The sequence below is a fragment of the Serinicoccus sp. JS2-9 genome (genome assembly GCF_059025165.1).
Map to the genome: position 1 here is coordinate 1,334,724 of NZ_CM180091.1, position 450,778 is coordinate 1,785,501.

General features: G+C 72.0%; 414 protein-coding genes, 12 tRNA genes, 6 pseudogenes and 1 riboswitch (2 of these 433 only partly in view). Of the genes and pseudogenes, 277 read left to right on the top strand and 155 right to left on the bottom strand.

From position 1 onward, the window contains the following. The 5 genes in view from AC5PYY_RS06670 to AC5PYY_RS06690 are tightly spaced (at most 42 nt apart) and all read left to right on the top strand, a layout consistent with a single transcriptional unit that may run on beyond the window. Nucleotides 1–864 carry the 3' portion of an NAD(P)/FAD-dependent oxidoreductase gene (locus AC5PYY_RS06670; RefSeq protein ID WP_493899001.1) on the top strand. The gene continues 414 nt to the left of window position 1, outside the view, so only the last 864 of its 1,278 coding nucleotides appear in the window; its start codon lies off the left edge, out of view; it ends in the stop codon at nt 862–864. Between the two features lie 42 nt (nt 865–906). Then, nucleotides 907–1,074 carry a Sp36 family protein gene (gene sp36, locus AC5PYY_RS06675; protein ID WP_493899002.1) on the top strand — a complete coding sequence of 56 codons (168 nt, stop codon included), beginning with the start codon at nt 907–909 and terminating at the stop codon, nt 1,072–1,074. Between the two features lie 13 nt (nt 1,075–1,087). After that, complete coding sequence (locus AC5PYY_RS06680) at nt 1,088–1,585, top strand: RidA family protein (RefSeq protein WP_493899003.1); 498 nt, start codon at nt 1,088–1,090, stop codon at nt 1,583–1,585. Nucleotide 1,586: 1 nt separating this feature from the next. Continuing rightward, entirely contained in the window at nt 1,587–2,531 is a 945-nt protein-coding gene (locus AC5PYY_RS06685) for an NUDIX hydrolase (protein WP_493899004.1), read from the top strand. Then, nucleotides 2,528–3,367: an MBL fold metallo-hydrolase gene (locus tag AC5PYY_RS06690; RefSeq protein WP_493899005.1), complete on the top strand. Its 840-nt coding sequence runs from the start codon at nt 2,528–2,530 to the stop codon at nt 3,365–3,367. The genes AC5PYY_RS06685 and AC5PYY_RS06690 overlap by 4 nt, the downstream gene beginning before the upstream one ends. 189 nt (nt 3,368–3,556) lie before the next feature. Here AC5PYY_RS06690 and AC5PYY_RS06695 read toward each other — a convergent pair whose 3' ends face one another. Beyond that, a complete protein-coding gene (locus AC5PYY_RS06695) occupies nt 3,557–4,234 on the bottom strand; it encodes a Crp/Fnr family transcriptional regulator (protein WP_493899006.1) in 678 nt (225 codons plus the stop codon). 187 nt (nt 4,235–4,421) lie between these two features. Between AC5PYY_RS06695 and nth the strand changes: the two genes are divergently transcribed. Both nth and AC5PYY_RS06705 read left to right on the top strand, forming a co-directional pair. Next, nucleotides 4,422–5,078, top strand: a complete 657-nt coding sequence (gene nth / locus AC5PYY_RS06700; protein ID WP_493899335.1) for an endonuclease III — start codon at nt 4,422–4,424, stop codon at nt 5,076–5,078. Between the two features lie 13 nt (nt 5,079–5,091). Continuing rightward, entirely contained in the window at nt 5,092–5,751 is a 660-nt protein-coding gene (locus tag AC5PYY_RS06705; RefSeq protein ID WP_493899007.1) for an NUDIX hydrolase, read from the top strand. Nucleotides 5,752–5,870: 119 nt separating this feature from the next. On the opposite strand, the gene AC5PYY_RS06710 is transcribed toward AC5PYY_RS06705, so the two are convergent. Continuing rightward, nucleotides 5,871–6,335, bottom strand: coding sequence for a phage holin family protein (locus AC5PYY_RS06710; RefSeq protein WP_493899008.1), 465 nt, complete (start codon nt 6,333–6,335; stop codon nt 5,871–5,873). Nucleotides 6,336–6,810: 475 nt separating this feature from the next. Here AC5PYY_RS06710 and AC5PYY_RS06715 point away from each other — a divergent pair, with 475 nt between their 5' ends. The 7 genes from AC5PYY_RS06715 to AC5PYY_RS06745 all read left to right on the top strand — a co-directional run bounded on the left by AC5PYY_RS06715 (nt 6,811) and on the right by AC5PYY_RS06745 (nt 11,666). Next, nucleotides 6,811–7,728 (top strand): Fic family protein, encoded by a 918-nt coding sequence (locus AC5PYY_RS06715; RefSeq protein WP_493899009.1) that lies wholly within the window; start codon nt 6,811–6,813, stop codon nt 7,726–7,728. A gap of 402 nt (nt 7,729–8,130) precedes the next feature. After that, on the top strand, nt 8,131–9,186 hold the full coding sequence (locus AC5PYY_RS06720) for a TadA family conjugal transfer-associated ATPase (RefSeq protein WP_493899010.1): 1,056 nt from the start codon (nt 8,131–8,133) through the stop codon (nt 9,184–9,186). A gap of 2 nt (nt 9,187–9,188) precedes the next feature. Then, nucleotides 9,189–9,989 (top strand): type II secretion system F family protein, encoded by an 801-nt coding sequence (locus AC5PYY_RS06725; RefSeq protein ID WP_493899336.1) that lies wholly within the window; start codon nt 9,189–9,191, stop codon nt 9,987–9,989. Then, entirely contained in the window at nt 9,986–10,546 is a 561-nt protein-coding gene (locus AC5PYY_RS06730; RefSeq protein WP_493899011.1) for a type II secretion system F family protein, read from the top strand. The genes AC5PYY_RS06725 and AC5PYY_RS06730 overlap by 4 nt, the downstream gene beginning before the upstream one ends. 159 nt (nt 10,547–10,705) lie before the next feature. Continuing rightward, a complete protein-coding gene (locus tag AC5PYY_RS06735) occupies nt 10,706–10,915 on the top strand; it encodes a DUF4244 domain-containing protein (protein WP_493899012.1) in 210 nt (69 codons plus the stop codon). A gap of 32 nt (nt 10,916–10,947) precedes the next feature. Continuing rightward, nucleotides 10,948–11,277 carry a TadE family type IV pilus minor pilin gene (locus tag AC5PYY_RS06740; RefSeq protein ID WP_493899013.1) on the top strand — a complete coding sequence of 110 codons (330 nt, stop codon included), beginning with the start codon at nt 10,948–10,950 and terminating at the stop codon, nt 11,275–11,277. Further along, nucleotides 11,274–11,666, top strand: coding sequence for an Rv3654c family TadE-like protein (locus AC5PYY_RS06745; RefSeq protein WP_493899014.1), 393 nt, complete (start codon nt 11,274–11,276; stop codon nt 11,664–11,666). The genes AC5PYY_RS06740 and AC5PYY_RS06745 overlap by 4 nt, the downstream gene beginning before the upstream one ends. Nucleotides 11,667–11,714: 48 nt before the next feature. Here the strand turns inward: AC5PYY_RS06745 and AC5PYY_RS06750 are convergent, their stop codons facing one another. The 6 genes from AC5PYY_RS06750 to AC5PYY_RS06775 all read right to left on the bottom strand — a co-directional run bounded on the left by AC5PYY_RS06750 (nt 11,715) and on the right by AC5PYY_RS06775 (nt 19,744). Then, the gene (locus AC5PYY_RS06750) at nt 11,715–12,188 is read right to left on the bottom strand and encodes a hypothetical protein (RefSeq protein ID WP_493899015.1); all 474 of its coding nucleotides are present in this window, start codon (nt 12,186–12,188) and stop codon (nt 11,715–11,717) included. Nucleotides 12,189–12,503: 315 nt separating this feature from the next. Beyond that, nucleotides 12,504–13,133: a SaeA-related protein gene (locus AC5PYY_RS06755; RefSeq protein WP_493899016.1), complete on the bottom strand. Its 630-nt coding sequence runs from the start codon at nt 13,131–13,133 to the stop codon at nt 12,504–12,506. A 572-nt stretch (nt 13,134–13,705) separates the two neighbouring features. Then, nucleotides 13,706–14,119 carry a VOC family protein gene (locus AC5PYY_RS06760; protein WP_493899017.1) on the bottom strand — a complete coding sequence of 138 codons (414 nt, stop codon included), beginning with the start codon at nt 14,117–14,119 and terminating at the stop codon, nt 13,706–13,708. Between the two features lie 171 nt (nt 14,120–14,290). Next, nucleotides 14,291–15,694: an SPFH domain-containing protein gene (locus AC5PYY_RS06765; RefSeq protein WP_493899018.1), complete on the bottom strand. Its 1,404-nt coding sequence runs from the start codon at nt 15,692–15,694 to the stop codon at nt 14,291–14,293. After that, nucleotides 15,687–17,333: an SPFH domain-containing protein gene (locus AC5PYY_RS06770; RefSeq protein WP_493899019.1), complete on the bottom strand. Its 1,647-nt coding sequence runs from the start codon at nt 17,331–17,333 to the stop codon at nt 15,687–15,689. The genes AC5PYY_RS06765 and AC5PYY_RS06770 overlap by 8 nt, the downstream gene beginning before the upstream one ends. A 74-nt stretch (nt 17,334–17,407) precedes the next feature. Further along, nucleotides 17,408–19,744 carry a DEAD/DEAH box helicase gene (locus tag AC5PYY_RS06775; protein ID WP_493899020.1) on the bottom strand — a complete coding sequence of 779 codons (2,337 nt, stop codon included), beginning with the start codon at nt 19,742–19,744 and terminating at the stop codon, nt 17,408–17,410. A 164-nt stretch (nt 19,745–19,908) separates the two neighbouring features. On the opposite strand from AC5PYY_RS06775, the gene AC5PYY_RS06780 reads away from it, so the two are divergent. Together AC5PYY_RS06780 and AC5PYY_RS06785 are read left to right on the top strand one after the other, a co-directional pair. Further along, the gene (locus tag AC5PYY_RS06780) at nt 19,909–22,227 is read left to right on the top strand and encodes a sodium-translocating pyrophosphatase (protein WP_493899021.1); all 2,319 of its coding nucleotides are present in this window, start codon (nt 19,909–19,911) and stop codon (nt 22,225–22,227) included. 468 nt (nt 22,228–22,695) lie between these two features. Continuing rightward, the gene (locus AC5PYY_RS06785) at nt 22,696–24,291 is read left to right on the top strand and encodes a DUF7059 domain-containing protein (protein ID WP_493899022.1); all 1,596 of its coding nucleotides are present in this window, start codon (nt 22,696–22,698) and stop codon (nt 24,289–24,291) included. A gap of 20 nt (nt 24,292–24,311) precedes the next feature. Here AC5PYY_RS06785 and AC5PYY_RS06790 read toward each other — a convergent pair whose 3' ends face one another. Next, on the bottom strand, nt 24,312–25,058 hold the full coding sequence (locus AC5PYY_RS06790; protein WP_493899023.1) for a hypothetical protein: 747 nt from the start codon (nt 25,056–25,058) through the stop codon (nt 24,312–24,314). 103 nt (nt 25,059–25,161) lie between these two features. On the opposite strand from AC5PYY_RS06790, the gene topA reads away from it, so the two are divergent. Beyond that, nucleotides 25,162–27,882 (top strand): type I DNA topoisomerase, encoded by a 2,721-nt coding sequence (gene topA, locus AC5PYY_RS06795; RefSeq protein WP_493899024.1) that lies wholly within the window; start codon nt 25,162–25,164, stop codon nt 27,880–27,882. Nucleotides 27,883–27,904: 22 nt separating this feature from the next. On the opposite strand, the gene AC5PYY_RS06800 is transcribed toward topA, so the two are convergent. Then, a complete protein-coding gene (locus tag AC5PYY_RS06800; RefSeq protein ID WP_493899025.1) occupies nt 27,905–29,143 on the bottom strand; it encodes a trans-sulfuration enzyme family protein in 1,239 nt (412 codons plus the stop codon). Nucleotides 29,144–29,321: 178 nt separating this feature from the next. Here AC5PYY_RS06800 and AC5PYY_RS06805 point away from each other — a divergent pair, with 178 nt between their 5' ends. From AC5PYY_RS06805 to AC5PYY_RS06830, 6 genes are all read left to right on the top strand, one after another. Continuing rightward, nucleotides 29,322–29,843 carry an Lrp/AsnC family transcriptional regulator gene (locus AC5PYY_RS06805; RefSeq protein WP_493899026.1) on the top strand — a complete coding sequence of 174 codons (522 nt, stop codon included), beginning with the start codon at nt 29,322–29,324 and terminating at the stop codon, nt 29,841–29,843. A 43-nt stretch (nt 29,844–29,886) separates the two neighbouring features. Then, nucleotides 29,887–30,651 carry a MerR family transcriptional regulator gene (locus AC5PYY_RS06810; protein WP_493899337.1) on the top strand — a complete coding sequence of 255 codons (765 nt, stop codon included), beginning with the start codon at nt 29,887–29,889 and terminating at the stop codon, nt 30,649–30,651. Between the two features lie 97 nt (nt 30,652–30,748). Next, nucleotides 30,749–31,447 carry a hypothetical protein gene (locus AC5PYY_RS06815; RefSeq protein ID WP_493899027.1) on the top strand — a complete coding sequence of 233 codons (699 nt, stop codon included), beginning with the start codon at nt 30,749–30,751 and terminating at the stop codon, nt 31,445–31,447. A gap of 58 nt (nt 31,448–31,505) precedes the next feature. After that, nucleotides 31,506–32,171 (top strand): dTMP kinase, encoded by a 666-nt coding sequence (gene tmk / locus AC5PYY_RS06820; RefSeq protein WP_493899028.1) that lies wholly within the window; start codon nt 31,506–31,508, stop codon nt 32,169–32,171. Continuing rightward, on the top strand, nt 32,168–33,334 hold the full coding sequence (locus tag AC5PYY_RS06825) for a DNA polymerase III subunit delta' (protein ID WP_493899029.1): 1,167 nt from the start codon (nt 32,168–32,170) through the stop codon (nt 33,332–33,334). The genes tmk and AC5PYY_RS06825 overlap by 4 nt, the downstream gene beginning before the upstream one ends. 26 nt (nt 33,335–33,360) lie before the next feature. Then, nucleotides 33,361–34,938 (top strand): alpha/beta hydrolase, encoded by a 1,578-nt coding sequence (locus tag AC5PYY_RS06830; RefSeq protein WP_493899030.1) that lies wholly within the window; start codon nt 33,361–33,363, stop codon nt 34,936–34,938. A 66-nt stretch (nt 34,939–35,004) separates the two neighbouring features. Here the strand turns inward: AC5PYY_RS06830 and AC5PYY_RS06835 are convergent. The 3 genes from AC5PYY_RS06835 to AC5PYY_RS06845 form a co-directional block, all read right to left on the bottom strand. Beyond that, nucleotides 35,005–35,092, bottom strand: a tRNA-Thr gene (locus tag AC5PYY_RS06835). A gap of 331 nt (nt 35,093–35,423) precedes the next feature. Then, complete coding sequence (locus tag AC5PYY_RS06840) at nt 35,424–35,915, bottom strand: BsuBI/PstI family type II restriction endonuclease (protein ID WP_493899031.1); 492 nt, start codon at nt 35,913–35,915, stop codon at nt 35,424–35,426. 15 nt (nt 35,916–35,930) lie between these two features. Next, nucleotides 35,931–36,371: a hypothetical protein gene (locus AC5PYY_RS06845; RefSeq protein ID WP_493899032.1), complete on the bottom strand. Its 441-nt coding sequence runs from the start codon at nt 36,369–36,371 to the stop codon at nt 35,931–35,933. 133 nt (nt 36,372–36,504) lie between these two features. Between AC5PYY_RS06845 and AC5PYY_RS06850 the strand changes: the two genes are divergently transcribed. The 5 genes from AC5PYY_RS06850 to AC5PYY_RS06870 all read left to right on the top strand — a co-directional run bounded on the left by AC5PYY_RS06850 (nt 36,505) and on the right by AC5PYY_RS06870 (nt 39,694). Beyond that, nucleotides 36,505–36,714: a hypothetical protein gene (locus AC5PYY_RS06850; protein WP_493899033.1), complete on the top strand. Its 210-nt coding sequence runs from the start codon at nt 36,505–36,507 to the stop codon at nt 36,712–36,714. 34 nt (nt 36,715–36,748) lie between these two features. Beyond that, nucleotides 36,749–37,012 (top strand): hypothetical protein, encoded by a 264-nt coding sequence (locus AC5PYY_RS06855; protein ID WP_493899034.1) that lies wholly within the window; start codon nt 36,749–36,751, stop codon nt 37,010–37,012. Between the two features lie 244 nt (nt 37,013–37,256). Beyond that, nucleotides 37,257–37,415 carry a hypothetical protein gene (locus tag AC5PYY_RS06860; protein ID WP_493899035.1) on the top strand — a complete coding sequence of 53 codons (159 nt, stop codon included), beginning with the start codon at nt 37,257–37,259 and terminating at the stop codon, nt 37,413–37,415. 137 nt (nt 37,416–37,552) lie between these two features. Next, nucleotides 37,553–38,563, top strand: a complete 1,011-nt coding sequence (locus tag AC5PYY_RS06865) for a zinc-dependent alcohol dehydrogenase (protein ID WP_493899036.1) — start codon at nt 37,553–37,555, stop codon at nt 38,561–38,563. Between the two features lie 408 nt (nt 38,564–38,971). Next, the gene (locus AC5PYY_RS06870) at nt 38,972–39,694 is read left to right on the top strand and encodes a hypothetical protein (protein ID WP_493899037.1); all 723 of its coding nucleotides are present in this window, start codon (nt 38,972–38,974) and stop codon (nt 39,692–39,694) included. A 28-nt stretch (nt 39,695–39,722) separates the two neighbouring features. Here the strand turns inward: AC5PYY_RS06870 and AC5PYY_RS06875 are convergent, their stop codons facing one another. The 5 genes from AC5PYY_RS06875 to AC5PYY_RS06895 form a co-directional block, all read right to left on the bottom strand. Next, nucleotides 39,723–40,853, bottom strand: coding sequence for a tyrosine-type recombinase/integrase (locus AC5PYY_RS06875; protein WP_493899038.1), 1,131 nt, complete (start codon nt 40,851–40,853; stop codon nt 39,723–39,725). Then, a complete protein-coding gene (locus AC5PYY_RS06880; protein WP_493899039.1) occupies nt 40,850–41,107 on the bottom strand; it encodes a helix-turn-helix domain-containing protein in 258 nt (85 codons plus the stop codon). The genes AC5PYY_RS06875 and AC5PYY_RS06880 overlap by 4 nt, the downstream gene beginning before the upstream one ends. Nucleotides 41,108–41,246: 139 nt before the next feature. Next, nucleotides 41,247–41,323, bottom strand: a tRNA-Thr gene (locus AC5PYY_RS06885). Nucleotides 41,324–41,467: 144 nt separating this feature from the next. Beyond that, nucleotides 41,468–43,012, bottom strand: a complete 1,545-nt coding sequence (locus AC5PYY_RS06890; RefSeq protein ID WP_493899040.1) for a DUF3352 domain-containing protein — start codon at nt 43,010–43,012, stop codon at nt 41,468–41,470. 204 nt (nt 43,013–43,216) lie between these two features. Beyond that, a complete protein-coding gene (locus tag AC5PYY_RS06895) occupies nt 43,217–43,735 on the bottom strand; it encodes an inorganic diphosphatase (protein ID WP_493899041.1) in 519 nt (172 codons plus the stop codon). A gap of 106 nt (nt 43,736–43,841) precedes the next feature. Here AC5PYY_RS06895 and AC5PYY_RS06900 point away from each other — a divergent pair, with 106 nt between their 5' ends. From AC5PYY_RS06900 to hpt, 4 genes are all read left to right on the top strand, one after another. After that, the gene (locus AC5PYY_RS06900) at nt 43,842–45,464 is read left to right on the top strand and encodes a D-alanyl-D-alanine carboxypeptidase/D-alanyl-D-alanine-endopeptidase (RefSeq protein WP_493899042.1); all 1,623 of its coding nucleotides are present in this window, start codon (nt 43,842–43,844) and stop codon (nt 45,462–45,464) included. A gap of 90 nt (nt 45,465–45,554) precedes the next feature. Further along, entirely contained in the window at nt 45,555–46,694 is a 1,140-nt protein-coding gene (locus AC5PYY_RS06905) for a zinc-dependent metalloprotease (protein WP_493899043.1), read from the top strand. A gap of 4 nt (nt 46,695–46,698) precedes the next feature. Further along, nucleotides 46,699–47,769 (top strand): tRNA lysidine(34) synthetase, encoded by a 1,071-nt coding sequence (locus AC5PYY_RS06910; protein ID WP_493899044.1) that lies wholly within the window; start codon nt 46,699–46,701, stop codon nt 47,767–47,769. A gap of 69 nt (nt 47,770–47,838) precedes the next feature. Then, nucleotides 47,839–48,390, top strand: coding sequence for a hypoxanthine phosphoribosyltransferase (gene hpt / locus AC5PYY_RS06915; protein WP_493899045.1), 552 nt, complete (start codon nt 47,839–47,841; stop codon nt 48,388–48,390). On the opposite strand, the gene AC5PYY_RS06920 is transcribed toward hpt, so the two are convergent. Beyond that, on the bottom strand, nt 48,356–48,964 hold the full coding sequence (locus AC5PYY_RS06920; protein WP_493899046.1) for an LLM class flavin-dependent oxidoreductase: 609 nt from the start codon (nt 48,962–48,964) through the stop codon (nt 48,356–48,358). The two genes, hpt and AC5PYY_RS06920, sit on opposite strands and share 35 nt — an antisense overlap. Before the next feature lie 426 nt (nt 48,965–49,390). Between AC5PYY_RS06920 and ftsH the strand changes: the two genes are divergently transcribed. From ftsH to AC5PYY_RS06955, 7 genes are all read left to right on the top strand, one after another. Beyond that, nucleotides 49,391–51,430 carry an ATP-dependent zinc metalloprotease FtsH gene (ftsH, locus tag AC5PYY_RS06925; protein ID WP_493899047.1) on the top strand — a complete coding sequence of 680 codons (2,040 nt, stop codon included), beginning with the start codon at nt 49,391–49,393 and terminating at the stop codon, nt 51,428–51,430. Beyond that, on the top strand, nt 51,408–52,118 hold the full coding sequence (gene folE, locus AC5PYY_RS06930; protein WP_493899048.1) for a GTP cyclohydrolase I FolE: 711 nt from the start codon (nt 51,408–51,410) through the stop codon (nt 52,116–52,118). Before ftsH ends, folE begins: the two co-directional genes overlap by 23 nt. An 8-nt stretch (nt 52,119–52,126) precedes the next feature. After that, a complete protein-coding gene (folP, locus tag AC5PYY_RS06935) occupies nt 52,127–52,996 on the top strand; it encodes a dihydropteroate synthase (RefSeq protein ID WP_493899049.1) in 870 nt (289 codons plus the stop codon). After that, nucleotides 52,986–53,885 carry a dihydroneopterin aldolase gene (gene folB / locus AC5PYY_RS06940; protein ID WP_493899050.1) on the top strand — a complete coding sequence of 300 codons (900 nt, stop codon included), beginning with the start codon at nt 52,986–52,988 and terminating at the stop codon, nt 53,883–53,885. The genes folP and folB overlap by 11 nt, the downstream gene beginning before the upstream one ends. Continuing rightward, entirely contained in the window at nt 53,882–54,385 is a 504-nt protein-coding gene (locus AC5PYY_RS06945; protein WP_493899051.1) for a DUF3180 family protein, read from the top strand. The genes folB and AC5PYY_RS06945 overlap by 4 nt, the downstream gene beginning before the upstream one ends. An 88-nt stretch (nt 54,386–54,473) precedes the next feature. Beyond that, complete coding sequence (locus AC5PYY_RS06950; protein WP_493899052.1) at nt 54,474–54,740, top strand: hypothetical protein; 267 nt, start codon at nt 54,474–54,476, stop codon at nt 54,738–54,740. 95 nt (nt 54,741–54,835) lie between these two features. Then, nucleotides 54,836–57,937: a S8 family peptidase gene (locus AC5PYY_RS06955; RefSeq protein WP_493899053.1), complete on the top strand. Its 3,102-nt coding sequence runs from the start codon at nt 54,836–54,838 to the stop codon at nt 57,935–57,937. A gap of 131 nt (nt 57,938–58,068) precedes the next feature. Here the strand turns inward: AC5PYY_RS06955 and AC5PYY_RS06960 are convergent, their stop codons facing one another. Both AC5PYY_RS06960 and AC5PYY_RS06965 read right to left on the bottom strand, forming a co-directional pair. Continuing rightward, entirely contained in the window at nt 58,069–59,238 is a 1,170-nt protein-coding gene (locus AC5PYY_RS06960) for an NADH-quinone oxidoreductase subunit D (RefSeq protein ID WP_493899054.1), read from the bottom strand. A 69-nt stretch (nt 59,239–59,307) separates the two neighbouring features. Beyond that, nucleotides 59,308–60,333 (bottom strand): SAM-dependent methyltransferase, encoded by a 1,026-nt coding sequence (locus AC5PYY_RS06965; protein ID WP_493899055.1) that lies wholly within the window; start codon nt 60,331–60,333, stop codon nt 59,308–59,310. 46 nt (nt 60,334–60,379) lie between these two features. On the opposite strand from AC5PYY_RS06965, the gene AC5PYY_RS06970 reads away from it, so the two are divergent. The 6 genes from AC5PYY_RS06970 to AC5PYY_RS06995 all read left to right on the top strand — a co-directional run bounded on the left by AC5PYY_RS06970 (nt 60,380) and on the right by AC5PYY_RS06995 (nt 65,923). Further along, nucleotides 60,380–61,504: a calcium/sodium antiporter gene (locus AC5PYY_RS06970; protein WP_493899056.1), complete on the top strand. Its 1,125-nt coding sequence runs from the start codon at nt 60,380–60,382 to the stop codon at nt 61,502–61,504. 50 nt (nt 61,505–61,554) lie between these two features. Next, the gene (locus AC5PYY_RS06975; protein WP_493899057.1) at nt 61,555–63,189 is read left to right on the top strand and encodes a DNA-3-methyladenine glycosylase 2 family protein; all 1,635 of its coding nucleotides are present in this window, start codon (nt 61,555–61,557) and stop codon (nt 63,187–63,189) included. Next, the gene (locus tag AC5PYY_RS06980; protein WP_493899058.1) at nt 63,186–63,686 is read left to right on the top strand and encodes a methylated-DNA--[protein]-cysteine S-methyltransferase; all 501 of its coding nucleotides are present in this window, start codon (nt 63,186–63,188) and stop codon (nt 63,684–63,686) included. The genes AC5PYY_RS06975 and AC5PYY_RS06980 overlap by 4 nt, the downstream gene beginning before the upstream one ends. 16 nt (nt 63,687–63,702) lie before the next feature. Then, entirely contained in the window at nt 63,703–65,244 is a 1,542-nt protein-coding gene (gene lysS / locus AC5PYY_RS06985; RefSeq protein ID WP_493899059.1) for a lysine--tRNA ligase, read from the top strand. Beyond that, entirely contained in the window at nt 65,244–65,420 is a 177-nt protein-coding gene (locus tag AC5PYY_RS06990) for a hypothetical protein (protein WP_493899060.1), read from the top strand. Before lysS ends, AC5PYY_RS06990 begins: the two co-directional genes overlap by 1 nt. Nucleotides 65,421–65,584: 164 nt before the next feature. Next, nucleotides 65,585–65,923 (top strand): histone-like nucleoid-structuring protein Lsr2, encoded by a 339-nt coding sequence (locus AC5PYY_RS06995; RefSeq protein ID WP_493899061.1) that lies wholly within the window; start codon nt 65,585–65,587, stop codon nt 65,921–65,923. A 197-nt stretch (nt 65,924–66,120) separates the two neighbouring features. On the opposite strand, the gene ligD is transcribed toward AC5PYY_RS06995, so the two are convergent. Both ligD and AC5PYY_RS07005 read right to left on the bottom strand, forming a co-directional pair. After that, the gene (gene ligD, locus AC5PYY_RS07000; protein WP_493899062.1) at nt 66,121–66,969 is read right to left on the bottom strand and encodes a non-homologous end-joining DNA ligase; all 849 of its coding nucleotides are present in this window, start codon (nt 66,967–66,969) and stop codon (nt 66,121–66,123) included. Then, nucleotides 66,966–67,949 (bottom strand): ATP-dependent DNA ligase, encoded by a 984-nt coding sequence (locus AC5PYY_RS07005; protein ID WP_493899063.1) that lies wholly within the window; start codon nt 67,947–67,949, stop codon nt 66,966–66,968. Before AC5PYY_RS07005 ends, ligD begins: the two co-directional genes overlap by 4 nt. Before the next feature lie 18 nt (nt 67,950–67,967). On the opposite strand from AC5PYY_RS07005, the gene ku reads away from it, so the two are divergent. Continuing rightward, complete coding sequence (ku, locus tag AC5PYY_RS07010) at nt 67,968–68,942, top strand: non-homologous end joining protein Ku (RefSeq protein WP_493899064.1); 975 nt, start codon at nt 67,968–67,970, stop codon at nt 68,940–68,942. A 22-nt stretch (nt 68,943–68,964) separates the two neighbouring features. Here the strand turns inward: ku and AC5PYY_RS07015 are convergent, their stop codons facing one another. Beyond that, nucleotides 68,965–69,609 carry a hypothetical protein gene (locus AC5PYY_RS07015; protein ID WP_493899065.1) on the bottom strand — a complete coding sequence of 215 codons (645 nt, stop codon included), beginning with the start codon at nt 69,607–69,609 and terminating at the stop codon, nt 68,965–68,967. Between the two features lie 160 nt (nt 69,610–69,769). Here AC5PYY_RS07015 and AC5PYY_RS07020 point away from each other — a divergent pair, with 160 nt between their 5' ends. The 3 genes from AC5PYY_RS07020 (at nt 69,770) to AC5PYY_RS07030 (ending at nt 73,911) form a co-directional block, all read left to right on the top strand. After that, entirely contained in the window at nt 69,770–72,295 is a 2,526-nt protein-coding gene (locus tag AC5PYY_RS07020) for an ATP-dependent Clp protease ATP-binding subunit (RefSeq protein WP_493899066.1), read from the top strand. Between the two features lie 104 nt (nt 72,296–72,399). Then, nucleotides 72,400–73,452: a lipid II:glycine glycyltransferase FemX gene (locus AC5PYY_RS07025; protein WP_493899067.1), complete on the top strand. Its 1,053-nt coding sequence runs from the start codon at nt 72,400–72,402 to the stop codon at nt 73,450–73,452. 120 nt (nt 73,453–73,572) lie between these two features. After that, on the top strand, nt 73,573–73,911 hold the full coding sequence (locus AC5PYY_RS07030) for a hypothetical protein (protein WP_493899068.1): 339 nt from the start codon (nt 73,573–73,575) through the stop codon (nt 73,909–73,911). A gap of 31 nt (nt 73,912–73,942) precedes the next feature. Here the strand turns inward: AC5PYY_RS07030 and AC5PYY_RS07035 are convergent, their stop codons facing one another. Then, nucleotides 73,943–74,986, bottom strand: coding sequence for a lipid II:glycine glycyltransferase FemX (locus AC5PYY_RS07035; protein ID WP_493899069.1), 1,044 nt, complete (start codon nt 74,984–74,986; stop codon nt 73,943–73,945). 67 nt (nt 74,987–75,053) lie between these two features. Between AC5PYY_RS07035 and AC5PYY_RS07040 the strand changes: the two genes are divergently transcribed. Both AC5PYY_RS07040 and AC5PYY_RS07045 read left to right on the top strand, forming a co-directional pair. After that, nucleotides 75,054–76,232: a DegT/DnrJ/EryC1/StrS family aminotransferase gene (locus AC5PYY_RS07040; protein ID WP_493899070.1), complete on the top strand. Its 1,179-nt coding sequence runs from the start codon at nt 75,054–75,056 to the stop codon at nt 76,230–76,232. Between the two features lie 20 nt (nt 76,233–76,252). Then, nucleotides 76,253–77,374 (top strand): lipid II:glycine glycyltransferase FemX, encoded by a 1,122-nt coding sequence (locus AC5PYY_RS07045; protein WP_493899071.1) that lies wholly within the window; start codon nt 76,253–76,255, stop codon nt 77,372–77,374. 76 nt (nt 77,375–77,450) lie between these two features. Here AC5PYY_RS07045 and AC5PYY_RS07050 read toward each other — a convergent pair whose 3' ends face one another. From AC5PYY_RS07050 to radA, 5 genes are all read right to left on the bottom strand, one after another. Continuing rightward, nucleotides 77,451–78,560 (bottom strand): hypothetical protein, encoded by a 1,110-nt coding sequence (locus AC5PYY_RS07050; protein WP_493899072.1) that lies wholly within the window; start codon nt 78,558–78,560, stop codon nt 77,451–77,453. Continuing rightward, entirely contained in the window at nt 78,557–79,108 is a 552-nt protein-coding gene (locus AC5PYY_RS07055) for a SigE family RNA polymerase sigma factor (RefSeq protein WP_493899073.1), read from the bottom strand. The genes AC5PYY_RS07050 and AC5PYY_RS07055 overlap by 4 nt, the downstream gene beginning before the upstream one ends. A gap of 519 nt (nt 79,109–79,627) precedes the next feature. Then, nucleotides 79,628–80,587, bottom strand: coding sequence for an HhH-GPD family protein (locus AC5PYY_RS07060; RefSeq protein ID WP_493899338.1), 960 nt, complete (start codon nt 80,585–80,587; stop codon nt 79,628–79,630). A gap of 109 nt (nt 80,588–80,696) precedes the next feature. Continuing rightward, nucleotides 80,697–81,800 carry a DNA integrity scanning diadenylate cyclase DisA gene (gene disA / locus AC5PYY_RS07065; RefSeq protein ID WP_493899074.1) on the bottom strand — a complete coding sequence of 368 codons (1,104 nt, stop codon included), beginning with the start codon at nt 81,798–81,800 and terminating at the stop codon, nt 80,697–80,699. Nucleotides 81,801–81,880: 80 nt separating this feature from the next. Beyond that, nucleotides 81,881–83,341 (bottom strand): DNA repair protein RadA, encoded by a 1,461-nt coding sequence (gene radA, locus AC5PYY_RS07070; protein WP_493899075.1) that lies wholly within the window; start codon nt 83,339–83,341, stop codon nt 81,881–81,883. A gap of 35 nt (nt 83,342–83,376) precedes the next feature. Here radA and AC5PYY_RS07075 point away from each other — a divergent pair, with 35 nt between their 5' ends. The 27 genes from AC5PYY_RS07075 (at nt 83,377) to AC5PYY_RS07205 (ending at nt 109,209) form a co-directional block, all read left to right on the top strand. After that, nucleotides 83,377–84,303, top strand: a complete 927-nt coding sequence (locus AC5PYY_RS07075; RefSeq protein WP_493899076.1) for a Ppx/GppA family phosphatase — start codon at nt 83,377–83,379, stop codon at nt 84,301–84,303. Beyond that, the gene (locus tag AC5PYY_RS07080) at nt 84,300–85,115 is read left to right on the top strand and encodes a sugar phosphate isomerase/epimerase family protein (RefSeq protein ID WP_493899077.1); all 816 of its coding nucleotides are present in this window, start codon (nt 84,300–84,302) and stop codon (nt 85,113–85,115) included. Before AC5PYY_RS07075 ends, AC5PYY_RS07080 begins: the two co-directional genes overlap by 4 nt. A 4-nt stretch (nt 85,116–85,119) precedes the next feature. Then, nucleotides 85,120–85,737, top strand: a complete 618-nt coding sequence (locus AC5PYY_RS07085) for a TetR/AcrR family transcriptional regulator (RefSeq protein WP_493899078.1) — start codon at nt 85,120–85,122, stop codon at nt 85,735–85,737. Nucleotides 85,738–85,823: 86 nt separating this feature from the next. After that, the gene (locus AC5PYY_RS07090; protein ID WP_493899079.1) at nt 85,824–86,648 is read left to right on the top strand and encodes an ABC transporter ATP-binding protein; all 825 of its coding nucleotides are present in this window, start codon (nt 85,824–85,826) and stop codon (nt 86,646–86,648) included. Further along, nucleotides 86,645–87,379 carry an ABC transporter permease gene (locus AC5PYY_RS07095; RefSeq protein ID WP_493899080.1) on the top strand — a complete coding sequence of 245 codons (735 nt, stop codon included), beginning with the start codon at nt 86,645–86,647 and terminating at the stop codon, nt 87,377–87,379. Before AC5PYY_RS07090 ends, AC5PYY_RS07095 begins: the two co-directional genes overlap by 4 nt. 17 nt (nt 87,380–87,396) lie before the next feature. Further along, on the top strand, nt 87,397–88,362 hold the full coding sequence (locus tag AC5PYY_RS07100) for a proline dehydrogenase family protein (protein WP_493899081.1): 966 nt from the start codon (nt 87,397–87,399) through the stop codon (nt 88,360–88,362). Nucleotides 88,363–88,370: 8 nt separating this feature from the next. Then, nucleotides 88,371–89,174 (top strand): pyrroline-5-carboxylate reductase, encoded by an 804-nt coding sequence (gene proC, locus AC5PYY_RS07105; RefSeq protein WP_493899082.1) that lies wholly within the window; start codon nt 88,371–88,373, stop codon nt 89,172–89,174. An 86-nt stretch (nt 89,175–89,260) separates the two neighbouring features. Then, a complete protein-coding gene (locus tag AC5PYY_RS07110) occupies nt 89,261–89,800 on the top strand; it encodes a GNAT family N-acetyltransferase (protein WP_493899083.1) in 540 nt (179 codons plus the stop codon). A 37-nt stretch (nt 89,801–89,837) separates the two neighbouring features. Beyond that, nucleotides 89,838–91,025 carry an acetoin utilization protein AcuC gene (locus AC5PYY_RS07115; RefSeq protein WP_493899084.1) on the top strand — a complete coding sequence of 396 codons (1,188 nt, stop codon included), beginning with the start codon at nt 89,838–89,840 and terminating at the stop codon, nt 91,023–91,025. A 200-nt stretch (nt 91,026–91,225) separates the two neighbouring features. Beyond that, nucleotides 91,226–91,426: a helix-turn-helix domain-containing protein gene (locus AC5PYY_RS07120; RefSeq protein WP_028131110.1), complete on the top strand. Its 201-nt coding sequence runs from the start codon at nt 91,226–91,228 to the stop codon at nt 91,424–91,426. A gap of 220 nt (nt 91,427–91,646) precedes the next feature. Beyond that, complete coding sequence (locus AC5PYY_RS07125) at nt 91,647–91,745, top strand: 30S ribosomal protein bS22 (protein ID WP_003792170.1); 99 nt, start codon at nt 91,647–91,649, stop codon at nt 91,743–91,745. A 108-nt stretch (nt 91,746–91,853) separates the two neighbouring features. After that, nucleotides 91,854–92,171, top strand: coding sequence for a glutaredoxin family protein (locus tag AC5PYY_RS07130; RefSeq protein WP_493899085.1), 318 nt, complete (start codon nt 91,854–91,856; stop codon nt 92,169–92,171). Nucleotides 92,172–92,308: 137 nt separating this feature from the next. Next, the gene (locus AC5PYY_RS07135; RefSeq protein WP_493899339.1) at nt 92,309–92,974 is read left to right on the top strand and encodes a redox-sensing transcriptional repressor Rex; all 666 of its coding nucleotides are present in this window, start codon (nt 92,309–92,311) and stop codon (nt 92,972–92,974) included. Beyond that, nucleotides 92,971–94,383 (top strand): glutamyl-tRNA reductase, encoded by a 1,413-nt coding sequence (locus tag AC5PYY_RS07140; protein WP_493899086.1) that lies wholly within the window; start codon nt 92,971–92,973, stop codon nt 94,381–94,383. The genes AC5PYY_RS07135 and AC5PYY_RS07140 overlap by 4 nt, the downstream gene beginning before the upstream one ends. Then, entirely contained in the window at nt 94,380–95,426 is a 1,047-nt protein-coding gene (hemC, locus tag AC5PYY_RS07145) for a hydroxymethylbilane synthase (protein WP_493899087.1), read from the top strand. The genes AC5PYY_RS07140 and hemC overlap by 4 nt, the downstream gene beginning before the upstream one ends. Further along, a complete protein-coding gene (locus AC5PYY_RS07150) occupies nt 95,423–97,075 on the top strand; it encodes a bifunctional uroporphyrinogen-III C-methyltransferase/uroporphyrinogen-III synthase (protein ID WP_493899088.1) in 1,653 nt (550 codons plus the stop codon). The genes hemC and AC5PYY_RS07150 overlap by 4 nt, the downstream gene beginning before the upstream one ends. Then, a complete protein-coding gene (gene hemB / locus AC5PYY_RS07155; protein ID WP_493899089.1) occupies nt 97,072–98,064 on the top strand; it encodes a porphobilinogen synthase in 993 nt (330 codons plus the stop codon). The genes AC5PYY_RS07150 and hemB overlap by 4 nt, the downstream gene beginning before the upstream one ends. Nucleotides 98,065–98,067: 3 nt before the next feature. Further along, nucleotides 98,068–98,541 carry a MarR family winged helix-turn-helix transcriptional regulator gene (locus AC5PYY_RS07160; RefSeq protein ID WP_493899090.1) on the top strand — a complete coding sequence of 158 codons (474 nt, stop codon included), beginning with the start codon at nt 98,068–98,070 and terminating at the stop codon, nt 98,539–98,541. 26 nt (nt 98,542–98,567) lie between these two features. Beyond that, nucleotides 98,568–99,890, top strand: coding sequence for a glutamate-1-semialdehyde 2,1-aminomutase (hemL, locus tag AC5PYY_RS07165; RefSeq protein ID WP_493899091.1), 1,323 nt, complete (start codon nt 98,568–98,570; stop codon nt 99,888–99,890). Nucleotides 99,891–99,902: 12 nt separating this feature from the next. Further along, nucleotides 99,903–101,390, top strand: coding sequence for a 3' terminal RNA ribose 2'-O-methyltransferase Hen1 (locus AC5PYY_RS07170; RefSeq protein WP_493899092.1), 1,488 nt, complete (start codon nt 99,903–99,905; stop codon nt 101,388–101,390). Beyond that, nucleotides 101,387–103,894, top strand: coding sequence for a polynucleotide kinase-phosphatase (locus AC5PYY_RS07175; RefSeq protein WP_493899093.1), 2,508 nt, complete (start codon nt 101,387–101,389; stop codon nt 103,892–103,894). The genes AC5PYY_RS07170 and AC5PYY_RS07175 overlap by 4 nt, the downstream gene beginning before the upstream one ends. A 129-nt stretch (nt 103,895–104,023) precedes the next feature. After that, nucleotides 104,024–104,779, top strand: coding sequence for a histidine phosphatase family protein (locus AC5PYY_RS07180; RefSeq protein ID WP_493899094.1), 756 nt, complete (start codon nt 104,024–104,026; stop codon nt 104,777–104,779). After that, complete coding sequence (locus AC5PYY_RS07185) at nt 104,776–105,408, top strand: TlpA family protein disulfide reductase (RefSeq protein ID WP_493899095.1); 633 nt, start codon at nt 104,776–104,778, stop codon at nt 105,406–105,408. Before AC5PYY_RS07180 ends, AC5PYY_RS07185 begins: the two co-directional genes overlap by 4 nt. Then, nucleotides 105,405–106,175: a cytochrome c biogenesis CcdA family protein gene (locus tag AC5PYY_RS07190; RefSeq protein WP_493899096.1), complete on the top strand. Its 771-nt coding sequence runs from the start codon at nt 105,405–105,407 to the stop codon at nt 106,173–106,175. The genes AC5PYY_RS07185 and AC5PYY_RS07190 overlap by 4 nt, the downstream gene beginning before the upstream one ends. Then, nucleotides 106,176–107,867, top strand: coding sequence for a cytochrome c biogenesis protein ResB (gene resB / locus AC5PYY_RS07195; RefSeq protein ID WP_493899097.1), 1,692 nt, complete (start codon nt 106,176–106,178; stop codon nt 107,865–107,867). It begins immediately after the preceding gene. Then, nucleotides 107,864–108,964, top strand: a complete 1,101-nt coding sequence (ccsB, locus tag AC5PYY_RS07200; RefSeq protein ID WP_493899098.1) for a c-type cytochrome biogenesis protein CcsB — start codon at nt 107,864–107,866, stop codon at nt 108,962–108,964. Before resB ends, ccsB begins: the two co-directional genes overlap by 4 nt. After that, on the top strand, nt 108,961–109,209 hold the full coding sequence (locus AC5PYY_RS07205) for a DUF4229 domain-containing protein (protein ID WP_493899099.1): 249 nt from the start codon (nt 108,961–108,963) through the stop codon (nt 109,207–109,209). Before ccsB ends, AC5PYY_RS07205 begins: the two co-directional genes overlap by 4 nt. A gap of 33 nt (nt 109,210–109,242) precedes the next feature. Here the strand turns inward: AC5PYY_RS07205 and AC5PYY_RS07210 are convergent, their stop codons facing one another. The 9 genes from AC5PYY_RS07210 to AC5PYY_RS07250 all read right to left on the bottom strand — a co-directional run bounded on the left by AC5PYY_RS07210 (nt 109,243) and on the right by AC5PYY_RS07250 (nt 116,403). Continuing rightward, a complete protein-coding gene (locus tag AC5PYY_RS07210; protein ID WP_493899100.1) occupies nt 109,243–110,022 on the bottom strand; it encodes a hypothetical protein in 780 nt (259 codons plus the stop codon). Then, on the bottom strand, nt 110,019–111,473 hold the full coding sequence (locus AC5PYY_RS07215) for a hypothetical protein (RefSeq protein WP_493899101.1): 1,455 nt from the start codon (nt 111,471–111,473) through the stop codon (nt 110,019–110,021). The genes AC5PYY_RS07210 and AC5PYY_RS07215 overlap by 4 nt, the downstream gene beginning before the upstream one ends. Beyond that, nucleotides 111,473–111,751: a hypothetical protein gene (locus tag AC5PYY_RS07220; protein WP_493899102.1), complete on the bottom strand. Its 279-nt coding sequence runs from the start codon at nt 111,749–111,751 to the stop codon at nt 111,473–111,475. The genes AC5PYY_RS07215 and AC5PYY_RS07220 overlap by 1 nt, the downstream gene beginning before the upstream one ends. A gap of 75 nt (nt 111,752–111,826) precedes the next feature. Beyond that, a complete protein-coding gene (locus tag AC5PYY_RS07225) occupies nt 111,827–112,699 on the bottom strand; it encodes a 1,4-dihydroxy-2-naphthoate polyprenyltransferase (RefSeq protein WP_493899103.1) in 873 nt (290 codons plus the stop codon). Nucleotides 112,700–112,710: 11 nt separating this feature from the next. Next, a complete protein-coding gene (locus AC5PYY_RS07230; RefSeq protein ID WP_493899104.1) occupies nt 112,711–112,980 on the bottom strand; it encodes a PLD nuclease N-terminal domain-containing protein in 270 nt (89 codons plus the stop codon). A gap of 29 nt (nt 112,981–113,009) precedes the next feature. Continuing rightward, entirely contained in the window at nt 113,010–114,167 is a 1,158-nt protein-coding gene (gene menE, locus AC5PYY_RS07235; protein WP_493899340.1) for an o-succinylbenzoate--CoA ligase, read from the bottom strand. A gap of 9 nt (nt 114,168–114,176) precedes the next feature. Next, the gene (locus tag AC5PYY_RS07240; RefSeq protein WP_493899105.1) at nt 114,177–114,797 is read right to left on the bottom strand and encodes a hypothetical protein; all 621 of its coding nucleotides are present in this window, start codon (nt 114,795–114,797) and stop codon (nt 114,177–114,179) included. 83 nt (nt 114,798–114,880) lie between these two features. After that, nucleotides 114,881–115,810, bottom strand: a complete 930-nt coding sequence (locus tag AC5PYY_RS07245) for a 1,4-dihydroxy-2-naphthoyl-CoA synthase (protein WP_493899106.1) — start codon at nt 115,808–115,810, stop codon at nt 114,881–114,883. A gap of 182 nt (nt 115,811–115,992) precedes the next feature. Then, entirely contained in the window at nt 115,993–116,403 is a 411-nt protein-coding gene (locus AC5PYY_RS07250; protein WP_493899107.1) for a VOC family protein, read from the bottom strand. A gap of 211 nt (nt 116,404–116,614) precedes the next feature. Here AC5PYY_RS07250 and AC5PYY_RS07255 point away from each other — a divergent pair, with 211 nt between their 5' ends. The 4 genes and pseudogenes from AC5PYY_RS07255 to AC5PYY_RS07270 all read left to right on the top strand — a co-directional run bounded on the left by AC5PYY_RS07255 (nt 116,615) and on the right by AC5PYY_RS07270 (nt 120,592). After that, entirely contained in the window at nt 116,615–117,631 is a 1,017-nt protein-coding gene (locus AC5PYY_RS07255) for an o-succinylbenzoate synthase (protein WP_493899108.1), read from the top strand. Between the two features lie 281 nt (nt 117,632–117,912). Further along, nucleotides 117,913–119,177, top strand: a pseudogene (locus AC5PYY_RS07260) (ammonium transporter). 257 nt (nt 119,178–119,434) lie between these two features. After that, entirely contained in the window at nt 119,435–119,842 is a 408-nt protein-coding gene (locus tag AC5PYY_RS07265; RefSeq protein ID WP_493899109.1) for a cold-shock protein, read from the top strand. Between the two features lie 3 nt (nt 119,843–119,845). Further along, nucleotides 119,846–120,592 carry a DUF3027 domain-containing protein gene (locus AC5PYY_RS07270; RefSeq protein ID WP_493899110.1) on the top strand — a complete coding sequence of 249 codons (747 nt, stop codon included), beginning with the start codon at nt 119,846–119,848 and terminating at the stop codon, nt 120,590–120,592. 412 nt (nt 120,593–121,004) lie between these two features. Here the strand turns inward: AC5PYY_RS07270 and AC5PYY_RS07275 are convergent, their stop codons facing one another. After that, nucleotides 121,005–121,256 (bottom strand): DUF2530 domain-containing protein, encoded by a 252-nt coding sequence (locus AC5PYY_RS07275; protein ID WP_493899111.1) that lies wholly within the window; start codon nt 121,254–121,256, stop codon nt 121,005–121,007. Between the two features lie 104 nt (nt 121,257–121,360). Between AC5PYY_RS07275 and AC5PYY_RS07280 the strand changes: the two genes are divergently transcribed. The 3 genes from AC5PYY_RS07280 to AC5PYY_RS07290 all read left to right on the top strand — a co-directional run bounded on the left by AC5PYY_RS07280 (nt 121,361) and on the right by AC5PYY_RS07290 (nt 124,984). After that, the gene (locus tag AC5PYY_RS07280; protein WP_493899112.1) at nt 121,361–121,798 is read left to right on the top strand and encodes a MarR family winged helix-turn-helix transcriptional regulator; all 438 of its coding nucleotides are present in this window, start codon (nt 121,361–121,363) and stop codon (nt 121,796–121,798) included. Nucleotides 121,799–121,803: 5 nt separating this feature from the next. Next, nucleotides 121,804–123,075, top strand: a complete 1,272-nt coding sequence (locus AC5PYY_RS07285; RefSeq protein WP_493899341.1) for an MFS transporter — start codon at nt 121,804–121,806, stop codon at nt 123,073–123,075. Nucleotides 123,076–123,157: 82 nt separating this feature from the next. After that, on the top strand, nt 123,158–124,984 hold the full coding sequence (locus AC5PYY_RS07290) for a gamma-glutamyltransferase family protein (RefSeq protein ID WP_493899113.1): 1,827 nt from the start codon (nt 123,158–123,160) through the stop codon (nt 124,982–124,984). On the opposite strand, the gene AC5PYY_RS07295 is transcribed toward AC5PYY_RS07290, so the two are convergent. The 3 genes and pseudogenes from AC5PYY_RS07295 to AC5PYY_RS07305 form a co-directional block, all read right to left on the bottom strand. Beyond that, nucleotides 124,932–125,489: a polysaccharide deacetylase family protein gene (locus AC5PYY_RS07295; protein ID WP_493899114.1), complete on the bottom strand. Its 558-nt coding sequence runs from the start codon at nt 125,487–125,489 to the stop codon at nt 124,932–124,934. The genes AC5PYY_RS07290 and AC5PYY_RS07295 overlap by 53 nt on opposite strands. Nucleotides 125,490–125,554: 65 nt before the next feature. Next, nucleotides 125,555–126,160 (bottom strand): hypothetical protein, encoded by a 606-nt coding sequence (locus AC5PYY_RS07300; protein WP_493899411.1) that lies wholly within the window; start codon nt 126,158–126,160, stop codon nt 125,555–125,557. A 23-nt stretch (nt 126,161–126,183) separates the two neighbouring features. Beyond that, nucleotides 126,184–126,285 (bottom strand): annotated as a pseudogene (locus AC5PYY_RS07305) (hypothetical protein); the annotation flags it as partial. Nucleotides 126,286–126,447: 162 nt separating this feature from the next. Between AC5PYY_RS07305 and AC5PYY_RS07310 the strand changes: the two are divergent. The 4 genes from AC5PYY_RS07310 (at nt 126,448) to AC5PYY_RS07325 (ending at nt 129,485) form a co-directional block, all read left to right on the top strand. Further along, a complete protein-coding gene (locus AC5PYY_RS07310; RefSeq protein ID WP_493899115.1) occupies nt 126,448–126,849 on the top strand; it encodes a hypothetical protein in 402 nt (133 codons plus the stop codon). Then, on the top strand, nt 126,846–127,529 hold the full coding sequence (gene pdxH, locus AC5PYY_RS07315; protein WP_493899116.1) for a pyridoxamine 5'-phosphate oxidase: 684 nt from the start codon (nt 126,846–126,848) through the stop codon (nt 127,527–127,529). Before AC5PYY_RS07310 ends, pdxH begins: the two co-directional genes overlap by 4 nt. A 40-nt stretch (nt 127,530–127,569) precedes the next feature. Continuing rightward, complete coding sequence (locus AC5PYY_RS07320; protein WP_493899117.1) at nt 127,570–128,253, top strand: iron-dependent transcriptional repressor DtxR; 684 nt, start codon at nt 127,570–127,572, stop codon at nt 128,251–128,253. 386 nt (nt 128,254–128,639) lie between these two features. Continuing rightward, complete coding sequence (locus AC5PYY_RS07325) at nt 128,640–129,485, top strand: C40 family peptidase (protein WP_493899118.1); 846 nt, start codon at nt 128,640–128,642, stop codon at nt 129,483–129,485. Nucleotides 129,486–129,847: 362 nt separating this feature from the next. Here AC5PYY_RS07325 and AC5PYY_RS07330 read toward each other — a convergent pair whose 3' ends face one another. Both AC5PYY_RS07330 and AC5PYY_RS07335 read right to left on the bottom strand, forming a co-directional pair. Further along, complete coding sequence (locus tag AC5PYY_RS07330; RefSeq protein WP_493899119.1) at nt 129,848–130,948, bottom strand: hemolysin family protein; 1,101 nt, start codon at nt 130,946–130,948, stop codon at nt 129,848–129,850. After that, nucleotides 130,945–132,390: a hemolysin family protein gene (locus tag AC5PYY_RS07335; protein WP_493899120.1), complete on the bottom strand. Its 1,446-nt coding sequence runs from the start codon at nt 132,388–132,390 to the stop codon at nt 130,945–130,947. The genes AC5PYY_RS07330 and AC5PYY_RS07335 overlap by 4 nt, the downstream gene beginning before the upstream one ends. 124 nt (nt 132,391–132,514) lie before the next feature. Between AC5PYY_RS07335 and AC5PYY_RS07340 the strand changes: the two genes are divergently transcribed. From AC5PYY_RS07340 to AC5PYY_RS07360, 5 genes are all read left to right on the top strand, one after another. Next, nucleotides 132,515–132,922 carry a fluoride efflux transporter FluC gene (locus tag AC5PYY_RS07340; protein ID WP_493899121.1) on the top strand — a complete coding sequence of 136 codons (408 nt, stop codon included), beginning with the start codon at nt 132,515–132,517 and terminating at the stop codon, nt 132,920–132,922. After that, entirely contained in the window at nt 132,919–133,290 is a 372-nt protein-coding gene (locus AC5PYY_RS07345) for a fluoride efflux transporter FluC (RefSeq protein ID WP_493899122.1), read from the top strand. The genes AC5PYY_RS07340 and AC5PYY_RS07345 overlap by 4 nt, the downstream gene beginning before the upstream one ends. Before the next feature lie 108 nt (nt 133,291–133,398). Then, nucleotides 133,399–134,736, top strand: coding sequence for a metallophosphoesterase family protein (locus AC5PYY_RS07350; protein WP_493899123.1), 1,338 nt, complete (start codon nt 133,399–133,401; stop codon nt 134,734–134,736). Continuing rightward, nucleotides 134,733–137,525 carry an AAA family ATPase gene (locus AC5PYY_RS07355; RefSeq protein WP_493899124.1) on the top strand — a complete coding sequence of 931 codons (2,793 nt, stop codon included), beginning with the start codon at nt 134,733–134,735 and terminating at the stop codon, nt 137,523–137,525. The genes AC5PYY_RS07350 and AC5PYY_RS07355 overlap by 4 nt, the downstream gene beginning before the upstream one ends. 8 nt (nt 137,526–137,533) lie before the next feature. After that, nucleotides 137,534–137,803 (top strand): type II toxin-antitoxin system Phd/YefM family antitoxin, encoded by a 270-nt coding sequence (locus AC5PYY_RS07360; RefSeq protein ID WP_493899125.1) that lies wholly within the window; start codon nt 137,534–137,536, stop codon nt 137,801–137,803. A 189-nt stretch (nt 137,804–137,992) separates the two neighbouring features. Here the strand turns inward: AC5PYY_RS07360 and AC5PYY_RS07365 are convergent, their stop codons facing one another. After that, nucleotides 137,993–138,469, bottom strand: a complete 477-nt coding sequence (locus AC5PYY_RS07365) for an OsmC family protein (RefSeq protein ID WP_493899126.1) — start codon at nt 138,467–138,469, stop codon at nt 137,993–137,995. Between the two features lie 82 nt (nt 138,470–138,551). On the opposite strand from AC5PYY_RS07365, the gene AC5PYY_RS07370 reads away from it, so the two are divergent. The 6 genes from AC5PYY_RS07370 (at nt 138,552) to AC5PYY_RS07395 (ending at nt 146,360) form a co-directional block, all read left to right on the top strand. Beyond that, nucleotides 138,552–139,019, top strand: a complete 468-nt coding sequence (locus AC5PYY_RS07370; protein WP_493899127.1) for an SRPBCC family protein — start codon at nt 138,552–138,554, stop codon at nt 139,017–139,019. Between the two features lie 188 nt (nt 139,020–139,207). Further along, nucleotides 139,208–139,280, top strand: a tRNA-Arg gene (locus AC5PYY_RS07375). A 165-nt stretch (nt 139,281–139,445) separates the two neighbouring features. Then, nucleotides 139,446–140,096, top strand: a complete 651-nt coding sequence (locus AC5PYY_RS07380; RefSeq protein ID WP_493899128.1) for an ion transporter — start codon at nt 139,446–139,448, stop codon at nt 140,094–140,096. Nucleotides 140,097–140,214: 118 nt separating this feature from the next. After that, nucleotides 140,215–140,559, top strand: coding sequence for a UBP-type zinc finger domain-containing protein (locus tag AC5PYY_RS07385; protein ID WP_493899129.1), 345 nt, complete (start codon nt 140,215–140,217; stop codon nt 140,557–140,559). A gap of 148 nt (nt 140,560–140,707) precedes the next feature. Next, nucleotides 140,708–142,687 carry an MFS transporter gene (locus AC5PYY_RS07390; RefSeq protein WP_493899130.1) on the top strand — a complete coding sequence of 660 codons (1,980 nt, stop codon included), beginning with the start codon at nt 140,708–140,710 and terminating at the stop codon, nt 142,685–142,687. An 82-nt stretch (nt 142,688–142,769) separates the two neighbouring features. Continuing rightward, nucleotides 142,770–146,360 (top strand): PDDEXK-like endonuclease domain-containing protein, encoded by a 3,591-nt coding sequence (locus AC5PYY_RS07395; protein ID WP_493899131.1) that lies wholly within the window; start codon nt 142,770–142,772, stop codon nt 146,358–146,360. A gap of 854 nt (nt 146,361–147,214) precedes the next feature. Here the strand turns inward: AC5PYY_RS07395 and mscL are convergent. Then, nucleotides 147,215–147,622: a large conductance mechanosensitive channel protein MscL gene (gene mscL, locus AC5PYY_RS07400; RefSeq protein WP_493899132.1), complete on the bottom strand. Its 408-nt coding sequence runs from the start codon at nt 147,620–147,622 to the stop codon at nt 147,215–147,217. A gap of 156 nt (nt 147,623–147,778) precedes the next feature. Continuing rightward, complete coding sequence (locus tag AC5PYY_RS07405; protein WP_493899133.1) at nt 147,779–148,429, bottom strand: SAF domain-containing protein; 651 nt, start codon at nt 148,427–148,429, stop codon at nt 147,779–147,781. A 53-nt stretch (nt 148,430–148,482) separates the two neighbouring features. On the opposite strand from AC5PYY_RS07405, the gene AC5PYY_RS07410 reads away from it, so the two are divergent. Then, entirely contained in the window at nt 148,483–148,728 is a 246-nt protein-coding gene (locus AC5PYY_RS07410; protein WP_493899412.1) for a hypothetical protein, read from the top strand. A 62-nt stretch (nt 148,729–148,790) separates the two neighbouring features. Here the strand turns inward: AC5PYY_RS07410 and AC5PYY_RS07415 are convergent. After that, nucleotides 148,791–148,883: pseudogene (locus AC5PYY_RS07415) on the bottom strand (FmdB family zinc ribbon protein); the annotation flags it as partial. Nucleotides 148,884–148,943: 60 nt separating this feature from the next. Between AC5PYY_RS07415 and AC5PYY_RS07420 the strand changes: the two are divergent. Then, entirely contained in the window at nt 148,944–151,625 is a 2,682-nt protein-coding gene (locus AC5PYY_RS07420; RefSeq protein ID WP_493899134.1) for a penicillin acylase family protein, read from the top strand. Here the strand turns inward: AC5PYY_RS07420 and AC5PYY_RS07425 are convergent. After that, nucleotides 151,600–152,259, bottom strand: coding sequence for a 5-formyltetrahydrofolate cyclo-ligase (locus tag AC5PYY_RS07425; protein WP_493899135.1), 660 nt, complete (start codon nt 152,257–152,259; stop codon nt 151,600–151,602). The genes AC5PYY_RS07420 and AC5PYY_RS07425 overlap by 26 nt on opposite strands. A 56-nt stretch (nt 152,260–152,315) precedes the next feature. Between AC5PYY_RS07425 and AC5PYY_RS07430 the strand changes: the two genes are divergently transcribed. The 9 genes from AC5PYY_RS07430 to AC5PYY_RS07470 all read left to right on the top strand — a co-directional run bounded on the left by AC5PYY_RS07430 (nt 152,316) and on the right by AC5PYY_RS07470 (nt 160,245). Continuing rightward, a complete protein-coding gene (locus AC5PYY_RS07430; protein WP_493899136.1) occupies nt 152,316–153,638 on the top strand; it encodes a molybdopterin molybdotransferase MoeA in 1,323 nt (440 codons plus the stop codon). Next, entirely contained in the window at nt 153,631–154,122 is a 492-nt protein-coding gene (moaC, locus tag AC5PYY_RS07435) for a cyclic pyranopterin monophosphate synthase MoaC (RefSeq protein WP_493899137.1), read from the top strand. Before AC5PYY_RS07430 ends, moaC begins: the two co-directional genes overlap by 8 nt. Nucleotides 154,123–154,151: 29 nt before the next feature. Next, complete coding sequence (locus AC5PYY_RS07440; protein WP_493899138.1) at nt 154,152–154,778, top strand: GNAT family N-acetyltransferase; 627 nt, start codon at nt 154,152–154,154, stop codon at nt 154,776–154,778. An 83-nt stretch (nt 154,779–154,861) separates the two neighbouring features. Next, nucleotides 154,862–156,013 carry a SepX/GlpR family protein gene (locus AC5PYY_RS07445; RefSeq protein ID WP_493899139.1) on the top strand — a complete coding sequence of 384 codons (1,152 nt, stop codon included), beginning with the start codon at nt 154,862–154,864 and terminating at the stop codon, nt 156,011–156,013. A gap of 118 nt (nt 156,014–156,131) precedes the next feature. Next, nucleotides 156,132–156,207 (top strand) — tRNA-Ala (locus AC5PYY_RS07450). A gap of 213 nt (nt 156,208–156,420) precedes the next feature. Next, complete coding sequence (argF, locus tag AC5PYY_RS07455) at nt 156,421–157,491, top strand: ornithine carbamoyltransferase (RefSeq protein ID WP_493899140.1); 1,071 nt, start codon at nt 156,421–156,423, stop codon at nt 157,489–157,491. Next, nucleotides 157,488–158,009 carry a PH domain-containing protein gene (locus AC5PYY_RS07460; RefSeq protein ID WP_493899141.1) on the top strand — a complete coding sequence of 174 codons (522 nt, stop codon included), beginning with the start codon at nt 157,488–157,490 and terminating at the stop codon, nt 158,007–158,009. The genes argF and AC5PYY_RS07460 overlap by 4 nt, the downstream gene beginning before the upstream one ends. A 140-nt stretch (nt 158,010–158,149) precedes the next feature. Further along, nucleotides 158,150–159,769, top strand: coding sequence for a PH domain-containing protein (locus AC5PYY_RS07465; protein WP_493899142.1), 1,620 nt, complete (start codon nt 158,150–158,152; stop codon nt 159,767–159,769). Nucleotides 159,770–159,777: 8 nt separating this feature from the next. Continuing rightward, complete coding sequence (locus tag AC5PYY_RS07470; protein WP_493899143.1) at nt 159,778–160,245, top strand: tetratricopeptide repeat protein; 468 nt, start codon at nt 159,778–159,780, stop codon at nt 160,243–160,245. Nucleotides 160,246–160,303: 58 nt separating this feature from the next. Here the strand turns inward: AC5PYY_RS07470 and AC5PYY_RS07475 are convergent, their stop codons facing one another. Then, complete coding sequence (locus tag AC5PYY_RS07475) at nt 160,304–161,914, bottom strand: dolichyl-phosphate-mannose--protein mannosyltransferase (RefSeq protein WP_493899144.1); 1,611 nt, start codon at nt 161,912–161,914, stop codon at nt 160,304–160,306. 100 nt (nt 161,915–162,014) lie between these two features. Between AC5PYY_RS07475 and AC5PYY_RS07480 the strand changes: the two genes are divergently transcribed. From AC5PYY_RS07480 to AC5PYY_RS07500, 5 genes are all read left to right on the top strand, one after another. Then, nucleotides 162,015–162,716 (top strand): succinate dehydrogenase cytochrome b subunit, encoded by a 702-nt coding sequence (locus tag AC5PYY_RS07480; RefSeq protein WP_493899145.1) that lies wholly within the window; start codon nt 162,015–162,017, stop codon nt 162,714–162,716. 16 nt (nt 162,717–162,732) lie between these two features. Beyond that, entirely contained in the window at nt 162,733–164,733 is a 2,001-nt protein-coding gene (locus AC5PYY_RS07485) for a fumarate reductase/succinate dehydrogenase flavoprotein subunit (protein ID WP_493899146.1), read from the top strand. Next, nucleotides 164,730–165,479, top strand: a complete 750-nt coding sequence (locus AC5PYY_RS07490) for a succinate dehydrogenase/fumarate reductase iron-sulfur subunit (RefSeq protein ID WP_493899147.1) — start codon at nt 164,730–164,732, stop codon at nt 165,477–165,479. The genes AC5PYY_RS07485 and AC5PYY_RS07490 overlap by 4 nt, the downstream gene beginning before the upstream one ends. A 147-nt stretch (nt 165,480–165,626) precedes the next feature. Further along, nucleotides 165,627–166,499, top strand: coding sequence for a 16S rRNA (cytidine(1402)-2'-O)-methyltransferase (gene rsmI, locus AC5PYY_RS07495; RefSeq protein ID WP_493899148.1), 873 nt, complete (start codon nt 165,627–165,629; stop codon nt 166,497–166,499). An 85-nt stretch (nt 166,500–166,584) separates the two neighbouring features. Further along, nucleotides 166,585–167,031 (top strand): hypothetical protein, encoded by a 447-nt coding sequence (locus tag AC5PYY_RS07500; protein WP_493899149.1) that lies wholly within the window; start codon nt 166,585–166,587, stop codon nt 167,029–167,031. A gap of 128 nt (nt 167,032–167,159) precedes the next feature. On the opposite strand, the gene AC5PYY_RS07505 is transcribed toward AC5PYY_RS07500, so the two are convergent. Next, nucleotides 167,160–167,771, bottom strand: a complete 612-nt coding sequence (locus AC5PYY_RS07505) for a DUF4126 domain-containing protein (RefSeq protein ID WP_493899342.1) — start codon at nt 167,769–167,771, stop codon at nt 167,160–167,162. 223 nt (nt 167,772–167,994) lie between these two features. On the opposite strand from AC5PYY_RS07505, the gene AC5PYY_RS07510 reads away from it, so the two are divergent. From AC5PYY_RS07510 to AC5PYY_RS07565, 12 genes and pseudogenes are all read left to right on the top strand, one after another. Then, nucleotides 167,995–168,837, top strand: a complete 843-nt coding sequence (locus AC5PYY_RS07510) for a peptidoglycan-binding domain-containing protein (RefSeq protein ID WP_493899150.1) — start codon at nt 167,995–167,997, stop codon at nt 168,835–168,837. 95 nt (nt 168,838–168,932) lie between these two features. Next, nucleotides 168,933–169,418 carry a SigE family RNA polymerase sigma factor gene (locus tag AC5PYY_RS07515; RefSeq protein WP_493899151.1) on the top strand — a complete coding sequence of 162 codons (486 nt, stop codon included), beginning with the start codon at nt 168,933–168,935 and terminating at the stop codon, nt 169,416–169,418. Continuing rightward, on the top strand, nt 169,411–170,856 hold the full coding sequence (locus tag AC5PYY_RS07520; protein WP_493899152.1) for a hypothetical protein: 1,446 nt from the start codon (nt 169,411–169,413) through the stop codon (nt 170,854–170,856). Before AC5PYY_RS07515 ends, AC5PYY_RS07520 begins: the two co-directional genes overlap by 8 nt. A gap of 204 nt (nt 170,857–171,060) precedes the next feature. After that, nucleotides 171,061–171,552, top strand: a complete 492-nt coding sequence (locus AC5PYY_RS07525) for a SigE family RNA polymerase sigma factor (RefSeq protein WP_493899153.1) — start codon at nt 171,061–171,063, stop codon at nt 171,550–171,552. Beyond that, nucleotides 171,545–173,338, top strand: coding sequence for a hypothetical protein (locus tag AC5PYY_RS07530; RefSeq protein ID WP_493899154.1), 1,794 nt, complete (start codon nt 171,545–171,547; stop codon nt 173,336–173,338). The genes AC5PYY_RS07525 and AC5PYY_RS07530 overlap by 8 nt, the downstream gene beginning before the upstream one ends. Nucleotides 173,339–173,485: 147 nt before the next feature. Further along, entirely contained in the window at nt 173,486–175,318 is a 1,833-nt protein-coding gene (metG, locus tag AC5PYY_RS07535) for a methionine--tRNA ligase (protein ID WP_493899155.1), read from the top strand. 28 nt (nt 175,319–175,346) lie between these two features. Continuing rightward, a complete protein-coding gene (locus tag AC5PYY_RS07540; RefSeq protein WP_493899156.1) occupies nt 175,347–176,192 on the top strand; it encodes a TatD family hydrolase in 846 nt (281 codons plus the stop codon). A 319-nt stretch (nt 176,193–176,511) separates the two neighbouring features. After that, complete coding sequence (gene rsmA, locus AC5PYY_RS07545) at nt 176,512–177,405, top strand: 16S rRNA (adenine(1518)-N(6)/adenine(1519)-N(6))-dimethyltransferase RsmA (protein ID WP_493899343.1); 894 nt, start codon at nt 176,512–176,514, stop codon at nt 177,403–177,405. A gap of 35 nt (nt 177,406–177,440) precedes the next feature. After that, nucleotides 177,441–178,451, top strand: a complete 1,011-nt coding sequence (locus tag AC5PYY_RS07550) for a 4-(cytidine 5'-diphospho)-2-C-methyl-D-erythritol kinase (RefSeq protein WP_493899157.1) — start codon at nt 177,441–177,443, stop codon at nt 178,449–178,451. Then, nucleotides 178,451–180,301 carry an ABC-F family ATP-binding cassette domain-containing protein gene (locus AC5PYY_RS07555; RefSeq protein ID WP_493899158.1) on the top strand — a complete coding sequence of 617 codons (1,851 nt, stop codon included), beginning with the start codon at nt 178,451–178,453 and terminating at the stop codon, nt 180,299–180,301. The genes AC5PYY_RS07550 and AC5PYY_RS07555 overlap by 1 nt, the downstream gene beginning before the upstream one ends. Before the next feature lie 98 nt (nt 180,302–180,399). Next, nucleotides 180,400–180,720: pseudogene (locus AC5PYY_RS07560) on the top strand (DUF427 domain-containing protein); the annotation flags it as partial. An 85-nt stretch (nt 180,721–180,805) separates the two neighbouring features. Continuing rightward, nucleotides 180,806–181,162 (top strand): DUF427 domain-containing protein, encoded by a 357-nt coding sequence (locus AC5PYY_RS07565; RefSeq protein WP_493899159.1) that lies wholly within the window; start codon nt 180,806–180,808, stop codon nt 181,160–181,162. 33 nt (nt 181,163–181,195) lie between these two features. Here AC5PYY_RS07565 and AC5PYY_RS07570 read toward each other — a convergent pair whose 3' ends face one another. The 8 genes from AC5PYY_RS07570 to AC5PYY_RS07605 form a co-directional block, all read right to left on the bottom strand. After that, the gene (locus AC5PYY_RS07570; RefSeq protein WP_493899160.1) at nt 181,196–182,893 is read right to left on the bottom strand and encodes an ABC transporter permease; all 1,698 of its coding nucleotides are present in this window, start codon (nt 182,891–182,893) and stop codon (nt 181,196–181,198) included. Next, nucleotides 182,890–183,879, bottom strand: a complete 990-nt coding sequence (locus AC5PYY_RS07575) for an ABC transporter ATP-binding protein (RefSeq protein WP_493899161.1) — start codon at nt 183,877–183,879, stop codon at nt 182,890–182,892. The genes AC5PYY_RS07570 and AC5PYY_RS07575 overlap by 4 nt, the downstream gene beginning before the upstream one ends. Further along, nucleotides 183,876–184,559 (bottom strand): TetR/AcrR family transcriptional regulator, encoded by a 684-nt coding sequence (locus tag AC5PYY_RS07580; RefSeq protein WP_493899162.1) that lies wholly within the window; start codon nt 184,557–184,559, stop codon nt 183,876–183,878. Before AC5PYY_RS07580 ends, AC5PYY_RS07575 begins: the two co-directional genes overlap by 4 nt. A 143-nt stretch (nt 184,560–184,702) precedes the next feature. Next, on the bottom strand, nt 184,703–185,206 hold the full coding sequence (locus AC5PYY_RS07585) for a MarR family winged helix-turn-helix transcriptional regulator (RefSeq protein ID WP_493899163.1): 504 nt from the start codon (nt 185,204–185,206) through the stop codon (nt 184,703–184,705). A gap of 94 nt (nt 185,207–185,300) precedes the next feature. Further along, the gene (locus tag AC5PYY_RS07590) at nt 185,301–186,173 is read right to left on the bottom strand and encodes an aldo/keto reductase (protein ID WP_493899164.1); all 873 of its coding nucleotides are present in this window, start codon (nt 186,171–186,173) and stop codon (nt 185,301–185,303) included. A 46-nt stretch (nt 186,174–186,219) separates the two neighbouring features. After that, a complete protein-coding gene (locus tag AC5PYY_RS07595) occupies nt 186,220–186,684 on the bottom strand; it encodes a GyrI-like domain-containing protein (protein WP_493899165.1) in 465 nt (154 codons plus the stop codon). A 95-nt stretch (nt 186,685–186,779) separates the two neighbouring features. Beyond that, nucleotides 186,780–186,858: transfer RNA gene (locus AC5PYY_RS07600), tRNA-Gln, on the bottom strand. 158 nt (nt 186,859–187,016) lie between these two features. Further along, nucleotides 187,017–187,628 (bottom strand): TetR family transcriptional regulator, encoded by a 612-nt coding sequence (locus AC5PYY_RS07605; RefSeq protein WP_493899344.1) that lies wholly within the window; start codon nt 187,626–187,628, stop codon nt 187,017–187,019. A gap of 76 nt (nt 187,629–187,704) precedes the next feature. Here AC5PYY_RS07605 and glmU point away from each other — a divergent pair, with 76 nt between their 5' ends. The 4 genes from glmU (at nt 187,705) to pth (ending at nt 191,880) form a co-directional block, all read left to right on the top strand. After that, on the top strand, nt 187,705–189,261 hold the full coding sequence (glmU, locus tag AC5PYY_RS07610) for a bifunctional UDP-N-acetylglucosamine diphosphorylase/glucosamine-1-phosphate N-acetyltransferase GlmU (protein WP_493899166.1): 1,557 nt from the start codon (nt 187,705–187,707) through the stop codon (nt 189,259–189,261). Further along, a complete protein-coding gene (locus AC5PYY_RS07615) occupies nt 189,261–190,247 on the top strand; it encodes a ribose-phosphate diphosphokinase (RefSeq protein ID WP_493899167.1) in 987 nt (328 codons plus the stop codon). The genes glmU and AC5PYY_RS07615 overlap by 1 nt, the downstream gene beginning before the upstream one ends. A 252-nt stretch (nt 190,248–190,499) precedes the next feature. Then, complete coding sequence (locus AC5PYY_RS07620; RefSeq protein ID WP_493899168.1) at nt 190,500–191,177, top strand: 50S ribosomal protein L25/general stress protein Ctc; 678 nt, start codon at nt 190,500–190,502, stop codon at nt 191,175–191,177. Between the two features lie 103 nt (nt 191,178–191,280). Then, nucleotides 191,281–191,880, top strand: a complete 600-nt coding sequence (pth, locus tag AC5PYY_RS07625) for an aminoacyl-tRNA hydrolase (protein WP_493899169.1) — start codon at nt 191,281–191,283, stop codon at nt 191,878–191,880. Nucleotides 191,881–191,897: 17 nt separating this feature from the next. Here the strand turns inward: pth and AC5PYY_RS07630 are convergent, their stop codons facing one another. The 4 genes and pseudogenes from AC5PYY_RS07630 to AC5PYY_RS07645 form a co-directional block, all read right to left on the bottom strand. Next, entirely contained in the window at nt 191,898–192,269 is a 372-nt protein-coding gene (locus tag AC5PYY_RS07630; protein WP_493899413.1) for a hypothetical protein, read from the bottom strand. Nucleotides 192,270–192,286: 17 nt separating this feature from the next. Next, nucleotides 192,287–192,478: pseudogene (locus AC5PYY_RS07635) on the bottom strand (TPM domain-containing protein); the annotation flags it as partial. 161 nt (nt 192,479–192,639) lie between these two features. After that, a complete protein-coding gene (locus AC5PYY_RS07640) occupies nt 192,640–193,356 on the bottom strand; it encodes a PspA/IM30 family protein (RefSeq protein WP_493899170.1) in 717 nt (238 codons plus the stop codon). 99 nt (nt 193,357–193,455) lie between these two features. Next, nucleotides 193,456–195,555: a TPM domain-containing protein gene (locus AC5PYY_RS07645; RefSeq protein WP_493899171.1), complete on the bottom strand. Its 2,100-nt coding sequence runs from the start codon at nt 195,553–195,555 to the stop codon at nt 193,456–193,458. 179 nt (nt 195,556–195,734) lie between these two features. On the opposite strand from AC5PYY_RS07645, the gene mfd reads away from it, so the two are divergent. The 11 genes from mfd to AC5PYY_RS07700 all read left to right on the top strand — a co-directional run bounded on the left by mfd (nt 195,735) and on the right by AC5PYY_RS07700 (nt 209,058). Continuing rightward, nucleotides 195,735–199,388, top strand: coding sequence for a transcription-repair coupling factor (mfd, locus tag AC5PYY_RS07650; protein WP_493899172.1), 3,654 nt, complete (start codon nt 195,735–195,737; stop codon nt 199,386–199,388). 222 nt (nt 199,389–199,610) lie between these two features. Beyond that, nucleotides 199,611–200,378 (top strand): hypothetical protein, encoded by a 768-nt coding sequence (locus AC5PYY_RS07655; protein ID WP_493899173.1) that lies wholly within the window; start codon nt 199,611–199,613, stop codon nt 200,376–200,378. Between the two features lie 281 nt (nt 200,379–200,659). Beyond that, nucleotides 200,660–201,211: a hypothetical protein gene (locus AC5PYY_RS07660; protein WP_493899174.1), complete on the top strand. Its 552-nt coding sequence runs from the start codon at nt 200,660–200,662 to the stop codon at nt 201,209–201,211. 187 nt (nt 201,212–201,398) lie between these two features. Beyond that, on the top strand, nt 201,399–201,836 hold the full coding sequence (locus tag AC5PYY_RS07665) for a DUF6918 family protein (protein ID WP_493899175.1): 438 nt from the start codon (nt 201,399–201,401) through the stop codon (nt 201,834–201,836). A gap of 22 nt (nt 201,837–201,858) precedes the next feature. Beyond that, nucleotides 201,859–202,401, top strand: coding sequence for a hypothetical protein (locus tag AC5PYY_RS07670; protein ID WP_493899176.1), 543 nt, complete (start codon nt 201,859–201,861; stop codon nt 202,399–202,401). After that, nucleotides 202,377–203,426 (top strand): MazG family protein, encoded by a 1,050-nt coding sequence (locus AC5PYY_RS07675; protein WP_493899177.1) that lies wholly within the window; start codon nt 202,377–202,379, stop codon nt 203,424–203,426. The genes AC5PYY_RS07670 and AC5PYY_RS07675 overlap by 25 nt, the downstream gene beginning before the upstream one ends. A gap of 71 nt (nt 203,427–203,497) precedes the next feature. Next, entirely contained in the window at nt 203,498–204,778 is a 1,281-nt protein-coding gene (gene eno, locus AC5PYY_RS07680) for a phosphopyruvate hydratase (protein ID WP_493899178.1), read from the top strand. 260 nt (nt 204,779–205,038) lie between these two features. Continuing rightward, on the top strand, nt 205,039–205,584 hold the full coding sequence (locus AC5PYY_RS07685; RefSeq protein ID WP_493899179.1) for an FtsB family cell division protein: 546 nt from the start codon (nt 205,039–205,041) through the stop codon (nt 205,582–205,584). A 26-nt stretch (nt 205,585–205,610) separates the two neighbouring features. Continuing rightward, nucleotides 205,611–206,363: a DUF501 domain-containing protein gene (locus AC5PYY_RS07690; RefSeq protein ID WP_493899180.1), complete on the top strand. Its 753-nt coding sequence runs from the start codon at nt 205,611–205,613 to the stop codon at nt 206,361–206,363. Further along, nucleotides 206,360–207,325, top strand: a complete 966-nt coding sequence (locus AC5PYY_RS07695) for a Ppx/GppA phosphatase family protein (RefSeq protein ID WP_493899181.1) — start codon at nt 206,360–206,362, stop codon at nt 207,323–207,325. The genes AC5PYY_RS07690 and AC5PYY_RS07695 overlap by 4 nt, the downstream gene beginning before the upstream one ends. Nucleotides 207,326–207,894: 569 nt before the next feature. Next, entirely contained in the window at nt 207,895–209,058 is a 1,164-nt protein-coding gene (locus tag AC5PYY_RS07700; RefSeq protein WP_493899182.1) for a M14 family zinc carboxypeptidase, read from the top strand. A gap of 74 nt (nt 209,059–209,132) precedes the next feature. Here AC5PYY_RS07700 and AC5PYY_RS07705 read toward each other — a convergent pair whose 3' ends face one another. The 3 genes from AC5PYY_RS07705 to AC5PYY_RS07715 all read right to left on the bottom strand — a co-directional run bounded on the left by AC5PYY_RS07705 (nt 209,133) and on the right by AC5PYY_RS07715 (nt 213,135). Next, complete coding sequence (locus AC5PYY_RS07705; RefSeq protein ID WP_493899183.1) at nt 209,133–209,960, bottom strand: uracil-DNA glycosylase; 828 nt, start codon at nt 209,958–209,960, stop codon at nt 209,133–209,135. A gap of 481 nt (nt 209,961–210,441) precedes the next feature. Then, nucleotides 210,442–210,515: transfer RNA gene (locus tag AC5PYY_RS07710), tRNA-Leu, on the bottom strand. Nucleotides 210,516–210,624: 109 nt separating this feature from the next. Continuing rightward, nucleotides 210,625–213,135 carry a M14 family zinc carboxypeptidase gene (locus AC5PYY_RS07715; RefSeq protein WP_493899184.1) on the bottom strand — a complete coding sequence of 837 codons (2,511 nt, stop codon included), beginning with the start codon at nt 213,133–213,135 and terminating at the stop codon, nt 210,625–210,627. A gap of 174 nt (nt 213,136–213,309) precedes the next feature. On the opposite strand from AC5PYY_RS07715, the gene AC5PYY_RS07720 reads away from it, so the two are divergent. After that, nucleotides 213,310–214,191 (top strand): Bax inhibitor-1/YccA family protein, encoded by an 882-nt coding sequence (locus tag AC5PYY_RS07720; protein ID WP_493899185.1) that lies wholly within the window; start codon nt 213,310–213,312, stop codon nt 214,189–214,191. A 161-nt stretch (nt 214,192–214,352) separates the two neighbouring features. Next, nucleotides 214,353–214,634, top strand: a complete 282-nt coding sequence (locus AC5PYY_RS07725; protein WP_493899186.1) for a hypothetical protein — start codon at nt 214,353–214,355, stop codon at nt 214,632–214,634. 142 nt (nt 214,635–214,776) lie between these two features. On the opposite strand, the gene AC5PYY_RS07730 is transcribed toward AC5PYY_RS07725, so the two are convergent. Together AC5PYY_RS07730 and AC5PYY_RS07735 are read right to left on the bottom strand one after the other, a co-directional pair. Beyond that, nucleotides 214,777–215,760, bottom strand: a complete 984-nt coding sequence (locus AC5PYY_RS07730) for a DUF808 domain-containing protein (protein ID WP_493899187.1) — start codon at nt 215,758–215,760, stop codon at nt 214,777–214,779. A gap of 223 nt (nt 215,761–215,983) precedes the next feature. Next, a complete protein-coding gene (locus AC5PYY_RS07735) occupies nt 215,984–217,207 on the bottom strand; it encodes an acetyl-CoA C-acetyltransferase (RefSeq protein WP_493899188.1) in 1,224 nt (407 codons plus the stop codon). A gap of 303 nt (nt 217,208–217,510) precedes the next feature. On the opposite strand from AC5PYY_RS07735, the gene AC5PYY_RS07740 reads away from it, so the two are divergent. After that, nucleotides 217,511–217,942: a nucleotidyltransferase family protein gene (locus AC5PYY_RS07740; protein ID WP_493899345.1), complete on the top strand. Its 432-nt coding sequence runs from the start codon at nt 217,511–217,513 to the stop codon at nt 217,940–217,942. 39 nt (nt 217,943–217,981) lie between these two features. Here the strand turns inward: AC5PYY_RS07740 and AC5PYY_RS07745 are convergent, their stop codons facing one another. The 3 genes from AC5PYY_RS07745 to AC5PYY_RS07755 are packed head-to-tail and all read right to left on the bottom strand — an operon-like array spanning nt 217,982 to nt 222,819. Further along, on the bottom strand, nt 217,982–219,055 hold the full coding sequence (locus AC5PYY_RS07745) for an NAD-dependent epimerase/dehydratase family protein (protein ID WP_493899189.1): 1,074 nt from the start codon (nt 219,053–219,055) through the stop codon (nt 217,982–217,984). Then, complete coding sequence (locus AC5PYY_RS07750) at nt 219,055–221,787, bottom strand: alpha/beta fold hydrolase (RefSeq protein ID WP_493899190.1); 2,733 nt, start codon at nt 221,785–221,787, stop codon at nt 219,055–219,057. The genes AC5PYY_RS07745 and AC5PYY_RS07750 overlap by 1 nt, the downstream gene beginning before the upstream one ends. Nucleotides 221,788–221,796: 9 nt before the next feature. After that, on the bottom strand, nt 221,797–222,819 hold the full coding sequence (locus tag AC5PYY_RS07755) for a 3-oxoacyl-ACP synthase III (protein ID WP_493899191.1): 1,023 nt from the start codon (nt 222,817–222,819) through the stop codon (nt 221,797–221,799). A gap of 153 nt (nt 222,820–222,972) precedes the next feature. Here AC5PYY_RS07755 and AC5PYY_RS07760 point away from each other — a divergent pair, with 153 nt between their 5' ends. Together AC5PYY_RS07760 and AC5PYY_RS07765 are read left to right on the top strand one after the other, a co-directional pair. Further along, nucleotides 222,973–223,863, top strand: a complete 891-nt coding sequence (locus AC5PYY_RS07760) for a hypothetical protein (RefSeq protein ID WP_493899192.1) — start codon at nt 222,973–222,975, stop codon at nt 223,861–223,863. Nucleotides 223,864–224,035: 172 nt separating this feature from the next. Continuing rightward, the gene (locus AC5PYY_RS07765; protein WP_493899193.1) at nt 224,036–224,320 is read left to right on the top strand and encodes a hypothetical protein; all 285 of its coding nucleotides are present in this window, start codon (nt 224,036–224,038) and stop codon (nt 224,318–224,320) included. A gap of 51 nt (nt 224,321–224,371) precedes the next feature. Here the strand turns inward: AC5PYY_RS07765 and AC5PYY_RS07770 are convergent, their stop codons facing one another. The 4 genes from AC5PYY_RS07770 to AC5PYY_RS07785 are packed head-to-tail and all read right to left on the bottom strand — an operon-like array spanning nt 224,372 to nt 230,686. After that, nucleotides 224,372–225,466, bottom strand: coding sequence for an acyltransferase family protein (locus AC5PYY_RS07770; RefSeq protein WP_493899194.1), 1,095 nt, complete (start codon nt 225,464–225,466; stop codon nt 224,372–224,374). Next, entirely contained in the window at nt 225,463–228,150 is a 2,688-nt protein-coding gene (locus tag AC5PYY_RS07775) for a CDP-glycerol glycerophosphotransferase family protein (RefSeq protein WP_493899195.1), read from the bottom strand. Before AC5PYY_RS07775 ends, AC5PYY_RS07770 begins: the two co-directional genes overlap by 4 nt. Next, a complete protein-coding gene (locus tag AC5PYY_RS07780) occupies nt 228,150–229,484 on the bottom strand; it encodes a Gfo/Idh/MocA family oxidoreductase (RefSeq protein WP_493899196.1) in 1,335 nt (444 codons plus the stop codon). The genes AC5PYY_RS07775 and AC5PYY_RS07780 overlap by 1 nt, the downstream gene beginning before the upstream one ends. 26 nt (nt 229,485–229,510) lie before the next feature. Beyond that, on the bottom strand, nt 229,511–230,686 hold the full coding sequence (locus tag AC5PYY_RS07785) for a polysaccharide pyruvyl transferase family protein (RefSeq protein WP_493899197.1): 1,176 nt from the start codon (nt 230,684–230,686) through the stop codon (nt 229,511–229,513). A 659-nt stretch (nt 230,687–231,345) separates the two neighbouring features. Between AC5PYY_RS07785 and AC5PYY_RS07790 the strand changes: the two genes are divergently transcribed. Further along, the gene (locus tag AC5PYY_RS07790) at nt 231,346–232,761 is read left to right on the top strand and encodes a glycosyltransferase family 2 protein (RefSeq protein WP_493899198.1); all 1,416 of its coding nucleotides are present in this window, start codon (nt 231,346–231,348) and stop codon (nt 232,759–232,761) included. Between the two features lie 14 nt (nt 232,762–232,775). Here AC5PYY_RS07790 and AC5PYY_RS07795 read toward each other — a convergent pair whose 3' ends face one another. The 3 genes from AC5PYY_RS07795 to msrA form a co-directional block, all read right to left on the bottom strand. Beyond that, complete coding sequence (locus AC5PYY_RS07795; protein WP_493899199.1) at nt 232,776–233,666, bottom strand: glycosyltransferase family 2 protein; 891 nt, start codon at nt 233,664–233,666, stop codon at nt 232,776–232,778. Next, entirely contained in the window at nt 233,663–234,508 is an 846-nt protein-coding gene (locus tag AC5PYY_RS07800; protein ID WP_493899200.1) for a CDP-alcohol phosphatidyltransferase family protein, read from the bottom strand. Before AC5PYY_RS07800 ends, AC5PYY_RS07795 begins: the two co-directional genes overlap by 4 nt. A gap of 84 nt (nt 234,509–234,592) precedes the next feature. Continuing rightward, on the bottom strand, nt 234,593–235,267 hold the full coding sequence (gene msrA, locus AC5PYY_RS07805) for a peptide-methionine (S)-S-oxide reductase MsrA (RefSeq protein WP_493899201.1): 675 nt from the start codon (nt 235,265–235,267) through the stop codon (nt 234,593–234,595). A gap of 267 nt (nt 235,268–235,534) precedes the next feature. On the opposite strand from msrA, the gene greA reads away from it, so the two are divergent. Next, nucleotides 235,535–236,026 (top strand): transcription elongation factor GreA, encoded by a 492-nt coding sequence (gene greA / locus AC5PYY_RS07810; protein WP_493899202.1) that lies wholly within the window; start codon nt 235,535–235,537, stop codon nt 236,024–236,026. Between the two features lie 35 nt (nt 236,027–236,061). On the opposite strand, the gene AC5PYY_RS07815 is transcribed toward greA, so the two are convergent. After that, entirely contained in the window at nt 236,062–236,472 is a 411-nt protein-coding gene (locus AC5PYY_RS07815; protein ID WP_493899203.1) for a DUF4307 domain-containing protein, read from the bottom strand. A gap of 135 nt (nt 236,473–236,607) precedes the next feature. Between AC5PYY_RS07815 and mca the strand changes: the two genes are divergently transcribed. Both mca and AC5PYY_RS07825 read left to right on the top strand, forming a co-directional pair. Continuing rightward, a complete protein-coding gene (gene mca / locus AC5PYY_RS07820) occupies nt 236,608–237,681 on the top strand; it encodes a mycothiol conjugate amidase Mca (RefSeq protein WP_493899204.1) in 1,074 nt (357 codons plus the stop codon). Then, nucleotides 237,678–237,953: a hypothetical protein gene (locus AC5PYY_RS07825; protein WP_493899205.1), complete on the top strand. Its 276-nt coding sequence runs from the start codon at nt 237,678–237,680 to the stop codon at nt 237,951–237,953. Before mca ends, AC5PYY_RS07825 begins: the two co-directional genes overlap by 4 nt. Nucleotides 237,954–237,996: 43 nt before the next feature. Here the strand turns inward: AC5PYY_RS07825 and trhA are convergent, their stop codons facing one another. Continuing rightward, the gene (gene trhA, locus AC5PYY_RS07830; protein ID WP_493899206.1) at nt 237,997–238,698 is read right to left on the bottom strand and encodes a PAQR family membrane homeostasis protein TrhA; all 702 of its coding nucleotides are present in this window, start codon (nt 238,696–238,698) and stop codon (nt 237,997–237,999) included. A 118-nt stretch (nt 238,699–238,816) separates the two neighbouring features. On the opposite strand from trhA, the gene AC5PYY_RS07835 reads away from it, so the two are divergent. The 4 genes from AC5PYY_RS07835 (at nt 238,817) to AC5PYY_RS07850 (ending at nt 243,087) form a co-directional block, all read left to right on the top strand. After that, entirely contained in the window at nt 238,817–239,581 is a 765-nt protein-coding gene (locus tag AC5PYY_RS07835; protein ID WP_493899207.1) for an isoprenyl transferase, read from the top strand. A 103-nt stretch (nt 239,582–239,684) separates the two neighbouring features. Continuing rightward, nucleotides 239,685–241,028, top strand: a complete 1,344-nt coding sequence (gene phoH2, locus AC5PYY_RS07840; RefSeq protein ID WP_493899208.1) for an RNA 5'-3' helicase PhoH2 — start codon at nt 239,685–239,687, stop codon at nt 241,026–241,028. Nucleotides 241,029–241,273: 245 nt separating this feature from the next. Next, nucleotides 241,274–242,197: an aggregation-promoting factor C-terminal-like domain-containing protein gene (locus AC5PYY_RS07845; RefSeq protein WP_493899209.1), complete on the top strand. Its 924-nt coding sequence runs from the start codon at nt 241,274–241,276 to the stop codon at nt 242,195–242,197. Nucleotides 242,198–242,277: 80 nt separating this feature from the next. Continuing rightward, the gene (locus AC5PYY_RS07850) at nt 242,278–243,087 is read left to right on the top strand and encodes a DUF1206 domain-containing protein (protein ID WP_493899210.1); all 810 of its coding nucleotides are present in this window, start codon (nt 242,278–242,280) and stop codon (nt 243,085–243,087) included. Nucleotides 243,088–243,210: 123 nt separating this feature from the next. Here the strand turns inward: AC5PYY_RS07850 and AC5PYY_RS07855 are convergent, their stop codons facing one another. Beyond that, nucleotides 243,211–244,443, bottom strand: a complete 1,233-nt coding sequence (locus AC5PYY_RS07855; protein ID WP_493899211.1) for an MFS transporter — start codon at nt 244,441–244,443, stop codon at nt 243,211–243,213. Nucleotides 244,444–244,451: 8 nt separating this feature from the next. Continuing rightward, entirely contained in the window at nt 244,452–245,408 is a 957-nt protein-coding gene (coaA, locus tag AC5PYY_RS07860) for a type I pantothenate kinase (protein ID WP_493899212.1), read from the bottom strand. Between the two features lie 96 nt (nt 245,409–245,504). On the opposite strand from coaA, the gene glmS reads away from it, so the two are divergent. From glmS to AC5PYY_RS07880, 4 genes are read left to right on the top strand one after another with little or no spacing between them, the layout of a single operon-like run. Continuing rightward, nucleotides 245,505–247,364 carry a glutamine--fructose-6-phosphate transaminase (isomerizing) gene (gene glmS, locus AC5PYY_RS07865; RefSeq protein WP_493899213.1) on the top strand — a complete coding sequence of 620 codons (1,860 nt, stop codon included), beginning with the start codon at nt 245,505–245,507 and terminating at the stop codon, nt 247,362–247,364. Nucleotides 247,365–247,397: 33 nt separating this feature from the next. Next, complete coding sequence (locus tag AC5PYY_RS07870) at nt 247,398–247,781, top strand: holo-ACP synthase (protein WP_493899214.1); 384 nt, start codon at nt 247,398–247,400, stop codon at nt 247,779–247,781. Nucleotide 247,782: 1 nt separating this feature from the next. Beyond that, nucleotides 247,783–249,300, top strand: coding sequence for a bifunctional ADP-dependent NAD(P)H-hydrate dehydratase/NAD(P)H-hydrate epimerase (locus tag AC5PYY_RS07875; RefSeq protein WP_493899215.1), 1,518 nt, complete (start codon nt 247,783–247,785; stop codon nt 249,298–249,300). A gap of 10 nt (nt 249,301–249,310) precedes the next feature. Further along, on the top strand, nt 249,311–249,769 hold the full coding sequence (locus AC5PYY_RS07880) for a VOC family protein (protein ID WP_493899216.1): 459 nt from the start codon (nt 249,311–249,313) through the stop codon (nt 249,767–249,769). A gap of 89 nt (nt 249,770–249,858) precedes the next feature. Here AC5PYY_RS07880 and AC5PYY_RS07885 read toward each other — a convergent pair whose 3' ends face one another. After that, nucleotides 249,859–251,154, bottom strand: coding sequence for an MFS transporter (locus AC5PYY_RS07885; protein ID WP_493899217.1), 1,296 nt, complete (start codon nt 251,152–251,154; stop codon nt 249,859–249,861). Between the two features lie 385 nt (nt 251,155–251,539). Between AC5PYY_RS07885 and AC5PYY_RS07890 the strand changes: the two genes are divergently transcribed. Then, nucleotides 251,540–251,929, top strand: a complete 390-nt coding sequence (locus AC5PYY_RS07890; RefSeq protein WP_493899218.1) for a DJ-1/PfpI family protein — start codon at nt 251,540–251,542, stop codon at nt 251,927–251,929. Here AC5PYY_RS07890 and leuA read toward each other — a convergent pair. The 3 genes from leuA to leuC all read right to left on the bottom strand — a co-directional run bounded on the left by leuA (nt 251,910) and on the right by leuC (nt 255,862). Then, nucleotides 251,910–253,658 (bottom strand): 2-isopropylmalate synthase, encoded by a 1,749-nt coding sequence (leuA, locus tag AC5PYY_RS07895; protein ID WP_493899219.1) that lies wholly within the window; start codon nt 253,656–253,658, stop codon nt 251,910–251,912. The two genes, AC5PYY_RS07890 and leuA, sit on opposite strands and share 20 nt — an antisense overlap. Before the next feature lie 168 nt (nt 253,659–253,826). Continuing rightward, entirely contained in the window at nt 253,827–254,426 is a 600-nt protein-coding gene (gene leuD / locus AC5PYY_RS07900) for a 3-isopropylmalate dehydratase small subunit (protein ID WP_493899220.1), read from the bottom strand. Continuing rightward, nucleotides 254,426–255,862, bottom strand: a complete 1,437-nt coding sequence (gene leuC / locus AC5PYY_RS07905; protein ID WP_493899221.1) for a 3-isopropylmalate dehydratase large subunit — start codon at nt 255,860–255,862, stop codon at nt 254,426–254,428. Before leuC ends, leuD begins: the two co-directional genes overlap by 1 nt. A 95-nt stretch (nt 255,863–255,957) precedes the next feature. Here leuC and AC5PYY_RS07910 point away from each other — a divergent pair, with 95 nt between their 5' ends. The 4 genes from AC5PYY_RS07910 to AC5PYY_RS07925 are packed head-to-tail and all read left to right on the top strand — an operon-like array spanning nt 255,958 to nt 259,390. Further along, on the top strand, nt 255,958–257,082 hold the full coding sequence (locus AC5PYY_RS07910; protein ID WP_493899222.1) for a 3-isopropylmalate dehydrogenase: 1,125 nt from the start codon (nt 255,958–255,960) through the stop codon (nt 257,080–257,082). Further along, entirely contained in the window at nt 257,082–258,293 is a 1,212-nt protein-coding gene (gene alr, locus AC5PYY_RS07915; protein WP_493899223.1) for an alanine racemase, read from the top strand. Before AC5PYY_RS07910 ends, alr begins: the two co-directional genes overlap by 1 nt. After that, entirely contained in the window at nt 258,290–258,796 is a 507-nt protein-coding gene (gene tsaE, locus AC5PYY_RS07920) for a tRNA (adenosine(37)-N6)-threonylcarbamoyltransferase complex ATPase subunit type 1 TsaE (RefSeq protein ID WP_493899224.1), read from the top strand. The genes alr and tsaE overlap by 4 nt, the downstream gene beginning before the upstream one ends. A 3-nt stretch (nt 258,797–258,799) precedes the next feature. Next, nucleotides 258,800–259,390 carry an arsenate reductase/protein-tyrosine-phosphatase family protein gene (locus tag AC5PYY_RS07925; RefSeq protein WP_493899225.1) on the top strand — a complete coding sequence of 197 codons (591 nt, stop codon included), beginning with the start codon at nt 258,800–258,802 and terminating at the stop codon, nt 259,388–259,390. On the opposite strand, the gene AC5PYY_RS07930 is transcribed toward AC5PYY_RS07925, so the two are convergent. Beyond that, a complete protein-coding gene (locus AC5PYY_RS07930; protein ID WP_493899226.1) occupies nt 259,365–259,718 on the bottom strand; it encodes a S24/S26 family peptidase in 354 nt (117 codons plus the stop codon). The two genes, AC5PYY_RS07925 and AC5PYY_RS07930, sit on opposite strands and share 26 nt — an antisense overlap. A gap of 145 nt (nt 259,719–259,863) precedes the next feature. Between AC5PYY_RS07930 and AC5PYY_RS07935 the strand changes: the two genes are divergently transcribed. Beyond that, the gene (locus AC5PYY_RS07935) at nt 259,864–261,429 is read left to right on the top strand and encodes a sugar transferase (RefSeq protein ID WP_493899227.1); all 1,566 of its coding nucleotides are present in this window, start codon (nt 259,864–259,866) and stop codon (nt 261,427–261,429) included. Nucleotides 261,430–261,463: 34 nt separating this feature from the next. Further along, the gene (pheA, locus tag AC5PYY_RS07940) at nt 261,464–262,375 is read left to right on the top strand and encodes a prephenate dehydratase (protein ID WP_493899228.1); all 912 of its coding nucleotides are present in this window, start codon (nt 261,464–261,466) and stop codon (nt 262,373–262,375) included. Between the two features lie 16 nt (nt 262,376–262,391). Here the strand turns inward: pheA and AC5PYY_RS07945 are convergent, their stop codons facing one another. The 8 genes from AC5PYY_RS07945 to AC5PYY_RS07980 form a co-directional block, all read right to left on the bottom strand. Beyond that, complete coding sequence (locus AC5PYY_RS07945; RefSeq protein WP_493899229.1) at nt 262,392–263,084, bottom strand: GDSL-type esterase/lipase family protein; 693 nt, start codon at nt 263,082–263,084, stop codon at nt 262,392–262,394. Next, nucleotides 263,081–264,133, bottom strand: a complete 1,053-nt coding sequence (locus AC5PYY_RS07950) for a GNAT family N-acetyltransferase (RefSeq protein WP_493899230.1) — start codon at nt 264,131–264,133, stop codon at nt 263,081–263,083. The genes AC5PYY_RS07945 and AC5PYY_RS07950 overlap by 4 nt, the downstream gene beginning before the upstream one ends. Further along, entirely contained in the window at nt 264,130–268,050 is a 3,921-nt protein-coding gene (locus AC5PYY_RS07955; RefSeq protein WP_493899231.1) for a multifunctional oxoglutarate decarboxylase/oxoglutarate dehydrogenase thiamine pyrophosphate-binding subunit/dihydrolipoyllysine-residue succinyltransferase subunit, read from the bottom strand. The genes AC5PYY_RS07950 and AC5PYY_RS07955 overlap by 4 nt, the downstream gene beginning before the upstream one ends. 134 nt (nt 268,051–268,184) lie before the next feature. Next, nucleotides 268,185–269,021 carry an ABC transporter permease subunit gene (locus AC5PYY_RS07960; RefSeq protein ID WP_493899232.1) on the bottom strand — a complete coding sequence of 279 codons (837 nt, stop codon included), beginning with the start codon at nt 269,019–269,021 and terminating at the stop codon, nt 268,185–268,187. Then, entirely contained in the window at nt 269,021–269,983 is a 963-nt protein-coding gene (locus AC5PYY_RS07965; protein WP_493899233.1) for an ABC transporter ATP-binding protein, read from the bottom strand. The genes AC5PYY_RS07960 and AC5PYY_RS07965 overlap by 1 nt, the downstream gene beginning before the upstream one ends. Before the next feature lie 133 nt (nt 269,984–270,116). Then, complete coding sequence (locus tag AC5PYY_RS07970; protein WP_493899234.1) at nt 270,117–271,544, bottom strand: aldehyde dehydrogenase family protein; 1,428 nt, start codon at nt 271,542–271,544, stop codon at nt 270,117–270,119. A 102-nt stretch (nt 271,545–271,646) separates the two neighbouring features. Then, nucleotides 271,647–271,743: transfer RNA gene (locus AC5PYY_RS07975), tRNA-Sec, on the bottom strand. A gap of 44 nt (nt 271,744–271,787) precedes the next feature. After that, nucleotides 271,788–271,859 (bottom strand) — tRNA-Arg (locus AC5PYY_RS07980). An 85-nt stretch (nt 271,860–271,944) separates the two neighbouring features. On the opposite strand from AC5PYY_RS07980, the gene AC5PYY_RS07985 reads away from it, so the two are divergent. The 21 genes from AC5PYY_RS07985 to AC5PYY_RS08085 all read left to right on the top strand — a co-directional run bounded on the left by AC5PYY_RS07985 (nt 271,945) and on the right by AC5PYY_RS08085 (nt 292,942). Beyond that, nucleotides 271,945–273,606 carry an arginine--tRNA ligase gene (locus AC5PYY_RS07985; RefSeq protein ID WP_493899235.1) on the top strand — a complete coding sequence of 554 codons (1,662 nt, stop codon included), beginning with the start codon at nt 271,945–271,947 and terminating at the stop codon, nt 273,604–273,606. Between the two features lie 70 nt (nt 273,607–273,676). Then, nucleotides 273,677–274,657, top strand: coding sequence for a homoserine dehydrogenase (locus tag AC5PYY_RS07990; protein WP_493899236.1), 981 nt, complete (start codon nt 273,677–273,679; stop codon nt 274,655–274,657). 248 nt (nt 274,658–274,905) lie between these two features. Beyond that, nucleotides 274,906–276,927, top strand: coding sequence for a transcription termination factor Rho (gene rho / locus AC5PYY_RS07995; RefSeq protein ID WP_493899237.1), 2,022 nt, complete (start codon nt 274,906–274,908; stop codon nt 276,925–276,927). 130 nt (nt 276,928–277,057) lie between these two features. Further along, complete coding sequence (gene rpmE, locus AC5PYY_RS08000; RefSeq protein ID WP_493899238.1) at nt 277,058–277,276, top strand: 50S ribosomal protein L31; 219 nt, start codon at nt 277,058–277,060, stop codon at nt 277,274–277,276. 110 nt (nt 277,277–277,386) lie between these two features. Further along, a complete protein-coding gene (prfA, locus tag AC5PYY_RS08005) occupies nt 277,387–278,466 on the top strand; it encodes a peptide chain release factor 1 (protein ID WP_493899239.1) in 1,080 nt (359 codons plus the stop codon). 14 nt (nt 278,467–278,480) lie between these two features. Beyond that, nucleotides 278,481–279,344, top strand: a complete 864-nt coding sequence (prmC, locus tag AC5PYY_RS08010) for a peptide chain release factor N(5)-glutamine methyltransferase (RefSeq protein WP_493899240.1) — start codon at nt 278,481–278,483, stop codon at nt 279,342–279,344. Nucleotides 279,345–279,697: 353 nt separating this feature from the next. Then, nucleotides 279,698–280,591 carry an L-threonylcarbamoyladenylate synthase gene (locus AC5PYY_RS08015; RefSeq protein WP_493899241.1) on the top strand — a complete coding sequence of 298 codons (894 nt, stop codon included), beginning with the start codon at nt 279,698–279,700 and terminating at the stop codon, nt 280,589–280,591. A gap of 9 nt (nt 280,592–280,600) precedes the next feature. Then, entirely contained in the window at nt 280,601–281,902 is a 1,302-nt protein-coding gene (glyA, locus tag AC5PYY_RS08020; protein ID WP_493899242.1) for a serine hydroxymethyltransferase, read from the top strand. A gap of 60 nt (nt 281,903–281,962) precedes the next feature. Further along, entirely contained in the window at nt 281,963–283,084 is a 1,122-nt protein-coding gene (locus tag AC5PYY_RS08025) for a glycosyltransferase family 4 protein (RefSeq protein WP_493899243.1), read from the top strand. A gap of 76 nt (nt 283,085–283,160) precedes the next feature. Further along, a complete protein-coding gene (locus AC5PYY_RS08030; RefSeq protein WP_493899244.1) occupies nt 283,161–283,598 on the top strand; it encodes a hypothetical protein in 438 nt (145 codons plus the stop codon). After that, nucleotides 283,595–283,828 carry a hypothetical protein gene (locus AC5PYY_RS08035; RefSeq protein WP_493899245.1) on the top strand — a complete coding sequence of 78 codons (234 nt, stop codon included), beginning with the start codon at nt 283,595–283,597 and terminating at the stop codon, nt 283,826–283,828. Before AC5PYY_RS08030 ends, AC5PYY_RS08035 begins: the two co-directional genes overlap by 4 nt. A 73-nt stretch (nt 283,829–283,901) precedes the next feature. Then, nucleotides 283,902–284,720, top strand: a complete 819-nt coding sequence (atpB, locus tag AC5PYY_RS08040; RefSeq protein ID WP_493899246.1) for a F0F1 ATP synthase subunit A — start codon at nt 283,902–283,904, stop codon at nt 284,718–284,720. 108 nt (nt 284,721–284,828) lie between these two features. Next, entirely contained in the window at nt 284,829–285,044 is a 216-nt protein-coding gene (locus tag AC5PYY_RS08045; protein ID WP_058890803.1) for an ATP synthase F0 subunit C, read from the top strand. Nucleotides 285,045–285,154: 110 nt separating this feature from the next. Next, entirely contained in the window at nt 285,155–285,745 is a 591-nt protein-coding gene (locus tag AC5PYY_RS08050) for a F0F1 ATP synthase subunit B (RefSeq protein WP_493899346.1), read from the top strand. After that, nucleotides 285,745–286,566: a F0F1 ATP synthase subunit delta gene (locus tag AC5PYY_RS08055; RefSeq protein WP_493899247.1), complete on the top strand. Its 822-nt coding sequence runs from the start codon at nt 285,745–285,747 to the stop codon at nt 286,564–286,566. Before AC5PYY_RS08050 ends, AC5PYY_RS08055 begins: the two co-directional genes overlap by 1 nt. A gap of 86 nt (nt 286,567–286,652) precedes the next feature. Then, complete coding sequence (atpA, locus tag AC5PYY_RS08060) at nt 286,653–288,299, top strand: F0F1 ATP synthase subunit alpha (RefSeq protein ID WP_493899248.1); 1,647 nt, start codon at nt 286,653–286,655, stop codon at nt 288,297–288,299. 58 nt (nt 288,300–288,357) lie between these two features. Further along, a complete protein-coding gene (locus AC5PYY_RS08065; protein ID WP_493899249.1) occupies nt 288,358–289,257 on the top strand; it encodes a F0F1 ATP synthase subunit gamma in 900 nt (299 codons plus the stop codon). Between the two features lie 16 nt (nt 289,258–289,273). Then, nucleotides 289,274–290,731, top strand: a complete 1,458-nt coding sequence (gene atpD, locus AC5PYY_RS08070) for a F0F1 ATP synthase subunit beta (RefSeq protein ID WP_493899250.1) — start codon at nt 289,274–289,276, stop codon at nt 290,729–290,731. 116 nt (nt 290,732–290,847) lie between these two features. Beyond that, a complete protein-coding gene (locus tag AC5PYY_RS08075) occupies nt 290,848–292,191 on the top strand; it encodes a uracil-xanthine permease family protein (protein ID WP_493899251.1) in 1,344 nt (447 codons plus the stop codon). Between the two features lie 39 nt (nt 292,192–292,230). After that, nucleotides 292,231–292,509 (top strand): F0F1 ATP synthase subunit epsilon, encoded by a 279-nt coding sequence (locus tag AC5PYY_RS08080; protein ID WP_493899252.1) that lies wholly within the window; start codon nt 292,231–292,233, stop codon nt 292,507–292,509. 7 nt (nt 292,510–292,516) lie between these two features. Continuing rightward, a complete protein-coding gene (locus AC5PYY_RS08085; RefSeq protein ID WP_493899253.1) occupies nt 292,517–292,942 on the top strand; it encodes a DUF2550 family protein in 426 nt (141 codons plus the stop codon). Between the two features lie 61 nt (nt 292,943–293,003). Here the strand turns inward: AC5PYY_RS08085 and AC5PYY_RS08090 are convergent, their stop codons facing one another. The 4 genes from AC5PYY_RS08090 to nucS form a co-directional block, all read right to left on the bottom strand. Next, nucleotides 293,004–293,657 carry a cob(I)yrinic acid a,c-diamide adenosyltransferase gene (locus AC5PYY_RS08090; RefSeq protein ID WP_493899254.1) on the bottom strand — a complete coding sequence of 218 codons (654 nt, stop codon included), beginning with the start codon at nt 293,655–293,657 and terminating at the stop codon, nt 293,004–293,006. Nucleotides 293,658–293,733: 76 nt separating this feature from the next. Next, nucleotides 293,734–295,260 (bottom strand): gamma-glutamyltransferase, encoded by a 1,527-nt coding sequence (locus AC5PYY_RS08095; protein ID WP_493899255.1) that lies wholly within the window; start codon nt 295,258–295,260, stop codon nt 293,734–293,736. Between the two features lie 18 nt (nt 295,261–295,278). Further along, on the bottom strand, nt 295,279–295,674 hold the full coding sequence (locus AC5PYY_RS08100) for a GtrA family protein (protein ID WP_493899256.1): 396 nt from the start codon (nt 295,672–295,674) through the stop codon (nt 295,279–295,281). 11 nt (nt 295,675–295,685) lie between these two features. Continuing rightward, nucleotides 295,686–296,381, bottom strand: a complete 696-nt coding sequence (gene nucS, locus AC5PYY_RS08105; RefSeq protein WP_493899347.1) for an endonuclease NucS — start codon at nt 296,379–296,381, stop codon at nt 295,686–295,688. Nucleotides 296,382–296,825: 444 nt separating this feature from the next. On the opposite strand from nucS, the gene AC5PYY_RS08110 reads away from it, so the two are divergent. Beyond that, nucleotides 296,826–298,511: a 3-hydroxyacyl-CoA dehydrogenase family protein gene (locus AC5PYY_RS08110; RefSeq protein WP_493899257.1), complete on the top strand. Its 1,686-nt coding sequence runs from the start codon at nt 296,826–296,828 to the stop codon at nt 298,509–298,511. Between the two features lie 101 nt (nt 298,512–298,612). Next, a complete protein-coding gene (locus AC5PYY_RS08115; protein ID WP_493899258.1) occupies nt 298,613–298,834 on the top strand; it encodes an Rv1322 family protein in 222 nt (73 codons plus the stop codon). Here the strand turns inward: AC5PYY_RS08115 and AC5PYY_RS08120 are convergent. Continuing rightward, nucleotides 298,831–300,222 (bottom strand): AI-2E family transporter, encoded by a 1,392-nt coding sequence (locus AC5PYY_RS08120; protein ID WP_493899259.1) that lies wholly within the window; start codon nt 300,220–300,222, stop codon nt 298,831–298,833. The two genes, AC5PYY_RS08115 and AC5PYY_RS08120, sit on opposite strands and share 4 nt — an antisense overlap. Next, a complete protein-coding gene (gene mce, locus AC5PYY_RS08125) occupies nt 300,219–300,689 on the bottom strand; it encodes a methylmalonyl-CoA epimerase (RefSeq protein ID WP_493899260.1) in 471 nt (156 codons plus the stop codon). The genes AC5PYY_RS08120 and mce overlap by 4 nt, the downstream gene beginning before the upstream one ends. Nucleotides 300,690–300,762: 73 nt before the next feature. Between mce and AC5PYY_RS08130 the strand changes: the two genes are divergently transcribed. The 5 genes from AC5PYY_RS08130 (at nt 300,763) to AC5PYY_RS08150 (ending at nt 306,614) form a co-directional block, all read left to right on the top strand. Next, nucleotides 300,763–302,292 carry an amidohydrolase gene (locus AC5PYY_RS08130; protein ID WP_493899261.1) on the top strand — a complete coding sequence of 510 codons (1,530 nt, stop codon included), beginning with the start codon at nt 300,763–300,765 and terminating at the stop codon, nt 302,290–302,292. A 117-nt stretch (nt 302,293–302,409) separates the two neighbouring features. After that, nucleotides 302,410–303,624: an acetyl-CoA C-acetyltransferase gene (locus AC5PYY_RS08135; protein ID WP_493899262.1), complete on the top strand. Its 1,215-nt coding sequence runs from the start codon at nt 302,410–302,412 to the stop codon at nt 303,622–303,624. Nucleotide 303,625: 1 nt separating this feature from the next. Continuing rightward, a complete protein-coding gene (locus AC5PYY_RS08140; protein ID WP_493899263.1) occupies nt 303,626–305,260 on the top strand; it encodes a hypothetical protein in 1,635 nt (544 codons plus the stop codon). Then, nucleotides 305,257–305,808 carry a GNAT family N-acetyltransferase gene (locus tag AC5PYY_RS08145; protein WP_493899264.1) on the top strand — a complete coding sequence of 184 codons (552 nt, stop codon included), beginning with the start codon at nt 305,257–305,259 and terminating at the stop codon, nt 305,806–305,808. The genes AC5PYY_RS08140 and AC5PYY_RS08145 overlap by 4 nt, the downstream gene beginning before the upstream one ends. After that, nucleotides 305,805–306,614 (top strand): hypothetical protein, encoded by an 810-nt coding sequence (locus AC5PYY_RS08150; protein WP_493899265.1) that lies wholly within the window; start codon nt 305,805–305,807, stop codon nt 306,612–306,614. Before AC5PYY_RS08145 ends, AC5PYY_RS08150 begins: the two co-directional genes overlap by 4 nt. Here the strand turns inward: AC5PYY_RS08150 and AC5PYY_RS08155 are convergent. The 3 genes from AC5PYY_RS08155 to AC5PYY_RS08165 form a co-directional block, all read right to left on the bottom strand. Then, nucleotides 306,532–308,016 (bottom strand): dynamin family protein, encoded by a 1,485-nt coding sequence (locus AC5PYY_RS08155; RefSeq protein ID WP_493899266.1) that lies wholly within the window; start codon nt 308,014–308,016, stop codon nt 306,532–306,534. The genes AC5PYY_RS08150 and AC5PYY_RS08155 overlap by 83 nt on opposite strands. Nucleotides 308,017–308,027: 11 nt before the next feature. Next, nucleotides 308,028–309,887 (bottom strand): dynamin family protein, encoded by a 1,860-nt coding sequence (locus AC5PYY_RS08160; protein ID WP_493899267.1) that lies wholly within the window; start codon nt 309,885–309,887, stop codon nt 308,028–308,030. Between the two features lie 159 nt (nt 309,888–310,046). Further along, nucleotides 310,047–311,543: an IniB N-terminal domain-containing protein gene (locus AC5PYY_RS08165; RefSeq protein WP_493899268.1), complete on the bottom strand. Its 1,497-nt coding sequence runs from the start codon at nt 311,541–311,543 to the stop codon at nt 310,047–310,049. 263 nt (nt 311,544–311,806) lie between these two features. On the opposite strand from AC5PYY_RS08165, the gene AC5PYY_RS08170 reads away from it, so the two are divergent. The 6 genes from AC5PYY_RS08170 (at nt 311,807) to AC5PYY_RS08195 (ending at nt 320,547) form a co-directional block, all read left to right on the top strand. Beyond that, on the top strand, nt 311,807–313,891 hold the full coding sequence (locus AC5PYY_RS08170; protein ID WP_493899269.1) for an Hsp70 family protein: 2,085 nt from the start codon (nt 311,807–311,809) through the stop codon (nt 313,889–313,891). Nucleotides 313,892–313,986: 95 nt separating this feature from the next. Further along, entirely contained in the window at nt 313,987–316,512 is a 2,526-nt protein-coding gene (locus tag AC5PYY_RS08175; RefSeq protein WP_493899270.1) for a helix-turn-helix transcriptional regulator, read from the top strand. Nucleotides 316,513–316,568: 56 nt separating this feature from the next. After that, a complete protein-coding gene (gene pip / locus AC5PYY_RS08180) occupies nt 316,569–317,546 on the top strand; it encodes a prolyl aminopeptidase (protein WP_493899271.1) in 978 nt (325 codons plus the stop codon). Between the two features lie 8 nt (nt 317,547–317,554). After that, nucleotides 317,555–318,334 carry a DUF1353 domain-containing protein gene (locus tag AC5PYY_RS08185; RefSeq protein ID WP_493899272.1) on the top strand — a complete coding sequence of 260 codons (780 nt, stop codon included), beginning with the start codon at nt 317,555–317,557 and terminating at the stop codon, nt 318,332–318,334. A 37-nt stretch (nt 318,335–318,371) separates the two neighbouring features. Next, complete coding sequence (locus AC5PYY_RS08190; RefSeq protein WP_493899273.1) at nt 318,372–319,487, top strand: hypothetical protein; 1,116 nt, start codon at nt 318,372–318,374, stop codon at nt 319,485–319,487. Nucleotides 319,488–319,521: 34 nt separating this feature from the next. Beyond that, on the top strand, nt 319,522–320,547 hold the full coding sequence (locus tag AC5PYY_RS08195; RefSeq protein ID WP_493899274.1) for a tetratricopeptide repeat protein: 1,026 nt from the start codon (nt 319,522–319,524) through the stop codon (nt 320,545–320,547). Nucleotides 320,548–320,745: 198 nt separating this feature from the next. Here the strand turns inward: AC5PYY_RS08195 and pgm are convergent, their stop codons facing one another. From pgm to glgX, 5 genes are all read right to left on the bottom strand, one after another. Next, complete coding sequence (gene pgm / locus AC5PYY_RS08200; protein ID WP_493899275.1) at nt 320,746–322,446, bottom strand: phosphoglucomutase (alpha-D-glucose-1,6-bisphosphate-dependent); 1,701 nt, start codon at nt 322,444–322,446, stop codon at nt 320,746–320,748. An 11-nt stretch (nt 322,447–322,457) separates the two neighbouring features. Next, nucleotides 322,458–327,167, bottom strand: coding sequence for a 1,4-alpha-glucan branching protein GlgB (gene glgB / locus AC5PYY_RS08205; protein ID WP_493899276.1), 4,710 nt, complete (start codon nt 327,165–327,167; stop codon nt 322,458–322,460). Then, a complete protein-coding gene (gene treS / locus AC5PYY_RS08210; protein WP_493899277.1) occupies nt 327,167–328,939 on the bottom strand; it encodes a maltose alpha-D-glucosyltransferase in 1,773 nt (590 codons plus the stop codon). The genes glgB and treS overlap by 1 nt, the downstream gene beginning before the upstream one ends. 10 nt (nt 328,940–328,949) lie before the next feature. Beyond that, nucleotides 328,950–331,058: a maltotransferase domain-containing protein gene (locus AC5PYY_RS08215; RefSeq protein ID WP_493899278.1), complete on the bottom strand. Its 2,109-nt coding sequence runs from the start codon at nt 331,056–331,058 to the stop codon at nt 328,950–328,952. Between the two features lie 356 nt (nt 331,059–331,414). Further along, complete coding sequence (glgX, locus tag AC5PYY_RS08220; protein ID WP_493899279.1) at nt 331,415–333,580, bottom strand: glycogen debranching protein GlgX; 2,166 nt, start codon at nt 333,578–333,580, stop codon at nt 331,415–331,417. A 70-nt stretch (nt 333,581–333,650) separates the two neighbouring features. Between glgX and AC5PYY_RS08225 the strand changes: the two genes are divergently transcribed. From AC5PYY_RS08225 to AC5PYY_RS08250, 6 genes are all read left to right on the top strand, one after another. Next, nucleotides 333,651–334,325, top strand: coding sequence for a hypothetical protein (locus AC5PYY_RS08225; protein WP_493899280.1), 675 nt, complete (start codon nt 333,651–333,653; stop codon nt 334,323–334,325). After that, nucleotides 334,322–335,122: an enoyl-CoA hydratase/isomerase family protein gene (locus AC5PYY_RS08230; protein ID WP_493899281.1), complete on the top strand. Its 801-nt coding sequence runs from the start codon at nt 334,322–334,324 to the stop codon at nt 335,120–335,122. Before AC5PYY_RS08225 ends, AC5PYY_RS08230 begins: the two co-directional genes overlap by 4 nt. Before the next feature lie 237 nt (nt 335,123–335,359). Continuing rightward, nucleotides 335,360–335,740 carry a PadR family transcriptional regulator gene (locus AC5PYY_RS08235; protein WP_493899282.1) on the top strand — a complete coding sequence of 127 codons (381 nt, stop codon included), beginning with the start codon at nt 335,360–335,362 and terminating at the stop codon, nt 335,738–335,740. After that, nucleotides 335,737–336,465, top strand: coding sequence for a hypothetical protein (locus AC5PYY_RS08240; RefSeq protein WP_493899283.1), 729 nt, complete (start codon nt 335,737–335,739; stop codon nt 336,463–336,465). The genes AC5PYY_RS08235 and AC5PYY_RS08240 overlap by 4 nt, the downstream gene beginning before the upstream one ends. A gap of 96 nt (nt 336,466–336,561) precedes the next feature. Beyond that, entirely contained in the window at nt 336,562–337,353 is a 792-nt protein-coding gene (locus tag AC5PYY_RS08245) for an electron transfer flavoprotein subunit beta/FixA family protein (protein ID WP_493899284.1), read from the top strand. Nucleotides 337,354–337,388: 35 nt separating this feature from the next. Next, nucleotides 337,389–338,348, top strand: a complete 960-nt coding sequence (locus AC5PYY_RS08250) for an electron transfer flavoprotein subunit alpha/FixB family protein (protein ID WP_493899285.1) — start codon at nt 337,389–337,391, stop codon at nt 338,346–338,348. A gap of 190 nt (nt 338,349–338,538) precedes the next feature. Here the strand turns inward: AC5PYY_RS08250 and AC5PYY_RS08255 are convergent, their stop codons facing one another. Together AC5PYY_RS08255 and AC5PYY_RS08260 are read right to left on the bottom strand one after the other, a co-directional pair. Continuing rightward, nucleotides 338,539–339,459 (bottom strand): hypothetical protein, encoded by a 921-nt coding sequence (locus AC5PYY_RS08255; RefSeq protein ID WP_493899286.1) that lies wholly within the window; start codon nt 339,457–339,459, stop codon nt 338,539–338,541. After that, nucleotides 339,459–340,007, bottom strand: a complete 549-nt coding sequence (locus AC5PYY_RS08260) for an RNA polymerase sigma factor (RefSeq protein WP_493899287.1) — start codon at nt 340,005–340,007, stop codon at nt 339,459–339,461. Before AC5PYY_RS08260 ends, AC5PYY_RS08255 begins: the two co-directional genes overlap by 1 nt. Before the next feature lie 178 nt (nt 340,008–340,185). Between AC5PYY_RS08260 and AC5PYY_RS08265 the strand changes: the two genes are divergently transcribed. From AC5PYY_RS08265 to ligA, 7 genes are all read left to right on the top strand, one after another. Then, a complete protein-coding gene (locus AC5PYY_RS08265; protein WP_493899288.1) occupies nt 340,186–341,475 on the top strand; it encodes a cysteine desulfurase family protein in 1,290 nt (429 codons plus the stop codon). Further along, entirely contained in the window at nt 341,475–342,605 is a 1,131-nt protein-coding gene (gene mnmA, locus AC5PYY_RS08270) for a tRNA 2-thiouridine(34) synthase MnmA (RefSeq protein WP_493899289.1), read from the top strand. Before AC5PYY_RS08265 ends, mnmA begins: the two co-directional genes overlap by 1 nt. A gap of 5 nt (nt 342,606–342,610) precedes the next feature. Then, nucleotides 342,611–343,303 carry a DUF1345 domain-containing protein gene (locus AC5PYY_RS08275; protein WP_493899290.1) on the top strand — a complete coding sequence of 231 codons (693 nt, stop codon included), beginning with the start codon at nt 342,611–342,613 and terminating at the stop codon, nt 343,301–343,303. 94 nt (nt 343,304–343,397) lie between these two features. Continuing rightward, the gene (locus tag AC5PYY_RS08280; protein ID WP_493899291.1) at nt 343,398–343,709 is read left to right on the top strand and encodes a hypothetical protein; all 312 of its coding nucleotides are present in this window, start codon (nt 343,398–343,400) and stop codon (nt 343,707–343,709) included. A gap of 5 nt (nt 343,710–343,714) precedes the next feature. Next, on the top strand, nt 343,715–344,701 hold the full coding sequence (locus tag AC5PYY_RS08285) for a uroporphyrinogen decarboxylase/cobalamine-independent methonine synthase family protein (protein ID WP_493899292.1): 987 nt from the start codon (nt 343,715–343,717) through the stop codon (nt 344,699–344,701). A gap of 69 nt (nt 344,702–344,770) precedes the next feature. Beyond that, nucleotides 344,771–345,379 carry a hypothetical protein gene (locus tag AC5PYY_RS08290; RefSeq protein ID WP_493899293.1) on the top strand — a complete coding sequence of 203 codons (609 nt, stop codon included), beginning with the start codon at nt 344,771–344,773 and terminating at the stop codon, nt 345,377–345,379. Nucleotides 345,380–345,444: 65 nt separating this feature from the next. Next, entirely contained in the window at nt 345,445–347,646 is a 2,202-nt protein-coding gene (gene ligA / locus AC5PYY_RS08295) for an NAD-dependent DNA ligase LigA (RefSeq protein ID WP_493899294.1), read from the top strand. A 12-nt stretch (nt 347,647–347,658) separates the two neighbouring features. On the opposite strand, the gene AC5PYY_RS08300 is transcribed toward ligA, so the two are convergent. From AC5PYY_RS08300 to AC5PYY_RS08315, 4 genes are all read right to left on the bottom strand, one after another. After that, nucleotides 347,659–348,441, bottom strand: coding sequence for a hypothetical protein (locus AC5PYY_RS08300; RefSeq protein ID WP_493896360.1), 783 nt, complete (start codon nt 348,439–348,441; stop codon nt 347,659–347,661). Next, the gene (locus tag AC5PYY_RS08305) at nt 348,438–348,767 is read right to left on the bottom strand and encodes a hypothetical protein (protein ID WP_493896361.1); all 330 of its coding nucleotides are present in this window, start codon (nt 348,765–348,767) and stop codon (nt 348,438–348,440) included. Before AC5PYY_RS08305 ends, AC5PYY_RS08300 begins: the two co-directional genes overlap by 4 nt. 537 nt (nt 348,768–349,304) lie before the next feature. Then, nucleotides 349,305–349,607 (bottom strand): hypothetical protein, encoded by a 303-nt coding sequence (locus tag AC5PYY_RS08310; protein WP_493896362.1) that lies wholly within the window; start codon nt 349,605–349,607, stop codon nt 349,305–349,307. Between the two features lie 461 nt (nt 349,608–350,068). Next, nucleotides 350,069–351,487: an MFS transporter gene (locus tag AC5PYY_RS08315; RefSeq protein ID WP_493896363.1), complete on the bottom strand. Its 1,419-nt coding sequence runs from the start codon at nt 351,485–351,487 to the stop codon at nt 350,069–350,071. Nucleotides 351,488–351,567: 80 nt separating this feature from the next. Here AC5PYY_RS08315 and AC5PYY_RS08320 point away from each other — a divergent pair, with 80 nt between their 5' ends. The 14 genes from AC5PYY_RS08320 to AC5PYY_RS08385 all read left to right on the top strand — a co-directional run bounded on the left by AC5PYY_RS08320 (nt 351,568) and on the right by AC5PYY_RS08385 (nt 364,696). Then, entirely contained in the window at nt 351,568–352,023 is a 456-nt protein-coding gene (locus AC5PYY_RS08320) for a glutaredoxin domain-containing protein (RefSeq protein ID WP_493896364.1), read from the top strand. 170 nt (nt 352,024–352,193) lie between these two features. Then, nucleotides 352,194–353,051, top strand: coding sequence for a hypothetical protein (locus tag AC5PYY_RS08325; protein ID WP_493896365.1), 858 nt, complete (start codon nt 352,194–352,196; stop codon nt 353,049–353,051). A gap of 79 nt (nt 353,052–353,130) precedes the next feature. Further along, nucleotides 353,131–353,844 carry a response regulator transcription factor gene (locus tag AC5PYY_RS08330; protein WP_493896366.1) on the top strand — a complete coding sequence of 238 codons (714 nt, stop codon included), beginning with the start codon at nt 353,131–353,133 and terminating at the stop codon, nt 353,842–353,844. Further along, a complete protein-coding gene (locus AC5PYY_RS08335; RefSeq protein ID WP_493896367.1) occupies nt 353,841–354,773 on the top strand; it encodes a sensor histidine kinase in 933 nt (310 codons plus the stop codon). The genes AC5PYY_RS08330 and AC5PYY_RS08335 overlap by 4 nt, the downstream gene beginning before the upstream one ends. A gap of 379 nt (nt 354,774–355,152) precedes the next feature. After that, nucleotides 355,153–355,449, top strand: a complete 297-nt coding sequence (gene gatC / locus AC5PYY_RS08340; RefSeq protein ID WP_493896368.1) for an Asp-tRNA(Asn)/Glu-tRNA(Gln) amidotransferase subunit GatC — start codon at nt 355,153–355,155, stop codon at nt 355,447–355,449. Between the two features lies 1 nt (nt 355,450). After that, on the top strand, nt 355,451–356,983 hold the full coding sequence (gene gatA / locus AC5PYY_RS08345; RefSeq protein ID WP_493896369.1) for an Asp-tRNA(Asn)/Glu-tRNA(Gln) amidotransferase subunit GatA: 1,533 nt from the start codon (nt 355,451–355,453) through the stop codon (nt 356,981–356,983). After that, nucleotides 356,980–358,533 carry an Asp-tRNA(Asn)/Glu-tRNA(Gln) amidotransferase subunit GatB gene (gene gatB, locus AC5PYY_RS08350; protein WP_493896370.1) on the top strand — a complete coding sequence of 518 codons (1,554 nt, stop codon included), beginning with the start codon at nt 356,980–356,982 and terminating at the stop codon, nt 358,531–358,533. Before gatA ends, gatB begins: the two co-directional genes overlap by 4 nt. A 119-nt stretch (nt 358,534–358,652) precedes the next feature. Next, nucleotides 358,653–359,495, top strand: coding sequence for a hypothetical protein (locus tag AC5PYY_RS08355; RefSeq protein WP_493896371.1), 843 nt, complete (start codon nt 358,653–358,655; stop codon nt 359,493–359,495). Nucleotides 359,496–359,504: 9 nt separating this feature from the next. Further along, nucleotides 359,505–360,215 (top strand): class F sortase, encoded by a 711-nt coding sequence (locus AC5PYY_RS08360; protein ID WP_493896372.1) that lies wholly within the window; start codon nt 359,505–359,507, stop codon nt 360,213–360,215. A 71-nt stretch (nt 360,216–360,286) separates the two neighbouring features. Continuing rightward, on the top strand, nt 360,287–361,240 hold the full coding sequence (locus tag AC5PYY_RS08365; protein ID WP_493896373.1) for an NAD(P)-dependent oxidoreductase: 954 nt from the start codon (nt 360,287–360,289) through the stop codon (nt 361,238–361,240). 12 nt (nt 361,241–361,252) lie between these two features. Next, on the top strand, nt 361,253–361,765 hold the full coding sequence (locus AC5PYY_RS08370) for a SixA phosphatase family protein (protein WP_493896374.1): 513 nt from the start codon (nt 361,253–361,255) through the stop codon (nt 361,763–361,765). Nucleotides 361,766–362,089: 324 nt separating this feature from the next. Continuing rightward, a complete protein-coding gene (locus tag AC5PYY_RS08375; protein ID WP_493896375.1) occupies nt 362,090–363,013 on the top strand; it encodes an ABC transporter ATP-binding protein in 924 nt (307 codons plus the stop codon). Nucleotide 363,014: 1 nt separating this feature from the next. Then, the gene (locus AC5PYY_RS08380; protein ID WP_493896376.1) at nt 363,015–363,863 is read left to right on the top strand and encodes an ABC transporter permease; all 849 of its coding nucleotides are present in this window, start codon (nt 363,015–363,017) and stop codon (nt 363,861–363,863) included. Then, nucleotides 363,860–364,696: an ABC transporter permease gene (locus AC5PYY_RS08385; RefSeq protein WP_493896377.1), complete on the top strand. Its 837-nt coding sequence runs from the start codon at nt 363,860–363,862 to the stop codon at nt 364,694–364,696. The genes AC5PYY_RS08380 and AC5PYY_RS08385 overlap by 4 nt, the downstream gene beginning before the upstream one ends. A 45-nt stretch (nt 364,697–364,741) precedes the next feature. Here AC5PYY_RS08385 and AC5PYY_RS08390 read toward each other — a convergent pair whose 3' ends face one another. After that, nucleotides 364,742–365,641, bottom strand: coding sequence for a ketol-acid reductoisomerase (locus AC5PYY_RS08390; RefSeq protein WP_493896378.1), 900 nt, complete (start codon nt 365,639–365,641; stop codon nt 364,742–364,744). Between the two features lie 262 nt (nt 365,642–365,903). On the opposite strand from AC5PYY_RS08390, the gene AC5PYY_RS08395 reads away from it, so the two are divergent. From AC5PYY_RS08395 to AC5PYY_RS08410, 4 genes are all read left to right on the top strand, one after another. Then, nucleotides 365,904–366,503: a DUF2975 domain-containing protein gene (locus AC5PYY_RS08395; protein WP_493896379.1), complete on the top strand. Its 600-nt coding sequence runs from the start codon at nt 365,904–365,906 to the stop codon at nt 366,501–366,503. Next, nucleotides 366,503–366,766, top strand: coding sequence for a helix-turn-helix domain-containing protein (locus AC5PYY_RS08400; RefSeq protein ID WP_493896380.1), 264 nt, complete (start codon nt 366,503–366,505; stop codon nt 366,764–366,766). Before AC5PYY_RS08395 ends, AC5PYY_RS08400 begins: the two co-directional genes overlap by 1 nt. Before the next feature lie 211 nt (nt 366,767–366,977). Next, nucleotides 366,978–368,033, top strand: coding sequence for a tyrosine-type recombinase/integrase (locus AC5PYY_RS08405; protein ID WP_493896381.1), 1,056 nt, complete (start codon nt 366,978–366,980; stop codon nt 368,031–368,033). Then, entirely contained in the window at nt 368,030–369,322 is a 1,293-nt protein-coding gene (locus tag AC5PYY_RS08410; RefSeq protein ID WP_493896382.1) for a tyrosine-type recombinase/integrase, read from the top strand. The genes AC5PYY_RS08405 and AC5PYY_RS08410 overlap by 4 nt, the downstream gene beginning before the upstream one ends. 136 nt (nt 369,323–369,458) lie before the next feature. Here the strand turns inward: AC5PYY_RS08410 and AC5PYY_RS08415 are convergent, their stop codons facing one another. The 7 genes from AC5PYY_RS08415 to AC5PYY_RS08445 all read right to left on the bottom strand — a co-directional run bounded on the left by AC5PYY_RS08415 (nt 369,459) and on the right by AC5PYY_RS08445 (nt 376,300). After that, nucleotides 369,459–371,450, bottom strand: coding sequence for a heavy metal translocating P-type ATPase (locus AC5PYY_RS08415; protein ID WP_348647747.1), 1,992 nt, complete (start codon nt 371,448–371,450; stop codon nt 369,459–369,461). Continuing rightward, nucleotides 371,447–371,869 (bottom strand): ArsR/SmtB family transcription factor, encoded by a 423-nt coding sequence (locus tag AC5PYY_RS08420; RefSeq protein WP_143785162.1) that lies wholly within the window; start codon nt 371,867–371,869, stop codon nt 371,447–371,449. Before AC5PYY_RS08420 ends, AC5PYY_RS08415 begins: the two co-directional genes overlap by 4 nt. A gap of 240 nt (nt 371,870–372,109) precedes the next feature. Further along, a complete protein-coding gene (locus tag AC5PYY_RS08425; RefSeq protein ID WP_493896383.1) occupies nt 372,110–372,493 on the bottom strand; it encodes a VOC family protein in 384 nt (127 codons plus the stop codon). A gap of 351 nt (nt 372,494–372,844) precedes the next feature. Further along, nucleotides 372,845–373,624: an IS21-like element helper ATPase IstB gene (istB, locus tag AC5PYY_RS08430; protein WP_493896384.1), complete on the bottom strand. Its 780-nt coding sequence runs from the start codon at nt 373,622–373,624 to the stop codon at nt 372,845–372,847. Next, entirely contained in the window at nt 373,621–375,144 is a 1,524-nt protein-coding gene (istA, locus tag AC5PYY_RS08435; RefSeq protein WP_493896385.1) for an IS21 family transposase, read from the bottom strand. The genes istB and istA overlap by 4 nt, the downstream gene beginning before the upstream one ends. A gap of 122 nt (nt 375,145–375,266) precedes the next feature. Then, nucleotides 375,267–375,530, bottom strand: a complete 264-nt coding sequence (locus tag AC5PYY_RS08440; RefSeq protein ID WP_493896386.1) for a hypothetical protein — start codon at nt 375,528–375,530, stop codon at nt 375,267–375,269. A gap of 101 nt (nt 375,531–375,631) precedes the next feature. Further along, nucleotides 375,632–376,300, bottom strand: a complete 669-nt coding sequence (locus tag AC5PYY_RS08445) for a TetR/AcrR family transcriptional regulator (RefSeq protein ID WP_493896387.1) — start codon at nt 376,298–376,300, stop codon at nt 375,632–375,634. A 364-nt stretch (nt 376,301–376,664) separates the two neighbouring features. Between AC5PYY_RS08445 and AC5PYY_RS08450 the strand changes: the two genes are divergently transcribed. Beyond that, nucleotides 376,665–377,084: a cupin domain-containing protein gene (locus AC5PYY_RS08450; protein ID WP_493896388.1), complete on the top strand. Its 420-nt coding sequence runs from the start codon at nt 376,665–376,667 to the stop codon at nt 377,082–377,084. 338 nt (nt 377,085–377,422) lie between these two features. On the opposite strand, the gene AC5PYY_RS08455 is transcribed toward AC5PYY_RS08450, so the two are convergent. Further along, on the bottom strand, nt 377,423–377,965 hold the full coding sequence (locus AC5PYY_RS08455; RefSeq protein ID WP_493896389.1) for a GrpB family protein: 543 nt from the start codon (nt 377,963–377,965) through the stop codon (nt 377,423–377,425). Between the two features lie 244 nt (nt 377,966–378,209). Between AC5PYY_RS08455 and AC5PYY_RS08460 the strand changes: the two genes are divergently transcribed. Next, nucleotides 378,210–378,968: an alpha/beta fold hydrolase gene (locus AC5PYY_RS08460; protein ID WP_161937868.1), complete on the top strand. Its 759-nt coding sequence runs from the start codon at nt 378,210–378,212 to the stop codon at nt 378,966–378,968. Nucleotides 378,969–379,040: 72 nt separating this feature from the next. Here AC5PYY_RS08460 and AC5PYY_RS08465 read toward each other — a convergent pair whose 3' ends face one another. The 6 genes from AC5PYY_RS08465 to AC5PYY_RS08490 all read right to left on the bottom strand — a co-directional run bounded on the left by AC5PYY_RS08465 (nt 379,041) and on the right by AC5PYY_RS08490 (nt 381,607). Next, nucleotides 379,041–379,658 carry an HAD family hydrolase gene (locus AC5PYY_RS08465; RefSeq protein ID WP_493896390.1) on the bottom strand — a complete coding sequence of 206 codons (618 nt, stop codon included), beginning with the start codon at nt 379,656–379,658 and terminating at the stop codon, nt 379,041–379,043. Nucleotides 379,659–379,694: 36 nt separating this feature from the next. Next, nucleotides 379,695–379,937 (bottom strand): YlcI/YnfO family protein, encoded by a 243-nt coding sequence (locus AC5PYY_RS08470; protein ID WP_493896391.1) that lies wholly within the window; start codon nt 379,935–379,937, stop codon nt 379,695–379,697. Further along, complete coding sequence (locus AC5PYY_RS08475) at nt 379,927–380,241, bottom strand: hypothetical protein (protein ID WP_493896392.1); 315 nt, start codon at nt 380,239–380,241, stop codon at nt 379,927–379,929. The genes AC5PYY_RS08470 and AC5PYY_RS08475 overlap by 11 nt, the downstream gene beginning before the upstream one ends. A 52-nt stretch (nt 380,242–380,293) precedes the next feature. Further along, on the bottom strand, nt 380,294–380,641 hold the full coding sequence (locus AC5PYY_RS08480; RefSeq protein ID WP_114928882.1) for a type II toxin-antitoxin system PemK/MazF family toxin: 348 nt from the start codon (nt 380,639–380,641) through the stop codon (nt 380,294–380,296). Further along, nucleotides 380,628–380,858: a ribbon-helix-helix domain-containing protein gene (locus AC5PYY_RS08485; protein WP_188430346.1), complete on the bottom strand. Its 231-nt coding sequence runs from the start codon at nt 380,856–380,858 to the stop codon at nt 380,628–380,630. Before AC5PYY_RS08485 ends, AC5PYY_RS08480 begins: the two co-directional genes overlap by 14 nt. Nucleotides 380,859–380,962: 104 nt before the next feature. After that, nucleotides 380,963–381,607, bottom strand: coding sequence for an HAD family hydrolase (locus tag AC5PYY_RS08490; RefSeq protein ID WP_493896393.1), 645 nt, complete (start codon nt 381,605–381,607; stop codon nt 380,963–380,965). A 183-nt stretch (nt 381,608–381,790) separates the two neighbouring features. Between AC5PYY_RS08490 and AC5PYY_RS08495 the strand changes: the two genes are divergently transcribed. Further along, nucleotides 381,791–382,846: a tyrosine-type recombinase/integrase gene (locus AC5PYY_RS08495; RefSeq protein ID WP_493896381.1), complete on the top strand. Its 1,056-nt coding sequence runs from the start codon at nt 381,791–381,793 to the stop codon at nt 382,844–382,846. Further along, a complete protein-coding gene (locus AC5PYY_RS08500) occupies nt 382,843–384,135 on the top strand; it encodes a tyrosine-type recombinase/integrase (RefSeq protein WP_493896382.1) in 1,293 nt (430 codons plus the stop codon). The genes AC5PYY_RS08495 and AC5PYY_RS08500 overlap by 4 nt, the downstream gene beginning before the upstream one ends. 74 nt (nt 384,136–384,209) lie before the next feature. Here the strand turns inward: AC5PYY_RS08500 and AC5PYY_RS08505 are convergent, their stop codons facing one another. Continuing rightward, nucleotides 384,210–384,557, bottom strand: coding sequence for a type II toxin-antitoxin system PemK/MazF family toxin (locus AC5PYY_RS08505; protein ID WP_493896394.1), 348 nt, complete (start codon nt 384,555–384,557; stop codon nt 384,210–384,212). Further along, nucleotides 384,544–384,774: a ribbon-helix-helix domain-containing protein gene (locus AC5PYY_RS08510; protein WP_188430346.1), complete on the bottom strand. Its 231-nt coding sequence runs from the start codon at nt 384,772–384,774 to the stop codon at nt 384,544–384,546. Before AC5PYY_RS08510 ends, AC5PYY_RS08505 begins: the two co-directional genes overlap by 14 nt. 391 nt (nt 384,775–385,165) lie before the next feature. On the opposite strand from AC5PYY_RS08510, the gene AC5PYY_RS08515 reads away from it, so the two are divergent. Next, complete coding sequence (locus AC5PYY_RS08515) at nt 385,166–385,888, top strand: UPF0158 family protein (RefSeq protein ID WP_493896395.1); 723 nt, start codon at nt 385,166–385,168, stop codon at nt 385,886–385,888. A gap of 86 nt (nt 385,889–385,974) precedes the next feature. On the opposite strand, the gene cysM is transcribed toward AC5PYY_RS08515, so the two are convergent. Beyond that, nucleotides 385,975–386,889 (bottom strand): cysteine synthase CysM, encoded by a 915-nt coding sequence (gene cysM, locus AC5PYY_RS08520; RefSeq protein ID WP_493896396.1) that lies wholly within the window; start codon nt 386,887–386,889, stop codon nt 385,975–385,977. Between the two features lie 217 nt (nt 386,890–387,106). Between cysM and AC5PYY_RS08525 the strand changes: the two genes are divergently transcribed. Beyond that, on the top strand, nt 387,107–388,207 hold the full coding sequence (locus AC5PYY_RS08525) for a branched-chain amino acid aminotransferase (protein ID WP_493896397.1): 1,101 nt from the start codon (nt 387,107–387,109) through the stop codon (nt 388,205–388,207). 83 nt (nt 388,208–388,290) lie between these two features. Here the strand turns inward: AC5PYY_RS08525 and AC5PYY_RS08530 are convergent, their stop codons facing one another. Further along, complete coding sequence (locus AC5PYY_RS08530) at nt 388,291–389,196, bottom strand: 3-methyladenine DNA glycosylase (RefSeq protein ID WP_493896398.1); 906 nt, start codon at nt 389,194–389,196, stop codon at nt 388,291–388,293. A 35-nt stretch (nt 389,197–389,231) separates the two neighbouring features. Next, a riboswitch (guanidine-III (ykkC-III) riboswitch) is annotated at nt 389,232–389,300 on the top strand. A 31-nt stretch (nt 389,301–389,331) separates the two neighbouring features. Here AC5PYY_RS08530 and AC5PYY_RS08535 point away from each other — a divergent pair. The 9 genes and pseudogenes from AC5PYY_RS08535 to AC5PYY_RS08575 all read left to right on the top strand — a co-directional run bounded on the left by AC5PYY_RS08535 (nt 389,332) and on the right by AC5PYY_RS08575 (nt 398,669). Next, nucleotides 389,332–389,654, top strand: a pseudogene (locus AC5PYY_RS08535) (DMT family transporter). A 98-nt stretch (nt 389,655–389,752) separates the two neighbouring features. Next, nucleotides 389,753–390,541, top strand: a complete 789-nt coding sequence (locus AC5PYY_RS08540) for a fumarylacetoacetate hydrolase family protein (RefSeq protein WP_493896399.1) — start codon at nt 389,753–389,755, stop codon at nt 390,539–390,541. Continuing rightward, nucleotides 390,538–391,356: a glutamate racemase gene (gene murI, locus AC5PYY_RS08545; RefSeq protein WP_493896400.1), complete on the top strand. Its 819-nt coding sequence runs from the start codon at nt 390,538–390,540 to the stop codon at nt 391,354–391,356. Before AC5PYY_RS08540 ends, murI begins: the two co-directional genes overlap by 4 nt. A 271-nt stretch (nt 391,357–391,627) precedes the next feature. Further along, nucleotides 391,628–393,076: a hemolysin family protein gene (locus AC5PYY_RS08550; RefSeq protein ID WP_493896401.1), complete on the top strand. Its 1,449-nt coding sequence runs from the start codon at nt 391,628–391,630 to the stop codon at nt 393,074–393,076. Beyond that, entirely contained in the window at nt 393,073–394,089 is a 1,017-nt protein-coding gene (locus tag AC5PYY_RS08555) for a hemolysin family protein (protein WP_493896402.1), read from the top strand. The genes AC5PYY_RS08550 and AC5PYY_RS08555 overlap by 4 nt, the downstream gene beginning before the upstream one ends. Before the next feature lie 180 nt (nt 394,090–394,269). Continuing rightward, nucleotides 394,270–395,841, top strand: a complete 1,572-nt coding sequence (locus AC5PYY_RS08560; protein WP_493896403.1) for an inorganic phosphate transporter — start codon at nt 394,270–394,272, stop codon at nt 395,839–395,841. Nucleotides 395,842–395,887: 46 nt separating this feature from the next. Then, the gene (locus tag AC5PYY_RS08565) at nt 395,888–396,646 is read left to right on the top strand and encodes an MBL fold metallo-hydrolase (RefSeq protein ID WP_493896404.1); all 759 of its coding nucleotides are present in this window, start codon (nt 395,888–395,890) and stop codon (nt 396,644–396,646) included. An 18-nt stretch (nt 396,647–396,664) separates the two neighbouring features. Continuing rightward, nucleotides 396,665–397,009: an SDR family NAD(P)-dependent oxidoreductase gene (locus AC5PYY_RS08570; protein ID WP_493896405.1), complete on the top strand. Its 345-nt coding sequence runs from the start codon at nt 396,665–396,667 to the stop codon at nt 397,007–397,009. 52 nt (nt 397,010–397,061) lie between these two features. Next, nucleotides 397,062–398,669, top strand: coding sequence for a molybdopterin-dependent oxidoreductase (locus AC5PYY_RS08575; RefSeq protein ID WP_493896406.1), 1,608 nt, complete (start codon nt 397,062–397,064; stop codon nt 398,667–398,669). Nucleotides 398,670–398,829: 160 nt separating this feature from the next. Here AC5PYY_RS08575 and AC5PYY_RS08580 read toward each other — a convergent pair whose 3' ends face one another. Then, nucleotides 398,830–400,092, bottom strand: coding sequence for an MFS transporter (locus AC5PYY_RS08580; protein WP_493896407.1), 1,263 nt, complete (start codon nt 400,090–400,092; stop codon nt 398,830–398,832). A 257-nt stretch (nt 400,093–400,349) separates the two neighbouring features. Here AC5PYY_RS08580 and AC5PYY_RS08585 point away from each other — a divergent pair, with 257 nt between their 5' ends. Next, nucleotides 400,350–401,576 (top strand): IS256 family transposase, encoded by a 1,227-nt coding sequence (locus AC5PYY_RS08585; RefSeq protein ID WP_493896408.1) that lies wholly within the window; start codon nt 400,350–400,352, stop codon nt 401,574–401,576. A gap of 218 nt (nt 401,577–401,794) precedes the next feature. On the opposite strand, the gene yczR is transcribed toward AC5PYY_RS08585, so the two are convergent. Continuing rightward, entirely contained in the window at nt 401,795–403,252 is a 1,458-nt protein-coding gene (gene yczR / locus AC5PYY_RS08590) for a MocR-like transcription factor YczR (RefSeq protein ID WP_493896409.1), read from the bottom strand. 107 nt (nt 403,253–403,359) lie between these two features. Here yczR and yczE point away from each other — a divergent pair, with 107 nt between their 5' ends. Continuing rightward, a complete protein-coding gene (gene yczE / locus AC5PYY_RS08595; RefSeq protein ID WP_493896410.1) occupies nt 403,360–404,082 on the top strand; it encodes a membrane protein YczE in 723 nt (240 codons plus the stop codon). A 53-nt stretch (nt 404,083–404,135) separates the two neighbouring features. Here yczE and AC5PYY_RS08600 read toward each other — a convergent pair whose 3' ends face one another. Further along, nucleotides 404,136–404,450, bottom strand: coding sequence for a DUF7218 family protein (locus AC5PYY_RS08600; protein WP_493896411.1), 315 nt, complete (start codon nt 404,448–404,450; stop codon nt 404,136–404,138). Between AC5PYY_RS08600 and AC5PYY_RS08605 the strand changes: the two genes are divergently transcribed. The 5 genes from AC5PYY_RS08605 to AC5PYY_RS08625 all read left to right on the top strand — a co-directional run bounded on the left by AC5PYY_RS08605 (nt 404,449) and on the right by AC5PYY_RS08625 (nt 409,099). Continuing rightward, entirely contained in the window at nt 404,449–405,258 is an 810-nt protein-coding gene (locus AC5PYY_RS08605) for an LLM class F420-dependent oxidoreductase (protein WP_493896412.1), read from the top strand. The genes AC5PYY_RS08600 and AC5PYY_RS08605 overlap by 2 nt on opposite strands. 122 nt (nt 405,259–405,380) lie before the next feature. Beyond that, nucleotides 405,381–406,175 carry a ribonuclease PH gene (gene rph / locus AC5PYY_RS08610; RefSeq protein ID WP_493896413.1) on the top strand — a complete coding sequence of 265 codons (795 nt, stop codon included), beginning with the start codon at nt 405,381–405,383 and terminating at the stop codon, nt 406,173–406,175. Further along, nucleotides 406,169–406,843, top strand: a complete 675-nt coding sequence (gene rdgB, locus AC5PYY_RS08615) for an RdgB/HAM1 family non-canonical purine NTP pyrophosphatase (protein WP_493896414.1) — start codon at nt 406,169–406,171, stop codon at nt 406,841–406,843. The genes rph and rdgB overlap by 7 nt, the downstream gene beginning before the upstream one ends. A 220-nt stretch (nt 406,844–407,063) precedes the next feature. Then, nucleotides 407,064–408,158: a threonine synthase gene (gene thrC, locus AC5PYY_RS08620; RefSeq protein WP_493899348.1), complete on the top strand. Its 1,095-nt coding sequence runs from the start codon at nt 407,064–407,066 to the stop codon at nt 408,156–408,158. Beyond that, a complete protein-coding gene (locus AC5PYY_RS08625) occupies nt 408,158–409,099 on the top strand; it encodes a homoserine kinase (protein WP_493896415.1) in 942 nt (313 codons plus the stop codon). The genes thrC and AC5PYY_RS08625 overlap by 1 nt, the downstream gene beginning before the upstream one ends. Nucleotides 409,100–409,115: 16 nt before the next feature. On the opposite strand, the gene AC5PYY_RS08630 is transcribed toward AC5PYY_RS08625, so the two are convergent. Next, nucleotides 409,116–409,904 (bottom strand): SGNH/GDSL hydrolase family protein, encoded by a 789-nt coding sequence (locus AC5PYY_RS08630; protein WP_493896416.1) that lies wholly within the window; start codon nt 409,902–409,904, stop codon nt 409,116–409,118. Between the two features lie 298 nt (nt 409,905–410,202). On the opposite strand from AC5PYY_RS08630, the gene AC5PYY_RS08635 reads away from it, so the two are divergent. Next, a tRNA-Leu gene (locus AC5PYY_RS08635) sits at nt 410,203–410,284 on the top strand. An 89-nt stretch (nt 410,285–410,373) separates the two neighbouring features. Here AC5PYY_RS08635 and bcp read toward each other — a convergent pair. Further along, nucleotides 410,374–410,856, bottom strand: a complete 483-nt coding sequence (gene bcp, locus AC5PYY_RS08640; RefSeq protein WP_493896417.1) for a thioredoxin-dependent thiol peroxidase — start codon at nt 410,854–410,856, stop codon at nt 410,374–410,376. 78 nt (nt 410,857–410,934) lie between these two features. On the opposite strand from bcp, the gene corA reads away from it, so the two are divergent. Together corA and AC5PYY_RS08650 are read left to right on the top strand one after the other, a co-directional pair. Continuing rightward, a complete protein-coding gene (gene corA / locus AC5PYY_RS08645) occupies nt 410,935–411,924 on the top strand; it encodes a magnesium/cobalt transporter CorA (RefSeq protein ID WP_493896418.1) in 990 nt (329 codons plus the stop codon). A 97-nt stretch (nt 411,925–412,021) separates the two neighbouring features. Continuing rightward, the gene (locus AC5PYY_RS08650) at nt 412,022–412,300 is read left to right on the top strand and encodes a DUF3618 domain-containing protein (protein WP_493896419.1); all 279 of its coding nucleotides are present in this window, start codon (nt 412,022–412,024) and stop codon (nt 412,298–412,300) included. Nucleotides 412,301–412,752: 452 nt separating this feature from the next. Here the strand turns inward: AC5PYY_RS08650 and AC5PYY_RS08655 are convergent, their stop codons facing one another. From AC5PYY_RS08655 to tdh, 5 genes are all read right to left on the bottom strand, one after another. Continuing rightward, nucleotides 412,753–414,873 (bottom strand): heavy metal translocating P-type ATPase, encoded by a 2,121-nt coding sequence (locus AC5PYY_RS08655; protein ID WP_493896420.1) that lies wholly within the window; start codon nt 414,871–414,873, stop codon nt 412,753–412,755. Between the two features lie 83 nt (nt 414,874–414,956). Beyond that, on the bottom strand, nt 414,957–415,442 hold the full coding sequence (locus AC5PYY_RS08660; RefSeq protein ID WP_493896421.1) for a hypothetical protein: 486 nt from the start codon (nt 415,440–415,442) through the stop codon (nt 414,957–414,959). Next, a complete protein-coding gene (locus AC5PYY_RS08665; protein WP_493896422.1) occupies nt 415,439–415,972 on the bottom strand; it encodes a hypothetical protein in 534 nt (177 codons plus the stop codon). Before AC5PYY_RS08665 ends, AC5PYY_RS08660 begins: the two co-directional genes overlap by 4 nt. Before the next feature lies 1 nt (nt 415,973). After that, complete coding sequence (locus AC5PYY_RS08670; RefSeq protein WP_493896423.1) at nt 415,974–417,167, bottom strand: glycine C-acetyltransferase; 1,194 nt, start codon at nt 417,165–417,167, stop codon at nt 415,974–415,976. A gap of 10 nt (nt 417,168–417,177) precedes the next feature. Continuing rightward, on the bottom strand, nt 417,178–418,230 hold the full coding sequence (gene tdh, locus AC5PYY_RS08675; RefSeq protein ID WP_493896424.1) for an L-threonine 3-dehydrogenase: 1,053 nt from the start codon (nt 418,228–418,230) through the stop codon (nt 417,178–417,180). Nucleotides 418,231–418,409: 179 nt separating this feature from the next. Here tdh and AC5PYY_RS08680 point away from each other — a divergent pair, with 179 nt between their 5' ends. Further along, nucleotides 418,410–419,444, top strand: a complete 1,035-nt coding sequence (locus tag AC5PYY_RS08680; protein WP_493896425.1) for an NUDIX domain-containing protein — start codon at nt 418,410–418,412, stop codon at nt 419,442–419,444. Nucleotides 419,445–419,583: 139 nt separating this feature from the next. Beyond that, nucleotides 419,584–419,659: transfer RNA gene (locus tag AC5PYY_RS08685), tRNA-Lys, on the top strand. A gap of 71 nt (nt 419,660–419,730) precedes the next feature. Here the strand turns inward: AC5PYY_RS08685 and AC5PYY_RS08690 are convergent. After that, the gene (locus AC5PYY_RS08690) at nt 419,731–420,381 is read right to left on the bottom strand and encodes a DUF1801 domain-containing protein (protein ID WP_493896426.1); all 651 of its coding nucleotides are present in this window, start codon (nt 420,379–420,381) and stop codon (nt 419,731–419,733) included. A gap of 150 nt (nt 420,382–420,531) precedes the next feature. On the opposite strand from AC5PYY_RS08690, the gene AC5PYY_RS08695 reads away from it, so the two are divergent. Further along, on the top strand, nt 420,532–421,551 hold the full coding sequence (locus AC5PYY_RS08695; RefSeq protein WP_493896427.1) for a YihY/virulence factor BrkB family protein: 1,020 nt from the start codon (nt 420,532–420,534) through the stop codon (nt 421,549–421,551). Between the two features lie 97 nt (nt 421,552–421,648). Continuing rightward, nucleotides 421,649–421,724 (top strand) — tRNA-His (locus AC5PYY_RS08700). 34 nt (nt 421,725–421,758) lie between these two features. On the opposite strand, the gene orn is transcribed toward AC5PYY_RS08700, so the two are convergent. Next, nucleotides 421,759–422,379 (bottom strand): oligoribonuclease, encoded by a 621-nt coding sequence (gene orn / locus AC5PYY_RS08705; protein WP_493896428.1) that lies wholly within the window; start codon nt 422,377–422,379, stop codon nt 421,759–421,761. 38 nt (nt 422,380–422,417) lie between these two features. Here orn and AC5PYY_RS08710 point away from each other — a divergent pair, with 38 nt between their 5' ends. Beyond that, on the top strand, nt 422,418–423,620 hold the full coding sequence (locus AC5PYY_RS08710) for a PrsW family intramembrane metalloprotease (protein WP_493896429.1): 1,203 nt from the start codon (nt 422,418–422,420) through the stop codon (nt 423,618–423,620). Between the two features lie 15 nt (nt 423,621–423,635). Here AC5PYY_RS08710 and AC5PYY_RS08715 read toward each other — a convergent pair. After that, nucleotides 423,636–423,708, bottom strand: a tRNA-Arg gene (locus tag AC5PYY_RS08715). Nucleotides 423,709–423,748: 40 nt separating this feature from the next. On the opposite strand from AC5PYY_RS08715, the gene tyrA reads away from it, so the two are divergent. The 6 genes from tyrA to AC5PYY_RS08745 all read left to right on the top strand — a co-directional run bounded on the left by tyrA (nt 423,749) and on the right by AC5PYY_RS08745 (nt 431,775). Next, on the top strand, nt 423,749–424,894 hold the full coding sequence (gene tyrA / locus AC5PYY_RS08720) for a bifunctional chorismate mutase/prephenate dehydrogenase (RefSeq protein ID WP_493896430.1): 1,146 nt from the start codon (nt 423,749–423,751) through the stop codon (nt 424,892–424,894). 54 nt (nt 424,895–424,948) lie between these two features. After that, nucleotides 424,949–426,652, top strand: a complete 1,704-nt coding sequence (locus AC5PYY_RS08725) for a dynamin family protein (protein WP_493896431.1) — start codon at nt 424,949–424,951, stop codon at nt 426,650–426,652. After that, nucleotides 426,649–428,286 carry a YfjP family GTPase gene (locus tag AC5PYY_RS08730; RefSeq protein ID WP_493896432.1) on the top strand — a complete coding sequence of 546 codons (1,638 nt, stop codon included), beginning with the start codon at nt 426,649–426,651 and terminating at the stop codon, nt 428,284–428,286. The genes AC5PYY_RS08725 and AC5PYY_RS08730 overlap by 4 nt, the downstream gene beginning before the upstream one ends. 190 nt (nt 428,287–428,476) lie before the next feature. After that, entirely contained in the window at nt 428,477–429,073 is a 597-nt protein-coding gene (locus AC5PYY_RS08735; protein ID WP_493896433.1) for a single-stranded DNA-binding protein, read from the top strand. 76 nt (nt 429,074–429,149) lie between these two features. Beyond that, nucleotides 429,150–430,832 (top strand): energy-dependent translational throttle protein EttA, encoded by a 1,683-nt coding sequence (gene ettA / locus AC5PYY_RS08740; RefSeq protein WP_493896434.1) that lies wholly within the window; start codon nt 429,150–429,152, stop codon nt 430,830–430,832. A 70-nt stretch (nt 430,833–430,902) separates the two neighbouring features. Then, nucleotides 430,903–431,775, top strand: a complete 873-nt coding sequence (locus tag AC5PYY_RS08745; protein WP_493896435.1) for a pseudouridine synthase — start codon at nt 430,903–430,905, stop codon at nt 431,773–431,775. Between the two features lie 19 nt (nt 431,776–431,794). On the opposite strand, the gene AC5PYY_RS08750 is transcribed toward AC5PYY_RS08745, so the two are convergent. Beyond that, on the bottom strand, nt 431,795–431,986 hold the full coding sequence (locus AC5PYY_RS08750; protein ID WP_493896436.1) for a hypothetical protein: 192 nt from the start codon (nt 431,984–431,986) through the stop codon (nt 431,795–431,797). Between the two features lie 160 nt (nt 431,987–432,146). On the opposite strand from AC5PYY_RS08750, the gene AC5PYY_RS08755 reads away from it, so the two are divergent. After that, a complete protein-coding gene (locus tag AC5PYY_RS08755; protein WP_493896437.1) occupies nt 432,147–434,003 on the top strand; it encodes a glycoside hydrolase family 15 protein in 1,857 nt (618 codons plus the stop codon). Nucleotides 434,004–434,288: 285 nt separating this feature from the next. On the opposite strand, the gene AC5PYY_RS08760 is transcribed toward AC5PYY_RS08755, so the two are convergent. Then, complete coding sequence (locus AC5PYY_RS08760) at nt 434,289–435,248, bottom strand: acyl-CoA thioesterase (protein ID WP_493896438.1); 960 nt, start codon at nt 435,246–435,248, stop codon at nt 434,289–434,291. Nucleotides 435,249–435,398: 150 nt separating this feature from the next. On the opposite strand from AC5PYY_RS08760, the gene AC5PYY_RS08765 reads away from it, so the two are divergent. Beyond that, nucleotides 435,399–436,205 carry a VldE C-terminal domain-containing protein gene (locus AC5PYY_RS08765; protein ID WP_493896439.1) on the top strand — a complete coding sequence of 269 codons (807 nt, stop codon included), beginning with the start codon at nt 435,399–435,401 and terminating at the stop codon, nt 436,203–436,205. Nucleotides 436,206–436,377: 172 nt separating this feature from the next. Next, complete coding sequence (locus tag AC5PYY_RS08770; RefSeq protein ID WP_493896440.1) at nt 436,378–437,103, top strand: class I SAM-dependent methyltransferase; 726 nt, start codon at nt 436,378–436,380, stop codon at nt 437,101–437,103. 78 nt (nt 437,104–437,181) lie between these two features. Here AC5PYY_RS08770 and AC5PYY_RS08775 read toward each other — a convergent pair whose 3' ends face one another. The 3 genes from AC5PYY_RS08775 to AC5PYY_RS08785 are packed head-to-tail and all read right to left on the bottom strand — an operon-like array spanning nt 437,182 to nt 440,179. Continuing rightward, the gene (locus tag AC5PYY_RS08775; RefSeq protein ID WP_493896441.1) at nt 437,182–437,832 is read right to left on the bottom strand and encodes a LutC/YkgG family protein; all 651 of its coding nucleotides are present in this window, start codon (nt 437,830–437,832) and stop codon (nt 437,182–437,184) included. Then, entirely contained in the window at nt 437,829–439,385 is a 1,557-nt protein-coding gene (locus AC5PYY_RS08780; RefSeq protein ID WP_493896442.1) for a LutB/LldF family L-lactate oxidation iron-sulfur protein, read from the bottom strand. The genes AC5PYY_RS08775 and AC5PYY_RS08780 overlap by 4 nt, the downstream gene beginning before the upstream one ends. Then, nucleotides 439,382–440,179: a (Fe-S)-binding protein gene (locus AC5PYY_RS08785; protein ID WP_493896443.1), complete on the bottom strand. Its 798-nt coding sequence runs from the start codon at nt 440,177–440,179 to the stop codon at nt 439,382–439,384. Before AC5PYY_RS08785 ends, AC5PYY_RS08780 begins: the two co-directional genes overlap by 4 nt. A gap of 110 nt (nt 440,180–440,289) precedes the next feature. Between AC5PYY_RS08785 and AC5PYY_RS08790 the strand changes: the two genes are divergently transcribed. From AC5PYY_RS08790 to AC5PYY_RS08805, 4 genes are read left to right on the top strand one after another with little or no spacing between them, the layout of a single operon-like run. Beyond that, nucleotides 440,290–441,066 (top strand): FadR/GntR family transcriptional regulator, encoded by a 777-nt coding sequence (locus AC5PYY_RS08790; RefSeq protein WP_493896444.1) that lies wholly within the window; start codon nt 440,290–440,292, stop codon nt 441,064–441,066. Nucleotides 441,067–441,070: 4 nt separating this feature from the next. Further along, nucleotides 441,071–441,568 carry an acyl-CoA thioesterase gene (locus AC5PYY_RS08795; protein ID WP_493896445.1) on the top strand — a complete coding sequence of 166 codons (498 nt, stop codon included), beginning with the start codon at nt 441,071–441,073 and terminating at the stop codon, nt 441,566–441,568. Nucleotides 441,569–441,581: 13 nt separating this feature from the next. Further along, a complete protein-coding gene (locus AC5PYY_RS08800; protein WP_493896446.1) occupies nt 441,582–442,304 on the top strand; it encodes a DUF8185 domain-containing protein in 723 nt (240 codons plus the stop codon). Beyond that, a complete protein-coding gene (locus tag AC5PYY_RS08805) occupies nt 442,301–443,206 on the top strand; it encodes an aminoglycoside phosphotransferase family protein (protein WP_493896447.1) in 906 nt (301 codons plus the stop codon). The genes AC5PYY_RS08800 and AC5PYY_RS08805 overlap by 4 nt, the downstream gene beginning before the upstream one ends. Nucleotides 443,207–443,336: 130 nt before the next feature. Here the strand turns inward: AC5PYY_RS08805 and AC5PYY_RS08810 are convergent, their stop codons facing one another. Next, complete coding sequence (locus AC5PYY_RS08810) at nt 443,337–443,852, bottom strand: helix-turn-helix domain-containing protein (RefSeq protein WP_493896448.1); 516 nt, start codon at nt 443,850–443,852, stop codon at nt 443,337–443,339. A gap of 47 nt (nt 443,853–443,899) precedes the next feature. Then, a complete protein-coding gene (locus tag AC5PYY_RS08815; protein ID WP_493896449.1) occupies nt 443,900–444,508 on the bottom strand; it encodes a 3'-5' exonuclease family protein in 609 nt (202 codons plus the stop codon). Between the two features lie 58 nt (nt 444,509–444,566). On the opposite strand from AC5PYY_RS08815, the gene AC5PYY_RS08820 reads away from it, so the two are divergent. Beyond that, nucleotides 444,567–445,859: an MFS transporter gene (locus AC5PYY_RS08820; RefSeq protein WP_493896450.1), complete on the top strand. Its 1,293-nt coding sequence runs from the start codon at nt 444,567–444,569 to the stop codon at nt 445,857–445,859. A 148-nt stretch (nt 445,860–446,007) separates the two neighbouring features. Continuing rightward, on the top strand, nt 446,008–450,778 hold the 5' portion of the coding sequence (locus tag AC5PYY_RS08825) for an nSTAND1 domain-containing NTPase (RefSeq protein ID WP_493899349.1). 401 nt of this gene lie beyond the right edge of the window; the window shows 4,771 of its 5,172 coding nt (coding positions 1–4,771); its start codon is at nt 446,008–446,010; the stop codon falls past the right edge of the window.

Sequence of the window (450,778 nt, forward strand, 5' to 3'; positions counted from 1 at the left end):
GCGGCCCGGACGGTCCCCGGACCGGCGGTGGCAGCCTTCGACGACGAGGAGGGGGTGGCGGCGCTCTTCCACGAGCTGGAGCTGGTGCGGGAGGCCGGGCTGGAGGTGCAGGCCGAGCAGGTCGACGGCGACCGGGTGCGAGAGCTCGCGCCCCTCGTGGGGCCGGGGATCCGCGCGGGCGTGGTGATCGAGGGGCAGCGCCGACTCGATCCTCCGCTCTTCCTGTCCGCGCTCGCGGAGGCGGTGCGGGCGCGCGGCGGCGTGATCCGGGCCGGGGCAGAGGTCGCCCGGCTGCGCCACGGCCCCGGCGGGATCGCCGTCGACCTCGTCGGGGCCGAGCCGGTCGTCGCCGACCAGGTGGTGCTCGCCTCCGGGGCGTGGCTGCCAGCGCTGGCCAGGGAGCACGGGGTGCGGGTGCCGCTGCGGGCCGGGCGTGGCTACTCCTTCTCGGTCCCCGGTCCCGAGCCGGCGCTCGACCTCGCGGTCTACTTCCCCCAGCCGCGGCTCGTCATGACCCCGCTGTCGGGCGGGCGGGTGCGACTCGGCGGCACGATGGAGTTCCGGCCACCGGATGCACCCCTCGTGCCCGCCCGCATCGAGGGCCTGGTGCGGGCCGCCGCCCCGCGGCTGCCCGGGCTGGACCTGTCGCCGGAGCAGCGGCGCGAGGAGTGGGTGGGGTCGCGGCCGGTGACCCTCGACGGACTCCCGCTCGTGGGCGCCACCCGCACGCCCGGGGTGTGGGTGCACGGCGGGCACGGCATGTGGGGCATGTGTCAGGGGCCGGCGACGTCGCGCCTGCTCGCGGAGCAGATGCTCACCGCGCGCACCCCACCCGAGCTGGCGCCGCTGGACCCGCTGCGCTGAGCGTCGGACGGTCTGTCGCCGCTCCCCGGTAGGGTCGGCGGCATGACTGCACATCAGTGGGAGTACGCCACCGTTCCGCTCATGATCCACGCCACCAAGCAGATCCTCGACCAGTGGGGCGAGGACGGCTGGGAGCTCGTGCAGGTCGTGCCCGGGCCCGGCGACGGCAGCAACCTCGTGGCCTACCTCAAGCGCCCCAAGAACGCCTGAGCGGGGCCGGCCGATGAGCACCAGCGCCGTCGAGCAGCGCCTCGCCGAGCTCGGCCACACCGTGCCCGACGTGGCCGCCCCGGTGGCGGCCTACGTGCCCGCGCTCCGGCACGGCGACCTCGTCTTCAGCTCCGGCCAGGTGCCCTTCGTCGAGGGCGAGCTGGCGGGCACGGGCAAGGTCGGCGAGGGCGGCGGTCTGGTCCACCCCGACGAGGCGAAGCGGCTGGCGGCCATCTGCGCCCTCAACGCGATCGCGGCGGTGAAGTCGGTCGTCGGCGACCTGGACCGGGTGGTCCGGGTGGTCAAGGTCGTCGGCTTCGTCGCCAGCGACCCCGCGTTCACCGGCCAGCCGGGTGTCATCAACGGCGCCTCCGAGCTGCTGGGCCACGCCTTCGGTGACGCGGGCACCCACGCCCGCTCCGCCGTCGGTGTGGCGGTCCTGCCCCTGGACGTCCCGGTCGAGGTCGAGATCACCGTCGCCGTCGCGGGCGACAGCGACGACGCCGGCTGACGTGGAGCCCGACGAGCCCACCCAGCTGCCGCACGCGGGCGGCGAGTCGGGGGCGGGGAGCGCTGGCCTCGGAGCGGGCGCTGCGGCATACCGCGACTTCGTCGTGCCGGAGATCATCGCCGAGCAGTCGCGCCGCTGGCTGGCGCTGCCCGCGGACCACCGCGAGATCCCGCCACCCCGGGCGTCGGCGACAGTGATGCTGCTGCGCGAGGGGAGTGGGGCGGCGGTCGAGGTCTTCGTGCTGCGCCGCGCGGCCCGTATGGCGTTCGCCGCCGGGATGCTCGCGTTCCCCGGGGGAGGGGTGGACCGGCGCGACGCCGACCCGGGCGTGCCCTGGGCCGGCCCGACCCCGGCCGAGTGGGCGCAGCAGTTGCGGCTGGACCAGGGCGCGGCGCGGGAGCTGGTCGTCGCGGCCGCCCGCGAGGTCTTCGAGGAGTGCGGGGTGCTGCTCGCCGGACCGGGCGAGGAGGAGGTCGTCACCGACCTCACCGACGCGAGCTGGGGGCGGGAGCGGAAGCGGCTCCTGGACCGCACCCAGAGCTTCGGCGAGATGGTGACGCGGCTCGGGCTGGTCCTGCGCACCGACCTGCTGTCGCTGCGCGGTCACTGGACCACCCCCGAGTGCGAGCCCCGCCGCTACGACACCCGCTTCTTCGCGGCGCGGATGCCCGACGGCCAGGTCGCCGACGACGCCAGCACCGAGGCCGAGGTGGCCAGCTGGCGCACCCCCGCGGAGATCCTCGCGGCGCGCGAGGCCGGGCGCGACGTCCTGCTCCCCCCGACCCAGGTGATGGTCGAGGAGCTCACGCGGATCGACGACGGCGCACTCGACCGGTGGCTGCAGCGACCGGCCGAGGTGGCGCAGGTGCTGCCCTTTCCTGTCGAGACCGGCGACGGCCTGATGATGCGTGCGCCCGGTGTCGGGGGCGGCGGAGGTCGCCCGTGAGACCGATCGGACCGGCCGACCACTCATGGGCCGGCGGTGCCTGGGGAGACCGCGCCCACGCCGTGCTCTGCCCCAACCCCTCGCCGATGACCTTGGACGGCACCAACACCTGGGTGCTCCTCGAGCCGGACGGCTCCGAGGCGGTCGTCGTCGACCCAGGGCCGCTGCACGAGGAGCACCTGCAGGCGGTGCTCTCCCACGTCGCGGGGCGGGGCGCGCGGGTCGCGCTGACGCTGCTGACCCACGGGCACGCCGACCACGCAGAGTCCGCCGACCGGTGGGCCGGTCTGACCCAGGCGCCGGTGCGTCGCTGCGGCACGGGCCACGACGACCTCGCCGCGGGGCACGCGGTGCGGGTCGGGGGGCTGGAGCTGCTGGTCGTGCCCACCCCCGGGCACACCGCCGACTCGCTGTCCTTTCTGCTCCCTGCCGAGCAGGTCCTGCTCACCGGCGACACCGTGCTCGGCCGCGGCACGACGGTGGTCGCCTACCCGGACGGCGACCTCACGTCATACCTCGAGTCGTTGGAGCGGCTGCGCGACCTCACCGGCTCCGGCGAGGTGACCAGCCTCGCCCCCGGTCACGGCCCCGTCGTCTCGGACGCGGCGGGCGTCGTCGAGCACTACTGGCAGCACCGGCACGCCCGGCTCGACCAGGTGCGCCAGGCGGTGGCGGCGCTGCGCGGCGGGGGGAGCGACCTGGGGAGCGAACCGCGGCGCGACCTCGCGGATCGGGTCGTGGAGGTCGTGTATGCCGACACGCCCCGCGCCGTGTGGCCGGCTGCGCGGCTCTCGGTGCTGGCGCAGCTCGACTACCTCGGCGAGCTGCCGGCCTGACTGACCGCGCGTCTGTCGGCCAGAGGCGAAGGGTTGCCCCGAAACCGACCGGGCGTCGTGAATGGCTACCGTAGGACCGACCGGGCGTCGTGAATGGTTGCCCACGACCGGCCCCGCCGTGGGAGCGTGACGAGGCGGGGTGGTCAGCGAGGGGTGCGGTCAGGGAGCGGCGTGGTCACCGAGGCCTGGTCACCGGGCGCGGTGGCGCAGCCGCTCCAGGTCCATGAGCGTGACCGACTTGGCCCCGAGCGTGATCCAGCCGCGCTGGGCGAAGTCGGCGAGTGCCTTGTTGACCGTCTCACGGCTGGCTCCGACCAGCTGCGCGAGCTCCTCCTGCGTGAGCTCGTGCGCGACGAGCAGGCCCCCGTCGGTCCGTCGGCCGAAGCGGTCGGAGAGGTCGAGCAGCGCCTTGGCGACGCGCCCCGGGACGTCGGTGAAGACCAGGTCGGAGAGCCCCTCGTTGGTCTTGCGCAGGCGATGGGCCAGGCCGGCGAGCATCTGCATGGCGACCGCGGGATGGTCGCCGAGGAAGTCGCGCAGCGCGTTGTTGCCGAGTGAGATGAACTCGGCGTCGGAGACGACGTACGCCGTGGTCAGCCGGGGGCCGGGGTCGAAGAGGCTGAGCTCACCGAACATCTCGCCCGGACCGAGGATGGACAGCAGGTTCTCCCGGCCGTCCGTGGAGGTGCGCGCGAGCTTCACCTTGCCCGCGGTGATGACGTAGAGCGAGTCGCCCGGGTGACCCTCGTGAAAGACCACCTCACCCCTGGCCAGCTGGCGCGGAGTCATGGAGTCCATCAGCCGACCCGCGGTCTCCTCGTCGAGCGCGGCGAAGAGCGGCGCTTTCATCACGACATGACGGTCCACCTGCTCATCGTGCCACGACCTGCCGCTGGATGGGCGGAGCAGTTGTGTCGGAGGTCACCTCTAGGCTGAGCGGGTGACGTCGAGGGATGCGGCCGGGTCGACCGGCACGGTGACAAAGGGTGGCGCGGACGCTGAGGTGACCCCGACCGGCGAGACACCCCTCGCCCTGACCCGGAGGGCCCGACGGATGTCCCGCCTGCTCGGTGAGCGCTACCCCGACGCGCACTGCGAGCTCGACTTCGAGGACCCCTATCAGCTGCTCGTGGCGACGGTCCTCTCGGCGCAGACGACCGACGTGCGGGTCAACGGCGTCACGCCGACGCTCTTCGCGCGCTACCCCGACGCCCGGGCGCTCGCCGGTGCAGACCGGTCCGAGCTGGAGGCGATCATCCAGCCGACCGGCTTCTTCCGGGCCAAGGCGGAGTCGTTGCTCAAGCTGGGGGCCGCCCTCGTCGAGCGCTTCGACGGTGAGGTGCCGGGGCGCCTGAAGGACCTGGTGACTCTACCGGGGGTGGGACGCAAGACGGCCAACGTCGTCCTGGGCAACGCCTTCGGGGTGCCGGGCATCACCGTCGACACGCACTTCGGCCGGTTGGTCCGGCGCTTCGGCTGGACCGACGAGGACGACCCGGTCAAGGTCGAGCACGCGGTGGGAGCCCTCTTCCCCCGGCGCGACTGGACCCAGCTGTCGCACGTGCTGATCTTCCACGGGCGGCGCACCTGTCACGCCCGCACCCCCGCGTGCGGGGCCTGCCCCGTCGCCCGGCTCTGCCCGTCCTACGGCGCGGGTGAGACCGATCCCGAACGCGCCGCCCGCCTGCTCCGCACGGCACCTCGCGGATGACCGGGCGGGCGCGGTGACGGCATACCCTCCTCCGACCTGGCTGACCGACCTGGTGGCCCGGCTGCCGGAGATCTCGGGAGACCGGTTCAGCCGGTTCCTGCCGCCGCCCGAGGGTGGGCGTCGGCAGTCCGCCGTGCTCGTCCTCTTCGGGCCAGGAGTGGCGGACCCCGAGGACCCGGAGGCGACGACGGTGGTCATCACCGAGCGGGCGCACCGGATGCGTTCGCACGCCGGTCAGCCGGCCTTCCCGGGCGGGGGCACCGAGGACGGCGACGCGGACGCCGCGGCGACGGCGCTGCGCGAGGCGTGGGAGGAGGTCGACCTCGACCCGGCGACGGTGGAGGTCCTCGCCGAGCTGCCGACCCTGCACATCCCGGTGTCGGGCTATGACGTGACCCCGGTCCTCGGCTGGTGGCGACAGCCCGCTCCGTCGACCCTGTGGGCCAAGGATCCGCGGGAGGTCGAGCGGGTGGTGCAGCCGGAGGTGCGGTGGTTGACCGAGCCGGCCCACCGCTTCCAGGTGCATCACCCCAGCGGATTCGTCGGCCCGGCGTGGGACGTCGAGGGGCTCCTGGTCTGGGGATTCACCGCAGGCGTGCTCGACCGCGTGCTCGACCTGGCCGGGGTGGCGCCGGACTGGCCGGACCCTCCCGTGCGGGAACTGACGCTCTAGCCGAGCAGGCGGAGCGCGGGACGGGCCGCACGCCCGCAGGTGCGGAGGGTGACCCGTTCGTGCGGACGGTGACGTTCCAGCCGAGCGGGGAAGCGCCTGGCTCCGGCCGAGAGCCTGGGTCAGCGCTGGGCGGGCTCCAGCGCGTCCGCCCGTGGGGAGGACTGCGCCGCGGCCTTGACCGTCGCGACGGTCTCCTTGCCCTCGCGGATGGCTCGCTTGGGCTTGCCCTGCACCTTGGTGACCTGGCCCTTGCCGACGAGGGCCAGGATGCCCGCGACGGCGAAGAGCACGCCCGCCATGATGAGCAGCCCGGCCCACCACTCCAGCCAGATCGCGATGACCCCCGCCAGGCCCAGCCAGAGCAGGCCGAGGCCGTAGAGGCCGAAGAGCGCGGCGCCGACGAACATGCCCGCCCCCTTGCCGGCGTGCGTGACGTCTTCCTTGATCTCGGCCTTGGCCAGCTCGATCTCGCCGCGCATGAGTTGCGAGACGTCCAGGGAGACGTCCGAGACCAGGTCCCCGAGGGAGCGCTGGCCGGTCGTGCCGTGGAGCGAGGTGGTGCCCGTTTCCGCAGGAGATGCCATGGGAGGGATCGTATCTCCTGACCTGGGCCACTGCAGTCCCGCCGTCACCCTCCCCTCACCGAGAGCCTCGGCTGCTCACTCCGAGAGCCTCGCGTGTGCACTCCGGAAGCCTCGGCTGCTCACTCCGAGAGCCTGCACCAGGGGCAGACGTCCCGGCCCCGCGCACAAAGCACGGTGCCTGCTCGGCACCCCCTGTTCAGTGCCGAGCAGGCACCGTGTCGACAACCGGTCCCGTGACAGCCGGCGGGGCCACAACCTCCGGAGAGGGGGCCGCCCACGTCGATGGTTCAAGTCTGCCACCCCGGAAGACATGCTGCCGTCCAGATTTGGCAAAGTTTTGTTAAAGACTCTCGGGTAGTCACCCCTGCGGGTGAGGTTGTGCGGCGTCGGGGCCGGTCCGCCTGGCCACCTGGTCCCGGAGAGCAGGTCTCGACCGCCGCGGTCGGCGCTGGGCGGGGCCTTTAGTCTGTCCGCCATGAGCACGACCATGGAGCGGGCCGTCGCGGGCCTCGGTGAGCTGCCCGATGTCGCCGCCGCGATCGAGCGCGCTCGATCGGCGTGCACCGAGCTGCGTTGGCACGAGGGGTTGCGGCGTCGAATTCCTGAGGCCGCGGCGGAGTCGCGGGTGCGCGGTGCCACTGCCTCGGCCCTGCTCGAGGGCGCGGAGCCGGCCGGCTCGACCGGCAGCCTCGTCCTGGTGCGCGATCTCATGCGCGGGGCGGAGTCCTGGTCCGCGCGACCGGACGATCCGGTATGGCGCACGCTCGCCGGTGTGGTTCGCGCCACGTCAGCGACGGAGGGGGTGACGGCCGCCGACCTCCGGGCGCCGGCCCAGCTGGTCGCGCGGCTGCACACGACGGCCGCCGCCGGGGTGCTGCCGGCGGCTCAGGTTGGGCGGCCGCGCGCCGACGGCGAGGAGGCCGACGGCGTCGAGGTGCTCGGCCCGGCACCTGCGGCGCCAGCGGCCCTGGAGCGGTTGCAGGGGGTGCACAGCCTGCTGGCCGCCGTCCCCTCCGGACGGGTCCCCGGAGTGCTCCTGGCCTCGGTGGTCCATGCGGAGGTCGCCCTCGCCCGTCCCTTCGTCTCCGGCAACGGAGTGGTCGCGCGGGCGCTGGAGCGGATCGTCCTGCGGGTGTCGGGCGTGGACCCGACCGGGGTGGCGGTGTCGGAGGTCGGGCACGCCGACCGCGGCGGCACCGATTACCGCGGGGCCCTCCGTGCCTACGCCACCGGAGGTTCCGAGGGGGTGCGGCTGTGGCTCGTGCACTGTGCCGAGGCCGTGCAGCGGGCGGCCGTCGAAGGCGTCCGAGTGGCCGATGCGGTCCGCATCGGCCACCTTCAGGGTGTCGATCCGGCGGCAACTCCAGACATTTCACGAGGTGCGCAAGCCTGATCTGGGGGGGGCGCCCAGGCGGTCGGTGAGCGGCCTCAGCGGGGGATCGTCCGAGGTCGGGGCGCTGCGGCGCCCGAGATGCCCGTGGGGGTATGCGTTTCCGCGTCGTGGCACGCAAACTTTCCGGTGCGCGGAGTGTCGGGTACCGCTTGCATTTCGGCTGCGCGGTCGGGCATACTAATGAGCACAGCGCTCCTCGCAAGAGTTGCAGCGCGGGTGTTCAGGGTCATCCCCCCCTGATCCTGGACACCGACGGCCCCGGCTTCCCCCCCGCCGGGGCCGTCCCCTTTCCCGGACCTTTCGGCGACGGTCTGTCCACATGGGGTCCGCAGTCATCGCGCTCGTCCACAGATCTCGCGGACCCCCTGGCCCGCCCTCGTGGCCCGGGGCAGGGTCGGGGTTATGGAACACCTCGCGACCGCAACTCCATGGACCGGACCAGAGCTGCGCGCGGCCCTCGGGCCCGTGGCCCCGGTCGTGGATGACCCGGCGGTGACCGACGTGCTGGTCAACGGCGCGGCCGGGGTGTGGGCGGATCGTGGCTCGGGGGTGGAGCAGGTCGACGTCACCCTGGCCGACGACCGCAGCGCCCGCCGGCTGGCCGTGCGGCTGGCGGCACTGGCGGGGCAACGGCTGGACGAGTCGAGCCCGTGGGTCGACGGACAGCTCCCCGGCGGGGTGCGGCTGCACGCTGTGCTTCCCCCGCTCGTCGACGACGGCGCTCACGTCAGCCTGCGCATCCCCCGACGACGCGTGCCGTCGCTCGGCGACCTTGAGCAGTGGGGGAGCCTGGACCGGCCCGGGGCCCGGGTGCTGGAGGCGCTGGTCCGTTCGCGGACGTCCTTCGTCGTGTCGGGCGGCACCGGTTCGGGCAAGACCACGCTGCTCGGGGCGCTTCTGTCGCGGTGCCACGCGGCGGAGCGGCTCGTCGTGGTCGAGGACGTCCGGGAGCTGCGGATCTCCCACCCGCACGTCGTGCATCTGCAGGGCCGGGCCAACAACGTCGAGGGACGCGGCGAGGTCACCCTGATGACCCTGGTGCGGCAGTCGCTGCGCATGCGGCCGGACCGCGTCGTCGTCGGGGAGGTGCGCGGTGCGGAAGTCCGCGAGTTGCTGACGGCGCTCAACACCGGCCACGAGGGTGGGTGCGGCACCGTCCACGCCAACGCCGCGGTGGATGTCGTCGCGCGCTTCGAGGCACTGGGCGCCCTGGCGGGCATGTCAGGGGCCGCGGTCCATGCCCAGCTGGCGAGCGCGATCGAGGTCGTCGTCCACGTCACCCGCGACCAGGCAGGCCGGCGACAGATCCGCGAGGTCTCGTCGCTGCGTCGAGGGACGGACGGCCTGGTCACGTGCCGACCCGGGCTGACGGGTGGACCCGGCCGGTGGCGCCTGGGAGAGGAAGGCCCCGAGCTCCTGGCACGGCTGGGCCTCACACCGGCGGTGCTGTCGTGCTGACCATGGCCGTGTCGGTGCTCGCCGCGACGACCGTGCTCCTCCTGCTCAGTGGCGATCGTGTCGGGGAGGTCGAGGCGACGCCCGCCGGGGGTGACGAGGTCGTCGGAGGCGCAGAGGTCTCGGCACCGCCGGTCCGAGAGGCGGGCGGCTCGACGGATGGCGAGAGCCTGCCGTCGCTGGAGGCCGGTTCGAGTGTGCGCGGCGTCGCGCGTCGCCTGGGCACCGCGCTCCGGGCGCGCCTGTCCGGCCGATCGGAGATCCGGGGAGAGCTGCAGCTGCTCGACGACGTCTCCGCCGCGCTGGAGGCGGGCCTCCCGGTCGGTCGCGCGGTCACGCTCGCGCTCGCGCATGGGCCGTCCGGCTCGGTCCGCGAGGAGCAGGCCTGGACCTCCCTGTCCCGCGCCGCCCTCGAGGGACAGGAGCTTGCCCCGGCCTGGGCCCGAGCCGCGCGCACGACCGGCAGCCCAGCGCTCGCCGTCGTGGCGCGCGCCTGGCGGGTCGCCTCGCTCAGCGGTGCGCCGCTCGCCGACGCCCTCCGGGTCAGCGCCCACACCGCCCGCGAGCGGCAGCGGCTGGAGCGTGCCGTCGACACGGCCACCGCCGGCGCTCGGGCGACGGCCACCGTGCTGACCCTGCTCCCGCTGGCCGGTGTCGGCCTGGCGGCGGTGCTCGGCGTGCCGCCCACCATGCTGTACGGCAGCCCGGCCGCCTGGGCCAGTGTCGGTGCTGGGGCGATGCTGCTGCTCGCGGGCCAGGTCCTGGTGCGGCGCCTCGTGGGCCGTGTGCTCAAGGATCTGCGATGACCGCCGCCCTGATCGTCCTGCTGGCCCTCGGGGCGGGTACGGCACCGTTGCTGTGGGCCGACCGACCACCCCGCACCTGGACCCCGCGCGAGGACCGTGGTGGGGTGTCGGGCCTCGAGGAAGTGCCGTCCACCGGTCTGGTGCCTGAGGCGCTCGATCTGCTCGCGCTCGCGCTGCTGGGTGGGGTGTCCCTGGGCGCTGCCGCTCGCACCGTAGCGGTCGTGCTGCCGGGAGCGGCGGGCGAGGAGCTGGACCAGGTCGGTCAGGCCTTGCTGCGCGGAGCCGACACCGAGGCAGCCTGGGCAGCCGCTGGGCCGGCCTGGGCACCGGCGCGACGGTGCCTCGAGGTGGCCGCCGTCGCCGGCGTCCCCCCGGGACCCTCGCTGCGTCAGGCCGCGACGGACCTGCGGCGGGAGAGCGTGGCCGGCGTGGAGGTCGCCACCGCTCGTCTCGGGGTGCGCCTCGTGGTCCCGCTCGGCCTCGCCTTCCTCCCGGCCTTCCTGCTGACCACGGTGCTGCCGTTGGTCCTGGCGCTCACGCAGGACATGACGTGGTGACGGCCCCCGGGGTGGGCCGTCGTGTCGCGGCCGCAGTGGCCTGGTGCCCCCCGGCCGCCAGAGCGGATGCGAGCTCGTCACCTGACCCGCCACGGCCGTCGGCCGCGGCACCCAGACGTGTGCCTCATCCGGAGGCGCACCCACCCAAGGAGGGGAACCATGAAGAAGAGCACGATGAGGCTGCGCCTGCGGGACGGTCTGCGCGAGCTGCGTCGCAGGGGAGAGGCGGGGATGACCACGGCGGAGTATGCCGTCGGGACCATCGCGGCCTGCGCCTTCGCCGCGGTCCTGCTGACCATCCTCAAGTCGGGGGCGGTGAAGGGCCTGGTCACCGAGGTGATCACCAGCGCAATCTCGGTCGTCCTGTGAGCGGGCGCGGGCGCCGGCTCCGGGAGAGGGGGATGGTCAGCGCCGAGCTGGCGCTCACCATCCCGTCGATCCTGCTGGTGCTCGCGCTCTGCCTGACCGCGCTGGCCCTGGGTGTCGACCAGGTCCGGTGCGTGGATGCGGCGCGCGTGGCGGCGCGCGCCGCATCCCGCGGTGAGGACCCGGCGCTGGTGCAGCAGCTGGCCTCGGCGCGGGCCCCTGACGGCTCCGGCATATCGATCAGGGGCGGGGCCGACGGGGTCGAGGTGCAGGTGGAGGCCCCGCGGCGGGTCCGGCTGCTGCCGGCGCTGCCCGCCGCCGCCGCGTCGGCGACGGCCGTGTGGGAGCCAGGGGCCGGCCCGTGAGCTCCGTCGCGCGTGGTGAGCGGGGCTCGGCGTCGGTGCTGGCTCTAGGAGTCGTGCTGGGGCTCGTGGCGGTGCTCCTCAGCGGCCTGCTGCTCGCGGCGGTCCTCGTCGCCGGTCAACGTGCCCGCTCGGCCGCCGACCTCGCGGCACTCGCCGGGGCCGGGGCGGCCGTCGACGGTGCCGGCCAGGATGGTGCGTGTCACGAAGCTGCCGCGGTCGCCACCGCCAACGGAGCTCGACTGACGGAGTGCTCCCTGAGGGCGGGCGCCGGAGTCTGGCCCGACGTGCGGGTGACCGCGGAGTGCGACGTCAGCGGGACCTCGTGGACCACGGCAGCGGTCGCCGTCGCGGGTGGCCGCACCGCCCAGGACGCTGCGGAGGGTCCGTGACCGACGACCCCGGCGCGGACCCGAGCGCCTCGGTCACCGGGTCGCGCGTCAGCGGTCGACGTCGAGGGAGTTCGGGCGCGCCGTGCCGCCGGACGTCCCGCTGCCGCCGTGAGTGCTGCCCGAGCCGCCGGGCCGGGGGAGGATCGGGTCGCTCTTCGGCGCCGTCGACGTCGTGGTGGCGGACCTGCCGCCGGCGGTGGCGGTGCTGCCACCGGTAGAGCCGCTGGCTCCGTCCTTGGTCTGGCCGGTCCCTGGGGAGCCGTTGGTCCCGGCCTGGCGACGCAGCTCGCGGACCTCCTTGGCCCGGCGCGCCCGAGAGCGCGCCCCGACCGCCATCAGCCACAGGCCGCACGTGGCCACGGCCAGCGTGATCCCGCCGGCGAGGAACATCCAGAAGGGAGTGACCTCGACGTTGAGAAAGCCGTAGCTGATCTGAGCGGGATCCATCCCCCGCGTCGCGAGCCACATGTAGGCGATCACCGCCAGCGCGACGACGAGCAGGACCAGACCGAAGACGACCATGACCGACCTTTCCGGAGTGCGCCCGGCACATCCTTGCTGGTGAGACGGCGCGCGACCAGTCTCGCGCCCCGGCCCAGAGCCTAGCGGAGCGGACACGCCGGTGCCCGCGGCGATCGTGGCAAGGAGGTCACGATCGACCGCGGGCACCGCCGGGTCGGGGTGGAGGTGTCAGCGCACCGGCGGTCGCCTTCTTCGGTAGATGTAGCCGGCGACCACGATCTGGGCCCAGCGTGACGGAGTTCTTCTCCGTCTCGGTGACCTCCAGACCGGTCGGGGCGGCCGGCGGCACCACCGAGTCGTCGACGGTGGTGACCGTCAGCTCGTTGGATTGGAGGAGACCGACTCGTTGCCCGCGGCGTCGAGCGCGACCACGTGGTAGACGTACTCGAGACCGACGTCGGCGGTGGTGTCGACGTAGGACGTCACGTCGCCCTCGACGTCCGCGATCGCCTCGGGGGCTGCCGCGCCGTCGGAGAGCCGGTAGACCCGGTAGCCGGTGGCACCCTCGGCCGCGTCCCAGGACAGGGACACGGCGACGTCCGCGCCGTCGATCGTGAGGTCGTCCAGCTCCAGGTTGGCCGGTGCCAGCTGCAGCGGCGTGATCTCCACGCCGTTGAGCCAGCCTCTGGCGGCGATCTCGAGCAGGCCGTCGCTGACCTCGACCGGCTGCAGCACCCGGCTGGTGACGGTCTGCCGACCCATCCGCTGGGTGCCGTAGTCGACGCCCCCGGCGCTGACGCCCAGCTGGGCGGTGCCGATGTAGTCACCGGAGTAGACCTTGACGGCATAGCTGCCGTTGGCGACGTCCACCTGGAAGGTGTTGGAGTCGCCGGGCAGGACGAAGTCGCGGTAGAGCGCGTCGCGCGGCTCACCCTCCTTCTCGCCCCGGTCGCGGTGACCCATGCCACCGGTGACCCAGCCGTACCCCTGCTCCTCGTCATCCACGGTGCCGGGGTGACCTCGAGGTAGCCCTCCTCGACGGGCGCACCCGCGGATCCCATGTTGAACTTGAACATCGGCCTTGCTCCCGACCGTGACGACGGCCGAGGGCTCGGAGTCACCACGACCGTCGAAAGGTGTGCCACGTCTCCCGCCGGCACACCCCGTGACGTGATGCATGGACCCCGATGGAAAACGCTTGCCCTCCTATCATCGACAGTTTGAATCGTTTTGTCAAGTCTCCGTGTCGTAGATTCTTCATCTATCGCGCCGGTCGGCGGCTTGCCCGCCGCGGCGCTCAGGCCAGCCGTCGCGCCCCACCGGTGCGCGGCTGCCCCACCCTTCCTCGACCGCCCCACACCTTCCGGGCGACCCCACCGTTGCAAGCAGTGGGGAGACCCGCCAACCGTGGGGCTAGCAGCCAGGAGTGGGGGCGACGGGGCTCAGGAGCCGGGCGACCTCATACCTCGTCGCCCGCCCACGCGTCCCGGGCCGCCGCACGGCTCTGGCACCGTCCAGTGGTGGGGCGACGCGCACCGACCCTGGTCACCCAGGACCGCTGAGTCTGAGCGGTGGAACTACCGCACGAGCAGACAGAAGGGGTGCCCGGCAGGGTCCGCGAGGACGAACAACGGCTCTGCCGTGTCCTGCGACCGGTCGTGCAGCAGCCGGGCCCCCAGGGCCTCGGCCCGCTCGCGGTGTGTCTCGAGCTGCTCGAGCGTCGGCACCGTGAAGTCCATGTGCATCTGCATCGGCACACGCTCGCCGGGCCAGGTGGGGGGCTCGGTTTCCTTCTTCTCCTGCACGCTCAGCACTCGGTGCCCACGCTCATCCAGCAGCACCAGCCAGTCCGCGTCATCGGAGCGGCCATCCGTGGGTGCCTCATCACCATCCCGGTAGCGCAACCCCAGCAGCTGCCGGTAGAACTCGGCCAGTCCCCGGCAGTCGCGGGCATCGATCACGGTATGCAGCAGGACGGGGTGTTCTGACATCCCACTCTCCTCGTGTGGTTGTCAGGTGACACTACCGAGGCCAGGTGACCCCACGCCGTGCCGCGACCCCCCCGCGTGCCGGGCTGCCCTACGGCTGGAGCAGTGGGGACACCAGCCAACCGTGGGGCTGTCAGATACCCGTGGGGCTGAGCTGATCGAGGGCCGCCCCACTCAGGAGCTGCGGCGCGCCTGGTTTACCGCGCCCTGGGCGAGCTGGCCCAGCGCGTCACCGGCCGAGCCCGCGGCCTCACGCTGGCTGCGCTGACCGGCACGACCGCCACCATCGGTGGCCCCGTGGCCGTTCGACGAGCCTCGGGCTCCACCCACCGGCATCGAGGGGAGCAGCTGGGCCAGCAGCAGTGTCGACAGCGCCGAGGTGTCGGTGCCCTGCCCGTCGGCGTGCACGAGCAGCGGCCGGGGCGCGGCCTCGGCGAGCTGGGCACCCACGTCGAGCCGGCGCCGAGCCAGCTCATACCCGAGCACCGCTCGGTTGTCGCGGAAGGCGGTCGCCAGCTGCTCCTGCGACTTGGCCTCACCCTGGGCCGCCACGAGGTTGGTGCGCGCCTGGGTCTCGATCTCGTAGCGCACCTGCTGCGCCTCGGTCTCGCGCTCCTCGAGCATCTGGGCGACGTCCTTGCGTGCCTTGTTGAGCGCCGCGTTGACCTCGACGATCTTGGCGTCCCGCACCTTCTTGGAGCGCTCGATCTCCATGAGCAGCGTGTCGACCCGACGCTTGCGGGTGAGCTCCCACTCCTTCTCGTAGGCCACCAGCTCCTTGGCGACCCGCTCCCGCGTGGACAGGTGCTCGCGATACTGGTCGGGCAGCTGCACGTCGGGGATGTTGCACCCCATGATCTGCACGCCGTAGCGGGTGAGCTGCCGGTTGAGCAGCTCCTGCATGTCTTTGACGTCGCTCCCGCGCAGGTCGTAGGCCTGCTCGGTCCGCACCTGACGGCTGCGCTGGCGGATGGCGTCCTGCACCGAGTTGGCCAGCACGAGGTCGAAGTTGCCGGCACCGATCGTCTGCACGAAGCGCACGGCGTCGATGATCCGGAAGCGCAGGAAGAACTCGATCGACTTCAGCGGGACGTTCTCGTGCGTCGGGCTGGAGAGCACCGGCGCGTTGTAGGGGATCTCGGTGGTGACGTCCACGACATACGCGACGCGCGCCCACGGGTGCCACAGGTAGTGGCGACCGGGCGGGAGACCGGTGCCGCTGATCGCCCCGAACTTTGTCAGGACGCCGACCGTGCCCTCCTCGATCTCCACGATCGACGAGCGCCACCACCACAGCCCGGCGAGGACGAGCGCCACCAGGGAGACGCCGATCGTGAGCACGCCGAGGGAGCCCCATCCTCGGGCGAAGAGGAAGACCGAGGTGGTCAGACCCCACAGGGCGAACCACACGAGGACCACCCAGCGCAGGCCGCGCGAGTCGCGCGGGATGACGACGGGCACCAGCGCCCCGCCCTCGCCGCCGCGCAGCAGCCGGGCGACCTCGCTCCAGGACGCCAGCGCCTCCCGGATGGAGGACATGCCATGGGTATGCGCGACCGCGCGCGTCTGCTCACTCACCGTGCTCTCCCCTCACCTCGGCGCCGGCGTCGCCACCTGCGCTCGTGTCCGTCGGTGCCTCGGGCTCGACATCGGCGACCGACCGGCGGATCTCCTCGAGCCGCTCCTCGCCGGGCAGCTCTGCGCTCGTCTCGTCCTCGGAGACCAGCTCGACCTGCGTCGCCTCCGGCGGCTCCAGCAGGTGGGCGATCCGCTCCTCGCGCTCGCGGATCCGGGCGGCGATCTCCTCCCGGCGGGTGGAGATCGCGGTCATGTCGTCGTCGCTGAAGAGCTGCTGCTGCTCGGCGCCGCCGACGAGCCCGCGGGCGATCTCGAGGTAGTCCACGGCGCTGCGCTGCTCGCCGACCCGCACGATCTGCGGGAGCGAGGTGGCCACGCCCTCGAGCTTGTCGAGCAGGTCCTGCTGGTAGCGGTACTCCAGGATCTGCGGGGCGAGGGCCGCGCTCATCGCCCGGATGTCGAGCGCCTGCGCCTCGAGCAGCGCGGCGTTGGCCCGGGCGGTCGACTCGGCCTCGGCGAAGCGCTGCCGCGCGAGGGCGTCGGCGCGGTTGGTCTCGCGCTCCAAGGCGGTGTCCATCTGCGCCTGGTAGCGGGCGATCTCGGCCTGGATCGCGGAGAGCGTCTCGTTGAGCGAGGCCAGGTCGCGGTTGAGGTCACCCTCGTTCTGCTCCTTGCGCAACTGCAGCTCGTACTCGTAGGTATAGGCCTCTTTCGCCACCCGGACCATCTCCGGCGAGGCGAGGTCCATGCGGTACTCCTGCGCCGAGGGCTCGGCGTGGGTGATGTTGGCGGTGGTCAGCTCGACGGCTGGGGCGAACTGCGTGTTGAGCTGCTCCAGCAGCCGCGAGGTGCTCTCCCCGACGAGGTCGTAGATGCCGGACGCCTCCTGCTCGTAGATGAGCGAGCGGGTGGTCTCCGAGATCGCGTTGTTGAGCTTGTCCTGGAAACCCTGCACCGCGCCGAGGACGAAGACGAACTCCCGGGCGTTGACGATCCGGAACTGCAGGAAGAGGTCGACCGAGGCCTGCACGCCGGACTTGGTCGGCGCCTCGCGGATAGGGGCGTTGAAGGGGTACTCGCGGGTGGTGTTGACGATGTAGGACACCCGCTTCCACGGATTCCACAGGTTGACCCGCCCGGCCCCCACCTCGGCCTCGACCTTGCCGAAGCGGGAGATGAGCGCCGTGCACCCCTCGGGCACCATGACCATGCCCTGCCGCCACCACATGAAAGCGGCGACGAGCAGCGCGAGCACCCAGTAGTGCACGCCGAAGACCGCTCCGGACAGGCCCAGCGGCAGCAGCAGGACCCAGCCGACGACCCCCAGGACGACCAGCGCGATGACCGGCAGCATGGCCTGCAGTCGGCGTCCGCGCGGCATGACCATGGGGGTGATGACGTGCACCGGACCGCTCGGCCCCTGGTCGAAGTGGCTGCGCGAGAGCAGCTCGGCTGCCTGGTCCAGCGAGCACGACTCGGCGACGATCCGGGTGCCACCCGAGCCGCCGCCCTCAGGGCGAGCACTGAAGTCGGACGCGTCGAGCGCGAAGGCGTCGGCGGCGTCGCCCAGGGCTCCTCGCGGGTCGTCGCTCGTCACGACCTCACGGGCGGTGTCGACGAAGCGCTGCACGGTGCTCACGGATCACGGTCCTTCCCCTGTCATGGCCGGCGAGGTGTCCGGTCCCTGCAACCCCGCCTGCGCGCCCGAGTCTGTCACACCGCCGGGAGCCGCACGACGCGCTCGCTCAGCAGGTGCTCCAGCACCGCCGCCGCACCGCCTTTGTGCAGCGGGTCGTTGCCGCTCCCGCACTTCGGGGACTGGACGCATCCGGGGCACCCGGTGTCGCAGCCGCACGCCTCCACGAGGTCGCGGGTCGCCGCCAGCCAGGTGGGTGCCTCGCGGTAGGCGCGGCGGGAGAAGCCGGCCCCGCCGGGGTGGCCGTCGTAGACCATGACCGTCGGCAGGCCGGTGTCGGGGTGCAGTGCCGTCGAGACGCCGCCGATGTCCCAGCGGTCGCAGGTCGCCAGGAGTGGGAGCATCCCGATCGAGGCGTGCTCGGCCGCGTGCAGCGTGCCCGGGACCTCGTCCTCGGCCACCCCGGCGAGGGCCAGCTCCTCCTCAGGCAGGGTCCACCAGACGGCCTGGGTCACCAGGCTGCGGGAGGGGAGGTCGAGCGGGTGGGTGCCGATGACGGACCCGTCCGGCAGAAGCCGCTGGAAGGCCGTGACCCGCGTGGTGACTTCGACCCGTCCGGTGGAGAGGGTGGCCGCGCCCCAGACCTGCTCCTCCTCCCGCTCGCGGATGGTGAAGGTGCTCTCGCTGCGAGCCCGGGTGCGCCATCCGGGGTCGCCGGCCACCACGAGCGCGACCCCGGTCTCGAGGTCGAGCTCGGTGACGACGTGCGGCGCGCCCTGGTGCACGTAGACCGCGCCCTCGTGGACCGTCGTCAGCGCGCGGGCCTCGTCGACGGTGCCGAGGACGCGGCCGCTGCGAGCGTCGACGATCTGCACCGTCTGGCCGGCACCGCGCAGCTGCACGTGGTCGCTGGGTCGGTCCTGGCGGGCCCAGTACCACCCCGTCGGGCGGGACCGCAACAACCCGCCGACGACCAGCTGCTCGGCCAGGGTGGGCACCGTGGGGCCGAACCAGCGCTCGTCGTCGCGGGTGAGCGGCAGCTCGGCCGCGGCTGCCGCCAGGTGCGGGCCGAGGACGTAGGGGTTCTCCGGGTCGAGGACGCAGGTCTCGACCGGGGCGTCGAAGATGAGCTCGGGATGCGCGACGAGGTAGGCGTCGAGCGGGTCGTCGGCGGCGACGAGGACCGCCAAGGAGGGGGCCCCGCGGCGTCCGGCGCGCCCGGCCTGCTGCCAGAAGGAGGCTCGCGTCCCCGGCCAGCCGGCCATGACGACGGCGTCCAGCCCCGCGATGTCGATGCCGAGCTCCAGGGCGCTGGTGGCGGCCAGCCCCATCGCCGAGCGGTCGCGCAGCGCGCCCTCGAGCTCCCGACGCTCCTCGGGGAGATAGCCGCCGCGATAGGCCGCGATCCGGCCGGAGTCCGGACCGGTGCCGCGAGCCTCCAGCTGCTCCCGCGCGCGGGTCGCCACCGTCTCCACGCCGACCCGCGAGCGCGCGAAGGTCACGGTCTGGACCCCTCGCTCCACGAGGTCGGCGAGCAGCGAGGCCGCCTCGGCCAGGGTGCTGCGGCGGGTGCCGTCCTCGTCGGTCGGTGGTTCCCACAGCGCCACCACGGTCTCCTGGCGGGGCGAGGCGTCCGCGGTGACCGCCACGACGGCCTGCCCGGTGAGCGCCCGCCCCAGCTCCTCCGGCTCGGCGACGGTGGCCGAGGCGAGGATCACGGTGGGGGAGGCGCCATACCGTGCCGCGACCCGGAGCAACCGCCGCAACACCGCAGAGACGTGCGCGCCGAAGACGCCGCGGTAGACGTGGCACTCGTCGACCACGACGTAGCGCAGCGCGCGGAGGAAGGGCCGCCACCGCTCGTGCCCGGGCAGGAGGGTGTGGTGCAGCAGGTCGGGGTTGGTGAGCACGTAGTGGGCGTGCTCGCGGATCCAGCGGCGTTCGTCGGTGGGGGTGTCGCCGTCCAGCGTGGCGGTGCGGACCCCAGGCAACGCGAGGGTATGCAGCCGCGCGGCCTGGTCTGCGCCCAACGCCTTGGTCGGGGCGAGGTAGAGCGCGGTGGCGCCGCGCCCGGTCGGTGCCTCCAGACCGTCACGGAGCGCGGTGAGGACGGGCAGGAGGTAGCCCAGGGACTTGCCCGACGCGGTGCCCGTCGCGACGAGGACGTGCCGACCCGAGCGGGCCAGCTCGGCGACCGCGGCCTGGTGCTCCCAGAGCTCCTCGATCCCTTCGCCCAGCAGCGCCGCGGTCACCTCGGGCGCGCACCACGTCGGCCACGTCGCGGTGCGACCTTGCCGGGCGGGAAGGGTGCGCAGATGGCGCAGCCGCTCCGACCGTGCTCCCCGGGTGAGATGGGCGACGGTCTGCTGCGGATCGACGCGCGTGTCGCGCGGCTTCTCGGTCGACTGGTTCATCGGTGCCTCCCACGCTACGCGCGGCGGACGACATACCCTCGTCTCCGTCGGGGCATGTTAGGTCCGCGGCCCCGGCATCACTACAGTGACGACATCCGTATCGAACGACCCGCGGCCTCGCCGCGCCGTCACCCGCAACGCCGCGGGTTCCCAGGAGGATCCACATGGTTCCAGTCGCAGCAGCCGCGAGCGACGTGTCGCTCTCGGGAGCCGACACCTCGATCGTGATCGTGGTGCTCTGCATCTCCCTCGTCGCCCTCGTCATGGGCTTCATGTTCCGCCGGGAGGTGCTGGCCGCGTCACCGGGATCCGGGTCGATGCAGGAGATCGGCAGCGCGGTCCAGGAAGGGGCCTCGGCCTATCTCGGCCGCCAGTTCCGCACCCTCCTGATCTTCGCGGTGGTCGCGTTCTTCCTGCTCCTGGCCCTGCCGGCCGACGACCTCTTCATGCGGATCGGGCGCTCGGTGGCCTTCCTCTTCGGCGCCGGCTTCTCCGCCTTCATCGGCTGGCTGGGGATGAACCTCGCCACCGCCGCCAACATGCGGGTCGCCGAGGCGGCCCGCACGACCGGTCGCGACGACGGCATGCGGATCGCCTTCCGCACCGGCGGCACGGTGGGTATGGCGACGGTCGGCCTCGGTCTGCTCGGCGCGGCGCTCGTGGTGCTGATCTACCAGGGTGACGCCGCCAAGGTGCTCGAAGGCTTCGGCTTCGGCGCCGCGCTGCTCGCGATGTTCATGCGGGTCGGCGGCGGCATCTTCACCAAGGCCGCCGATGTCGGTGCCGACCTCGTCGGCAAGGTCGAGGCGGGCATCCCCGAGGACGACCCGCGCAACGCCGCCACCATTGCCGACAACGTCGGTGACAACGTCGGCGACTGCGCGGGCATGGCCGCCGATCTCTTCGAGTCGTATGCCGTGACCCTCGTCGCGGCCCTCATCCTCGGCACCGCGGCGCTCGGCTCCGACGGTGGGCTCACCTTCCCGCTGGTCATCCCGGCGATCGGCGTCATCACCGCCATCATCGGTGTCTTCATCACCAAGGCGCGCCCGGGCGAAAACGGCCTGCGCGCCATCAACCGCAGCTTCTACATCTCCGCAGCGATCGCCGCGGTCGGCTCGGTCATCGCCGCCTTCGTCTTCCTTCCGACCCAGCTCGACGTCACCTCCGGCTTCGCGCTGGAGATGGCCAGCGAGTCGGGTGAGCAAGTCAACGCCGCCCTGGGCGCCGCGTCATCGGTCGTCATCGGCATCGTGCTGGCCGCCTTCATCCTGTGGCTGACCGGCTACTTCACCGGCACCGAGACCAAGCCCACCAACGACGTGGCCCGGACCTCACTCACCGGCCCGGCGACGGTCGTGCTGGCGGGCATTGGGGTCGGCCTGGAGTCCGCGGTCTATACCGCGGTCACCATCGCTGCCGCCATCTTCGCGATCTTCACGATCAGCGGCGGATCGTTGATCCTGTCGCTGTTCTACGTCGCGCTGGCCGGCTGTGGCCTGCTGACCACCGTGGGCGTCATCGTGGCGATGGACACCTTCGGCCCGGTCTCCGACAACGCTCAGGGCATCGCCGAGATGTCTGGCGATGTCGACGGCGAGGCGGCGCAGATCCTCACCGAGCTGGACGCCGTCGGCAACACCACCAAGGCGATCACCAAGGGCATCGCCATCGCGACCGCCGTGCTCGCGGCGACGGCGCTCTTCGGGTCCTATCTCGACGCGATCCTGCAGGCGCTGGAGACCGCGGGTGACACCAGCGGCGACGTGCTGCAGTCCTTCCTGGTCTTCGACCCGCGCGCCCTGGTCGGTGTGCTCATCGGTGGCGCGGTGGTCTTCCTCTTCTCCGGCCTGGCGATCAACGCGGTGACCCGCGCCGCCGGCGCCATCGTCTTCGAGGTGCGGCGCCAGTTCCGCGAGAAGCCCGGGATCATGGACTACAGCGAGAAGCCGGAGTATGCGCGGGTCGTCGACATCTGCACCCGCGACTCGCTGCGCGAGCTGGCGACCCCGGGTCTGCTGGCGGTCTTCGCCCCGATCGCGGTGGGCTTCGGCCTGGGCGTCGGCGCGCTGGCGGGGTATCTCGCCGGCGCGATCGGCACCGGTGTGCTCATGGCGGTCTTCCTCGCCAACGCTGGTGGCGCCTGGGACAACGCCAAGAAGATCGTCGAGGACGGCAACTTCGGCGGCAAGGGCACCCCGGCCCACGAGGCCACGGTCATCGGCGACACGGTCGGCGACCCCTTCAAGGACACCGCCGGCCCGGCCATCAACCCGCTCATCAAGGTGATGAACCTCGTCGCCCTGCTCATCGCGCCGGCCATCATCGGCCTGACCTATGGCGACGGCGCCAACAGCGCCATCCGCTGGGGCATCGCCCTGGTGGCGACGGCGGTCATCGTGGCTGCGGTGGTCGTCTCCAAGCGCCGTGACATCGCGATCGGCGACAGCGACGAGCAGCCCGCGGCGGCACTCGAGAGCTGACCTCGTCTCCGGGCTGGCGGGCCCCACGGGTGGTGGGGCCCGCGCCTGGCGGACGTGTCGGGTGAGGAGGCCCCACGGTTGCCGGGGAGCCCCACACCGCGCCAGACCCCCTACGGTTGCGGCCGTAGGGGGTCTGGCTTTGCGTGGGGCCCGCCGCTCACCGTGGGGCCCGCAGACAGATGTGGGGCGAGCCGCCAGCGGTGGGGCGCCGAGCCACTCATCATGACTGGGTCCCACGGTTCCCGTTCGGCTCCACGGTTCTCGGAGTGCCCCACGGTTGCTCGGAATCCCTACGATTGCAGCCATGAGGCCAGCCACCAACCGTGGGGCTGCCCGCCAACGGTGGGGCCCATCGTGCCGACTGTCCATGGGGCCAGCCACCAACCGTGGGGCTGCCCGCCAACGGTGGGGCCATTCGTGCCGGCTGTCCATGGGGCCAGCCACCAACCGTGGGGCTATGGTGACGCCGTGACCGAGCAGCCAGCCCGACCACTGCCTCCGGCGCCGGCTGAGCTGGGGTGGTCCCGGCTCCCTGCCTCAGCCCCGGCGCCCCCACCTCCACCACCCCCGTCGCTGGACAACCCCGACCTCGTCGCGGCGCTGCGGGCCGACCTGGAGGAGGTCGACTTCACCGTGGACCGGCTCGCCGAGCTGCTCGGCGAGGTCGCGGTCTCGGCCCTGCACCGTGAGGAGCCGCTTCCCGCCCTGCGCGTCACGGCCCGCTCCACCGAACCGGTCGCCGCCCTCTGCCGACTCTTCAGCCTCGGCTGCCTCGTGCCGGGCGACTGGCTCGACGCCGCCCTCCCCAGGGTTGGCTCGGCGGGCCTGATCCGGCTGGGCCTGGCTGCCGAGGTCGCGCCCTCCTCGCCACTGCTCCGGGCGACCTGCGACCTGCGGCCGTATGCCACCGAGCAGCAGCACTGGTGGGTCGTCTCCGACCGGTCCGAGGTCGCCGAGGGCGGCCCGCTCCCCACCGACCACGTGCTCGGGGTCGGCGGTGCCTCGGCCACCCTCGCGAGCTGGGCGCCGCGGCCCCGCGTAGAGCGAGCACTCGATATCGGCACCGGCTGCGGAGTGCAGGTGCTGCACCTGGCCGGGCACACGGCATACCAGGTCGCGACGGACCTGTCCGAGCGCGCGCTGGCCTTCGCGCGCTTCACCTTCGCCCTCTCCGAGACCGCTGTCGACCTGCGCCAGGGGAGCCTGCTCGACCCCGTTGGCGAGGAGCAGTTCGACCTCGTCGTCAGCAACCCGCCCTTCGTCATCACGCCGCGGCGGGCCGACGTGCCGGTCTACGAGTACCGCGACGGCGGACAGCCGGGCGACGCGCTCGTGGCCGGGCTGGTGCGCGAGCTCGCCCCGCGGCTGCGGCCCGGTGGCATCGCCCAGCTCCTGGCCAACTGGGAGCTGCGCGCGGGGGAGGACTGGTCGGACCACGTCGGCGCGTGGCTGGACGGCACAGGGCTCGACGCGTGGGTCGTGCAGCGCGAGCTGCAGGACGTCGCGCAGTATGCCGAGACCTGGGCCCGCGACGGAGGTCACCGACCCGGGACGCCGGAGTTCGACGCGCTGTATGCCGCGTGGCTGGACGACTTCGCCGAGCGCGGGATCGAGCAGGTCGGGTTCGGCATCGTGACGCTCCAGCGTCCGCGGGCGGGGCGGGAGCCATGGCGTGACCTCGTGGATGTGCGCACCCCGGTGGACGGCCCGATGGGGCCGCACGTCCTGGCCGGGCTGGAGGCCCGGACCTGGCTCGCCGAGCACGACGACGACGCGCTGTTGGACACCCCCTGGCAGGTGGCCGACGACGTCACCGAGGAGCGGGTCGGGCGGCCAGGGGCCGTGGACCCGCAGGTGATCCAGATCCGCCAGGGCGGCGGTCTGCGGCGGGTGGTGCGGCTCGACACGCTGGCGGCCGGCGTCGTCGGGGCCTGCGACGGCGAGCTGACCGCGCGCCAGTTGTGCGCCGGGATCGCCGTGCTCACCGAGCAGTCGCCCGCGGAGGTCCAGGCCGACGTGCTGCCGACGCTGCGGGAGCTGGTGGCGGACGGCCTCCTGCGCTGAGCGAGCCTGCGCTGAGCGGCTCAGCCGTAGCGGTAGGACGTGCGCGAGATGAAGAACTCCCGGCCGATGTCCGAGTTGCGGCAGGTCACGCCCTCCTCGGACGACGTGCACGAGGTGGCTCCGACGGCCAGCGTCTGCCCGTAGGCCAGCACCGCGGAGCGGACGCCGTCGACCTCCACGCTGTCGCCGTCGACCTCCGTCTCCCACCAGCCGGACGCCGTCAGCGCGGCGGCGGGGGCGAGCGGCTCGGCGGGGCAGGTCCAGGCGCCCTGCTCGTCGGTGAGGATCATCGCGTCGGCGTCGCCGGCCGAGCAGGAGCCGATGAGCGAGCCGACCAGCTGGTCGCCGGGCGGCGTGTACGTCTTGTCGAGGACCTGGCAGGTGGCCGAGCTGCCGGTGACGACGCACGCGATGTTGCCGGTCGGCGTGACGAAGGCCCCGCCCGGTCCGTCGATCGAGATGGTCCCTCCGTCCGCGATGGCGCTGCGTTCGCCCGCGGCCAGCTCGATGTCGGCCGGCTCGGTGGGCGGCGGCACGGGCTCGGCGGACTGGGCGTCGCCGTCCGCATCGTCGGCGTCGATGTCGCCGTCCCCGTCGGTGTCCGCCGTCGGTCCCTGACTGTCCCCGGTCGCGTCGGACCCGCCCTCGTCGTCGCACCCGGCGAGGGTGAGCACCCCCAGGCCGAGCGCCGCGAGCAGCGCGAGGGAACGCGCCCGCCGGGCGCGCGGCATACCTGTCGTCATCGTCGCGCTGCGCACCGTCATCACACCTCGCAGCGTAGCCGTTCGGCGGCCATGGGCTACGGTGACGCCCGAGGTCCTCGTGTCGGGAGCCGCGACGAATCCGCGGCACACGAGGCGAAGGAGAACTGTGGCAGCTGGCAGCAAGCTGGTGATCGTCGAGTCGCCGGGCAAGGTCAAGAGCATCGGGGGATATCTCGGCGACGACTACCGCGTCGAGGCCAGCGTCGGGCACATCCGCGACCTGCCCAACCCCTCCGAGCTCCCGCCGGACATGAAGAAGGGTCCCTACGGCAAGTTCTCGATCAACGTCGAGGACGGCTTCGACCCCTACTACGTCGTCGACGCGGACAAGAAGAAGAAGGTCACCGAGCTCAGGCGCGCCCTCAAGGACGCCGACGAGCTCTACCTCGCCACCGATGAGGACCGCGAGGGCGAGGCGATCGCCTGGCACCTGCTCGAGGTGCTCAAGCCCAAAGTGCCGGTCAAGCGCATGGTCTTCCACGAGATCACCAAGGAGGCGATCCAGCGCGCCATCGGCGACACGCGCGAGCTCGACACCGACCTCGTCGACGCGCAGGAGAGCCGCCGCATCCTCGACCGCCTCTACGGGTATGAGGTGTCGCCCGTCCTGTGGCGCAAGGTCAAGCAGGGCCTCTCTGCGGGCCGGGTGCAGTCGGTCGCCACGCGCCTGGTCGTGGAGCGCGAGCGCGAGCGGATGGCCTTCAGGATCGCGTCCTACTGGGACGTCGAGGGCGAGTTCGCGCCCGGCGGCAACAGCGGTCAGGCCTTCGAGGCCAAGCTCACCGGCGTCGACGGTGCCAAGGTCGCCAGCGGCCGCGACTTCGCCGACGACGGCACGCTGAAGACCAAGAACGCCGTGCAGCTCGACGCGGCGGCGGCCGAGGCGATCGCCGCCGGCACGCGCGAGGCCGACGTCAGCGTCCGCGAGGTGTCGGAGAAGCCCTACACGCGCCGGCCGTCCGCGCCGTTCACGACCTCCACGCTGCAGCAGGAGGCCTCGCGCAAGCTGCGGATGAACAGCCAGACCACGATGCGCACCGCCCAGCGGCTCTACGAGGGCGGCTACATCACCTATATGCGGACCGACTCGACCAGCCTGTCCGGCCAGGCGGTCAACGCGGCGCGCAGCCAGGCCCGGGACATGTACGGCGCCGACTACGTGCCCGAGACCCCCCGCGTCTACGGCAAGAAGAGCAAGAACGCGCAGGAGGCGCACGAGGCGGTCCGCCCGGCCGGCGACTCCTTCCGTACGCCGGCGCAGGTCGCGGGGGAGCTGCGCGGGCAGGAGTATGCCCTCTACGAGCTCATCTGGAAGCGCACCGTCGCCTCCCAGATGGCGGACGCGAAGGGGTCGACCGCGAGCGTCAAGCTCACCGCGACCCTGCCTTCTGGGACGGAGTACGAGTCGCGGAACGGCATACAGCGCCCGTCTAGCGCGGAGTTCTCCGCCTCGGGCACCGTGATCACTTTCCGCGGTTTCCTCGCGGCCTATGAGGAGGGTCGCGACGAGTCCCGCTACGGCGAGGACTCGCAGATGGGTATGCGGCTGCCCAAGCTCTCCGAGGGCGTCGCCCTGGAGACGCTGCGCGCGGAGGCGCAGGGGCACCAGACAAGCCCGCCGGCGCGCTACACCGAGGCGACGCTGGTCAAGGCGCTCGAGGAGCGCGGGATCGGGCGACCGTCGACGTATGCCGCGACCGTCGGCACGATCCAGGACCGCGGATATGTGCGGACCAAGGGGTCGGCGCTGGTGCCGACGTGGCTCGCTTTCGCGGTGACCCAGCTGCTGGAGCAGCACTTCCCGCGGCTGGTGGACTACGACTTCACCGCGTCGATGGAGGAAGACCTCGACAAGATCGCCCGGGGTGACGAGCAGCGGGTGGCCTGGCTGCAGCGGTTCTACTTCGGCGACCAGGCGAGCTCGAGCGAGGGGCTGCGGGATCTCGTGGGCGACCTCGGCGAGATCGACGCGCGGGCCATCTCGGCGGTGACGACGGCCGACGGCACGATCGTGCGGGTGGGACGCTACGGGCCCTATGTAGAGCTGCCCGGCGAGGAGGGCGAGACCCCGCGGCGGGCGACCGTGCCCGACGACATCGCGCCGGACGAGATGACCGCGGCCAAGGCGGAGGAGCTGCTCGCGGCCGCGGCCGACGACGGCCGGGTGCTCGGCACCGACCCAGAGACGGGGCGCGAGATCGTCGCGAAGAACGGGCGGTATGGCCCCTATGTCACCGAGGTGCTGGAGGACGACGCCGAGGGCTCGGGCAGCGGCGCGAAGAAGAAGGCCAAGGTCAAGCCGCGGACGGGGTCCTTGTTCAAGGACATGGACCTCGCGACCATCGAGCTCGACCAGGCGCTCAAGCTGCTGTCGCTGCCGCGGGTGGTCGGGACCGATGCCGAGGGTGTCGAGATCACGGCGCAGAACGGGCGCTACGGGCCATACCTGAAGAAGGGGACCGACAGCCGTTCGCTGGAGACCGAGGCGCAGATCTTCGACATCACCGTCGAGGAGGCGCTCGCGATCTATGCTCAACCCAAGCAGCGGGGCCGGGCGGCCGCGAAGCCGCCGCTCGCGGAGTTCGGCGAAGACCCGGTGTCGGGCAAGAAGGTCGTCGTCAAGGACGGGCGCTTCGGGCCCTACGTCACCGACGGCGAGACCAACGCGACCCTGCGCAAGGGGGATGACCCGGAGGCGCTCTCGGAGGAGCGGGCCTTCGAGCTCATCGCGGAGAAGCGGGCCAAGGGCCCCACGACGCGCAAGAAGACGACGCGGAAGGCGCCCGCGAAGAAGGCGACGACCCGCAAGGCGGCGCCCAAGAAGTAGGGCGGTCCGCGCCCCGCGCCGATCAGCCCCGGGCGAAGTGCGCGGAGTGATCGGCGGCCAGGCTCGCTGCTTCGGCATCGAGAGCGTGCTCGCTGCCAGCCAAGGCCTGCTCCAGGTCGGCGATGACGTCCTCCGGGGCCTCCAGCCCGACCGAGAGCCGCAGGAGGCCGCCGTCTGGCTTGGCGTCGTCGGCGACGGGGCGGTGGGTGAGCGCGGCCGGGTGCTGGATGAGGGAGTCGACGCCGCCGAGCGAGACGGCGTGCGTGACGAGACGACACCCCTGCGCGACGGCGGCGGCGCGATCGTAACTGCCGAGGTCGAAGGCCAGCACCGCGCCGGGCCCGGCCATCTGGGTGCCGACGAGGCCCTGCGGGTCGCAGCCTGGCTGACCCGGATAGAGCACGCGCTCGACGAGGGGATGCCCGGTGAGCCACCGTGCGACCACCTGGGCCGACTCCTGCTGGGCGCGCACCCTCAGCGGCAGCGTCTGCAGGCCGCGGTGGGCGAGATAGGCCGACAGCGGGTGCAGCACCGCTCCGGTCACGGCGCGCACGGGGCGGATGCGCTGCGCCCACGCGTCAGACGTGACGACGGCGCCGGCGAGCACGTCGCCGTGCCCGGCGAGGAACTTGGTCACCGAGTGCAGCACGATGCTCGCCCCCAGCTCGAGCGGCCGCTGCAGCACGGGGGTGGCGAAGGTGTTGTCGACGAGCACCGGCACGTCGCCGGCCGAAGCCGTGACCGCGCGCAGGTCGACCAGGTCCAGCGTCGGATTGGCTGGGGTCTCGACGATCACCAGGCCGGTGTCGGGCTGGATCGCTTCCGGTATGCCGTCAACGTCCGTCCAGGTGACGCGCGTCCCCAGCAGCCCGGTCGCCAGCAGGTGGTCGGAGCCGCCGTAGAGCGGGCGCACCGCGACCACGTGCGGGGTCCCCGCCCCGACGCAGGCGAGCAGGACGGCGCTGAGCGCCGCCATGCCGGAGGCGAAGGCGACACCCGCCTCCCCGCCCTCGAGCTCGGCGAGGGCATCCTCGAAGCGAGCCACGCCTGGGCTCCACAGCCGCTGGTAGACCGCGGACTGCCCCTCCAGCCGCTCGCCCCCGCCGGCCATCTGGTCGTAGGCCGCCCCGCCGGCCTCGACGTCGGGCAGCGGGTAGGTGCTGGACAGGTCGATCGGCGGCACATGGACCCCCAGTGCCGTGAGGTCGGCCCGCCCGGCGTGGACGGCGCGCGTTTCGACGCGTACATCTTCGTAGTGCATGCTCTGATTGTGCAGAAACTGCACATAAATTGCAAGAATCCCGAGGATTAGTAGATCTGAACCCGTCTCTCACGAAGGCTCGCACGAGGGCAGGCGAGGCTGCTGGAGTGTGCAGCCGAGGCTCTCGGTGCGCGAGGGGAGGTTCACCGGGAGGCGCGAGACGGCATACTGTCGACTCGTGCCGAAGAATCCTCGTGACGACAAGCCGCTGGACGAGACCGACCTGGCGCTGGTGCGCCTGCTCGAGGCCGACGGACGGATGTCCAACGCGATGCTGGCCCGCGAGGTGGGCATCGCCGAGTCCACGTGCCTGGTGCGCGTGCGCTCGCTCCGGGAGCGCGGCGTCGTGCGGGGCATCCACGCCGACATCGACCCCGTCTCCGTCGGGCGCCCGGTGGAAGCGATGATCGCGGTGCGTTTCGGGGGTCACCGGCGGCAGAACTTCGAGGAGTTCACCAACCAGGTCCCCGAGCTGCCCGGCGTGCTCGGCGCCTACCACGTCTCGGGCTCCATCGACTACTACGTGCACGTCGCCGTGCCCAGCGCCGACGCGCTGCGCGACTTCGTGCTCGACCACCTCACCAACCGTCCCGGCGTGCTCCACGCCGAGACCAGCCTCATCTTCGAGTCGCTGCACGGTCGCGGCACGATGACGCGGGATGACGAGGCCGCACCACCGGCGCCCGCAGAACCGGCTTGACCCTCACGCTCCGTGAGGCTCCAGGCTGAGGAGCGTGACGCAGATGACAGCGCAGGACAGGTGGACCGTCGGCCAGGTGGCGACCGAGGTCGGCGTCAGCATCCGGACGCTGCACCACTACGACGAGATCGGTCTCGTGGTGCCCAGCGACCGGAGCTCCGCCGGCTACCGGCTCTACACCGAGGCCGACCTCGACCGCCTGCAACACATCGTCGTCTACCGCCGGCTCGGCTTCGGGTTGGAGGAGATCGCCGCGCTCATGCAGCAGGACGCCGACGTGGTCGGCCACCTGCGGCGGCAACGTGCGAGCGTCACGGACCGGATCGGGCAGCTGCAGCAGCTGACCCGGTTGATCGACGCAGCATTGGAGGACGAGATGAACGGATACCAGATCAGCCGCGAGGAGCAGCGCGAGATCTTCGGGGACGCCTTCGACGACGACTACGCCGCCGAAGCCGAGCAGCGGTGGGGTGACACGGACGCCTGGAAGGAGAGCCAGCGCCGCACCAAGAGCTACTCCAAGGAGCAGTGGCAGGCGGCCAAGGCCGAGCAGGACGAGGTGCAGCAGCGCTTCGCCGAGCTGCTCGCGGACGGCGCCCCGGCTGACTCCGAGGCGGCGATGGATGTCGCCGAGGAGGCCCGGCAGCACATCTGCCGGTGGTACTACGACTGCCCCCGGGAGATGCACGCCCACATCGCCGAGATGTATGTCACCGACCCGAGGTTCACGAAGACCTACGAGGACGTCGCCCCCGGGATGGCGCAGTTCGTCCGCGACGCGATCGTCGCCAACGCGGCGCGCGGCTGAGCTCGACCACCACACCTGCCCTTCACCCTTGTGGGTGGAGGGCAGGCGGGTGGAGAATCGCTCTGTCCACCGCCCGCCACGGTCCAGGGGAGGTCCCATGTCCCAGCAGAGCGAGGGCGACCCACCGGCAGGTCCTCGGAGCGAGATCCCCGTCGTCCGAGGAGAGTGGCATGGTGACGTCGCGGGCGTGGCCTGCTGGATCGGTCTCATCGCGGCGGGGCTGTCGACGTGGCTCTTCGTCTGGGCGACCTCCGGCTTGGTCATCGGCGACGGTCTGGGTGCCGGAGCTGGCGTCCTCGGCGACGCGCAGTGGGTCGACGGGTCGTACGCGCAGCGAGCCACCCTGCTCGTGGTCATGTTCTCCTTGTGGGTCGCCAGCCTGGTCCTGATCGCGGCGGCCGTGCTCGCCGTGATCGAGACCCGGGCCGTCCTCACGAAGGTCCCGGCGAGCGAAGCGGCGCAGCTCGACGTCGCGGGAGCGAGCGTGCCGGACGTGATCAAGGCTGCCGGCATGCTCGTGGACAAGCTGTCCACCGCGAGGGGGATCGTCGTCCTCGGCGTGTCCGGCATGGTCATCGCGGGGCTCGCGCTGCTCACCATGATGACGTCGATGAGCGACGGCGGGGGCACCGTCTCGGACGGGCCGGGCCAGACGGCCACACCCACGACCGAGCACTCGGGCCAGACGGTGGCACCCGGCGACGGTGCGGATGACGGGTTCCAGACCCGGGCGCCGTCCGAGCTTCCCGGTGACGGCACCGCTCCCGGTGACGAGGATCCCGCGCCCACCGGGTGAGCACAACAGCCTGTGGACGGAGGCGGGGAGCGTCATACCTCTCCCGTAGGCTGCCCACGTGACCGACCAGACCCCGCCCACCTCCGCCGTGCGCGGGCGGGGCCGGGGTCTGTTCATCGCCGTCGAGGGCGGTGACGGGGCGGGCAAGTCCACGCAGGCGCGCCGGTTGGGGGACTGGCTGGAGGCCCTAGGGTATGCCGTGCGCCACACCCGGGAGCCCGGCGGCACCGCCCTCGGGCGCACGTTGCGCGAGCTGGTCCTGCACGGCGAGGACGGCTCGGTCTCGCCGCACGCGGAGGCGCTGATCTTCGCCGCCGACCGGGCGCATCACGTCGCCACGGTGGTCCGCCCCGCGCTGGACCGCGGCGAGGTCGTGCTGACCGATCGTTATCTCGACTCGTCCGTGGCCTACCAGGGGGCGGCCCGCGAGTTGGGCCACGCGGAGGTCCGTGAGCTGTCGTTGTGGGCGACCGAGGGACTGGTGCCGGACCTGACGATCCTGCTCGACGTGAGCGCGGAGACCGGGCGGGCTCGGCGCGGCAGCGTCCACGACCGCCTGGAGCGCGAGGCCGACGACTTCCACGACCGCGTCCGCCAGGGCTTCCGCGACCTCGCGGCGGCCGAGCCGCACCGCTATCTCGTGCTCGACGCCCAACGCCCCGCGCCCGAGCTCGCCGACCTCGTCCGCGACCGCGTCGAGGCCCTGCTGGAGGAGCGACCATGAGCGTCTTCACCCAGCTCGTGGGGCAGGAGCGCGTCGTGTCCACGCTGCGGCGCGCGGCGGGCGACGCCGCGGCGATGACCCACGCCTGGCTCTTCACCGGCCCACCCGGCTCCGGCCGCTCGGTGGCTGCCCGCACCTTCGCCGCGGCGCTGCAGTGCGAGCGCAGCAGCGGTGGGCCCGAGGCGGTGGGGTGCGGCGAGTGCCAGCCGTGCCGGATGGTCATGGTCGGCAGCCACCCCGACGTGCGGATCGTCGACACCGAGCAGACCTTCATCAAGGTCGACGAGGCCCGTGAGCTGGTGCTCGAGGCGCAGGCCCGCCCGAGCCTGGGTCGCTGGCGGGTCGTCATCGTCGAGGACGCCGACCGCCTCAACGACTACTCCGCCAACACCTTGCTGAAGTCGCTGGAGGAGCCCACCGCGCGGACTGTCTGGATGCTGTGCGCGCCCTCGGTCGAGGACGTCCTCGTCACCATCCGGTCCCGGTGCCGACACGTGCAGCTCGGCACGCCGTCGGCCGACGCGGTGGCCGAGCTGCTCATCGGCCGCGACGGCGTCGATCCCTCGATGGCGCACTACGCCGCGCGGGCCGCCCAGAGCCACATCGGCATCGCCAAGCGCCTCGCGACCGACGAGCACGCGCGCGCCCGGCGTCGCGAGATCACCTCGATCCCCCTCACGCTGACCTCCCTCGGCGCTGCCCTGCGCGCGGCCCAGGACCTCGTCGACGAGGCGGGTGAGGGCGCCAAGGCCGCCTCCGAGAACTACGCCGAGGAGCAGCGTCGAGAGCTGCTCGCGCAGGTCGGTGCGGACCCGGCCGCGCGGACCCAACCGCCCTCGGTGCGGGCCCACCTGCGCCGCCTCGACGACCGGCTCAAGGCCGAGGCCAAGCGACAGCAGCACGACAGCATCGACGCCGCCCTGACCGACCTCGCCTCGGTCTATCGCGACGCGCTGCTGGTGCAGACCCGTGCCGCGGGCCTTGGGCTCATCAACTCCAGCGAGCCGGAGCAGATCGAGCGACTCGCTCGTTCCTTCACCGCGGAGCAGCTGCTGCTGGCCCTCGAGACCATCGGGGAGGCCCGGCAGCGGTTGATCGCCAACGGTGCCCCGCTGCTCGTCCTCGAGGCGATGATGATTGGCTTGCTCCTGCCTCGGGGGTGAGGCATAAGACGAAAGGACCCACACTGGTGCGCACACTGCATACCACTCGCACGAGGCTGCTCGCCGTCGCCGCGGCCAGCGCAACCCTGCTGGTCACCGGGTGCGACGCGCTCGGCGGCGATGACGAGGGGAGCGCGTCGCGCTCCGGCCCCGACGGCGAGAGCACCGCGGCGGCGACCGTGACGAGCACGCCGCTCGCGGAGGGCGCCCCGGATGGCCTGGAGACGTTCTACGAGCAGCAGCTCGAGTGGAGCAGCTGCGAGGGCGACTTCGAGTGCAGCTCGCTCACTGTCCCGCTCGACTATGCCGAGCCGGACGGTGCCACCATCGACCTGGCCCTGCTGCGCTCGCCGGCCGGCGGCACGTCGCAGGGCTCGCTGGTGGTCAACCCGGGCGGCCCCGGTGGCTCTGGCGTCGACTACGCCATGAGCGCGGCGATGGTTGTCTCGGGGCCGGTGCGCGAGGCCTACGACGTGGTCGGCTTCGACCCGCGAGGGGTGGCCCGCTCGGCGCCGATCACCTGCCTGACCGACGAGGAGATGGACACCTACCTCTCCTCCGATCCCTCGCCCGACGATGCCGCCGAGGAGACGGCCAGCGCTGAGCTGGCGCAGGACTTCGCCGAGGCGTGCGGCGAGGCCGCCCCCGATCTCGTCGGGCACGTCTCGACCCCCGAGGCAGCGCGCGACATCGACGTGCTGCGCGCCGCGCTCGGCGACGAGACCTTGACCTATCTCGGCGCGTCCTACGGCACCTTCCTCGGCGCGACGTATGCCGCGCTCTTCCCCGACCGGGTCGGTCGCCTCGTCCTCGACGGCGCCGTCGACCCCGAGCTCACCGGGCTGGAGATGGGCCTGGGCCAGGCAGAAGGTTTCGAGCGCGCCACCCGCGCCTACGTCGAGGACTGCGTCGCCAGCGGCGAGTGCCCGCTCGGTGACGACGTGGAGGTGGCGATGGCGCGCATCCCCGCCTTCCTCGACGAGCTCGACGCCGCCCCGCTGCCGGTCGATGGCGACGTGGCCGAGGAGCTGACCGAGGGCTGGGGGATGTACGGCATCATCGTCGCGATGTATACCGAGACCGCCTGGCCGCTGCTGTCCCAGGCCTTCGAGCGGGCCTTCGACGGCGACGGCACCATGCTCATGTATCTCGCCAACCTCTACGCCTCGCGCAGCAGCGACGGCAGCTACGACGGCAATGCGATGCAGGCGATCTACGCTGTCAACTGCCTCGACCGGCCCGCCGAGGAGGAGGACCTCGACACCGACGCCGTCCTGGCGCAGTTCGAGGAGGTCTCGCCAACCTGGGGTCGCTACCTCGCCGGCGACGGCGCGTGCGAGTACTGGCCGGCCCAGGCCGCCGAGACGGTCGAGGACTACTCCGCCGCCGGAGCCGACCCGATCCTCGTCATCGGCACCACACGCGACCCGGCCACCCCCTACGAGTGGGCCGAGGGGCTGGCCGACACCCTCGACTCCGGCGTGCTGCTCACCTACGACGGCGACGGTCACACCGCCTACGGCCGCTCCAACGAGTGCATCGACGACGCGGTGGACGCCTACCTGCTGGAGGCCACGGTGCCGGACGACGGCACCCGCTGCTGAGCACGGCATACAACGACGAACGACGAAGGCCCCGGACCGAGATGGTCCGGGGCCTTCGTCGCGCTGAGCCGCCTGGGGGAATCGAACCCCCGACCTATTCATTACGAGTGAATCGCTCTGGCCCTGCATGCTTAGACGCTAGCAGCAAAGTGGCTGGTCATAGCCCCAGTTCGTTCTCCTGGGCGCACATTCATTCGCGTCGGTTGACACAGCCGTGGTCGCAGACTGGTCGCACGGAACCTGGTCGGCAGCGTGCACTCAGCTGCGCCTTCCTCGCCCCTCGCAGGTCCGACGGTCGGGTCGGTCTTCATCGCCTCGTCGACATCGCGTTCAAACTCCACTCGACGTACACCGCGGCGGCGTTGGGGACGCTGCGTGGACCGGTCCGCCTCCTGCCACGACATCAGGTACAGGGTGCATGTGTTCACCGACGACCGGGAGCCAAAGTCCTGGCGCTGCACCTGCCGCTGCTCGACGCCGGGGGGTCAGTAGGGCCCGAGGAACCGCACGCCGTCCAGGTGCACGAGATGGTCCGGGTCGGAGGCGCACCAGGCTTCGGTCTCCCACGCCAGTTCGGCCAGGTAGCCCCGCATCACCGCCCGGTCGGGGAAGCAGGAGACGAAGACCGGTCCGGCGTCGGCGTCGGCGAACACCGTCTCCAGCTCGGCCTTCCTCTTCGCGTCGACCGGCCCGTGGCTGGAGGCCGCCTCCATGAGGAACAGCCAGCCCCTGTCCGGCAGGTGGACGACCAGGTCCGGGAGCTTGCCGTGCTGGTCCAGCTCCACGCCGAGGGCGGCCAGGGCGTCGGCGTCGTGGACCGGCGTGCCACCGTCGGCGTCACCGATGAAGAGCACCTCCCCGCCCGGGGCGAACCGGGGGCAGAACTCGTGCACCATCGCCGCCAGCAGCACGTTCTGCCCGCCGGGTGACAGGCTCACCGCCACCCCGCCGGGCAGCGTCACCGGGATGCGGGCCATGTCGCGGGCCGCGGCCTAGGCGGCCCGCTGGCCCGGCAGCTCCTCCAGATACTCGTCCAGGGCGCACTCCGCCTCCGGCGTCCCCCAGACCCGGATCAGCTCCAGCGCGGCCGGGGTGACCCGGTAGTTGGTGAGGCCGGAGTTTGTCGGCCGGGTGGGGTCGTCGTGGTTGGTCTCCACCAGGCCGGCCTCGAGGAACTGGTGCAGGGTGCGCCGGCGGACCGTCTCGCGGGTGTTCGGCGCGTACTGCATGTCCCAGTGCTGGGCGATGTGCTCCATGAGGGGCGTGACGCCCCACGCCCTGTTCGTCGCGTCGGTCCAGGCGTCTCCCGGCCTCAGTCCCAGCAGCGCCAGGAACACCCGGCCGCTGCGCTCGTTGGTCTGCTCGGGCAGGAAACCGAGCGCCTCCAGCAGCTCGCGCGCCCCGTCGAGGTCGGCCTGCCACCAGCCGATCATGACGCGGCCACGACCGTCCCGGACAGCACCTCGTCGACCAGCGCGTCCAGCTCGCCCTGGCCGGGCAGCACCCCCGGGACGGCCCGGCCCAGCGCCTCCAGGTCCGCCGCAGCAGGTCGGCCCGGGGACCGAGGTGCTGCTGATCTACTCGAGCGCGGGCGGGACCGTCTACGGCGACCTCCAGCACGCGGTCCTCGACGGCCAGGTCGTTCACCTCAGCCAGACCGGTTCGATGGACCGCTACGCCACCGCGACGGGGCCGCGGGCGGTCGAGCTGGCTCGTGCCGCCGCCTGGACGCCCGAGCAGATCGAGGCGGACCGGCGGACCGTCCACCGCTACTGAGGATGGATCACCCCGAGCACCCACTGGAGGAGCTATGCCGGCCCACAGCACGAACCTCAGCGAGGCGCTGACCGGGAGAGCCTCGGCGACCGAGGGCCGGGCGCAGGTCCTCCTGGCCCGCGCCGAGCACGCCTACGAGAGAGCCCGCCATGAGCAGGCCCACGGCAGCGTCCGCCTCGCCCGCGAGTGGACGACGCACGGCGACTCGCGGTTCCACGAGTACATCCGCGCGAGGGAGCGCGCCCGGCGCCTGCGCTCTCTGGCCTACGCCACCAGGACCCTGGCGACCGAAGCATGAAACGCGGGCCGGGGTTCGACCCGCTTGCAGGTCGGGCACACCAGACCTTCGACCAGCCGGGGCGCTAGCCCGCATCGAGACCCTCAACGCCGCCGACGCGGCAGCGCGGGACGCGGCGGACGAGGTCTCCGAGGACGCGTACTACGGCGGGGAGGGTGCGCTGCTGGACCCCGTCGGTGCCGACGCGGCCGCCCGCGGCTCCTTGGCCGCCCAGTTGCCCAGCTCGCGCATCGAGGGCTGGCAGGTGGACCACACCACCGTGGGGCCCGACGGACGTTCGGCCACGGTGCAGGTGACCGCGCAGGTGCACTTCCCGGTGACCGGCTTCGTGCGGGCGCACGTGCTCGGCAGCCACACGGTCACCGTCGCCTCCACCGCGAGGGGTGACCTTCAGGTGCCGTGACGAGGCCGGCACGGCGGTCGGCGGTAGGCGGTAGGCGGTAGGCGGACCCTGTGTGACGGTGGTTTTTCCCACGCCGACTGGCTACGTTGGCAGGGCGGCTCGAGAACGGGCCACCAACCAACCCCGTGGAGGGAACCATGAAGGCTGCCGTCGTCCCCGAGATCAAGGCCCCGCTGGAGATCCGCGAGCTGGAGGTGCCCGAGGCCGGCGTGGGCCAGGTGCGTGTCCGCATCGAGGCCAGCGGCCTGTGCCACACCGACATCCACGCGGCGCACGGCGACTGGCCGGTGCCGCCCAAGATGCCGCTGATCCCCGGCCACGAGGGCGTCGGCGTGGTGGAGCAGGTCGGCGAGGGCGTCGAGGAGGACATGGTCGGCAAGCGCGTGGCGCTGCCCTGGCTCGGCCAGGCCTGCGGCCGCTGCCGCTACTGCATCGCCGGGCGCGAGACCTACTGCACGGCCCCGCAGTACATGGGCTACACCATGGACGGCAGCTACGCCGAGTACGCGCTGGGCTACGCCTCGCACGTGGTCGAGGTGCCCGAGGGCGTCTCCTCCTTCGATGCGGCGCCGATCAGCTGCGCCGGCGTGACCACCTACGCCGCCCTGAAGGCCGCCCGCCCGTCGCCGGCCGAGAAGGTCCTCGTGGTCGGCATGGGCGGCCTGGGCCACCTCGGCCTGCAGTACGGCCGCGCGTTCGGCTGCGAGACCATCGCCGCCGACGTCTCCGACGAGAAGCTCCAGCTGGCCACCGACGAGCTGGGCGCCGACCACGTGGTGGACGCCCGCGGCGACCTCGGGGAGCAGGTGACCGCCCTGGGCGGCGCCGACATCGCGCTGGTCACGGTGCCCTCGCCGGCCGCGATGGCCGCCGCGCACGCCGCGCTCAACCCGACCGGCCGCCTCGTGCTGGTGGGGCTGCCGGCCGACAACAAGCTGACCCTGCCGGTCTTCGAGACCGTGCTGAAGGGAATCAGCGTCCACGGCTCGCTGGTGGGCACCCGCAACGACCTCGCCGAGTGCTTCGCGCTGCACGCCGCCGGCCGCACCAAGGTGATCGCCGAGACCCGCCGGCTCGAGGACGTCAACGAGTGCTTCGAGGAGGTGCTCTCCGGCACGGTGCCGGCGCGCCTCGTCTTCGAGTTCTGAGCCACAGCCACCCGCGGACCTCGCTCCAGATCGCGCACGTCCGGCGCCCCGGCCCTGCGGCCGGGGCGTCGACTTGCCAACCCCGCCCCAGCGCCTAGGTGAAGCAGCCGTGATTTGCGGCATGTTAACCGGTGGGTGTCGTCGCGCCCATATAGACTTCGAATGGCTATGGCCCGCGAGACGAGGGTCGAGACGCGAACAGGGACGAAGCGTTGGTACCGAGCGGACGTGGGGCCACCGTGGAAGGCGCTCCTGTCCACCGGGACAGCAGGAACGACGACACGGACGTCGACCTATCCCACCGACTGGCCGCCGAGGTGAGGCTGCTGACATCAGGTTCGTCGGGAACCACGCGGCGCAGCGCCTCATGGAGGACCAGTTGACCGCACTGACGAAGGGGACCACCGAGTGAGCACCGACATCACCTACGCCTGCTACAACAGCCTCAACCGCGACCACGGGTGGCACCCGGCCAAGAGCATCGTCCCGAACCTGCACGGCTCGTTCGCCGTCTGGCCGCCCCACGGGACAACGATCCGCGACCGCTCCATCTTCGATGTCCACGGCGGAGCCGATGAGCCTGTCACCATCGACGGTGTCCGCCTTCGCAACGACATCATCTTCCTCGGCATCAACCCCTCGGACAGGGTAAGCAAGCCAGAGGACGTCAATCCGTGGTGGATGTTCCACCACACGGGGCAAGACGGCAAACTACGGGACGCCCTCGCCTCGCCCGAGCTCTCCGGATACCGCGGGGGGTGGATCACCGACGTGGTCAAAGACACCGTGCACAGCAACCCGGGGCACGAGACCGTCAGGAACGAGCTCGTAGGGCCCGCGTACGCGGACAACCTGACCTGCCTCGGTCGGGAGTTGGCCCACCTGGGTGCCCGGAACCCGGTGCTGATTCTTCTGGGGAAGTCCAGTAAGGCACTGCTTCCAAGGGGCCCCCGGGCGTACGGCCCGCTCCCGGACGTGCCGCTCGAACCGATCCTCGTAAAGCACATCGGCGAGTACCGATTAGGCCGTGCGATCCACTACTCCTGGCAGGGCCACCCCGACGAATTTCACCGCCGGTTCCGTGAGCACATGACGGCGATCTGCAAGGAGTACGAGGTCGAATTTCGTTAGTTACCCAGGCAGCGGATGGCCGGCATCGTCACCCGAGCCGCCGAGCTGCGGGACGAGCAGCACGGGCTGCGTCCAGCAGCAGGTCCATCTCCTGCCGATGGCGGTCCGCCTCCGGGTCGGTGAGCAGATGTCCGTAGACGCGCTGGAGAAAGCTTGAGTCCGCGTGACCAGCCCATCGAGCGATCCGCAGCGGCTCGATGCCGCGCTGCAGCCAGATGCTGACCGCGGTGTGACGCAGGGCATGTGGCGTGACGCCGACCAGCCCCGCCCGCTCGACAGCCGGGTTCCACACGCGATTCCGGTAGTTGTTGCTGTCCAGCCGGCCACCGCGGGGGCCAGTGAAAAGCAGGTCGTTCGGCCCCAGTCCCCTGTCGGCAATCAGCGTCTCCAGGGTTCGGCACAGTGAGGCCGGCAAGGTCGGGATGACCCGCTGGCCCGCGGTGCTCTTGGTGAGGTCGCGGACACCGGCCGACTTGACCGACCCGGAGGTGACACGCAGCCAGCCGTCGAGCAGGTTGACGTCCTGAACTCGAATCGCGCTCAGCTCACCGATGCGAACGCCCGTACACACCATCGTGGTGACCGTCGGCCGCCACCAAGGCAGCATGGCCCGCTCTAGACCTGCCACCTCGTGGATCTCGAGGAACTCCGCCTCGGGTGTGTCCACCCGTGGTCGCTTCACGAACGCGGCCGGGTTGGTGTCGAGGACCTGGTCCCGGACGGCCACGTTCAGGACAGCGCCGAGCAGAGTCATCACGTCCCTGACTGTCGCGCTCCTCCAGCGACCTGCAGCGAGCTTGTCGGCCTGGAACCTCTCGAGGTCGGACGGTGCGATGGAGCCGACGGGGACCGCACCGAACGCCGGCTCGATGTGGTTGCGCCACAGGCTCGCATCCCGCTTCCGCGAGGTTGCCGCGTTGGTGGTGGTGGCCAGTCTGTACCGCTCCCACCACGCGGACAGTGGCTCACGCCGGCCCCGCAGGTCCGCGCTCTTGCCCTTCGCCTTCCGGCTCTCCATCTCCGCCAGGACAGCGCGCGCCTGCCGCAGGGTGTCGGTGGTCGCCTGCTGTCGCCTGCCTGTGCTGTCCCGCCAGCGCACCACGTAGACCGGGCCGCGCCGATAGATGTTGCGCTCGACCCGGACCCACCCGCTGCTCACGCGAACCGCCGGGGGCGGCCTGCCCTGGCGGGTGGCTCGACCTCAGCGTCGGCGATGTACGCCGCGACGTGCGCCTCGGTGAACAACAACCTCTTGCCCACCTTGTAGTGGCGTAGCTTCCCGGAGCCAGCTGCTCGGTAGACGTGGGAGGTTGGTGCGTGCAGGTAGGCCGCCACGTCCTCCACGGTCAGCAGGTCCGGCAGGTACGTCGTCTGCACCCTCGCCGCGGGGCCCTTGCTCTGGTTCTCGTGCATGTCATACCAGTGCCAGCTGGGATGACGCCAGGTCGCGATTCAGACGCCCAGATCGGGGCCAGCGGTCGCATCTTGGTCGCAAACACCACAGCAGGTCAGCCCATGCACCTTCTGGAACCCGGTCTGACCTGCTGTTTTGTGGAGCCGCCTGGGGGAATCGAACCCCCGACCTATTCATTACGAGTGAATCGCTCTGGCCGACTGAGCTAAGGCGGCGCGCTGCCCTCTGGGCAACTCGACGAGGATACCCGACCAGCGGGAGGCCGCCCAAACCACGAGGACGCCCCCAGGGAGGCGGGGAGGCGGTCGTGCGACGGCCCCGGCGCCACGAGGGTGCCGGGGCCGTGGGGGCGGCTCGGGTCAGCCCTGCGGGTCGGCGACGATCCGCAGGGTAAAGCGGGTGTCGCCCTCGCCCTCGATGGTGGTGGACATCCCGACGGCTCCCAGCGTCTCCAGCGCCTCGCGGGCGTTGGGGTCGGTCACCTGCGGGAGGTAGAACTCCTCGAACGGCGCGACGTCGACGTAGAAGATCGACTGGGCGTCCTCGGCGTCCTGGATGGCGCTGGTGAACAGCTCGTCGGAGCCGAGCGTGCTCTCCGGGCCCTCCGCCAGGTCGTCGACGTAGAGCTGGTCGGTGCCGAGCGTCAGGGTGCCGTCGTCGGTGCGCTGCACCAGGACGCCCTGACCCATGCCGTTGGCGTTGAGCAGCTCCTGGACCCGCTCGGTGTCCGTCGTGACGCGGTAGGCCACCGGCAGGGGCGGCAGGTTCGGGTCGGTCTGCGACATGGCGCTGAACGCGCCGATGATGTCGGGCCCGACCGAGATGGCCATCGAGTCGCCCAGCACGGTGGCCAGGTCGTCCGGGAGCGTGAAGCCGGCGCTCTCGGCCTCGGCGACGATCGAGTCGAGCTCTTCGCCGTAGGAGTCTGCGTAGAAGTCCCAGGCGTCGCGGACGGCGTCGGCGCCGCCCACCATGCCCCAGGCCACGGCGGTGTCGGCCGGGAGCTCGGTGACGAGGCTGGTGCCCTCGCCGCTGCTCATCGGCACGCCCTCCACGCCGCGGGTGACGCCGTGCATCTCGATGGCGTCCTCGGTGAGCCGCACCGTGCCCGCGAAGCGACCGGCCATCTCAGGCATGGCCTCGGAGGCGGTGGCGGCCTCGTCGAGACCGTCCACGCCCAGCTCGCCGCTGAAGTCGGCGTAATCGGTGGCGCTGAGGTCGTCGAGCTGGGAGATGTCGGCCCACATCGACATGACGCCGGACTCGCCGAGGTCGTCCATGTCGGAGGAGTAGGCGTCGCTGTCGGCGAGGCTGCCGGCGTCGGCCGCAGCCTTCACCGCGTCGAGCGAGTCCGCCGGCGTGATCACGACGTAGTCGCCGTCGATGTAGTAGCCGGTGTCGTCCTCCTCGGTCAGCTGCTCGTCAAGGAACGCGAGGGCGGCGTCACCGTCCTTGACCTGCAGCGCGACCGCCAGGAGCGGGTCCTCGTCGGGGCCTGTCGGCGTCACCGTCATGCCGACGCGGTCACCGAGCCAGGGCTCGATGTCCTCCTCGTACGAGATGCCCTCGGGGGCCTCGCCCGTCTCCTCGAGCTGCTCCCAGACCCACTCGCGCCACTCCCCGGCGGACAGGCGGTCCTGGATGTCGGAGTCCAGGCCTTGGAAGAAGCGCACCGCGGCGACCTTCTCGCCGACGGACGGGTCGAGGTCCACCTCGACATACATCCCGGCGTCGCCGGGGAGCACGGTGTCCGGCTGGTCCCCGCCGCCGGAGAGCATCATCGCGGCGGCGACGCCGCCCCCGAGCACGGCCACGGCGCCCACGCCGCCGCCGATGAGCAGCCAGGGAGTCTTGCGACCACCCTCGCTGACGTCGCCACCCGGCGTCTCTGTCACGGTCGTCATGCTGTTTCCCCTCAGTGTGGGCGGGCTCCTGCCCGCGAATAGACCCGCCGCTTCACGAGAGCGGCCCTGCACGGCCAGCCTATCGCGGACGGACGTGACCGAAGGCCACGTGCCACTACGACGCCGCCCCCGACGGAGTGGTTCCGTGGGGCGGCGGGGAGAGGCTGCAGGTCCGGCCCCGCGGCGGGCGCCGGCGCGGGGGCGTCAGTGCTTGGGCATCGGCCAGCGGGCGGTGGAGATGCCGTGCTCCTGGGCGCGCTTGACCGCCTCCTGGTAGCACTGCTCAGCCTCCTCGCGGCCGGCCCAGTGCGCACCCTCCACCGACTTGCCCGGCTCCAGGTCCTTGTAGACCTCGAAGAAGTGCTGGATCTCCAGGCGGGTGTGGGTCCCGATGTCGTCCAGACTCTGGATGCCCATCTTGCGCGGGTCGTCGGCCGGCACGCAGATGATCTTGTCGTCGCCGCCTGCCTCGTCGCGCATGTGGAACATCCCGATCGGCCGCGCCGCGACCAGGCACCCGGGCCAGGTCGGCTCGTCCAGCAGCACGAGGGCGTCCAGCGGGTCCCCGTCCTCGCCCAGGGTCTCCTCGATGTAGCCGTAGTCGGCCGGGTAGCGCGTCGCGGTGAAGAGCATCCGGTCAAGCCGGATCCGTCCCGTCTCGTGGTCGACCTCGTACTTGTTGCGGCTGCCCTGCGGGATCTCGATCGTCACGTCGAACTGCATCTGGCGCTCTCTCTGCTTCGGTTCGGCATAGGCTTCTCACTCAAGTGTCCCTCATCCAGGGGTCCGGTGACGACGGAGGTCGATGACAGCGGTGGTGACCAGTCGCGTGAGCACGCGCCGCGCCACGAGGTATGCCGTGGCGCCGGCACTGGCCGCTGCCCTGCTCGCCGGCGCGTGGTCGGTGCCGGAGGCGGGTGCCGCCTCCGCGCGCGTCCCGATCAGCGTCGGCGACGACGCGAGCACCACCACGGCACCCGAGGGCGGGGCAGCCGCGACGACGGGTGCGCCGGACGAGGCCAGCACCACGACGCGGGCACCGTCGACGGCTGCGGACGTGCGGCCCCGTATCGCGACGCCTGCCGCGCCCCTCGGTCAGGTCACCGGCGGCGCGGTCCCCGATGCCGACGCGTTGTCGGAGGACGTCGCCGACGAGCTCGACAGCCAGTGGCTGGGACCGAGCAACCGACGAGCCGTCACCGTCCGCGACGCCCTCACGGGGGAGGTGCTGCTCGACCGCAACGCGACCCGGCTGGTGACGCCTGCCTCGACGACGAAGCTGCTCTCTGCCGCCGCGATCGTGACCGGCCTGGACGGCGGTGACACCTTCACCACCCGCGTCGTCCGCGGTCCCGAGCCGGGGGAGGTCGTCATCGTCGCGGGCGGCGACATGCTGTTGGCCGACGGGGTGGGTGACCCCGACGCCGTCGCAGGTCACGCGGGCCTCGCGGATCTCGCCGCGCAGACGGCCGCGTCGCTGACCGGGGTCGCGGGTGAGGGGGATGACGAGGGCGACGGCGCCTCGACGACCGCGGAGGACGCCGAGGACGCGGCCGCCACCAGCGCGCCCGAGGCCGCCGACGGAGCTGTCGACGGCCCCATCACCGTCAGCCTGGATCTGTCCTACGCCGCCAGCCCCGACGCCCTGGAGACCTGGACCGACCAGTGGGTCTCGGAGGGATGGACCGGCCGCGTCGTGCAGCTCGGCCGTTCCGGAGACCGGGCGCTGCCCTTCAACCCTTCTCCCGCCGATCCCGAGCAGGAGGTCGCCCGGGTCTTCCGGGAGGCCCTGGCGGAGGAGGGCCTCGACGTCGTCGGGTCGGGCGATGAGGACGCCACCGCCGCGGAGGTCGAGGCGCCCGATGACGCCACCGAGCTGGCGAGCGTCGAGTCGGCCGCCGCCCGCGACGTGCTCGCCCTGGCGCTCGCCACCAGCGACAACGCCATGGTGGAGCAGCTGGCCCGGCAGGCCGCGGTCGCCGACGGCGAGAGCGCGGACCAGGACGCCGTCATGGCCTGGATCGAGCAGACCCTGGTCGACGACTACGGCCTGGACCTGGAAGGGGTGCAGATCGCCGACGCCAGCGGGCTCTCGGACGGCACCCGCATCCCGGTCGACGTCGTCGCCGACGTGCTCGTCGCCGGGTCGGACGGCTCCCACCCCGAACTGCAGGAGGTCCTGGCCGCCGGAGGCCTGCCCATCGCCGGATATACCGGCACCCTCTCCGCCCGCTTCCACCTCGACGTGCACGACCCGGCGGTCGGCAACGCGCGGGCCAAGACCGGCTCGCTCCCGGGGGTCACCTCCCTGGCCGGCACCGTGGTGACCGAGGACGGCCGGCTGCTCGCCTACGCCATGACCGCGGACGACATCGAGGACGGCGCGGCGGTCTTCGAGGCGCGCTCGGTGCTCGATGAGGTCGTCGCCGAGCTGGCCCGGTGCGGCTGCTGAGGTTCGCGCCACCCCAGGCGAGCGCACCGGTGCCACCGACCGCCCCGATCCGGGTCGCCGCGACCCGGGGCGAGCGCATACCGTCGGGTCATGACTGAGCACCCGGTGCCGACCACCGACGACGCGCCCTCGCCGACCGAGGTGCAGGGCAGTGCCCTCGTGGACTGGGACTTCGCGGCCTCGGCTGCGGCCCGGCTGGCCCCGCCGGGGCCGAAGGCGAGCCGCACCGAGATCCGGGACCTCGTCGCGGACCTGCGCTCGGCCGCCGCGCGCGCCGTCGAGCCGGTCGCCAGCACGGCGCAGATGGCGACCCCGCCCGGCACACCCGAGGCGCTCGTCGTCGACCGGGCCGGGTGGATCCGCGCCAACTGCGCCTCCATGGGTGCGATGCTCGCCCCGGTGCTCGACGACGTGGTCGCCAAGAAGCGTGCCGCCGACCGTCGGCGGGCCGAGGAGGCCGGGCGCCAGCTCCCCGACCTGGGCGAGCGGTCCCAAGCGATCTCCGGCAAGGTCACCGGCACCGAGGTCGCCGGCCTGTTGTCGTGGATCTCGACCAAGGTGCTGGGGCAGTACGACCTCGCGCCCCAGGGCACCCCGGCGCTGATGTTCGTCGCGCCCAACATCCTGGCCGCCGAGCGGGAGCTCGAGGTCGACCCGGGCGACTTCCGGTTGTGGGTGGCGATGCACGAGGAGACGCACCGGGTGCAGTTCACCGCCGTGCCGTGGCTGCGCGAGCACATGATCGAGCGGGCGCGCTCGATGGGCACGCGGATCATGCCGGAGCCGGAGGAGATGGGGCAGCGGCTCGGCGAGATCCTCGGCGCGCTGCCGGGTGTCCTGCGCGGCGAGGAGGACATCACCCAGGTCGTGGCCACGCCCGAGCAGCGCGAACGCCTCGCGGAGGTCACCGCGATCATGTCGCTGCTCGAGGGGCACGCCGACGTCGTCATGGACGAGGTCGGCCCCAGCGTCATCCCCACGGTCGCCGAGATCCGGCGTCGCTTCACCGAGCGGCGCAAGGGCGCGGGCAACGTCGACAAGGTGCTGCGCCGGCTGCTCGGCATGGAGGCCAAGATGCGGCAGTACAAGGACGGTGCGGTGTTCGTGCGCGGCGTCATGGACGAGGTCGGCGTCGAGGGCTTCAACCAGATCTGGACCTCGCCCGAGACGCTGCCGCGACCGACCGAGATCGCCGACCCCGCGGCGTGGGTCGCGCGCGTCCACGGCTGATCCGTTGCCCGGTCCTCCTCCCGCCGTCGCCGCGGCCCGCGTCGCCGTGCGGCGGTGGGTGGAGGCGCAGCCGCTGCCCGCAGGCGCCCTCGTGCTGGTGGGCTGCTCGGGCGGTGCCGACTCGCTCGCGCTGACCGCCGCGGTGGGCTTCGTCGCTCCTCGCGGTGGTGTGCGCGCCGGTGCGGTCGTCGTGGACCACGGTCTGCAGGACGGCTCGGCGGCGGTGGCCCGGCGGGCGGCCAGGCAGTGCCGTGGCCTGCTGCCCGAGGGCTCGCCGGTCGCGGTCGAGCGGGTGCAGCTCGCCGGTGGCGCGTCCGGGCCGGAGGGGGAGGCGCGAGAGGCGAGGTATGCCGCGCTCGCGGCGGTGGCTGCGCGGCTGGGGGCCGGTGCGGTGCTGCTCGGGCACACGCGTGACGACCAGGCCGAGCAGGTGCTGCTCGGGTTGGCCCGGGGGTCGGGCGCCCGGTCGTTGGCCGGGATGCCCTCCACGCGAGCCCTGCGGGGCGCGGCGGATGGCGAGCATGCGCCGCCCGTGCTGCTGGGGCGCCCCTTCCTCGGCGACCCGGCCCGGACCGCTGGGGGAGCGTCGGCCCCTGGCGGCCACGCCATCACGCGGGAGGTGACCGAGCAGGTCTGCGACGAGCTGGGGCTCGAGCCGTGGGACGACCCGCACAACCGCGACGAGCGCTACGCCCGGGTGCGCGCCCGCAGGGCCCTGACCGAGCTGGAGCCGCTGCTCGGCCCCGGGCTGGGCGCCAACCTCGCCCGGACCGCCGACCTGCTCCGGGACGACGCCGACGCGCTGGAGCAGGCGGCGGAGACTGCATACCTCGGTCTGGGTGAGCCGCCCTGGGCGGTGGACGCTGTCGCGACCCTGCCGCGCGCGATCCGGACGCGGCTGTGGCGACGCTGCGCGCTGGCCCTCGGGAGCCCCGGCACCGACCTCACGAGCGAGCACCTGTCTGCCGTGGATGCGCTGGTCACGGCGTGGCACGGGCAGGGTCCGCTGCACTTGCCGGGGGGAGTGCGGGCCGGTCTCTCCGCGGACCGGGTGTGGCTCCGGCGCGAGACATAGTTCAATGGTCCTTGTCGCGGGTGACCGAGCGCCCGCGAGGAGTCGCCGAGCGATCGAGGAGCGAGCTGCGTGGACGCCGAGCACATGCGTGATGACCTGGCCGCGGTGCTGTACACCGAGGACGAGATCAAGGGCCGCCTGGCGGAGCTGGCCGAGGAGGTGTGGGCGGACTACCACGACAAGGACGTGCTCCTCGTGGGCGTGCTGAAGGGCGCGGTCCTGGTGATGGCCGACTTCATGCGCGCCCTGCCGGGGTCGGCCGAGATGGACTGGATGGCGATCTCGAGCTACGGCTCGGGCACCAAGAGCAGCGGGGTGGTGCGCATCCTCAAGGACCTCGACACGGACATCACCGACCGGCACGTGCTCATCGTCGAGGACATCATCGACTCCGGGCTGACGCTGTCCTGGATCAGGACGAACCTGCAGTCACGCCGCCCGGCCAGCCTGGAGATCTGCACGCTGCTGCGCAAGCCGACGGCCGCGAAGGTGGAGATCGACACGCGCTACGTGGGCTTCGACATCCCCGACGAGTTCGTCGTCGGCTACGGCCTGGACTACGCCGAGCGCTACCGCAACCTGCGCGTCATCGGCACCCTGGCACCGCACGTCTACAGCTGACCGGCAGCCTGGTCTGGTCACTCCGAGAGCCTGACTCCCGCACGAGCGAGCACGCGCGGCCGAGGACGGGGAGCATCGTCAGCAGAGCTGGCCCGCCCTCGGGTGGACCGTCGTCGGCGGTGACGACCGTGATCGCGACCCGGCGAGCGCCCTCGGCCGCCCGCTGCGCGATCAGCTCCGCGATCCGCTGCGCCGACGCGCCGACGGGCACCGGCTGGAAGACGAGCACGTCAGGATCGCCGTCGCGGCCGGCGGCCTGCCAGGCCTCGCGGACGTGCGGCACCGCGTCCGGCAGGGCGGCCGGCCGATCCACCACGACGCCGTCGCCGATCTCGCCGGCGAGCGCCAGGGTCTTGGGACGGTAGGCGCCCACGAGCACGGGAGGGATCGCGTCCGGCGGCCAGTCGAGCGCCCCGTGGCCGACCGCGGGGAGGAACCGACCAGGAGAGAGTCGCGTCACGGTAGCGATCTCCATACTGCTCAGGGCGACGTTGCGCAGCGGGACCGGGAGCAGCGTGACCCCCACACGCAGCCGGGTGGTCCACGCGAGAGCCGCCGTAGCTGCCGAGATCACGGCCTCCTTGACGCAGTCCTCTCACAGCCACAGCTCGTCCAGGCCCGCCGCCTCGGCAGACTGGGCCACCTCCCGGAGCCGCTCCGACGGCTGGTCCGGCGGAAAGATCACCCCGATGTGCGTCCTACGCCGGACCGTGCACACGAGGCTGCCGGTGCGGAGGGGGCGGAGCCCCAGCGGGGGTGCCCGGGGGCGGAGCCCCTGGGGGTGGTGGGGTCTGGGGCGGAGCCCCAGCGGGGGTGCCCGGGGGCGGAGCCCCTGGGGGTGGTGGGGTCTGGGGCGGAGCCCCAGCGGGGGTGCCCGGGGGCGGAGCCCCTGGGGGTGGTGGAACACTGGCCTTCTACCGTGCGTTGAGCGCAGGAGAATCTGCCGATCGATCGACCAGGAGGACCGGGGACGCCTTCGGGGCACCCGAATGTCACTGACATGAGCACTGCCAACTCGCGGCCCAAGCGGGCCAAGCCCAGTCCGTGGATGTGGGTCTTCCTCTTCCTCGGCCTCGGCATCCTGTGGTACTCGCTGCTCGCGCAGGGTCCCTACAGCCGGATCGACACTGCTGACGCGCTCGAGCTCATCAAGAACGACCAGGTCGCGGAGGCCGTCGTCACGCCGGACCGGATCGACCTGACCCTCAAGGAGGGGGAGACCTTCTCCAGCGACGACGTCCGGGAGACCGACCAGGTCCAGGCGTTCTACGTCGAGGCCCGCGGCGAGCAGATCATCACCGCGCTCGACGACAACCCGCCCTCCGAGCGATGGACCGACGACCCCGCGCGGCAGAACGTCTTCGTCACCCTTCTCATCAACTTCCTGCCCCTGCTGCTCATCCTCGGTCTGTTCCTGTGGCTCATGACCCGGATGCAGGGCGGCGGTCGCGGGGTCATGCAGTTCGGCAAGTCCAAGGCCAAGCTGGCCACCAAGGACATGCCCAAGGTCACCTTCGACGACGTGGCCGGCTCCGACGAGGCCGTCGAGGAGCTGCACGAGATCAAGGAGTTCCTCTCCGAGCCGCGCAAGTTCCTCGAGGTCGGCGCCAAGATCCCCAAGGGCGTCCTCCTCTACGGCCCGCCCGGCACCGGCAAGACCCTGCTCGCCCGGGCCGTGGCCGGCGAGGCGGGCGTGCCGTTCTACTCCATCTCGGGCTCCGACTTCGTCGAGATGTTCGTCGGTGTAGGCGCCTCCCGCGTGCGCGACCTCTTCGAGCAGGCCAAGGAGAATGCCCCGGCGATCATCTTCGTCGACGAGATCGACGCCGTGGGCCGCCACCGCGGCGCGGGTATGGGCGGCGGTCACGACGAGCGGGAGCAGACGCTCAACCAGCTGCTCGTCGAGATGGACGGCTTCGACGTCAAGACCAACGTCATCCTCATCGCCGCCACCAACCGCCCCGACATCCTGGACCCGGCGCTGCTGCGCCCGGGCCGCTTCGACCGTCAGATCGCGGTCGAGGCCCCGGACATGCTGGGCCGCCTGCACATCCTGCAGGTGCACGGCAAGGGCAAGCCGCTGGCGGACGTCGACCTCATGGCCGTCGCGCGGCGCACCCCGGGCTTCTCCGGCGCCGACCTGGCCAACGTGCTCAACGAGGCCGCCCTGCTCGCGGCGCGCAAGAACGAGCAGGTCATCACCGACGGCGACCTCGACGAGGCGATCGACCGCGTCATGGCCGGTCCGCAGAAGCGCACCCGGGTCATGAGCGCCAAGGAGAAGAAGATCACCGCCTACCACGAAGGCGGCCACGCCCTCGTCGCGGCGGCGATGAACCACACCGACCCGGTGAGCAAGGTGACGATCCTGCCCCGCGGGCGGGCGCTCGGCTACACCATGGTGCTGCCGGCGGACGACAAGTACTCCACCACTCGCAACGAGCTGCTCGACCAGCTCGCCTACGCCCTCGGCGGGCGCGTGGCCGAGGAGCTGGTCTTCCACGACCCGACCACCGGCGCCGCCAACGACATCGAGAAGGCGACCGGTCTCGCGCGCAAGATGGTGACGCAGTTCGGTATGTCGGAACGCGTCGGCGCGGTCAAGCTCGGCTCGGCCGGCGGTGAGGTCTTCCTCGGGCGCGACATGGGCCACGAGCGGGACTACTCCGAGAACCTGGCCGGCGTCGTCGACCAGGAGGTGCGCCGTCTCATCGAGGCCGCCCACGACGAGGCCTGGCACGCCCTCAACGACAACCGCGACATCCTCGACGCGCTCGTGCTGGAGCTGCTGGAGAAGGAGACCCTCAACGCCGACGCGATCGCCGAGGTCTTCAAGGACGTCCGCAGGCGCCCGGTCCGCCCCGTCTGGCTCTCGTCCGACGCCCGGACGATCCACGAGAGCGGACCGGTGCTGACCGACGCCGAGAAGCGCGCGATGTCGAACGGCCACCACCCGTTGACCGAGGCCGACGGGACCACCCCGCCGGTCGAGGTGGTCCAGGTGCCCGAGGGCGGCCATGTCGACTCCGGGCGCGAGTGAGGCACCGGGTGCCCCGGGCGGGGCACTCGAGCCGGCGGCATACCCGGACGGCTCACCGACCACCTCGGGCGCGGTGACGGACGAGGCGCGCGACGACGAGGCCGCGGCCGCCCCGCTCGTGGGCGAGGTCGACCACGCTCGGGTGGAGGCTGCGGTGCGGGAGATCCTCATCGCGGTGGGCGAGGACCCCGACCGTAACGGTCTGCGGGACACCCCGGCCCGCGTGGCACGGTCCTACGCCGAGATCTTCGGGGGGCTGCGGCAGGAGCCGCGTGATGTGCTCGGCACGACCTTCGACGTCGACCACGACGAGATGATCATGGTCAAGGACATCGAGCTCTACAGCGTGTGCGAGCACCACCTGGTGCCGTTCCACGGGTCTGCGCACGTCGCCTACATCCCCGGTCGGGACGGGCGCGTCGTCGGGTTGTCGAAGCTGGCCCGCCTCGTCGACGTCTACGCCCGCCGCCCGCAGGTCCAGGAGCGCCTCACCACGCAGATCGCGGACGCGCTCGAGGAGCACCTCGCGCCCCGCGGCGTGCTCGTCGTCGTGGAGGCAGAGCACCTGTGCATGTCGATGCGCGGCATCCGTCGCCCGGGGGCCCGCACCCTCACCTCGACGGTGCGCGGCCAGCTGCGCCACCCCGCCACCCGTGCCGAGGCGATGAGCCTGGTCACCGGACGGTGAGCCGCGGGATGCAGCGACCGCAGATCATGGGTGTCGTCAACGTCACGCCCGATTCCTTCAGCGACGGCGGTCGCTGGCTCGACCCGGACGTCGCGGTCGCGCGCGGTCGCGAGCTCGCCGCGCAGGGTGCCCAGCTCGTCGACGTCGGCGGGGAGTCGACCCGCCCCGGCAGCACCCGGCCGCCGGAGACCGAGGAGCGCGACCGGGTGCTCCCGGTCGTCGCCACGCTGGCGCGCGAGGGGTATGCCGTCTCGATCGACACCATGCGCGCCTCCGTCGCCGACGCTGCCCTGCAGGCCGGCGCGGTGCTGGTCAACGATGTCTCAGGGGGCCTCGCCGACCCGCAGATGGGCGAGCTGATCGCGCAGACCGGGGCCCGCTACGTCGTCATGCACTGGCGCGGCCTGCTGAGCGACGCCGCCGCGCAGCACCACTACGACGACGTCGTGGACGAGGTATGCCGTGAGCTCACCGACCGCGTCGACGCGCTGCTCGCCCTGGGCGCACGCTCCGAGCAGCTCGTCCTCGACCCCGGCTTCGGCTTCTCCAAGGACGCGGAGCACAACTGGCAGCTGCTCGCGGGCCTGGACCGGGTCGTCGCCCTCGGGCTGCCGGTGCTGGTGGGCACGTCGCGCAAGCGCTTCCTCGGCGGGCTCGCGGCGGGGTCGGCGCGGCCCGGCGCCGAGCCCAGTCCCGCTGACGCCGGCCCCAGCTCTGCCGAGCCCACCCCGGCGCACGAGCGGGACGCCGCGACAGCCGCGACCAGCCTGATCGCCGCGCAGGCAGGTGCCTGGGCGGTGCGCGTCCACGAGGTGCCGCCGACCCGAGACGCCCTCGCGGTGTGGGCCCTGACCGAGGAGGCACGCGATGCGCGTTGACCTCATCCGGCTGACCGGCGTCCGCGCGCGTGGGCACCACGGCGTGCTGGAGCACGAGAGGCGCGACGGCCAGGACTTCGTCGTCGACGTCGTCATGGCGGTCGACCTCGCCCGCGCCGGTGCGAGCGACGACCTGGCGCACACCGTCCACTACGGCGAGGTGGCGGCCGACGTCGTCGCCGTCGTCGAGGGCGAGCCGCGCGACCTCATCGAGACGGTCGCCGAGGAGATCGCCGCCCAGGTCCTGACCCGCCCGCTCGTCGAGGAGGTCGAGGTCACGGTCCACAAGCCGCAGGCCCCGGTCGGCGTGCCGTTGGGTGACGTGGAGGTCGTCGTCCGGCGGCGCAGGGACGTGCCGGTCGTCATCGCGCTCGGCGCCAACCTGGCCGGTGCCGAGGGCACGCCGCCCGCCGAGACCGTGCGTCAGGCGGTCCTCCGGCTGCGCCGCCTGCGGGGACTGCGCGGCGTCCGGGTCTCCCGGCCCTACGTCACCGCGCCGGTCGGCGGCGAGGCGGTGGCCGGGCAGCCGGACTACGTCAACGCGGTGGCGCTGGGCCGCGCGAGCCACAGCCCCGGAGCACTGCTGGCCGCGCTGCACCGGGTGGAGGCCGACTTCGGCCGGACCCGCGAGGTGCGCTGGGGAGCCCGGACGCTCGACCTCGATCTGGTGCAGTACGGCGACCCCCTCACCGGCACGGACACCCGCAGCGACGACCCCGAGCTCACCCTCCCGCACCCCCGGGCCCACGAGCGGGCCTTCGTCCTCGTGCCCTGGCTCGACGTCGACCCCGGGGCGAGCCTGCGCTTAGGTGACGCGCCGGTCGCGGTGCGTGACCTCATACCGGATCTGGCGCAGCAGCGGGTGCAGCCGCTGGAGGAGCGGGCGTGAGCGGGATCGAGGGCGTGCGGATCGGCACCGCCGTGGTCGTGGGCCTGCTGGCCGGCATGGCGAGCTGGTTGCTGCTGCAGCTGGTGCGCTCGCTCGGGGGTGATTACCCCGTCATCTCCTGGCTCGGCCTCGTCCCGCTGCTGGCGGTCGCGCTGCTGGTCCTCGTGATGTGCTGGCAGATCCGCCGCTACCTGCTCGGCAAGGGCACGTGGCGCCCGTCGCCGCAGCGGGGTCGCGGCACGCTCGTCGGCGCGCAGGCGGCGGCGCTGGGCGGCGCGGCGCTGCTCGGCTGGTATGCCGCGAACGCCCTGGTCCACCTGCCCAACGCGGACGTGTCCAGCGAGCGGGTCCAGCTGGTCTGGGGTCTGGTGCACGCGGTCGCGGCGCTCGCGCTGTCGGTGGCGGGCTTCGTGGGCCAGGCATGGTGTCGGATCCCCCCGACCGACGGTGACGACGAGGACGACGACGGCGTCGTCGACGGCGACCTCGCCTACGGCTGACCCGATTCCCTGCCGAATTCGACCACGGCTTCTGCTGCCATGGCGCGACAGCCCGTGGTCGAATTCGCCGGTCGCTAGGCTGGCGCGCGTGAGCGAGCGTGACCGGCACGTCCTCGTCGCGCAGGCGCACCGGCCCGCGGTGCTGGCCGCCGTGGCCCGTCACCTGCGGCAGGGCGGCTTCCTGGTGGTGGGCTGCCGGGTGGTCCGGAGCTTCACGCCGGCCGACCTTGACGTTACGGCAGGTTCAGCGATGCTGACCCTGGAGCAGCGCTTCGCGACGTGGGATCTTCGGCCGTGGAGCCCTGACGCCGAATTTTGTGTGTCGGTTCTCCGACGAAATTTTGCCAAACCTTGACGATTGAACCGTTGTGACGTGCCTCCTGCCGACCTAGGGTGGTGGCGGGTCCGTCGCAGACGGTGGCGGATCTTTCCCTGAAAGGTGCGCACAACGTGGTACGCAGATTCATCGCCGGTGCAGGGGCACTGGCCGTCATCCTCCCGGCGGTTCTCGCGTCGGGGTCAGCCAGTGCTGACGAAGATCCGCTGGAGCGCTTCGCCGAGGCGCCCTCCTCGGGCGAGCTCGACGCCGCCGGCCTCCCGCTGAGCGAGCAGGAGGGTCCGGTCGAGGTCATCGTCGAGATGGCCGGAGCACCGGTCGCCGTCGTGGAAGCCGAGCAGGGCGAGCTGTCCAAGGGCGAGAAGAAGCGGATCAAGGCTCAGCTCAAGGCCAAGCAGGACCGGGCCGCTGCCAAGATCCGCCGACAGGGTGGCGACGTGGGCACCCAGATGCAGTCGGCCTACAACGGCATCCGCGTGACGATCGACCGCAGCGAGGTCGCCGAGCTCGCGAAGATCGCCGACGTCGTCGCCGTCCACCCCGTGCCCGTGCACGAGCTGGACAACGAGACCTCGGTCCCCTTCCTCGGCGCCGACCAGGTCTGGGAGGACACCGGCTACACCGGCGAGGGCATCAAGGTCGCCATCATCGACACCGGCATCGACTACACCCACGCCTCCTTCGGTGGTCCCGGCACCGTCGAGGCCTTCGAGCAGGCCTCGGCCTCGAGCACCTCCGCCCCGGACCCCGCCCTCGGCTGGGGTGTCCGGGTCAAGGGCGGCTACGACTTCGTCGGCGACGCCTACACCGGCAGCCAGACCCCGCAGCCCGACCCCAACCCGCTGGACTGCCAGGGCCACGGCTCGCACGTCGCGGGCACGGCCGGCGGCAGCGGGGTGCTGCCCGGCGGCTCGACCTATGACGGCCCGTGGGACTCCACCACCTACGACACCGACTTCGAGGTGGGTCCCGGCGTCGCCCCCGAGGTCGATCTCTACGCGCTGCGGGTCTTCGGCTGCAGCGGGTCGACCAACGTGACGACGGAGGCCATCGACTGGGCCGTCGCCAATGACATGGACGTCATCAACATGTCGCTCGGATCGCCGTACGGCACCAAGGGCGACCCCTCGGCCGTGGCGTCGAGCAACGCGGTGGCCGCGGGTGTCGTCGTCATCGCCTCGGCCGGCAACTCCGGACCGGCGCCGTACATCACCGGGAGCCCCGGCTCGGGTGAGGGCGTCGTCAGCGTGGCGGCGATCGATGGCACCGAGACCTACCCCGGCGCCCAGCTGACCTTCGACGGCACCACGATCGAGGCGATCAACGCCAACGGCGCCGAGATCCCGGAGCAGCCGCTCGAGATCGTCGTGCTGCGAGACGAGGACGGCTCGGTGGGCCTCGGCTGCGAGCTCGAGGAGTACGAAGCTGCCGGCATCGTCCCGGGTGGCAACCAACTCGCCGTCACCCAGCGCGGCTCGTGCGCCCGCGTGGCGCGGGCCGGCTTCGGCCAGCAGGCCGGCGCCGCGGCCGTCGTCATGATCAACAGCGACGCCAACTTCCCGCCCTACGAGGGTGAGATCGTCGCGGACCCGAGCCTGCCGGTGTTCGTCGACGTGACGATCCCCTTCCTCGGCGTGCGCGGTGTGCTCGGCGCGGAGCCGACCGATGACGGCGACGCGCTCGCCGCGGCGGACGGTGAGCAGGTCGACCTCACGGCTGCTCGCGTCGACAACCCCGGCTTCCGCCAGTTCGCGTCGTTCAGCTCCGACGGCCCGCGCAGCGTCGACAGCGGGCTGAAGCCCGACGTGGCGGCACCCGGCGTCTCCACCTTCTCGACCGAGGTCGGCTCCGGGTGGCGCGGCAGCTTCAAGTCCGGCACGTCGATGGCCGCCCCGCACGTCGCGGGTGTCGCCGCGCTCGGCGTGCAGGCCCACCCCGACTGGTCCGCCGACGAGATCAGCAGCTCGCTCGTGGCCACGGCCGACGACGACGGGCTGTCGGGCTACCAGCTCACCCGCGGTGGCGCCGGTCTGGTCGACACCGCCCAGGTGGTGAACGGCTCCGTGGTCGCCTTCGGTGACGAGATCGAGACCGAGGACGGCCTGGTGCGCCAGCCGACCCTCAGCTTCGGTCTGGCCGAGGGCAGCACGACCTTCACCGAGCGGCGCGAGGTGACCCTGGTCAACAAGGGCTCGAGCGCGCAGACGTACGCCGTCGCCGCGACGGCGGGTCCGGAGTCGCAGCCTGCGGACGTCCGGGTCTCGCCCAGCAGCGTCACCGTCCCGGCCGGCGGCAGCGCCACCGTCCGGGTGACGCTGCAGGCCGACGCCGACGCGTTGCCCAGCATCCTGTCCGGCGCGGGCCAGCACCGGTTCTACGAGATCTCCGGCAACATCGAGTTCGCCGGTGGTGACGGCGATCTCACGGTGCCCTACCTCCTGGTGCCGCGGCCGTCCGCCGACGGCACGGTGGCCCCGAAGAAGATCAACAGCAAGGCCAACAACGGCACGAAGCTCAACGTCTTCAACCGGGGTGGTGGCGCGGCGGTGGAGACGTCTGCCGACGTCTTCGCCTGGGGCATCGAGGACGCGCAGGACCAGGCGGCCGACCCACTCGGCACCGGCTTCGACGTGCGGGCGGCGGGGGCCCAGTCCTTCACGCTCCCGGACGGCGACACGCTGCTCGTCTTCGCGGTCAACATGTACGACCACTACTCGAACGCCGCGGCCAACGAGTACTCGGTGTTCCTGGACGTCGACCAGGACGGGGCGGCGGACATGCGGCTCTTCTCCTACGACTCCGGCGCCGTGCGCTCCGGTTCGGTGAACGGCACCGCCGAGGTCTTCCTCCGCGACCTGCGGACCGGTGGCCTCTTTGGGACCGGCTTCCTCACGACGGCCCCGACCGACAACAGCACGGTCATGCTGCCGGTGCGGGCGTCGCAGGTGGCGGTCACCGGCGCGTTCGACTACGAGGTCTACGCCTTCGTGCGGGGCAACGGTGTCGACTTCACCGACACCGCCACCTACGACCCGACCACCCCGGTGCTGAGCACGACCGGTCAGTATGCCGAGCTCCAGCCCGGTGACAAGGTGTCGTGGCGCGCGCAGGTCGACACCGAGGCGTGGGAGGACCAGGGCACCCTCGGGCAGATGGTCGTGTTCTACGACAACCCCGCGGGCGAGGAGGAGGCGCAGCTCATCCCGCTGAAGTAGCGGCGGCTGCGGTCGCCCGATGCGTGACGCCCCCACCGGCAGCCAGCCGGTGGGGGCGTCGGGCGTCCGGTGGTCGTCCGGTGGTCGTCCGGTTCGCGGCGCCGGGCTTCCGGGAGGACTCCGGCGCCGGCCTACTTGTCGATGTCGCCGACGACGAAGAACATCGAGCCCAGCACCGCCACCATGTCGGCCACGACGGTGCCGGGGAGCATCTCGCGCAGCACCTGCACGTTGTTGAAGGACGCCGAGCGCAGCTTGAGCCGGTGCGGCACGGTGTCGCCCCGGCTCACGAGGTAGTAGCCGTTGAAGCCGAGCGGGTTCTCCGTCGCGAGGTAGTGCTCACCCGCCGGGACCTTGAGCTTCTTGGGCAGCCGGGTGCTGACCGGCCCCTCGCCGAGCTCGCGCAGCCGCGCGGTGCACGCCTGCACCAGGTCCAGGCTCACCTCGATCTGCTCGGCCAGGACCTCGAGCCGGGCGTAGCAGTCGCCCGCCTCCCGGGTGACCACGCGCCCGGGGCCGCCGTCGCCGAAGAGCTCGCCGTAGGCGAGGGTCGGCTCGTCGCGCCGCAGGTCCACGTCGAGCCCGGACGCCCGCGCGATCGGGCCGGACACGCCATACGCCAGCACCGTCTCCAGCGGGAGGACGCCGACGTCGCGGGTCCGCGCCTGCAGGATCTCGTTGCCGAGCACGAGGCCGAGCAGGTCCGGCATCCGCCCGCGCACGGTCGCGACGGCGGCGTCGACGCGGTCCAGCCAGCCGTCGGGCAGATCGTGCAGCAGCCCGCCGACACGCGTGGCCATGAAGTGCATGCGGCCGCCGGAGAACTCCTCCATGACGGCCTGGATCTCCTCGCGCTCGCGGAAGGAGTAGAACATCGGCGTGATGGCGCCGAGCTCGTGCGGATAGGACCCGAGGAACATCAGGTGGTTCAGGACGCGCCCCAGCTCGCACAGCAGCGTGCGCGCCCAGGTCGCCCGCTCGGGGACCTCCATGCCGAGCAGGTGCTCGACGGTGAGGGCCACGCCGACCTCGTTGTTGAAGGCCGAGAGCCAGTCGTGCCGGTTCGCCAGCACCATGATCTGGCGGTAGTCACGGACCTCGAAGAGCTTCTCCGCGCCCCGGTGCATATAGCCGATGACCGGCTCGGCGGCGGTGATCCGCTCGCCGTCGGCGGTGACCCGCAGCCGCAGCACACCGTGGGTCGCCGGGTGCTGGGGGCCGATGTTGAGCACCATCTCGGTGGTGGACAGCCCACCGACGCCGGCGGCGCCGAGGGTCACGTCGAGATCGCGGGTGCTCACCCCGCCACTGTATGCGGCACGGTGGCCGCTGTGCCGAGGCGCAGGGACGCGGCGTGGGTCGGGTCGACGCTATCTCTCGGCGTCGACCTCGGCGATGAGCCACCAGAAGTCACCGAGCGCACCGGTCGTCAGCGCGGTCAGCGCGCTCCGACGCGCCACGGCAGTCAGGTAGGCCGCCGGGTCGCTCGAGGCGAGCGAGTGCGGGACGGGGTCGGTCGGGTCGTCGAGGAGCTCGCGCAGCACCTCCCACTGCTTTTGCGGCTCCACCGCACGCCCGGTCGAGGACTGCAGCGTGGCGGCCAGCGCGTCCACGGCCACGTGAGCCGTGACGTCGCAGCGACCGTTCGGCACCGGCTCGACCTCCCGGCCGCTGCGGAAGCCGGTCAGGGTGCCGTTGCCAGGGCGATCGGCCGTCGTGTGGCCGTAGTCGACGACCACGACCAGGCCCGAGCGCACCCGGGACAGCAGGTCCGCAGCCGCCCGGTCACGCGGCAGCCCGATCTCCGCCCGGGTCAGTCGGTCGTCCGCGAGCCAGCGCTCCGCCCAGGCGAGGTCCGCCCCGCCGAGCGGATCCCCCGGACGCTCGCCCCAGACCCCGCCGGCCTCCGGGACGGCCAGGACCTCACGCCATACCGCGGCCTCGTCCCGCGCGACGACGGGGCACGGGACGACGTCGAGCCACTCGTGCGCCAGCACGAGCGTGCGCGTGAGATCCCGCAGTTCCACCGGGAGCACCGCGCCGCCGGGGGAGGCGAGCCAGGCGTCGACGTCGAGCCCCTCCGGCCGCTCGACCACGTCGACCCCGGTGAGGTGCAGCGCGGGGGCGACCCGGCGCAGCTCGGCCAACAGCTCGCCGCGGCCGCAGCCGACGTCGACCACCGAGGTGCACCCGGCCGCACGTGCCAGTCGCGCCACGGCCTCGGCGAGCACCCGGCCACCCCCGGGGATGCCCTGGGCCGAGGTCGCGAAGTGGGCCGCGGGACCGTCCTGACGATAGAAGCCGCGCGCGCCGTAGAGCGCCTGCTGCCACGCCGTCTCCCAGGGCACCACGACCCGGGCTGGCGGTGCTCCGGCACCCTGGACCTGACCTCGCACCCGGTCATTCTGCCCGGTGGCCCTCGGGCGACTAGGGTGCCGAGCCGTGGACCTCTTCGCCATCGCCCGTATCGTCGGCGGGCTGCTGCTCCTGGTGGGCGGGGGCGAGCTGCTCGTCCGCGGCGCCTCCGCGCTCGCGACCCGGATGGGCATCAGCCCGCTCGTCGTCGGACTCACCGTCGTCTCGGTGGCGACCTCCGCGCCGGAGCTCGCGGTGACGACGGGCGCCGTGCTCGGTGGTCAGCCGGACCTGGCGGTCGGCAACGTCGTCGGCTCCAACATCGCCAACGTCCTGCTCATCCTGGGCGTCGCGGCCCTCGTGCTGCCGCTGGTGGTCCGGGAGCAGCTGGTCAAGGTGGACGTGCCCGTCATGGTCGGGCTGTCCGGAGCGCTGCTGCTGGTCGCGCTCAACGGCACGATCAGCACGCTCGAGGGGCTCCTGCTGCTCCTCGTCATGGTCGTGCACACCACCGTCACCGTGGTCGTGAGTCGACGGGCGCATCGCGAGGGGGTGCGCAAGCGGCGGGCGCCGCAGGACACCGGTGGGGCGCCCATGGGGACGTGGCCGGCGCTCGGACTGGTCGTGGTCGGGGTAGGTCTGCTCGTCGGGGGCGCGAACCTCCTCGTGGCCGGGGCGACCGACATCGCGGAGGCGATGGGGATCAGCGAGCTCGTCGTCGGGCTGACCGTCGTGGCGATCGGCACCTCGCTGCCCGAGCTGGCTGCCTCCGTCATCGCGGCGTTGCGGGGCCAACGAGACCTCGCGGTCGGCAATGTCGTCGGCAGCTGCATCGCCAACATCAGCCTCGTTCTCGGGGTCCCGGCGCTGCTGTCGCCCGGGGGGCTGCCGGTGCCGAACGCGGCGATCGCTCTCGACATCCCGCTCATGCTCGCGGCGTCCGTCGCGCTGGCGCCGGTGGTCTTCACCGGCTTCACCGTGGCGCGCTGGGAGGGTGGGCTCTTCCTGCTGCTCTACGTGTCCTACACGGTCTTCCTCATCCTCAACGCGACCCGCCACGATGCGCTCCTCGGCTTCGAGATCATCATGGTGCTCTTCGTCCTGCCCCTGGTCGTGCTCACGCTCGTGGTCACGACGACGTTCGAGGCAGGCGTCCTCACGGAGCGGCGTCGCGTGCGCGAACGCCAGGCGGCCGGACAGCCGCCGGTGTGATGTCGGATTTCTGCTAGACCCAGCCAGGGTCGGGGGCGCAGGATGGAGCCATGTCCACCGCCATGCACCTCGACCACGAGCGCTGCGCCGCCGCGGTGCGGAGCAAGGACGCGCGCTTCGACGGGTGGTTCGTGACGGGGGTGCTCAGCACCCGCATCTACTGCCGGCCGAGCTGCCCCGCCATCACCCCCCGGGTGCGCAACATGCGTTTCTACCCCAGCGCCGCCGCGGCACAGGGCGCCGGCTTCCGCGCCTGCAAGCGCTGCCTGCCTGACGCCTCCCCGGGGTCGCCGGAGTGGCACGTCCGGGGTGACGTCGCGGCCCGGGCGCTCCGCCTGGTGGCCGATGGTGTCGTCGACCGGGAGGGCGTCGGTGGCCTCGCGACGCGCCTGGGCTACTCCACCCGGCAGCTGGAGCGGCTGCTCGGGGAGGAGCTCGGGGCTGGGCCGCTCGCCCTGGCCCGGGCCCAGCGGGCCCAGGCGGCGCGGCTGCTCATCGAGGGCACGACGCTGTCGATGGCCGACATCACCCACGCCGCGGGCTTCGCCAGCGTCCGGTCCTTCAACGCGACGGTGCGCGAGGTGTATGCCGCCACCCCCAGCGAGCTGCGCGCTGCGGCCCGTCGCCGCGCAGGCGGCCCGGGTGCCGCTGCGATGGCCGGGCGTTCCAGGGGAGGGGCGAGCGCCGATGCGCCGACCACGGTCGCCCTCCGCCTTCCCTTCCGAGAGCCCCTGCACGTGCCCAGCCTCTTCGGCCACCTCGTCGCCACGGCGGTGCCCGGCCTGGAGGAGTGGCGGGACGGCGCCCTGATCCGCGCGCTCACCCTGCCCGGCGGTCCCGGCGTGGCCCACCTGCGTCCGCCCGGCCCGGGGGAACGGCACGTGCACGTCACGCTGCGGCTGAGCGATGTCGCCGACCTCGCAGCCGCGATCGGCCGCTGCCGCCGGCTGCTCGACCTCGACGCCGACCCACAGGCCGTCGACCGTCACCTCGGTGACGACCCGGCGCTCGGACCGCTGGTGGCCGCGACCCCGGGAGTGCGGTTGCCCGGCAGCGTGGACGCCGGCGAGCTCGCGCTGCGGGTCGTGCTCTCCCAGCAGATCTCCACGGTCGCCGCGGGGACCTTGGCCGGACGGCTGGTGGAGCGGCTCGGCCCGCCCCTGCCACCCGGGCTCGCCGCGGACGGGCCGACGCACCTCTTCCCGAGCCCGGCATCCCTCGCGGGGGCGGACCCGGCGACGCTGCCCGGGATGCCGGCGTCGCGTCAGCGGACCCTGCAGACGTTGGCGGGCGCGCTCGCCGACGGATCGGTGGACCTCGGTCCGGGTGCCTCCTGGGAGGAGGCGCGCTCGTGCCTGCTCGCCCTCCCCGGGGTGGGGCCGTGGACCGTGGAGATGGTGCTGCTGCGTGGCCTCAGCGACCCCGACGCCTTCCCCGCCACCGACCTCGGGGTGCGCGCCACGGCCACTGCGGTGGGTCTCCCCGCCGGCCGGGCCCTCGACACGCGCGCTCAGCAGTGGCGCCCGTGGCGCTCCTACGTCACCGCCCTGCTCTGGGCGGCCTCCGACCACGCGGCCGCCACCCTCCCCGCAGCCGAGGAGCCCGGGGCAGGAGGCGCACGGCATACCTCGATCTCACCCCACCCACCGCCCAGCCGGACCCCCTCGGCGAAGGAGAGCCCATGACCGTCCACCTCACCGTCGACTCACCCGTCGGACCGTTGCGGCTCACGAGCGACGGGACCCACCTCACCGGGGTCTACTTCGCCGAGCACCGGCACGCGCCCGACGATCTCGGGGAGGAGGTCTCCGTCGACGCGAGCCCGCGGGTGCTGACCGAGGCGGCGGCGCAGCTCCGCGCCTACTTCGCCGGAGAACGCACCGACTTCGACCTGCCGCTCGCCGCGGAGGGCACCGACTTCCAGCAGCGGGTCTGGGCCGCCCTGAGCACCATCCCCTACGGCGCCACGTGGTCCTACGGCGAGCTCGCGGCGCAGCTGGGCCGGCCCGGTGCGGCCAGGGCGGTCGGGCTGGCCAACGGCCGCAACCCGATCTCCATCGTCGTGCCCTGCCACCGGGTGGTCGGGTCCGACGGCTCGATCACCGGCTACGGCGGGGGGCTGCTGCGCAAGCAGACGCTGCTCGACCTCGAACGGAGGCGATCCGCCGACGCGCTCTTCTGACCGGAGCGCGCACGCGATGCGGTCGCGCCCGATCGCGGCGACTACCCTTGCGAGGGTGAGTGCCCCTGAGTCCTCCCGGTCCCCGGACGTCGACCTGCCCGAGCAGGTGGCGGTGCGCCAGGGCAAGCGGCAGGAGATGCTGGACGCCGGCGTGGAGCCCTATCCCGTCGACGTGCCCCTCACCCATTCCCTGGCGCAGGTGCGCGAGGGCTGGGGGTCCCTGGAGACCGGCGAGGAGACCCAGGACGTCGTCGGCGTCGCGGGGCGCGTCGTCTTCGTGCGCACGACCGGCAAGCTGGCGTTCGCGACGCTGCAGGCCGGCGACGGCACCCGGCTGCAAGCCATGCTCTCGCTGGCCGAGGTCGGCGAGGAGGCACTGGCGCGGTTCAAGGCCTGGGTGGACCTCGGCGACCACGTCTTCGTGCGCGGCCGGGTCATCAGCTCCCGCCGGGGCGAGCTGTCGGTCATGGCCACCGAGTGGCGAATGGCGGCCAAGGCGCTGCGGCCGCTCCCCACGCTGCACAAGGAGCTGTCCGAGGAGCAGCGGGTGCGCCAGCGCTACGTCGACCTCATCGTGCGCGACGAGGCCCGCGAGATGGTGCGGGCCCGGGCGGCGCTGACCCGAGCCGTCCGGCGGGTGCTCGAGGAGGACGGCTACATCGAGGTGGAGACGCCGGTGTTGCAGGCGGTGCACGGCGGAGCCAATGCCCGGCCGTTCACCACGCATCTCAACGCCTTCGACCTGCCGATGACCATGCGTATCGCGCTGGAGCTCTATCTCAAGCGCGCGGTGGTCGGCGGCGTGGATCGGGTCTACGAGATCGGCCGGATCTTCCGCAACGAGGGAATCGACTCCACGCATTCTCCGGAATTCACCATGCTGGAGTGCTATCAGGCTTACGGTGACCAGTTCACCATGGCCGATCTCATGCAGCGGATGATCGTCGCCGCGGCCGACGAGCTCGGCGGTCGGCAGCTCGAGACATCGGCCGGGCTGATCGATCTGGACGGCGAATGGCGCTGGCTCGCGTTCTACACCGGCCTTTCCGAAGGACTTGGTGTGACCGTCGACGTGCAGACCTCGGTGGAGCGTCTGCAGGAGCTGGCGGCCGAGCACGACGTGCCCGTCCAGCCCGGCTGGGGGGCCGACAAGATCGCGATGGAGATCTTCGGCGACGTCGTCGAGCCGACCCTGATCCAACCGACCTTCGTCTGCGACTACCCGGCGATCGCGCAGCCGCTGGCTCGCCCGCACCGCGAGACTCCTGGGCTCATCGAGGCCTGGGATCTCATCATCGGCGGGGTCGAGCGCGGCACCGCCTTCTCCGAGCTGATCGACCCCGAGATCCAGCGAGCCAGGCTCACCGAGCAGTCGTTGCTGGCCGCCGGCGGCGATGTCGAGGCCATGCAGCTCGACGAGGACTTCCTGCGCGCGCTGGAGTATGCCGCGCCCCCGATGGGCGGTCTCGGCATGGGCCTGGACCGGGTCCTCATGCTGCTCACGGGCAAGGGGATCCGCGAGACGATCCTCTTCCCCTTCCTCAAGCCGGAGAGCTGATGGACCTGCTCCGTGACGGCTGGATGATCCTGGCGGCGCTGCTGCCCTCGATCGGGCTGCTCTATCTGTTCTACGTCGTCATGAAGCACATGGTCGAGGGCGACCGTCGCGAGCGCGCCGCGATGCGCGAGATGGAGCGAGACGAAACCCCCCACCCCCGGGAGGGGGGTCCCTAAGGGGATTGCCGGTCGCCCGGAGAATCCCTATACGAAGTCGTGATAGCCGATCTCCCGGCGCACAGAGTATTTTGAGTTTCGCTTTCTCTCCTCGTCGGCGGTACTGTTCGACTGCGCGCAACTTCCGTTGGCTGCGCAATACATGTCGAGAATCAGGAGATCACATGGCACAGCGTGTGCAGGTTATCCTCGTGGATGACCTCAATGGTGGGGAGGCGAATGAGACCGTGGAGTTCGCCTTGGACGGGGTGCATTACGAGATCGACCTCAGCGACGACAATGCCGCCAAGCTGAGGGACGACTTCGCCACGTGGATCGGCCAGGCGCGTCGCGCCGGGGGCCGTCGGCAGACCCGGCGTCGCGGTGGCTCGGCGGGCACGTCGGGCGGTCGCAGCGACGAGCTCGCCAAGATCCGTGAGTGGGGCCGTGAGAACGGCTACAAGGTGAGCTCCCGTGGCCGCGTGTCGCAGGAGCTCCAGGACGCCTACGCGGCGGCCCACTGAGGTCACCTCGCCACCGGCGATCAGGAGGGGCCGGCACCGATCACGGTGCCGGCCCCTCGGCATACCCCCGACCCTTTCGCTCCTGCACGGGACGCGCGTTCGTCACGGGATCGCGTGAGGAACATGCGTCCGGTGCGTGAGGAATATGCGTCCGGTGCGTCCGGTGCCTGACCAACGTGCGTCCGGTGCGGGGTGGGTCAGAGGTCGTCGATCGTCACCTGGGTGAGCTCGCCCTCGCCCTCGGCGGCCGCCTCGACCTCGTCCCACTCCCGCGGGCAGGCCACCTGGGGGCGCTCCCGGCCGCGCAGCGACCACGGGCAGATGGTGGTCTTGGCTCCGTTGTTCTGGCTCCAGTCGAGGAAGACCCGGTTCGGGCGCACCGCCTTGGCCATCTTCGCCGTCACCAGGTCGGGGTGCTGCTCGGCCAGCGACTCGGCCAGGGCCTTGGTCACCCCGCTCACTTCGTCCGCGCTGCGGGTGCCCTCGAGCCCGGCATACAGCTGCATCCCCTTGGACCCGCTCGTGACCGGTCGCGCCTGCAGACCCACCGCCGCCAGCCGGTCGCGGACCAGCACGGCGACCTGCGCGCACTCGGCCAGCCCGGCGCCCGGACCCGGGTCCAGGTCGATGACCAGCCGGTCGGGAGGCTGCGGCACGCCGTCGTCGTCGATCCGCCACTGGGGCACGTGCAGCTCCAGACTGCCCAGGTTGACGAGGTAGACGAGCACCGCCAGATCGGTCACCAGCGGAAAGGTCAGATGCGTGTGCCCGCGCGAGGATCCTGGGGTCGGCACCGTCACCCGCGGCAGCCACGCGGGCGCGCCCGAGGGCAGGTTCTTCTCGAAGAAGTGGTCCCGCGCCACGCCCTCCGGCCAACGGATCCGGGTCACCGGCCGCCCGGCCAGCTCGGGCAGGATCTGGTCGGCGTGGGTGACGTAGTAGGTCAGCACCTCACCCTTGGTCGTGCCGGTCGCGGGATAGAGCACCTTGTCGAGGTTGCTCACCTTGAGCGTCCGGCCGGCGACGTCGACGTTCTGGCTGGTCACGGTGCCTCCACCAGATCCTCGGGCGCGAGGTCCGGGCGGACCCCCTGGTAGGACGGCTGCCGCAGCCGGTGCTGCGCGGGGCTGATCCCCAGCGCCTCGACGTCGATGATCACCTGCGGCGTCAGCCAGGTCGAGCCGCGCGCCTCCACGTGCGGGATCGGCTCCGTGAAGGGGTATGCCGTCTCCGGCACCTCCGCGAGCAGCCGCTGCAGCACCGCCCCGGCGCGCCCGGCCAGCCCGCTGCCGACCCGGCCGAGATACGCCAGCCGCAGGACGCCGTCGGGGGTGCGTTGCGGCATACCGTCCTCGTCGGCGACCGGCAGCCCCACGTGCACCGCACCCAGCCGGGTGGCCCGCCCCGTCTCCGGGCGCCACCCGCCGACGACCACGGTGAAGCGCTGGCGGTGGGGGAACTTCAGCCAGTCGGCGCTGCGCTGCCCCGGTCGGTATGCCGAGCCGCGCCGTTTGCTCACCACGCCCTCCAGTCCCTGGTCCCGCGTCGCGGACAGCAGCTGCGCGCCGTCGTCGTAGACCGGGGACAGCTGCACGCGGGGGATGTCGGCGACGAGGTCGGTGAGCGCCTCGCGGCGCGCGGTCCAGGGCAGCGCGGTGAGGTCGAGGCCGTCGAGGCGCAGGAGGTCGAAGGCGACGTAGGTCGCCGGGCGGGTGTCAGCCAGCCGGCGCGCCGCCGTGGCGGACGTGGTGTGCACCCGGTCCACGACGTGCGCGAAGGACGGGCGACCCTCGACCAGCGAGACCGCCTCTCCGTCGAGCAGCAGGTCGTCGGCCACCCCCGTGAGGTCCGCCAGCTCGGGGAAGGCGACGGCGATGTCGCGCTCGCCGCGGGTGAGCAGCCGGAGCCGCCCGGAACGCACGTCGGCGAGCAGCCGGATGCCGTCCCACTTGATCTCGTGGGCCCAGCCCGGACCTGCTGGGGGACCGGTGGCGTGATCCCCCGAGGTGGCGAGCATGGGGCGCATGGGTCCATCCTTAGGGGCGTGAGAGCGATCTGGAAGGGTGCCGTGTCGTTCGGGCTGGTCAACGTGCCCGTGCGGCTCTACTCCGCCACCGAGAACCACGACCTGAGCTTTCGCCAGGTGCGTGCCTCCGACGGCAGCCGGATCCGCTACAAGCGGGTCGCGCAGGCCGACGGCGAGGAGGTCGCCTACAAGGACATCGCCAAAGCCTATGAGACTGACGACGGCAAGACCGTGATCCTCACCGACGAGGATTTCGCCAGCCTGCCGAACCGCAGCAGCAAGGAGATCTCGGTCGAGCGCTTCGTGCCCCGCGACCAGATCGACCCGATCCTCTACGACAAGGCCTACTACCTCGAGCCGGACGCCATGGGCGCCAAGGCCTACGGCCTGCTGCGCGAAGCCCTCAAGGAGTCCGACCGGGTGGCGGTCGTCACGGTCTCGGTGCGCACGCGGATGACGATGGCCGTGCTGCGCGTCATGGACGAGGACGTCTCGGACGGCGCCGGCGAGGTCATCGCCCTGCAGACGCTGCTGTGGCCGGACGAGATCCGCGACGCCGCGCAGCTGGACCACCTCGACGAGGTGAGCGAGCCCAAGGAGGCCGAGGTCGCCATGGCGCGGATGCTCGTGGACTCCATGTCCGGGGACTTCGAGCCCGAGGGTCACACCGACGACTTCAAGGAGGCGGTCGACGCCCTCGTGGCCCAGAAGATCGAGGGTGGCGACGTCACCGAGTCCCCGGACGAGGACGAGGAGGCCGACTCCGGCGAGGTCGTGGACCTGCTGGCCGCGCTGCAGCGCTCGGTCGACCGGGCCAAGAAGTCGCGGGGCGAGAGCGGCGACGGCGACGGCGAGAAGTCCGGCTCGAGCTCGTCCAGCGCGACAAAGACGACGAAGGCCCCGGCCACGAAGGCGGCGGCGAAGAAGGCTCCCGCCAGGAAGGCCCCGGCGAAGAAGTCCTCCGCCAAAGCCACGACGAAGAAGGCCGGCTAGCGCCGGGCGGGATCGCTCTCCCTCACGGGCCGCCGGTGGTGGCCGCGCCGTCGTCGGCGCCCGCCTCCTCCACGGCCTGGCGGGGCGAGCAGCCGATGCCCTGGTCGAGACGGCGGGCCATCGAGCTCAGGCTGGAGCGCAGCGGCTCGCTGAAGTCGCCCTCGGACTCGACGAGTGCTTCGGCGACCATGGTGTAGGGCTCGTCCACGCCGGCGCCTGGCTGGTCCATGTCGGTGCAGAGGGTCAGGCCCACGACCAGGGTGGGGGAGGTGTAGGACTCCCCGAGATACTCCGGTCCCGCGCTGACGCCCTCGGCCGCCTGCGCCCGCTCCCGGGCGGCGGCACGCGCCTCCTCACCCACCGACAGCGACAGCCGGGCGAGCGGGGTGCCGCCGTCGCGCGCCTCGCAGACCCACGCCTGGTCGTCGTCCTGGAGCATCTCCTCGGTCGGGTCGGCCAGCTCACCGCCCGCGAGCGCGCGCAGCGACTGCGGACTGATGTCGTCGCACAGCCAGCCGTTGCTGTCCGAGCCGTCGGTGGCCGCCGCCTCGTCGGTCGACGGGGCCGGCGTGCTGTCGTCCACGGGGTCGGCACCGGACGTGCAGGCCCCGAGGGTGAGGCCGGCGACGAGGGCGAGCACGGCGGCGGGGAGGGCGGTGGTGCGCATGGCCGCACATGGTAGGCGGGGAGACTGGACGTGCACCGCATACCTCGTGGATCCGACCGTTTGCGCCGGGGGCGAACACGGAACATCGGCAGTGGACGACGGCGTTGACTGGACCAGACGCACGTAGAGTGGGTGTAGGCCCACAGTGGAGGAGAAGAGCATGTTCGAACGGTTTACCGACCGCGCTCGACGTGTGGTGGTGCTCGCGCAGGAAGAGGCGCGGATGCTCAACCACAACTACATCGGCACCGAGCACCTGCTGCTGGGCCTGATCCACGAGGGTGAGGGCGTAGCCGCCAAGGCGCTGGAGTCGCTGGACATCTCGCTGGACGCGGTGCGCCAGCAGGTGCAGGAGATCATCGGCCAGGGCCAGCAGAGCCCCACCGGCCATATCCCGTTCACGCCCCGCGCCAAGAAGGTCCTCGAGCTGTCCCTGCGTGAGGGGCTGCAGCTCGGCCACAACTACATCGGCACCGAGCACCTGCTGCTGGGCCTGATCCGCGAGGGTGAGGGCGTCGCCGCACAGGTGCTGGTCAAGCTCGGCGCCGACCTCAACCGGGTCCGCCAGCAGGTCATCACCCTGCTCTCGGGCTACCAGGGCAAGGAGACCGCGGCCGCCGGCGTGGGGCAGAGCAGCGCGCAGGAGGGGCAGCAGTCCGGCTCCCTCGTGCTCGACCAGTTCGGCCGCAACCTGACCCAGGCCGCCCGCGAGGGCAAGCTCGACCCGGTCATCGGGCGCGAGCAGGAGATCGAGCGGGTCATGCAGGTGCTGTCCCGTCGCACCAAGAACAACCCGGTCCTCATCGGTGAGCCCGGCGTCGGCAAGACCGCCGTCGTCGAGGGGCTGGCCCAGGACATCGTCCGCGGCGACGTGCCGGAGACGCTCAAGGAGAAGCAGCTCTACACCCTCGACCTCGGCGCGCTGGTCGCCGGCTCCCGCTACCGCGGTGACTTCGAGGAGCGCCTCAAGAAGGTCCTCAAGGAGATCCGCACCCGCGGCGACATCATCCTGTTCATCGACGAGATCCACACCCTCGTCGGCGCGGGAGCCGCGGAGGGCGCCATCGACGCCGCCAGCATCCTCAAGCCGATGCTGGCCCGCGGCGAGCTGCAGACGATCGGCGCGACGACGCTGGACGAGTACCGCAAGCACATCGAGAAGGACGCCGCGCTGGAGCGCCGCTTCCAGCCGATCCAGGTGGCCGAGCCGACGCTCAAGCACGCCATCGAGATCCTCAAGGGGCTGCGCGACCGCTACGAGGCGCATCACCGGGTGACGATCACAGACTCGGCGCTGGTGGCGGCGGCCTCGATGGCCGACCGCTACATCAACGACCGCTACCTCCCGGACAAGGCGATCGACCTCATCGACGAGGCCGGGGCCCGGCTGCGGATCCGCCGGATGACGGCGCCGCCGGACCTGCGCGAGTTTGACGAGAAGATCGCCCACGCCAAGCGGGAGAAGGAGTCCGCGATCGACGCGCAGGACTTCGAGAAGGCGGCCCGGCTGCGCGACGAGGAGCACAAGCTCACGCAGGCGCGCGCCGAGCGGGAGAAGGAGTGGAAGAACGGCGACATGGACACCGTCGCCGAGGTCGACGAGGAGCTGATCGCCGAGGTCCTCGCCGCCGCCACCGGCATCCCGGTCTTCAAACTGAGCGAGGAGGAGTCCTCGCGCCTGCTCAAGATGGAGGAGGAGCTGCACAAGCGGATCATCGGCATGGATGACGCCATCAAGGCGCTGTCGCAGGCGATCCGCCGCACCCGCGCCGGCCTGAAGGACCCGCGTCGTCCGGGAGGCTCGTTCATCTTCGCCGGGCCCACCGGCGTCGGCAAGACCGAGCTGGCCAAGACGCTCGCCGAGTTCCTCTTCGGTGACGAGGACAGCCTCATCACCCTGGACATGTCGGAGTACTCCGAGAAGCACACCGTCTCCCGGATGTTCGGCTCGCCCCCCGGCTACGTCGGGTATGAAGAGGGTGGCCAGCTCACGGAGAAGGTGCGGCGCAAGCCGTTCTCGGTCGTGCTCTTCGACGAGATCGAGAAGGCGCACCCGGACATCTTCAACAGCCTGCTGCAGATCCTCGAGGACGGTCGCCTGACCGATTCCCAGGGTCGGGTGGTCGACTTCAAGAACACCGTGATCATCATGACCACCAACCTCGGCACCCGCGACATCGCCAAGGGCGTCTCGCTCGGCTTCTCCGCCGGCTCGGACACCAAGAGCGACTACGACCGGATGAAGAACAAGGTCACCGACGAGCTCAAGCAGCACTTCCGGCCCGAGTTCCTCAACCGCGTGGACGACACCATCGTCTTCCCGCAGCTGTCGCAGGAGGAGATCGTGCAGATCGTCGACCTCATGGTCGCCCGCCTGGACGAGCGCCTCAAGGACAAGGACATGGCGATCGAGCTCACCTCGGCCGCCAAGGAGCTGCTCGCCAAGCGCGGCTACGACCCCGTCCTGGGTGCGCGCCCGCTGCGTCGCGCGATCCAGCGCGAGATCGAGGACCAGCTCTCGGAGAAGATCCTCTTCGGCGAGCTGGGTGCCGGTCAGATCGTCATCGTCGATGTCGAGGACCCGGTCGGCGAGGGCAAGAACCGCGACAAGGTCTTCACCTTCAGCGGCCAGGACAAGCCCGCCGAGGTGCCCGACACGGTGCCGCTGGAGGAGCAGGCCGGCTGACTCCATACCCCCCGGGTGTGAGGAGCGGGGCGTGACACCGACAGGTGTCGCGCCCCGCTCGCGCGTTTCGGGCGGAGCGGGTGCGCGCCGTTAGGGTTCGGGGTATGACGTTGCGCGAGGCGACCCCGGACGAACGGGACCGTTGGGACGACCTGGTCTGGGGAAACCCGGGTGGTCCTGAGCTGTACCAGCTGCGCAGTTATGCGCAGACCAAGGAGCCGGTGTGGCATGCGCGCCACTTGGTGCACGAGATCGCCGGTCGTGAGCCGGTCTACGCGCTCTACCTCTACCGGACGGTGCCCCCCTTCGGTGAGCTGTGGTACTGCCCGATGGGGCCGCGCGTCGCCGACGTCGACCATGCCCGGGCCTGCTTCGCCGACCTGCGCGAGACCGACATCGGCTCGCCCTTCGCCGTCGTGGTGGAGCCCTCGGTGCCCGCCGACGGGCCGCAGGACCGGGAGCGGCTGCTCGCCTCGGTGCCCGGGATGCGCTCGATGCCCGATCTCCAGCAGGGGCAGCACACGGTCCTGGTCGACCTGCGGCCGGAGGAGGACGACATCTTCGCCAGCTTCCGGCAGCGCGCCCGGCGGCACATCCGCAAGACCAAGGAGGCGGTGATCGAGCACCGCACCGACGATGAGGCCTTCGAGATCATGTGGTCGCTCTTCGCCGAGACGATGGAGCGCGCCGGCGTCGACTTCCGCAGCAAGGACTATCACCAGAACCTCTGGCGTCGTTATATCGACGCAGGTCAGGGGCATTTCGTGCTGGCGCGGCCGCGGGAGGGCGCCGAGCACGAGGCCGGGGCCTTCATCATCCACCGCGGCGAGCTGGGCTACTACAAGGACGGCGGGTCGCGTCGGACCAAGGACTCCAACGGGCTGCAGTACCGCGTCCAGTGGGAGGCCATGCGCTGGTGCAAGGAGCACGGCGGCACGACCTACGACATGTATGGCGCCCCGCCCTCCTGGGCCGCCGACGACGAGTCGCACAAGCTGCACCCCCTCGTGCAGTTCAAGACCGCGTTCGCGCCGATCGTGGACCAGGTCGGCACCATGCAGCTCGTGCTCAAGCCGCGCGTCTTCGCGGCCTGGGACCGCGTCGGCATGCCGGTCTACCGCCGCCTCACCGCGAAGCAGAACCCCCTCTTCTACTGACCGGCAGCCTCGTGTGTCCACTCCGGCAGCCTCGTGTGCTCGGTCCGGCAGCCTCGGGGTGTCCACTCCGAGAGCCTGGAGTGCTGGAACTGGCGACACCTCACCCGCGTCTGACGGGGTATGACGTCAGGTCGCGGCCCGAGGCGAGCGACTGCATACCTCGGTGTCGCCGTCGCCCTCTCGCTGGTGGGGTGCGCGCCGACCGGAGGTGAGCCGATCGAGCTCAGCACGCATTGCGGCATCGAATGGCTCAGCCATGAGGGCGAGTGGTTCGTGCGGGTCGGTGGCCTGCTCGACGACGGCGCCGGCAACGCCCCACCCGGCTGGGCCGACCCGGTCCAGTCAGGGTGGGTCGAGAGACCGGACGAGGCCAGCGCCGTCTTCACCGACGCCGAGGGTCATCGCGAGGAGTTCCGCCGCTCCGGGTCGGGGCCGGGGCTCACCGACGGATGCGACTGAGGCTGCTGGAGTGAGCAGACGAGGCTGCCGGTCACCAGAAGGCGTCGCCGGGCTCCTTGCGCTGCAGCCGGGCGACGACGCGTTCGCCCGCCCGCTGCCACGCGGCATACCGGCGCCGGTGGATCACGAGGTCGAAGGCACCCACCCAGTCGATGACCTCCTTGGTGAAGCCCCGCTTGAACTTGCCGATCCCGTGCCGCGGGTGCGTGGGGTCGTCCAGCTCGCTGGAGTGCGGCGTGCCGACGAGGTCGTAGGTGCGCGCGCCGCGGCCGATCGCCCAGGCCATCCCTTCGTACTGCACGAGCTGGCTCACGCCCGGCACCGGCCGGTCGCGCAGGCTCGCGCCCTCCTTGTAGGCCGCGACCTCGCCCAGGCTGCACACGAGCGCGCTCGCGACCGGCTCGTCCTCCACCCGCGCGATGAAGATCTGGCCGAACCCCGTGCGGGTCATGAGCTTCCACGACGAGACGAAGTAGTCCTTGCTGCGGATGGTGAGGTCCTGGTCCTCCACAACGTCGTCCCACAGCGCCCACATCTGCTCATAGGTCTCGTCGGTGTCCGCCGCCGCCTCGACGACCACGCCCTCGCGCCCGGCGCGCCGCACCATGTTGCGCGTCTTGGAGGGGAAGCTGCCCATGAGCTCGTCCACGGTCTCCGGCAGCTCGTGGATCACCGTCGAGGTATGCGGCTGCACCGCGGCCGCGCGAATCAGGCCGAGGTCGGCGAGGGCGCGGAGGGTGTCGGGGGTCTCGCGCAGCTCGGGCTCCATCCGCACGAAGAGCACGCCTTGCCGGCGAGCCTCCGCCGCGAGGTCGGCGACGACCGAGGCCAGCTGTGCGGTGTCGGCGACGCACGGCCCTTTGGGGAGATACCAGACCTTTCCGAACAACCCGGCCGGCTTCTCGTGGATCGTCATCGCGATCCCGTCGGACTCGGCATACCGCGGGGTCCAGCGGGCGAGCCTCTTGACCTCGCCCAGCTCGTGCGCCTGAAAGATGTTTCCCCTGCTCGGGGTGGCGGCGATGCGGTCGTTCCACTCGGCTGCGGTGGGGTCGGTGAGGAAGCGCAGGGCCATGGCGGCCACGATACGCGAGGCGAACCACCGCCCCCGGACGCCGGCCGCAGGGCCCTACACTCGCCCCGTGAGCGTGCCCGCCCAGACCTCAAGCCCCGACCAGCCGGACACTCGCGTCCGGGCCGCGCTCGCCCGGGAGACCGGGACCCGACCCGGGGACTGGTGGCTGGTGTCCAAGGCGCGGCACGCCCTGACCGTCGTCCTCGGCGCGCTCGAGCCCGGCGAGGTGGTGACCCAGCCGATGACCTGCCTCACCGCCGTGGCGCCGATCCCCAGCGCCGGGCACGAGCCGCGGTATGCCGATCTCGACCCCGCCACCCTCGCGCTCGACCCGGCGTCGGTCCAGGGGCTGGTCGGCGAGCGCACCCGCGCCGTCGTGGGCCAGCACAGCTTCGGGGCGGCGGCGCCACTGCGCCAGCTGCGCGACGCCCTGCCCTCCGGGGTGCTGCTCGTCGAGGACTCCGCGCACTGCGTGGCCGAGCTCGCGCGCGATGCGGAGGGGGCGCCGGTCGCAGACGTCTCGGTGCACAGCTTCGGGGTCGAGAAGGTCCTGCCGACGCGCGCGGGTGCGGCGGTCTGGGTCGACCCGGCCGGAGCGGCTATGCCGTGGCACACCCGGGTCGTCGGCGCCCTCGCTGCCCTTGGCGAGGCCGGTGTCACCTACGCGGTGTCACAGGCCCTGTCGCGGCCGGCGCAGGGCCTTGCCCGTCGGCTAGGACCTGCCGGCCGGATCGGGCTGGCGCTGGGGGCGCGGGCCGGGGTCGTCGACACGCCGATCATGCCCTCCGAGCTCGAGGGCCGGATCGCCGGGACGCCCACCCGGATGGGCGCCACGGCGCTGCGCGAGGTCGAGGACGCGCTCGCCGGGTTGGCGGTCAACCGGGCCCACCGGCGCTCCGTCGCCGCGATCTACCGGGACGGCCTCGCCGGGGTCGACGGCCTGCAGACCCCGGCCGCGCTCCTGGGCGACGGACTCACCCTGGTGCGCTACCCCATACTGCTGAGGTCGGGGGAGCGCGCGGAGCGTGCTTTCGACGCGCTGCAGGACGCCGGTCTGGTCCCCGGGCGGTGGTACCGCCCGCTCCTCTTCCCCGGACCGACCGACGCCGTGCCCTTCGGTTACCAGCCTGGCACCAGCCCGCGAGCGGAGGACGTGAGCGCCCGCCTGCTCAACCTGCCGACCGCCGCCTTCGTCACCGAGGAGATGGCCCGACGCGCGGTCGACATCGTGCGGGCACACGCCTGAGGCGCGGGTACGGTAGCCGCGTGCCCGTCCTCGACCTCACCGACCAGGCCGCCGTCGACCGCTACGCCGAGTTCGTCCGCGCCCACCCGCAGCGCGCGCTCACCCAGGATCCGCAGTGGGGGATCGTCAAGGACGACTGGGGCCAGGAGGCGGTCTACCTCGAGGAGGGCGGCGAGATCGTCGCGGCGGTGAGCCTGCTCGTGCGGCGGCTGCCCGGCGGCTTCTCGGTGCTGTATGCGCCGCGTGGTCCCCTCGTCGACTGGGAGCACCCCGAGCAGGTGCACCGGTTGCTCGAGGAGGCGCAGCCGTTGGTGGCCCGGCACAAGGCGATCATGACCAAGCTCGACCCCGAGGTGCTCTTCACCCCTGACCTCGACACCTGGATGCGCGCGCAGCCGGGCTGGGTGGTCAAGAACGTCGGTGCCGGCAAGGACGACATGGTGCAGCCGCGCTACTGCATGATCGTCTACCTCACCGACGAGCAGGGCGAGCCGCTGGACGAGGCGGGGCTGATGAAGAAGTACGACTCCGGCCTGCGCAACCGGGTCCGCAGCGGCAAGAAGAAGGGCGTCTACACCACCGACGGCGAGAGCGATGCCGACCTGCGCCAGTTCCACGAGATCTACAGCTTCATGGCGCGCCGCAACGAGATCACCGCGCGCGAGCTGCCCTACTTCTTCCGGATGCGCGACGCCTTCGGTGACCGGATGCGGGTCGTGCACACCCACCACGAGGACGACGTGCTCGCCTCGTCGGTCACGATCGACTACTACGGCAAGCTCTACTACCTCTACGCCGGCTCCAACGACACCAAGCGCAAGCTCGGGCCCAACCAGGTGATGAACCACGACCTCATGCTCTGGGGGCTGGAGCACGGCGCGGAGTCCTACGACATGGGTGGCGTCTTCACCCTCGACGACACCGACGGGCTCTACGTCTTCAAGCGCGCCTTCTGCAAGGGCGACGGCGGGGCGACGGAGTTCATCGGCGAGATCGACGTCGTCCACAACCGCGCGATGTATGCCGTCCTGCAGCGCCTCGTGCCGCGGGTCCAGAAGGCCCGGCGGGACGTCTCGGCGCGGGTCAGCCAGGCGCGCAAGCGGCTCGCCGAGCGGCGTCAGTCCGCCAGCACGACCGACTGAGGCTCGCCGCCTCTAGACCTCACCGGGCGTCGCGAATAGTTGGTCTAGACCCCACCGGGCGTCGCGCATGGTTGGTCTAGTCCTCCAGCGTGACCTCCTGCGGGTCTCCCTCCTCCGGCTCCCAGACCAGGGGTATGTCGTCGCTCGGCTCATCAAGGACGATCAGCTGGGCATGGAGCCCCTGATCGTTGTCCGCCATCGCCACTCCTGGGGCGCCGACCCTGCGGCCGTCGGCGTCGACAGCGGCGACCGTCCCCTCAGGCGAAGGAACCACGACCAGCCACGCCCGGCTGTCTCGAGCCGTCGCCTCCACCTCGATGGCCAACGGAGCGGCGTCGTGATCGAAGGGACCGGTGACCTCGCCGCGGTCCATGACCCAGATGCCCCCCGACGAGTCTTGGGCGACCCAGGTGTCAACTGGTCCGGTGGCCGGGGTGAAGGCCCGGGGCGCCACCTCCTGAGGGCGCATACCGAAATCGGTGCGGACCAGACCGTCGGCGCCGCGCCACACCAGAGCCATCGGCGCGTCCTCGGGGCTGACCCCCTCGATCACGGCGAGATCTGCTGACGCACCCGGGATGCGCACCGGATCTTCACCCGGTGTGTGCACCCGACCAGGGCCGACGAGCTGCACGTCACGGATGCCTCCGGGGGAGATGACGACGGTCAGGACCGGGGTGTCTCCAGCGGCGGCACGGCCGAACTGCCTGAAGCCGCTGCCCTCGGACGCGGAGCCCAGGTCCAGCCCGCCGGACGAGACGACCCGGCCTTCCAGCGCCTGCGGGCTCTGCGCGGAGGCTCCCGTCGTCACGATGCGGAAGGAGCAGCCCTCCGTCACGCCCGCGAAGGCCGTCCCTCCGGTGCTCACCGGCACCCGGACGGCATCGATCCGGTCGATGTCGAGGGAGATCGTGTCCCCGCTGCCGCCGAGGCGCGCCGGGCAGGTCCCCCAGGGTGAGGCCGGGAGCAGTGACTCCACCGGGTCGGGAAGCGCGCCGCCCGCCCACGCGAGGGTCCCGACGAGGGCGAGCGAGGCCATACCGCTCCCGGCGACCTGACCCGCGCGGCGGCGACGGTGGGCGCGGGAGGCGCGGTGCGTCATACCCGCTGCGTCCAACGTGAGGCTCGGGGGGGTGGCTGCGGCGGAGAACTCGTCGCGGACCTGCTGCTCCAGATCGGTGCTCATGGGGTGACCTCCTCGGTCTGCAGGTGCTCGCGCAGCCGCGCGAGCCCACGGGAGGCCGCGCTCTTCACGGCCCCGGTGCTGATGCCCAGCTCGTCGGCGACCTGCCGCTCGGACAGGTCGACGTAGTAACGCAGCACCACCACCGCGCGCTGCCGCTCCGGCAGGGTGCGCAGCCCGCGGATGAGCCGGTCCTGCTCGCCCGTCGTGGTGGCGTGGTCGGGAGTCGGCGGCTGGTGCTCACCGGCGTCCGGGTATGCCGTCACCCGTCCCGACCCGTGGCGGCGCCATTCGTCACGGGCGTGGTTGAGCATGATGGTGCGGGTGTAGGCGACGGCGCGCGGCGGATCGATCCGGTGCCAGCGGCGGTAGGTGCGCAGCAGCGCGGTCTGCACGAGGTCCTGCGCGGCGTGCACGTCGCCGGTGAGGAACCAGCCGATGCGCAGCAGCTCGGGGCTCGCCTGCTCGACGAACGCGGTGAACTCGCGCTCGCGGGCGACGCGGCGCGACACCCCGGTGCGATCGCGGGTGCCCGTGCGGCCTGGTGCCACGGCATACCTCCTCGGCTGATTCACCCTCTCCTACTCCAGCTGGCCCCGAAAGGTTGCCTGGACGCTGGCGAGCACGTTCACGAGTCGGGCGTGGCCGGCGGATCCGTGCACGACCTCGCAGGTATGCCGACGGCGCGCCGAGCAGGAACGGCCACAGCGTTCACGTGAACGCTCGAGCCGCTCTCGGCGGGCGCGTCGCCGGGACGGATCGAGGGATGGACTGGCCGCGCGGTATGCGTGGACTGGCCGCGCGATATGCGTGGACTGGCCGCGCGGTATGCGTGGACTGGCCGCGCGATATGCGGGGACTGGCCGCGCGGTATGCGTGGACTGGCCGCGCGATATGCGTGGACTGGCCGCGCGGTATGCGCGGGGGCTGGCGACCATGCCCCCAGTCGGGTGCGACCGGCGGATCCGTGCACGACCTCGCAGGTATGCCGACGACACGCGCGACCAGAGCGGCTCATCCGCGCACGTGCGTGGCTGAACCGATGGAGACAGGCGTGTCGCCGGGACGGATCAGGCGCCGGGGAGGCGGTAGCGGTCGCCGGGAAGGGGCTCGACGAGGCCCTCGGCGACGAGCGCGTCGAGGCAGCGGTCGCGCTGCAACTCGCGGTGCAGGTCCTCCGGGGGCGGCGCGGTCTCGCCGCCCTGCTGCGCCGCGTCGGTGCGGCCCTGCGGGTCCCGGGGCCACGCGGAGCGCAGGGTGTCGCCGTCGACCGGGCCGTCGGCGTCGCGCAGCACCTGCAGCAGGGTGCCGCGGCACTGCCGGTCGGTGCCGGCCCAGGCCTGCCCGCGCCGAGCGGGCCCGTCATAGGGCGGCGACCCGGCGAGGCGCCACGCGCACAGGTCCGCCACCGGGCACTCCTCGCACCGGGGATTGCGCGCCGTGCAGACCAGTGCGCCCAACTCCATGACCGCCACGCTCCAGGTCGCGGCCTGCCCGTCGTCGTCCGGCAGGAGCGAGGTCGCGAGGGCCACCTCCGCCCGGGTGAGCGAGGGGGAGGGCAAGGCCACCCCGGTCACCGCACGGGCCTGCACCCGCCGGACGTTGGTGTCGACCACGGTCGCGCGGCGGCCGAAGGCGAAGGCCGCCACCGCCGCCGCCGTGTAGTCGCCGATACCCGGCAGGGTCCGCAGGGTGTCCTCGTCGTCCGGGACCACCCCCTCGTGCTCGTCCCGGATCGCGATGGCCGCCGCGTGCAGCCGCAGCGCGCGGCGCGGATAGCCCAGCCGGCCCCACTCGCGCACGGCCTCTCCCGAGGCGGCCCTGGCGAGATCGGTCGGCCTGGGCCACAGCGACATCCAGCGCTCCCAGACCGGCAGCACCCGGGCGACCGGGGTCTGCTGCAGCATCACCTCGGAGACGAGCACCCCCCACGGCGAGCACCCCGGTCGGCGCCAGGGCAGATCGCGCTGCGCCTCGGCATACCAGTCCAGCAGCCGCCCCTGGAGCACCCGGCTCGACTCCTGCGGCACCACCCAACTCTCCTCCCGCCGCACCACCCGGCCCGCCGGGCTGCGTCTGCCGCGGCTCCGATCAAGGGACTGGGCAGGTGCGCGCCCGGCGTCGGCCTCCTGACCCACGTCAGACGTAGCGCTCGAGGATGGAGCTCTCGGCGAGTCGTGACAGGCCCTCGCGCACGGCGCGGGCCCGGGTCTCGCCGACGCCGTCGACCTGCATGAGGTCCTCGAGACCGGCCGAGAGCAGCATCTGGAAGCTGCCGAAGTGCGCGACGAGCCGGTCCACGATGGCGCCGGGGAGGCGGGGTATGCGGTGCAGCAGGCGGTAGCCGGAGGGGCTCAGCTGCTGGTGGTCCATCCCGTCGCCGATGACCGTGATGCCCAGCGATCGCGCCACGGCGGACAGGTCGAGCAGCTCGCTGCTGTCCAGGGCCCGCAGCGCCGCGAGGACCTGGCCGGGCTCGCGCTCGCCCTCGGCGGAGGCGATGTAGTCGCGGATCACCAGCTCGCGCTCGCGGTCGACCCCGCCGGTCATCTCCTCCAGCTGCAGCCGGATGAGCCGGCCGTCGATGCCGAGCTCGACGACGTACTGCTCGATCTCCTCGCTGATCCGGCGCACCATCTCCAGCCGCTGGAGCACCGCGGCCAGGTCGCGCACGGTGACGAGGTCCTCGATCTCCAGGGCCGAGAGGTTGGAACCGACCTCGTCGAGCCGGGCGCGGTAGCGCTCCAGAGTCTGCAGCGCCTGGTTGGCCTGCGCCTGCAGCTGGGTGCGGTCCTCGAGGACGTGCCGGATCGAGCCGACGTAGAGCGCGATGATGGACATCGACTGGCTCACCGAGATCACCGGGAACCCGGTCTGCTTGGCCGCTCGCTCGGCGGTGCGGTGGCGGGTGCCGCTCTCGCGCGTGTCGATGCTGCGGTCCGGGACCAGCTGGGTCGCCGCGCGCACGATGCGGGTGGCGTCGCGGTTGACCACGATCGCGCCGTCCATCTTCGCCAGCTCGCGCAGCCGGGTCGCGGAGAAGTCCACGTCGAGGTCGAAGCCTCCGGTGCTGATGGAGTCGACGGTGCGGTCGCTGCCGAGCAGGATCAGCGCGCCGGTCCGGCCGCGCAGGATGCGTTCCAAGCCGTCGCGCAGGTCCGTCCCGGGCGCGACGGCGGCAAGCGTCGCGCGGAGCAGGTCGTCGTCGGTGCGGTCGGCCACAGGTGAGTCTCGCTTTCCCATGAAGGGTTCGGCGCCGCCCTCGTGCGCCCGTCCACCTTGCCGCCCGATGATAGGTGCCGGACCAGCGGCGGCACGCCCGATCACGCGATCTTTACGGATTCTTGACCACTCTCTCTCCGACCACCCAGGTCCGGCCGCTGCGTCCGACCCGCCGCGGCCAGGACCAGCGCCACCGCGTCGCTCAGCGTGGGCACCTCGTGCACGCGCATCCCGGCCGGCGGCCGGCCCTCGGTGAGTGAGCCGACGGGGATGACCGCCTCCGTGAACCCGATGCGCGCGGCCTCGGTCAACCGCCGTGGGGCACCGGTCACCGGGCGCAGGTCGCCCGACAGCCCGACCTCGCCGACCGCGATGGTGCTCACCGGCAGGGCCAGGTTGGACTTGGCGCTGGCCAGCGCCAGCGCGAGCGCCAGGTCGGCGGCGGGCTCGGAGAGGCGAACGCCTCCCACCGTGGCGGCATACGTATCCTCCTTGGCCAGCTGCACCCCGCCGCGCCGGTCGAGCACCGCCAGCACCATCGCCAGCCGGGCCGGGTCGAGCCCGCTCGTCGTGCGCCGCGGCGATCCGCCCGTCGCTTCGCTGACGAGGGCCTGCACCTCCGCGACCAGGGGCCGGCGGCCCTCCAGGGTCACGGTGACGCAGGTGCCGGGCACCGGTCGGTCGCGCGAGGAGAGGAAGAGCCCGCTCGGGTCGGCCAGCCCGGAGATGCCGGAGTCGCCGAGGTCGAAGCATCCGACCTCGTCGGTCGGGCCGAAGCGGTTCTTCACCGCCCGGACCAGGCGCAGCCGGCTGTGCCGCTCGCCCTCGAAGGCGACGACGACGTCGACGAGATGCTCGAGCACCCGCGGCCCGGCGATCCCGCCGTCCTTGGTGACGTGACCGATGAGCACGGCCGCGGTGCCGCGCGACTTCGCCGCCTGGATGAGCGCGGAGGCGACCTCGCGGACCTGGCTGACGTTGCCCGGGGCTCCCTCGACGTCGGCGCTCGCGATGGTCTGGACCGAGTCGACGACCAGCAGGTCGGGGTCGGCCTGCTCGATCTGCCCCAGGACGGTGGCGAGGTCGGTCTCGGCGGCCAGGTAGAGCTGGTCGGCGACGGCGCCGATCCGCTCGGCGCGCAGCTTGACCTGGGCGGCCGATTCCTCCCCGGAGACGTAGAGCACGCTGCGCCCCTCGCGGGCCGCCCGCGCCGCCACGTCGAGGGCCAGAGTGGACTTGCCGATGCCCGGCTCGCCGGCCATGAGCACCACCGCACCCGGCACGATCCCGCCACCCAGGACGCGGTCGAATTCGCCCACACCAGTCGGGCGCGCCTGGGCGGCATCTGCGTCGACCGTCGTGATGGGCACCGCGGGGCGCGCCGGGGACACCGCGCTGGTGCGCACCGTCGTCTGCCCGCCGACCTCCGAGACCGTGCCCCACGCCTGACACTCGCCGCACCGCCCGACCCACTTGACGCATCGCCACCCGCACTCGGTGCAGCGGTATGTCGCTCTGTCTGCCTTCGCCACGTCCGCCAGCGTAGGTGGGCGGACCGACATACCCCGGTCGGGCCCGGTAGGGCATCATGGCCGCCATGCGACTGGGTGTCATCGACGTCGGATCGAACACGGTCCACCTGCTCGTCGTCGACGCCCACCCCGGTGCCCACCCGATGCCCGACTACTCGCACAAGGTCGAGCTGCGCCTCGCCGAGCACCTCACACCCGAGGGCGACATCAGCGACGAGGGTGCCGACAAGCTCTCGGGCTTCGTCAGCGACTGCGTCGAGGTCGCCGAGAGCCGCGGGGCCGCTGAGCTGCTGGCCTTCGCCACGAGCGCGATCCGGGAGGCGGGCAACACCGAGCAGGTGCTCGCCGCCGTCAAGGAGGCCTCCGGCGTCGACCTCGACATCCTCCCCGGCGAGCAGGAGGCCCGGGCCACCTTCCTCGCGGTCCGGCGCTGGTTCGGATGGTCCGCGGGACGCCTTCTGCTGGTGGACATCGGGGGTGGCTCGTTGGAGCTCGCCGCCGGGCAGGACGAAGATCCCGACGTCGCGGTCTCGCTGCCGCTCGGCGCGGGACGCCTCAGCCGGGAGCTGACCGTGGACCCGCCGAGCAAGGACCAGGTCAAGGCGCTGCGCAAGCGGATCCGCACGGAGATCGCCTCCGCGCAGCCCGCCTTGGCCAAGGTCGGGGAGCCCCAGCTGGTCGCGGGCAGCAGCAAGACGGTCCGGTCGCTGGCGCGGGCCTGCGGCGCCGCGCCGCGCGCCGACGGACTCTACGTCCCCCGGACGCTGCGCCGGTCCGACCTGGCCGAGCTCACGCCCCGCCTGGTGCGGATGACCGCGGCCGAGCGCGCCGACCTGCCCGGCGTCTCCGCCTCCCGCGCCCGTCAGCTGGCGGCGGGAGCCCTGGTGCTGGAGGCCGTGCTCGACCTCACCGACATCGAGGAGCTGTCGGTGAGTCCGTGGGCGTTGCGCGAGGGCCTCATCCTGCGCTTCCTGGACGGGCTCGGCCGGTGAGCGACCACATACCCGTCCACCTGTCGACCTCCTCGGTCTATCCCGAGAACGCCGCGTATGCCTTCGACCTCGCCGAGCGCCTCGGCTACGACGGCGTCGAGATCATGGTGTGGACCGACCCGGTCACCCAGGAGGCGGGCGCGCTCAACGCGCTGGCGCGACTGCACGACCTCTCCATCGGTGCCATCCACGCCCCGACTCTCCTTCTCGCACAACGCCTCTGGGGCTGGGAGCCGTGGGGCAAGATCGAGCGCGCGCTCGACCTGGCGCGCGACGTGGAGGCGCAGTGCGTCGTCGTGCACCCGCCCTTCCGTTGGCAGCGGGGGTATGCCGAAGGTTTCGTCGAGGGGGTCGCCGAGCGTCAGGAGCGGTGGGGGATCCCCATCGCGGTCGAGAACATGTTTCCGTGGCGCGCCGGAGCGGCCTCGACGGCGATGCAGGCCTATCTCCCCGGACCGGACCCGCGTGACTACCCCTACAGCGACGTGACCTTCGACATCAGCCACGCCGCGACGGCGGGTGAGGACGCCCTGGACATGGCGCGCGACCTGAGCGACCGCATACGCCATGTGCATCTCGGCGACTCCTTCGGGTCGTTCAAGGACGAGCACCTGGTGCCCGGCCGCGGCGACCAACGGTGCCGCGAGGTGCTCGAGCACCTGGTGGAGATCGGCTTCGGCGGCGTCGTGAGCCTGGAGGTCGGCACCCGCAAGATGCGACCCGCCGACCGGGAGGAGGCCCTGACCGAGTCGCTGGCCTTCGCGCGTGAGCACCTGAGTCAGCACGACCTGCCGGGGGCGCGCCCGCGATGAGCCGGTGACACCGGACAGCCGCCGCGGACCGCGCCCGGGCGAGGACACCCGGGGGAGGATCGTGGGTGCGGCTCGGGCCGAGTTCGCCAGGGTGGGCTACGAGGGCGCCAGCCTGCGCGGCATCGCGCGGGAGGCGGGGGTCGATCCGGCGCTGCTCCACCACTACTTCGACGGCAAGGCCGGTCTGTTCGCCGAGTCCGTGGTCCTCGTGAGTCTGCCCTCGAGCCCGCCGGCCTTGGTGGAAGGCATCCTCGCGCGACCACGGGCCGAGATCGGCCGGGCCGGCGTCCAGGCCTTCCTCGGCGTCTGGGAGGTGCAGGGGGAGACCTTCGTCGCCCTTATGCGCAGCATCTCGGGGAGCGAGGAGGTGGCCGGAGCGGTGCGGGAGTTCCTCGCCCGGGAGGTCTTCGGGCGCATCGCGGCGGGGCTGGAGCCGGACCTGCCGCCCGCCGAGCTGCGGCTCCGGGCCGGCCTGGCAGCCGCGCAGATGATGGGGCTGGCCATGGCGCGCTACGTCGTCGCCGTCCCGGGCGTCGCCGACGCGACCACGCAGGAACTGGTCGAGCGCGTGGGTCCGGTGCTGCAGGCATACCTGCTGCCGACGGAGTCGCCGCGCGGGTAACCATGCGCGGCGCCCGGTGGGGTCTGAGCAACCACTCGCGACGCTCGGTGGTTGTCGAGAGGGAGGGTGGGGGTACATTTCATCATATGGTGAAATCAGCGGTGGAGGCACGCGGGCTGACGGTGCGCCGCGGCCGGCGCGAGGTGCTCCACGGCATCGACCTCACGGTGCCGACCGGCCAGGTCGTCGGCCTGCTCGGGCCCTCCGGCGGGGGCAAGAGCACGCTGATGCGCGCGGTCGTCGGGGTGCAGGACGCGGTCTCCGGCGAGGTGGACGTGCTGGGTCACCCGGCGGGGTCGGCGCAGCTGCGCCGCCGCGTCGGCTACGTCACCCAGGCGCCGAGCGTCTACCGCGACCTCACGGTCCGGCAGAACCTGCGCTATTTCGCCACCCTCGCCGGGGCTGCCCGGTCGGATGCGGAGCGCGCGCTGGAGCAGGTCGACCTCGTCGACCACGGCGACCAGCGCGTCACCGACCTCTCCGGTGGGCAGGCGTCGCGTGTCTCGCTCGCGGCGGCGCTCGTGGGTCGCCCCGACCTGCTGGTCCTCGACGAGCCCACGGTGGGCCTCGACCCGGCGCTGCGCCGCAGCCTCTGGCAGCTCTTCCGCGAGCTCGCCGCGGACGGCACGACCCTGCTGGTGAGCAGTCACGTCATGGACGAGGCCTCCCGCTGCGACCGGCTGATCCTGCTGCGCGAGGGCCGGGTGCTCGCCGACGACACGCTGCCCTCCCTGCTGGAGGGCACCGGCGCCGACGACGCCGAGGGCGCCTTCCTCCAGCTCGTCGACACGGCAGACAGGGCAGACGGCGCCGACAGCGCCGACAGGGCAGACACGACGAACGAGGCGGACGTGGTGGGCGCCGCCGTCAAGGCCAGACCCCACCCCGGCGCGCACCGGAGGCACCGATGAACCCCCGACTCATGCTGGCGACCGCCGGTCGCGTGCTCGCCCAGCTGCGGGCCGACCACCGCACCCTCTCGCTCATGCTCGTCGTGCCCTGCGTGCTGCTCGGGCTGCTCGCGTGGATGAGCCAGGAAGTCCCCCTCTTCGACCAGGTGGGGGCCCAGCTGCTCGGCCTCTTCCCCCTCATCGTCATGTTCGTCGTGACCAGCGTGACCACGCTGGGCGAACGCTCCAGCGGCACCCTCGAGCGGTTGCTGTCGACCCCGCTCGGGCGGTTCGACTTCCTTGGCGGGTATGCCCTCGCGTTCGGCACGATGGCGATCCTCCAGGCGCTCGTCGCGACCGGGTTCGCGGTCTGGGTCTGCGGGCTGGAGGTCGAGGGGTCGCTGGGGTGGCTCATCGCGGTCGCCGTGGCCAGCGGCCTGCTCGGGACCGCGCTCGGCCTGCTAGCCAGCGCGTTCGCACGGACGGAGTTCCAGGCGGTGCAGTTCATGCCGGCCTTCGTCCTCCCGCAGCTGCTGCTCTGCGGGCTCTTCGTGCCGCGCGACGCCCTGCCCCGCGCCCTGGAGCTGGTCTCCGACGTGCTCCCGATGTCGTATGCCGTCGACGCGCTCACCGAGGTCGGGCGCTCCACCGATCCGGGGAGCGAGGTGTGGGTGGACCTCGGCATCCTGGCGGCCTTCATCGTCGGCTCGTTGGCGCTCGCGTCCCTCACGCTGCGACGGCGGACCCCCTGAGCGATAGCCTGTCGCGCATGGATCTCGCTGACCTCAACCCGTCGGCGCTCATGCGCCAATCCCTGCTCGGGGCGAGCCGCAACACCGCGCTGCGGCAGGTGATCGAGCAGGCTCCCGTGAGTCGCGACGTCGTCCGGCGCTTCGTCGCGGGCGACAGCACCCACGACGCCGTCCGGGTGGCCGGCGAGCTGGTCGACACCCGTCGCCAGGTCACCATCGACTACCTGGGGGAGGACACGCTCGACCCCGAGCAGGCGGCGGCGACCCGCGACGCCTACCTGGCGCTCATCGAGGCGCTGTCCGACGCCGGACTCACCAGCGACGGGGCCGTCGAGGTCAGCCTCAAGCTCTCCGCGCTGGGCCAGTTCCTCGGGCGTGACGGGCACAAGATCGCCCTCGACAACGCCCGGGCGATCTGCCAGTCCGCCGCCAACGCGGGCACGACGGTGACCCTCGACATGGAAGACCACACCACGACCGACCCGACCCTGGCCTCGCTCGCCGAGCTGCGCCAGGACTGGCCGTGGGTGGGCGTCGCGCTGCAGGCCTATCTGCATCGCACCGAGCAGGACTGCCGTGACCTCGCGCACGAGGGCTCCCGCATCCGGCTGTGCAAGGGCGCCTACAAGCAGCCCGAGTCGGTCGCCTTCCAGGACAAGGAGGAGGTCGACAAGGCCTACGTCCGCTGCCTGAAGATCCTCATCGAGGGCGACGGCTACCCGATGATCGCGACCCACGACCCGCGGCTGGTGGAGATCTCGACGGTGCTCGCGGACAAGGCGCACCGCAGCCCCGACTCCTTCGAGTTCCAGATGCTGCTCGGGATCCGCCCGGACGAGCAGCGTCGGCTGGCCGGGGCCGGCTCGCGGATGCGGGTCTACCTGCCCTACGGCGAGGACTGGTACGGCTACCTCGTCCGCCGCATGGCCGAGCGGCCGGCCAACCTCGCCTTCTTCCTCCGCGCGATGGCGACCAAGGGCTAGGGGTGCCCGTGACCATCGCCCTGCTGGGGACCGGGGTGATGGGCAGCACGCTCGCGGCTGCCCTCATCCGTTCCGGCCACGACCCGTCCGACCTGCTGCTGAGCGACCGGATCGGCGGTCGCGCCGAGCAGGTCGCCGGGGATCTCGGCACCCGCCACGCCGACCCGGAGGATGCCGTCGCCGCGGCCGACATCGTGGTGCTCGCGGTGAAGCCGCAGGACATGTCCAGGCTCGTCGAGCAGATCCACGACCACGTGCGACCCGAGGCTCTCGTCGTCTCGATCGCCGCCGCGATCAGCACCGACTTCCTCGAACGCCGCCTGCCCGAGGGCGCCTCCGTCGTGCGGGTCATGCCCAACACGCCGGCCCTGGTCGACCAGGGCATGTCGGCGATGAGCCCAGGCAGCCACTGCACCCCGGAGCACCTCGACCAGGCGCGCGCGCTGATGGAGCACGTCGGTCGCGTCGTCGTGCTCGACGAGGGCCACCAGGACGCGGTGACCGCGATCAGCGGGAGCGGACCGTCCTACATCTTCTACGTCGTCGAGGCCATGATCGAGGCTGGCGTGCTCCTCGGGTTGCCTCGCGACACGTCCACCGAGCTCGTGACCCAGACGTTGTATGGTGCCGCCACGATGATCCGCGAGACCGGTGAGCACCCCACGGTCCTGCGGGAACAGGTCTCCAGCCCGGGCGGCACGAGCGTCGCGGCGCTCCGCGCGCTGGAGGACCACAAGGTCAGGGCCGCCTTCCTCACCGCGATGGAGGCGGCTGCCAGGAGGTCGCGGGAGCTGTCGCCGCGCGAGGAGTGAGTGGCGAGCACCGATGCGGTGCTTGTCACCGAGTGTTTACCTTCGCCGTCGCAGTGCCACGGGACCGTGTGACAGAGTAGGGAAATATGACTGAGATTCACGTGCGCGTCCTGGAGGCGGACGAGTGGCAGACCTACAAGGACGTCCGCCTGCGTGCCCTGCGTGAATCTCCCGAGGCCTTCGTCGCCTCCGCCGAGGAGGAAGAAGCCTTCGGTGACGACCGCTGGCAGCAGCGGATGGAGCGCTCCCGCCGCATCCTGGCCTCCGACGGCGACGACGTCGTGGGTGTCGTGAGCGTCGGCACCGGGCACCGCACCAACATTCCCGGTGCCGGTGAGCTCTTCGGCCTGTGGGTGGCCCCCTCCCGCCGGGGCAGCGGCGTCGCGCGCCGGCTGCTCGAGAAGGCCGCCAACGTGGGCCGCGACGTCGGGCTGCGTCAGCTCGTCTACTGGGTGGGCACCGACAACGGGCGCGCCGTTGCCTTCGCCTCCAGCTTCGGGTTCCGCCCCACCGACGACCGCCGACCGATCCGGATCCGCGGCGTCGACGAGGAGGACGCGGACTCCGAGGAGATGATGATGGTCTACCCCCTCAGCGACGCAGCAGGGGTTCCCACCTCGCTCTGACCGGGGGTTTTCCGCGTCACTGGTCTAGCGTGTGCCCATGACTCGCTCTTGGGTGATGTGGGACGAGCGCTATGCGGGATACGACTTCGGACCGGGGCACCCGATGCATCCCAGCCGGCTGGACCTGACGCACCGGCTCTCCGTCGCGCTCGGGCTGCTCGACCACGACGACGTCGAGGTGCGGCCGGCCCGCTACGCGACCGACGAGGAACTGCTCTCCGTCCACACGCGCGACCTCCTGGAGGAGGTCAAGGCGGCGTCGGCGGACCCCCGCGCGGCCCGCGGGCGGCAGGGCGTCGGCACCGAGGACACCCCAGCCTTCGCGGGTATGCACGACGCCTCCCGGCTGGCGGTCGGCGCGACGATCGAGGCGTGCGACGCGGTGTGGTCCGGGGCCGTGCCGCGCGCGGTCAACATCGCGGGGGGCCTGCACCACGCGATGCCGGAGGCGGCCTCGGGCTTCTGCGTCTACAACGACATCGCGGTCGGCATCCAGCGGATGCTCGACCAGGGCGCCGAGCGGGTGGTCTACCTCGACCTGGACGTGCACCACGGCGACGGGGTCGAGCGCTGCTTCTGGAACGATCCGCGTGTCCTCACCATCTCCCTGCACGAGACCGGCCGCGCGCTCTTCCCCGGCACCGGCTTCCCCGGCGACACCGGCGGCCCGCGTGCCCAGGACTCCGCCGTCAACGTCGCCCTGCCTCCAGGGACCGGTGACGAGGGCTGGTTGCGCGCCTACCAGGCAGTCGTCCCGGCGGTCGTCCGAGCCTTCGCCCCGGAGGTGCTCGTGAGCCAGCACGGCTGCGACAGCCACTACTCCGACCCGCTGGCGCACCTGTCGCTGTCGATGGATGCCCTCGCGACGGCCTGTGGATGGGTCGGCGAGCTGGTCGACGACCATGCCTCAGGGCGCTGGGTCTCTCTGGGCGGCGGCGGCTACCAGCTCGTCGAGGTGGTGCCCCGGGCCTGGTCGCACCTCGTCGGCGTCGCGACCGGGCGCCCGGTCGACCCCGCCACCCCGACCCCCGACGCGTGGCGGGAGCACGTGGGCGACACCTACGGGGAGCGTGCCCCGTCGCACATGGGCGACCGGGAAGGGCGGGAGATCCGCTACGGACGGTGGGAGGACGGGCACGACCCCGAGGATCCGGTCGACAGCGCGATCATGGCCACCCGGCGGGCGGTCTTCCCCGGATGGGGACTGGATCCCTACTTCGACTGAGCACCCCGCCCCGCGTATCCCGCTGAGTCCCAGGACATTCCGTTCGTCACACCTCGCGTGTCGCGCTGGACTTTTTCGCGCTTCGACTTTCGCAACTGCCACTCCTGCCCCTAGTGTTGGCCCGACACACAACGACGCAGACAGCGGCCGGAGGGGAAGCCGAGCGCGGTCTGCACATATCGAGAGACGGGAAACGTCCTATGGCAGATGAGCGACAGCTCGCGGAGATGACGTTCATGACCGTGGCCGAGGTGGCCGCCGTCATGCGCGTGTCGAAGATGACCGTGTATCGCCTGGTGCACTCCGGGGAGTTGCCCGCCGTGCGGGTCGGCCGGTCCTTCCGGGTGCCCGAGAAGGCCGTGCACGCCTACCTCGAGGACTCCTACCACGGCACCGCCTGAGCGGTAGCCACCCGTGCCTGGGTCCCTGACACCCACCCTGTCCCGTCCCTGATCCCGTGTCCTTGACGCCTTGCGGAGTTTCGTCGCGCGTCGTCGCGGCGCCCGGTTTTGGGCCGTGCCTGGCTGCCGCGCTAGGCTGACCCGATCCGTCGTGCAGCCCCGAGGGTGTCCGCCCCGGCAGCGGCTGCACCACCATGACCGACGAGACGAAGGATCCCCGATGGGCTCTGTGATCAAGAAGCGCCGCAAGCGGATGGCGAAGAAGAAGCACCGCAAGCTGCTGCGCAAGACGCGTCACCAGCGTCGCAACAAGAAGTGAGCCGCGCGCGGCTGCGCGCACGCTGACCGACGGCGCCCACTCCCCTCGGGAGGGGCGCCGTCGTCGTCCGACCGCCCCCGTCGAGGGGGATGACGAGAGGGATGAGGTATGCCGTGGCGCCGGCTGGTCGCACGCCTGCGACCGCGCGAGGCCTCCCGGCGTGAGCTCACCGTGCTGACCCGCGCCGGCTGCCACCTGTGCGAGGAGATGCTCGAGACGGTCCGGGGCGTCGGCGACGCCGAGGGCTTGGCCGTCACGGTGCGCGACATCGACGTCGAGCGCGACGAGGGCCGGATGTCGGCCGACGAGCACGACCGCTGGACCACCGAGGTCCCGGTGCTGCTGGTGGACGGTCGACCCGTCGCCCGGTGGCGGGCGACCGCGGCCCAGGTGCGCGACGCCCTGGCAGCCCACCGGAGCCCGTAGCGCCCCGTGCTCAGCCGTTTTGGTGGATCGAGGGTTGCCAGCCTAGAGTTGAGGGGTCCGCGCCGACCGGTGTGAACGGGTCTGATATAAGCCCCCCTGGTCGTCGCCATCCGCAGAGAGGAGCCGGTGTCGCCGTGATGGCCGAGTCGACCCGGCGCGGGGTGCCGGAGGCCACCGTCGGTCGGCTCCCTGGCTATCTCCAGGCCCTCACCACCGTCGCCGAGCAGGGCCGTGGCTCGATCTCCAGCGAAGAGCTCGCGACCCTCACCGGGGTCCGTTCCGCGCAGGTCCGCAAGGACCTGTCCCACCTCGGGTCCTACGGCGTCCGCGGGGTCGGCTACGACGTGACGCGGCTCGCCGAGCAGGTCTCGGCCGAGCTCGGGCTCTCCCAGGACTGGCCCGTCGTCATCGTGGGCATGGGTAACCTCGGCCGTGCCCTCGCGGCCTACGAGGGTCTCGCGACCCGCGGCTTCCGCGTCGTCGCCCTGGCCGATAACGACCCGGACGTGGTCGGCACCGTCGTCGAGGGGCATACCGTCCAGGGGCTGGCCCGGGTGGAGACGGACGTGCCGGTGTCGGTCGGCGTGATCACCACCCCGCCCGAGGCGGCCCAGGAGGTCGCCGACGTGCTCGTCGACCTGGGCGTCCACTCGATCCTCACCTTCTCCTCCGGCGTGCTCCAGGTGCCTGACGACGTCGACGTCCGACGGGTAGACCTCGCCACCGAGCTGCAGATCCTCACCTTCCACCAGCGGCAGCGCTCGCTCGCGCCGCCCGCCAGCCCGGTGGAGGGAGCCTCGTGAGCGTCCTCGTCGTCGGTCTGTCGCACCGGTCCGCCTCCATCGACCTGCTCGAGCGGGTCGTGCTGGATGGCGCCGCGGCGCGCGTGCTGGGGTCGCTGCTGCACGGTGGCGAGCACGTCGAGGAGGTGCTGGTCATCTCCACCTGCAACCGCCTGGAGGTCGTGGTGGAGGCCGCGACCTTCCACGGCGCCCTCGAGGAGGTGGGTGCCGCGCTCGGCGACCTCACCGGTCTCGGACGGGACACGCTGACCGAGCACCTCTTCGTCCACTACGACGACCGCGCGGTGTCCCACCTCTTCGAGCTGGCCTGCGGGCTGGACTCCATGGCCGTGGGCGAGAGCCAGGTCCTCGGCCAGCTGCGCGAGGCCCTCGCCCGCGCGCAACAGGAGGGGCACCTCGGTCCCTCGCTCAACCCCCTGGTCCAGCAGGCGCTCCGCGTCGGCAAGCGGGCCCACGCCGAGACCACGATCGACGAGGTGTCCCGCTCGCTGGTCTCCCTCGGTCTCGACCGCGCCCGCACCGTGCTCGGCGACCTCGATGCCGCCCGCACCGTCGTCGTCGGCGCCGGCGCGATGTCCGGCCTGGCCGTCGCCACCCTCGTGCGCGAGGGCGTCGGTGACCTCACCGTGGTCAACCGCACCGACGCGCGCGCCGAGCGGCTCGCCGCCCAGCACCGGGTCCGCACCGCGCCCTGGGCCGACCTGGCGCCGGTCGTGGGCGCTGCCGACCTGGTGCTCACGTGCACCGGCGCCGTCGGTCACGTCCTCGACGTCGACGCCCTCGCGGGCGCCCGCAGCGCCGCTGGCCGCACCGGCTCCCCGGCCGTGCTCCTCGACCTGGCCCTCCCGCGGGACATCGACCCGGCCGCAGGGCGGCTGCGCGGCGTCCACCTCTGGGGCCTCGCGCAGCTGCAGCAGGAGACCGTCGCGTCCCGGTCGGGGCTCGAGGGGGAGCCGGTGGCCGTGACCGCCGTCCGCGGTCTCGTCGCCGCCGAGGTGGCCGGTCACCTCACCGAGCGGCACGCCGCCCGGCTGGGTCCGACGTTGGCCGCGCTGCGCACGAGCGCCGCGCGGGTCGTGGACGCCGAGATGGCGCGCCTGGACCAGCGCCTGCCCCACCTGCCCGACGACGAGCGCGCCGAGGTGCGGCAGACCGTCCGGCGGGTCGTCGACAAGCTGCTGCACACCCCGACGACCCGGGTGAAGCAGCTGCAGTCCGGCGTCGACGAGCCGGCCGACTACGCGCACGCCCTGCGCGAGCTCTTCGACCTCGACAGCCGTGAGGTGGCGGCCTTGTCCACCCCTCCGCTGGGCGTGGTCGAGCGGGTCGCCGGGGCCCGGAGCGGCGACGCGACCGCAGCACGCGCCGAGGCCGGCCCCGCAGACCCCGCCGAGGGGGAGCCGGTATGACGACGCCCCAGTCTCCGCCGGGCGCTGCCCCGGTCCCTGCTCCTGCGGGTCCTGCCACCGTCGTCGACGGAGTGTCGGCGCGGACGCTCCGGCTCGGCACGCGGTCGAGCGCCCTGGCCACCAGCCAGTCGCGCTGGGTGGCCGAGCAGCTGCGCGCCGCCGGACACCGGGTCGAGCTGGTCCCGGTCACGACCGAGGGCGACACCTCCCGGCGCAGCCTCACCGAGATCGGGGGGACCGGGGTCTTCGCCTCGGCCCTGCGAGACGCCCTGCACGAGCGCCGCATCGACCTGGCCGTGCACTCGCTCAAGGACCTGCCCACCGCCGCTGCGCCCGGGCTGTTCGTCGCGGCCGTGCCCCGCCGGGAGGACCCGCGTGACGTCCTCGTGGCGCGCGACGGGCTCCGGCTGCGCCAGCTGCCTGCCGGGGCCGTGGTCGGCACCGGGTCTCCCCGACGCGCGGCCCAGCTCGCCCTCGTGCGCCCGGACCTGCAGGTCCGGGACATCCGGGGCAACGTCGACTCGCGCATCCGGATGGTCCGCGACGGCACCCTCGACGCCGTCGTCCTCGCCCGCGCCGGGCTGGCCCGCCTGGGCCGGCTCGACGACGCGACCGAGGAGATCGACGTCGAGACCATGCTCCCCGCCGCCGGGCAGGGCGCCCTCGCGGTGGAGTGCCGCGCGGACAAGCCCGAGCTCGCCGGCCTGCTGGCCGACCTGCTCGAGCACGCGCCGACGCGCGCCGCGGTGACCGCGGAGCGGGCCGCCCTGGCCGCCCTCGAGGCCGGCTGCACCGCCCCCGTGGGTGCGCTCGCGGTGGCCGGTGACGGCATACCGGGAGGCACGACCTCCCTCGTCCTCCACGCCTTCGCGGCCCTGCAGCACGGGCCGCGACGCAGCGTGGCGACCGGAGCGCACGACGCGCCGGTCGACCTCGGCCGGACCGTGGCCGAGCAGTTGTTGAACCGTCCCGACCTCACGTCCGATCCGGCCATGGCCGCGGTGCGGGGCGCGGGGTCACACACATCGGAGTCTGACCTGTGAGCACCGACGCCGCCCCCCTCCACCTCGCCCACCCGCCTGTGACGGCCACCAGCGCACGGGTCGCCTTCGTCGGCGCCGGGCCCGGCGACCCCGGGCTCCTGACCGTCCGGGCCAGGGACTACCTCGCGGCCGCCGACGTCGTGCTGCTGGACACCCACCACCGGCCCGAGCAGCTGGAGGCCTGGACCCGGCCCGACGTCGAACTGGTGCCGACGACCCGGGGCGAGGACGGCCCGGCGCTCACCGCTCACGCGCGCGCCAAGCTGCTGGTCAAGACGGCTGGCGGATTCGACGACGCGACGCACCTGGTCGTCCGGCTCATGGACGGCGACGCGACCGCCTTCGGCAGCCTGGCCGGCGAGGCCGCCGCCTGCCGCGACGCGGGGGTGCCCTTCGAGATCGTGCCCGGCGTCAGCACCGCATGGTCGGTGCCGGCCTATGCCGGGATGCCGCTGACCGGCGACGGCCGGGGTGGCGAGGTGCACGTCATCGGCGCCGGCGACTCCGGGGTGGACTGGAGCCTGTCGGTCGCCGACGAGATCACCGCGGTCGTCCTCGGCACCGGGGACCAGCTGCACAAGGCGCTGCGCCAGCTGGCCGACGCCGGTCGGTCCGCGGAGAGCCCGGTCGCGCTGACCGAGCACGGCACCACCCTGACCCAGGCGACCCACGTGGCCACCCTGCAGGAGCTCGTCCAGGGCGGCGCCGACGGGTGCCGCGAGGCCACCGTCGCGGTCGTGGGCCAGTGCGTCGAGCTGCGCCAGCAGCTGTCCTGGTGGGAGACCAAGCCGCTCTTCGGGTGGTCCATCCTCGTGCCCCGCACCAAGGAGCAGTCCGGCCCCATGGCCGAGCGGATCGCGGCCTACGGCGCCACCGCATCGGTCGTCCCCACCATCAGCGTCGAGCCGCCGCGCACCCCGCAGCAGATGGATCGCGCCGTGAAGGGGCTGGTCACCGGACGCTACGAGTGGATCGGCTTCACCTCCGTCAATGCGGTCAAGGCGGTGCGGGAGAAGTTCGAGGCGCTCGGCCTGGACGCCCGCGCCTTCGCCGGGCTCAAGCTGGCGGCGGTCGGCGGCGTGACCGCCGAGGCGCTGCGCGAGTGGGGCCTCGAGCCCGACCTGGTGCCCGACGGCGAGCAGTCCGCCCGCGGGCTGCTCGAGGTCTGGCCGCCCTACGACGACGTGCTCGACCCGATCGACCGCGTCTTCCTCCCTCGGGCCGACATCGCCACCGACACCCTGGTCGCGGGCCTGCAGGAGATGGGCTGGGAGGTCGACGACGTGACGGCCTACCGCACCGTCCGGGCGGCCCCGCCGCCCGCTCCGGTGCGTGAGGCGATCAAGGGCGGCGCCTTCGACGCGGTCTGCTTCACCTCCTCCTCGACCGTCCGCAACCTCGTCGGGATCGCCGGCAAGCCGCACCCCAACACGGTGGTGGCCTGCATCGGCCCCGCGACCGCGAAAGCGGCCGAAGAGCACGGGCTGCGGGTCGACGTCGTCGCGCCGGAGCCCAGCTCCACCGCGCTCGTCGACGCGCTCGCCGAGCACACCCGGGCCCAGGTCGCGCAGGCGCAGGCCGACGGCGAGCCAGTCGTCCGCCCGAGCCAGCGCAAGCCCGCGCCGCGGCGCCCGCGGTCCCGGCGGTGACGGCATACCCGACCCCGCACGAGCGGCCTCGACGGCTGCGCGGCACCCCGGCCCTGCGCCGCCTGGTCGCGCAGACCCGGCTGCACCCGGCTGACCTCGTCCTGCCCGTCTTCGTGCGCGACGGGATCGAGGAGCCGCAGCCAATCGCCTCGATGCCCGGCGTCGTGCAGCACACCCCGGACAGCCTCCTCGACGCGGCCCGGGAGGCGGTCGCGCTCGGGCTCGGCGGCCTCATGGTCTTCGGTGTGCCCCGACCCGAGGACAAGGACGCCACCGGCTCGGTGGGGCTCGCGGCCGACGGGGTGCTCAACGCCGCGCTGCGCCGACTGCGCGACGCCCTGGGCGACGAGACCGTCCTCATGAGTGACCTGTGCCTCGACGAGTTCACCGACCACGGGCACTGCGGGGTCCTGGACGACGCAGGCCGGGTCGACAACGACGCGTCGCTGGAGATCTACGCCGAGATGGCGGTCGCGCAGGCTCGGGCCGGGGCGCACGTCGTCGGACCGAGCGGGATGATGGACGGCCAGGTGAGGGTGGTGCGGCAGGCGTTGGACGCGGCGGGCCACCAGGACGTCGCCGTGCTCGCCTACACCGCGAAGTACGCCTCGGCCTGCTACGGGCCGTTCCGTGAGGCGGTGGCCTCCACCCTGACCGGGGACCGCCGGACCTATCAGCAGGACCCGGCCAACCGCACCGAGAGCGCCCGCGAGCTGCGGCTCGACCTCGAGGAGGGCGCCGATCTGGTCATGGTCAAGCCGGCCCTGCCGTATCTCGACGTGGTGAGCGACGTCGCGGCGGCGGCGGACGTCCCCGTCGCGGCGTACCAGGTGAGCGGGGAGTACGCCATGATCGAGGCCGCGGCGGCCCAGGGCTGGCTGGACAGGGACCGTATGATCACGGAGACGCTGACGTCGATCCGCCGTGCGGGGGCCCAGGTGGTCCTGACGTATCACGCCGCGCAGGCTGCGCGACTGCTGAAGGGGTAGGTCATGACGCGATGGCTCGACCACGAGGAGCAGCGCGCCTGGCGCACCATCCTGCGCGCCTCGCACCTCATCGACCAGGTCATGGAGGAGGCGCTGGACCAGCACGGCGTCTCGCTCGGGGAGTACGAGCTCATGAGCATGGTCTCCGAGGCCCCCGGCGGTCGGATGCGGATGGCCCAGCTCGCGCACCTCATCGTCCAGTCGCGCAGCAGGGTCAGCCACACGGCGTCCCGGCTGGAGAAGCGCGGCTGGGTAGAGCGGGTGCCCTCGCCGCAGGACGGCCGTGGCGTGATGCTGGTGCTGACCGCCGCAGGTCAGAAGGAGCTGGATCGGTTGGCGCCGATCCACGTCGAGAGCGTGCGGCACGCCCTGCTCGACCACCTCTCGCGCGAGGAGCTGATCAAGCACGGCGACGCCCTGCGGCGCGTCGTCCTGGCCATCCGGCACAGCGAGGACGAGGCCTCCGACGCGGTCTGACGGACCCGCTGCCTAGGCTGGGGTGCATGACCAGCCAGCCCACGGCATACCCCGACACCGCCCCCACCTCCGAGGCCCTCCTCGACCGTGCCCGAGCGGTGATCCCGGGCGGGGTCAACTCCCCGGTGCGCGCCTTCCGCTCGGTCGGCGGCACGCCCCGCTTCATGGAGCGGGCGCAGGGTCCGTGGCTCTGGGACGCCGACGGGCGACGCTACCTCGACCTCGTCGGGTCGTGGGGGCCGATGATCCTCGGGCACCGGGACCCGGAGGTCCACGCCGCCGTCGCCGAGGCGGCCGACCAGGGTTTCTCCTTCGGTATGCCCACCGCCCGGGAGGTCGCGCTCGCCGAGGAGATCGTGGGCCGGGTGGCGCCGGTCGAGCAGGTGCGCCTGGTCAGCTCCGGCACCGAGGCCACGATGAGCGCGATCCGGCTGGCCCGCGGGTTCACCGGCCGCTCGACGGTCGTGAAGTTCGCCGGCTGCTACCACGGCCACGTCGACGGACTGCTGGCCTCGGCCGGATCGGGGGTGGCCACCTTCGGACTGCCCGACAGCCCCGGCGTCCCGGCGAGCGCCGCCGGCGAGACCATCGTGCTGCCCTACAACGACATGCCCGCCCTGGAGGCGTGCTTCGCCGAGCGCGGTGACGAGATCGCCGCCCTCATCACCGAGGCGGCCGCCGGCAACATGGGGATCGTGCCGCCGGAGCCAGGCTTCACCGACGCGCTGCGCCGGGTGAGCGCCGAGCACGACGCGCTCCTCATCAGCGACGAGGTGATGACGGGCTTCCGGTGCTCCCGGGGCGGGTGGTTCGGTCTCGAGGGCGAGCCTGCCGGCGGGGCTCCCGACCTGTTCACCTTCGGCAAGGTCATGGGCGGAGGCTTCCCGGCCGCGGCCTTCGGCGGGCGGGCCGATGTCATGGCGATGCTGGCGCCCGAGGGGCCGGTCTACCAGGCCGGCACGTTGTCGGGGAATCCCGTCGCCGCCGCGGCCGGGCTCGCGACCCTGCAGCGGTGCACCGACGAGGTCTACCTGCGCCTGGACGAGGTGAGCGAGGCGCTCGCCGCCGCGGTCACCGACGCCTTCAGCCGGCACGGCATACCGCACCGGATCCAGTGGGCGGGCTCGATGTTCAGCGTCTTCTTCCGGGAGGGTGTGGTGCGGTCCTACACCGACGCGCAGGACCAGGACACCGAGCGTTTCGGTCGGTTCTTCCACGCCATGCTGCGCCGCGGGGTGCACCTGCCGCCGAGCTGCTTCGAGTCGTGGTTCGTCTCCGCCGCGCACGACGACGAGGCGGTCGAGCACGCGGTGCGGGCGATCGAGGAGAGTGCCGCCGAGATCGCCTGACAGGATGAGCAGGTGCTGCTCACGCTGACCTCGACCGCGCCCCAGGCCGGCGACCTGGGATTCCTGCTGCACAAGCACCCCGACCGGGTGCAGGAAGTGGAGCTCCCCGCAGCCCGGGCGACCATTCTCTATCCCGAGACCGGGCCGACGCGGTGCACGGTCGCCCTGCTGCTCGACGTCGACCCGGTCGCGCTGGTGCGGACCCGGGGCCGTGGCGGTCCCCGCACGGGGCGCGGACGGCCGGAGGCGACCCAGCTGTCGAGCTACGTCAACGACCGGCCGTATGCCGCGTCCTCGATGCTGGCGGTCGCGCTGGGCAAGGCCTTCAAGACCGCGCTCAACGGCCGCTGCGACGCCCGGCCCGAGCTCGTCGACGAGCCGTTGCCGCTCACCGTCCGGCTGCCGGCGCTCCCGGCCCGCGGCCGGAGCGAGGAGGAACGCGGCCTAGCCCTGGTGCGGCGGCTGTTCGGCCCGCTGGGCTGGGAGGCGTCTGGCCGGAGCACGCCGCTCGGGGGCGAGGTGGCCGACTGGGGCGCGGCACCCTACGTCGACGTCGAGCTCACCGGCCGGCACCGGCTGGCCGACGCGCTGGCCCACCTCTACGTCCTCCTGCCGGTGCTCGACGACGCCAAGCACTACTGGGTCAGCCGCGACGAGATCGACAAGCTGCTGCGGCGCGGCGCGGCCTGGCTCCCCGGGCACCCGGACCGCGAGCTCATCACCCAGCGCTACCTCGGCGTGCGCCGGCGCTTCGTCGACGACGCGCTGGAGCGGCTCACCGCGCTGGGGGACGACGAGGGCGGGTCGGCGCCGGACACCGCCGGCGAGCCCCGGCAGGGCGACCGGACCCCGAGCCCGCTGCGGCAGCAGCGCCTGGACACCGTCCTCGCCGTGCTCCGGGAGGTGGGGGCGCGCCGGGTCGTCGACCTCGGCTGCGGTGAGGGGGCCTTCCTGGCCGCCCTGCTGGCCGACCCCACCTTCACCGAGATCCTCGGCGTCGACGTCTCCGCCCGGGAGCTGCAGCGGGCCGAGCGCCGGCTCGGGCTCGACGAGCCCGGACGGCTGTCCGACCAGCAGCGCGCGCGGATCCGGCTGCGGCAGTCCTCGGCGGTCTACCGGGACGACGAGCTCGCCGGCTTCGACGCGGTGCTGCTCGTGGAGGTCGTGGAGCACGTCGACCCGCCGCGGCTGCCGGATCTGGAGGCGGCGGTCTTCGGTGCCGCCCGCCCCGGAACGGTCGTGCTGACGACGCCCAACGTCGAGCACAACGTGCGCTACGGCATACCCCCGGGGCAGGTGCGGCACGCCGACCACCGGTTCGAATGGACCCGCGCCGAGCTGCGTGAGTGGGCCGAAGGGGTCGCGGCGAGGCACGGCTATGCCGTCACGTTCCGCCCGGTCGGGGAGGTCGACCCCGAGGTGGGAGCCCCGACCCAGCTCGCTCTCTTCACCCGCGAGGACGCCACCGGGCAGGACGCCGCCGAAGAGGGCCAGGCATGAGTGCGCGGACCGAGCTGCGGATCCCCGAGCTGAGCCTCGTCGTGCTCGTCGGCGCCTCCGGGTCGGGCAAGACGACCTTCGCACGGCGCGTCTTCAACCCCTTCGAGACGGTGAGCTCCGACGCCTGCCGCGCCTGGGTGAGCGGTGACGAGAACGACCAGTCGGCCAGTGCCGACGCCTTCGAGGTGCTGCGCCACCTGGTCGGCGTCCGGCTGCGGCGTGGGCTGCTCACGGTCGTCGATGCGACCAACGTCACCCGCGCGGCGCGCGCCGACCTGGTGCGGCTGGCCCGCGAGCACGACGTGCTGCCGGTCGCGATCGTGCTCGACGTCGGCGCCGAGGTCGCGATCGAGCGCAACCGCACCCGCCCGGACCGCGACTTCGGCGAGGGTCCGGTGCGACGCCACGACCGGCAGCTGAAGAAGTCGCTGCGCGGCCTGGGTCGTGAGGGCTTCCGCGGCGTCCACGTGCTGAGCTCCCCGGAGGAGGTCGACGGTGCCGTCGTGGTGCGGGAGCGGCTGCGCAGCGACTTCCGGGATCACTCCGGCCCCTTCGACATCGTCGGTGACGTGCACGGCTGTGTGGACGAGCTCGTCGAGCTACTCGGGGTGCTGGGGTATGCCGTCACCCGCGATGAGCGGGGCGCGCCGGTGGACGCCGCGCACCCCGAGGGCAGGACGCTGGTCTTCGTCGGCGACCTGGTCGACCGCGGCCCGGACTCGGTCGGCGTCCTGCGGCTCGCGATGGGCATGGCCGCGGCCGGGCACGCCATGGCGGTGCCGGGCAACCACGAGGCCAAGCTGGTCCGGGCGCTGGACGGCGCCAAGGTCACCGTCAGCCATGGCCTGGAGACGACGCTGGCCCAGCTGGAGCGCGAGGACGCCGACTTCCGCCAGCGGGTGCGGGACTGGTGCGATGGTCTGGTCGCCCACCGGGTGCTCGACGGTGGGCGCCTGGTGGTCGCGCACGCCGGGCTCAAGGAGGCCTACCACGGGAGGGCATCGGGGCGGGTGCGGGCCTTCGCGCTCTACGGCGACACGACGGGGGAGACCGACGAGTTCGGGCTCCCGGTGCGCTATCCGTGGGCCGAGGACTACCGGGGCCGGGCCGCGGTCATCTACGGCCATACGCCGACCCCGCGGCTGGAGTGGATCAACAACACCCTCTGCCTCGACACCGGCGTCGTCTTCGGCGGTCAGCTCTCCGCGCTGCGCTGGCCGGAGAAGGAGACGGTCCAGGTCGACGCGCACGCGGTGCACTACGAGCCGGCGCGGCCGTTCAGCACCGGGCCGGCCAGCCGCGGCGAGGACGAGCTGCGGCTCACCGACGTCACCGGGAGGCGGCACGTCGACACCGAGCAGCTGGGGCGGGTGCTCATCAGCGAGGAGTCGGCGGCGGGCGCGTTGGAGGTCATGAGCCGGTTCGCGCTGCACCCGCGCCAGCTGCCCTACCTGCCGCCCACGATGGCGCCCGTGCGCAGCTCGGCGCGACCGGGCTTCCTGGAGCACCCCGACGAGGCTTTCGCGCAGTATGCCGCGTGGGGCGTCGAGGAGGTCGTGTGCCAGGAGAAGCACATGGGCTCGCGCGCGGTCGTGCACCTGGCCGCCGACGGGGGCGCGATCTACACCCGGACAGGCCGGGCCTTCTTCGAGGCGCCGGTCGAGCAGCAGCTGCTCTCGCGGCTGCGGACGGCCTGGGCCGGCGCCGGCCTGGCTCACGAGCTCGGCGACGAGGACGTCCTGCTCGACGCCGAGCTGCTGCCGTGGTCGGCCAAGGCCCAGGGGCTGATCCGGGAGCAGTATGCCGCGGTCGCCGCCGCTGCCCGGTTGGCACTGCCGGCGGCGGTCGACGTGCTCGCCATGGCGCAGGCGCGCGGGCTCGACGTGGCCGAGCTGCTGGAACGGACCCGCGGGCGCGCCGAGCGGGCGGAGGCCTTCGACCGCGCCTGGCAGCGCTACGTCTGGCCGACCGACGGGCTCGACGGCGTGCAGCTGGCGCCCTTCCAGGTGCTGGCCGCCGGTGGGCGGACGCGGGTGGGTGAGCCGCAGGCCTGGCACCTGGGCGTCGCCGATCGGCTCGTCGAGGCGGATCCGGGTCTGGTCCGCCCGACGCGACGGCTGCGGGTGGACCCCGGCTCCGTCGACAGCTGCGCCGCCGGGGTGAGCTGGTGGGAGCAGCTCACCGCCGCGGGCGGCGAGGGCATGGTGGTGAAGCCGGCCGAAGGCCTGGCGCGCCCCCGCGGAAAGCTCCTGCAGCCGGGTCTGAAGGTGCGCGGCCGTGACTACCTCCGCCTGGTCTACGGCCCGGACTACACCTCGCCCGAGCACCTGGATCGGCTGCGCGACCGACACCTCGGGCACAAGCGAGCGCTGGCGCTGCGCGAGTATGCGCTCGGTCTGGAGAGCCTGGACCGCTGGACCCGGGGCGAGCCGCTGTGGCGGGTGCATGAGCCCGTCTTCGCCGTCCTGGCCCTGGAGTCGGAGCCGGTCGATCCGCGGCTGTGACCCGTCCGGACGGACTGCGGCGAGGCGCACCCCGGCGGCTGTGACCCGGCGCGACGAGCGGCGGCCGGACGCCGGCCGGAGGGGCCGCCGCTCAGCAGGCGCTCAGGCACACGTGGGATGATCCGGCGCATGTCCGCCGGTCCGCCCTCGCCCGACCCTGCCGCGGCACCGGACCCGGGCGATCAGGGGGCGCACCACCGGGAGGGCGCCGAGGGTCGGGCGCTGCACGACGGCACCCCCGTCACCCTCATCCACGTCGTCCGGCACGGCGAGGTGCACAACCCCGAGCGGGTCCTCTACGGCCGGCTGCCGGGCTACCACCTCTCCGAGCTCGGCCAGCAGATGGCGCAGGCCGCCGCCGAGCACCTCGCGGACCGCCGGATCACCTACGTCGTCTCCTCCCCGCTGGAGCGGGCCCGCGAGACCGCCGCTCCCATCGCCGGGGCGCACGGGCTCGAGGTCGCCAGCGACGAGCACCTCATCGAGAGCGGCAACGTCTTCGAGGGCGAGACCGTGGACCGCCGGATGCTCGCCGATCCGGGTCATTGGGGCGCCTTCGTCAATCCGTTCCGGCCGTCCTGGGGCGAGCCCTACGAGAGGATCGCGACCCGCATGCGGCTGGCCCTGGACGAGGCGCGGGAGCACGCGGAGGGCCACGAGGGCGTCATGGTCAGCCACCAGCTGCCGATCTGGACCCTGCGCCGCTCGCTCGAGGGCCGCCGCCTGTGGCACCACCCGCGGCGCCGCGAGTGCAGCCTCGCCTCCGTCACCACGGTCCTCTTCCACGGCACCTACCCGGTCCGGGTCATGTATGCCGAGCCAGCCGCCCACCTGCTCGAGCAGGCGGTGGACGTCACCGGGCGCGCGGAGCAGGAGGTCGCGTGAGACGGCATACCTCGGCGCGCCGGCTGACCCCGGCCGTGGCTGCCCTCGCGCTCCTGCTCGCCGGGTGCAGCGACGACTCGACCGGCACCAGCATCAACGAGCAGATGCGGCAGGGTGACGAGAAGGGCTACGTCTCCGGCAACGGCACGATCGAGCGGGTGGCTGCCGAGCAGCGGGAGACCACGATCACCCTCGCCGGCGACACCCTGGACGGCGAGGCGTGGGACATCGCCGACCACCGCGGCGAGGTCGTCGTGATCAACGTGTGGGGGTCGTGGTGCCCGCCGTGCGACGCCGAGATGCCCGACCTGGTCGAGGTCGAGGCGGCGCTGCGCGAGGCGGGCGAGCCGGTGACCTTCATCGGCGTCAACTCTCGTGACTCCGACGCCAACGCCCGCGCCTTCGAGGCCAAGCACGACGTCACCTACCCCTCGCTGGAGAACGACGGCGGCCGCAACCGGGGCCAGCTCGGCAGCGCGGCGGTCGCCACCCCGACCACCCTCGTCGTGGACGAGGAGGGGCGCCTCGCGGCCCGGGTCAGCGGCCAGGTCGACGCCGCCACGCTGCGGGGGCTGGTCGACGACGTCCTCGCCGCCGACGAGGGCGAGGCCGCCGGGGACTCCCGGTGAACGACCTCGTCCTCTCCGGCCCGCTGCTGCTCGCCGCAGGCGTCGCCGCGCTGGCCGGTCTGGTCTCCTTCGCCTCGCCGTGCGTGCTGCCGCTCGTCCCCGGTTTCCTCGGCTACCTGGGTGGTATGACGCCCGCGGCCGGGGGTGGGGGCGGTGCCGGGCCGGCTCGGGCCGGGGCGGCGCCGGGTCGGGGCCGCCTGGTGCTCGGGGCGGTGCTCTTCGTGCTCGGCTTCACGGCGGTCTTCCTGGCGATGAGCGTGGTGATCTCCGGCCTGGGCCTCGCGCTGCGCGAGCACCAGGGGCTGCTGCTGCGGGTCGCGGGCGTGCTCGTCGCCGGCCTCGGGCTGGTCATGCTGGTGCAGCCGCGCGGGTGGCAGCTGCGGTGGCGACCCGCCGCCGGCCTCGCGGGCGCACCCCTGCTTGGCGTCGCCTTCGGGCTCGGCTTCACCGCCTGCACCGGCCCCGCGCTCGCCGCGATCCAGACGCTGGGCACCTCGATCATCCCGGGTGAGGACCAGGTGGGCCGCGCCCTCGTGCTCGGCACCGCCTACAGCCTCGGGCTGGGGCTGCCCTTCCTCCTCGCGGCGGCGGGCCTGTCGTGGATGAGCGGGGTGTCGCGCTGGCTGCGGGGCCACTACCAGCTGCTCCAGCGCACCGGGGGCGTCCTGCTCGTGGTGCTCGGCCTGCTCATGGTGACCGGCGTGTGGGGCGGCGCCACCGCCTGGGTGCAGACCCGGCTGGTCAGCGGCTTCGAGACGGTGCTGTAGATGGCGACGAGTAGTCAGACGGAGCAGGTCGAGCCGCGGATCGAGCCGAGCTATCCGAAGAACCGCGCCGACCTGGGTGGCCCACGGCTGGGCCCGATCGGCTGGCTGCGCTGGGCCTGGCGGCAGCTGACGAGCATGCGCACCGCGCTCGCGCTGCTGCTGCTGCTCGCCGTCGCGACCATCCCCGGGTCGATCTTCCCGCAGCGCAGCGTCGACGCCGCCCGGGTGCGGACCTACATCGAGGACAACCCCGGGCTCGCGCCGTGGCTGGACCGGCTGCAGCTCTTCGACGTCTACTCCTCGCCGTGGTTCGCCTCGATCTACCTGCTGCTCATGGTGAGCCTCATCGGCTGCGTCCTGCCCCGGATGAAGCAGCACGTGCGCTCCCTCGGGGCGGCACCGCCGCGCGCGCCGAGCCGGCTGGACCGGATGCCGGCGCGGCATACCGCCACCGTCGACGCGGCCCCGACCGAGGTCGTCGCGGCGGCGCGATCGGTGCTCGCCCAGCGCCGGTTCCGGCTCCGGGAGGAGCCCGAGGGTGCTCTCGTCGTGTCGGCGGAGAAGGGCTACCTCAAAGAGACCGGCAACCTGCTCTTCCACGTCGCGCTGCTCGGTGTCATCGTGTCCGTCGCCGCGGGGAATCTGTGGGGCTGGCGCGGTGAGATCATCATCACCGAGCAGACGACCTGGACCTCCGGTGCAGGGACCTACGACACGCTGAACCTCGGGCCGCTCGTCTCCGAGGACGACATCCCGACCTTCTCGGTCGGGCTGGACCGGCTGGACGTGGAGTTCGAGAGCGAGGCGCAGGGGGCGCAATTCGGGCAGCCGCGGACCTTCGAGGGCGTGGCCACCGTCGAGGAGGCGGGGGAGGAGCCGCGGCAGCAGGAGTTCGCGGTCAACGACCCGCTCTCCGTGGGCAGCTCCTCGCTCTTCCTGCTCGGCAACGGCTACGCGCCCGTGGTCACCGTGACCGACCCCGAGGGCACCGTGCTCTTCTCCGACGCCGTCACCTTCCTGCCGCAGGACAACACCTACTCCTCCGAAGGCGTGGTCAAGGTGCCGGGGCGTCAGCCCGGGCTGGGCTTCGTCGGCGGCTTCCTGCCGACGCTCACCTTCGACGAGCAGATCGGCCCGACCTCCAGCTTCCCCGGGCTGGTCGACCCCGCGCTGGTGCTCACCGCCTTCGAGGGCGAGCTCTTCCCCGGCGGGCGGCCGCAGTCGGTCTTCACCGTCGAGACCGAGCAGATGGACCAGATCATGGTCGTCGACGAGGAGACCGGCGAGGAGTCGCCGCTGCGCTTCGTCCTGCGGCCCACAGAGACCTACGAACTGCCGGACGGCACCACCATCGCCTTCGAGGACGTCCGCCGCTGGGGTGGCATGCTCGTCCGGCACGACCCCGGCCGGGTGCCGGCGCTGATCTTCTCCGGCGTCGCGCTCCTCGGGCTCGGACTCATGCTGGGCGTGCGGCGACGCCGCGTCTTCGTGCGCGTCACGGAGGCGGCCGGGGGCACGGACGTGAGCGAACGGCATACTGGACTGACCGTCGCCGGACTGCCCAAGGGCACCGATCCTGGGCTGGACGACCTGGTCGAGAGGGTGCTCGAGCGCACCGTCTCGGCCGTCGGCGGGCGGGTCGGCGGCCAGCGGCACGACGGCACGGTGGTACGAGACGAGGATGAGGTATGACGAACGAGAGTCTGGCGCAGGCCAGCGACTACGCGATCTGGGCCGCGGTGGTGGTGCTCGTGCCCGCGATGCTCGCCTTCCTCGTGCACCTCGCGCTGACCGGCGCGCGCGCGACGAGGTCGACAGCGGGCCTCCACACGGGCGACCGGGAGCGGGTGGCCGTCGGTGCAGCCGGTGAGGCGCGACAGGCCGGGGCCGACCCTGTGGCACGACAGGCCGGGGCCGCCGCGGACGCACGGCGCGCCGGAGTCGATCCTGCGGGGCCGAGCGCGGCCGAGCCGGTGGTGCCGACGGACGCCGACGCGCGCGGTGGGGGCGACGCCGACCAGGCAGCCGGGCGGACGGCGACCCGGCGCTGGGGCGTGATCGGACTGCAGCTCACCTGGCTGGCGACCTTCCTCACCGTGGCGGGCACGGTGCTGCGCGGCGTCTCGGTGGGTCGGGCTCCGCTGGGCAACATGTATGAGTTCGCCCTCGTCACCGCCTCCTTCGCGCTCGTCATCTACTCCGCGTGGAGCCTACGCAAGGACCGGCTCTGGCTCGGGGCCTTCGTCGTGCTGCCGGTGCTGGTCATCCTGGGGGCCGCCAAGGTTGCGTGGTACACCGAGGCTTCCCAGCTCATGCCCGCGCTCAACAGCATCTGGCTCGTCATCCACGTGACCATCGCCATCCTCGCGACCGCGCTGTTCACGATCGGGGCGGCGCTCGCGACGGCCTACCTGCTGCGCGACCGGGCCGAGAAGCGGGAGCGCGTGCGGGGCTGGGTCGCGGCGCTGCCCGACGCGACGCGGCTGGAGCGGATCACCTACGGCATCCACATCGTGGCCTTCCCGCTGTGGACCTTCACCCTCATCGCGGGCGCGATCTGGGCCGAGCAGGCGTGGGGTCGCTACTGGGGCTGGGACCCCAAGGAGGTGTGGACCTTCGTCATCTGGGTGGTCTACGCCGCCTACCTGCACGCGCGCGCCACCAACAGCTGGACGACGCGAAAGGCGACGTGGATCGCGCTGGTCGGCTTCGGCTGCGTCGTCTTCAACTACGTCGGGGTCAACCTGCTCATGACGGGGCTGCACTCCTACTCGGGGGTGAGCACGTGATCGCGGCGCGCTACACGGTGATGCGGCTGCTCATCTTCATCGGCTTCTTCGCGCTCTTCCGGCTGCTGACCCTGGGGCCGCTCTGGGCCGCTGTGGCGGCGGCGCTCGTGTCGATGGTGGTGTCCTACTTCGTGCTCGCGCCCGACCGCGAGCGGATGGCCGCCGGGTTGGAGCACCGCGTCGAGGACCGCATCGCCCGCCGCCGCGCCAAGATCGACGCCGAGCGCGTCGACGAGGAGGAGTGAGCGCGTTCGCAGAGGGGCGAGGCTGACTGCCCTTCACGGGCGGGTCGTGCCGTCCGTCGAGGCTCGGTAGGGGAGTGGGTGGGCCGAGTCCTGGTCCGGGTTCCAGCTCAGGACGACTGCGCGGCTCGCGGCCGCGTCCGCGAGCCCTCGCGCCGGATAGCCCTCAGCGACCATGGCGTCCTCGATCGCCCTGGCCAGGCGCACCGGGTCGGGGGTCCCGAGCAACCAGTTGACGAAGATCGTGGACCGCGCGCGGGCACCAGGTGCCACCGGGTCGGTGACCCCGAGCAGACCCGGTATGCCGACCCACCCGCCGTGCGCGCTGTCGATGCCGTTGACGCTCAGCGCTCGGGTGACGAGCAGGCCGGTGCGGAAGTGCGGTGAGGAGGCGGGGGTGTCGTGCCGACGCCCCAGCAGGCCCGCACGCTCCACGACCCGCACCCGGCCCGGGTCGACCGTCGACCAGGGGACGATGTAACGGGTGCGGCCACGCCACCCGAGCAGCAACCCCTTCTCGCAGACCCGGTGTCGGTCCACGGCACCCGCGATGACGAGCACGAGTCCGCTGGCCCCGATGCAGATGAGGAGGGTCACGGTCAGCCCCCAGCCCACCTCGCCCGGGATCAGCAGGGGAAGGAGGGAGAGCAGCATCAGGCCGAGCAGGAACAACCACATCCGCGCCCCGGGCCACGCGCGGAACGTCTGCCGCACCGCACCCATGTCCTCGGCGTTGAGGTCGGCCAGAGCGAGCAGCTGATCCACCTGGACCGGGTCGTCGGGGTCGGTGATGCGGAAGAAGGGCCGCTCGGTCACGGTGCTCCCAGGACTCTGGCCCAGTGCTGCTCCACCTCGTCGGCGCCGACACCGCGATAGCTCACCTCGTCGCGCTCCTGAGGCCTGGTCAAGAGGTACGACGCCTGAGCACCGGTGTAGACCCCCGAGTAGCTCCGGACGGCTTCCTCGGCGATGTCGATGCGGGTGATCGTGACAGCCACGGCGCACGCCACCACCGGCTCCAGCTCCGCAGGGTGCTGCGCGAGGGCCTCGCGGGTCAGCGTGAGGTCGAAGGATGGTGCGGGTACCTGCTGGGCTCTGCTCCACAGCGTGAGCGTCGCTGCCGCGTCCTCCGCCGTGGCTGAGGGGCCCGCCGCGGAGGAGTCGGTCACCCGAATACACCGTCCCAGAGGTCGGCGGCGCCGTCCTTGATGGAGCCACCGATGTCCTTCGTGCCCTCCCAGACGTCGCTGGCGACCTCCTTGGTGCCGTCCCAGGCCTTCCCGGCGACGTCCGTGAACCGCGCGCCACGGCGCGGTCACCCGGGAGAGGCGACCGGCCGGGCCGCGGGTCTGGTGCGGCGCCAGCGCCGGGTAGCGTGCCTGCAGGCTGCGCAGCGCACCGCTGTCCCCCTGGAGCCCACAGAGCCACCGGAAGTGTCGCTGCGCCGCCTTGACGTCGGCCGGGTCCGCGGATCGGAACGCCGCGAGCATCTTCCGCTCGGCCCGCAGGTAGCGTCGATACTCGAGAGGGTTGCTCAGGTCCGGCGCGCCACCCTTGATCCCGTGGTAGCGGTGGCGCAGCCGGGTGAACTTGTCTTCCGCCCGTCGCGCCAGCCCGGGCGAGCGGACGTACTGCAGGATAGTGTACCCCTGGTATGCCTTGAGGCCTCCCATGACGGTCTTCTGGACGGTCGCCGCAGCTGCTCCGTGATCCTCCACAGCCTGGTCGTAGGCAGCCCGGAGCTCCTCGTCGTCGAGCCGGACCTGCGCCGCAAGCAGCTCGCTGCTGGCCCTGGCCCACGCGTCGACCGGCGCGAGCGAGCCCGTGCCCGGCGCCCAGATCTCGGTCTCGCTCGCGAGCGCCCCGGCTCGGTCCCACTGGGCGTTCATCTCCCGGCGGTGCTCGTCGGCGAGATCCTCCTCGCCCATGGACCGGGCCCGACGCCACCGGTCCTCCTCCTCGTCATGTCGTCGGGAGGCACGACGGATCACCTTCTGGGCAGTCCGTAGCGAGATGGCGTAGTCGCCGAGAGCCAATGCGGTCGCGACCAGGGAGGTGCCGACGGCGCGGGTTCCCTTGTCGGCGTGCCCGCTCGCGACGCTGAAGTCGGCCACGCGAGCCGTGGGGAGTGCCTCGACCGCCGTCGTGCTCGCCGCGTCGAGCGATCGAGAGCGGGTGTCCCCGACCCGCTCACTCAACGTCGCGAGCTGGCCGGCGAGATCGTCGAGCCTGTCCGGGTCCCCCGGCGGGAGGGAGAAGGTGCCCATCAGCGAGCCTCCGACGTGGCCCGGACCAGCTGGTCCGCACCGGTCAGAACGCCCTCGCCGAGACCGCCCGCGATCACCGAGGTCGCGATGGTCGCCCCGCCGATCGCGGCGAGCGCACTCTCGGCAGCGCCCCCGACCAGCCCGGAGCCTGCGGCAGCCGCCGCACGGCCACCGACCCTCGTGATGGCGACGGCATCGGCGGCCAGGTCGCTCGACAACGTCGTCAGTCTGTTGGACGCCTGGCGCATCTGAGCCGGATGGCCACCTGCGAATCCCACGGTAAGTCGCCTCCCCTGTGTCGCGATCACCCAGCCTAGTTGTCGCCTCCGCGGGCTGGTGAGGCGACCTCCGCCTCAGAAGAGCGTGAGGCCCAGGGCGAGGGCGACGGCATACCCGAGCTGGAGCAGACCGGTCTGCGCCAGAGCCGGCAGCAGGGCGGGGCCGTAGGCGTCGCTGGTGACCAGCCGGGTGGGGCGCCAGGCGAGCGGAGCCGCGAGCAGCCCCAGCAGCGCCCAGGGGTGCGCGATCGCCGCCAGCCCGACCGCGAGGAAGGCACCGACGACGAGCCCGAGGTAGAGCCGTCGCGTGCGGCGGAAGCCCATCCGCACCGCGAGCGTGCGCTTGCCCGCGGCCCGGTCGCCCTCCAGGTCCCGCAGATTGTTGGTGACCAGGATCGCGCTGGCGAGGAAGCCGCAGCCGAGGGCACCGCCCAGCGCCCCCAGGTCGAGCGCGTGCGCCTGGGTCCACGTGGTTCCCAGCACGGCGAAGAGACCGAAGAAGACGAAGACCATGACCTCGCCGAGGCCGCGGTAGCCGTAGGGGTTCGCGCCCCCCGTGTAGTGCCACGCCGCCCACAGCGCGGCCAGCCCCACGACGAGCAGCAGCCAGGTGCCGGAGAGCGCCACCAGCGCGAGGCCGGCGATCGCCGCGCCGAAGAAGGCCGCAAAGGCCGCGGTCTTGACGTTGGCCGGTTCGGCGAGCCGCTGGCCGACGAGCCGCACCGGGCCGACCCGCTCCTCGTCGGTGCCACGGACGCCGTCGGAGTAGTCGTTGGCGTAGTTGACGCCCACCTGGAATCCCAGGGCCACGCACAGCGCGAGCACCCCGAGCCCGAGGTTGGCGTTGCCGAGGGCATGCGCCGCAGCGGTGCCGACGAGCACCGGGGCGACGGCGGCGGGGAGCGTGCGGGGTCGCGCCCCCTCGATCCACTGGGCGAGGGTTGCCATGCGGTGACGCCTTAGAGGTCTCGGAGGAAGTCGGGGTCGTCGTCGGGCCCGAGCGGTCCGCGCGGGGGGCCACCCCGGCCGTGCCGGTCGCCGAAGATCACGTCGAGGATGCTCCGGGGACGGCCTGCGACGAGCCAGGCGATCCCGCCCGCGACGGGGAAGATCAGCGCGAGGATGACCCACATCGGCTTGGGCAGGCCCCGCACCTGGTCGTCCTCCGTCTGCACGGCATCGACGACGCAGTAGACGGTGAACGCCAGCAGCGCCACGGCGATCGCCACGCGGAGCACGAGACTGCGGTCCTTCCAGGTCAGTGAGGGTCTGGGGTCATTCTGCCACCCCGGGCGAGGATCGTCCGCGCCTGGTGCCGGTCCGGCTTGCCGCTGCCCAGGAGAGGTATGCCGTCCACCACCTCCACGTGGCGCGGCACCGCGTGCGCGGGGAGGACTCCGGCGCCGCGGAGCGTCTCGCGCACCTCCGCCCCGGACCGGCCCGCCCGCCCGGTGCCCGGGCCGGGCCGCTCGTCAGCGCCATCCTCGAGCGTCACGAGGGCGGTGACCTGCTGGCCCCACTCCGGGTCGGGGACCCCGACGACCAGCGCCTCGCCGATCCCGGGCAGCGCCCGCAGGGCGGCCTCGACGTCGGCGGGATCGACCTTGCGCCCACCGGTGACGACCACGTCGTCGACCCGGCCGCGGACGTGGAGGCGGCCGTCACGGCATACCCCTCGGTCGTCGGTGACGAACCACCGCACCCCCTCGTCGTCGGTCAGGAACCGCTCGGCGGTGAGCGCCGTGCGACCGACGTAGCCGTCGGCGAGCACCGGACCGCCGAGGTGGATGCGGCCGTCCGCGTCGAGGCGTACCCGCACCCCGGGAAGGGGCGTGCCGTCGTAGACGCACCCGCCGCAGGTCTCGGACATGCCGTAGGTCGTCACCACGCAGACGCCCGCGGCCCGGGCCCGGTCGAGCAGGACGGGATCGGCTGCGGCCCCGCCGAGAAGGATCGTGTCGAACTGCCGGAGCGCCTCGATCCCCTCCGGTGCCCCCAGGGCACGGTGCAGCTGGGTGGGCACCAGCGAGGCGTAGTGGGGCTGCTGCGGGTCGAGCCGGGCGGTCGCGGCCGCCAGCGCGGTGGACGTGAACGACGCCCCGGGATCGAGCGCGACCGGCGTGGTCCCGGCCAGTGCCGAGCGGGCGAGGACCTGCAGGCCGGCGACGTGGTGCGTCGGCAGCGCGAGCAGCCACTGGCCGGGCCCGCCCAGCACCTGCGCCGTCGCCTCGCCCGAGGCCCGCAGCGCGGCGGCGGAGAGCCGGACCCGCTTGGGCTCGCCGGTCGACCCCGAGGTGGCGACGACGACACCGGCCGCGTCGGCACGGCCGTCCTGGGCGAGCAGGGAGGTGAGCGGAGCGGCCAGGTCGCCCCAGGTGTCGCCGGGCCGCGGGGTGAGGTCGGGTGTGCTCGGCAGGGGAAGCCCTCACGACTCCTGGAAGGACCGGTCGAGGTCGACGAACCACTCGCCGTCGATCTGGACCAGGGTGATGGGCGCCTCGCCCATCGAGTCGGCGAAGAGGTCGGAGAAGTTGTCACGGTCGACGACGGCGGTGTCGCCGTCGACCTCGGCACCGGTGATCTGCATCGCCTCGAGGACGGCGCGCTCCTCGTCGGTGAGGCCCTGCGCCTGCACGGTCGAGGCCATCGTCTCGGGCAGGGTCGTCTCGCACAGCTCCAGGTCGGACTCGACCTCCCGCATGGGGCGGGTCGTGTCGGTCGGGGACAGGATGAGCCCGCACGCGGCGGGGTCGGCATCGACGATGAGCAGCAGGAACTCCTTGGCGCGGTCGGCGGCCGCCTGCCCTTCCTCACCGCCCTCGACCTCGCCGTCGGCCCCGCCAGAGTCCCCGCCAGGGCCGGTCGTCGCGGCGGCGTCGTCGGCGGGAGCGCTGGTGGTGCCGTCGGCCTCGTCGGGCGCGGCCGTGCTGGGGGCCGGGGCCTCCGTGCCGCTGGTCGAGGTGGGGGCCTCGGGATCGGTCGCGTCCTGGCAGCCGGTCACCGCCAGCGCGCAGCTGGCCAGCAGGATCGTCGGTCGGCGTCGCATGCTCGGCTCCTCCCTCGGCACCTCGTGGCCCCTCATCGCTGCCTAGTCTCGCACGGGTGCGCAGGTCAGGGCGGGTGAGTGGCTCAGAAGTACCACGGGTAGTCGCGCCAGTCGGGCTCGCGCTTCTCCAGGAAGGAGTCGCGCCCCTCGACCGCCTCGTCGGTCATGTAGGCAAGCCGGGTCGCCTCGCCGGCGAAGACCTGCTGACCCATGAGGCCGTCGTCGGTGAGGTTGAGGGCGAACTTGAGCATCCGCTGCGCGGTCGGGCTCTTGCCCAGGATCTCGCGGGCCGCCTGGACCGCCTCGATCTCCAGGTCGGCGTGATCGGCGACGAGGTTGACCGCGCCCATCCGGTGCATCTGCTCGGCGTCGTAGGCGCGACCGAGGAAGAAGATCTCGCGGGCGAACTTCTGCCCCACCATCTTGGCGAGGTAGGCCGATCCGTATCCCGCGTCGAAGCTCCCCACGTCGGCGTCGGTCTGCTTGAACCGCGCGTGCTCGCGGGAGGCGATCGTGAGGTCGCACACGACGTGGAGGCTGTGCCCGCCGCCGGCTGCCCAACCGCTCACGACGGCGATGACGACCTTGGGCATGGTGCGGATGAGGCGCTGCACCTCGAGGATGTGCAGGCGTCCGCCCTCGGCCTTGACCCGCGCGGAGTCCACGCTCTCCGCGCCCTCGCCATCGGCATACTGGTATCCGCTGCGGCCACGGATCCGCTGGTCGCCGCCGGAGCAGAAGGCCCAGCCACCGTCCTTGGGGGAGGGACCGTTGCCGGTGAGCAGGACGACGCCGACGTCCGGGCTCCTGCGGGCGTGGTCGAGGGCGCGGTAGAGCTCGTCGACCGTGTGCGGACGGAAGGCGTTGCGCACCTCCGGACGGTCGAAGGCGATCCGCACGCAGCCGAGCTCGCGGTGCCGGTGGTAGGTGAGGTCGGTGAGGCTCTCGAAGCCCTCGACCGCCTCCCACTGGGTCGGGTCGAACGGCGCTGCTGGCGCGGGGGTGTCGGTCACGACGTCTAGCGTAGAGGGGAGCGGTGGATGGGCTTGGATACCTATCAAGGGCGATCCGATCGGAGCATCGCCGCCGCCGGCTACGGCACCGTCGAGTTCACGTTGCCCGGCTTCGCGGAGTTCGTGTGGGAGGCGGACGGCTGAGCAGTCGCGTTGGCTTAGTGACCACCTCCAGGGTGGGGTCAGCCGTCGCGGCTGGAGAGCACGCAGAACTCGTTGCCCTCCGGGTCCGCCAGCACGGTCCAGCTCACCGCGTCGTCCTGGCCGACCTCGACGCGGGTCGCGCCCCGGTCGACCAGCTGCTGGATCTCCGCGTCGCGGTCCTGCGAGGTGTGCGGCGCGAGGTCGAGGTGCAGGCGGTTCTTCACGGTCTTGCCCTCCGGGACCGGCACGAAGACCAGCCCCTGACCCCGCCGCATCCACGCGTCGAGGTCGGCGACCTCACGCGGCTCCTCCAGGGCATACCTCGGGACGAGCACGACCTCGTCCTCCGCCTCGTAGGCCACGACCCAGCCCAGGGTCTCGGCCCACCAGCGGGCCTGGGCCTGGGGGTCGTGGCAGTCGACGACGACGGTGTACCACTTCAGCGTCATGCCACCATCCTGCCCGCGGTCCCCGACCCGTCCGCGAGTGACCACGGGATAGCACGACCTTCATCGGCGAACTTCACGATGGAGGTCGTGCTATCCCGTGGTCACTCTGGGGGGCGAAGGGGCACAGGGGCCCGTGGACGCCGGAAAGCGAGGGAGGGCGTGTCGGTGAGAGAGCGTGGTCGGCGATGGCAGAAGACCTAGGCTGACGCCGATGGATCCGACTGCGCTGACCCCGGTCCCCGATGTCGAGGAGCTGCTCGCTGCGGCCCACGTGGTGCGGCTGCCCATGCGGGTGCGTTTCCGCGGGGTGACGGCGCGGGAGGCGGTGCTGCTGCGGGGTCCGCGCGGCTGGTCGGAGTGGGCGCCCTTCCCCGAGTATGCCGACGCCGACGCCGCGCGCTGGCTCGCCGCCGCGGTGGAGGCCGGCTGGGGCGAGCTGCCCGCCCCGGTCCGCGACACCGTCGGCGTCAACGCCACGGTCCCCGCCGTGCCTGCCGCCGAGGTGGAGGCGGTCCTCACCCGCTACGACGCCCGCCGCACCGCCAAGGTCAAGGTGGCCGAGCGGGGCCAGAGTCTCGCCGACGACGTCGCCCGGGTCACGGAGGTGCGGCGCCTGCTCGGCTCCGAGGCGCGGATCCGGGTCGACGCCAACGGCGCGTGGTCGGTCGCCGACGCGACCCGGGCCCTGACCGCGCTCGCGCCCCTCGACCTGGAGTATGCCGAGCAGCCCTGCGCCGGGGTCGACGAGCTGGTCGACCTGCGACGGGAGCTCGCGCGGGGCGGGGTCGACGTGCCCGTCGCTGCCGACGAGTCGATCCGGCGAGCCCAGGACCCGCTCGAGGTGGCCCGGCGCGGGGCGGCCGACCTGGTCGTGGTCAAGGCCGCGCCGCTCGGCGGCGTGGCCCGGGCGCTGGCGATCATCGCCGAGGCCGGGCTGCCCGCGGTCGTCTCCTCGGCCCTCGACACCTCCGTCGGCTTGGCCCTCGGGGTGCGTCTGGCCGCCGCCCTGCCGGTGCTCGAGCACGACTGCGGCCTCGGCACGGGCGCTCTGCTGGCCAGCGACGTCGTCGCGGACCCGCTGCTGCCCGTCGACGGCACCCTCACCGCCGAGCGTGCCGACGCCGCCCGTGAGGCGGTCGACGACGCCGCGCTCGCGGCATACCGGCCGGAGCACGAGCGCGTGACCTGGTGGCGCGAGCGCCTCACCCGCGCCCACGCGCTCCTCTGACACCACCCTCTCGCCCACCTGCCCTCACCCCACCCTGACCTGTCCTGCCCTGACCGTGGAAGGCGACCACGGCTTCTGCTGCCATGGCTCGACAACCGGTGGTCGAACTCGCCGGTCGGCCAAAGATTTACGCGACGGAAACATGGGCAACGCACCCGAAACACGAACCGGCTGCTTCCCGAAACATCGCGGGTCTTCACTGGTGCGCACAGCGACGGACTCCCGCCCCCGACGGCGTGACACGGGGGGTCACTCGCACCGCACCCTCTAGGAGGCAACACATGGAACTCTCGACCACCGACGTCTGGGTCATGGTCTCAGCAGCCCTCGTGCTGCTGATGACGCCAGGCCTGGCGTTCTTCTACGGCGGCATGGCCCGGGCCAAGGCCTCGACGAACATGATCATGATGAGCTTCGTCTCGATCGGTCTCGTCGGCGTGATCTGGGTGCTCTGGGGCTACGGCATGACCTCGGCCCCGCCGCTGCTCGGCGGTCTCGTCGGCAATCCGACCGCCGACTTCGGCCTGGTGAACTTCATCGGCACCGCCGACATGATCGGCATCGGCTTCGGCGCGACCTTCGCGATCATCACCGTGGCCCTCATCTCCGGCGCGGTCGCCGACCGCACCCGCTTCGGCTCCTGGTCGGTCTTCGTGCCGATCTGGGTCACCCTCGTCTACTGCCCGCTGGCCTACATGGTCTGGGGCGGCGGCCTGCTCTCGGCCGACGGCGCCATCGGCAGCACCTTCGGTGAGGCCATCGACTTCGCCGGCGGCACGGTCGTGCACATCAATGCCGGCCTGGCCGCACTGGTCCTCGTCTACATCATCGGCACCCGCTCGGGCTTCGCCAAGGGCTTCCACAAGCCGCACAACATCCCGCTGATGATGCTGGGTGCCCGCTGCTGTGGTTCGGCTGGTTCGGCTTTAACGGTGGTGCCGCCGGGACGGCCGAGGAGGCTGGCCTGATCTGGGTCAACACCATGGTGGCGCCCGCCGCCGCGATGCTGGCCTGGCTGGTGACCGAGCGGATCCGCGACGGGCACGCGACCTCCCTCGGCGCGGCCTCCGGTGTCGTCGCCGGTCTGGTCGCGATCACCCCGGCCTGCGCCAACGTCTCCGCGCTCGGGGCGATCCTCATCGGCCTGATCGCCGGTGTCGGTTCGGCCCTCGCGGTCGGCCTGAAGTACAAGTTCGGGTATGACGACGCGCTCGACGTCGTCGGCGTCCACCTCGTGTCCGGCATCATCGGCACCGTCATGATCGGCTTCCTCGCGCTGCCGGTCGACGGCGAGGGCGGCGGCCTCTTCTACGGCGGCGGCGCCGGCCAGCTGGTCGCGCAGGTCGTGGCCACCCTCTTCACCCTCGTCTTCACCGGCGTGATGACCGCGATCATCGGCCTGGCGATCGCCAAGACCATCGGCTTCCGCATCAGCGCGGAGGACGAGGCTCGCGGCGTCGACCTCGCCGAGCACAGCGAGTCCGCCTATGCCTTCGGTGATGAGGATGCCTCCTACGACCCCATCGCCGAGGAGGCCAAGGTCTAGTCGCTCGGGGCGACGGACAAGCCCGAGCGGGGCACCCACGGCTGCGGCCGGGGGTGCCCCGCTCGTGGTGGTGGCGGCGCCGGTACGCCGCCCGCGCGCCTCGGGCGGCTCCGGCCCGGTCCACGGACGGCGGGGACGGCACTGCTTTCGGCGCGCGAACGGCATACCGGAGAAGAACGCGTTCGACCCGCGCCGCGACGGGAGATATCCTGGCCGCTGTTCCGTTCTCCACCCCCACACCCTCCGTGAGGTGCACCGTGCCCACCGGCAAGGTCAGGTTCTTCGACGAGGACAAGGGCTTCGGCTTCCTGTCCAGCGACGAGGGCGACAACGCTGACGTCTACGTCCCGCGCTCCGCGCTGCCCGAGGGCGTGCCCGCGCTGAAGCGTGGCAGCAGGGTCGAGTTCGACATCGTGGCGGGCAAGCGCGGGGACCAGGCGCTGCACGTGCGCCTGCTCGACCCGGCCCCGACCGTCTCGCGCGGGCTCACGATGCGGGACCGCAAGCCAGCCGAGGAGATGGTGGTCGTGGTCGAGGACCTCATCACGCTGCTCGACCAGGCCAGCTCCTCGCTGCGCAAGGGGCACTACCCGGACCGCACGCACGGTGCGGCGATGGCCAAGGCGCTGCGCGCGGTGGCCGACCAGTTCGAGGCCGGGAAGTAGCCCATGCCCTCCCCGAAGACCGACGCCGTCCTCACCGGTGCCGTCGAGGTCGCCCGCGCGGCGGCCGGCGAGGTCGGTGAGCCCGGAGCCATCGGCGACCACCTCGGCGTCGAGGTGGAGGGGGACCGCGTCGCGACGCACTACTTCGCCTGCACCGCCGGGGCCTACCCGGGCTGGCGCTGGGCGGTCACGCTCTCGCGGGTGCCGCGCGCGCGGACCGCGACCGTGAGCGAGGTGCACCTGCTCCCCGGCGAGGACGCGCTGCTGTCCCCGGAGTGGGTCCCGTATGCCGAGCGGCTCGCCCCCGGCGACATCGGGCCGGGCGACCGGACGCCCTACGTCGAGGCGGACCCGCACCTGGAGGCGGGGTTCGAGGCCACCGGCGAGGAAGACGTCGACAAGGTCGCGCTGTGGGAGCTGGGGCTGGGGCGTCCGCGCGTGCTGTCGGCCGAGGGCCGCGACGCGGCGGCGACCCGCTGGCACGACGGCGACCGCGGGCCGGGCAGCGAGAGCGCCCGGAAGGCGCCGGACCCCTGCCGCACCTGCGGCTACTTCCTGCCGATGGCGGGGGCGCTGCGTTCGGTCTTCGGCGTGTGCGCCAACGAGTGGTCGCCGGCTGACGGCTCCGTCGTGGCGCTGGACTTCGGCTGCGGCGCGCACAGCGAGACCGACGTCGAGCAGCGGGCGGCCGAGAAGGTCGACCCGCCGGTGCTCGACGACGACACCGAGATCGTCTACAGCGACCGCTGACCCCCCGGGCCTACCCGGACCGGGAGCCTCGGCTGTCCACTGCGAGAGCCGGGTCTGCGCGCTCCGAGAGCCTGGTCTGCTCACTCCGGCAGCGTGGTCTGCACGGTCCGAGAGCGTGGTCTGCACGGTCCGGCAGCCTGGTCTGAGCGGTCCGAGAGCGTGGTCTGCTCGCTCCGGCAGCTTCGGCTGCACGCCGAACCACCATGGATATGCCGCCCACGTCCCGGTCGGATCTGTCCCGCCAACACGCCGATCGTCGTCGGCTCTAGCGTTCACGTGAACGCTAGAGCCGATCCCGCCCGGCGCGTCGTCGGGACGGAGCAAGCGTGCTGAGGGGCAGGGGGCGGGCCGGCGCGGGCAGCGCAGCCGGCGTGGGCGGCCGTCCTGACGCCGACGAGCTGCGGTCAGGCGCTCACGCCTCGGCGGCGTTGCCCTTGCCGCGGCGCAGATAGGCATACCCGAGGCTCCCGAGCAGGATCCCCGCGACGGGGACCCATACCCACCACGCGCGCTCGCCGGTGCGTAGGGCCGGGACGACCAGCACGACGACCAGAGCGACCAGCCAGGCCACGATGCCCCAACGCACCAGCGTGATCGTGCGCAGGGTGACCTCCGGCGGACGGATGTCACCGACGGCGGGTTCCTCCTGCGCGCGCCTGCTCACGCGACCACGGTAGCGCCTCGGGCAGAGCATCCCAGGCTGCTGGAGTGGTCAGACGGGGCTGCCGGATATCGTTAGTTGAGGTAATGAGTTAAACTAAAGACTGTATGCCTGACTCCACCACCGCTCTCGCCCACGACCTCCGGATCGCGTGCATGCGGGTGGCGCGGAGGGTGCGCTTCGACGCCGACAACACCATCGCTCCGCACCACTTCAGCGTCCTCGTCAAGCTCCACGACGATCCGCGCACCCTGGGCGAGCTTGCCGCGATCGAGCAGGTCAGCGCCCCCAGCATGAGCCGCACCGTCGGTCAGCTCTGCGACATCGGGTATGTCGATCGCGCGGCCGACCCCGACGACGGTCGCCTCGTGCGGCTCTCGCTGACGGGGGCGGGCCGGTCCGTGGTCGAGCGCGAGCGGGCGCACCGGGACGCCTGGATGGTCGCCCGCCTCGAGGGCCTGACCGACGCCGACCGGGAGGCCCTGCGCCGCGCCACCGACCTGCTCGAGCAGGTCCTGGAGATCGACCAGGAGAGCCGCCGGTGAGCGCGATGTTCTCCGCGCTGTCGGTCCGCAACTACCGCATCTACGCCGCTGGAGCGATCGTCTCCAACACCGGCACCTGGATGGGCCGGGTCGCTCAGGACTGGGTCGTGCTCACCGAGCTGACCGACAACTCCGCCCAGGCGCTCGGCATCGTGACCGGTCTGCAGTTCCTCCCGATCCTGCTCTTCACCCCGGTCGCCGGTGCCCTCAGCGACAGCTTTCCCAAGCGCACCGTCATGCTGGCGAGCCAGTCGGCGATGGCCTTCTTCGCCGTCGTCATGGGCGTCGCGGTGCTGCTGGGCCACATGGAGCTGTGGCACATGTTCGTGCTCGCCTTCCTCTCCGGCACCGCGGCGGCCTTCGACGCCCCGGCCCGGCAGTCCTTCGTCTCCGAGATGGTGCCGAAGGCCCAGCTCACCAACGCCGTCGGACTCAACTCCGCGTCCTTCCACTCCGGCCGGCTCATCGGCCCCGCCGTCGCCGGCCTGCTCATCGCGGCCTTCGGCACCGGGCCGACGCTGCTGCTCAACGCCCTCACCTTCCTGGCGGTCATCGCCGCCCTGCTCGCGATGGACCCAAGCCAGCTCTCCTCGCGCCCGCGCACCGGACCCCGCGGTCGGGTGCGCGAGGGGGTCGCCTACGTCCGCCGCCGCCCCGACCTGCAGCTCATCCTCGTCATCGCCTTCATGCACGGCACCTTCGGCATGAACTTCCAGATCTTCAACGCCCTCATGTCGACCGAGGCGTTCGGCAAGGGCGTCACCGACTTCGGCATCACCGGGTCGGTCATGGCGATCGGCTCGCTCTCCGGTGCCCTCCTCGCCGCCCGGCGCGAGCGGCCGCGCTGGCGCATCCTGCTCGGCTCCCTCGCCGCGTTCTCCCTCTGCACCGGGCTGCTGGCCTTCGCCCCCAGCTTCACGGCGTACACCCTCCTGCTGGTGCCGACCGGCCTCTTCGCGCTCACGGTCATGGTGAGCGCCAACGCGATGGTCCAGCTGAGCGTCGACCAGGAGGTGCGGGGCCGGGTCATGGCGCTCTACATGACGATCTTCATGGGTGGCACGCCGCTCGGCTCGCCCTTCCTCGGGTGGTTCGCCGAGCAGTTCGGTGCCCGCGCGACGGTCGGCATCGCGACCGTGATGTGCGGCGGGACCGCCGTCGCCGCCACCCTCTACCTCATGCGTCACGACCACCTGCGGCTCCGCTTCCGCGCCTCCTGGCCGCGCCCGGTCTACCTCGTGCGCATGACCGAACCGCTCCCTGAGAAGGTGACCTGATGAGTGCCCGTACCCGCCGCGTCGTCGTCCTGCTCGCCCTGGCCGCGCTGATCCTCGTGCCCGTCCTGGCCACGCTCGGCTGATGGACTCGCCCTCCCGCCCGACGCTGACGGGGACCGTGGGCATGGTCTCCAGCACCCACTGGCTCGCCTCCTCGGCAGGTATGGCGATGCTCGAGCGCGGCGGCAACGCCGCCGACGGGGCGGTCGCCGCGGGTCTGGTCCTGCAGGTGGTCGAGCCCCACCTCAACGGCCCTGGCGGCGACCTGCCGCTGATCGTGGCCTCCGTGGACGACCCGGCGCCGCGGGTGCTCTGCGGGCAGGGGCCGGCTCCGGCCGGTGCCACGCCCGAGCACTTCCGGGCCGCCGGCCTCGACCGCGTCCCCGGCTCCGGCCCGCTGGCGACCGCGGTCCCGGGCGCCGTCGACGCCTGGCTCACGCTGCTGCGCGACCGCGGCACGATGAGCCTGGCAGAGGTCGCCGAGCCGGCGCTGCACTACGCCCGGCACGGCCACCCCTTCCTCGCTCGGGCCGCGGCGACCGTGGCCGCCGTGCGCGACCTCTTCGTGGACGACTGGCACACCTCTGCCGAGCAGTGGCTGGTGGGCGGGGCCGCGCCGGAGGCGGGGTCGCTCGTCACCAACGCCGCCTGGGCCGACACGCTCGACCGCCTCGTCGCGGAGGAGACCGCGGCCGCCCGCGGCAGCCGGGCCGGTGTCGACGCCCGGGCCGCCGGGATCGAGGCGGTCCTGCGCGCGTGGCGCCACGGCTTCGTGGCCGAGGCGATCGGCGCCTTCGCGGCGCGAGCCTTCCGGCACAGCGGGGGAGCGGTGCTCCCCGGCGTCCTCACCGCCGACGACGTGGCGTCCTTCGAGGCGACGTGGGAGGACGCGCTGACCGCCGAGTGGCAGGGTCACACGATCGCCAAGACCGGTCCGTGGGGTCAGGGCCCGGCGCTGCTGCACGTGCTGGGCCTGGTCGACGCGGCCGGGCTGGACGGAGCGGACCTCGACACGGTCGAGGGGGTGCACACGCTGGTCGAGGCGTGGAAGCTGGCGATGGCCGACCGTGAGGCCTGGCTCGGCGACAGCGCCGACGACCCGCTGCCCATGTCCGCGTTCCTGGACGCCGACTACCTCGCCACCCGGGCCGGTCTCATCGGCCCCGAGGCCTCCCGTGAGCTGCGCCCCGGGTCGCCCGGCGGACGCGCGCCCCGGATCGCCGACCAGGCGCGGCAGGTCGAGGTCGCCGCTGCCGAAGCCGGCGGCGCGGGCTCGGACGGCACGACCGGAGAGCCGACGGTGCAGCGCGACGGCGGGACCCGCGGCGACACCTGCCACGTCGACGTCGTCGACCGGTGGGGGATGCTCGTGTCCGCCACCCCGAGCGGCGGGTGGCTCCAGTCGAGCCCGTTCATCCCCGATCTGGGCCTGGCGCTCGGCAGCCGGCTGCAGATGATGTGGCTGGAGCAGGGGCTGCCCAGCTCGCTCGTCCCCGGACGTCGCCCCCGGACCACCCTGACGCCGACGCTCGTGCTGCGCGACGGTATACCGGTGCTGGCGTGCGGCACCCCCGGTGGCGACCAGCAGGACCAGTGGCAGAGCGTCTTCCTACTGCGCCATCTCGCCGCGGGGCTGGACCTGCAGGAGGCGATCGACGCCCCCGTCTTCCACACCGCGAGCTTCCCCGGGTCGTTCCACCCGAGGGCGACCGAGCCGGGGGTGCTGATGGCCGAGTCGCGCCTGGGGGAGCCGGTCCTGGCCGGGCTGCGCGCCCGCGGCCACGAGGTCTCCGACCAGGGGCCGTGGAGCCTGGGCCGGATGTGTGCCGTGGCCCGCGATCCGCGCACCGCGGTGCTCAGCGCCGGCGCGAACCCGCGGGGCAGACAGGGGTATGCCGTCGGGCGCTGACCTCGCGGCGGCCCTCGGGGCAGAGTCGGGTCAGGTCAGGGTGGCCCTGCGTGTGGTTGCCGACCTGGTGCCCCTCCGCGACCACGCGCACCGCGAGGGTGGGATGCGCGCTCGCCGCGCTGCCGAGCATGAAGAAGGTCGCGGGCGTGCCGGTGCGGGACAGCGTGTCGAGGACGCTCCCGGTCACCCCGGGCCGGGGGCCGTCGTCGAAGGTGAGGGCGATGCAGCGGACGACCGAGCAGTCGGCGCTCCACGGGTCGGCGGCCGGGCGCGACGGTGGTGCGGGCGTCGGCGCCGAGGTGAGGGACGGCGACGGTGCGGGTGCGGGTGTGGGCGTCGCGCTGGGGGAGACGACGGTGGTGGACGGCGGCTCGCTGGCCGGTGCCACGTCGGCCCTCGGTGCCGCGCCGGGCTCGGAGCTGGGGGCGGCGCACGCGGCGAGCCGCAGGGTGACGGTGAGACCGAGGGGCGGCAGCGTTCGGCGGTGGGGGTCACGAGTCCTCATGCCAGGTCTACGCCTGGCCCCCTGGGGCGGTTGTATCGGGCCCACCCATGAGCAGAGGCGAGCGGTCAGGGAGAGCGGTAGATCGCCATACCCTCGAGGATCGGCTCGATCTGCTCGCGGCTCCGGACCACGCGGGGCGCGTCAGGCTCGTCCGCCGGCCCCGCCAGCTCCCCGCCGGAGGAGTCCACGAGGAGGGCGTTGCCGACGCGGACGAGGCGCACCAGGGTGGTGGCCATGACCTGGTCCGGCAGCCCGTAGTTCTCGGCCCAGAGGAAGGAGTCGGCACCCTCGGTCGCGCCGAGGACCTGCACGCCCAGACCGGGCTCCGCCCCCACGCAACCCTGCACCGTCGAGCGCGTCCAGGCCAGCGCCTCCTGCGCGGCCTGCTCGTCGTCGAAGACGATCAGGGTGCGGTGCCGGCCGTCCTCCGGGGCCTGGTCGCGGGCCGACGCGGCGTCGGCGGCGTCGCGGCCGGTGAGGATCTTCTGCCCGCAGACCTCGACGGCCGGGCCGGGCCCTCGCGACGAGGCGCACCGGTGCCCGTCCGGCTCGTCCGTCGGGTATCCCGCGCCCAGCGGGATGTCGTCGGAGACGGTCTGGACCGGCGCGTCAGGGGGTTCGGCGGCCTCGGACGACTCGTCTGCAGGTCGAGGTCCCCGCGGCGTGCCCACACGCGCGCGAACGCCTCCTGCACGCAGTCGCGCGCCTCCCCGAGGTCTCCGCACATGGCGTAGACCCGGCGCACCACGCGCGGGTAGCTGGCGTCGTACCAGCCGTCGAACTCCTCTCGGCTCATGCCGCCTCATGGCGCGTCGATGCTGCCGTCACCCTTCACTACGCCCGAGACCCGGGTCCCGGTTGCATCCGGTGTCGCGGGAAGCAGCCGCATACCTCCGGGCGTTGACCACGGTGAGCACCTACGCTGGTGGGTGCACCCGATCCCTCCAGGAGGACTCCCGTGCCCGGTGGCAAGACGCGCCTCGCCAAGCAGGCGATCAAGTACGGCCCGGTCGTCTACGCGATGGCCCAGAAGTACGGTCCACAAGTCGTCGACCAGTTGCTCAAGCAGCGCGAGCCGGCGCAGAAGTTCGTCCAGGACCGGGCCGACAAGGCGCGCTCCAACCCGCGGCGGCACGCGCTCGCGCACGCCGACACGGTGGTGGAGGGCACGGTGCAGCAGGTGTTCTACCGCGGCCACCCCTACTGGGTGGTCTTCTCCTGCAACGAACCCGTGGGCGTCCATCCCCACACGGACGCGCCCTTCGACAGCCTCCTGCTCAACGCCGACCCGGCCAAGCGGCACAGCCCCGACGAGCTGCGCCGCACGGTCCACCTCCCGCGCCGGGCGCGTCGGTCATGAGCGACCTCAGCGACCGGGTCGACTACACCGGCGAGGGGCTGGCCGAGGCCGACGCGCCCCTGGCCCCGCTCGACATCGTCCGGCGGTGGCTCGACGAGGCCGTCGCCCGCGGACGGGAGCAGGGGGACGTGCCGGAGCCCGCGGCGTTGTCGGTCGGCACCGTGGACGAGCACGGTATGCCGGACGTCCGCACCGTGCTCATGCGTTTCCTCGACGGGGACGGGCCGGGTTTTCTCACCCACCAGCAGTCCGCGAAGGGACGGCAGCTCGACGGCAACCCGGGCATCGCGGCGTCCCTGACCTGGCCCTCGATGTTCCGGGCGATCCGCTTCCGCGGTCGGGCCGAGCAGCTGGACCCCGCGCTGGTGGAGGACTACTTCCGGTCGCGCCCCTACGGCTCCCGGATCAGCGCGCACGCCTCCGCCCAGAGCGCACCGGTGGCCGACCGCGAGGCGCTGGAGACGGCATACCGCGAGTGCGAGGAGCGCTGGCCGGACCACGGCGGCCCCGACGACGTGCCGCTGCCGAGCGGGTGGGGCGGCTACCGGATCGTCACGGATCGGGTGGAGGCGTGGGGCGGCCGCCGCAACCGGCTGCACGACCGGATCGTGTGGGAGCGGACCGGTCCGGGGTCGTTGGACGACCCCGGGATCTGGCGACGGTTCCGCCTGCAGCCTTGAGCGGCAGGCGCGTGTCGGTGGCGACTCCTAGGATGGGCGCGTGAGCGGCGACCTGATCGATACCACCGAGATGTATCTCAAGACCATCCTCGAGCTGGAGGAGGACGGTGTGCTGCCCATGCGGGCGCGGATCGCCGAACGCCTCGGGCAGTCAGGTCCCACCGTGTCCCAGACCGTGGCCCGGATGGAGCGCGACGGCCTGCTCGAGCTGGCCGAGGACCGACACCTCGTGCTCACCGACGACGGGAGGCACGCCGCGGTGCGCGTCATGCGCAAGCACCGGTTGGCCGAACGGCTGCTCATGGACGTCATCGGGCTCGACCCCGCCTTCGTCCACGACGAGGCGTGCCGGTGGGAGCACGTCATGAGCGAGCAGGTCGAGAAGCGCATCCTCGAGCTGGTGGAGGACGGCGAGCGCTCCCCCTACGGCAATCCGGTGCCCGGCCTGGAAGAGCTCGGTCGGGAGGCCGCTCCGACGGCGTCCGGGCGGGCGAGCAGCGAGCTGGCCGACGAGGGCGGCGAGCGGATCGAGACCACCGTGGTGCGCCTCGGGGAGCCGGTCCAGGTCGATCCCGAGGTGCTGGGGCTGCTGCTGGACTCCGGCGTGCGGCCGGGGGCTGCGGTCATCGTGTGGAGCGAGGACGGGCGGACCATCGTCGAGGCCGTGGGTGGCGAGGCCGTGTCGTTGCCCGTCGACGTGGCGGCCCACATCTTCTGCGCCTGAACAGACGTCCAGACTCCGTGTGAGATGGCTCACGAGGAGCCTGGAAATCGCCTCCATGCGGATGGGATCACTGCAGGTCAGCCGTCCGTGAAACGGATTGAGGAGAAGGGCGGCCGGGGGCGCGTCGTTACCGTAGCGTGACATTTGTCAATGGCCGTGTGTAGTCTCGACGAGTCCTCCTCCCTGGGGGGACCCCCACAGCGTGTTCCGCCGAATTCTGTCAGCGCGCATCCATGGGGCCGTGGCCAGAACGACACCGCGTGACAGAAGCGGGGGAACCACTGACGGAGTCGTCCCAGACTCCTCGGGGCTCAGGGTCCGGCGTGTCCGGACGGGGGACTCCACCCCAGCCCGACAGCTCACCCCGCAGGCACTGGAGGAAGTACATGACGCAGCGCATCACCGGTCGGCACCGCCGGCCCGGTCGTCTCAGCACGGCCACCACCGCTCTGACCCGCACCGCCGCCGTCGCCGCGACCTCGACCGGTCTCGTGGCCGGTGCCGCGGCAAGCGCCACCGCGACCCCCGACGTGCCGCAGGAGCAGGGCGAGGCCCTGCTGCAGCTCGGCGCGGGCTACGCGGCGGACCTCACCGTCACCGTGGACCGCCCGGCCGAGGCCGTGGCTGCTCCCGACGACATCGACATCGCCAGCTTCGGCACCAAGGGCTTCACCGCGGTGACCCCGGTCGTCGAGGCCGCTCCGGCCCAGCAGGCCGAGGCCACCCAGCAGGCCGCTCCCGCGCAGGAGCAGGCCCCCGAGCAGGTCGCCGCCCGCGAGGAGTCCAGCGCCAGCCGGACCAACGAGCGCACCGAGGCTCCCGCCCAGCAGGCGACCCAGCAGCAGGCCGCCCCGGAGCCCGCACCGGCCCCCGAGCCGGAGCCCGCCGCCCCGGCCCCGACCGGTGGTGTCCTCGGCGTCGCCGCCGCCTACACCGGCATCATGTACGTCTACGGCGGCAGCACCCCGGCCGGCTTCGACTGCTCCGGCTACACGCAGTTCGTCTTCAACCAGGTCGGCATCTCGCTGCCCCGGACCGCCGCTGCCCAGCAGGCCGCCGCGACCCCGGTGAGCAACCCGCAGCCCGGCGACCTGGTGTTCTTCGGTTACCCGGCCTACCACGTGGGCATCTACGCCGGCAACGGCATGATGTACGACTCGGGCCGCCCCGGCATCCCGACCCAGCTGCGCGCCGTCTTCAGCGGCGTCTCCGGCTACGGCCGCGTCGGCTGACCGAGCCGCTTGGGCCACGAGCCGCTCCCGGCGGGCTGACCGCCCGCCGGACCTGACGACAGCCCCGGCCGCACCTCGTGTGCGGACCGGGGCTTCGTCATACCTCCGGGGTGTCGCCCGGCCGGGGAGGATCGGTGCAGCTGCCCCCGTCCTCACCGGGCAGGGCCGGTCGGGGTGGGGAGGATCGGTGCAGCTGCCCCCGTCCTCACCGGGCAGGGCCGGTCGGGGTGAGGAGGATGGGTGCAGCCGCCCCCGTCCTCACCGAGCGTCGCGTGTGGTTGCTGGTGCGCGGAGCGTCCCGCAGCAGTCGGGGACCTGCCCGACATCCACGGGACGGTAGGTGAGGAGGGGAAGGTCCCGGCTCAGGCCGGAGCGGACTGGGCGTGCGCCGGCGCGGGCTCGTCCGAGGTGTCGGCGTCCGACTCGTCGTCGAACTCGCCGAGGATCTGCTCCAGAATGTCCTCCATCGAGGCCATGCCGACCACGCGGCCCTGCTCGTCGCGGACCAGCGCGAGCTGCCCCCGCTGCGAGCGCAGGCTCGACACCGCGTCGATGAGCGGCATCGAGGAGGGCAACGAGGCGACCGGCTGCAGGAACTCCCCGAGCGACTGGTCGCCCTTGTCCTGCGCCGAGGCCCGGATGGCGTCGCGCACGTGCACGAGGCCACGGATCCGCTGCTGGCCCTCGCGCCCGGTGGGCTCGACGACGAAGAGCCGGGACCGTCCGCTGCGGTGGCTGATTCGCTCCACGTCCGCGGCCGTGCCGGAGCGCGGGATGGTGACGGCCTCGGTGACGGGGAACATGACCGACTCCACGGTCTCCTCCTCCAGACGCAGCGCGCCGGTGAGGATCTGGTGGTCGGCGTCCTCGAGCACCCCGTGCTCGTAGGACTGCGCCAGCAGCAGCTGCAGGTCGGCGGGTGTCTGGGCGTTGCCCAGCGCGTCGACCGGGTCGATGCCGCCCATGCGCAGCAGCAGGTTGGCCGCGGCGTTCATGAGCCACAGCACCGGCCGCATCGCCCAGGTGAAGGCCCGGAAGGGCAGCGCCAGCAGCATGGCCGACGTCTCGGGGTGTGAGATCGCCCACGACTTGGGCGCCATCTCCCCGACCACCATGTGCAGGAAGACCACGATCGACACGGCGATCGCCACCGAGATGCCGTAGACCGCGACGTCGGGGACACCGAGGGTCTTCAGCACCGGCTTGAGCAGGTCCGCGACCGCCGGCTTGGCCAGCGCGCCCAGCGCCAGCGTGCACAGCGTGATGCCCAGCTGGGCGCCGGCCAGCATGAGCGAGAGCTCGCGCGAGGCGTCGACGGCCGCGCGGGCGGCCCGGCTGCCCTCCTCGGCCCGCTCCTCCAGCCGGTGCCGCTTGGCCGCGACGACCGCGAACTCGGCCCCGACGAAGAAGCCGTTGGCGATGAGCAGGACAACGCTGATCAGCAATGCCTGGGCCATGCTCATCGGGTCACCTCCAGCTCGTCGGCGGACTCAGGCGTCTGGATCACCAGGCCGTCGCCGAGCTGCTGCCGCTCGGTCGGGTCGAGCGCTCGCCAGTCGTCCAGCGTTCGGGTCACCATGGGGTGCAGCGTCACGACGTCGGGGACGAAGCGCTGGGTGCTTACGACATCGATCCGGCAGAGGTGGACGTATTCCTCGCCCTCGCCGTCCCGGCTGGTCCAGGTGACCACGACGCTGTCGCCCTCCTCGGCGGTGCGCCCGAGCTGGTCCAGCACCAGGCCGGACAACGTGTCGTAGTGCTCGTGCGCGGGCAGCTCGATGTCGGTGACCTGCGCCACCTCGTCGATGCGCAGTCGCGCCGACAGGTCCCAGATCCCCCCGGCCCGGGCCGCGCTGGTGGCCTCGTCGTCGTCGTCCTCGTCCCAGATCTCGCCGACGACCTCCTCGGCGACGTCCTCGAAGGTCACGATCCCGGCGAAGCCGCCGTACTCGTCCACCACCACCGCGAGCTGCTGGTGCCCCTCGCGCAGGGCCTCCAGCACCTTCGGCAGCGGCAGCGACTCGGGCAGGATGAGGGCGTCGTCGGCGAGGTCGCGCACGAGCGTGTCGCGCCGCGCCTGCGGCTCGACGTCCAGCAGGTCGTGCAGCCCGATGACCCCGACGATGTCGTCGATGTCGCGGCCGATCACGGGGAAGCGCGCGTGGCCGGTCTCCAGGGCCTCGAGCACCACGCTCGCGGGCTCGTCGGCCTGGATCGTCTCCACGGACGTGCGCGGCGTCATGACCTCCTCGGCGACCCGGTCACGGAAGGCCAGGCCGCGCTCCAGCAGCGTGGACAGCTCCTCGTCGAGGGTGCCGCCGCTGTGCGACTCGGCGATGATCCGGGTGAGATCCTCGGGGGTGGCCCCCTGGGGCAGCTCCTCCACCGGCTCGATGCCGACCGACCGCAGCAGGGCGTTGGAGGCCTTGTCGAAGAGCGCGATGACCGGACCGAGGATCGTCAGGTAGATCAGGGTGCTGCGCGACAGCGCCCGGGCCAGCGGGACAGGTCGCGCGATGGCCCAGTTCTTGGGGCCCAGCTCGCCGATGACCATCTGCAGCACGGTGGAGAAGGTGAGCGTCGCGATCGAGAAGAGGGAGATCAGCGCCGCCCGCGCGAGGAGCCCGGAGTCGGCATACGAGTCGATGAGTCCGCGCACGAGCAGCGACTCACCGAGATACCCCACCATGAGGGCGGTGAGGGTGATGCCGAACTGGGCGCCGGACAGGGTGAAGGACAGGCGTGAGGTGACGCGCAGCGCCCGCTGGGCGGCGGCGTCACCCTCGTCGGCGAGCTGACGCAGCTTGCCGCGGTCGACGCTGACGTAGGCGAACTCCTGGGCGACGAAGTAGCCCGTCATGAGGGTCAGCACGACGATGACGACGACGCCGCCGACGATCAGCACCGCTCGCCCCCTGCAGGTCGGGGTAGCCGGACGAGGTCATCGCCCGGCTGGGGACTCGGAGGTTGCGCGTCGGCGCCCGATCTGGCCACGTCGCTCATTGTACGACCGGGATAGGGTCGCCACCGTGCCGTCGTCCCCAGCCGCCGCGCGGTCCTCCCGGGGAGTCCCCCCGCTGGTCGCGGTCGCGGTCGGCGGGGCGCTGGGTGCCCTGCTGCGGTGGGCGCTAGAGCTGGCGCTCCCGGTGGGCGACGGGTGGCCCTGGGCGACGCTGCTCGCCAACGTGCTCGGCAGCGCGGCGCTCGGGTGGCTCGTGGTGCACGACGACCGGCACCGACACCCTCGGTGGGTGCGGCCGGCGGTCGGGACCGGGTTGCTCGGGGGGTTCACGACCTTCTCGACGTATGCCGTCCAGGTCGCTGTGCTGGGTCGGGTGGACCCGCTCGTGGCACTCGTATATCTCGTGGTGACCGCCGTGCTGTGCGTCGCCGCCGCAGCCCTGGGTGCTCGGGTGGCGCGAGGCGGTCGGCGGTGACTCTCGGTATGCCGTGGCTGCTCGCCGCTGCCCTGGTGGCCGTCGGCGGGGCGGTGGGGGCGGCGCTGCGGCACCTCCTCTCCCGTCCGCCGCTGGGGCCGGTGCGCGGCGTGCTTCTGGTCAACGTCACGGGTGCGGCGGCGCTCGGGATGCTGGCCGGGCTGGCCGAGGCGTTGCCTGGGTGGCTCTTCCTGCTGCTCGGCACGGGGCTCTGCGGCGCGCTGACGACGTGGAGCACCCTCGCGGTCCAGACGTGGGAGATCGGGAGGCACGCGCGGTGGCGAGCTGCGGCATACCTGGGGACGACGCTGGTGCTCGGCGTCGCAGTCGCGGTTCTCGGGTATGCCCTGGCGCGCCTCCTGCTGTGACGCCAGGCGGTTCCTCGGGCCGACACGAGGCGCCGGCTCCCGGGGTCTGTCGGTGGCCTCTCCTACGGTGGAGGGACGAGGCAGCACGAGGGAGAGAGGAGGCAGCGCATGGTCCGGTTCCTGCACACCGCCGACTGGCAGATCGGCATGACGCGGCGATTCCTCGAGCCCGAGGCGCAGGCGCGGTATGCCGCCGCGCGCGCCGACGCGATCCGCCGGCTGGGGGAGATCGCCGAGGAGCAGGGATGCGCCTTCATGGTCGTCTGCGGCGACGTCTTCGACAGCAACCAGCTCACCGGCCAGACGGTGCGGCGAGCCCTGGAGGCCCTGCGCTCGGTCCCGGTGCCGGTCTACCTCCTGCCGGGCAACCACGACCCGCTCGATGCCGCCTCGATCTATCGCTCGGAGGTCTTCATGGCCGAGTGCTCCGAGCACGTGACGGTCCTCGACCGGGCCGGCGTGCACGAGGTGTCACCCGGGGTGGAGCTGGTCGCCGCGCCCTGGGAGAGCAAGCATCCGGGGCGTGACCTCGTGGGTGAGGTGCTGGCCGACCTCCCCGAGGGGCCCGCGCCCGCCGGGGTGTTGCGGGTGGTCGTCGGTCACGGAGGCGTCGACACCTTCGACCCCGACTGGCGCGATCACGCGACGATCGCGGTCAGGCCTCTCCTGGAGGCGCTGGACGAGGGCCGGGTCCACTACGTCGCGCTCGGCGACCGGCACTCGCGGACGGCGGTCGCCGACCGGCACGACCTCTGCTACTCGGGCACCCCGGAGCCCACGAGGGAGACCGAGGTGGATCCTGGCCTGGCGCTCGTCGTGGATCTCGCCGAGGTCGACGGGGTCGACGGCGGCACGGCGGCGACCTCGGGATGGCGGGTCAGCACGGCGGCCTACCCCGTGGCGACCTGGCGCTTCCGGACGATGCGCCGGGAGGTGGACTCTGCCGCCGACCTGGACGCGCTGGACGCCGAGCTGGCCGCGGTGCCCGACAAGGACCGCACGGTCGTCTTCCTCGCGTTGCGGGGCACGCTCACCGTCGCGCAGCACGCCCGCCTCGAGGAGGTGCGGGCCCGGCACGGGGACCTGCTCGCCGCCCTCGTGGAGCGCGAGCAGCACCGCGAGGTCGTCGTGGTGAGCGACGAGGACGAGTGGGGCGAGCTGGGCCTCGGGGGCTTCCTCGCGACCGCGGTCGAGCAGATCAGAGCCGAGGCCGGGGCGCCCGCACCGGGAGGTGACGGAGCGGACGTGCCGGCTCCCGGGGACGGCGGGCCGGCGGAGCCGGCGCGAGCTCTGCGCGCCCAGCGGGGGCAGCACCGGGACGATCCGGCGGGGTCGGTGCGGACCGACCAGGACAGCCCCGTCTTCGTGGCGGGCCGGCCGGATGACGACGAGAGCGCCCGCGACGCGCTCGCTCTGCTCTACCGTCTGAGCAGGAGCGGCTCATGAGGCTGCACCGGATCACGCTGCGCGACGTGCGCGGCGTCAGCGAGCGCACCGTGGAGTTCCCCGACTCCGGGGTGGTCGTCGTCGAGGGCCCCAACGAGATCGGCAAGTCCACCCTGCTCGAGGCCTTCGACCGGGTGCTCGACCTCAAGGCCACCTCCAAGAGCGCGCGGGCCCAGGCGCTCCAGCCGATCGGCCGCGATGTGGGCCCTTTCGTCGAGGCGGAGTTCACCCTCGCCGGTCGACGCGTCCGGCTCGCCAAGCGCTGGCTACGCAGCCCGATGACCGAGCTGGAGATCCTGGGCGCGCGCCCGGAGCACCTCACCGGTGCCGCGGCCCAGGCGCGGCTGGAGCAGCTGGTGGGTGCGCTCGACAGCACGCTGTGGGAGGCGCTGCGGCTCACGCAGTCCGACGACGGATCGCTCGTGCCGCTCGTGTCGAGCGGCACGCTCCGGGAGGCCCTCGATGCGGCTGCGGACGCCCAGCTGCACGACGGTGACGGGGAGCAGGTGCTCGACCTGGTCGAGGAGGAGTACCTCCGCTACTTCACCGCGCGCACCGGTCGACCCACCGGCGACTACAAGGCCGCGATCGAGGCCCACACCGCCGCGCAGGCGGACGTCGCCGAGGGGCACCGCCGGCTGGTCGAGGCCGAGAGCCTGCTCGCGCGGCAGGCGGACGCCCGGGCCGACGAGGAGCGGCTCACCGAGGCGGTGCGGGCCGCGGGAGACCGGTCGGCCATGGCTCGCGAGCGGGCCGCCGAGGTCGCCGATCTCGTCGCCGAGCACGAGCGTGCGGTGGCTCGCCTGGGCGAGGCCCGCGAGCGTGCGGCGTCCGCCCGGCGGCGGTGGGAGGAGCGGACGGCGCGCGTCGCCGCACTCGAGGCGCTGGCCGCGACGGTCGCTGAGCACGAGGAGCATGTGGCGACGCTGGCCGAGCAGGGCACCCAGGTGCGAGCGAGGCTGGAGGAGGCCGAGCGGAGCCATCACGAGAGCGACGACGAGGTGGAGCGGGCCGAGCTCCGGCTCGATGAGCTCCGCGGCGATCTCGAACTGCTCGAGCGCCAGGAGGAGCTGGCCTCGCTCGACCGGGTCCTGGCCGAGGTGGAGCGGCGCGCGGCCGTGCTGCGGGAGGCTGGTGCCGAGGCGCCGGAGCGACCGGTGACCGAGGAGCAGCGCCACCGGGTGGACGGCCTGCGACAGCAGGTGGAGGTCCTCGAGGCCCAGCGTGCGGCGGCCAGTGCCACGGTGCGGGTCGAGTCGCTCGGCGAGAGCGTGCAGGTCGACCTCGTCGGGGACGCCCACAGCGACGGTGACGGCGGCACCGAGGCGGCGTCCACCTCGTCGCCGGCCTCCACGGTGGCCGTCGGCACGAGCGCCGAGGTCGTCGCGACCGACGACGTGGTGGTGACGGTCCCGGGAGCCGTGCGCCTGGTGGTGCGCTCTCCCGACGGAGACGGCCGGCGGGAGGCGCTGGTCCAGGCACGCGCGGCTCTGGCTCAGGCCTTGAGCGACCTCGCCTGTGCCGACGTGCAGGAGGTGGAGCAGCAGGCTGCGCTCACCCGCGACGCCCTCTCGGGGCGGCGCGAGGCGACCCGCGACCTGGAGGCGTTGCTGCAGGCTCACGGTGTCACGGCCGCGCAGGACCGCGCCGACGTCGTCGACGGTCGACCACCCCGGTCGCTGCTGGCCCGGCGCCGGTCCTGCGCCGAGGCCGTGGCCGACCTCGCCGCTCGAGCTGAGCTGCCCGACCCCGGTGAACTCACCGCCGGTGAGGACGAGTCGTTCTCTCGGCGTGCTGCGGTGGAGCGCGAGCAGGTCCGTGCCGCCGAGCGTGAGGCGAGCGCCGAGCTGCGCGCCGTGCGCGAGAGCCGCCGTGCGGCAGCGGCCTCCTTCGCAGCCGCACGTGACGAGGCGCGGCGCCTCGCGAGCGCGCTGGATCGGCTCGACGGCCAGCTCGGGAGCGAGCGCTCCCAGCATGAGCGTGATGCAGAAGCGCTCCGGGTGGATCGTGAGCACGCCGGCGACGACGCGCTCGCGGAGCAGCTGGCGCAGCACGAGACTGCTCTGGCGCAGACCGAGGCGGAGGCGCAGCGTGCCGGTGCGGTCATGGCCGAGGCTGACGTGCCTGGTTTGACGACCGCGGTCCGCGACGCCGACGCAGAGCTGGCTGCGGCCCGACGGGCGCTCGAGGGCGCACGCCAGGTCCTGCACTCCTTGACCGGTCAGGTGGAGCTTGCGGCGAGCGAGGGGCGCCAGGAGCTCTACGACCTGGCCGAGGCCGACCTGGACGACGCGGAGCGTCGACTGGCGGCCCTCGACCGGCGCGCCCGCGCGGTCCGGCACCTCCGGACGGCCTTGCACGAGCACCGCGACGCGGCCCACCGGGCCTACGTCCGACCTTTCACCGACGCACTCGAGCGCCTGGGGCGGAGGGTCTACGGAGACAGCTTCGCGGTCACGGTCGACGAGCAGCTCAGTGTGCGGGCCCGCACTCTCGACGGCACCACCGTCCCCTTCGACGAGCTCTCCGGCGGCGCCAAGGAGCAGCTCGGCATCCTCGCCCGGCTCGCCGTCGCCCATCTCGTCGACCCGACCCAGGGCGTGCCGGTCGTCATCGACGACGCGCTCGGCTACAGCGACCCGCAGCGGTTGGCACAGATGGGCCGGGTCATCGCCCGTGGTGCAGGGCCCGAAGGAGACGGCGACGTCCAGGTCATCCTGCTCACCTGCACCCCGCAGCGGTATGCCGCCATCCCCTCGGCGCACACGGTGCGCCTGGAAGCGTCATGACCAGATGTATGGGGCGATACCTTGAGGAGGTGGACAGGGTGACGATTCGTGACCTGCGCAATCGCAGCGCGGATGTCTTGGCGCGGGTCGCCCAAGGCGAGTCGCTGACGGTGACCAAGGACGGCGCTCCGGACGGCGCTCCGGTCGCGACCGTGTCCCCAGCCCCTCGGGCACCGCTGACGGCCCAGGAGTTGGTCCGCCGCCGGGCTCACCTTCCCATCATGGACGCCCAGCGACTCAGGACAGATCTGGATGAGGTCCTGGAGTCCAGCCTGTGACGGTCGATCGCAGGGGCATTCTGGACACTTCGGCCGTGATCGACCTGGCGACGTTGGACCTCTCGGACCTTCCCGCTGAGCCGCTCATCACGACCATCACCTTGGCCGAACTGTCTGTAGGTCCCCACCTCGCCGCGGATTCGATTTCACGGGGATCATGGACGTGACCATCCGCCCCGTAGGCCCCGCCTAGGCGGACGGACCGGCCGCGCGGGTCGTGGGCTCGTGCTCGACGGGGAAGTTCACCGACGCAGCGATGAAGCACGCCTCGGCGGCCTCGGCGTGCAGCTGTGGCACCAGGTCGATGTGGGCGGCGTCCGCGACGGTCACGGTCGGTCGCAGTAGCACGCGGGTGAAGCGGCCGCCGATCCCGGCCTGCTCCATCGTCCCGACGGGCGTGTCCTCGTAGTCCACGACCGTGACGCCGTGGGTGACCGCCATGTGCAGGAAGGACAGCAGGTGGCACTCGCTCAGGGCGGCGACGAGCAGGACCTCGGGATTCCACCGTGCCGCGTCGCCGCGGAAGGTGCGGTCGGCAGAGAGCTGGAGCTCCGGCATACCCGTGCTGTGGGCGACGACGTCTCGCCCGTAGTCGCGGTAGCCGGACGTGCCCGAGCCCCGGTTGCCGGTCCAGCGCAGCGCGAGCTCGTAGGTGTGGGTCGCCATGGCGACAGCCTCCCACCGGGGCGGGCGGACGGCATACCGGCTCCGGTCGCGCCGCGGCGCACAGGTCGTCAGCGTCGCGAGCATGAGCGAAGAGACCCGCATCACCGTCACGCGCACCACCGACGCCTCGGCGAAGGAGGTCTTCGAGGTCCTGTCCTTGCCCGACCACCACGTCGAGATCGACGGGTCCGGCTTCGTACAGTCGGTCGACCACGGCGACCGGATCACCGAGACCGGGCAGGTGTTCACGATGAACATGACCGGTGACCACATGGGCGGCGACTATCAGACCGACAACCACGTCACCGGCTACGACAAGGACCACCTGCTGGCCTGGCAGACCGCGCCCGCCGGCACCGAGCCCAAGGGCTGGGAGTGGGTCTGGGAGCTGACGCCCCAGGGCCCGGACTCCACCGAGGTCCGCCACACCTACGACTGGGGCAAGGTGACCGACCCCGACCTGCTCCAGAAGGTGAGTTTCCCGCTCGTCACCGAAGAGCAGCTGGAGCAGGCGCTCGGCAACCTCGCCGCGGCGGTGCCGACCGCCTGATCGACCGCGTCCCGGCCGAGCCGGAGAGCGCTGAGGCCGACAGCGTGGACCGCTGGCTCGACGAGGCCAAGGAGGACGGTACCTAGGCGAGGCCGAGGAGGAGTAGTTCGGCTGAGGCGCCGGTGGCGTCGGTCGCCGTCGGCGGGCCGTGAGAAGATCATGGTCGCGCCCGGCCCCGGTCGGGCTCAGCCCTCGTAGCTCAGGGGATAGAGCACCGCTCTCCTAAAGCGGGTGTCGGCAGTTCGAATCTGCCCGGGGGCACGCACCGTCCTCGCCCGACTCGCCGAACTGCCCGGAGCCCTCCTCGCGCGCCACGCGTACCGGCGGGCGTGCACATCAGGCGCCGCTGACGGCATACCCCCGGATGACCGATCGATGTGCACGCCGGTAGGTTTGCCGCCGAAGCGGGGAGCAGGAAGGGCGGCCGTGGCCAGCGATCGGGAGACCGAGTGGGAGGAGCGCCTCGCGCTTCCGGTGCTGGTGGCCGCGCTCGCCTCGGTGCCGGCCGTCTTCCTCACCCTTCTGGACGACCCCTACGCCACGGTGGGGACCGTCGCCAACTGGTTGACCGGCGGGGTGCTCATCGCGGAGACGGCGATCCTGTTCCTGGTCGCGAAGGACAAGCGGTCGTGGGTCCGCAGGCACTGGTGGCTGCTGCTGCTCACGGTCGCGATCGTCCTGGCCGTGGTGCTCGCGATCGGTCCGGTCCAGCTGCTGCGGCTCCTGCGCGTCGTCGGTGCCCTGCGGCTGGTGCGGGCCGGGCGCATCCTCAAGGCGGGCCGGCTCCTGCAGAAGCGGGCCGGCCTCAGCGGTCGCTGGGCCCGGGTGCCGACCCTCCTCGCCTCACTCCTGGTGGCTGCCTTCGTGGCGGTGGTGCTCGCCGATCCGACCTCGCAGAGCCGCATCCTGCTCCAGCACGCCCTGGGGAGCACCGCCACCGCGGTGCTCACGATCGTGGCCGGGCTGCTGCTGGCCGGCGCGACCTTCGTGGTGGTGCGCTACCGGTGGGGCGGCTCGCGGCGCGGCCCGGGCGACCAGGAGCCACCGTCGTCGAACAACCTCGAGGACCGCCGCTGACCTTCACGGCGCCCACCCAGGGTCGAGGCTCCTCGTGCGGAGGGGATCGCGACCGTCGCGCGGCTGTCGGTGGGACGGCATACCGTGAACGCGTCACGTCTCACGCGAGGAGGACACGATGAGCACCGAGGGGATCGACCCGAGCGCCGCGCCGAGCGGGCCCGGCTGCGTGGAGTGCACCGCGGAGGAGGGCTGGTGGGTGCACCTGCGCCGGTGCGCGCAGTGCGGACACGTCGGCTGCTGCGACAGCTCGCCGTCGCAGCACGCCACGGCGCACGTGCGCGACACCGGGCACCCGATCGTCCAGAGCTACGAGCCGGGGGAGGAGTGGTTCTGGGACTACGCCCAGGAGCAGGTGGTCGACGGGCCGGCGCTCTCCGAGCCCACTAGCCACCCGGAGGACCAGCCCGCACCAGGCCCGGCGGGAAGGGTGCCCGCCAGCTGGCGCAGCCAGATCCACTGAGAGCCACGCTGGTCAGCCGCGAGAGCGTCGGCTACTTCGGGACCACAGTAGGTCCCCGAGGTCGAGGAGCGGCCGATGGGCGCCCAGCAGCCCGCGTCAGAGCACACCCGACGCGCGCACGCCGCCGCGATGGAGCGGCTGCCGTTCCATGACACGGCGGACTACGACGACGCCCGGCGGCAAGATCGCCGACCTGCCCGACGGTGGCCTCATCAAGTCCGCCGACGGCTCCCCGGTCTGGGACCTCGCCAACTACGCCGTCGCCGACGCGGACACTCACTCGCCGGACACCGTGCACCCGAGCCTGTGGCGCCAGGCCCAGCTGCTCGGGATCTCCGGTCTCTTCGAGGTGGTCGACGGGTTCTACCAGGTGCGGGGCGCCGACCTGTCCAGCATCACCTTCATCGAGGGGCCAGGCGGCGTCGTCGCGGTCGACCCGCACACGGCCACCGAGACCGCCCGGGCCGCGCTCGACCTCTACCGCGAGCACCGGGGTGACCGGGAGATCGTCGCGGTGATCTACACCCACAGCCACGTCGACCACGACGCCGGGGTGCGCGGCATCGCCGACGGGGAGGACGTCGAGAGCGGGGCGGTGCGCGTCGTGGCGCCCGAGGGCTTCGTGCAGAACACCCTCCACGAGATGCTGCTGGCCGGCAACGCGATGAGTCGTCGGGCGAGCTACCAGTACGGCCAGCTCGTCCTCGGGGGTGCGCGAGGCACCGTGACCACGGGCCTCGGGCTCGGTGTCCGACGGGCACCGTCACCCTCATCCCGCCCACGGACGAGGTCACCGGGCCGACGAACCGGGACGGATCTCCTCCTCGAGGACGTGCCTGACAGACTGCGGGTCGTGACCTCCCCCGCCCCTGCTGACGCCACCTCGGTGGCTGCGCTGCAGTCCCGCACCGTGCTCACCCTCATGGGGAGCCAGACCCTGGGCGGCATCGGGGTCGCCAGCGGCATCGCGGTCGGCGCGATCGTCGCGGCCGACGTCAGCGGGAGCGACGCGCTGTCCGGTCTCGCGACGACGACGCAGGTCCTGGGCGGCGCTCTGTGCACCATCCCGATCGCCGCGCTCATGGGCCGGCGCGGCCGCCGCGTGGGTCTCGCGGCGGCATACCTCGTGGGTGCCGTCGGCGCCACGCTGGCGATCGCCGCGACCGCCACCGGCCAGTTCTGGCTCCTGCTGGTCGGCACCACCCTCTTCGGGGCGTCCACCACGGCCAACAGCCAGGCCCGGTATGCCGCTACCGACCTCGCCGTGCCGGAGCGACGCGGGCGACAGCTGAGCTGGGTGGTGTGGGCGACCACCATCGGCTCGGTGCTGGGCCCCAACATGGTGGGCCCGGGCAAGGCCGTCGCCGGCCTGCTCGGGCTTCCGCCGTTGGCGGGCGCGTGGGTCTTCTCCGCCGTGGGCTTCCTGCTCGCCGCCGTGGTGCTCCACCTGGCGCTGCGCCCGGACCCGCTGCTCACCGCCCGGGAGCTGGCCGGGATCGACACGGACCAGCCGGCAGGTCGACGCGGCAACGTCGGAGCCGGCCTGCGCCTCATCCTGGCGACCCCGACCGCGCTGTGGGGGACGCTGGTGGTCACCGTGGGGCACATCGTCATGGTCAGCGTCATGGTCATGACGCCGCTGCACATGCGGCACGGCGACGCCCAGATCGAGGTCATCGGTCTGGTCATCAGCCTGCACATCCTGGGGATGTACGGCCTCTCCCCGGTCGTCGGCCAGCTCACCGACCGCTGGGGGCCGGCACCGGTGGTGCTGCTCGGTGTGGTGCTCCTCGTGCTGGCCTGCGGCTTCTCGGCGCTCAGCCCGGACGGCTTCTCCGCGGGGCTCACGGCGGGGCTGATCCTTCTCGGACTCGGCTGGTCCTGCACGATGGTGGCCGGATCGGGCGTCGTCGCAGGGTCGGTGCCGATGGGTCAGCGCGCGTCGGTGCAGGGAGCCGCAGACCTCGTCATGGGGCTGTCCGCCGCCGCCGGTGGCGCCCTCGCCGGGGTGGTCATGGACCTCTTCGGGTATGCCGTGCTGTGCCTGGTCTCCGCCGTCGCCGCGGTGACGCTCGCGGCATACACGCTCCTGCGCAGCGACCACACGCGACGCCCGGTGGGGGTGTGAGCAACACTCGCGACGCCCGGTGGGGTGGTGCGGACGGCGCTGCCTGCGCCGCGCACCCAGCGAGAGTCGTTAGCCTGATCGGGTGAGTTCCCTGCGCCCTCCGCACACCCTCGACGACGCCCGCGTCGAGGCGGTCCAGCGTGCCCGGACGCAGTGGCGGCACGAGGTCGCCGACCTCGGCGGCCCCAACTCCCTGCTGTGGCACCGGACGTCGCTGACCGGCACGTTCGACCTCAACCTGGCCCACCCGGGCGGGGTCGCCAAGCTGCTCTCCGGGCGGCCGACGCCGCTGTCGGATCTGGTGCGCGAGCAGGTCGCCTTCACCGACGCCGCGCGCCGGATCGGAGGCATCCGCGACAAGGTGACCGAGATGCGGCGCGAGCACGGGCTGGAGACCGGCTTCCTCGCGATCGGGCTCGCGACCTGGACGCTCCACCGCGTGCCGGTGCCCCCGCGGGCGCCGGTGCTGCTGCGCGCCTGCACGATCTCGCCGACCGACGCCGCGCACAGCGACTACGTCATCACGCTGCACGAGGACGTCGTCTTCAACCCGGTGCTGGAGCACTACCTGCGCAGCGAGGCCCACCTCCAGCCCGACCCGGCGATGCTGGCCGGTCTCTCCGCCCAGAGCCACGGCTTCGACCCGCGGCTGACCTATCAGGCGCTCGAAGAGATCTGCGCCGAGATGGCCGGTTTCGGCATCGGCCCGCAGATGGTGATCAGCACCTTCCCCTGGGCCAAGCTGCCGCTCGTCACCTCATACACCGGGGAGGCCACCGGTCTGGCCGGGCACGACGTCGTGGCTGCGCTCGCGGGGGCCGACGTGCGCCTCACGCCTGGCAGCCCGGACGCCGAACGCGCCGACGACCCCGTCCGAGAGCTGGGCGCCCTCGACGCGGACCGGTCGCAGCGACTCGTGGTCGACGAGGTCGCCCACGGCGGCGAGCTCGTCCTTGACACCCCGGCCGGGACGGGCGCGACGCAGACCATCGCCAACGTCGTCGTGGGAGCGCTGTCGGAGGGGCGCAGCGTCATGGTGTGCTCCGAGGAGCGAGGGGCGCTGGAGAGCCTGCAGCGCCGCCTCGCGCACGTGGGGCTGGGTGACCTGTGCCTGCACCTGGCCGAGGACCCCGCCTCGATGCGGGAGACCCTCGCGACGGTGCGGCACGCCCTCGACCACCTGCCCGGCGAGGAGGAGCCCGACCTCGGCCCCGACCCGCTGCTGGCCCGGCACGACGCGCTCGTGATCCTGCGCCGCGAGCAGGAGGTCCTGCACCGCGAGCACGAACCGTGGGGACTGAGCCTGGCCCGCACCGAGAACGACCTCTCCGCGCTCGCCGCGCTGGAGCACCCGCCTGCCTCCCGCGTGCGGCTGCCGCTCGACGTGCTGCGGACCGTCACCGAAGAGGACCTCTCGGCGACCATCGACGCCCTCATCGAGGCCGCGGACGTGGGCGCCTGGGTCGGATCGCGCACCGAGGATCCCTGGTATGCCGCTCGCCTCACCTCCGAGGACGACGCCCGTCGAGCCACGGAGATCGTCGCCCGCCTGGTCTCGGGGGCATTCTCCGAGGCCCGGGAGCAGGCCGAGGCGGTCTGCCGGGAGGCGGGGATGCCCGCTCCCGCCTCGCTGCGGCAGTGGCAGCACCGGCTGGGGCTCATCGCCCGCGCGAGCGAGACGCTGGACCACTTCGCGCCCGGCATCTACGACGCCGCCCTCGACGACATGGTCGCCGCCACCGCGGAGAAGGACGACGTCGGTCCCCGCCCCGGCGCGGTGACCCGCGCCCGCCTGCGTCGGCAGGTGCGGCAGCAGCTGCGCCCCGGTGCACCGCCGCCGGACCTGCCGCACCGGGTCCGCCAGGCGCGGGACGAACGCCGCGAGTGGGAGGAGGTCGCCGGCAAGGCCGCCCGCCCCACCGCGCCGGAGGGATGGGAGGAGGCTCTCGCGGCATACACCCCGATCGGCGAGGACCTCGCCTGGCTGGAGCAGGTGCTGGAGGGGACGGCCACCGGGCACGAGTTGTCGACCAGCCACCTCGACATCGTGCTGGAGCGGTTGGTCCGGCTGGACGCCCGCGCGGAGCGGGCCGCCGTCGCGGCACAGGCCCACCCGCTGCTGGCCCCTTTGCGCGAGCGCGGCCTCGGAGAGGTCGTCGACGACCTGGCCCGCCGCGGCGTGCCGGCTGAGCGGGTCGCGCCGGAGGTGCGTTTCGTGCACCGCAGCTCGGTGCTGGACCACCTCACCTCCGACGCCGTCCCGCAGCAGGTCGGCGGAGAGGCGGTGCGCGAGGCGGAGCGGTCCTTCCGCGCCGCCGACCGGGCGCACCTGCACCGCAACGCGCTGCGGGCTCGGCGCGCGGTGCTGCGCCGCCTGAGGCGCACCCTCTCCTCGCACGCTTCCCAGGTCGGTGCCTGGCAGCGGGCCCTCGAGGCGAGCAAGGTGGGCGGCGTCGATGCCCGCGACATCATCAGCCGTGCCCCCGACGTGGTGCTCGCGGCCCAGCCGGTGCTCCTCGCGAGTCCGTTGGTCGTGCCGGCGGTCCTGCCGCCGGATCTCACGGTCGACCTGCTCGTCGTCGACCGGGCCGGGCGCACCACGACGGCGCGCAGCGCACCGGCGCTGGCGCGGGGACGGCAGGTGCTCGTCGTGGGCGACAGCGGCGGTCCCGGGCCACGGGACTTCTCGGTCGTCGCCGATCCGCGTGGCGAGGCAGACCTTCGAGGCGCGTCGACGCCCGCGCGATCGCTGCTCCAGGACGCCGCGGCGGTCCTGCCGGTCCGCCATCTGGCCGTCAACTATCGCGCGCTCGACCAGGACCTCGTGGCGCCGTTGGCCCCGCTCATGCCGCGCCCGGCTCACTCTTTCCCCGGCGTGAGTCGCGGCCCCGGTGTGCGTGAGCACGTCGTCGAGGGCCACGTCAGCGCCCGGGTCGAGGCCACGGTGCGGCTCGCGCTGCGGCTCGCCCGCGAGACCGACGACAGCCTGCTCCTCGTGGCCGACGACGAGGCTGGCGCGGAAGACCTCGGGCTCGCCCTGCGTGCCCTCCTGGCGGACGAGCCGGCGGGGCATCCCGCGGCGCTGAGCGACGCCGCGGATCGGTTGGAGCCGTTGCTGGTGCGCCCGCTCGGCCGCCTGGCCGGCGAAGCCCGCGACCGGGTCGTCTGGATGGGGTCGGCAGCAGCGGCCGCGGACGCGATCATCGCCGGGTCGGTGCTGGCCGCAGCGCGCCGGTCGGTCGATCTGGTGCTGCCCCAGCCTGTCTCGGAGTGGCCAGGTGGAGCAGCCGGGGGCGCGCAGCTGCTGGCCCGAGCCCTGATGCCGGAGACTGAGGAGCATGGCCATGGTTCGGCGGTGCTCTCCGAGCTGGTCCGACGGCTGCGGGCCGAAGGGCTCGAGGTCAAGGAAGGCGTCGGCCACGGTCCGCACGCGGTCGACCTCGCCGTCGTGTCGGACGACGACGGCGGCTTCGCCGTGGCCGTGGACGGCGACGTCCTGCAGACGCCCGTCACCCCGCCGGGGCGCGACGACGTGCGGCTGCGGCACGAGCAGCTCACCCGGATGGGGTGGACGCCGTTGCGGGTCCGCACGACCGACATCTTCAGCGACCCGGCGCGCGAGGTCGCCCGCGTGCTGGAAGGGCTGCGGGGGCACGCGGCCCGGCGCCGGTGAGTTCCGTGGGCGGGTCGGCGCGGTCCCGGGAGCGGGGAGACGGACATCGTGACGGCGCCGGGGGAGGCGGGAAGCGGCATACCGGAGCGCGGCGGGGACCCCGGCGAGCCGTGGCTGCCGCCACCAATGCCCAGGCCGACCCGTCCGATGACCTCCCCGGGTCGAAGCCCGGCCAGCCCGTCCCGGACGCGCAGCGGCGCCCCGGCCGCGCCGTCCGCCTCGACCCCAGGGACAGTTGGATCCTGGAGCAGCGTCCACCCCACTGGGACTGACCCGCGGCCCCAAGGTTCCTGGGTGCCCCCACTGCTGCAGCCGGAGAGACTCGCGGCAACCGTGGGGCCGGGCGGCATGTGGGCGGGAGTGGCCCCCCGGTTCCTGGGCCGCCCCACGGTTCGGGGTTGCCCCCACTGCTGCAGCCATAGGGACTCCCGGCAACCGTGGGGCCAGACAGCAAGGGTGGGGGCCGCGGAGATGTGTGGGGGCTGCGGAGAGATGTGGGTTGGGGGGCCAACCGTGGGGGCTGGCGGCATGCGGGTGGGGGTGGCCCACGGTTCCTGGGCCGCCCCACGGTTCGGGGTTGCCCCCACTGCTGCAGCCGTAGGGACTGAGGTCAACCGTGGGGCCCGACAGCAAGGGTGGGGGCTGCGGAGAGATGTGGGGTTGAGGGCCGACCGTGAGGACTGGTGGCGTGCAGCTGGGAGTGGCCCCCTGGTTCGGGGGAAGCCCCATGGTTCGGGGGTGGCCTTCTGGTTCGGGGGAAGCCCCACGGTTCGAGGGGAGCCCCACCTGCCAGAGGTATGCCGAAGGGCCCGGTGCGCGGGTGCGCTCCGGGCCCTTCGGTGGTCAGGCTCCGGTCAGAGCGAGCCGTCGGTGCGGCGCTGGGCCAGCAGGTCGCGGATCTCGCGGAGGGTGGCGACCTCGTCGGTCACGACCTCCGGCTCCGGCTCCTTGCCGGCGGCACGGCGCTCGTTGAACTTGTTCATCGGCAGCACGAAGACGAAGTAGACGACGGCCGCGGTGATGAGGAAGACGATGAAGGCGTTGATGATGGCTGCGAAGTCGACGTAGGTCGCGTCGTTGTCCTGGAGGATGTTGAAGCCCAGGCCGGAGGCCTCGGCGCCACCGGCGGCGTTGAGCACCGGCGTGATGATGCTGGAGACGACGACGTCCACGATGGCGGCGAAGGCGCCACCGATGACGACCGCGACGGCGAGGTCGATGACGTTGCCGCGCATGATGAAGTCCTTGAAGCCCTGAAGCATGGCTTCTCCTTTCTGGTCCGAGCAGCGTCGATGGCTCGGAGATTCACTGGGGGATGAGGGGCCCAGGGCTGCAGTGCCGCTCGCAGGGGCCAACGCATCAGTCTAGGCCGAGTTCGGGCCTGGTCCACCCCTCCGGGTGAAAGAAAGGGTGTGACGTTACTCACCCGTAGAGTCTGCCCGCAGCGCCACCAGCAGCGTGGCGCCGAGTGGGTCGGCGCCCCGGGCTGCGGCCAGGTCGCCAGCGGTCGACGGGTCGACGGCCAGCCACAGCCCGGTCGCCCCACCGGTCGACAGGCTCTGGAGCACGCGGGCCGCGTCGGCCACGGTCGAGCCGTCGACGGGGGAGCGCACGTCCACCACGTCACCGGACCCGATCGCTGACGCCACCGCGGCGTTCTGCACAGGCAGGAAGACGGCGACGGTGCCGGACGGCATACCGGACAGGAGCCCCGACGTGCGCAGGTCGGAACGGGTGAGCATCTCGCCCTCGACCACCGGGGCGGCGAGCACCTGACCGGTCGCGTCCGCGGCGGCGCTCAGGCCGGTGGCCGGCACCGCGCGTGGCGGCAGCATGACCACCTCCACGTCGCTCGCCGACATCGTCGAGCCGAGCGGCAGCTCGCGGGTCGCGACGAGGACGGGCACGTCGTCGGGTGCGGGCCGGGTCAGGACCAGGTGCAGGCCGCCGCCCACCGTGCCCGCCGCCAGCAGCGCCGCCAACCAGCGGCGCGCGCCCCGTCGGGCCAGGCGCCGCGCCCAGGATGGGCGTCGGGCCACACGGGAGGCTCGATCGGTTCGTCTGCTCACGTCCTGGACGCTAGGCGGGCCGCCCGCCGCGCACCAGGGGTCAGCGCGAGGCTGTGGACGCCGACGAGCCGCTCGAGGAGGATGTGGACGAGCCGGACGATCCGCCGGACGAACTCATCGACCCCTTCGACCCAACGGAACCCGACCCGCTCGACCCGCTCGAGCCGGAGCCCCCTGACTCGGAGCCGCCCGACCCGGACGAGCTCGACCCGGACGAGCCGGCCCCCGAGCTGCCGGACGAGCTCGACCCGGACGAGCCCGAGCCGCCCTTGCCGGAGCTGCGGGAGTCGGTGCGATAGAAGCCGGACCCCTTGAAGACGACGCCGACCGCGCTGAAGACCTTGCGCAGCTCGCCGCCGCACTCCGGGCACTCGGTGAGGGCGTCGTCGGTGAACGCCTGCTGGATGTCGAAGGCGTGACCGCAGGACTTGCAGGCGTAGGAGTAGGTCGGCACGAGGCTGGATTCTACGTCGCCTGCGCCGGGGTGGCTGCATCGTCGCCTACCCTGGGGTACGTGTCCCGACCCGTCTGGCAACGCGTGGCCGTGCCTGTCGTCGCGACCTTCGTGGTCCTGGCGGTGGCCGCGGCCGTGGTCGGCGTCGGCCTGACCCGGCGCGCGTTCCCGCAGACCAACGGTGAGCTCGAGCTCGCCGGGCTCACCGGCACGGTTGAGGTGATCCGCGACGAGCGGGGGGTGCCGCACATCTATGCCGACACCTCCGAGGACCTCTTCCGGGCGCAGGGGTATGTCGCAGCCCAGGACCGCTTCTTCCAGATGGACCTGCGACGGCACATCGTCAGCGGCCGGCTCGCGGAGCTCGTCGGCGAGCCGGGCGTGGAGACCGACCGGGTCACGCGCACCCTCGGGTGGCGTCGGGTGGCCCAGGAGGAGCTGAGCACCCTCACGTCCGAGACGCGTGCCAACCTGCAGGCCTACGCCGCCGGAGTCAATGCCTACGTCGACAGCAAGGCGGGTCCTTCCGCCCTCGGGATCGAGTACGTCGCGCTCGCCCAGAGTGCTCCCGGCTACACCATCCGCCGCTGGGACGAGGTGGACTCGTTGGCCTGGCTCAAGGCGATGGCCTGGGACCTGCGCGGCAACTACGAGGACGAGCTCGCCCGGGGCAGGCTCGTCGGGCAGGTCTCTCTCGACGAGCTGGACGACCTCTACCCCGACTATCCGGGCGACGAGCACCCGCCGATCCTCGACCCCACCGAGTGGGCGCCCGAGCGCACGACCACGGGTGCCGCGTCGGACAGCAGGGGAGGCACCAACGGCACCGTCCCCGCGCCCACGCCGGACCAGACCGATCCTGCCGACCGGTCTCGGCTCGGCGAGCCGCAGGCCCCGGACGGGCCGACCTCCGACCTCACCCAGAGCTGGTTGGCCGGCGCCGGTGACGCCTTCGCGGACACCGAGACGGTGCTGGCGGTGGTGCCCGAGCTCATGGGCCGCGGCGAGGGCATCGGCTCCAACTCCTGGGTGGTCTCCGGTGACCACACGAGCACGGGTATGCCGTTGCTCGCCAACGACCCGCACCTGTCCCTCTCCCAGCCCGGCGTCTGGATGCAGTCGGGTCTGCACTGCCGCGAGCTGAGCGAGGCATGTCCCTACGACGTCACGGGCTTCACCTTCGCCGGGGTGCCGGGCGTCATCATCGGCCACAACCAGGACATCGCCTGGGGCATCACCAACCTCGACCCGGACGTCACGGACTTCTACCTCGAGGACGTCGTCGACGACACCGTGCTGCGCGACGAGGACTACGAGCCGATGGACGTGCGCACCGAGACGATCAAGGTCGCCGGGGGCGAGGACGTCGAGCTCACGGTGCGTGAGACCTCCAACGGCCCGATCGTCTCCGACGTGCTCGACTCGGTGGCCCGCATGGGCGACAACGGCCCGCTCGACGGGGTGCAGACCTCGCGTGACTTCGAGGTGGCGCTGCGCTGGACCGGCCTGGAGCCGGCGCAGACGGCCGACGCCATCTTCCAGCTCAACTCCGCGACCGACTGGGAGGGCTTTCGCGAGGCGGCGCGCTCTTTCGCGGTGCCGTCGCAGAACCTCCTCTACGCCGACACCGAGGGCAACATCGGCTATCAGGCACCCGGGATGATCCCGGTGCGCCGCAGCGCGACCCACGCCACGCCGCCGGGTTTCTACCCGACCCCGGGCTGGGAGGAGCAGTACGCCTGGACCGGGTGGGTGGACTTCGAGGAGCTGCCGACGGCATACAACCCCGAGGACGGCATCATCGTGGCCGCCAACCAGGCGGTCGCGCGCGGCTCGACCCCCTTCCTCACCAGCGAGTGGGACAAGGGCTACCGCTCCACCCGCATCCTCGCGCTGCTGCAGTCGACCCTCGAGGACGGACCGCTCAGCGCCGACGACATGAGCCGGATCCAGCTGGACGACACGAGCAGCTTCGCGTTGGCGGTGGTGCCCTATCTCACCGACATCGACCTCGACGGCTCCTTCTACACCGAGCCCCAGGGCCTGCTGCGGGACTGGGACGGCACCGCGCCCGCCGAGGGCGACCAGTCCGCGGCCGCGGCCTACTTCTACGCGGTCTACGACAACCTGCTCGAGGCGGTCTTCGATGACGAGCTCCCGCCCGACCTGGGTGCCACCGGCAACTCCCGGTCGATGCAGATCATGGAGCAGCTGCTGGCGACGCCGGACAGCGTGTGGTGGGACGACCAGCGCACGCCGGGGGTGATCGAGTCACGTGACGAGGTGCTGCGCGCCGCGCTCGTGGACGCGCGGCTCGACCTCACCAGCCAGCTGTCCAAGGACCCCGACGACTGGGCCTGGGGCGAGTTGCACCGCGCCGTGCTCGAGCACGAGGCGCTCGGCGGCGAGTCGGTGCCCTACCTGGTCCGCGACCTGGTCAACCGCGGCCCGCTCCCGGTCTCCGGCAGCAGCGCCATGATCAACGCGATGAACTGGGACGCCAGCACGGGCAGCTTCGACGTCAGCTCGGGGCCCTCGATGCGCATGGTCGTCGACCTCGCCGAGTTCGACGCGTCGACCTGGGTCAACCAGACCGGTCAGTCGGGACACCCGTTCAACCCGCACTACGACGACCAGACCGAGGCCTGGCTGACCGGCGAGACCTATCCGTGGGCCTACAGCCGGGACGCCGTCGAAGCCGCCGGCGAGCAGACCCTCACCCTGGTGCCGCCGCAGGAGTAGCCCGGTCCACCGGCACCGTACGCACCCCCGTGCCCGGACGCAGGACGGCGTCCACCCGCACGTCGTGCAGGTCGGCTGGCACGCGCTCGACGACCTCGTGGTCGTGCAGCACGATGACGACCGGTGCCCCTCCCGACCGCTCCCGCAGCCGCGGGACCACCGTGTCGTAGTAGCCGCCGCCCTGCCCCAGCCGCACCCCCGAGCGCGACACCGCCAGGCCAGGCACGAAGGCCAGGTCGACCTCGGCGAGTACCTCCTCGCCGAGGGGTGCCCGGTCGGGATCGGCGAGGTCGGCCCAGTCCAGCCGCGGCTTCTCCAGGGTGATCGGCACGAGCACGCGCACCCCCGCCGTGCGGAGTGCGTCCGTCAGCCCGTCCACCGGCGGCTCGGTGCGCATCGGCTCGAACGCCGTGACCGTGAGTCCGGAGAGGTCGCGACGTCCGCGGGAGACGGCATACCCGCGCAGGTGGTCCACCCCGGCGCGGCCGAGCGCCGCGGCGACCACGGTGCGCTGCTGCGGCGACCACGCGTCCACCACCTCACGACGCGCGGCACGGACGAGCGAGCGCCAGGTCACCTTGTCGGCGACGACGTCACCCGTGGGGGCGTAGCGCGGCAGGACGGGCGGCTTCACCTGAGACAGTCTGCACCCTCGCATAGGGTGGGGGCGTCGCTCGCCAAGGAGGTTGGATGATCACCGTCGAGGAGCACCTGGACGCGGTGCTGCAGCAGATCGACCCGGTCGAGGCGGTGCGCCTGCCGGTGCGCCGTGCGCTCGGCCTGGTCACCACCGCTGACGTGCACAGCCGCGCCGATCTGCCGCGCTTCGACAACTCGTCCATGGACGGGTATGCCGTGCGCCGCGCGGACCTCGACGGCGCCTCCTCCGAGAGTCCGGTCGTGCTGCCGGTCGCCGGTGACGTCGCTGCCGGGGACGCCCAGACGCACCGGCTGGAGCCCGGCCAGGTGTGGCGGATCATGACCGGCGCGCCGCTGCCGGAGGGCGCGGACGCCGTGGTGCGGCTGGAGGACACCGACGGGCACCCGCGAGAGCCGCAGCTGCGGATCCACCCGGACGAGGGCGCCAACATCCGGCGCGCCGGCGAGGACGTGCGTGAAGGCGACCTCGTGCTGCCCGCCGGGCGGCGCATCGGCGCCGGGGAGATCGCCGCGCTCATCTCGGCCGGCGTCGAGGAGGTCGAGGTCATCGGCCCGGTGCGGGTCGTCGTGCTGTCGACGGGTGATGAGCTGGTGCGGCCGGGCGAGCCGGTCGGTCCCGGCCAGATCGTGGACTCCAACGGCCCGATGCTCGAGGCGCTGGTGCGTGACGCGGGCGCCTACGTCATCCACGTCGGTCATCTGGCCGACGACGAGAGCGAGACGAAGAAGGAGATCCACCGGCACCTCGACCACGCCGACCTCGTCATCACGACGGGCGGGGTGAGCAAGGGCGCCTTCGACATCGTCAAGAAGGTGCTGACCGGTCAGGGGTCGATGGAGTTCGGCGAGGTCGCGATGCAGCCGGGCAAGCCGCAGGGCTTCGGCGTGCTCGGTCGCCGCAAGGTGCCGGTCTTCACGCTGCCGGGCAACCCGGTGAGCACGCTCGTGAGCTTCGAGGTCTTCGTCCGGCCGGCGATCCAGCGCCGCGCGGGGCGGCGCGAGGGCGGGCGGCGTGCCCGCGGCTTCGCCACGGCGCAGTGGCCCAGCTCGACCGACCGGCAGACCTACACGCGCGTCCGGGTCGAGCGCGACTCGACGGGGGAGTATGCCGTCTCCCCGGCCGGCGGTTCCGGCTCCCACCTCGTCGGTCCGCTGGCGCTCGCGGACGCGCTCGCGGTCTCCGACGCCGACGCGACCGAGGTGCCGGCCGGGACCGAGGTGGAGCTGCTGCTGCTGCGGCCACGGGCCGAGATCGACGCCCGGCTGGCCGCGGAGGCGGACCAGGCCGGGGACGACCACGGGTCCGGAGAGAGCGGTGGGCCCCGGCGGCGCCGCCGGGGTGACGATGGCTGACGGTGACCCCGGGCGATCCCTCACGCACCTGCGGTCGGACGGCACGGCATACATGGTCGACGTCACCGGAAAGGACGTGACGGCGCGCACGGCGACGGCCCGCGGGCGGGTGCGCCTGGCCCCAGAGGCCGTGGCGGCGCTGCGCGAGGGCACCGTGCCCAAGGGCGACGCGCTCGGTGTGGCGCGGATCGCCGGGATCCAGGCGGCCAAGCGCACCCCCGACCTGGTGCCGCTGTGCCACCCGATCGCGGTGCACGGCGTCGAGGTCGACCTCGCGGTCGACGACGACGGGGTCGAGATCTGCGCCACGGTGCGCACCGCAGACCGCACCGGGATCGAGATGGAGGCGCTGACCTGTGTCAGCGTGGCGGCGCTCGCGCTCGTGGACATGATCAAGGCCGTCGACAAGCTCGCGGTCATCAGCGACGTGCGGGTCGTGGCCAAGTCAGGTGGGCGGTCCGGGGACTGGGTGCGGCCGGAGTGAGCCGCGAGTGAGCTCCGAGTGAGCGGCGCGTGAGCTGGCGCTGGCCGGTCGAGCTCCGGCAGGGGCTGCCGGACGGGCGCCGGCTGACGCTGAGGCCGCTCGGGCGCGCCGACCGGGCCGCGTGGGAGTCGCTGAGGCGACGCAACGCGCCGTGGCTGCGACCTTGGGAGTCGACCGACCCGGAGGCGCGCGACGGCGCCCTTCCCTTTCACCAGATGCGCCGGGTGCTCGACCGCGGTGCCCGCGACGGCCTCGTGCTGCCCTTCGTCATCGACGTGGAGGGGCAGATCGTCGGTCAGATGCAGCTCTTCGACGTGCTGTGGGGAGCGCGGCGGTCGGGTTCGGCGGGCTACTGGCTCGACCGTGAGACGACGGGGCGCGGGGTCGCCACCTGGGCGCTCGCGATGCTCGTCGACCACACCCTCCTCGAGGCGGGTCTGCATCGGGTGGAAGTCGCGATCCGCCCCGAGAACGTCGCGTCGTTGCGCGTGGTCGAGCGGCTCGGGCTCCCCGAGGAAGGTGGCCAACGCGGGCTGATGCACGTCGACGGCCGGTGGGTCGACCACCGCGCCTTCGCGGTGCTCGCGGAGGATCTCAGGCCGGGTGGGTATGCCGAGGGTGGCCTGGTCCGGCGGCTGCGCTCGCGGACCATGTGAGTCACAGCAGAAACTTGCGCGACACTCCGCAGACTTGACGGGATCGCCGTCCGGCTGCGCCTAGCGTGAATGCCGTGCCTCCTGTGAGCAGTCTCATCTTCGTCGTCATCCTGGCGGTGTGGGCTGTCTATCTGGTGCAGCACTGGGTGCGGCGTCGCGACCACGTCGCCACCGCCCGCTCGGTCGACCGCTACTCCGAGGCGATGCGGGTGCTCGAGCGCCGACGCGCGCTGCCCCGCCCGGACGTCAGCGATCAGGCACCGCCGTCCTACTCCGTCTCCCCGCTGCGCCCAGCCCGTCCCGAGGTCGTCGTCAAACGCGGTATGCCGCAGCTCGTCGCCTCGGCCCGTGAGGCCGGTGCGCTAGGTGGCGTGGAGGGTGCCGCGACGGCCCGTCGCACCGTCGACGCTCCTGCTGCCCGGCGCACGTCAGGTGCACCTGAGGTCCGGCGCACCGTCGACGCGCCCGCAGCGCGGCGCACGTCCGGGGCGACCGCCGTCGCCCCGCCCCCCGCCTTCCGACGGGCCAAGCGCGCAGCGCAGCTGCGGGCCGCCGCGCTCCTGCTGGCTTCCGTGGCCATGGTCACGCTGGTGACCCTCGGCGTCGGGCAGATCCTCGACCTGTGGTGGAGCTTCGTCGGCGTCGGTGTGCTGGCGGCGACGCTGGTGCTCGTGCGGCGTTCCGCGTCGGCCGCGGCGCGCGCGGCCGCCCGTCGGCGCCGCGCGGGCCGGACCCAGCACGTCAGGCCCGCGCCTGCGGGGGTGTCGGCCGCTGAGACATCGCGCGCCACCCAGCCGCCGGCACCGACCTGGGAGGAGCCGGTGCGCACCACCCACGAGGCCGCGGACTCCCCACTGGCCGCCCAGGCCCGGGCGACGGCAGCGGCCGCGCACACCTCGGTCGCGCCCGCCCGCACCGCCCGCCGCGAGGTCGACCTGACCGCCGCCGCGCGGCCGGCGCTCTACGACATCGATGCCGTCGAGGCGTCTCTGGTGGCGGCGACCACGTCGGTGGAGACGATGACGGACGACGCCGCGGCGGTGGGGGCCGAGCAGGCCGCGATGGCGGTGCCGGGCTCCTGGAGCCCGACGCCCGTCCCGCCGCCGACCTACACCCTCAAGGCGAAGGCCTACCGCGGTGCTCCCAGCGGCTCCACCGAGCTGCCGGCGGACGGCACCGAGATGGCCCTCGAGGAGGAGTTCGAGGAGCTGCCGCGCATCGACCGCGTGGTCTGAGGCTCACGCGGGCATCAGTGGATGAGTCAACGATTTCCCGCAGGCGGGCCCCATGGATGAGGCACCACGGTGATTTGGGTCCGTCGGCGGCCGATGTGTAGAGTTGGTCCTCGCACGCGGGGCTGTGGCGCAGTTGGTAGCGCGTCTCGTTCGCAATGAGAAGGTCAGGGGTTCGATTCCCCTCAGCTCCACCATGAACCGTGAGTTCGCACCCGCGGCCAAGTGACATCTTGGCCGCGGGTTTTGCGTTGGCCGGGGGACGCTGCGTGAAGGGCGGGTGCGGGTGGCTCGCGCCGAACCCGGATCTCCCGGCGTGCACTACAGCCCGCCGGCCGGCATACCCGCACGATGCAGGTCGTCGTGCACGCCCGTCGGACCACACTCCCGCGCCGACTACGCTGGCCGCCATGCCGGGCGACCGCAGTGGCGAGCGCGCGGCATCCCCGATCCGCACCGCCACGAAGGAGCCCACCATGACCGTCGACCTGCGGGGCCGCAGCCTGCTGTCCCTGGTCGAGGAGTCCCCCGAGGAGATCCTCGCCCTGCTCGACCTGGCCGCGGAGCTCAAGGCCGCCAAGCGGGAGGGCACCGAGGAGCGACGCCTGGTGGGACGGTCGGTCGCGCTCATCTTCGAGAAGACCTCCACCCGCACCCGGTGCGCCTTCGAGGTCGCCGCCGCCGACCAGGGCGCGCACACCACGCTGCTGCAGCCGGGCAGCTCCCAGATCGGCCACAAGGAGTCGATCAAGGACACCGCGCGGGTGCTGGGCCGGATGTTCGACGCGATCGAGTATCGCGGCGCTGCCCAGGCCACCGTCGAGCAGCTGCACCGTCACGCCGGGGTGCCGATCTACAACGGCTTGACCGACGAGTGGCATCCCACCCAGATGCTCGCCGACGCGCTGACGATGCGGGAGCACTGCCTCAAGGCCTGGTCCGACCTCTCCTTCGCCTACCTCGGCGACGCGCGCAACAACATGGGCCACTCGATGCTCCTTCTCGGGGCCAAGCTGGGGGCCGAAGTGCGCATCGGCGCCCCCGAGGGGCTGCAGCCCGAGGCCGACGTCGTGTGCCTGTGCGAGGAGGTCGCGGCCCAGACCGGGGCACGGGTGACGATCACCGACGACGCACGTGCGGCGGTGGACGGCGTCGACTTCGTGCACACTGATGTGTGGGTCTCCATGGGGGAGCCCGCCAGTGCCTGGCAGGAGCGGATCGAGCGGCTGCTGCCCTACCAGGTCGACGCCGACCTGATGGCAGCCGCGACAAACCCGGAGGTGAAGTTCATGCACTGCCTGCCGGCCTTCCACGACGCCGACACCGAGGTGGGGCAGGAGCTCGTGTCGACCAACCCGGAGCTCAAGAACGGGCTCGAGGTGACCGACGAAGTCTTCGAGTCCGAGGCGAGCATCGTCTTCGACCAGGCCGAGAACCGGCTGCACACCATCAAGGCCCTCATGGTGGCGACGCTGGCATGACCGTCGTCCAGCCCGAAACCTCAGTGAACGGCCCGGCGCTGCGCGAGCCGGAGCACCGGGTCAGCCCCCGCGCGGTCCGCTACTGGATCGTCCAGAACCTCATCGGCAGCCTCATCGCCTGGGGCGTGCTCTTCACGATCTACTGGTTCGTCCCCGACGCGTGGGGGCGCTGGCTCGGCCCGATCTTCGCGCTCATCATGGCCTACAACGTCGTCGAGCTGATCCTCGAGCCGACGATCCGCTATCGCCGCACCCGGTGGGAGGTCACGGGGGAGCGGGTCTTCGCGCAGACCGGCTGGCTCTCCCGGGAGCAGCGGATCGCGCCGCTGTCGCGGGTGCAGACCGTGGACACCGAGCGTGGTCCTATCATGCGCCTCTTCCGGCTCGCCGACGTCACCGTCACGACCGCGTCGGCGGCCGGGCCGATCAAGCTCACCTGTCTCGACACCGAGGTGGCCGACCGGGTCACCGCCGAGCTCGCCCGCATCACGGGGCAGACCAAGGGCGACGCCACGTGAGCGAGGCACCACCTCCACGTGCCGGCGCTGCCTCCGGTATGCCGTCGGCGCCGCCTCCCGCGGGCGGCTCGGCGGCACCGTCTCCCGCGGGCGACTCACCAGCACCGCCTCCCTCGGGCCACCCCTACGACCCCGCGACGGTGGGCCCGCCGCCACCCGCCGCCTTCGACACGGGTGGGGACGCCCGCGATGCCGAGGGCTGGCACCGGCTGAGCCCGCGGATGCTCCTGGTCCATCCGGTCCGGGCGGTCGGCTCGATGATCGTGCCGCTGGCCCTGGTCCTCTTCGGTGTGTCGCGGGGCGGCGACGACGACGGTGGGCCCCAGGTGTGGCTCTGGATCGGCCTGGCCGCCCCTGTCCTCGCCGTGCTCTTCGGGCTGCTGGCCTGGCACTTCACCCGCTACCGCTTCACCGCCGAGCAGCTGCAGCTGCGCACCGGCTGGCTCAACCGCAAGCTGGTCACCGCGCCGCTGGACCGCATCCGCAGCGTCGACCTCGAGTCCTCCGTGCTGCACCGGCTCCTCGGGCTGACCAAGGCCGAGATCGGCACCGGCGTCGACACCACCAAGATCACCCTCGACGGGCTGCCGCGCGAGCACGCGGCCACGCTGCGGGTGCAGCTGCTGGCGCGCTCCCATCTGGCCCAGGACGAGGTGGCCGAGGCCGTCGCCAGCGCTGACGCGCCGGCACCCCCCGCGAGTGACGGCATACCGCAGGAGGGGCGGAGCGGGGTGTCCGGCGCCCGCAGCGGCGCGCCATATCCGGAGGAGGAGCTGGCGCGGATCAACTGGAGCTGGCTACGGTATGCGCCGTTCAGCCTGTCCAGCCTCGTGGTCGTCGCGGGTGCCCTGGGTGTCCTCGGTCAGTTCGGCGACGACCTTTCGCTCGACGAGATCGAGGCCGTGGAGGGCGCGTGGCAGTGGGTCGTCGCCCAGGCGGTCGTGCTGCTCGTCGTCGGGGCGCTGCTCGTCATCGTGGTCAGCTGGCTGATCGTGTCGACCCTGGCCTACGTGCTCAACTGGTGGAACCTGCGGCTGGTGCGCGAGGGCGGCAAGATCCGCACCACCCGAGGGCTGCTCACCACCCGCAGCCAGACGATCGAGAGCGGCAAGATCCGGGGCGTGCTCATGACCGAGCAGTTCCTGCTGCGCTTCGTGCGTGGGGCCGAGCTGACCGCGCTCGCGACCGGTGTCGGCGCGGACGGCACGGCCAAGCTGCTGCCCCCGGCGCCGCGGCGGGTCGTGCAGGACGTCGGGCACCAGCTGCTCGAGGAGGACGGGCCGCTCACCATGACGCTGACCGGCCATGGCCCGAAGGCCCGCCGCCGGATCCACGTGAGCAACCAGTGGGGCACGCTCTTCGTCGCGGCGCTCTCCGCCGTGCCGACCTATGCCCTGGACTTCTGGTGGTTCGCGACCTGGCCGTGGTGGGTGCCGCTCGCGGTCCTCGGCGCCGTGGGCCTGCTTAACGCGCTCATCGCCGAGAGCGCCTGGCGCAACCTCGGGCACGGGCTCACTGACGAGCACCTCGTCGTCCAGACCGGGGCGGTCATCCGCAGCCGCGAGGTGCTGGAGCGCGCCGGGGTCATCGGGTGGGTCGTCCACCAGAGCTTCTTCCAGCGCCGACTCGGGCTCGCCGACCTGACCGCCACGACCGCTGCCGGCAACGAGCGTTTCGTGGCGCCCAACATCCCCGTCACCATGGCCGTGGACCTCGCCGATCGCGCCACGCCGGGAATGCTGGAGGGTCTGCGGGCGTAGGCACAGGCATGGGTGACTTCGAGGGCATGCTGAGGGGACTCGACGGCACGGGGACGCCGGAGGACCAGACCCACGCGACCCCCGAGGGTGGCCAGTCTCGCCCGGGCCAGGAGGCCCGAGCCGTCAAGGATGCGGGTGTCGCGCTGCCCTCCGACGCCGAACTCGACGACCACGCCCGCTACGACCGCGCGAGCTTTGCCTTCGAGACCAAGGACTACGTGCGTGCGGCCGAGCTGCTCGAGCCGCTGGCCCAGGCCGACCCCGGCAACGCGGAGGTGCGGCTGCTGCTGGCGCGCAGCTACTACCACGCGGCCCGGCTCAGCCGGGCCGAGAGCGAGCTGCGGGCGATGCTCGAGCGCTGGCCCAGCGACGCCTACGTCCACCTCGTCCTGGCCCGCACCCTGCAGCGGGACGGCCGCGCCGAGGAGGGCGCCCCGCACCTCAAGCTGGCCGAGGCGATGGGCCTGGAGGGCTAGGCAGCGGACTCCTCGTCGCGGCATGACCGCTCTCCCCTCCGACGCCCGGGGGGTGGGCTCAGGTCCAGAAGTCGAACCACATGCGGAGGTTCCAGGACTCCCGCGGGATCGTGATCGCCGTGTGGACCGGCCAGTACCAGACGAAGAACGCGACGGCGAGCGTCACATACCCGATCACCGCGACGGCTCCCCAGCGGCGGCGTCGCGCGGGGGCGTCGGCCGGCCCCAGCACCAGCGCCAGGCAGACGACCACCACCAGGACCAGCCACGGCTGGAAGGCGATCGCGTAGAAGCTGTAGATCGTGCGCGTCTGGTAGAGGAACCACGGCAGCCAGCCCGCCGCGATCCCCGCCAGCGCCGCGCCCGCGCGCCAGTCGCGCCGCAGCAGCCAGCAGAAGAGCGCGACGAGCAGGCCGATCGTCGCGCCCCACCAGAGGACGACATTGCCGAGGGAGGCGATGTATTCGACGCAGTTGGCGGCCTCGCAGCCCTTCTCGTCGCGCTCGGGCCACTCGGCGTAGAAGAGCGTCGGTCGCCACTGCACCGTCCAACTCCACGGGTTGGAGCTCCAGGCGTGTTCGTTGGCCAGGTCGATGTGGAAGTTCCACTGCTCCTGGTGATAGGCCCAGAGTGAGCGCAGCGGGTCGGGCACGAGCGAGGCCAGGCTCCCCGAGGGCGCGGGATTGTCGACCCCCCACTGCCGCTTCCACCCACCCTCGGTGGCGAACCACCCGGCCCAGCTCGCGACATACGCAACCAGCGCCGTGGGCACCATGAGCAAGAACGCGGGTATGCCGTCGCGCGCCACCGCACCGGCGAACCAGTCGCGCGCTCCGGCGGCCCGGCGGGCCCCGAGGTCCCACCACACCGTCATGAGGCCGAAGACCGCGAGGAAGTAGAGCCCGGACCACTTGGTGCCGATCGCCAGACCCAGGCAGATCCCCGCGGCCAGCCGCCACCACCGGACGCCGAGCGAGGGCCCCCACCAGCGCCGCATCCGCGCCCACGCCGACCGAGGCACGGTCGTGCCCGGCCCGTGGGTGCGTTCCCACCACGGACCCCACCGCGCGGCCAGCCGCCGCCGCCCCTGCTCGCGGTCGAGCAGCAGCAGCAGGAAGGCGAGCAGCACCCACCACATGAGGAAGATGTCGAGCAGCCCGATGCGCGACTGCGCGAAGTGGTGACCGTCGGCCGCCATGAGCGTCGCCGCGCTGATCGCGAGCACCGCGTTGCGCCACATGAGCCAGGCGCACAGGCCGAGCACGAGGATCGACAGGGTCCCGATCGTCGCCGACGACAGCCGCCAGCCGAAGGACGACTCCGGGCCGGTCACCAGCTCGCCGAGCCCGATCATCCACTTGCCGACGGGCGGGTGCACGACGAGGTCGGGCTCCCCGCCGAAGACGTCCGGCGTGCCGCTGGTGAAGAGCTCGTCCGGCTCCTCCAGGCCGTCCTTGATCTCCCGCTCGTGCCCGTAGGTGACGAGCGACCAGCCCTGCTTGACGTAGTAGGTCTCGTCGAAGACCAACCGGTCGGGGTAGCCGAGCCGCCAGAAGCGCGCCACGCCCCCGAGCAGGGTGACGAGCAGGATCCCCAGCAGGGCGAAGCGTCGCTGCCGGCGGAGGTCCTGCGGCGCGGGACCGAGCAGGCGCGCCGCCAGAGACTCCATACCCGTCATCGTAGGTGCTCGCCTGGCGCCCCCCTGGATGGCGGTGACCTGCGGAGGGTCAGGCTGAGCGCCGGGAGACCGAGCGGTAGAGTCTGATGTCGTGGCCACTACAACAGCTCCCGAGCGTGCGTCCCGCACGGGGCGGCCGAGCATCCTGCTGAAGACCGTCGTCGCGGTCACCGGGCTGTTCTTCGTCCTCTTCGTCCTCGTCCACATGTACGGCAACCTGATGATCCTCATCGGGCCCGAGACCTTCGACGAGTACGCCCACCACCTGCGCACCTTCGGCGAGCCGATGCTGCCGGAGAAGTCGTTCCTGTGGGCCTTCCGGATCGCGCTGCTCGCCTCCGTGGCGCTGCACATCTGGGCGAGTATGACGCTCTGGCGCCGCGCCGGCGGGGCGCGGAGCACGCGCTACGCCGGGAAGAAGAAGACGAGCTACGGGACCTTCTACGCCCAGGCGATGCGCTGGGGCGGCCTGGCGCTGCTCGCCTTCGTGGTCTTCCACATCCTGCACTTCACGACCCAGACCATCACCGTCGCCGGGGAGTACGCCAGCCCGGCCGAGCGCGTCATCAGCAGCTTCAACGTCTGGTGGGCCGTGCTGATCTACGTCGCCGCGATGTTCTTCCTCGGCATGCACCTGCTGCACGGTGTCTGGGGAGCGGCGATGACGCTGGGTCTCAACACCTCGCTGAAGCGAGCCGAGCAGATCCGCTTCGCGGCGATCCTGCTGGCCACGATCGTCGTGGTCGGCTTCCTGATCCCGCCGCTGAGCATCCTGTTCGGGTTCGTCGAGTAGTACGGAGGAGCACTGCATGAGCGACACGCTGACCGAGATCGAGCCGCAGACCGACGACCTGGTCGACGGGGTCTACCGCGCCGGGGAGCCGGTCGTCGACGGCAAGGCACCCGACGGTGACATCTCGCAGAAGTGGACCACCCGCAAGTTCGAGGCAGCGCTGGTCAACCCGGCCAACCGGCGCAAGCTCTCGGTCATCATCGTCGGCACCGGCCTGGCCGGCGCCAGCGCCGGCGCCACGCTCGGCGAGGCGGGCTACCAGGTCAAGTCGTTCTGCTACCAGGACAGCCCCCGCCGGGCGCACTCCATCGCCGCCCAGGGCGGCATCAACGCCGCCAAGAACTACAAGGGCGACGGAGACTCGGTCCACCGACTCTTCTACGACACGGTCAAGGGCGGCGACTACCGCTCCCGCGAGACCAACGTCTACCGGCTGGCCGAGGTCAGCGCCGACATCATCGACCAGTGTGTCGCCCAGGGCGTGCCCTTCGCCCGGGAGTACGGCGGCCTGCTCGACAACCGCAGCTTCGGTGGGGTCCAGGTGTCGCGGACCTTCTACGCGCGCGGCCAGACCGGTCAGCAGCTGCTCATCGGGGCCTACCAGGCCCTGGAGCGTCAGATCGCGGCCGGGACGGTCGAGATGTTCGCCCGGCACGAGATGCTCGAGCTCGTCGTGGTCGAGGGCAAGGCGCGCGGCATCATCGCCCGCGACATGGTGACCGGGGAGATCGAGACCCACCTCGCCGACGCGGTCGTCCTGGCCTCCGGTGGCTACGGCAACGTCTTCTTCCTGTCCACCAACGCGATGGGCTGCAACGTCACCGCGAGCTGGCGGGCACACCGCAAGGGCGCCTACTTCGCCAACCCGTGCTACACGCAGATCCACCCGACCTGCATCCCGCAGAGCGGCGACCACCAGTCCAAGCTCACCCTCATGAGTGAGTCGCTGCGCAACGACGGCCGCATCTGGGTGCCCAAGAACGCCGAGGACTGCGACAAGGACCCGCGCGAGATCCCCGAGGAGGACCGCGACTACTACCTGGAGCGGATCTACCCCGGCTTCGGCAACCTTGTGCCCCGCGACATCGCCTCCCGGCAGGCCAAGAACATGTGCGACGAGGGCCGCGGCGTCGGCCCGGCCGTCGACGGGGTCCGCCGCGGGGTCTACCTCGACTTCGCCGACGCGATCGAGCGGATGGGCGAGGACACGGTCCGGTCCAAGTACGGCAACCTCTTCGACATGTACGAGCGGATCGCCGGGGAGAACCCCTACCAGGTGCCGATGCGCATCTACCCCGCTGTGCACTACACGATGGGCGGGCTGTGGGTCGACTACGATCTGGAGTCCTCGATCCCCGGGCTGTTCGTCACCGGTGAGGCCAACTTCTCCGACCACGGGGCGAACCGGCTCGGTGCCTCGGCGCTGATGCAGGGGCTGGCCGACGGCTACTTCGTGCTGCCCAACACCATCCGCGACTACCTCGCCAAGGGCCCCTTCCCCAAGATCGACGGCGACGACCCCGCCGTGGTCGAGTCGCAGCAGGCGGTGGCCTCGCGCATCGACCGGCTCATGAGCATCAACGGCACCCGGTCGGTCGACAGCTATCACAAGGCGCTCGGCAAGATCATGTGGGAGCAGTGCGGCATGGAGCGCTCCGAGGAGGGCCTCAAGGGTGCGATCGAGGAGATCCGCGCCCTGCGTGAGGACTTCTGGTCCAACGTGCGGGTCCTGGGCACCCCCGAGGGGCTGAACCAGAGCCTGGAAAAGGCCGGCCGCGTCGCCGACTTCCTCGAGCTCGGCGAGCTCATGTGCGTCGACGCCCTGCACCGGCGGGAGTCCTGCGGCGGCCACTTCCGGGTGGAGAGCCAGACCGAGGACGGCGAGGCGCTGCGCCACGACGACGAGTTCGCCTACGTCGCCGCCTGGGAGTGGGGCGGTGACGACGGGGCCCCGGTGCTGCACAAGGAGGACCTCGTCTACAACTTCATCGAGCTGAAGCAGAGGAGCTACAAGTGAAGCTTGCGCTCAAGATCTGGCGCCAGGACGGACCTGCCGACGGCGGCCAGATGGTCAAGTACGACATCGACGGAGTGTCCGAGGACAGCTCCTTCCTGGAGATGCTGGACCTGCTCAACGAGCAGCTCATCTCCGAGGGCGAGGAGCCGGTGGCCTTCGACTCCGACTGCCGCGAGGGCATCTGTGGGATGTGCGGCGTCGTCATCAACGGCGAGGCCCACGGCCCGGAGCGGACCACGACCTGTCAGCTGCACATGCGCAGCTTCAACGACGGCGACGAGATCGTCATCGAGCCCTGGCGGGCCGATGCCTTCCCGGTCATCAAGGACCTGTGCGTGGACCGCACCTCCTTCGACCGGATCATCCAGGCCGGCGGCTTCATCTCCGCCAACACCGGCTCCGCCCCGGACGCGCACGCCACGCCGGTGCCGAAGGAGCACGCCGACCGGTCCTTCATGGCGGCCGAGTGCATCGGGTGCGGCGCCTGCGTCGCGGCCTGCCCCAACGCGGCCGGGATGCTCTTCATGGGCGCGAAGGTCACCCACCTGGGCGAGCTCCCGCAGGGCCAGCCCGAGCGCGACGCCCGCGTGGTGAGCATGCTCGACCAGCACGACGCCGAGGGCTTCGGCGGCTGCACCAACCTCGGCGAGTGCACCCGGGCCTGCCCCAAGGGCATCCCGCTCAACGTCATCAGCCAGCTCAACGCCGACTACCGGCGCGCCGGCTACGGATCCACCGCCGACTGAATTCTGGACAGAGGAATCTGGCAATCTGGCGCCCAGAGTCCCCAGAAACCTCTGTCCAGATCGTGACCTGCAGGTTCTGGACAGAGGAATCTGGTGCCCAGTCCCCAGCAACCTCTGTCCAGAACGTGAGGTGAGCGGGGGTGCCGGATGAGTGAGGACCGCTCCGGCCGCACCCCCCGCTCCGCCCGCGCGGCGCTCGTGCTGGCCGCCACCCCGATCGGCGACGCGAGGGACGCCAGCCCCCGGCTCCTCGACGAGTTGGGGACGGCGGACGTCGTCGCCGCCGAGGACACCCGACGCCTGCGCCGGCTCACCGACCGCCTCGGGGTCCAGACCACCGGCGAGGTGGTCAGCTACCACGAGCACAACGAGGCCTCCCGCACGCCCGACCTCGTCACGCGCCTCGAGCAGGGCGCCCGCGTCCTGCTCGTCACGGATGCGGGTATGCCGTCCGTCTCGGACCCCGGCTTCCGCCTCGTCGAGGCGTGCGTCGCCGCGGGACTGCCGGTCACCTGCGTCCCCGGGCCCTCCGCCGTGCTCATGGCGCTCGCGGTGAGCGGGCTGCCGGTCGACCGCTTCTGCTTCGAGGGCTTCCTGCCGCGCAAGGCGGGAGAGCGGGATCGTGCGCTGGCGGCCCTGGCCGACGAGGGGCGCACCATGGTCTTCTTCGAGGCACCGCACCGGCTCGCCGCCACGCTGGGCTCGATGGCCACGGTCCTCGGCGCGGACCGCCCTGCGGCCGTGTGCCGCGAGCTGACCAAGACCTACGAGGAGGTGCGGCGCGGGCCGCTGGCCGAGCTGGCCGCCTGGGCGGGCGACGGGGTCAAGGGAGAGATCACCGTCGTCGTCGCCGGCCGCCCAGCCACCGAGGCCGCGCAGACCGACCCGGCTGACGTCATACCGCAGATCCTGGAGCGGGTCGGTGCGGGGGAGCGGCTCAAGGACGTGTGCCGCGACGTCGCGGCGCGGACCGGGCTGTCGAGCAAGGTGCTCTACGACGAGGCCGTGCGCGCGCGCTGACCTGCTTGACTGTGCGGGCCGGCATGGTTGACTGTCTGGCGGTGCCGCACCGGTGCGGCCTCCCGTGACGCGAAGGATGCGAGCAATGACCTACAACTGGCAGGCGATCCTCGGGGGGCTTCTGGGCGGGGTGGTGGCGGCGCTCGTCGCCGCCTACGCCACCGGCGCGATGCTGCCCGAGTCCAGCGGCTGGTATGCCGTCCCCGACCTCGCGTGGGCCGCCGTCGGCGTCGCGATCGGTGGGGTCCTGGGGGTGGCGGCCGGGTGGCTCGTCAACAGCCGGCGCAGCACCGGGCTGGGCGGCATCACCGCGCTGACCAGCCTCATCGGTGCCAGCGGCGGCACCCTGGCCTGGGCGCGCTCGGCGGTCGACACCTACGAGACGCTGCCCTTCCTGGCGGGCGTCGTGCTCATGATCGGCGGCCTGCTGGTGCTCCTGGCCGCGGTGTGCGGGCTCACCGCCGCGCTGCTGCGGCTGCAGTCCGTCGGCGACGAGCCGTCCCGGCAACAGGCCGAGCCCGACCGGCTCTAGCGTTCACGTGCGCGACTGAGCCGGTCCCGGTCGGGCGTGTCGGCGGCCAGGGCATGCACGCGCGGCCCAGGGCGGCCACGAGGGAGTGACGCTTCGACCCCTCGGGCGGGCCGGAGGATGCCCGACCCCTACTGGTAGCCCGCGTCGGCCATGAGCTGGTCGGTGCGGGCCTTGCGTCTCCGGCCCCGCCGCCAGAAGGCGAAGGCGCCCCACAGCAGGAGCAGCAGCAGGAAGACGACGAGCACCGGGATGAAGATCGCGACGAGCGACAGGGTCAACGACACCCCGTCCTCGGCGGCCGAGACGACCGGGGTGCCCATGCCCGCCGTGCCGGCGTTGACGACCGGGCGGCTGACCGCCTTGCCGGTGTGCACGATCCCGGCGGTGATGATGCCGAGCAGCACGCCGACCCAGGGGTTGTCCTGCATGAAGGACGACCCCTGCTCGAAGTCCTCGGCCGCCGTGGTGGCGGCGAAGATGAGGCCACCGGTCGCCGGGCGGACGAAGGTGCCGACCGCGTCGTTGATGTGGTCTACGAGCGCGACCTTGTCGAGCACGACCTCCGAGAGCAGCAGCACGGCGGCGATGCCGATGGCCCAGTTGGACTCGATCCAGGCGTACTGGTGCGGCAGGTTGATGACGTCGGTGAACCGCGCGATGAGCGCGACGAGGATGAACGGGATGTAGGCGTTCAGCCCCGCGGCAGCCGACAGCCCGGCTCCGGTGAGGGCAGCGAGCACGTGATGGCCTCCTGACTCGGGCGACCCCCGGCGGGAGCCGTCATACCAGTCAACCACGCGGCATACCCTCGATCTTCCCGACGCCCGCCGTCGTCGCGTGTGGTTGCTCCTGCACCCACCGGGCGTCGCGAGTGGCGACCCACGTGTATCTGCGGCGCACGTGGACACTCCGACTCCCCAGTGCCGGTGCACGCTGCCCGGCCGACTGGGAGGAGCACGAGCCATGAACGTCGAGCCGTGGATGGACCTGCACCAGGGCGATGTCGCACCACTGCCGGTGCGCGGGGCGCAGCACCTGCTCCGGGAGCGGGGCGCGACCATCGCCGCCGACGGGCTCTACAGCGCGCTCACGGCAGGCGCCGTCTCGGGGCTCCAGTGGGACCAGGGGCTTCCGCCGACGGGCGACATCGACGCCCCCACGTGGATCGCGCTCGTCGTCCCCACCGGGCCCGGCTCGACCGGCGAGGCGGTCCGCGGGGTGCAGCAGTTCGACCCCGGCGCGCAGATCGGCGTCGACCCGCTCGACGTCGACGGATCCTACGGTCCGGCGACCACGGCCGCCGTGCGGGAGTTCCAGCGCCGGTGGGGGCTGACGATCGACGGCCTCGCCGGCCAGGAGACGTGGTCGTTCTTCTCGACCCGCCGCCCCGGGGCGCACGTCTGGGGCATGGCCAAGGTCGGCCACACCCAGGTGGACAACTGGCGGGTCCGGGCGGTGCAGCACCTGCTGAACCACCGCGGCGCCAGTCTTGACGTCGATGGCAGCTACGGGCCGCTCACCGGTGAGGCGATGCGGCAGTGGCAGCTGACCCAGCGCGCGCAGTTCGTCTCCACGACCTGCGGCCAGCTCGACTGGCCCGGGCTCGTCGAGAGCGCCCGCCTCGGTGACAGCGGTCACCACGTGCGGGCGCTGCAGTCGCTGCTGCCCGGACTCGCCGAGGACGGCTCCTTCGGGCCGCTCACCGACACCGCGGTCCGGGAGTTCCAGCAGATGTTCGCCCCGCCGGCGGACGGCATCGTCGGCCCCGTCACCTGGCACGCGCTCACGGTGCCGAAGAGCGAGTAGCCGGCGCTGCGGCATACCCCCATCGACCCGAGCACCCCACCTCCGGCGCACCCCAGCCGTTGGGAGCAGTGACAGGGTGTCGACGAGGAGGCGGTATGCGGCGCGACCACGAGCAGGAGTTCGAGGAGTTCTTCGAGACGACCTCCTCGCGGCTGCTCACCGCGGCCTGGATGCTCACCGGTGACGGTCACGTCGCCGAGGAGCTGGTCCAGGAGGCCATGGCGCGCACGTATGCCCGCTGGGGCCGGGTCCGTCGTGGCAACCCCGCCGCCTACACCCGGCGCACCATCGTCAACCTGCACACCGACCGCTGGCGCAAGCGGCGGCGCGAGGTGCTCACCGATGAGGTGCCCGATCGCGCGACCTCGGACGACGCGATGTCGGTCGACCTCGTGCGTGCCCTGTCCCGGCTGCCCCGCCGCGAGCGCGAGTGCGTGATCCTGCGCCACTACCTCGACCTCTCCGAGGCTGAGACGGCGCGCACGCTCGGTGTCGGGGTGGGCAGCGTCAAGAAGTACGCCATGAACGGTCGCCGCACCCTGCGGGACCTGCTGCGGGAAGGGAACACCTCTCATGTCTGAGCGCGAGCACCTCGACGAGACGACGCACGTGGTGGGTCTGATGGACCGTGCCGCGGCCCACACCCCGCCCCTGTACGTGAGGCACGACGAGGTCGTGGCACGCGGTCGCCGGATCCGCAGCGGCCGCCGTCGGACGGCGGCCGGGGTGGGCGCGCTGGCGCTCGCCGGCACGCTCTGGCTCGGTATGGAGACCCTCCCGTTCGGCGGCGAGGCGCCTCCGGTCCCCGCGTCGGTGGGGTGGTCCGACGGCTCGATCGACACCGAGCTCTTCGACAACGGCCCGAACCCGGAGCACGAGCCGGACCGGACGCAGTGGACCGGGCGGCTGCGCACCGTCGAGGGCGGGCAGCACCCGGAGCTGCTCCTCGCCAAGGACGGTGGTGAGCCCGAGACGATCGTCGGCGAGGACGGACCGGGCGAGAGCGAGGTCTTCCGGGCCGACGGGATCACCGTCCTCGTCTGGGTCGAGCCGGAGGACGGGTTGGCCCAGGACGTGCTCTGGGCCGACGGGGTCGAGTACGGCACGGGTGGCGTCGTCGAGGTGCCGGGCGGCAGGATCCGCTACGCCACGGCGGAGCACGTGCCGGGGGCCGAGGCTGACGTGGTCGAGCTCTATCTGATCGACGAGCGGGGCGCCCGAGCAGCCAGCGGTGCACCGGTCGAGACGGTGCTCCTGGAGACCGACGACATGTCCTGGGTGGTCGGCATCGACCGGAAGCGGCAGGTCTGGGTCGGGGCCGAGGCCTCGGAGCGGGGGATGTGGGGGACCCCGGTGCCCCTGACCGACGGGGCGGCGTACGGCGGAGGCGCGGGCGCCGTGCCCTCCCACGTCCTCGGGCTGCTGCCCGAGGGAGCCTCGGACGTCACGGTGTCGCCCGAGTCGGCGCGCAGCGATGTCGCCATGATGGCCGGGCAGCAGGTGCTCCTCGCGACAGCCGACGAGGGCGCCCCCCTGCCGACGGTCCGCTTCACCCTCGACGGGGAGCAGCACGACCTCAGCACCTTCGTCGACACCTGGCGGCGCGAGGTCGTGCTGGCCGGCACGACGTTGGCCTATCAGGCCATGCCGGACGGCCTGGAGCTGCGGGCCGGCGCGACCGCCCTCCGGCTGGAGCCGGCCGAGCTCGCCGACGCCACGGCGACGGTGGCGCCGATCGACGACCTGGCGGTGGTGGTCGTGCCGGGCTGGATCCCGACCGATGCGCAGACGCCGGTGCAGGTGGCGGTGGACGGTCGTGGCGACGAGCCGACGTGGGTCGAGGTGGAAGAGGACGCCGTGCAGGTACGCGAGCTCTTCGACGGCCGACCGGTGACGATGCTCGCGCTCGACGCGCTCGCGGACGGCGAGCAGGTCGTCGGGATCGGCGAGGGCCCTGCGGGCGGCGCCGTCACCGAGCTCGACCTGGACCAGATCCAGATGGCCTCCTTCGAGGACTGAGCACTCCGAACCTGTGCAGCCAACGGTGGCCTGTGCACACGGCATAACGTGTGCACAGGCCACCGTTCGGTGCACAGGTCCAGGGATGGGCGACGGAACCCGATCCCACCCCAACCTTTCCGGTGCCCCGCCCGTTACCGAGAGACACTGAGCCCCCGGGCCGGCAGCACCGGCCCGGGCACCGGAGGCAGGCGGGAGCGGGCGATGCACAGCAGCGAGGAGGCGGCCTACGTCGAGTTCGTCGACGCCAGCCGCCCCACGCTGCACGCGTATGCCTGGCTGCTCACCGCGGATCCACACGCGGCCGAGGACCTGCTGCAGGAGACCTTCGTGCGGGTCTACGTGCGGTGGCGGCGCATCCGCTCCGGGCAGCCGCTGGCCTACGCCCGTCGCGTGATGTCCAACCTGCACACCGACCGGTGGCGCAAGGGCCGGCGGGAGACGCTGACCGACGACGTGCCGGAGACGGCATACCGCAGCAGCGACGAGACCGCCGCCGTCGACGTGGTGCGCGCGCTGCAGCAGCTGGCGCCGCGGGAGCGGGAGTGCGTGGTGCTGCGGCACTACCTCGACCTGTCGGAGAAGGCGACGGCCGAGACGCTCGGGGTGAGCGTCGGCGCGGTGAAGGGGTATACGTCGCACGGCCTGGCCGCGCTGCGTCCCCTGCTGGCGACGCAGGAGGAGCGTCATGTCTGAGCAGCTGAGCAGGATGCTGGAGCGAGCCGTGGAGCAAGCGCCGGTGAGCGCGCTGACCAGCGACGGTCTGGTCGCGGCGGGACGGGCCCGGGTCCGCCGGCGGCGTGCTGTCGGCGTCGGGGCGGGTCTCGGGACGCTGGCGATCGCGGGGACGCTGTGGCTCGGCCTGAGCGATGGTCAGGTCCTCGGCACCCCTGACGTGATCCCCGCGTCGGTCGCCTGGGAGGCAGCAGAGTCCGAGCAGGTCACCCTCGTCGAGCGGGAGGCCCCGGACGGTGTCTCCTCGGTGGTCGTGACCGGGACCGCCGAGGGGACCGAGGCCACGGTGGTCGTCGAGGGGCAGGAGGAGACCGTGCCGGGGACCACGACTGGTTTCGGCGCGCAGCTGTTCACCACGGATCAGCTGACCGTGCTCGTGTGGGACCAGCCGGCCGGGGTGGACGGCGTGCAGATGGTGCCCGCGCACGACGGCTTCGGGGAGTGGGGGCCGGCCCGCGACGACGACGACCTCTGGTACGCCCTGCTCCAGCAACCGGTCGACGAGCCTCGGGATCTGCTCTTCCACGACGGCGCAGCGGTATGGACCGCGAGCGGGGCCGTCGCCGAGGTAGTCCCGATCGGCGACGGGCGGGTCGAGCGAGAGGTCTTCGTGATCCCCGAGCTGGAGCTTGCCGGAGTCGTCGACGAGGGCATCCAGCTGATGGCCCAGGGCGACGCCCTCCGCGGCTCGGAGTCCCTGCCCTGGTGGAGGGGTGGGGGAGACCTCGAGTGGGTGCTGGCGCGACTGCCGCAGGAGGCGGCGCAGGCCAGGCTCGTCAGCCAGGCTCCCGGGCAGCACGTCGACGGGGACCCGGTCGCGGACACGGTGGAGATCGGCGGCAGTGCCTGGGCGCTGCTCTCCCGCGGCCCCGTCGGCGTCGGGCAGGGTTCGCGCTACGCCCCGGACGTGCAGTGGTCGGCCGACGGACAGCAGTGGCAGGACCGCGAGGGGGCGAGCGTCGACCTGCTCGGACTCGACGGACTGGACTTCGCGCGGGACGGTGACTCCGTGCGGGCCAGCCGATCCGGCGCCGTGCTCGAGGAGCTGCCCGGGATGGGCGAGGGTGTCTGGGCGTGGGAGGACGCCGGTGGGGTGGTCGTCCTGGCGGAGGTCACGGACCTGCACCCCACGGCAGAGCTCGCACCGGTCGTGGCCTACCCGGGGCTCGTCACCGGCACGGGGGCCAGTGCGCTCTCCTCGGCGGCCTACCTGGTCTCCGAGGGCGGCATGGTCGACGTCGCGGGGGAGGAGCTGCCCGCTGTGCGAGTCACGCCGTCCGACGAGCGCGAGGAGGTGGTCGGGGTGCTGCTGGTCAACTCGCTGGTCTCCGACGAGTCGGTGCGTGTGCTCGGTGGGCGCGACGCCTCGCCCGAGCTGCCGATCTCGGAGGGCGTCACGGTGTCCGCCGCGTCCGGCGTCGAGCTCTGGGCGACGTTCACCCACGCCGATCGCCCGGCCGTGCTGGACGGTCCTGGTCTCGTGGCGGTGGCGGGAGAGGGCGAGACCTGGAGCCTGGTCGCACGGCTCCCCGCGGGCGGCGCTCATCCCGCGGTCGTGCCGGCCGATGAGGGTATGACGGTGCAGCAGCCGCTCGGCGAGGTCACCGAGGTCGGGGGCATCCGGTGGTGGTCGCTCACCCTGCAGGCCCCGGGCATGGATGACCTGCGGGCCCAGCTCGAGGGGCTGGACACCGACGGCGACGGTGAGGTCGACCTGCCGCTGGACCTGCTCCTGCCCGAGGGGTGAGCGGCGCTGACCGGGGTCGACGGACGCTGCGGTGAGCGGGCGGCATACCGGAGCAAGCCCGAGCACCCGGAGCGAGGCCCGGTGGGGCCCGGAGCAACCACCCGCGGCGCTCGGTGGGTGGGGGCGCGCCACCTAGACTGGTGACCCATGAGTCATGTGCTGTCCGCGGTCGCCTGGCCGTATGCCAACGGCCCGCGCCACATCGGCCACGTCGCGGGCTTCGGGGTGCCCTCCGACGTCTTCAGCCGCTACATGCGGATGGCGGGGCACGAGGTGCTCATGGTCTCCGGGTCGGACGAGCACGGCACGCCGATCCTGGTGCAGGCCGACAAGGCGGGGCAGACGCCACAGGAGTTCATCGACACCAACCACGCGCTCATCGCCGCCGACCTGACCGCGCTCGGGGTGTCCTACGACCTCTACACGCGCACCACGACGGCCAACCACGACGACGTCGTCCAGCAGATGTTTCTCGCCTGTCACCGCAACGGCTACCTCATCGAGCAGACCCAGCAGGTGGCGATCAGCCCGTCCACCGGACGGACCCTGCCCGACCGCTACATCGAGGGCACCTGCCCGATCTGCGGGTATGCCGAGGCCCGGGGCGATCAGTGCGACAACTGTGGCAACCAGCTCGACCCCGCCGACCTCGAGGAGCCGCGCTCCAAGATCAACGGCGAGACGCCGGAGTTCCGCGACACCCAGCACTTCTTCCTCGACCTGCCGGCGCTGGCCGAGGCGCTCGGGGAGTGGCTCGACGGGCGTGAGGCGAGCGGGCTGTGGCGGCCCAACGTCATCCGCTTCTCCACCAACATCCTGTCCGAGATCCGGCCGCGGCCCATCACCCGAGACATCGACTGGGGCATCACCATCCCGCTGGACGGCTGGCGGGAGAACCCGACGAAGAAGCTCTACGTCTGGTTCGACGCGGTCATCGGCTATCTGTCGGCCTCGGTCGAGTGGGCGAGGCGGCTGCCGGGGGAGCAGGGCGAGCGCTGGCGGGAGTGGTGGAACGGCACAGACGCGCTGACCTACTACTTCATGGGCAAGGACAACATCACCTTCCACTCCCAGATCTGGCCGGCCGAGATGCTGGCGCACAACGGGCAGGGGAGCACGGGTGGCGAGGTCGGGCCGTTCGGCGTGCTCAACCTGCCGACCGAGGTGGTCTCCAGCGAGTTCCTCACGATGGAGGGTCGGCAGTTCTCCACCTCCCGCAACGTCGTCATCTACGTCCGCGACGTGCTGGAGCGCTACCAGCCCGACGCGCTGCGCTACTTCCTGTCCGCCGCCGCGCCGGAGACGGCCGACTCCGACTTCTCCTGGCCGGAGTTCGTCAAGCGGACCAACACCGAGCTCGTCGCGGGCTGGGGCAACCTGGTCAACCGCACCGCGTCGATGATCGCGAAGAACTTCGGGGAGATCCCCGCCGCGGGCGAGCTCGAGGAGGTCGATCACGCTCTGCTGCAGCAGATCCGGGACAGCTTCGAGACCGTCGGTGGGCTCATCGCGACGCACAAGCAGAAGGCCGCGCTCGCGGAGGCCATGCGCCTCGTCGGTGAGGCGAACGCCTACGTCTCGACCACCGAACCCTTCAAGCTCAAGGGCGAGGACCAGCGGGAGCGGCTGGGGACCGTGCTGCATACCCTCGCGCAGGCTGTGGTCGACCTCAACACCATCCTGTCGCCCTATCTGCCGCACAGCTCGACGGCAGTGCACCAGGCGCTCGGCGGCGAGGGCGACTTCCAGCCGATGCCGCGGCTGGAGACGGTCGAGGATCTCGACGACAGCTCGCGGCCGGACTACCCAATCATCACCGGCGACTACTCCACCGCGCCGCGCTGGGAGCACCGCCCGGTCGTGGTCGGTGCCCCGGTGGCCAAGCCGTCGCCCATCTTCACCAAGCTCGACCCGTCGGTGGTCGAGGAGGAGCGGGCGCGGCTGGGTCTGGTCGACGAATCCGCCGGGGCGGCGGTATGACGTCCGCTCGCTACAGCGTCTGGCTCCGGTGAGCGACGAGCGCCTGGCGCAGCGGCCGCCAGCACCGGACCCGCTGCCGATCCCGGTGGTGGACAACCACTGCCACCTCGATGTCCGCCGCGACGACGCCCCACTGCTGGCGGTCGAGGAGGTCGTGCGTGAGGCGACGGCCGTCGGGGTGGACCGGCTGGTGCAGATCGGGTGCGACATCGAGTCGGCGCGCTGGACCGCGGGGGTCGTCGACGAGCATCCGGCCCTGCTGGGCGGAGTCGCGATCCACCCCAACGAGGCGCCGGGCCATGAGGCAGCGGGCGAGCTGGATGACGTCATCGACGAGATCGACTCTCTCGCAGCGCATCCACGCATCCGGGTGATCGGTGAGAGCGGGCTCGACTACTTCCGGACCGGCGAGGAGGGGGTGGCGGCGCAGCACCACTCCTTCCGGCGGCACATCGCGCTGGCCAAGGAGCACGGGCTCGCGCTGCAGATCCACGACCGGGACGCCCACGACGACGTGCTGCGCATCCTCGCCGAGGAGGGCGCGCCGGAGAAGACCGTGCTGCACTGCTTCTCCGGCGACATGGATATGGCCCGCGAGTGCGTGCGCCGTGGCTACTATCTCTCCTTCGCCGGCACGGTCACCTTCACCAGCGCCAAGGACCTGCGCAACGCCCTGGCGGTCACCCCGCTGGAGCACCTGCTCGTCGAGACCGACGCGCCCTATCTCACGCCGACGCCCCATCGCGGCCGGGCCAACGCGCCCTACCTCGTCCCCCTGACGGTGCGGGCGATGGCGGCGACGCTCAACACCTCGGTGCCGCAGCTGTGCGAGGCGCTGTCGGTCAACAGCGAGACGGTCTACGGCCCCTGGTGACGGCTGGCCCCGGAGTGTGGTCGGCCTAGCACAACCTTCATCGGCGAACTTCCCGATGAAGGTTGTGCTAGGCCGTGGTCACTCTGAGGCGTCGTGGCCGGGTGAGGCCGCGCGGAGCCGGTGCCTACCGTCGAGTTCGACCATGGGTTCTCGCGCCATGGCAGCAGGACCCATGGTCGAAAAGGTCGGGGGTGGGACGTCGGGTGAGAGGATGCCGGGCGTGAGCGAGCGACCCACCAGTGAGCCGGACCCTGAGGCTGCTGTGCGTCCGGGCGCCGAGCCGGGCGCCGAGGACGCGCCCGAGGCTGCCGGCGCGACCCTGCTTGGGCCGGACCCCAGGGACGCGCTCGGGACGGCCGCCCCGACCCTGCTCGGGCCGGCCCAGATCCGCGCTCTCGCCGACCGCCTCGGCATCCGGCCGACCAAGCAGTGGGGCCAGAACTTCGTCATCGACGGCGGCACGGTGCGGCGCATCGTGCGCGCTGCCCACCTCGAGCCGGACGACGTCGTGCTGGAGGTCGGCCCGGGGCTGGGCTCGCTGACGCTGGCGCTGCTCCCGCAGGTCGCCCACGTCACGGCCGTCGAGATCGACCCCGTGCTCGCCACCCAGTTGCCGCTCACGGTCGCCGAGCACGCGCCGGACCTCGCCTCCCGGCTGGACGTGCGGCATAACGATGCGCTGCGGGTGACCGACCTGCCCGACCCGCAGCCGACCGCGCTCGTCGCGAACCTGCCCTACAACGTCGCCGTGCCCGTGGTGCTGCATCTGCTCGCCACCGTGCCGACGCTGCGGACCGTGCTCGTCATGGTCCAGCTCGAGGTCGCCGAACGGCTCGCGGCGCGGCCGGGGAGCAAGGTCTACGGCGTGCCCAGCGTCAAGGCGGCCTGGTATGCCGATGTGTCGGGTGCGGGGCGCATCGGCCGGTCCGTCTTCTGGCCGGCGCCCAACGTCGACTCCGGGCTGGTTCGGATGGTGCGTCGCGACCCGCCGGTGACCGAGGCCTCCCGGGAGCAGGTCTTCGCCGTGGTCGACGCGGCCTTCGCCCAGCGCCGCAAGACGCTGCGGGCCGCGCTCGCCGGGTGGGCGGGGTCGCCGGCGCAGGCAGAGGCATACCTGCGCGCCGCCGACGTCGACCCCAGGGCGCGTGGCGAGGTGCTGACCGTGGAGGACTTCGCCCGGATCGCCGCCGCCGCCGCAGGTCAGCGCCCATAGCGTCGTCGCTCCGAGGCAACCCATAGGGTGAGGCCATGACCGTGCAGTCGCCCTCGGAGACCGTGACCGTCCGGGTGCCCGGCAAGATCAATCTCGGGCTCTCGGTCGGGCCGGTGCGCGAGGACGGCTATCACGAGGTGTCGACGATCTATCACGCCGTCAGCCTCCACGACACCGTCACGGTCCAGATCGCCGACGAGTGGTCGGTGCATGTGACCGGGCCGTGGGCCGACCTGGTGCCGACCGACTCCGGCAACCTCGCCCTCGTGGCGGCGCGGACCCTGGCCAAGCGACGGGCGCGTCGCGCCAAGGTCGAGCCGGTGCGGATCGACATCGACAAGCACATCCCGGTCGCGGGCGGCATGGCCGGAGGCAGCGCCGACGCCGCGGCTGCGCTTGTCGCCTGTCGCGAGCTCTGGGCGCTGGACCACATCGAGAACGACCTGCTCGAGCTCATGGCGGCCAGCCTCGGCTCGGACATCCCCTTCCTGCTCCACGGCGGCACCGCGATCGGCAGCGGCCGCGGGGAGCAGGTCACGCCCGTCCTCGCCCGAGGCGAGCTGCACTGGGTGCTCTGGGCCGGCGAGGGGCTGACCCTGTCGACCCCAGAGGTGTATGCCGAGTGCGACCGGCTGCGGGAGGAGTCTGGTGTCGAGGTGCCGGCTCCGGAGCCCTCGGGTGAGCTCATGACGGCGCTGCGACGGATGGACACCGACGAGGTCGCCGGCGCGCTGCACAACGACCTCCAGGACGCCGCGATCTCGCTGCAGCCGAAGCTCGCCGAGGCGCTCGCGGCCGGGCTCGACCTCGGTGCCCGCGGCGGCATCGTGTCGGGGTCGGGCCCGACGGTGGCCTTCCTCGTCGGCTCGCAGGCCGAGGCGATCGACCTGTCCGTGGGCCTGGCCGCCAACGGCCCGACCGGCGACATCGTGCGGGCGGTGGGGCCCGCGCCGGGCGCCCAGCTGCTGCACCGGAGCATGCCCGAGCCGCCGCGGCACAGCCCCGACCCGCACCGGCCCGGGCCGCTGGGCCCGGTGACCGGCTGATGGCGGGCCGCCCGCCCGCCAGCCTCGTCACACTCGACCGCGCGCATCTGCTGGCGGGCACCCAGGTGCTGCTCGACGAGGTCTCCGTCGGAGTGCTCGAGGGGATGCGGATCGGGGTCGTCGGCCGCAACGGTGGCGGCAAGACCTCGCTGCTGTCGGTGCTGACCGGGCGTCGTCCGCTCGACTCCGGCCGCGTCATCCGCACCGGCGACGTGACCGTCGGCATGCTCGCCCAGACCGACGTGCTGGACCCCTCGGCGACGGTCGGTCAGGTGGTCCTCGGCGACCTCGACGAGCACGAGTGGGCCCGCGACGCCCGCGTCCGCGAGGTCATCGACGGGCTCCTCGGCGACAGCGCCCGCGCCGTGGGTGGATGGGACGCGACCGTCGGCCCCCTCTCCGGCGGTGAGCGCCGCCGCCTCGCGCTGGCCGCCCTGCTCGTCGCCGACCCCGACCTGCTCGTGCTCGACGAGCCCACCAACCACCTGGACGTCGAAGGGGTCGCCTGGCTGGCGGCATACCTCTCCGGGCGGCGACCCCGGGCCGGGAGTGCGCTGGTCGTCGTGACCCACGACCGCTGGTTCCTCGACGCGGTCTCGACGCTGACCTGGGAGGTCACCGACGGCGAGGTCCACACCTACGAGGGTGGGTATGCCGCGTACGTGCTCGCGAAGGTCGAGCGGCAGCGCGTGGCCCGGGTGACGCAGGAGCGGCGGGAGAACCTCGCGCGCAAGGAGCTGGCCTGGTTGCGGCGTGGGGCGCCGGCGCGCACGAGCAAGCCGAAGTTCCGCATCGAGGCGGCGACCGCGCTCATCGAGGGGGAGCCGCCGCCGCGGGACGCCGTCGAGCTCGTGCGCTTCGCGACGACCCGGCTCGGCAAGGACGTGCTCGACCTGCTCAACGCCACCGTGCGGGCGGGGGAGCGCGACCTGCTGACCGACGTGACCTGGCGGATCGGGCCCGGCGACCGGTATGGCGTCGTCGGGGTCAACGGCGCCGGCAAGTCGACGCTGCTGCGGGTCCTGCAGGGCGAGCACCCGCTCGCGTCCGGCAAGCTCAAGACCGGCAAGACGGTGCGGATGGCCTGCCTGACCCAGGAGCTGCGCGAGCTCGACCGGGTGGCGGGCTGGTCGGTCATCGACGCGATCACCGAGGTGCGGTCGTTCACGGTGATCGGGGGCAAGGAGGTGAGCGCGAGCTCGCTGGCCAAGCGGCTCGGCTTCTCCGGCGGGCGGCAGCAGTCGCGGGTGGGGGACCTCTCGGGCGGGGAGCGGCGGCGGCTGCAGTTCGTGCGGCTGCTCATGGACGAGCCCAACGTGCTGCTGCTCGACGAGCCGACCAACGACCTCGACATCGACACGCTCACCGCGATGGAGGACGTGCTCGACGGGTGGGCCGGGACGCTGCTCGTCGTCTCGCACGACCGCTACCTGCTGGAGCGGATGACCGATCGGCAGGTGGCGCTGCTGGGCGACGGCAGCCTGCGGGATCTGCCGGGCGGGGTGGAGGAGTATCTCCGGCTGCGGCAGGGGATGGCGTCGGCCGGGACACCAGCACCCGTCGCGTCGGCCTCGGCACGGGCGGGTGGATCCTCCTCGGGCGCACCGGGATCCGGTGTGTTCAGCCCCACGCCGGCCCAGGTCCGCGAGGCGCGCAAGACCCTGGCGCGGGTGGAGAAGGCCCTCGACCGGCTGCATACCCAGCAGCAGCGGCTGCACGAGCAGATGGCCGCTGCCGCAACGGATCCCGAGGAGCTGGCCCGACTCACCGCGCAGGACGCCGACCTGGCTGCGCAGGAGGAGGCGCTGGAGACCGAGTGGCTGGAGGCCTCGGAGGCGGCGGAGGGCTAGCGGCGAGCACCGACCTGCCGGCTCAGCGCCGTGGAGCCCTATCCTGGGTGGCGGAGGCGATGACCATGCACCTGGACGAGTTCACGGTCGCCACGCAGATGGGCAAGGCCCTGGGAGTCACGCCCGACTTCCCGGCGGTCGAGCCGACGCCACGGTGGGTGCGGGTCAAGGTCGGCGACCAGATCGTCGCGGACTCCAGGCGCGCGCTGCTCTACCGTCAGTACGGCCCGCCGCCCATGCTGCCGACCTATTACCTGCCGCTGTCGGACGTGGTCGAGGGACTGCTCACCGATCCCCGCCGGCGTGACGACGGGTCGGTGCTGTATGCCGTGGAGGCCGGGGGGAAGCGGGTCGAGGGGGCCGCCTGGACGTACCACTCGCCCACGGGGGACTTCGCCGCCCTGGAGGACATGGTGACCTTCACGTGGGGCGATGACGCGGTGACGTGGCTGGAGGAGGACGAAGCTGTTCGCGCACGCCCGGGACCCGCACAAGCGGGTCGACGTGGTCGACAGCACCCGGCACGTGCAGGTGCGGGTCGACGGAGAGCTGCTCGCCGACTGCCGGCGGCCCCTGGTGCTCTTCGAGACGCATCTGCCGACGCGCTACTACCTGCCCGTGGACGACGTGCGCATGGACCGGCTCGAGGAGAGCGGGACACGCACGCCCTGCCCCTACAAGGGCTGGGCCCGCTACTGGTCGGTGCGCGGCAGCGATGCCTTCCAGGACATCGCGTGGTCCTACCCCGACCCGGTGCCGGAGAACCCGCGGATCGCGGGCCTCGTGTGCTTCTACAACGAACGGGTCGAGGTCGTCGTGGACGACGAGCCCGAGCAGCGGCAGGCGTCGCCGTTCGGGTGAGACCGTGCCGCGACCCGATCCCGCCGCACGGCCCTAGCTGCGGGCGCTGATCTGCCTGCGGCGCAGGCCGATCAGGCCCAGCACGACGCCGACGAGGGCGATCCCGGCGAGGGCGAGCAGCGGCAGCCACTCCACCGGCTCGACCGGCACCTGCGCGGGGTAGTGCAGCGGGGAGAGCCCGAGCACCCAGTCCGGGACCTGTAGCAGCGCGGCGAAGTTGCCGACGAAGACCATGATCCCGATGAGGGCCCAGCCGACCGGCGCCAGCAGGCGCGGTGCCCAGCCGAAGAGCAGCGTGCAGACCCCGAGGGTGACGAGGGCCGCGGGCAGGGTGTTGACGTGGGCGAGGAGGCCGTCGCCGACGAGCGCACCGTTGCCGGTGACCCCTCCTGCGGCGACGCCGACGAGGAGCCCGGTGAGGAGCATGACGACCGCCGCGCCGGCCGCGATCGCGACGACGTGCGACAGGCCCCAGGCGACGCGCCCGGTCGGGGTGGCGAGCACCGCCTCGGCCCGGCCGGAGTCCTCCTCCGACTTCAGGCTCTGCACGGCATACACGATGAACGCCGCCGTGAGATAGCCGCTGAAGACCGAGAGGAAGGCGAGGTAGCCGGCCGCGAGCTCGCCGGCGCCGAAGACCTGTTGGAGCGCCTCCGGCATGTCCGCGGCGGAGTCGAGCATGACCTGGGTGAAGAGCCCGTCGACGACGCCGAGCAGCACGATCGCGAAGCCCCAGGCGAGCACCGGCCCGCGCTGCAGGCGCGCCGCGAGACCCCAGACCGTGCCGAGCGTGGGGTCTCCTTCGGCGCGGCCGCGCCGGGCCGCGAGCAGCCCGGCGCCGAGGTCGCGTCGGTCCTGCAGGGCGAAGGCGACCGCGATCGTCACCGCGGCGAGGGCGGCAGACAGGAGGAGAGGCCACCAGCTGTCGAGGACGTAGGGCCCGGTCTGGCTGGCCCAGCCGAGCGGGGAGAACCACGACAGCGCGCTCCCACCCTGCGCGGCCATGTCCCCGAGCGCGCGGAGCGCGAAGGCGATGCCCAGGACGAGGCCGGCCAGGCCGGACGCCGACCGGGAGTACTCCGAGAGCTGCGCGGTGATCGCGCTGACCCCGGCGAACGCCATACCGGTGAGGGCGACACCCCCGCCGACGAGCAGGGATCCGGTCGGGGCGAAGTCCTGGGCGACCGCCATGCCGGCGACCGCGAGCCCGGCCGCGAGGTTGGTGATCGCGGCGACGACGAGCGCCGCGGTGAGGCGCGAGTGGCGGCCGGTGACGTTGGCGCGCACCAGCTCGGCGCGGCCGCTCTGCTCCTCGACCCGGGTGTGGCGGGAGACGAGCAGGATGTTCATGAGCGCGGCGAGCAGGTAGAGGTAGAGCGTGTAGCCGCCGGCGAAGAAGGTCTCGTAGCTCGGCGGGTCCATGCCGTAGGCCGGGCCGGCGAACATCCGGCCGATCGGTTGGCTCAGCATGGGGCTCGCGGCGGCGAGCTCGGCCTCGGTGGGCGCGATCTGCGGCAGCGCGGCGCCGATGTAGACGACGAAGAGGCCGAGGCCGGCGACCCAGGCCGGCAGCTTGATCCGGTCGCGCCGCAGCATGAAGCGCACCAGGGTGCCGGTGCCCGCCAGGTCACTGCGGCTGCGGGTATGCCGTGGCGCACCATGGGCGGGCCTGGTCTGGCCTCGGGTCGGACGGCCCGCCGAGGCGTCGTGGTCGCGGGTCGCGGTGCTCATCGCGCCGCCCCCTCCTCGACGGACCCCTCCTGCGCGGCCCCCTCCTCGACCGAGCGTCGCGAGTGGTTGCTCTCAGCCCCACCGGACGTCGCCTGTGGTTGCTCGCCGTAATGGCTGACCAGCAGCTGCTCCAAGGTCGGCGGGTGGGCGGTGATCGAGCGCAGGCCCAGCTCGCTCAGCTGGCGGATCACCGGGCCGACGTGCTCGCCGTCGACCTCGAGACGGACCTCGTCGTCGGTGACGGTGACGTCGTGCACGCCGGTGAGTGACTGCATACCGTCGGCGGGGTGGTCCGTGCGCGCGACGATCGAGGTGCGCGTCATGTGGCGCAAGTCGTCCAGGCTCCCGGTCTCGACCACCTGGCCCGCGCGGACGATCGAGATGCGGTCGGCGAGGACCTCGACCTGGGCCAAGATGTGGCTGGAGAGCAGGACCGTGGTGCCGGCGGCGCGCGCCTCGCGGATGCAGTCCTGGAAGACGAGCTCCATGAGCGGGTCGAGGCCGGCGGTGGGTTCGTCGAGCAGCAGCAGGTCGACGGGGGAGGCGAGGGCCGAGATGAGCGCGACCTTCTGGCGGTTGCCCTTGGAGTAGGTGCGGGCCTTCTTGGTCGGGTCGAGGTCGAAGCGCTCGCACAGCTCGTTGCGGCGGGCCCTGTCGAGGGTGCCGCGCAGCCGCGCGAAGAGGTCGATGGCCTCGCCACCGGTGAGATTGGGCCAGAGCTCGACGTCGCCGGGGACGTAGGCGAGGCGGTGATGCAGCGCGACCGCGTCGTCCCAGGGATCGGCGCCGAAGAGGCTGACCTCGCCGCCGTCGGCGCGCAGCAGGCCCAGCAGGACGCGGATCGTCGTCGACTTGCCGGCGCCGTTGGGGCCGAGGAAGCCGTGGACCTCGCCCTCGGTGACGGACAGGTCGAGGCCGTCGAGCGCGCGGGTCGAACCGAAGGTCTTGACCAGGCCGTCGGTGCGGATCACGGGGGTGGTGCTCATGGTGTCTCCTCGGGGGTGCCGGGGTGCTCGCCGTCCGGGGTGGGCGGCAGGAAGGTCTGGGTGGCGCGCTCGGTGAGCAGGCCGTGGCTGAAGAGCTCGAGGGTGGTGCGGGTGTATGCCGTCGTGTCTCCGTCGCCGAGCAGGTCCTCGCCGATGAGGCGCTGCATGTGCTCGTGCATGACGAGGGCGCCGAGCGACCAGAGGGTGAGGACGACCACCCGGGTGCGGGGGTCGTCGCTGGGCTGAACGAGACCGGCCTCGACGCCCTCGGCGGTGTAGCCGATGGCGTCCTCGACGAGGTCGTCGATGAAGTCGTTCATCCGGGGGCTGCCGTCGGAGATGGTGCGGGCGATGTAGCGCAGCGCCGGTCGTGCCTCCTCGACCTTGGCGTCGAGGTGGATCGGGGAGGCGCCCAGGCCTGCGCGCATGGTCGCGTGCTTGGACTCGCGGACGAAGGCGAGCACCCGCTCGTCGCACGCCTCGCGGAGCCCTTCCTTGGAGCCGTAGTGGTGGATGACCAGCGGCGGCGACACCCCGGCCTGCTCGGCGATGGAGCGCAGGCTGGTGGCCTTGACTCCCTGCCGCCCGAAGAGGTCGATGGCTGTCGTCAGGATGCGCTCTAGCCCGCGCTCAGGCGCCTCGGCGGGGGGAGACGTGGGATCGGGCTGTGCGCTGACCATGTGTTCAGCATGACACTGACTGAACGTTCAGTCAACACTTTCTGCACCGGACGTGCGTGAGTCACGCACCGAGCGCACGTTGGTCACGCACCGGACGCACGGTCGTCACGCACCGGACGCACGGTATGCCCTCGCGCGGCGCCTCAGGCGTCGTCGAAAGGAGCGAGGAGCCCCTTGAGCAGCTGCGCCAACCGTGCCTGCCGCTGCGGGGTCAGCCCCTGCAGCAGCCGGCGTTCGTCGGCCAGCAGGTCGGCCATCGCGGCGTCGACGACGTCGCGGCCGGCGGGGGTGAGACGCACGAGTTTGGAGCGCTGGTCGGCCTCCGAGGCAGCTCGCGCCACCAGCCCGCGGTCCACGAGGCGCGCGATGCGGTTGGTCATCGTGCCGCTGGTCACCAGGGTCTGGCGCATCAGCTGGGTCGGGGTGAGCTCGTAGGGCTCACCCGCCCGGCGCAGCGCCGAGAGCACGTCGAACTCCCACGGCTCCAGCTCGTGGGTGCTGAAGGCCTGGCGCCGAGAGAGGTCCAGGTGACGGGACAGTCGGGAGACGCGCGACAGCACCTCGAGCGGGCTGACGTCGAGGTCCGGGCGCTCGCGACCCCAGGCCGCGACGATGCGGTCGACCTCGTCGTCCGGTGCCTCGCTCATGCCTCACACAGTAGGGGACCGCCGGTCGGCCACCTCGATCAACCATTCGCGACGCTCGGTGGGGTGGAGACCAACCATTCGCGACGCCCGGTGGTCAGCGGAACTGGCGCTCGATCCGCGCGACCTCCTCCTCGGTGAGCTCCAGGTGCACCGCCCGGGCCGAGTCGGTGATCGACTCGGGGCGGCTCGCGCCGGGGATCGGTATGACGTGCTCGCCCAGCCCGAGCTCCCACGCCAGCACCACCTGTTGCGGGCTCACGCCGCGCTCGGTGCCGATCTCGTGGAAGGCGGGGTAGGTCACCCCGACCTCGCTCGCCGACCCGGTGCCGCCGAGCGGACTCCAGGGGAGGAAGGCGATCCCGTACTCACCGCATACCTCGAGCTCCTCGCGGCTGGACCGGAAGCGCGGGGAGAACTCGTTCTGCACCGACGCGAGCCCGCCCTCGCCGAGCACCTCCAGGGCGACCTCGATCTCCTCGACGTTGGCGTTGGAGATGCCGACGGCCTTGATTTTGCCCTCGTCCTGCAGGTCCTTGAAGGTCTGCACGACCTCGCCGTAGACGCGCCACCGGTCCGGCCGGTGCCACTGGTAGAGGTCGATGACGTCGACGTCGAGCGCGCGGAGCGAGGCCTCGACCGCGCGGCGCAGATACTCCGGGGAGCCGTCGCGGCCCCACTGCTCACCGTCGGCACGCGTGATGCCGCCCTTGGTGCCGACGACGACGTGGCTGGTGTCGCCGTAGGACCGCAGCGCCTTCGCGACGACGCGCTCGTTGTGCCCCATGTGGTCCCAGCTGGGCGCATAGATGTCGGCGGTGTCGATGTAGGTCACGCCCGCGTCGAGGGCGGCGTGGACGGTGGCGATCGCCTGCTCCTCGCTGGGCTGCGGCTCCTTGCCGAGCGAGAAGGGCATCGCCCCCAGGCCGATGGCGGAGACGGCGAACGGACCGAGGCGGCGTGTCTGCATACCTCGAGCCTAGGTGGCGCGCTGCGCAGGTATATCGTCGCGCCGGTCAGTCGGTGACGAAGAGACTGAGGCGGGTGCGCATGTCGGCGGGATCGGCGTCGGGGGTGGGTTCGGTGAGGTACTCCTCCAGGAGCTCGCCGCTGGGGATGAGTCCCTGCTCGGTCGTCCAGTCGACCAGTCGCTGCCAGGAGGACCCGAGGTTGTCGTAGGAGCCCTCGTGCACCAGCTGGGCCGCCCGGCCACCGGGCAGCTCGCACGTCCCGACCGGGTCGGCCGCGACGAAGTCCGGGCCGACCTGATGGCCGACCCGGACGTCGATCGTCTCGCCCGGGGGTGAGGGGAACCACGCGAAGGCGGGCCCGGCTGGGGTCTGTCCCTGCTGTCCGAGGGCCTGGCCGAGACTCTGGAACGCGGTGTCGAAGAACGTGCGCACCTCGTCCGCGGGGAGGGCGCGACCGGTGACGACCGCGACGCGTCGCGGCTCGATGGTGACGAGGGAGGGGTCGATCATGATGATGTCCTTCCGGAGAGTGAGGTGTGCCGCGGTGATGGCCACGGTGTCGACTGCGCGGAGACCGGCAACTCATCGGTCGAACGCCCAAGGAGCTCCCCGGGCAGGAATCGAACCTGCGTCGCTAATCCTGATTCAAAGTCAGGCGGCCCCTACCAGCAGAGCAACCGGGGAACGTGCCGGAGCACCGGAACAGCCTAACGAACGGGCGGCTCGACGCCGCCGCCGCAAACCGTGCGGCCAGTCACGGCAAATCGTGCGGCCAGTCACGGCAAATCGTGCGGCCGGTCACAGCAGACCGTGCGGCCGGTCACAGCAGACCGTGCGGCCGGTCAGGGTTTGCGGGCGCGGGAGCGCAGGGTGGGCTTGGCCTCCATGCCGGCCAGGCCGTTCCAGGCGAGGTTGACCAGGTGCGCGGCGACGTCGTCCTTCTTCATCTTGCGCGAGTCGAGCCACCAGCCGCCCGGGATCGCGACCATGCCGACGAGCATCTGGGCATACAGCGGCGCCGTCTTGGGGTCGAGCCGCCGTCGCTTGAACTCCGCGGCGAGGATGTGCTCGACCTGCGTCGCGACGTCGCTGATGAGCGAGGCGAAGGACCCCGTCGACTGCCCAGGCGGGCTGTCGCGCACGAGGATCCGGAAGCCGTCGGTCGAGGTCTCGATGTAGTCCAGCAGCGCCAGCGCAGCCGCCTCCAGCAGCGCCCGCGCATTCCCCTCGTGCTCGGTCAGCGCGTCGGTGATCTGCCCGAGCAGGGCCTGGATCTCCCGGTCGACGACGACGGCATACAGCCCCTCCTTGCCGCCGAAGTGCTCATAGATCACCGGTTTGGAGACCCCCGCCGCCTCGGAGATCTGCTCCACGCTGGTGCCCTCGAAGCCGCGCTCGGCGAAGAGCGCGCGCCCGACGTCCACCAGCTGCTCCCGGCGCTGGGGGCCGGTCATGCGGTGGCGGGCGGTCTTGGCTGCCGAGGAACTCACCGGTCCATCATGCCAAGCGCGCGAAGGTAGAGTGCCCACCGTGACGACCCACCACCCCGCTGCCGTCATCATCCTCGCCGCCGGGCAGGGCACCCGGATGAAGAGTTCGATCCCCAAGGTGCTCCACCGGATCGGCGGAAGATCCCTCCTCGGACACGCGATGTATGCCGCGCGCCACGTCGAGCCGCGGCACCTCGCCGTCGTCGTGCGGCACGAGCGGGAGCGGGTCGCCGCGCACGTCGCCGAGGTCGACCCGGGCGCCGTCGTCGCCGACCAGGACGAGGTCCCCGGCACCGGCCGCGCCTGCGAGTGCGGGCTCGACGCGCTGCCTGCCGACCTCACCGGCACCGTGCTCGTGACGATGGGTGACGTGCCGCTGCTGTCGGGGGAGACCTTGAGCGAGCTGACCCGGGTGCACGAGGAGCGCGGCTCCGCCGTGACGCTGCTCTCCGCGGTGGTCTCCGACGCCGGGTCCTACGGCCGCGTGGTGCGCGACGCCGCCGGCGAGCTGCTGGAGATCATGGAGTTCAAGGACGCCCGCAAGCACCGCGAGGCGGGCGACGAGTACTCCCACGTCGTCGACATCCGGGAGTACAACTCCGGCATCTACGCCTTCGACGTCGAGGTCCTGCGTCGGGCGCTCGGCCGGGTCGACCAGGCCAACGAGCAGGGCGAGAAGTACCTCACCGACGTCATCCGGATCGCCCGCGAGGAGGGCCGCACCGTCCTCGCCCACCCGCTGGACGACCTCATGCAGACCGAGGGCGTCAACGACAAGGTGCAGCTGGCCGACCTCGGCAAGGAGCTCAACCGCCGCCTCGTCGAGCAGCACATGCGCGACGGCGTCATCGTCGTGGACCCGGCCACCACGTGGATCGACGCCGACGTCACCATCGGCCAGGACACGGTGGTGCGCCCGGGCACCCAGCTGCTCGGGGCCACCACGGTCGGCGCCGACGCGGTCATCGGGCCGGATACGACCATCACCGACTGCGAGGTCGGCGACGGGGCCAGCGTCGTGCGCACCCAGGCCGAGCACGCGCAGATCGGCCCGGCTGCCACCGTCGGCCCCTTCTCCTACCTCCGTCCCGGCACGGTCCTCGGCGAGGGCGGCAAGATCGGCGGCTTCGTGGAGACCAAGAACGCCCAGATCGGTGCGGGCGCGAAGGTGCCGCACCTGACCTACTGCGGCGACGCGACCATCGGCGAGGGAGCCAACATCGGCGCCGGCACGATCTTCGCCAACTACGACGGGGTCGCCAAGCACCACACCACCGTCGGCCGGCACAGCTTCGTCGGCTCCGACTCGGTCCTCGTGGCCCCGGTGGAGATCGCCGACGGGGCCTACGTCGGTGCCGGCTCGACGATCGAGGGCGACGTCGGTCCGGGGCAGATCGCCGTGGGTCGGGCACGCCAGCGCAACATCGACGGCTGGGTCGCCCGCCGCCGGGCCGGCACGAAGACCGCGGCCGCCGCCGAGGAGGCGCTCGCCTCGGGCGGCCCCGCGGAAGCACCGGAAGACGCACCCGGAGCGACCGACGCGCGGACCGGGCAGCACGGCATACCGCAGCAGACCCAGAGCTCCCAGGAGGGCTGATGACCGGCATCCACCGCACCCCGGAGAAGAACCTCATGGTTTTCTCGGGCCGCGCGCACCCGGCGCTCGCCGACGAAGTGGCCGACGAGCTCGGCACCAACCTCGTGCCGATGGACGCCTACACCTTCGCCAACAGCGAGATCTACGTGCGCTTCGACGAGTCGGTGCGCGGGTGCGACGCCTTCGTCATCCAGAGCCATGTCGCGCCGGTCAACGAGTGGATCATGGAGCAGCTCATCATGGTTGACGCGCTCAAGCGCGGCTCGGCCAAGCGGATCACCGTCGTGCTGCCGTTCTACGGGTATGCGCGGCAGGACAAGAAGCACCGCGGTCGTGAGCCGATCTCGGCCCGGCTCATGGCCGACCTGTTCAAGACCGCCGGCGCCGACCGACTGCTCACCGTCGACCTGCACACCGCGCAGATCCAGGGCTTCTTCGACGGGCCGGTCGACCACCTCATGGCGACGCCGATCCTCTCCGCGCACATCAAGGAGAAGTATGGCGATCGCGACCTAGCTGTCGTCTCGCCGGACGCCGGTCGCATCAAGGTCGCGGAGTGGTGGAGCAACAAGCTTGGCGGCGTGCCGCTGGCCTTCATCCACAAGACCCGCGACGTGACCCGGCCCAACCAGTCGGTGGCCAACCGGGTCGTCGGTGACGTCGAGGGGCGCACCTGCATCCTGGTCGACGACATGATCGACTCCGGCGGCACCATCTGCAAGGCCGCGGACGCGCTCATCAAGGACGGGGCCAAGGACGTCGTCATCGCCGCGACGCACGCGATCTTCTCCGACCCGGCGATCGAGCGGCTGCGTGACTCGGTGGCCAAGGAGGTCGTCGTCACCAACACGCTGCCGATCTCGGACGAGGCGTTGGCGATGGACAAGCTGACCCAGCTGTCGATCGCGCCACTCGTCAGCCGCGCGATCCGCGAGGTCTTCGAGGACGGCTCGGTCACGTCGATGTTCGAGGGCCGCGCCAACTGAGCCGACCCCACCCCGATGTCGACCACCGGAATCGCTGGCATGGCACGAGAACCCATGGTCGAATTCCACGGTCGGGTCCCGGATTTCGCCGCTCCGCGGGCCGGGCGATAGACTGACCGGCGTTGCCTCGGCGAGGGACGCTGCACGGTGTCCGTCATCGACGAAGAGCCAGCGATGACCCGCGCGCCCCGCGCTGTGTCCCGCGTCGAGGCCGTTCCCCTGCACACCGCATACCAGAAGAAGGCTTGACGCATGGCTGACCAGCTGAAGATCACCGCCGAGAAGCGGACGGAGTTCGGCAAGGGCGCTGCCCGCCGCATCCGCCGCGCCGCCAAGGTCCCCGCCGTCCTCTACGGCCACGGCACCCCGCCGCTGCACCTCTCCCTCCCGGGTCACGAGGCCATGCTGGCGCTGCGCCACACCAACGCCGTCCTCACGCTGGACGTCGAGGGCGAGAGCCACATGGCGCTGGCCAAGGACGTGCAGCGCGACCCGATCAAGCGCTTCATCGAGCACGTGGACCTCGTCGTCGTGCGTGCTGGCGAGAAGGTCACCGTCGAGGTCGGCGTCCACATCGAGGGCGAGGCCGCGCCGGAGACCGTCGTCACCACCGACTACAACACCCTCGAGGTCGAGGCCCCCATCACGAGCATCCCCGAGTGGCTCAACGTGTCCGTCGAGGGCATGGAGGCCGGCACCCAGGTGCTCGCAGGCGAGGTCGAGCTGCCCGAGGGTGTCACCCTGGTCACCGATCCGGAGGCCCTGGTCGTCAACGTCTCCCAGCAGGTCTCCGAGGATGCGCTGGAGGCCGAGCTGGCCGAGGCCGAGGCCGAGGCCGGCATCGAGCAGGACGAGTCGGACGAGGAGGCCGCCAAGGGCGATGCGGCCGACGAGTCCGAGGGCGGCGACGAGGAGTCCAAGGACGAGTGAGTGCGCCGGCTCGGGCGTCCCGGGCCGACCGCTTCACCGAACCTGCGTGTGGCCGTGCCCGGAGTTCCGGGCGCGGCCACAGCGCGTGTGAGCAGGAGATCCGATGAGTGAGGCCCCCTGGCTGGTCGTGGGACTGGGCAACCCCGGACCGAGGTATGCCGGTCATCGCCACAACATCGGCGCGATGGTCGTCGAGTCGCTGGCGCAGGAGACCGGTGCGTCGCTGCGCGAGCACAAGGCGGGTCGCGCCTGGGCGGCCGAGGTGCGCCTCGGTGTCCGGCCGGGTGGGCTCCCGGGCCCGCGCGCGGTGCTGGCCCGCCCGATGACCTACATGAACGTCTCCGGCGGGCCCGTGTCGGCCCTGACGAAGTTCTACAAGATCCCGGTCGAGCAGGTCGTCGTGGTGCACGACGAGCTCGACATCGACGCCGGTCAGGTGCGGCTCAAACGCGGGGGTGGCGAGGGCGGACACAACGGCCTGCGCTCGATCACCCAGTCGCTGGGGAGCAAGAACTACCTGCGGGTGCGCCTGGGGATCGGCCGGCCGCCGGGCCGACAGGACCCGGCCGACTACGTGCTCTCCGACTTCCCCGCCCGCGACCGGACCGAGGTGGAGTTGCTCATCGGCGATGGCGAGGACGCCGTCATCGACCTGGTGCAGTTGGGCCTCGAGACCACCCAGCAGCGCTTCCACGCCCGCTGACTCTGACTGGCCGCGCGTTATGCCGTGACTGGCCGCGCGATCTGTTGTGACTGGCCGCGCGATCTGTTGTGACTGGCCGCGTGGTCTGCTGTGACTGGCCGCGCGGTCTGCTGTGACTGGCCAGGCGGTCTGCGGCTGGCCAGGCAGACCAAGACTGCCCCCATGAAGCCCAGCACCGCGACCCAGATGCCGCCGAAGAGCCACCAGTTCATCGGGGCCAGCGCGGCGCGGTAGCCCTCGACGGCTCCCGAGGCCGCTACGCCCCAGTCTCCGTCGCGCAGGGCGGGCTCGATGTGCTCCGTGGCGGCGTCGTCGGCCTCCCCGCCGTGGGCCTCGGTCTCCTCGACGTAGCCGTAGCGACGCTCGTCGACCGCCGCGGCGACGAGCACGTCGCCCTCGCCAACCCGGCACGGTCGAAGGTCGCCTCCGTCCAGTCCGGCCCGGACTGCCCGTTGAAGGTGCCGACGAAGACCACGTGCAGCGCCACCTCCTGCTCCGCGGCGAGCTGCGCGATCTCGTCCTGGATCCGGCCCTCCTCTGCCGGGCTCAGCACCGCGGCGTCGTCGACGACCGACTTCACCTCATCCAGCGGCGGCACGGCATACCCCGCTCCCGTGCCGATGCCGAGCGCGACCAGAACCAGCGCCGCAGCCCCGGCCGAAGCGACCCGCGCGGCTGCCTGTGGGCTCTCATCCCAGCCCCCCTCTGCCCGTCACGGCCCGCGCCAGACCGGCGCGCACGCCGGTCCGGTCGCGGGGTTCAGCCCTGGTTCTTCAGCTGCTGCAGCCGCGCCTCGATCTCGGCGTCCTCACCGCTGCTCTCGAGCTCGGCGAACCGGTCCTCCAGGCTCGCCGACTGCGCCTCGGCCCGGCCGGCGACCATCGCCTCCTGCTTGCGGATGTTGTCCTCCCAGCGCGCGAGGTCGCTGCTGGGGTCCATGACGTCGATGGACGACATGGCGTCCTGCACCTTCTCCTGCGCCTCGACCGAGCGCGCCCGGGCCACGAGGGTGCCACGGCGTGACTTGAGGTCCTCGAGCTTGGTCTTCATGGTGACCAGACCGTTCTTGAGCTGGTCGACGGTCTCGTTCTGCTGAGAGATGGTCGGCTCGGCGGTCTTCACGTCGTTCTCGTGCTGGATCTGGCGGCCCAGCGCGACCCGGGCCAGGTTGTCGAACTTGTAGGCCCCGTCCGGGTCGCCCTTCCCCCGCATCTCGTCGGCCTTGGCCGACGCGGCGGCCGCCTTGCGTCCCCACTCCACCGCGGCGTCGCGGTCGGTCTGCAGGTCGGCCTCGGCCATGCGGACGTTGGCGATGGTCTGTGCCACCGCCTCCTCGGCCTCGGCGATGCTGTTGGTGTAGTCACGGATGAGCTGATCGAGCATCTTCTCGGGGTCCTCGGCGCGGTCCAGCAGCGCGTTGATGTTGGCGCGCGCCAGCTGGCTGATGCGGCCGAGGACGGTCTGCTTCTGGGTCATGCTCGTGTCCTTTCTCCACCCGCGGGTGCGGGTCGTGCTGGTCAACTGCTCTGTCAGGTATGAAGTTCGCGCGCCGGTTCTGGTTGCGCGCCAGGCGATCTAGAAGCGGCCGCCGGAGAAGTTGCCTCCTCCTCCGCCGCCGCCGAAGCTCCCTCCGCCGAAGCTCCCGCCCCCGCCGCCGAAGCTCCCGCCCCCGCCGCCGAAGCCGCCGCCGCCCCAGCCCCCGGAGTGCCGGTGGCCACCGCCTCCGCCCCCGAGGAGGATGCCCCCGAGGATGACCGACCACGGGTCGATGTCGCCCCGACCCCGGCCCCCGTAGGAGCCGCCGCCGTAGCCGCCGGACCCGCCCCAGCCGCCGAGGTCGCGCTGGGCCTCGGTAAGCGCCTGCTCGCCGAGCTGCTCGGCCCGGGTGAGCAGGTCCATGGCGGCCGTCGGCGAGGAGCCGGCCTGGGCGACGGCGTCGTCGTAGAGCCGCAGCGCCTCGGAGATCCGGGTCCGGGCCCCGCTGCTCACGGCGCCCCGGCGGGTCGAGATGGTCTGGTCGATGCTCCGCAGTCGCGCGCCGACCCGGCTGACCCGCTGGTCGAAGTCGCGGCGCAGCTTGGTCTGGTGGAGCTCGTCCTCGCGCCTGGCCTCGAGCAACGTGTCGAGGTCGTGCTCGGCGGCGTCGAGCTCGGACAGCGCCCGCAGCGGGTCGCCGGAGGTGCGGGCCGCCTGCGCCTGCTCGATCGCGGCCCGGGCCCGCTGGGTGGCCGCAGCCACGGTCGGCTCGTCCGGGGCGAGCCGGCGCGCGTCCTGCACGTCCGCCGAGAGGGAGGCGATCCCTTCGCTCAGCTGCGTGGTCGCCATGGCCAGCGTGGCATCGGCGTCGGAGATCTGGTCGAGCAGCGTCGCGGCCTGGCCGATCGACTCCTCGGCCGCCCGGGCCGCGGCCACGGCCGAGGGCCGGTCCTCGCGCTCCAGCGACTGCCGACCTGCCGTGATGAAGCCGTCTGCGGAGTCGAGCAGGTTGGTCGCCTGATCCAGGTTGCCGCGAAAGGTCGCCAGGGCCTGCTCGGGATGGCGGGCCGACAACCCCTTGATCTCCTGGGTGGCGGCCGGGACTCGGCGCCTCGTCTCCTGGGCGCGCTCCGTGAGTTCGGCGAGGAACTCCGGCGCCCGGTCCTGCAGCGCCCGCAGCCGGGCGAACTCCTCGGTGTGCTCGCCGAGGAGCTTGCGGGAGCTGGTCGTGAGCTCCACGATCCGGGCGAGCATGCCGCGCTCGATGCTCTCGGGCTCAGACTGGTCGTCGTCGAGCTGCTGGCGCAGCGAGAAGGCCTCCTTCGCGGCGCCGCGGGCCCCGCCGAGCACCCGGCGGAACTGCTCGGTCCGCTGGGTCCCGAACTGCGCCTCCGCGAAGGCGAGCTCCTCCTCGGCGGACCGGATGCCGTCGTCCATCTCGACGAGGGCCTCGGAGGCCTGACGCTGCAGGTCGGGGAGGCTGACCCCCTGCGCGTGCGCCGGGATCTGGCCGCCCGGGTCCGGCTTCCGGTTGCGTCGGGAGACGAGCATCACGCCACCCCCGATGACGAGCGGGGTCACGAGCAGCGCCGGGAAGGCCCAGCCCATCCCCGCCCCGGACGACGTGGTGTCCGATCCCGAGCCGCCCGCGGAGTCGGAGGAGCCCGAGCTCCCCGCCGAGCCCCCGGCGTACTCCCGCCCGAAGCCGTCGACCGCCCCCTGGATCGCGCCGGCCCAGTCGTCGCGCGCCAGCGCCGGCTCGATGTCGTCCAGCTGCACCGTCTGGAGGGAGTCGGACGACATCGTCGCCCCGACGTCGCCGACGCCGTAAGCGCGCTGCTCGACCGCGACCGCGAGCACGAGGTCACCCGCGCCCATGCCGGACTCCTCGGACGTGAGCGTCGCCCACTCCTCGCCCCCGATCGTGGTGCCGGAGGTGTCGGTGAAGGTGTCGACATAGGCCACGAAGAGCTGCAGGCCGGTCTCGTCACGCAGCGCCTGGATCTGCTCGGCGGCCGCCTCCTCCTCGGCGTCGCTCAGCACGTCGACGGGGTCGTAGACCTCGCTCTCGAGATAGCTCGGCTCCTCGGCGGCGGCCGGCCCGGCGACCAGGGCGAGCGAGGCGAGGGCGCCCAGCAGCGCGGTGACGATGGGTCTGCTCCCGGCGCGCGGACGCCTGCAGATCGCGATATGGCTCACGTGGTGATCCTCCCTGACCTCGGTGCGGCCCGCCACCCCCGTGCCGGACGCACGGGTCAGCATGGCACGGGTCGTCGTCCGTCGGGTCTGTCGGTGTCGGCACTTAGACTGGTATGCCGCCACGTCCGTTCCGTCGGCGCCCCACCAGATCTGCTCGACCTGCCGCCCTGAGGATGCTCATGCCGCTCACCCCCCTGCTCGCCACGATCCGCTCCGAGGCCGCCGTGGCGTCGGTGCTGGAGGCCGCGCGCGCGGGCGAGGCCGCGGTCGAGGTGTCGGCGGCGCCGGGGGCGAACCCGGCCCTGCTCGCGCTGCTCGCCGAGGCCGACGGCGCGGACGCACCCGTCCTCGCGGTGACCGCCACGGGCCGTGAGGCGGACGACCTCGTCGGCATGCTCGGCGACCTGCTGCCTGAGGGGCCGGACGCCGTCGCCGGCTTCCCGAGCTGGGAGACCCTCCCGCACGAGCGGCTCAGCCCCCGCTCCGACACGGTCGGCCGCCGCCTCGCGACGCTGCGACGGCTGGCCCACCCGGACCCCTCCGACGCGGCGACCGGCCCGGCCCGGGTCGTCGTCTCCAGCGTGCGGGCGCTGCTGCAGCCGCTGGTCAAGGGACTGGGCGAGCTGGTGCCGGTGCAGCTGCACGCGGGGGAGGACCGACCCCTGACCGAGGTCGTCGAGGCGCTCGCGGCCGCGGCCTACACGCGGGTCGACATGGTGGAGCGGCGCGGGGAGTTCGCGGTCCGCGGCGGCATCCTCGACGTCTTCCCGCCGACCGAGGAGCACCCCGTGCGGGTGGAGTTCTGGGGCGACACGGTCGAGGAGGTGCGCTGGTTCAAGGTCGCCGACCAGCGCAGCCTGGAGATCGCGCAGCACGGGCTCTACGCCCCGCCCTGCCGTGAGGTCCTGCTCACCGACGCGGTCCGCGAGCGGGCCGCAGCGCTCGTCGGCACGCTCCCCGGAGCGGCCGATCTGTTGGAGAAGATCGCCGAGGGCATCGCCGTGGAGGGTATGGAGTCACTCGCCCCCGCGCTCGTCGACGGCATGGAGACGTTGGTCGACGTGCTCCCGAGCGGCTCACGGGTCGTCGTCCTCGACCCGGAGCGGGTGCGCACCCGCGCCCACGACCTGGTGGTCACGAGCGAGGAGTTCATGCAGGCCGGCTGGGCCGCCGCGGCCAGCGGTGCCGGCGACGTCGCCGCGCCCATCGACCTGCAGCAGGTGCTCGGCACCGCCTCGTCCTGGTCGTTGGCCGACATGCGCGGTCACGCGCTGGAGCAGGGTCACCCCTGGTGGTCCTTCACCGCGTTCTCCGCCGACGAGAGCCTGGAGGAGTTCGTCGAGGTCGGCGACGATGTGGCCGCGCCGGACGCCACCACCGTCCGCACCCTCGCCGTGCCGTCGTCGCCCGTGACGGCATACCGCAGCGATGTCGACGCTCTCGTCGGTGACCTGCGCGGCTGGCTCGCCGCCGCGCGCCCGGTCGTGCTGGCCCTGGAGGGGCACGGCCTGGCCCGACGGGTCGGCGAGGTGCTCGGCGAGCACGAGGTGCCGCACCGGGTGGTCCTCGACCTGCACGACCTCGGCGACGGCGCCACCGACGCGGACTCGCTCCCGACCGACCTCGTCACCGTGACGACCGGTCGCGTCGGGCGAGGCGTCGTGCTCGGCGAGACCGGGCTGGTGCTCGTCGGCGAGACCGACCTCACCGGCAGCGAGACCATTGGCGGATCGACCCGTGACATGCGGCGGATGCCGTCGCGGCGACGGCAGCAGGTCGACCCGCTGCAGCTGCGCCCGGGTGACTTCGTCGTGCATGAGCAGCACGGGGTCGGACGGTTCGTGGAGATGGCGCAGCGGCAGGTGCAGGGCGCGACGCGCGAATACGTCGTGCTGGAGTATGCCGCCTCCAAGCGCAACCAGCCGGGGGACCGGCTCTACCTCCCGACCGATCAGCTGGACCAGCTGACGAAGTACGTCGGCGGCGAGGCGCCGACGCTGCACCGGCTGGGCGGCGCCGACTGGCAGAAGACCAAGGCGCGGGCGCGCAAGCAGGTCAAGCAGATCGCGGCCGAGCTCATCCGGCTCTACTCCGCCCGCCAGGCGACCAAGGGTCACGCCTTCGGGCCGGACAGCCCCTGGCAGCGCGAGCTGGAGGACGCCTTCGCCTTCGCCGAGACGCCGGACCAGCTGGTCTCGATCGACGAGGTCAAGGCGGATATGGAGAAGACCGTGCCGATGGACCGCCTCATCAGCGGCGACGTGGGCTACGGCAAGACCGAGATCGCGGTGCGGGCGGCGTTCAAGGCGATCCAGGACGGCAAGCAGGTCGCCGTGCTCGTCCCGACCACGCTGCTCGTGCAGCAGCACCTGCAGACCTTCTCCGAGCGGTATGCGCAGTTCCCCGTCACCGTGAAGGCCCTGTCGCGCTTCCAGAGCGACAAGGAAGCCAAGGAGGTCGTCGCGGGGATCGGGGACGGCTCGGTCGACCTGGTCATCGGCACTCACCGGCTCCTCGGGTCGACCGTGCGCTTCAAGGACCTCGGGCTGGTCATCATCGACGAGGAGCAGCGCTTCGGCGTCGAGCACAAGGAGCAGCTCAAGGCGCTGCGGACCGACGTGGACGTCCTGGCGATGTCGGCGACCCCGATCCCCAGGACCTTGGAGATGGCGGTCACCGGCATCCGCGAGATGTCGACGTTGGCGACGCCGCCGGAGGAGCGGCACCCGGTGCTGACCTTCGTCGGCGGCTACGACGAGAAGCAGATCGCGGCTGCCATCCGCCGCGAGCTGCTGCGCGACGGGCAGGTCTTCTTCGTCCACAACAAGGTGAGCTCGATCGAGAAGGTCGCCTCGCGGATCCGCGACCTCGTGCCGGAGGCGCGGGTCGAGACGGCGCACGGGCAGATCGGGGAGCACCGGCTCGAGCAGGTCGTCGTCGACTTCTGGGAGCGACGCTTCGACGTGCTGGTGTGCACCACGATCGTCGAGACCGGGCTGGACATCTCCAACGCCAACACCCTCATCGTCGACCGGGCCGACACCTTCGGCCTGTCCCAGCTGCACCAGCTGCGCGGCCGGGTGGGGCGTGGCCGGGAGCGGGCCTACGCCTACTTCCTCTATCCGCCGGAAAAGCCGCTCACCGAGACTGCGGTGGACCGGCTGCAGACGATCGCCGCGCACACCGACCTCGGGGCCGGCATGGCGGTGGCGATGAAGGACCTGGAGATCCGCGGCGCGGGCAACCTGCTCGGCGGCGAGCAGTCCGGGCACATCGAGGGGGTCGGCTTCGACCTCTACGTCCGGCTCGTCGGGGAGGCGGTGTCGGCCTTCAAGGGCGAGGGGCAGGCGGCGCCGGCGGAGGTGAAGATCGAGCTGCCGGTCGATGCCCACCTGCCGCACGACTACGTGCCGGGGGAGCGGCTGCGGCTGGAGGCCTACCGCAAGCTGGCGCAGGTCGGGGACGAAGCCGAGCTGGAGCAGATCCGGGAGGAGCTGCTCGACCGCTACGGCGCTCCGCCGCAGCCGGTGGTCACGCTGCTCGAGGTGGCGCGGCTGCGCACCGTGGCGAGGGCCGCGGGCCTCAGCGACATCGCGATGCAGGGCCAGATGGTGCGCTTCGCGCCGGTGGAGAACCTCCGCGAGAGCCAGCAGCTGCGGCTCACCCGGGTCTACAAGGGCACGATCATCAAGCCCGCGCTGCGGCAGATCCTCGTCCCGGTGCCCAAGACCGCCCCGGTCGGCGGCAAGCCGCTGCGCGACCAGGAGATCCTCGACTGGGCCAGCCAGCTCGTGCGCGGCATCCTGCTCGACGACTTCGCCACCGCGACCTGAGCCTGACCTCACACCCCGGCCCGACTCCCGACCGGCAGCCTCGTGTGCTCGGTCCAGCAGCCTCGTGTGCTCGGTCCAGCAGCCTCGTGTGCTCGGTCCAGCAGCCTCGTCTGGTCGCTCCAAGAGCCTCGTCTGCTCGCTCCGAGAGCCTGGTGTGCTCGGTCCGGCAGCCTGGAAGAGCGTGATCGGGTCGAGGCAGGCGTCGCGGCCTACCCTGAGCCGATGCGCGTGATCGAGACCGAACCGGGCGTGCGGTGGGTCGCCCGGGACGGGAGCTGCGAGGCGGGCGCGTTCGTCGGTCGGCTCCACCGCACCCACGCCTGGCTCAGTCTGGAGGACGACGTGCCGCCCACGACGGTCCGCACCCTCGCTTCCGCGCTGGCCGCGGACGTGGGTCTCCCGCTCATCGCGAAGGCGGTCCCCGGCAGCGCGCGACACGCGCAGCTCACCGCGGCGGGTGCGACGGCATACCAGATCTGTCCACCGTCCGAGGTCGACGGGACGCGACCGGACAACGCCACCTGGGCTGCGGTGCGGCCGCCTGCAGGCCTCCAGATCGTCTCGCTGACCGAGATCGACGACGCGCAGGTCCTCGATCTGTGGGTGCGCGTCTACGCGTGGGTGCACGCCGGCTGGGCCCCGCTCGCGGACGAGGTGGCTGCGCGCGAGATCTTCGGCCCGATGCTCGGGGAGGCGCTGGTCCGGGAGCTCAGCGTCGTCGCCCGGCGCGAGGGAGAGGCGACCGCGATCGGGTATGCCGTGCGCGCTCCCGGTGGTCCGGTGTGGGTCGTGGCCGAGGCGGTGGCGCCGGAGGTGCCGGGGGTGCTCGATGATGTCGGGGCCGTCATGCGGGCGGTGGTGCGGCTGACGGCGAAAGCTGGGGAGCAGGTGCTCTTCGACGGGCACGTCAACGACCCGCACTACCCGCAGGTCCTGGCGACGATCCCGCACGTCACCGGGGCCGGTCTGCATCTGATGCGTCTGGGGTGAGGCTGCTGGAGTGGGCAGACGAGGCTGCTGGAGTGGGCGGGCGGCTGCTGGAGGGAGGACGGCAGCTCTCGGGGGACGCCGCACGACGGAGATGAGATAACGCACGCTTTGCTCACGCCTAGGCTTGCGTTATGGTTTGCGTATGACCGGTTCGGCACGCATGACCTCGCGGCGAATGCTCCGCCGCGGTCCGGCGTGCTGCTGTCTCGCCTGATCGCCGCCGACAGCCCTGGTGGCTGAGGCCCCTGCCCGATCTCCACCTGCCAGGCGAAGGCTCCCTCATGACCGTCACGCTCACGACGCCCACGCATCCCTCCCGCTCGGCCACTCCGCTCGCGCGCGATCTGCTCGACGCCGCCACCGGCACGCTCCACCTGCTCGAGGTCGTGCGCCGCGTCGCGGACGACCCCACCATCTGGTCGCCCCAGGTCGCCGACGTCGACGAGCTCTCGCCCGGCGGTGCGCCGCACCGCGTCCGCCTGCCGGGCGATCTCGGGGCCGAGATCTGGGTGGTGAGCTGGCCGACGTCCTGGGCGACCCAGCTGCATACCCATGAGGAGTCGGACTCGGCCTTCGCAGCTGTGCGGGGCACGATCACCGAGGTCCGGCTGGACGAACGACAGCGGCTCCTGCCACGCGCCTTCCGCGACGGACTGGTGCAGCACGTCCCGGTCGGGCAGGCCCATGACCTGCGCAACGAGCGGCCCGAGGTCGCGGTGACCGTGCACGCCTACCTCGCGCCCGCTCGGCGTCCACGCTCCCACGCCTGGCGCCGCCGCGGGGGAGCGGCGCGGGCGTTCGTGCCGCCGACGGTGACGATCCCGGCCTGGTAGTCGCGCAGACGGGGCTGCCGGAGTGGGCAGAAGGGGCTGCCGGAGTGAGCAGGCGAGGCTCTCGGTGCGTGTGGAACGTGCGTCCGGTGCGTGTGGAACGTGCGTCCGGTGCGTGCGGAACGTGCGCTCGGTGCGTGGGGTGAGGGGCGCTCAGTGCTCGCCCAGCGGGGCGGGGCATGCTGAGCCCATGACCACCCTCGCGCAGTCCCTGCTCGAGCCCGAGATTCGCCCGCAGGTCGTCGCCGCCCTGGCCCAGCTCGCCGACACCGAGATCGGCCGCACCAAGGGCGTCTCCGGCGCCATGCTCAAGACCGCCTACGCCGGCGCCAAGAAGGCGGGCGACAGCGTGCCGAAGACCCTCGACCGCGCCCTGCCGGCGCTCGTCGACACGTTGGAGCCCTACTGGCAGTCCTTCCAGGCGGCGCCGGGTGGTGGCTTCGGCACCTACCTCCACGGTCGCGCCGACCAGGTCTCCGACGCGCTCCTCGCCGCGGTCGACCGCCGCTCCTCGCGTCTGGAGGGTCCGCTGGCCAAGGGCTACGGTGCCTTCCGGGGCCGGGCCAAGGGCCACGTCGTCGACGCGTTGCCCGGGCTGGGCGCCGTGGTCGAGCGCTTCGCCGGCTGAGGCGCATGCGATGATGAGCCGCGTGAAGCGCACGCGTACGACAGTCCTCCTGGCACCGATGGCCCTGACCGCCTCGCTCGCCCTGGCTGGCTGCGGGGGGACGGGCATGTCCGAGGGAGTCGTCATCGACGGCACCGGATACTCCGTCGAGGAGGTCCAGGAGACCGCGCAGCAGCTGACCCAGGTCTCGACCGAGCAGATCGACGTGCAGGGCGCGATCTACGAGGCGGGCGTCGTGCCCGTGCTCGACCAGATCTTCGCCGGCTCGCCGTATGAGGCCACCGAGTCCGACATCCGCTCCACCCTGGCCGAGGCCGGCCTCGAGGAGGAGGCCTCCGACCTCACGGTGGAGGCGGGCCGCTTCCGCTACTACGGCCAGCTCGTCAACTCCGAGGCCGCGGCCGCCGAGGACATGCAGCCGCTCCTCGCCCAGCTCCAGGGAGTCACGGTCGAGGACATCGACGCGCTCCCGGTCGAGGTCAACCCCCGGTTCGGCACCTGGGACGGCGCGAACGGCGGCGTGGTGCCCGAGGTGCCTGCGTGGATCCAGTCCTCCGACGGCTGACCCTGCTGCTCACCTCGCCCCGGGTCGCGCCGGGGCTGCTCTCGGCCTCTGCCTGGGAGACGCTGCGCACGGCTGACGCGGTGCTCGCCGCGGGCGATGGCGGTGCCGAGGAGAGCGACCTGCTGCTCGCTCTGAGGGGCGCCGAGATCCCCGTCACGACCTTGGCCGCCGCCACGCCCCAGCAGCGCGCCGCGCAGCTGCTCGACCACGTCGGCGCCGTCGTCTGGGTCGGCTCCCCGGACGGCGACCCCGGGCTGGCCGAGGCGCTCGCCATGCAGCTCCCCGAGGAGGACGCCCCCGAGCTGGAGCTGCTCGTGGGGTCGTGGGACACCCCGGGCGCGCGGCTGCTCGACGCTGTCGCGGTCATGGACCGGCTGCGCTCCCCGGGCGGCTGCCCGTGGGACGCCCAGCAGACCCACGCCAGCCTCACGCCCTATCTCGTGGAGGAGGCGCACGAGGCGGTCGAGGCCCTGGACGGGCTCGACGCCGCCACCGGCTCGGCCCGGGAGCACGCGATCGACGAGCTCGGCGACGTGCTGCTCCAGGTGCTCTTCCACGCGCGGGTGGGCGCCGACCACGAGGAGGAGCCCTTCGACGTGGACGACGTCGCGGCCGGCCTCGTCGCCAAGCTGGTCCGCCGCCATCCGCACGTGTTCGCCGACGCGCACGCCGACGATGCGACGCAGGTCGAGGCCACCTGGGAGCAGATCAAAGCGGAGGAGGCCGCCACGCAGGCGGCCTCGGGCCGCCCCGCGCGGGAGCACCCGCTCGACGGCATCCCCACCGGTATGCCGTCACTCGCCCGCGCGGCCAAGGTCGCCTCGCGGCTCGGCCGGGCCGGGCAGGGGGACTGGTTGCAGGAGACGGTCACCGGACTGGAGGCCGACGGCGACCCGGGCGCCGTGCTGCTCCGCGCCGTCCTCGAACTGCGCGCGCAGGGGGTCGACCCGGACGGTGCGCTCCGGCATACCGTGCGGGCGGTGGAGAGCGCCGCGCGCGAGGGTGTGAACGACCAGGGCCGCTGACCACTAGGCTGGCGACGACATACCGACAGTGCTGCCGGTCCCACGATGCTTCCCTTTCGAAAGGAGCACAGATGGCTGCTATCGATGCCATCATCGCCCGCGAGATCCTCGACTCCCGCGGCAACCCCACCGTCGAGGTCGAGGTCGGCCTGGACGACGGCACCGTCGCGCGTGCCGCCGTGCCCTCGGGTGCCTCCACCGGCGCCTTCGAAGCGGTCGAGCGTCGCGACGGCGACGAGAGCCGCTACCTCGGCAAGGGCGTTCAGGATGCTGTGAACGCCGTCCAAGATGACCTGGAGCCGCGCCTGCTGGGCTTCGACGCCTCCGAGCAGCGCCTCGTCGACACCGAGATGCTCGCCGCCGACGGCACCGACAACAAGGGCGAGATCGGCGCCAACGCCATCCTCGGCGTCTCGCTCGCCGTCGCCAAGGCGGGCGCGGACTCCGCCGGGCTGCCGCTGTTCCGCTACGTCGGCGGGCCGAACGCGCACGTGCTGCCGGTGCCGATGATGAACATCCTCAACGGCGGTTCGCACGCCGACTCCAACGTCGACATCCAGGAGTTCATGATCGCGCCGATCGGCGCGCCGAGCTTCCGCGAAGCGCTGCGCTGGGGCACCGAGGTCTACCACGCGCTCAAGGCGGTGCTCAAGAAGCGGGGCCTGTCGACCGGCCTCGGCGACGAGGGTGGCTTCGCGCCGAACCTCGAGTCCAACCGGGCCGCCCTCGATCTCATCGTCGAGGCGATCAAGAACGCCGGCTACACCCCCGGATCGGACATCGCGCTCGCGCTCGACGTCGCCGCCAGCGAGTTCTTCGAGAAGGGGAAATACACCTTCGAGGGCAAGAAGCGCAAGGCCACCGACATGGTGAAGTACTACGCCGAGCTGGTCGACGCCTACCCGCTGGTCTCCATCGAGGACCCGCTCAACGAGGACGACTGGGACGGCTGGGTCGAGATGACGACGCAGCTGGGCGACAAGGTCCAGCTCGTCGGCGACGACCTCTTCGTCACCAACCCCGAGCGGCTGCAGCGGGGCATCACCGACCGAGCCGGCAACGCGCTGCTGGTCAAGGTCAACCAGATCGGCTCGCTGACGGAAACCCTCGACGCGGTCACGCTGGCTCAGAGCAACGGCTTCCGCTGCATGATGAGCCACCGCTCCGGCGAGACCGAGGACGTCACGATCGCCGACCTGGCGGTCGCGACCAACTGCGGCCAGATCAAGACCGGCGCCCCGGCGCGCTCGGAGCGCGTCGCGAAGTACAACCAGCTGCTGCGCATCGAGGAGGAGCTCGACGACGCGGCCGTGTATGCCGGTGCGGGCGCCTTCCCGCGCTTCCGCGGCTGAGGAGGTCCTCGAGCCTGGGGCGACCCGGGCCGACCGGCGACGTCGACCCTGGGTTTCTCCGCCTGGGCCGGGTCCTGTGCACGCCCCGTGGGCCTGTGCACGCGATATGACGTGTGCACAGGCCACGTGAGCGTGCACAGGTCCAGCGGATGCCGTCTGGCCGACCCCGGCGCGGCGTGCGGCGCGACCCCGACCGCGCGGCATACCCTGACGACACCGAACCACCTGCCACAGGCACCCCACCAGCACCGAGGAGCACCATGAGCACGGCTCGCGGATCGCGCGACCGGCGCAGCCCGCGCGCCGGCAGTCGGCCCGCGGGCTCGACCCGTCGGTCGGCCACCCGCCCGGGCAGCCGCACCGTCACCCGCGCGCCCTCGACCGTGGCGGCCCGGCAGACCCCGCTGCACGTGCGCCGCCTCATCGGCCTGGGCATCCTGCTGGTCGTCATGGCCCTCGTCCTGGCACCCGCGCTGTCGGGCTATCTGCGTCAGCGCGCCGACATCACCGCGGCTCGCGAGCAGATCCAGACCGAGCGGGAGGAGATCGCCGCGCTGGAGGACGAGCTGGCCCAGTGGGAGGACAAGGACTACGTGGAGCAGCAGGCCCGTGAGCGGCTGCGTTTCGTCAAGGAGGGCGAGACCGCCTTCACGGTCATCGACGACACGGGAAGCGACTACACTGAGGCGCTGCCTGGAATGGCCCCCGTGAGCGACGACGTGATTGCCGACAGTCCCTGGTACGGCCAGGTGTGGGAATCGGTCAAGGTCGCGAACGAGGGGCTCCCCGAGACGACGGAGCCATGAGGACCCTGGCTCCCTGAGACGGAGACATGAGCGAACTCGACCGCACCACGCTCGAGGAGACTCCCACCGCGGAGGACCTCGAGGTGATTCGACGCCAGCTCGGGCGCGAGCCCCGCGGCGTGGTGGCCATCATGCACCGCTGCCCCTGTGGCTGCCCCACCGTGATCCGGACCGAGCCGCGGCTGCCCGACGGCACGCCCTTCCCGACCAGCTTCTACGCCACCTGCCCCAAGCTGACCGGCGCCATCTCGACGCTGGAGAGCGAGGGGCTGATGAAGCAGATGTCGCAGCGGCTCGCCGAGGACGACGACCTGCGCTGGGAGTATGCCCAGGCCCACGACGACTACCTGCGACGCCGCGAGGAGCTCGCGCACGTGCCGGAGATCGCCGGGATCAGCGCCGGGGGCATGCCGAACCGGGTCAAGTGCCTGCACGTGCTCGTCGCGCACAGCCTGGCTGCCGGTCCCGGGGTCAACCCGCTCGGTGACCGGGCGATCGCCGCACTGCCGGCCTGGTGGGAGAACGGTTGCTGCCAGGGCACCGAGACCGCCCCGCCGGAGCCGTGCCAGGACACCTGCCCCAAGCACCACCCGGTCGACCCGGTGGGCGAGGCCGAGGAGGGCGAGGGCTCCGAGTCCGCCTCCGACGACGGCACCGGGTCGACGCACGGGTCTGCCGCGGCCACGGCGCCGGACGGCGAGGCCACGCAGCAGCTCCCTCGTCCCGGCGTGAGCCTGGGCGCCCGGCTCGTCGCGCGCCGCCGCCGGCCCGCCGCATGACCCGCGTCGGGGCCATCGACTGCGGCACCAACTCGATCCGGCTGCTCATCGCCGACGTCGAGCCCGGGGCTGCCGGTCAGGCACCAGCGCTGCGCGAGGTCACTCGCGAGATGCAGATCGTCCGGCTCGGCGAGGGCATCGATGCGACCGGCGCGATCGGCGAGGCCGCCATGGCGCGCACGCTCGCCGCCGCCGAGGGGTATGCCGCGCAGTGCCGCGAGGCCGGGTGCGAATCCGTCCGCTTCGTGGCGACGTCGGCGTCGCGGGACGCGTCCAACGCCGCCGACTTCACCGCCGGGGTCCGCGAGGCCTTCGCGGGATTCGACGTGGTGCCCGAGGTCGTCAGCGGGGAGGAGGAGGCCGCCCTGTCCTTCGCCGGAGCCACCGGCGACCTGCGCGCCTCGGGAGCCCCTGGCCCCTACCTCGTGGTCGACATCGGGGGTGGCTCCACCGAGTTCGTGCTCGGGGACGACGCGGGCACCGGGGTCGCGGCCGCTCGCTCGGTCGACATCGGCTGCGTCCGGATGACCGAGCGGCACCTGCACGACGATCCGCCGACCGAGGACCAGGTGTGGGGCGCGCTCTCGGACATCGTGCGTGCGGTCGAGGAGGCCGCCGAGGTCGTCGACCTCTCCCGGGTCGGCACGCTCGTCGGCCTGGCCGGATCGGTGACCACGGTGACGGCGCACGCGCTCGAGCTCACGGCATACCAGTCGGAGCGGATCCACGGGGCCGAGCTCGCAGTGCCCGAGGTGATCGACGCCTGCACCGACCTGCTGCTCAGCCCGCGCTCCCGACGGGCCGAGCTGCCCTTCATGCACGAGGGGCGGGTCGACGTCATCGGTGCCGGTGCGCTCATCTGGCGGACCGTGGTCCAGCGGGTCGCGCACGACTCCGGACTGCGCTCGGTCCGCGCCAGCGAGACCGACATCCTCGACGGCATCGCGCTCTCCCAGGTCTGAGGACCCGGCCCCACTCGTCCACAGCGGCTGTGGACGACACGGGGGATGACCCGGGGACAGGATGTGCACAACCTCACCTGCCCTGGGGAGGACACGCCGACCGTCGCGGACACGCCGACGACTTCGCCCACACCCCTTGCGCGGCAGCGCGGGGAGGCGTAGACAGTGACCTACGCCGCTCGCGAGAGTGGCGGGATCCTCTCGAGGAGAGGGGTCCACCCTGCGGCCTCGTGTCGCAGGGTGACGGCAGTCCTCGTGACTGCCGCGTCCGACTCGGTGACGGAGTCGGCGGGCCCCGGATGTCGAGGAGATCGATCGGGAACGTCACATCTCCCCGGTCGCCTGTCGGACCGATGCCGACGCCTCGTGCGCCGGATCTGGTCCTGACTCCGGGACGGTCGTCCTTGCGATGCACCGCCCCGAGGGGCCCTTGGCACTCATACTGCCGAGGGCCCCTCATCCATGTGTGGGGCCTGGATGGATGAAGGTAAAACTTTGCCCAAGTCCCTTGCATGCTGGCCGCGGTCGCGCTGTGCTGGTGGTCCCTGCTTGAGGTCAAAGGAGACATCATGCGCAAGACCACCCCAGCCCTGTGCGGCTCGGCTCTCCTGGCGGCCGTCGTCGCGAGCGGCCTGCCCATCACCGCCAGCGCGAGTCCGCCGGTCAACTCGCACTGCGGCACCGAACCCGGCGACAACAACACCGCCTTCGTCGACCACGCCCAGCTCACCCGGGCCGTGGAGCGGCTCGAGCGCACCACCCAGGGCCGGGTCGACGTCGAGGTCGCCGGCTACAGCAACGAGGGGCGTGAGATCTACAGCGCCCGGGTCGGCGAGGGCGACACCGTCATCTACGTCCAGACCCAGATCCACGGCAACGAGAACCACGGCACCGAGGCCCTGCTCAACCTGCTCGCCGAGATCGGCGGCAACAGCCCCGACGCCCGGGCGATCCGCGAGGAGGTGACGCTCGTCGGCATACCCCGCCTCAACGTCGACGGCGGAGAGGAGGACCACCGTCAGAACCGCATGTCCTGGGACGAGGTCGTCGAGGACTTCCCCCAGCTCGCCGGGGTCGAGCCGGTCTGGAACTACAACCCTCGTGTGCCCGGCTTCGATGTCAACCGCGACTTCAACCCCGACCTCGACTACGTGCCGCAGCCCGAGGACTTCCCGGGCAGCAGCGCGGACACGGGGTGGTACATCACGCCCGAGGCGCAGACCTCACGCGACGTCTACCGCGAGCTGGAGAACGAGTTCGGCACCGTCGACTACTTCGTCGACCTGCACAACCAGTGGTCCTGCTATGCCCAGGAGGGCACCGGTGAGATGTCCAGCCTGTCGATCTCGGGGCGCTTCATCGCCGATCCGACGGAGTTCGGCGACTGGCCGAAGTTCGACTACGACGCCTCCCGCCGAGCCAACGTCGCGGTCTACGACGCGCTCCAGGGGCGCGGCGAGTCCGGCTTCGGTGCGCTGACGCTCTACCCGCAGAACACCAACCTGCCGGGCACGGCGCTCGGGTCGTTCGCCCTGCGGGGGAGCGCGACGGTGCTCTTCGAGACCTCCAGCCAGACGCAGTACGACGGCAACAAGCGCAACGGCTACCTCACCAAGCAGGTCGAGGTCGGGCTCGGTGGGCTGATCGAGGCGGTCGCCGACGGCAGCATCTCGGCGATCGACCCGGACGACTACGAGCAGATCCCCAACCGGGTCTTCCTGCTGCCGGACTGATCGGGACGGCCGCGCCGCGCGGCGCCGCCGGGGCGCGGTCGGGCTGGCTCGACGCGCCCGGCAGCAGCGCCGGCTCAGAGCCGGGCGATGACCTCGTCGAGCATGGCCTCGGTGAGGCGCCCGGTGAAGGTGTTCTGCTGGCTGACGTGATAACTCCCGAGGAGTCGGACGTCCCGGCCGCTCGAGGTGGTGAGCCTGGCCTCGGCACCGTGGCCGAAGCGCGGCTTGGGTCTGGGGACGGCCCAGCCCGACCGGCGCGCCGCCGCGAGGGCGGCGTCCCAGCCGATGCCCCCGAGGGCGAGCACGGAGCGCAGCGTGGGCTCGACGAGGGTCAGTTCGCGCTGCAGCCACACCCCGCAGGTATGCCGTTCCGCCGGCGTCGGCGCGTTGGCCGGCGGCGCGCAGTGGACGGCCGCAGTGATCCGCACCGTGTGCAGCGAGAGGCCGTCCCCCGCGTGGGTGGAGGAGGCCTGGCTGGCGTAGCCCGCCCGGTGGAGGGCGGCGTAGATCCAGTCCCCGGACCGGTCCCCGGTGAAGATGCGGCCGGTGCGGTTGGCGCCGTGCGCGGCCGGCGCCAGTCCGACGACGAGGATCTGCGGTGCCGAGTCGCCGAGGCCGGGGGCGGGGCGACCCCAGTAGGGCTGGTCGGCGTAGGCAGCCCGCCGGGTGGCGGCGACCTGCTCGCGCCAGGCCACGAGCCGAGGGCAGGCCGAGCACACGCTGGCCCGGGCGTCGAGGTCGGCCAGGTCGTGCGCCCCGGCGGCCAGCCGGTGCGCCCCACCCGCCGACCGGGCCACCCGGGTGCCGGCCGGCGCAGGGTCCTCTGGCCAGCCCGACCCGGGCGGCACCGGAGACGGGAACAGGTCCCCGGTGACGGGGTGCGGGGAGGTGGGAGACGGCATACCCCAGTGTGGCGGGTGCGCCCTGAGGAGGTGACGCGGGCCAGGCGGGTCTCCTCGCGCGCGTTCGGTCCGACGACGCGCCCGACCTGATCGGCTCTGGCGTGCACGTGAACGCTCGGGCCGACGACACGCCCGACTCCACCGGCTCTGGCGTGCACGTGAACGCTAGAGCCGATCACGCCCAGACCCGGCTCGGCACGACGTGAACGCACGCGAGCTGAACGGCATCCCCCACGGCGCGCGTCGAGCAATCCGGGGGCTGGCCCGCCGGGGTGAAGAGCTTGCGAGTCACACCTGCCACGCGCGTCACACCCTGCCAGGAACCTCGGATCTGCCGGGGACGCATCCTCGGCAGATCTGAGGTTCCTGGCAGCCTCGTGATGGTGTGACGGATGGGGCGTGACCGCACCTGGTCCGCCCCTGCGCAGGACCCGCCCGAGAGCCGACCCGCTCCACTGCGACGGGCCGCCTGCGCGAGCAGTGCCCCCGGCGGGACTCGAACCCGCACTGAACCCATTTTAAGTGGGCTGCCTCTGCCGATTGGGCTACGAGGGCGAAGGGACCGACGCGCCGCCCGGACGCGAGCCCTTCAGGCGCGGAGCGCTCACGGGTGGACCGCTCACGAACCGCTCACGCGCGGACCGCCCCGCTGCACGTCTGGCGCCTACTCGCCAGAACCGGCCCAGAGCAACGCGCGCGCGACGAGGGCGTACTGGCCCTTCGGGTGCGCCCGGAAGAGCGGCTCGCTGCCCAGGAGGACCGCACGGCCGGCGTCGCTCTCGCCCCGGACGATGACCGCCTGACCGGCCGCGGCGGCCGGGCCACCCTGGCCGTCCCCGTCGGGCCGCCAGTGGCCGCTGACCATCGGGTCCTCGCCGTAGGACTGGTCGACGGTCACGCCGGCCCCGAGATCGGTGAACCACATCGGCCGGTAGACGAAGGTGTGCGGGGTCGCGGCGTCGGCCACCGGGCTGCCCTCGACGTTGTCGACGCGGACGACCCCGTTGGCATCGCCGCGACCGCTGATCGCGGTGACCTCGAGCAGCTCCAGGGCGTTGTTGACCTCGACGCCTGTGCGCCCGCGGCCCACGAACCCGCCGCCGTCAGCGACGTAGTCCTCGACCTCGGCCAGAGCGGCATCATCGAGCCTCCCGACGTCAAGCCCGGAGGAGACATAGATCGCGTCCAGGGCCGACAGGTCGAGGCCGTCGTTGAGCGCACCGGTGCTGACCGGCGTCACGGTGTAGCCCATCTCCTCGAAGGCCCACACCTCCTCGGCCGTCCCGGCGACGCCCACGGACCCGGCCGCGCTCGGGAGCACCGCCCCGGTCGCGCCCTCGGGCGCCGCGGCGAGCTCCACGCCATACGTGCTGGCGGCGTTGCTCGCGGCCCAGGCGTCGTCGGCCGGCACGAGCACCGAGCCGTCCTCGAGGAGCTCGACCGGCACCCCCTGCTCCAGCAGCGTGGTGAGCGCCTGGACGTCGGCGGGGTCCTCCATGGGCAGCACCCATCCGGTGCCGCCGTCGGCGACCGCGCCGCTGTCGTCGGCCTGCTCGGCCGGCTCACCGACCACGCGCAACGGATCGCCCTCCGGGATGGTGTCCACCGAGGCGCCCCAGAGCAGCGCGTGGCTCCAGCCGGAGATGTCATACATCGAGTCGACCCGGTCGGAGATGTCGGTGCCCCGACCCAGGACGGTGTTGGCCATCGCCCGCTTGGCCTGGTGCATGTCGACGACGTAGCTGCCGGCGGGATAGCTTCGCCCGGAAATCGTCGCGGCCCGGGTCAGCGTCGTCACCTCGACGTCGTTGGCGATGAGGAAGTCGACCAGCCTCGCCGCGGCGGGCGCCGAGCGCTGGTCGGCGCCCGTGGGGATGACGTAGGCGCGCGGGAAGGTCGTGGTGTAGACGTCCTCGGGGCCGATGACCCCGTCGAACAGCCCGACCTCGACCGGGGTCTGCCGCTCGCCCGCCTCGCCGCGCCGGAAGATCTCGATGTGGTCGGCGAGCAGTTCCTCGCGCTCGGTCCGCGCATACTCCAGCGTCCCGGTGATCGCCGCGTAGGCGACGTCGGTGTTGATCGCCGAGCGCCGCTGCAGCTCCTCGGCCGGCAGCCCGTAGGAGGAGTTGTTGACGCGCAGCGGGATCTCGATCGTGTGCGCGATCGCGCCGTGCAGCGCGGCGTACTGCGGCGTGAAGATCGGCGGCCAGTCGTCCCAGCCCTCGTCCCAGTCGCGCAGCGGGATCTGCACCGGCCGGACCCCGTCGTCCTCGTCGTAGCCGAGGCCGTTGATGACCTCCTCCATGCCGAGCCCGTTGGCGTAGGCGTGCTTGATGAAGAGGTCGTACTCGTAGTTCTCGCCGTGCGGCGGCGTCGTCGGCTCGACGAGCGTGCCGTTGACGTAGCCGTGCAGATCGAGCATGAGCATGGGCTGGGTGTGGATGAGCGCGTCACGCACGGCCAGCGTCTCCGGCTGGGTCACGGTGACGTAGTCGCGGTTGAGGTCGAAGCCGGCGGTGTTGCGGCGCGTGTTGGCGACGCGGCCGTCCGGGTTCATCGAGATGACGAGGTGGATGCGGTTCTTCTGCAGCAGCCGGTTGAGCGAGCCGTCCTTGCCCTCGGCGACCGTCTCGACCAGCCGCAGCGCGGCGTCGGTGCCCTCGAACTCGTTGCCGTGAATGTTGGCGTTGATGAAGATCGGCGTCTTGTACTGCGCGGCCAGCTTGCGGTCGTCCGCCGCCGCGACCGGGTCCTCGGTGATGAGGTCGCGCATCTGCGCCTGCTTGGCCGCGACGGTGCGGTTCTCCCGCGCCGTCAACGTCACCAGATAGACGTCCCGACCCTGTGACGTGGTGGTGAGCACCTCCGCGGAGACGCGGGTCGAGTCCTCCATCGCGGCATTGAGGCGCCGCGCGATGTCGTGGTACGGCGTCAGCCCCAGCTTGATCGCCGCGTCGCCCTCGTCGACGGGCGGCTCCGGCAGGGGGTCCTGCCGGGGGTAGGGGTCGTCCCGCAGCGCGTGCGCCACCAAGGGGGCGGCGGCGACCGTGGCAGGCACCCCCTGCTGGGCCGGGGCCGGCTGCGCCGATGCCGGCAGGGCGGCGGTGCCGGTGCCTGCCGCCATGGCCAGCACCAGAGACCCGGTGAGTGTCAGGGATCGCCGCGGGTGCGTCATACCTCTCCTCGATGTGGGGCAGATGTCAGCGTATCCCGCGACCCGGCCGGTGACCATCCCTCGTCCACAGCCCACAGGGCGCGCGTCCGGAATCCACGGGGCGCCTCGGACGTTTATCCTGGTGACAAGACATCGGCGCCAGTCGGCCCGGTGCCGCACCAACTTGGAGGTTTCATGGCCGTCAACCCGGTCTTCAACCGCATCGACAAGGAGGCTGCCCAGGGCCAGTACGCCGGTTTCGGCCAGGGTCAGGGTGGCTACCAGCAGGGTATGTCGCAGGGTGGCTCACCCATCCCGCAGTACCAGCCCGGTCCCAGCGAGACGATGTCCGACCGGCAGCTGCAGGACATGTACGACCAGGCCCCCGCGGGCCCCGCCCAGACGGGTCGACTCACGCTCGACGACGTCGTCGTCAAGAGCCTCATGTTGTTCGGCATCGTGCTGGCCGTCACAGCCGCCACCTGGTTCTTCGTCGGCGCCCAGCCGGGGATCGCCATGCCGGTCTGGCTGCTCGGGATGTTCGGCTCGCTGGCGCTGAGCTTCGCGATCGGCTTCTCGAAGAAGGTCAACGTCGGCCTCATCCTCGTGCACGCGGTGCTCCAGGGGCTCTTCCTGGGAGCGGTGAGCGTGACCTTCAACGCCGCCTACCCCGGCGTCGTGTCCACCGCGATCGTCGCGACGATGGCGACCTTCGCGGGCATGTTCATCGGCTGGAAGATGGGTTTCATCAAGGTCACGAGCAAGTCGCGTCGGATCTTCGGCATGGCCGCGATGGGCTACCTCGTCTTCCTGCTCGTCAACATCGGTGCCTCGTTCTTGGGCTTCGGTGACGGCTGGGGCATCTACAGCGGCCCGCTCGGCATCGTGATCTCCCTCCTCGGCGTCGGCCTGGCGTCCTACTCGCTCGCCGTCGACTTCGACTCCGTCGACCGCGCGGTGAGCGGTGGCGCCCCGGAGAAGTACTCCTGGCTGCTCGGCCACGGCCTGGTCGCCAGCCTCGTGTGGCTCTACATCGAGTTCCTGCGGCTCTTCGCGATCCTGCAGAGCTCCGACTGATCCCACCCGAGATCAGCTCGACCGTGCGGCCCGCCAGCACCCCTGCTGGCGGGCCGTCTGCTGTCCACCGCGCGGTCGACACCGAGCTCGAGCGGGTGGCCCGGCGCTGGCAGCAGCTGCCGCTGGGGCGGGCAGTGACGGCATACCCGCAGGTGTCTGCCGTGGTGCAGGCGCTCGCGGACGCCGTCGCCGACGCGACCGCCCAGTCTCGAGAGGTGGTGCCCGACCTCGGCCCCGGGGTGGTCGTGGACCAGCTGCGGGTGATGGTCTACGACTGGCGCCAGGCGGCAGCCGGCGTGTCGCGCGAAGGCGCGATGGGCGAAGGCGTGTCGCGCGAAGGCGCAATGGGCGAAGGCGTGTCGGGCGAAGGCGCGATCGGGAAGGGCCTGGACGAGCAAGACCTTGCCGACCGCCTCACAACCCTGCGCCGCGCCCTTCCCTGACCGCCCCACCCGCACCGGACGCGCGTTAGTCACGCACGGGACGCGCGTTAGTCACGCACGGGACGCGCGTTAGTCGTGCACTGGACGCGCGTTAGTCACGCACGGGACGCGCGTTAGTCACGCACTGGACGCGGCGTCGGTCTCAGTGGCTGTCCGCCCCCGCGTGGGCGGCGTCGCTGTCGCTCCCGTGGTCCTTCTTGCCGAAGGGCAGCATCGACACGACGCCCACGATGACCAGCCCGACCACGAGCCCCAGGATCGCCGAGAAGAAGGTGTTGGTCAGCCAGCTGAGGAAGCCGGCGATCGCGGGGATCCACCCGGCCACGACCTCCTCGGCGTGGTGCACGAACTCGTAGATCGGGTGGAAGCCCAGCTCATCGATGCCCACGAGCAGGATGTGCCCGCCGACCCAGAGCATCGCCACGACGCCGACGATCGACAGCGTCTTGAGCACGATCGGCATGGCCGTGACCAGACCGCGCCCGAACTTCTGCGCCCCCTCGGACTCCCGCTGCGACAGGCTCAGCCCGATGTCGTCCATCTTGACGATGAGCGCGACCGCGCCGTAGATCACCGCCGTGATGACGATCGCGACGACCACGAGGACGATCGCCCGGTTGAGCAGCGGCTCGTCGGCGACCTCGTTGAGCGCGATGACCATGATCTCGGCCGATAGGATGAAGTCGGTGCGGATCGCCCCTGAGGTGACCTTCTTCTCCGCCTCCGGGCCCCTCTCCACCGCCGGCTCGTCGTGGGCGCCGTCGTGCCCCACGCCCAGCCACTCCAGCACCTTGTGCGCGCCCTCGTAGGACAGGTAACACCCGCCCAGCATGAGGATCGGCGTGAGCAGCCACGGCAGGAAGATGCTGAGCAGCAGGGCCGCCGGCACGATGAAGAGCAGCTTGTTGCGGATCGAGCCGATCGCGATCGTCTTGATCATCGGCAGCTCGCGGCTCGGGTCGACGCCGGTGACGTAGCGCGGGGTCACGGCAGCGTCGTCGATGATGACGCCGGCCGCCTTGGAGCCGGCCCGGCCGGCCGCGGCGCTGATGTCGTCCACGGACGCGGCGGCGACGCGCGCGATCGCGGCGATGTCGTCGAGCAGAGCAGCCAGACCACCGGCCATGGGTCACCTCACAGGTCGTCGCAGCGGAGCCCGCTCAGGCTACCTGCCGATCCCGAGGTATGCCGCATCTCCCGCCACGCGTGACACCGGAGCATGAGCAGCCGAAAAGTCCTCGCGCGAGGGATCCGTCCCCTGCCTCGGGCACCTTCGACTGCTCATGCGCCGTTCCAGGTATGCCGTCCGCTCACCGGGGAGGCCCCGGGAGCCGACCCCACGGCTCCGGTCAGGAGAGGCGCTCGATCACCATCGCCATACCCTGGCCCCCGCCGACGCACATCGTCTCTAGGCCGAACTGCCCGTCCCGGGTCTGCAGCGCGTTGATGAGGGTCGTCGAGATGCGCGCCCCGGTGCTGCCGAAGGGGTGCCCCAGCGCGATGGCGCCGCCGTGGACGTTGAGCGTGTCGTAGTCCATGCCCAGCGCGTCCGCGGACCCGAGCACCTGCACCGCGAAGGCCTCGTTGATCTCATAGAGGTCCAGGTCGCCGATGCTCATGCCGGCCCGCTCCAGCGCCTGCGTCGACGCCTCGATCGGGCCCAGCCCCATGATCTCCGGCGACAGGGCCGAGACCCCGGTGGAGACGATGCGCGCGAGCGGCGTGAGGCCCAGCTCCTTCGCGCGGGTGTCGCTCATCACCACGAGCGCGGCGGCGCCGTCGTTGAGCGGGCAGCAGTTGCCCGCGGTGACGGTGCCGTCCTCACGGAAGACGGGCTGGAGCTGGCTGACCTTCTCCAGCGTGACGCCTGCCCTCGGCCCGTCGTCGGTGCTGACGACGGTGCCGTCCTCGAGGGTCACCGGGGCGATCTCCCGCGCGAAGACGCCGTCGGCGATGGCGGCCTCCGCGCGGTTCTGGCTGGTCACGCCCCACTCGTCCTGGCGCTCGCGGGAGATGCCGAGCGAGGTGGCGACGTTTTCCGCCGTCTGCCCCATGGCGATGTAGACGTCCGGCAGGCCGCCCTGCTCGCGCGGGTCGGTCCAGGTCTCGTTGGAGGCGGCCATCGCCTCGGTCCGCGCCACCGCGTCGGCGAAGAGCGGGTTGCGCCACGACTCCTTGCCACCGCCCGCGCCGGCGAAATCGGCATACCGCGAGACGCACTCGACCCCGGCGCTGATGAAGACGTCGCCCTCGCCCGCCTTGATCGCGTGGAAGGCCTGCCGGGTGGTCTGCACCGAGCTCGCGCAGAAGCGGTTGACCGTCGCGCCCGGCAGTCCGTCCAGCCCGAGCAGCACGCTGACGACGCGGGCCATGTTGAAGCCGTGCTCGGCCCACGGCTCCGCGCACCCGAGGTAGAGGTCCTCGATGCTCGTCGGATCCAGCTCGGGCACCTGCTCCAGCGCCGCGCGGATGACCCCGGCGGCGAGGTCGTCCGGTCGGGCGGTGGTCAGCGAACCCTTGAAGGCGCGCCCGATCGGGGTGCGGGCAGCAGCGACGATGACGGCCTCAGCCATGGGTGGTCCTCCTTGACGCGAGCGGTATGCCGTGAGTCTAGGTGACCTGCCCTGAACCGTTGTGCGGCTGCTTGTGACACAGGCGTGCGAGGACCAACGCCTGTGTCACCAGCGCCCGCACAGGGTTGCGCGTTCCTCCCGTGCGCGAAATCCGGCTTCGAACGACCGCTTCTTCCGCCTGGCGTGAGAGATCGGTAGGCGGTCGTTTCCGTCAGCCCCATCCTTGAGCCCTGGGTACCGTCACGTCCGAGAGCGTCGCCGTTTCGCGACGCCCTTGAGGCGCACCGTGTCGATCTTCGTGAGATCCTTCAGCGCTACGGTGCCGCAAATCCGAGAGTTTTCGGCTCGGTAGCGCGTGGCGACGCCACTGCCGAGAGTGAGATAGACCTGCTGGTGGATCTGTTGCCGCTCGGCGGCAACCCGCTTCTGCGGGTGAGCGGCATCGGTGAGGATCTCAGCATGATCTTGCAGCGAGGGGTCGACGTCGTCGCCCCAGACGTGCTCCGCGATGACGTCTCAGCAACCGCCATGGCGGATGCGGTGCCAGTGTGGGTCGACCCGAGCGAGACAGATGCGCCGACATCCTGCAGGCGATCGAGCGCTGTCAGAGCTACAGGCAACACCTCGACCAGGAAGAGCTGCTGGGCCACCTGGCAGATCGACTGCGCCAGTTCTGACCACGGCAGACGCAACGCCGGCGAGATTCCGGCGGGCGGCGGATTCTGGGGCGCGTGATCTTGGCCCTCCCCAGATGGGTCTGGCCCTGTCGCGACCTCAGAGCCGGGCCAGACCCTCGTCGATGCTCACCGACGGCGTCCAGTCGAGCACCTGCCGGGTATGCCGTTGGTCGAACCAGTGCGCCGTGGAGAGCTGCTCGGCGAGGAAGCGAGTCATCGGCGGCTGGGTGAGCGACGGCATACCGGGGATTCGCTCGGAGAGCGCGGCGGCTCCCTCGACGGCTGCGCCGAGGCCCCAGGCGAGCGGAACGGGCAGGTGCAGGCGTGGGGGAGGGGCGCCGACCGCGCGGCAGATGTCGGCGATGAGCTCGCCGATCGGGCGGGGTTCGCCGTTGGTGACGACGAGCGCCTGGCCGTGGGCGTGCTCGATGCGCTCCAGCCCGGCCACGGTGGCCGCGGCGGCGTTGTCGACATAGGTCGTGTCGACCAGCGCCGTCCCCGCCCCGACGAGCGCCAGCCGTCCTTGACGGGCTCGTTCCGCGATCCGGCCGACGAGCTGCGTGTCCCCAGGACCCCACACCAGGTGCGGCCGCAGCGCGGTGACCGCCAGCTCGGGGCTGTCCGCCTCCAGTGCGAAGAGCTCCGCGGCGGCCTTGGTGCGGGCGTAGTGCCCGCGGGCCCGCATCGGCGTGGCGACCCCCGCGCCCGCGCCGGCGAGTGACCGACCCGTGTGCGCCACTGACGGGGAGCTGATCTGCACCAACGAGCCGCCGCCCTGGGCGCGCAGTGCCTCGATGACCCGCCGGGTGCCCCGCACGTTGATGTCGACGAAGTCGCGCCACGGCCCGACGACATCGACCTTGGCCGCGAGGTGCACCACGGCGTCCTGCCCCTGCACCGCGCGCGTGACGGCATCGGCATCGCGGATGTCGCCGAGGGACTCCCGGTGCCGTCCACCGGCCGAGCGCCGCTGCATGACGGTGACGTCCCAGCCGCGCTCGGCGAGCAGATCGGCGACCGCGCCGCCGAGCATGCCGCTGGCACCGGTCACCAGCACCCGGCCCGGCCCGCCGCGCTCCGCAGATCGCGCGGCCGGTCCGGAGGTGGGCTGAGCAGATCGCGCGGCCGGTCCGGGGGTGGTCTCGGCAGATCGCGGGTTCGGTCCGGTCATCAGCGGCTCCTCGTGCGCGGCGCCCGGCCGCTGCCGACCAGCCCGCGCAGCCGGTCACCCAGGCTCCGCCCGTGGAGTATGCCGCCCGCCCAGTCGGCCAGACCGCCGCGGTCGACCTTGCTCGCGTGGCGGATGTCGACAGGCAGCCAGTCTCGCACCAGAACGGCGGCGACGGGCACCCCGGCGACCTCGCGCACCTGGGCAGCCAGGCCAACCGAGGCCATCGCCCCGGCGCCCGGTGCGGCCCCGGTGAGCCGAGCCACCGCGCCACCGCGCCGCTCCGGCGCCACCACGACCACGACGAGCTGCGCGCCCGCCGGGCCGACTGCGACCGCCGCCGCCTCGGCCACGCCGGGCAGCTCGCGCACCCGATCCTCGACCGGGTGCGGTGTCACGGGCCCGTCGATCGTCGAGATCACGTGCGCCAGGCGGCCCTCGACCCATAGCTGGCCCGCGCCATCCAGGTGCCCCACGTCGCCCGTCCGGTGCCACCCCGCCGGGCGGGCGCTCGCCTGCTGCGCCGCCCACTGCCGGTCGTAGCGGTCCTTGACGTGCGGGCCGCGCACCACGATCTCGCCCACGACACCGGCGTCGGTGGTCGGCGCCTCCGCCGGTATGCCGTCGCCGTCCAGCGGCGCGATCCCCAGCTCCACGCCCGGGACCACGCGGCCCACGCAGACCCCCGCGTCATCCGCGGCCTCCAGCTCCCCGGCGTCGCCCGACCCCACCGCCGTCGGGTCGTGACTCGCGACCGGCAACGCTTCCGTCATGCCGTAGGGCGTCTCGGTCCGCGCGGCCGGCAGCAGCGCCTTGACCTGGCGCAGCAACCCGACCGGCACCGGCGCACCCGCCGAGAGCACCAGTCGTGGCCCGGCCAGCGCCGCGCGCTGCTCAGCGCTCAACTCGTCGGCCGTCGCCACGACGTTGCGCAGCGCCGCCGGAGCGGCGAAGACCATCGTCGCGTCCACGGCCGCCACGGCATCGGCGAGCGCCGCGGCGCTCAACGTGTGCGGGGCGGTGACGTCCATGTCCGGCACCGCGCTCGTCAGCCCGAGGGCGGGGCCGTAGAGCGCGAACGGCGCGAAGGCCGCCACGAAGCGTTCGCCCGGTCCGAAGCCGAAGGTCTCCCGCAGCAGCCCGACCTGCGCCCCCAGCCCGCGGCGGGTGTAGACCACGCCCTTGGGTGGTCCGGTCGCTCCAGAGGTGAAGAGCACCGCTCCGTCGGCGTCGTCGTCCAGCGTCGGCTCGTCCGGCAGGGCGGCGCCGCTCGCCGCGCCCTGCGCGGCCAGCACGTCCACCGACGCCCCGTCCGGCTCCACGACGACCCGGCTGCCCGGCACCCGGGTCAGGGCCGCCAGCGCCAGTGCCGAGCGGATCCCGACGACGTGCCGCGGCCCGGCACCGCGTAGCGCCGCGCCCAGCCGCGCCAGCCCGAGCCCGGCGTCCGCGACGACGACGACCGCGCCGAGGCGCCAAACGGCATACACGATCGTGGTGAGGTCGATGCCCGGCGGCACCAGCACGGCCACCCGGTCCCCACGCGAGACGCCCCGCGCCGCCAGCCCGCGCGCGACCTCGTCGACCCGCTGCCCGAGCTCTCCGAAGGTGATCCGTCGCCCGCTGCCGCCCAGCTCGGCCACGGCGACCTCGTCGGGGCGGCTGCGGTCCACCCGCACCGGCGCCGACGGCACGGCGCTCACCGGCACACCAGCAGGCTCGACCGGCTCCTCGGCACGGTCACCGACTCGCTGCTCCAGCCACTGCCAGATGACGCCGACCCCCTCCGGTGCGTCCTCGAGGACCAGGTGCGAGGCCCGCGGATAGCGCTGCACGTCGGCGTGCGGGAGGCGCCGCAGCAGGTCCTCGAGGTAGCGGGAGGAGAAGACCGGGTCGCGCAGCCCCCACACCAGCAGGGCCGGCACGTGGCTCAGCCCGGTGATCCCCTCGGCGATCTCGTCCAGGGTCGCGCGACTCGGGTGCGCGGGCTCAAAGGGTATGTCGCGCACGAAGTCTGCGACGGCGGCCCGGCGGGCGGCGCTCGCGTAGGGCGCGGCGAAGGCGGCACGCACGTCGCGGTGCAACGGCGGCACCGACAGGGCCGTGGTGGCGCGCACGAAGGTCGGTGTCTGCTGGCAGACCTGCGCCAGCAGCCCGGGCGCCCGCGCCAGCCGGATGACCGTGGGGGCGGTGTGCTCGACCGGCTGGTGCACCGCCGTGTTAGTCAGCACGACCCCGGCCAGCTGCTCGGTATGCCGCAGCGCCCAGCCCAGGCTGACCGGCCCGCCCCAGTCGTGGGCCAGGGTCACCACGGGTCCGGTGAGCTCCAGCGCGGCGGTGAGGCCGGAGAGGTCGTCGACCCGCTGCGCCAGCGTGCGGGCGCGGCCCGGGCGCTCGGACCAGCCCATGCCGAGCTGGTCGACGGCGACCACGCGCCACCCGGGCGGCGCCTGCTCGATCACCCGGCGCCAGAGGTAGGACCACGTCGGGTTGCCGTGCACGGCCAGGACGGTGCCGCGGGGCTGCTCCCCGCGGGCGGCGAGGCCGGGGCCGTTGTCGAGGACGTGCCACCGGCGGGTGAGGCCCTCGGCGTCGGGCGCGAGGACGACGCGCGACCACGCAGCGTCCACCCCCGGAGGCGGCAGACCGGGCAGGCCGACCTGCTCCTGGGTGGCGTCGCGGGCGGGGTCGTGGATCCGCTGGTTGGTGCTGCGGGCCTGCGCCCCGTCGCTCATCGGGTCAGCTCACCAGTCGATCTCGAGGCAGGTCATGTTGAGGCCCGACCCGATGCCCATCATGAGCACGCGATCGCCACGCTCCAGCCGGTCGGTCTCCTTGGCCAGCGTGATCGCGACGGCGGCCGGGCCGACGTTGCCGTAGGTCGGGAAGGTCAGCGGGATGCGCGAGGGGTCCAGCCCCAGGGCCTCGGCCGTCTTTCTGGTGTGCACCTGGGAGACCTGGTGGACGATGTAGCGGTCCATGTCGTCCCAGTCGAACTCGGCCCGGGCGTCCTGCCAGAGGGTCTTGGCCAGGCCCATGCCGGCGACGAGCAGACCCTGCGCGTCGGTGCGCATCTCGGTGAAGTCTCCGACACAGAGCTCGTGGTGCTCGGTGGCCGCGCGCGTCACGCCACCGACGACCCGGTGCCCCTCGGGGTGCTCGCTGGCGCGACCGAGGAGCATCGCCGCGGCGCCCGAGCCCAGGGTGAGGGTCGCGAACTGGCTGACGATGTCCTGCGCCGTGGCGTCGGCGGAGGAGAGCCGCTCCAGGGTGCGTTCCTGCGGCACCCGCGACCCCTCGCCGCACACGATGAGCGCGTAGTCGATCTGGCCGGCGTCGATCATCGTGGCGGCGAGCTGCATACCGTTGACGAAGCCGAGGCAGGCGTTGGTGAGGTCGAAGTTGAGGCACGCCGAGGGCAGGCCGAGGTCGTGGTGGATCGACACCGCGATGGAGGGCTCGAGGTGCTCCCGGCTCACCGAGGTGTTGATGAGCAGCCCGACCTGGCTCCCGTCGACGCCGGCCTGGTCCAGGGCCGCGCTGGCGGCCTCCACCGCGCCGCCGACGAAGTTCTGGTCGTCGCGCCACCAGCGCCGCTGCTCGATGCCCGCGAGCTTGGCCAGCATGCCCGGCCGCAATCCGTTGCGGGAGTAGGAGTCGCCGATGATCTCGTCGAACTCGGCGGAGGTCTTCACCACGGGGGCGTCGACGGCGGTGACGGACAGGACCGCGGTGTCGCGGTGCCGGAAGGTGGCGTTGCCGGTCAAAGGGGCCTCGGAAGGGATGTGGGTCGGAACGGACAGACGACCATTCGACCACAGCAGGGCACGCGCGGCAGAACTGACAGGCCCGTGTGGGACCATGATCCATGCCTGCCGCCCGCGTCCGGGCGACCTCGCGCAGGGAGAGGAAGATCTGCGATGACCACCACACGAACCCGTCTCGGCGCCCTCGTGAGCGCCGGAGTCCTGAGCCTCGGGCTGGCGGCCTGCGGCGGAGACGACACCGCGGGCGAGGCCACCAGCACGGCGGGGGAGAGCGCCGCCGAGGAGGCCGATGCCGAGGAGGACGGTGCCGACGCCACCGAGGAGGCCGATGGGTCCGACGACGCGAGCGACTCGGCGGTCGCCGACGGCGAGGTGATCCCGGTCGAGGACTTCCTCGCCATGGTCAAGGAGCCGGGGGAGGAGACGCTGTCCAGCTACACCATGACGATGGACATGGAGGTGCAGGGCCAGATGGTCGAGGCCCAGGGCGCGGCCGACCTCAGCGGCGACCAGGCGGCGATGCAGCTGACCATGTCACTGCCGCAGCTCGGCGAGATCGACCTCATCACGGTCGACGGCGAGGTCTACGTCGCGATGCCTGGCGCGACGCCCGAGGGGATGTATCTGCACGACTCGGCCGACTCCCTGGGACAGGGCGACGCGATGGGCCAGGCGGACATCACGCAGCAGTGGGATCTGTGGGAGGAGGGTGCCCAGGAGGTCCTCTACCTCGGAGACGAGGACGTCGACGGCACCGAGCTGGGCCGCTACCAGATCACCGTCGACCCTCAGGCGGCTGCGGCCGCCGTGGGTGCCGACGCGGATGCCGTCACCGCCGAGCTCGGGGACACGCCCATCGTCTACGACGTGTGGCTTGACGACGACCACCTCATGCGGCGCCTCGACTTCGACCTCGACGCCATGTCGGCGCAGATGTCGATGGACAACTGGGGCGAGCCGCAGGACATCGCGGCCCCGTCGGAGGACCAGATCATGGATCTCGGTGACATGGACACCGGCGGCACGGGGGGTTCCGACGGCTGATCCGCGGCCTCTGCGGCGACGGGCGGTGGACCGCTGGGTGAACGTGCCGTGAAGAGTTCCCGACACCACGCCGATGTGGCTCTGACAGCTCCGGGCAGGGGACAGACTGGTGCCCGACAGTCAGTCTCGACGAGCCGAGAGGACCGGGCACATGGCGCCAGGGTGGACCCCCGTGCGGGTGATCCGATGGCCCGCGCAGGCGCAGGACCGTGCGTGGTGCGCCGACCGCGGCATCCCCCGCGTCGTGCTCGTCTCCTCCGGTGTGTCCGCTCCGGACCGCGGCGCCGACGAGGTCGTGCTGCAGGAGCCGGTCGACGAGGCGGCGGTCCAGCAGGCCGTCGACAGCCTCGCCTGGGGGACCGGTCAGCCGCCGGATGTCGAAGATGCTCCGTCTTCACGCACGACGCCCCCGAGGCGCCCACGCTCCGTGCTCGGCGTGGTCGCGGCCCTGTTCTGACCGAGTCCGGCCGCCGACGGCACCGCTCGGCCGGAGCAGAGCTCGCCCTCCCTATCCGCGCTCGAGCGCGGTCCGCACACGGCGGCGCATCGGCTCGTGAAGGGGCCGCTCGACGAACCGGTTGATCAGCCAGGCCAGGGATAGCGACACTCCTGCGGCGAGGCAGAGCAGGAGATAGCTGTTGACTCGCCCCGAGAGAGTGTCGAAGATCGCGAAGCCGAACTGCCCGTGGACCAGGTAGAGCGGATAGGTCAGAGCACCAGCGGTCGTCAGCCAGCCCCAGTCGAGGCGGGCGAGCGGGCCGCTGGCGCACAGGTGGACGAGGGCGAACATCGCCACGACGATCACCGCGACGATGTAGGGGGAGATGTCGACGTCGCTGTGGTCGGGCGCACGCCACTCGCTGTAGCGCGCCGCCTGACGGATGCACAGGATGAGGTTGAGCCCGATCCCTAGGCCGACGAGCAGATCGGGTCCTTCCTTGTGCAGGAGGTAGAGCAGCATGCCTCCTGCGAAGTACGGAGCCCAGCTGGGGATGAGCAGAGAGCTGAGCAGGTCGAGATCCGTGGCGCGACACAGTTCGGCCACGACCGGCCAGAGGAAGGCCACCGCGAGGACGCGTGGCCGGGTCAGCCCACCGAGCGCCATGAGGATGCCGATGAGCAGGTAGAACTTCAGCTCGACCCACAACGTCCAGAAGGCACCCTGGACGTTGGTGATGTCCCAGGCCTCCTGCAGCATGGTGAGGTTCATGAGGGCATCCACCGCGTCCACCTGCCGGCCTCCGCCCCACACCACCTGCAGGCCAACAGTGAGGAGGACAGCCGCCCAGTAGGCCGGATACAGCCGCGAGATCCGCGACGCGACGAAGCTGGGGAGGGGCCGCCCGTAGGCGGTCATGAGGATGACGAACCCGGAGATGATGAAGAAGAGCTCGACGCCGAGATAGCCGTACCTCGTGACGAGGCTGAGCGTCGGGAACTCCTCGTCGGCCTGGTTGCCCCAGAACTTCTGGTTGATCGCGGTGTAGTGGAAGGCGAGGACGGCCAGCGCCGCCAGGAGACGCAGCCCGTCCAGAGCGGCGAGTCGGGACCGCGGAGGCGTCGAGGCAGCTGTGCTGGGGGGAGTGGGTCGCGGTGAGGTCACCGCGCGTCACCGATCACGCGCCGGACCACGCGCTCCGCGCTGCGTCCGTCGTCGAGCGGGTTGTACTTCGCGACCCACCGCGCATACCGCTCGGCATAGGGCTGGGTGTCGGCCAGGTCGCGGATCGCGGCCACGACCTCGTCATGGGTGTTCACCACGGGGCCGGGTGCTTCGTCCGCCAGATCGAAGTACACGCCACGGATCTCGTCGCTGTAGGCCGCCAGGTCCGGCACGAAGAAGATCATCGGTCGGCGGGTGGCGGAGAAGTCGAACATCACCGAGGAGTAGTCGGTGATCATCGCGTCGGCAGCCATGAACAGGTCTGTGATGTGGGGGTAGGTGCTGACGTCGATGACGCCCCGTTGCTCGACGCTGGCGCCGTGGCCGAGGGTCCGGGTGTGACCCCGCACGAGGATCACGTAGTCGTCACCCAGGTCGTCCGCGAGTCGCTCGAGGTCCAGGAAGACGACCATGCCCTGGCTGTTGTCCCTCCACGTCGGGGCGTAGAGCAGGACCGTCTGGTCCGGGCGGATCCCGAGCAGCTGGCGGATCGGCTCGCCGTCTCCATCGACCAGAGCATCGTTGCGCGGGTATCCCTCCTCGAGGATCTCACCGTCCCACGCATAAGCGCTCCGGAAGATCTCGGTACTGTGCCGGTTCTGGCTGAGCAGCAGGTCCCACTTGTCTCGCTCGGTCTCCAGCGCGACGCGGGTCGAGGTGGGCACCCTGGGGCGGTCGAGGCCGATCCGCTTGAACATCGATCCGTGCCAGGTCTGCAGCACGGTCTGGAAGGGCTGGGGGACGAAGCGACGCCGCAGCCAGTCGTTGGCGACAACGTAGCGCGACCGCGCGCGGGCGTCGAACCATGCCTGGGTGCCCTCCACCACGGCGACCGCCCCCTCCGGCACGGTCACGGAGAGGTCGGTGACACCCCAGTACCGCCGCAACTCGGGGTGCTCACGGGCCACGACCCGGTCGATCGCATAGGGGTTGCACGTCGCCGCGCGTCCGTAGAAGCTCTCGAAGTAGACCGAGTCCTCGGGCTCATGGGTCGTGGCGAGGTAGGCCGCGTCCATCCGCCGCTGGTGGAACGAGCCCAGCTCGCCGGCGCGTCGGGTGACGCCGACCCGGAGCCGCAGTGTCCGGCCAGGGCCGATCTCCAGCCGCATCCGGGTCTGGGGGACGTCCAGCTTCTCGGGGGTCCGGGCAATGAGGTCGGGACCGGACATGACCCTGACGGAGCCTCCAGCGGGGTCGATCGCGCGCAGGGTGTAGCTCCCGGTCCTGGGCAGCTGCCGCGCACCACCCCACTGGCTCTGGAGGAGTTCGACCGTCGCCCTCCAGGTGCCGTCCGGCTGTGGATCAAGGTCGACCGGGATGGTCTGGCGGCGGCCGACGAGGGCGAGGTGGAGCGCGCCCATCTCGCCCGTCCACCAGCCCTCGAGCCGGAGTGTCGGCACGTCGCCGGCGACCAGTTGCACGTCCTCGACCACGGCATGCGTCTGGGCGTCACTGAGGTGCAGCAGACCCGAGGCCCCCGAGTAGGCCAGCAGGCCCGCGTCCGTCCCCCGATGGGGGACGTTCTGGTCCAGCGACGTCGCCACCGGGTGACGCTCCCCGTCGCGGTCGACGACCACGACCCGGTAGGTCTGTGCCCGTAGGTGCTGCCCGACGCGGGAGGGATCATGGTCACCTCCGCCGGTGACCATGACCTCCCGCGCCGCGTCGGTGGCGTCCTCGATGGACTCGTCCCGCTCACCACCGCGGCCACGGTCGACCGCCGCGTACTCGAGCTCAGGCCCCAGCTCGGCCTCATCCGACGACTCCAGCACCCAGGTCGGCGGGATGTCCGCTGAGAGAGTGACGGATCCGTCTGCTTCTCGCGCGACACCCATGGGGCGCAAGGCGTGGGCAGACTCGAGCTCGGCGCGCTCGGGGGCGACGCCGCCCAGGCGTGTCCGGACCTGAACGCGTCGGCCGTCGATGGCCACTCGGGTGGCGAGGGCCTCCGGGTCGTGCCGAGAGAAGAACAACCCCCGTCGACGTTGCCAGGAGGGCACCAGCTGGGCCCCGGACGCCAGGGTGCGTGCCCCGAGGACACGCGCCGAGCTGTGGCGGTGACGATACTTCAGCGTGCCCGAGCGGACGCGCCCATCCGGCCCTTGGACCTCGAGGTGCACCTGCCACGGTCGGCCGGTCGTGTCCTCGACGAGAGGCGCGAGATCCAGGACCGCCTCGAAGGCGGTGTTGGCGTAGTCGAACTCGGCCCGTCCCGCGAAGGCGTTCACCTCCATCTCGCTCACCCCCCGCACGTCGGCGTCGATGAGGGTGGTCGAGCCCGGCTGCTTCAGATAGACCCGGATCTGCGGCGGCTCCGCATAGCCGTAGCCACGCTCGTAGGCCCAGCCGTCGATGGAGTAGCGGGTTCCGTCGAGCCACCGGGCGCGCCACAGCGTCGCGACCCAGCCGAGTTGTCGGTGGCTGACCGCGTTGACGCTGCGGCGAGCGACCCGTCGGGCGACGAGGTATGCCTGACGGCGGGCGACGCTGTCCGAGGAGCGGGCAGCGGTGAGCTGGCGGCGCAGGATCGCCCGAGCGCGGTGCGCGGCGATGTCGATCGCCTCACCGGCCAGGAGCTGGGCGCGGGCGCGCAGGGACACGTCCTCCCCGTGACGCGAGGCCATCAGGTGAAGGTCCGGGCGTTCGCGCGTGCCTGCTCGATGACGTCGGCGATCGCGATCGACTCCGAGGCGCGGAGCTTGAAGGACTCCGCGGTGTCGTGACGGATCAGCCAGGCGAACTCCGCGAGCTCGTAGCGCAGGCCGTCGCCGTCGAACTTGTAGTAGTACTTCTTGTTGTCGCGGGTGTCCTCGAAGCGCGCCTCGAAGTACTCGGTCTTCCACCACGGGGCGGGGACGTAGAGATAGCCCTGGCTTCCGGCCACGACCAGGTCGCCCTCCGCCTTGACGCCGAGGCCGGTGCGGGCCGTCGCCTCGGCGTGCCGGTAGGCCAGGCTGATCCGCGAGTAGACCTCGACCTCGGATCCTTCCGGCACCAGCGAGGTGGTCGTGACGGCCTGGATGTCGGTGCCGAGCAACTTGACCACGGCCACGAGCGGATAGCTGGCGAGCTCGGAGATGCTGCCCCCGGCCGGCGGCTGCAACTCGCGGCCCTCGTCGACGAGCTTGGTGAAAGTGGCGTCGACGGATCTGATCCGCCCGACCACGCCGCTGCGGGCGACCGCGACCATGCGCTGGAAGCCGGGGGCGAAGGCGGTCTTGATCGCCTCCATGAGCACGAGGCCACGCTCCCGGGCGAGCGCGAAGAGCTCCTCTGTCTGGGCCCTCGACAGCGTCATCGGCTTCTCGCAGAGCACGTGCACCCCCGCCTCCAGCGCCCGACGAGCGTAGTCGAAGTGCGTCTCGTGCGGTGTCGCGACGTAGACCGCGTCCACCGCCTCCAGCATCGCGTCGTAGTCGGCGTAGGCCCGGGTCAGCTCGTGCTCGGTGGCGAAGGCCTCGGCCGTGGAGTGGGTCCGGTTGTGCACACCCTCCACGCTCACCCCGCTGACGAAGCGGGCCTCCTGGACGAACCGGTGGGCGATCCGGCCGGCGCCGACCACGCCCAGCTCGATGACCCCCTGCTCGTTGCGCAGCTGGGTGCTCGAGATCCCCTTGGTGCGGTCGAGGTAGACGACGTCGCAGTAGTCCTCGAGGTAGTCGAACTTGCCGAGCCAGTCCGAGCCGATGGCGAAGATGTCGACCTTGTGCTTCTGGATGTCCTGGACCTTCTGGCCCTCATACTCCTCGATGACGATCTTGTCCGCGAGGCCGCTGTCCTCGACGTTCTTGATGCGCCGCATGAGGCTCTGCTGGACGTTGAGCTTGCCTCGGGCGTCGTCGTAGTTCTCCGTCGTCACGCCCACGATGAGGTAGTCGCCGAGGGCCTTGGCACGCTCCAGGAGGCGCCGGTGGCCCTCGTGGAACAGGTCGTAGGTCCCGTAGGTGATGACGCGCATGAGTCGTGTCCTCCCGATCGTCCGGTTCAGAAGCTGGGGAAGGCGGCGAGGAGCCGCTCAGAGTCGAATCGGGAATCCGGCACAGACGCCTTCTTCACGAGATGGTCCCACGTGATGCCCTCGAGCTCATGTGACTCCAGATCGATGGCGTGGACCTGCTCGCGGTCGAGGGAACCTGCGAAGAAGTCCTCGAACTTGAAGCGATCGCCGTGCAGGCGGACCTCGCCCAGGCGCAGCCACGCCCAGGGGACCCCCCAGGCCTGGGCGATCACCAGTCCATGGAGCGAAGACGAGACGCAGGCACGTGCTGATGAGATCTGGTCTATGACTGCCTCTGGGCCACTGCGCACGTCCACGACCTCCACGTTGTCGGATGCCGGTGACGTGATGTGCTTCTGATGCATGTAGTGGGGAACGACGGCAATCTTTCCTTCTAGTCGAGGAACCACCCGGGGCCGGTAGAAGTGAGGCAGCAACAGTCCCGGGTCGCCGTACACGGGCGGGGTGCTCCAGCCGAGCTCGCTCTCGAGCACGCGGCGGGTCGCTGGTCCCCGCACCGCATGGATGGCGGCGGGACGACACTCTGCGAGTGCCTCGACCTTTCCCCTGGACAGTTCACCGATAACTCCGGAGCCCCAGATGTGAGCGCCTGGTCGCTGAAGGTGTCCGGCGATCGACCCCACTGTGAACAGGCCAGGATCGACGGAGAGGAATGAACGCGTGTTGATTGCTGGGAGTCCGGTGATCGCTTCGATGAGCATGGGTCCGAGCAGATCACCAAAGTTCGGCTTGGCATCCCACCAGTGTGCTGGCACCAAGCCGGACTCTTCCGGTCGAGGTCCGGCGTCGAGAAAGAGTCGGAAGCGATCTAGGACCGACCGCAACTGTTCGGCGACGAGGCGGGCGGCCCGATCGCTCGACTGGTCCTCGAGTATGTCCAACTCGTGGATCTGCCGATTTCCCTGCATCGTCATCCGTGAGCGGTTGATGAGAGTGTTGCGCAGGAACTTCTCTGCTCCTCGACTCCTTCCGGCCAGGCACAGGCGCGTTTCGTTCCTCTCTGCCCGCAAGATCACCGAGACGTCGGTGCCGGGAAAGAGCCCCTCGAAGGCAGCTTCGTCCGGCGTGGGGAAGTGGTAGGCGACGTCGCATGAACCCAGCAGGCCCTCCTGGCGAACGTGCTCAGCCAGCGCCGAGCTCAAGGGTCCAATGTGTCCGGCCCGCCGAGCGTCCACCCCTGCGGGCCATGAGGCTCTCGACGCGGTGAGGGCGTGATGCTCCGCTCTGGTGACCACGATGTGACGTCTGCCCCTCGAGGCGACCGCGACTCCCCGGAGCGGCTCGGGCAGGTCGAGAGCGTCGGCGCAGCGGAGTGGAAGCAGAACCCTCCGGCGCCCCATCAAAGCCGTCACCGACAGGTCATACTCGTGCCTCCCCAACTGTTCGAGCACGGAGACCGGTATGCGACCTCCGATCACCGTTCCCGCGGAGGTTCGCTCAAGCCGCGTGACTTGAAAGGCCCACAGCGCCCATCTCCCTCGCTCCCGCAACTCCCCGAGCAACCTGGGGCCAGGTCTCCCCCGGACGAGTGCGGTGAACTGGAGCTCACCCAAGGGGTTCCAGCCGATCTGAGTGACCCATGCGCTCGCTGTCTCGGCGTCGCCACGCACAGCCTTGACGGACCGTGCCATCCTCTTCGCGGCACGCCACGCACTTCCGACGACCTCGATGATGCCTCTCCCTCTGTCCGCGGTGAGCGGCGCGGACGCGTCGCTGCATCATGCTACGAGTGTGTTCCCCGAGTATGGTCCGGTGGGGCGAGTCCAGGGGACGCCCCATCGTCACGTGAGTCAGGAGTGCAATGCAGGTTCCTAGCCGGTCGAGCCATGGCCACGAGATCGCCGTCTCCGTGATCATCCCGGTTTTCAACGCGATGCCGTATCTGGAGGGCCTGATGGACTCCCTCCTCGACCAGGGGCTTTCTCCGCACGAGTACGAGATCATCGCCGTCGACGACGGCTCTACAGATGAGGGTCCCGTTGTCCTGGACCGGTATGCCGCTCGATACCCGCAGGTTGTGGTGATCCACCAGGCCAACAGTGGCTGGCCGGGAATCCCGCGAAATCGGGGTCTGGCAGCGGCTCGCGGACGATTTGTCTTCTTCGCGGATGCGGACGATCAAATGGGCCGTGAAGCGCTCGGGCGCATGGTGGATTTCGCCGATCGGCATGGATCCGACATCGTCGTGCCGAAGATGGTCGGAGTAGGGGGGCGATGGGTTGGGAAGACGGTATACGCCGAGACTCAGACCGACGCGGACCTGGAGGTAGCTTTTCTCACGCTCACCCCGCAGAAGCTCTTTCGACGAGACTTCCTTCACAAGCATGGTCTCCACTTTGTTGAAGAGAAGATCCGTCTTGAGGACGGCATCTTCCTCGCTCAGGCGTACCTACTGGCCGACCGAGTCTCGATATTGGCGGATTACGACTACTACTACCTGGTGGCCAGAGGCGACGGGGGGAACATCAGTTCTACGCCCTTTGACCCGCAGGGCTACACCTGGTCCGTGGCTGAGATGAGTGGGCTGATCAGAGATCTCGACCCCCTCTCAGATCGCGCGTCGCGGGTCGTGCTGGACCTGTACCGGCGTAAGTGTCTAAAGTTCTACGAGCCGGCTCGTTTTCTTCGTATGCCAGCGGAACGCCGGCAGAAGTTTGTGCAGTCCCACGCCGATTTTGTGCAGGCGCACATTCCGCCAGACTTGGCAGCCACGCTAGGCGAATCTCACCGCGTCAGAACCGCCCTGATACGTGAGCGGGACGTCTCCGCCCTCGTGCAACAGGCCCGCGACCTGCTGCACGAGCCGGTGAGTGGCGCAGTGCTAGCCGACGCTCATTGGCGCCTCTCGGGCAGCATTCGGGTCGATCTCGAGGTCAGAGGGGGCACGGAGGGGGGTAACCCCCTTCCCTTGGAGTTGCTCGTGGTAGGTCGAGAGGGCTCAAGTCAGACCGCGCTGCCGGTGCGCCACTCGCGCGTCCTTCGGGACGTGGATGGTCAACCTGCTGTCCATCGATGCACCGTCGTCATCCCACGCAGAGCCCTCGCTGGTGTCCGCCGCACCGTGCTTGACACATATGTGAGGGCCGTGGGGGCGGAAGAACGACTTCGGGTGCGTGTTCCCCTCGAGCAGGCGCTGGCCCCTGAGCGGCGGGGGATACGCCCCTACGCTACGGTCAAGAGCAATCTCAGTTTTGAGATGCCGTCCGGTGAGCACTGATCACCGCGGTCAGGTCAGATGATCGGCAGCCGCCCGTGGCGCGCCATGCGCGCCACGTCGCGCCAGCGCAGCCGGCCCCGGAGCTCACCGGGCTCCCAGGGGTCGGCGCGCCAGCCGTGGCGCCACCCGGACCACCAGGAGTCCAAGCCCTCGCGCTGGCCGGTCCAGCGCACCAGCTGCACACCGGTCCAGCTGCCGACGTAGGCCCAGCTGAGCGGCCAGGGCAGGTTGCGCCGGGCGAGCCAGACCCGGTTGCGGGCGTTCTTGAAGTAGTAGTCGGAGTGGCGGCGCGGGTCCACCACGGGGTGTCCCGTGCGCAGCGACGGCACGTAGCGCACCTGGAAGCCGGCTGCCCAGACGCGCCAGGCCAGCTCGATCCCCTCGTGGGCGTAGAAGAAGATGCCCGGCCAGCCGCCGGTCGCGTCGAAGGCCTCGCGCCGCATCGCCACGGTCATCTCGACGACGCTGAAGACGTCCGCCTCGGCGAGCCGGTGGCGCGTGCCGAGCCGCGGGGTCCAGCGGCCGGGCGCAGGCACCTCGGCGTCGGGGTCCTCGATGAGCGGCTGCACCATCCCCACCTCGGGGTGCTCGCGCAGATAGGCGCCGGTCCGGGCCAGGACGTCGTCGTCGAGGAGCCAGGCGTCGTCGTCGAGGAAGAAGAGGAACTCGCCCTCCACGTGCGGCACTCCGGCGTTGCGCCCGGCGGGGATGCCGACGTTGGTCGGCAGCGCCAGGGTCTTGATCTCGAGCGGGATGTCGACCGGCTTCCAGGCATTGCCGACGACGACGATGTCGAGCTCGACGTCGCGTTGAGCCAGCAACGAGGTCAGCCCGCGCTGCAGCTCGGCGGGGCGTCTGCCCTGCGTGAGGACCACCACGCCGAAGCGCGGGACGGTCGCGCTCACCGCGCCTGCTCCCGCAGGCGCGCAGAGGCCAGGATGGCCAGGGCATGACCGAGCGTGACCGGCACGATGACGACCGCCATGACGACCACCTGCAGCCGGGCGGCCGCGAGGTCCTCGCCGAGGAGCGCCCCGACCACGGCGACGGCGAGCGTCACGAGGGTCATCTCGATGGAGTGGAACATCCGGTGGAAGGGCAGCAGTCGCGCCACGCGCCGCAGCGCCCCCAATGCGGTGCGTGCCGGGACGGCGCGCGCGGCAGCGGTGTCCGGGAGCGTCCCGAGACCGGCCGCGGCCCGGGAGGCGTGCACCATCTCGTTGAGCGCCTTGTTGAGCAGCAGCATCGCGGCGAGGAACGCCCCGGCGAAGGCATACCGCCACCACTGCGCGGGATTCGTCTCCTGCCCACCGATCACGCCGGAGGCGCGCCACCCCAGCGCGAGCGCGATGGCCCCCTCGACGGTGTAGTGCCCGATCTTGTCGAGGAAGACGCCGACGGGACCGGACAGGCCCTTCCACCGGGCGACCTCCCCGTCGGAGCAGTCCAGCAGCATCTGCAGCTGGGCCAGCAGCGCCCCGAGCAGGGCACCCCAGAGCCCTGGGATGAGGAGGGCGCCCGCCGCCGCCCAGCCGGCGACCATCATGAGGACGGTCACCCCGTTGGCGGTGACCGGCGTCGGGATCAGCAGCCGGGTGAGGTGGGGGGAGAGGCGGCGCAGATAGAGGTCACCGGTCCAGTGCTCGGCGTTACCCCGGGCGAGCACCTCGGGCGGCTGGGCGACGGCCCGAACCTGCTCCAGCGTCGGCCGCGCCGGTCGTGAGCCGGCCGCAGGTGCCTCGTCCATCGCCCTCCCGTCTACTCCGCGTCGACATCTCTGACGGGAAGGATTCTAAAGGGTGAACGGACGGTGACCCTCGTCCGACGAGGCTCAGCCCTCGGGCGGAGCGACGGACGTCTGCGCCGGGACCTCGTCCTGCGCCAGCAGGCCCACGGGGCAGGTGTAGCCGTTGGGGCCGTGGTTGCAGTAGCCGCCAGGGTTCTTGTGGAGGTACTGCTGGTGGTAGTCCTCGGCGTAGTAGAACGGACCCGCCTCGGAGGCAGGGCGCAACTCGGTGACGATCGGCCCGTGGCCCGCGGCCGCGAGGACCTCCGCGAACGCGTCCCGGGTCGCCAGCGCGGCCCGCTTCTGCTCCTCGGTGGTCCAGTAGATCGCCGAGCGGTACTGCGTCCCGATGTCGTTGCCCTGGCGGTTCGCGGTGGTCGGGTCGTGGTTCTCCCAGAAGGCGCGCAGCAGCGTCTCGGGATCCGTCCGGCGACGGTCGTATACGACGAGGACGGCCTCGGTATGGCCCGTGCGCCCACTGCAGACCTCGCGGTAGGTCGGGTTGGGCGTGCTGCCGCCCTGGTAGCCAGCCGCGGTGGTCACGACGCCGGGCAGCTGCCAGAAGATGCGCTCGGCACCCCAGAAGCAGCCCATGGCCACCGTCATCACCTCGGTGCCCTCGGGCCACGGCTCGTGCATCGACGTGCCGAGCACGGTATGCCGCTCAGGGATGTCGGGCAGCGGGGTCGGGCGTCCGGGGAGGGTGCCGTGCGTGAACATCACCCCATTCTCCCACGCCCGGTGGCGGAGGAGACCCTGCCCGGGGGCGGCTGCGCTCAGGGGTCCTCGCGCTGCTCGCCCGCGCGCTTGAAATCGACTCTGGGGCGCTCCGCGGCTAGACTACGTGGTCGATCCACGGTCCGGGCCTCGTGCCCGGACCGTGTGTTTGGGGCAGGGGCATCCCTTCAGCGACGCCCGGCCCGACGCACGATCGCAGGTCGGCGGCCCGACGCCCTGACCCCGCGACGCACCCCAAGGAGTAACGACGTGACCGAGACCGCAGCAGCCAGCTACCTGACCCAGGAGGCCTACGACCGCCTCCAGTCCGAGTTGACCCAGCTCAAGGGCGAGGGTCGCTCCGAGATCAGCAAGCGCATCGAGGCCGCCCGTGACGAGGGCGACCTCAAGGAGAACGGCGGCTACCACGCGGCCAAGGAGGAGCAGGGCAAGATGGAGGCCCGCATCCGCCAGCTCGAGCACCTGCTCGAGAACGCCGTGGTCGGTTCCGCCCCGACCCAGTCCGGTGTGGTGGAGCCGGGAACCGTCGTCACCGTCGAGATGTTCGGTGACACCGAGACCTTCCTGCTGGGCTCGCGGGAGATCATCGCCGACGACAGCGACCTGGACGTCTACAGCGAGCAGTCGCCGTTGGGCGCGGCCCTGCTGGGCGCCAAGACGGGCGACACCGTGAGCTACGAGGCCCCCAACGGGAGCACCGTCGAGGTCAAGGTCGTCGAGGCGACGCCCTACCAGGCCTGAGCGAGAGGGCCGAGCTCAGACCGAGCCCACCCGTCTCACCCGCGCGGTGACTCGTCGGCATACCAGCACTCGTCGACGTAGCCGGTGATCGCCGGCGACGCCGTGCGCACCGACTCGACGTGTCGGCTCGGTGAGGTCCCCCCGGCGGGGACCTCGACCTCGGTCCGGCCGACGATGAGGTGGCTGTCGGCCTGCGCCTCCAGGCGGCACACCACGGCGCGATCGGGGTCGCGGCGCAGGTCGAAGCGGACGTCCACCTGGGTGTCCGACAGCACCTCGTGCCCGGTGTCCACCCAGTGGACCCGGCCCAGCGTCGCGGCCGCGCCCCACCAGATCGCCAGCGCACTCATGACGACCACGGCGGCGGTGCCGATCAGCCACCAGCGACGGCTGCCCCGAGACGGGGCGGTCTCGGCCGCTTCCTCGAGCGCGTCCCAGTCGGTCACGTGCGGTGGCCCTCCGGTCGGGTGAGAGAATGGATGGGTGCCCGGTCGGGCACCACCACCATTGTCCGGTATGCCCCGGCGCGCGTGAGCGCCGGTCCGCGCCGGGCGCCGGGACGAGGAAGGATGCGAAGTCGGATGACAGCCAGCGGGTTGCGACTCATGGCGGTGCATGCGCACCCGGACGACGAGTCCAGCAAGGGTGCCGCGACGACGGCGCACTACGTGGCCGAGGGCGTGGACGTCCGGGTCGTCTCCTGCACGGGCGGTGAGCGGGGAGACATCCTCAACGAGAAGCTCAAGGCCGATCCCCACATCCAGCGCGACATCGCGCAGGTGCGCCGGGACGAGATGGACCGCGCGGCGCAGATCCTCGGCGTGAGCCACACCTGGCTGGGCTTCGTGGACTCCGGTCTGCCCGAGGGCGACCCGCTGCCGCCGCTGCCGGAGGGCTGCTTCGCCCTGGAGCCGGTGGAGGTCACGACCGAGGCGCTGGTGCGGGTCATCCGGGAGTTCCGTCCGCACGTCCTCACGACGTACGACGAGAACGGCGGCTACCCGCACCCCGACCACATCATGACCCACACCGTGACCATGGCCGCCTTCGAGGCGGCCGGCGACCCCACGGCATACCCGCACGCGGGTGCCCCCTGGCAACCGCTCAAGGTCTACTACTCCGCCTGGGCGCCCGAGCGGATGATCCGGCTCGACGAGGCCATGGTGGCGGCCGGTCACGAGCCGCCCTTCGCCGACTGGCGCAAGCACCTCGGCCAGCGGCCGCGTCGGGTCATCACCACGCGCATACCCTGCGGCGATCACTTCTCCGTCCGCGACGACGCGTTGCGGGCGCACGCGACGCAGGTCGACCCGGAGGGGCCGTGGTTCCGCGTGCCCCTGGAGATCCAGCAGGAGGTCTGGCCGACCGAGGAGTACGAGCTGGCGCGCTCGCTGGTGCCCGCGTCGGTGCCGGAGGACGACCTCTTCGCCGGGCTGCGGTCGCTGGACGCCGACCAGCTGGACCAGCTCTGCCGAGGGGTCCACGAGCGGGACGCGGCCGGCGAGCTCGTGCTGGCGCACCGCGGCGACCCGCCGCTCCCCCCGGTGGAGCAGGACGGCGCGGCGTCGGCGGGCGACGCCGGGTCGGGCGGTGATGGCGATGCGGACGGCGACGGGCGTGATGACGTGCGTCGCGGCGAGGGGCACGACACGTGAACAGCACCGGGGTCGAGATCACGGCGGGACTGGGCGGCTTCCTCGTCCTCTTCGGGCTGGCCCTGGCCGTGTGGTTCCTGGGCCGTGACCTGACGCGGCGCCTGCGCCGCATGCGCGCCGCCGAGGACCGTCGCCGGGAGCAGGAGTGCTCTCGTCAGGATGCCGCCTCGCCCCGCAGGGACGCTCGCCCCGATCAGGAGAGCCGGGCCGAGCGAGGCGCCCGGAACGAGTCGGACACCCGACCCGACCAGGACGAAGACCCGATCGGCTAGACCCCCACCGGGCGTCGCGAGTGGTTGACTTCCGGCTCGCCCGTCAGGCGACGACCGGCCCCGCCGTGACGCTGAGGTAGGCCGCAGCCCAGTGCGCCGCGAAGGCGGCGATCGTGCAGGCGTGGAAGATCTCGTGGAAGCCGAACCAGCGCGGCGAGGGGTTGGGGCGCCGGGTGCCGTAGACGACGGCGCCGAGGGTGTAGAGCAGCCCGCCGGTGATGATGAGCGCCACGATGAGGGGCCCGCCGTGCTGCCACAGGGGCACGAGGTAGAACACCGCGACCCATCCCAGGGCGACGTAGACGACGGTGTAGAGCCAGCGCGGCGCGCCGACCCAGAAGACGCGGAAGAGCACACCCGCGAGCGCCCCGCTCCACACCACCCAGAGCAGCACCCGGCCCTGCGACTCCGGCAGGAGCAGCACCGCGAAGGGGGTGTAGGTGCCCGCGATGATGAGGAAGATGTTGGCGTGGTCCCAGCGCTTGAGCACCCTGGCGACCCCGGGGCTCCAGCGGCCACGGTGGTAGAGCGCGGAGGTGCCGAAGAGCAGCACCGCGGTGAGCCCGAAGACGAAGGCCGCGGTCCGCGCCGAGGAGCCCTGGGCCAGGGCGACGAGGACGGCGGCGGCGGCGATGGAGACCGGGACCATCGCGAGGTGGAGCCAACCGCGCAGGTGCGGCTTGACCTGCTCCACGAGCGAGGTGAGCTGGCTGCTCTCATCGGACGACACGGGAGATGAAGGCATGCCCCCAGGATAACCTACGCAACCGTAGGTTACGACAGCGTAGGTTTACCTGACTCCGGTGGCGGTGCTGCCGCCGGGCTCGCAGGGTGGGGCCAGGAGCGCCGGGTAGGTTGTGGCCATGCAGACGCCGCGGGACCTGGTCTACCGGGCCTACACCTCATCGCTGCGGCGGCACCTGCCCAGCGAGCGGCTGCCGCGGCACATCGGCGTCATGCTCGACGGCAACCGGCGCTGGGCCCGGCAGCGGGGGGCGGGCTCGGCCGAGGGGCATCGCGCCGGCGCCGACAACATCGCCCCCTTCCTGGGGTGGTGCGAGGAGGCGGGGGTCGAGGTGGTGACCCTGTGGTTGCTGTCGACGGACAACCTCAACCGCCCTGCGCCCGAGCTCGAGCCTCTGCTGTCGATCATCGAGGAGGTCGTCGAGGACCTGGCCGGGCTGCGGCGGTGGCGGATGCGGGTCGTGGGGGCGCTCGACCTCCTCCCCGGCGACACCGCCCCCCGGCTCACCGCTGCCGCGGCCAGCACCGAGGACGTCCCCGGCCTGGTCGTCAACGTCGCCATCGGCTACGGCGGTCGTCGCGAGATCGCCGACGCCGTGCGGTCGATGCTGCGCGAGGCCACCGAGCGCGGCGACCGGCTGGAGGACCTGGCGGACTCGGTCACCGTCGAGGACATCGCGGCCCACCTCTACACGCGCGGCCTGCCCGACCCGGACCTGGTCATCCGCACCTCCGGGGAGCAGCGCCTCGGTGGCTTCCTGCTGTGGCAGAGCGCCCACAGCGAGTTCTACTTCTGCGAGGCCTACTGGCCCGACTTCCGCAAGGTGGACTTCCTCCGGGCGCTGCGCGTGTATGCCGAACGCGAGCGCCGTTTCGGGACCTGAGCGACACGCCGGGGGTGCGCGCAGGACCGGCGGGCGGAAGGCATACCGTCGGTGTCAGACGCGGGGCACCCTCGTCCCGCCGCTCTTGGTTGGGAGAGTCTGCATGAGCCTGAGCCCGTCCCTCGCCCCCTTCGACGGTCTGCCCGAGACAGGTCGCAAGACCTACGTCGTGGACACGTCGGTGCTCCTGTCCGACCCGCGGGCGCTGCTGCGCTTCGCCGAGCACGAGGTCGTGCTGCCGGTCGTGGTCATCAGTGAGCTGGAGGGCAAACGACACCACCCCGAGCTGGGCTACTTCGCCCGGCAGGCGCTGCGGATGCTGGACGACCTGCGGGTCACCCACGGCACGCTCAGCGAGCCCGTGCCGGTCGGCGATGCGGGGGGCAGCCTGCGCGTCGAGCTCAACCACACCGACGCGACCTCGCTACCCGCCGGCTTCCGCCTGGGTGACAACGACACGCGCATCCTCGCGGTGGCCAAGAACCTCTCCCGTGAGGGCAGCGACGTCACGATCGTGAGCAAGGACCTGCCGATGCGGGTCAAGGCCTCCGCCGTCGGCCTGGACGCGGAGGAGTACCGCGCCGAGCTGGCCGTGGACAGCGGGTGGACCGGGATGGCGGAGATCGAGGTCGACGACGCGCAGATGCAGGCGCTCTACGAGAGCGGGCGGCTGGAGCACCCGGCCGCCGACGAGCTGCGGATCCACACGGGGCTCACAGTCCTCGGGCCCTCGGGGAGCGCGCTCGGGCGGGTGGCGCCCGACCGGTCGATCCGTCTGGTGCGCGGTGATCGGGACGCATTCGGGCTGCACGGCCGCTCCGCGGAGCAGCGGATCGCGCTGGACCTGCTGCTCGACCCGGACGTGGGCATCATCAGCCTCGGTGGGCGCGCCGGCACGGGCAAGAGCGCGTTGGCGCTCTGCGCCGGGCTCGAGGCGGTCATGGAGCGGCGCCAGCACCGCAAGGTCATCGTCTTCCGCCCGTTGTATGCCGTCGGCGGCCAGGAGCTCGGCTATCTGCCCGGCAGCGAGAACGACAAGATGGGGCCCTGGGCACAGGCCGTCTTCGACACCCTCGGCGCCGTGGTGTCCAAGGAGGTGGTCGAGGAGATCCTCGACCGCGACATGATCGAGGTGCTGCCGCTCACCCACATCCGTGGACGCTCGCTGCACGACGCCTTCGTCATCGTCGACGAGGCGCAGAGCCTCGAGCGCAACGTGCTCCTCACCGTGCTCTCGCGGATCGGGCAGAGCTCGCGGGTGGTCCTCACCCACGACGTCGCCCAGCGCGACAACCTCAGGGTCGGGCGGCACGACGGTGTCGCGGCCGTGATCGAGGCGCTCAAGGGGCACCCGCTTTTCGCGCACGTCACCCTGACTCGATCGGAGCGCAGCCCGATCGCGGCGCTGGTGACGGAGATGCTCGAGGGGTCCGAGAGTCTCCTGTGACAGCAGAGGCGGCACTCTAGCGCGACGACGGGGCGAGGCGGCGACGCCTCGCCCCCGCGTCGTGTGACCTTCGCCACGTCTGGGCTCAGGAGTTTGACGCAACGGGGGCTGGGCAGGCACGGTAGTTGAGCAAGATCACGAAATGGTAACGCCGCCATGTCCGGCCGGTCCCTGAACGATCGCCGGAAGCCGTGTCCCTCGGTGTCCCCCGTGCGGCGACGCCAGCCAAGTGAGGAAGACCTGCCATGACCCATGCCCCGATGACCGACGACGCCCCGCAGGCCCGCCACGCGCGCGGTCGGCGCCTGTCGCCCGCTGCGACCGCCGTGACCGCCTCGATCGCGGCGGGCTCGCTGGCCCTGGCTGCCTACGCCGCGACGGCCGGCCCCGGTGAGGCCGACGTGGCGTCCACCGACGCGCTGCGCGCCTCGGTGGGCCAGCTCTCCCCGACCGTGGCCGCCGACGCGGTGGCCAGCCTCAGCACGAGCGCTGCCACCGACTCGACCGGTGTGCTCGCCCAGATGCGCGAGGTGCGCGAGGAGCAGACCACCGCAGCCCTCGGTGTCTCCACCGGCATCCTCGACGAGAGCCTGTCCACCCTGCGCGCGCAGTCGGAGTCGATCCAGCAGGAGAAGGCGCAGGAGCGGCAGGAAGCGGCGGAGAAGGCCGAGCGCGAGGCTGCGGAGAAGGCCGCGGCCGAGCGTGCGGAGGCCGAGGCTGCCGAGCGCGCGGCCGCAGAGGAGTCGGCGTCGCGTTCGAGCGAGCGTTCCTCGAGCGCCGCGCAGGCCCAGTCGCAGCCGGAGCCCGAGCCGCAGCCGGAGCCGGAGTCGCAGCCGCAGCCGGCCGCCCCGGTCGCCCCGGTCGCCTCCGGCGACTCCCGCTCCATCGCCCAGTCCATGCTCGGCAGCTACGGCTGGGGCATGGACCAGTGGAGCTGCCTCGACTCCCTGTGGCAGAAGGAGTCCGGCTGGAACCACACCGCGATGAACCCCAGCTCCGGCGCCTACGGCATCCCGCAGTCCCTGCCCGGCAACAAGATGGCCAGCGCGGGGGCCGACTGGCAGACCAACCCGGCCACTCAGATCTCCTGGGGTCTGGGCTACATCTCCGGCCGCTACGGCTCGCCGTGCGCCGCCTGGGCGCACTCCCAGGCCGTGAACTGGTACTGAGCCGAACCCGCAGGCGTCCCTGACGTCCCTGGCATCGCCCCCGGTCGCGCCGCAGCCGGGGGTTTGTCATGCTCCCTCTCGTGCGCAACGACATCAAGGCCGAGAGCTCTCGTCGAGCACGTCAGGTCGCCGACCACCCCTGGTTGGAGACCCTCGCGCGCATCGGGTTCGCCGCCAGTGGACTGATCCACCTGGTCCTCGGCTGGATCGCCGGGCGGATCGCGCTCGGTGGTGGCGGTGAGGCCGACACCAGCGGGGCGATCGCGGTGGTGCGGGAGGCTCCTGGGGGCCCCTTCCTCCTGTGGTTCTGCGTGCTCGGCTTCGCCGCGCTGGCACTCTTCCAGCTGCTCGAGGGGATCGTCGGGGGCGGTGAGGCCTCGGACCGCGTCAAGGCGATCGGCAAGGGCCTGCTGTATGCCGCGCTCGCGGTCATCGCCACCCGCTTCGCCATGGGCGGCGGCAGTTCGGGCGGGCAGGAATCCAGCCAGGACATCACCGCCCGGCTGATGGAGATGCCGGGTGGACGCATCCTGGTGGGCCTCGTGGCCCTCGGCGTCATCGGTGTCGGTGGCTACCACGTCTACAAGGGCGTGACCAAGAAATTCCTCGAGGATCTCGAGGCCACCGGCGGCGGCTCGCTCGGCACCGGCGTCGTCGTCTCCGGAATGGTGGGGTATGCCGCCAAGGGAGTCGCGCTCCTCGTCGTCGGCGGGCTCTTCGGTCTCGCCGCGTGGCAGGCCGACCCGGACGAGGCCCAGGGCCTGGACGGCGCGCTCAAGACGCTCGCCAGTCAGCCCTTCGGCACGGTGCTGCTGCTCGTCGTCGCGGTCGGGCTGGCGCTCTACGGCGTCTACAGCTTCGCTCGCGCCCGCTACGCCCGGATGGACTGACCCGCTCTCCGTCGACGTGCCCACCGTCGGGACCGGCTCGGTCCGAGTCTTCGTCGACAACATGAGCAGCCGAAGGTGCCTGACTCGGGGTTCACAGCCCTGGAGCGAGGCACCTTCCGCTGCTCATGCGGGGTCGGGGCCGTCGGACACGCGGGCACCCCTGACGGGGGAGCAGGCTGCGACGAGCGTCGCGACGAGGAAGACGAGGGCGACGACGAGCAGGGCCACCCGCAGCTCGAGCGTCGAGGCGAGCACCCCGCCCAGCAGCGCCCCGACCACCGCGACGGACCGGTTGGCCGAGCGGCGGGAGGCATTGACCCGGCCGAGCAGCGCGCGCGGGGTGCAGGCCTGCCAGTAGCCCATCTCGTTGGGGTCCTCGACCCCGACGGCGAAGCCGTACAACACCTGGGTGAGGCAGAGAAAGGCGATCGTACCGACACGGCCCAGGTCGGGGGTGAGGGCCACGGCGGCCCAGGCGACGGCGCACAGGCCTCGGGCCACGATCATCACGTTCCCTTCGCCACGGCGCCGGCCCGCAGCCGGAGCCAGGAAGGCGCCCGCGAGGCCACCCACACCTGCCGCCGCGAGGACCAGGCCATAGCCCGTCGCGGTGACCTCGAGGTCACGCAGCACGAAGAGTCCGAGGACGGTCAGGGCGAGGCTGTTGGCGAGGAACCAGACGTGGGTGGAGACCGCGAGTGGCGCCAGGGTCCGGTGCCCGTAGATGAAGCGCAGGCCCGTGACGATCTCTCCGCCGATCGCGCGCCGCGGCTGCGGCTCGGGAGCGGTCTCCTCCACCGGCAGCCGGCTCACGAGCACCGCCGCGACGATGCGCGCGACCCCGCCCAGCACGAAGGCCGAGGAGACTCCGGCGGCGGCGACGAGAGCTCCCGCCAGCGGCGGGCCACCCGTCTGCGCCACGGTCGTCGACTGACCCAGCCGGGCGTTGGCGTCCACCAAGGAGGACCGGGGGACCAAGTCGGGGAGGATCGACTGCTCGGCCGCCGCCGCGAAGACCGCGAACGTCCCGGCGACGAGGACGAGGGCGACCACACGCCATACCGTCAGCAGGTCCAGCCACCAGAGCCCGGCCAGGAGCAGCAGCACCATCCCGCGCCCGAGGTGGGTGACCACGAGCAGGGGGCGCCGGCGCCACCGGTCCACGAGAGCGCCGACGAGCAGCCCGACGACGAGGTACGGCACGAACTGGGCGGCCCGGACGACCCCGACCTCCACCTCGCTGGCCCCGAGCGAGGAGATGACGAGGACGTCGAGGCCGAGCGTGGTCATCGCCAGCGCCAGGGAGGCGAGGGACGTGGCGGTCCAGTAGGGCCAGAAGGCCCGGGGGAGCGGCATTTGGCTGCTCAGAGGCGGCGCAGTCGCACCCGGTCGACGCTGTGGTCGGCCCCCTTGAGCAGCACCAGGGTGGCCCGGCTGCGGGTGGGCAGGATGTTGTCCACGAGATTGGGCGCGTTGATCGTGTCCCAGATGTTGCCCGCGATGTCGACCGCCGCGTCGTCGGTGAGCGAGGCATACCGGTGGAAGTGCGACTCGGGGTCGGCGAAGGCGGTGCGGCGCAGCTCGAGGAAGCGATCGACATACCATCGCTTGATGTCGCCGACGTGGGCGTCGACGTAGACGGAGAAGTCGAAGAAGTCGCTCACCGCCAGCCCGGCGCCGCCGTTCTCGTGCGAGCGTGGCGGCTGGAGCACGTTGAGCCCCTCGACGATGAGCACGTCCGGGCGCCGCACGACGATCTTCTCGCCCTCGACGATGTCGTAGACCAGGTGGCTGTAGACCGGCGCCGTGACCTCGGCCTTGCCCGCCTTGACCTCGCTGACGAAGCGCAGCAGCGCCCGCCGGTCGTAGGACTCCGGGAAGCCCTTGCGCGCCATGAGGTTGCGCTTGTCGAGGACATGGTTGGGGAAGAGGAAGCCGTCGGTGGTGACGAGATCGACCTGCGGCTCGGACTCCCACCGGGAGATGAGCTCGCGCAGGATGCGCGCCGTCGTCGACTTGCCCACGGCCACCGACCCGGCGACCCCGATGATGAAGGGCGCGCGCTCGTGGCCCTCGTCGAGGAAGTCGCTGGTGACGTGGTGCAGGCGCGCGATGGCCCGCTCGTAGAACGACAGCAGCCGGCTGATCGGCAGATAGACCTGCTCGACCTCCGCGAGGTCGAGGCGCTCACCCAGACCGCGCAGCCGTTCGACGTCGTCGGCGTCCAGGCGCATCGGGTGCTCCTCGCGCAACCGCGCCCAGTCGCCGCGATCCAGCTCCACGTAGGGCGAGGGGATGGCAGCGCTGCCGTGGGATCCCATGCAGGCATTGTGCCAAGACTGCTGGCCAGACCCGGCACGACACCGTCGGTGCGGCGGGTTCGGGCCGGGGGCGCCGCGCCCCGTACCCTGGGGCGCATGTGTGGAATCGTCGGGTACGTCGGCCCCGTGACCAGCGACAAGGCCCTGGGTGTCGTGATGGAGGGCCTGGGCCGGTTGGAGTACCGCGGCTACGACTCGGCGGGCATCGCCGTCGTCGAGGACGGCGGCGTCGAAACCCGCAAGCGCGCGGGCAAGCTGACCAACCTCGAGCAGGCGCTGACCGACGCGCCGCTCCCCGAGACGACGACGGCCATCGGCCACACGCGATGGGCGACCCACGGCGGTCCCACCGACGCCAACGCGCACCCGCACCGCGGCGGGCGGGACGGCAAGCTGGCCCTGGTGCACAACGGGATCATCGAGAACTTCCACGCGCTGAAGAGCAGCCTGGTGGACCAGGGCGTGGACTTCACCTCGGAGACCGACACCGAGGTCGTGGCCCACCTGGTCGAGCAGGCCTTCGCCGACAGCGGCGACCTCACCGACGCCATGCGCGAGGTCGTCGGCACCCTCCACGGCGCCTTCACCCTGCTGGCCGTGCACGCCGACCAGCCGCACGTGGTCGTCGGGGCCCGCCGCAACAGCCCGTTGGTCGTCGGGCTGGGCGAGGGGGAGAACTATCTCGGCTCCGACGTCGCGGCCTTCATCGGCCACACCCGACAGGCCCTCGAGCTGGGGCAGGACCAGATCGTCACGATCACCCCCGACAGCTATGCGGTCATCAACTTCGACGGCTCGCCCAGCGACGGCAAGGCCTACGAGGTGACCTGGGACGCCGCCGCCGCGGAGAAGAGCGGCTACGACACCTTCATGGAGAAGGAGATCCACGAGCAGCCGCACGCCGTCGCCGACACCCTCCTCGGCCGCACCGACGCCGAGGGCAACCTTGTGCTCGACGAGCTGCACATCCCGGTCGAGGAGCTCAAGGCCGTCACCAAGATCGTCATCGTCGCCTGCGGCACGGCCGCCTACGCCGGAATGGTCGCGAAGTACGCCATCGAGCGGTGGACCCGCATCCCCGTCGAGGTCGAGCTCGCCCACGAGTTCCGCTACCGCGACCCGGTCATCGACGAGCGCACCCTCGTGGTGTCGATCTCCCAGTCCGGCGAGACGATGGACACCCTCATGGCGGTGCGCCACGCCACGGAGTTGGGCGCCAAGACGGTCTCCATCTGCAACACCCACGGCTCGACCATCCCGCGGGAGTCCGACGCCGTGCTCTACACCCACGCCGGCCCCGAGATCGCCGTCGCCTCGACCAAGGCCTTCCTGGCCCAGATCACCGCGTCCTACATCCTCGGTCTCTACCTCACCTCGCTGCGCGGCGAGTCCTACGGCCGCAGCGCCGCCGAGATCATGGCCGAGCTGCACGGCATACCGGACCAGATCCAGCAGGTGCTCGACGGCATGGGGCGGGTGCAGGAGATCGCCTACTTCATGGCCGACTCCCGCTCGGTGCTCTTCCTCGGGCGGCACGTCGGCTTCCCGGTCGCGATGGAGGGCGCGCTCAAGCTCAAGGAGCTGGCCTACATCCACGCCGAGGGCTTCGCCGCCGGTGAGCTCAAGCACGGGCCGATCGCGCTCATCGAGCCGGGGCAGCCGGTCTTCATCGTGGTGCCCTCACCGGACAGCGAGCACGGGCTGCACGGCAAGGTGGTCTCCAACATCCAGGAGATCCGCGCGCGCGGTGCCCGCACCCTGGTCATCGCGGAGGAGGGCGACGAGGACGTCACCCCCTTCGCCGACGAGGTGATCCGGGTGCCCCGCACCTCGCCGCTGCTCGCCCCGCTGCTCACGGTCGTGCCGCTGCAGGTCTTCGCGCTGCACCTGTCGACCGCCAAGGGCCTGGACGTCGACCAGCCGCGCAACCTCGCCAAGTCGGTCACCGTCGAGTAGGCCGGGACGCACCACGGTGACGGGCACAGCCGCATGATCGTCGGGGTCGGGATCGACGTGGTCGACATCGCGCGCTTCACCGCGCGGCTGGAGGCCAACGAACGTCTCGGGAGACGCCTGTTCACCGAGGACGAGCTGGGGCTGCGGCCGGAGTCGATGGCGGCCCGCTTCGCCGCCAAGGAGGCTCTGGCCAAGGCGCTCGGCGCACCGGTCGGGCTGCGGTGGACCGACGCCACGGTGGTGCGTGCGACCGACGGTCGCCCGCACCTGGTCGTCTCCGGCACCGTCGCCGCCCGCGCCGAGGCGCTCGGGGTCGACCGCTTCCACCTCTCGCTCTCGCACGACGCCGGGGTCGCCTCCGCGGTCGTGATCGCCGAGGGTGAGCCCGCCGTCCCGTCCACGATCGAAGGAGACTGACATGCTGCAGGGGTATGCCGTCGCGGACGTCCGCGCGGCCGAGGACCGGCTGGTCGAGCGCGCGGGTCTGGCGGACGGTGAGCTCATGCAGCGAGCCGCCGGCGGGCTCGCCGAGGTGGTGGGTGAGCGGGCGGCCGAGCTCGGCGTCAGCCGGGTGGTCGTGCTGGCCGGCCCCGGCCACAACGGGGGCGACGTCCTCCACGCCGCGGCGCTGCTCGGCGGCGACGGGGCCGAGGCCGACCTCGTGGTCGAGGTGGTCGGGGTGGCCCCGGAGCTGCATGCGAAGGGGCGCGCGGCCGCCGAGGCCGCCGGCATCACGATCCACGACGTCGCTCCTGACGCCGACCCCCTGCCCGATCAGGCCGGTGCGGTCCTCGCCGGGGCCGAGCTCGTCGTCGACGGGCTGCTCGGGATCGGTGGCCGGCCCGGCCTGCGGGGCGCGATGCGGGGCGTGGTCGAGGCGGTGCCGGACACGGCATACCTCCTCGCGGTGGACCTGCCCAGCGGCGCCGACCCGGACGGTCTCGCCCCGCTGGAGCACGCGGTCTTCGCGGACGAGACGGTGACCTTCGGGGTGCTCAAGCCGGTGCACCTGCTGCCGGAGACCGAGCCCGCGGTGGGGCGGCTCACGACCGTCGACATCGGTCTCGACCTGGGCGAGGTCGTCCCGGTCGTGGAGCGACTGGAGCCCACCGACGTGGTGGGGCTGTGGCCGGTGCCGGGCCCGACCGACGACAAGTACCGCCGCGGTGTGCTCGGGATGAGCGCCGGCAGCGAGGAGTATCCCGGTGCGGCGGTGCTGTGCGCCACGGCGGCGCTGGGCGCGGGGGTCGGGATGATCCGCTACGTCGGGCCGCAGCGGCCGCAGGACCTCGTGCTGCAGGCGTGCCCGGAGGTGGTCATCGGCCAGGGCCGCATCCAGGCGATGCTCATCGGCCCGGGGGTCCCGGTGAAGGGTCACGAGACGGCCGACCGGAGGCAGGCGCAGTGGTTCCGGCAGGCGCTGGCCAGCGACCTGCCGTCGGTGGTGGACGCGGGGGCGCTGGAGCTGCTCGCCAGCTGGCAGCGCAGCGGCCACCGGCGCTGCGAGTCGCCCACGCTCCTCACCCCGCACGCCGGGGAGCTCGCGCGGTTGCTGAACGGGCTGGAGGGCGGCGAGGTCACCCGGGCGCAGGTCGAGGCCGACCGCGTCGGCTATGCCCGGAGGGCCGCCGCGGCGACTGGCGCCGTCGTGCTGCTCAAGGGGGCGACGACGCTGGTCGTCGACCCGGATCCGGCGGTGCCGGTGCGGACCCAGGCGGACGCGCCGTGCTGGCTGGCGACGGCGGGGTCCGGCGACGTGCTCGCGGGCCTGTGCGGCGCGCTGCTCGCCTCGGGGGTGTCGCCGCGGGACACCGGGGCCCTCGGCGCCCTCGTCCACGGGTTGGCCGCGCACCGGGCGAACCCGGGCGGCCCGGTGCGGGCGCTCGCCGTGGCGCAAGCCCTCCCGGCCACCGTGGCCGCCCTGCTCGGTGTGTAGGTTGGGCCGCATGGAGCAGCGAGTTTCCCTGGTCACGCTGGGGGTCAGCGATCTGGACCGCGCGCGGGAGTTCTACCAGGCCCTCGGCTGGACGCCCGGGCCCTCGCCCGAGCACATCGTCTTCTTCCAGACCGGCGGCATGGTCGTCGCGCTCTGGGACCGCGCGGCGCTCGCCGTCGACTCGGGCATCGACATCGACGGCGACACCGACGAGACCCCGGGCAGTGGCGACGCCTGGGGCGGCAAGGTCGTGGGGATCAACGTGGCCAGCGCCGCCGAGGTCGACGAGCAGATCAAGGACGCCGAGGCGGCCGGCGCGACCATCCTGCGGCCGGCCTGCACGCGCTTCTGGGGCGGCTACTCCGGCGTGTTCACCGACGTCGACGGGCACGTCTGGGAGATCGCCTACAACCCCTTCTGGGAGGTCACCGACGACGGTCGGACGCTGCTCGGCGACGGTCGCGGCTGAGGTCCACCCGGCTCACCCCGCCCCCCTCCGACGAATTCGACCATGGGTTGTCGCGCCATGGCGCCAAAACCCATGGTCGAATTCCTCGGTCAGCTCTGGTCGACCCGGGTGCGCTGGATCATCACCGACAGGACCGCCGCGCCGAGGCAGAGCCCTCCGGCGAAGAGCCAGGCCAGGGTGTAGGTGCCCTGGGCGTCGCGCACCATCCCGGCGCCGGTCGCCGCGACGGCCGCCCCGAGCTGGTGGCTCGCGAAGACCCAGCCGAAGACCATCGGAGCGCGGTCGCCGAAGTGTTCCTGGCACAGCGTCACCGTCGGGGGCACGGTGGCGACCCAGTCCAGGCCGTAGAAGATGATGAAGGCCCACATGCTCGGCTGCACGTCCGGGCCGAGCAGCATGGGCAGGAACATCAGCGAGATGCCCCGCAGGGTGTAGTAGACCCCGAGCAGCAGCCGGGGGTCGACCCGGTCGGTGAGCCACCCGCTGGCCACCGTGCCGGCGATGTCGACCAGCCCGATGACGGCCAGCAGGCTCGCGGCAGCGGTCAGCGGCATGCCGTGGTCGTGCGCAGCGGGCACGAAGTGGGTGCCGACGAGGCCGTTGGTGGACGCGCCGCAGATCGCGAAGCCTCCCGCGAGGAGCCAGAAGGTACGGGTCCTGGCGGCATCACGCAGCGCGGTGACGGCGGCCAGGGCGGCGTTGCCGTGTCGCGCTGGCGGGGCGGGGGTCGGGTGCTCGGCGGTCGCGCCGTAGGCCTCCAGCCCGACGGCGTGCGGATGGTCACGGACCACGAGCGCGACGAGCGGCAGCACCAGCAGGGCCGCGCCGGCGACGACCAGCGCGGGCACGCGCCATCCGTAGCTGGTCGCCAGCCAGGCCACGGCCGGCAGGAAGACCAGCTGCCCGGTGGCGCCGGCGGCGGTGAGGATGCCGCTCACGAGGCCGCGGCGGGCGACGAACCAGCGGGACACCAGGGTCGCGACGAAGGCCATCGAGATCGAGCCCGCACCCAGGCCGACGACCACGCCCCAGAGCAGCCAGAGCTGCCACGGCTCGGTCATGAAGACGGTGAGCCCGCTGCCGGTCGCGAGCAGCAGCAGCGCCACGGTCAGCACCGGCCGGATCCCGAAGCGGTCCATGAGCGCCGCGGCGAAGGGGGAGAAGAGCCCGAAGAGCACGAGGTTGATCGAGACCGCCATCCCGATCGTGCCGTGCGACCAGCCGAACTCCGTGTGCAGCGGGTCGATGAGCACGCCCGGGACGGAGCGGAAGCCGGCAGCACCGACGATCGCGACGAAGCCGGCGAGCGCGACCCACCAGGCGCGGTGCACCCGCGGTGCGAGGGGGCCCGGGGTCCGGGTCACGGGGGAGGCGGGATGCGTCATACCAGCATGGTGCGGCACGACGGGGTTCCCACGCGAGTGGCTGGTATGCCGATATGTGTGAACTCTCGGCCATGAGGAAGCCTGGCGCCTCGCCGCGCGCCCACCAGGTGGCGGTGCTGTGCCTCCCACCCCTCATCGGCTATGACATGGCGATCGTGCCGCAGGTGCTCGGCGCCGCCCGCGACGCCTCGGGCGCCCCGCTCTACGACGTCCGGCTCTGCGGCCTCGAGCCCGGCCAGGTCGACACGCCCAAGGGGTATGCCGTGGTGCTGCCGCACGGTCCGCAGACGCTGGCCTGGGCCGAGACCGTCGTGGTGCCGGGGACGAGGATGCCGAGGCCAGGGCGGGGCGGGTCGACGCCGCGTTGCGCTCCGCCTGGGATCGGGTGCGTCCGGGCACGCGGATCGTCTCGATCTGCACCGGTGCCTTCGTGCTGGCCTCGCTCGGCATCCTGGACGGGCTCCGGGCCACGACGCACTGGGAGCATGCCGACGTCTTCGCCGAGCTCTTCCCCCAGGTCGATCTCGATCCGGGGGTGCTCTTCGTCGACGAGGGGGACGTGCTCACCTCCGCTGGACTGGGGGCAGGCGTCGACCTGTGCCTGCACCTCATCCGCCGCGACCACGGCATCGACGCGGCCAACGGGGCGGACCGCCTGAGGTCACGCATCCGTCACCGGAGCCACATTCGACCATGGGGTGTCGTGCCATGGCGGGACAACCCGTGGTCGAATTCGACGGTCGGGGCGGGTGTCCCTAGTGCTGGGGCCGGTTGAGCGCGCTGCACACGGCGTGCAGCGAGGCGCGCACCGTGGAGGCGTCGATGCCGACACCCCAGCGCACCTCGCCCTCGACGGCGCACTCGAGGTATGCCGCCGCGAGCGCGTCCTCGCCGGCCGACAGCGCGTGCTCGGCGTAGTCGAGCACGCGCACGTCGATCCCGATCTGGGTCAGGGCGTCGCAGAAGGCCGAGATGGGGCCGTTGCCGCTCCCGGTGATGGTGTGGTCCTGCCCGGCCACGGTGACGGTCGCCTCGAGCCGCACGTCGGCGGCGTCGCCCTCCACGTGGCTGCTGGTGAAGTCGTGCAGGACGACGGGGCCCTGCTGCTCGAGGTACTCGTGCTGGAAGGCGTCCCAGATCTGCGTCGGCGTCATCTCGCCACCCTCGGTGTCGGTGTGCTTCTGCACCGCGCCGCTGAACTCGATCTGCAGCCGCCGCGGCAGGTCCAGCTTGTGCTCGGTCTTCATGACGTAGGCGACGCCGCCCTTGCCGGACTGGCTGTTGACCCGGATGACCGCCTCGTAGGTGCGGCCGATGTCCTTGGGGTCGACCGGCAGGTAGGGCACCTCCCACCTGAAGTCGTCGACAGTCGTCTCCGCTGCGGAAGCGTCGCGCTCCATCGCCTCCAGGCCCTTCTTGATGGCGTCCTGGTGGCTGCCGGAGAAGGCGGTGAAGACGAGGTCGCCGCCGTACGGGTGGCGCTCGGGCACCTTGAGCTGGTTGCAGTGCTCCACGGTGCGCCGGATCTCGTCGATGTCGGAGAAGTCGATCATCGGGTCGACGCCCTGGCTGAAGAGGTTCATCCCCAGGGTCACCAGGCAGACGTTGCCGGTGCGCTCGCCGTTGCCGAAGAGGCACCCCTCGATCCGGTCCGCTCCGGCGAGATAACCCAGCTCGGCCGCGGCGACCCCCGTGCCCCGGTCGTTGTGCGGGTGCAGCGACAGGATGACGTGCTCGCGGTGGTGCAGGTTCCGGCTCATCCACTCGATGGAGTCGGCATACACGTTGGGGGTCGCCATCTCCACGGTCGCCGGGAGGTTGATGATGACCGGCGAGTCGGCAGTGGGGACGAAGACCTCCATGACCGCGTTGCAGACGCGGGCGGCGAACTCCAGCTCGGTGCCGGTGTAGGACTCGGGGGAGTACTCGTAGCTCACAGACGTCCCGGGAGGCAGCTGCTCCTCGTACTTCTTGCACGCGAGCGCGCCGCGGACCGCGATGTCGACGATCTCGTCCTCGGTGGCGTCGAAGACCACGCGCCGCTGCAGCGTCGAGGTCGAGTTGTAGAGGTGCACGATCGCCTGCTTCGCGCCGGCGATGGCCTCGTAGGTCCGCTCGATGAGGTGCTCGCGGGCCTGGGTGAGCACCTGGATGACGACGTCGTCCGGGATGAGGTCGTCCTCGATGAGCATCCGCACGAAGTCGAAGTCGGTCTGGCTCGCGGCGGGGAAGCCGACCTCGATCTCCTTGTAGCCCATCCGCACCAGCAGCTCGAACATCCGCCGCTTGCGGTCGGGCGTCATGGGGTCGATGAGCGCCTGGTTGCCGTCACGCAGGTCGACCGCGCACCAGCGCGGCGCCTCGGTGATGGTGCGGCCCGGCCAGGTACGGTCGGGGAGGTCGACCGCAGGGTATGCGGGGTAGCGGCTGATCGGCATACCGCTCGGCTGCTGGGGGTTGGCGTAGCGCGCCGCGCTGGTCGGCTGGGGGATGGTGATGCTCATGGGGCGGTCTTCCTCGCTGGGCTGGGGTGCTGGGCTGGTGTCCGGGGCAGCAGCGACTCCGCAGCGAGGGCCGGACCTAGGAGGTCTCGCTGCGGCAGCCGAGGAGGAGCAGGCGTGTCATGGTGCTCGACTCTAGCCGATCATCCTGACGCCCCGTCAACCTCTCGGTCAGGGCGTGGCGGCGGTGACGGTGGGCTTCCACGAGGGGCGCCCGGCCTCGAAGGCGTCGATGTCCCCGTCGTGCTGGAGGGTGAGCGAGATGTCGTCGAGGCCGTTCTCCAGCCGCCACGCGACGTAGTCGTCGATCTCGAAGGTGGCCACCACGTCCCCGCAGACCACGCTGCGCCCGGGGAGGTCGACGGTGATCTCGGTGCCGGGCTCGGCCTCCAGCTGCTTCCAGATGAGCTCGATGTCGCCCTGGTCCAGCTGCGCCGTGAGCAGCCCCTGCTTGCCGGAGTTGCCGCGGAAGATGTCGGCGAACTTGCTCGACAGCACCGCGCGGAAGCCATACTGCTGCAGCGCCCACACGGCATGTTCCCGGCTGGACCCGGTGCCGTAGTCGGGTCCGGCGACGAGCACCGAGCCCTGGGCATACGGCTCCGTGTTGAGCACGAAGGACGGGTCCTCTCGCCAGCGCGAGAAGAGCCCCTTCTCGAAGCCGGTGCGCGAGACCTGCTTGAGCCAGTGGGCCGGGATGATCTGGTCGGTGTCGACGTTGGAGCGGCGCAGCGGCACGCCGATCCCGGTATGCGTGGTGAAGGGTTGCATCAGACCAGCACCTCCTGCGTCGCGGTCGCCGGCTCCAGGTCGGCCGGGCTGGAGAGGGTGCCCCGGACCGCGGTGGCCGCCGCCACCGCCGGGGACACGAGGTGGGTGCGCCCGCGGGCCCCTTGCCGTCCCTCGAAGTTGCGGTTGGACGTGGAGGCGCAGCGCTCCTCCGGCGCGAGCTGGTCAGGGTTCATCCCCAGGCACATCGAGCAGCCGGCCAGCCGCCACTCGGCCCCGGCGTCGAGGAAGACCTGGTCCAGCCCCTCTTCCTCGGCCTGGAGCCGCACCAGGTGGGAGCCGGGCACGACGAGCATCCGCACCCCGTCGGCCACCGTCCGGCCGCGCAGGATCTCCGCCGCGACCCGCAGGTCGTCCATCCGGCCGTTGGTGCAGGAGCCGAGGAAGACGGCGTCGACGGAGACCTCCCGCATCGGCGTCCCCGCGGCGAGGCCCATGTAGTCCAGCGCCCGGCGGGCGGCGTCCTGGGCGTCGTCGTCGCCCGCCGCCTCCGGGTCGGGGACCTCCTGACCGAGCTGCACCGACTGACCCGGGTTGGTGCCCCAGGTGACGTACGGCGTGAGCTGGTCGGCGTCGATGACGATCTCGGCGTCGAAGACGGCGTCATCGTCGGTGCGCAGCTCGCGCCAGGCCGCCACGGCGGCGTCCCAGTCGGCGCCGGTCGGCGCGTGCGGTCGGCCCTGGACGTAGGCGAAGGTCGTCTCGTCGGGCGCGACCATGCCAGCGCGGGCCCCGGCCTCGATCGACATGTTGCAGATCGTCATCCGGCCCTCCATCGAGAGCGCCTCGATCGCCGACCCGCGGTACTCCAGCACGTAGCCCTGCCCACCGCCCGTGCCGATCCGGTTGATGACCGCCAGGATGATGTCCTTGGCCGCGACGCCGTCGGGCAGCCTGCCCTCGACCGTGATCGCCATGGTCTTGAACGGGCGCAGCGGCAACGTCTGCGTCGCCAGCACGTGCTCGACCTCGCTCGTCCCGATCCCGAAGGCCAGCGCGCCGAAGGCGCCGTGCGTGCTCGTGTGGCTGTCGCCGCAGACGATCGTCATGCCGGGCTGGGTCAGGCCCAGCTCCGGGCCGATGACGTGCACGATGCCCTGCCCCCGTCGCCCGCGCTCATGGTGGACGATCCCGAACTCCTCGCAGTTCGTCTTCAGCGCCTCCAACTGGGTCCGGGAGGTGAGATCGGTCACCGGCCCGAGCGTCGTGGGGACGTTGTGGTCCTCGGTCGCGAGCGTGAGGTCCGGCCGACGGACCGGGCGCCCCTGCTCCCGCAGTCCGTCGAAGGCCTGGGGGCTGGTCACCTCGTGGATGAGGTGCAGGTCGATGTAGAGGAGGTCTGGCTCACCCTCGACCGAGCGCACGACGTGCTGCGCCCAGAGCTTCTCGGCCAGGGTGCGCGGTGCTGATCCGGACACGAGTCGACCCCATCCTTTCGGTGACGGCGGGTTGGGAGAGAATGCGCTCAACTGTAATGCCCGCACGTTGACGTTACGTCACGGAGGTCCTGCCTGTGCCCACCCGAACTCACTCCCTCGCCGTCCTCCCGGGTGACGGCGTCGGCCCCGAGGTGACCACCGCGGCGCTGCAGGTCCTCGACGCCGCGCAGCAGCGCTTCGGCTTCACCACCGAGCGCGCGGAGGTGCCGCTCGGCGCCGACCACTACCTCGCGACCGGCGAGCTGCTCCCCGAGGAGACCGTCGCCGAGCTGCGGCGTCACGACGCGATCCTCTTCGGTGCCATCGGCTCCCCGACGGTCCGTCCCGGGATCCTGGAGCGCGGCATCATCCTCGCGCTCCGCGGGGCGATGCGGCAGGCGGTCAACCTCCGTCCGGTCCGGCTCTACCCCGGCGTCCCCACCCCCATCTCCGGGCTGACGCCGCAGCGGTGCGACATGGTCATCGTCCGCGAGAACACCGAGGGCGCCTACGTCGCCCAGGGCAGCGCGGTGCACCGGGGCACGCCCGCCTGGACCGCCGTCCAGGAGTCGGTCAACACCTGGTATGCCGTGGAGCGCGCCGTGGACTTCGCCTACCGGCTCGCGCAGGTCCGCCGCGGGAGGCTCACCCTCTGCCACAAGACGAACGTCCTGGTGGAGGCGGGCGCGCTGTGGCTGCAGGTGATGGAGGAGGTGGGTGCGCGCTACCCGGACGTCGAGACCGACTACGTCCATGTCGACGCCATGTGCATGCACCTGCCGGTCAGCCCGGAGCGCTTCGACGTCGTGGTCACCGACAACCTCTTCGGCGACATCGTCACCGACCTCGGAGCCGTCGTACAGGGTGGGCTGGGCGTCGCCGCCAGCGGCAACCTCAACATCGAAGGCACCGGGACGTCCATGTTCGAGCCGATCCACGGCTCGGCACCCGACATCGCCGGGCGCGGCTGGGCCAACCCGGCCGGCGCCTGCCTGTCCCTGGCCCTGCTGCTCGGTCACGTCGGCGAGGGCGAGGCCGCGGCGGCGGTCGAGGGCGCGACGGCCGCCGTCCTCTCGGGGTTGCCGGCACTCGCGGGGGAGGCGATGGGCGCCAGCACCGCCGAGCTCGGCGAGCAGATCGCGACTGCGGTCGCGGACGGCACCTCCGAGCCGGTGGGGGGCAGCCTCATGAGCCAGCTCGCCACCGTGATGGCGCGGTGATGACCGGTGCTGAGGCCGTGACGCGTCCCGAGGGCCGCGTGAGCGACCTCTGGCCCGCCCGCGCCACCGTCGACCTGGACGCGATCGCGCACAACGTCGACGTGCTCCGCGCGCGCTCCGGCGGGGCCGCGCTCATGGCCGTGGTCAAGGCCGATGCCTACGGCCACGGTCTGGTCCCGTCCGCCCGGGCCGCGCTCGCGGGAGGCGCGGCGGAGCTGGGAGTCGCCCAGCCGACCGAGGCGCTGGCGTTGCGCGCGGCGGGGATCACGGCGCCGGTCCTGTGCTGGCTCGCGGCGCCCGGTCTCGACCTGCGTCCCGTGGTCGAGGCCGACGTCGAGATCGCGGCGTCCGCGCCCTGGGCGCTGGAGGCCGTCGCGCAGGCGGCCCGTGGACTCGGGCGTCCGGCGACGGTCCAGCTCAAGGCGGACACCGGCCTGGCGCGCAACGGCGCCTACGCGCTGCCCCTCGAGGACGGCGGGCGCACCGGGTGGGAGGAGCTCGTGCGGCGGGCGGCTGCGCTCGAGTCCGAGGGGCTGCTGCAGGTCCGGGGCCTCTTCAGCCACTTCGCCTACGCCGACGCGCCGTCGCACCCGACGGTACGCGCCCAGCAGGAGACCTTCGCCGCGGCGGTCTCGGTCGCCGAGCGCGCCGGGCTCCGGCCCGAGGTGCGCCACCTCAGCAACTCCGCCGCCACCCTCACCACCCCGGAGGCGGCCTGGGACATGGTCCGTCCCGGGCTGGCCGTCTACGGACTCTCACCGGCGCCCGACCTCGGCTCGGCCGCCGACTTCGGCCTCCGCCCAGCCATGCGGGTCACCGCGTCGGCGGTGGTCGCCAAGCGCATCCGGGCCGGTCAGGGCGTGTCCTACGGCCACACCTACGCGCCCCGGCGCGAGACCACGGTGATCGATGTCCCCCTCGGGTATGCCGACGGCATACCCCGGCACGCGTCCGGAGTCGGCCCGGTGCAGGTGCGGGGGCACCGGTTCACCCTGGCCGGCCGGGTCTGCATGGACCAGGTCGTCGTCGACGTCGGCGACCTCGACGTCGCCGCGGGCGAGGAGGTGGTGCTCTTCGGCGCCGGCGACGACGGCGAGCCGACGGCACAGGACTGGGCCGAGGCCGTCGGGACGATCAGCTACGAGATCGTCACCCGCTTCGGGCCGCGGGTGCCCAGGGTGCACACGGGCAGCGCCGGGACGACAGCGTGAGCGGCGACGGCACCGTCCGGCGGACCCTCCCGACGGCCCAGGACACCCAGGAGTTCGGGCGATCCCTGGGGCGGATCCTGCGCGCCGGCGACCTCGTCGTCCTCACCGGTGACCTGGGCGCCGGCAAGACGACCCTCACGCAGGGCCTCGGGGAGGGCCTGGGGGTGCGGGGCCCGATCACCTCACCCACCTTCGTCATCGCCAGGGTGCACCCCACCCTGGTCGGCGGGCCGCCCCTCGTGCACGTCGACGCCTACCGCCTCGGCGGTGGGGCCGAGCTGGACGACCTCGACCTCGACGCCGACGTCGAGGAGTCGGTCACCATCGTGGAGTGGGGGGAGGGGTTGGCCGAGGCGTTGGCGAGCGACCGCCTGGAGATCGTGCTGGTGCGGCCGGGCGGTGCCGGCCAGGATGGCGGGGCCGAGGAGGACCAGACGCGTCGGGCGCAGCTGACGGCAGTCGGTCCCGGATGGCAGGAGCGCCTGTCGTCCCTAGGCTGGTGAGCCATGAGCGCCCCCGTCGTGCTGACCGTGTGCACCGGCAACATCTGCCGCTCACCGCTGCTGGAGCGCCTGCTGCAGCGCACCCTCGACGACGCCCACGGGCTCGGTGCGGTGCAGGTGCGCTCGGCCGGGACGGCCGCGCTGGTCGATGCGGAGATGGACGAGCGCTCTGCCGCGCTCCTGCACGAGCTCGGCGGTGATCCGGACGGGTTCGTGGCGCGCCGACTCACCGCCTCCATGGTGACCGAGGCCGACCTGGTGCTGACCGCGACGCGCGAGCACCGGGCCGCCGTGGTCCGGATGGTCCCGAGCGCGACGCGCCGGACCTTCACCGTCCGTGAGCTGGCCGTCCTCGTCGCCCAGATCCCGGACACCGACCTGCCGGGGTGGGACGACCCACGCCAGGCGCTCGCCGCGCTGGCTGAGCGCGCGCGGCGGGAGCGCGCGGCTCTGGTCGGGCTCGATGCCGACGAGCTCGACGTGGTCGACCCCTATCGTCGCGACGACGGGGTCTACGTGCGGCTGCGGACCCAGGTCGAGCAGGCGCTGCCGCAGCTGCGCCGGGGGCTCAGCGGCGCCGGTGCAGCCACGTGAGCCCCCGGCCGTGACGGGGCAGGCGCAGCGGCGCGACGGCGAGCAGAGCCTCGGGGGGCAGGGCGCCGACCCGCCACGAATCGGTCCCGACCCCTGTCGCGTCGGACTCCACCCACAGGCGGCCGTCGGGCTCGCGCCGGGTGAGGCGTTTGATCGCGACCGGCCGTGGACCGTCAGGGCTGTCCGGGAGCCTGACCGCCACGACGTCTCCGAGCCGGGCGCGCACGCCATACACGAGCAGCACGCGGTCGGCCTCGACGAGAGTCGGCTCCATCGACGTCCCCACCACGCGCGCCAGGCCCAGCCGGACGGAGCGGGATCGGGGCACGCCGAATCACTCTAGCCGAAGGAAGGTGGACGCCCGAGGACAAGCCTGGCAAACTACGTGAAGTTTAAAGATTTGATAAAGTTACCCCTCAGTACCCGGACCCGAGCGGGTTGACTCAGATCCCAGCACGTCAGGCGGCATTCCCGTGACCACGACCGTCCAGTCGCTGCAGCACCACAGGGTGGCAGACGCGGCAGCGCGACAGCAGGCACCCCTGTTCGCGCTGCCTGGTGGGCTGGCCGACCGCAAGGGCCGAGGGCTGTCGCGTCGCTACCTCCCGCAGCAGCGAGCCCGTGGCTATCTCAGCGGCTACCTACGCAGCGTCCGCCTCCTCGACGTCCTGCTGGTCGCCCTCGCGGTCGCGGCCGCCCACATCACACGCTTCGGCACCGACAGCGCCACGCTCAGCGCGCAGTATCTACCCGAAGTCACCTACGTCTCGGTGTCGATCGGTCTGGCGCTCGGCTGGCTGGTCGCCCTGCACGTGCAGAATGCCTACGACGGACGGGTCGTCGGCCACGGGGTGCAGGAGTATCGCCATGTGCTCCAGGCCTCGACGTGGCTGTTCGCCGGCCTGGCCATCGTCGCCTACGCCCTGAAGCTGGACTTCGCCCGCGGCTTCGTGCTCCTGGCCTTCCCTCTCGGGACGGTCCTGCTCCTGGGCGGACGCTGGGCCGCCCGCCGCTGGCTGGTCCAGCAGCGCCGCGCCGGGCGGATGTCCGACCGGGTCCTCCTCGTCGGTGATCGGGAACACGTCGCGAGCCTCGTCGTCGCGCTGGGCCGGGCACCTGATGCCGGCTACAACGTCCTCGGTGCGTGCGTCGACCGCGCCAGCTCTGGCCGGGTCGAGGGGGTGCCGATCGTCGGTCCTGAGTCCGACGTCCTCATCCGCGCCCTCGAGCTCGACGTCGACGTCGTGGCGGTCTCCTCCTCCGCCGGGTTGGGCCAGACCGGGCTGCGCCAGCTGGGGTGGGCGCTGGAGGGGACGGACATCGACCTCGTCGTGGCGCCGGGCATCATGGACGTCGCCGGCCCGCGCGTGCTGACCCGCCCCGTCCAAGGACTCCCGCTCATCCACGTCGAGGCGCCGTCCTTCTCCGGGCCGACGCGCGTGCTCAAGAACGCGTTGGACCGGGTCGGGGCCGCCGTCGCCGTCCTCCTCTTCGCGCCTGTCCTGCTCGCCGTCGCCATCGCCGTCAAGCGCGAGGACTCCGGGCCGGTGATCTTCCGCCAGGAGCGGGTGGGCCGTGATGGCCGCAGCTTCGGGATGTTCAAGTTCCGCAGCATGGTGACCGACGCCGAGGGGCAACTCGCTCGGTTGATGGACGCCAACGAAGGGGCTGGGCCGCTGTTCAAGCTGCGGGCGGACCCGAGGGTCACCCGGGTCGGCGCGTTCATCCGCCGCTACTCTCTCGACGAGCTGCCGCAGCTGTTCAACGTGCTGCGTGGCGAGATGAGCCTGGTCGGTCCGCGGCCACCACTGCCGCGCGAGGTGGCGGTCTACGAGCAGGCCGCCCAGCGCCGTCTGCTGGTCAAGCCCGGTATGACGGGGCTGTGGCAGATCAGCGGGCGCAGCGATCTGTCGTGGGAGGAGTCGGTCCGGCTCGACCTCTACTACGTCGAGAACTGGACGCCCGTGCTCGACCTCATGATCATGTGGCGGACCGTGCTCGTGGTGACCCAGCCGGAGAGCACCGGCGGGGCGTACTGATCGCCGACCCGTGCCCCGCCGCTAGGCTGCGGGGGTGAGCAGCCGCATCGCCTATCTCGGGCCGGAGGGGACCTTCACCGAGCAGGCGGTCCGCCAGTGGGACCGCGACCAGAGGTATACCGCGTGGCCCGTCCCGACGGTGCCCTCGGCCATCGCGGCGCTGCGCGACGGCTCGGCGGCCACCGCAGTCGTGCCCTTCGAGAACTCCGTCGAAGGGTCCGTGCCGGCGACGCTGCAAGCACTCGCGGAGGCGAGCTCGGTGCGGATCGTCGAAGAGGTCCTCGTGGAGGTGCAGTTCAGCCTGCTCGTGCGCCCGGGCGCCCGGCTGGAGGACGTCCGCGTCGTCGCCACCCACCCGCACGCGGCCGCCCAGACCCGTGACTGGCTGGCCGAGCGGCTGCCCGACGCGCAGATCGTCCCCGAGTCCTCCACGGCGCGGGCCGCGCAGGCCGTGGCCGAGGGGTCCTACGACGCGGCGATCGCCGCACCCCGCGCCGGGGCGGCCTACGGGCTGGAGCAGGTGGCGGACCGGATCGCCGACCGCGACGGCGCGGTCACGCGCTTCGTCGTGCTGCAGGACGGCGCCCCGGTCCCGGAGCCGACCGGCGCGGACCGGACCACCTTGGTCGCCCTCATCTGGCAGAACCGGCCCGGTGCGCTCCTGGAGCTGCTCGAGCAGTTCGCGGTGCGCGGCATCGATCTGGTGCGGCTGGAGTCCCGTCCGACGGGGGAGGGCCTGGGCGAGTACTGCTTCTGGATCGACGCCGACGCGCACCTGCAGGAACCGCGGATGAGTGAGGCCCTGCTGGGGCTGCGGCGCACGTGCCGGGACGTGCGCTTCCTGGGGTCCTACCCCCGGGCCGACGGACACGTGTCGGCGGTGCCGGTCCACGCGGACGACGAGGCCTACGCCCAGGCCCGCTCCTGGCTGGACGCGCTGCGCTAGAGCTGGCGCCGGCCGGTCAGGTGTCGAGCTGCAGCCAGTGCGCCCAGCCGCCGTTGAGGACCAGCCAGGCGATGAGCCCGTAACCGGCCTGTCCCGGGTGGACCGTGTCGCCGGCCGCGAGGTCCGACTGCCACTGGTCGTGGCGCAGCAGCGGGGCGAAGCAGTCGACGAAGGGCACGCCGCGCCGTGCGCACACGTCGGCCTGCGCCTCGGCGAGGACCTGCAGCGTGGCGTTGACCTCGGCGTCCAGTGTCGGGGTCGGGCCCACGACGAAGGTGGCGATCCCCGTGGAGCTGGACTCGTCGAGGATGTTGGCGAGGTTGAGCCGGGACCGGGCGGTGGTGATGCCCTCGGCGACGTCCTCGGCCCCCACCCCGACGACGAGGCGTCGCTCGGAGCGGCCCTCCCAGCGGGCGGGGCACTCGGCGCGCCACCGGTGCATGACGTCCGCCGAGCTCGCGCCTCGGACGCCCAGGTTGTAGCTGGTCAGGGACCCTCCGGCGGCCCCGCCCATGGTCGAGGTGTCGGTCCGCCCGACGACGCGGTTGACCCAGCCCAGGGCCTTGGGATCGCCGTATCCCGCGACGAAGCCGTCACCGATGAAGCAGAGCCCCAGGTCACGGGGACCGTCGGTCACCTGGAAGTCGGCGCTCGGGGTGTATTCGATGTGGGCCGGCTCCCGGCCGTCCAGCTGCTGCTCGCTGCTCACGCGTCTCCCTCCGTCGTCAGGGCGTGGTGCCACGACTGTGTCACGTAGCGCGTCTCCCACCCCAACGAGCGGTAGAGGCCGTCGGCACCCGTGGGGCTGTCGGCGTCCACCTCCAGCCCCACGGAGGCGCGCCCGCGGAGGGCCGCGTCCGCGATGACGGTGCGCAGCAGGCCCTTGGCCACCCCACGGCCACGGGCCCGCCGGTGCACGCCGATGTAGTCGATGTAGGAGCTGTCGGGGGTGGCACGACCGTCGTCTCCGACGCTCCCGTGGCTGATGGAGGCCACGACCGCCCCCGCCGGCTCGCCGTCCACGGTCGCCAGCCACCAGTGGTCCCAGCGGTGGCCGGGGTCTTCCCGCAGGCGCTCGACGAACTCCTCGAAGGTCTCCCGGTAGGAGTTGAAGTGGTCGGCGAAGGACTCCTCCAGGACGAGGTGGACGGCACGCAGGTCCTCCTCGAGCGGCATACCGACGCCTTCGTCGCGACGCACCCGCTCGATGCTCACGCCCGCGCGCAGCTCGGGTGGTGCCGCATCCGCGTCGGCGTCGACCGGCCGACTCATCTGCCACCAGTCACGCACGTGGTCGTAGCCGGCCTCGCGCAGCCAGCGCTGCTGCCGCGGGTCGTCGGCGAACGCCCCGGAGTCCAGCTGCGTCGAGCTCATTCCGCGGTCGATGAGCACCTGCTGACCCAACTGGTCCACCCGGGCGAAGGCCCAGGCCGCGAGCGGGTCGGCAGCCTCGTCGGGCAGCTCGGGGTCCACGGTGACGCCGACGAGGATCCGGCCGGCGGCACGGTCGTGGAGGCTCACCCAGGCCCGCGCCTGACCCTCGGGGTCACGCACCATCTCGTGCAGGTGCGTGCTCGCCCCGCGGCCACTCACCTCCGCGGCGACGGAGTCGCTCTGGGCTCCCGGCCATCCCCGCGCCTCGTGCTCGTGGCGGCGCAGCAGCCGCACGAGGTCGTCGATGTCGTCGGTGCCCGGGCGGGAGGCCACCCAGCCCTCGGGCAGCGCCGGCGGGGAGGCGGGCGTCGTGGTGCCGCTCATGCGCGCCGGTCGAAGGCCTCGTCGTGCAGAGCGTCCTGCTCGACGGCGTGCACCTTCGCCGACCCCGTCGCCGGGGAGGCCGAGGCGGGGCGACTGACGACGCGGAGCGGGCGGTCCTCACCCTGCTCGCGCAGCGCGTCCGGCAGGTTGAGCGCCATGAACGGCCAGGCGCCCTGGTTGCGTGGCTCGTTCTGGACCCAGACCAGCTCGGCATGCGGATAGCTCGCCGTGATGGCGGCCAGCTGCTTGCCGGGGACGGGGTAGAGCTGCTCCAGCCGCACGATCGCGGTGCGGTCGTCCTCGCGCTTGGTGCGCTCGTCCTCGAGGTCGTAGACCAGCTTGCTGGAGGCCAGCAGCACCCGGTCCACCTGCTCGCGGTCCAGGTCGGCCCGGTCGGGCAGCACCGGCTCGAAGGTGCCCTCGGTGAAGTCGGACACCGCGCTGGCCGCGGCCTTGAGCCGGAGCATCGCCTTCGGGGTGAAGACGACGAGCGGACGACGCGGCCGCGCCGTCGCGTGCTGGCGCAGCAGGTGGAAGTAGGACGCCGGCGTCGAGGGGTAGGCGACCACCATGTTGTCCTCGGCGCACAGCTGCAGGTAGCGCTCGATGCGCGCGGAGGAGTGGTCCGGTCCCTGGCCCTCGTAGCCGTGCGGCAGCAGGAGCACGACCGAGCTGTGCTGGTCCCACTTCTGCTCCGAGGAGCTGATGAACTCGTCGACGACGGTCTGGGCGCCGTTGGCGAAGTCGCCGAACTGCGCCTCCCAGAGGACCAGCGCGTCGGTCTTCTCCACCGAGTAGCCGTACTCGAACCCCATCGCGGCGAACTCCGAGAGCAGCGAGTCGTAGACCTCGAAGATGGCCTGATCGTCGGACAGGTGGTGCAGCGGCGTCCAGCTGCGGGCCGTCTTCTTGTCGGTGAGCACCGCGTGCCGTTGCACGAAGGTGCCCCGGCGGCTGTCTTGTCCGTTCAGCCGGACCGGGGTGCCCTCCATCACGAGGGAGCCGAAGGCGATGAGCTCGGCCATGCCCCAGTCGATGCCGCCGTCGGTCGTCATCGCCTGCCGCGACTCGAGCAGCTTGGCGAGCTTGGGGTGGACGACGAAGCCCTCCGGCGGGGACCCGAAGGCCTCGCCGATGGTGCGCATCGTGTCGTCGCTGATAGCGGTCGGTCGGGGCTTGGTGGCGAGGTCGCCCTCGTCCTGCGCGTGCGGCCGCTCCAGCCCCGGGCTGCCATCGCCCTCCTTGAGCGCCTTCTTGGTCTCGGTGAAGACGTTCTCGAGCTGCTTCTGGTAGTCGCGCAGCGCCGCCTCGGCCTCCTCGACCGTGATGTCACCACGTCCGATGAGCGACTCGGTGTAGAGCTTACGGACCGAGCGCTTGGCCTCGATGAGGTCGTACATCAGCGGCTGCGTCATCGACGGGTCGTCGCCCTCGTTGTGGCCGCGCCGGCGGTAGCAGACCATGTCGATGACGACGTCCTTGCCGAACTCCTGCCGGAACTCGTAGGCGAGCTCGGCCACCCGGACGACGGCCTCGGGGTCGTCGCCGTTGACGTGGAAGATCGGGGCCTGCACGGTGCGGGCGAGGTCGGTGCAGTAGACCGACGAGCGGGAGTGCTGCGGCGCCGTCGTGAAGCCGACCTGGTTGTTGATGACCACGTGCAGGGTGCCACCGGTCCGGTATGCCGGGAGCTGGGACATCTGCATCGTCTCCAGGACGACGCCCTGCCCGGCGAAGGCCGCGTCGCCGTGCACGAGGACGGGCAGCACACCGTTCGGATCCCCGTCGGTCTCCCGCGAGATGCGGTCCTGCTTGGCGCGGGTGATGCCCTCGAGCACCGGGTTGACCGCCTCCAGGTGGGAGGGGTTGGCCGCGAGGTAGACCCGGGTGGTCTTGCCGTCCTCGGTGGTGAACTCGCCCTCGGTCCCGAGGTGGTACTTCACGTCACCGGACCCCTGCACCGAGCCGGGGGCGTGCTTGCCCTCGAACTCGCGGAAGATCTGACCGTAGGACTTGCCCGCGAGGTTGGCGAGGACGTTGAGTCGGCCGCGGTGCGGCATACCGATCGTGACCTCGGTCATCCCGTCGTCGGCGGCGCGGTTGAGGACCTTGTCCAGCAGCGCGATGACCGACTCGCCGCCCTCGAGGCTGAAGCGCTTCTGCCCGACGAACTTGGTCTGCAGGAAGGTCTCGAAGGCCTCCGCCGCGTTGAGCCGGCGCAGGATCCGCAGCTGCTCGGCCGGTGCCGGCTTCTCGAAGGGCACCTCCAACTTCTTCTGGAACCACTGCCGCTGCTCGGGGTCCTGGATGTGCATGTACTCGATGCCGACCGTGCGGCAGTAGGTGTCCCGCAGGATGCCGAGGATGCGCCGCAGGCTGAGTCGCGCCTTGCCGCCGAAGCCACCGGTCGGCACCTCTCGGTCGAGGTCCCACAGGGTGAGCCCGTGGTTCTCGATCGCCAGGTCTGGGTGCCGCCGCTGGCGGTACTCCAGAGGGTCGGTGTCGGCCATGAGGTGGCCGCGGACGCGGTAGGCGTGGATGAGCTCCTGGATGCGGCTCGGCTTGGAGATGTCGTCGTCGTGCGTCGCCGAGATGTCGGGGTTCCAGCGGATCGGCTCGTAGGGGATCCGCAGCGAGGTGAAGATGTCGTCGTAGAAGCTGTCCTGGCCCAGGAGCAGCTGGTGCATCACCTTGAGGAACTCGCCCGACTGCGCACCCTGGATGATGCGGTGGTCGTAGGTCGAGGTGAGGGTCAGGATCTTGCTCACGCCGTTGGCGACGATCCGCTCGGACGCGGCGCCCTGCCACTCGGCGGGGTAGTCCAGCGAGCCGACGCCGATGATCGCGCCCTGCCCCTTCATCAAACGGGGCACCGAGTGCAGGGTGCCGATCCCGCCGGGGTTAGTCAGGCTGATCGTCGTGCCCTGGAAGTCCTCGATGGTGAGCTTGCCGTCGCGGGCCTTCTTGACGATCTTCTCGTAGGCCGACCAGAAGTCGTAGAAGCTCATGTCCTCGGCGCTCTTGATGCTCGGGACGAGGAGCTGACGGGTGCCGTCGGTCTTGGGGACGTCGATGGCCAGGCCGAGGTTGACGTGCGCCGGCTCGACCAGCGTGGGCTTGCCGTTCTCGGTGGTGAAGCCGTTGTTCATCGCGGGCATCGCCTGCAGCGCCCGCACCATGGCGTAGCCGATGAGGTGCGTGAAGCTCACCTTGCCACCGCGGCTGCGGGCGAGGTGGTTGTTGATCACCGTGCGGTTGTCGATGAGCAGCTTGGCGGGGAGGTTGCGGGCGCTGGTGGCGGTGGGCACCTCCAGCGAGGAGTCCATGTTGGACACGACGCGCGCCGCCGCACCCTTGAGCGGGACGAGGGAGACCTCCTCCTGCGGACCGGTGGACTTCGGTGCGGGTGCCTCACGCGACATGGGGGCATTCTTGGCGGGCTTGTCCTTCGCGGCGCCCTGGTCGCTCTTGCTCTGGTCGTCCTTGCTCTGGTCGCCCTGGGTCTCGTCCTTCGCCGAGGACGAGTCCTTCGCGTCCTTCGCGCCGCTGCCGGACGTGGTGTCCTTCGACCCGCCGGAGCCCTTCGTGTCCTTCGCGGACGTCGCCTTCCGGGCGTCGTCGCTGCCGGACGAGCTCGAGGAGGACGTGCTGGGGCTGGTCGAGCCGGATCCGCTCCGGCGCGGCGGTGCCGGCGCGATCTTGCGCGCGGGAGGTGCCGAGGTCGCCCCGCCGTGGGAGGAGGAGCCGGAGGACGGGGCCGATGAGCCGTTGCTGCTGGGCTCGCCCTTCTCGAAGTATCGGCGCCAGGCCGGATCGACCGAGGCTGGGTCCTGGTCGAACTGCTCCCGCATTTCCTCCACGAGCCATTCGTTGGCTCCGAAGTCGGTGGTGGTGTCGCTGCTGGGCGGGTTCGCCACGGGGTCTGCGCCTCTTCTCACGTCCGGGGAATGCCTCGCGCGCGCCGCACAGCGCCCGCGCCGCCCTCAGCCTATCTCCTGCGCAGGTGAAGTGCAGGAGGCGGGCCGAGGGGGCGCGGGCGGAAGCGGTGTGCTCAGGTGACGTCGCGTCGGGAGGTGAGGATCCAGCCGAGGGCCGTCATGAGCAGTGCGTAGCCGAGCAGCACGAGGGCACCGGCCCACCAGCTGAGCAGGTCGCCGCCGCCGAAGATGTCGGCGGCCCCGGAGTCCACGCCGGCGTAGAGGTCCAGGGCGGCCGTGGTGGCCTGGCTGGGGAAGTAGCGCGCGGCGTCGGCGACCGGGTCCAGGAAGGTGATGAGAAAGCTGAGCAGCGGCTCCACGAGCAGCGCGATGGCGATCCCCGTGAAGAGTGCGACGACCTGGTTGGGGATGAGGACACCGAGGCCGAAGCCGATGAACCCCCAGAGCACGAGGATGAGCAGCAGGCGCGACAGGGTCAGCACCAACCCTCCCGCGGCCGGAAAGATCGGGACGTCGCCGGTGGCCAGGACCAGTCCACCGCCCAGGAGGCTGCCGCCGATGAAGGCCAGGCCGTTGAGGGCGACGACGATCGCGAGCGCGGCCAGCTTGCCGACCAGCAGGTTGCCCCGGCGCGGGGTGCCCAGGAGCGTGCTGGTGATGGTCTGGTGGCGGTACTCGCCGCTCATGGACAGGATGCCGAGCACCAGCGCGAGCAGGTAGCCGAACTGGAAGCCGCCGGTGTAGACGAGGCGGGCGATGGCGGTCTCGCCGAAGGCCTCGACCGGGGCCACCATCTCGCCGTCCGGGCCGGGGATCTCGCCGAAGCTGACCAGGGCGAATCCTTGCAGCGCGGCGAAGAGGGCGCCGACGACGAACATCGCCACCGGCATGGCCCAGGAGATCCGGGTGGTGCTGGTCTTGCGCACCTCGGAGCGCACGAGCGAGATCATCAGGCGGCCTCCTGCCCGGTCGAGCGGTTGCGGTTCTGGTGTTCCGGTGCCTCGGTCAGCTCGAGGAAGAGCCGCTCGAGGTCGGTGCGCAGGGGGCGCAGCTCGTGCACCGGCGCTCCGGCCGCCAGCGCCGCATCACCCACGGCGGACAGGTCGCCGGTCTGGACGCGCAGCGCCCCCTCCCCCTGCTCGGGCGCGAGCTCGACCTGCAGGCCGGCCTGCTCCAACGCGTGCCCGAGTGCGCCCGCGTCCCGGGTGCGGACCAGCACGGCGGGCTCGCCGTGCAGCTCGTCCATGGTGCCGCGCCGCACGAGGTGACCGTTGGCGATGATGACGACGTCCTCGACGGTCTGCTCCACCTCCGCGAGCAGGTGCGAGCTGACAAGGACCGTCTTGCCCTGCTCCTGGGCCAGGTGCTGCAGGAAGCCGCGCATCCACCGGATGCCCTCCGGGTCCAGGCCGTTCGCCGGCTCGTCCAGCAGGAGCACGTCGGGATCACCCAGCAGCGCGGCGGCGAGGCCGAGCCGCTGCCGCATACCCATGGAGTAGCCGCCCGCCTTCTTGCGCGCAGCGGCGGGGATGCCCACCAGCTCGAGCAGCTCGTCGACCCGAGCGTCCGGGATGCGGTGGGTGGCGGCGAGGACCCGCAGGTGGTTGCGCCCGCTGCGACCCGGGTGGAACCCGGTCGCCTCCAGGGCGGCCCCCACGGTCTGGATCGGGTGCCGCAGCTCGGCATACCGCTTGCCGCCGATGAGCGCCTGGCCCTCCGAAGGGCGGATGAGCCCGAGCAGCATGCGCAACGTGGTCGTCTTGCCGGCCCCGTTGGGTCCGAGGAAGCCGGTGACCCTTCCCGGGGCCACGTCGAAGGTGAGGTTGTCGACGGCCTTGAAGGACCCGAAGGTCTTGGTGAGGCCGCGGACACTGATCCCGGTCCCCTGCGTCGGGGGCGTGTCTGTGGTCATGGGGCCAAGTCAACCAACCCCGTGCGATGGACACATCGGTCGCCCGGGTGATCTTGATCGCGGTCAGGCTACGACCTGGGTATGACGCTCGTGTCCGGCGAAGCCGCTCACGGCAGCAGGGGTATGACGCCGCTCACCCCAGGCGGACCACGACCGTCTTGGTCCGGGTGAAGCCGGCGAAGGCCTCGATCCCCTTCTCGCGCCCGTAGCCCGACGCCTTGACGCCGCCGAAGGGGAGCTCCACGCCGCCGCCGGCCCCGTAGCCGTTGACGAAGACCTGGCCCGCCTCCAGCGCGGCGGCGAGCCGGTGCGTCCGGGACAGATCGCGCGTCCAGAGGGCTGCGAGCAGGCCGTAAGGCGTGCCGTTGGCCAGCGCCACCGCCTCCTCCTCGTCGGTGAAGGGCAGGGTGACCAGGACCGGCCCGAAGACCTCCTCCTGGGCGATGGGCTCAGCGGGGTCGACGTCGTCGACGAGCGTCGGCAGCCAGTAGCAGCCCCGGGCGAGGCGTTCGTCGGTCGGGGCCGAGCCGCCGGTCACCACCTCGCCCCGGCGCACGCCCGCGACATACCCCTGCACCCGCTCCTGCTGCCGCCGCGACACCAACGGGCCGAGATCGGGGTCCTCCAGCCCCGGCCCGAGCGTGGTGCCGGCGAAGCGCTCGGCGATCGCGGCAACGACCTGGTCCCGCACCGAGGCGTGGACGACCAGCCGTGCGCCGGCGGAGCACGTCTGCCCGGCGTTCTGCAGGATGCTGCGGGTGACCGTCGCCGCGACCTCGTCAAGGTCGGCGTCGGGGAAGACGACGTGCGCGGACTTGCCGCCGAGCTCCAGCACGGTCGGCACGACCCGGTCCGCAGCGGCGTGCGCGACCGTCGAGCCCGTGGCGGTCGACCCGACGAACCCGAGGTGCGACACCCCCGGATGGGCGGTGAGCGCCGCCCCCGCCTCGGCGCCGAGCCCGGGCACGATGCCCACCAGTCCGGGCGGCATACCGGCCTCCAGCGCGAGCAGCCCGAGCGCGACCGCGGTCCGCGGGGTCTCGTCCGCGGGCTTGAGCACGATCGCGTTGCCGGTGGCGGTCGCCGCGGCGAGGGACCGGGCGGCGAGCTGGAGCGGGTAGTTCCAGGCGACGACGCTGCCGACGACGCCGTAGGGCTCGTGCCGGGTGTAGACGTGGGTGGCGGGACCGAGCGGGATCGTCTGGCCGTAGTAGGCCTCGATCACGCGCCCGTAGTAGCGGAAGTAGCGCGCCGCCACGGTCGCGTCGTTCCGTGCCTGGGTGAGGGGCTTGCCGGTGTCCTGCGACTCGGTCCGCGCGAGGCTCTCCCGGTCGCGGTCCACCAGGTCGGCGAGTCGCGCGAGCGTGTCCGCGCGGACCTCGGTGGGTGTGGCGGCCCAGGCCGGCTGCGCCGCGGTGCCGGCCTGCACCGCCCGGTCGACCTCGTCGGCGCCCGACCGGGCGACCTGACCGAGCACCGAGCCGTCGGCCGGGTCGAGGTTGTCGTAGGTGTCGGTGACAGCCAGCTGCCGGTCGCCGACGAGCGGAAGGGTGGTCTGCATGGCCCTCAGCCTCCCAGGGTCCGGCGCAGGTGGCGGTACCACTCGCTCTGGAACCTGCGGCGTCGCTGGCGTGGTCGCCGGGCAGCCTAGCGCAACTGCGGGTGGCGGAGGTGGACAGGAATCGAACCTGCCAACGACGACGAGTCGCCGTTCCACGGACGTGAAGCCCGGGGGGCCCACCAGGAACCCTGACACCTCCCAGAGAGGAGCCGTTGCCGGCGCTTCCTCCATCAGGTGGATGGGCGCCCCCGGCAGGATTCGAACCTGCGCACCCGCCTCCGGAGGGCGGTGCTCTATCCCCTGAGCTACGGGGGCAACAGCGGCACACTCTAGCAGCGCGGCGGGGACCGGCCGAAATCCGCGTGCGGACCGACAGCGGTGCGCCCCTAGACTGGACCGGGTGACCCCAGAACAGCTCGCTGCAGCGATCCATGCCGTGCTCACGGAGGCTGTGGCCTCCGGGGACCTCGCCCTGGACGGGAGCCAGATCCCGTCCGCCGAGGAGCTGCGGGTGGAGCGTCCGCGCAGCCGCGAGCACGGTGACTGGTCGAGCAACGTCGCGCTGCAGCTGGCCAAGAAGGCCGGTATGCCGCCGCGCCAGGTGGCAGACACGCTCGCCCCGCGCCTCGCCGCCGTCGACGGGGTGGCCGGCGTCGACGTCGCCGGGCCGGGCTTCCTCAACATCAGCCTCGATGCCGCGAGCGCCGGAGAGCTGGCGCGGACCATCGTCGAGGCAGGTGAGGGCTTCGGCCGCAACGACTCGATGTCCGGCCGTGTCATCAACCTGGAGTTTGTCTCGGCCAACCCCACCGGGCCGCTGCACATCGGCCACACCCGGTGGGCCGCCCTCGGCGACGCCTTGCACCGGCTCTTCGTCGCCTGCGGCGCGAACGTCACCGCCGAGCACTACACCAACGACGCGGGCGCGCAGATGGGGCTGTTCGCCCGGTCGATCCTGGCCAGGGCCCGCGGTGAGGCGGTGCCCGAGGGTGGCTACCCCGGGGAGTACGTCGACGATCTCGCCGCGGACATCGTGGCCGAGCACCCCGAGCTGCCGGACCTTCCCGACACCGAGGCCGAGGCGATCTGCCTGGAGCGCGGCTGCGCCCTGCAGATGCAGCAGATCGAGCAGACCCTGAGCGACTTCCACGTCTCCTTCGACGTGTGGTTCAGCGAGAGGAGCCTGCACGATGCCGGTGCCGTGACCGAGGCGGTGGACCGGCTGCGCGAGCAGGGTCACGTCTTCGAGCACGAGGGCGCCACCTGGTTGCGGACCACCGACTTCGGGGACGACAAGGACCGCGTGCTCCTGCGCGCCGACGGCCGGCCGACCTACTTCGCCGCCGACTGCGCCTACTACCTGTCGAAGAAGGACCGGGGCTTCCCGGAGAAGGTCTACATGCTGGGCGCCGACCACCACGGCTACGTCGGGCGGCTGAAGGCCATCGCGGCCTGCGCCGGCGACGACCCCGAGACCAGCATCGAGGTGCTCATCGGCCAGCTCATCAACATCAGCGGCGAGCGGATGGGCAAGCGCCGCGGCAACGCGATCTTCCTCTCCGACCTGCTCGAGTGGATCGGCGCCGATCCCATCCGCTACAGCCTGGGGAGGTTCCCGGCCGATACGCCGCTGGACCTCGACGGCGAGGAGCTGCGCAAGCGCTCCAACGACAACCCCGTGTTCTACGTGCAGTACGCCCACGCCCGCACCTGCAACGTCGCCCGGCTGGCCGGGGAGGACGGCGTGCGCCGCGAGGACGGCTTCGACCCGGCGCTGCTCACCCACGAGACCGAGTCGGTGCTGCTCGCCGCCCTCGGCGACTTCCCGCGCGTCGTCGCGCAGGCGGCCCAGCTGCGCGAGCCGCACCGCGTCGCCCGCTACCTCGAGGACCTCGCGGGCCGCTTCCACAAGTGGTACGACGCGTGCCGCGTCCGCCCGATGAGCGCGGATGAGGAGATCACCGACCTGCACCGCTCGCGGCTGTGGCTCATCGATGCCACCCGCCAGGTGCTCGCCAGCGGCCTGGGTCTGCTCGGTGTGAGCGCGCCCGAGCGCCTGTGACCGACGGCCACCCGACCCGCATGCCCTTCCTCTCGCCCGACCACGACGACCCCACTCCTGGAGCCCGCCCGTGACCGAGTCCGCCCGCCCCCGTCCGTTGCGCGTCGCCCTCCTGGGCGGTGGCACCGTGGGTGCCGCCGTCGCCCGCCGCCTGCTCGCCGACGGCGACCGGTATGCCGCCGCGCTCGGTCGCCCGCTCGAGCTCACCGGGGTGGCGGTGCGGGACGCGTCCAGGCCGCGCGACGGCATACCGCACGACCTGCTCACGACCGACGCCGCCGCGCTCGCTGAGGCGGCGGACGTCGTCGTCGAGGTCATGGGCGGGCTGGAGCCGGCGGGGACGCTCATCGAGGGGGCGCTGCACCGCGGTGCCGAGGTGGTCACCGCCAACAAGCAGCTCATCGCCCGCCAGGGGGAGCGGCTGCACACGGTCGCGGCCGAGAGCGGCGCGGGGCTGCACTACGAGGCCGCTGTCATGGCCGCCGTCCCCGTGATGGTCGTGGTCCGCGAGTCGCTCGCGGGCGACGACATCACCGCGATCCGGGGCATCGTCAACGGGTCCACCAACTACGTCCTCGACCTGGTGGCGCGCGAGGGGGTGCCGTTTGCCGACGCCGTGCGTCAGGCCGGCGAGCTGGGCTACCTGGAGGCCGACCCCACCGAGGACCTCGAGGGCCTGGACGCCGCCGCCAAGATCGTCATCCTGGCGCGGACCGCCTGGCGTGGGCCGGTGGAGCTCGCTGACGTCGACGTCACCGGCATCTCCGGGCTGACCGACGACGACTTCGCGGCGGCGACCGAGCGCGGGCAGGTGCTCAAGCTGGTCGCCTCGGCGACCCGCCCAGAGGCAGGGGAGCGGCCCGTCGTCACCGTCGGCCCGGTGGCGCTCCCGGTGGACGACCCGCTCGCCCAGGTGCAGGGCGGCACCAACCTGGTGGAGATCGAGGCCACCTGCGCGGGTCCGGTGCGGCTCGTCGGAGCCGGAGCCGGAGGCGACGAGACGGCCTCGGCGGTCCTGGGTGACATCCTCCGTGCGGCACGTCGCCGCTGACCGGCCCGGGTGGTATGGATCGCCCATGCCACCGTGTTATCTTGGTGCCGCTTCGTGAGCGTGCCGGGCACAGTGGTGACCGGCTCCGAAGCACCTCCACGCACGGGCCCCATCGGCCGTTCGCGGCGTGTCCTGATCTGTAGGCCGCTGCTCCGGTCGTTCCCCGTGCGGAGTCCGACCGCGGTGCCGTCGCGCGCCACGACACTCACAACCCCGAACCGGTTTGACCGAGGGGGAAGGAATCCCACGTGACTGAGATCACCGACGCTGGCGCGACCCGCACGGGCGCGCTCAGCACGCTCCGCCTGGCCGAGCTGCAGCAGCTCGCCTCCAGCATGGGCATCACCGTGAACCCCAAGATGCGCAAGGCCGACCTGGTCTCCGCCATCCGCGAGCAGCGCGGGGGCGCTGCGCGTTCCAGCAGCAACGGCGCGTCCGCGCGCCCCGAGAGCGCCCCCGAGCAGCGGCCCCAGGGCGACCCGACCGGCGGCATCGAGGCCGCGCTCGACCAGGCCCAGGCGGACCGGGGCGACGAGGCCCCCGCCGGCGGTTCGCGGACCCGCCGCAGCCGCCGTGCCGGGTCCGGCGCCGGCGCGCCGCGGCAGGAGCGCGACCAGCGCGATTCCTCCGAGGACCGACGCGACCGCCAGCAGGGTGGCCGTGACCAGGGTGGCGACGACCGCCAGCAGGGCGGCCGTGACCAGCGTGGCGACGACCGCCAGCAGAGCGAACGCGACCAGCGCGATTCCTCCGAGGACCGACGCGACCGCCAGCAGAGCGGACGCGACCAGGGTGGCGACGACCGCCAGCAGAGCGGACGCGACCAGGGTGGCGACGACCGCCAGCGAGGTGGCCGCGACCAGGGTGGCGACGACCGCCAGCGGGACCACCGGGGCGACCGCGACCAGCAGCAGCGCGGCAACGGCAACGACGGCTTCACCCACGACGACGACGGTGACGAGGGTCGCCGCGGTCGACGTCGCAACCGCAACCGCAACCGGGACCGCAAGCGCGGGCGCGGTGGCCAGGGCGGCGGACAGCAGGGCGGCGGCCAGCAGCAGGACGAGGAGAGCTACAGCGACGAGGACGTCCTCGTGCCCGTCGGCGGTGTGCTCGACCTGCTCGACAACTACGCCTTCATCCGGACCACCGGCTACCTGCCCGGGCCGACCGACATCTACGTGCCGATGGGCATGGTCAAGAAGAACGGCCTGCGCAAGGGTGATGCGGTCACCGGTGCCATCAAGGCCCCGCAGGACGGCAGCGACGCCGGTCAGCACACGGTGTCCTCGACCGGCAACAAGCGCGACCGCGGCAAGTTCAGCGCCCTGGTGCGGCTCGACACGGTCAACGGCCAGCCGGCCGAGCAGGCCCGTCGTCGGCCGGAGTTCTCCAGCCTCACGCCGCTCTACCCGCAGCAGCGGCTGCGGTTGGAGACCGACCAGAAGAACCTCACCACCCGGGTCGTCGACCTGGTGACGCCGATCGGCAAGGGCCAGCGCGGTCTCATCGTCTCCCCGCCCAAGGCCGGCAAGACGATGGTCATGCAGGCCATCGCCAACGCGATCACGACCAACAACCCCGAGGTCCACCTGATGATCGTCCTCGTGGACGAGCGTCCGGAGGAGGTCACCGACTTCCAGCGCAGCGTCAAGGGTGAGGTCATCTCCTCGACCTTCGACCGCCCGGCCAGCGACCACACCATAGTGGCCGAGCTGGCGATCGAGCGGGCCAAGCGCCTGGTCGAGCTGGGTCAGGACGTCGTCGTGCTGCTCGACGGCATCACCCGCCTGGGCCGGGCCTACAACCTGGCGGCCCCCGCCTCGGGCCGGATCCTCTCTGGTGGTGTCGACTCGGCCGCGCTCTACCCGCCGAAGAAGTTCTTCGGCGCCGCGCGCAACATCGAGAACGGCGGCTCGCTCACGATCCTCGCCACGGCGCTGGTCGAGACCGGCTCCAAGATGGACGAGGTGATCTTCGAGGAGTTCAAGGGCACCGGCAACATGGAGCTCAAGCTCTCCCGCCAGCTCGCCGACCGGCGCACCTTCCCAGCGGTGGACGTCAACGCGTCCAGCACCCGGCGCGAGGAGATCCTCATGAGCTCGGAGGAGCTGAAGATCATGTGGAAGCTGCGCCGCGTGCTCGCCGCCCTCGACCAGACGCAGGGAATCGAACTGCTCATCGACCGGTTGAAGAAGACGAAGCACAACTACGAGTTCCTCACCCAGGTCCAGCAGACCAGCTCGGTCCGGCTCGACGACGACGACTGAGGGGCCGTGCCCCGGCGGGAGGTCATCAGCACGCCCGCCATCCGCGTAGAATGATCCGTTGGCCCACCGGTTCACGCCACGCCTCCTGGCGTGGCGACCCGGGGACACGCAGCCACCCGAGGAGAGAAGTATGAAGAACGACATCCACCCGGAGTACGTCGAGACCCAGGTCACCTGCACCTGCGGCGCGACGTTCACCACCCGCAGCACCGCGACGTCCGGGCGCATCAACGCCGACGTCTGCTCCAACTGCCACCCGTTCTACACGGGCAAGCAGAAGATCATGGACACCGGTGGCCGCGTCGCCCGCTTCCAGGAGCGCTACGGCAAGAAGGCCGCCGCCAAGTAACACCTCCCAGACGCCGGTCCCGCGACATCGTTCGCGGGGCCGGCGTTCGTCGTCGTGCGTCCCCGCACGACGACGACCGCCCGTCGCCGACCGCCACGTCAGGAGTGTCGATGTTCGACTCCGCCCGGCCGCTGCTCGCCGAGCACGCCGACCTCGAGCGTCAGCTCGCGGACCCGGCGATCCACGGCGACCCGACCGCCCTGCGCCGCCTCAACAAGCGGTATGCCGCGCTCGGACCGACCGTGGCGGCATACCGCGCCTGGGAGTCGGCGAGCGGAGACCTCGAGGCCGCGCGCGAGCTCGCCGCCGAGGACCCCGCCTTCGCCGAAGAGCTGCCCGCCCTTGAGCAGACGCTCTCGGACGCGGCCGAGCATCTTACCCGGCAGCTGGTGCCGCGCGACCCCGACGACGATCGCGACGTCATCCTCGAGGTCAAGGCTGGTGAGGGCGGCGAGGAGTCCGCGCTCTTCGCCGGAGACCTGATGCGGATGTACCTGCGCTACGCCGAGCGGCGCGGCTGGCGCGCCGAGCTGCTGGACGCGACCGACTCCGACCTGGGGGGCTACAAGGACGCCCGGGTCTCGATCGCCGCGGCCGGGGCGCCCGGGCCGGGCGAGGCCCCCTGGGCGCGGCTGAAGTACGAAGGGGGCGTGCACCGGGTGCAGCGGGTGCCCGCCACCGAGAGCCAGGGGCGCATCCACACCTCGGCGGCCGGGGTGCTGGTCATGCCCGATCTCGACGATCCCGCCGAGGTGGAGCTCGACCCGAACGACCTCAAGATCGACGTCTTCCGGTCCTCGGGTCCGGGCGGGCAGTCGGTCAACACCACCGACTCCGCGGTCCGCATCACCCACCTGCCGACCGGGCTGGTCGTCTCCTGCCAGAACGAGAAGAGCCAGCTGCAGAACAAGGAGTCGGCCCTGCGGGTGCTCCGCGCCCGGTTGCACCAGATCGCCGTCGACGAGGCCGACGCGGCTGCCAGCGAGGCGCGGCGCAGCCAGGTGCGCACGGTCGACCGCAGCGAGCGGATCCGCACCTACAACTTCCCGGAGAACCGCATCGCCGATCATCGGACCGGGTTCAAGGCCTACAACCTGGACCAGGTCCTCGACGGCGAGCTCGACCCGGTCGTGCAGTCCGCCGTGGACGCCGACGAGGCCGCGCGCCTCGCCGCGGCCGGCGAGCGGTGACGGGGCAGGAGCGCGTGAGTCGCCGGCTGGATTCCCTGCTGCGGGTGGCGGCGGCCCGCTTGGCCGACGCGGGCGTGGCCAGCCCTCAGGTTGACGCCGAGGCCCTGCTCGCGCACGCGACCGGGCGCGAGCCCGGGGAGCTGCGCCGGGCCCGGATCCTGGGGGAGGACGTGACGGAGCGCGACCGCGCGGCCTTCCTCGAGCTGGTCCGGGGCCGGGAGGATCGGGTGCCGTTGCAGCACCTCACGGGGACGGCCCACTTCGCCGGCGTGGACCTGCGGGTCGGCCCCGGGGTCTTCGTGCCCCGGCCCGAGACCGAGACGCTGGTCCGGCTCGCGCGGGAGGAGCTCGCGTCGCAGGAGCGTCCGACCGTCGTCGACCTGTGCACCGGCAGCGGCGCCGTCGCGCTCGCCCTGGCGCGGTCACGGCCGGAGGCCCGGGTCGGCGCGGTCGAGTTGTCCGCGGCCGCCCATCGGTATGCCGCCACGAACGTCGCGGCGCTCGGCCTGGCCGTCGACCTGCGGCAGGGCCGGGCGCAGGACGCCTTCGGCGACTGGGCCGGCGCGGTGGACCTCGTCACGTGTAACCCCCCCTACATCCCGCCCGACGCCGTGCCCGTCGACGTGGAGGTGCGCGAGCACGACCCGGAGCTGGCGCTCTACGGCGTCGGTGAGGACGGCTTGGCCCTCCCGGCGGAGCTGGCGGCTCGGGCCTGGACCCTGCTGCGCCCGGGCGGCGTCCTGCTCATGGAGCACGCCGACGTCCAGGGGGCGGCGCTCGTCGAGCGGCTCGCCGGGACGGGGTGGGTCGACGCGGTCGACCACGAGGACCTCGCCGGTCGCCCGCGGGTCGTCCGGGCCACGCGCCCGACCGGCTGACCCGTGCCCCGCACAGGCGCGCGCCCCGGCACCCGTGACGGGTGCCCGGGCGCGTCGTGCCGAGATCAGAAGATCCAGATCACCAGGGCGATGATGAGCAGGATCCCGACGATCGTCCAGATCAGACCGCTACCGCGCATGTGCCTTCACACTCCTTCTCATCGACCGGGGCGTCAGGGGGCGCCCGCTTCGGGGTCACCTCACTCAACGCTCAGGACGACAGCGGCGCAACTCGAAGCGCGACGTGGCTCGCGGGCCTGATCCCACCGGGGTGGATGTCCGGGAGGTGGGGGAAGTCGTGGAAAGATGACGACGACCCGACCCACCCTGACTCCTCCGAACGGAGCGCGCCCATGTCCGGCCCGGCGCCGCTGCAGGACCGCCTGCTCGACTGCACCGACGAGCAGCTCCGGGAGTCTGCGATCGAGCGGGCCGCCACCGTGGTGCGTGAGGGCAAGGTGGTCGTGCTGCCCACGGACACCGTCTACGGCGTGGGCGCGGACGCTTTCGACGTCGTGGCGGTCGCCATGGTCCTCGCCGCCAAGCACCGAGGCCGTGAGATGCCGCCTCCCGTGCTCGTGCCGAACCCGAGGACGGTCGACGGCCTAGCCGTCGACGTCCCGATGTACGCCAAGATCCTCATGCGGCAGTTCTGGCCAGGCGCGCTCACCCTCGTGCTGCGCGCGCAGCCCTCGCTGCAGTGGGACCTGGGCGAGACCAACGGCACCGTCGCGCTCCGGATGCCGGACGACGAGGTCGCGCTGACCCTCCTCGCCGAGGTCGGGCCGATGGCGGTCACCAGCGCCAACGTCACCGGGCAGCCCGCGGCCACCAGTGCGCGAGAGGCCCTGGAGCAGCTGGGCGGCGCGGTCGCGGCCTATCTCGACGGGGGGCCGAGGACCGGCGGTGCGCCCTCCACCATCCTGGACTGCACGGGGGAGGAGCCCGTGGTGCTCCGGATCGGAGCGCTGTCGGTCGACGACATCAGGGCCGTCCTCGGGACCACCGCGCTGCACGAGACCCCGCCCGTGGACACGGACGACGAGGCCGAGGGCAAGGCCGACGACGAGGGGCAGGACGCCGACGCCCCCACCGAAGAGCCACGAACGCAGGACGCCTCCGCCCTCCACCGCGACGGGATGGCGGACCTCGTGGGCTCGGTGCGACCGAGCGGCCTCCCGGTGCCCGCCCAGGCGTTGCGGACCGTGCCCGCGCCCTCCGCCGGAGGTGGGGGTCAGACCCCCTAGAGTGTGGGCATGAGCACGCCTGTCACGCCAGACACGTACTACGGCCCGTCCTTCGCCGCGCTCCTCGAGCAGGACCCGGACGTCGCTGGGCTCCTCGTCTCCGAGCTGGATCGCCAGCGGGCCGGGATCCAGCTCATCGCGAGCGAGAACCAGACCAGCCCCGCCGTGCTCGCGGCCCTCGGCTCGACCCTCTCCAACAAGTATGCCGAGGGCTACCCCGACGCCCGCTACTACGGCGGCTGTGCGGAGGTCGACAAGGTCGAGAAGCTCGCCGTCGCGCGGGCCAAGGAGCTCTTCGGCGCCGACCACGCCAATGTCCAACCGCACTCCGGCGCCAGCGCCAACCAGGCCGTCTACGGTGCCTTCGTCTCGCCCGGCGACACCATCCTGGCCATGTCGCTGGACCATGGCGGCCACCTCACCCACGGGTTCAAGGTGAGCTTCTCCGGCAAGTGGTTCAACGCCGTCCACTACGGAGTCTCGAGCGAGACCGAGGACATCGACTACGACCAGGTCGAGGCGCTGGCCAAGGAGCACCGGCCCAAGATCATCCTGGCCGGGGGTTCGGCGATCCCGCGGCTCATCGACTTCGAACGGTTCCGGGCGATCGCCGACGAGGTCGGCGCCATCTTCTGGGTCGACGCCGCCCACTTCATCGGCCTCGTCGCCGGCAAGGTCATCCCGTCGCCGGTCCCGCACGCCGACGTCGTGTCCTTCACCACCCACAAGGTGCTCCGCGGCCCGCGTGGCGGTGCCATCGTGTGCCGCGAGGAGCACGCCAAGAAGATCGACCGCGCGGTCTTCCCGATGATGCAGGGTGGGCCGCTCATGCACGGCGTCGCCGGCAAGGCGGTCAATTTCGCCGAGTGCATGACGCCGGCCTACCAGTCCTACGCCCAGCAGGTGCTCGACAACGCCGCCGCGCTGGCCACCGGCCTCGCCGAGCGCGACATCCGGCCCATCACGGGCGGGACCGACACCCATCTGTCCTTGCACGACCTGCGAGGCGTGGGGGTGACCGGCGTCGACGCCGAGGCCCGGTGCGACGCCGCGGGCATCGTGCTCAACAAGAACGCCATCCCCTTCGACCCGGAGAAGCCCAACATCGCCTCCGGGATCCGGGTCGGCAGCCCGTCGGTGACGACCCAGGGCATGGGCACCGCGCAGATGGACGTCATCGCCGAACTCATCCACGGGGCCGTGACCGAGACCGACGGCAGCGCCGAGCACCCGGTCGCCCGGGAGATCCGTGGTCAGGTCGGCGAGCTGATGGGCGCCTACCCGGCCTACCCCCAGGCGTCGACCGACTGAGGTCGCGGCGGCGGCGGACGGCATACCCGTCGCGGCGGCCGGGAAGGGTGACGGACACCAGTGCGCGAGTTCCTCATGGTGCTGCTGACGGCGGCCATCGTCACCTACCTGGCGACCCCCGTCGTGCGGCGGCTCGCGCTGCGGGTGGGGGCGATGACCGCGGTCCGCGACCGCGACGTGCACTCGGTCCCGATCCCGCGGCTGGGCGGCGTGGCGATGCTCCTCGGCTTCGCCGCCGCGGTGCTGCTGGGCTCGCAGCTGCCCTACCACGGCCAGCTCTACGACGACACGCCCACGCTCTACGGCGTGCTCGTCGCCGCCGTCCTCATCACCCTGCTCGGAGCCGTGGACGACGTCCGCGAGCTGGACTGGCTCACCAAGCTGGCGGGGCAGGTGATCGCCGGGGCGATCATGGCCTTCTACGGCGTCCGGCTCGTCTCGCTCCCGATCCTGGGCGTGACCTACCTGCCGACCGAGGTCATGGTGACGCTCACCATCCTCGTGGTCGTCATCTCCACCAACGCGGTCAACTTCATCGACGGGCTCGACGGTCTCGCGGCCGGGGTCGTCCTCATCGCGGCCTCCGCCTTCTTCGGCTGGTGCTATCTCGTGAGCCGCAACTTCGACCCGCCCAACGTCTTCTCCGAGGCCACCTTCATCAGCGCCGCCCTCATCGGGGTATGCCTGGGCTTCCTGCCGCACAACTTCCACCCGGCGCGGTTGTTCATGGGCGACGCCGGCGCTCTCCTGCTCGGGCTGCTCCTCGCCGCCTCCACGATCTCGATGACCGGGTCCGTGGACCCGAGCTCCTCGCTGGCGAGCGCCTCCGCGGCGACCGCGCTGCTGCTGCCCCTGCTCATCCCGCTGGCGATCCTGGCCCTGCCCTTCCTCGACATCGTGCTCGCCGTCTTCCGCCGGACCCGCGCGGGGCAGCTGCCGTGGAAGCCGGACCGGGGGCATCTGCACCACCGGATGCTGGACATCGGCCACAGCCACCGGCGCGCGGTCATCCTGCTCTACCTGTGGTCGCTGCTCATCGCCGCCGGGACCGTCTCCTTCGCCTACGTGCCGACCTGGGCCTCGATCCTGGGTATCGTCGTGCTCTTCGTGCTCGCGGTGGTGCTGACGCTGCGCGCAGCCCCTCGGACACCGCTGTCGAGCGACGCCACCTCAGCGCCGTGACCTGCAGGTTCGCGGCTCAAGCAGACTTTGTGATAGTTTTCACAAGCCTTGAACGTCCGCCGTCCCGGAGCTGACCATGTCGACCACCGCCGCCTCGCGAGCCGCTGCTCCCGCCGTGCGGTCGATGATGCTCCACGGGGTGATCCCCTGCCTCCCGCTCCTCGTCGTCGTGCCGCTCCTCGCGTGGGCCGCGGCCGGCGAGTGGGCCGCGGTCTCAGCCCTGCTCGGAGCCGTGCTGGGGGTCGTGGTCTTCGCCCTGGGAGTGGTCGGCATCCGCGGGGTCTTCTCCGGCCCGACCGCGCTCACGATGCTGGGCGCCTTCGCGGTCTTCCTGCTGCAGATGGCTGCCCTGGGCGTGGTGATCTGGGCGCTGGCGCAGACCACGTGGCTGGAGGTCGTCCCGCTGGCGGTGGGCTTCATCGTCCTCGGTCTGGTCTTTCAGACCGGTCTGGTCATCGGCTACCTGCGCAGCAGGACCCCGTTGCAGGTGGAGCCGTGGGCGGAGAGCCGATGAGCACGCCTTCGCCGCACGGAGGTCACGAGCCCGAGGTCGAGGGCATGGCCCAGCAGACGGACCTCGCGACCGGCGCGTTGGCCTACCTGCTGGCCGGTCCGGCGGGCTTCGGGCTGGTCGGCTTCGCGCTCGACCGCTGGTGGGGCACCGTCTTCGCCCTGCCCATCGGCGTCGTCGTCGGAATGGTGGCGTCGCTCTACGTCATCTGGCTCAGGTACGGTAAGACGTGACGACGAGATCCGACCCCGCCGTGTCCCTGCTGGTGTCCCTGTCGTCCCCGAGCAATTCTGTGGAGGAGAACGCGTGAGTGCGACCATGATGGCCGCTGGTGTCGCCCTGCCGATGGAGGGCGAGGAAAGCCACTTCCCGCCCACCCCGGGCGACTTCTGGCAGCCGCTGTTCGCCATCCCGGGCACCGAGTACTACTTCACCCGGCCGATGGCCCTCATGGCCATCGCGACCGCCGCGCTCATGGTGTGGCTCTGGGTCACGACCCGGCGCGCCGCGGTCGTGCCCGGCAAGGGGCAGTGGCTCACCGAGCAGGTCTACAACTTCGCCCGCAACGGGATCGCCCGCGACATGATCGGCAGCAAGGACTTCATGCCCTTCGTGCCGTTCCTCTTCGCGCTGTTCACGTTCATCCTGCTCAACAACCTCTTCGGGATCATCCCGCCGTTCCAGAACCCCACGATGGCTCGGATCGGCTTCCCCATCGGCCTCACCCTCATCGTCTACGTCGTCTACCACTACGTGGGGCTGCGCAAGGCGGGCGGCGTGGGCGCCTACATCGGGGGCATGCTGCCCAGCGGGCTGCCGGGCTGGATCAAGCCCTTCATCCTGTTCCTGGAGCTCATCACCTTCTTCATCACGCGTCCGCTGACCCTGGCGCTGCGACTCTTCGGCAACATGTTCGCCGGCCACATGCTGCTCGTCGTCTTCATCGTCGGCGGCTGGTACCTCTTCAAGACCTACGACCCGGGCCTCATGCTCGTGGCCATCCCGGCCTGGCTGCTGGGGGTGCTCCTCACCGTTTTCGAGGGCCTGATCCAGTTCCTCCAGGCCTACGTCTTCACCCTGCTGGCGGCGTCCTACATCGGCGGCGCGCTGGCCGACGACCACTGACCGACCGAGGCGGCCGCTGCGCGGCGCTCGGACCACAACTGAATACGCACCAAGAAGCCTTCGTGGCCCGGCTCCGGGTCGCGAGACCTCAACAGAAAGAGAATCGACGTGTCTGGTGACATCACCCTCCTCGGCTACGGCGTGTCCACCATCGGCCCGGCCATCGCCGTGGGTCTGATCTTCGCCGCCTACATCAACGGCGTGGCCCGTCAGCCCGAGGCCCAGGGCAAGCTGCAGCCCATCGCCATCCTCGGCTTCGCGCTCGCGGAGGCGCTGGCCATCTTCGGCCTGGTGCTCTTCTTCATCGCGTTCTTCGTCGGCTGACGACCGCCCTGCCCGAATCTCGTCCGCTCACCCCTGCGTCCGCAGGCCGGTGACGGACCCGCACTAGTGAGGAGCTGCTCGTGGACTACACCACGATCGTTGCGGGCGCCATCACGGCCGCGACGGCGTCGGAGTCGGAGCCGCTGGGCGCCGGCGAGGACGCCATCCCGATCCTTCCCTACATGCCGGAGCTCATCTTCGGCCTGATCGTCTTCGCGATCTTCTACTGGTTCATCCGGAAGAACATCTGGCCGAACCTGGAGAAGGCCTACGCCGATCGCACCGAGGCCATCGAGGGTGGCATCGCGGCGGCGGAGAAGGCCCAGGCAGAGGCTGCGGCCGCCAAGGCGCAGTACGAGGACCAGCTCGGGGAGGCCCGTGCCGAGGCCGCGGCCATCCGCGAGAAGGCCAAGGAGCAGGGCGCCCAGATCATCGCCGAGATGCGCGACCAGGCGCAGGCCGAGGCCAACCGCATCACCGAGACCGCGCACAAGCAGGTCGAGGCCGAGCGCCAGCAGGCGTTCGTGCAGCTCCGGGGCGAGGTCGGTCAGATCTCGACCGACCTGGCCAGCAAGATCGTCGGCGAGTCGCTCGAGGACGAGGCGCGGCAGCGAGGGATCGTCGACCGCTTCCTGGCCGACCTGGACTCCGGTGCCATCGCTCCGGAGAAGCTGGGCGCGCCGAGCGAGCAGGGTCGCTGATGGACACCGCGTTCCGCCGCTCCTACCACGGTGCCCACGAGGCGCTGGACCAGGTGCTGCAGCACGACGGCGGTGGCGTCGACCTCGCCCGCGTCTCCGACGAGCTGTGGTCGGTGGCCCGGCTCGTCGACGGCAACGCGGTGCTCCGGCGCAAGCTGGCCGACCCCTCGCGCGGGGGAGAGCAGCGCGCCGGGCTCGCCGAGCGGCTGCTCGGCGGCAAGATCGGCGACGCGGCCCTGCACGTGGTCAAGGGCGCCGCGAGCCAGCGCTGGTCGGAGCCGGGTGACCTCGGCTCTGCGTTGGAGCGTCTGGGGGTCGAGGCGCTGCTCGTGCACGCCGAGCGCCATGGGCGGCTGGCCCAGGTCGAGGACGAGCTCTTCCGCTTCGGCCGGATCGTCCAGGGCACCCCTGACCTCCAGGCCGCGCTGAGCGACCGGCGGGCCGACGCGGGCGCCAAGCGTGCCCTCGTCGATCGACTGCTCTCGGTCAAGGCCTCCCCGGAGACGGTGAGCCTGGCCACCCAGGCCGTCGCCGGGATCCGGGGACGGAGGGTCGACTCCGCACTCGCCGCCTTCATGGAGCAGGCGGCCGAGCGCCAGGACCAGGTCACCGCCGTGGTGACCAGTGCGGTGCCGCTCACGGAGCAGCAGCAGGAGACGCTGCGCTCCGCGCTCAGCCGCCAGTACCGTCGCCAGGTCCACACCAACGTGGTCATCGACGAGCAGGTCGTCGGTGGCGTCCGGGTGGAGATCGGCGACGAGATCATCGACGGCACGGTGAGCCACCGGCTCGCCGAGGCCCGACGCCGCATGGCCGGCTGACCGCAGCACTGCACCCAACCCGCACCACCACATACCCGCGACAAGCACCGGCCCGACAGCCCCGGGCCACGACGAGGAGAAACGACATGACGGAGCTTTCGATCCGTCCGGAGGAGATCCGGGACGCGCTGGACCAGTTCGTCCAGACCTACGAGCCGGGCACGGCCTCCCGCGAAGAGGTCGGCCGCGTGGTCGACGCCGGTGACGGTATTGCGCACGTCGAGGGCCTGCCCTCGGTCATGACCAACGAGCTGCTCGAGTTCGCGGACGGCACGCTCGGCCTGGCGTTGAACCTCGACGTCCACGAGGTCGGCGTCATCGTCCTCGGCGACTTCTCCGGCATCGAGGAGGGCCAGGAGGTCCGCCGCACCGGCGAGGTCCTCTCGGTGCCCGTCGGCGACGGCTACCTCGGTCGCGTCGTCAACCCGCTCGGCCAGCCGATCGACGGGATGGGCGACATCGAGACCGACGGCCGCCGCGCGCTGGAGCTGCAGGCCCCGGGCGTCATGGCCCGCAAGTCGGTGCACGAGCCGCTGCAGACCGGCATCAAGGCGATCGACGCGATGATCCCCATCGGTCGCGGGCAGCGCCAGCTCATCATCGGCGACCGGCAGACCGGCAAGACCGCCGTCGCCATCGACACGATCCTCAACCAGAAGTCCAACTGGGAGTCCGGTGACCCGGACAAGCAGGTGCGCTGCATCTACGTCGCGATCGGCCAGAAGGGCTCGACCATCGCCTCGGTGCGCGCGACGCTGGAGGAGAACGGCGCGCTGGACTACACCACCATCGTCGCCGCGCCTGCCTCGGACGCCGCCGGCTTCAAGTACCTCGCCCCCTACACCGGCTCGGCCCTCGGCCAGCACTGGATGTACGACGGCAAGCACGTGCTCATCGTCTTCGACGACCTGTCCAAGCAGGCCGAGGCCTACCGTGCGGTGTCGCTGCTGCTGCGCCGCCCGCCGGGCCGCGAGGCCTACCCGGGTGACGTCTTCTACCTGCACTCCCGGCTGCTCGAGCGCTGCGCCAAGCTGTCCGACGAGATGGGCGCGGGCTCGATGACGGGTCTGCCGATCATCGAGACCAAGGCGGGTGACGTCTCGGCCTACATCCCGACCAACGTCATCTCCATCACCGACGGGCAGATCTACCTACAGGCGGACCTCTTCAACTCCAACGTCCGCCCGGCCATCGACGTGGGTGTGTCGGTCTCGCGGGTCGGCGGTGCCGCGCAGATCAAGGCGATGAAGTCGGTCTCCGGCCGCCTCAAGGTCGACCTCGCGCAGTTCCGCGAGATGGAGGCCTTCGCGATGTTCGCCTCCGACCTCGACGACGCCTCCAAGGCCCAGCTGGCCCGCGGTGCGCGCATGGTCGAGATCCTCAAGCAGCCGCAGTCCTCCCCGGTCTCGGTCGAGGACCAGGTCGCCATCATCTGGGCGGGCACCAACGGCCACATCGACGAGGTGCCGGTCAGTGACGTGCGTCGGTTCGAGAACGAGTGGGTCGAGTTCCTGCACCGTGAGCACGACGGGCTCCTCGCGGGCATCCGCGAGAGCGGCAAGCTCGGCGACGACACCGCCGCCGCGCTGGCGGACGCCATGTCCGCCTTTCAGTCCGAGTTCACCCCCGACGACAGCGCCGAGGTCGGCGTCGGCTCCGCCGAGGACGACCCCGTCGAGGCCATGGATGACGACGAGGTCGACCAGGAGCAGCTGACCGTCCAGCGCAGCTGAGCGCAGGGCACATACCAGCGATCCGACCGACCACCAGAGCCAACGAGAGAGGCGAGACATGGGAGCGCAGCAGCGGGAGTACCGCCAGCGCAGCCGGACCGTCCAGTCGACCAAGAAGATCACCCGGGCGATGGAGCTCATCGCCGCCTCCCGGGTCGTCAAGGCCCGGCAGCGGGTCGCGGAGACCACGCCGTACGCCCGGGCGATCACCCGGGCCGCCTCGGCGGTCGCGACGCACGCCGACGTCGACCACCCGCTGACGACCAAGCGGGAGCAGCCGCGTCGCGCCGGGGTGTTCGTCGTCACCTCCGACCGGGGGCTGGCGGGTGCCTACGCGGCCAACGTGCTGAAGCGCAGCGAGCAGCTGCGCGAGCTGCTGGAGGAGTCGGGGGTGGAGTACGTCCCCTTCCTCACCGGGCGCAAGGCGGAGAACTACTACTCCTTCCGCAACCGGCCGTTCGAGGACTCGTGGAGCGGCTTCTCCGACTCTCCGACCTTCGACGTGGCGCAGGAGATCTCCGAGCGGCTCATCGGCGAGTTCACCAGGGGCACCGACGAGGGCGGGGTCGACGAGGTCCACCTCGTCTACACCCGGTTCGTCAACATGGTCACCCAGGAGGTGCAGGTGACCCGCCTGCTGCCGCTGCAGGTCGTCGAGGACGCCGCGCCGCGCACGCCGGAGAACGGCTTCCCGCTCTACGACTTCGAGCCCTCCGGCGCCGAGGTCCTCGACGCGCTGCTCCCGCGCTACATCACCTCGCGGGTGTGGAACGCCCTGCTGCAGGCGGCGGCCTCCGAGCTCGCCGCGCGTCAGCGGGCGATGAAGGCGGCGACGGACAACGCCGAGGAGCTCATCAAGACCTACACGCGTCTTGCCAACCAGGCCCGTCAGGCCGAGATCACCCAAGAGATCAGCGAAATCGTGGGCGGCGCGAGCGCCCTCGCCGACGCCAAGTGAGAGGAAGCACGCAGCCATGACTGCCACCACCGAGGCTCCCACCACGGAGCAGACCCAGGGCGCCGTGGGTCGCCTGGCCCGGATCATCGGCCCCGTCGTCGACGTCGAGTTCCCCCCGGGGCAGATGCCCTCGCTCTACAACCTGCTGAAGACCGAGGTCGCGATCGGCGGGGAGACCAAGACCGTCAACCTCGAGGTCGCCCAGGACATCGGCGACAACATGGTGCGCGCCATCTCCCTGCAGCCGACCGACGGCCTCGTCCGCGGCGGCCAGGTGCAGGACACCGGCGGCCCCATCACCGTGCCGGTCGGTGACGTGACCCTCGGTCACGTCTTCAACGCCACCGGCGACGTGCTCGACCTGCCCGAGGGCGAGACCCTCGAGGTCAACGAGCGCTGGGGCATCCATCGCCAGGCGCCGGCCTTCGACCAGCTGGAGCCCAAGACCCAGATGTTCGAGACCGGCATCAAGGTCATCGACCTGCTGACCCCCTACGTGCTGGGCGGCAAGATCGGCCTGTTCGGCGGCGCCGGCGTGGGCAAGACGGTGCTCATCCAGGAGATGATCGCCCGTGTCGCCCGCGACCACGGTGGTGTGTCCGTCTTCGCCGGTGTCGGCGAGCGGACCCGTGAGGGCAACGACCTCATCGTCGAGATGGAGGAGGCCGGGGTCCTCGGCCAGACCGCCCTGGTCTTCGGCCAGATGGACGAGCCGCCGGGCACCCGCCTGCGGGTCGCGCTGTCCGCGCTCACCATGGCGGAGTACTTCCGCGACGTCCAGAAGCAGGACGTGCTCCTCTTCATCGACAACATCTTCCGCTTCACCCAGGCCGGCTCCGAGGTCTCCACGCTGCTCGGGCGCATGCCCTCGGCCGTGGGCTACCAGCCCAACCTGGCGGACGAGATGGGCACCCTGCAGGAGCGGATCACCTCGACCCGTGGTCACTCGATCACCTCCATGCAGGCGATCTACGTGCCGGCCGACGACTACACCGACCCGGCCCCGGCGACGACCTTCGCGCACCTGGACGCCACGACCGAGCTCTCCCGCCCGATCGCCTCGATGGGCATCTACCCGGCCGTGGACCCGCTGACCTCGACCAGCCGGATCCTCGACCCGCGCTACATCAGCCGCGAGCACTACGACACGGCCGTCCGGGTGAAGTCGATCCTCCAGCGCTACAAGGAGCTGCAGGACATCATCGCGATCCTCGGCATCGACGAGCTGTCCGAGGAGGACAAGATCCTCGTCGGCCGCGCCCGTCGGATCCAGCGCTTCCTGTCGCAGAACACCTACGTCGCCAAGCAGTTCACCGGCATCGAGGGCTCGACCGTCCCGCTGTCGGAGACGATCGAGGCCTTCACCAAGGTGGCCGACGGCGACTACGACCACGTCCCGGAGCAGGCCTTCTTCATGTGCGGTGGGCTCGAGGACGTCGAGCGCCAGGCCGCCGAGCTGGAGAAGAACAGCTGAGGCAGCCCTGATCCATCCACCGGCCTTCGGGAACTCACCACGGAGTTCTCGAAGGCCGGTGTCGTTCCACCGAGCGCCGCGCATAAGTGCTCTGATGCCCGAAGGAGTTGCTGTCCATGTGGACCGTGCACGGTGACGGATACCGGATCGAGCCCGGACAGGTCGTCGGTCCGCGCGAGCGGCTCGCGTGGGCACCGACCGTCGGGATCGGGATGCAGCACGTCGTCGCGATGTTCGGCGCGACCTTCCTCGTGCCGCTCATCACCGGCTTCCCGCCGAGCACGACGCTGCTCTTCTCCGGACTGGGCACCGTGCTCTTCCTGCTCCTCACGCGCGGGCGCGTGCCGTCATACCTCGGCTCCAGCTTCGCCTTCCTGGCGCCGATCGCGGCAGCGCAGAGCGACTACGGCGCGGCGGGGGCGCTCGGCGGGGTCGTGCTGGCCGGGGTCGCCCTGGCCGCGGTCGGCCTCCTCGTCCAGGTCATCGGTCACGGCTGGGTCGGCCGCCTCATGCCGCCCATGGTCACCGGCACCATCGTCGCGCTCATCGGCCTCAACCTCGCCCCCGCGGCCTGGGGCAACGTCGAGCAGGCGCCGACGACCGCCCTGGTCACCCTGGTCGCGATCGTGCTCGCGACGGTGCTCCTGCGGGGACTGCTCGGACGGCTCTCGATCCTGCTCGGCGTCGTCTGCGGGTATGCCGTCGCCCTGCTCCGCGGGGAGGTCGACCTCGCCGCGGTCCGAGAGGCGGCGTGGATCGGGGCGCCGGAGCTCATGGCACCGGAGTTCCACGTCGGCGTCCTGGGCCTCTTCCTCCCGGTGGTGCTCGTGCTGGTGGCGGAGAACATCGGGCACGTCAAGTCGGTCGCCCAGATGACCGAGGGCTCCGCGGACGCGCTGGACCACCTGCTGGGCCGCACGCTGCTCTCGGACGGACTGGCGACCACCCTGGCCGGCGCCGGTGGTGGCTCGGGGACCACGACCTACGCGGAGAACATCGGCGTCATGGCCGCGACGCGTGTCTACTCGACCGCGGCCTACTGGGTCGCCGCTCTCACGGCGATCGCGCTGGCCTTCCTACCGAAGTTCGGGGCGCTCATCCAGACCGTGCCGGCCGGCGTCCTCGGCGGTGCCGCGACCGTGCTCTACGGCATGATCGGGGTGCTCGGCTTCCGGATCTGGGTGGAGCACCGGGTGGACCTGGGCCATCCGATCAACCTCGCGACCGCGGCCGTCGCGCTCGTCGTGGGCATCGCCAACTACACCTGGAGCCCGGGTGCGCTGGTCTTCGAGGGCATCGCCCTCGGCACCGCCGCAGCGCTGATCGCCTACCACGGGATGCACGCGATCAACCGGTGGACCGGGGCGCTGGACGGGCCCGGACACCTCGAGCTGGGCGGCTCCACGCATCCCGCACCAGAGGTCGAGAGCCCGTCCTGGGACGACCCGCCCGGCCGGTAGACTGTCCCAGGCCGCACCCCCTCGGAAGGAATTCATCTCGTGAGTGCACTCCAGGTCGAGCTCGTCGCCGCGGACCGCAAGGTCTGGTCCGGCGAGGCGAAGATGGTCAGCGCCCGGAGCATCGACGGCGACATGGGCATCATGCCGGGGCACACCCCCGTGCTGAGCGTGCTGGTCGAGGGGGAGGTCCGGATCCAGACGGAGGGGGCCACCGAGACGGTGACCGTCGACGGAGGGTTCCTCTCGGTGGACGAGGACCGCGTCGTCATCGTGGCGGATCGCGTCGACGCGGGGTCGCTCACCGGATCGCCGAGCTAGGACCCAGATGAGCGAATCCCTGATCCTGGTGCTCCTGGCCGCCATCGGTGGCCTGGTGATCCTGGGACTCGGGCTGTTCGCCTTCCGGACCGCGGGGGAGCGCGGCGCACTCTCCCCGCCGATGCCCGCGGCATACCGCGCCGTGCAGGGCGGCTGGCGCCGCGGCACCCTGCGCTTCACCGACGACCGCCTGGCCATCAAGGGGCCGGGCGGCCTTGCTGCTGGTCCCTGGTTGCGGGGCAACCTCGACCTCGGGGTCGCCTCCGTCCTGGACCAGGATCAGGCGGAGGCCCTGGGCCGGACCGGCCTCATCCGGGTGCCGGTGAGCTACGGCACCGCGCGCTTCGAGCTGGCGCTGGGGGAGCAGCACTACACGGCGCTGCGGTCCTGGGTCGAGGCCGTGCCGCCGGGCTGGAACTCCCAGGTGGCCTGACGGTCATCCGCGGGGGCGTCGGAGCCCCGGCACGCCGAGGGCGCTGGCGGTCAGACCGTGGTCAGTCGCGCCTGGGATCGTCTCCCGTGGTCGGCTCCCCCTCCTCGCGGCCGCCGCCCGGCTGCCACAGGACATCACCCTTCCCGCCCCGTGCGGCGACCCGAGCCAGGATGAAGAGCAGGTCGGAGAGCCGGTTGAGGTAGGTCGCGGTGAGCGGGTTGACCCCGCCCTCGCCCTTGGCGGCGCCCTCCTCCGAGGGCTGGTCGCCATAGCGCTCCAGCGCCGCCCAGGTGGATCGCTCCGCCCGCCGGGTCACGGTGCGGGCCTGGTGCAGCAGCGCCGCCCCGGGCGTGCCGCCCGGCAGGATGAAGGAGCGCAGCGTCGGGAGATCGGCGTTGTAGCGGTCGCAGTCGGACTCCAGCTCCTCCACCCAGGCCTGCTGCACCCGCAGCGGTTCCCACTCGTAGCTGGCCTTGAGCGGCATGCACAGGTCGGCGCCGACGTCGAAGAGGTCGTTCTGGATCCGGCCCAGCGTCTGCTGGATCTCGACCGGCAGGGCGCCGCAGGCGACCGCCACGCCGATGACCGAGTTGGCCTCGTCGGTGTCGGCATACGCGGCGAGCCGCAGGTCGGTCTTGGGGGTGCGCCCGTTGTCGCCGAGCGCGGTGGTGCCCCGGTCGCCGGTGCGGGTGTAGATCCGAGTCAGGTTGACCATGCCCAGCATCGTCCCATGCGCCCCGGGTGACCTCGGAGCGTGGTGAGCGGGACGCGGCGCAGGGCCCGAGGTGGGCTCAGGTGACGAGGGTCGCGGCGACGCGGCGGGCGTCGCCGGCGGCCGTCAGCTCGCCCCGAGGGTCCAGCAGCGCGGCGCCGACGCCGCCGAAGTACATCGAGGAGGGCGGGTGCTCGAAGCGGGTCAGGCCGGCGTCGTCGAGGCTGTCCGCCAGCCACGGATCCTCTTCGTGGTCGATCCGGGTGCTGCCGTCGTCGAGCCGGCGCGGGTGCATCCGCGGGCGGTCGATGGCCGTCTGCAGGTCCTCCCCGTGCCGGGCCATGTGGGTCAGGACCTGCGCCAGCGCGGTGGTGATCCGGTCCGCCCCCGGCGTGCCGATCGCCAGCACCGCGCCGTCCTCGCGCCGTGCCGTGGTCGGAGCCATGTTGGAGGCCAGCCTGGTGCCCGGCGGGAGCACGTGCAGGCCGAGCCGGTTGAGCTCGAGCTCACCGAGCGAGTTGTTGGCGACCAGCCCGGTGCCCTCGACCGTCATTCCCGAGCCGTAACCGGCCGACGCAGTGAGCGCGCACGCCATACCGTCCGCGTCGACCACCGAGACGTGCGCGGTGGAGGGGGAGGTCGGCAGACCCGTCGCACCGATCTGGTGCAGCGTGGCGAGCAGCTCGGCACCGGCGGTCTCGAGGTCCTCGGCGGTGTCGATCCGGTCCAGCCGGATGTCGAGCACCTCTTTCATGACACCCGCGGCCTGGGCCGGGTCCACGTCGCCCGTGGTGCCGTCGAGCAGCCGCAGCAGGGCGGTGAGCACCGGCCCGCCGATCGAGGGCGGCGGGTTGCAGGCGAGGTCCCAGGGTCCGAGGTGGCTGCGCAACGCGGTGCGCACGACGGGTTGGTAGGCCTCGAGGTCGGCCAGCGTGAGCAGCCCTCCACGGCGGCGCATGTCGGCGTCGATCGCGCGGGCGACGTCGCCTCGGTATGCCGTAGCGGCGCCCTGGGCGCCGATGTGTTCCAGGGTGTCGGCGAGGATCGGGTCGACGATCCGGTGGCCGAGCGGGGGAGCCGCTCCGTCGTCGGTGAGCAGCGCCCGCGTCGCCGGATCCCAGGCGAGGATGGTCTCGGTGACGAGCACGAGGTAGGACTGCGCGGTCTTGCCGAGCGGGTAACCCGCGCGGGCGACATCGGCGGCGGGCTGCAGCAGTTCGGCCCAGGGCGCGCGCCCGAAGCGCTGGTGCGCCCAGCCCATGGCGGCGAGCATCCCCGGCGTCGCGACCGACCCCGGCCCGACGTAGGTGACCATCCCGCCGCCGTAGCTGGACGCGGCCTCGATCAGGCCGCCCCCACGCACATCCTCGCTCATGCCGCGACCCGGCATCTCGACGTTGCCGTCCACGACGACGGGGTCCTCGCCGGGCGCCCAGACGTTGATGAAGCACCCCCCGAGCGGCGCCACGACGCCTGGTTCGGTCACGGTCGCGGTGAGCATGGCGGCGATCGCGGCGTCGACGGCCGTGCCGCCCTCGGCCAGCGCGTGCGCGGCGGACTCGGTCGCGTAGGTGTTGGGCGCGGCGATCGCGGCTCGAGGTGTCACCCGTCCGATTGTGCCGGATCAGTGCTCGCGTGGCGGTGAGGCCTGCTCCCGACCCGCGGTGAGGACCACCTTGGTGAGCAGGAAGGTGAGGGGCACGACGGCGACCGTCATGAGCAGGGTCGCGTAGCGCTCGTCCAGCCCGAGGGACTCCACGAGCAGGACCGAGCCCAGCGTCGTCACCCCGAGATTCACCACCGTCGTGAGCGGGTAGGCGAGGAAGCGGCGCCAGGTGGGGCGCACCCCGAAGGTGTAGAGGCTGTTGGCGACGAAGGAGAAGACCATCCCCACCCCCCAGGCGAGCAGGTGTGCCGGGACGTACGGCATACCGAGCAGGAAGAGGCGGTAGGCGACGTAGTAGAGCAGGGTGTTGGCGATCCCGACGAGCACGAAGCCCGCGAGCGGAGCCCCCGCCATGGTCGGCCGGCTCAGAAGAGCCGCGTCTCCGCGTCGTCGCGACCGCGCAGGGCCTCGTAGTCGAGGGTCACGCACCGGATGCCGCGGTCGGTGGCGAGCACCTTGGCCTGCGGCTTGATGAGCTGGGCGGCGAAGACGCCCTCGACCGGCGCGAGGTGGGGATCGCGGTTGAGCAGCTCGAGGTAGCGGCTCAGCTGCTCCACGCCGTCGATGTCGCCACGCCGCTTGATCTCCACGGCCACGGTCGCCCCATCGGCGTCGCGGCAGAGGATGTCGACCGGGCCGATCGCGGTGGGGTACTCCCGCCTCAGCAGGGTCCAGCCGTCCCCGAGGGTGGTGATGTGCTCGGCCAGCAGCGCCTGGAGCTGAGCCTCCACGCCGTCCTTGACCAGCCCCGGGTCGACCCCGAGGTCGTGGCTGGAGTCGGCGAGCACCTCGTGGATCTTGACCCGCAGCGTGTCGTCGCGCTTGCCGTGGGAGACCTGCCAGACCTGGGTGACGCCCTGCTCGGTCTCCACCTCGTCCGGGGTGGTCTGCGCCATGGAGCACGGCGGGGCCATCCAGTTCAACGGCTTGTAGGACCCGCCGTCGGAGTGGATGAGCACCGAGCCGTCGGCCTTGACCATGAGCAGCCGGGTGGCCAGGGGGAGGTGAGCCTCGAGGGCTCCGTGGTAGTCCACCGAGCACCGGGCGATGACGACGCGCACGCCGGCCACCCTAACCCGACTGCCCGCGCGGTATGCCGTGACCGGCCGCGCGGTATGCCGTGACCGACCGCGCGGTATGCCGTGACCGGCCGCACGGTATGCCGTGACCGGCCGCGCGGTATGCCGTGACCGGCCGCGCGACCCCGACACCGCCGACCTCCACCTACCGACCGAGGGGACGTCGGGCACGCGCATCCTCTGGTCCAGCGACACGCGGTCGGCAACGGGACGGTGAGTACGACGCCGAGCGTTCGAAGGTGCGGGCTTCCCCGACGCGCTGACCTCCACCGACGGCGTCTTCAGCCTCGGGGTCAACTGGTGGGACACGCCGTTCGTCGGGCCGATGGATGACCTGCACTTCTGGTCCCGGCCGATCTCGGAGGAGGAGGAGGTCGCGGACCTGTCGACGCAGGCTCCCTAGGCGCACCGTGACATGATCGGCGCATGCGTGAGATCAGCACCGTCGGGGTCATCGGACTGGGCACCATGGGTGCCGGCATCGTCGAGGTGTTCGCCCGGGGAGGGTTGAGCGTCGTCGGGGTGGAGACCACTGAGGAGCTGGCCGAGCGTGGTCGCGGCATCCTGCAGGCCTCCACCGACCGCGCCGTGAGCAAGGGCAAGCTCGACGAGGCGGGGCAGCGCGCGATCCTCGACCGCATCACGATCACGACCGCGATGGCGGATCTCGCCGACGCCGACCTCGTCGTGGAGGCGGTCCCGGAGATCATGGATCTCAAGCACCGGGTCTTCTCCGCCCTCGACGACATCGTGGCGCAGGACGCCGTGCTCGCCTCGAACACCTCGAGCCTGTCGATCACCGAGATCGCCGCCGGGACCGCCCACCCGGAGCGGGTCGTCGGGCTGCACTTCTTCAATCCCGCGCCGGTGCTCAAGCTGGTCGAGGTCATCACGACGCTGCGCACCGACACCGAGCTCGCCGACGCCGTCGTCGCCCTGTCCGAGAAGATCGGCAAGAAGCCGGTCGTCATCGGCGACCGGGCCGGCTTCGTCGCCAACTACCTGCTCTTCGGCTACTTCGTCTCCGCCCTGCGCATGCTGGAGCAGGGCCACGTCTCCCGCGAGGACCTCGACACCGCGATGCGGGTCGGGGCCGGTCTGCCGATGGGCCCGTGCACCCTGATGGACCTCGTCGGGCTCGACGTGTGCCATCACATCGGTGACGTCATCTACTCCCACAGCCGCAGCCCGATGCATGCCCCGAGCACGATGCTGGAGCGGATGGTCACCGCCGGTCTGCTGGGCCGCAAGAGCGGCGAGGGCTTCTACACCTACGCCAAGCCGGGGAGCGGGCAGGTCGTCGGGGTCGGCGAGTCCACCGACGCCGAGTCGGAGACGAGGATCTCGGCGGTCGGTGTGGTCGGGGAGGGTGAGATCGCCGACGAGCTCGTCTCTCGCCTCCAGGACGGGGGGTATGCCGTCACGCACGTCCGTGACGCGGCCGACCGGGACGAGCTCTCGGCGCTCGCGGACGTCGACCTCGTCGTCGAGGCCGACGCCGCAGCCGGCCCGACCGGCCCGGCGGACGTCGAGGCGGAGTCAGAGGGGCTCCCCGACCTCTCCGCCGAGACCGACGACCTGTGGGAGGTCCTCGGTGAGATCGTCCGCGTCGGCACCGTGCTCACCACGGTCAACGACGAGGCCGCGGTGGCCATCGGTGCCCTGTCGGGTCGCCCGGAGCAGGCGGCGGTCCTGCGGATGCACGCGCCCACCGGCAACGGACAGGTGGTCGAGATCGGCCGCTCCTCCGCCACCGACGACGTGGCCGTGGCCGCACTGCGCGAGTTGGTGACCCGCCTCGGCGCCGATCCGGTCGTCTGCCGCGACCGCCCCGGGCTCGTCGTCGACGCGCTGCTCATGCCGCATCTCAACGACGCGGTCCGCATGCTCGACGAGGGCTATGCCAGCGTGGCGGACATCGACACCGCGCTGCAGTTCGGTCTGGGCTATCCCGCGGGGCCGTTCGCGATGATCGACCAGATCGGCGCCGACGAGGTCCTCGCCGTCTGCGAGGAGCTGGGCGCCGCCCCCGGGGGGCAGCCGCAGGAGGCCGTCGCGCCCTCGCCGCTCCTCGTCGAACACGTCCTGCTCGACCGACCGTTCACCGGCTGAGGCCGGTGCCCCGCTCCAACGGGCCGCGGCGCGGGGGCCGCCCGCGGCAACGGCGGCCCGCCCCTGGGGGCGCCCCCCCGCCCGGCCGGTCTCTCCCGACGGTGACCTACGCCGGTCAGACCTGGACGGTGCGGCCGGTGCGGCCCAACGACAGCGGCCGCGTCTACCGCTGCCCCGGGTGCCAGCAGGAGGTGCGCGCCGACGTCGCCCACACCGTCGCCTGGCCGAGCGAGGGGATGCAGCGGTCCGAGAACCGGCGGCACTGGCATACCGTCTGCTGGTCCGCGCGCGAGCGGCGCCGCCCCGGCGGATCCTTCGCCTAGAGCCGCTCTTGGCGCGGGACGAGGACCTCTTCGTAGATGAGCAGCAGCCCCGCCGCGACGGGGATCGCGATGAGCGCCCCGAGCATGCCGAGCAACGTGCCGCCGGCCAGCACGGCGATCACCGTCACCGCGCCGGGGACCGACACGGTGCGCTTCATGATCCGCGGCACGATCCAGTAGTTCTCGACCTGCTGGTAGACGACGTAGTAGATGAGGACGACCAGCGCCAGCGTCGGGGAGGCGCTGACCGCGGCGCCGAGCGCGACGATGATCGCGCCCAGCGTGGCACCGATGAGGGGGATGAGCCCGAGCAGGCCGACCGTCACCGCGAGGATCGCGGCATAGGGGATCCCCAGGATCTGCATCATCAGCCAGGAGCAGACCGCGTTGATCGTCGCGACCGTGGCCTGGCCCAGGGCATACCCCCCGACCCGGCGCATGATCTCCTCGGCCAGCCGCACCACGCCCGGTCGCCGGCTGCTGGGCACCAGCCGGTAGGCGGCGTCCTTGACCGCCGGGAGCGTCGCGAGCAGGTAGAGCGTGAGGATCGCCGACGTCAGCATGCCCACGAGGCTCCCGGCGACCCATCCTGCAGCCCCGAGCACGCCGCCGAAGAGCGCGGTCCAGGTGTCGCGCCGGGTCAGCAGGCGGTCCATCTCCGTGCTCGCGCGGTCGCTGACGGCGTAGCGCTGGTCCAGCTCGACCAGCCACGGGGAGGACGCCAGCTCCTCCACCACAGCGGGCGCGCGCTCGAGCAGCATGACCGCCTGCGCCACGACTCCGGGCAGCAACGTCACCGCGCTGACGGCCACCACGGTGACGAAGCCCATGAAGACCACGAAGACGCTGCTGGGCCGGCTCATGCCGCGCCGGCTGAGCGCCTCCACGAGGGGGTTGAGCGCGAGGGTCAGGAAGACGGCGACGAGCAGGTAGGTGAGCACCGAGGACAGGCGCGTGAGGTTCTGGATGAGGAGCCAGGCCAGCAGCACGCCCAGCGCGCCGGTGAAGCCGATGTAGAACGGGGAGGCCAGCCAGACGGGGCGCTGGCGCTCGCCGGTCGCGGGCGTGGGGGCGGGCGCGATCGTGCGGACGTCGGCCTCGGTGCGGTGGATCTGCTCCCACAGCTCGGACTGCAGCCGGTTGCTCTCGTCGAGGAGCTCGCGCTGGCGCACCCGGAAGTCCTGCCAGCGCCGGACGGCGCGCGCCCCGGCCCGGGGCACGGCGGCGGGGTTGATCGCCCGCGCGGCTCGGCGCAGCCGCGGCGCGGCACCGCTCGTGCGGTCGTCACCGCCGCCAGAGGAACCGCCGGACACGGCGCCGGCGCCGTCGCCCGAGCCGCCGGCCCGCTCTGCGGTCACGCGGCTCGGGACCTCCTGCTGCGTCGTCACCCGGCGGGCTCCACGAGCTCGACGAGCACGCCGCCGGCGTCCTTGGGGTGGATGAAGTTGATCCGTGACCCGGCCGTGCCGCGGCGCGGCTCGTCGTAGAGCAGCCGCAGCCCACGCTCACGCAGGGCCGCGCTCGCCGCTTCGACGTCGCTCACCCGGTAGGCGAGCTGCTGCAGCCCGGGGCCGCTGCGCTCGAGGAACCGGGCGATCGTGGACTCCGGCCCGGTGGGGGCCAGCAGCTGCAGCATCGTGGGGGCCTCCCCACCACCACCGGTGTCGGGCGGGCCGACCGCGATCATCGCCTCCCGGACCCCCTGCTCGGCGTTGGTCTCCTCGTGGGCCAGACGGTGGCCGAGCACGTCGCAGTGGAAGGCGATCGCCGCGTCGAGGTCGGGCACGGCGATGCCCACGTGGTCGACCGCCAGGAGGAAGGGCGCGAGCGCACGGTCAGGGGTCGTGCTGGTCATGTCTCCACCGTAGGCCCCGGGACCGACCAGCCCCGCGCACCGGCGGCGGTATGTCGCACTAGCATCCGTCCTCATGAGTGACCTCCTGCTGCGCGACGTGCGCGTCGTGGCGATCGATGCCGCCGACGGCGACCCGCGCGACGCCGAGCCGGTGGACGTCCTCGTCCGCGACGGCGTCATCGCCGCGCTCGGTCCCGACCTGCGACCCGAGGGCGAGGCGGTGCCGGAGGTCGCCGGCGAGGGGCGGCACGTCATACCTGGGCTGTGGGACACGCACGTGCACATGGTCCAGTGGGGTCTGGGGCAGACCCGGCTGGACACCTCCGGGACCGCCGGCCCGGCCGAGGTCCTCACGCGGGTCGCGGACCGCCTGGCCTGGGGCTTCGACAGCCCGACGGGGGTGCTCATCGGCTGGGGCCACCGGATCGGCCGGTGGACCGAGCAGCCCACGGTCGCCGCCCTGGACCACGTCACCGGGGACGTCCCGGTGGCGCTCATCAGCGGCGACGGGCACCACGGCTGGCTCAACAGTGCGGCCCTGCGGCTCGTCGGCGGCCCGCCCGTCACGGGGGTGGTGGTCGAGGCCGACTGGTTCCCGCTCTACGACCGGCTGCAGCGACTGCACGGGGCGCGGGAGGAGTCCGAGTATGCCGTGGCGCGCGCCATCCAGGACGCGCACGCCCTCGGGGTGGTCGGGATCGTCGACCTCGAGTTCGGGCGTCCGTGGGAGCAGTGGCGCGAGCGGACGGCCGAGGGCACGCCTCCGCTGCGCGCCCGCACCGGCGTCTACCCCGAGGGGCTGGAGGACGCCATCCGGGCCGGCCTGCGCACCGGCGACCCCATCCGGGCGACCGACGGGCTGGTCACGATGGGTCCGCTCAAGGTGATCACCGACGGTTCGCTCAACACCCGGACCGCCTGGTGCTGCCAGCCCTACGCCGACGGGCACCTGCTCGACCAACCCGCCGGGGCGGCCAACTACCCGGTCGAGGAGCTGGTCGAACTGCTGCGTCGAGCGACGGGCGCCGGCCTGGAGGCGGCGTTGCACGCCATCGGTGACGCCGCCGTCGGTGCCGTGCTCGAGACCTTCGCGCAGACCGGTGCGACGGGCTCGATCGAGCACGCCCAGCTGGTCGAGCCGCGCGACATCCGCCGCTGGGCCGCGCTCCCGCAGCGGGTCGTTGCGAGCGTGCAGCCCGCGCACCTGCTCGACGACCGCGCCGTCACCGAGCAGTGCTGGCCCGACCGGACGGACCGCACCTTCGCGTTGCGCAGCTTCCTCGACGCCGGCGTCGAGCTGACCCTGGGCTCGGATGCTCCCGTCTCGCCGCTGGACCCGTGGCTGGCGATGGCGGCCGCGGTGCACCGCGGCCCAGAGGCCGGGGAGAGCTGGCACCCGGAGCAGGAGATCACCGGCCGGGAGGCGCTCGCGGCCTCGGTGGACGGGCAGCGCGTGCGGGTCGGCGACCGCGGCGACCTGGTGCTGGTCGACCACGACCCGCTCGGGCCGGAGGGCCTGGAGGGCGCCGAGCAGGCGCGCCGGTTCCGCCACAGCTTCGTCAGCGCCACGGTGCTGGACGGAGCGCTGGTCCACGGCGGGTGAGGGCGGCCGCACCCCGAGCGGGTCGAGGTCGCCTCGTTGCCGTGGGGGCAGGCTGTGCGGGCCGATACAGTGGCGGCAGTGGCCCTACCCACCACCGTCGTTGGAGGAACGCACCGCATGTCTGAGACCACCTCTGTCCTCGTCGCCGGCGCCCGCACCCCCATGGGGCGGTTACTCGGCTCGCTCTCCGGCCGGTCCGGCGCCCAGCTCGGCGGCGCAGCCATCGCCGGTGCCTTGGAGAAGGCCGGCGTGCGGGGCGACCAGGTCGACTACGTCATCATGGGGCAGGTCCTCACCGCCGGCGCCGGTCAGATCCCCGCCCGCCAGGCCGCCGTCGAGGGCGGCATCCCCATGGACGTCCCGGCGTTGACCATCAACAAGGTCTGCCTGTCCGGCATCGACGCGATCGCGCTCGCCGACCAGCTCATCCGGGCCGGCGAGGTCGAGGTCGTCGTCGCGGGAGGACAGGAGTCCATGAGCCAGGCGCCGCACCTGCTGGAGAAGTCACGCAGCGGATACAAGTACGGCGACGTCACGGTCCGCGACCACATGGCCTACGACGGCCTCTGGGACGCCTTCACCGACCAGGCCATGGGCAACCTGACCGAGGGCGCCAACCACGCCGACAGCGGCGCCGGCGCGCAGTTCAGCCGCGAGGAGCAGGACGCCTTCGCCGCCCGCAGCCACCAGCGCGCGGCGGCCGCCTGGGAGGCCGGTCACTTCGACGACGAGGTCGTCCCGGTGCAGATCCCCCAGCGCAAGGGCGACCCTGTCACGGTCTCGACCGACGAGGGCATCCGCGCCGACACCACCGTGGAGTCCCTGGCCCGGCTGCGCCCGGCGTTCTCCCCGGACGGCACGATCACCGCCGGCTCGGCCTCGCAGATCTCCGACGGTGCCTGCGCGGTGGTCGTCATGAGCCGGCAGAAGGCCGAGGAGCTCGGGCTGCGCTGGATCGCCGAGATCGGCGCCCACGGCATCGTCGCCGGTCCGGACTCCACGCTCCAGAGCCAGCCCGCGCGAGCCATCGCGGCGGCCTGCGCCAAGGAGGGCATCGAGCCCTCCGATCTCGACCTCGTCGAGATCAACGAGGCGTTCGCGGCCGTGGGCCTGGCCTCGACCCAGGAGCTCGGGCTGGATCCCGAGATCGTCAACGTCAACGGCGGAGCGATCGCGATGGGCCATCCCATCGGGATGTCCGGCGCGCGCATCCTGCTGCATCTCGCCCTCGAGCTGGGGCGCCGCGGGGGTGGGGTCGGTGCCGCCGCCCTGTGCGGTGGCGGTGGGCAGGGCGACGCGCTGATCGTGCGGGTGCCGGCGGCCGACGAGTGAGGTGACGATGGAGGTCTTGGTCGCCGTCGATCCCGGACGGTATGCCGTCAAGGCGGCGGCGTCGGTCGCGCCGCGGGTCGGCAACGGCCCGGGGTCGCCTCCGGTCACGACCTGGACGCCGACCCTCGCCTGGCTGGGCCCCGGCGGTGAGGTCGCCGTCGGCCATGCCGCGTCGGAGGCCGCGGTGCAGGCACCCGAGGGCCTCGTCGAGGGGTGGCTCGACCGGATCTTCTCCCTCCGCCCGCTCGGCGGCGAGGACACGTCCGGGCCACGGGCCGCGGACGTCCTCGTCGCGCTCGTGGACGACGTGCTGCGGCGCACCGCCCAGGAGCTCGGCCAGGAACCGGACGACGTCCGCCAGGTCCGTCTGGCGCTGGTGGAAGAACACGGGTGGTCCCCTCCCCAGCTCGCCGCGGTGCAGCGGGCCCTGGAACGGGCAGGTCGCGCGGTCTTCCCCGAGGCGGAGCTCGAGGTGGTCCCGTTGTCCGCCGCGGAGGCCCTGCTCGGGCTCCCCGAGGTGCCGGAAGGGGCGCCGGTGCTCGTCCTCGACGTCGGGGCCACCGCGACGACCGCGTTGCTGCTCGACCCCGACGGGCCCGAGCTCGTCCGGCGCGCACCGGGGATGGGAGGCGAGCGGCTAGAGCGGATCCGCCGCGAGAGCTCGGGTGTGGTCGAGGACGACCGGACCGAGCCGCATACCTCCGACGCCGAGCTCGCCCAGCTGCTCGGGGGCGAGGTGCGGGCCATGGTGGCCACCGCGCTGCCGATCCTCGACGAGGCCGCGCAGCGCGGTGCGCGCGTCGAGCGTGTGCTCGTGGTGGGCGGAGCGGCGAGCCTCGGCCTGGTGGCGCGAGTGGCCGAGCGTGACCTGGGGCTGCCGGTGCAGAAGGTGGACGACCCCGCCCACGCGGCCGCACGCGGCGCACTGCGTCTCCTGGGGCTCGACGAGTGGTGGGGCACCTCCGCTGCCGCTCCGGCAGGCGCCGTGGCTGCGCAGCGGTCCCGCTGGCCCCTGGCCGTGGCCGCGGCCGCGCTGCTCGTGGTGGGGGGCAGCCTGGCCGTTCTGGCCTGGCCCGACCCGCAGGTCCCAGAGGGGGCCCTGCCTGCGGTGAGCAGCGCGTCGCCCTCCACCGCGGCGGTGAGCGAGCCCCCGTCGCCGTCCTCGGCGGGCGACGACGCCGCGAGCACGACCCGGCCGCCGACGACCGAATCGGCGGAGGAGTCGGAGGAGGACCCGGAGCCCATACCCGACGTCGACGCCGACGAGGTCGCACCGCAGGAGCCGGCGGTGCCCATGCCCACGGCCGAACCCACCGTGCCGGTCGTGCCGCTGCCGCCGGTCGAGCCGGCGCCGCCGCCCTCGCCCTCGGAGCCGGCTTCTCCGACCCCGCAGCCGCCGGAGACGAGCGATCCGGTGCCGACCGAGCCGCTCCCCACCGAGCCGCCCCCGACCGAGCCGCTTCCGACCGAGCCGCTTCCGACGGAACCGCTTCCCACGGAGCCGCCTCCGACCGAGCCGCTCCCCACCGATCCGCTCCCCACCGGGCCACCGCTCCCGACGGTGCCCGAGCCCCCGCTGCCCCCGGTTCCCGTCCCGACACCACCGGCCGCGCCGACCCCGACAGGAGCTCCATGAGCGCGTCAGACCAGCCCATCGTCGAGCTGCGTGAGCCTCGGCCCGGCGACGTCGACGGGTTCACCGCCCTCCATGCCCGCGTCTGGCAGGAGACCTATCGCGGCCTGATGGCGGACGCCCTCGTCGACGACCTCTGCGCGGAGGACTTCCGCCCGGTCTGGGAGTCGATCACCGATGTCTACGCCCGCGACGCCGTACCGACGGACGGCCGCGGCTTCCTCGTGGCGGTCGCGGGCGACACCCCGGTCGCTTTCTGCATGCACGGACCGGCGCGGGACGACGACGCGCCGACCGCGCACCAGCTCTGGTCGCTCAACGTCGCGCCCGAGCACCAGGGCAGCGGTGTGGCCCGGCGCCTCCTGGGCCGGGCCCTCGGGGACGGCGAAGCCTACCTCTGGGTGGCGCAGGGCAACGGGCGCGCGATCCGCTTCTACGAGCGGGAGGGGTTCGTACTGGACGGCGTGGTCAACCATGACCGCGCCGACGGCATGGTGGAGGTGCGTATGGTGCGACAGGCACGTGGTGACGACGACGCGAGGGGACGATGACGACCACAGGGGATGGCCGAGGCCCATCGGACGAGGGTGAGCCGGCGACGGAGAGGGCGAACGGGCCCGACGCCGACGCCGCCGCAACGGGTGACCGGGACAGGGACCTCGAGGACGGGGATCCTCAGGAAGCGGAGCGCCGCGAGCCGGGGGAGGGCAGTCGCGGGGAGCAGCCCGCGGAGCCTGGGGGCTTCGCGCCGTCGGCGCGCTACGAGGCGGGTCGCCCCACCCGGCCACCCGTGCTCCCGGCGCGGGTGGCGCCGAAGCTTCGCCCGCCGGATCCGCCGGATCCGCTCATCTGGTCGGCCACCGCGTGGCGGGTGGTCGCGCTCAGCCTGGGCCTGGCCGTGGGGCTGGTCTTCCTCGACGTCATGAACCGCAAGACCGTGGTGCGCCAGATGCTCGAGGAGCGCGCCCCCGACCTCCGGACCGAGGACATCGACCGGGCGACGAACATGCTCTTCTTCGGCAGCCTGGCGGTCTGGGGCGCGCTCGCGATCCTCGTGCTCTTCGTGGCACGCGGGATGAAGCGCCCGGTCCTGCGTCCTCGATTCCTGGGTGTGTTGCTGCTCGTGGTGATCCTGGGAGTGCTGGCGTTCACCGCCTTCCCGCTCACCGGTTCCGGCGGCCTGGGGCTCGCCGCCCGTGCGTCGCTCGGTGTCGCGGCGCTGGCCACCCTCGTGGCGGGGCTCCTCGGGCTCGCGCCGGGGACCTGGCGGTGGGTCAGGGAGCACCGAGGTGAGTCAGCACCCCGTCGACCGACCGCAGCGCCACCTGGGCCACCGCCACCGCCTCCCGATCGCTGAGGGGGTCCGAGGCGACCGTCCGCCACTTCCCCAACGCCTCGAGAGCGGCCTGCCGCTTCTCCTCGACCCCGGCGCCGGGCGGTGTGCCCAACCGCTCGCCAGGACCGGTGCCCTCGGCCCCGAGCAGGCGGGCCGCTGCGGCCCGCTCCTGCTCCTCCAGACCGGAGGCCGCTCCCAACCGGAGGCGCGCGAGCCATTCCAGCTCGACCACGGCGTGGTCGCCCGCGTGGAGATCGTCGGCCCGTCTCGCCACCTCGTCCGCCCCGTCGACGGGGTGGTCCAGGAGCACCTGCTCGAGCGCCGCCAGCGCCGAGCGTGCCTTGAGCACGTCGGCCCGCTGGGCGAGCTGGGTGGTGAGTGCCGTCGTCAGGGGTCCGAGCCCGCTGCGGCGGGTGAGCTCCTTCGAGAGCGCGGTCGCGTCGGGCACCGGACCGCGCAGCAGAGCGGTGGCGAGCCGGATGCCGAACGGCCCGATGCGTGCGAGCAGCTCGGCGCGACGTTGCGGCGTGGCGACCTCGAGAGGGTATGCCGTGGAGCTGGCGAAACGGTCGGCTGAGACGAGCAGGCTCTCCCGGTCCTGCGGCGGCAGGTGGGCGATCTCCCGGAGGGCGTCGTAGTCGACCTGCCGGAGGGTGCGGGCTCCCTCGGCGAGCAGTCCCGCGACGGGGAAGACGTCGAGGGCCATCGCGCGCACCCGAGGGTCGTGCGCGTAGCGCGCCGCCACGTCGGCGGAGGAGACCATCGCGTCGATGCGCCCGCCCCCGATCTCGTCGGCACGGGAGAGCACGGCCAGCGTTCCCACCGCGCTGGCGTCTCCGACCGTGGCCTCGCGAAAGGCCTCGAGCAGCTCCGCGTCCGAGGTGTGCAGATGGCGCATGAGATAGATCACGGCGTCGACGTCGGAGCCGCGCGTGCCCGGGGTCAGCGCCTCCGTCGTCCGGTCGCTGACCTCGGTCGACAGCGAGGCCAGGCCCGGGGTGTCGATGACCGTCATCCGCTCCAGCGCGGGGCTCGGCCAGGTCACCTCGAGGCGGAGCACGTCGGCGGCGTCGCGAGCACCGGTGTCCAGCTGCAGTCGGCCGTCGACGCGTCGCACCGGCCGCCGCTCGACTTCACCGTCGCGGCCCACGACTCGCACGTCCGGCACCTCGCCGTGCTGATACCACGTGACCACGCGGGTGCACTCGCCGGTGTCCGTCGGGGCGAGCTGCTCGCCGACGATGGCGTTGAGCAAGGTGGACTTGCCGGCCTTGATGCGTCCGGCGAGGGCGACCCGCAACGGCTCGTCCACCCGGGTCCGCACCCGCTCCACGGCGGCCAGCGCCTGCGGGTGGTCGGCGTAGACCCGCACCGCCTCGTCGAGGACGGCCCGCAGCGAGGCCGGCTCGTCGGTGGTCGGCATGCCGTCGTCGTTCATGAGGCGGTCGCTCGTGCGGAGGGCTGGGGTCGCAGTGGCCCGCCCAGGGCGGTCGCCTCCTGCCGCAGGGCAGCCACCAACGTGCGGTCCGAGCTGATCGCCGACAGTCGCGCGGCCTTCTCACGCTCGTCGGCCTTCGCGGCGCTCTGCGCGTTCGCCACGGACTCGCTGATGCCGCGTGAGAGCTCGTCCGCCACCTGCGCGAAGTGGTCGCGCACCGATCGCTGGGTATGCCGCATCCGGTCCCGGAGCACCTTCGAGCTCTGGAAGACGACCTCGTCCAGCTGCTTGCGCACCAGCGTCCTGGCCTCGGCCTGCCGGCGTGCCAGCCGGCTCTGCGCGTCCTCCCGGAAGGCGCGCCCGCCGAGCAGGATGCCGGCGCCGATCGAGATGGGATTGACGAGGGTCAGCCCGGCCAGGCTCGTGAGGATGCCGAACATGAGGACCCCGCCGTAGGACCCCTTCATGCCGACGATCACCTTGCCGCCCAGCGTCGCCTCGTTGAGGTCGAGGTTGCCGATCGGACGGAAGCGGTCACCCAACGTGCTGGTGTCCGAGAGCCGGAGGTCCGGCATCGCCTCGGCGCTGGCCTGCTCGAAGTGCTCGGCGACCTGCCGGATGAGCCACTGCGCGTTCTCCTCCGCCCAGGTGAACGTCTCAGCCAGTGCCTGGGCGGTCGCCTCCTCCAGCCACGCGACGAAGTCCGGCCAGGCGTGGCCGGGATCGCCCTCGGAGATGACGCGCTCGGCCTCTGTCTGGACGACCCGGATGCGATCGCGCAGGTCGTGGTCGACGTCGGCGTTAAGGTCCTGGACCCCGTCGCCGAGGGTCTGCTGCCACTTGGCGCTGCGCTTCTTGAGCAGCTCCGCCCGCGAGCGGGCCTCGGACAGCTCTGCCATGACCGAGGGCAGGACGTCGGGGCTGGTCAGCACGCGATGTTCGGAGTCGAGGCTCGCGCTCAAGGTGTCCAGGGCCCCCGTGACGTCGTGCCGCACCGACCGCTGCGCCAGGAGCTCGCGTCGGGACACCACGGAGGTGCGCAGGAAGGTGGTGAGGCTGGAGAAGCCGGACTCGGCGTTGAGCTCCTGGTCCTTGGTCCGCGCCGCGATCTGGCGCAGCTGCGATGAGACGGCGAGCTGGGGGAGTGCCAGCCCGGCGTCCTGCAGCCGCTGGGCGTTGAGGTCCTTGACCCGCCGCCACTGACCGTGCAGATCGGTCTTGGTCAGCACCAGCGCGACGTGCGGACAGGTCGCGAGAGCGTGCCGGATCAGCTCGACCTCGGGGCTGGTCAGCTCCTGCGAGGCATCGGTCACCACGAGGATGGCGTGGGCCGAGGGCATGACGCTGCGGGTGGCCGCGGCGTGGGCGGAGTTCGCCCCGCCGACGCCAGGGGTGTCGATGAGGGTGAGACCGTCCCGCAGCAGCTGGCGCGGCAGGCCGACGACCCCGCCGACGAGCCGTCGGCCGGCGTCGTCCTGGATGACCCGGTCGGCGCCCGGCACGGACACGTGGGAGGCGAGGCTGGCGACGTCGATCTCCTCGCGCCGTGGCTCGTCCTCCGTGATGGACCCAGCCTCGACCCACTGGAGCGACGCCTCCGGAGCGTCGGCATAACGGACCGTGAGGGGGACGCTGGTGGCGATGTCGTCATGCACCGGGCACACCGGGGCTCCGACGAGCGCGTTGACGAGCATGCTCTTGCCCTGCTTGAACTCGCCCACGACCAGCACGCGCACGTCGGTGGCACGCCACCGCTCGGCCGTGGCGTCGAGCCGCGACACGAGGTCGCTGCGCCCGCGCCGGCGGCACAGCTCCGCGCACCGCGCGATCAGGTCGCTGGGGTCTTTCTGGTCCACGCCCTACCTCCCTCGGTCGACCCCGCGCCGCCCTAGGCGCAGACCCGGCACGAGTCTGGCACAGGGGGCGGACACGGGGAAGCGGCCCCGACGTCCAGTGAACGTCGGAGCCGCCTCCTGCTTCGTGCGACCACCCGTCGCCGGGTGGAGCGGTCCGGATCAGGCGCCGGCCGGGTCCTCGACCGTGAGGTTGCCCGGGCCGCTCTCCTCGACCGGGTTGAAGGAGTCGTCCACCTCGACGTCGATGGACTCGTCGTTGGTGAAGGAGTCCTCGATCCCCACGTCGATGGACTCGTCGTTGGTGAAGGAGTCCTCGATCTCCACGTCGATGGACTCGTCGTTGGTGAACGAGTCCTCGATCTCCACGTCGAGGGAGTTGTCGACCGAGTTGTCGTTCAGCGAGTCGTTGACCGAGTTGTCGACCGAGCTGTTGTCGCTGTTGTCGGAGTTGTCCGAGTTGTCGCTGTTGTCGCTGTTGTCGGAGTTGTCCGAGTTGTCATTGAACGAGTCCTCGAAGTCGACGTCGATGTCGGTGTTGACCGAGTTGTCCGAGTTGTCCGAGTTGTCCGAGTTGTCCGAGTTGTCCGAGTTGTCGCTGTTGTCGGAGTTGTCGGAGTTGTCGTTGAACGACCCGTTGAGGGAGTCGTTCACCGAGTTGTCGACCGAGTTGTCCGAGTTGTCCGAGTTGTCGCTGTTGTCGGAGTTGTCGGAGTTGTCGCTGTTGTCCGAGTTGTCGTTGAACGACCCGTTGATCGAGTTGTCGGAGTTGTCCGAGTTGTCACTGTTGTCGGAGTTGTCCGAGTTGTCGTTGAACGATCCGCTGATCGAGTTGTCGGTGTCGTTGTCCTGGTTGTAGGAGTCGACGACCGTGGTGGTGGTCGAGTTGTCCGTGGAGTTGTCGACCATCATGTCGTCGCCGGCCGCGTAGGCGCCGTCGCCGGAGGCCACCACGGAGTCGTTGTCGAACCACTGCGTCACGTCACCCTCGGCCCAGATGTTCTGGTTCGTCGAGGAGTCGACCACGGTGTCGCGGTCGTCGATGTTGGTCGTGTAGCTGTAGTTGTTGACGATCTCGGTGATCTGCTTCACCACGTTGGAGGACTCGTCGTGCACGTCCACGTTGGCCTTGCTCGAGGCCTCGGCCGTCGCGGCAGCGTTGCCGCCACCACCACCGCCGTGACCGCCGTGGTCCTTGCCGCCACCGTGGCCACCCTTGCCGCCGTGGCCGCCACCATGACCGCCGTGGCCGCCACCATGACCGCCGTGGCCGCCTCCATGACCGCCGTGGCCGCCACCGTGGCCGCCGCCACCGTTGCCGCCCTCGGCCTCGGCGCCCGCGGAGGAGCCGGCCTCGGCGTAGGCGGTGTCGCCGTCGTCCAGGCTGGCGCCACCGACCATGGTCGCGTTGTTGTTGTCGCCGTACGACACCCAGTTGCCCCCGGTGCTGTATTCGCGGGACAGGTCGCCACCGGTGAAGCTGACGGACGAGAAGTCCAGCAGCAGCGGCATGATGGCGTCGAGCTCCTCGACCGTCACGTCGGCCAGGCCAGCCTCGGCCAGAGCGGCCTCCGGGTCGGCCTCGAAGGCCGCAGCGGCCTCCTCGTCGCGCAGCAGGTTGAGGATGAAGTCGAGCAGCGAAGTTGCGTCTGTCAGCATGGAAATGCCTTCCCCTTGTTGTTTGCGTGAATGATCGGCGTTGATCACCGCTGCCGACACTAGGCCCGGTGCCACACCCCCGGCGTCGGGGACGATCCCCCTGGCGTGAATCAGGGTGAGGGGGATCGCCGACGGCTTCGCTAGGGGGCGGAGGGGATGCCTGAGCAGCCGCCGTGGCGCCGCTGGCATCGTGCTCTTCGCCCTGTTGCTGCCCGGACGACGGTGCTAGCCTGAGCGCGAGGCTCGCAACGAAGGGGTAATCGATGGGGAGCTACGTCATTGTTGACCTGGGGACGGCCCACATCAGCGTGTGCGCCGTGGATGCCGCCAGCCAGGTGCTGGTGCGCCGCGTGCACCCCGCGGCGCTGTGGGTCGATCCGGAGGGTGCGATCCGGCGTTCGGTCGAGGCAGAGCGCGCGACGGTCGAGGAACCCGAGCATGCGCTGATCGGGTGGCCCGAGCGCGTCGGCGTGGGCGTCCCGTTCCACGTCCGGGGGCGGGCGGTCGACGGCGCGGACGTGCTTCGCGCAGCGCTGTCCGAGGTGCTGCTCGAGGTCCGGGGTGAGCTCGGCGCTCCGATCGACGCGCTCGGGGTGCTCGCCCCGGACGACTGGTCGAGCGGGCGCCGACGGCGAGCCGAGGAGGCGGTCGAGCGGGCGCTGTTTGAGGAGCTCGCAGGTGCGCCGGTCCACGCCGTGACGCGCACGGAGGCGCTGCGCGCGGCCCTCGACCCGGACGCCGGCGCCGAGGGCGGGACGACCCTCGTGCTGGACGTCGGGGCGGGGTCGGTGCGCGCGCAGCTGCTGCTCCACGGCCCCACCCCCGAGACCTCGCCGCGCACCGTGCTCGAGCCTGGTCTCGGCGGCGACCGGCTCGATGACCGCGTGGTGCGCCACGTCCTGGATCAGGTGCCCCCCGCGCTGCGTCCCGACGCCGGCTCGACCGGAGCGCGCGGCCAGCTGACGCAGCTGCGTGCCGCGTGCCGCAGCGGGCGGGTGGACCTTTCGTCGGAGACCGAGACGGCGATCCCCGTCCACGTGTCCGACGCGTCGAGCGACCTGCGACTCGTGCGCCCGGAGCTCGAGGCGTTGCTGGACGACGACCTGCATCGGATCCTGGACGTCGGTCAACGGGCGGTCGACTCCGGTGGTGGCACCCTCACCCGGGTCGTGCTCGTCGGAGGCTGCGCCAGCACCCCCCGGCTAGCTCAGCTCGCCTCTGCTCGGTGGTCGTGCCCGGTCGACCGACCGCCGGAGCCGGGGTGCTTCGCCCTCGCCGGAGGTCTCACCGTGCTCGCCGCCGTGCTCGGCGACACGCAGGACGACACCACCGATCTCGGCCTCGCGACGGGTTCCGCAGGGGTCGCGGACCGGGCGGAGGCCGGCGGGGTGGCTGACCCGGAGACCTCGGACGTGGGTGACGGGTGGCCCTCTTGGCTCCCCGATGCGCCCGACGAGACATCGGGTGCCAGAAGTCGGGGCACCCGGCGTGTGCTGGTCGGTGCGGCCCTGGCGCTCGTGCTCGCGGGTGGGACGGGGGTGGCGCTGTCTCTCCTGTCCGACGGCCCCACCAGCGCTGCGCTCTCGGTGGCCACCGAGACCGTGACCATCGGCCCGGACGGCGAGGAGCCCGTCGTGCTGCCCGGCCCCTGGGCTCCGGGGGTCACGCCCCCGACGGCCGAGCAGCTCGAGGAGGCGGTCGGGGAGGACGACGTGCAGGCGGCGCTCCGGGTGCCCCGTGAGGCGGACGAGGTCGCGGGCGGGCGCTCCGGGTCGTCGGCCGAGGAGTCCCGTGAGGGCGGCGCCGACGCAGGTGGTGCCCGTGAAGGCGGCGCCGACGCAGGTGGTGCCCGTGAGGGCGGCGCCGACGCAGGTGGTGCCCGTGAGGGCACGTCCTCCTCGAACCGCTCGACAGGGTCAGGAACGCCCGCCGAGCGCGCAGGTCAGCCCTCGGCACCGGGCGGTTCGTCGGGGTCGTCCCCGGCCGGCTCGTCGGGGTCGTCCCCGACCAGCCCTGCCGGTGGCGGCCAGGCGACCACCCCGGCTGGTGGCTCCGAGCCGGACCCGACCGAGCCGGGCACCTCGTCGCCGGCCACGGGAGCGACGACGCCGCAGCCGGAGCCCACGACCCCCGCTCCGACGGAGCCCGAACCAGAACCGGAACCGGATCCGGAGCCCGAGCCCGAGCCCGAGCCCGAGCCAGAGCCAGAGCCAGAGCCCACCACCCCCGACGAGCCGGAGCCGACGACGCCCGGCCCGACCACGCCCGTGGATCCGGGCACGTCAGACCCGGAGCCGACCGGTGGCGACGGCGGCGGCTCGACGTCCGGTCCCGGCATCGAGCCGTGATCGACCTGGTGGATGGCAGGCACGTCGAGGCGCGTACCGAGGGAGCGCCACGGTCGCGCGCCCCGGGCCGGTCCGAGGAGGACCGTCCCCCCCGCGTGCGCGTCGACGTCGTCGATCGACTCGTCGAGCATCTCGACCGGCGGCACGGCCATGCCGTCCTGACCGGTCCCTTGGGATTCGGCCTGGGTTCGGCGATGCACACCTGCGCCGAGGAGTTGGCCGCGCGCGGCCGTCAGGCCCGGGTCGTCCCCCTCCACGTCATGACCGGCGAGCAGCCCACTCCGTGGCCCACCCTGGGCGGCGACGACGTCCTGGTGCTGGACGCGCGGCATACCCGGCAGACCGATGTCGTCGAGGAGGCGCTGCGCCAAGTGGCCGCCAGCGGTTCCCAGCTGCTTCTCGTGGCAGCTCTGCCGGGGACCGCGGACGAAGGGGCCCTGGAGGCGCTCGTCCGGGCTCGGGGCGCGGGCGTCTTCGTGCTGCGACCGTGGAAGCAGCACGAGATCCAGGACTTCCTACGGCTGCGTCACTTCGCGGAGCGTGATGCCGCACAGGTGGCCGCGCGCACCGGAGGGCTGCCCTGGCTGCTGCGACACCTGCGGCCCCGGGCCGAGGACGATCCGCTCGCGGGTGGGCCAGGGTCTCCCTCGTCCGACCGGGTGAGCGCCTTCGTCGTGGGTCTGCTGGACTCGGCCGACCGCTGCGTGGCGGACACGGTCCTGGCGCTCGCGGTCGGCTATCCCGTGGCAGGTCGGCCTCCCCTGCCCGGCGCGGCAGCCGACGACCTCGCGGGCCAGGATGAGCTGCTGCGCTCGGTGGAGGCCTCAGGCCTCCTGGGCGCGGACGGCGGACTACCCCCGCTCGTCCGCGACTGCCTGCTGGAGCATGCGCCCTCGCACTGGATCGAGCGGGCCCGGATCCGCCTGGTTGACGACATCGTCGCGGCAGGCGAGGACCTCGCCGCCTGGGCACCTGATCTGGTGCGTCAAGGGGTGACCGACCACCGCGTGGTGGCGGCGCTGCTGACACGCACCCGCGAGCGCCTCGCCTCATCCCAGGAGCCGGAGGCGCTGGCCGCGACGGCGGACCTGCTGCGCGCGGTGCTCGACGCCGGCGTCCACGTGGGCGAGGTGCGGATCGAGCTGTGCCGGGTCGCGTTGCGCCAGGGCGATCTCGACACGGCCACCCGGGAGCTCGACCGTGTGCTGGCAGACGGTGGCGCGGCCCCGCAGGACCTGCTGGCGGTGGGCCTCGAGGTGGCTCAGGCGATGGACCTGCCCCACCTGGCCGATACGGTGGTCCGCCGGGTGTACGAGCAGGACCCCTGCGCCGCGGTCGACCACCCGGGGGTGTCCCTGAGCAGGTATGCCGTCGGCGACCGCGCGGGTGCCGAGGCTGCCATCGCGTCCGCTCACGAGCAGGGGGACGGGGCGACGTCCGCCGCGACGATGCTCGTCCGAGGGGTGGCCACCACGATCACGGGCCCGCCCGCCGCGGCGCTGCCGCAGCTGATGCAGGCGGCCGCCGCCTGGGTCCCCTCCGGGGTCGTCACCGACCACCCCAGCGCTTTCGTGGCCCTCTGGGGTCTGCACGCCGGTGATCTGCGGCTCGTCGACTCCACCGTGCGGTCGGCGACCCAGGACGTGTCGATGCCACCCGTCCTGCGCAGCCGGCTCGTCGTGCTCGGTGCCTGGTCAGCGATGGCAGCAGGCCGCCTCGACGAGGCGGACGTGCTGATCGACGGGCTCACGCAGGTCGCGCCCCGGGACCGCCTCTGGCTCTGCGCCCTCCGCGCCGGTCTGGCTCGCCGCCGCGACGACTACGCCGCGCTGCGGGCCGAGTGGGACGAGGCACGCGAAGTGGTGCTGAGCCATCCCGTGAGCCTGTGGCAGCTGCTGCCGCTGGGAGAGCTGGGCCTGGCGGCGGCCCGCCTCCGCGACTTCGACGTCATCCGCCCGCTCTGGGACCGGGCATCCGAGCTGCTCGTCGAGCTCGGTGAACCGGCGCTGTGGTCCTCGCCGTTCCACTGGTATGCCGTGCAGGTGGCGCTGCAGCAGGACGACCCCGGTGCGGTGGCCCCGCATGCGGCGGCCCTCGTGCGGGCGGCGCGGGACTGGCCGCTCGCAGTCGTCCTCTCCTCCGCCGGACGATCGTGGGTGCGTGTCCGGGCTCGCGACGTGGACCCGGACGAGGTCGAGCGCAGCGCCCGCGCCCTCGGGCGGGTGGGCCTGCCGTGGGAGGGAGCGCGCCTCGCCTCGCACGGAGCTGGCGCGGCCTCCGTGCGCCGGGACCGCGACCGGCTCAACGAGTGCGCCCGGGAGGTGCTGCCCCGGGTCGTCCCCGCACCGCCGGGGACGACCGCGCGAGGTGCGGACGCGACACCCCGGGGGGCGGAGGCGGCCGCGGCCGCGAGCCTGCAGCTGACCGATCGCGAGTGGCAGGTGGCCGAGCTGGTCGTGGCGGGCCGGACCTACAAGCAGATCGGCGAGGTGCTCTATCTCTCGCCCAAGACGGTGGAGCACCACGTCGCGCGAATGCGACGGCGCAGCGGTGTCGCCAGCCGGGCCGAGCTCCTGGAGTTGCTGCTGGCGATGGTGGGCCATCCCGACGGCACGGTGTGAGCGCCGGCCGCCCGACCTGGTGCGGCGTGTCAGCCTGACCGGCTACGGTCCAGGGTGTGACGCAGCGACGGACCTTCTATCCCGAGATCGAGCCCCACGACACCCAGCTGTTGCCGGTCGGTGACGGCCACGAGATCTACGTCGAGCAGTCCGGAAACCCTGACGGCAAGCCCGTCGTCTTCCTGCACGGAGGCCCGGGGAGCGGGACCAGCCCTCGACAGCGCCGGGTGTTCGACCCCGAGCGCTACCGCATCATCCTGGTCGACCAGCGGATGGCCGGCCGCTCGACCCCGCATGCATCGACGACGGTGGACCCGACGGTCTGGGCGACCAACACCACCCACCACCTCGTCGAGGACCTGGAGCGGGTGCGGGAGCACCTGGGCGTCGAGCGGTGGCAGGTCTTCGGCGGGTCGTGGGGCTCCTGCCTGGCCCTGGCGTATGCCCAGGCGCACCCGGACCGCGTGACGGAGCTGGTGCTCCGCGGCATCTTCACCCTGCGACCCGCCGAGCTCTCCTGGATGTATGAGCGTGGTCACCTGGAGCACGTCTACCCAGATCACTGGGCGGACTTCGTGGCTCCGGTCCCGGCCGATCGGCGCCACGAGATGCAGCTCGCCTACCACGAGCTCCTCTTCGACCCGGAGCCCACGGTCCACCTCCCTGCCGGGCAGGCGTGGAGCGGCTGGGAGTCGAGGGTGATCACGGTCCTACCCGACGAGGAGGGTTTCCAGAAGGCGGTCGAGCCACGCCAGGCCCTCGCCTTCGCGCGGATCGAGAACCACTACTTCGTGCACGGCGGCTTCATGCGGGAGGGGGCGCTGCTGGACCAGGCGCCCCTCCTCTCCGGCATCCCGACCGTCATCGTGCAGGGGCGCCTGGACATGTGCACCCCCGCCCGCACGGCCTTCGACCTCGCCGCCAGGCTGCCGGAGGCGGAGTTCGTGCTCGTCCCCGACGCGGGGCACGCCTTCTCCGAGCCCGGCACGCTGGATGCCCTGGTCCGGGCCACGGACCGCTTTGCCACCGACTAGGAGCCGACATGGGCGAGTTCTTCGATGCCCGCGACGGCGGGCCGCTCCGGCTGGAGCTGCGGAGCGTGGACGGGCGCGACTTCACGCTGCTGCGCCGGCTGGGTTACGCCACGGAGGAGTACCCCGAGCCCTTCGTGGTCCCCCGCGATCTGGAGGACTTCGCGACCGATTTCGCCTCGGTGCCGCACGTCTTCACCTGGCTGGTGCCGCGCAGCGGTGAGTTCCTCCCCGCGGCGGTGCTCCACGACGCGCTCGTCCGGCCGGGCCGCTACACGGGCCCGGAGGTGACGCGGACCGAGGCCGACCGGATCTTCCGCCGGGCGATGATCGGGCTGGGCACCGGTCGGGTGCGGGCGTGGCTGATGTGGTCCGCCGTGACGCTGGGCACGATGTGGGTCGGTCGCTCGCTCCTGCGCCGGGCCGAGCTCGTCGGACTGCTCGGGCTGGTGACGGTGTTGGGGACCGCGGCCACGCTGGACTTCCTCGACGTCGTCAGCCTGCTGCCCTGGATGGGCGAGCGGCCGTGGCCGACCGAGCTGGCGTTCGGTGCCGCCTTCGCCGTCATCGTGCCCTCGGTGCTGGCGCTCGCCTGGGGACGGCTCTGGCCGGCGGGCGTGATCGTCGGCGTCGCCCTCGCGCTGCTGCTCCACGTCACGGCCGCGCTCTTGGTCGTCTACGGCCTCTACCTCGGACTGGAACGGCTGGTCAGCGGGCCCGCCGACGCCGACGGCGTGCGCACCCTGGACCGGGTCCCGGTGGCGGAGCGGCCGAACCTGGAAGAACGCTGATTTCGTGGGTGGCGCGGAGGATGTTTACCATTTCGTTATGAAGTTCTCCCGAATGACCGTCGCGGCCACCCTGAGTTCCGCCCTCGTCGTCGGACTCGGCGCCTGCTCGGGCGACGAGGCCGACGACGACGGCGCCACGAACGCCAGCAGCACCGATGACGGCACCGACGCTGCGGAGACCTCCGCTGCCCGCGACGCCGCGCAGACCTCCGGCGGTGACGACGCCAGCCAGACCACGGTCGCGATGACGACCGAGGCCGAGTCTGCGGCCCTCCCGCTCGAGGAGGCCGAGGAGGTGGCCGGCACGGTCCTCACCGCCCGGGTGGAGGCTGACCAGGGCGACGGCGACGAGATCGCTCAGGCCCAAGAGTCCTCGATGGCGGGCACCGTGCTCGAGGCGCACCAGGCCGCCGACCGGCTGGAAGACGTCGTTGGAGAGCCGGCCGAGGTCGATCTGGAGGAGAACCCGGTCGAGCCGAACGTGCTCGCCATCAGCCGCGACGACGACGAGACCCCGGTCTACCTGCTCGTCCAGACCGTGCCCGACGACGAGGTGCCATGGCTGCACCTCATGGAGAGCGAGAGCGGCGACGCCGAGGACTTCCGGATCACCTGGGAGGCGCGCATGCTGCCCGGCACGAGCGTCCCGGCCTTCGACGCGCGCTCGACCGGCAGCACCGTCGTGCGCTCCGGGCAGGCCGACCTGACGATGGAGCCGCGCGAGCTGCTGAAGTCGGTCGCGGCCTACACGGCATACCCTCAGCCGGACGAGGTTCCGGACTACCGCACGCACGGCTACGCCCCGTCGGTGCGCGATGCCGCGGAGGAGCAGGCCGATGCGGTCTCCGGTCAGGCGACGCTGCAGGAGAAGAACTGGTTGGTCTCGGACGACGTCACGACCCTGCTCTTCGAGGACGGCAGCGGCTTCGTCATGGGATCCCTGCTGCGCGACACCCAGTTCACCGTCAACTCCGGCAGCGAGCTCACCCCGCCCGACGCGTTCCGGGTCTTCGAGGACGTCGACGTGCTCACCTCCGAGGCGACGATGCGCACGTCGGTCTTCATCGGGATGCGCGCCCCGGCCGAGGACGTCGACTTCAAGCCGGAGATGCTGGCCGCCCACGAGCAGCTGATCGACGCCTGGGGCGAGTGAGCCGCCAGGGCGAGACACGGCATACCCTGGGAGCATGACCCAGCAGCCCTTCAGCTCTGCCGCGCTGCGCGGCGCCGTCGACCTCTCCGGGCTCTCCTCGCGCAGCGGGTCCTCGCCCGCGGGGCGACCGGCCGCATCGGCGCCCGGAGGCGGCCCCGGCGATGCGGGGACGAACGGCGGGGTGCCGGGGCGGAGCGGCGCCCTGATCGAGGTGACCGACGAGACCTTTGAGTCCGTCGTCAATGCCAGCCTCACCACCCCGGTGGTGCTCGTGCTGTGGACACCGCAGCTGCCAGAGTCGCTCCAGCACCTGCGCGAGCTCGCCGACGCGGCCCGCTCGCTGGAGGGACGCTTCCAGGTGGCCGGGGTCGACATCGCCGCCAGCCCCGGGATCCTGCAGGCCCTCACCCCGGTCCTCCAGCAGGTCTTCGGCCAGGTGTCCTCCCTGCCGGTCGTCATGGGCCTGCTCCAGGGGCAGCCGATGCCCTTCTACCTCGGTGTGCAGCCGATGGAGCAGGTCGACCAGCTGCTGGAGAAGTTCCTCGAGGCCGCAGTCGCCAACGCCGTGACGGGCCGTGTCGAGCTCGACGATCAGCCCTCCGAGGCGCCGGCGGACGGCGACGAGGCAGCCGACGAGGAGGCCGAGCTGCCCCCGCTGCACCAGGAGGCCTACGACGCGATCGACCGGGGTGACTGGCCTGCTGCCGTGGCGGCCTACGAGCAGGCGCTCGCGCAGGACGACTCGGACGAGCTGGCCCGGCTCGGCCTCGGCCAGGTGCGGCTCCTGGAGCGCACGAGCGGGATGGATCTCACCGCGGTCCGCCAGGCCGCCGCCGACCGGCCCACCGACGTGCAGGCCCAGATCGACGCGGCGGACGTGGACCTCGTCGGCGGTCACGTCGAGGACGGCTTCCTGCGGCTCATCGACCTCGTGCGCCGGACGGCCGGCGACGACCGCGACCGCGCCCGCACCCACCTGCTGGGCCTCTTCGAGGTCATCGGGTCGCAGGACCCGCGGGTCACCAAGGCCCGCCAGGCGCTCATGAGCGCCCTCTACTGACCCACGCTCTCCTCGGACTGGCCGCGCGGTATGCCGTGACTGGCCGCGCGAAATGTCGTGACCGGCCGCGCGATATGCCGTGACTGGACGCGCGGTATGCCGCGTGACACCGCATACTGCGCGGCCAGTCGGCGCATCTCGCGCGGCCAGTCACGACATACCGCGCGGCCAGTCAGGGTTGAGGGGGCTCGGGGAGTCTCAGCCGCCGAGGGCGGCGTCCACGAGCTGCTGGGCCTCGGCCTGCACCCGGGCGAGATGGTCCGGGCCGAGGAAGCTCTCGGCATAGATCTTGTAGACGTCCTCGGTGCCGGAAGGGCGGGCCGCGAACCAGGCGTTGTCCGTGCACACCTTGAGCCCGCCGATCGCAGCACCGTTGCCCGGTGCCTCCGTCAGGACCGCGGTGATGGACTCCCCGGCGAGCTCGGTCGCGGTGACGTCGTCGGCCGACAGCTGCTTGAGCCGCGCCTTCTGCTCCCGCCCCGCCGGGGCGTCGATCCGCGCGTAGGCCGGCTGCTGGCCGGCCGAGAGCTCCTCGACGAGCGCGGCATACCGCTGCGACGGGCTCGCGCCGGTGCGCGCGATGATCTCTGCGGCGAGCAGCGCGAGGATGATGCCGTCCTTGTCGGTGGACCACACCGAGCCGTCGCGGCAGAGGAAGCTGGCGCCAGCGGACTCCTCGCCCCCGAAGGCGATCGAGCCGTCCATGAGGCCGGGGACGAACCACTTGAAACCGACCGGGACCTCGACGAGCTCGCGTCCGCGGGCCCGCGCGACACGGTCGATCATCGAGGAGCTGACCAGCGTCTTCCCGATCGCCGTGCCCTCCGGCCACTCCGGACGGCCGTCGCCGTAGAGGTAGTCGATGGCGACCGCGAGGTAGTGGTTGGGGTTGAGCAGGCCGCCGTCGGGGGTGACGATGCCGTGCCGGTCGGCGTCGGCGTCGTTGCCGGTGGCGACGTCGTATGCTGCGCGCTCGCCGGCACCATCGCCCGCGCTGTCGCTGTCGCTACCCATGATGTCGATGAGCGAGGCCATCGCGTCGGGGGAGGAGCAGTCCATCCGGATCTTGCCGTCCCAGTCCAGGGTCATGAAGGACCAGGCCGGGTCGACGTCAGGGTTGACGACGGTGAGGTCGAGGCCGTGCTCGTCCGCGATCGCCTGCCAGTACTTCACCGACGCGCCGCCGAGCGGGTCGGCGCCGATGCGCACCCCGGCCTCCCGGATGGCGTCCAGGTCGATGACGCGCGGCAGGTCGCGGACGTACGCGCCCATGAAGTCGTAGGGGGTCGCAGCGTCGAGTGCCTCCTCGAAGGGCACCCGGCGGACCCCGTCCAGGCCGCCCCGGAGGAGGTCGTTGGCCCGGTCGGCGATCCAGCCCGTGGCATCGGTGTCGGCCGGCCCGCCGTGCGGCGGGTTGTACTTGAACCCACCGTCGCGCGGAGGGTTGTGCGAGGGCGTGATGACGATGCCGTCGGCCTCTGCCTCGACGCCCTCCTGCTCCCGGTTGTGCGCGATGATGGCGCGGGACACCGCCGGGGTCGGGGTGAACTCCTCCTCGCCGTGCTCGCTCCGCACGTCGACGCCGTTGGCGACGAGCACCTCGAGCGCGGTGCGCCAGGCCGGCACCGACAGCGCGTGGGTGTCCTTGCCGAGGAACAGCGGCCCGGTCGTGCCCTGGGCGGCGCGGTACTCGCAGATGGCCTGCGTGGTGGCGAGGATGTGGTGCTCGTTGAAGGCCGCGTCCAGCGAGCTGCCCCGGTGACCCGAGGTCCCGAAGGCCACCTGCTGGTCGATGTCCTCGGGGTCCGGGACGATGTCGGTATACGCCGCGACCAGGGCCCCGACGTCGATGAGGTCCTCTTCGCTCGCCTTCTGACCTGCTCGTGCGTGTCGTGCCATGGCTCTCCCTCTCAGCGATCCTGCGGTGTCGGTCCGTCGCCCTCCGACGGCTCCCCGTCCGTATCCACGCCCGCGTCCTGCTCCGGCGTGACGCCGAAGCTGGAGAAGTCGTCCGTGGTGGCGGTGGGCACACCCTCGGAGTCGTCCAGCGCAGCCACCGTGGTGCGCTCCTCGTGGTCGATCGGCTGACCGCCCTCGGTGACGAAGGCGTGGTCGGCCGGCAGCTCGCCCTTGGCCAGCTCCTCGGTCGACCCGTCGCCCAACGGGCTGGGGGTCTCGTCGCCGGAGTGGGCGTCGTCGGTGGCCTCGTCGTCGGTGGACTCAGCCGCGTCGGACGCCTCGACGTCGTCGGTCGCATCAGCAGCGGCGGCGGACTCGGGCTCGGCGGCTTCGCGCTCGGCGAGCTCCTCGAGTTCTTCACCGCTCAGCGGATCCGGCACCAGCCAGACCGCCCCCATCGGCGGCACCGTGACAAGGGCCGAGAAGGGCTGGTGCTGGTGTGGGTGGTCGTAGGCCTCGACATACCCCATGTTGCCCCGACCGGAGCCGCCGTAGACCTCGGCGTCGGTGTTGAGCACCTCGCGCCACCGGCCGCCGTAGGGAAGGCCGACGTGGACCTGGTGGTGCGGGACGCCGCTGAAGTTGACGATGACCGCGACCACCGGGCGCAGGCCCTCCGGCGACTCGTTGCCCCAGCGGAGATAGGAGTACTGGTTGCGTCCGGCGTCGTTGGCGTCGAGCCAGCTGAAGCCGTCGTCGTGGTGGTCGATCTGCCACAGCGCCGGGTGCTCCGCATACAGGCGGTTGAGGTCGCGCACCAGGGTCTGGACGCCCGCGTGCTCGGGGCGCTCGGTCAGCTCCCAGTTGAGGCTGCCGCCGTCGGCCCACTCGCGCACCTGGGCGAACTCCGACCCCATGAACAGCAGCTGCTTGCCGGGGTGGCTCCACTGGTAGGCGAGGAAGGCGCGGGTGGTCGCGAACTTCTGCCACGCATCGCCCGACATCTTGCGGACGAGCGAGCCCTTGCCGTGCACGACCTCGTCGTGGCTGATCGGCAGGATGAACTTCTCGCTGAAGGCGTACACCAGCGAGAAGGTGAGCGCGTGGTGCTGGTGGGCCCGCGCGTAGGGCGACTGCGCGAGGTAGCCGAGCGTGTCGTGCATCCAGCCCATGTTCCACTTGAAGCCGAAGCCCAGCCCGCCCTCGCTCGTCGGCGCGGTGACCCCGGGCCAGGAGGTGGACTCCTCGGCGATCATGACGACGCCGGGGGAGCGGCGGTAGACCGTCGCGTTGGTCTCCTGCAGCAGCGCCACGGCCTCGAGATTCTCCCGGCCGCCGTGCTGGTTGGGGATCCACTGGCCGTCCTCGCGCGAGTAGTCGAGGTAGAGCATGGAGGCCACGCCATCGACGCGCAGGCCGTCGGCGTGGAACTCCTCCATCCAGTAGGACGCGTTGGCGACGAGGAAGTTGCGCACCTCGCGACGACCGAAATCGAAGATGTAGGAGCCCCACTCCGGGTGCCAGCCCTTGCGCGGATCCGGGTGCTCATAGATCGGCGTGCCGTCGAAGCGGGCCAGCGCCCACGGGTCGGTCGCGAAGTGGCCGGGCACCCAGTCGAGGATGACGCCGACCCCCGCGCGGTGCAGCCGGTCGATGAGGTAGCGCAGCCCGTCCTCGTGCCCGAACCGGCTGTCGGCGGCGTAGTAGCTAGTGACGTGATAACCCCACGACCCGCCGTAGGGGTGCTGCATCACGGGCATGAACTCCACGTGCGTGAAGCCCATCTCGGCGACGTACGAGACCAGCTCGTCGGCGAGCTGCTCGTAGGTGCGGCCCTGGCGCCAGCTGCCCAGGTGCACCTCGTAGATGCTCATCGGGCCGTGGTGGATGTCGCCTGCGGCGCGGGCGGCCATCCACTCCTCGTCGCGCCACCGGTGCTGGGTGCGGGTCACCACGGAGTTGTTGAAGGGCGGCACCTCGGAGGCTCGCGCCATCGGGTCGGCCTTGGCGCGGCGCACGCCGTCCGGGCCGGTCACGTCGAACTTGTAGTGAGCGCCCTCGCGGACGCCGGGGACGAAGAGCTCCCAGACGCCGACCTCGTCGTGGGCCCGCAGCGCGTGGGTCGCGCCGTTCCACCCGTTGAAGTCACCGATGACGTGCACGGCGACCGCGTTGGGGGCCCACACCGAGAAGCGGGTGCCGGTGACGTCGCCGAGCTCGTCGCGCACCGTCATGACATGCGCGCCCAGTGCCCGCCACAGCTCCTCGTGGCGTCCCTCGCCGATGAGGTGCAGGTCGGTGTCGCCGAGGCTCGGCCCGTGCCGGTAGGCCTCGTCCACGATGTGGGTGCCCTCCGGGGTGGTGACCCGGAGGCGGTAGGCGGGGACGGTCTCGCGGGGGAGGACCGCGACCCAGATCCCGCCCGTCTCGTGCGTCATGGCCAGGCTCTGCCCCCCGGGCAGGACCATCTCGACGTCGTCAGCCTCGGGCTGCAGCGTGCGGACCGTCACGTGACCGTCGAAGGCGTGCGCGCCCAGCAACCCGTGCGGGTTGCGGTGCAGGCCGTAGACGACGTCGGTGGCCTCGTCCAGGTCCAGCGGACGGGTATGCGGTGCGGCGGGCTCGCTCGGCTCCTCCAGGGGAGGCCGGGGGCCGGCCGGGGTGGAGACCACCTGGGGAGAGCCGTCGGCCTCGTCCCAGGCGCGGGAGCGCAGCACCTCGGGGTCGCCGAAGGACTCGCCGGACCAGCCGCTGGCCGGCTGGTGCGGCCGGGGTGCGGACTCGACCTCCTCACCCCGACGACGACCGGGGGGCACCAGCCCGGTGGTCATCTCCTCCGGAGCCGGGATGGGCTCGTGCGGGTAGCCGCCGCTGGCGGGACGTCCCGAGGCCGGGCGGTCGAAGGCGCCCTCGGGGGGAGCGATCGGCTCGTGCGGCAGGCCACCGCTCGCTGGCCGGGAGGACGACGAGGACCACGCCGGCGGGTGCGCCAGCGGGCCGTCCTCGTGCTCGACCTCGATGAGGGACGAGCCGTAGTCGTCGTCCGGCTCACCAGGGCCGGCGAGGGGACCGTCGGGAGTCTCGCTGGGCGGCTGCGGCGTCTCGTCGACAGGCATGGTGGTCTCCTTGGTGGGGGTGCCGGTGGCGACGGCGCCGAGCGCCTCAGCGGCGGCGGTCGCGGGCGGGGCTGTCGGGTCGGTGTGGTCGACGGGCGCGGCGCGCTCGGTCTCGTGATCGACGCGCGCGGCGCGCTGGGCTTCGCCAGCTCGGTGGCGCCCGTCGCCCGGGGTGGTGGGCGCCTCGTCGGTGGACTCGAACGAGCGGTGGCGGCCCTCCGTGACCGGCTCGGGGTCGAAGGCGTGCGCGCCCACCAGACGCTCCACCGCGCCGACCGGGATCGGCAGCCACTCGGGGCGGTTGCGCGCCTCGTAGCTGGCCTCGTAGAGCGCTTTGTCCAACTCCAACGCGTCGAGCAGGTCGCGGGCGGCGCGTACGTCCTCAGCCGACTCCTCGGCATACCCGTCGAGGAAGGCCTCGCGGGCGGCGCGCGCCCAGCCCTGCCGTTCGCCCTCACCGGCCAGGCGGACCGAGGCGGCGGCATAGTCGAAGGAGCGGAGCATGCCCGCCACGTCGCGCAGCGCGAGGTCGGGCTCGCTGCGCTCGGCCAGGGGGCGCAGCGGCTCACCCTCGAAGTCCAGCAGCACCCATCCGCGGTCAGGGGCGTCGAGCACCTGGCCGAGGTGGTAGTCGCCGTGGATGCGCTGCAGGTCGGGGAGGTCCGCGCCCTCGAGGCGGTCGTAGGCGGCGGCCACCGCGTCGCGGTGGCGCTCGAGCTCGGGCACGTCGGCGAAGGCCTGCTCGGCGCGCTGCCGCATCTGCCCGACCAGGGCGGCCCGGCGCTCGGCGGCCGGACGCTGCTCGAAGGCCCCCCGCAGCGCGGCGTGGACCGCCGCCGTCGCGGCGCCCAGGGTGCGGGCGGAGCCAGTGAAGTCGTCGTCGGCCCGGGCCGAGGCCAGGGCGCGACGCCAGGCGTCCTCGGTGTCCGGCAGGAACTCCTGCGCGAAGGCGAGGTGCCCGTGCTGCTCCCCGTTGCCGTCGGCACTCGTCCACCGACCCTCGACGTAGCCGAGCGACTCGGGCACCTGGCGCGACCCGGTGCGGGTGATCGCGGTCGGGACGGTCACGTCGGGGTTCTCGCCGTGGGCGAGCACCCGGAACACCTTGATGATGACCGGCCGTCCGCCCCGATGGGTCTCGACGATGATCGAGGTGTTGGACTGCTCGCCGGTGAGCACCCGCGAGGAGGCCAGGGCGGGGGCCGGCCCCGCGGCACCGACCCGGCGGGCGCGGGCGGCCGGGACCTCGTGCTCGGTATACATCTCGCGCAGCAGCACGTCGGCGAAGACCGGGTCGTGGGTCGCGTCGTAGATGTGGCGCGTGCCGAGCTCGCTGTGCTCGACGGTGGCGACGAGCGCGTGCTCCAGGAAGGGCACCGGCTCGGCGCGGTAGGACAGCGGCACCTGGTAGACGATCGGCTCCGGCCCGGAGTCGTCGACGAGGATGTGGTCCTCCAGGCCCACCTCTCCGAGGGGGTCCTGCCAGCGGATGCCGGTCACGCGACGTAGCCGGGGCGTCGCCGCCGCGTGCTTGCCGCGGTACCAGCGCTGCCGTGCCACCCAGGCCGGCAGGAAGTCCTCGAACATCGGGGTGAGGGTGGCCATCAGGATGCCTCCTCGGGGCTGATCGCGGTGGCGGTGGCTTCGGGCTCCACGCGCTCGGGGGCCTTTGGTGGTCGCAGCCCGAGCCAGAAGAATCCGCGCGAGCCCAGGGTCAGGGTGATCGTGCCGTCGTCGGCGACGTCGGGGAAGTTGAGCCCTCCGAAGAGGTCACGCACGTGTGCGCTGCGCAGCCGCTCCGGCACCGTGATCGTGGTGGCCTGCGGGCGGGAGGAGAGGTTGTTGACGCAGAGCACCGCCGGGTGCCCCTCGCGCTCCTCGTCGTCCTCGCCGGTCTCCGGCAGCGCCCGCGCGAAGGCCAGCACGGCGTCGTTGTCCGATTCGCACGGGAGGTAGTCACCCATGCCGAAGACCTCGTGCGCGGCGCGGACCTGCAGCATGCCGCGGGTCCAGTGCAGCAGCGAGGAGCCGCTGGCCATCTCCGCCTCGACGTTGACGCCGTTGTGGTGGTAGACCAGCGAGCTGATGACCGGCAGGTAGAGCTTGCCCGGGTCGGCGGTCGAGAAGCCGGCGTTGCGGTCCGGGGTCCACTGCATCGGCGTGCGGACCGCGTCGCGGTCGTTGAGCCAGATGTTGTCGCCCATCCCGATCTCGTCGCCGTAGTAGAGGCACGGGGAGCCGGGGAGGGAGAGCAGCAGCGCGTTGATGAGCTCGATCTCCTCGCGGGAGTTGTCGAGCAGCGGCGCGAGCCGGCGCCGGATGCCGACGTTGGCCCGCATCCGCGGGTCGGGGGCGTACCAGCCGTACATCGCCGAGCGCTCCTCGCCGGAGACCATCTCCAGGGTGAGCTCGTCGTGGTTGCGCAGGAAGGTGCCCCACTGGGTGTCCGCCGGGATCGCCGGGGTCTCGTCCATGACGCGCACGATCGGCTCGGCCTTCTCCTCGCGCAGGGCGTAGTAGAGGCGCGGCATCACCGGGAAGTGGAAGCACATGTGGCACTCGGGCGCCTCGGGGGTGCCGTAGTAGTCGACGACCTCGTCCGGCATCTGGTTGGCCTCGGCGAGCAGCACCCGGCCGGGATACTCCTCATCCACCATGGCGCGCAGCGTCGCGAGGAACTCGTGGGTGCGGGGGAGGTTCTCGCAGTTGGTGCCCTCCTCCTCGAAGAGGTAGGGCACGGCGTCCAGCCGGAAGCCGTCGATGCCGAGGTCCATCCAGAACCGCACGACGTCGAACATCGCCTCCTGCACGGCCTCGTTCTCGAAGTTGAGGTCGGGCTGGTGGGAGAAGAAGCGGTGCCAGAAGAACTGCCGCCGGACCGGGTCGAACGTCCAGTTCGAGGTCTCGGTGTCGACGAAGATGATGCGCGCGTCGGCATACCTCTCATCCGTGTCGGACCAGACGTAGAAGTCGCCGTACGGGCCCTCGGGATCGGACCGGCTGGCCTGGAACCACGGGTGCTGGTCGCTCGTGTGGTTCATCACCAGGTCGGTGATGATCCGGATGCCGCGCGCGTGCGCCTGGCTGATGAGCTCGCGGAAGTCCGGGAGGGTGCCGAACTCCGGCAGGACGGCGGTGTAGTCCGCGATGTCGTAGCCGCCGTCGCGCAGCGGCGAGGCGTAGAAGGGCGGGATCCACAGGCAGTCGACCCCGAGCCACTGCAGGTAGTCGAGCCGGTTCATCAACCCGGTGAAGTCTCCCGACCCCGAACCCGTGGAGTCGTCGAAGGCCCGGACGAGCACCTCGTAGAAGACGGCCTTGCGGAACCAGTCGGGGTCGTTCTTCAGCCCTGGCTGGTGCAGGTTCAGCCCGCGCATCGTGCTCCTCTCAGACCGTGGTGACGTGGATGATGTGGACCGGCTCGTGGCCGTAGCCGGGACCGAGCTCGACGTAGGGCGCGTCGTCCCACTCCCACGTGGCGCCGGTGACGAGGTCGTGCGCGCGGAACCGGTCGCCCCAGCTCAGGCCGAGCGCGGGCACGTCGAGGTGTAGGCGGGTGCCCCGCACCGTGTAGGGGTCGAGGTTGGCCACGACGAGCACGGTGTCGCGCGCGGAGCCGTCGTCGGCGCCGCCGCCGTGCTTGGAGAACACCAGGACGTTCTCGTCCTCGGCCTGGTGGAAGGTGACGTTGCGCAGCCAGTGCAGGCTCGGGTGCTCGGCGCGGATGCGGTTGAGCATGGTCAGCCAGCCGGTGAGGTCGGGGCGGCCGTCGACCTGCTCGTCCCAGCGGCGGTCCTTGTACTCGTACTTCTCGTTGTCGATGTGCTCCTCGGCGCCGGGCCGCGGCACGTCCTCGACGTGCTCGAAGCCGCTGTAGATCCCGTAGGTCGGGACGAGGGTGGCGGCGAGCGCGGAGCGGACGAGGTGGGCGGTCACCCCGCCGTTGCTCATGTATGGCGTGAGGATGTCGTGCGTCGTCGGCCAGAACGAGGGTCGCATGTAGGGCGCGGTCTCGGTCGCCAGCTCGGTCACGTAGTCACGCAGCTCGGCGGCGGTGCTGCGCCAGGCGTAGTAGGTGTAGGACTGCTGGAAACCCACCTTGGCCAGGGTGCGCATCATCATCGGCTTGGTGAAGGCCTCGGCCAGCCAGATGACGTCCGGGTGGTCCTTCGCGACATCGGCGATGAGCCACTGCCAGAAGTTGACCGGCTTGGTATGCGGGTTGTCGACCCGGAAGATCCGCACGCCGTGGTCGATCCACACCTGCACGACGCGCCGGATCTCGGCATACACCTCGTCCGGGGTGTTGTCGAAGAAGACGGGGTAGATGTCCTGGTACTTCTTGGGCGGGTTCTCCGCGTAGGCGATCGAGCCGTCCGCCCGGATCTGGAAGAACTCCGGGTGGCTCTGCGCCCACGGGTGGTCGGGGGAGGCCTGCAGCGCGATGTCCATCGCGACCTCGAGCCCGAGCTCCTCGGCACGGGCGACGAAGGCATCGAAGTCGTCGAAGTCGCCCAGGTCGGGGTGCAGCGCGTCGTGGCCCCCCTCGGCGGCGCCGATGGCGTAGGGCGAGCCGGGGTCGTGCTCGTCGGCGCCCAGGGTGTTGTTCTTGCCCTTGCGGTTGGCGGTGCCGATCGGGTGGACGGGGGTGAGGTAGACGACGTCGAAGCCCATGTCGGCGATGGCGGGCAGCCGGCGCTGCGCCGTCTCGAAGGTGCCGCTGGTCCACAGGCCTGTCTCGGGGTCCTGGGTGGCGCCCTCGGAGCGGGGGAACATCTCGTACCACGCGCCGGTGAGCGCGAGCGGGCGCTCGACCAGCAGGGTGTAGGTCGGCGAGGGACTGACCAGCTCGCGCAGCGGAGTCTGGGTCAGGACCTCGCGCACCTCCGGGGAGGTGCCGGCGGCCAGCCGGTCCGGCACGGGCAGCCCGCTGCGGCGCAGCGTGTAGACGGCGTCCTCGAGCAGGTGACGCTCCGTGGCGGGACGCTCGCCTGCGTCCAGGGCGCGCTCGAGCACGCGGGCGCCCTCCTCGAGCATGAGCTCGACGTCGACCCCGGCCTCGACCTTGATCGTGCCGTCGTGCTCCCAGGTGGCGTAGGGGTCGGACCAGCCCTCGACGCGGAACTGCCAGACACCGGGGGCGTCGGCGTGCACCTGCGCCTCCCAGTGGGACAGGCCCGGGTTGGTGCAGGTCATCGGCACCTGCCGCTCCGACCCGTCGGGTGCGACGAGCACGACTGTCGCGTTGACCGCGTCGTGGCCCTCGCGGAAGACGGTGGCGGTCACCGTGAAGAGCTCGCCGACGACGGACTTGGTCGGGCGCCGGCCGCCGTCGACGAGCGGCGCCACGTCGAGGACAGGTATGCGGCCCAGCGGCTCCTGCCCGACGGCAGCCAGGACGGAGCGGTCGACGGTCGCTCGTGCCGGGTCCCCCGGAGGCGGGCTGGCGGTGGCTGTGGCTGAGGCGCTGGCGGTCGTGGTCGAGTGCTCGGTCACCCGCCCAACGCTACCCGGGTTCCGCGCCGGAAACCACGCGCGGCCCCACGTCTCCTGGACGGGACGGCATACCGCGTCAAGAACGGGTAGGTGCGCGCGTGGGTAGCGGGGTGCCCGTGCCGCTGACCTGGGTGGCCGGGAGACCCCACGGCTAGTGGGAACCCCCACGGTTTCTCGAGCCCCCATCGGCTGCAGCAGGAGGGATGTCGGACAACCGTGGGGCCGTCGGGCAACCGTGGGGCCGCCCGGCAACTGTGAGGCCGCCGGGCCAGAGGGGGCCGTCGGACAACCGTGGGGCCGTCGGGCAACCGTGGGGCCGCCGGGTCAGAGTGGGGCTCCCGGGCAACCGTGGGGTGTCAGGGCCGACCCGGCTCCGCGGTGGTCTGCTCCGCGAGGCTGACGCGGCCGACGAGGACCGTGAGGCTGGTGGGCCCGACCTCGACGCGACCCGTCGGATCGGGGGAGGGGACGCCGTCGGCGTCGGCGTCGCTGCTGAAGCGCACGTCCCAGCCCGCCACGCCGTCGCTCGCCGGCAGGGTGAGCGCAGCGCGGTCCGGCCCGGCGTGCAGGAGCAGGGCGACGACGGCCGGCTCCTGGTGGTGGAGGGTGTCGAAGACCGCGGTGAGCGTCGCCCGACCCGGGTCGTCCCACTGGTGCGGCGCCAGGACCTCGCCCGCCTCGTCATACCAGCGCAGGCGGGTGCGGCCCGGCACGGCGTCGACGAGGGGGAACTCCGGCGGCCGCAGCAGCGCCAGCTCGCGGCGCAGCGCCAGCAGCTCGCGGGTGTCCTCGAGCAGGTCGCGCTGCCAGTCGTCGAGGTCCCACGGCACCCAGGTGATCTCGTTGTCCTGGCAGTAGGCGTTGTTGTTGCCCTGCTGGCTGCGGCCCGACTCGTCACCGGCGACGAGCATCGGCACCCCCGCGGAGAGCGCCAGCGTCCCGAGCAGGTTGCGGATCGAGCGTCGGCGCAGCCGCAGCACGTCGGCGTCGTCGGTCGGGCCCTCGACGCCGTGGTTCCACGAGCGGTTGTCGCCGTGGCCGTCGCGGTTGTCCTCGCCGTTGGCGTGGTTGTGCTTCCGCTCGTATGCCGTGAGGTCGGCCAGGGTGAAGCCGTCGTGCGCGGTGACGAGGTTGACCGAGGCGATGGGGCCACGGATGCCGTGCGCGAAGAGGTCGGCCGAGCCGGCGAGCCGGGTCGCGAGCTCGCGGACCCCATGACCGGGCTGACCGTGGAGCCGGCGGCCCACGTCGGCGAGCCAGAAGGTGCGCGCCGTGTCGCGGAAGCGGTCGTTCCACTCGGCGAAGGGCGCCGGGAACTGGCCGGTGCGCCACCCGTGGACGCCGACGTCCCAGGGCTCGGCGATGAGCTTGACCCGGGAGAGCACCGGGTCGGTCTGCAGCGCCACGTGGAAGGCATGGTCGCGCTCGTAGGCGTCGTCGCGGCCCCGCGCCAGGGCCGGCGCCAGGTCGAAGCGGAAGCCGTCGACGTGGAAGCGCTCGACCCAGTGGCGCAGCGAGTCCAGCACCATCCGGGCCACCAGGGGGTCGCGCAGGTCCACGGTGTTGCCACAGCCCGTGACGTCGATGTCGCGGCCCCGGTCGTCGAGCCGGTAGGACGTCTGGTTGTCCAGCCCCCGGAGGGACAGGGTGGGCCCGTCCTGCGAGGACTGCTCCGCGGTGTGGTTGTAGACGACGTCGAGGATGACCTCGATGCCCGCCCGGTGCAGCGCCCGGACCGCACCCTTGACCTCGTCGACGACGCCCTGCGGGTCGGACGCTGCGGCATACCCCGCGTGGGGGGCGAAGAAGCCGAGCGTGTTGTAGCCCCAGTAGTTGGTGAGCCCGCGCCGGGCGAGAGCCGGCTCGGAGGTGAAGGCGTGGATGGGCAGCAGCTCCAGCGAGGTGACGCCGAGGCTGGTGAGATGCTCGACGACGGCGGGGTGGCCGAGGGCGGCGTAGGTGCCGCGGATCTCCGGCGGCACGTCCGGGTGCAGCATCGTCAGCCCGCGGACGTGCGCCTCGTAGAGCACGGTGTCGGTCCACGGCACCGCGGGGAGGGCGTCGTCGCCCCAGTCGAAGGTGTGGTCGACGACGACCGAGCGTGGCATGTGCTCCGCGGAGTCCCGGGGATCCGGGGCGTCCGGGTCGGTCCAGCCGTCGCCGACGACGACGTGGCCGTAGACCTCGGGGCCCCAGTCGACCTCGCCGTCCACGGCGTGGCCGTAGGGGTCGAGCAGCAGCTTGCGCGGGTTGTGCCGGTGGCCCTGCTCAGGCGCCCAGGGACCCTCGACGCGGAAGCCGTAGCGCGTGCCCGGCGTGAGCTCGGGCACGAGATCCCACCAGATGCCGTAGGCGTTGCGCCGCAGCGGGATCCGGCGCTCGCCTGAGCCGACGTCGAGGCATACCTCGACCTGGGTGGCGTGCCGCGCCACGACCGCGATCTCCGGCCCGGCGTCGGTCTGCGTCAGACCCAGGGGTGGGGGGCGCTCCAGGCTGCGGCGGGGACGGATGAGAGCGCTCATGCCGGGACAGCCTAGGGACCAGGTTTCGGCGGCGTGCGCACGCCCCGGGGTGAGCCGATACGTTGGGAGCATGAGTGATCCGACCTCGCTGCCCAACTTCCCCCCGCCGCCGCAGGACCGCCCGCTGACCGGCCGCGTGCTCGACGCCCTGCAGGACCTGCAGATGCAGCCGAACCTCGATGGTCAGGGCGACGTGGCCTTCCAGGTGCAGGAGCAGAAGCTCTTCGTCAAGGTGGTCGAGGGCGAGCAGTTCGACATCATGCGGGTCTTCGGCCAGTGGCAGGTCTCGAGCTCGGTGCCCGACGACCTGCCCACGCGCCTCAACGGCTGCAACGACATCACGCTCGGGGTCAACCTCGTCAAGGCCGGCATCGCCAACGGCAACCTCGTGCTCGCGGTGGAGCAGATCATCGCCCGCAACGAGCCGCCCAAGGCGAAGGTGCAGATCGCGACGGGCCTGGTGCTCCAGGCGCTGCAGCTCTGGCACCGCAACGTCGTGGCCAAGTCGCAGGTGGAGCGCGGGCTGGAGCCGGACCTGCCCGAGGGCGCTCCCGAGGGGACCGAGGTCGGGCCGTGGCTCTCCATCGGGACCAGGGCCAAGCAGAAGCAGCAGGGCGACGCGGCGCAGGGCGACGGTGCCCAGGGCGACGGTGCCCAGGGCGACGGTGCCCAGGGCGACGGCGCCCAGGGCGACGGTGCCCAGGGCGACCGTGCCGAGGGCGGCGCGCAGGAGGGCCAGGCGTGAGCCGCGTCGTCGCGACGGCGAGCGAGTTCGTCCGCGTCGAGGTCGACTCCAGCATCGCGACCATCCGGGTCGACCGGCCGAAGATGAACCCGCTGTCCATCGAGGTCCAGGACGCCCTGGGCGAGGCGGCCGGGATCGTCGGTGCGGACGACGAGGTGGCCGCGGTGATCCTCTACGGCGGTGAGAAGGTCTTCGCGGCCGGGGCGGACATCAAGGAGATGCAGCGGATGGGCTACACCGACATGGTGGAGCGCGCCCCCGTCATCCAGGAGTGCTTCAGCCGGGTCGCCCGGATCCCCAAGCCCGTGGTCGCCGCGATCGAGGGGTATGCCCTCGGTGCCGGCAACGAGCTCGCGCTCTGCGCCGACTTCCGGGTCGCCGCCTCGGACGCCAAGCTCGGCCAGCCGGAGATCCTGCTCGGCGTCATCCCCGGCGCCGGTGGCAGCCAGCGGCTGGCCCGGCTGGTGGGGCCCTCGAAGGCGAAGGACCTCGTCTTCACCGGGCGGATGGTCGACGCCGAGGAGGCGCTGGTCATGGGCATGGTCGACCGCGTCTGCGAGCCGGGTGAAGCGTTCGCCACGGCGCTGGAGATGGTGCAGACCTACGTCCACGGACCCGCCTTCGCGCTCCGCGCCGCCAAGGAGGCGATCGACCGCGGGCTCGACGGCGACCTCGAGACGGGCCTGGCGATCGAGGCGATGCAGTTCGCCGGTGTCTTCGCGACCAAGGACCGCCAGATCGGCATGACCTCCTTCGTCGAGCAGGGCCCCGGGAAGGCGGACTTCGAGGGGCGCTGAGCCCACGTCATACCGCGGACGCATGACCACGCGGGGAGGATCGGTACACGAGCACCGATCCTCCCCGTTTCTCTGGCCCTGCCTGGTGAGGATCGGTCCACCTGCACCGATCCTCCTCGCTGGGGTGGGCCTGGCGGGTGAGGATCGGTCCACCTGCACCGATCCTCCCCGGGTTGGCTCACAGCTGCTTGCCGTAACTAGTTGACAAGGCTGACTAGTCAGTTGCATGATCTAGTCATGAAAACAGAGCAGTGGCCGAGCGAGTGGCTGCGCGGCGTGCTCGGGGTGTGCGTGCTGCGCATCCTGCTCGACGGGCCCAGCTACGGCTACGCGATCACCCAGCGCCTCGACGAAGCCGGCCTGGGCAAGGTCAAGGGGGGCACCCTCTATCCCTTGCTCAGCCGCCTCGAGGAGGCGGGGCACGTCGCGGTCGAGTGGCGCCCCGGCGAGGGCGGCCCCGGCCGCAAGTACTTCGCGCTCACCGAGCAGGGGCGCGACCACGCCGGCGAGCAGGCTGCTCGCTGGGCCGACTTCACCAGCACCACGCGAGGCCTGACCGACGGGGCCGTCGCCGCCACCACCGGCGCCACGCAGCAGCAGAGAGCGAGCCAGTCATGAACGCCACCTCCAAGCGACCGACCAGCCCCGAGCGCCTCGCCCCGAGCGTCGAGCCGGACTGGGTCCGCTCCTTCGTGACCGAGCAGAACCTCCGCGGTGTGCTGCCGCAGCGCATCGGAGACCAGCTGGTCACCGTCGAGAGTCATGTCCGCGAGTCGGGGGAGTCGGCCGAAGAAGCCTTCGGTGACCCGGCGGAGTATGCCCGCGCCCTCCCGGCGGGCGGGGAGTGGAAGCTGGGTCGCCGCACGGTCCTCGAGCTGGCGCTCGGTCTCGCCGGCATGCTGCTCGTCCTGGCCGCCTTCAACGCCTGGCTCGCGGGCGAGCGCATACCCGTCACCACCGGCTCCGTCGTGATGCTTGGCATCCTCGCGGTCTCGGTGGCGATCCTGCTCGCTCGCCCCGGAGTCGTGCTGAGGCTGATCGTGGAGCGGCCCGTCCTGGGGTGGGTGGTCTCGCTGACACCGTTCACGCTCTTCGTCGCCAGCCTGCTGCTGCTGCCCACCGAGCTCGCCACCCTCCCGGTGGTGCCACCGGCCGTGGTCGGTGTCGTGGCCCTGGTCGCCTCCAGCACCCTCGCTGCGCTGAATCCCGAGGAGGACGAGATCACCGGACCGGGCGAGCGGCCCCGGCGCAGCGCGGTGGCCCGCCGGGTCGGGGTCCTGCTCTACCCGCTGCTGACGCTGGCCATGATGGTCCTCGCCTGGGTCCCGACGCTCTTCGTCTGAGCCGGGAAGCGTATACCAGCACCCGGTTCAGGTGACGCGAACGTAAAGTGGAATGATGGTCGCCTACGACCACCCACAACCACGAGGACGTGAGCAGTGAACATCGTCGTCTGTGTGAAGTACGTGCCGGACGCCCAGGGCGACCGCAGCTTCGAGTCCGACCACACCACCGACCGTGAGGCGGTGGACGGCCTGCTCTCCGAGCTCGACGAGTATGCCGTCGAGGAGGCGCTCAAGATCAAGGAGGAGGGTGACGCGGACACCACGGTCACCGTCCTCACCATGGGTCCCGACGACGCCGAGACCGCCGTGAAGAAGAGTCTGCAGATGGGTGCCGACCAGGGGGTCCACATCCTCGACGACGCCATCGCCGGCTCCGACTCGGTCGCGACCTCGCTCATCCTGGCGGCGGCGATCCAGAAGATCGGTGACGTCGACCTGGTGCTCACGGGTCTCGCCTCGACCGACGGCGTCATGTCCGTCGTCCCGGCGATGCTCGCCGAGCGCCTGGGTATGCCGCAGGTCACCTTCGCCTCCGAGCTCACCGTCGACGCGGGCGCGGGCACGGTGACCATCCGCCGCGACAACGAGGCCTACTCCGAGACCGTCGAGTCCATCCTGCCGGCCGTGGTGTCGGTGACCGACCAGATCAACGAGCCGCGCTACCCCTCCTTCAAGGGGATCATGGCGGCCAAGAAGAAGCAGGTCGACACCTGGGGCCTCGACGACCTCGGCGTGGACGCCGGCCAGGTGGGCCTCGGCGCCGCGTGGACCGCCGTCACCGAGACCACGGCCAGGCCGCCGCGCACGGCGGGCGAGGTCGTGTCCGACGAGGGCGAGGGCGGCGCGGCCCTGGCCGGCTTCCTCGCCGACCGCCGCCTGGCCTGAGTCGACCAGCTACTGCATACCAAGGAGCAACCACCATGAGTGAAGTCCTCGTCCTGGTCGACCACGTCGACGGAGACGTCCGCAAGACCACCGCCGAGATGCTGACCGCCGCCCGCCGCCTGGGCGAGCCGTCGGCCGTCTTCGTCGGGCAGGGGTATGACGCGGCGAAGGAGGATCTCGCGCGCTACGGCGCTGCGAAGGTCTACCTCGCCGACGACCCCGTCTACACCGACCACCTCGTCGCGCCGGTGGCCGAGCTGCTCGCCGATCTCGTCGGCAAGACCTCGCCCGCGGCGGTGCTCGTCGCCTCGACCAACGACGGCAAGGAGGTGGCCGGGCGGCTCGCGATCAAGACCGAGTCGGGCCTGGTCACCGATGCCGTCGACGTGCAGCCCGGCGGCGACGGCGGGGTGCAGACGACCCAGTCGGTCTTTGCCGGCAACTACACGGTCACCAGCCAGGTCACCCAAGGCAGCCCGATCATCACGGTCAAGCCCAACAGCATCGCCGTCGAGGAGTCCGCCTCCACCCCGGCCGAGGAGACGGTGTCGGTCGAGGTGTCGGACGCCGCGAAGGCCGCCCGCATCACCGCGCGCGCCGAGAAGGAGAAGTCCGGCCGCCCCTCGCTCACCGAGGCCGCGATCGTGGTCTCCGGCGGGCGCGGCACCAACGGCGACTTCGGCCCGGTCGAGGCTTTCGCCGACGCGCTCGGCGCCGCGGTTGGTGCCTCGCGCGCCGCGGTGGACGCGGGCTGGTACCCCCACTCCCACCAGGTCGGCCAGACCGGTGTCTCGGTCAGCCCGCAGCTGTATGTCGCGGCCGGCATCTCCGGCGCGATCCAGCATCGGGCCGGGATGCAGACGTCCAAGACGATCGTCGCCGTCAACAAGGACGCCGAGGCCCCGATCTTCGAGCTGGTCGACTACGGCATCGTCGGCGACCTCTTCACCGTGCTGCCGCAGGCCACCGACACGGTGCAGCAGAACAAGGGCTGACGACCAGGTCAGGTCCGCCGCGCAAACTCACCGAGCGGCGCCGACCTGGGCACGGTTGTGCACCTGACGCAGGTCTGTCGTCTACCCGCCCCACCTGGGCAAGATTGCGCACCGGACACACGGTCGACACCGGTGCATCCGGTGCAGACCCTTGCCCAGGTCGGGATGCGGGTTGGGGGGAGCGATCTCCTCAGTTCTGCTGCTCCGCCGAGGGCCGGGCATCCGCACGCTCCAGCGGGATGCCGTGGCGCACCGTCCCATCGGCCAGCTCGAGGTCGAAGGTCAGGTCGGGATAGGCCTCGTGCGTGCCGAAGACGAACTCCCACGGCCACCAGCCGGCGAAGACGCCGTCCGCCACGCTGGCACGCACCGGCCCTCGCTGCGGGGTGTTGACCACCACGCCGACCACCTCGTCGCCCACCAGGCCGGCGAGGACGGAGTGGGCGTCCTCGGGCTCTCCCGGTTGCGGTTCCCCCGGCACGTAGGACGAGGTCGTGTAGATCTCGACGGCGAGGGAGTCGGCGGGCGGTGGGGCCGAGGTCTCGGTGGAGGACGCCGCCGCCGCGCCAGCCCCACCGCCCGAGGTCTGGATGAGGCACTCGGCCAGGATCCCGGCGTCGCTCCGGGCGATGGCCAGCGTGTAGACGCCGCGCTCCTCGACCAGGACCGTCCGAAGGTCCGGGAAGGATTCCTGATCCGGCGGCGTGGCCCGAGGGCCGGAGGGCATCGGGGTCGTCATGATCCGCTCGCAGTCCCGCGCCCCGGGGCTGTCGCTCGACGCGGCGGTGCCGGTGGGGTATGCCGTCCATCCGGCATACGCCTCGCTCTCCGGCAGCGGGATGCTCACCGCGACGAGTCCGGCAGCGGCCACAGAGGCGGGGATCAACCATCGGGTCGATCCCCCTCCGCCGACGCATCGTGCGCGAGGGGCCCGAGCCGGTGTCTGCGGGGTGCGAGGGGCGTCGGGGGCAGAGGGCGTCAGCGCGGCGTGGTCCGGCCACTCTTTCTGGAGGCGCCGCCACAGGCGTTGCGCGGGCTCGCCGTCGACGATCTCGTCGGCGACCCGACGTCCAGGGTCTAGCATCTGCAGGGCTGCATCGTCGATCGCCATCACGGGGCTCCTTCGGTCAGGCAGGGACGGGGCGGGCGTGCGCGGTCGGAGGCAGCGGGGGAGTCGAGGTGAGCGGCGAGCGCCCGACGGGCGCGCATCAGCCGCAGCCGGAAGGCCACGGGGGACACCCCGAGCACCCGCGCGGCCTCGGGTCCGCTGAGACCATCGAGGGCCGTGAGGGCGATGGCCTCCTGGTGCAGGGAGGTGAGGCGCTCCCAGGCCGAGCGGAGGTCGATGAGGGCGAGCGTGCCGTCCTCATGCTGCGTCGCCACCTCACGGGGCTCCGACTCGAGCCGGATTCGCAGGGCTCGGCCACGGGCATACCCCCGCTGCTCCGCCAGCAGGATCCGACGAGCGATGCCGAAGAGCCAGGCGCGGGCGTCACCGAGCTCGACCGGCAGGTCTTCTCGGCGACGGCACGCGACGATGAAGACCTCGGCGGCGACGTCCTCGGCCCGGTCCGGCTCGCAGCGGCGGACCGCGAAGCGCACCAGGTCGGCGTAGCACGAGCGGAAGAGCCGCTCGATCGCGTCGTCGGGAGAGTGCATACCTGGTCCTGTCGGATGAGGCCGACAGTGTTTCGCACCTCGGGGGAGATTCAGGCTCCGGCGAGGGGCCCGGACCTCCGGGCGTGCACATCAGCCGGCTTCCTGGGCCGATGCGACTCCTGTGCCTCGTTGTGCACGCCGGAAGATCCGGTGAGGACTCGTAGACTGGGTGACCGTCATGACCACGCCGTCCATCCCCTCGCCTCAGGCCCACCGCGCCTACCTCGACCACGCCGCGACGACGCCGGTGCTGGACGAGGTGATCGAGACGGTCACCCAGGAGATGCGCGAGACGGGCAACGCCAGCTCGCTGCACGACCCGGGCCGCCGCGCCCGCCGCATCGTCGAGGAGTCGCGCGAGCAGATCGCCGAGGCGCTCGGGGTGGGTGCCTCGGAGGTGATCTTCACCTCCGGCGGCACCGAGGGCGACAACCTTGCCGTCAAGGGCACGTATGCCGCTCGCCGGGCTGCCGATCCGGCGCGCGACCGGCTCGTGGTGTCAGGGATCGAGCACCACGCCGTCCTCGACCCGGTCGAGCACCTCGTGGCCCACGAGGGCGCCCGGGTCACCTGGGTCGAGCCCGACACCGATGGCCTGATCACAGGAGATGCCCTCACCGCCGCGCTCGAGGCCGACGGCGGCCCCGACACCGCTGCCCTGGTGAGCATCATGTGGGCCAACAACGAGGTCGGCACGGTCCAGCCGGTCGCCGACCTGGCCGCGATCGCACGCGGGCGCGGCATACCGATCCACTCCGACGCGGTCCAGGCGCTCGGCCAGCTGCCGCTCGACCTGAGCCAGGTCGACCTCGGCGTCGTCACCGGCCACAAGGTCGGCGGCCCCCTCGGGGTGGGCGTCCTCACCGCCGGGCGTGACCAGTCGCCAGTGCCTCTGACCCACGGCGGAGGACAGGAGCGCGGGCTGCGCTCGGGCACGCTGGACACCCCCGCCATCGCCGGGCTCGCCCTCGCGGTCAGCCACGCCGCCGAGCACCAGGCGAGCCACGCCCACCACCTCGCGCGCCTGCGCGACGCGCTGATCGAGGGCGCTCTCGCGCTCGACCCCGGCATCACCGTGTCCGGTCCGTGGACCCGCGGCGACACGACGACGCGGCTCGCCGGCAACGTCCACCTCCGGGTCGCGGACTGCGAGGGCGACTCGCTGCTCTACCTCCTCGACGCGGCCGGTGTCGCCTGCTCGACCGGGTCTGCCTGCCAGGCCGGCGTGCCGCGGCCCAGCCACGTGCTCCTCGCCATGGGCATCCCGGCGCAGAAGGCTGCCGGTGCGCTGCGCCTCACCCTCGGTCACGGCTCCAGCCAGGCAGACGTGGACGCGTTCCTCGCCGCGCTGCCTCCTGCCCTGGAGCGCGCCCGCCGCGCCCACGCCGCTGCGTCGTCCCGCCAACCGTCCGCCCCTGTCGCCGACTCCCGCCCGCCCGCAGCCCGCAGCCAGCCCCGGAGCGCCTGATGCGCGTCGTCGCCGCCATGAGCGGCGGGGTCGACTCCGCCGTCGCCGCCGCCCGGATGCTCGACGCGGGCCACGAGGTCGTCGGCGTCCACCTGGCGCTGGCCCAGTCGGCGGCGACCCTGCGCGAGTCGGCCCGTGGCTGCTGCACGATCGAGGATGCCGGCGACGCCCGCCGGGTCGCCGACCGGCTCGGCATCCCGTTCTACGTCTGGGACATGGCCGAGCGCTTCCGCGAGGACGTGGTCGAGGACTTCGCCGCGGAGTATGCGGCCGGCCGCACTCCCAACCCGTGCCTGCGGTGCAACGAGAAGATCAAGTTCGCCGCGCTGCTCGACAAGGCCCTCGCGCTCGGCTTCGACGCGGTCGCGACCGGGCACTACGCGCAGATCGATGAGGTCGCCGATCCTGCTGCGCCGCAAGGCATCCGGCGTGAGCTGCACCGCGCCGTCGACATGGACAAGGACCAGTCCTACGTGCTGGGCGTCCTCGATGCCGACCAGCTCGCCCGGAGCTTCTTCCCGCTCGGCGACACCACCAAGCCCGACATCCGCGCGGAGGCCAAGGAGCGGGGCTTCTCGGTCGCCAAGAAGCCGGACTCCCACGACATCTGCTTCATCGCCGACGGCGACACCCGCGGCTATCTCGCGAAGCGCCTCGGCGAGCGCCCCGGGCCGATCGTCGACAGCGAGGGGGATGTGGTCGGCGAGCACGGCGGGGCGCACGGATACACCGTCGGTCAGCGCCGTGGTCTGGGCCTGAAAGTGCCTGCGGCAGACGGGAGGCCGAGGTATGTCGTGTCCACCGACACCTCCACCAACACCGTCGTCGTCGGTCCCGAGGAGCTGCTCGGGGTCGATCTCATCGAGGGCGACCACCTCCGCTGGTGCGGCCCGGCGCCGGCGCCGCGGACCCACGTGGAGCTCGGCGCCCAGATCCGCGCCCACGGCGCCGAGCACCCGGCCAGGGTGAGTGTCGGCGCGCGGGGGAGTGACGGCATACCGCAGACGGTGACGGTGCACCTGGCCGACCGGATCAGGGGAGTGGCGCCAGGGCAGTCCGTGGTGCTCTACGACGGCACGAGGGTGGTGGGTTCGGCCACCATCGCGAGCACGGGGAGGGCCGCAGGATGATGCGGATGCTGGAGCCGCGCTGGTGGCTGCCGGAGATTCGGCGCGTCCTCCTGGTCTCGCCGCTGGGGGTGCTGGTCGTGCTGGCGGCGCTACCCGTCATCGACGTGCGCGACGCCGCGCTGGGCGAGCTCGTGCCGGACGTGATCGTGGTGTGGATGATCGCCTACTTCGCGCTCTACAGCCTCATCACGATCCTCGCTTTCAGTCGGTCCACCCGACGTCAGCTCGACGCCTGGGCACGCACCGAGCAGCGCGGCACCTTCGTCCAGCGTTATGTGCTGGGCACGGCTCCCGGCCCGGGGATGTCCATCGCGGTCGGTGTGGCCGCGCTGGTGGTGACGGTCCTGTGGCTGCCCGGGGGCCTCGGCTCGACGCTGGACGCGCAGGGGAGGACCGGCCTCGCGGTTGTCCTGGTGGTCACGGCCTGGATCACGGTGGCGGTCTCGTTCACCGTGGCCTATCTCGTGGAAGACATGCAGAGCAGCGGCCAGGCCCTAGGGTTCCCGTCCGCAGACGGGCCGGTGCAGGAGCGGCTCAGTGACTATGCCTACGTCGCCATCGCCGTGTCGAGCACCTTCGGCACCACGGACGTCGACCTGCAGACGACTGAGGTGCGCCGGACCGCGACCATCCACGCGATCGTCGCCTTCGTCTTCAACACCGTCGTGCTGGCCGTGGTCGTCAGCCTGCTGGCGTGAGTCCGCAGGACAAACCCGTCCCGCCCCGTCGCCGTCAGAAGGGAGCAGGCCCGGTCACCGGGGCTGGTCTCGAGGAGGAGACAGGGACAGTGAGATGAAGGACGACAGAGCCGTCTCGTCGGACGGCGTCGACGCGATGGTGGCACAGACCCGCGCGGAGTGGGCCCGGCGGCGACCGGCGCAGGTGCGCTGGGCGCAGTGGTTGATGTATGCCGGCGCAGCCCTCGCGGTGGTGCGTCAGCTCACGATCTGGGCCGGTGCGGAGCGCGAGCCGGGAGACCCGTCGCTGCTCGTCGGGGCCCTGCTCTGGGGCGGCGTCGTGGCCGCCCTCTGGCTGGTCCTGGCGGGATGGCTGAAAGCCCGCACGCGGCGTGCCGATGTCGCCCGGCGCCACCGTCTACAGTGAACGCCGTGGTCGACGTCACCGGCATCGGATCCTGGCCCGGCACCGACGTGCGCGAGGCGCTGCGGGTGATCCAGGGCGAGCTCGCCGACGCGCAGCACGACGGCGTCTCCACCGTCCCCTACCTCCCGGAACTGCCTGCCCGCGGCCCGGGTGCCGACATGATCGGCCGGGCCGCGCACCTGCTCGTCGATCTGCCGGTGGACCTGCAGCCGCAGGGGTGGCGGCTGATCGACCGCCCGGGCCGCGACGCCGAGCGGGCCGGGTCGCTGCTCACCCAGGATCTCGACGAGCTGGCCGAGGCCTTCGACGGCTACGCCGGACCGCTCAAGGTGCAGGTCGCCGGGCCGTGGACGCTGGCCGCCTCGCTGTGGCGCCCGCTCGGCGACCGGGTGCTCGACGACCCCGGCGCGACCCGCGACGTGGCGGCGTCGCTGACCGAGGGGGTTGCGGCATACCTGACGCGGGTGCAGTCGCTGGTGCCCGGCGCGCGCCTCGCGCTGCAGGTCGACGAGCCGTCGCTCACCGCGGTGCTGGCCGGGCGGATCCGGTCGGAGTCCGGTTATCGCGTGCTGCGCAGCCCCGAGCGGGGCGAGGTGGTGACGCTGCTGCGGCAGGTGCTCGACCAGCCCACCGGCGAGGTATGCGGTGTGCACACCTGCGCCTCCGACCCGCCGGTCGACGTGCTGCGCGAGGCTCGCGCAGGGTTCGTCGCGCTCGACCTGGCGCAGGTGGTGCGCGGGCGCTTCGAGCAGGTGGCGGAGGCCGTAGAGAACGGGGTCCGGCTGTGGGCAGGGATCGACCTGCTGGCCGCGGACCCGGTTGCCGACCTGCGGCGACGGTGGCACGAGGCCGGGCTGGAGGAGGTCCGGCTGGGGCAGGTCGGGCTGACGCCCCCATGCGGACTCGCCGGAGAGACCCCGCAGCTGGCGCGTGCGGTCACCCGGGCGGGCGTCGAGGTGGGGCGACGCCTCGCCGAGACGGTCCTCGCCTGATCCGTGGCGCGTGGCTAGATTGGGCCCGCAGGGGCATACACCGATGCCCACCGAGGACAAGAGAGAGCCATGACGCAGCATCCCGGGTCCGACGACCCCTACCATCACGACCCCGACGCACCACGGCCGGAGCAGCCGCAGGGCTACCAGGCCGCGCCCGGCTACGGCGCTGCACCGGGCTACGACGGCGGCGCCCCGGGCCAGCCGGTCGCGAAGCCGGGCTCGGTCGGCCTGGCGGAGAAGCTCACCTATGGCGGCGGTGTCGTCTCCCTCATCACCGGCATCGCCGGCTTCCTGGAGAGCGACGAGTCGGTGCGGGAGCGGATCGAGGCCGCACTCGAGGCCACCGGCCAGACCGCGTCCAGCGAGATCATCGACGCGCAGGTGGCGGTCGCCGGGCCGACCGCTCTGGCGTCGGGCGTGGTCGTCGCGCTGATCTGGTTCCTCGTCGGTTGGCTCCTGGGCAAGGGGAAGGGCTGGGCCCGCATCGTCGCGACCGTCCTGGCCGTCATCAACGTGGCCACGACTCTCTTCTCCCTCTTCGGCTCCAGCCTGCTTCCGGGCGCGACGGGTGGGTTCGCCATCGTCCTCTCGGTCATCTCCGCAGCTCTGGCGGCGGTAATTGTCTTCCTGCTGTGGAAGAAGGAGTCGAGCGCCTACTTCCAGGCGACCCCCTGACCTCCCGCTGACCCACCCGCGACTCGAGGGGCTGGTCTGTCGGGCCCGTGCGCCACACTGGGCACGTGACCGACACCAGCCCCTCGACGCATCCCAGCGCCTCTGCGGAGGCCGCCGATCTGCCCCCGGAGGAGACCCGTCGCCGCGCGGCCGAGCTCGCCGAGGAGATTCGCGGGCACCAGTTCGCCTACTACGTCCGCGACGCTCCGACGGTCACCGACGGTGAGTTCGACACGTTGCTGCGCGAGCTGGAGGAGCTGGAGACGGCATACCCCGCCTTACGGACCCCGGAGAGCCCGACGCAACAGGTGGGCGGCACCTTCTCGACCGAGTTCACCGCGGTCGACCACCGTGAGCGCATGCTCAGCCTCGACAACGCCTTCTCGCCGGAGGAGCTGGACGAGTGGTTCGAGCGGGTCGAGCGCGAGGCGGGGGGAGCGCAGGTCAGTTATCTCTGCGAGCTCAAGATCGACGGGCTCGCCGTCAATCTGTTGTATGAAGAGGGCCGCCTCACCCAGGCGCTCACCCGGGGTGACGGGCGCACCGGTGAGGACGTCACGCTCAACGTCCGCACCATCGAGGGGGTCCCGCACCGGCTGACACCGCCGACCGAGCAGGGCGAGGGCACCGACGTGGCCATCCCTGAGCTGGTCGAGATCCGGGGCGAGGTCTTCTTCCCTCTCGAGGGTTTCGCCGAGCTCAACGCCTCCCTGGTCGAGGCGGGCAAGGCACCGTTCGCCAACCCCCGCAACTCCGCCGCCGGCTCGCTGCGGCAGAAGGATCCGCGCGTCTCTGCGAGTCGGCCCTTGAGGATGCTGGTGCACGGGATCGGCGCCCGCACCGGCTTCGACATCACGACGCAGAGCGAGGCGTATGCCGTGCTCGCGGCCTGGGGTCTTCCCGTCAGCGACCGCGCGAAGGTGCTCGCCACGCCGCAGGAGGTCCACGAGTTCGTCGCCTACTACGGCGAGCACCGGCACGACGTGGAGCACGAGCTCGACGGGGTCGTCGTCAAGGTCGACGAGGTGCCGGTGCAGCGCCAGCTCGGCGCGACGTCTCGGGCGCCGCGCTGGGCGATCGCCTACAAGTACCCGCCCGAGGAGGTCACCACCACGCTCCTCGACATCCGGGTGGACGTCGGGCGCACCGGCCGGGTCACGCCCTACGGCGTCATGGAGCCGGTGCTCGTCGCGGGCTCGACCGTGGAGCGCGCGACCCTGCACAACCAGTACGAAGTGAAGCGCAAGGGGGTGCTCATCGGCGACACGATCGTGCTCCGCAAGGCGGGCGACGTCATCCCCGAGATCCTCGGGCCGGTCGCTGACCTGCGCGACGGCAGCGAGCGCGAGTTCGTCATGCCGACCCACTGCCCGTCCTGCGGCACCGAGCTCGCCGAGCAGAAGGAGGGCGACAAGGACATCCGCTGCCCCAACAGCAAGGAGTGCCCCGCCCAGCTGCGCGAGCGGCTCTTCAGCCTGGCCAGCCGCGGCGCCTTCGACATCGAGGCGCTCGGCGGCGAGGGCGTGGGCGCCCTGCTCGACGCCGGCGTCATCAGCAACGAGGCACAGCTGTTCGGGCTCGCGCACGGCACCTCGGCCGAGCCGCCCACCCCCGAGCAGCAGCGCGCCGACCGGGAGCGGCTCCTGGCCGTGCCGCTCTTCACGCGGGCCGCCAAGAAGTCCGACCCCGCGGACGAGGTCGTCGACGGTCGCGTCGTCTCCGCAAATGGGCTGCGGCTGCTCGACAACCTGCGAGCAGTCAAGGAGCAGCCGCTGTGGCGGGTGCTCGTGGCGCTGTCGATCCGCCACGTCGGTCCCACGGCTGCCCGGGCGCTGGCCACGGAGTTCGGCTCGGTCGAGGCGATCCGCGCGGCCTCGGCAGAGGAGCTGGCCGCCACCGAGGGGGTCGGGCAGATCATCGCCGACTCGGTGGTGGCGTGGTTCGAGGTCGACTGGCACCAGGAGATCGTCGACCAGTGGGAGCGCGACGGGGTGCGGATGCGGGACGAGCGCGACGCCTCGATCGAGCGGACGCTGGAGGGCATGACCGTCGTCGTCACCGGGTCGTTGGAGGGCTACTCCCGCGACGAGTCGAAGGAGGCGATCATCGCCCGCGGCGGCAAGGCGTCGGGCTCGGTGAGCAAGAAGACCGACTACGTCGTCGTCGGGGCCAACGCCGGCTCCAAGGCCGCCAAGGCCGAGGAGCTGGGGGTCCCGGTGCTCGACGAGGAGGGTTTCGCGCGGCTGCTGGCGTCGGGCGAGCCCTGATCGACGGGGCCGTCAGAGCGCGTCGACACCGAGGACCGGGTCGGTGATGCGGCGCAGCGGGCTCAGCCCCTCGCCCGGTATGCCGCTCGGGTGCGCCTCGGGCGCCCAGCGCAGGACGAGGGGACGGGCCAGGACCGCTTCGGTCAGGCCGGTGGCGGAGTAGCCGTCGGCGACCATGGCCTCCTCTATGGCTCGGAGCAGGTCCGGGGCGTGCCGACCCGCCAGGAACCACCGATCGAAGCAGGTCAGGTCCGCATCGGCTCCGCCGCTCTCTGGGTGCAGTCGCTCGTTCATGACCAGGCGCGCCTGGCCAGCCGGGGTGGCGTCCACACCGTTGACCAGAAGGGCGTGGCCGAGGGTCTCGCCGGGGCGCAGCAGAGGACCCGGTCGGATGCCATAGCGGGTGATGAAGTTGGCTCGACGAATGAGGCGCACCCGCCCCGGGTCGAGCGTCGACCACGGCACGGCATACTCCCCACGGCGCCCCAGCACGAGCCCGTGGCGGCACACCCGGTGCTGCTCTGACCAGCCCCGGACCCAGAAGGCTCCGGTGGCGAGCAACAGCGCACCAGCCGCGAGCACCGCCAACCAACGGCCGATCGCGTCGGGGGCGAGCGGCATCAGGAGCAGCAGCGCCGCCGGTGCAAGGACGACCAGAGTGGTTCCCCTCCAGCCCGGTGTCGCCCGGAAGGTCGCGAGCTCTGGACCCATGTCCGCCGGAGTCAGCTCCAGAAGTCCGCGGATCCGCAGGAGAGCGTCAGGATCGACGTCGTCGAACTCCTCGAAGCGACTCACCCGTCCTCTTCCCCCTCGTGGGAGGATCCCGACGTCGGGCGCAGCAGAGTGTGCAGGGCCGAGGGCAGCTCGGCGTCGTCGACACTGCGGTAGCGGATGGTGAAGCCCTCCGCCAACTCTTGCGACACGACGGTGAACTCAGGGGAGACGATGACCCCCAGGCCGCTGGTCGTCCTCTCACCGACGACCTCCACGCGGGTCACGCTCGTCACCCCCAGGGCGTCGGCGAGCGGGGCCTCGGCGCCGCGCCGCATCGTGAGGAGCGCGGCGAGATGTGGTTCGCCCCAGGTCGCGTAGGCGTCTTCGACCAGGTCGGCGTCGAACAACTGCCGAGCCTTGAGAGACCGGAGCGCGGCGCTCGTGGCAGCCTCTCGCTCGTCTTCGTTGAGCGAGGAAAGCCACGGGCTAGGGTACGCGGAGCTCTTCGCCACGGGGTGGTCCAGGCCGTGCATCTCCTCGTCGGTGAAGGAACCGAACTCCCACGGTTCCTGCGCCCGCTCGACCGCTTCGTAGAGTTCGAGGCGAACGCCAGCGGTGGTCAGGCTTCGCGAGGCCTCGAGGAGGCGCTCAATCCCCACCTGAGAGCCACCCCCAGACCTTCTTGGTGCCGTCGACCACGGCGCCCCCGACGTTGCGAGCCGTGTCGGCGATGGCTTCGCGGTTCTCGTAGGCCCACGAGCCCTGTCGTCCATCACCCCGGTGATCACCTCGTAACCGCCCATGAGTGCTGAGACAGGGCCCATGACCCGTGAAGCGACCGGTCCGACCGCTCGCGTGATCCGATCGATCCGGGTCATCACGGGACTGCGAAGCGGACGTATGGAGTCTCCAGGGACGTCGGGGTATCTGGTGTGGACCAGGTCTCACGCCTTCTCCTTGCCGACCAGGCTTTCGTAGGGGCCGTAGAGCCTCTGGGCTTGCGAGGTCCGGGGGGCCGGTTGGGCCACGAGGCGGTTGAGTGCACGGACGAGTCCCTTTTCCGCCCGCACCATGCCGCGGAAATCGCCTGGACTGCCCTGGGCCACGGTGTAGACGCTGCGAGCGGCGGCGTACTGCGCCTCGACGTTTCGATTCAGTCGAGCAACTCTCCCGTAACTTCCGAGCTGGTAGAGCTGCCACCCGCGGGTGCCGGCGGCTTTCGCCTTGGTGGCCTGCTGCGTGATCATCCGACTGTTGTCGCCGTCCCGGCTCGCCACACCTCACGGAGGTCACGTCGATCGATTCCGACATCTGCGGGGACGATCGCGGCACTGGCCAGCACCCACGCTTCCACTGGCACCATCGAGGATGAGCCTGGAGCCCATAGGTCCGCCTCGGCGAGGAGGTCGTTGATGGCCTGGCGCCGAGCACGTTCGACGTCATCGAGTGCGTCTTCGCCAATGCCCCGCCGGCCTCCGTGCCCAGTCCAACGACGCGCAAGGCGTCGGTGCGGATGTCATCGCCCACATGTGTGAGCACGCTCACTGGTCAGCGCGTCCGGGTCCCCTCCGGCAAAGGTCATGGTGACTCCTCCCCGTTCTCAGTTGCCTCCCGATCGTAACGGTGGGCTGCTGCGACGCTGGCGCCCCGATCGGAGGTGACGGTGGAAGTCTCGTCGGGGCAGGCATTCCCCGGTCGGTGGCACGGCTCAGACCGGTTGCTGCTCCGTCTGCTCGGCGGTGCGTAGCCCGAACCAGCTGATGACCCCGCCGCCCACGAGTAGCGCCGTGCAGGCCAGCATCGCCCACCGGTAGCCCTCGGTGAAGGCGACGGGATCGGCGTAGTCGTCGCCCGAGAGCCCGACGAGCGCCGGCAGGGCCGCCACCGACAGCAGCGAGCCGGTGCGGGCCACGGCGTTGTTGATGCCGCTGGCGAGCCCGGCATACCGGTCCGCGACCGCGGCGAGCACCGCCGCCGTGAGGGGCGAGACGAGCAGCGCGAGCCCGAGCGCGAAGACGACCATGCCGGGGACCACCCCGACCCATCCGGTGCCGCGCCCGATGCCGACCATGAGCACCGTCCCCACACCGCAGACGATCGGGCCGACGGTCATCGGGATCCGCGGCCCGATCCGGTCGGCCAGCGCCGCCGCCCGCGTCGAGAGCAGCAGCAACGCCACCGTCACCGGCAGCCCGGCCAGCCCGGACGCGGTGGCCGACCACCCGGAGGTGACCTGGAGCTGGATGACGACGAAGAGCATGACCGCCCCGAGCGCGCCGTAGACCAGCAGCGTCATCGCGTTCGCCGCGGAGAAGACCCGGGAGCCGAAGAGGTGCAGCGGCACCAGCGGGTGTGACGCCCGCCGGCTCCACAGCAGGAAGGCCATCGCTGCGACAGCCGTCACCACCCAGGCCAGCACGAGCGCCCACGTGGCAGACTCTGCGGCGGTGGTGAGCGCCCACGTCGAGGCGCCGAGGGTCACGACCACCAGCGCCGACCCGACGAGGTCGAAGCGGCCGCTCGACTCGTCGTCGCGGCTCTCCGGTGCCGACCACCACGCCAGCGCCATGACGGCCAGGCACAGCGGCACGTTGATCGCGAAGATCCAGCGCCAGCTCGTCGTGTCGACGATCGCGCCGCCCAGCAGCGGCCCGATCGCGGCGGCGATCCCGGAGACGCCGGCCCAGGTGCCGATGGCGGGCGCCCGGTCGCCGGGGGCGTAGCTGGCCTGGATCAGCGCCAGCGCGCCCGGCGTGAGCAGCGCCGCCCCGATGCCCTGCACGAGCCGGGCGGCGATGAGCTGGCCTGGGTCCTGCGCCAGCGCGCACAGCGCGGAGGCGACCATGAACCACGCCATGCCGATGAGGTAGACCCGGCGGCGGCCGATGCGATCACCGAGCGCACCGGCGACGAGCACGAGGGAGGCGAGCGAGAGCAGGTAGCCGCCGACCACCCACTGCAGCTGCGGCAGCGAGGCGGACAGCGACTCACCGATGGTGCGCAGCGCGACGTTGACGATCGACCCGTCGAGGATCGCCACCCCCGACCCGAGGGTCACGGCGGCGAGCATCGCCCGGCCGCGCGGCGAGCGCCGGTCCAGATATCCACCCTGCGGCTGATCCGTCACCGGCTCAGCGTAGGGCTCCCGGTGACGGGATCCGTCCCGCGGGCGATCCGCCGCCAGGGCGCGGGAGCCATCATGGGGGTATGCGCTCTCGACCTCTCTGGATCGCTCTCGTCGTGCTGCTGGCCCTGGTGGCGGTGGACCTCTACCGCGACGGCTCGCGTCTGGCGGCGGTGGGCTACGGTGTCATGGCTCTCGGCATCGCCTGGTGGACCTCACCCTGGCGGGGGCGCGGGGGCCCGCGACAGCAGGAGGTGGAGGCGATGGCGCAGGACGATCCGCGCCGGGCCGTGGTCGTCTACTGGCGGCCGGGGTGCGGCTTCTGCGCCCGGCTCAAGAGCAGCCTGGGGCGGCTGCGCGACCGGGCCACCTGGGTCAACATCTGGGCCGACGAGGAGGCTGCGGCCTTCGTGCGCAGCGTCAATGACGGCAACGAGACGGTGCCGACCGTGGTGATCGACGGCATACCCCACACCAACCCCGACCCCGCGCTCGTGCGCGAGCGGCTGGAGGCCGTCGGGAGCGGGCCCGCGGGCTGACCCCGCCGCCCTCGAGCGCCGCGGCGACCCTCTCGCGCACCGCCTGTCGCAAGGCTGCGACACCCGGTCGCCGGACCGGTACTGAACTGCGATGATGGCGCGATATCGGGGACCTAGCGTCGTTGGTGAGGGCAGGCACCAGGCCGGCCCGCATCACCGGAGGAGACATCATGACGCGCACCACCAGCACCCGTTCCACCGTCCGCCTCGCTGCCCTGGGCGGCGCCCTCACGCTGGCGCTCACCGGGTGCCAGGTCAGCTTCGAGGGGGACACCCCGCTCGGGGACGGGCCGTCGGAGTCCGCCTCCCAGGAGGCCACCGAGGCGCCTGAGGAGACGGGGCCTGAGGAGACCGAGCCGGAGGAGACCGACCCGGAAGAGACCGAGCCGGAAGAGACGGAGACGGACGCCGAGGACACCGACGCCGATGACACCGACAGCTACGGCGAGGGCAGCGGCACCTCGACCGAGGCCGATGAGGAGGGCGCGGACCACAGCGACGACGGCGTCCCGGCACCTGGCTCGGTCTTCGACGTCGGCGACACGGTGACCACGCACGTGCAGGCACTGGAGCCGGGGGAGGAGCTCTATGGCCGCGCGACCCTGGCCACCACGGTCACCTCGATCAGCATGGGCGACGGCTCGCTCTTCGCCTCGGCGGCCAACGCCGAGGAGTTCCAGGGGTTCTCGGAGTGGTACGTCCAGGTCGAGCACGAGTGGCTCACCTTCGAGGGTGAGCCGCAGGCCAACATGGTGCCAACGTTCGTGGGCTACACCGACTCGGGCCTGGAGGTCCGGGCGGTCTACAACGCGACCGACCTGTCCGGCATCCCGGGGTGCAGCATCGACCTGCCCCCCACGGAGGACCGCGGGGTGGGTGAGACGGCGTCCGACTGCAAGGTCTTCGCGATCCCCGACGGCCTGACCCTGGAGTCCGTGGGCTGGCAGGGGGACGACAAGATCGATGGCGACGGCGTGGCCTCGGACAACCCCTACTACGACGACCCGGTGCTGTGGGTCTCGCGCTGACCGTGGTGTGCCGCGCCCGCTCTCGCCCGCGACGCGGGCGACGGCGGGCGCCGGTGCGCGCCCGAGTGGGGTGCGGCTCATGAGTGACCGGCCCCGGGTCCTGCTCGTCGACGACGACGCGACGATCCGCGAGCACCTGGCCCCCGTGCTCACCCGCAGCGGGCTCGAGGTGGTGACCGCATCCCACGGCGCCGAGGCGCTCGACACGATCGGCCGCGACCGCCCCGACCTGGTCATCCTCGACGTCATGATGCCGGTGCTCGACGGCCGCGACACGCTGCGCCGGATCCGCGCGGAGCACGAGTGGCTCCCGGTCATCCTGCTCACTGAGGTGGGCGAGTCCTTCGAGCGGGCGGCGGCTCTCGACGAGGGGGCCGACGACTATCTCAACAAGCCCTTCGGCCCGCAGGAGTTGCTGGCCCGCATCCGCGCCGTGCTGCGCCGCTCGGGTCCGGGTCGGGCGCCGCTGTCGGCCGCTGAGGGGCTGCGTGCCGGGGACCTGCGGATCGACCGGCCGGCCCGCCGGCTCTGGCTCGGGGGTCGCGAGCAGCAGGTGACGCCGCGTGCTTTCGCGCTGCTGGAGTTCCTCATGTCCCACCCCGACGAGGTGTTCAGTCGGGATCGGCTGCTGCAGACCGTGTGGGGTTTCGATGCGATCGTCACGACGCGCGCGGTCGACCACCGGGTCGCCGAGCTGCGCCGGCTGCTCGGCGATGACGCCGCCAGCCCTACCTGGATCGAGACGGTGCAGGGGTTGGGTTACCGCTTCATGCACTCCGTGGAGCGCGGATGAGGGCCCGAGGTGGTCCGGAGCGGTCCGCCCTGGCGTCGGTCCTCCTGGTGCTCGCGCCCGCGGCGCTGGGGCTGGCCGTCAGTGTCCTCTGGGACGCGCTCGCCGACCCGCCACGGTATGCCGTCACGGGCGGTCTTGCGTGGGTCCCCGCGATGGCCGGGGTCGCTGCGGCGCTGGCGCTCGGCCTGTGGGTCGTGTCCGGACGGCGGGCCCGGGAGCGGGAGCAGCAGCGGACCGAGCAGGCGCTCGCGGACCAGGGAGCGCGGCAGCGACGGCTGCTGCACCGGCTGGACCACGAGCTCAAGAACCCGATCCAGGGCATCCGCACCGCGCTCGCCGACGAGCCGTCGGACCGCCAGCGCAGCAGCATCGAGGTGCAGTCGCGGCGGCTGAATCGACTCATGAGCGACCTGCGCAAGGTGGGGGAGGTCGAGCACACGCCGCTGGAGCTCGGCCCGGTCGACCCCTCGGAGCTCGTCGCGGAGGCGGTCGACGCCCTGCGCGAGCTGCCGGGCGCCGACGAGCGCGCGATCAGCGTCGCCCTGCCGCAGGCGCCGCGGCCGCTGCCCAGCTTCACCGCCGACGGCGACCTGCTCTTCCTCGCGCTGTCCAACGTCCTCGCCAACGCGCTGAAGTACTCCGCGCCCGGTGACCGGATCGAGATCCGCGGGCGCGAGTCCGACGAGGTGTTGGTCGTCGAGGTCGCGGACACCGGCATGGGCATCCCGGCCGAGGAGCTGGAGACCGTCTGGGAAGAGCTGGGCAGAGGCAGGGAGGCGCGGGGGATCGAGGGTTCTGGGCTGGGCCTGCCCCTGGTGCGGGCCATCGTGCGGCGACACGGCGGTGAGTGCACGCTGGAGTCGTGGCACGGTGAGGGCTCGACGGTGACCCTGCGGCTCCCGCTCGCGACCCCGACCGCCGCGCGCTGAGCCACGCCGAGCCGAGCCCCCTCCACCCGCACCGAGCGCGTCGTCTGTCCACTCCAGCAGCCTCGTCTGTCCACCTCAAGAGCCTGGACTGTCCACTCCAAGAGCCTGGACTGTCCACTCCGGCAGCCTCGTCTGCGCGAGCCCCCGGCCCGTCTCCTCCCCGGCGCCCAACCTGAGCAAGGCTGCGCACGGCATACCCGGTCGAGAAGGACGCGTCAGGTGCGCAACCCGTCCCCAGGTCGGCCTTCCGTGCAGACGAGGCTCTCGGACCGTGCAGACGAGGCTCTCGGTGCGGGGAGGGGGGCGCGTCGCGGGGTGGGCCGCGGCCTGAACGTGCCGGGCAACAGGGTCGCAACGCGCGCGACCTAGACTGGCGGCCATGTCCAACCTCTCGCGCGAGGACGTCGCGCACGTCGCCATGCTGGCCCGGATCCAGCTCGAGGACACCGAGCTCGACCGGTTCGCCGATCAGCTCGACCAGATCGTCGACTGGGTCGGTCAGGTCGGCGAGGTCGCCTCGGCCGACGTGCCCCCGATGTCGCACCCGATGCCGCTGACCAACGTCACCCGCCCGGACGAGGTGCGCCCGAGCCTGACCCGCGAGCAGGCCCTGGCCAACGCCCCGCAGGCGGAAGACGACCGCTTCGCGGTGCCGCGCATCCTGGACGAGGAGTGAGATGAGCGACGTCACCAGCATCGAGAGCGACCTCACCCGCCTCACCGCCGTCGAGATGGCCGACCGGCTCGCCGCCGGGACGCTCACCTCGGTCGAGCTGACCCAGGCCCACCTCGACCGCATCGAGCGGCTCGACCCGGCCCTCAACGCCTACCTGCTCGTCGACGCCGAGGGCGCCCTCGCCACGGCCCGCGAGGTGGATGCCGCCCGCGCCGCGGGGGAGGAGCTGCCCCGCCTCGCCGGCATCCCGGTCGCGGTCAAGGACATCGCCTGCACCGAGGGCATGACGACGACCGCGGGCAGTCGGATGCTGGAGGGCTTCGTGCCGCCCTACGACGCCACGATCGTCACCCGGCTGCGCCACGCCCGCATGCCGATCCTCGGCAAGACCAACATGGACGAGTTCGCGATGGGCTCCTCCACCGAGCACTCCGCCTTCGGCCCGACCCGCAACCCGTGGGACCTCTCCCGCATCCCCGGCGGGTCCGGCGGCGGCAGCAGCGCGGCGGTCGCGGCATACCTCGCGCCGCTGGCGATCGGCTCTGACACCGGCGGCTCGATCCGCCAGCCCGCGGCCGTCACCGGCACCGTCGGCACCAAGCCGACCTACGGCGCGGTGAGCCGCTACGGCATCATCGCGCTCGCGTCGAGCCTGGACCAGATCGGCCCGTGCGCCCGCACGGTCGCTGACGCGGCGCTGCTGCACGAGGTCATTGCCGGGCACGACCCGATGGACTCCACCTCGATCGACGCGCCCGTCCCCGACGTGGTCGCCGCGAGCGGCACCGCCGACCTGACAGGTATGCGGATCGGTGTCGTCCGGGAGATCAGCGGCGGCGACCACGGGTTCCAGCCGGGGGTGCAGGCCCGGTTCGACGAGGCGCTGGAGCAGCTGCGCGCGCTCGGCGCCGAGATCACCGAGGTCTCCTGCCCCCACTTCGGCTACGCCATGGCCGCCTACTACCTCATCCTCCCCTCCGAGGCGAGCAGCAACCTCGCGCGGTATGACGCCATGCGCTACGGCCTGCGCGTCACCCCTGACGGCAGCCCCAGCGCCGAGCAGGTCATGGGCGCCTCCCGCGACGCCGGCTTCGGCGAGGAGGTGAAGCGCCGGATCATCCTGGGCACGTATGCCTTGTCCAGCGGCTACTACGACGCCTACTACGGCCAGGCGCAGAAGGTCCGCACCCTCATCGCGCGCGACTTCGAGGCCGCTTTCGAGCAGGTCGACGTGCTGGTCAGCCCGACCGCACCGACCACGGCGTTCAGGATCGGCGACAAGACCGAGGACCCGATGGCGATGTATCTCAACGACATCGCCACCATCCCCGCCAACCTCGCCGGCGTGCCCGGCATGTCGATCCCGTCCGGCACCGCCGACGAGGACGGCCTGCCCGCCGGGGTGCAGATCCTCGCCCCCGCGATGCAGGACCAGCGCCTGTATGCCGTCGGCGCGGCGCTGGAGGCCAAGCTGCGCGAGGCGCACGGCGGCTACGTCATCGAGCAGGCTCCCGAGATCGAGGTGGAAGCGTGAGCACCCACACCCGCGACGCGGTCGTCAGCTTCGACGACCTCATGACCCGCTACGAGCCGGTCATCGGCCTCGAGGTCCACGTCGAGCTGGGCACCGCGACCAAGATGTTCTGCGGTTGCGCGACGGAGTTCGGCGCCGAGCCCAACACCCAGACCTGCCCGGTCTGCCTGGGTCTGCCCGGCGCGCTGCCGGTGGTCAACGGCACCGCGGTGGAGTCGGCGATCCGGATCGGGCTGGCGCTCAACTGCCAGATCGCCGGCTGGTGCCGCTTCGCCCGGAAGAACTACTTCTACCCGGACATGCCGAAGAACTTCCAGACCAGCCAGTATGACGAGCCGATCGCCTTCGAGGGCCACCTCGACGTCGAGGTGCCGCCGCGCGAAGGAGTCGACGAGGAGCCCTTCACCTTCCGGGTCGAGATCGAGCGGGCCCACATGGAGGAGGACACCGGCAAGTCCACCCACGTCGGCGGCGCCACCGGGCGGATCCACGGAGCGAGCCACAGCCTCGTCGACTACAACCGTGCCGGCATACCGCTCATCGAGATCGTCACCAAGCCGCTGACCGGCGCCGGTGACCGGGCGCCCGACGTCGCCCGCGCCTACGTCGGTGCGCTGCGCGACCTGCTGCGCGCGCTGGACGTCTCGGACGTCAAGATGGAGCAGGGCTCGTTGCGCTGCGACGCCAACGTCTCGCTCATGCCGACCGGGTCGCAGGCCTTCGGCACGCGCACCGAGACCAAGAACGTCAACAGCCTGCGCTCGGTGGAGCGGGCGGTGCGCTACGAGATGACCCGGCACGCCGCGGTGCTCGACGCCGGCGACGCGATCCTGCAGGAGACCCGGCACTGGCACGAGGACACCGGCATCACGACCTCCGGGCGGCCCAAGTCCGACGCCGACGACTACCGTTACTTCCCCGAGCCCGACCTGGTGCCGGTGGCGCCGAGCCGTGAGGACGTCGAGCGGCTGCGCGCGACCCTCCCGGAGAACCCCGCCGAGCGGCGCCGACGGCTGCAGGGTGAGTGGGGGTATACCGATCTCGAGATGCGCGACGTCGTCAACGCCGGAGCGGTCGAGGTGATCGAGGAGACGGTCGCCGCGGGTGCGACGCCCGCCGCCGCCCGGAAGTGGTGGATGGGCGAGCTGGCCCGCCGCGCGAAGACCGCGGGCGAGGACGGGGGGTCGGTCGATCTGCTGGATCTCGGGGTCACCCCGGCTCACGTCGCCGAGCTGGACGGCCTGGTCACCAGCGGCCGGCTCAACGACTCGATGGCCCGGCAGGCGCTGGAGGGCGTGCTCGCGGGGGAGGGCACGCCGACGCAGGTCGCGGATGCCCGCGGCCTGGAACTGGTCCAGGACGACGGCGCGCTGCAGGCGGCGGTCGACGAGGTCATCTCCGAGAACACCGACGTGGTCGAGAAGATCCGCGGCGGCAAGGTGCAGGCCGTCGGTGCGCTCATCGGCCAGGTGATGAAGAAGATGCGCGGCCAGGCCGACGCCGGCAAGGCCCGGCAGCTCATCCTCACCACCCTCGGGGTGGACGTCTGACCAGCGGCTGCAAAGTTCTCGCGACCCGGGCTAAACATGTGGCCCGGGTCGCGGCGTCTGGTGGGTATGCGGCAACTCGCCGTGGATGTGCAGACCACCACCTCAGGGGAGGACGAACGATGACGTTCAGCACCAGCACCAGGATCAGGACCGGCGCCGCCCTCGGCGTCGTGGCGGGGCTCTGCCTCGCACCGACGGTCGCGATGGCCCAGGACGACATGGAGACCGTCGGAGGGGTCAACTACTACTCCAGCGGGACGACGGTGGACGGCCTCACCGCCAGCGGACCCTTCCTCGGCTGCGACAAGGAGCCGACGTTGGCCGCGTGGGAGCTGCGCAACGGAGGCGATGCCGCCGTCGGTGTCCGCTTCGGGCAGTCCAACACCCACTGGGTGCCGGCCGGTGGGCGCATCGTCGGCTACACCTTCCTGACCAACACAGACGCGGACGGCCGGCCGGCGGTCTTCTATCCGTTGGAGATCAACGGGTATCCCTCGGGTCTGGTCGCCACCAGCGACGCCCCGTGCCACGACTGGAGCGGTGAGGAGGCCCTGGTGGAGCACGACTTCCCCGACGCCCCGGCCGCGAACTTCTACGAGTCGAACCCGCCCCAGTGCTGCGGTGCCGAGCCGGACCACGACGACGAGCAGCGCGGTGGCAACGAGGGCCCGGCTGACGACGGGGCCGAGCAGGACGAGCAGCGCGGTGGCAACGAGGCGCCGGCCGAGGGTGAGAGCGGTCAGGACGAGCAGCGCGGTGGCAACGAGGCGCCGGCTGCCGGCGAGAGCGGTCAGGATGACGCGGCTGCGGTGTCGGGTCCGCGCATCGAGACGGGCACCGTCGCGACCGTCGAGCGCACGGCGCCTGCCGGACCCGGCACGGCCTCCCGGGTCGCGTTGGTCGTCGGCGTCGTCGGCGCCCTGACGATCGGGCTCGCCCGGCGCGTGCCGGGTCGTCGCTGAGGCGCCCAGATGCGCACGGTTGCCGCTGCCGCACTCGCCGTCGTGCTCGCGGGCACGACGGCGGGGTGCGGCAGCGGGCCAGAGCCCGGGTCCGGCGCGACTCCACCGGCCACGTCCACGGACGCGGCCACGGCGACCTCGGCGCGGTCGCCGGCCACCGCCGCAGGGAAGACCTCGGGCGGACCGGACGACTCGGTCGTCACCACCGGCGACGTCGAGTCGGCCGCGGTCGAGGACGAGGTCGGGGCGGCGAAGACCGAGCCCGAGCCGGTCACCCCCGAGGTGCCCACCTCGCTGAGCCTCGCGGGTGTGGGCAGCTGGGAGTTGTGGGCCGCCGGCACGACCGCGGAGGGCATCATCAACCCGCCGGCCGGGACGGTGCAGTGGTATGACGCCTCGCCCCGCCCCGGTGCGGCAGGCATCGCCGTCATCGCCGGGCACGTGACCACGGCGGGTGCGCCGGACGTCTTCGCCGACCTCGCTCGCGCGGAGGTGGGAGGCGAGGTCGTCGTCCGGGACGCGGCGGGGGTCCAGCGGGAGTTCGAGATCACCGCGGTCCGGTCGGCCGACAAGGACGAGATCATGGTGGACCCTGCGGTGTGGGGGCCGAGCGAGGTCCCGCGACTCGCGATCGTCACCTGTGACGCGGCGTCGCCCGTCGAGGCGGGCGGCCACCTCGCGGCCAATCTCGTGGTCGAGGCGGTCGCGACCGGCGGCTGAGCAACCATGGGCGACGCCCGGTGGGGGCTGGGGCAACCATGGGCGACGCCCGGTGGTCGTAGGGTGCGCTCATGAGTGTCGTCGCGGCCGTGCCGGAGCAGCTGCTGCCCTACCTCGAGCCGGTCGACGGGGTGGAGGTCGTGGCCTACGACCACGAGGACCGCGACACCGTGCCCGGGGGCGGTCGCGACGTCGACGTGCTCGGCATCGCCATGATCGCCGGCCCCTGGCTGACGCGGATGGGCCAGATCCCGGGGCTGCGGGCGGTCGTGCTGGCCTCGGCCGGCTTCGAGCACGCGCTGCCCCACCTGCCGGACGGTGTGCAGATGGCCAACGCCGTCGGGGTCCACGACACCGCCACCAGCGAGCTGGCGCTCGCGCTCGTGCTCGCGGCGCAGCGTCAGCTGCCGCACCACGTGCTGCGCCAAGCGGAGGCGGTGTGGGACCGATCGGCGCCCGGCCCGTGGCGCTCGCTGGCCGACTCCCGGGTGCTCGTCGTCGGCTACGGCGGCATCGGCCGTGCGCTCGCCCGGCGCCTCGTCGCGGCCGAGTGCGACGTGGTCGCCGTGGCCAGCACGGACAAGCCCGGTGACGATCTGGTCGAGCAGGTCCACGGCATCGACCGGCTGCCCGAACTGCTGCCTCGCGCCGACGTCGTCGTGCTCACCCTCCCCCTCACCGACCGGACGCGCGGTCTGCTCGGCGCCGAGGAGCTGGCGCTGCTGCCGGATGACGCGCTCGTCGTCAACGTGGCCCGCGGGCCGATCGTCGACACCGACGCCCTGCTCGCAGAGTGCGCGGCCGGTCGGCTCCGGGCGGCCGTCGACGTCACCGAGCCCGAGCCGCTGCCGGACGGCCACCCGCTGTGGAGCACCCCCGGCGTCCTGGTGGTGCCGCACGTCGGCGGGGCGTCCCCGGCGTCGCTGCCGCGGATGGGTCGCTACCTGCATCGCCAGCTGACGGCATACCGTGAGTCGGGAGAGCTCGACCACCGGGTCGACCCGGGCGGTCCACCCACGCGATAGCAGGAGGAGCCCATGCCCACACTCGTCCTCATCCGGCACGCCAAGGCCGAGTCCAGGGTCGCCGACCACCGAGGAGACCACGAGCGCGAGCTCGTCGAGCGGGGGCATCAGGACGCCGCAGCGCTGGGCGACTGGCTGCGGCAGGAGGGTCTCGCCCCACAGCTGGCTCTCGTCTCCACGGCGGCGCGGGCCCGCCAGACGCTGAGCGCCGCGCTTGGCCACGACCTGGTGGAGATCTGGCCGACCCGGCGCATCTACGACGGGGGAGTCGACGGGGTCGCCGAGGCGGTCCAGGAGGTCCCCGACGAGGTCGCGGTGCTCTGGGTGGTCGGCCACGAGCCGGTGATGTCGACCCTCGCGTGGGACCTCGCCGACGAGGAGGAGGAGCGCGACCTGCGCGCGGACCTCGAGGTGGGTCTGCCGACCGCGTCCGCGGCCGTGCTCGAGGTGCCGGTGCCGTGGGCCGACCTGGGCTACCAGTGCGCCCGACTGGTGGGCCGGCATACCGCGCGCTCCGGTAACTGAACGCCAGGTGACGTGGAATTAGGCACGTGGCCCTGGCGCCAGGGGTCTGGCCGACGTGATCTACTCGGCCGCCGGCAACTCGGCCGACGAGCACTAGTTACAACAAGGACATCTACGCCTGGAACTTCGAGGTGGGTGCTCCGCGCTACGTCAACCTCTTCGGCAACGTCTTCTACTGGAGCGGTGTCGCACCGCACGCGAGGCACGCGGGGCCGCCACCGACGCACGGTGGCGGCCCTGGGGCATACCTGCGGGGTGGTCGTAGCAGGTCCGGGCGACAAACCTGGTGAGGTATGTCGGTCGGCCGGGTTAAAGTCCACTCTCGTGCCAGCAGTGATCACCGGGCGGGGGCTCCGCAAGACCTACGGCGACGTCGCCGCTGTCGACGGCATCGACTTCGAGGTGCAGGCGGGGGAGAGCTTCGGGCTGCTCGGGCCCAACGGCGCGGGCAAGTCCACGACGATGCGGATGATCGGCGGCACGCTGTACCGCAGCGGGGGAGAGCTCGACGTCCTGGGCATGGACCCGGCGGCGCAGGGCCCCGAGGTGCGCGCCCACCTCGGCGTCATCCCGCAGCAGGACAACCTCGACGAGGAGCTGCGCGTGCGCGAGAACCTCGTGATGTATGGCCGCTACTTCGGGCTCTCGCGCTCCTTCCTGGCGGCCAAGGCCGACGAGCTGCTGGAGTTCGCCCAGCTGGAGGGGCGGGCTAAGGACAAGGTGAGCGCGCTGTCCGGCGGCATGAAGCGGCGCCTGACGATCGCGCGCGGGCTGGTCAACGAGCCGCGCATCCTGCTGCTCGACGAGCCGACGACCGGTCTGGACCCGCAGGCGCGGCACATCCTGTGGGACCGGCTCTTCCGGCTCAAGGAGGCGGGCACGACGCTGGTCGTGACGACGCACTTCATGGACGAGGCCGAGCAGCTGTGCGACCGGCTCATCGTCGTCGACCACGGGCAGATCATGGCGCAGGGCTCCCCGGCGGCGCTCATCCGGGAGCACTCGACCCGCGAGGTGCTCGAGCTGCGCTTCGGCTCCTCCCGCAACGCGCAGGTGGTCGAGGCGCTCGAAGGCGTCGGCGTCCGCAACGAGGTGCTGCCGGACCGGATCCTGGTCTACACCCCCGACGGGGAGTCGGCGCTGGAGGAGGTCACCCGGCGCGGTCTGCACCCCGTGACCTCGCTGGTGCGGCGCAGCTCGCTGGAGGACGTCTTCCTGCGGCTCACGGGGAGGTCGCTCGTTGACTGAGGTGGACACCACCAGGCTCGCCTACTCCGGGCGGGCGCCGGCGCACGCCGACATGGCGGTCCGGGCTCGGCGCTTTGGCATCTGGTTCTACGCCGAGACCGTCCTGCGGGGGATGCGCGCCTTCGCGCTGCCCATCGCCCTGTATGCCGTCGCCCAGCCGCTGCTCTACATGGTCGCGCTGGGCGTCGGGCTGGGTGAGCTGGTCGACCGGGGCAGCGGCCCGGTCGACGGCGTCGACTACCTCGTCTTCGTCGCTCCCGCGCTGCTGGTCTCGACGGTGGTCATGTCGGTGACAGCGGAGATGACCTATCCGGTGATGTCCGGCTTCAAGTGGATGCGGCTCTACTACGGCCCGGCGGCCTCCCCGCTCACGCCCGGGCAGATCGCGCTCGGGCACCTGGTGGCCGTGATCATCCGCTTCGTGCTGCAGGGCGGCGCCTTCTGGCTCATCATGCTCGCCTTCGGGGCGGCGCCCTCGGGCTGGGCGATGTCGGCGCTGGTGGTGCCGATCGCGGTGCTCACCGCGACCGCCTTCGGGGCGCCGCTGCAGGCCTATGCCGCCACGATCGAGGACGACGGCTATCAGTTCGCCTTCATCCAGCGCTTCGTCGTCATGCCGATGTTCCTCTTCGCCGGCACGTTCTTCCCGCTCTCGGCCATGCCGGTCTATCTGCACTGGATCGGCTGGATCTCGCCGATCTGGCATGGCACTCAGCTCGCTCGATGGGCGTCCTACGGTGCGGAGCTGTCGGCCACGATGGCGGTCGTGCACCTGGCCTTCCTTGTCGGGTGCACCGTGCTCGGGGTCTGGTGGGCCACCCGCGTCTACACCCGGAGGTTGACCTCGTGAGCGCCGCTCCGGTGAGCTCGACGCCGAGCCGGCGCAGCGGCATACCTCGGGCATTGGCGGGGCTCGCCTCCGGCAACGTCGGCGCGGTCCTCGAGCGCAACCTGCGCGTGATCCGCAACCAGAACTGGATGGTGCTGCTCTCCGGGTTCTTCGAGCCGGTCTTCTATCTGCTGGCGATGGGCATCGGCATGGGCGCGCTCGTGGGCGAGGTGAGCGGTCCGGGTGGGCGGCCGATCGAGTATGCCGCCTACATCGCCCCCGCACTCCTGGCGACCTCGGCGATGAACGGCGCGATCTACGACTCGACGTGGAACGTCTTCTTCAAGCTGCGCTACGGCAAGCTCTTCCAGGCGATGCTGCAGACCTCGCTCGGGCCGCTGGACGTCGCGATCGGCGAGATCCTCATGGCGCTCTTCCGCGGCTTCCTGTATGCCCTGGGCTTCCTCGGCGTGATCACGGCGATGGGGCTGGTGACGTCATGGTGGGCGCTGCTCATGGTGCCGGCGGCGATCCTCATCGCGTGCGGTTTCGCGGCGTTCGGGATGGGCGTGACGAGCTATCTGACGACCTTCCAGCAGATGGATCTCATCAGCTTCGCGTTGGTGCCGATGTTTCTGTTCTCGGCGACGCTCTACCCGATCGGCGTCTACCCGGAGTGGATCCAGTGGGGCATCATGGCGATGCCGCTGTGGCACGGGGTGGAGCTGATGCGGCAGCTGTCGGTCGGCATCTTCACGTCGATGACGTGGGTGCACTGCCTCTACTTCGTCGGGATGAGCCTCATCGGGCTGGCCTTCACGACGGTGCGGCTGCGCAAGCTGTTCCTGCGCTGAGCGGGCGGGCCGCCTGGGCACCGTCAGGCGCGGTCGGAGGCTGACTCAGCGCAGCCAGCTGGTCATCTCGCGCACCCGCCGCCCGGCCCGCTCCAAGGGGTGCGCCTCCGCCGCGGCCTCGCGACGGCTCGACGCCTCGGCGTGGCGAGGTGTCTGGGCGCTGTCGCCGGTCGTGACGGTCTTCGGCTGACCGGAGGGCCCGTGCTGCGTGGCGAAGCCGACGACGTAGATCTGGTCCACCTGGGTCTTGAGCTCGTGCACGAGGGCGACGTAGGCGACCTCAGGCTCGACGCCCTCGGCGACGAGATCGTCGAAGGTCGACCGGAGCGCCTCCTGCAGGGGGCGCTGGATGCGCTCGCGGGAGGCGGCCATCGCGCTCACCTCGTGAGCCACCGTCGTCACGATCGCACCCGAGCGGAGCGATCCCATCGCCGCGGCGTATGCCGTGAGCGTCGCCCAGGCGGCGCCGCTGTGGTCGTGGGCGACGGCCACCAGCGCCGGGCAGCCGCGGCCATCGAGGTATTCGTCACGCACCCGGTCGCCGTCCCCGACGGCGCGGAGCACTGCCAGGTCCACCCCGTCGGGCACGGTCAGGAGCCCGTCGGCGATGGCGTCCGCGCTGGTGACGATGACCAGGTCGCCAGGATCGGTGTGTTCGGTGATGAGGCGCTGGACCGACGCAGGGTCGTGCTCGCCTTGGCCCGGTCGGGGGACGAGCACGATGTCGCACCGGCTGACCGCCTCGGCAGGAGGGACGACCGGCAGCCCCTCCATCTCGGCTCGGCCGGCGAGGCGGCTGTCGGGGTCGGTGCCGATCCAGACATCGACACCGCTGTCGCGCAGGTTGAGCGCGTGTGCGGCGGCGAGTGCGTCGAAGCCGAGGACGGCCACCTGACGATCCTGGAGCAGAGTGAGATCGGCGCTGTCCGGGTCGAGGGTTGTCACGGGCGCCACCTTACGTGCGGACGATTGGTCCGGCGCGGTGGCCGGCATGGTGCGGTCTCGTCGGTGGGACTGCGAGGTCTCAGGCGTCGGGCGCATGGTGGACGTGACAGACCGGATCTGCCGAGAGTCGGGCTTAGGCGGTTCTGCCACCTACCCCGCCGCGCGCCGGATGGCACGGTTGACCAACCTATCGTGCTTCGATAACATCGAAAAACGATAGGGTCAGCCATGTGGCCCTTCCAACAACTCCGAGGGGCAGGCCATGACCACCACCCGAACCAACCGTGACCGTCTGCGGTTCGACCGTCTCGACCAGCTGGCGACCGTCGCCTTGCTCTGGCTGGTCGTCGGCGCCGCTGCCGCCTACCCCCTCTTCATCACCCTCGACTGGGCCCTCCGTCGGCAGGTCACCCTGACGGGGGTCCCCATCAAGGTCGACAAGGGGGCCGCCGGTGCAGGCGAGGTCGTCGGCGGCATGACGGAGGCCCACGTGCTCGTGGGCGAGGTCAGCGCGGGCCATCTCGCCCTGCTCCTGGTAGGCCCCGTGCTGGCCGTGGCGGCCGCCGTCTGGGGCGCATTGCTCGTCGGGCGGTTCCTGCGCGACCTCGCGGCCGGCACCCCTTTCGAGCGCACCAACGTCACCCGGCTGCGGGTGATTGCACTCCTGCTCATCCTGGTCCCGGTCGGCGCCGGTCTGGTCTACAGCATCGCAAGAGCGCAGATCCTGGACGCAGCAGGCGCGTTCAGCTTCATCGTCTCCTTCACGCCCGCCTGGCTCGTCGCCGGCCTGCTCGTCGCAGCCGTGGCCCAGGCATTCGCCGCCGGGTCCCGGCTGCAGCACGACGTCGACGGCCTGGTCTGATGCCGCCGGAGGAGGGCCACAGGATCCTCTGCCACCTCGACGAGCTCCTGGCGGCCCGGGGAATGACGGTCGCAGCCCTCGCCGACGCCGTCGGCGTCACCCCGGTCAACATCTCCGTCCTGAAGAACGACCGCGCCAGGGCTATCCGCTTCTCCACCCTCACCGCGATCTGCGACGTGCTGGGCTGCCAGGTCGGGGACCTGCTCAGCGTCGAAACCTCTAAGGGAGAGCCAAGGCCAGAGCCTCAGACCCTTCAAACGTAGTAAGGCAGGTCGGACGTGCGCGAGTGCCGCCAGGAGCGTGGTCGCATGCTATCGCCCCAAGGCGGCCGGTCCGCACGCTATTGCTTGTTATGCACGTGATCTTCCGGGAGATTTCGACCAGCCGGTGTGGCTGATGGTCGAGGGACCGGGAGGTCGTGACATGTCGGGTCTGGATCCGTGTCTGGTCAGGTCGCGAGGGCCCTCGGGCGAGGTGGTGCTGCGGGTCGGGGTCGGCTGCGCGGACGAGTACCTGGACTTCCTGTCCGGGCGGTGCCGGCCGAACACGGTCCTGGCCGCGGCGTACGACCTGAGAATCTTCCTGTCGGTGCTCGGCAAAGACCCGGCCGAGGCGGTCCCGGCCGACGTGCTCGCCTTCATCACCGCCCAGCGCACCGGCCGTCCTGCCGGCGTGGTCCAGGGGCTGCCCGCCGACGGCGGAGGCGGGGTGGGGCCGGCCACGGTCGCCCGGCGGGTCTCCACGATCTCCGGGTTCTACGCCTTCTTGCAGGTTCGCGGGGACGTGGTCACCAACCCGGTGCCCCGGGGGCTGCCGACCCGCAGGGAGAGATCCCGCCCCTCCCAGGGCGTGCCGTTGACCAGGCGGGTCCGGTCCCTGCCGCGGATCCTGGCCCCGGCCGATGTCGATGCCCTCACCGGCGCCCTGCGCACCCACCGGGACCGGGCCATGGTCGCGGCGATGGTGCTCGGCGGGCTGCGCCGCTGCGAGGTCCTGGGCCTGCGCCTGGAGGACTTGCGGGTTGCCGAACGGCGGGTGTTTATCGCCGAGGGCAAGGGCGGGCGGCAACGCATTGTGCCCGTCTCGGCCAGGTTCTTCACCGCGGTCGCCGACTACCTGGCCATCGAGCGACCCGCCGACGCCGCGACCGGCCGGTTGTTCGTCGTGCTCAAGGGACCCACCCGCGGGCAGCCGCTGACCGTGCGCGGTATCGATCAGGTCCTGGCCGGTGCCCGGACGCGTGCGGGCCTGTCCCACGGCACCTGCCACGAGCTGCGGCACACCTGCCTGACCCGGCTGCGGGAGGCAGGGATGGCCCTGGAGGCCGTCCAGGCCCAGGCCGGTCACGCCTCGATCGAGTCCACCCGGATCTACCTGCACCTGGCCGACGACTGGCTGGCCTCCCAGTACCGCAAGGCCGCCGAGGTCATCGACGCCCAGGTCTTCGCCGGCGTCCCCGGCGTGCACGCGACACCGCCGCCGGGCGCCGGTGAACGGCCGGCGCTGCCGGGGTTCCGGAGGCTGCGATGAGCACCACCCTGCCGGTCCGGTTCGACCCCGCCCAGGACCAGCGCGGCGGCGCCGCGCCGGTCGCGACCTGGGACCAGGTCGCCGCCGAGCTGCCTCAGGTCGCGGCCACCATGCGGGCCTACCTGACCCAGCTGGCCTGCGTGCTGCGCCCGGGCAGCGTCAACGGCGCCGACCAGTCGCTGCGCTGCTTCGCCACCTACCTGCTCACCCACACCCCGACCCTGACCTGCGTGGCCGACATCGACCGGTCCACGATCGAGGCCTACAAGCCGTGGCTGGCCGCCCGCCCCGGCCGCGGCGGGACCCCGTTGGGCCTGGCCACCATCGCCGGCCGGCTGGGCACGCTGCGGATGTTCTTCATCCGGATCGGCGAGTGGGGCTGGGACGACGCCCCGGCCCGGGTGCCGATGTTCTCCGGTGACCTGCCCCGCCAGGACCGGCCCCTGCCCAAGGCGCTGGACGACCCGAGCGCCGCGCGGCTGCTGCGCGCCGCCCAGGCCCAGCCCCGGATGCTGCTGCGCGTCACCGTGGAAGTCCTGCTGCGCACCGGCCTGCGAGTCAGCGAGTACACCGCCCTGCCCGCCGACGCTCTCGTGCACATCGGCACCGGACCCTGGCTGCATGTGCCGGTCGGCAAGCTGCACCAGGACCGCTACCTGCCCTTGCACCCGCACGTGCTCACCCTCATCCAGGACTACCGGGCCACCCACGTCGACCCCGCCCACCCGCTGCTGCTCCCGAGAGAGAACGGCCGGGCGCTGGACCGGCACACCGTCACCCGGATGATCAACAAGGCCGGCGCCGCCGCCGGCCTGGCCCACATCCACCCCCACCAGCTGCGCCACACCCTGGCCACCCAGGCCATCAACCGCGGCATGTCCCTGGAAGCCATCGCCGCGATGCTGGGCCACTCCTCGATGGACATGACCCTGCGCTATGCCCGCATCGCCAACCGCACCGTCGCCGAGGAGTACTTCGCCGTCACCGACAAGGTCGACGCCCTCTACACCGACCCCGCCCACCTGCCCGCCGACGCCCTCGGACCCAACATGGCCCGGCTGCGCCGCGAGCACTCCCGCATGCTCGGCAACGGCCACTGCACCCGACCCCCCGAGCTCGACTGCGCCTTCGAGTCCATCTGCGAGACCTGCACCTTCTTCCAGACCACCATCGCCTTCCGCCCCACCCTCCAGGCCCAGCACGACGACGCCCACGCCAAGGGCCAGACCCACCGAGCCCAGCTCTTCGGCAAACTCCTCAACGATCTCGAGAACGGCGAAGCATCATGAACCGCCCCCACCCCCATCACGTGCATAATGCCGCACTGAGGACGCTAGCCTGCGGCGCGTCCGACATTGCCGCTCCGGTCGGTGTCTCGAAGGTCCAGGTTTCCGCGGCGGTTGGTGGAGTGGCTGCGTGCTGTTCTTACACCCGGGCCTTCAGTGGGCGGGCGTGGTCGTGGACCTTGTCAAGGTGGGGCAAGTGCCTGGCGCGTCCGGCCCGAACCCCGTTGGCGATGACGAGGACCTCGGCCAGCTCGTGGATGAGTACGACGGCTGCCAGGCCGAGGACGCCGAAGAGGGCCAGCGGGATCAGGACCGCGATCAGGGCCAGGGACAGCACGACGTTCTGCAGCATGATGGCCCGGGTGCGGCGGGCGTGGTCGAACGCGAACGGCAGCAGGCGCAGGTCATCACCCATGAGGGCGACGTCGGCGGTCTCGATCGCGACGTCGGTGCCCATGGCGCCCATCGCGACGCCGACGTCTGCGGTGGCCAGCGCGGGAGCGTCGTTGACGCCGTCGCCGACCATGGCGGTGGGTCCGTGGGCGCGCAGCCCGGTGACTACCGTGGACTTGTCCTCGGGGCGCAGGTCGGCGTGCACCTGCTCGATGCCGGCCTGTTCGCCCAGGGCCGCGGCGGTGACCTGGTTGTCGCCGGTGAGCATGGCCACGGTGTAGCCGTGGTCGCGGAACCGGGAGATGACCTCGGTCGCCTCCGGCCGCAGCTCGTCCCGGACGGCGATGGCGCCAACCGGGTGGCCGTCGACCTCGACCACGACCGCGGTCGCGCCGGCCTGTTGCATACCGGTCACGGCCGAGGAGAGGTGACCGGGCTCGATCCAGGTGGGCCGGCCCAACCGGACCCGCGCGCCGTCGACGGTGCCGACCAGCCCGGCGCCGACGACCGCCTCCACGTCCTGCGCGGCGGGGACCTGGTCGGTGGCGGCCAGGATGGCGGCGGCGAGCGGGTGCTCGCTGCGGGCCTCCAGCGCGGCCGCCCACGCCAGCACCTGGCCTTGGTCGTGGCCCGGTGCGGTGGCGACGTCGATCACGGCCGGCCGGTTGCGGGTCAGCGTGCCGGTCTTGTCCAGGGCGACGGTGCTCACCCTGCCTAGGGCCTCCATCGCGGCGCCGCCCTTGACCAGGATCCCGCGGCGGCTGGCCGCGCCGATCGAGGCGACCGCGGTGACCGGCACGGAGATCGCCAGGGCGCAGGGAGAGGCCGCCACGACCATGACCAGGGCGCGGTGCACCCAGACCGAGGGGTCACCCAGCAGGGCCCCGAGCAGGACCGTCAAGACTGCGGCGACCAGGATGCCGGGCACCAGCGGGCCGGCGACCCGGTCGGCCAGCCGCTGGGTGGCGCCGCGGCGGGACTGCTCGGCCTCCACCACGTGCACGATGCGGGCCAGGGAGTTGTCCTGCGCGGTGGAGGTGACCTCGACCTCGAGGGCGCCGGTGCCGTTGATCGACCCGGCGAAGACGTCCTGACCAGGTCCGGTCTCCACCGGCATGGACTCGCCGGTGATCGCCGAGGTGTCCAGGCTGCTGCGGCCGGTCCGCACCCTCCCGTCGGTCGCCAGCCGCTCCCCCGGCCGGACCACCATGACGTCCCCGATCACCAGCTGTCCGGGGTCGACCAGGAGCTCGCGGCCGCCGCGCAGCACGGTCGCCTCCTTGGGCACCAGGTCCAGCAGGGCCCGCAGGCCGTGCCGGGTCCGGGCCAGGGAGTACTCCTCCAGGCCCTCGCTGAGGGAGAACAGGAACGCCAGCGCGGCGGCCTCCTCCACCTGCCCCAGCAGGGTCGCCCCGACGGCGCCGATCGTCATCAGCAGGCCGACACCCAGCTTGCCGCGCGCCAGTCGTCGCAGCGCACCCGGGACGAACGTGGACCCGCCCACCAGCAGCGCCGCGGCAGCCAGCACCAGCTCCGCGATCGCCCAACCCGCGAGCCCGGCGAGTAACCCGGCCCCCAGGAATGCACCGGAGAGCAGACCCAGCTGTACCTCGCGCACCTGCCAGAGCCGGGTGACCGGCTCCTCGACCTCACCACCGCCGGTGGGAGGCGGCGGGGCGATCTCGCACCCGCACGCGTCCACGAGGACCTCCCGCTGCGGGGTCTCCTGGCCGCTCACACCCCCTCCTCCTGCCCGGCGTGGGTTCGCAGCTGGTCCGGGGCGGGATTGCCTTCGGTCCCGACGCCGTAGTTCGGGCACAGGGCCACCGCGTACCCCGAGGAGGCGAGCAGCCGCTCCGCGGCGTCGAGGACGCCCAGCAACTCGGGCGCACTGGTCAGCGAGAACATCGAGGCGCGGCCTTCTGGCCGGGACACGACCAGGCCGCAGTCGCGCAGGCACGCCAGGTGCGCGCTCACCGTCGACTGCGCCAGCCCCAGATGCTCTGTGAGGTCCCGGACGCGGTGCTCGCCCAGGGTCAGGTGCTGCAGGATCGCCAGCCGGGAAGGGTCCGACAGGCCGTGGAACAGCGCCGCCGCCACCACCAGCCCGTCACTCCCTGCAGGCGCCGCCGGCACGCTCATGCCGTCCGATGTCATCGTCATCCGGCGATAATAGCGCACCTTGCGGGTCGGTGCCGGCACCCCTCATTGTTCTGGCCCAGCAGACCTCGCCACATAGCAGTCACGGTTCAACTCCCGCCCGTTAGCCATACGTCGCCACCGGGCCCACCGCCGGAGCGCTTGCGGGCTGCTCGGGATGCACTCATCTGCCGCACTGAGCGTGGCCGCACGCTACTGCCGCGGAGCGTAGGACGCACGCTATGCCGGGGCCCGACCTCATCGGTTCTCCTGATTGGCGGTCCAGAGGCCGAAGGAGGTTCCGGTCGGGTCTCTATAGATGCCGAACCAGCGATCGTCGCCACCTAGCTCAGTCCGACGACGCTGGATCGTCCCTCCGTTCTGAGCGATGGCAACGAAAGCAGCCTCGAGGTCGTCGACCTCGAAGTAGATGCGGGTGCCGCCTGTTGAGGGCTTGACCGGCTCGAGCGAACGCTGCAGCCCTCCAATGGCCACGCTGTCAGCCTTGATGATCCAGTAGTCCGCTCCCAGCGACGTATCCGCGAAGGCTGGCTCGAACGTCCACGCCCACAGGCCGCTGTGGAAGTCTTGAAATCGCTCGGGTTCCGCTGTCTCGATCTCCCACCAGACGATTCCGCTCATCCCTGGATGCTAGCCAGACGAGCCGTGACCGGGCGTCGGAGTATCCCGCGAGGGGCTACGGCCGCCATCCGCTCCTGCCGCACTGAGCGTGGCCGCACGCTACTGCCGCATGCGTCGCGCCATGGACCGCCGCTCGTAGAGTGGAACTTTTCGAGACTGTGCAATGCCCCAGTCAGCTTTCGCCGGCCGACCTGGCGCGCTGTCTCAGCTCAATCCTTCTGGCTCATGCGCCGCGTCTGGAGCCAGCGGGTGAAGAACAGGAGCCCTCCGGCAAGGATGAGCAGACTGTCAACGGCCAGTTGGAAGTCCCCGGTTTTGGCCAGGTGGAAGTCCCCACCCTCTGCGGGTTGATCAGGGGGTGGGCAGCTCACCTCCTCGGCGTGCGTGTGCTTGGCGCATGCGGTAGGACTGGCCGTTGGTGAGCACGGTGGTGGCGTGGTGCAGGAGGCGGTCGAGCATGGACACTGCGGTGGTGTGCTCGGGCAGGAACCGTCCCCAGTCCTCGAAGGAGTGGTGGGAGGCGATGCCGAGGGATCGGCGTTCGTAGGCGGCGGCGATGAACCGGAACAGCAGCTGGGCGCCGGTGTCGTCCAGGGGCGCGAAGCCGATCTCGTCGACGAGGACGACGTCGTTGCGTAGCAGGGTCTCGATGGTCTTGCCGACGGTGTTGTCGGCCAGGCCGCGGTAGAGCGTCTCGACCAGGTCGGCCGCGGTCAGGTACCGCACCCGGTGGCCGGCGAGGACGGCGGCGTGACCCAGGGCGATGAGGGTGTGCGACTTCCCTGTGCCGGCGGGCCCGATGAGCGTGACGTTCTCCCTGGCCCGGACCCACTCCAGGGACGTCAGGTACGCCCAGGTCGGGGCCGGGATCGAGGAGGCGGCCAGGTCGAAGTCCTCGATCGTCTTGAGCACCGGGAACGCCGCGGCCTTGAGGCGTGCTCGCTCGTTGGAGGCGTCCCGGGCGGCGATCTCGGCCTCGACCAGTGCCCGTAGCACTTCCTCGGGCGACCACCGTTGGGTCTTGGCCGTGACGAGCAGCTCGGGGGCGAGCTGTCGCATCGCGGCCAGCTTGAGCCGGCGCAGCCCCGCGGTCAGGTCCGCATCCAGCACCGGCACGGTTGAGGCGCTCACGAGGACACCGCCTTCGGTGCCGGGGCGTACTCGGCCAGCGACCGTCCCGCAGTCGTGGGCAGGTCGAGGACGAGAGCGTCCCCGGCCGGGCGCGGGGTCGGGAGCCCGGTGCCGGCGGCCAGGATCGAGCGGACGTCGGCCGCTTTCCACCGCCCGAACGCGGTCGCTCGCTCGAGCGCGGCGACCATCGTGGCCTCGCCGTGGGCGGCGGTCAGGGTGTTGAGCTCGGCCAGCTCGGGACCCAGGCGGGTGTGCCCGGCCCCGGCGGCACCGGCGATGAACGCCTGCGCGGCCGGGCCGAGCGCGCAGAACTCTTTCTCCGCCGCGGACCGCGGGCGGATCGCCCGCACCGGTGCCGCGGGGCGGGCACCGCCGTAGTGCTCGTCCAGGACCGAGGCATCACCGGGCGCCACGAGGGGGTGCTCGGCGTGGACCTCACCGGTGCCGGGGTCCAGGACGAGCACCCGGGTGCCATCGACGAGCACGCCCACCTGGGTGCCGATCAGCGCGGTCGGAACCGAGTACCGGGCCGAGCTGAGGCGGATCGTGGACAGCTTGTCGACCTTGCGGGTGACCGGCGCCGGGCCGATGACCGGGCGCAGCGAGGGCAGCTCGGTGAGCAGGTCGACCTCGGTGGCCAACCGGTCGGACGGGACCGCGCAGGTCTCGGAATGGACCGCGGCGTTGACCTCCTGGCACCATGCCGCTGCCCGCTCGTTCGCGGCACCGAGGTCGGCCAGGACCCGCGCGGCGCCGGCGGCCAGGCCACCGGCGCCGGCGTGCTCGAGCAGCAGCGGCAGGGCCAGGTCGTCCTTGCCGTACCGGACCAGGTTCTCCACGATGCCCTTGGACTCCGGGTCGGCCGCCTCGCAGAAGTCGGGCCGGAACCGGTAGTGCGTGGCGAAGCGGACGTACTCAGCCGTGGGGACGACCCGGTTGGCGACCACGCCACCCTTCAGGCAGCCCATCCGGTCGGCGAGCACCACTCTTGGTGTGCCGCCGAGGACCTCGAAGCACTCGGCCAGCATGGCCATCGTCGTGGCCGCCTTCTCGTCGGCGGCGAGGCGGACGAACCGGAACCGCGACCAGGCCAGCACCGCGGCGAAGACGTGCACGCCGCCGATCACGCCCCAGTCGATGACCAGGTGCTCACCCGGGGACCACGACGCCGGCCGGTGCCGGCGTCCGTGCTCGCTGCGGTACCGCGTCTTCTCCTGGGCGACGAGGCGGCGGAAGTTGCGCGCCGAGCCCGTGAACCCCGCCGCGCGGGCCCTGGGCAGCAGCCGCTTGGCACTGATCCGGCCCCGGGTGTCTTTCACGTCCCCGGCCACGAGCGCGCGCACGGCCTCGTAGTTCGCCGGCCGCGGCGCCCTGACCGGGCGGCCCTGACCGGCGGTGTGACGTTCCACGACCCGCTTGACGGTCTTGTGCGTGGTGCCGCAGATGTCGGCGGCCCCGCGGTAGGTGCCCACCTTCTGGTAGGCGGTGATGATGTCCAACTCTTCCCTCATGTTCTTCAATGGAGCTCCCTGGGCGGTGCGGTGACTGGCTAGACACCGCCACCGTTCACCGTCCAGGGGCTCAGCTCATGGACGACACGAGCAGAGGGTGGGGACTGTTTACTTGGCCACCAGCGGGGACCTCACGTGGCCACCAGTGGGGACTTTGCCACGGCCATGGACAGCAGACCCAGGCCGGTGAGCAACCAGGGCACCGGGTCCAGCAGTTCGGACCCGCCTCCGCCGGTGTCGGTCTCATACGTCACCCAACCGGGACCGCGCCGGTGGAGCCAGGCCACCCAGAGCAGCGGAAGCGCAGCGCCTGCGAGCACGAGTGGCCAGCCCCGTCCGCGGGTCACGATCCCGGCCGCCCCGAGGATGAGGACCGCCCCGGGGAGGACGAGCATGCCGATGCTCGGCAGTGACGCGGCCCCAAGTCCGAGTGCCGCGCCGCCGACCAGCCAGAGCATCAAGGCGCCCGGCCCGCTCCGATCCCTGTCTCTGCGTGTCATCGGGTACCGCCTGTGATCGCGGCGGCCGTCCGGCTGAACTGCTCCAGGTCGGTGAGCACGTCCTCGGTCCCGGTCCCGTCCCCGCGCAGGTCGCGCAGCAACTCCAGTCCGAGGAAGCCGGCCACCACGGCGTGCGCGACGACAGGCGGCCGGAGGGCTGTGCGCAGCGGACGAGGTATGAAACGCTCCGCCACCTGCGAGACGAGCTCTTCCCAGCGGTCGATGCGCTCAGCCACGCCCGCCTTCAGTCCAGGGCTCGTCGGCGCCCCGGCAACCAGCTCGACGAGCACACGCAGGTCGCCGGAGCGTAGGTCCTCCGCGGCGATCGTGCGGCCGAGACGGGCGAGCTGGTTGGGGGTGCGCGCGGACAGGAGCGGCTGGCGATAGGCGGCCATCCTCCGGTCGCTCACCTCGTCGAGCACCGCGAGGAGCAGGTCGGGCACGCCGTCGAAGTGATAGAAGAGGCTGGCCTGTGAGCAGCCCGCGAGCGCCGCGACCGAGCGGGCGCTGGTCCGGGAGAAGCCCTCCTGGACCAGATTCGCGCGCGCGGCCGCGACGAGCGCCTCCCGCGTAGCTGCACCGGTCCGGTTGGTCCGGCGCCTCGCTCGCTCCGAACCTGTCCTCTCCGTTGTCGCAGTCGTCGTCACCGCCGGTTCCGTCGCCACGATGACTCGCCTCCTCACGCTGGCCTTGCCTCCACCTTAGCGTGCTGTCTGAGCGACTGCTCAAACTCTCGGCAGGCGTGCGTCCACTCCCCCCGGTAGCAGGCGGCTTGGGGCTAATAGATAGGAGTTCACTCTCCTGCCGCACTGAGCGTGGTCCGCACGCTCCTGCCGCACTGAGCGTGGTCCGCACGCTACTGCCGCACCAGCCGGTGTCGACAGCTGGGCCGTACGTCGCACTACGCATCGGAAGGCGGTTGAACGTCCGAACGGGACTCGCTATGCGCGGACCACAGGTACATACTGGGACATGACCCTCCACCCCGGATACGCGCTAGCGGCTGACGACTCCCTCGAGGAGTTGGACATGGGTGGCGGCTCCGTGCTTTCCATGAAGGTCACCGCGCGCGAGTCCAACGGCCTCCTCACTGTGATCGCTGGGCTCGTCGAGACCGGAGGGCCGCCGCGGCACGTGCACGAGGCGGAGGATGAAGTCGTCATCTGCCTCGAAGGTTTGCTGAACTACGAAGTCGGTGACCGGAGCGGAGCGCTTCACCCCGGCGGCCTAGTGTGGTTTCCGCGACACGTCCCCCATGCCGTGGCCAATCTCGCCGGCGCACCCTGCAGGTTCATTACGGTCGTGACACCCGGTGGAATCGAGGACTTCTTCCGCGCCCAGCGTGACTACCTGTCGGGGTTGGACAGCCAGAATCCCTTTGATCCCGATGCCTTCGGCCAGGTGCCCGGCAGCGAGACACGAACCATCGTCGGGCCGCCACTAGGTTGAAAAATTGCGCCCCTAGCCAGTGCGAGCGCTCCGTGTGCACGGCAGCCCGGCGCTCCGCACACGAACTGAGGAAACAGTCATCGCACCGTCGCCCAGGCGAGGAATGACCGGACAGCCGCCGACAACTCACCAAAAGACGCTCGGCGATGATCTGAACACCGAGTCACCGCCGACCCAGATCACGTTCCACTCCACAGGCCGCCGGGGACGGCCCGAGCGCACAACGTCTCGCCATTCACCGTCCGGACGACCAGCAGCTTCCGGGGAGTCCACGCCACCAAGTCCCATCCGGTCATGCCGCGAGCCGTGCGGAGGCTGAGCTGCGCGGCCCCAGCCTGTCAGAGCGCCCCGTGGTTGGGGGGCAGTCCCATCTCCTGGCGGGCTGAGTTGACGATCTCCCGGACGAAATCGGCCTTCCTTCGGGTGTAGTCGGGCCCCCAAACACCGGCCGCGACCAGGTCCCGCTTGAGGTCCTCGTATCGCTGCACGTCGACGGGATGGGACCTCAGCCAGCTCGCGAACAGACGCATGTGAGCCTCAGGCCACTGGGCTGCCGTGAAGAGATGCCCGATCGCATCGCGTCGTCCAACGGCGGGATGGAAGATCGCCCAGTGGTCCCCGACCTCCACGGCCGCAGTCCAGTCCATCGGCAAGAGCGGCTGCATCGCATCACTGACGCTCCGTCCCTCTGGTAGACGCAGTACCAGATCAATGACCGGTTTCGCAGACAACCCCGGCACGGAGGTAGAACCGGCGTGCTCGATGACCCACTCTGGCCCGAGCACCTTGCGCAGCGACCGTGCCACCTCCAGGAACTTCGCTGCCCATGAAGGGTCGTGAGGCACCAGGCGCTCTTCCGGATACCGCTCAACCCACGTCACGTGATGACGATAGGGGCCAGCACGGACAGGCTGTCGGACACGCTCATCTGCCGCATGGAGCGTGGTCCGCACGCTACTGCCGCGCGGAGGACAGGGGACGGCTACGCCCGTGCAGGTTGGTGGCGACGGCGGTCTCGCTCAGCCCTGCCCGCTCGACGTAGCTCACCGCATGAGTCGTTGACAGGCCGATCAAAATTCTGCTCTTCTGCAGGCAAGAAGCCATCGATCTAACCTAAGGAGCACTGTGACCTCCCTGCGGACCCATAATTGGGGTGACCCGGACCGGCCAGCCCTGCTCCTGGTCCATGGCCTCACCGAGGCCGGAACCGCCTGGCCTCACGCGGTCGAACGGTGGTCGCCGACCTGGCACGTCCACGCCGTCGACCTGCGAGGCCACGGAGGATCACCCCGCTTCGACACCGCCGCCGCATCGCGCATGCTCGACACCTTCGTCAACGACCTCGTCGAGACCCTGCGCGCACTCGGACCGGCGACCGTGATCGGCCACTCTCTCGGAGGACGCGTCGCCGCCATCGCGGCGACCAGAGCGCCGGACTTCGTCCGCGCACTCGTCCTTGAAGATCCCGCCCTCACGCAGGGCACCGTCACCCCGCCCGGCTTCGCAGACGAGCAACACACCTTCCTCGACCGGTTCGACAACCCGGCTGACGCAGGGAGGGAGAAGGTGCTCATGCGACGCAACACGACCTGGACGGACGACGAGATCGACCGGTGGGCCGAGTGCAAACCGCACGTTGACCGACACATGATCGACCAGCTCGAGCTCGGCCAGGTCAATGCCAGCGACGTGTTTACAGAATTGAGGTGCCCCACGCTCGTCCTTTACGACGCCGACGGTCCGTTCGCCAAGCACTCGGTCCCCACCAGCAACCCCAGCGTTGACGTCCGATACCTCGACGGTGTCAGCCACTGCATCCGTCGAGACGACCCGACCACGTACCACGCCATCGTCGACCCATGGCTGGCAAACCACGGCCGCTAGCAGATGTCCACGACACGTCCGCTCATGCCGCACTGAGGACGGCTACGATCGTCCAACTTTGCCGCTGGTTGCCTAGGGGGTCAGCATGGCGGTGACCGCGTTCAGTTGTGGGAGGTCGTGCACCGTGGGGACCAGGATGCAGGTCATCCCGGCCATGACCGCGCCGCCGTCGCTGGCTGGGGTGTCGCCCACGTAGATGGTGTCTGCGGGCAACGTGCCTAGGCGTGAGGCCGCCAGGCGGAAGATGGCTGGGTCGGGTTTGACGAGTCCTTCCTCGAAGGAAAGTACGACCGTGTCGAGGTAGGGCAGGATGCCGAGCTCGAGCAGGCGCGGGCGCAGGTCTAACGCCGTGTTGGACATGAGCCCAACCTTCGTACCAGCAGCCTTCAGGATCTTCAGCAGTTCAATAGCGCCGGGCACAGGGACCCAATGGTCAGACATGACGTCATACAGGGCCTGCGCCAGCGCTGGGGCGCACGGCGTTTCCTCGGTGGGACCGTTTTGAAAGGCGCGCCGGTGGGTAGTCGGTTCCAGATCCCAGAAAGTGTCGGGGTAGCGGATGGCTGCGCGGGTCCACACTTGGCGCAGGACGGGGAGCACGTCTTCCGGGTCGATGGTCTGTCCCGACTCGACGGCGGCGTGGTGAAGCCACGCCTGGCTAGGTAGCGGACGAGAGACCACTGCGGACATCCGCTACTGCCGCCGGCCGCGTGCTGGGCTCAGGGGTCAGGCGGGGCGAGACAGCTCGTGCTCGACAGCTCGACGGATCCAGGCCGAGACTGAACGATCGTCGGCTTCTGCGGCGCGCTTGACTTCCTCGAGCAGATCCGCTGGGAAGCGCACCGGCACGGGCGTGCTCAGTGGACGCTTGCGACGACGCGGAGGTCCCTGGGGCTCCTGGTTGCGCGGGTCAACGTAGAACTCGTACTCCTGCTCCGGCGTCATCGGCCGGCTGTCGTCAGTGCTCATCACGGTCCCTCCGGTACGTAGCGGCGAGGCCCGAAGACGCCTCGTAGCAGCCGATCGGTCGGCACTTGCTCGGATCGCCCGACCGAGATGGAGCCAGCGGCACGATGAGTACTCGCCCACTGACTTCCGCGAGCATCAGCCAGTGAGCGGGCGGCCTGGCCGGGTAGAACAGCGGGTCGCTGCTCCACGCATCGATCACGTCGTCCATCCCCAGGTGCGGATGCTTGAACAGATGAGCGGCTTGCCTGTCGATCTCGAAGGGCTCGTTGTCATCGAGCGCTTCCAGGTCGAACGGGTCGCTCATACGCCAAGTGTATTACAGACGACTACGCACGCACATGCCGCGCGTCGCGCGGTCACAGTTGCAGATGGATTCGCAACGCTTCGTCGACCGCGGCCATGAGGCGGTGCGACACCCGGCCTACCGCAGAACCGACCCGCTCGACGGCGACGGAGCGCACCTGCTCCGCCTGGGCCTTGGAGTCCACCCGCAGTCCTGTCTCGTCGGCTGGCAGCAACACCTGGAACGGGAAGATCCGCTCCACGTTGCTGGTCACGGGCACGACGGTGACTACTCCACGACCGAGTCGTTCAGCCATGGTGTTCGCCCGATCATTACTGACGAGCACCGCGGGCCGCCGCTTGTTGGCCTCGCTGCCGCGCACCGGATCCAGATCGACGAGAAGGATCTCACCGCGCAGCATCGGTCAGCCCGTCCGAGGACGTTGACGCCCACGCGTCTTCGTCCCCTGCGACGGCCCACTCCTCCCAGGCGGCGGCATAGGCCGCCTCCAGCTGCGGGTCTTGCAGGCGGCGGATGGCCTGCTGGACGGCAGCGGACCTCGACTCGAGGCCAGCTTCTTCGACGTAACGGTCGAGGGCCGCGAGGTCTTGCTCGCTCAGACTCACACTCACCTTCATGCATCGATGCTACCCGAGTAGGATGGTATTTACTACCTCAGTAGCAGCATCCGGTCATGCCGCCCGGAGGACGGCTACGCTCGTCCAACTTTGCCGCTGGTTGCCTAGGGGGTCAGCATGGCGGTGACCGCGTTCAGTTGTGGGAGGTCGTGCACCGTGGGGACCAGGATGCAGGTCATCCCGGCCATGACCGCGCCGCCGTCGCTGGCTGGGGTGTCGCCCACGTAGATGGTGTCTGCGGGCAACGTGCCTAGGCGTGAGGCCGCCAGGCGGAAGATGGCTGGGTCGGGTTTGACGAGTCCTTCCTCGAAGGAAAGCACGACCGTGTCGAGGTAGGGCAGGATGCCGAGCTCGAGCAGGCGCGGGCGCAGGTCTAACGCCGTGTTGGACATGAGCCCAACCTTCGTACCAGCAGCCTTCAGGATCTTCAGCAGTTCAATAGCGCCGGGCACAGGGACCCAATGGTCAGACATGACGTCATACAGGGCCTGCGCCAGCGCTGGGGCGCACGGCGTTTCCTCGGTGAGAACGTTTTGAAAGGCGCGCCGGTGGGTAGTCGGGTCCAGATCCCAGAAAGTGTCGGGGTAGCGGATGGCTGCGCGGGTCCACACTTGGCGCAGGACGGGGAGCACGTCTTCCGGGTCGATGGTCTGTCCCGACTCGACGGCGGCGTGGTGAAGCCACGTGTCGAGTGAGTCAGCGACCACCAGCGTGCGATGAAAGTCGAAGATCACACCGCTGAAAGACATACCCCCATAGTCAACGACTGGTGCCGAAGGCGGGTTCGGGACACGCACTCTTCTGCTTGTTATGCACGTGATCTTCCGGGAGATTTCGACCAGCCGGTGTGGCTGATGGTCGAGGGACCGGGAGGTCGTGACATGTCGGGTCTGGATCCGTGTCTGGTCAGGTCGCGAGGGCCCTCGGGCGAGGTGGTGCTGCGGGTCGGGGTCGGCTGCGCGGACGAGTACCTGGACTTCCTGTCCGGGCGGTGCCGGCCGAACACGGTCCTGGCCGCGGCGTACGACCTGAGAATCTTCCTGTCGGTGCTCGGCAAAGACCCGGCCGAGGCGGTCCCGGCCGACGTGCTCGCCTTCATCACCGCCCAGCGCACCGGCCGTCCTGCCGGCGTGGTCCAGGGGCTGCCCGCCGACGGCGGAGGCGGGGTGGGGCCGGCCACGGTCGCCCGGCGGGTCTCCACGATCTCCGGGTTCTACGCCTTCTTGCAGGTTCGCGGGGACGTGGTCACCAACCCGGTGCCCCGGGGGCTGCCGACCCGCAGGGAGAGATCCCGCCCCTCCCAGGGCGTGCCGTTGACCAGGCGGGTCCGGTCCCTGCCGCGGATCCTGGCCCCGGCCGATGTCGATGCCCTCACCGGCGCCCTGCGCACCCACCGGGACCGGGCCATGGTCGCGGCGATGGTGCTCGGCGGGCTGCGCCGCTGCGAGGTCCTGGGCCTGCGCCTGGAGGACTTGCGGGTTGCCGAACGGCGGGTGTTTATCGCCGAGGGCAAGGGCGGGCGGCAACGCATTGTGCCCGTCTCGGCCAGGTTCTTCACCGCGGTCGCCGACTACCTGGCCATCGAGCGACCCGCCGACGCCGCGACCGGCCGGTTGTTCGTCGTGCTCAAGGGACCCACCCGCGGGCAGCCGCTGACCGTGCGCGGTATCGATCAGGTCCTGGCCGGTGCCCGGACGCGTGCGGGCCTGTCCCACGGCACCTGCCACGAGCTGCGGCACACCTGCCTGACCCGGCTGCGGGAGGCAGGGATGGCCCTGGAGGCCGTCCAGGCCCAGGCCGGTCACGCCTCGATCGAGTCCACCCGGATCTACCTGCACCTGGCCGACGACTGGCTGGCCTCCCAGTACCGCAAGGCCGCCGAGGTCATCGACGCCCAGGTCTTCGCCGGCGTCCCCGGCGTGCACGCGACACCGCCGCCGGGCGCCGGTGAACGGCCGGCGCTGCCGGGGTTCCGGAGGCTGCGATGAGCACCACCCTGCCGGTCCGGTTCGACCCCGCCCAGGACCAGCGCGGCGGCGCCGCGCCGGTCGCGACCTGGGACCAGGTCGCCGCCGAGCTGCCTCAGGTCGCGGCCACCATGCGGGCCTACCTGACCCAGCTGGCCTGCGTGCTGCGCCCGGGCAGCGTCAACGGCGCCGACCAGTCGCTGCGCTGCTTCGCCACCTACCTGCTCACCCACACCCCGACCCTGACCTGCGTGGCCGACATCGACCGGTCCACGATCGAGGCCTACAAGCCGTGGCTGGCCGCCCGCCCCGGCCGCGGCGGGACCCCGTTGGGCCTGGCCACCATCGCCGGCCGGCTGGGCACGCTGCGGATGTTCTTCATCCGGATCGGCGAGTGGGGCTGGGACGACGCCCCGGCCCGGGTGCCGATGTTCTCCGGTGACCTGCCCCGCCAGGACCGGCCCCTGCCCAAGGCGCTGGACGACCCGAGCGCCGCGCGGCTGCTGCGCGCCGCCCAGGCCCAGCCCCGGATGCTGCTGCGCGTCACCGTGGAAGTCCTGCTGCGCACCGGCCTGCGAGTCAGCGAGTACACCGCCCTGCCCGCCGACGCTCTCGTGCACATCGGCACCGGACCCTGGCTGCATGTGCCGGTCGGCAAGCTGCACCAGGACCGCTACCTGCCCTTGCACCCGCACGTGCTCACCCTCATCCAGGACTACCGGGCCACCCACGTCGACCCCGCCCACCCGCTGCTGCTCCCGAGAGAGAACGGCCGGGCGCTGGACCGGCACACCGTCACCCGGATGATCAACAAGGCCGGCGCCGCCGCCGGCCTGGCCCACATCCACCCCCACCAGCTGCGCCACACCCTGGCCACCCAGGCCATCAACCGCGGCATGTCCCTGGAAGCCATCGCCGCGATGCTGGGCCACTCCTCGATGGACATGACCCTGCGCTATGCCCGCATCGCCAACCGCACCGTCGCCGAGGAGTACTTCGCCGTCACCGACAAGGTCGACGCCCTCTACACCGACCCCGCCCACCTGCCCGCCGACGCCCTCGGACCCAACATGGCCCGGCTGCGCCGCGAGCACTCCCGCATGCTCGGCAACGGCCACTGCACCCGACCCCCCGAGCTCGACTGCGCCTTCGAGTCCATCTGCGAGACCTGCACCTTCTTCCAGACCACCATCGCCTTCCGCCCCACCCTCCAGGCCCAGCACGACGACGCCCACGCCAAGGGCCAGACCCACCGAGCCCAGCTCTTCGGCAAACTCCTCAACGATCTCGAGAACGGCGAAGCATCATGAACCGCCCCCACCCCCATCACGTGCATAATGCCGCGCTGAGCGTGGTCCGCACGCTACTGCCGCGCGTCGCGCGGTCACAGTTGCAGATGGATTCGCAACGCTTCGTCGACCGCGGCCATGAGGCGGTGCGACACCCGGCCTACCGCAGAACCGAACCGCTCGACGGCGACGGAGCGCACCTGCTCCGCCTGGGCCTTGGAGTCCACCCGCAGTCCTGTCTCGTCGGCTGGCAGCAACACCTGGAACGGGAAGATCCGCTCCACGTTGCTGGTCACGGGCACGACGGTGACTACTCCACGACCGAGTCGTTCAGCCATGGTGTTCGCCCGATCATTGCTGACGAGCACCGCGGGCCGCCGCTTGTTGGCCTCGCTGCCGCGCACCGGATCCAGATCGACGAGAAGGATCTCACCGCGCAGCATCGGTCAGCCCGTCCGAGGACGTTGACGCCCACGCGTCTTCGTCCCCTGCGACGGCCCACTCCTCCCAGGCGGCGGCATAGGCCGCCTCCAGCTGCGGGTCTTGCAGGCGGCGGATGGCCTGCTGGACGGCAGCGGACCTCGACTCGAGGCCAGCTTCTTCGACGTAACGGTCGAGGGCCGCGAGGTCTTGCTCGCTCAGACTCACACTCACCTTCATGCATCGATGCTACCCGAGTAGGATGGTATTTACTACCTCAGTAGCAGCATCCGGTCATGCCGCGCTGAGCGTGGTCGGCACGCTACTGCCGCGCTGAGCGTGGTCGGCACGCTACTGCCGCGCTGAGCGTGGTCGGCACGCTACTGCCGCGCTGAGCGTGGTCGGCACGCTACTGCCGCGCTGAGCGTGGTCCGCACGCTACTGCCGCTTCCCGCGTAGGTCAGGTCCTCCGACTCGCTGATGAGTCGCCTGCCGGGTGGTGTCCGGCGGCGCCGATGATGGTCCGGACGTTGCCTGGGTCGCGCGGGTTGGACCGCTTCCCGCGGTTCGACCTCAGCGGCTCGCCCAAGCCGCCGCTGCAATTCGGCTGTGTCAGGGCCACAATGGCGGCATGTCGCTGAAGGAATTCCGTGCGGCCCTACGCGGTGCAACGTACCGCGCTGACATTCCTGAAGTGGTCCGCCTTGTTGAGGAGCGTCCGTGGCCGGAGGAGGTGCTTCAGCTCATCGGTGACGCTGTCCTAGTCGCGCTCACCTCTGGATCTTCCAGCGCACCTGGCCTGGCCAGAGCCTGCATGGCACGACTGCAGGCGAGGGGGTGGGAGGGCGACGACGACCTGGCCACCGCACTGATGGCTGGGCTCGGCGATGGCCCCCACCCGCTGCTGAGACCGGTCGCGATCGATGTGGACGAGCTCGCCAGCGTGCGCGAGGGCGACCCCACCCACGGAGGCGGTCGCGTCGATCTCACCACCGGGCAAGTATGGCCCCAGTTGCTGTACGACGATTTCCTCGCGGACGACAGTGAGGACGAACCCGGCGAGGAGGACGGCTCGCGATGGCTCTGGGTTGCCCCAGTTGGTTCACGAGCCGGCTATCGCGACATGGAAGTCTTCATCGGGACGCTGGATGACCATCACCTGACCGAGGTTCTGTCGACTGCGATCACCGGACGAGGTGCGTTCCGCCGGTTCAAGGACGCGCTTGCGCGCCACCCTGAAGTCGCTGATCGCTGGTATGCCTTCAGTGAGGACCGCGTCCGCGGCCGCGCCAGGGCATGGTTGGCCGCCAAGGGCTATACGCCGCGTCCAACGCGAGGTCCGTCACCGCCCTGACGTCAACTCGATCGCGAGCCGCTCATGCCGAAGTGCGCACGAGGGGCTGCCTGGAGCCCCCAGATCGGCTGCCATGGCCCCGACTCTCAGGCGGGGAAGACGCCGCTGGAGAGATATCTGTCACCGCGGTCGCAGACCACAAAGACGATCGTGGCCCCCTCGAGCTCCGTGGCCACCTGTAGGGCGGCCCAGCAGGCACCGCCGGCAGAGATGCCTCCGAAGATGCCCTCCTCGCGAGCCAGCCGGCGAGCCATCTCCTCGGCGTCCGCCTGGGCCACCTCCACGGTCCGGTCCACCGCTGATGGGTCGAAGATGCTCGGGACGTATGCCGGTGGCCAGGCGCGGATGCCCGGGATCCGCGAGCCTTCGGCCGGCTGCGCGCCGACGATCTCGATCTGCGGGCTGCGCGACTTCAGGAACCGTGAGACCCCGGTGATGGTCCCGGTGGTGCCCATCGCGGACACGAAGTGCGTGATCCGTCCACCGGTCTGATCCCACAACTCTGGGCCCGTCCCGTGCTCGTGGGCACGTGGATTGTCCGGGTTGCCGAACTGGTCCAGGACCCGTCCCCGGCCCTCCTGCTTCAGCTGCGTCACGACGTCGCGGGCCTGCTCCATACCGCCCTCGGCTGAGGTGAGGACGAGCTCGGCGCCATAGGCCCTCATCGTCTGGATGCGTTCGGTGGAGGCGTCCTCGGGCATGACGAGCACGAGTGGATAGCCGCTAATCGCCGCCGCCATCGCCAGTCCGATCCCGGTGTTGCCGGACGTGGCTTCCAGCAACGTGTCGCCGGGCCTGATCTCCCCGCGCTGCTCGGCGCCCCGGATCATGCTGATCGCCGGTCGGTCCTTCACCGAGCCGGCCGGGTTGTTGCCCTCCAGCTTGGCCAGCAGGACGTTGCCGCGCTGCTCCTTCTCCGGCCCAGGAAGGCGCTGCAGACGCACCAACGGCGTGCCGCCGATGACGTCCTCCATCGTGGGGTAGGGCCCAGGATCGCTCACCGGCCGGAGTCTACGGCGGCCACGCGGCGCCGCCACGACGCAGCCCGGTCGTGCGACGGCATACCCGCCACCGCAGTGTCACCTCCGCTGCCACGTGGCGAGCCAACCTCGACGTCTGAGCGCGACGGCATACCCGCAGGTCACGACACCAGACTTGACCCGACGTCAACCTCGGCCGTTGGCGCTGACGTCTCGGCAGGCCGCTAATCTCTTCGCCATGAGCCAGACGACGTCGTCCACCTCGTTCGCGGTGACCGAGCAGCCCGAGCGGCGCAGCGCCGAGGAGATCGCCCAGCTGCTCGAGAGCCCGGGCTTCGGCAGCATCTTCACCGAGCACATGGTGCTCGTGACCTGGAGCAAGGACGAGGGCTGGCACGACGCGCGGGTGGTGCCCTACGGCCCGATCCCGCTCGACCCCTCCGCGGCGGTGTTCCACTACGCCCAGGAGATCTTCGAGGGGATGAAGGCCTACCGTCATGAGGACGGCACCGTCTGGACCTTCCGCCCCGAGCGCAACGCCGAGCGCATCAACAACTCCGCGCGGCGCCTCGCCATGCCGGAGCTGCCGCCGACGATCTTCCTCGACGCGATTAAGGAACTGGTGACGATCGACCAGGGCTGGGTGCCGCCCGCCGGGTCGGGGGAGACCTCGCTCTATCTGCGCCCGTTCATGATCGCCACCGAAGAGGCGCTGGGGGTGCGCCCGAGCAACCGCTACCTCTTCGCCGTCATCGCCTCGCCCGCGGGCGCCTACTTCTCCGGCGGGCTCAAGCCGGTCAGTCTGTGGGTCAGCGACCAGTACGTCCGCGCCTCGCAGGGGGGCACCGGCGCCGCCAAGTGCGGCGGCAACTACGCCGCCTCGCTCGCCAGCCAGGCCGAGGGCATCGAGCACGGCTGCGACCAGGTGGTCTTCCTCGACGCCGCGGAGCACCGGTATGTCGAGGAGCTCGGCGGCATGAACCTCTTCTTCGTGTATGCCGACGGTCGGGTCGTCACGCCCGAGCTCACCGGCACGATCCTCCCGGGGGTCACCCGCTCCTCGCTCATCGACCTGCTGCGTGAGCGAGGGCACCAGGTGGAGGAGCGTCGCTTCACCATCGACGAGTGGCGCGATGGCGTCGCGAACGGCGAGATCGCCGAGGTCTTCGCCTGCGGCACCGCAGCCGTTATCACGCCGGTCGGGCGGCTCGCGTGGAGCGGTGGCGAGCTCGACATGCCGAGTGAGCACGAGGTGACCGAGGATCTGCGCTCCGAGCTGCTCGACATCCAGTACGGCCGCGCCGAAGACCGGCACGGCTGGCTCTACCAGCTGGTCTGAGCCTCAGGCTCGTGCCGCGATCGTGTTCTGCTGGCGCGTTGCAACCTCACACGAGAACACGATCGGCATACGAGTCCGGGCGCTCACTCAGGCTGCGGCGACGCCAGCGCGTCCAGCGCTCCCAGCAGCCGCCCGCGTAGCGCGTTGGAGCGCACCGTGAACCCGCGCTGGGCCTCGGCATACTCCCGCTTGCCTTCCGGCGTCTCGATCCGCACCGGCTCGTAGCCCAGGTCGCGCAGGTCGTAGGGCGCCGCGCGCATGTCGAGTCCGCGGATGTCGCGGGCCAGCAGGAAGGCCTCCAGCGTGAGGTCGCTCGGCACCGCCGGGGCCAGCTTGAACGACCACTTGTAAAGATCCATCCCGGCGTGCAGACACCCCGGCTGCTCCAGCTCGAGCTGGCGCTCGCGGGTCGGCGCGAGCGTGTTGAGCGGGGCCGCCTCGGGCGTGAAGAAGCGGTAGGCGTCGAAGTGCGAGCACGCCACCTGGTGGCCCTCCACCACGGCGTCGGTGCCCTCCCGCCCGAGCCGCAGCGGCCAGTCGTGGCGCGTCGCGTCGTCGCGATAGACCATCGCCCACTCGTGCAGCCCGAAGCACCCGAAGCGGCCCGGTCGCGACAGCGTCGCCGCCAGCAGCTCGCGCACGAAGGTCACCGTGCGCCCTCGCCTCGCGACGAACCCCGCCACGTCCAGGTATGCCGCACCCGCCGGGAGACCCGACGCGGTCCCGTCGCTCACGGCATACCCGCTCCAGGTCGCGCGCTCGGGTGCGTCCGCCAGCGCCATGCCGGGCCCGGGGTGCCAGCGCGCGAGCTGTCCGGGGCGGAAGGAGTAGTACTCCCACAAGAAGTCGTCGACCGGGTGGGTGCGGCCCTCGACCCGGCGCGCGAGCCGGGCCTCGGAGAGCTGCTCGACCGCCGCCCGGTGCGCCTCGGCGCGCGGGCGCCACTGGCTCTTGGGGAGCAGCACGGGCGCGGTGGTGGTGACGGACATCACCGCCGAGAGTACGCCGGACGTGAGATCATGGAGGTGGCCGCCACGACCCCGGCGGATCCCCGGACGAGACACGTCGTACCCGGCACCGACGACGACGTGGCGCGCCTCGGGAGGGGCGTCGACATGGCCATCATCTCCTGGATCGTCCTCATCTTCTCCGGTGTGCTGGAGAGCGTCTGGGCCGCTGCGCTCACGCGCTCGGAGGGCTTCTCGCGGCTCTGGCCGACGGTCGTCTTCGGCGTCGCGCTCGCCTTCAGCATGGCCGGCCTCGGCTGGGCGCTGCGCACGATCCCGCTCGGCACCGGGTATGCCCGTGGGTCGGCATCGGCGTCGTCGGCACCGCGCTCTACGGCATCGTCGCGATGGACGAGCCGGTGAGCGTCGCCCGCATCCTGTGCCTGGTCGCGATCGTCGGCGGCATCGTCGGTCTCAAGCTCACGACCACCGGCCACTAGCGGCGACGGGCGCGGCATACCCCACGTTCTGGACAGCGGATTCTGGGCGACGGGCACCAGAATCCTGCGTCCAGACCTGACGGCTCTAGGCTGGCCACATGCGTATCTGCCGCTTCACCGACGGTGACGACCCCCGCTTCGGCCTCGTCGACGGGGCGGGGGACCGGATCGCCGAGATCTCGGGCGACCCGCTCTACACCAAGATCGACCTCACCGGCGAGACCTTCGAGGTCGCCGACGTGCGGCTGCTGGCGCCGGTGATCCCCCGCAGCAAGGTCGTCGCGATCGGCCGTAACTACGCCGACCACGCCCGCGAGATGGGCAACGAGCTGCCCTCCGAGCCGATGATGTTCTTCATCCCCAACACCTCCGTGTGCGGGCCCGACGACCCCGTGGTGATCCCCGACTTCGCGACCGAGATCTCGTATGAGGCCGAGCTCGCCGTCGTCATCGGCCGGATGTGCAAGGACGTGCGCGCCGAGGACGCCGGCTCGGTGATCTTCGGCTACACCGCCGCCAACGACGTCACCGCGCGCGACCTGCAGCGCGGCGACGGGCAGTGGGCGCGGGCCAAGGGCATGGACACCTTCACCCCGCTCGGGCCCTGGGTCGAGACCGACCTCGACATCTCCGATCTCGCCGTGCGCGCCACCGTCGATGGCGAGGTGCGTCAGGATGGCACCACCGCCGACATGCACTTCGACGTCGGGCAGATCGTCGCGCACGCCTCGGCCGCCTTCACGCTGTTGCCGGGCGACGTGCTCCTCACGGGCACCCCCGCGGGCGTCGGGCCGATCACCGCAGGTCAGCGCTGTGAGATCGAGGTGGAAGGCATCGGCGCCTTCTCCAACCCCTTCGTCGCGGCGAGCTCCGACTCCGAGAGATGACCGACGCTCCGATCGGGGTCTTCGACTCCGGCTTCGGCGGGCTGACCGTCGCCCGCGAGATCCTCGACCAGCTGCCGCGGGAGTCGGTGCTCTATCTGGGCGACACCGCGCGCACGCCCTACGGCCCGCGGCCGGTCGCGGAGGTCCGTGAGTATGCCCTCCAGTGCCTGGACCGGCTCGTCGACCACGGGGTGAAGGCGCTGGTCATCGCGTGCAACAGCGCCTCCGCCGCGATGCTCGCCGACGCCCGCGAGCGGTATGACGTGCCGCTCGTCGAGGTGATCCGGCCCGCCGTGCGGCGGGCCATGGCGGTGACGCGCAACGGGCGCATCGGCGTCATCTCCACCGCGGCCACGCACCAGTCGCGCGCCTATGTCGACTCCTTCGTCGCGGCGCCGCCGAGCGTGTCGGTGATCAGCCAGCCGTGCCCGCGCTTCGTCGAGCTCGTCGAGGGCGGGGTCACCAGCGGGCCGGAGGTGATCGAGGTCGCCCAGGGCTACCTGGCTCCGCTGCAGGAGCAGGACATCGACACCCTCATCCTCGGTTGCACGCACTACCCGCTTCTCACCCAGGCGCTGCAGTACGTCCTCGGCGAGCAGGTCACGCTCGTCTCGTCCGCTGCGGCGACCGCCGCCGACCTCTTCCGGGTGCTCACCGACGGCGACCTGCTGGCGGGGGCGGACGGCATACCGGTGCATCAGTGGTTGACCACGGGCGACCCTGACGGCTTCCACTATCTGGCGCGGCGCTTCCTCGGGCCCGAGGTCGACCGGGTGCACCGGGCGTTCGTGGGGCGGCCGGAGGAGTGGGGCTGAGGATCGCGCCGGAAGGGACTGGCGCATCGTGCGTGTTGCGACATGCACGTGATGACGAGCGACTCGCCGCAGGGCATCGGTGTCCTGTGCGCGACACGCTGGAGGCCGGGGCGTGGATGCGCTGTCTGATCAGGCAGCCACCCGGGCGGCGGCGCGCTATCCTTCAAGGCTGCCCCTGTCACGTCATACCGGAGAGTGAGGCCATGCCTGCTGGCTGTCCCGCGCGCGCGACCCAGCGCGCCACCCGCGGCTCGACCGCGACGGTGGTCGCATGACGACCGCGATCATCCTGCTGCTCGTCGGCATCCTCGCGATCGGTCTCATCATCGCGGCGAACGGCTACTTCGTGGCCCAGGAGTTCGCCTACATGTCGGTGGATCGGCTGCGGCTGGAGGCCGAGGCGGACAAGGGCGATGCCGCGGCGCAGCGCGCCCTCTCCGTCACCCGGCGCACCTCCTTCATGCTCTCCGGCGCCCAGCTCGGGATCACCGTCACCGGTCTGCTCATCGGGTATGTCGCAGAGCCGCTCGTCGGGCGCGGGCTCGCCGGACTGCTGGGCGGGACCGGGGTGCCCGAGGCGCTGAGCATCTCGGTCGGGACGGTCGCGGCGCTGGCGATCGCAACCGTCGTCCAGATGATCTTCGGCGAGCTCTATCCCAAGAACCTCGCGATCGCGAACTCCGGGCCGCTGGCCCGGATGCTGGCGCGGTCCACCCTCATCTACCTCAGCCTCTTCGGCTGGCTCATCACGGTCTTCGACTGGTCGGCCAACACTCTGCTGCGGCTGGTGCGGATCGAGCCGATCCACGACCTCGACACCACTGCGACGGCCGAGGACCTGGAGCGGATCGTCGCCGAGTCCCGCGACAGCGGTGACCTTCCGGCCGAGCTGTCGGTGCTGCTGGACCGCATCCTGGACTTCCCGGACCAGGACGTCGAGCACGCGCTCGTGCCGCGCCCCCGGGTGGACGTCATCGATCCGGACACCACCCTGCGCGAGCTGCGCGAGCTCATGGCGCAGGGGCACACCCGCTATCCGGTCGTGGACGCCGACGCGCAGCCGGTGGGGGTCGTCGACCTCGTCGACCTGCTGCGCTCCAGCGGCGAGGGGACCGCGGGTGACATCATGCGCGAGCCGATGATCGTCCCGACGCTCATGACGCTGCCCGACGCCGTCGCCGAGCTGCGCCGTTCGGGCCACCAGCTGGCCTGCGTGGTCGACGAGTTCGGTGGGTTCGCCGGCGTCCTCACGATGGAGGACCTGGCCGAGGAGCTCGTGGGCGAGATCACCGACGAGCATGACGACGAGGTGCCCGAAGGCATCGTGGCCGCCGACGACGAGCACGTCTGGCGGATGGATGGTGACGTGCACGTCGACGAGGTCGAGCGGGCGATCGGGCACGACCTGCCCGAGGGCGACTACGAGACCCTCTCCGGCCTGGTCATCGCCGAGCTGGGGGCGCTGCCCGGGGTCGGCCAGGTCGTCGTCGTCGAGCTGCCCGAGGATCCCTCCGAGGTCGTCCTCGACGAGCGGGTCACCCGGGCCCTGGAGATCGAGGTGCGCGAGATCGAGCGGCACGTGCCCAGCGCGGTCACCGTCCAGCTCGTCGAGCGGGCGATGACCCGCGAGGACGAGGCCGCGGACGAGCCGGACGACGGCATACCGGAGCATCAGACGCACGCCGACGACGCCTCGACCGACAAGGAGGACCAGCGATGAACGGCCTCACCGTCGTGCTCGTGACGATCCTGCTGATCGTGCTGAGCGCCCTCTTCGTCATCGTGGAGTTCGCCCTGCTCGGAGCGCGCCGCAGCCGGCTCGAGGCGGACGCTGAGCACTCGCCCTCCGCGCGCGCCGCGCTGCGCAGCCTCAACGAGCTGACCGTCATGCTGGCCGGTGCGCAGCTGGGCATCACGGCGTGCACCTTCGCGCTCGGGGCCGTCACCAAGCCGGCGCTGGACTACTGGCTCGGGCCGGTGCTCACCGACCTAGGCATCCCGGGGTGGATCGCGGGCGGCACGTCCTTCGCCCTCTCGCTGCTCTTCGTCACCTTCCTGCACCTGGTGGTCGGCGAGATGGCGCCCAAGTCGTGGGCGATCGCTCACCCGGAGCGCGCGGCCAAGCTCATCGCGCTGCCGATGCGAGCCTTCATCACCGTGACCCGCCCGCTGCTGGTCTGGGTCAACTCCCTGGCCAACGCCCTGGTGCGGGCCAGCGGCGTCGAGCCCGTCGACCGTGCCGCCGTGGGTGGCCAGGACGCCGACACCATCCGGGTGCTCGTGGACCAGTCGGCCCGGGAGGGCGCCCTGGAGCAGACCTACCAGGAGCAGATCTCCGAGGCGATCGAGCTGGAGGCGTTGACCCTGACGGACGTCGCACCGGAGACCCTCGATCTCGCCGCCGTGGGGTCCGCCGCGAGCATCGGCGAGGTGTGGCAGGTCGCCGCCCGCACCGGCCACAAGCGCATCCTCATGCTCGACGACGACACCGCCGACCCGCGCGTCATCCACGTGCGCGACACGCTGCTGCGCGACGGCGGGGCAGGGGCGGCCGAGCTGGCGCGCCCCGCCCTGGTGCTGCCGGCGGACACGCCGGTCTACGAGGCCTTCGCCACGATGCGCGAGTCGGGCGAGCAGCTGGTCGTGCTGCGGCGCGAGGGCCGGCTCGTCGGGCTGGTGAGCATCTCCGACATCCTGGCGCGGTTCCTCCCGACGGCAGACCGGACCGGCTGAGGGCGGGCGGCCCAGACCCGCCCCGCGGACGGCTCCGAGCCGCCCCGCGGGCGGTGCGCGCGACGAGGCTCGACGCAGTCAGACCCGCCACGCAAACCCTCCGTTGGCCCGTCGGACGTCCTTTCCTGATCTACTGTCCACCGTGCGTTCATCCGGCAACGAGTCAGACGAGGTGACCCGGTGACCCAGCAGGACTTCCAGCAGGTCGAGAAGGCAGCGGGGAAGAGCAGGGCCGAGGTCGGGCGGATCGGCGTCGCCGCGCTCTTCCTCGTCGGCGTCATCGTCTTCACCGGCGCTGTCTTCAACGACGTCGAGCAGGCCTACCTGCTCATCGCTGCGGCGGTGATCGGCGGCTACATGGCGATGAACATCGGCGCCAACGACGTCGCCAACAACGTCGGTCCGGCGGTCGGCTCGATGGCGATGACGATGGCCACCGCGATCGGCATCGCCGCGGTCTTCGAGGCCGCCGGCGCGATCATCGCGGGCGGCGACGTCGTCGACACCGTCAAGAACGGCATCATCAACCCGGACCGCATCGGGGATCCGCAGGTCTTCGTCTGGGTCATGCTCGGGGCGTTGCTCGGCGCCGCGGTCTGGCTCAACATCGCCACCTTCCTCGGGGCGCCGGTCTCGACGACGCACGCCATCGTCGGCGGCGTGCTCGGCGGCGGTGTCGCGGCCTCCGGGTGGGCGATCGTCAACTGGGGCGTCATGGGCTCGATCGCCATGAGCTGGGTGATCTCACCGGTGGTCGGCGGCCTCATCGCCGCGGGCACCCTCTACTTCCTCAAGCGCACCGTCCTGTTCACCGATCGGCCGCTTGACGCGGCGCTGCGAGTGGTGCCGCTGCTCATCGCGGTCATGGCGGGGGCGTTCGCGACCTACCTGGCGCTCAAGGGCCTGTCCAACCTCATCGACATCTCCTTCGTCGTGGCGCTGCTCGCCGGGGTGCTCATCGGGATCTTCACGTATGTCGTGGTGCGGCCGATGGTGGCGCGCGCCATCCCCGGGTTGAGCCAGGACAGCGAGGGGGTCAACAGCCTCTTCACCATTCCGCTCATCTGCGCCGCGGCCCTGCTCAGCTTCGCCCACGGCGCCAACGACGTCGCCAACGCCGTCGGCCCGCTGGCCGGCATCGTCGAGGTGCTCGGCACCGGCGACGCCGGGGGCGAGGTCGGCATCCCGTTGTGGGTGCTCGTCATCGGAGCGCTCGGCATCTCGGTCGGCCTGGCGCTCTTCGGACCCAAGCTCATCCGCACGGTCGGCAGCGAGATCACCGAGCTGGACCGCTCGCGCGCCTTCTGCATCGCCCTGGCGGCGGCGCTCACCGTCATCGTCGCCAGCCAGCTCGGGCTCCCCGTCAGCTCGACGCACGTCGCACTGGGCGGGATTTTCGGTGTCGGCTTCCTCCGGGAGTTCCTCGAGAGCCGGATGAACCGCGCCATCGAGAAGGTGCTCGGCCAGCACCGCGACGACACCAACCTCGCGGAGGTCGAGCGGATGCTCGCGGAGTTCCGGGAGGCCCGCCCCGAGGACAAGCGCCAGATGCTGGACCGGCTCCAGGCGATGGGCTCGGACGCCGTCATCACGGCCGCGCAGGGCAAGAAGCTGCGCAAGGCCCTCAAGCGTCAGCTCGTGCGTCGCTCGCACATCCTCAAGATCGCCTCGGCCTGGGTCATCACCGTGCCCGTCGCGGCCACCCTCTCGGCGCTCTTCTTCTTCGCGCTGCGCGGCATGATGCTGCCCTGAGCCGGCGGGTCGGGTCTGTCGGCGGGTGTCCGGCACGATGGACACCATGAAGCTCACCGTCGTCGGCTGCTCGGGCTCGGTGCCCGGCCCGGGCACGCCGGCCAGCTGCTATCTCGTGCGCGCACTCGATGCGGACCGCGAGTGGCGGGTGCTGCTCGACCTCGGCTCCGGTGCCCTCGGTGAGCTGCAGCGACACGTCGACCCGATGACGCTGGACGCGGTGCTGCTCACCCACCTGCACCCCGACCACTGCCTCGACCTCACCGGGCTGCACGTGCTGCGCCGCCACGGCCCGGCCCCGGCGACCGCCGAACTGCCGGTCTGGGGTCCGGCGGGGGTGGCGGAGCGGATGGCGCGGGCGCACGGTGCGCAGTCCGCCGAGCCGATGACGGGTATGACGTGGGGCGAGTGGTCCGACCGCGTCGCCGTGAGCATCGGGCCGATGACGATCACGCCGTATGCCGTGCGCCACCCGGTCCCCGCGTTCGGGCTGCGCGTCGAGGCCGCTGGGCGGGTGCTGGCCTACACCGGCGACACGGACAGCTGCGACGCGCTGGGCCCGCTCTTCGGCGATGCCGACCTGGCCCTGGTCGAGGCGGGCTTCAGCGGCGAGGCCGACCCACCGGGCATCCACCTCACGCCGACGCGGGCGGCGGCCGCTGTCGAGGGAGCGGGGAGGGTGGCGCGGGTGCTGCTCACCCACCTGCCGCCGTGGGCGGACCGGGAGGCCGCGCTGGCCGAGGTGCGGGCCGGAGTCGACGGGGAGGTGATGCTGGCCGAGGTCGGCGAGACGTGGCAGGTGTGAGTCGACGACGATAGGGGGATGGCCCGACGCATCGTCATCACCGGTGGTGGCACCGGACTCGGGCTGGCCTGCGCCCACCGTCTGCTCACGGACGAGGTCTCGATGGTCCTCGTCGGCCGCCGGGGTGAGGTGCTGGAGCGGGCGCGGGGTCAACTGCTCAGCGGTCACGAGGGCGCCGACGCTGCGGTCGCGGCGAGCGGGGCCGCTGCCGGAGGCGAGGATGAGTCGAGCGGGGCCGCCGAAGGAGCGGAGGGGGAGACGAGCGGGGCGGAGATCCACACCGCGGTGGCCGACCTCACCGACCCGGATGCCGTCCAGGGTCTCGCCGACGAGCTGTGCGGCGGGTTCCTTACGGTCCGGTGACGGTCGGCCCGCTGCGGGGGCGTGAGCCGCGCAGAGGCGCGATGATGGAGGCATGGTCCTGACTGCCGATGCCCCGTCCGAGGTGAGTGACCGACCACGCCTGCTGCGTGCCGCGGCGGCTGGGATCGCTACGGGAGCGGCGACCCTGGGCACCGCCGAGCTGCTCGCGGCCCTGTGGGTGAGGGTGCTCAACTCGGGCGGCACACCCTCGCCGCTGCTCGCCGTGGGCGGAGCCTTCGTCGACCGCACCCCGCCGTGGCTCAAGGACTGGGCGATCGAGACCTTCGGCACCGCGGACAAGCTGGCGCTCGGGGTCGGTATGGCGCTCGTGCTCACCGCGGTCTGCGCCGGGATCGGGCTCCTCGCCGCCCGGAGCCGGACGGTCGGGATGGTCGTCTTCGCGGTCGTCGGTCTCATCGGTCTGGCGGCCGTGCTGTCCCGCCCGGCCTCAGGCGTCCTCGACCTGGTGCCCACCGCGCTCGGCGTGGTCGTCGGCGGGCGGGTGCTGTCGTGGCTGCTGCCCGGCGAGCCGGCCCGGCCGTCGGGGCCGCACCGGGCGGGACCGGGGCCGTCGGGCGTCGACCCCTCACGGCGCAGCGTGCTCGCGGCCGCCGGCGGGGTGACGGCGCTAGGCGTGCTCGGGATCGTGGCTGGGCAGATGCTCTCGACCGCGGGACGAGCGGTGAGTCGGACGGCGGAGGCGCTCGGACTGCCCAACCCGGTGCGGACGGTGAACGTGCCCGACGGTGCGGCGAGCTCGGTGACCGGGCACTCGGCATACCTCACGCCGAACGACGACTTCTATCGCATCGACACCGCTCTGCGGGTGCCGCGCGTCGAGGCCGCCGACTGGTCCCTGCGCGTCACGGGGATGGTCGACGAGGAGATCGAGATCAGTTATGCCGACCTGCTGGCCGAGGAGCACGTCGAGGCGCTGGTGACGCTGACCTGCGTGTCCAACACCGTGGGGGGCGACCTCGTCGGTAACGCGCGGTGGCTCGGCTGGCCGGTGCGCGAGCTGCTCGCCCGTGCAGGAGTCAGCCCGGAGGCCGACATGGTGCTCTCCCGCAGTCAGGACGGCTGGACCGCGGGCACGCCGATCGAGGCGCTCACCGACGACCGCGACGCGCTGCTGGCCGTGGCGATGAACGGAGAGCCGCTGCCGCGCCAGCACGGTTTCCCGGTGCGGCTGGTGGTGCCGGGGCTCTACGGCTACGTGTCCGCGACGAAGTGGGTGACCGAGCTCAAGGTGACGCGATTCGATGCGGACGAGGGCTACTGGACGCCCCGCGGCTGGTCGGCCCGTGGCCCCATCAAGACGGCGTCACGGATCGACGTGCCGCGTCAGGGTGGTGACCTCACGCCGGACGGGGACGGTACGGTCACCGTGGCCGGCGTGGCGTGGGCGCAGCACCGGGGGATCGACCGGGTCGAGGTCCAGGTGGACGACGGGTCCTGGCAGGAGGCCACCCTGCTGGAGGAGCCCAGCATCGACTCGTGGCGGCTGTGGCAGGTGGCGGTGGCCGGGGTGGAGCCCGGGCAGCACCAGGTCCGCGTGCGGGCCACCGACGGGACGGGCGAGACCCAGACCGACCAACCCGCCGCGCCGGCGCCGAACGGCGCCAGCGGGTGGCACACGGTCGACTTCACGGTCGACTGACCTCCGCGCCGTCGTCGCCAGCGAGGCCAGGGGCGATCCCGTGGCCCATAGCTCCACCGGGCGTCGCGAAGGGTTGCCTCAGACCCGACCGGGCGTCGCGAATGGTTGCCTCAGACCCGACCGGGCGTCGCGAATGGTTACTCCCTGCTCCGACCCCGGCTCAGGTGAGCGCCGGCTCAGGCGCAGTCTCGGCGTCGGTCCACGGCTGCTCCGGCCGGGCTCGAAGCAGCGAGGCGCCGCCCCACGCCAAAGCGGCCATGAGGACCGTCGCGCCCACCGTGACGGCGAAGGCCGGCGTGTGCCCGCCGAGGTCGGCGAGCCGACCTGCGAGGCCGGCGCCGACGGCATACCCGGTGCCGGTGCTGGCCGCGAGCGTCGTCATCGCGGCGCCGAGGCGCCGCGCGGGCGTGGTGCGCTCGGCGAGGGTGAAGGCTGTGATCATCGACGGGGCGATGGCCACGCCGAGGGCGAGCAGGGCCAGGGCCAGGGTGCCGAGGGAGTCCACGGCGAGCAGCGGGAGCCCCAGGAGGACCAGTGCGGCGCCGAAGATCCGGAGCCGGACGACGTGGCCGATCGACTCGGGGAGCGCCACCACTGCCAGGCCGGCGACGACGCTGCCGATTCCGAGCAGTCCGTGGAGCAGCCCGGTCAGACCGGGCTGGCCGGCCTGCGTGGCGAGGACCGAGGTGCCGGTCTGGATCGATCCGAAGACCATGCCGATGCTGAGTTGGATGCCGGCGAGCACGAGCAGGGTGGGGCTCAGCAGGCGGCTGACCTCGCCCGGTGCCGTCGGCGCGGCTGCGCGGACGAGCCGGACCGTCGGGTGCAGGGCGAACCAGGTGCCGAACGCGCCGAGCAGCAGCGCGGCCACCACCAGCGAGGTCACCGGAGCAGCGACCGCCACGATGACTCCCACGAGCGCCGGCCCGAGGACGAAGGACGCCTCGTCAGCCGCGCCCTCGTAGGAGAAGGCCGCGTCCATCGTCCGGGCGTCGGCGCGGGTGGACGCGGTGCTGATCGGACGCCACCGCACCCGCGCCATCGTGCCGACCTGGGGCACGAAGACCCCGGCCAGCGCGGCGGTCACCGGCAGCGGCCACCACGCGTCACCGGGCTGCGTCGCGAGGGTCAGCGCCGCGAGCATGAGCAGCCCGACGGTGCCGAGCACGCTCTGCACCAGCAGCACCGGACGCTGGCCGAGCCGGTCGCTCAGGCCACCCGCGACGGGGGAGCCGACCGCGTTGGCGACGGCGAGAGTGCCCGCGGTCACACCGCCGGCGGTGTAGGACCCGGTCGCGGCCGACACGGCGAGCAGCGCCGCGATCTGGGACATCGCCAGGGGCAGGCGGCCGAGAAAGGCGACGACCACATACAGGGGGCCGGTCAGGCCGAAGAGCTGTCGATAGGACTGAAGGGGTGACACAGGGTATGCCTCTCGCGCGGTCCGTGAGCACGGACGCGCGCGCCGTCCCAGCCACCCGGCGCGCAGAACCCTTGTCAAGCCCGTCCAGTGTACCGCTGCAGAGCGTGCGGTCGGTCCACGCAGACGCGCGGCCAGTCCAGTAAGAGTCCCGTGGAGTGGTGGGGTTTGGGTGGCCGGTGTGGTGCCCTGGTGTGAGGGGGTCATCGGCGAGATGCTCGGTGTGTACCGCCGAGTACTCACCAGAGGAGATCTCACCGATGACCCTTCCCCAGTCTGCCGTGTCCGACCTGTTGGACGCACTTCGTGCCGGTGACGGCGTGGACCTGGTCCGCGAGTCCGTCCGCATGGTCCTGCAGGAGCTGATCGAGACCGAGGCGACCGAGACCATCGGCGCCGGCCGCTACGAACGCACGGACACACGCGCGACCGAGCGCAACGGGTCCCGGCCCAAGCTGCTCACGACCAAGGGCGGTGACGTTACGGTCGCGATCCCCAAGCTGCGCACCGGTAGCTTCTTCCCCTCGATCCTGGAACCGCGTCGGCGGATCGACCAGGCGCTGTACGCGGTGGTGATGGAGGCCTACGTCCACGGCGTCTCGACCCGGTCGGTGGACGACCTCGTGGTCGCCCTGGGCGGGACCGGGATCTCCAAGTCCGAGGTGTCGCGGATCTGCGCGGGCCTGGACGAGGTCGTCGGCGCGTTTCGCACCCGCCGGCTGGACCACGCTCGCTTCCCCTACGTCTACCTGGACGCGACCTACCTGCACGTGCGCACCGAGGCCGGGATGGTGGTGTCCAAGGCCGTCGTGATCGCTACCGGCGTCACCGAGCACGGCCGCCGGGAGATCCTGGGCCTGGACGTCGGGGACAGCGAGGAGGAGATCTTCTGGCGGGCGTTCCTGACCGGCCTCAAGAAGCGCGGCCTGGGCGGGGTGCAGCTGGTGATCTCCGACCAGCACGCCGGCCTGGTCGCCGCCCTCACCCGCGTCTTCCAGGGCTCGGCCCACCAGCGGTGCCGGGTCCATTTCATCCGCAACGTCCTGGCTCACGTGCCCAAGGCCGAGACCGAGATGGTCGCCGCGGTGTTCCGGACCATCTTCGCCCAGCCCGACCTGGGATCGATGGGCAAGCAGTGGGACAAGGTCCGCGACGACCTCGCGGCCCGGTACCCCAAGATCGGGCCGCTGATGGACGACGCGAAGTCCGAGGTCCTCGCGTTCGCCGCGTTCCCGCGTGAGCACTGGCGCAAGATCTGGTCCACCAACCCCCTCGAGCGCTTGAACAAGGAGATCAAGCGCCGCTCCCGCGTCGTGGGCATCTTCCCCAACGAAGCCGCCATCATCCGCCTCATCGGAGCCGTCCTGATCGACACCCACGACGAGTGGCAGGTCGACGAACGCCGCTACCTCTCCGAAGCATCGATGGCCAAGATCTACAAGACCAGCAATACTGGAACCGTCGCCCTCGAAGAAGGCGACCGGTAGGCAACGAGCATCACCTCAAAGCCCACCACTCAGCGGGGCTCTGTCCCAGTCCACGCAGAACCTGCGTGCAGAATGCGCGCTCGGTGCGTGCAGAATGCGCGCTCGGTGCGTGCAGAACGCGCGCTCGGTGCGTGCGGAACGTGCGTCCGGTGCGTGGACTGGGGCAGACGAGGCTCTTGGAGTGGGCAGGCGAGGCTCTCGGTCGGTGAGCGGGGAGGTCAGGCGATGATCTGCTGGCCGCCCCAGCGTTGCGGCGAGACCCGGCCGGCCTCGACATCGGCCCAGGCCGCGGCCAGGCGCGGGGCCACCTGGGCGAGCTGCGGCGCGGGCAGCACGTAGGGCAGCCGCACCCAGCCGTCCAACCCACCCCCGGAGGCGAAGTTCGGACCGGCGGCGAGCGCGAGGTCGTAGCGGCGGGCGGCCGTGGCCAGCGCCGTCGACCCGCTGCCGGTGGGCAGCGCGCACCAGAGGGCCATCCCTCCGCGGGGGACCTGCACCCGCCACCCAGGCAGGTGCTCGCGCAGGCCCGCGAGGAGCAGGTCCCGGCCCTCACGGAGGCGCCGACGCTGCTCGGTCAGGATGTCGTCGGCGCGGTCGAGCAGGTGCGTGACCGCGAGCTGCTCCAGCACCGAGACGCCCAGGTCCAGCCGCAGCCGGCTGGCCGCCATCGCCTCCAGCCGGGCGCGCGGCACGCGCATCCAGCCGACCCGCAACCCGCCCCAGAGCGACTTGCTCGTGCTGCCGACGGTGATCGAGTCCGGCACGTGCCGCGCCAGTGGCTCGGGCACGACGGTGCCGTCCAACGGCAGGTCGACCAGCGACTCGTCGATGATCGGCACGACTCCCGCCGTGCGGAGCACCCGCCCGACCTCCGCGCGCTGGGACCCGGACATCAGCGCTGCGGTGGGGTTGTGGAAGTCCGGGATGAGGTATGCCGCTCGCGCGCCACTCTGCCGCAGGGTCGCGGCCAGCGCCGCCGGCTGCCAGTCCTGACGTTCGTGGTCGATGGGGTGGGCCACCAGGCGGGCCCCGGCACCCTCCAGGGTCGCGATGGCGTTGGGATACGTGGGCAGCTCGACGACCACCCGGTCGCGGCGGTTGACGAGCGCCCGCCCGGCGATGGCGACCCCGGTGAGTGCGCCCGGCACGATGATGATCTGCTCGGGCGCGGTGGCCAGGCCCCGATCGGTGTAGCGCTGGGCCAGGCGCTCGCGCAGCACCGGCAGGCCGCCGGGGTAGTAGCCGGTGCCCGGCAGGTAGGCGCCGAGGTCGGCGAGGGCCAGTTCGTAGGCCTCCGAGGTGCCGGCCGGCGCCGCCGAGGCCGTGCAGGTGAGGTCGAGTGCGCCGTCGTGCAGCGCGGTCGGGGTGAGCAGGTGGTCGACCCGGCCACCGGGGACCTCGGGCACGCGGACGATGCTGCCCGAGCCGCGGCGGGTGACGACATACCCCTGGGCGCGCAGCTCGGCGTAGGCCCGGGTCACCGTGGTGCGGCTCAGCCCCACGGGGCCGGTGAGGTCGCGCTCGCTGGGCAGGCGGGTGCCCTCGGGGATCCGGCCGTCGACGATCGCCTGGCGCAGCGCGTCGCCGAGGCGGGCGTAGGACGGGCCGGGCAGTGTGGAATCCAGCGACGGGGCGACGAGCTCGGCAACGCGGGCGGCGGTGACGGAGCGAGGCATACGACCACTGTGGCCGTGATTGGCCTGGTCGTCCATAGCCACTTGGTGGCCACTGGACCGCAAGTGGCTATGGAGGAAGGGGCCACTTGCGCCGCATGGTGGAGGGCATGAGCATGATGACCCTGATGGGAGAGACGTCGCGACGGGCCGTGAGCAGCGCCCGCAACCGGGCCCACGACCCGCGCCGCCAACTGGCCCCGCTCGGGCCGGTCGAGCAGCTCCGGGCCGGCCGCCTGCCCCGCCGACTCGTGCAGCTCGCGGTCGGGCTGTGGCTCTATGGCGCCTCGATCGCGCTCATGGTGCGCGGCGTGCTGGGCAACATGCCGTGGGACGTGCTCCACCAGGGCATCGCCCGGCACATCCCCCTCAGCCTGGGCACCATCATCATCGCGGTCTCGGTCGTCGTGCTCCTGCTGTGGATCCCGCTGCGCCAGCCGCCGGGCCTCGGCACGGTCGCCAACGCGCTGCTCGTCGGGGTCGCCGCCGACGTCACCCTCTGGATGCTCGCGCCGGGCGAGGGATGGGGCGCGCGGATCACGCTGATGGCCCTCGGCGTGCTGCTCAACGGCGTGGCCAGCGCGATGTACATCGGCGCCCAGCTCGGCCCCGGCCCCCGCGACGGACTCATGACCGGACTCGCGCGGCGCACCGGCTGGTCGCTGCGCCTCGTCCGCACCGGGATCGAGGTGACCGTCATCGCCCTGGGTTGGCTGCTCGGCGGTGTGGTCGGCGTCGGCACCGTCCTGTATGCCGTGGCGATCGGCCCGGTGACCCAGGCTCTGCTGCCGTGGTTCACCGTCGAGCTCGACCGAGAGCCTCGTCTGCCCTGACCGAGAGCCTGGTGTGGTCACTCCGAGAGCCTGGTGTGCCCACTCCAGCAGCGTCAGTGCTGGCGCAGCGCGCTGATCAGCTCGTCCTTGGTCATCGAGGAACGGCCCTCGATGCCGATCTCGGCGGCACGCTCCCGGAGCTCGTCGACGGTGCGCTCTTCGTAGTCGCTCGCCTCCCCTCCCCGCTCGCCGACCTCCGAGCGGGAGGTGTTGGCGGCGGCGTTGGCGATCCGCGCGGCCTTCTCCTTGCTCGCGCCGTCCTCGCGCAGCGCTTCGTAGACCTCGGCGTCCTTGACGCTCGGACCTGGTTCGTCCTTCTTCTCGGTGGCCATGCCCTCCACGGTATGCCGTGCCAGAGTGGACCGCATGGCGATCGACCCGACCCAGACCGACCGTCCCGTCCGACTCGGCGTGCAGATCCAGCCGCAGCACGCGGCATACCCCCAGATCCGTGACACCCTGCGCCGCGTGGAGGAGGCGGGGGTCGACCTGGTGACCACCTGGGACCACTTCTTCCCGCTCACGGGCGAGCCGGATGGTCTCCACTTCGAGTGCTGGACCACGCTGGGTGCCTGGGCCGAGCAGACCTCGCGGGTGGAGATCGGCGCGCTCGTGACCTGCAACTCCTACCGGAACCCCGACCTGCTCGCCGACATGGCGCGGACCGTCGACCACATCAGCGAGGGGCGGCTCTTCCTCGGGATCGGCTCGGGGTGGTTCGAGCGCGACTACGACGAGTACGGCTACGACTTCGGCACCGCGGGCTCCCGCCTCGACGACCTCGCTGCGGCGATGCCGCGGATACGGGAGCGGTGGGCCAAACTCAACCCGGCGCCGGTGCGGGACATCCCCGTGATGATCGGCGGCGGAGGGGAGAAGAAGACGCTGCGGATCGTCGCCGAGCACGCGACGATCTGGCACTCGTTCAGCGACGCGCCGACGCTGCGGCACAAGCTGGGCGTCCTCGATCGGCACTGCAGCGACGTCGGTCGCGACCTCAGCGAGATCGAGGTGTCGGTGGGGGGCGGATCGCTCGACGGACCGGGGCCGGGGCAGGCGGCCCAGGAGCTGTATGCCGAGGGAGCCCGGCTCTTCACGGTCACCACGAGCGGTCCGGGCTATCCGCTCGACCAGCTCGACGCGTGGCTCGCCTGGCGCGACGAGCGGAGCGGCTGAGGCAACCCTTCGCGACGCCCGGTGGGGGTGTGGGCAACCATTCGCGACGCCCGGTGGGGGTGTGGGCAACCATGCGCGACGCTCGGTGGGGAGTGGGGGACCGAGCGCCTACGCTGGCTGCCATGACCTCACGCCACGACGGCCGCAGCGCCGACCAGCTCCGCGAGATCCGCATCACCCGCAACTGGCTCGACCACGCCGAGGGCAGCGTGCTCGTGGAGTTCGGGAAGACCCGGGTGCTGTGTGCGGCCTCGTTCAGCTCCGGGGTCCCGCGCTGGCGCAAGGGCAGCGGCAAGGGCTGGACCACGGCGGAGTACGCCATGCTGCCGCGTTCCACGCACACCCGCTCCGACCGCGAGTCGGTCAAGGGCCGCATCGGCGGGCGCACCCACGAGATCAGCCGGCTCATCGGCCGCTCGCTGCGGGCGGTCGTCGACCTGGATGCCTTGGGGGAGAACACCATCCAGCTCGACTGCGACGTGCTCCAGGCCGACGGCGGCACCCGGACGGCCGCGATCACCGGGGCCTACGTCGCCCTCGTCGACGCCGTGGAGTCCGCTCGGGACAAGGGACTGATCGCCAAGAAGGCCGAGCCGATCACCGGCTCCGTCTGCGCCGTCAGCGTGGGCGTCGTCGAGGGTGAGCCCGTGCTCGACCTGGATTACCCGGAGGACTCCACCGCTGAGACCGACATGAATGTCGTCATGACCGGCGACGGCCGCTTCGTCGAGGTGCAGGGCACCGCCGAGGGCGTGCCCTTCGACCGGGAGCTGCTCGATGCCCTGCTCGACCTGGCTGCGGAGGGGTGCAACGAGCTGACCGCCCGCCAGGCGGCGGCCTTCGGTGGCGACGACATGGGGGGCTCCGACTCGCACGCGGCCGGCGCCGACGTCGACCAGGGCCCTCCGACGTGGTGACGGAGCCGGCACCCGCCGCGGACCGCCCGCGGCAGGTCGTCCTCGCCACCCGTAACCAGGGCAAGGTGAGCGAGCTGCGCGAGATCCTGGCCGACGTGCTGGAGCGCTGCGGCCTCGAGCTGGTCGGCCTGGACGCCTTCCCCGACCTCGAGGAGGTCGTCGAGTCCGGCGTCACCTTCGCGGAGAACGCGCTGCTCAAGGCGGGCGCGGCGGTGCGCGCCACGGGGCTGCCGGCGCTCGCCGACGACTCCGGGCTCGCGGTGGACGTGCTCGGCGGCGCTCCCGGCATCTTCTCGGCGCGGTGGTCCGGCCCGATGGCGCAGGCCACCGGCACGAACACCGACGAGGCCAACAACACCCTGCTGCTGGCCCAGCTCGCGGACGTGCCGGATGCCCATCGGGGTGCCGAGTTCGTCTGTGCCGCAGCGCTGCTCGTGCCGATCGAGGGGGAGGAGGCCGCCGCTACCTCCGCCGTCCGCGAGGGTCGCTGCCGGGGAGTCGTCGGTCGTGAGCCACGGGGCAGCAACGGCTTCGGCTACGACCCGTTGCTCGTCCGCCCCGACGGACGGACCCTGGCCGAGCACAGCGCGCAGGAGAAGCACGCGATCTCCCACCGCGGGGAGGCCTTCCGGGCCCTCGCCCACGACCTGGAGGTCCTGCTCGGCTGAGCTGCCGTCGGCCCTGCTGAGCCCCGGGCCCCGACACAAGGCACTCGAAGTGACCACGGGATAGCACGACCGTCATCGGCATCTATGGCGATGACGGTCGTGCTATCCCGTGGTCACTCCCGGTGTGAGGTGCGGTCACTCCCGGGCGAGGTACGGGGAGGGGCGCGCGACCCCATACCCTTGTGCCTGACCCGTGGTCAACACCGACAAGAAGGACCCCATGGCGCACCAGTGGCGCGGCGTGATCGCCGAGTATGCCGACCGTCTCCCCGCCTCGATCACCGAGCACGTGATCACGCTGCGCGAGGGCGGGACGCCGCTCATCTTGGCCGAGCACCTCTCCGAACTGGTCGGGGCGCAGGTGCACGTGAAGTACGAAGGCCTCAACCCCACGGGCTCATTCAAGGACCGCGGCATGACGGGGGCCATGAGCGACGCCGCCCGCCAGGGGGCCAAGGCGGTCATCTGCGCCTCGACCGGCAACACCAGCGCCAGTGCCGCGGCCTACGCGACCAAAGCGGGTATGACGTGCGGCGTCCTCGTCCCGGACGGCAAGATCGCGATGGGCAAGCTCAGCCAGGCGGTCGCCGGGGGAGCGACGCTCATCCAGGTCCAGGGCAACTTCGACGACTGTCTCACGGTGGCCCGCAAGCTGGCCGAGGTCTATCCCGTCGAGCTGGTCAACTCGGTCAACCCGGCTCGCATCGAGGGGCAGAAGACCGCGGCCTTCGAGGTCGTCGACGCCCTCGGCGACGCGCCGGACATCCACTGTCTTCCGGTCGGCAACGCCGGCAACATCACGGCCTACTGGAAGGGCTACACCGAGTACGCCGACCCCGCCGCCCCGGGCGCCGATGGCACCGCGCCGGCTACCCACCGGCCCGCCATGTGGGGCTTCCAGGCCGCCGGCGCCGCGCCCATCGTCCAGGGCCACCCGGTCGACGACCCCGAGACGATCGCCACCGCCATCCGGATCGGCAACCCCGCCTCCTGGGCCCAGGCCGAGGCCGCCCGCGACGAGTCGGGTGGCGTCATCGAGGCGGTCACCGACGAGGAGATCCTCGCCGCGCACCGGCTGCTCTCCTCGCGCGAGGGCATCTTCGTCGAGCCCGCCTCGGCCGCCTCGGTCGCCGGTCTGCTCAAGCGCCACGCCGCCGGGCAGGTCCCGTCCGGCGCGAGCATCGTGTGCACCGTCACCGGCCACGGTCTCAAGGACCCGCAGTGGGCGCTCAAGGGGGCCGACGGCAGCGACATCGACCCGGTGCGCGTCACGGTCGACGTCATGAGCGTCGCCGGCGCCCTCGGGCTGGAGTGATGGCCGACCTCGTCACCGGCGACCGGGTCGCGGTCCGCGTCCCCGCCAGCACCGCCAATCTCGGCTCGGGCTTCGACAGCGTGGGCCTCGCGCTCGGGATCTGGGACCGGTATGCCGTCGAGGTCGTCGACACCCCCGGTCACCTCGAGGTGGTGCTCGAGGGGGAGGGTGCCGGGGAGCTCCCGACCGACGAGACCCATCTCGTGGCGCGGCGACTCCGCGAGGCGCTGCAGGCCTGCGGGGTGGGGTGGTTGGACGGCTACGGGCTGCGTCTCACCTGCGGCAACACCATCGCCATGTCGGCCGGGATGGGCAGCTCGGCCACCGCGATCGTCGGCGGGCTCGGGCTGGGCTTCGCGCTCGCCCGCGGCGGCGAGCTGACCGAGGCCGACCTGGGCATGGTCAACACCCACGCGGGCGTCGCGGAGGGCCATCCCGACAACTCCTCGGCCTCGGTCTACGGCGGTCTCACCGTCTCCTGGATGCCCAGCGCCCACGTGGTGCGCACCGCGCGCCCGCAGCTGCACCCCGAGGTGGTGCCGGTCGTCCTCGTGCCGGCGGCCCAGCGGCTGGACACCGCGACGGCGCGGGCGGTGCTCACCCCGCAGGTGCCTCGCGCCGACGCGGTGCGGCAGGCCGGTCGGTCGGCGCTGCTGGTCCACGCGCTCACGAGCGAGCCGGCGCTCCTGCTGGACGCGACGAGCGACTGGCTGCACCAGGAGCAGCGCCGTGAGGTCTATCCCGTGACGATGGGCGCGGTCGACACCCTCCGGGCCCTCGGCCATGCCGCGGTGGTCTCGGGCGCGGGGCCGACAGCGCTGTGTCTCACCACGACCGAGCTGGTCGAGACGGTCGTCCAGGAGGCCAAGGGGTGGGGCCGCGGCTGGCAGGTGTTGACACCTGGTGTCCCGGAGGTCGGGTTGCAGGTCGCCGCGACCTGATCGTCGCGGACCCGACTCAGCGCAGGTCGGCCGACCGGATCCCCGCGGTGAGCGCGGCGGCATATTTGCGCTGGCCCACCGCCGTCGGGTGGAAGTCCGCGGCGCTGATCCAGGGATTCGGCGCGTTGGCGCCGTGCCGGTCGAAGCGACTGGTGAGGTCGACGTACTGGAAGCCGGCGCGCTCCGCGGCCGCCTCGATGGTGGCGTTGAGCTCCACACCACCGGCATTGATGGCTTCCTGCTCGGCGACCGAGACGTTGCCGAGGGCGCCGAAGTCGGGCGTGAAGAGGTTGGGGTAGCCGGTGACCACCACGTGCGCGTCGGGCGCCGCGTCGGCGACGGCGGCGAAGGTCTGGTCCAGCGCGCCGGGCAGCAGGGTCTGGATGAGGCCGCCGGACACCGCGATCGCGCCGGCGCACTGCTCGTCGGAGCCGAACAGGCAGGCGCCGATGGTCTGGGCGAAGCCGATGTCGTTGCCCCCGATGGAGATGGTCACCAGGTCGGTCTCGGCATCCAGCGCAGGCAGCTGGTAGGCCAGCAGGTCGGCCGTCGTGTCGCCCGAGCAGGCGGCGAAGTCGTCCAGCGCGATGCGTTTGCGTCCGTCGAGCAGCAGCGGGTGCGCGAGCTCGGTCTGGCCGCAGGGGCCCATCTCGACCGAGGTCGAGAAGCCGGCGGCGAAGGAGTCGCCGAGGGCGTCGTAGACGACCTCCTCGGGAGCAGCCGCAACTGGTACGGCCACCGTGAGCGGGAGGGCCACCGTGAGAGTTGTCAGGGCGACCACGGTCCGCCCGGTGAAGGTTCTCATGGCGAGAACTTACCGCCGCGGAAGGCGGCGCAACAGGCAATTCTGGTGAAAGTCTCGACAATGAGACACATGGTGCGGCGTGGGGCCGGGAGGTTGCGAGTCGCTCGAAGCACTTCATCCCGTGACCTTTTGAGACTCTTCGACATGCACCTTCGCGACCCCAAAATTCAGCCGCTGAGCGGATCCGTGAGGTGAGGGGTATGCCGTCGCCCGCCGACGGCATACCTCTCACCGCGTGGTCCGCCCGAGGGTCCCGGCACCGTGACCCGCCCGGACCGCTCGTTAGGCTGAGGTCCGCGCGCTCGTGGTGGAACTGGTAGACACGCAGGATTTAGGTTCCTGTGCCCTTGGGTGTGCGGGTTCGAGTCCCGCCGAGCGCACACTCCTGTGCCGGTGCCTGTGCCACAGGCGTTCGTCCGCGCACCCCTGTGGCACAGGCAGGTGCACAGCCGCACGCCCAGGTATGCCGTCAGCCGGTTGCGGGGAGCTCCACGCCGAGCTGCTTGGCCAGGGAGGCGACGTGCCCCTTGGCGCGGACGTTGTACTTCGCCACCTCGATCACGCCGTCGGCGTCGATGACGAAGGTGGACCGGATGACCCCGATCACCGTCTTGCCGTAGTTCTTCTTCTCGCCGTAGGCGCCGTAGGCGGTGAGCATCACCTTGTTCTCGTCCGAGACGAGCGGGAAGCCCAGGCCCTCCTTCTCCGCGAAGGTGGCGAGCTTGGCGACCGGGTCCGGGGAGACGCCGACGACGGCATACCCCTCTCGCTGGAAGATCGCCTCGTTGTCGCGGAAGTCGCACGCCTGCGTGGTGCAGCCGGGGGTCATGGCGGCGGGGTAGACGTAGAGGACCACCCTGCGGCCGGCCAGGTCCGAGAGGCTGAGCTCACCACCGTCCGCGGTGGGCAGCGTCCAGGCGGGGGCGCTCTGACCAGGCTCGAGGCGCGACATGGAGGTCCTTTCATCGACGGGTGCGGTGCTGGATGATCGTCTCAGACCGCAGCGCCCCCAGCCACGACAGGATGACCCGTGATCATCGACCAGGCCGTCTACCGCGCCGGCCGGCGCCAGCCGTGTGAGTCCCACGACCTGGCCCGCGCCCTCGCCGAGCTGCGCGCCGCCGGTGCGCCGGACGACGACTTCCTCTGGATCGGGCTCAAGGACCCGACCGACGAGGAGTTCGCCTTCGTCCGGGAGGCGCTCGAGCTGCACCCGCTCGCGGTCGAGGACGCGCTGAGCGGCGACGAGGGGGCCAAGCTCGAGGCCTACGACGGCAGCCTCTTCATCGTCGTCAAGACCCTCGGCTACGACCCGAGCACCTCGGACATCGAGACCGGTGAGGTGAGCGTCATCCTGGCGCCGCACATCGCCGTGACGTTGCGCTACGGAGAGGTGGCCCCGCTGCGCGGGGTCCGCGAGCGGATGGAGCAGGACGAGCAGGAGCTGCTCGCGCACGGGCCGCTCAGCGTGCTCCACGGGGTGCTCGACACGGTCGTCGACACCTACACCGAGATCGACCAGGAGGTCGCCGTCGACCTCACCGACATCGAGCGGGACGTCTTCGGCGGCGGGAATCACACGCATTCCTCGACGATCTACCGGCTCAAGCGCGAGGTGCTGGAGTTCCGGCGCGCCGCGGTGCCGCTCAAGCCGGTGCTCGCGGCGCTCACTGACAAGGGTGGGCTGGTGCGGAGCAAGGAGCTGCGCCTGCACTTCCGTGACGTGGCGGACCACCTGCACCGGGTGCTGCAGGACGTCGAGAGCTACGACAAGCTGCTCACCGACATCCTGTCCGCCCACCTGTCGCAGGTCGGGGTGCAGCAGAACTCCGACATGCGGCGCATCTCCGCCTGGGCCGCGATGATCGCGGTGCCGACGCTCGTCGCGGGCATCTACGGCATGAACTTCGACCACATGCCGGAGCTGCACTGGCTCCTGGGATACCCGCTCGCGGTGGCCGTCATGGTGGTCGCCGTGCTGCTGCTCCACCGGGCTTTCCGCCGCTCCGGCTGGTTGTGACGCTGACCTGCCGTTCTGCGCGGCCCGGAGGGGTTGGCGTGCGTTATCGTCGTCGGAGGAAAGTGCACCGACCCACGAACCGAGGGAACCTCTACCCATGGCGAACAAGCAGCCTGCCCGCTCCGTCAAGGAGATCGAGGCCGACCTTGCGGCGACCCGGAGCCGTCTGGCGCGCAGCGTCGACGAGCTGACCTACCGCGTGAGCCCGGACACGCTCAAGGCCAAGGCGCTCGCCTCGCTCAAGGGCAAGGTCGACGAGGTCGCCACGGACGCCGACGGCAACCCCAGGTATGACCTGCTCGCGATGACCCTCGGCGGTGTCGCCGCCGCGGCGATCGCCCTCGGCGGCGCGCGCCGCATCTTCTACCGCGGCTGACCTGCCCCGCGCCTCGGCTGCGCCGGGCGCGCGATCGTGACCCGGTCGTGACCTTCCCGCTCCCTCCGCGCGGCGTCCCCTGGGCGTAGACCCCTCGAGACGAGCCGTCATGGGCCCGGTCATCGACGGCGAGCTCGTCGTGCACCCGGTGACGCTGTCGGGCGACCGCGGGCTCGTCGCACCGGCCGGGCTGCGCTACGGCATGACGCTGGAGGAAGTCCGGGCGGCGCTGCCGGGGCGGAGGAGACCACCGGATCGCTCGGGACGGCGGTGCGCCAGGACGGCATCACGGTCGAGCTGCGGATGGACTACGGGCCCGGCTACGAACGCGCCTGGCTCATCACCTGGTCGACCGGCCAGTGCACCCCCTGACCGGCCGCCTCGTCTGCTCGCTCCGGCCGCCTCGTCTGCTCGCTGCGAGAGCCTGGCCTGCTCGCTCCGGGAGCCTCACGTCAGCGGGCCATGGACTCCGGTGACAGGTCCAGGCGTCTCAGCAGCTGGGCGTTGAGCGCGACGACGATGGTCGAGGCCGACATGAGGATCGCGCCGACACTCATCGGCAGCACGAACCCGACCGGCGCGAGCACACCGGCTGCGAGAGGCACCGACACGAGGTTGTATCCCGCGGCCCACCAGAGGTTCTGCTGCATCGTGCGGTAGCTCGCCCGCGACAGCTCGATGACCGACAGGACCGAGCGCGGGTCAGAGCTGGCGAGCACCACGCCCGCCGATCCGATCGCGACGTCCGTGCCCGCGCCGATGGCCAGGCCGACATCGGCCTGAGCCAGCGCCGGGGCGTCGTTGACCCCGTCGCCGACCATCGCCACGGACCGTCCCTCGGCCTGCAGCTCGGCCACCCGGGCCGACTTGTCCTCCGGTCGGACGCCGGCGAAGACCCGGTCGATCCCGAGTTCGGCGCCCACGGCGTCGGCGACCGCCTGGGCGTCCCCGGTGATCATGACCACCTCGACGCCGTCGGCGTGCAGGGCGTCGATCGCCTCGCGTGAGTCTGGGCGTATGCCGTCGGCCAGGCGGAGCGCGCCGATCACCTCCCCGGCGGCGACCACGTGGAGGATGATCGCGCCGTCGGCGCGCCACTCCTGCGCCACCCGGAGCTCGGCGAGGCCCTCCTGGTCGAGCAGGTAGGGGCCGCCGACGTGGACCTCGACCCCCTCGACCGTGGCGCGCACGCCGACCGCGGGGGAGGAGGAGAAGTCTGCGGCTCCCGGGATCTGGAGGTCGCGCTCGCGGGCGGCCCGCACGATGGCGCGAGCCAGGGGGTGCTCGCTGTCACCCTCGGCCGCGGCGGCGAGGCGGAGCACGTCGTGCTCGGAGCGGCCACCTGCTGGCTCCACGGCGGTGACCGCCGGCTCACCCTCGGTGAGGGTGCCGGTCTTGTCGAAGAGCACGACGTCGATGTCGCGCATCGCCTCGAGCGCCAGCCGGTCGGTGACGAGGATGCCGTTCTTGGCGGCGCGCTCGGTCGCGATCGAGACCACCAGCGGGATGGCCAGGCCCAGCGCGTGCGGGCAGGCGATGACGAGGACGGTGATCGCCCGGACCACGGCCGCGTCGGGCATCCCGAGCACCGACCAGGCGACCGCGGTGATGATCGCGGCGACCAGGGCGAACCAGAACAGCCACCCGGCCGCGCGGTCGGCCAGCCGCTGCGTGCGCGTGGAGGAGGCCTGCGCGTCCGCGACCAGCCGCTGGATGCCGGCGAGAGTGGTCTCGTCCCCGGTCGCGGTCACCTCGACCCGCAGGCCGGAGTCGGTCGCGACCGTGGCCGCCACGACCTCCTCGCCGCGCTCACGGCGCACCGGCGTCGACTCACCGGTGACCATCGACTCGTCCATGCTGGCCGAACCGTCGACGATCCGGCCGTCCGCAGGCACCGATGATCCGGGACGCACGAGCACGACGTCGCCGACCCGGAGGTCGGCGGGGCTGACCGTGACGGTCGCCTCACCCTCCACCCGCTCGGCCTCGTCCGGCAGCAGCGCGGCCAGGCTGTCCAGCGCCGAGCTGGTCGCGGCCAGCGAGCGCATCTCGATCCAGTGACCCAGCAGCATGATCACGACGAGCAGCGCCAGCTCCCACCAGAAGTCGAGGCTGGCGTCGAGGACCCCGAGGGTCGCGCCCCAGGAGGCGAGGAAGGCGACGGTGATCGCCATCCCGATGAGCAGCATCATCCCTGGCTGTCGGGACCGCAGCTCCGAGACAGCGCCGGTGAGGAAGGGGCGGCCGCCCCAGGCATACATCACCGTGCCGAGGACCGGCGACACCCAGGTCAACCCTGGCATGTCCGGAAGCGGGTAGCCGAGCAGGTGCGCGAAGGTGCCGCTCGCGACCACGGTCGGGATCGCGAGCGCCAGCATGATCCAGAAGAGCCGGCGGAACTGCGCGACGTGATCGCCGTGGCCACCATGTCCCTCGTCGTGACCACCATGTCCGTCGCCGTGATCGGCGGAGCCGTGGTCCGTGGTCGTGGGGTTGGGTCGGTGCCCGCCGTGGACTGCCGCGGGAGAGTCGTCGTGAGTGTGCTGATGCGGTGCCCGCTGCAGGTCCTCCATATCGTGAACATATACCCCATAGGGGTATGCGTCAAGCCTGCCTCCCCGGAAGGGGTGGTCGGTCGGGCGAGCCGGGCTCGCGGTCAGGGGGCGCTCGTCTCCAGGGTGAGCACGCGGCGGCCGCTGGTGACGTGCGTCGGGGTGACGAGCGCGATGGCGCGGCCGGTGTCGAGGCCGGGGGAGACGCGCACGGTGTCGCCTCGTGAGAAGCCGGTGACACCGCGCGGCAGGTCGGCGCGCACGCTCGACCCGCCGGCCGACAGGACCAGCGTCTGCCCACCCTGCCCGGTGGTGCCGACCCTCGTCACCCGCGCGGCCTCGGTCGGTGCTCCGGGCCGGCGCACCCAGCGGGGCGTGAAGACGAAATACTGCACCAGGCCCATGAGCACCAGCAGGCCCGCGGCGTTGACGACAGCAGGGCCCAGGCCCCGCTCGAAGAGCGCCCGCTGCACGAGCACGTAGGCCACGAAGACGACGAGCACGGTCGTCACGACGAGCAGTCGCGACCGCCAGGCTGCCGCGAGGAGCAGCGCCCGTGCCTCCTCGTCGGTGACCGGCGCGCTGCTCACGCCCGCTCCGCTTCCTCCGCCAATTCCGCCGGCCTGCGGGGCCCGATGACGTCCTGCAGCACGCCCCGTGAGGTCCGGCCGCGCACCAGCACGATGCGTTCGCCCGGGGTGATGCTCGGCGCCGCCCAGATCTCGTCGCCGGGCCGCAGGCCCACGGCGGAGTCGGGGCGCCAGGTCACGGTATGCCGCTCGCCCCGAACCGTGATCCACCCCTGGTCCGTGCCGGTGATCACGCCGCGCTCCAGCGAGGTGGCGTCGGCACCGGGCTCGCACTTCCTGCGCCGACGGCCCTCACCCCACCCCCACATGGGCACGAAGAAGCTGGCGAAGAGGACGCCGTAGATCGCGGAGGAGCGCCAGCCATCACCGATGAACCACACGCCCATGACCGTCATGAGCGGAAACAGGATGAGCCACATCGGCAGCAGCGTCCGCCACAGCGGCCCGGTCGCACGGCGCAGTGCGGCCAGGGCCTCCTGCTCGTCACGCACGGCCCGGACAGGGGTTCGGCCGCCGTCGGCGCCGCTCATCTCAGCCGACCTCGTCACGGGCGGCGACGAAGGCCGCCACGCACGCGCGCACGTCCTCCTCGGAGTGCGAGGCCGACAGCTGCACCCGGATCCGGGCCTGGCCCTTCGGCACCACGGGGTAGGAGAAGGCGATGACGTAGACCCCGCGCTCCAGCATCGCGTCGGCGACCTGGCTGGCCTTCCGGGCGCCGTCGTCGCCGGGGAACATCACCGGCACGATGGCGTGCTCGCCCGGCAGCAGCTCGAAGCCCGCCTCGGTCATGAGCGACCGGAAGAGCTCGGCGTTGCGGCGCAGCTGGGCCCGCGGCTCGTCGCTGTCGCGCGCGATCTCGAGCGCCTTGAGCGACCCGGCGACCACGGAGGGCGCCACCGCGTTGGAGAAGAGGTAGGGGCGGGCCCGCTGCTTGAGCAGGTCGACGACCTCCTGCGGGCCGGCGACGAAGCCCCCGCTGCCGCCGCCGAGGGCCTTGCCGAGGGTGCCGGTCACGATGTCGACCCGGTCGATGACCCCGCACGCCTCGTGCGAGCCGCGCCCGCCCTCCCCGACGAAGCCGGTCGCGTGGCTGTCGTCGACCATGACCATCGCGCCGAACTCCTCGGCCAGGTCGCAGATCTGCTCCAGCGGGGCGAGGTAGCCATCCATCGAGAAGGCGCCGTCGGTGACGACGAGGACCCGCCGTGCCCCGGCGTCGCGGGCGGCCTGCAGCTGGGTCCGCAGGTCGTCCATGTCGCGGTTGGCGTAGCGGTAGCGCTGGGCCTTGGACAACCGGACGCCGTCGATGATCGAGGCGTGGTTGAGCTGGTCGGAGATGATCGCGTCGTCCGGCCCGCAGATCACCTCGAAGATCCCGCCGTTGGCGTCGAAGCAGGAGGGGAAGAGGATCGAGTCCGCCATGCCGGTGAAGTCGGCGATCGCGCGCTCGAGGTCACGGTGCTGGGTCTGGGTGCCGCAGATGAACCGGACCGACGCCATACCGAAGCCCCACTCGTCGAGCGCCTGCCGGGCCGCCGCGACGACGTCGGGGTGGTCGGCGAGGCCGAGGTAGTTGTTGGCGCAGAAGTTGAGCGCCTGGCCCTGGGTCGTGCCGAGGTGCGCCGACTGCGGCGTCGTGATCTGGCGCTCGGTCTTGGTCAGCCCGTCGGCCTCGATCTGCGCCAGCTCGGCGGCGAGCTGGTCCTTCACGTCTGTATACATCGGCTCTCCTTCAGCTCCAGTCCATGATGACCTTGCCACCCTCGCCCGAGCGCGCCGCGGCGAAGGCGTCCTCCCACTGCTCCGCAGGGTAGCGGTCGGTGACGACAGACCTGATCCGGTCGCGCAGCAGTTCGGATGTCTGGAGCATGGCGGTCATCTTGTACCACGTCTCATACATCTCGCGGCCGTAGATCCCCTTGAGCGTGATCATGTGCGAGATGACCTTGCCCCAGTTGATCGCGAAGGGCTCGGCGGGCAGGCCGAGCATCGCGACGCGGGCCCCGTGGGTGCAGTTGTCGATGAGCTCGGCCATGGCCGCCGGGTTGCCGGACATCTCCATGACCACGTCGAAGCCCTCGGTCATGCCGAGGCGCTCCTGGGCGGAGGCGATGCGCTCGTGGGCGACGTTGACGCCGAGGTCGGCACCCGCCGCGCGGGCCAGGTCGAGGCGGGAGTCGGAGACGTCGGTGACGACGACGTACCGTGCGCCGGCGTGCCGGGCGATGGCCGCGGCCATCACGCCGATCGGACCGGCACCGGTGATGAGCACGTCCTCGCCCTCGAGGGGGAAGGACAGTGCCGTGTGCACGGCGTTGCCGAGCGGGTCGAAGACGGCGCCGAGGTCCGGGTCGACGATCTCGGGCTGGATCCAGACGTTGGTATGCGGCACCACGACGTAGTCGGCGAAGCACCCGTCGCGGTTGACGCCGAGGTTCGAGGTGCGCACGCACATGTGGCGCCGCCCGGCGCGGCAGTTGCGGCAGGTGCCGCAGACCACGTGCCCCTCGACCGAGCAGCGCTGGCCGACCTGCTGGCCGTAGCGGTCGTCAGTCGGCACCCCCTCGCCGAGCTCGACGATCTCGCCGTAGAACTCGTGCCCGACCACGAGCGGCGGCCCGAGCATGGAGGCGGCCCAGTCGTCCCAGGCCTCGATGTGCAGGTCGGTGCCGCAGAGTCCGGCGCGCAGCACCCGGATCTTGACCTCGCCAGGGCCAGGCGTGGGCTCGGGGACGTCGGTCAGCTCCAGGCCGGGCCCGGCGCCGGGCTTGATGAGGGCACGCATGGCTCTATCTTGACGCATGGGTCAAGCCGCGACGTCCCCACCGAGCGTCGCGAATGGTTGCCCTGCACCCCACCGGGCGTCGCGAATGGTTGCCCTGCAGCCCACCGGGCGTCGCCTGTGGTTGCTTCTGACCCGTTGCCCGGTGCCGGACCCGGCGAGCGCGCCACTACGGTGGCGGCGTGAGCTGGGAGACGCGCGTCGGGTGCTATGTCTGGGTCGAGCGTGACGGAGCGGCCCTGCTCACCCACGGGCGCGGCGGGTGGATGCCCGACGGGCGCGCCCTGCGTCCCGGATGGACGCTCGTCGGTGGGGGTATGGAGTGGGCCGAGAGCCCCGAGCAGGCGGCGGTGCGGGAGGCGCGCGAGGAGAGCGGCTACGACGTCGCGGTGCACGAGCTGCTGACCGTGCAGTCCCACCCGATCGCCGCTCCTGATCGAGCTGTGGCGGGATCGCCGCCCCTCACCCTGGTGGACGTGGTCTTCCGCGCCGAGGTCGTCGGTGGCGCGCTCGCGGCGGAGCGGGACGGCTCGACCGACGACGTCCGGTGGGTCCCGCTGGAGGAGATCGACTCCCTGCCGTGCTCGACCGTCGTCGACCGTGGCTGGCGGGCAGCGGGCGGGCCGGGGCTGCGGCAGCCGCTGCTGCCGGACGGACACCCGGTCGACGAGGAGGCCATCGGCCGGATCCGTGCGCAGGTCGACGCGAGGACGCCCGAGGGGGTGCTGGTCGTGGCGATCGACGGGCCCAGCGGGTCGGGCAAGACGATCCTGGCCACCGCCCTCGCGCGCGACCTGGGGGCACCCCTGGTGCAGATGGATGATCTCTACGCCGGGTGGGACGGCCTCGCCGACGCTCCCGCCCGCCTGGCCGAGCAGGTGCTGGAGCCGCTCGCGCGTGGTGAGCGGGCGGCATACCGACGTTGGGACTGGCACGCGGACCGGTGGGGTGAGGAGGTCGCCCTCGATGTTCGCGCAGGTGGCGTGCTGGTCGTCGAGGGCTGTGGGAGCAGCGTCGGTGCGGCGGGGGAGCTGGCCGACGTGCGCGTCTGGGTGGATGCGGACCGTGGCGTGCGGATGCGGCGGGGGATCGCGCGGGACGGGGAGACCTTCCGGCCGCACTGGGAGCGGTGGGCCGCTCAGGAGGAGGCGGTCTTCGGGCCGGACGGCACGCGCGCCCGCTCGGACGTCGTCATCGACACGACGACCCCCGGCTGACCGTGGAATTCGACCACGGGATGTGTCGCCATGGCACGAGATCCGGTGGTCGAATTCGGGGGAAGGGGGATGTGCTCGCGGGTGAGCTGCGCCGATTTCTGGTCCGACCCGACCCGGTGGTAAAGTTCTTCGCTGTTGCGCGCCTATAGCTCAATTGGCAGAGCAGCTGACTCTTAATCAGCGGGTTCGGGGTTCGAGTCCCTGTGGGCGCACCACCACGAAAGGCGTCCTGACGCAGGTCAGGGCGCCTTTCGCATGCGCGGCGCAGGCATGCCGCCCGCTCGCCTCACGCCGCCCAGGCGGCGGCGATGAGCCGGCGCAGGGCGGTCTCGTCGATGTCCTCGAGCTGGTTGACGTAGATGCAGCCCTTGCCCAGCTTCGTCGTCCCGAGGGCGTCGACCAGGTCCTCGTGCGAGCCGTAGGACTGCAGGCCGTAGAGCGTGATCGCGCCCTTGCGCGGGGAGAAGCCGACGCGCATGGTGTCGCCCTCGCGGCCGGTGGCGTACTGGTAGTGCGCCTCCCCGAAGCCGACGATCGACGGGCCCCACATCCGCGGCGGCGCACCGGTCACGTCCTCGAAGATCTCCAGCAGGCGCAGCCCCTGCTCGACCCGGCGCGGCCAGGGCAGCTGCTCGATCCAGTCGCGCGCCGAGTCGCCCGAGGGCACGGTCTTCGCCTCCGCCGATCTGCCCGCCGCGAGCGGCGCCTCCCCGCGATCCGTGGCCGTCCACGAGGCGTGCCCGCCGTCCAGCGCCAGCCCCTCCTGCCCCATCGCCTCCTGGAGGCGAGCCAGCCCGACCTTCCCGACCCCGTGCAGGTGCAGCAGGGCCGTGCGCGACTGCCCGTCGAGGTCGGCCAGGGTGGTGAAGCCGGCCTCCGCCAGGGCCGAGCGCATCGGAGCGGACAGGCCTGGGGTCTCGGCGATCGTCATCCTCATGAGCAGGAGCCTAGATCTCGGCACCGACAGACCTGGCCGACCGGCGCCGCCCCGACCGTGCACGCCCGCACGGGGTCGCGCCGCCCTGCCCCTGTCGGACCCGCGTGCCAGACTGGCCGACGTCACCGACAGCACGCACGAGAGGGCGCGATGAAGACCGACTGGAAGGCCGTGGGCAAACGGACCCTGGCCGAGTTCACCGGCGACAAGGGCACCGACCTGGCCGCCGCGCTGACCTACTACTCGATGATGTCGATCTTCCCGATGATCCTGGCGATGTCGACCTCGCTCAGCTTCATCGACCAGGGTGAGGCCACGACGGAGGCGATCAGCGACCTGGGCTCGGAGCTGGGCCTGCAGCAGGACACCATCGACACCATCACGGCCTACCTCGCCAGCATGAGCGAGAGCGAGGCCGGAGGCATCCTGCTCATCGTCGGTCTGCTCGGCTCGCTCTGGTCGGCGTCGAACTACGTCAACGCCTTCAGCCGGATGATGAACACCGTCTACGGGGTCGACGAGGGACGGCCGATCTGGAAGCTGCGACCGTGGCTGCTCGCCCTCACCGTCCTGGTGATGCTCATGCTCATGACGATCGTGCTGTCGGTGACCCTCTCGGGCACCCTGTCCGAGGCGATCTTCGGTCTCGTCGGCCTCGACGAGACCGCCACCACGGTCTGGAACATCGCCAAGTGGCCGGTCATCCTCGTCATCCTCATGACCATCGTCAGCTTGCTCTACTGGGGCACCCCCAACGTCCGGCAGCCCAAGTTCCGCCTGCTCGCGCCGGGCGCGATCCTCGCCGTCATCATGGCGATCCTGGCCGGGGCGGGCTTCTTCGTCTACGCCATGAACGCCGGCAGCTACAACGCCACCTACGGCGCCCTCGGTGGTGTCATCATCCTGCTGCTCATGGTCTGGCTCATCAACACCTCGCTGGTCGTGGGGGCCGAGCTCGACGCCGAGATCGAGCGCGGCAAGGAGCTCGCCGCCGGTATGGCGGCCGAGGACGAGATCCTGCTCCCGCCGCGCGACGTCGAGGGCACGGAGAAGAAGGAGGAGAAGCAGGCCGAGGCCGTGCGCGAGGCCAGGAAGATCCGGATGCGGGCCGCGCAGGAGCGGCGAGACGCTGGGGAGCCGGTCGGTCTCCCCGGCCGCGGCACCGACTGAGGTCGCCCGCCGGTCCGCAGATTTCGGGGCACGCCGCTCGGCGCGCTAGGATGATCCGCGTTGCCCTGACGGCGTGAGCCGTGAGCGGATCAGCATGGTGGGCGTAGCTCAGCAGGTAGAGCATCGCGTTGTGGTCGCGAGGGTCGCGGGTTCAAACCCCGTCGCTCACCCCAGCAGGTGGCCTCGGTCCTTGCCGGACCGGGGCCATCAGTGCGTCTGCGGCTGCTTCTGGTCGGAGGTATGCCGTGCCGCGATCTCCTTGAGCGTCTCGCTCTCGAGCCCGGGCTGCTCGCGGAAGACCGCCTCGCGGTAGTAGCGCAGCTCGGCGATGCTGTCGCGGATGTCACCCAGCGCGCGGTGGCCGCCGGTCTTGGTGGGGGAGGCGTAGTAGGCCCGTGGGAACCACCGCCGCGCCAGCTCCTTGATCGAGGAGACGTCGACGATCCGGTAGTGCAGGTGCGCCTCCAGCTCGGGCATGTCCCGGGCGAGGAAGACGCGGTCGGTGCTCACCGTGTTGCCGCCCAGCGGCGCCTTGCGCGACTCCGGCACGTGCTGGCGGATGTAGTCCAGCACCTGGCGCTGCGCGTCCTCCAGCGTCGTGCCCCCCTCGAGCAGCGGCAGCAGCCCGGACTCGGTGTGCATCGCCCGGACGAAGTCGCCCATCTGGTCCAGCGCCTCCTGCGGCGGGCGGATCACCACGTCCACCCCGTCACCGAGCACCGTCAGCTCGGAGTCGGTCACGAGGCAGGCGACCTCGACCAGGGCGTCGGCCTCGGTGTCGAGGCCGGTCATCTCGCAGTCGATCCACACGATCCGGTCAGCACTCACACCCCCAGGGTATGCCGCCGCCCAGGTAGCCTCGGCCCGTGACCTTCCAGCCACAGACCCCTCCGACGTCGGCGCCGCAGGCCGGTGGCGGCGACTGGCATCAGGTGATGACCTTCCAGCCCACCGCGCCGGCGCCTCCGAACGCCACGCGACGCCCGATGATCCGCCGGGTGCTGCTGTGGAGCCTGGTCATCACCGTCTTCGGTCTCGCCGGCCTCGCGATGACCGCGATCGTCACGACCGCCGTCGGTGTGCAAGCGGCGACCCTGGGCCTGGTGACCGCCTCGCTGGCGCTGGGGATCGTCATACCTCTCTTCATCTGGGTGGACCGCCTCGAGGCCGAGCCCGCGCGCCTGCTGTGGTTCGCCTTCCTCTGGGGCGCCCTGGTCTCGACCCTCGGTGCGGTCGTGCTCAACGAGCTCGGCGTCGCGTTCTTCGCGGGGGTGCACGCCGACCCGATCGTCGTCGGAGCCGTCCTCGTGGCGCCGCTGACCGAGGAGTTCATGAAGGGGCTCGGGGTGCTGCTCATCTTCTGGCTGGCGCGGCGCGAGTTCAACGGCGTCACCGACGGAATCGTGTATGCCGGGATCGTCGCCGCCGGCTTCGCCTTCGTCGAGAACATCATCTACCTGGGGCAGATCTTCGTGGAGGCAGGACCGGTCGGACTCGTCGGCATCTTCATCATGCGCTGCCTGGTCAGCCCGTTCGCGCACCCGATGTTCACCGTCTGCATCGGCCTCGCGCTGGGGCTGGTCACCCACCGGCGGCGGCTGAGCTCGATCCCGATCGTGCTGCTCGGCTTCGCGGGCGCGGTCTTCCTGCACGCGCTGTTCAACTACAGCGCCGTCGCGGCCTCGGACAACTACCTCGTCCTCTTCGGGCTCGTGCAGGTGCCGCTGTTCATCGGCTTCATCGGCGTGCTGGTCTGGGCCCGGCAGCGGGAGTCTCGGATCCTGCGCGACACGCTGACCAGCTACGGCATGGCCGGGTGGTACACCCCCGCCGAGGTCGCCATGCTGGCCAGTCACGGCGAGCGCCGACGCGCCCGCGCCTGGGCCAAGGGCGTCGGCGGCCGGCCGGCGCAGCGGGCCATGGAGGCCTTCCAGGACGAGAGCGGCGAGCTGGCGATGGTGCGCAAGCACCTCAACCACGACGGGCCGGACCCGGTGTGGCTGCATCGGGAGCGGGCGCTGCTCGACACCATCACGGCGCACCGGCGGGTCTTCGTGCCCGCCGCCTGAGCACTCGGGGGCGCGCGCCCCCGGCAGGACTCGAACCTGCAACCACCGGATTAGAAGGCCGATGCTCTATCCATTGAGCTACGGGGGCCGGAGTGTCAGTCTAGGCGGTGGCCTCTAGGATCGGCGCCATGACGACGGGTCCAGCGGGGGTCAGCGCACCGCTCACCGGGCTGCGCGGCCAGATCGACGAGGTGGACCAGCAGATCCTCGATCTGCTCGCGCGACGGTTGGAGCTGGTGGCCGAGGTGGGGGAGGTTAAGGGCCGCTACGGGCTGCCGATCTACGACCCCGAGCGCGAGCGCGCGATGATCGCGGGGAAGCGGGCGGTCGCCGAGCAGCGGGGGCTACCGCCCGACCTGGTCGAGGACATCCTCCGGCGGTGCATGCGCGAGGCCTACACGCACGAGAAGACCATGGGGTTCACCCGCCAGGCGCCCGACCTGGGGCCGATCGTCGTCGTGGGGGGGCGAGGCAAGATGGGTGCGCTCTTCGGGCGGATGTTCGAGCTGTCCGGGTATGACGTGCGCGTCGTCGAGCAGGGTGACTCACCGGAGCAGGTGGCGACGTCGGTGGGTGACGCCGGGATGGTCCTCGTCTCGGTGCCCATCCACGACACGGTGCAGGCGATCCGGGCCCTCCCGCCGCTGCCGCGCGACTGCCTGCTGGTCGACCTGACCTCGACCAAGCGGGCCGTGATGGCGACGATGTTGGAGGCCCACGCGGGGCCGGTCCTCGGCCTGCACCCGATGTTCGGCCCCGACGTCGACAGCTTCGCCAAGCAGGTGGTCGCCTACGTCCCGGGGCGCGCCCCGGAGGCGAGCGCCTGGCTGCTGGACCAGGTGCGCCTATGGGGCGCCCGGCTGCACGAGGTGGAGGCGGACGAGCACGACCACGCCATGGGGCTGATCCAGGCGCTGCGCCACTTCTCGTCCTTCGCCTACGGCTGGCACCTGGCGCACGAGGACCGCGACCTCGACACCCTCCTCGGGCTCTCCTCGCCGATCTACCGGCTGGAGCTCATCATGGTCGGCCGCCTCTTCGCCCAGGACCCCGAGCTCTACTTCGACATCATCACCGGCTCCAGCGACGCGCTCGAGCTCATCGAGCGCTACCACCAGCGCTACGGCCGGGCGATCGAGCTGCTCCGCACCGGCGACCGGGAGGCCTTCGTCGCGCAGTTCGGCGAGGTGGAGGAGTGGTTCGGCGACCACGCCGAGCGTTTCCTCGCCGAGTCCAAGACGTTGCTCGCGCACGCCGACGCGACCCGCACCTGAGCCTGCGCGGCGGGTTGTCTTGGTGCTCGCGGGCGGGCACGTCACACTGTGGTCGTGACTTCTGAGCCTGCTGCGCTACTCGCTGCTGTCGAGCGGCTGCGGACCTGCGCCGAGCAGGTCACGCTCCCGCTCGAGCTGGAGGGTGCGGAGGCCGCGCGCGCGTCGCAGCACGAGCTGCAGCAGCAGCTTGACGACTACGTGCTGCCCCGCCTGCGCTCGCTCGACGCGCCGCTGCTGGCGGTGGTCGGCGGGTCCACCGGCGCCGGGAAGTCGACCATCGTCAACTCGGTGATCGGCCAGGAGGTCTCTCGGCCAGGGCTGATCCGCCCGACGACGCGGGCCTCGGTCCTCGTGCACCACCCCGACGACGCCCGGTGGTTCACCGACACGCGGGTGCTGCCCGGCCTGGCCCGGGTGCAGGGTGATGCCGACTCGGTCGAGGACCCGGGCTCGGTGCGGCTGGTCGCCTCCGACGCGCTCGAAACCGGCCTGGCCCTGCTGGACGCCCCGGACATCGACTCGGTCGTCCGGGCCAACCGGGAGCTCGCGACCCAGCTGCTCGCCGCGGCCGACCTGTGGCTCTTCGTCACCACGGCGTCGCGGTATGCCGATGCCGTCCCCTGGGACCTGCTGCGCGCCGCGAGCGAGCGCGGCACCTCCGTCGCGATCGTGCTCAACCGGGTGCCGCCGGAGGCGATGGAGCAGGTGCGGGTCCACCTCGCCGCCATGCTGCGCGACCAGGGGCTCGGGCAGTCACCCATCTTCGTCATCCCCGAGGACGACCTGACGCAGGGGCGCATCGCGGACCGGCACAGCGAGCGACTGCGCGGCTGGCTGCAGTCCCTGGCCAGCGATGCCCGCGCCCGCTCCGTCGTCATCCGCCGCACGCTGTCGGGCACGCTGGCCTCGCTGGAGGAGCGCGCCCAGGTCGTGACCCGGGCGGGCGCCGACCAGCTCGCGGCGCAGGCGACGCTGCGCGAGGGTCCGCAGGTGGCCTACGACGAGGCGCGCTCCAGCGTGGGTGAGGGGATCCAGGACGGCTCGCTGCTGCGGGGCGAGGTGCTGGCCCGATGGCACGAGCTCGTGGGCACCGGGGAGTTCTTCCGGTCCGTCGAGGCGGGCATCGGCCGCTTCCGCGACCGCCTGACCTCCTTCTTCACCGGCAGGGAGGTGACCTCCGAGCCGCTCGGTGAGGCACTGCATACCGGTGCTGCCGCCCTCATCACCTCCCACGGCCAGGTCGCCGCCCGCACCGCCGCGCGGGCGTGGTCGCAGCAGCCGGGAGGTGCCGGACTGGTCCAGGCCCACCCCGAGCTGGGGAAGGCGTCGCCGGACTTCAGCGAGCGCGTCGAGCGGCTCATCCGCGACTGGCAGCGCGACATCCTCGCGATGGTCACCGAGGAGGCCGGCGACCGGCGCGCCACGGCGCGCTACCTCGCGTTCGGCGTCAACGGGCTGGGCGTGCTGCTCATGTTCGTCGTCTTCAGCGCCACGAGCTTCATCCCGACCGGTGCCGAGGTGGCGGTGGGCGCGGGGTCCGCCGCCCTCGCGCAGCGGGTGCTGGAGGCGGTCTTCGGCGACGAGGCCGTGCGCCGCATGGCCGCCCGGGCGCGCGAGGCTCTGATGGTCAAGGTGCAGGAGCTCTACGCCGAGGAGCGCGCGCGCTTCGACCGGGCGCTGGAGCAGGACGTGCCGGTGTCCGCGGACGCCGTCGACGAGCTGGAGTCGGCCGCGGCCGAGGTGGAGGAGAAGCGATGATCGGCCGTCAAGGGCAGGGGCGCGAGGTGTCCGTGTCCGAGCGCTCTGAGAAGCTCGGCTCGGCGCTGCAGACCGGGGGGAGCGAGCTCGAGCCCGCGGCGGTCGAGGAGGCCGAGGGCGTGGTGCGCCGCGTCGGCGAGCGCTGGGCGATCGCCGGAGGGCGCACCGTGGTGGCGGTGGCGGGCGCCACCGGGTCGGGCAAGTCCAGCATCTTCAACGCGCTCGTCGGCGAGGACGTCGCGACGATCAGCCCCCGCCGCCCGACGACGGCCGAGGCCGCGGCGGCGGTCTGGGGCGAGGAGGAGTCCAGCGAGCTGCTCGACTGGCTGGGCGTCAGCAACCGGCACCACGTGGCGATGACCGAGCCCAACGCCGGGCTCGACGGCCTGGTCCTCGTCGACCTCCCCGACTTCGACTCGCGCGAGCTGAGGCACCGGCAGGAGGCCGACCGGATCCTGGAGCGCGCCGACGTCTTCGTGTGGGTCGCCGACCCGCAGAAGTATGCCGACGCCCGGCTCCACGACGACTATCTCCAGCCGCTGCGCCACCACGACGCCGTCATGCTCGTGGTCCTCAACCAGGTGGACCGGATCCGGGAGGAGGGCGGCGTCGAGCAGATCACCGCCGACCTGCGCCGTCTCGTGCAGGCCGACGGCGCCGGCGACCACGAGGTCATCGCGACCTCGGCCCGTCTCGGCACCGGCATGGACGACCTGCGCCAGCGCATCGGCGCGGTCGTGGGGGCCCGCAACGCGGCCGAGGCGCGGCTCGTCGCCGACCTCCGCTCCTCCGCGACGCAGCTCGGGGAGGGCGTTGCCCCGCAGACGCCCGAGGTCGAGCAGGAGGTGGAGGGCCGGTTGCACCGTGCCCTCAAGGTCTCCTCCGGGGTGCCGGTCGTGCTCGACGCCGTCGAGAAGGACTACCAGCGGCGCGCGATGGCCCGCACCGGCTGGCCGTTCACGCGCTGGGTGGCCGGCTTCAAGGCCGACCCGTTGCGGCGGCTGCGCCTCGGTGACGACACCCCGGGCGAGGCGGGGATCGCTCCCTCCGACGTGCGCGCCGTGCTGGGCCGCTCGTCGCTGCCCAGCCCCACGCCGGCGGCGCGGGCCAACGTCCAGCTGGCGACCCACGAGCTCGGCGAGTCGGTCGGCAGCACACTCCCGCAGCGGTGGGCGGCGGCCGTCCTCGAGGCCGCGAGCCCCGAGGAGGACACTCTCGCCGACGCCCTCGACCAGGCGATCGTCGGAGTGCCGCTGCGCACGCGCACGCCGTTCTGGTGGTCCGTGCTCGGGGTGCTCCAGATCGTCTTCGCCGTGGTCGCCGGGATCGGGCTGCTGTGGCTCGCCCTGCTCGTCGTCCTCGGCTGGCTGCAGCTGCCGGTGGACGCGCCGTTCTGGGGCCCGGTGCCGATCCCGCTCGCGCTGCTGCTCGGCGGTCTGCTCGCCGGGCTGCTGCTGGCCGGCGCGTCACGGATCGCGGCCGGGATCGGTGCGAAGCGACGACGCGGCCACGTGGAGGACGTGCTCGACCGCGCCATCGCCGAGGTGTCCGACCAGCACGTCCGCGGCCCCGTGCGCGCCGTCCTCTCCCGGCACGACACCACCCGCACGCTGCTCGACGCCGCCGCCGCCTGACCGGCAGCCTCGCCTGTTCGGTCCGGCAGCGTCGTCTGCTCGGTCCGCGCGTCGTCCACATCCCCCGGTGCGGCAGGTCTGTTGTCCACAGATCTGGGTATGCCTCTGGTCGCGGTGTCCTCGACCGCGGCAGGCTGCGAGCAGGCCTCCAGATCTGGCAGGCCGCACCATCTCAGGAGGGGACAAGCACATGATGAACGAACCCACGATGACCGTCTCGGGCAACGTCACCCGCGACCCCGAGCGCCGGGTCGGCAAGGAGAGCGGCAACGACTTCGCCGTGGTGCCGATCGCGGTCAACCGACGCAAGTTCGACCGCTCCGCCGGCACGTGGGTCACCGCCGGCACCACCTTCGTGGACCTGCTGGCGTTCGGCCCCAAGGGCGCCACCGCCCTGGCCAGCTTCAAGAAGGGCGATCCGGTCATCGCCCACGGCCGGGTCTCGCTGAACGAGTGGCGCACGGACACCTCGTCGGGGGCTCAGCTGGTGATCGACGTCGACAGCCTGGGCCACGACGTGACCTTCGGGGTGAGTCGCTTCAGCAAGGGCTGGGTGAGCTACGACGGTGACCGGACGGCCGACTACGACCCCAGCCCGCAGGGCGGCATGGTGTCGGCCCTCGACGAGCGTGCCACCCGGGACCAGGAGCCGGGCCACGCGGCCGTCGACGTCGAGCATCCGGAGACCGGCGAGCTCATGGACGACGGCCCGGAGATCGACGTGGACGAGGACGGCGTGGTCCAGGACGACCACCAGGCCGACGGGGTGCTCGCCAGGAGCGCCTGACGCGGTCGGCGCCCGGGGCGAGGGGCCGCTCCCGAGGATTCGGAGGCGGGCCCACCGCCCCGATACCCTTGCGGGCATGGCCGAATTCATCTACACCATGACGCGTGCCCGCAAGGCGCACGGCGACAAGGTGATCCTCGACGACGTGACCATGTCCTTCTACCCGGGCGCCAAGATCGGCGTCGTGGGCCCGAACGGCGCGGGCAAGTCGACGATCCTCAAGATCATGGCGGGTCTGGACCAGCCGTCCAACGGTGAGGCCCGGCTCTCGCCCGGCTACTCCGTGGGCATCCTGCTCCAGGAGCCGCCGCTGAACGAGGAGAAGACGGTGCTCGGCAACGTCCAGGAGGGCCTGGGCGAGATCAAGACCAAGCTGGACCGGTTCAACGAGATCGGCGAGCTCATGTCGGAGCCGGATGCCGACTTCGACGCGCTGATGGCCGAGATGGGGACCCTCCAGGAGGAGATCGACCACGCCGACGCCTGGGACCTCGATGCCCAGCTGGACCAGGCGATGGACGCCCTGCGTTGCCCGCCCGGCGACAGCGACGTCACCGTCCTGTCCGGTGGTGAGCGCCGCCGGGTCGCGCTGTGCAAGCTGCTGCTCTCCAAGCCCGACCTGCTGCTGCTCGACGAGCCCACCAACCACCTGGACGCCGAGTCCGTGCAGTGGCTGGAGCAGCACCTCGCCAGCTACCCGGGCGCCGTCCTGGCCGTGACCCACGACCGCTACTTCCTCGACAACGTCGCGCAGTGGATCGCCGAGGTCGACCGGGGCCGGCTCTACCCCTACGAGGGCAACTACTCCACCTATCTGGAGAAGAAGCGCGAGCGCCTGGCGATCCAGGGCAAGAAGGACGCCAAGCTCGCCAAGCGCCTCGAGCAGGAGCTGGAGTGGGTCCGCTCCAACCCCAAGGCCAAGCAGACCAAGAACAAGGCCCGCCTGGCCCGCTACGAGGAGATGGCCGCCGAGGCCGAGCGCACCAAGAAGCTCGACTTCGAGGAGATCCAGATCCCGCCCGGCCCACGCCTGGGCAACCAGGTCATCGAGGTCAAGGACCTCACCAAGGGCTTCGGCGACCGCACGCTCATCGACGGACTGTCCTTCACCCTGCCCCGCAACGGCATCGTCGGGGTCATCGGCCCCAACGGCGTCGGCAAGACGACGCTCTTCAAGACCATCGTCGGTCTGGAGGAGCCCGACTCCGGCGACGTCAAGGTCGGCGAGACGGTGGAGATCTCCTACGTCGACCAGTCCCGCGGCGGCATCGACGCGGAGAAGTCACTGTGGGAGGTGGTCTCGGACGGGCTCGACTTCATGCAGGTCGGTCAGGTCGAGATCCCGAGCCGGGCCTACGTCAGCCAGTTCGGGTTCAAGGGCCCGGACCAGCAGAAGAAGGCCGGCGTGCTCTCCGGCGGTGAGCGCAACCGCCTCAACCTCGCGCTCACGCTCAAGGAGGGCGGCAACCTGCTGCTGCTCGACGAGCCGACCAACGACCTCGACGTCGAGACCCTCGGCAGCCTCGAGAACGCCCTGCTCAACTTCCCCGGCTGCGCCGTGGTCATCAGCCACGACCGGTGGTTCCTGGACCGGGTCGCGACGCACATCCTCGCCTACGAGGGCACTGAGGAGGAGCCCGCGAACTGGTACTGGTTCGAGGGCAACTTCGGTGCCTACGAGGAGAACAAGGTCGAGCGGCTCGGTGTCGAGGCGGCGCGCCCGCACCGGGTCACCTACCGCAAGCTCACCCGGGACTGACCTGTCCCGCCGCTCCCGGCCCCAGCCACCGTTGCCGCCGCGCGACGGGCTGGGGCCGGCGCGCGTCCGGATGCCTCACCCCAGCCCGGAGGAGGCGGTCCGCTGGCCGACCGTGCTCGCCTTCCTCGCCGAGCGCGCGGGTGATCACGACGGGGTATGCCGTCGCGTCGCCGACGGCGAGGTCGTCCTGGGCGACGGCACTCCGGTCGGGGAGCGGACGGCATACCTCCCGGGCGGGTCGGTCTTCCTCTATCGCGACCTCCCGGAAGAGGTGACCGTCCCCGGCGCGATCCCCGTCCTGCTGCGCGACGACGAGACCGGGCTGCTCGCCGTCGACAAGCCGCCGTTCCTCGCGACCATGCCGCGCGGCAGTCACGTCGCACAGACCGTCGTCGTCCGGTTGCGGCACGCGCTCGACCTCCCCGAGCTGGCGCCGGCGCACCGGCTCGACCGACTCACCAGCGGGGTGCTCCTGCTCACCACGCGGCGCGAGGCGCGCGGCCCCTACCAGCGGCTGGTCCAGTCGGGTGGGATGCGCAAGAGGTATGACGCGCTCGCCCCCGTCCGCGACGACCTGCGCCTACCGGTGACGGTCACCAGCCGCGTCGTCAAGGAGCGGGGTGAGCTGCAGGCGCGGGTGGTCGACGGTGAGCCCAACGCGGTCACCCAGGTGCAACTCGTGAGCGCGGCTGCCGGGCGCGGCCACTACCGGCTCACGCCCACCACGGGACGCACCCACCAGCTGCGGGTGCACCTGGCCGGGCTCGGCATACCCATTGAGGGCGACCCGCTGTATCCGCAGGTGCGCGACGTAGCGCCCGACGACTTCTCGACGCCGCTGCAGCTGCTGGCGTCCGAAGTGTCCTTCGACGATCCGGTCACGGGGGAGCCGCGAGCGATCCGATCCGGCCGCACGCTTCCCGTGCCGGGCCTATCGGGCTGACCAGCTGCCGCCGAGGTCGTCAGCTGCGCCGGCCGAGCAGACCCAGCAGCGGTGACCCGGCCCCGACGAGGAAGCCGAGGTCGTACCAGTTGCCCGCGCGCGCCAGGTCGTAGAACGGGAAGCGCTCCCAGGCGCCGAAGATGTGCGCGATGAGGATCACCCAGGCGGTCAGTCCGTTCCAGATGCCCCACAGCAGGTCCTGCCACCACATGCTCGATCCTCTCCTCGGGTGGGCGCGCCGGTCACGGTGGGCGCCCGCTGCCTCCAGAATGCGCGATCAACCTGTGCCGGACCTGTCCCGCGCGTCCGGAGCGAGCAGTCGGGGCTGCCGGAGCGAACGGGCGAGGCCGCCGGATGACAGACTCGCGCGCATGACCCCACCTGACGTGGACGCCGCGGGCCTGCACACCTCGATGACGGACGTGCCGATCGGGCACTACGCGCTCGTCGGTGACATGCGCACGGCGGCGCTCATCTCGCCCGAGGGCAGCGTGGACTGGCTGTGCCTGCCCCGCTTCGACTCCGCGTCGGTCTTCGCCAAGCTGCTCGGCACCGAGCAGGACGGTCGGTGGCTCATCCGGGTCTGCGGCGACGGGGCCCACGTGGAGGAGCGCGACTACCTCGACGGCGCCCTCGTGATGCGCACCCTGTGGCGCGGTCCCGAGGGCACGGCCGACGTCCTCACCTGGATGCCGCACACCGATGGCCGCTCCGACATCGTCCGCCGGGTTCGCTGCCTGTCCGGCCAGGTCGAGCTCGAGCACGAGCTGGTGCTGCGCTTCGACTACGCCACCCTGCACCCGTGGGTGCATCGCACCACGGTCACCGACCCCGACGGCGGCGAGGAGGAGGTGCTCAGCGCGGTCGGCGGCCCGATGGCCGTCATCCTGCACGGCCCGCTCCCGGACGCGGTGCCCGAGGACCGGGTGCACCGCGGGCGGCATACCCTCACCGAGGGTGACGAGGTGACCTGGGTGCTCACCGGGCAGGAGTCCTGGAAGCCGCTCCCGACGCGGATCGATGTCGACGCCAACCTCGAGGAGACCCTGCGCGAGTGGCGCGCGTGGACCGGCCGGATCGACGCGAGGGGCCCGTGGGCCCGCCAGATCGCCCGCTCACTCATGATCCTGCGCGCCCTCACCCACGTCGACACCGGTGGGATCGTCGCTGCGGTGACCACCTCGCTGCCGGAGGACCCGGGCGGCGAGCGCAACTGGGACTACCGCTACACCTGGCTGCGCGACTCCGCGCTCACCCTCCAGGCGATGATGAACCACGGCTTCGACCAGAGCGCGGAGGCGTGGCGCTCGTGGCTGCTGCGCGCGGTCGCCGGGCACTCCGACCAGCTGCGGATCATGTACGGCATCGGCGGGGAGCGCGACCTCACCGAGCGCGAGCTCGACCACCTGCCGGGGTACGCCGGTTCTCGCCCGGTCCGCGTCGGCAACGGTGCGGCGGGGCAGTACCAGGCCGACGTGGTCGGCGAGGTCATGCTGGCCCTCGCGCAGCTGCGGGACGGCGGGGTGGAGGAGGACAGCTACTCCTGGAGCGTGCAGAAGCTCATGCTGAGCGCGCAGGAGCAGTGGGTCGACGAGCCCGACCACGGCATCTGGGAGATGCGCGGTGACCAGCACTTCTTCACCCACGGCCGGGTCATGGTGTGGGCCGCCTTCGACCAAGGGGTGCGGGCCGTCGAGGAGCACGGGCTGGACGGCGACGTGGAGCGCTGGCGCGAGCTGCGCGACCGGGTGCGCGCCGAGATCGAGGAGCGCGGCGTCGGGCCCGACGGGGCGTTCCGTCAGACCTACGGCAACGAGGAGGTCGACGCCTCGCTGCTGCAGATCCCGCACACCGGCTTCTGCGCCTATGACGACCCCCGCATGCTGGCGACGGTCGACCGGTTGGAGCAGGACCTCGTCGACGACCACGGCTTCCTGCACCGCTACCGGATGACCGAGAGCGGCAACATGGACGGGCTGGAAGGCGGCGAGGCGCCGTTCCTCATCTGCACGTTCTGGCTGGTGGAGCAGTATGCGCGGACCGGTCGCCTCGAACAAGCCGAGACGCTGATGGCAGCGTGCGTGGACGCGGGCGGCCCGCTGGATCTGCTGGCCGAGGAGTACGACCCGGTCGCGCGACGGCTCTGGGGCAACTACCCGCAGGCCTTCAGCCACCTGGGCCTCGTGCGCGCGGCCGAGGCCATCGCCGAGGTCCGCGGCGACGCCTGACGCACCGGACGCGCGTTGGTCTCGCACCGGACGCGCGTTGGTCTCGCACCGGACGCGCGTTGGTCTCGCACCGGACGCGCGTTCTGCGCGCGCATCGTGCGTCCGGTGCGTGCATAACCTGCGTCCGGTGCGTGCATAACCTGCGTCCGGTGCGTGCATAACCTGCGTCCGGTGCAGAGGGCGGGGCCCGGGGCAGCCAGCCCAGCCGAGCCCAGGTCGGCCAGCCCAGCCGAGCCCGGGTCAGGTGAGGCCAGGTCAGGGCAGGTCGAGCGAGGTCAGCGCGGCTCAGCTCTTGAGCCGCACCATGCCCTCCTGGCCGACCGTCGCCAGGAGCGTGCCGTCGGCGCCGAACATATGGCCCTGCCCAAGGCCGCGTCCGCTGCTCGCCGAGGGGGAGGACTGGGTGTAGAGCACCCACTCGTCCACCCGGGCCGGCCGGTGGAACCACATCGAGTGGTCCAGGCTGGCCGGTCGGAGCCGCGGGTCGCCCCACCCGATGCCGTGGCGGCGCAGGATCGGCTCGAGCAGCACGTAGTCCGAGGCGTAGGCCAGGATCGCGGCGTGCAGGAGCGGGTCGTCCGGCAGTTCCCGCGGGATGCGCATCCACACCGACTGCTCGCTCGGGCCGGGGTCGGCCGGGCCGAGCAGCAGCGGCTCGGCATGCCGGATCTCGACCGGCCGACGCCGCGCGGCCATCTTCGCCACCGGGTGCTCGACGCGCTCGAGGATCTCGCGGTCGGAGCGGAGCCCCTCCGGCCCCTCCACCTCGGGCATCCCCAGCTGGTGCTCGAGGCCGTCCGCCTCCTCCTGGAAGCTCATGATGATCGACATGAGGATGCGGCCGTCCTGCACCGCATGCACCCGCCGGGCGCTGAAGCTGCGGCCGTCACGCATCCGCTCGACGAGGAAGCGCAGCGGCCGGTCGGCGTCACCGGGTCGCAGGAAGTAGCCGTGCATCGAGTGGATGAGCCGCGGCCTCGACGCGGCCTCCGTGCCGGCCCCGTCGCTCACCGGCTCGACCGTGCGCCCGGCCGCGACGAGACACTGCGCCAGCACCTGCCCGCCGAACACCCGGCCGTAGGGCATCGGCTGACTTCGCCCGGCGAAGACGTCGCCCCGCGACTCCGCCAGGTCCTCGCCCACCCCCTCCGGCGACGCCACGCTGATCGTGGTCTCGCCCTCGCGGCGCAGGTCGAGCACGTCGAGCAGGTCGTCGATGGGGTCGTCCAGAGGTCCGTCGCTCACAGGACCGCAGCCTAGTGACCCAGCCGACGCGTGCCGACGTCGCCCACCGGTGTCGCCGTCGAGTCGGGAGTCGCCGGACCGTGCTTGCTCCCGGTCAGGTCCGCCGTCGCGCCCAGCGGCGCCCCAGGTGCGCGCGAGATGATCGACGGTATGCCGTCCGCCCGCCGCCGCGCCGCCCGTGCCGGGGTCGTGGTGGTCACGGTCGGCGTGCTGGCCGGTGGTCTGGCCCTCTTCTGGCGACCGGTCACCGAGCAGGTCGCCGAGGTCGCCGCCCCGTGCTCGGTCGTCGTGGACGGCGAGCGGATCGGCTTGGACCGGGACGAGGCGAGGGCCGCGACCGCTGCCGCCGCAGGAGGCGGGAGCACCGAATCGCCGCCGGGCGACGGCGCCGACCCATCGCCCGACGACGGCACCGACCCCCCGCCCGAGGCGACCACCTCCGGGCCGGACGGATCCGCGGACGGTGGAGACGGCATACCGGACGGGGTGGTGGAGGCGATCCGCGCGGCACGGGTCGAGACCGCCCTCACCTGCCGCACGCCCGAGCCCGTGGCCTCCACCGAGGAGCTGACGGACACGGGCCTCACACCGCGGGCGCAGTCGGTGCTCGACGAGCTGCAGGCGACTTTCGGCGACCTGCCGACGGGAGGCTTCGCGCCCGGCGGGATCGACTCCGGCCACGGCGCCGAGTCCACGCACTACGACGGCCGCGCCGTCGACGTCTTCTTCCGACCGGTGACCGAGGCGAGCCGGGACGACGGGTGGCTCGTGTCGCAGTGGCTGGTGGCCCGGGCCGACGAGCTGACGGTGCAGTACGTCATCTACGACGACCACTGGTGGGGTGCGCGCCAGTCCGGCCGCGGCTGGCAGCCCTACCGCGCCCCTGGCGGCTCGGACGACCCCGTCCTGCGCCACCTGGACCACGTGCACGTCGACGTCGTGCGCGGCGGAGCGTGACACCGCCCGTCTTCGGAGGAGTGCTTCTCACCCGTCCGCGGCATCCCGCTGCGGCGGCCTCGCGTCGTCAGCTCGAAGGTGCCTGTCGCCGGCAGGTCGTCGAGTTCCATGCCCACCATGCTGGCCCGCAAAGACGTTGCGCCCCCTCACTCGGACCGACAGGATCGGCGCCGTGGGATTCGCCGACTTCGTCCGCTCGGGCAACCAGGCCGCCGATCCGGCCCGCTACGAGCTGGAGAACGCGGCGATCGACCGGGGCGGGCTGGTGTGGGCCGCGCTCGCCGAGCTCGCGCCGTGGGAGGGGCGGGTGCTCCTCGACCTCGGCTGCGGGTCAGGGTTCTGGCTGCCGCGGTATGCCGACGGCCGCCAGGTCATCGGGGTCGAGCCGGACCCCGACCTGCTCGATCTCGCGCGCGGTCGCCCCGGTGACGCGACGGTGGTGCACGGCTCGGCGGAGGAGCTGCCGCTCGACGACGCCTCGGTGGACGTGGTGCACGCCCGCTTCGCCTACTTCTTCCCCACTCCGGGCTTCGATCCGAGCCCGGGGCTGCGGGAGGTCGCGCGGGTCCTGCGCCCCGGCGGCGCCCTCGTGGTCATCGACAACGACACCGAGCGCGGCGAGTTCGCGCAGCTGCTGCGGGCGAGCCCGTGGGCAGCCGGTCAGGGTCAGGACACGTATGCCCGGCGCTGGTGGGCCAGGCAGGGAGCCTCGACCACGTCGGTGCTCAGCTCGTGGGAGTTCGACTCGCGCGCCGACCTCGAGGCCGTGCTGGCGCTGGAGTTTCCTGCCGAGGTCGTGGACCCCTGGCTCGAGGCTCATCCGGACCGGCTCGGCCTGAGCTACGGCTACCTGCTGCATACCTGGACGACGCCGGGCACCCCCGAGCTGTCCACATGAGCAGCCGAAACCTCCTCATGACGCGGACAGGTCCCTGGTGTGAGGAACCTCCGGCTGCTCATGTCTCCCAGAGGGGGGTCAGCCCACGACGATGACGTCGAGCGTGCGCGGGCCGTGGACGCCCTCCACGCGGTCCAGCTCGATGTCGCTGGTGGCGCTCGGGCCGCTGATCCAGGTGAGCGGCCGCGCCGGGTCGAGCAGCGCCACCGCGTCGGGCACGTCGTGGGCGACCTGATCGGCGCGCACCACGCAGATGTGCTGGTCGGGCACCAGGGTCAGGGCCCGACGCCCCTGGTCGGCGGTGTGGTCGAGCACGATGGTGCCGGTGGTGGCGATGCCGACCCGGGCAGCGGTGACGATGGCATCGATCCCGTCGAGCTCGTCGGGGGTCAGCACCGCCCCCTTCTCCCCGGCGTCCGCGCGCAGCGTCAGCCCCGCCTCGTGGGCGTCGGCGACCCAGCCGGCCTCCAGCCCGTCCGGCACCAGCACGGTGTGCGCGCCCGCCCGGGCCAGTGCGGCAGCGACGGCGATGCCCACCTCCTCGGCGGAGCACCGCGTGACGGTGGCGCGGTAGTCGGCGACGGTGTCGACGAACAGCTCCAGCGTCGCCTCGGGGGACTCGGCCGCCGCGGCGATCACCGGCACCGGTCCGCGCGCGCCGCGCTCGGTGGTCACGTCGCTGGTCGCGGCCCGGAGCCGGCCCAGGATCTCCTCGCGCGCCGAGGTCATCGCGACTCCTCGCCGGACTCACGGGCGACCCGGGGCTCGGGCGAGGGCGCCAGCCCCCCGCCGTGCGGATCGGGGGCGGCTGCCGCGTCCTCCGAGGTATGGGTGCGTGCCCACCACTGCCGGAACGTCTCCGTCGGGGGAGTGGGCGCGTCGCGCGCCTGGGTCCAGGCGCCCAGACCCGGCACCGACCGGATGGTCCGGTCGCCGAGCAGCCGACCGCCGATCGTGGCCGCCTTCTGCGCGGCCTCCAGCCGGCGGTGGTCACCGAAGACCCAGGAGGCCGCGCGCATCCCCGCCGCCTCGACCGAGCGCCCCGAGGACTCGTCGACGACCTGGGTCCGCAGGTGCACGAGCAGCGACGGGATGTCGATGCGCACCGGGCACGCCTCGAAGCAGGCGCCGCACAGCGAGCTGGCGTAGGGCAGGCTCTTGTCGACGTCGGAGGACACGCCGCGCAGCTGCGGGTTGAGCACCGCCCCGATCGGCCCGGGATAGACCGAGCCGTAGGCGTGCCCGCCCGCCCGCTCGTAGACCGGGCACACGTTGAGGCAGGCCGAGCAGCGGATGCAGCGCAACGCCTCCCGGCCGATCTCGTCGGCGAGCACCCGGCTGCGGCCGTTGTCGAGGAGCACCACGTGCACCTCCTGCGGCCCGTCGCCGGGAGTGACGCCGGTCCAGGTGGAGGTGTAGGGGTTCATCCGCTCGCCGGTGCTCGAGCGCGGCAGCAGCTGCATCATGGTGGCCAGGTCGCCGAAGGTCGGCAGTACCTTCTCGACCCCGACGATGCTCACCAGGGTCTGCGGCAGGGTGAGGCACATCCGCCCGTTGCCCTCGGACTCGACGACCACGAGCGTGCCGGTGTCGGCGACGGCGAAGTTCGCCCCGGACACCGCGACCTTGGCGCGCAGGAACTTCTCCCGCAGGTGCAGCCGGGCCGCCTCGGCCAGCCGAGCCGGCTCGTCGGTGAGATCGTCGGGGGCAGGGCGACCCACGCCGCCCATCTCTCGGGCGAAGATCTCGCGGATCTCGGCCCGGTTGCGGTGGATCGCGGGCACGAGAATGTGGCTGGGACGGTCATGCCCGAGCTGCACGATGAGCTCGGCGAGGTCGGTCTCCCAGGCCGCGATCCCGGCCTCCTCCAGGGCCTCGTTGAGCTCGATCTCCTGGGTGGCCATCGACTTGACCTTGACCACCTCGTCGGTGTCCTTCGCGCGCGCGACGTCGATGACGACCTGGTTGGCCTCAGCCGCGTCGCGGGCCCAGTGGACGATCGCCCCGCGGGCGGTGAGGTTGGCCTCCAGCTCCTCGAGGTAGTCCGGGAGGTGGTGCAGCGCCTCGTCCTTGGCCGCCGCGCCCGCCACGCGCAGCGCCTCCCACTCGTCCACCTCGCCCACGACGGCGGCCCGCTTCGCCCGGATCGTCTGGGTCGCGTGCGCGAGGTTGCGCCGCTGCTGGGTGTTGTCGAGGGCGTCCTTCGCCGCGCGCTGGAACGACGGCATACCGAGGAAGGTGGCGGTGGTGGCCTGCGCGGGCAGGCCGCGGGTGGCGGTCATGACGGGACCCCTTCGGTCGAGGCGAGGATCTCGGCCAGGTGCACCGTCCGGACGCCCGAGCGCTGCCGGTCAAGGACGCCGCCGATGTGCGCCAGGCACGAGTTGTCGCCGGCGACGAGGACCTCGGCGCCGGTCTCGCGCACGTGCCGCGCCTTGTCGGCGCCCATGGCGATCGAGGTGTCGGCGTTTTTCACCGCGAAGGTCCCGCCGAAGCCGCAGCACTCCGTCGCGGCGGGCAGGGCCACGAGATCGATGCCCCGCACCGCGCGCAGCAGCTGCAGGGGCTTGTCGCCGACCCCGAGCATCCGCAGGCTGTGGCAGGTGGGGTGGTAGGTGACGCGGTGCGGGTAGGAGGCGCCGACGTCGGTCACGCCGAGGACGTCGACGAGGAACTCGGACAGCTCGTGCACGCGGGGCGCGGTTGCCTCGACCTCGGCAGCCAGGCACTGGTCCCCGGCGCGCCGGGCCAGCATCTCGTGCTGCTCGCGCACCGACCCGACGCACGAGCCGCTGGGCGCCACGACGTGGTCGAACGCCCCGAAGACGTCGACGAAGCGGCGCACGAGGGGAGTGGCGGCGTCGGCATACCCCGTGTTGGTGAACATCTGGCCGCAGCAGGTCTGCTCGCGCGGGAAGACCACGCGACACCCGAGGCGCTCCAGCAGCGTGACGACCGCGCGTGGCGCCTCCGGCCACATGGTGTCGTTGAAGCAGGTCGCGAAGAGCGCGACGGTGACCCCCTGGCCCGGGGGTGCGGCGCTCGCCGACGAGGCGGCCGGGGTGGTGGCGGTCATCGCCTCTCCTAATGGTCAGACCATTGCTGGGGGCTCACGCTACGGCTAGGATCACCCCACGTCAAGACTCGCGAGCCCGTGCCGCGAGGCCGGAGCGACGAGGAGCTGTGATGAGCGAGCTGCCGACGCCCCGCGCCTTCGAACAGGTGGTGGGCTGGGTCGAGGAGCAGATCCTCTCCGGCGAGCTCGCGGTCGGTGACGTCCTGCCCGCCGAACGCGACCTCGCGCGGACGCTCGAGGTCAGCCGCGCGGCGGTCCGGGAGGCGGTGCGGACGCTGCAGGCCCAGGGGGTGCTCCGCTCGAGCGTGGGTGCGGGGGGCACGGGAGGCACGCGGGTCGCGGGGCTGTCGTCGGGCGCGCTCACCCGGGTGCTGCGGATGCACGTGGCGCTGGCGCACTTCCCGCTCGACGACGTGCTCGAGGTCCGGGTCGCCCTGGAGCGGCTCTCTGCCCGGCTGGCCGCCGCCCGCCTGACCTCGGACGACCTGGCCTCGCTGCAGTCCTCGCTCGCCGCGATGCGTGCGGCGCGATCCAGGGAAGAGTTCAACGACGCCGACGCCGCCTTCCACGTCGCGATCGCCGAGGCCGCCGGCAACCGGCTGGCCGCGGACACGACCGTGGCGATCCGGGAGTCGGTGCACGGCCTGCTCATGGCGGGCTTAGCGCGCCTGGCCGGCGACGACTACGACCGCATCCGGGCCGAGCTCGTCGAGGAGCACGAGCAGATCAGCGCCGCCCTGGCGCGTGGGGAGGCGCAGCGGGCCGAGTCGCTGCTCGAGGCGCACGTCCGCACGGCGTGGACCCGCGTGCGCGGCGGACTCGCCGACGACGAGGCGCGCCGCCCGCCGACCGGGCCAGAGCGCAGGGAGCCTGGCCAGGGACAATAGCCGCATGACTTCCTCCCTGCCCGACGTGCCCGAGGTCGCCAGCGTCTTCCCGATCACGGTGCGCTGGTCGGACCTGGACGCCTACGCGCACGTCAACAACGTGCAATATCTCCGACTCTTCGAGGAGGCTCGCGTCTATGCCTTCAAGGCGTGGTTCGGGGCGGACCGGGACCTCATCGACGAGGGGATGCTCGTGGTCTCGCAAGCGATCGACTACCTGCTCCCCCTGGACTTCGCCTACGCCCCGGCCAGGGTCGCGGTCTGGTGCGGCGGGGTCGGGGGCGCCTCCTTCGAGCTCGGGTATGCCGTCGCCGGGGCTGAGGGGGACGACACCGTCTATGCGCGTGGCCGGGTGAGCCTGGTGGCCTACGACCTGCGGGCGCAGCGGCCGCGCCGGCTCGGCGCGGGGGAGCGGGAGGCGCTCGCCGCCGTGACCGCGCCGAGCCCGGTGCTGCGCAGCGACCGCACCCCGGGTGGAGGGTCGCGCGGGGAGGGCGCGTGAGCGGGGCAGGCGCATGACGACCGGAGCCGAGCTGCGCCTTCCCGACGGCGAGAGCCTCGCGGACCTCGCGACCTACGTGCGCCGTGCCGCGCGGCTGGATGGTGACGGGGCGATCCGGCTGCAGGCCTCGGCAGGCGTCCGGCCGGTCCTCGCGGCCTGGGTGTGCGTCCTGCCGGGCCACGGGCTGCTGCGCTCCGGGCTGGTGCTCGGCCTGCGCACGATGGCGCTGGCGGGGTGGGACGACGGGCACGGAGGGGGGAGGGACGTCGGCGCTGGTTCCGACGCGGCTGGCACGCCCCGCGCGACGGGGCTCGACACGACCGTGCCGCTCGCCGGGCTGACCGACCGCTTCGCGCGCCGCGCCGCGACCGGTGACGCCTCCACCACGCTGCCCCTGCCGCCGACCACGCTCGCCCCGGCCTGGGCCGCGCAGTCTCCGCCGCGTGGGGGGTGGGAGCCGATGGGTGGGATTCCGGCGGCGGAGCTGGCCGAGGTCGCGCAGGCCGGGATCGCCGAGGTCGCGACCGGCGCGCCCGAAGGGTCCGGCGCTGCGGCGGTCGAGGGGCTGCGGGCCCGGGTATGGGCCCGGCCGATGGAGTCGTGGGGCGTGCCGGCCGGGGCGGCGCTGGCCGTCCATGCCCTCGGGTTCGCGCGGCCCGAGCACGCTACCGTGCACCGCAGCGGACCCTGGTGGCGGGTGTCGACGCCCATCGGGCACGTGGTGCTGCGGCCGTGACGGGCGCGATCGGTGACCTGGTGCCCGGCCCGCCGGAGGTCCTGCTCGAGGCGTGGGACCTGGAGGTCGACGGCGAACCGCGCTCGGGTCACATGTCGACGGTGTGGCCGGTGCGGGGAGGCTCGGGTGGGGAGTGGGTGCTCAAGGTCACGGACGCGCACCACCGGCCGACCGGCGAGGCTGCGGCGCTGCGCGCGTGGGGCGAGGCGGGTGCTCCGGTCGTCGGCGTGGTGCGGGACGAGGGGCGTGCGCTGCTCCTGGAGCGCCTCGACGCGACCCACGACCTCAATGGCGTGCCCGATGCGCAGGAGGCGGACGAGGCGCTGGCCGACCTGCTCGCCGGGCTGGCCGGCGTCCCCGCGGGCGACCTCTCCGTGCCCCGGCTGGCCGACGAGGTGACGCGCATGCTCGCCGGCATCGAACGGCATACCGAGGAGGCACCGGGGGTGCTGCCCGAGCTGGAGGTGGGCCGGGCGAGGTCCGCGCTCCGCGAGCTGCTCGCCGACCTGGAGGCGCCCGGGGCCGAGCTGGAGCTGCTGCATCTTGACCTGCACTACCTCAACGTGCTGGCCCCACTGGAGTCCGAGTTCGAGACCGGGGGGACCGGGGCCGTGAGCGCAGGAGCGCGGTGGGTGGTCATCGACCCGCTGCCGCACGCGGGGCTGCGCGAGATCGAGGTGGTCGCGGCCCTGCGCAACCGCTGGGACGACGCCGTCGCGACCGGGGACGCCGACGGCGCACTCCGCCGCAGGCTGGCGCTGCTGTGTGAGCGGGCCGGGCTGGATCTGCAGCGGGCGACCCACCTGGCCCAGGCCGTGGCCGTCGACAACCTGCTCTGGCTGCTGCCGCGCGAGCCGGACTCGCCCTTCGTGCGCCCCTACGAGGTGCTGTCGCGCTGGTGAGGACTCCCGCGCTGACCTCCGCCCGCCGACGCGGTGAGGATGGGTGCAGCTGGACCGATCCTCCCCGGGATCGGGGTGCCGACGCGGTGAGGATGGGTGCGAGTGGACCGATCCTCCCTGGTATGGCTCGTCAGTCCGGGCGCGTCCGGCGGCTCGTGTCGGGGTGCAGCGCCAGGAAGAGCGACCACGGCTCGGCGTCCGGGTCCCGCGGGCGGTCGTGGAACTCCATGACCAGCTCGTGGAGCCGACGCCGGAACTCGGCCAGCTCCTCGGTCGGCAACCGCAAGCCGAGCCGCGACATGGTGACGTCGGTGCGGTCCGGGGGGACCTGCGCCAGCTCGGCGACGAAAGCCTCGACCATGCTGGTCGTGATGGCCGGAGTGCGGGCATACCAGGACCGGCCGGTCGCGCGATAGGGGATCTCGCGTGCTCCGCGGCGGCCCCGCCGCGGCTCCAACGCCTCGAGGAAGCCGGTGTCGACGAGGGTGCGCACATGGTGCAGGCAGGTGGCGGGGTTGAGCTCGAGCGTCTCGGCGATCTCGCGGTTGCTGAGCGGCTGGTCCAACGTCAGCCGGAGGATCCGTAGCCGCAGCCCGGAGGCCAGCGCCCGAGCCTCGGCGTCGTTGGCGTCGAAGGGTGGCTCCACCGCCGGCCGTGGTCGCGGCGTGGCGGAGGACTCGTCCCCCGCCGAGGTCACCGCAGCGCCCCGGAGCGGCGCATGAGCTCGCCGAGGAGATGGGCATACCCTCGCGCGTCGTCGATCGCCCGATGGGTGTGCGCGACGTCGCCCAACCACTCCGGCGGGAGGGTGTGCGGGGAGATCTCGCCCACCGGGCGGCCCAGGACCGCGGCGGCGTAGCTGCGCAGGCAGAGCGCACCGTGGTCGAAGAGAGTGTCGGTCTCGTAGGGGCCCATGGTGAGGCCGTAGCGGGTGAAGCGGCGCAAGTAATGGTCGATCCACGGTCCATCGAAGGCGATCGGCGAGGCCGCGAAGGCCCGTGGGCGTGGCAGGGCGCCGATCCAGTCGATCCAGCGGTCCATGACCTGTGGGACCGGTTCGGGGTCGGTGGTGCACGCGGCCCACGCCTCGGGGTGCTGCTGCTCGAACCACGCGAGCGTGTCGGGGTGGGGAGCGGTGCCCGGCAGCGGCTCGAGGACCGCCTCGAAGACGCCGACCTCCTCGCCGGTCGGGCGCACGGCCACCGAGGCGAAGGAGCGCATCGAGTTGGGTCCGGGCCACGGGCCGTCCACCTCGATGTCCGTGACGACATATACCCACTCGTCCGTGCCGGGGTCTGTCATGGCACCATCCTGGCAAAGTGATTGACAAAAATCAATCACTTGTCGCAGGATCGACGCTGTGACCCCCTCCCGCTCCGCCAGCCTCTGGCGGCACCACGACTTCCGTCAGCTCTGGATGGGCGACACCGTGTCGGTCTTCGGGGCACAGTTCGTCGGCTTCGCGATGCCGCTGATGGCGGTGCAGCTGCTGGGGGCGGACGCCTTCCAGATGGGGCTGCTCGCTGCCCTGGAGTCGCTCGCCTTCCTGCTCATCGGCCTGCCCGCAGGGGCCTGGGTCGACCGGTGGCGCAAGAAGCAGGTGCTCGTGCTCGGCGATCTCTCCCGCGCGGCGCTGCTGCTCACCCTGCCGGTGGCCTGGATGCTCGATGCGCTGACGATGTGGCAGGTCTACGTCGTGGCCTTCGGGGTCGGGTGCATCACGGTGTTCTTCGACGTCGCCAACCAGTCCTACCTGCCCGAGATCGTCGAGGGCGATCAGATCAGCGACGGCAACGGCAAGCTGCAGGCCAGCCAGCAGGCGGCGATCGTCGTCGGCCCCGCCGCCGCGTCCGTCCTGGTCCGCCTCCTGGGCTCACCGCTCACCATCGCGGTGACCTCGGTCTGCATGGGGCTGTCGTCGCTCTTCGTCAGCCGGATCCGCCACGAGGAGCAGGCGCCCGACCCCGAGGCGCGGCGCCCGCTGGTGACCGAGATCCGTGAGGGTCTGGGCTTCGTGCTCGGCCATCCTTTGCTGCGCCGGATCGTCGCGTGCACCGGGCTCACCAACTTCTCCTCCAGCGGCATCTTCGCCCTCTTCGTCCTGTATGCCGTCACCACCCTCGGGTTCTCCGAGACCACCCTCGGTCTGGTGCTGTCGCTCGGGGCGGTCGGCGGCATCCTCGGCGCGGTGACGTCCGGGTGGTTCGGCCGGCTCGTCGGCGAGGGCCGCTCGATCCCCATCGCCTCGCTGCTGGGCAGCCTCGCCCTGCTCACCGTGCCGCTCGCCTCGATCCTGCCGCCGGTGCCGACGCTGCTCATGGGCAACCTGCTCATCTCTTGGGCGGTGGTCGTCTACAACGTCGTCCAGGTGAGCTTCCGGCAGCGCTTGTGCCCCAAGCCGTTGCTGGGCCGGATGAACGCCTCGATCCGCTTTCTCGTCTGGGGGCCCATGCCCATCGGCGCCTTCCTCGGCGGGGTGCTGGGGCGCCAGCTGGGGGTCATCCCGACGCTCTGGATCTTCGCGGTCCTGTGCGTCCTGGCCTCGCTGCCGGTGCTGCTCTCGCCGCTCATCGGCATGCGCGACCTCCCCCGAGAGCTGGACGCGCTCGCCGACGGCGACGTGGAGCAGCAGCCGAGTCCAGCGTCGGAGTAGTCGGATGGTCCGGACGGCGTGCGGGGTGGCGCCGTGCCGAATGAGTAGTGCTTCGGGGCCAGCTGAGTAGTCACGGTGGGTGCCGGGTCGTGGGGTCCAGGAGTAGCCTGATCTGGGGTAAGGCTTCCCCTGCCGTGAGTGGGTGCCGATGGTCGATGCGCAGCAGTCGGAATCTGCCGGTGGCGCCGGATCTGTGGTGGTCCGGGTGCTGGGCCCGGTGGGGATCACGGCTGCCGACGGTGGCGAGGCGAGCCTGGGGCCTCGGTTGCAGCGGTTGCTGGCCGCCCTGGTGCTGGATCAGGGCAGTGCGGTGTCGGTGGATCGGTTGCTCGACGTGGTGTGGGAGGGCGCACCGCCCGCCGGGGCGAGCACCACTCTGCGCACCTACGTGACGCGGTTGCGTCGGGTGCTCGGTGGGGAGAACGGCGGCGTGGTCCGGCAGGGGTCGGGGTATGCCCTCGGGCTGTGGGTGGTCGTCGACGCCGCTCTCTTCGAGGCAGACCTGCAGCAGGCGAGCGATGCGCTGACCGCGGGAGACCTGCCCCCGGCCGACGCGGCGGTGGCGTCGGCGTTGTCGCGGTGGAACGGCCGACCCCTCGGTGACCTGGGGGAGGAGGAGTGGGCACGGTCCGAGGTGGCCCGCTTGGACGAGCGTCTGGCCGTGGCGCAGAGCACCCAGGTGGAGGTGATGCTGGCCGACGGGCGCGCCGAGGAGGCGGTGCAGCTGGCCCGCCGTCTCACCCACGAGGGGCCACTGCGCGAGCCTCCCGTGGCTCTCCTCATGCGCGCCCTCCACGCGGCGGGGGAGCAGGCGCAGGCCGCCGCCGCGTTCACGGCATACCGCGACCGGCTCGCGCAGGAGACCGGTCTGGATCCCTCTCCCGAGCTGCGCGACCTGGAGCGCAGCATCCTGGCCGATGATCCGGTGCTGCGGTCCCAGCGCGGCCGGATGCGGGGGTATGACCTGGGAGACCGGCTGGGTGAGGGGACGTATGCGGTCGTGCGCCGGGCGGTGCAGCCGGCTCTCGGGCGGGAGGTCGCCGTCAAGATCATCCGGCCGGCGTTGGCCAACCACCCGGACTTCGTCCGTCGCTTCGAGCACGAGGCGCGCCTGGTCGCGCGGGTCGAGCACCCCAACGTGGTGCCGCTCTACGACTATTGGCGGGAGCCCGGTGCCGCCTACCTGGTGATGCGGCTGATGTCAGGAGGGTCGGTGGCTGACGCTGTCCGCGACGGTGGCCCGATGCCGGTGGATCGCGTGGTGTCGGTCGTCGAGGACGTCGGCGGCGCCCTGGCCGAGGCCCACCGGGTCGGGGTCGTGCACCGCGATGTGCGCCCGGCGAACCTGCTGCTGGACTGGTCGGACACAGCCTTCCTCGCCGACTTCGGGATCGCGCTGTCGGGTTCGCCGGAAACGGTGGACGGGGTGCCGCTGCTGTCCCCGGACTACGCCGCGCCTGAGGTGCTGCAGGGGGCATCCCCGGGCGTCCCAGCGGACGTCCTGGGCCTGGCGCTCACCGTCTATCAGATGCTCACCGGGCACCGGCCCTTCATCGACACCGTCGACCGGGAGGCGATGGTGCGGCACCAACTCTTGGACCCGCTGCCGGCGATCCGGACCGAGCGGCCCGACCTTCCCGCTCCGGTCGACGACGTCATCGCCCGGGCTACCGCCAAGGATCCTGAGGCTCGACACGGCAGCGCGGCCGAGTTCGTCGAGGAGGTGTGCGCGGCGCTGCTGCCACGACGGGCGGTGCCGCGGGTCGTCGGGCCGCTGCCCAACCCGTACCGCGGCCTGCACGCCTTCGACGAGGCCGACGCGCACCGCTTCTTCGGGCGGGAGCAGCTGGTCGCGCGGCTGGTGGACGAAGTCTCCGAGCGTCGCCTGGTCATGGTCGTCGGGCCGTCCGGATCGGGCAAGTCCTCGGTGGTCCGCGCTGGCCTGGTGCCGGCGTTGCGACGCGGCGCGGCGCCTGGATCAGGGCAGTGGTTGATCACGACGATGACGCCCGGGGACGATCCCTCCCGGTCCCTCGGCGCCGCGTTGCAGCGGCTGTCTGTCCAGGAGCAGAGCTCCTGGACTGCGCTGCTGCATCAGGAGGGCGGTCTGGCACACGCGGTGACCCATATCGCGCCGGAGCAGGGTGACGTGCTGCTCGTCATCGACCAGTTCGAGGAGCTCTTCGCGCGTCCGGAGGCCGAGCAGACGCGGGTCCTGGGCGAGATCGCCGCCGCAGTCTCCGCCCCCGGGTCGCGGTTGCGGGTCGTCGCCACGGTGCGCGCGGACCGGTATGACGAACCCTTGCGGCATCCCTCTATCGCGCCCTTCGTGACGGCCGGGACGGTGCCGGTCGCCCCGATGGAGGCCGAGGAGCTGGAGCGGGCCATCGTGGAGCCGGCCCGCCGGCTGGGGGTGGAGGTCGAACGATCCCTGGCGGCGGACCTGGTCGCGGCGGTCACCACAGAGCCGGCGACGTTGCCGCTGCTGCAGTTCAGCCTCACCGAGCTCTTCGCCCGGCGTCGGGACGGCGTCATGCGCCTGGCGACGTACGAGGAGCTGGGCGGACTGGCCGGGTCCGTCGCCTCCCGGGCGGAGCAGGTGCTGGATCCCGCGCACCACCGTGACGACGCCTCCGTCGCACGCGTCGACGACCATGTCGACGACCGTGATGAGCGCATGGTGGCGGCACGGCGGCTGTTCGCGCGTATGGTGACGCCCGACGCGGGTGGGGCCGCTTCGGCGCGCACGGCCCGGCGGCGCGACCTGACGATGGATGAGCAGAGCCGCGACCTGCTCGACGAGCTCGTGGAGGCGCGCCTACTGAGCACCGATGTCGACCCGCAGACACGGGAGCCGACGGTGCGGGTCGCGCACGAGGCGCTGCTGCGGGAGTGGCCCCGGCTGCGGTCCTGGATCGAGGAGGACCGCACCGACCTGCGGGTCCTGGCCGACGTCGAGGCCCGGGCCGCGACCTGGCAGGACAGCGGTCGGGAGCCGGCCGAGCTGGCCCGCGGGCCCCGCCTGGGCCTGGTCACCGACCTGGCCGAGCGTCGACCGGACTGGCTCAGCGACTCCGAACAGGCCTGGGCCACCGCCTCGACCGGCGCGGCGACCGCCGCCGCTGAACGGGATCGTCGAACCACCCGCCGCCTCCGTCGCCTGCTTACGGCAGCCGCCGCCCTCCTGGTCCTGGCGCTCGTCGGCGGCGGACTCGCGCTCCAGGCCCGCAACCGCGAAGCCGCCGCCGCCCTGGCTGCGGATGTCAGCAGGTTGACCGCCCTGTCCGGCCGCGAGATCGCGACCGAACCCGACCGTGCCATCCTCCTCGCCCTCGCCGCGCACCGACGAGCGCCCTCCAACGAGACGCTCACCGGCATACACCGCGCCATCGCGACGCAACCCCGCGTCCTGTCCATGTATGCCAGCCCGGATCTGACGTTGCTCAATACCACGGGAGAGGTGGCCGTGATGGGGGTCAGAGGGTCGGCGTCCCTCCAGTTCCTCGATGGTCACGATGGCCGCCCCTTGGCGGAACCGGTGGAACTGGACGGTGAACCGGAGTGGTGGGCGATCTCTGCAGATGGGGAGACAGCGGCAGCATTGCTCGACATGGAGCGGGTGGTGGTCGTCCGGGTGGACGAGCCGGACGTGGTCTCCGAACTTCCCCTGAACGGGTATTACCGCGGACTCGCGGTCAGTGCTGATGGCGCGCGGATGCTGGTGTTGGAGGACACGACAGCGCTGATCGTCGACACCGACACGGCGGAGGTGGTCGCGCGCCGCGATCTCGATCCTGCGCCAGAAGCGGACTACTCGTTGCGGGTGCAGATGTCGCCCGATGGGCGACGGGTCATGGCTCAGGTAGCCAGCGTGGCCACCACGGGCTCGGCCACCATCTACGACGCGGGAAGCATGGACGTCGTCGAGGAGTTCATGCTCGACGCACCGGACAACGACGCCGTGGCACTGAGCGATGACGGCACCGTGGTCCTGGGTGGAGCGGACGGGGTCGTGCGCGTGGTGCGCCCGGGCGAGCGCGACCAACCGGTTGAGCTGGCCGGCCACCTCGGCCTCCTTGTCGCGGTGGCCGTCAACTCCTCGGGCGATGTGGCCAGCGCCGCGTACGACGGCTCGGTGCGGGTCTGGCCCGCAGGGAGCACTCTGGCTTCCTCTGAGTTCCGATGGGGATGGGCGGACTCCCTGGCGATCACCGACGACCAGCGCGTGTCGATCACGTCCTCATCACGGGGGGCAGTGGTCCTCGAAAGCGGGATAGGCCAGTTGGCCCTGGAAAGCCACGACGTCGACGGCATCCCGGCGGTAGACGCCCGGTCAGAGATCTTCGTCGAGGAGGTCGGTAGCGAACTCCGGCTGCGAGCACTAGAAGACGGCGCCACCGTGGCCACCATCGATCGAGATGAGATCAACGACGAGGAGGGGAGCTACTGGAGGCTCAACGCCTTTCCTTCTCCGGACGGAGACTGGATCCTCTGCATCGTTGGCAGTTCCATGTCACAGGCCAACACCGTCGTGGTGCAGTCGTTGCAGGACCCTGATGTCCGCCACATCGCAGACCTTGACGACATCGTGGACGCTCTCGGTATGGAGGACATGGGTTCCACGTTCGCCCTACGTCCCGGTGACGGCGGAGATCAGATCGTGGCGTCCCTGCCGGACACTCGCGGCGAGCGGGTACTCGGGCGTCTTTCCTTCCCCGACCTGGAGCTGCTCGCGGGCCCGGTCCGGCTGAGTTCAGCCGCGGGCAACGTCATGCTGATGCCCAACGACGGGGTGGCGACGGTCGGCAGCGACCTCCGTGTTTTTGACGCCGACCTCACCATGGTCGGGGAGCCGATCCCGCTCCCCGGAAGCCTGCAGGCCCACCAACTCCGTGACCGGACGGTCGCCATGGTGGGCA

What these genes read in the sequence shown, in the direction of transcription:
- sp36 (WP_493899002.1), top strand. Translation starts at nt 907, where the DNA reads ATGACTGCACATCAGTGGGAGTACGCCACCGTTCCGCTCATGATCCAC.
- AC5PYY_RS06680 (WP_493899003.1), top strand. Translation starts at nt 1,088, where the DNA reads ATGAGCACCAGCGCCGTCGAGCAGCGCCTCGCCGAGCTCGGCCACACC.
- nth (WP_493899335.1), top strand. Translation starts at nt 4,422, where the DNA reads ATGTCCCGCCTGCTCGGTGAGCGCTACCCCGACGCGCACTGCGAGCTC.
- AC5PYY_RS06710 (WP_493899008.1), bottom strand. Translation starts at nt 6,335, where the DNA reads ATGGCATCTCCTGCGGAAACGGGCACCACCTCGCTCCACGGCACGACC.
- AC5PYY_RS06715 (WP_493899009.1), top strand. Translation starts at nt 6,811, where the DNA reads ATGAGCACGACCATGGAGCGGGCCGTCGCGGGCCTCGGTGAGCTGCCC.
- AC5PYY_RS06720 (WP_493899010.1), top strand. Translation starts at nt 8,131, where the DNA reads ATGGAACACCTCGCGACCGCAACTCCATGGACCGGACCAGAGCTGCGC.
- AC5PYY_RS06725 (WP_493899336.1), top strand. Translation starts at nt 9,189, where the DNA reads ATGGCCGTGTCGGTGCTCGCCGCGACGACCGTGCTCCTCCTGCTCAGT.
- AC5PYY_RS06730 (WP_493899011.1), top strand. Translation starts at nt 9,986, where the DNA reads ATGACCGCCGCCCTGATCGTCCTGCTGGCCCTCGGGGCGGGTACGGCA.
- AC5PYY_RS06735 (WP_493899012.1), top strand. Translation starts at nt 10,706, where the DNA reads ATGAAGAAGAGCACGATGAGGCTGCGCCTGCGGGACGGTCTGCGCGAG.
- AC5PYY_RS06740 (WP_493899013.1), top strand. Translation starts at nt 10,948, where the DNA reads ATGGTCAGCGCCGAGCTGGCGCTCACCATCCCGTCGATCCTGCTGGTG.
- AC5PYY_RS06750 (WP_493899015.1), bottom strand. Translation starts at nt 12,188, where the DNA reads ATGGTCGTCTTCGGTCTGGTCCTGCTCGTCGTCGCGCTGGCGGTGATC.
- AC5PYY_RS06760 (WP_493899017.1), bottom strand. Translation starts at nt 14,119, where the DNA reads ATGTCAGAACACCCCGTCCTGCTGCATACCGTGATCGATGCCCGCGAC.
- AC5PYY_RS06775 (WP_493899020.1), bottom strand. Translation starts at nt 19,744, where the DNA reads ATGAACCAGTCGACCGAGAAGCCGCGCGACACGCGCGTCGATCCGCAG.
- AC5PYY_RS06780 (WP_493899021.1), top strand. Translation starts at nt 19,909, where the DNA reads ATGGTTCCAGTCGCAGCAGCCGCGAGCGACGTGTCGCTCTCGGGAGCC.
- AC5PYY_RS06800 (WP_493899025.1), bottom strand. Translation starts at nt 29,143, where the DNA reads ATGCACTACGAAGATGTACGCGTCGAAACGCGCGCCGTCCACGCCGGG.
- AC5PYY_RS06810 (WP_493899337.1), top strand. Translation starts at nt 29,887, where the DNA reads ATGACAGCGCAGGACAGGTGGACCGTCGGCCAGGTGGCGACCGAGGTC.
- AC5PYY_RS06815 (WP_493899027.1), top strand. Translation starts at nt 30,749, where the DNA reads ATGTCCCAGCAGAGCGAGGGCGACCCACCGGCAGGTCCTCGGAGCGAG.
- AC5PYY_RS06825 (WP_493899029.1), top strand. Translation starts at nt 32,168, where the DNA reads ATGAGCGTCTTCACCCAGCTCGTGGGGCAGGAGCGCGTCGTGTCCACG.
- AC5PYY_RS06840 (WP_493899031.1), bottom strand. Translation starts at nt 35,915, where the DNA reads ATGGCCCGCATCCCGGTGACGCTGCCCGGCGGGGTGGCGGTGAGCCTG.
- AC5PYY_RS06845 (WP_493899032.1), bottom strand. Translation starts at nt 36,371, where the DNA reads ATGATCGGCTGGTGGCAGGCCGACCTCGACGGGGCGCGCGAGCTGCTG.
- AC5PYY_RS06855 (WP_493899034.1), top strand. Translation starts at nt 36,749, where the DNA reads ATGCCGGCCCACAGCACGAACCTCAGCGAGGCGCTGACCGGGAGAGCC.
- AC5PYY_RS06865 (WP_493899036.1), top strand. Translation starts at nt 37,553, where the DNA reads ATGAAGGCTGCCGTCGTCCCCGAGATCAAGGCCCCGCTGGAGATCCGC.
- AC5PYY_RS06880 (WP_493899039.1), bottom strand. Translation starts at nt 41,107, where the DNA reads ATGCACGAGAACCAGAGCAAGGGCCCCGCGGCGAGGGTGCAGACGACG.
- AC5PYY_RS06890 (WP_493899040.1), bottom strand. Translation starts at nt 43,012, where the DNA reads ATGACGACCGTGACAGAGACGCCGGGTGGCGACGTCAGCGAGGGTGGT.
- AC5PYY_RS06895 (WP_493899041.1), bottom strand. Translation starts at nt 43,735, where the DNA reads ATGCAGTTCGACGTGACGATCGAGATCCCGCAGGGCAGCCGCAACAAG.
- AC5PYY_RS06905 (WP_493899043.1), top strand. Translation starts at nt 45,555, where the DNA reads ATGACTGAGCACCCGGTGCCGACCACCGACGACGCGCCCTCGCCGACC.
- ftsH (WP_493899047.1), top strand. Translation starts at nt 49,391, where the DNA reads ATGAGCACTGCCAACTCGCGGCCCAAGCGGGCCAAGCCCAGTCCGTGG.
- folE (WP_493899048.1), top strand. Translation starts at nt 51,408, where the DNA reads ATGTCGACTCCGGGCGCGAGTGAGGCACCGGGTGCCCCGGGCGGGGCA.
- folP (WP_493899049.1), top strand. Translation starts at nt 52,127, where the DNA reads ATGCAGCGACCGCAGATCATGGGTGTCGTCAACGTCACGCCCGATTCC.
- folB (WP_493899050.1), top strand. Translation starts at nt 52,986, where the DNA reads ATGCGCGTTGACCTCATCCGGCTGACCGGCGTCCGCGCGCGTGGGCAC.
- AC5PYY_RS06975 (WP_493899057.1), top strand. Translation starts at nt 61,555, where the DNA reads ATGTCCACCGCCATGCACCTCGACCACGAGCGCTGCGCCGCCGCGGTG.
- AC5PYY_RS06980 (WP_493899058.1), top strand. Translation starts at nt 63,186, where the DNA reads ATGACCGTCCACCTCACCGTCGACTCACCCGTCGGACCGTTGCGGCTC.
- lysS (WP_493899059.1), top strand. Translation starts at nt 63,703, where the DNA reads ATGCGGTCGCGCCCGATCGCGGCGACTACCCTTGCGAGGGTGAGTGCC.
- AC5PYY_RS06990 (WP_493899060.1), top strand. Translation starts at nt 65,244, where the DNA reads ATGGACCTGCTCCGTGACGGCTGGATGATCCTGGCGGCGCTGCTGCCC.
- AC5PYY_RS06995 (WP_493899061.1), top strand. Translation starts at nt 65,585, where the DNA reads ATGGCACAGCGTGTGCAGGTTATCCTCGTGGATGACCTCAATGGTGGG.
- AC5PYY_RS07005 (WP_493899063.1), bottom strand. Translation starts at nt 67,949, where the DNA reads ATGCGCCCCATGCTCGCCACCTCGGGGGATCACGCCACCGGTCCCCCA.
- AC5PYY_RS07015 (WP_493899065.1), bottom strand. Translation starts at nt 69,609, where the DNA reads ATGCGCACCACCGCCCTCCCCGCCGCCGTGCTCGCCCTCGTCGCCGGC.
- AC5PYY_RS07020 (WP_493899066.1), top strand. Translation starts at nt 69,770, where the DNA reads ATGTTCGAACGGTTTACCGACCGCGCTCGACGTGTGGTGGTGCTCGCG.
- AC5PYY_RS07025 (WP_493899067.1), top strand. Translation starts at nt 72,400, where the DNA reads ATGACGTTGCGCGAGGCGACCCCGGACGAACGGGACCGTTGGGACGAC.
- AC5PYY_RS07030 (WP_493899068.1), top strand. Translation starts at nt 73,573, where the DNA reads ATGACGTCAGGTCGCGGCCCGAGGCGAGCGACTGCATACCTCGGTGTC.
- AC5PYY_RS07035 (WP_493899069.1), bottom strand. Translation starts at nt 74,986, where the DNA reads ATGGCCCTGCGCTTCCTCACCGACCCCACCGCAGCCGAGTGGAACGAC.
- AC5PYY_RS07050 (WP_493899072.1), bottom strand. Translation starts at nt 78,560, where the DNA reads ATGAGCACCGATCTGGAGCAGCAGGTCCGCGACGAGTTCTCCGCCGCA.
- disA (WP_493899074.1), bottom strand. Translation starts at nt 81,800, where the DNA reads ATGGGAAAGCGAGACTCACCTGTGGCCGACCGCACCGACGACGACCTG.
- radA (WP_493899075.1), bottom strand. Translation starts at nt 83,341, where the DNA reads ATGTCGGTCCGCCCACCTACGCTGGCGGACGTGGCGAAGGCAGACAGA.
- AC5PYY_RS07075 (WP_493899076.1), top strand. Translation starts at nt 83,377, where the DNA reads ATGCGACTGGGTGTCATCGACGTCGGATCGAACACGGTCCACCTGCTC.
- AC5PYY_RS07090 (WP_493899079.1), top strand. Translation starts at nt 85,824, where the DNA reads ATGGTGAAATCAGCGGTGGAGGCACGCGGGCTGACGGTGCGCCGCGGC.
- AC5PYY_RS07095 (WP_493899080.1), top strand. Translation starts at nt 86,645, where the DNA reads ATGAACCCCCGACTCATGCTGGCGACCGCCGGTCGCGTGCTCGCCCAG.
- AC5PYY_RS07100 (WP_493899081.1), top strand. Translation starts at nt 87,397, where the DNA reads ATGGATCTCGCTGACCTCAACCCGTCGGCGCTCATGCGCCAATCCCTG.
- AC5PYY_RS07110 (WP_493899083.1), top strand. Translation starts at nt 89,261, where the DNA reads ATGACTGAGATTCACGTGCGCGTCCTGGAGGCGGACGAGTGGCAGACC.
- AC5PYY_RS07115 (WP_493899084.1), top strand. Translation starts at nt 89,838, where the DNA reads ATGACTCGCTCTTGGGTGATGTGGGACGAGCGCTATGCGGGATACGAC.
- AC5PYY_RS07120 (WP_028131110.1), top strand. Translation starts at nt 91,226, where the DNA reads ATGGCAGATGAGCGACAGCTCGCGGAGATGACGTTCATGACCGTGGCC.
- AC5PYY_RS07125 (WP_003792170.1), top strand. Translation starts at nt 91,647, where the DNA reads ATGGGCTCTGTGATCAAGAAGCGCCGCAAGCGGATGGCGAAGAAGAAG.
- AC5PYY_RS07130 (WP_493899085.1), top strand. Translation starts at nt 91,854, where the DNA reads ATGCCGTGGCGCCGGCTGGTCGCACGCCTGCGACCGCGCGAGGCCTCC.
- AC5PYY_RS07135 (WP_493899339.1), top strand. Translation starts at nt 92,309, where the DNA reads ATGGCCGAGTCGACCCGGCGCGGGGTGCCGGAGGCCACCGTCGGTCGG.
- hemC (WP_493899087.1), top strand. Translation starts at nt 94,380, where the DNA reads ATGACGACGCCCCAGTCTCCGCCGGGCGCTGCCCCGGTCCCTGCTCCT.
- AC5PYY_RS07160 (WP_493899090.1), top strand. Translation starts at nt 98,068, where the DNA reads ATGACGCGATGGCTCGACCACGAGGAGCAGCGCGCCTGGCGCACCATC.
- hemL (WP_493899091.1), top strand. Translation starts at nt 98,568, where the DNA reads ATGACCAGCCAGCCCACGGCATACCCCGACACCGCCCCCACCTCCGAG.
- AC5PYY_RS07175 (WP_493899093.1), top strand. Translation starts at nt 101,387, where the DNA reads ATGAGTGCGCGGACCGAGCTGCGGATCCCCGAGCTGAGCCTCGTCGTG.
- AC5PYY_RS07180 (WP_493899094.1), top strand. Translation starts at nt 104,024, where the DNA reads ATGTCCGCCGGTCCGCCCTCGCCCGACCCTGCCGCGGCACCGGACCCG.
- resB (WP_493899097.1), top strand. Translation starts at nt 106,176, where the DNA reads ATGGCGACGAGTAGTCAGACGGAGCAGGTCGAGCCGCGGATCGAGCCG.
- ccsB (WP_493899098.1), top strand. Translation starts at nt 107,864, where the DNA reads ATGACGAACGAGAGTCTGGCGCAGGCCAGCGACTACGCGATCTGGGCC.
- AC5PYY_RS07215 (WP_493899101.1), bottom strand. Translation starts at nt 111,473, where the DNA reads ATGGGCACCTTCTCCCTCCCGCCGGGGGACCCGGACAGGCTCGACGAT.
- AC5PYY_RS07225 (WP_493899103.1), bottom strand. Translation starts at nt 112,699, where the DNA reads ATGGCAACCCTCGCCCAGTGGATCGAGGGGGCGCGACCCCGCACGCTC.
- AC5PYY_RS07240 (WP_493899105.1), bottom strand. Translation starts at nt 114,797, where the DNA reads ATGCGACGCCGACCGACGATCCTGCTGGCCAGCTGCGCGCTGGCGGTG.
- AC5PYY_RS07250 (WP_493899107.1), bottom strand. Translation starts at nt 116,403, where the DNA reads ATGACGCTGAAGTGGTACACCGTCGTCGTCGACTGCCACGACCCCCAG.
- AC5PYY_RS07255 (WP_493899108.1), top strand. Translation starts at nt 116,615, where the DNA reads ATGGATCCGACTGCGCTGACCCCGGTCCCCGATGTCGAGGAGCTGCTC.
- AC5PYY_RS07270 (WP_493899110.1), top strand. Translation starts at nt 119,846, where the DNA reads ATGCCCTCCCCGAAGACCGACGCCGTCCTCACCGGTGCCGTCGAGGTC.
- AC5PYY_RS07280 (WP_493899112.1), top strand. Translation starts at nt 121,361, where the DNA reads ATGCCTGACTCCACCACCGCTCTCGCCCACGACCTCCGGATCGCGTGC.
- AC5PYY_RS07285 (WP_493899341.1), top strand. Translation starts at nt 121,804, where the DNA reads ATGTTCTCCGCGCTGTCGGTCCGCAACTACCGCATCTACGCCGCTGGA.
- AC5PYY_RS07290 (WP_493899113.1), top strand. Translation starts at nt 123,158, where the DNA reads ATGGACTCGCCCTCCCGCCCGACGCTGACGGGGACCGTGGGCATGGTC.
- AC5PYY_RS07295 (WP_493899114.1), bottom strand. Translation starts at nt 125,489, where the DNA reads ATGAGGACTCGTGACCCCCACCGCCGAACGCTGCCGCCCCTCGGTCTC.
- pdxH (WP_493899116.1), top strand. Translation starts at nt 126,846, where the DNA reads ATGAGCGACCTCAGCGACCGGGTCGACTACACCGGCGAGGGGCTGGCC.
- AC5PYY_RS07325 (WP_493899118.1), top strand. Translation starts at nt 128,640, where the DNA reads ATGACGCAGCGCATCACCGGTCGGCACCGCCGGCCCGGTCGTCTCAGC.
- AC5PYY_RS07330 (WP_493899119.1), bottom strand. Translation starts at nt 130,948, where the DNA reads ATGAGCATGGCCCAGGCATTGCTGATCAGCGTTGTCCTGCTCATCGCC.
- AC5PYY_RS07350 (WP_493899123.1), top strand. Translation starts at nt 133,399, where the DNA reads ATGGTCCGGTTCCTGCACACCGCCGACTGGCAGATCGGCATGACGCGG.
- AC5PYY_RS07355 (WP_493899124.1), top strand. Translation starts at nt 134,733, where the DNA reads ATGAGGCTGCACCGGATCACGCTGCGCGACGTGCGCGGCGTCAGCGAG.
- AC5PYY_RS07360 (WP_493899125.1), top strand. Translation starts at nt 137,534, where the DNA reads ATGGGGCGATACCTTGAGGAGGTGGACAGGGTGACGATTCGTGACCTG.
- AC5PYY_RS07365 (WP_493899126.1), bottom strand. Translation starts at nt 138,469, where the DNA reads ATGGCGACCCACACCTACGAGCTCGCGCTGCGCTGGACCGGCAACCGG.
- AC5PYY_RS07370 (WP_493899127.1), top strand. Translation starts at nt 138,552, where the DNA reads ATGAGCGAAGAGACCCGCATCACCGTCACGCGCACCACCGACGCCTCG.
- AC5PYY_RS07385 (WP_493899129.1), top strand. Translation starts at nt 140,215, where the DNA reads ATGAGCACCGAGGGGATCGACCCGAGCGCCGCGCCGAGCGGGCCCGGC.
- AC5PYY_RS07390 (WP_493899130.1), top strand. Translation starts at nt 140,708, where the DNA reads ATGACACGGCGGACTACGACGACGCCCGGCGGCAAGATCGCCGACCTG.
- mscL (WP_493899132.1), bottom strand. Translation starts at nt 147,622, where the DNA reads ATGCTTCAGGGCTTCAAGGACTTCATCATGCGCGGCAACGTCATCGAC.
- AC5PYY_RS07430 (WP_493899136.1), top strand. Translation starts at nt 152,316, where the DNA reads ATGATCACCGTCGAGGAGCACCTGGACGCGGTGCTGCAGCAGATCGAC.
- moaC (WP_493899137.1), top strand. Translation starts at nt 153,631, where the DNA reads ATGGCTGACGGTGACCCCGGGCGATCCCTCACGCACCTGCGGTCGGAC.
- argF (WP_493899140.1), top strand. Translation starts at nt 156,421, where the DNA reads ATGCCGGGCGACCGCAGTGGCGAGCGCGCGGCATCCCCGATCCGCACC.
- AC5PYY_RS07460 (WP_493899141.1), top strand. Translation starts at nt 157,488, where the DNA reads ATGACCGTCGTCCAGCCCGAAACCTCAGTGAACGGCCCGGCGCTGCGC.
- AC5PYY_RS07470 (WP_493899143.1), top strand. Translation starts at nt 159,778, where the DNA reads ATGGGTGACTTCGAGGGCATGCTGAGGGGACTCGACGGCACGGGGACG.
- AC5PYY_RS07475 (WP_493899144.1), bottom strand. Translation starts at nt 161,914, where the DNA reads ATGGAGTCTCTGGCGGCGCGCCTGCTCGGTCCCGCGCCGCAGGACCTC.
- AC5PYY_RS07485 (WP_493899146.1), top strand. Translation starts at nt 162,733, where the DNA reads ATGAGCGACACGCTGACCGAGATCGAGCCGCAGACCGACGACCTGGTC.
- rsmI (WP_493899148.1), top strand. Translation starts at nt 165,627, where the DNA reads ATGAGTGAGGACCGCTCCGGCCGCACCCCCCGCTCCGCCCGCGCGGCG.
- AC5PYY_RS07500 (WP_493899149.1), top strand. Translation starts at nt 166,585, where the DNA reads ATGACCTACAACTGGCAGGCGATCCTCGGGGGGCTTCTGGGCGGGGTG.
- AC5PYY_RS07510 (WP_493899150.1), top strand. Translation starts at nt 167,995, where the DNA reads ATGAACGTCGAGCCGTGGATGGACCTGCACCAGGGCGATGTCGCACCA.
- AC5PYY_RS07515 (WP_493899151.1), top strand. Translation starts at nt 168,933, where the DNA reads ATGCGGCGCGACCACGAGCAGGAGTTCGAGGAGTTCTTCGAGACGACC.
- AC5PYY_RS07520 (WP_493899152.1), top strand. Translation starts at nt 169,411, where the DNA reads ATGTCTGAGCGCGAGCACCTCGACGAGACGACGCACGTGGTGGGTCTG.
- AC5PYY_RS07525 (WP_493899153.1), top strand. Translation starts at nt 171,061, where the DNA reads ATGCACAGCAGCGAGGAGGCGGCCTACGTCGAGTTCGTCGACGCCAGC.
- AC5PYY_RS07530 (WP_493899154.1), top strand. Translation starts at nt 171,545, where the DNA reads ATGTCTGAGCAGCTGAGCAGGATGCTGGAGCGAGCCGTGGAGCAAGCG.
- metG (WP_493899155.1), top strand. Translation starts at nt 173,486, where the DNA reads ATGAGTCATGTGCTGTCCGCGGTCGCCTGGCCGTATGCCAACGGCCCG.
- AC5PYY_RS07550 (WP_493899157.1), top strand. Translation starts at nt 177,441, where the DNA reads ATGACCGTGCAGTCGCCCTCGGAGACCGTGACCGTCCGGGTGCCCGGC.
- AC5PYY_RS07555 (WP_493899158.1), top strand. Translation starts at nt 178,451, where the DNA reads ATGGCGGGCCGCCCGCCCGCCAGCCTCGTCACACTCGACCGCGCGCAT.
- AC5PYY_RS07570 (WP_493899160.1), bottom strand. Translation starts at nt 182,893, where the DNA reads ATGAGCACCGCGACCCGCGACCACGACGCCTCGGCGGGCCGTCCGACC.
- AC5PYY_RS07575 (WP_493899161.1), bottom strand. Translation starts at nt 183,879, where the DNA reads ATGAGCACCACCCCCGTGATCCGCACCGACGGCCTGGTCAAGACCTTC.
- AC5PYY_RS07580 (WP_493899162.1), bottom strand. Translation starts at nt 184,559, where the DNA reads ATGGTCAGCGCACAGCCCGATCCCACGTCTCCCCCCGCCGAGGCGCCT.
- AC5PYY_RS07585 (WP_493899163.1), bottom strand. Translation starts at nt 185,206, where the DNA reads ATGAGCGAGGCACCGGACGACGAGGTCGACCGCATCGTCGCGGCCTGG.
- AC5PYY_RS07590 (WP_493899164.1), bottom strand. Translation starts at nt 186,173, where the DNA reads ATGCAGACACGCCGCCTCGGTCCGTTCGCCGTCTCCGCCATCGGCCTG.
- AC5PYY_RS07595 (WP_493899165.1), bottom strand. Translation starts at nt 186,684, where the DNA reads ATGATCGACCCCTCCCTCGTCACCATCGAGCCGCGACGCGTCGCGGTC.
- AC5PYY_RS07605 (WP_493899344.1), bottom strand. Translation starts at nt 187,628, where the DNA reads ATGACCGGCCCCCAGCGCCGGGAGCAGCTGGTGGACGTCGGGCGCGCG.
- AC5PYY_RS07615 (WP_493899167.1), top strand. Translation starts at nt 189,261, where the DNA reads ATGACCGGCATCCACCGCACCCCGGAGAAGAACCTCATGGTTTTCTCG.
- AC5PYY_RS07620 (WP_493899168.1), top strand. Translation starts at nt 190,500, where the DNA reads ATGGCTGACCAGCTGAAGATCACCGCCGAGAAGCGGACGGAGTTCGGC.
- pth (WP_493899169.1), top strand. Translation starts at nt 191,281, where the DNA reads ATGAGTGAGGCCCCCTGGCTGGTCGTGGGACTGGGCAACCCCGGACCG.
- AC5PYY_RS07640 (WP_493899170.1), bottom strand. Translation starts at nt 193,356, where the DNA reads ATGACCCAGAAGCAGACCGTCCTCGGCCGCATCAGCCAGCTGGCGCGC.
- mfd (WP_493899172.1), top strand. Translation starts at nt 195,735, where the DNA reads ATGCCGCTCACCCCCCTGCTCGCCACGATCCGCTCCGAGGCCGCCGTG.
- AC5PYY_RS07655 (WP_493899173.1), top strand. Translation starts at nt 199,611, where the DNA reads ATGCGCGTGATCGAGACCGAACCGGGCGTGCGGTGGGTCGCCCGGGAC.
- AC5PYY_RS07660 (WP_493899174.1), top strand. Translation starts at nt 200,660, where the DNA reads ATGACCGTCACGCTCACGACGCCCACGCATCCCTCCCGCTCGGCCACT.
- AC5PYY_RS07665 (WP_493899175.1), top strand. Translation starts at nt 201,399, where the DNA reads ATGACCACCCTCGCGCAGTCCCTGCTCGAGCCCGAGATTCGCCCGCAG.
- eno (WP_493899178.1), top strand. Translation starts at nt 203,498, where the DNA reads ATGGCTGCTATCGATGCCATCATCGCCCGCGAGATCCTCGACTCCCGC.
- AC5PYY_RS07685 (WP_493899179.1), top strand. Translation starts at nt 205,039, where the DNA reads ATGAGCACGGCTCGCGGATCGCGCGACCGGCGCAGCCCGCGCGCCGGC.
- AC5PYY_RS07690 (WP_493899180.1), top strand. Translation starts at nt 205,611, where the DNA reads ATGAGCGAACTCGACCGCACCACGCTCGAGGAGACTCCCACCGCGGAG.
- AC5PYY_RS07695 (WP_493899181.1), top strand. Translation starts at nt 206,360, where the DNA reads ATGACCCGCGTCGGGGCCATCGACTGCGGCACCAACTCGATCCGGCTG.
- AC5PYY_RS07700 (WP_493899182.1), top strand. Translation starts at nt 207,895, where the DNA reads ATGCGCAAGACCACCCCAGCCCTGTGCGGCTCGGCTCTCCTGGCGGCC.
- AC5PYY_RS07705 (WP_493899183.1), bottom strand. Translation starts at nt 209,960, where the DNA reads ATGCCGTCTCCCACCTCCCCGCACCCCGTCACCGGGGACCTGTTCCCG.
- AC5PYY_RS07715 (WP_493899184.1), bottom strand. Translation starts at nt 213,135, where the DNA reads ATGACGCACCCGCGGCGATCCCTGACACTCACCGGGTCTCTGGTGCTG.
- AC5PYY_RS07720 (WP_493899185.1), top strand. Translation starts at nt 213,310, where the DNA reads ATGGCCGTCAACCCGGTCTTCAACCGCATCGACAAGGAGGCTGCCCAG.
- AC5PYY_RS07730 (WP_493899187.1), bottom strand. Translation starts at nt 215,760, where the DNA reads ATGGCCGGTGGTCTGGCTGCTCTGCTCGACGACATCGCCGCGATCGCG.
- AC5PYY_RS07735 (WP_493899188.1), bottom strand. Translation starts at nt 217,207, where the DNA reads ATGGCTGAGGCCGTCATCGTCGCTGCTGCCCGCACCCCGATCGGGCGC.
- AC5PYY_RS07745 (WP_493899189.1), bottom strand. Translation starts at nt 219,055, where the DNA reads ATGACCGGACCGAACCCGCGATCTGCCGAGACCACCCCCGGACCGGCC.
- AC5PYY_RS07750 (WP_493899190.1), bottom strand. Translation starts at nt 221,787, where the DNA reads ATGAGCGACGGGGCGCAGGCCCGCAGCACCAACCAGCGGATCCACGAC.
- AC5PYY_RS07760 (WP_493899192.1), top strand. Translation starts at nt 222,973, where the DNA reads ATGACCACCACACGAACCCGTCTCGGCGCCCTCGTGAGCGCCGGAGTC.
- AC5PYY_RS07775 (WP_493899195.1), bottom strand. Translation starts at nt 228,150, where the DNA reads ATGGCCTCGCGTCACGGGGAGGACGTGTCCCTGCGCGCCCGCGCCCAG.
- AC5PYY_RS07780 (WP_493899196.1), bottom strand. Translation starts at nt 229,484, where the DNA reads ATGCGCGTCATCACCTACGGGACCTACGACCTGTTCCACGAGGGCCAC.
- AC5PYY_RS07790 (WP_493899198.1), top strand. Translation starts at nt 231,346, where the DNA reads ATGCAGGTTCCTAGCCGGTCGAGCCATGGCCACGAGATCGCCGTCTCC.
- AC5PYY_RS07800 (WP_493899200.1), bottom strand. Translation starts at nt 234,508, where the DNA reads ATGGACGAGGCACCTGCGGCCGGCTCACGACCGGCGCGGCCGACGCTG.
- msrA (WP_493899201.1), bottom strand. Translation starts at nt 235,267, where the DNA reads ATGTTCACGCACGGCACCCTCCCCGGACGCCCGACCCCGCTGCCCGAC.
- mca (WP_493899204.1), top strand. Translation starts at nt 236,608, where the DNA reads ATGACAGCCAGCGGGTTGCGACTCATGGCGGTGCATGCGCACCCGGAC.
- trhA (WP_493899206.1), bottom strand. Translation starts at nt 238,698, where the DNA reads ATGCCTTCATCTCCCGTGTCGTCCGATGAGAGCAGCCAGCTCACCTCG.
- AC5PYY_RS07835 (WP_493899207.1), top strand. Translation starts at nt 238,817, where the DNA reads ATGCAGACGCCGCGGGACCTGGTCTACCGGGCCTACACCTCATCGCTG.
- phoH2 (WP_493899208.1), top strand. Translation starts at nt 239,685, where the DNA reads ATGAGCCTGAGCCCGTCCCTCGCCCCCTTCGACGGTCTGCCCGAGACA.
- AC5PYY_RS07845 (WP_493899209.1), top strand. Translation starts at nt 241,274, where the DNA reads ATGACCCATGCCCCGATGACCGACGACGCCCCGCAGGCCCGCCACGCG.
- AC5PYY_RS07855 (WP_493899211.1), bottom strand. Translation starts at nt 244,443, where the DNA reads ATGCCGCTCCCCCGGGCCTTCTGGCCCTACTGGACCGCCACGTCCCTC.
- coaA (WP_493899212.1), bottom strand. Translation starts at nt 245,408, where the DNA reads ATGGGATCCCACGGCAGCGCTGCCATCCCCTCGCCCTACGTGGAGCTG.
- glmS (WP_493899213.1), top strand. Translation starts at nt 245,505, where the DNA reads ATGTGTGGAATCGTCGGGTACGTCGGCCCCGTGACCAGCGACAAGGCC.
- AC5PYY_RS07870 (WP_493899214.1), top strand. Translation starts at nt 247,398, where the DNA reads ATGATCGTCGGGGTCGGGATCGACGTGGTCGACATCGCGCGCTTCACC.
- AC5PYY_RS07875 (WP_493899215.1), top strand. Translation starts at nt 247,783, where the DNA reads ATGCTGCAGGGGTATGCCGTCGCGGACGTCCGCGCGGCCGAGGACCGG.
- AC5PYY_RS07880 (WP_493899216.1), top strand. Translation starts at nt 249,311, where the DNA reads ATGGAGCAGCGAGTTTCCCTGGTCACGCTGGGGGTCAGCGATCTGGAC.
- AC5PYY_RS07885 (WP_493899217.1), bottom strand. Translation starts at nt 251,154, where the DNA reads ATGACGCATCCCGCCTCCCCCGTGACCCGGACCCCGGGCCCCCTCGCA.
- leuA (WP_493899219.1), bottom strand. Translation starts at nt 253,658, where the DNA reads ATGAGCATCACCATCCCCCAGCCGACCAGCGCGGCGCGCTACGCCAAC.
- leuD (WP_493899220.1), bottom strand. Translation starts at nt 254,426, where the DNA reads ATGCAACCCTTCACCACGCATACCGGGATCGGCGTGCCGCTGCGCCGC.
- alr (WP_493899223.1), top strand. Translation starts at nt 257,082, where the DNA reads ATGACCGGTGCTGAGGCCGTGACGCGTCCCGAGGGCCGCGTGAGCGAC.
- AC5PYY_RS07925 (WP_493899225.1), top strand. Translation starts at nt 258,800, where the DNA reads ATGAGCGCCCCCGTCGTGCTGACCGTGTGCACCGGCAACATCTGCCGC.
- AC5PYY_RS07950 (WP_493899230.1), bottom strand. Translation starts at nt 264,133, where the DNA reads ATGAGCGGCACCACGACGCCCGCCTCCCCGCCGGCGCTGCCCGAGGGC.
- AC5PYY_RS07960 (WP_493899232.1), bottom strand. Translation starts at nt 269,021, where the DNA reads ATGATCTCGCTCGTGCGCTCCGAGGTGCGCAAGACCAGCACCACCCGG.
- AC5PYY_RS07965 (WP_493899233.1), bottom strand. Translation starts at nt 269,983, where the DNA reads ATGACCACAGACACGCCCCCGACGCAGGGGACCGGGATCAGTGTCCGC.
- AC5PYY_RS07970 (WP_493899234.1), bottom strand. Translation starts at nt 271,544, where the DNA reads ATGCAGACCACCCTTCCGCTCGTCGGCGACCGGCAGCTGGCTGTCACC.
- rpmE (WP_493899238.1), top strand. Translation starts at nt 277,058, where the DNA reads ATGAAGAACGACATCCACCCGGAGTACGTCGAGACCCAGGTCACCTGC.
- prfA (WP_493899239.1), top strand. Translation starts at nt 277,387, where the DNA reads ATGTTCGACTCCGCCCGGCCGCTGCTCGCCGAGCACGCCGACCTCGAG.
- AC5PYY_RS08015 (WP_493899241.1), top strand. Translation starts at nt 279,698, where the DNA reads ATGTCCGGCCCGGCGCCGCTGCAGGACCGCCTGCTCGACTGCACCGAC.
- glyA (WP_493899242.1), top strand. Translation starts at nt 280,601, where the DNA reads ATGAGCACGCCTGTCACGCCAGACACGTACTACGGCCCGTCCTTCGCC.
- AC5PYY_RS08030 (WP_493899244.1), top strand. Translation starts at nt 283,161, where the DNA reads ATGTCGACCACCGCCGCCTCGCGAGCCGCTGCTCCCGCCGTGCGGTCG.
- AC5PYY_RS08035 (WP_493899245.1), top strand. Translation starts at nt 283,595, where the DNA reads ATGAGCACGCCTTCGCCGCACGGAGGTCACGAGCCCGAGGTCGAGGGC.
- AC5PYY_RS08055 (WP_493899247.1), top strand. Translation starts at nt 285,745, where the DNA reads ATGGACACCGCGTTCCGCCGCTCCTACCACGGTGCCCACGAGGCGCTG.
- atpA (WP_493899248.1), top strand. Translation starts at nt 286,653, where the DNA reads ATGACGGAGCTTTCGATCCGTCCGGAGGAGATCCGGGACGCGCTGGAC.
- AC5PYY_RS08065 (WP_493899249.1), top strand. Translation starts at nt 288,358, where the DNA reads ATGGGAGCGCAGCAGCGGGAGTACCGCCAGCGCAGCCGGACCGTCCAG.
- atpD (WP_493899250.1), top strand. Translation starts at nt 289,274, where the DNA reads ATGACTGCCACCACCGAGGCTCCCACCACGGAGCAGACCCAGGGCGCC.
- AC5PYY_RS08075 (WP_493899251.1), top strand. Translation starts at nt 290,848, where the DNA reads ATGTGGACCGTGCACGGTGACGGATACCGGATCGAGCCCGGACAGGTC.
- AC5PYY_RS08085 (WP_493899253.1), top strand. Translation starts at nt 292,517, where the DNA reads ATGAGCGAATCCCTGATCCTGGTGCTCCTGGCCGCCATCGGTGGCCTG.
- AC5PYY_RS08090 (WP_493899254.1), bottom strand. Translation starts at nt 293,657, where the DNA reads ATGGTCAACCTGACTCGGATCTACACCCGCACCGGCGACCGGGGCACC.
- AC5PYY_RS08100 (WP_493899256.1), bottom strand. Translation starts at nt 295,674, where the DNA reads ATGGCGGGGGCTCCGCTCGCGGGCTTCGTGCTCGTCGGGATCGCCAAC.
- AC5PYY_RS08110 (WP_493899257.1), top strand. Translation starts at nt 296,826, where the DNA reads ATGCGTGAGATCAGCACCGTCGGGGTCATCGGACTGGGCACCATGGGT.
- mce (WP_493899260.1), bottom strand. Translation starts at nt 300,689, where the DNA reads ATGACCAGCACGACCCCTGACCGTGCGCTCGCGCCCTTCCTCCTGGCG.
- AC5PYY_RS08130 (WP_493899261.1), top strand. Translation starts at nt 300,763, where the DNA reads ATGAGTGACCTCCTGCTGCGCGACGTGCGCGTCGTGGCGATCGATGCC.
- AC5PYY_RS08135 (WP_493899262.1), top strand. Translation starts at nt 302,410, where the DNA reads ATGTCTGAGACCACCTCTGTCCTCGTCGCCGGCGCCCGCACCCCCATG.
- AC5PYY_RS08145 (WP_493899264.1), top strand. Translation starts at nt 305,257, where the DNA reads ATGAGCGCGTCAGACCAGCCCATCGTCGAGCTGCGTGAGCCTCGGCCC.
- AC5PYY_RS08150 (WP_493899265.1), top strand. Translation starts at nt 305,805, where the DNA reads ATGACGACCACAGGGGATGGCCGAGGCCCATCGGACGAGGGTGAGCCG.
- AC5PYY_RS08155 (WP_493899266.1), bottom strand. Translation starts at nt 308,016, where the DNA reads ATGCCGACCACCGACGAGCCGGCCTCGCTGCGGGCCGTCCTCGACGAG.
- AC5PYY_RS08165 (WP_493899268.1), bottom strand. Translation starts at nt 311,543, where the DNA reads ATGCTGACAGACGCAACTTCGCTGCTCGACTTCATCCTCAACCTGCTG.
- AC5PYY_RS08170 (WP_493899269.1), top strand. Translation starts at nt 311,807, where the DNA reads ATGGGGAGCTACGTCATTGTTGACCTGGGGACGGCCCACATCAGCGTG.
- AC5PYY_RS08185 (WP_493899272.1), top strand. Translation starts at nt 317,555, where the DNA reads ATGGGCGAGTTCTTCGATGCCCGCGACGGCGGGCCGCTCCGGCTGGAG.
- AC5PYY_RS08190 (WP_493899273.1), top strand. Translation starts at nt 318,372, where the DNA reads ATGAAGTTCTCCCGAATGACCGTCGCGGCCACCCTGAGTTCCGCCCTC.
- AC5PYY_RS08195 (WP_493899274.1), top strand. Translation starts at nt 319,522, where the DNA reads ATGACCCAGCAGCCCTTCAGCTCTGCCGCGCTGCGCGGCGCCGTCGAC.
- pgm (WP_493899275.1), bottom strand. Translation starts at nt 322,446, where the DNA reads ATGGCACGACACGCACGAGCAGGTCAGAAGGCGAGCGAAGAGGACCTC.
- glgB (WP_493899276.1), bottom strand. Translation starts at nt 327,167, where the DNA reads ATGGCCACCCTCACCCCGATGTTCGAGGACTTCCTGCCGGCCTGGGTG.
- treS (WP_493899277.1), bottom strand. Translation starts at nt 328,939, where the DNA reads ATGCGCGGGCTGAACCTGCACCAGCCAGGGCTGAAGAACGACCCCGAC.
- glgX (WP_493899279.1), bottom strand. Translation starts at nt 333,580, where the DNA reads ATGAGCGCTCTCATCCGTCCCCGCCGCAGCCTGGAGCGCCCCCCACCC.
- AC5PYY_RS08225 (WP_493899280.1), top strand. Translation starts at nt 333,651, where the DNA reads ATGAGTGATCCGACCTCGCTGCCCAACTTCCCCCCGCCGCCGCAGGAC.
- AC5PYY_RS08235 (WP_493899282.1), top strand. Translation starts at nt 335,360, where the DNA reads ATGAAAACAGAGCAGTGGCCGAGCGAGTGGCTGCGCGGCGTGCTCGGG.
- AC5PYY_RS08240 (WP_493899283.1), top strand. Translation starts at nt 335,737, where the DNA reads ATGAACGCCACCTCCAAGCGACCGACCAGCCCCGAGCGCCTCGCCCCG.
- AC5PYY_RS08250 (WP_493899285.1), top strand. Translation starts at nt 337,389, where the DNA reads ATGAGTGAAGTCCTCGTCCTGGTCGACCACGTCGACGGAGACGTCCGC.
- AC5PYY_RS08255 (WP_493899286.1), bottom strand. Translation starts at nt 339,459, where the DNA reads ATGGCGATCGACGATGCAGCCCTGCAGATGCTAGACCCTGGACGTCGG.
- AC5PYY_RS08260 (WP_493899287.1), bottom strand. Translation starts at nt 340,007, where the DNA reads ATGCACTCTCCCGACGACGCGATCGAGCGGCTCTTCCGCTCGTGCTAC.
- AC5PYY_RS08265 (WP_493899288.1), top strand. Translation starts at nt 340,186, where the DNA reads ATGACCACGCCGTCCATCCCCTCGCCTCAGGCCCACCGCGCCTACCTC.
- mnmA (WP_493899289.1), top strand. Translation starts at nt 341,475, where the DNA reads ATGCGCGTCGTCGCCGCCATGAGCGGCGGGGTCGACTCCGCCGTCGCC.
- AC5PYY_RS08275 (WP_493899290.1), top strand. Translation starts at nt 342,611, where the DNA reads ATGCTGGAGCCGCGCTGGTGGCTGCCGGAGATTCGGCGCGTCCTCCTG.
- AC5PYY_RS08280 (WP_493899291.1), top strand. Translation starts at nt 343,398, where the DNA reads ATGAAGGACGACAGAGCCGTCTCGTCGGACGGCGTCGACGCGATGGTG.
- AC5PYY_RS08290 (WP_493899293.1), top strand. Translation starts at nt 344,771, where the DNA reads ATGACGCAGCATCCCGGGTCCGACGACCCCTACCATCACGACCCCGAC.
- AC5PYY_RS08310 (WP_493896362.1), bottom strand. Translation starts at nt 349,607, where the DNA reads ATGATCACGCAGCAGGCCACCAAGGCGAAAGCCGCCGGCACCCGCGGG.
- AC5PYY_RS08320 (WP_493896364.1), top strand. Translation starts at nt 351,568, where the DNA reads ATGCGCTCTCGACCTCTCTGGATCGCTCTCGTCGTGCTGCTGGCCCTG.
- AC5PYY_RS08325 (WP_493896365.1), top strand. Translation starts at nt 352,194, where the DNA reads ATGACGCGCACCACCAGCACCCGTTCCACCGTCCGCCTCGCTGCCCTG.
- AC5PYY_RS08330 (WP_493896366.1), top strand. Translation starts at nt 353,131, where the DNA reads ATGAGTGACCGGCCCCGGGTCCTGCTCGTCGACGACGACGCGACGATC.
- AC5PYY_RS08335 (WP_493896367.1), top strand. Translation starts at nt 353,841, where the DNA reads ATGAGGGCCCGAGGTGGTCCGGAGCGGTCCGCCCTGGCGTCGGTCCTC.
- gatC (WP_493896368.1), top strand. Translation starts at nt 355,153, where the DNA reads ATGTCCAACCTCTCGCGCGAGGACGTCGCGCACGTCGCCATGCTGGCC.
- gatA (WP_493896369.1), top strand. Translation starts at nt 355,451, where the DNA reads ATGAGCGACGTCACCAGCATCGAGAGCGACCTCACCCGCCTCACCGCC.
- AC5PYY_RS08355 (WP_493896371.1), top strand. Translation starts at nt 358,653, where the DNA reads ATGACGTTCAGCACCAGCACCAGGATCAGGACCGGCGCCGCCCTCGGC.
- AC5PYY_RS08360 (WP_493896372.1), top strand. Translation starts at nt 359,505, where the DNA reads ATGCGCACGGTTGCCGCTGCCGCACTCGCCGTCGTGCTCGCGGGCACG.
- AC5PYY_RS08365 (WP_493896373.1), top strand. Translation starts at nt 360,287, where the DNA reads ATGAGTGTCGTCGCGGCCGTGCCGGAGCAGCTGCTGCCCTACCTCGAG.
- AC5PYY_RS08370 (WP_493896374.1), top strand. Translation starts at nt 361,253, where the DNA reads ATGCCCACACTCGTCCTCATCCGGCACGCCAAGGCCGAGTCCAGGGTC.
- AC5PYY_RS08395 (WP_493896379.1), top strand. Translation starts at nt 365,904, where the DNA reads ATGACCACCACCCGAACCAACCGTGACCGTCTGCGGTTCGACCGTCTC.
- AC5PYY_RS08400 (WP_493896380.1), top strand. Translation starts at nt 366,503, where the DNA reads ATGCCGCCGGAGGAGGGCCACAGGATCCTCTGCCACCTCGACGAGCTC.
- AC5PYY_RS08410 (WP_493896382.1), top strand. Translation starts at nt 368,030, where the DNA reads ATGAGCACCACCCTGCCGGTCCGGTTCGACCCCGCCCAGGACCAGCGC.
- AC5PYY_RS08420 (WP_143785162.1), bottom strand. Translation starts at nt 371,869, where the DNA reads ATGACATCGGACGGCATGAGCGTGCCGGCGGCGCCTGCAGGGAGTGAC.
- AC5PYY_RS08425 (WP_493896383.1), bottom strand. Translation starts at nt 372,493, where the DNA reads ATGAGCGGAATCGTCTGGTGGGAGATCGAGACAGCGGAACCCGAGCGA.
- AC5PYY_RS08440 (WP_493896386.1), bottom strand. Translation starts at nt 375,530, where the DNA reads ATGCTCGTCCTCCCCGGGGCGGTCCTCATCCTCGGGGCGGCCGGGATC.
- AC5PYY_RS08450 (WP_493896388.1), top strand. Translation starts at nt 376,665, where the DNA reads ATGGGTGGCGGCTCCGTGCTTTCCATGAAGGTCACCGCGCGCGAGTCC.
- AC5PYY_RS08465 (WP_493896390.1), bottom strand. Translation starts at nt 379,658, where the DNA reads ATGTCCGCAGTGGTCTCTCGTCCGCTACCTAGCCAGGCGTGGCTTCAC.
- AC5PYY_RS08470 (WP_493896391.1), bottom strand. Translation starts at nt 379,937, where the DNA reads ATGAGCACTGACGACAGCCGGCCGATGACGCCGGAGCAGGAGTACGAG.
- AC5PYY_RS08475 (WP_493896392.1), bottom strand. Translation starts at nt 380,241, where the DNA reads ATGAGCGACCCGTTCGACCTGGAAGCGCTCGATGACAACGAGCCCTTC.
- AC5PYY_RS08480 (WP_114928882.1), bottom strand. Translation starts at nt 380,641, where the DNA reads ATGCTGCGCGGTGAGATCCTTCTCGTCGATCTGGATCCGGTGCGCGGC.
- AC5PYY_RS08485 (WP_188430346.1), bottom strand. Translation starts at nt 380,858, where the DNA reads ATGAAGGTGAGTGTGAGTCTGAGCGAGCAAGACCTCGCGGCCCTCGAC.
- AC5PYY_RS08490 (WP_493896393.1), bottom strand. Translation starts at nt 381,607, where the DNA reads ATGTCTTTCAGCGGTGTGATCTTCGACTTTCATCGCACGCTGGTGGTC.
- AC5PYY_RS08500 (WP_493896382.1), top strand. Translation starts at nt 382,843, where the DNA reads ATGAGCACCACCCTGCCGGTCCGGTTCGACCCCGCCCAGGACCAGCGC.
- AC5PYY_RS08505 (WP_493896394.1), bottom strand. Translation starts at nt 384,557, where the DNA reads ATGCTGCGCGGTGAGATCCTTCTCGTCGATCTGGATCCGGTGCGCGGC.
- AC5PYY_RS08510 (WP_188430346.1), bottom strand. Translation starts at nt 384,774, where the DNA reads ATGAAGGTGAGTGTGAGTCTGAGCGAGCAAGACCTCGCGGCCCTCGAC.
- AC5PYY_RS08515 (WP_493896395.1), top strand. Translation starts at nt 385,166, where the DNA reads ATGTCGCTGAAGGAATTCCGTGCGGCCCTACGCGGTGCAACGTACCGC.
- AC5PYY_RS08525 (WP_493896397.1), top strand. Translation starts at nt 387,107, where the DNA reads ATGAGCCAGACGACGTCGTCCACCTCGTTCGCGGTGACCGAGCAGCCC.
- AC5PYY_RS08530 (WP_493896398.1), bottom strand. Translation starts at nt 389,196, where the DNA reads ATGTCCGTCACCACCACCGCGCCCGTGCTGCTCCCCAAGAGCCAGTGG.
- AC5PYY_RS08540 (WP_493896399.1), top strand. Translation starts at nt 389,753, where the DNA reads ATGCGTATCTGCCGCTTCACCGACGGTGACGACCCCCGCTTCGGCCTC.
- murI (WP_493896400.1), top strand. Translation starts at nt 390,538, where the DNA reads ATGACCGACGCTCCGATCGGGGTCTTCGACTCCGGCTTCGGCGGGCTG.
- AC5PYY_RS08550 (WP_493896401.1), top strand. Translation starts at nt 391,628, where the DNA reads ATGACGACCGCGATCATCCTGCTGCTCGTCGGCATCCTCGCGATCGGT.
- AC5PYY_RS08555 (WP_493896402.1), top strand. Translation starts at nt 393,073, where the DNA reads ATGAACGGCCTCACCGTCGTGCTCGTGACGATCCTGCTGATCGTGCTG.
- AC5PYY_RS08565 (WP_493896404.1), top strand. Translation starts at nt 395,888, where the DNA reads ATGAAGCTCACCGTCGTCGGCTGCTCGGGCTCGGTGCCCGGCCCGGGC.
- AC5PYY_RS08570 (WP_493896405.1), top strand. Translation starts at nt 396,665, where the DNA reads ATGGCCCGACGCATCGTCATCACCGGTGGTGGCACCGGACTCGGGCTG.
- AC5PYY_RS08575 (WP_493896406.1), top strand. Translation starts at nt 397,062, where the DNA reads ATGGTCCTGACTGCCGATGCCCCGTCCGAGGTGAGTGACCGACCACGC.
- AC5PYY_RS08585 (WP_493896408.1), top strand. Translation starts at nt 400,350, where the DNA reads ATGACCCTTCCCCAGTCTGCCGTGTCCGACCTGTTGGACGCACTTCGT.
- yczR (WP_493896409.1), bottom strand. Translation starts at nt 403,252, where the DNA reads ATGCCTCGCTCCGTCACCGCCGCCCGCGTTGCCGAGCTCGTCGCCCCG.
- yczE (WP_493896410.1), top strand. Translation starts at nt 403,360, where the DNA reads ATGAGCATGATGACCCTGATGGGAGAGACGTCGCGACGGGCCGTGAGC.
- AC5PYY_RS08605 (WP_493896412.1), top strand. Translation starts at nt 404,449, where the DNA reads ATGGCGATCGACCCGACCCAGACCGACCGTCCCGTCCGACTCGGCGTG.
- AC5PYY_RS08600 (WP_493896411.1), bottom strand. Translation starts at nt 404,450, where the DNA reads ATGCGGTCCACTCTGGCACGGCATACCGTGGAGGGCATGGCCACCGAG.
- rph (WP_493896413.1), top strand. Translation starts at nt 405,381, where the DNA reads ATGACCTCACGCCACGACGGCCGCAGCGCCGACCAGCTCCGCGAGATC.
- thrC (WP_493899348.1), top strand. Translation starts at nt 407,064, where the DNA reads ATGGCGCACCAGTGGCGCGGCGTGATCGCCGAGTATGCCGACCGTCTC.
- AC5PYY_RS08625 (WP_493896415.1), top strand. Translation starts at nt 408,158, where the DNA reads ATGGCCGACCTCGTCACCGGCGACCGGGTCGCGGTCCGCGTCCCCGCC.
- AC5PYY_RS08630 (WP_493896416.1), bottom strand. Translation starts at nt 409,904, where the DNA reads ATGAGAACCTTCACCGGGCGGACCGTGGTCGCCCTGACAACTCTCACG.
- bcp (WP_493896417.1), bottom strand. Translation starts at nt 410,856, where the DNA reads ATGTCGCGCCTCGAGCCTGGTCAGAGCGCCCCCGCCTGGACGCTGCCC.
- AC5PYY_RS08650 (WP_493896419.1), top strand. Translation starts at nt 412,022, where the DNA reads ATGGCGAACAAGCAGCCTGCCCGCTCCGTCAAGGAGATCGAGGCCGAC.
- AC5PYY_RS08655 (WP_493896420.1), bottom strand. Translation starts at nt 414,873, where the DNA reads ATGGAGGACCTGCAGCGGGCACCGCATCAGCACACTCACGACGACTCT.
- AC5PYY_RS08665 (WP_493896422.1), bottom strand. Translation starts at nt 415,972, where the DNA reads ATGAGCGGCGCCGACGGCGGCCGAACCCCTGTCCGGGCCGTGCGTGAC.
- AC5PYY_RS08670 (WP_493896423.1), bottom strand. Translation starts at nt 417,167, where the DNA reads ATGTATACAGACGTGAAGGACCAGCTCGCCGCCGAGCTGGCGCAGATC.
- tdh (WP_493896424.1), bottom strand. Translation starts at nt 418,230, where the DNA reads ATGCGTGCCCTCATCAAGCCCGGCGCCGGGCCCGGCCTGGAGCTGACC.
- AC5PYY_RS08690 (WP_493896426.1), bottom strand. Translation starts at nt 420,381, where the DNA reads ATGAGGATGACGATCGCCGAGACCCCAGGCCTGTCCGCTCCGATGCGC.
- AC5PYY_RS08695 (WP_493896427.1), top strand. Translation starts at nt 420,532, where the DNA reads ATGAAGACCGACTGGAAGGCCGTGGGCAAACGGACCCTGGCCGAGTTC.
- tyrA (WP_493896430.1), top strand. Translation starts at nt 423,749, where the DNA reads ATGACGACGGGTCCAGCGGGGGTCAGCGCACCGCTCACCGGGCTGCGC.
- AC5PYY_RS08730 (WP_493896432.1), top strand. Translation starts at nt 426,649, where the DNA reads ATGATCGGCCGTCAAGGGCAGGGGCGCGAGGTGTCCGTGTCCGAGCGC.
- AC5PYY_RS08735 (WP_493896433.1), top strand. Translation starts at nt 428,477, where the DNA reads ATGATGAACGAACCCACGATGACCGTCTCGGGCAACGTCACCCGCGAC.
- ettA (WP_493896434.1), top strand. Translation starts at nt 429,150, where the DNA reads ATGGCCGAATTCATCTACACCATGACGCGTGCCCGCAAGGCGCACGGC.
- AC5PYY_RS08745 (WP_493896435.1), top strand. Translation starts at nt 430,903, where the DNA reads ATGCCTCACCCCAGCCCGGAGGAGGCGGTCCGCTGGCCGACCGTGCTC.
- AC5PYY_RS08750 (WP_493896436.1), bottom strand. Translation starts at nt 431,986, where the DNA reads ATGTGGTGGCAGGACCTGCTGTGGGGCATCTGGAACGGACTGACCGCC.
- AC5PYY_RS08755 (WP_493896437.1), top strand. Translation starts at nt 432,147, where the DNA reads ATGACCCCACCTGACGTGGACGCCGCGGGCCTGCACACCTCGATGACG.
- AC5PYY_RS08765 (WP_493896439.1), top strand. Translation starts at nt 435,399, where the DNA reads ATGCCGTCCGCCCGCCGCCGCGCCGCCCGTGCCGGGGTCGTGGTGGTC.
- AC5PYY_RS08775 (WP_493896441.1), bottom strand. Translation starts at nt 437,832, where the DNA reads ATGACCTCGGCGCGCGAGGAGATCCTGGGCCGGCTCCGGGCCGCGACC.
- AC5PYY_RS08780 (WP_493896442.1), bottom strand. Translation starts at nt 439,385, where the DNA reads ATGACCGCCACCCGCGGCCTGCCCGCGCAGGCCACCACCGCCACCTTC.
- AC5PYY_RS08785 (WP_493896443.1), bottom strand. Translation starts at nt 440,179, where the DNA reads ATGACCGCCACCACCCCGGCCGCCTCGTCGGCGAGCGCCGCACCCCCG.
- AC5PYY_RS08790 (WP_493896444.1), top strand. Translation starts at nt 440,290, where the DNA reads ATGAGCGAGCTGCCGACGCCCCGCGCCTTCGAACAGGTGGTGGGCTGG.
- AC5PYY_RS08795 (WP_493896445.1), top strand. Translation starts at nt 441,071, where the DNA reads ATGACTTCCTCCCTGCCCGACGTGCCCGAGGTCGCCAGCGTCTTCCCG.
- AC5PYY_RS08800 (WP_493896446.1), top strand. Translation starts at nt 441,582, where the DNA reads ATGACGACCGGAGCCGAGCTGCGCCTTCCCGACGGCGAGAGCCTCGCG.
- AC5PYY_RS08815 (WP_493896449.1), bottom strand. Translation starts at nt 444,508, where the DNA reads ATGACAGACCCCGGCACGGACGAGTGGGTATATGTCGTCACGGACATC.